Origin of the sequence: Pseudomonas sp. LD120 (assembly GCF_009861525.1) — a bacterium.
Classification (GTDB): Bacteria; Pseudomonadota; Gammaproteobacteria; order Pseudomonadales; family Pseudomonadaceae; genus Aquipseudomonas.
In genome coordinates this window covers 1313170-1709349 of record NZ_WVHL01000003.1, presented here as the reverse complement: position 1 = coordinate 1709349, position 396180 = coordinate 1313170, and the positions used below count along the sequence as shown (strand labels likewise).

General features: G+C 63.8%; 276 protein-coding genes, 2 tRNA genes, 13 pseudogenes and 2 riboswitches (1 of these 293 only partly in view). Of the genes and pseudogenes, 149 read left to right on the top strand and 142 right to left on the bottom strand.

Annotated elements, in window-relative coordinates; translation table 11 throughout:
* Window positions 1-42: 42 nt before the first annotated feature.
* The 3 genes and pseudogenes from PLD_RS13650 to PLD_RS13640 form a co-directional block, all read right to left on the bottom strand.
* Window positions 43-473: pseudogene (locus tag PLD_RS13650) on the bottom strand (peroxidase family protein); the annotation flags it as partial.
* A 257-nt stretch (window positions 474-730) separates the two neighbouring features.
* Window positions 731-1302: pseudogene (locus PLD_RS13645) on the bottom strand (HD domain-containing protein).
* 125 nt (window positions 1303-1427) lie between these two features.
* The gene (locus tag PLD_RS13640; protein ID WP_178116115.1) at window positions 1428-1985 is read right to left on the bottom strand and encodes a helix-turn-helix transcriptional regulator; all 558 of its coding nucleotides are present in this window, start codon (window positions 1983-1985) and stop codon (window positions 1428-1430) included.
* Between the two features lie 189 nt (window positions 1986-2174).
* On the opposite strand from PLD_RS13640, the gene PLD_RS13635 reads away from it, so the two are divergent.
* A complete protein-coding gene (locus PLD_RS13635) occupies window positions 2175-2516 on the top strand; it encodes a low molecular weight protein tyrosine phosphatase family protein (RefSeq protein WP_159889760.1) in 342 nt (113 codons plus the stop codon).
* 1 nt (window position 2517) lies between these two features.
* The gene (locus tag PLD_RS13630) at window positions 2518-2964 is read left to right on the top strand and encodes a hypothetical protein (RefSeq protein ID WP_256674530.1); all 447 of its coding nucleotides are present in this window, start codon (window positions 2518-2520) and stop codon (window positions 2962-2964) included.
* A gap of 235 nt (window positions 2965-3199) precedes the next feature.
* Here the strand turns inward: PLD_RS13630 and PLD_RS13625 are convergent, their stop codons facing one another.
* The gene (locus PLD_RS13625; protein ID WP_159889756.1) at window positions 3200-4387 is read right to left on the bottom strand and encodes a PrpF domain-containing protein; all 1188 of its coding nucleotides are present in this window, start codon (window positions 4385-4387) and stop codon (window positions 3200-3202) included.
* A 249-nt stretch (window positions 4388-4636) separates the two neighbouring features.
* On the opposite strand from PLD_RS13625, the gene PLD_RS13620 reads away from it, so the two are divergent.
* Window positions 4637-5266, top strand: coding sequence for an alpha/beta fold hydrolase (locus tag PLD_RS13620; RefSeq protein WP_159889754.1), 630 nt, complete (start codon window positions 4637-4639; stop codon window positions 5264-5266).
* Window positions 5267-5592: 326 nt separating this feature from the next.
* Window positions 5593-6213: a LysE family translocator gene (locus PLD_RS13615; protein WP_159889752.1), complete on the top strand. Its 621-nt coding sequence runs from the start codon at window positions 5593-5595 to the stop codon at window positions 6211-6213.
* 336 nt (window positions 6214-6549) lie between these two features.
* Here the strand turns inward: PLD_RS13615 and PLD_RS13610 are convergent, their stop codons facing one another.
* The 3 genes from PLD_RS13610 to PLD_RS13600 all read right to left on the bottom strand — a co-directional run bounded on the left by PLD_RS13610 (window position 6550) and on the right by PLD_RS13600 (window position 8024).
* On the bottom strand, window positions 6550-7173 hold the full coding sequence (locus PLD_RS13610; RefSeq protein ID WP_159893410.1) for a DUF2239 family protein: 624 nt from the start codon (window positions 7171-7173) through the stop codon (window positions 6550-6552).
* A 108-nt stretch (window positions 7174-7281) separates the two neighbouring features.
* Window positions 7282-7500, bottom strand: a complete 219-nt coding sequence (locus PLD_RS13605; RefSeq protein WP_159893408.1) for a DUF3079 domain-containing protein — start codon at window positions 7498-7500, stop codon at window positions 7282-7284.
* Between the two features lie 71 nt (window positions 7501-7571).
* Window positions 7572-8024 (bottom strand): Lrp/AsnC family transcriptional regulator, encoded by a 453-nt coding sequence (locus tag PLD_RS13600; RefSeq protein ID WP_159893406.1) that lies wholly within the window; start codon window positions 8022-8024, stop codon window positions 7572-7574.
* A gap of 245 nt (window positions 8025-8269) precedes the next feature.
* Between PLD_RS13600 and PLD_RS13595 the strand changes: the two genes are divergently transcribed.
* Window positions 8270-8887 (top strand): LysE family translocator, encoded by a 618-nt coding sequence (locus PLD_RS13595; protein ID WP_159893404.1) that lies wholly within the window; start codon window positions 8270-8272, stop codon window positions 8885-8887.
* Window positions 8888-8938: 51 nt separating this feature from the next.
* On the opposite strand, the gene PLD_RS13590 is transcribed toward PLD_RS13595, so the two are convergent.
* Entirely contained in the window at window positions 8939-9466 is a 528-nt protein-coding gene (locus PLD_RS13590) for an RNA polymerase sigma factor (protein WP_159893402.1), read from the bottom strand.
* A gap of 138 nt (window positions 9467-9604) precedes the next feature.
* Between PLD_RS13590 and PLD_RS13585 the strand changes: the two genes are divergently transcribed.
* The 3 genes from PLD_RS13585 to PLD_RS13575 all read left to right on the top strand — a co-directional run bounded on the left by PLD_RS13585 (window position 9605) and on the right by PLD_RS13575 (window position 11505).
* Window positions 9605-10006, top strand: coding sequence for a hypothetical protein (locus tag PLD_RS13585; protein WP_159893400.1), 402 nt, complete (start codon window positions 9605-9607; stop codon window positions 10004-10006).
* 157 nt (window positions 10007-10163) lie between these two features.
* The gene (locus PLD_RS13580; RefSeq protein WP_159893398.1) at window positions 10164-10718 is read left to right on the top strand and encodes a UPF0149 family protein; all 555 of its coding nucleotides are present in this window, start codon (window positions 10164-10166) and stop codon (window positions 10716-10718) included.
* A 94-nt stretch (window positions 10719-10812) separates the two neighbouring features.
* The gene (locus tag PLD_RS13575; RefSeq protein ID WP_159893396.1) at window positions 10813-11505 is read left to right on the top strand and encodes a hypothetical protein; all 693 of its coding nucleotides are present in this window, start codon (window positions 10813-10815) and stop codon (window positions 11503-11505) included.
* A gap of 75 nt (window positions 11506-11580) precedes the next feature.
* Here the strand turns inward: PLD_RS13575 and PLD_RS13570 are convergent, their stop codons facing one another.
* The 5 genes from PLD_RS13570 to PLD_RS13550 form a co-directional block, all read right to left on the bottom strand.
* Complete coding sequence (locus tag PLD_RS13570; RefSeq protein WP_159893394.1) at window positions 11581-13188, bottom strand: alpha/beta hydrolase; 1608 nt, start codon at window positions 13186-13188, stop codon at window positions 11581-11583.
* 625 nt (window positions 13189-13813) lie between these two features.
* Window positions 13814-14401, bottom strand: a complete 588-nt coding sequence (locus PLD_RS13565; RefSeq protein WP_159893392.1) for a hypothetical protein — start codon at window positions 14399-14401, stop codon at window positions 13814-13816.
* Between the two features lie 16 nt (window positions 14402-14417).
* The gene (locus PLD_RS13560) at window positions 14418-15029 is read right to left on the bottom strand and encodes a hypothetical protein (protein ID WP_159893390.1); all 612 of its coding nucleotides are present in this window, start codon (window positions 15027-15029) and stop codon (window positions 14418-14420) included.
* A 107-nt stretch (window positions 15030-15136) separates the two neighbouring features.
* Window positions 15137-15487 carry a hypothetical protein gene (locus tag PLD_RS13555; RefSeq protein ID WP_159893388.1) on the bottom strand — a complete coding sequence of 117 codons (351 nt, stop codon included), beginning with the start codon at window positions 15485-15487 and terminating at the stop codon, window positions 15137-15139.
* 39 nt (window positions 15488-15526) lie between these two features.
* The gene (locus PLD_RS13550; protein ID WP_159893386.1) at window positions 15527-15820 is read right to left on the bottom strand and encodes a hypothetical protein; all 294 of its coding nucleotides are present in this window, start codon (window positions 15818-15820) and stop codon (window positions 15527-15529) included.
* 89 nt (window positions 15821-15909) lie between these two features.
* Between PLD_RS13550 and PLD_RS13545 the strand changes: the two genes are divergently transcribed.
* A complete protein-coding gene (locus PLD_RS13545; protein ID WP_159893384.1) occupies window positions 15910-16338 on the top strand; it encodes a GNAT family N-acetyltransferase in 429 nt (142 codons plus the stop codon).
* A gap of 10 nt (window positions 16339-16348) precedes the next feature.
* Here PLD_RS13545 and PLD_RS13540 read toward each other — a convergent pair whose 3' ends face one another.
* From PLD_RS13540 to PLD_RS13525, 4 genes are all read right to left on the bottom strand, one after another.
* The gene (locus PLD_RS13540; protein ID WP_159893382.1) at window positions 16349-16825 is read right to left on the bottom strand and encodes a surface-adhesin E family protein; all 477 of its coding nucleotides are present in this window, start codon (window positions 16823-16825) and stop codon (window positions 16349-16351) included.
* A complete protein-coding gene (locus PLD_RS13535; RefSeq protein WP_159893364.1) occupies window positions 16822-17469 on the bottom strand; it encodes a hypothetical protein in 648 nt (215 codons plus the stop codon). Before PLD_RS13535 ends, PLD_RS13540 begins: the two co-directional genes overlap by 4 nt.
* Window positions 17470-17583: 114 nt before the next feature.
* Window positions 17584-18369 carry a PhzF family phenazine biosynthesis protein gene (locus tag PLD_RS13530; protein ID WP_159893518.1) on the bottom strand — a complete coding sequence of 262 codons (786 nt, stop codon included), beginning with the start codon at window positions 18367-18369 and terminating at the stop codon, window positions 17584-17586.
* Window positions 18370-18374: 5 nt separating this feature from the next.
* Complete coding sequence (locus tag PLD_RS13525) at window positions 18375-19070, bottom strand: transcriptional regulator (protein WP_159893362.1); 696 nt, start codon at window positions 19068-19070, stop codon at window positions 18375-18377.
* A gap of 45 nt (window positions 19071-19115) precedes the next feature.
* Here PLD_RS13525 and PLD_RS30710 point away from each other — a divergent pair, with 45 nt between their 5' ends.
* Entirely contained in the window at window positions 19116-19286 is a 171-nt protein-coding gene (locus tag PLD_RS30710; protein ID WP_159893360.1) for a hypothetical protein, read from the top strand.
* Between the two features lie 101 nt (window positions 19287-19387).
* Window positions 19388-19997: pseudogene (locus PLD_RS13515) on the top strand (DNA-3-methyladenine glycosylase).
* A gap of 92 nt (window positions 19998-20089) precedes the next feature.
* On the opposite strand, the gene PLD_RS13510 reads toward PLD_RS13515, so the two are convergent.
* The 3 genes from PLD_RS13510 to PLD_RS13500 all read right to left on the bottom strand — a co-directional run bounded on the left by PLD_RS13510 (window position 20090) and on the right by PLD_RS13500 (window position 23287).
* Entirely contained in the window at window positions 20090-21190 is a 1101-nt protein-coding gene (locus PLD_RS13510; RefSeq protein WP_159893358.1) for an extracellular solute-binding protein, read from the bottom strand.
* Between the two features lie 2 nt (window positions 21191-21192).
* Window positions 21193-22302, bottom strand: a complete 1110-nt coding sequence (gene aguA, locus PLD_RS13505) for an agmatine deiminase (RefSeq protein ID WP_159893356.1) — start codon at window positions 22300-22302, stop codon at window positions 21193-21195.
* 100 nt (window positions 22303-22402) lie between these two features.
* Entirely contained in the window at window positions 22403-23287 is an 885-nt protein-coding gene (locus PLD_RS13500) for a LysR substrate-binding domain-containing protein (RefSeq protein ID WP_159893354.1), read from the bottom strand.
* Between the two features lie 342 nt (window positions 23288-23629).
* Between PLD_RS13500 and PLD_RS13495 the strand changes: the two genes are divergently transcribed.
* The 15 genes from PLD_RS13495 (at window position 23630) to PLD_RS13425 (ending at window position 42756) form a co-directional block, all read left to right on the top strand.
* Window positions 23630-24661, top strand: coding sequence for an AraC family transcriptional regulator (locus PLD_RS13495; RefSeq protein ID WP_178116155.1), 1032 nt, complete (start codon window positions 23630-23632; stop codon window positions 24659-24661).
* Between the two features lie 106 nt (window positions 24662-24767).
* Window positions 24768-25889 (top strand): polyamine ABC transporter substrate-binding protein, encoded by a 1122-nt coding sequence (locus PLD_RS13490; protein ID WP_159893350.1) that lies wholly within the window; start codon window positions 24768-24770, stop codon window positions 25887-25889.
* 105 nt (window positions 25890-25994) lie between these two features.
* Window positions 25995-27452 (top strand): amidase, encoded by a 1458-nt coding sequence (locus PLD_RS13485; RefSeq protein ID WP_159893348.1) that lies wholly within the window; start codon window positions 25995-25997, stop codon window positions 27450-27452.
* A gap of 61 nt (window positions 27453-27513) precedes the next feature.
* On the top strand, window positions 27514-27843 hold the full coding sequence (locus PLD_RS13480) for a hypothetical protein (RefSeq protein WP_159893346.1): 330 nt from the start codon (window positions 27514-27516) through the stop codon (window positions 27841-27843).
* Window positions 27844-28139: 296 nt separating this feature from the next.
* Window positions 28140-29099 (top strand): MoxR family ATPase, encoded by a 960-nt coding sequence (locus PLD_RS13475; protein WP_159893344.1) that lies wholly within the window; start codon window positions 28140-28142, stop codon window positions 29097-29099.
* Window positions 29100-29104: 5 nt separating this feature from the next.
* Window positions 29105-30046 (top strand): DUF58 domain-containing protein, encoded by a 942-nt coding sequence (locus tag PLD_RS13470; RefSeq protein ID WP_159893342.1) that lies wholly within the window; start codon window positions 29105-29107, stop codon window positions 30044-30046.
* Window positions 30043-30537, top strand: a complete 495-nt coding sequence (locus PLD_RS13465; RefSeq protein ID WP_159893340.1) for a DUF4381 domain-containing protein — start codon at window positions 30043-30045, stop codon at window positions 30535-30537. The genes PLD_RS13470 and PLD_RS13465 overlap by 4 nt, the downstream gene beginning before the upstream one ends.
* Complete coding sequence (locus PLD_RS13460; protein ID WP_159893338.1) at window positions 30530-31606, top strand: VWA domain-containing protein; 1077 nt, start codon at window positions 30530-30532, stop codon at window positions 31604-31606. Before PLD_RS13465 ends, PLD_RS13460 begins: the two co-directional genes overlap by 8 nt.
* The gene (locus PLD_RS13455; protein ID WP_159893336.1) at window positions 31603-33345 is read left to right on the top strand and encodes a VWA domain-containing protein; all 1743 of its coding nucleotides are present in this window, start codon (window positions 31603-31605) and stop codon (window positions 33343-33345) included. Before PLD_RS13460 ends, PLD_RS13455 begins: the two co-directional genes overlap by 4 nt.
* On the top strand, window positions 33342-34973 hold the full coding sequence (locus PLD_RS13450) for a BatD family protein (protein ID WP_159893334.1): 1632 nt from the start codon (window positions 33342-33344) through the stop codon (window positions 34971-34973). The genes PLD_RS13455 and PLD_RS13450 overlap by 4 nt, the downstream gene beginning before the upstream one ends.
* A 95-nt stretch (window positions 34974-35068) precedes the next feature.
* On the top strand, window positions 35069-36313 hold the full coding sequence (locus tag PLD_RS13445; protein WP_159893332.1) for an exonuclease SbcCD subunit D C-terminal domain-containing protein: 1245 nt from the start codon (window positions 35069-35071) through the stop codon (window positions 36311-36313).
* Window positions 36310-39954 (top strand): AAA family ATPase, encoded by a 3645-nt coding sequence (locus PLD_RS13440; protein ID WP_159893330.1) that lies wholly within the window; start codon window positions 36310-36312, stop codon window positions 39952-39954. The genes PLD_RS13445 and PLD_RS13440 overlap by 4 nt, the downstream gene beginning before the upstream one ends.
* An 11-nt stretch (window positions 39955-39965) precedes the next feature.
* A complete protein-coding gene (locus PLD_RS13435) occupies window positions 39966-40589 on the top strand; it encodes a glutathione S-transferase (protein ID WP_159893516.1) in 624 nt (207 codons plus the stop codon).
* 239 nt (window positions 40590-40828) lie between these two features.
* Entirely contained in the window at window positions 40829-41770 is a 942-nt protein-coding gene (locus PLD_RS13430; protein ID WP_159893328.1) for a choline ABC transporter substrate-binding protein, read from the top strand.
* A 14-nt stretch (window positions 41771-41784) separates the two neighbouring features.
* On the top strand, window positions 41785-42756 hold the full coding sequence (locus PLD_RS13425) for an alpha/beta hydrolase (protein ID WP_159893326.1): 972 nt from the start codon (window positions 41785-41787) through the stop codon (window positions 42754-42756).
* Window positions 42757-42773: 17 nt separating this feature from the next.
* On the opposite strand, the gene PLD_RS13420 is transcribed toward PLD_RS13425, so the two are convergent.
* The 3 genes and pseudogenes from PLD_RS13420 to PLD_RS31120 all read right to left on the bottom strand — a co-directional run.
* The gene (locus PLD_RS13420) at window positions 42774-43946 is read right to left on the bottom strand and encodes a pyridoxal phosphate-dependent aminotransferase (protein ID WP_159893324.1); all 1173 of its coding nucleotides are present in this window, start codon (window positions 43944-43946) and stop codon (window positions 42774-42776) included.
* Window positions 43947-44029: 83 nt separating this feature from the next.
* Window positions 44030-44893: a methyl-accepting chemotaxis protein gene (locus PLD_RS31125; protein ID WP_371929010.1), complete on the bottom strand. Its 864-nt coding sequence runs from the start codon at window positions 44891-44893 to the stop codon at window positions 44030-44032.
* A pseudogene (locus tag PLD_RS31120) lies at window positions 44888-45655 on the bottom strand (MCP four helix bundle domain-containing protein); the annotation flags it as partial. The pseudogene PLD_RS31120 and the gene PLD_RS31125, both read right to left, overlap by 6 nt.
* Before the next feature lie 374 nt (window positions 45656-46029).
* On the opposite strand from PLD_RS31120, the gene hpaB reads away from it, so the two are divergent.
* From hpaB to PLD_RS13380, 7 genes are all read left to right on the top strand, one after another.
* Entirely contained in the window at window positions 46030-47592 is a 1563-nt protein-coding gene (gene hpaB, locus PLD_RS13410) for a 4-hydroxyphenylacetate 3-monooxygenase, oxygenase component (protein ID WP_159893320.1), read from the top strand.
* A 203-nt stretch (window positions 47593-47795) separates the two neighbouring features.
* Window positions 47796-48308 carry a 4-hydroxyphenylacetate 3-monooxygenase, reductase component gene (gene hpaC / locus PLD_RS13405; protein ID WP_159893318.1) on the top strand — a complete coding sequence of 171 codons (513 nt, stop codon included), beginning with the start codon at window positions 47796-47798 and terminating at the stop codon, window positions 48306-48308.
* A 204-nt stretch (window positions 48309-48512) separates the two neighbouring features.
* Window positions 48513-49490, top strand: coding sequence for a helix-turn-helix transcriptional regulator (locus PLD_RS13400; RefSeq protein ID WP_159893316.1), 978 nt, complete (start codon window positions 48513-48515; stop codon window positions 49488-49490).
* Between the two features lie 134 nt (window positions 49491-49624).
* Window positions 49625-50497 (top strand): transporter, encoded by an 873-nt coding sequence (locus PLD_RS13395; protein WP_159893314.1) that lies wholly within the window; start codon window positions 49625-49627, stop codon window positions 50495-50497.
* A 23-nt stretch (window positions 50498-50520) separates the two neighbouring features.
* Window positions 50521-51711 carry an MFS transporter gene (locus tag PLD_RS13390; RefSeq protein ID WP_159893312.1) on the top strand — a complete coding sequence of 397 codons (1191 nt, stop codon included), beginning with the start codon at window positions 50521-50523 and terminating at the stop codon, window positions 51709-51711.
* A gap of 61 nt (window positions 51712-51772) precedes the next feature.
* Window positions 51773-52894 carry a class II histone deacetylase gene (locus tag PLD_RS13385; RefSeq protein ID WP_178116154.1) on the top strand — a complete coding sequence of 374 codons (1122 nt, stop codon included), beginning with the start codon at window positions 51773-51775 and terminating at the stop codon, window positions 52892-52894.
* Window positions 52895-53276: 382 nt separating this feature from the next.
* Complete coding sequence (locus PLD_RS13380; RefSeq protein ID WP_159893308.1) at window positions 53277-53540, top strand: hypothetical protein; 264 nt, start codon at window positions 53277-53279, stop codon at window positions 53538-53540.
* Here PLD_RS13380 and PLD_RS13375 read toward each other — a convergent pair.
* Window positions 53528-54535, bottom strand: coding sequence for an AraC family transcriptional regulator (locus tag PLD_RS13375; RefSeq protein WP_159893306.1), 1008 nt, complete (start codon window positions 54533-54535; stop codon window positions 53528-53530). The genes PLD_RS13380 and PLD_RS13375 overlap by 13 nt on opposite strands.
* A 298-nt stretch (window positions 54536-54833) precedes the next feature.
* Between PLD_RS13375 and PLD_RS13370 the strand changes: the two genes are divergently transcribed.
* From PLD_RS13370 to PLD_RS13350, 5 genes are read left to right on the top strand one after another with little or no spacing between them, the layout of a single operon-like run.
* Window positions 54834-55367 carry a 2,4'-dihydroxyacetophenone dioxygenase family protein gene (locus PLD_RS13370; RefSeq protein WP_159893304.1) on the top strand — a complete coding sequence of 178 codons (534 nt, stop codon included), beginning with the start codon at window positions 54834-54836 and terminating at the stop codon, window positions 55365-55367.
* A gap of 33 nt (window positions 55368-55400) precedes the next feature.
* Window positions 55401-56672, top strand: a complete 1272-nt coding sequence (locus PLD_RS13365; RefSeq protein ID WP_159893302.1) for an MFS transporter — start codon at window positions 55401-55403, stop codon at window positions 56670-56672.
* Complete coding sequence (locus PLD_RS13360; protein WP_159893300.1) at window positions 56669-57733, top strand: 2,3-butanediol dehydrogenase; 1065 nt, start codon at window positions 56669-56671, stop codon at window positions 57731-57733. The genes PLD_RS13365 and PLD_RS13360 overlap by 4 nt, the downstream gene beginning before the upstream one ends.
* Window positions 57734-57784: 51 nt before the next feature.
* On the top strand, window positions 57785-59086 hold the full coding sequence (locus PLD_RS13355) for a carbohydrate porin (RefSeq protein ID WP_159893298.1): 1302 nt from the start codon (window positions 57785-57787) through the stop codon (window positions 59084-59086).
* A gap of 35 nt (window positions 59087-59121) precedes the next feature.
* Window positions 59122-60789 carry a GMC family oxidoreductase gene (locus tag PLD_RS13350; protein ID WP_159893296.1) on the top strand — a complete coding sequence of 556 codons (1668 nt, stop codon included), beginning with the start codon at window positions 59122-59124 and terminating at the stop codon, window positions 60787-60789.
* Window positions 60790-60812: 23 nt separating this feature from the next.
* Here PLD_RS13350 and hpaA read toward each other — a convergent pair whose 3' ends face one another.
* Window positions 60813-61739, bottom strand: a complete 927-nt coding sequence (hpaA, locus tag PLD_RS13345) for a 4-hydroxyphenylacetate catabolism regulatory protein HpaA (RefSeq protein ID WP_159893294.1) — start codon at window positions 61737-61739, stop codon at window positions 60813-60815.
* A gap of 207 nt (window positions 61740-61946) precedes the next feature.
* Here hpaA and PLD_RS13340 point away from each other — a divergent pair, with 207 nt between their 5' ends.
* From PLD_RS13340 to hpaI, 8 genes are all read left to right on the top strand, one after another.
* Window positions 61947-62606 (top strand): fumarylacetoacetate hydrolase family protein, encoded by a 660-nt coding sequence (locus PLD_RS13340; protein WP_159893292.1) that lies wholly within the window; start codon window positions 61947-61949, stop codon window positions 62604-62606.
* A gap of 9 nt (window positions 62607-62615) precedes the next feature.
* Window positions 62616-63416, top strand: a complete 801-nt coding sequence (locus PLD_RS13335; protein ID WP_159893290.1) for a fumarylacetoacetate hydrolase family protein — start codon at window positions 62616-62618, stop codon at window positions 63414-63416.
* Window positions 63417-64877: a 5-carboxymethyl-2-hydroxymuconate semialdehyde dehydrogenase gene (hpaE, locus tag PLD_RS13330; RefSeq protein ID WP_159893288.1), complete on the top strand. Its 1461-nt coding sequence runs from the start codon at window positions 63417-63419 to the stop codon at window positions 64875-64877.
* Window positions 64878-64931: 54 nt separating this feature from the next.
* A complete protein-coding gene (gene hpaD, locus PLD_RS13325) occupies window positions 64932-65783 on the top strand; it encodes a 3,4-dihydroxyphenylacetate 2,3-dioxygenase (protein ID WP_159893286.1) in 852 nt (283 codons plus the stop codon).
* Window positions 65784-65919: 136 nt separating this feature from the next.
* Window positions 65920-66309, top strand: a complete 390-nt coding sequence (locus PLD_RS13320) for a 5-carboxymethyl-2-hydroxymuconate Delta-isomerase (protein ID WP_159893284.1) — start codon at window positions 65920-65922, stop codon at window positions 66307-66309.
* Window positions 66310-66486: 177 nt separating this feature from the next.
* Window positions 66487-67794, top strand: a complete 1308-nt coding sequence (locus tag PLD_RS13315; RefSeq protein WP_159893282.1) for an MFS transporter — start codon at window positions 66487-66489, stop codon at window positions 67792-67794.
* A 2-nt stretch (window positions 67795-67796) separates the two neighbouring features.
* The gene (hpaH, locus tag PLD_RS13310; RefSeq protein WP_159893280.1) at window positions 67797-68600 is read left to right on the top strand and encodes a 2-oxo-hept-4-ene-1,7-dioate hydratase; all 804 of its coding nucleotides are present in this window, start codon (window positions 67797-67799) and stop codon (window positions 68598-68600) included.
* A 10-nt stretch (window positions 68601-68610) separates the two neighbouring features.
* On the top strand, window positions 68611-69411 hold the full coding sequence (hpaI, locus tag PLD_RS13305; protein ID WP_159893278.1) for a 4-hydroxy-2-oxoheptanedioate aldolase: 801 nt from the start codon (window positions 68611-68613) through the stop codon (window positions 69409-69411).
* Between the two features lie 475 nt (window positions 69412-69886).
* Here the strand turns inward: hpaI and PLD_RS13300 are convergent, their stop codons facing one another.
* Window positions 69887-71029: a glycerate kinase gene (locus tag PLD_RS13300; protein WP_159893276.1), complete on the bottom strand. Its 1143-nt coding sequence runs from the start codon at window positions 71027-71029 to the stop codon at window positions 69887-69889.
* A 285-nt stretch (window positions 71030-71314) separates the two neighbouring features.
* Entirely contained in the window at window positions 71315-72502 is a 1188-nt protein-coding gene (locus PLD_RS13295) for a sugar diacid recognition domain-containing protein (protein ID WP_159893274.1), read from the bottom strand.
* A gap of 335 nt (window positions 72503-72837) precedes the next feature.
* On the opposite strand from PLD_RS13295, the gene PLD_RS13290 reads away from it, so the two are divergent.
* The 3 genes from PLD_RS13290 to rarD all read left to right on the top strand — a co-directional run bounded on the left by PLD_RS13290 (window position 72838) and on the right by rarD (window position 76356).
* On the top strand, window positions 72838-73962 hold the full coding sequence (locus PLD_RS13290; RefSeq protein WP_306110128.1) for an MFS transporter: 1125 nt from the start codon (window positions 72838-72840) through the stop codon (window positions 73960-73962).
* Between the two features lie 297 nt (window positions 73963-74259).
* Window positions 74260-75273, top strand: coding sequence for an aldo/keto reductase (locus tag PLD_RS13285; RefSeq protein ID WP_159893272.1), 1014 nt, complete (start codon window positions 74260-74262; stop codon window positions 75271-75273).
* 201 nt (window positions 75274-75474) lie between these two features.
* The gene (rarD, locus tag PLD_RS13280) at window positions 75475-76356 is read left to right on the top strand and encodes an EamA family transporter RarD (RefSeq protein WP_159893270.1); all 882 of its coding nucleotides are present in this window, start codon (window positions 75475-75477) and stop codon (window positions 76354-76356) included.
* Between the two features lie 90 nt (window positions 76357-76446).
* On the opposite strand, the gene hpaR is transcribed toward rarD, so the two are convergent.
* The 3 genes from hpaR to PLD_RS13265 form a co-directional block, all read right to left on the bottom strand.
* Window positions 76447-76869: a homoprotocatechuate degradation operon regulator HpaR gene (hpaR, locus tag PLD_RS13275; protein WP_159893268.1), complete on the bottom strand. Its 423-nt coding sequence runs from the start codon at window positions 76867-76869 to the stop codon at window positions 76447-76449.
* A gap of 129 nt (window positions 76870-76998) precedes the next feature.
* Entirely contained in the window at window positions 76999-78075 is a 1077-nt protein-coding gene (gene hppD / locus PLD_RS13270) for a 4-hydroxyphenylpyruvate dioxygenase (RefSeq protein ID WP_159893266.1), read from the bottom strand.
* A gap of 252 nt (window positions 78076-78327) precedes the next feature.
* Window positions 78328-79284 carry a DMT family transporter gene (locus tag PLD_RS13265; RefSeq protein ID WP_159893264.1) on the bottom strand — a complete coding sequence of 319 codons (957 nt, stop codon included), beginning with the start codon at window positions 79282-79284 and terminating at the stop codon, window positions 78328-78330.
* An 85-nt stretch (window positions 79285-79369) separates the two neighbouring features.
* Between PLD_RS13265 and PLD_RS13260 the strand changes: the two genes are divergently transcribed.
* The 3 genes from PLD_RS13260 (at window position 79370) to PLD_RS13250 (ending at window position 82501) form a co-directional block, all read left to right on the top strand.
* Window positions 79370-80263, top strand: coding sequence for a LysR family transcriptional regulator (locus tag PLD_RS13260; protein ID WP_159893262.1), 894 nt, complete (start codon window positions 79370-79372; stop codon window positions 80261-80263).
* A gap of 81 nt (window positions 80264-80344) precedes the next feature.
* On the top strand, window positions 80345-81886 hold the full coding sequence (locus PLD_RS13255) for an EAL domain-containing protein (RefSeq protein WP_159893260.1): 1542 nt from the start codon (window positions 80345-80347) through the stop codon (window positions 81884-81886).
* Between the two features lie 249 nt (window positions 81887-82135).
* Window positions 82136-82501 carry a histone-like nucleoid-structuring protein, MvaT/MvaU family gene (locus PLD_RS13250; RefSeq protein WP_159893258.1) on the top strand — a complete coding sequence of 122 codons (366 nt, stop codon included), beginning with the start codon at window positions 82136-82138 and terminating at the stop codon, window positions 82499-82501.
* A gap of 234 nt (window positions 82502-82735) precedes the next feature.
* Here the strand turns inward: PLD_RS13250 and PLD_RS13245 are convergent, their stop codons facing one another.
* Window positions 82736-83263 (bottom strand): DUF4946 domain-containing protein, encoded by a 528-nt coding sequence (locus PLD_RS13245; protein WP_159893256.1) that lies wholly within the window; start codon window positions 83261-83263, stop codon window positions 82736-82738.
* Window positions 83264-83461: 198 nt separating this feature from the next.
* On the opposite strand from PLD_RS13245, the gene gloA reads away from it, so the two are divergent.
* Window positions 83462-83983: a lactoylglutathione lyase gene (gene gloA / locus PLD_RS13240; protein ID WP_159893254.1), complete on the top strand. Its 522-nt coding sequence runs from the start codon at window positions 83462-83464 to the stop codon at window positions 83981-83983.
* 112 nt (window positions 83984-84095) lie between these two features.
* Here gloA and ahpF read toward each other — a convergent pair whose 3' ends face one another.
* The 3 genes from ahpF to PLD_RS13225 all read right to left on the bottom strand — a co-directional run bounded on the left by ahpF (window position 84096) and on the right by PLD_RS13225 (window position 87448).
* On the bottom strand, window positions 84096-85661 hold the full coding sequence (gene ahpF, locus PLD_RS13235; protein WP_159893252.1) for an alkyl hydroperoxide reductase subunit F: 1566 nt from the start codon (window positions 85659-85661) through the stop codon (window positions 84096-84098).
* A gap of 133 nt (window positions 85662-85794) precedes the next feature.
* Window positions 85795-86358: an alkyl hydroperoxide reductase subunit C gene (gene ahpC / locus PLD_RS13230; RefSeq protein ID WP_159893250.1), complete on the bottom strand. Its 564-nt coding sequence runs from the start codon at window positions 86356-86358 to the stop codon at window positions 85795-85797.
* A gap of 151 nt (window positions 86359-86509) precedes the next feature.
* Window positions 86510-87448, bottom strand: a complete 939-nt coding sequence (locus tag PLD_RS13225; protein WP_159893248.1) for a site-specific integrase — start codon at window positions 87446-87448, stop codon at window positions 86510-86512.
* Window positions 87449-87627: 179 nt separating this feature from the next.
* Here PLD_RS13225 and PLD_RS13220 point away from each other — a divergent pair, with 179 nt between their 5' ends.
* Window positions 87628-88635, top strand: coding sequence for a DNA-binding protein (locus PLD_RS13220; RefSeq protein ID WP_159893246.1), 1008 nt, complete (start codon window positions 87628-87630; stop codon window positions 88633-88635).
* Here PLD_RS13220 and gorA read toward each other — a convergent pair whose 3' ends face one another.
* A complete protein-coding gene (gene gorA, locus PLD_RS13215; RefSeq protein WP_159893244.1) occupies window positions 88636-89994 on the bottom strand; it encodes a glutathione-disulfide reductase in 1359 nt (452 codons plus the stop codon).
* A gap of 132 nt (window positions 89995-90126) precedes the next feature.
* Entirely contained in the window at window positions 90127-90966 is an 840-nt protein-coding gene (gene galU / locus PLD_RS13210) for a UTP--glucose-1-phosphate uridylyltransferase GalU (protein WP_011061681.1), read from the bottom strand.
* Window positions 90967-91422: 456 nt separating this feature from the next.
* On the opposite strand from galU, the gene PLD_RS13205 reads away from it, so the two are divergent.
* Entirely contained in the window at window positions 91423-91704 is a 282-nt protein-coding gene (locus PLD_RS13205; RefSeq protein ID WP_159893242.1) for a hypothetical protein, read from the top strand.
* A gap of 14 nt (window positions 91705-91718) precedes the next feature.
* Here the strand turns inward: PLD_RS13205 and PLD_RS13200 are convergent, their stop codons facing one another.
* The 4 genes from PLD_RS13200 to PLD_RS13185 form a co-directional block, all read right to left on the bottom strand.
* Window positions 91719-91949: a hypothetical protein gene (locus PLD_RS13200; RefSeq protein ID WP_159893240.1), complete on the bottom strand. Its 231-nt coding sequence runs from the start codon at window positions 91947-91949 to the stop codon at window positions 91719-91721.
* 69 nt (window positions 91950-92018) lie between these two features.
* Window positions 92019-92939: a c-type cytochrome gene (locus PLD_RS13195; RefSeq protein WP_159893238.1), complete on the bottom strand. Its 921-nt coding sequence runs from the start codon at window positions 92937-92939 to the stop codon at window positions 92019-92021.
* A complete protein-coding gene (locus PLD_RS13190) occupies window positions 92936-93586 on the bottom strand; it encodes a cytochrome c (RefSeq protein WP_159893236.1) in 651 nt (216 codons plus the stop codon). The genes PLD_RS13195 and PLD_RS13190 overlap by 4 nt, the downstream gene beginning before the upstream one ends.
* 211 nt (window positions 93587-93797) lie before the next feature.
* Entirely contained in the window at window positions 93798-94148 is a 351-nt protein-coding gene (locus PLD_RS13185) for a hypothetical protein (protein ID WP_159893234.1), read from the bottom strand.
* Window positions 94149-94357: 209 nt separating this feature from the next.
* On the opposite strand from PLD_RS13185, the gene PLD_RS13180 reads away from it, so the two are divergent.
* From PLD_RS13180 to ada, 4 genes are all read left to right on the top strand, one after another.
* Window positions 94358-94660: a DUF1883 domain-containing protein gene (locus PLD_RS13180; protein ID WP_159893232.1), complete on the top strand. Its 303-nt coding sequence runs from the start codon at window positions 94358-94360 to the stop codon at window positions 94658-94660.
* A gap of 32 nt (window positions 94661-94692) precedes the next feature.
* Window positions 94693-94863, top strand: coding sequence for a hypothetical protein (locus tag PLD_RS30455; protein WP_178116132.1), 171 nt, complete (start codon window positions 94693-94695; stop codon window positions 94861-94863).
* Window positions 94864-94934: 71 nt separating this feature from the next.
* Complete coding sequence (gene alkB / locus PLD_RS13175; RefSeq protein WP_159893230.1) at window positions 94935-95615, top strand: DNA oxidative demethylase AlkB; 681 nt, start codon at window positions 94935-94937, stop codon at window positions 95613-95615.
* Window positions 95616-95700: 85 nt separating this feature from the next.
* Window positions 95701-96774 carry a bifunctional DNA-binding transcriptional regulator/O6-methylguanine-DNA methyltransferase Ada gene (ada, locus tag PLD_RS13170; protein WP_159893228.1) on the top strand — a complete coding sequence of 358 codons (1074 nt, stop codon included), beginning with the start codon at window positions 95701-95703 and terminating at the stop codon, window positions 96772-96774.
* Here ada and PLD_RS13165 read toward each other — a convergent pair.
* On the bottom strand, window positions 96738-97226 hold the full coding sequence (locus tag PLD_RS13165) for a GyrI-like domain-containing protein (RefSeq protein ID WP_159893226.1): 489 nt from the start codon (window positions 97224-97226) through the stop codon (window positions 96738-96740). The two genes, ada and PLD_RS13165, sit on opposite strands and share 37 nt — an antisense overlap.
* 196 nt (window positions 97227-97422) lie before the next feature.
* On the opposite strand from PLD_RS13165, the gene PLD_RS13160 reads away from it, so the two are divergent.
* The 5 genes from PLD_RS13160 (at window position 97423) to PLD_RS13140 (ending at window position 102994) form a co-directional block, all read left to right on the top strand.
* The gene (locus PLD_RS13160; RefSeq protein WP_159893224.1) at window positions 97423-98487 is read left to right on the top strand and encodes a nitronate monooxygenase family protein; all 1065 of its coding nucleotides are present in this window, start codon (window positions 97423-97425) and stop codon (window positions 98485-98487) included.
* Between the two features lie 169 nt (window positions 98488-98656).
* Window positions 98657-99424, top strand: coding sequence for a molybdate ABC transporter substrate-binding protein (modA, locus tag PLD_RS13155; protein WP_159893222.1), 768 nt, complete (start codon window positions 98657-98659; stop codon window positions 99422-99424).
* Window positions 99425-100105: a molybdate ABC transporter permease subunit gene (gene modB / locus PLD_RS13150; RefSeq protein WP_159893220.1), complete on the top strand. Its 681-nt coding sequence runs from the start codon at window positions 99425-99427 to the stop codon at window positions 100103-100105. It abuts the gene before it with no gap.
* A 4-nt stretch (window positions 100106-100109) separates the two neighbouring features.
* Window positions 100110-101192 (top strand): molybdenum ABC transporter ATP-binding protein, encoded by a 1083-nt coding sequence (modC, locus tag PLD_RS13145; protein WP_159893218.1) that lies wholly within the window; start codon window positions 100110-100112, stop codon window positions 101190-101192.
* A gap of 161 nt (window positions 101193-101353) precedes the next feature.
* Window positions 101354-102994: an ATP-binding cassette domain-containing protein gene (locus PLD_RS13140; protein WP_159893216.1), complete on the top strand. Its 1641-nt coding sequence runs from the start codon at window positions 101354-101356 to the stop codon at window positions 102992-102994.
* A gap of 497 nt (window positions 102995-103491) precedes the next feature.
* Here the strand turns inward: PLD_RS13140 and PLD_RS13135 are convergent, their stop codons facing one another.
* Together PLD_RS13135 and PLD_RS13130 are read right to left on the bottom strand one after the other, a co-directional pair.
* Complete coding sequence (locus tag PLD_RS13135) at window positions 103492-103812, bottom strand: YbjQ family protein (RefSeq protein ID WP_159893213.1); 321 nt, start codon at window positions 103810-103812, stop codon at window positions 103492-103494.
* Between the two features lie 242 nt (window positions 103813-104054).
* Window positions 104055-104447: an MliC family protein gene (locus PLD_RS13130; protein WP_159893212.1), complete on the bottom strand. Its 393-nt coding sequence runs from the start codon at window positions 104445-104447 to the stop codon at window positions 104055-104057.
* Between the two features lie 455 nt (window positions 104448-104902).
* Here PLD_RS13130 and PLD_RS13125 point away from each other — a divergent pair, with 455 nt between their 5' ends.
* Entirely contained in the window at window positions 104903-106408 is a 1506-nt protein-coding gene (locus tag PLD_RS13125) for a methyl-accepting chemotaxis protein (RefSeq protein WP_371929009.1), read from the top strand.
* Between the two features lie 296 nt (window positions 106409-106704).
* Here PLD_RS13125 and PLD_RS13120 read toward each other — a convergent pair.
* Window positions 106705-106824: pseudogene (locus PLD_RS13120) on the bottom strand (monalysin family beta-barrel pore-forming toxin); the annotation flags it as partial.
* Between the two features lie 110 nt (window positions 106825-106934).
* On the opposite strand from PLD_RS13120, the pseudogene PLD_RS13115 reads away from it, so the two are divergent.
* A pseudogene (locus PLD_RS13115) lies at window positions 106935-107312 on the top strand (tyrosine-type recombinase/integrase); the annotation flags it as partial.
* 80 nt (window positions 107313-107392) lie between these two features.
* Here PLD_RS13115 and PLD_RS13110 read toward each other — a convergent pair.
* A tRNA-Leu gene (locus PLD_RS13110) sits at window positions 107393-107479 on the bottom strand.
* 633 nt (window positions 107480-108112) lie between these two features.
* Complete coding sequence (locus PLD_RS13105; RefSeq protein ID WP_159893208.1) at window positions 108113-108376, bottom strand: DUF1652 domain-containing protein; 264 nt, start codon at window positions 108374-108376, stop codon at window positions 108113-108115.
* 355 nt (window positions 108377-108731) lie between these two features.
* On the opposite strand from PLD_RS13105, the gene PLD_RS13100 reads away from it, so the two are divergent.
* The 4 genes from PLD_RS13100 to PLD_RS13085 all read left to right on the top strand — a co-directional run bounded on the left by PLD_RS13100 (window position 108732) and on the right by PLD_RS13085 (window position 111514).
* Entirely contained in the window at window positions 108732-109226 is a 495-nt protein-coding gene (locus PLD_RS13100; protein WP_159893206.1) for an ATP-binding protein, read from the top strand.
* 636 nt (window positions 109227-109862) lie between these two features.
* Complete coding sequence (locus tag PLD_RS13095) at window positions 109863-110603, top strand: HAD family hydrolase (protein WP_159893204.1); 741 nt, start codon at window positions 109863-109865, stop codon at window positions 110601-110603.
* Window positions 110604-110796: 193 nt separating this feature from the next.
* Window positions 110797-111042 (top strand): hypothetical protein, encoded by a 246-nt coding sequence (locus PLD_RS13090; protein ID WP_159893202.1) that lies wholly within the window; start codon window positions 110797-110799, stop codon window positions 111040-111042.
* Between the two features lie 262 nt (window positions 111043-111304).
* Window positions 111305-111514, top strand: coding sequence for a hypothetical protein (locus PLD_RS13085; protein WP_159893200.1), 210 nt, complete (start codon window positions 111305-111307; stop codon window positions 111512-111514).
* 473 nt (window positions 111515-111987) lie between these two features.
* Here PLD_RS13085 and lgt read toward each other — a convergent pair whose 3' ends face one another.
* Together lgt and PLD_RS31115 are read right to left on the bottom strand one after the other, a co-directional pair.
* Window positions 111988-112803, bottom strand: coding sequence for a prolipoprotein diacylglyceryl transferase (gene lgt, locus PLD_RS13080; protein WP_159893198.1), 816 nt, complete (start codon window positions 112801-112803; stop codon window positions 111988-111990).
* 181 nt (window positions 112804-112984) lie between these two features.
* On the bottom strand, window positions 112985-113176 hold the full coding sequence (locus PLD_RS31115; RefSeq protein WP_159893196.1) for a transposase: 192 nt from the start codon (window positions 113174-113176) through the stop codon (window positions 112985-112987).
* A gap of 107 nt (window positions 113177-113283) precedes the next feature.
* On the opposite strand from PLD_RS31115, the pseudogene PLD_RS13070 reads away from it, so the two are divergent.
* Window positions 113284-113742, top strand: a pseudogene (locus PLD_RS13070) (IS5/IS1182 family transposase); the annotation flags it as partial.
* Between the two features lie 170 nt (window positions 113743-113912).
* Here PLD_RS13070 and PLD_RS13065 read toward each other — a convergent pair.
* Window positions 113913-114974: an ATP-binding protein gene (locus tag PLD_RS13065; protein ID WP_159893194.1), complete on the bottom strand. Its 1062-nt coding sequence runs from the start codon at window positions 114972-114974 to the stop codon at window positions 113913-113915.
* Window positions 114971-115705: a response regulator gene (locus PLD_RS13060; protein ID WP_159893192.1), complete on the bottom strand. Its 735-nt coding sequence runs from the start codon at window positions 115703-115705 to the stop codon at window positions 114971-114973. Before PLD_RS13060 ends, PLD_RS13065 begins: the two co-directional genes overlap by 4 nt.
* Window positions 115706-115865: 160 nt before the next feature.
* Here PLD_RS13060 and PLD_RS13055 point away from each other — a divergent pair, with 160 nt between their 5' ends.
* From PLD_RS13055 to PLD_RS13025, 7 genes and pseudogenes are all read left to right on the top strand, one after another.
* Window positions 115866-117020, top strand: coding sequence for an efflux RND transporter periplasmic adaptor subunit (locus PLD_RS13055; protein WP_159893190.1), 1155 nt, complete (start codon window positions 115866-115868; stop codon window positions 117018-117020).
* 16 nt (window positions 117021-117036) lie between these two features.
* Window positions 117037-120174, top strand: coding sequence for a multidrug efflux RND transporter permease subunit (locus PLD_RS13050; RefSeq protein ID WP_159893188.1), 3138 nt, complete (start codon window positions 117037-117039; stop codon window positions 120172-120174).
* Complete coding sequence (locus PLD_RS13045; protein ID WP_159893186.1) at window positions 120174-121610, top strand: efflux transporter outer membrane subunit; 1437 nt, start codon at window positions 120174-120176, stop codon at window positions 121608-121610. The genes PLD_RS13050 and PLD_RS13045 overlap by 1 nt, the downstream gene beginning before the upstream one ends.
* Window positions 121611-121628: 18 nt before the next feature.
* Window positions 121629-123146, top strand: coding sequence for an MFS transporter (locus PLD_RS13040; RefSeq protein ID WP_256674615.1), 1518 nt, complete (start codon window positions 121629-121631; stop codon window positions 123144-123146).
* A gap of 221 nt (window positions 123147-123367) precedes the next feature.
* Window positions 123368-123556, top strand: a complete 189-nt coding sequence (locus tag PLD_RS13035; RefSeq protein ID WP_256674614.1) for a hypothetical protein — start codon at window positions 123368-123370, stop codon at window positions 123554-123556.
* 64 nt (window positions 123557-123620) lie between these two features.
* A pseudogene (locus PLD_RS13030) lies at window positions 123621-124047 on the top strand (transposase); the annotation flags it as partial.
* A gap of 239 nt (window positions 124048-124286) precedes the next feature.
* Window positions 124287-126869, top strand: a complete 2583-nt coding sequence (locus PLD_RS13025) for an EAL domain-containing protein (RefSeq protein WP_159893184.1) — start codon at window positions 124287-124289, stop codon at window positions 126867-126869.
* Window positions 126870-127227: 358 nt separating this feature from the next.
* Here PLD_RS13025 and PLD_RS13020 read toward each other — a convergent pair.
* A tRNA-Cys gene (locus tag PLD_RS13020) sits at window positions 127228-127301 on the bottom strand.
* A 393-nt stretch (window positions 127302-127694) separates the two neighbouring features.
* Here PLD_RS13020 and PLD_RS13015 point away from each other — a divergent pair.
* From PLD_RS13015 to PLD_RS13005, 3 genes are all read left to right on the top strand, one after another.
* A complete protein-coding gene (locus tag PLD_RS13015; RefSeq protein WP_159893182.1) occupies window positions 127695-128795 on the top strand; it encodes a polyamine ABC transporter substrate-binding protein in 1101 nt (366 codons plus the stop codon).
* A gap of 58 nt (window positions 128796-128853) precedes the next feature.
* The gene (locus PLD_RS13010; RefSeq protein ID WP_159893180.1) at window positions 128854-130269 is read left to right on the top strand and encodes an aminotransferase; all 1416 of its coding nucleotides are present in this window, start codon (window positions 128854-128856) and stop codon (window positions 130267-130269) included.
* Between the two features lie 77 nt (window positions 130270-130346).
* The gene (locus PLD_RS13005) at window positions 130347-131225 is read left to right on the top strand and encodes a LuxR C-terminal-related transcriptional regulator (protein ID WP_159893178.1); all 879 of its coding nucleotides are present in this window, start codon (window positions 130347-130349) and stop codon (window positions 131223-131225) included.
* A gap of 457 nt (window positions 131226-131682) precedes the next feature.
* On the opposite strand, the gene PLD_RS13000 is transcribed toward PLD_RS13005, so the two are convergent.
* The 3 genes from PLD_RS13000 to PLD_RS12990 all read right to left on the bottom strand — a co-directional run bounded on the left by PLD_RS13000 (window position 131683) and on the right by PLD_RS12990 (window position 135458).
* Window positions 131683-132723, bottom strand: coding sequence for an ABC transporter substrate-binding protein (locus PLD_RS13000; RefSeq protein ID WP_159893176.1), 1041 nt, complete (start codon window positions 132721-132723; stop codon window positions 131683-131685).
* A gap of 547 nt (window positions 132724-133270) precedes the next feature.
* Entirely contained in the window at window positions 133271-134218 is a 948-nt protein-coding gene (locus PLD_RS12995; RefSeq protein ID WP_159893174.1) for an AEC family transporter, read from the bottom strand.
* Window positions 134211-135458, bottom strand: coding sequence for a pyruvate carboxyltransferase (locus PLD_RS12990; protein WP_159893172.1), 1248 nt, complete (start codon window positions 135456-135458; stop codon window positions 134211-134213). Before PLD_RS12990 ends, PLD_RS12995 begins: the two co-directional genes overlap by 8 nt.
* 388 nt (window positions 135459-135846) lie before the next feature.
* Between PLD_RS12990 and PLD_RS12985 the strand changes: the two genes are divergently transcribed.
* From PLD_RS12985 to PLD_RS12975, 3 genes are all read left to right on the top strand, one after another.
* A complete protein-coding gene (locus PLD_RS12985) occupies window positions 135847-136995 on the top strand; it encodes a MalY/PatB family protein (protein WP_159893170.1) in 1149 nt (382 codons plus the stop codon).
* Between the two features lie 299 nt (window positions 136996-137294).
* Window positions 137295-138353 carry an aromatic ring-hydroxylating dioxygenase subunit alpha gene (locus PLD_RS12980; RefSeq protein WP_159893168.1) on the top strand — a complete coding sequence of 353 codons (1059 nt, stop codon included), beginning with the start codon at window positions 137295-137297 and terminating at the stop codon, window positions 138351-138353.
* A 59-nt stretch (window positions 138354-138412) separates the two neighbouring features.
* On the top strand, window positions 138413-139363 hold the full coding sequence (locus tag PLD_RS12975; RefSeq protein ID WP_159893166.1) for a PDR/VanB family oxidoreductase: 951 nt from the start codon (window positions 138413-138415) through the stop codon (window positions 139361-139363).
* A 6-nt stretch (window positions 139364-139369) separates the two neighbouring features.
* Here the strand turns inward: PLD_RS12975 and PLD_RS12970 are convergent, their stop codons facing one another.
* From PLD_RS12970 to mdlC, 6 genes are all read right to left on the bottom strand, one after another.
* Window positions 139370-140083: a GntR family transcriptional regulator gene (locus PLD_RS12970; RefSeq protein WP_016966916.1), complete on the bottom strand. Its 714-nt coding sequence runs from the start codon at window positions 140081-140083 to the stop codon at window positions 139370-139372.
* A 229-nt stretch (window positions 140084-140312) separates the two neighbouring features.
* Window positions 140313-141569, bottom strand: a complete 1257-nt coding sequence (locus PLD_RS12965) for an OprD family porin (RefSeq protein ID WP_159893164.1) — start codon at window positions 141567-141569, stop codon at window positions 140313-140315.
* A 121-nt stretch (window positions 141570-141690) separates the two neighbouring features.
* A complete protein-coding gene (locus tag PLD_RS12960; protein ID WP_159893162.1) occupies window positions 141691-143166 on the bottom strand; it encodes an aldehyde dehydrogenase family protein in 1476 nt (491 codons plus the stop codon).
* A gap of 154 nt (window positions 143167-143320) precedes the next feature.
* Complete coding sequence (locus PLD_RS12955) at window positions 143321-144244, bottom strand: ketopantoate reductase family protein (protein WP_159893160.1); 924 nt, start codon at window positions 144242-144244, stop codon at window positions 143321-143323.
* A gap of 38 nt (window positions 144245-144282) precedes the next feature.
* Entirely contained in the window at window positions 144283-145674 is a 1392-nt protein-coding gene (locus PLD_RS12950; RefSeq protein WP_159893158.1) for an MFS transporter, read from the bottom strand.
* 82 nt (window positions 145675-145756) lie between these two features.
* Window positions 145757-147343 (bottom strand): benzoylformate decarboxylase, encoded by a 1587-nt coding sequence (gene mdlC / locus PLD_RS12945; RefSeq protein ID WP_123394406.1) that lies wholly within the window; start codon window positions 147341-147343, stop codon window positions 145757-145759.
* Between the two features lie 116 nt (window positions 147344-147459).
* On the opposite strand from mdlC, the gene PLD_RS12940 reads away from it, so the two are divergent.
* Window positions 147460-148356 carry a LysR family transcriptional regulator gene (locus tag PLD_RS12940; protein WP_159893156.1) on the top strand — a complete coding sequence of 299 codons (897 nt, stop codon included), beginning with the start codon at window positions 147460-147462 and terminating at the stop codon, window positions 148354-148356.
* A gap of 33 nt (window positions 148357-148389) precedes the next feature.
* On the opposite strand, the gene PLD_RS12935 is transcribed toward PLD_RS12940, so the two are convergent.
* The 7 genes from PLD_RS12935 to PLD_RS12905 all read right to left on the bottom strand — a co-directional run bounded on the left by PLD_RS12935 (window position 148390) and on the right by PLD_RS12905 (window position 157736).
* Window positions 148390-149715, bottom strand: coding sequence for an MFS transporter (locus tag PLD_RS12935; RefSeq protein WP_123394408.1), 1326 nt, complete (start codon window positions 149713-149715; stop codon window positions 148390-148392).
* Window positions 149712-149990, bottom strand: coding sequence for a hypothetical protein (locus PLD_RS12930; RefSeq protein WP_134929251.1), 279 nt, complete (start codon window positions 149988-149990; stop codon window positions 149712-149714). The genes PLD_RS12935 and PLD_RS12930 overlap by 4 nt, the downstream gene beginning before the upstream one ends.
* 289 nt (window positions 149991-150279) lie before the next feature.
* A complete protein-coding gene (locus PLD_RS12925; RefSeq protein ID WP_159893154.1) occupies window positions 150280-152034 on the bottom strand; it encodes an acyl-CoA dehydrogenase in 1755 nt (584 codons plus the stop codon).
* Window positions 152035-152093: 59 nt separating this feature from the next.
* Complete coding sequence (locus tag PLD_RS12920) at window positions 152094-153335, bottom strand: thiolase family protein (RefSeq protein ID WP_159893152.1); 1242 nt, start codon at window positions 153333-153335, stop codon at window positions 152094-152096.
* Complete coding sequence (locus PLD_RS12915) at window positions 153332-155215, bottom strand: feruloyl-CoA synthase (RefSeq protein WP_371928995.1); 1884 nt, start codon at window positions 155213-155215, stop codon at window positions 153332-153334. The genes PLD_RS12920 and PLD_RS12915 overlap by 4 nt, the downstream gene beginning before the upstream one ends.
* 145 nt (window positions 155216-155360) lie before the next feature.
* Window positions 155361-156809 carry an aldehyde dehydrogenase gene (locus PLD_RS12910; RefSeq protein ID WP_159893148.1) on the bottom strand — a complete coding sequence of 483 codons (1449 nt, stop codon included), beginning with the start codon at window positions 156807-156809 and terminating at the stop codon, window positions 155361-155363.
* Window positions 156810-156905: 96 nt separating this feature from the next.
* Entirely contained in the window at window positions 156906-157736 is an 831-nt protein-coding gene (locus PLD_RS12905) for a p-hydroxycinnamoyl CoA hydratase/lyase (RefSeq protein ID WP_123394413.1), read from the bottom strand.
* Window positions 157737-157944: 208 nt separating this feature from the next.
* Between PLD_RS12905 and PLD_RS12900 the strand changes: the two genes are divergently transcribed.
* On the top strand, window positions 157945-158433 hold the full coding sequence (locus PLD_RS12900) for a MarR family winged helix-turn-helix transcriptional regulator (RefSeq protein WP_042940954.1): 489 nt from the start codon (window positions 157945-157947) through the stop codon (window positions 158431-158433).
* 55 nt (window positions 158434-158488) lie between these two features.
* On the opposite strand, the gene PLD_RS12895 is transcribed toward PLD_RS12900, so the two are convergent.
* Window positions 158489-159811: an OprD family porin gene (locus PLD_RS12895; RefSeq protein WP_159893146.1), complete on the bottom strand. Its 1323-nt coding sequence runs from the start codon at window positions 159809-159811 to the stop codon at window positions 158489-158491.
* Window positions 159812-160142: 331 nt separating this feature from the next.
* On the opposite strand from PLD_RS12895, the gene mhpT reads away from it, so the two are divergent.
* The gene (gene mhpT / locus PLD_RS12890; protein WP_159893144.1) at window positions 160143-161354 is read left to right on the top strand and encodes a 3-(3-hydroxy-phenyl)propionate transporter MhpT; all 1212 of its coding nucleotides are present in this window, start codon (window positions 160143-160145) and stop codon (window positions 161352-161354) included.
* 82 nt (window positions 161355-161436) lie between these two features.
* Here mhpT and PLD_RS12885 read toward each other — a convergent pair whose 3' ends face one another.
* Window positions 161437-162444 carry an NAD(P)-dependent alcohol dehydrogenase gene (locus PLD_RS12885; protein ID WP_159893142.1) on the bottom strand — a complete coding sequence of 336 codons (1008 nt, stop codon included), beginning with the start codon at window positions 162442-162444 and terminating at the stop codon, window positions 161437-161439.
* Between the two features lie 247 nt (window positions 162445-162691).
* Here PLD_RS12885 and PLD_RS12880 point away from each other — a divergent pair, with 247 nt between their 5' ends.
* The 4 genes from PLD_RS12880 (at window position 162692) to PLD_RS12865 (ending at window position 167816) form a co-directional block, all read left to right on the top strand.
* The gene (locus PLD_RS12880) at window positions 162692-163201 is read left to right on the top strand and encodes a sigma-70 family RNA polymerase sigma factor (protein WP_102880219.1); all 510 of its coding nucleotides are present in this window, start codon (window positions 162692-162694) and stop codon (window positions 163199-163201) included.
* Entirely contained in the window at window positions 163198-164178 is a 981-nt protein-coding gene (locus PLD_RS12875; protein ID WP_159893140.1) for a DUF4880 domain-containing protein, read from the top strand. The genes PLD_RS12880 and PLD_RS12875 overlap by 4 nt, the downstream gene beginning before the upstream one ends.
* Before the next feature lie 105 nt (window positions 164179-164283).
* Window positions 164284-166701: a TonB-dependent siderophore receptor gene (locus tag PLD_RS12870; RefSeq protein WP_159893138.1), complete on the top strand. Its 2418-nt coding sequence runs from the start codon at window positions 164284-164286 to the stop codon at window positions 166699-166701.
* Window positions 166702-166874: 173 nt separating this feature from the next.
* Window positions 166875-167816 carry an alpha/beta hydrolase gene (locus PLD_RS12865; RefSeq protein WP_159893136.1) on the top strand — a complete coding sequence of 314 codons (942 nt, stop codon included), beginning with the start codon at window positions 166875-166877 and terminating at the stop codon, window positions 167814-167816.
* 234 nt (window positions 167817-168050) lie between these two features.
* Here PLD_RS12865 and PLD_RS12860 read toward each other — a convergent pair whose 3' ends face one another.
* The 9 genes from PLD_RS12860 to PLD_RS12820 are packed head-to-tail and all read right to left on the bottom strand — an operon-like array spanning window position 168051 to window position 185766.
* Window positions 168051-169490: an isochorismate synthase gene (locus tag PLD_RS12860; RefSeq protein ID WP_159893134.1), complete on the bottom strand. Its 1440-nt coding sequence runs from the start codon at window positions 169488-169490 to the stop codon at window positions 168051-168053.
* A complete protein-coding gene (locus PLD_RS12855; RefSeq protein WP_178116153.1) occupies window positions 169483-169806 on the bottom strand; it encodes an isochorismate lyase in 324 nt (107 codons plus the stop codon). Before PLD_RS12855 ends, PLD_RS12860 begins: the two co-directional genes overlap by 8 nt.
* A 23-nt stretch (window positions 169807-169829) precedes the next feature.
* Window positions 169830-170609: a thioesterase II family protein gene (locus tag PLD_RS12850; RefSeq protein WP_159893130.1), complete on the bottom strand. Its 780-nt coding sequence runs from the start codon at window positions 170607-170609 to the stop codon at window positions 169830-169832.
* Window positions 170606-171721 carry a saccharopine dehydrogenase NADP-binding domain-containing protein gene (locus PLD_RS12845; RefSeq protein ID WP_256674612.1) on the bottom strand — a complete coding sequence of 372 codons (1116 nt, stop codon included), beginning with the start codon at window positions 171719-171721 and terminating at the stop codon, window positions 170606-170608. The genes PLD_RS12850 and PLD_RS12845 overlap by 4 nt, the downstream gene beginning before the upstream one ends.
* Window positions 171718-177141: a non-ribosomal peptide synthetase gene (locus tag PLD_RS12840; protein ID WP_159893128.1), complete on the bottom strand. Its 5424-nt coding sequence runs from the start codon at window positions 177139-177141 to the stop codon at window positions 171718-171720. Before PLD_RS12840 ends, PLD_RS12845 begins: the two co-directional genes overlap by 4 nt.
* Window positions 177138-180608, bottom strand: coding sequence for a non-ribosomal peptide synthetase (locus PLD_RS12835; RefSeq protein WP_159893126.1), 3471 nt, complete (start codon window positions 180606-180608; stop codon window positions 177138-177140). Before PLD_RS12835 ends, PLD_RS12840 begins: the two co-directional genes overlap by 4 nt.
* Window positions 180601-182364 carry an ABC transporter ATP-binding protein gene (locus PLD_RS12830; RefSeq protein WP_159893124.1) on the bottom strand — a complete coding sequence of 588 codons (1764 nt, stop codon included), beginning with the start codon at window positions 182362-182364 and terminating at the stop codon, window positions 180601-180603. Before PLD_RS12830 ends, PLD_RS12835 begins: the two co-directional genes overlap by 8 nt.
* The gene (locus tag PLD_RS12825) at window positions 182361-184112 is read right to left on the bottom strand and encodes an ABC transporter ATP-binding protein (RefSeq protein WP_178116152.1); all 1752 of its coding nucleotides are present in this window, start codon (window positions 184110-184112) and stop codon (window positions 182361-182363) included. The genes PLD_RS12830 and PLD_RS12825 overlap by 4 nt, the downstream gene beginning before the upstream one ends.
* Window positions 184099-185766 (bottom strand): (2,3-dihydroxybenzoyl)adenylate synthase, encoded by a 1668-nt coding sequence (locus PLD_RS12820; protein ID WP_159893122.1) that lies wholly within the window; start codon window positions 185764-185766, stop codon window positions 184099-184101. The genes PLD_RS12825 and PLD_RS12820 overlap by 14 nt, the downstream gene beginning before the upstream one ends.
* Before the next feature lie 364 nt (window positions 185767-186130).
* Here PLD_RS12820 and PLD_RS12815 point away from each other — a divergent pair, with 364 nt between their 5' ends.
* The 7 genes from PLD_RS12815 to PLD_RS12785 all read left to right on the top strand — a co-directional run bounded on the left by PLD_RS12815 (window position 186131) and on the right by PLD_RS12785 (window position 194588).
* Window positions 186131-187033 carry an AraC family transcriptional regulator gene (locus PLD_RS12815; protein WP_159893120.1) on the top strand — a complete coding sequence of 301 codons (903 nt, stop codon included), beginning with the start codon at window positions 186131-186133 and terminating at the stop codon, window positions 187031-187033.
* A gap of 205 nt (window positions 187034-187238) precedes the next feature.
* On the top strand, window positions 187239-189470 hold the full coding sequence (locus PLD_RS12810) for a TonB-dependent siderophore receptor (RefSeq protein WP_159893118.1): 2232 nt from the start codon (window positions 187239-187241) through the stop codon (window positions 189468-189470).
* 16 nt (window positions 189471-189486) lie between these two features.
* Window positions 189487-190359 (top strand): PepSY-associated TM helix domain-containing protein, encoded by an 873-nt coding sequence (locus tag PLD_RS12805; RefSeq protein ID WP_256674611.1) that lies wholly within the window; start codon window positions 189487-189489, stop codon window positions 190357-190359.
* Window positions 190346-191479: an ABC transporter substrate-binding protein gene (locus tag PLD_RS12800; RefSeq protein WP_159893114.1), complete on the top strand. Its 1134-nt coding sequence runs from the start codon at window positions 190346-190348 to the stop codon at window positions 191477-191479. The genes PLD_RS12805 and PLD_RS12800 overlap by 14 nt, the downstream gene beginning before the upstream one ends.
* Window positions 191476-192543 carry an iron ABC transporter permease gene (locus tag PLD_RS12795; RefSeq protein ID WP_159893112.1) on the top strand — a complete coding sequence of 356 codons (1068 nt, stop codon included), beginning with the start codon at window positions 191476-191478 and terminating at the stop codon, window positions 192541-192543. The genes PLD_RS12800 and PLD_RS12795 overlap by 4 nt, the downstream gene beginning before the upstream one ends.
* Window positions 192540-193370, top strand: coding sequence for an ABC transporter ATP-binding protein (locus tag PLD_RS12790; protein WP_256674609.1), 831 nt, complete (start codon window positions 192540-192542; stop codon window positions 193368-193370). The genes PLD_RS12795 and PLD_RS12790 overlap by 4 nt, the downstream gene beginning before the upstream one ends.
* Window positions 193371-193373: 3 nt before the next feature.
* Window positions 193374-194588 carry an MFS transporter gene (locus PLD_RS12785; RefSeq protein ID WP_159893110.1) on the top strand — a complete coding sequence of 405 codons (1215 nt, stop codon included), beginning with the start codon at window positions 193374-193376 and terminating at the stop codon, window positions 194586-194588.
* Between the two features lie 269 nt (window positions 194589-194857).
* Here the strand turns inward: PLD_RS12785 and PLD_RS12780 are convergent, their stop codons facing one another.
* The 4 genes from PLD_RS12780 to PLD_RS12765 form a co-directional block, all read right to left on the bottom strand.
* On the bottom strand, window positions 194858-196036 hold the full coding sequence (locus PLD_RS12780) for a sugar transporter (RefSeq protein WP_159893108.1): 1179 nt from the start codon (window positions 196034-196036) through the stop codon (window positions 194858-194860).
* A 161-nt stretch (window positions 196037-196197) separates the two neighbouring features.
* Complete coding sequence (locus PLD_RS12775; protein WP_159893106.1) at window positions 196198-196794, bottom strand: TetR/AcrR family transcriptional regulator; 597 nt, start codon at window positions 196792-196794, stop codon at window positions 196198-196200.
* Window positions 196795-196936: 142 nt separating this feature from the next.
* Entirely contained in the window at window positions 196937-197824 is an 888-nt protein-coding gene (locus PLD_RS12770; protein WP_159893104.1) for an alpha/beta fold hydrolase, read from the bottom strand.
* Window positions 197825-197846: 22 nt separating this feature from the next.
* Window positions 197847-198902 (bottom strand): sugar phosphate isomerase/epimerase, encoded by a 1056-nt coding sequence (locus tag PLD_RS12765; protein ID WP_159893102.1) that lies wholly within the window; start codon window positions 198900-198902, stop codon window positions 197847-197849.
* Window positions 198903-199368: 466 nt separating this feature from the next.
* On the opposite strand from PLD_RS12765, the gene PLD_RS12760 reads away from it, so the two are divergent.
* The 3 genes from PLD_RS12760 to PLD_RS12750 all read left to right on the top strand — a co-directional run bounded on the left by PLD_RS12760 (window position 199369) and on the right by PLD_RS12750 (window position 202037).
* A complete protein-coding gene (locus PLD_RS12760) occupies window positions 199369-200352 on the top strand; it encodes a DUF1852 domain-containing protein (RefSeq protein WP_159893100.1) in 984 nt (327 codons plus the stop codon).
* A gap of 27 nt (window positions 200353-200379) precedes the next feature.
* Entirely contained in the window at window positions 200380-201414 is a 1035-nt protein-coding gene (locus PLD_RS12755; protein WP_170004818.1) for a methionine synthase, read from the top strand.
* Between the two features lie 113 nt (window positions 201415-201527).
* Complete coding sequence (locus PLD_RS12750) at window positions 201528-202037, top strand: flavin reductase family protein (RefSeq protein ID WP_110596527.1); 510 nt, start codon at window positions 201528-201530, stop codon at window positions 202035-202037.
* A 149-nt stretch (window positions 202038-202186) separates the two neighbouring features.
* On the opposite strand, the gene PLD_RS12745 is transcribed toward PLD_RS12750, so the two are convergent.
* Window positions 202187-202657, bottom strand: a complete 471-nt coding sequence (locus PLD_RS12745) for an Lrp/AsnC family transcriptional regulator (RefSeq protein WP_159893098.1) — start codon at window positions 202655-202657, stop codon at window positions 202187-202189.
* A 124-nt stretch (window positions 202658-202781) separates the two neighbouring features.
* Here PLD_RS12745 and PLD_RS12740 point away from each other — a divergent pair, with 124 nt between their 5' ends.
* Both PLD_RS12740 and PLD_RS12735 read left to right on the top strand, forming a co-directional pair.
* Complete coding sequence (locus tag PLD_RS12740) at window positions 202782-204041, top strand: methionine gamma-lyase (RefSeq protein WP_159893096.1); 1260 nt, start codon at window positions 202782-202784, stop codon at window positions 204039-204041.
* A 136-nt stretch (window positions 204042-204177) separates the two neighbouring features.
* The gene (locus tag PLD_RS12735; protein ID WP_159893094.1) at window positions 204178-205311 is read left to right on the top strand and encodes a branched-chain amino acid ABC transporter substrate-binding protein; all 1134 of its coding nucleotides are present in this window, start codon (window positions 204178-204180) and stop codon (window positions 205309-205311) included.
* Window positions 205312-205534: 223 nt separating this feature from the next.
* Here PLD_RS12735 and PLD_RS12730 read toward each other — a convergent pair whose 3' ends face one another.
* The 7 genes from PLD_RS12730 to PLD_RS12700 all read right to left on the bottom strand — a co-directional run bounded on the left by PLD_RS12730 (window position 205535) and on the right by PLD_RS12700 (window position 213862).
* Complete coding sequence (locus PLD_RS12730; protein WP_159893092.1) at window positions 205535-206947, bottom strand: aspartate aminotransferase family protein; 1413 nt, start codon at window positions 206945-206947, stop codon at window positions 205535-205537.
* A 2-nt stretch (window positions 206948-206949) separates the two neighbouring features.
* Window positions 206950-208398, bottom strand: coding sequence for an APC family permease (locus PLD_RS12725; protein ID WP_159893090.1), 1449 nt, complete (start codon window positions 208396-208398; stop codon window positions 206950-206952).
* 116 nt (window positions 208399-208514) lie between these two features.
* The gene (locus PLD_RS12720; protein WP_159893088.1) at window positions 208515-210005 is read right to left on the bottom strand and encodes an aldehyde dehydrogenase; all 1491 of its coding nucleotides are present in this window, start codon (window positions 210003-210005) and stop codon (window positions 208515-208517) included.
* Between the two features lie 217 nt (window positions 210006-210222).
* A complete protein-coding gene (gene argE / locus PLD_RS12715) occupies window positions 210223-211386 on the bottom strand; it encodes an acetylornithine deacetylase (protein WP_159893086.1) in 1164 nt (387 codons plus the stop codon).
* Window positions 211379-212056 (bottom strand): DUF1028 domain-containing protein, encoded by a 678-nt coding sequence (locus tag PLD_RS12710; protein ID WP_159893084.1) that lies wholly within the window; start codon window positions 212054-212056, stop codon window positions 211379-211381. The genes argE and PLD_RS12710 overlap by 8 nt, the downstream gene beginning before the upstream one ends.
* A 70-nt stretch (window positions 212057-212126) precedes the next feature.
* Complete coding sequence (locus PLD_RS12705; RefSeq protein ID WP_159893082.1) at window positions 212127-212537, bottom strand: RidA family protein; 411 nt, start codon at window positions 212535-212537, stop codon at window positions 212127-212129.
* Window positions 212537-213862 carry an NAD(P)/FAD-dependent oxidoreductase gene (locus tag PLD_RS12700; RefSeq protein ID WP_159893080.1) on the bottom strand — a complete coding sequence of 442 codons (1326 nt, stop codon included), beginning with the start codon at window positions 213860-213862 and terminating at the stop codon, window positions 212537-212539. Before PLD_RS12700 ends, PLD_RS12705 begins: the two co-directional genes overlap by 1 nt.
* 364 nt (window positions 213863-214226) lie before the next feature.
* Here PLD_RS12700 and PLD_RS12695 point away from each other — a divergent pair, with 364 nt between their 5' ends.
* From PLD_RS12695 to PLD_RS12680, 4 genes are all read left to right on the top strand, one after another.
* Window positions 214227-215324, top strand: coding sequence for a carboxynorspermidine decarboxylase (locus PLD_RS12695; protein WP_159893078.1), 1098 nt, complete (start codon window positions 214227-214229; stop codon window positions 215322-215324).
* Window positions 215325-215353: 29 nt separating this feature from the next.
* The gene (locus tag PLD_RS12690) at window positions 215354-216598 is read left to right on the top strand and encodes a saccharopine dehydrogenase family protein (protein ID WP_159893076.1); all 1245 of its coding nucleotides are present in this window, start codon (window positions 215354-215356) and stop codon (window positions 216596-216598) included.
* A gap of 210 nt (window positions 216599-216808) precedes the next feature.
* Window positions 216809-218548: a dipeptidase gene (locus tag PLD_RS12685; RefSeq protein ID WP_159893074.1), complete on the top strand. Its 1740-nt coding sequence runs from the start codon at window positions 216809-216811 to the stop codon at window positions 218546-218548.
* A 90-nt stretch (window positions 218549-218638) separates the two neighbouring features.
* A complete protein-coding gene (locus PLD_RS12680; RefSeq protein WP_159893072.1) occupies window positions 218639-218860 on the top strand; it encodes a hypothetical protein in 222 nt (73 codons plus the stop codon).
* Here PLD_RS12680 and PLD_RS12675 read toward each other — a convergent pair.
* The 14 genes from PLD_RS12675 to PLD_RS12610 all read right to left on the bottom strand — a co-directional run bounded on the left by PLD_RS12675 (window position 218803) and on the right by PLD_RS12610 (window position 238792).
* Window positions 218803-219768, bottom strand: coding sequence for a fatty acid desaturase family protein (locus PLD_RS12675; protein WP_159893070.1), 966 nt, complete (start codon window positions 219766-219768; stop codon window positions 218803-218805). The genes PLD_RS12680 and PLD_RS12675 overlap by 58 nt on opposite strands.
* Window positions 219769-219894: 126 nt before the next feature.
* Window positions 219895-220986: a hypothetical protein gene (locus tag PLD_RS12670; protein ID WP_159893068.1), complete on the bottom strand. Its 1092-nt coding sequence runs from the start codon at window positions 220984-220986 to the stop codon at window positions 219895-219897.
* Complete coding sequence (locus tag PLD_RS12665; RefSeq protein ID WP_159893066.1) at window positions 220983-221705, bottom strand: hypothetical protein; 723 nt, start codon at window positions 221703-221705, stop codon at window positions 220983-220985. The genes PLD_RS12670 and PLD_RS12665 overlap by 4 nt, the downstream gene beginning before the upstream one ends.
* Window positions 221702-222700, bottom strand: coding sequence for a hypothetical protein (locus tag PLD_RS12660; RefSeq protein WP_159893064.1), 999 nt, complete (start codon window positions 222698-222700; stop codon window positions 221702-221704). Before PLD_RS12660 ends, PLD_RS12665 begins: the two co-directional genes overlap by 4 nt.
* A 43-nt stretch (window positions 222701-222743) precedes the next feature.
* Complete coding sequence (locus PLD_RS12655) at window positions 222744-223832, bottom strand: glycosyltransferase family 2 protein (RefSeq protein WP_159893062.1); 1089 nt, start codon at window positions 223830-223832, stop codon at window positions 222744-222746.
* Window positions 223833-223939: 107 nt separating this feature from the next.
* Window positions 223940-225310 (bottom strand): exopolysaccharide Pel transporter PelG, encoded by a 1371-nt coding sequence (gene pelG, locus PLD_RS12650; protein WP_159893060.1) that lies wholly within the window; start codon window positions 225308-225310, stop codon window positions 223940-223942.
* Window positions 225311-226843, bottom strand: coding sequence for a GT4 family glycosyltransferase PelF (pelF, locus tag PLD_RS12645; RefSeq protein WP_159893058.1), 1533 nt, complete (start codon window positions 226841-226843; stop codon window positions 225311-225313).
* Entirely contained in the window at window positions 226840-227829 is a 990-nt protein-coding gene (locus PLD_RS12640) for a HEAT repeat domain-containing protein (RefSeq protein ID WP_159893056.1), read from the bottom strand. Before PLD_RS12640 ends, pelF begins: the two co-directional genes overlap by 4 nt.
* A complete protein-coding gene (locus PLD_RS12635; protein ID WP_159893044.1) occupies window positions 227807-229174 on the bottom strand; it encodes a PelD GGDEF domain-containing protein in 1368 nt (455 codons plus the stop codon). The genes PLD_RS12640 and PLD_RS12635 overlap by 23 nt, the downstream gene beginning before the upstream one ends.
* 5 nt (window positions 229175-229179) lie before the next feature.
* On the bottom strand, window positions 229180-229701 hold the full coding sequence (locus PLD_RS12630; protein WP_159893042.1) for a penicillin-binding protein activator LpoB: 522 nt from the start codon (window positions 229699-229701) through the stop codon (window positions 229180-229182).
* Between the two features lie 28 nt (window positions 229702-229729).
* Complete coding sequence (locus tag PLD_RS12625) at window positions 229730-233320, bottom strand: tetratricopeptide repeat protein (RefSeq protein WP_159893040.1); 3591 nt, start codon at window positions 233318-233320, stop codon at window positions 229730-229732.
* On the bottom strand, window positions 233298-236108 hold the full coding sequence (locus tag PLD_RS12620; RefSeq protein WP_159893038.1) for a bifunctional glycoside hydrolase 114/ polysaccharide deacetylase family protein: 2811 nt from the start codon (window positions 236106-236108) through the stop codon (window positions 233298-233300). Before PLD_RS12620 ends, PLD_RS12625 begins: the two co-directional genes overlap by 23 nt.
* A gap of 78 nt (window positions 236109-236186) precedes the next feature.
* Window positions 236187-237119, bottom strand: coding sequence for an NAD-dependent epimerase/dehydratase family protein (locus tag PLD_RS12615; protein WP_159893036.1), 933 nt, complete (start codon window positions 237117-237119; stop codon window positions 236187-236189).
* Window positions 237120-237541: 422 nt separating this feature from the next.
* Window positions 237542-238792: a TerD family protein gene (locus PLD_RS12610; RefSeq protein ID WP_159893034.1), complete on the bottom strand. Its 1251-nt coding sequence runs from the start codon at window positions 238790-238792 to the stop codon at window positions 237542-237544.
* A 363-nt stretch (window positions 238793-239155) separates the two neighbouring features.
* On the opposite strand from PLD_RS12610, the pseudogene PLD_RS12605 reads away from it, so the two are divergent.
* Window positions 239156-239819 (top strand): annotated as a pseudogene (locus PLD_RS12605) (transposase); the annotation flags it as partial.
* A gap of 75 nt (window positions 239820-239894) precedes the next feature.
* Here the strand turns inward: PLD_RS12605 and PLD_RS12600 are convergent.
* The 7 genes from PLD_RS12600 to fabD form a co-directional block, all read right to left on the bottom strand.
* Complete coding sequence (locus PLD_RS12600) at window positions 239895-241727, bottom strand: long-chain-acyl-CoA synthetase (protein ID WP_159893032.1); 1833 nt, start codon at window positions 241725-241727, stop codon at window positions 239895-239897.
* 137 nt (window positions 241728-241864) lie between these two features.
* Complete coding sequence (locus PLD_RS12595; protein ID WP_159893030.1) at window positions 241865-242527, bottom strand: iron-containing redox enzyme family protein; 663 nt, start codon at window positions 242525-242527, stop codon at window positions 241865-241867.
* Window positions 242528-242597: 70 nt separating this feature from the next.
* Entirely contained in the window at window positions 242598-242996 is a 399-nt protein-coding gene (locus tag PLD_RS12590; RefSeq protein ID WP_159893028.1) for an ester cyclase, read from the bottom strand.
* 38 nt (window positions 242997-243034) lie between these two features.
* Window positions 243035-243811 carry a hypothetical protein gene (locus tag PLD_RS12585; protein WP_256674608.1) on the bottom strand — a complete coding sequence of 259 codons (777 nt, stop codon included), beginning with the start codon at window positions 243809-243811 and terminating at the stop codon, window positions 243035-243037.
* Between the two features lie 342 nt (window positions 243812-244153).
* A complete protein-coding gene (locus tag PLD_RS12580; protein WP_159893026.1) occupies window positions 244154-244600 on the bottom strand; it encodes an HIT family protein in 447 nt (148 codons plus the stop codon).
* Between the two features lie 499 nt (window positions 244601-245099).
* On the bottom strand, window positions 245100-252176 hold the full coding sequence (locus PLD_RS12575; RefSeq protein WP_159893024.1) for a GNAT family N-acetyltransferase: 7077 nt from the start codon (window positions 252174-252176) through the stop codon (window positions 245100-245102).
* Window positions 252177-252264: 88 nt separating this feature from the next.
* Complete coding sequence (fabD, locus tag PLD_RS12570; RefSeq protein ID WP_159893022.1) at window positions 252265-254262, bottom strand: ACP S-malonyltransferase; 1998 nt, start codon at window positions 254260-254262, stop codon at window positions 252265-252267.
* Between the two features lie 212 nt (window positions 254263-254474).
* Between fabD and PLD_RS12565 the strand changes: the two genes are divergently transcribed.
* Window positions 254475-255341, top strand: a complete 867-nt coding sequence (locus PLD_RS12565) for a class I SAM-dependent methyltransferase (RefSeq protein WP_159893020.1) — start codon at window positions 254475-254477, stop codon at window positions 255339-255341.
* A gap of 37 nt (window positions 255342-255378) precedes the next feature.
* Here the strand turns inward: PLD_RS12565 and PLD_RS12560 are convergent, their stop codons facing one another.
* The 6 genes from PLD_RS12560 to PLD_RS12535 form a co-directional block, all read right to left on the bottom strand.
* Complete coding sequence (locus tag PLD_RS12560) at window positions 255379-263070, bottom strand: type I polyketide synthase (RefSeq protein ID WP_159893018.1); 7692 nt, start codon at window positions 263068-263070, stop codon at window positions 255379-255381.
* Between the two features lie 80 nt (window positions 263071-263150).
* Window positions 263151-275645, bottom strand: a complete 12495-nt coding sequence (locus PLD_RS12555) for an SDR family NAD(P)-dependent oxidoreductase (RefSeq protein WP_159893016.1) — start codon at window positions 275643-275645, stop codon at window positions 263151-263153.
* 67 nt (window positions 275646-275712) lie between these two features.
* Window positions 275713-277122, bottom strand: a complete 1410-nt coding sequence (locus PLD_RS12550) for a cytochrome P450 (protein WP_159893014.1) — start codon at window positions 277120-277122, stop codon at window positions 275713-275715.
* A gap of 12 nt (window positions 277123-277134) precedes the next feature.
* Window positions 277135-289350: an SDR family NAD(P)-dependent oxidoreductase gene (locus PLD_RS12545; RefSeq protein ID WP_159893012.1), complete on the bottom strand. Its 12216-nt coding sequence runs from the start codon at window positions 289348-289350 to the stop codon at window positions 277135-277137.
* Window positions 289347-304343, bottom strand: a complete 14997-nt coding sequence (locus PLD_RS12540; protein ID WP_159893010.1) for an SDR family NAD(P)-dependent oxidoreductase — start codon at window positions 304341-304343, stop codon at window positions 289347-289349. Before PLD_RS12540 ends, PLD_RS12545 begins: the two co-directional genes overlap by 4 nt.
* A gap of 56 nt (window positions 304344-304399) precedes the next feature.
* Window positions 304400-324532, bottom strand: a complete 20133-nt coding sequence (locus PLD_RS12535; protein WP_159893008.1) for an amino acid adenylation domain-containing protein — start codon at window positions 324530-324532, stop codon at window positions 304400-304402.
* Window positions 324533-325561: 1029 nt separating this feature from the next.
* On the opposite strand from PLD_RS12535, the gene PLD_RS12530 reads away from it, so the two are divergent.
* Window positions 325562-325879 carry a hypothetical protein gene (locus tag PLD_RS12530; protein WP_218575857.1) on the top strand — a complete coding sequence of 106 codons (318 nt, stop codon included), beginning with the start codon at window positions 325562-325564 and terminating at the stop codon, window positions 325877-325879.
* Window positions 325880-326014: 135 nt separating this feature from the next.
* On the opposite strand, the pseudogene PLD_RS12525 reads toward PLD_RS12530, so the two are convergent.
* Window positions 326015-326478 (bottom strand): annotated as a pseudogene (locus PLD_RS12525) (ATP-binding protein); the annotation flags it as partial.
* Between the two features lie 665 nt (window positions 326479-327143).
* Between PLD_RS12525 and PLD_RS12520 the strand changes: the two are divergent.
* The 19 genes and pseudogenes from PLD_RS12520 (at window position 327144) to PLD_RS12425 (ending at window position 343717) form a co-directional block, all read left to right on the top strand.
* Window positions 327144-329339 (top strand): type VI secretion system tip protein VgrG, encoded by a 2196-nt coding sequence (locus PLD_RS12520; RefSeq protein ID WP_159893006.1) that lies wholly within the window; start codon window positions 327144-327146, stop codon window positions 329337-329339.
* Window positions 329339-330448: a DUF2169 domain-containing protein gene (locus tag PLD_RS12515; RefSeq protein WP_159893004.1), complete on the top strand. Its 1110-nt coding sequence runs from the start codon at window positions 329339-329341 to the stop codon at window positions 330446-330448. The genes PLD_RS12520 and PLD_RS12515 overlap by 1 nt, the downstream gene beginning before the upstream one ends.
* A gap of 2 nt (window positions 330449-330450) precedes the next feature.
* On the top strand, window positions 330451-335352 hold the full coding sequence (locus tag PLD_RS12510) for an RHS repeat-associated core domain-containing protein (protein WP_159893002.1): 4902 nt from the start codon (window positions 330451-330453) through the stop codon (window positions 335350-335352).
* Between the two features lie 9 nt (window positions 335353-335361).
* On the top strand, window positions 335362-335742 hold the full coding sequence (locus tag PLD_RS12505; protein WP_159893000.1) for a hypothetical protein: 381 nt from the start codon (window positions 335362-335364) through the stop codon (window positions 335740-335742).
* Window positions 335743-335818: 76 nt separating this feature from the next.
* A complete protein-coding gene (locus PLD_RS31110; protein WP_371929008.1) occupies window positions 335819-336484 on the top strand; it encodes an RHS repeat domain-containing protein in 666 nt (221 codons plus the stop codon).
* Window positions 336477-336848, top strand: a complete 372-nt coding sequence (locus tag PLD_RS30940; protein WP_159892996.1) for a hypothetical protein — start codon at window positions 336477-336479, stop codon at window positions 336846-336848. The genes PLD_RS31110 and PLD_RS30940 overlap by 8 nt, the downstream gene beginning before the upstream one ends.
* Window positions 336826-337260, top strand: coding sequence for a hypothetical protein (locus tag PLD_RS12480; RefSeq protein ID WP_159892994.1), 435 nt, complete (start codon window positions 336826-336828; stop codon window positions 337258-337260). Before PLD_RS30940 ends, PLD_RS12480 begins: the two co-directional genes overlap by 23 nt.
* Window positions 337261-337609: 349 nt before the next feature.
* Window positions 337610-337762, top strand: a pseudogene (locus tag PLD_RS31105) (RHS repeat-associated core domain-containing protein); the annotation flags it as partial.
* Window positions 337763-337927: 165 nt separating this feature from the next.
* Window positions 337928-338140, top strand: coding sequence for a hypothetical protein (locus PLD_RS12470; protein ID WP_159892992.1), 213 nt, complete (start codon window positions 337928-337930; stop codon window positions 338138-338140).
* A complete protein-coding gene (locus PLD_RS12465) occupies window positions 338133-338501 on the top strand; it encodes a hypothetical protein (protein WP_159892990.1) in 369 nt (122 codons plus the stop codon). The genes PLD_RS12470 and PLD_RS12465 overlap by 8 nt, the downstream gene beginning before the upstream one ends.
* A 17-nt stretch (window positions 338502-338518) precedes the next feature.
* Window positions 338519-338839: an RHS domain-containing protein gene (locus PLD_RS31100; protein WP_218575860.1), complete on the top strand. Its 321-nt coding sequence runs from the start codon at window positions 338519-338521 to the stop codon at window positions 338837-338839.
* Between the two features lie 45 nt (window positions 338840-338884).
* The gene (gene tnpB, locus PLD_RS12455; RefSeq protein WP_256674566.1) at window positions 338885-339244 is read left to right on the top strand and encodes an IS66 family insertion sequence element accessory protein TnpB; all 360 of its coding nucleotides are present in this window, start codon (window positions 338885-338887) and stop codon (window positions 339242-339244) included.
* Between the two features lie 18 nt (window positions 339245-339262).
* A complete protein-coding gene (locus PLD_RS12450) occupies window positions 339263-340807 on the top strand; it encodes an IS66 family transposase (RefSeq protein WP_159890922.1) in 1545 nt (514 codons plus the stop codon).
* A 44-nt stretch (window positions 340808-340851) separates the two neighbouring features.
* Window positions 340852-341721, top strand: a pseudogene (locus tag PLD_RS12445) (IS66 family transposase); the annotation flags it as partial.
* A 4-nt stretch (window positions 341722-341725) separates the two neighbouring features.
* Window positions 341726-341905, top strand: a pseudogene (locus PLD_RS30695) (RHS repeat-associated core domain-containing protein); the annotation flags it as partial.
* A 21-nt stretch (window positions 341906-341926) separates the two neighbouring features.
* Window positions 341927-342325, top strand: coding sequence for a hypothetical protein (locus tag PLD_RS30935; protein WP_306110129.1), 399 nt, complete (start codon window positions 341927-341929; stop codon window positions 342323-342325).
* A gap of 13 nt (window positions 342326-342338) precedes the next feature.
* A complete protein-coding gene (locus PLD_RS12435) occupies window positions 342339-342830 on the top strand; it encodes a hypothetical protein (RefSeq protein ID WP_159892986.1) in 492 nt (163 codons plus the stop codon).
* 132 nt (window positions 342831-342962) lie between these two features.
* Window positions 342963-343184: a hypothetical protein gene (locus tag PLD_RS12430; RefSeq protein WP_159892984.1), complete on the top strand. Its 222-nt coding sequence runs from the start codon at window positions 342963-342965 to the stop codon at window positions 343182-343184.
* A gap of 83 nt (window positions 343185-343267) precedes the next feature.
* A complete protein-coding gene (locus PLD_RS12425; RefSeq protein ID WP_159892982.1) occupies window positions 343268-343717 on the top strand; it encodes a PTS sugar transporter subunit IIA in 450 nt (149 codons plus the stop codon).
* A 119-nt stretch (window positions 343718-343836) separates the two neighbouring features.
* Here the strand turns inward: PLD_RS12425 and PLD_RS30690 are convergent, their stop codons facing one another.
* Together PLD_RS30690 and PLD_RS12420 are read right to left on the bottom strand one after the other, a co-directional pair.
* The gene (locus tag PLD_RS30690; protein ID WP_256674605.1) at window positions 343837-343965 is read right to left on the bottom strand and encodes a hypothetical protein; all 129 of its coding nucleotides are present in this window, start codon (window positions 343963-343965) and stop codon (window positions 343837-343839) included.
* Window positions 343966-343968: 3 nt separating this feature from the next.
* Window positions 343969-345270: a serine hydrolase gene (locus tag PLD_RS12420; RefSeq protein ID WP_256674604.1), complete on the bottom strand. Its 1302-nt coding sequence runs from the start codon at window positions 345268-345270 to the stop codon at window positions 343969-343971.
* Window positions 345271-345458: 188 nt separating this feature from the next.
* Here PLD_RS12420 and PLD_RS12415 point away from each other — a divergent pair, with 188 nt between their 5' ends.
* Window positions 345459-346241 carry an ATP-grasp domain-containing protein gene (locus PLD_RS12415; protein ID WP_159892980.1) on the top strand — a complete coding sequence of 261 codons (783 nt, stop codon included), beginning with the start codon at window positions 345459-345461 and terminating at the stop codon, window positions 346239-346241.
* Entirely contained in the window at window positions 346228-346485 is a 258-nt protein-coding gene (locus PLD_RS12410; protein WP_256674603.1) for a hypothetical protein, read from the top strand. The genes PLD_RS12415 and PLD_RS12410 overlap by 14 nt, the downstream gene beginning before the upstream one ends.
* 57 nt (window positions 346486-346542) lie before the next feature.
* Here PLD_RS12410 and PLD_RS12405 read toward each other — a convergent pair whose 3' ends face one another.
* Window positions 346543-347031: an Lrp/AsnC family transcriptional regulator gene (locus PLD_RS12405; protein WP_170004083.1), complete on the bottom strand. Its 489-nt coding sequence runs from the start codon at window positions 347029-347031 to the stop codon at window positions 346543-346545.
* Window positions 347032-347164: 133 nt separating this feature from the next.
* Between PLD_RS12405 and PLD_RS12400 the strand changes: the two genes are divergently transcribed.
* From PLD_RS12400 to PLD_RS12385, 4 genes are all read left to right on the top strand, one after another.
* Window positions 347165-348193 carry a histone deacetylase family protein gene (locus PLD_RS12400; RefSeq protein WP_178116151.1) on the top strand — a complete coding sequence of 343 codons (1029 nt, stop codon included), beginning with the start codon at window positions 347165-347167 and terminating at the stop codon, window positions 348191-348193.
* Window positions 348194-348250: 57 nt separating this feature from the next.
* A complete protein-coding gene (locus tag PLD_RS12395) occupies window positions 348251-349312 on the top strand; it encodes an ornithine cyclodeaminase (RefSeq protein ID WP_159892976.1) in 1062 nt (353 codons plus the stop codon).
* 155 nt (window positions 349313-349467) lie between these two features.
* A complete protein-coding gene (locus PLD_RS12390) occupies window positions 349468-350883 on the top strand; it encodes an amino acid permease (protein ID WP_159892974.1) in 1416 nt (471 codons plus the stop codon).
* A 130-nt stretch (window positions 350884-351013) separates the two neighbouring features.
* Window positions 351014-352183 carry a hypothetical protein gene (locus PLD_RS12385; protein WP_159892972.1) on the top strand — a complete coding sequence of 390 codons (1170 nt, stop codon included), beginning with the start codon at window positions 351014-351016 and terminating at the stop codon, window positions 352181-352183.
* A gap of 33 nt (window positions 352184-352216) precedes the next feature.
* On the opposite strand, the gene PLD_RS12380 is transcribed toward PLD_RS12385, so the two are convergent.
* The 3 genes from PLD_RS12380 to PLD_RS12370 are packed head-to-tail and all read right to left on the bottom strand — an operon-like array spanning window position 352217 to window position 356323.
* Window positions 352217-353557 (bottom strand): MFS transporter, encoded by a 1341-nt coding sequence (locus PLD_RS12380; protein ID WP_159892970.1) that lies wholly within the window; start codon window positions 353555-353557, stop codon window positions 352217-352219.
* Between the two features lie 43 nt (window positions 353558-353600).
* Window positions 353601-355142: a class I adenylate-forming enzyme family protein gene (locus PLD_RS12375; protein WP_159892968.1), complete on the bottom strand. Its 1542-nt coding sequence runs from the start codon at window positions 355140-355142 to the stop codon at window positions 353601-353603.
* 2 nt (window positions 355143-355144) lie between these two features.
* On the bottom strand, window positions 355145-356323 hold the full coding sequence (locus tag PLD_RS12370; RefSeq protein ID WP_159892966.1) for an acetyl-CoA acetyltransferase: 1179 nt from the start codon (window positions 356321-356323) through the stop codon (window positions 355145-355147).
* Window positions 356324-356468: 145 nt separating this feature from the next.
* On the opposite strand from PLD_RS12370, the gene PLD_RS12365 reads away from it, so the two are divergent.
* Window positions 356469-357041 (top strand): LuxR C-terminal-related transcriptional regulator, encoded by a 573-nt coding sequence (locus PLD_RS12365; protein ID WP_159892964.1) that lies wholly within the window; start codon window positions 356469-356471, stop codon window positions 357039-357041.
* Here the strand turns inward: PLD_RS12365 and PLD_RS12360 are convergent.
* From PLD_RS12360 to cobW, 11 genes are all read right to left on the bottom strand, one after another.
* Entirely contained in the window at window positions 357034-357564 is a 531-nt protein-coding gene (locus PLD_RS12360) for a hypothetical protein (protein WP_159892962.1), read from the bottom strand. The two genes, PLD_RS12365 and PLD_RS12360, sit on opposite strands and share 8 nt — an antisense overlap.
* 81 nt (window positions 357565-357645) lie before the next feature.
* Entirely contained in the window at window positions 357646-358158 is a 513-nt protein-coding gene (locus PLD_RS12355) for a hypothetical protein (RefSeq protein ID WP_123724290.1), read from the bottom strand.
* Between the two features lie 81 nt (window positions 358159-358239).
* The gene (locus tag PLD_RS12350; protein WP_159892960.1) at window positions 358240-359214 is read right to left on the bottom strand and encodes a cyclase family protein; all 975 of its coding nucleotides are present in this window, start codon (window positions 359212-359214) and stop codon (window positions 358240-358242) included.
* Between the two features lie 197 nt (window positions 359215-359411).
* Entirely contained in the window at window positions 359412-359915 is a 504-nt protein-coding gene (locus PLD_RS12345) for a glucose 1-dehydrogenase (protein WP_306110127.1), read from the bottom strand.
* Complete coding sequence (locus tag PLD_RS12340; RefSeq protein ID WP_306110122.1) at window positions 359825-360892, bottom strand: tartrate dehydrogenase; 1068 nt, start codon at window positions 360890-360892, stop codon at window positions 359825-359827. Before PLD_RS12340 ends, PLD_RS12345 begins: the two co-directional genes overlap by 91 nt.
* Window positions 360893-361053: 161 nt before the next feature.
* Window positions 361054-361953: a LysR family transcriptional regulator gene (locus tag PLD_RS12335; protein WP_159892958.1), complete on the bottom strand. Its 900-nt coding sequence runs from the start codon at window positions 361951-361953 to the stop codon at window positions 361054-361056.
* 92 nt (window positions 361954-362045) lie between these two features.
* Complete coding sequence (locus PLD_RS12330) at window positions 362046-363692, bottom strand: phospholipase D-like domain-containing protein (RefSeq protein ID WP_159892956.1); 1647 nt, start codon at window positions 363690-363692, stop codon at window positions 362046-362048.
* A gap of 385 nt (window positions 363693-364077) precedes the next feature.
* Window positions 364078-364806 carry a VWA domain-containing protein gene (locus PLD_RS12325; RefSeq protein ID WP_256674601.1) on the bottom strand — a complete coding sequence of 243 codons (729 nt, stop codon included), beginning with the start codon at window positions 364804-364806 and terminating at the stop codon, window positions 364078-364080.
* Window positions 364731-365738 carry an ATP-binding protein gene (locus PLD_RS12320; protein ID WP_159892954.1) on the bottom strand — a complete coding sequence of 336 codons (1008 nt, stop codon included), beginning with the start codon at window positions 365736-365738 and terminating at the stop codon, window positions 364731-364733. Before PLD_RS12320 ends, PLD_RS12325 begins: the two co-directional genes overlap by 76 nt.
* A gap of 154 nt (window positions 365739-365892) precedes the next feature.
* Window positions 365893-369666: a cobaltochelatase subunit CobN gene (gene cobN, locus PLD_RS12315; RefSeq protein ID WP_159892952.1), complete on the bottom strand. Its 3774-nt coding sequence runs from the start codon at window positions 369664-369666 to the stop codon at window positions 365893-365895.
* Between the two features lie 3 nt (window positions 369667-369669).
* Window positions 369670-370737 carry a cobalamin biosynthesis protein CobW gene (gene cobW, locus PLD_RS12310; protein WP_159892950.1) on the bottom strand — a complete coding sequence of 356 codons (1068 nt, stop codon included), beginning with the start codon at window positions 370735-370737 and terminating at the stop codon, window positions 369670-369672.
* A gap of 96 nt (window positions 370738-370833) precedes the next feature.
* A riboswitch (cobalamin riboswitch) is annotated at window positions 370834-371046 on the bottom strand.
* A 73-nt stretch (window positions 371047-371119) separates the two neighbouring features.
* Window positions 371120-371337: riboswitch (cobalamin riboswitch) on the top strand.
* A 96-nt stretch (window positions 371338-371433) separates the two neighbouring features.
* Between cobW and PLD_RS12305 the strand changes: the two genes are divergently transcribed.
* The 4 genes from PLD_RS12305 (at window position 371434) to cobM (ending at window position 373573) form a co-directional block, all read left to right on the top strand.
* Window positions 371434-371622 carry a CbtB domain-containing protein gene (locus PLD_RS12305; protein ID WP_159892948.1) on the top strand — a complete coding sequence of 63 codons (189 nt, stop codon included), beginning with the start codon at window positions 371434-371436 and terminating at the stop codon, window positions 371620-371622.
* Between the two features lie 11 nt (window positions 371623-371633).
* On the top strand, window positions 371634-372335 hold the full coding sequence (locus tag PLD_RS12300; RefSeq protein ID WP_159892946.1) for a CbtA family protein: 702 nt from the start codon (window positions 371634-371636) through the stop codon (window positions 372333-372335).
* Complete coding sequence (locus tag PLD_RS12295) at window positions 372332-372745, top strand: cobalamin biosynthesis protein (RefSeq protein ID WP_159892944.1); 414 nt, start codon at window positions 372332-372334, stop codon at window positions 372743-372745. The genes PLD_RS12300 and PLD_RS12295 overlap by 4 nt, the downstream gene beginning before the upstream one ends.
* 81 nt (window positions 372746-372826) lie before the next feature.
* Window positions 372827-373573 (top strand): precorrin-4 C(11)-methyltransferase, encoded by a 747-nt coding sequence (gene cobM / locus PLD_RS12290; RefSeq protein WP_159892942.1) that lies wholly within the window; start codon window positions 372827-372829, stop codon window positions 373571-373573.
* Between the two features lie 204 nt (window positions 373574-373777).
* Here cobM and nfuA read toward each other — a convergent pair whose 3' ends face one another.
* Together nfuA and PLD_RS12280 are read right to left on the bottom strand one after the other, a co-directional pair.
* Window positions 373778-374362 (bottom strand): Fe-S biogenesis protein NfuA, encoded by a 585-nt coding sequence (gene nfuA / locus PLD_RS12285; RefSeq protein WP_047305029.1) that lies wholly within the window; start codon window positions 374360-374362, stop codon window positions 373778-373780.
* Window positions 374363-374502: 140 nt separating this feature from the next.
* On the bottom strand, window positions 374503-376794 hold the full coding sequence (locus tag PLD_RS12280; protein ID WP_159892940.1) for a fatty acid cis/trans isomerase: 2292 nt from the start codon (window positions 376792-376794) through the stop codon (window positions 374503-374505).
* Between the two features lie 153 nt (window positions 376795-376947).
* Between PLD_RS12280 and metH the strand changes: the two genes are divergently transcribed.
* Together metH and PLD_RS12270 are read left to right on the top strand one after the other, a co-directional pair.
* Complete coding sequence (gene metH, locus PLD_RS12275) at window positions 376948-380658, top strand: methionine synthase (RefSeq protein ID WP_159892938.1); 3711 nt, start codon at window positions 376948-376950, stop codon at window positions 380656-380658.
* Between the two features lie 143 nt (window positions 380659-380801).
* Window positions 380802-381023 carry a DUF2970 domain-containing protein gene (locus tag PLD_RS12270; RefSeq protein WP_159892936.1) on the top strand — a complete coding sequence of 74 codons (222 nt, stop codon included), beginning with the start codon at window positions 380802-380804 and terminating at the stop codon, window positions 381021-381023.
* A 7-nt stretch (window positions 381024-381030) separates the two neighbouring features.
* Here the strand turns inward: PLD_RS12270 and PLD_RS12265 are convergent, their stop codons facing one another.
* On the bottom strand, window positions 381031-382116 hold the full coding sequence (locus PLD_RS12265; RefSeq protein WP_159893496.1) for an ABC transporter substrate-binding protein: 1086 nt from the start codon (window positions 382114-382116) through the stop codon (window positions 381031-381033).
* Window positions 382117-382618: 502 nt separating this feature from the next.
* Between PLD_RS12265 and PLD_RS12260 the strand changes: the two genes are divergently transcribed.
* A complete protein-coding gene (locus PLD_RS12260) occupies window positions 382619-384277 on the top strand; it encodes a nitrite/sulfite reductase (RefSeq protein WP_159892934.1) in 1659 nt (552 codons plus the stop codon).
* Window positions 384261-384755: a DUF934 domain-containing protein gene (locus PLD_RS12255; protein ID WP_159892932.1), complete on the top strand. Its 495-nt coding sequence runs from the start codon at window positions 384261-384263 to the stop codon at window positions 384753-384755. Before PLD_RS12260 ends, PLD_RS12255 begins: the two co-directional genes overlap by 17 nt.
* Before the next feature lie 255 nt (window positions 384756-385010).
* Here the strand turns inward: PLD_RS12255 and sohB are convergent, their stop codons facing one another.
* Window positions 385011-386045 (bottom strand): protease SohB, encoded by a 1035-nt coding sequence (gene sohB / locus PLD_RS12250; protein ID WP_159892931.1) that lies wholly within the window; start codon window positions 386043-386045, stop codon window positions 385011-385013.
* A 203-nt stretch (window positions 386046-386248) separates the two neighbouring features.
* On the opposite strand from sohB, the gene PLD_RS12245 reads away from it, so the two are divergent.
* The 3 genes from PLD_RS12245 to PLD_RS12235 all read left to right on the top strand — a co-directional run bounded on the left by PLD_RS12245 (window position 386249) and on the right by PLD_RS12235 (window position 389302).
* Entirely contained in the window at window positions 386249-386959 is a 711-nt protein-coding gene (locus PLD_RS12245; RefSeq protein WP_159892929.1) for a histidine phosphatase family protein, read from the top strand.
* Between the two features lie 50 nt (window positions 386960-387009).
* Entirely contained in the window at window positions 387010-387324 is a 315-nt protein-coding gene (locus PLD_RS12240) for an SCP2 sterol-binding domain-containing protein (RefSeq protein WP_011061945.1), read from the top strand.
* A gap of 259 nt (window positions 387325-387583) precedes the next feature.
* Window positions 387584-389302 carry a hydrogenase maturation protein gene (locus tag PLD_RS12235; protein WP_159892927.1) on the top strand — a complete coding sequence of 573 codons (1719 nt, stop codon included), beginning with the start codon at window positions 387584-387586 and terminating at the stop codon, window positions 389300-389302.
* Between the two features lie 51 nt (window positions 389303-389353).
* Here the strand turns inward: PLD_RS12235 and PLD_RS12230 are convergent, their stop codons facing one another.
* Entirely contained in the window at window positions 389354-391987 is a 2634-nt protein-coding gene (locus tag PLD_RS12230; RefSeq protein ID WP_159892925.1) for a glucosidase, read from the bottom strand.
* Window positions 391988-392186: 199 nt separating this feature from the next.
* On the opposite strand from PLD_RS12230, the gene PLD_RS12225 reads away from it, so the two are divergent.
* Window positions 392187-392459 (top strand): hypothetical protein, encoded by a 273-nt coding sequence (locus PLD_RS12225; RefSeq protein WP_178116150.1) that lies wholly within the window; start codon window positions 392187-392189, stop codon window positions 392457-392459.
* A gap of 355 nt (window positions 392460-392814) precedes the next feature.
* A complete protein-coding gene (locus tag PLD_RS12220; RefSeq protein ID WP_159892921.1) occupies window positions 392815-393084 on the top strand; it encodes a hypothetical protein in 270 nt (89 codons plus the stop codon).
* An 82-nt stretch (window positions 393085-393166) separates the two neighbouring features.
* Here the strand turns inward: PLD_RS12220 and PLD_RS12215 are convergent, their stop codons facing one another.
* Window positions 393167-393535 carry a hypothetical protein gene (locus PLD_RS12215; RefSeq protein WP_159892919.1) on the bottom strand — a complete coding sequence of 123 codons (369 nt, stop codon included), beginning with the start codon at window positions 393533-393535 and terminating at the stop codon, window positions 393167-393169.
* A 242-nt stretch (window positions 393536-393777) separates the two neighbouring features.
* Window positions 393778-396180, bottom strand: partial view of a DEAD/DEAH box helicase gene (locus PLD_RS12210; RefSeq protein ID WP_218575856.1) — the 3' portion only. The gene runs 759 nt beyond the window's last position; only the last 2403 of its 3162 coding nucleotides appear in the window; its start codon lies beyond the right edge, outside the window — the gene reads right to left on this strand; its stop codon occupies window positions 393778-393780.

Sequence of the window (396180 nt, the reverse complement as noted above, 5' to 3'; positions counted from 1 at the left end):
ATTCCAGGCGACGTTGCCGGTGAGGATGATCAGGTCGGCTCAGGAGATCTTGCGTCCGTATTTTTGCTTGATCGGCCAGATCAGCCGCCGCGCCTTGTCCAGGCTGACGTTGTCCGGCCAGCTATTGAGCGGGGCGAAGCGCTGCTGCCCGCCCCCGGCGCCACCGCGGCCATCGGCGATGCGGTAGGTGCCGGCGCTGTGCCAGGCCATGCGGATGAACAGCGGGCCGTAGTGGCCAAAATCCGCCGGCCACCAGGTTGGGAGTCGGTCATCAGCGCCAGCAGGTCGCGCTTCACCGCGGCCAGGTCCAGGGTCTTGAATTCGGCGGCGTAGTCGAAGTCCTCGGCCATCGGGTCGGACAGCTGTGAGTGCTGGTGGAGGATCTTCAGGTTCAGTTGGCCGGGCCACCAGTCACGGTTGCGGGTGCCTTCGCCGGCGGTGTGTTTGAACGGGCACTTGGATTCATTGGACATGGATCACTCCTTCGGTCATCGAAAACCTGCCGCTCGACGTTGGCCCCGGGTTGGACAACCGTGTGAAAAGCGTAGTGAAGGACAAGCGAAGGTAAAAATAGCTTCGCTTGATGACCCTGCCAGAAAAAAACCATGACCCGTGCCAGGCCCCCAGCGGGCGCCCTGCCCCCTGCCGGAGCCTGTTCATCCCTTTTCGAGTGCTGCCCAGGCATGCTCAACGGCGCCTGAGCCAGGCACCGCCGATCGTGAACCGCTGCTCAGTCCTGGGCGTCGAGGCGGCGCCGGGTGTCGGCATCGATCTGCTGGCGCAGGGCCTGGAACAACGGGCTGGCATCGGTGTAGCGGCGGCCGTAATCGAGGTTGAAGCCGTAGTCGAAATCCGCCGGGTTCTGGCCCTGGGTGTGTTGCAGCAGGGTTTCCAGCTTGTCCAGGGCCTTGACCGCGCGCGCCTCGGCGCTGGCGGCGCCTTCGTATTCGTCCCACAGCTCCAGCAGGCGCTGGCGGGCTGGGGCGTCCAGGGCCCGGGCGAGGTATTGCAGGTCGTCGCGTTCCTGTTGGCTCTTGTCCGGGTGGGCGGCCTGGGCCACCGCCGGGATATCGCCATGAATGGCCTCCCCCAGGTCGTGGACGATGCACAGTTTCAGCACCCGCAGCAGGTCCAGTTCGCCCAGTTGGTCTTCGAACAGCAACGCCATCAGGCACAGGCGCCAGCTGTGCTCGGCGGTGCTTTCCTGGCGGCCGCTGGAGGTGTGGGCGCTGCGCAGCACGTCCTTGAGTTTTTCCGCTTCACGGAGAAGTCGAGACGGCCACTGAGGAGTTCGGGGGTCATGGACAAGCCTGCTGCACGTGAATGAGGCCCACGCCGTGGGGCGGCGGGCGAAGGCTTGCCAGACTAGCCAGCGGGCAGCAACCGGTCCACGGATAAAATATGCGTGGCGTGCCTCGACAAGCGCGTCAGAGGGTTTCCACCAGCCGCACGGCGTTGCCGTCGGACAGGTTGAGGCGGGTCCAGCGGCACTGGCTGGGGGCGATGGGCACGATGGCCGAATCGTTGTGGCCGCTGAAGAACTCCAGGGACGGCGGCGCCAGCACTGCGCGCCAGCCCAGGTCATCCAGGGCGGCTTCCTTGCGCACGATTTCCTCGGTACAAAAGCCCCACAGCGATTGGCCCAGCAGCTCGCTCAAGGGCACGCCGAATTGTGCGGCGCGGGTCGGCGAACAGGCCAGCAGGCGGTGGGTCAGGTCGCACACCAGGTGCACGGCGCGCGGGCTGTCATTCACCAGCCGCGCCAGGGCCTGATCGGCAGCGGCGCTGAGGTTGGCCGCCAGCAGGTGCTCCAGGCGCGCACGCTCCGCCGGTTCCATGGCCTGCCGGCCGTTTTCCCAGCGGGAAATGCTCGACTGCGCCACGCCGAACAGCTCGGCAGCGTGCTGCTGCTTGACCCGGTGCAACAGGCGCCAGCGCCTGAGGGCCAGGCCCAGATGGGGTGAGGTGAACAGGGCTGCGGACATGGCGTGAGCGATGCGAGTCAAGGGGCTGGCAGTTTCGCAGCCACAGCCCTTGGCGGGCAACCGGGGCTGACCAACGCCATTGGCCCATCCCGTCACAAGTTGCTGGACAGCGCGGCCAAAGCCCCGAAAAATCAGCGCCTTTGCCCCGCCCGTCACGGGCCGGGCGTCTGTGCCAAGGAGTTCGGCCCAATGCTCAATGTCTTGTTTGTCTGCAGCCAGAACAAGCTGCGCAGCCCCACCGCCGAGCAGCTGTTCGCCGACTGGCCGGGGATCGAAACCGCCTCCGCCGGGCTCAATCACGATGCCCAGGTGCCCCTGGGCCCGGAGCTGGTGCAATGGGCCGGGCTGATTGTGGTGATGGAAACCGGCCACCGGGAAAAACTGCGCAAGCGCTTCAAGGCGCAGTTGAACAACCAGCAGATCGTGAGCCTGAACATTGCCGATGATTACGACTTCATGGACCCGGCGTTGATCCAGTTGTTGCGCCAGAAGGTGCCGCCGTTTCTTCCCGATGGCGGCGAGGTTCGCTGATATGCCCCTGATCTTCAGGGCCCCGCCTGAGCTGCGGGTGGAACTGGACATCCTTGGCTACCAGTTCCCCAGCAGCCACGATCACCTGGACGCCAACTGGCTGATGGTGCAGGGCCGCATCGAGCATCCCCAGGGCGACTGGCGTTTCAAGGATGCCTGCCTGAGGACTCACGAGCTCGGTCAGTTGGCCCAGTGGCTACAGGCCCTGGATCAGCCCAAAGGCCCTCCCCGGCCCTGCTGGTTCACCGAGCCTTGCCTGGCGTTTCACTACCTGGGCGGCCCCGAGCCGCAGATCCAGATCCACTTTTGCCTTGAAGCCGCGCCGCCCTGGCTGAACCCGGAGCAACGGCTGGACGGCTGCCAAGTGACGCTGCCCCTGGCCTGCAATCCCGTGCCTCGGCTGCTGGCAGGGGTGGATGCCCTGCGCCGGGATTTCCCCCAGCGCTGAACCACAGCCGCCCGCCTGTAGCCGCTGCCGCAGGCTGCGATAGGCACCGAAGGGGCCTCGGCGCCAGGGGGATCGCCAGCGAGCCTGTGGCTCGTTCGCAGCCTTCGGCAGCGGCTACACGAAGCGAATGCAAGCGCTGGCGTCACGGGCAACTCTGTAGCCGCTGCCGCAGGCTGCGATAGGCACCGAAGAGGCCTCGGCGGTAGAGGGATCGCTGGCGAGCCTGCGGCAGTGGCTACAAGGCGCCAAGGGCGGCGATCAATTGCGGCGAGGCGTTGTACAGCGGTGTGCTGCCCTGCAACAGGATCTGTGCGCTGCGCCGGTAGGCGGCGCCGTCGATCAGTAGCTCCCCGGCCACCTGTCGGGCATTGATCAGGGTTTCCAGCACGCCGGCGGGGTTTTCAATCGCCAGCGGATATTCGCCCTTCCCTTCGCCTATCACCGGTGCCCGCGCCAACAGGGCATGGGCCACGGTGCCTTCGGCCAGGCAGGCCGCCGCCAGGCAGCAGCCGCCGGACACCGCCAGGGACGGGTGGGCGTTCTGCGGGGTGAAGTAGCGGGTGGCGATATCCCCGCCTTCTCGCGCCGGGCTGACGATGCAGATCTTCGGGATGGTTTCGCTGCGCCGTAGGTCGTCGGCGCTCATCAAACGGCCGTCGCGCTGGCGCAAGCCCATGCGCAGACCGCCTTGCACCATCAGTTCCAGCAGGCGCGCCTTGAACTGTGGGTCGGCGTCCAGTTCGGCCGGGCTTTCCTCGCCGGTCTTACCCAGGTCCGCCGCGCGCAGGATGACCATGGGCACCGCCACGTCGATGCAGGTGGCGGCGATGCCGTCCAACAGGTCGACCCGTTGCCCGGTGGGAAACAGCGCGCCGGTCTTGGCGCCCACCGGCTTATCGAGAAACAGGTCGACCCCGGGAAACACCCCGTTGACCCCGGGAATTCGCGTGTCGCTCAGCAGCCGACCGTCGCGCAGGCTCAGGCGTGCATACATCGTGGTCTGGGTGTTGCTGTTGTAGATCTCGATCTGTCCACCGCCCTCCCCGGGCTGCAGCCACCCGCGTTGCAGGGCGTACAGCGGCAGGGCCGCGGACAGGTTGCCGCAGTTGACGCTCCAGTCGATGGCGCTCTTGCCCGCCGCCAGTTGCGCCAGGGTGCTGATCATCCGCGTCTCGCCGGGGCGGCGTTCGACGATGAACACCTTGTTGCTGGTGGGCCCGCCGCGCCCCAGGCCGGTGATCTGGCTGTTGCCCGGCCACTCGCCGTGCAGTGGCACGCCCATCAGGTGGCGCAGCAGTTCTTCCACCAGGGCTTCGTCCCGGGGCAAGGCATCGCGAGGCAGGATCAACCCGGTGGAGGTGCCGCCCCGGACGTGGCACACCGGAAATTCGGGGATGGCAACAGGCTTTTGCGGATCTGACATGGCGGGCGCATCCGGAGTGGGCAAGAAGATCAGTCACTGGCTTGGCGAGCAACCCGCCAGGGCCCGCATGATAAACCGCCGCAGCGGATGCATGGGCGCCTGGTGCATCACCCGCCGCCATCGCTCGATGCGCGGCGCCGCACGCTGTGCCTCTTGCTCCTGACGCCAAGTCGCCGTATTTTCTTGCCCGCCGCACGGTGCTGCTGCCAGCGCGAGCGTGTTAGCCGCCCACGGACCCGGAGCGATGCCGTGCCCCAAGCCCCCCAACAACTGCTGTTTCTGCCCGGCGCCTCGGGCAATCGTCAATTCTGGCAACCCCTGGCCGCGCAGCTGCGCCATCCGGCGCGCCAGGTGCACCTGGGCTGGCCGGGCTTCGGCGATACCCCGGCACAGCCAGACGTCCGGGGCATGGACGATCTGCTGGACCTGGTGCTGCAGCGCATCGACCAGCCCACCGCGCTGGTGGCTCAGTCCATGGGCGGCATCCTCGCGGTGCAAACGGCCCTGGCGCGACCGGAGCTGATCACCCATCTGGTGTTGAGCGTCACCTCCGGCGGCGTGGACATGGGCAAGCTGGGCGCCAGCGACTGGCGCAAGGATTACACCGCGGCCTACCCGCAACTGCCCCGCTGGTTCGTCGATGACCACAGCGACCTCGGCCCGCGCCTGGGGGAACTGGACATGCCGGTCTTGCTGCTGTGGGGCGACTGCGACCCCATCAGCCCGGTGGCAGTGGGTCAGCGCCTGGCCGCCCTGCTGCCCAATGCGCGCTTGCGCATCGTCCCCGGGGCCGAGCATGACCTGGGCCTGAGCCACGCGGCCCAAGTCGCGCCGTGGCTCGATGCGCACTTGCGCGGCGCACTCGACGGCGATACCTGACCCCTCCCAGCCCAGGCGCGCCTCACAAAGGTGCACGGGACACTTGCCTTGGCCCCGCTACGACCTCTATTTTTGCCCTCTCGCGCCCCGGCAGCCTGGCGCCCGCGATCGCGAGTGCGGCTGTGGCCGCGACTGTGACTGCTATTGCTATTGCTATTGCTATTGCTATTGCTATTGCTATTGCGACTGCGACTGCGACTGCGACTGCGACTGCGACTGCGACTGCGACTGCGATCATGACCGCTACTGCTACTGCTACTGCTACTGCTACTGCTACTGCTACTGCGACTGCGATGCAGTGCCACCCACGCCCTTTGGGAGACCTTATGAACCTTGCCACCTTGCTCCTGTTCATCCCCGCCTGCTTTGCCCTGAATATGGCCCCCGGCCCGAACAACCTGCTGTCGGTGAGCAACGCCACCCGCTACGGCTATCGCCAATCGTGCCTGGCGGGCATCGGCCGGCTGCTGGCGTTCGCCTTGATGATCGCCCTGGCCGCCGCCGGCCTGGCGGTGGTCCTGCAGACCTCGGAACTGTTGTTTCATGCCATCAAGATCCTCGGCGCAGGCTACCTGCTGTACCTGGCCTGGCAGCTGTGGCGCGCCAACCCCGGCCATGAAGAGCCCGGCGAAGCGGCCCGCGTCGGTCTGTGGGCCCTGGCCCGCCAGGAGTTCCTGGTGGCGGCGGGCAACCCCAAGGCGATCCTGATCTTCACTGCCTTCCTGCCGCAGTTCGTCGATCCGGCGCAGCCGATGGGGCCGCAGTTCCTGGTCCTGGGCGTGCTGTTTCTGGGGCTGGAGTGGATCGCCATCGGCGCCTACGCCTACATGGGCCTGCACATGCGCCGCTGGTTCGCCGCACCGCGCGGCAAGCGCCTGTTCAATCGCGGCTGCGCGCTGCTGTTGTCAGGGGCGGCGTCGGTGCTGCTGATGGCGCGTCGCGGCTAGAGAATCGTCCCTTCAATCGGACGGCTACCGTCCAGGCTTGAGGGATTCTGTACAAGGGGGCGATGCCTGAGGGGGTATGCATTTTGCTCAGCGTGGAGGCAGGACTCAATCCTATCCAGCGGGAGAAACTCCTCATGCGTAACACTGAGCAACTTCCGCATCACGCCGCCAAACCAAATGGCCGACGCGGTGCAGGCCACATAGCGGTGAATAGGCCAGCGCAAGTGAAGTCATACGCGACGGCCTGCGGGCATTGCGGCCTGACCTGCCTAGCCCGACGGGCCACTGCCGAAGAGCCTTCGGCGGCGGCCCGTCGGGTGCTGCAGCACTGACCTGTCAAAGCGCGCCGGCCAGGCGCAGGGCGTAGTCGCGGATATCCCCGGGCCAGTCCTGAATGCACTGTTGCAGGCGCGCAAGATCCGCGGCGAACAACGCCCGAGTGGCCTCTTCATAACCCGGAAGGTCGCCGCCCATGGCCAGCATGAACTGGTAGGCCGCCTCTTGCGCAGCCCGCTGTCGCTGTGCGTCGGTGCCATTGCGCCGCGCGTCGTCCACCAGCCGGCGCAGCACCGCCGAGGCCCCACCCGGCTGCTCGGCCAGCCAATCCCACTGACGCGGCAGCAGGGTCACTTCCCGGGCGACGACCCCCAGCTTGGGCCGCCCGCGCCCACGGGGCGTGCGGTCTTCGGCCTCGACCGGGGCGGCGTCGGGCTGGCGCTGGCGGTAGCGCCCGGGGCCGGGCGGCGGGGTAGCGGCCAAGCGCTGGCGTACCTCATCGGGGGTGCCACGCAGGTCGAGATCGACGACCCGGCCGCTGGCATCATCGAACACCAGCAGCGGTTGTCGCTCGCCACCTTCAGTGGCGCGCTTGACCGCCAGCGCCACCTCCAGCAGCGGGCCGGTCGCCAGCACACGCTGGGCCTGGAAGGCGGTAACGGGTTGGGCAAGGGAGTCGGACATGACAATGGCCTCAAGACAATGAGCGCCAATATTACCCGGATATTAATCAGGCTTTCAATATCACCCGGGTAATATTCTCATGGGCAGTCGAATAGCCACGGGCAGTCGTTACTTCAGCACTTGCGGTTGCGCTTCCGCCGGGCTGTTCGTTGGGTTCTCGATGCCCCAGTCGCCCTCCAGGTACCAGTCGTCACCGAGCATCTCCGCCGGGTGCATGGTGCGATCGGAGCCATTGCCGCAGGCTAGGGCATTGGCCGCGCAGTAGCGGTCGCAGCCCCAGCAGATCCGCTCGGGGTGCTTGGGGTGCAGGGGAAAGGGCTTGGCCATGGCGGCTCCCACAAACCGGGTGGAGGAGCCTGCACACTAGATCGCCCGGGGCCGGCGGGCGTTGATCCCGATCACAACGGCAGGGTGCGGTCCTGGATCACCTGCTTCATCACCAGGGTCGAGGTCAGGCGCTGGACGTTGGGCAGGGTCGACAGGCGTTCGTCATACAGCCGCTGGAACGCCGGCAGGTCGCGGGTGATCACCTGCAGCAGGTAGTCGGGCTCGCCGAACAGGCGTTGCGCCTCGACGATCTGGACAATGCCCTGCAAGGCGTTTTCAAAGGCCGCCACCGCCTGGTGGTCGCCTTCGCGCAAGGTGACGAACACCATGGCCGAAAAATTCAGCCCCAGGGCGCTGGGCGCCAGTTGCGCGCGATAACCGAGGATCACCCCGGACTGTTCCAGTGCCCGCACCCGGCGATGGCAAGGCGAGAGGCTGAGTCCGACCCGATCCGCCAGGTCGGTGACCGACAGGCGCCCATCGGCTTGCAGCTCGGCAAGAATCTTCTGATCAATTCGGTCCATTACAACAATCCTTCCCAAACCAAGAGCAATCACTGGAATATTAGAGAAAATATCCCCCACGCTCTTCAATATTCTTTCTCCGAGCCTTAACGCCACCGTTCGCCGCGCTGCTGCCCGGCGAGCCTCCACCTGATGCCCGTGAGAAAGCCCCCATGCCCTGCCCTATTGCTGCACCGCGCTCGCCGTTGCCGGACACCGCGCACCCTGTCATCCACGCCCTTTGCGCCCGGTCGAGGTAAGCCGCCATGGAACCGAGCCTGCTGGCCGCCTTCTGGGCGGTGTCGCTGTTGTTCGTGATCACCCCCGGCGCCGACTGGGCTTACGCCATATCCGCCGGGCTCAATGGCCGAGTGGTGATTCCCGCGGTGTCCGGGCTGTTGAGCGGCCACCTGCTGGCGACCCTGGTGGTGGCCGCCGGGGTCGGCGGTCTGGTGGCGCGCTACCCGCTGGCCCTCTCCACCCTGACCGTGGCCGGTGCCGGCTACCTGCTGTGGCTGGGCATCGGCCTGCTGCGCCATCCATCCGCGCCCCAGGCCGGCGCGGCCCAGGCCAGTACCTCCTGGGCCCACTGGTCGTTCAAGGGCCTGTGCGTGAGCGGCCTCAACCCCAAGGTCTTCCTGCTGTTCCTGGCCTTGCTGCCACAGTTCACCAGCCCCGGCGCCGCTTGGCCGGTGCCGCTACAGATCCTGGCCCTGGGCCTGCTGCATGCCGTCAGTTGCGCGGTGATCTACCTGCTGGTGGGTTTCTGCTCGCGGGCCGTGTTGCAGGCCCGCCCGCTGGCCGCGTTGTGGGTCGGGCGCCTGTCCGGCGGGCTGATGATCCTGATTGCGCTGGTGTTGCTGGCGGAGCAGCACCTGACTTGAGGGCCCCCGACGCACCGCTTCAGACCGCGCACCGCCCACGCCAACGATGCCCTACCGATCCTGGCCCTGGCGTTCGTGCAGCAACAGCACCTGACACTGCAACCCGGGCATGGCGCTCAGGGTCTGCTCCATGCAGCGACGCAGTTGTTCTTCATCCCGCAGCGCTTCGGGAGTGTCTGCATGCCATTCCAGCGGATCTGGCGGCCAGCCGCCGTTGCTCGGCGCAAAGCGGCGCGGACCCAGGTTGCCGGGCAATACCGGCCCGGCGCCGCTATCCTGCTCGCGCCGGGTCTGCAGGTAACGGCTCTTGGCCACATTGGCGGTGATGGTGAGCATCCAGGTCTTGAGGCTGGAGCGGCACTGAAAACCGCCAAGGCTGCGCACGATGGCCAGCCAGGCTTCCTGTACCACGTCATCGACATGGCGCTGGCCGACGATGGCAAAGGCCACCGCACGCATGGCCCCCGAACAGCGCTGTACCAGCTCGCGCAAGGCCTGCTGATCGCCGGCCAGCAAGCGCGGCAACAGCTGCGGATCGTCGTGGTTCGATAGCGGCGTGACCGGTTGCTGTAATTCCATGTCCCTGGCACTCCCGAATGGCAAAGTTCGCCCTTTCACAGGAAGGCTAAGGACCCTACGGGCCAGGCGGGGAAACGGATGCGGCCGACTGCATATTTTTCTCTGACAGCTTCTGCAGGGTCGCTATGATGCTTCCCCATGACCCCTAGCACGCCTATCCGTCAACCCTGTCCGCCCGGCGCCTGCATTTGCGAGCGCGAGCAGTTGCTGGACACCCCCGGAGCCGACCTGCGCATCCTCAAGCTCACGCGCCAGGAGGAAAAGCGCCTGCTCGAACGCCTGGAAAACCTCAAGGACCTGGCCGACCTGGAACACATGCAGCGCCAGATGCTGGAAAAACTCGGCATCCGGGTGCAGATCACCCCCAGCGACAACGAAGTGCGCAGCATGCGCGGGATCGCCATTTCCCTGGGCGAGTTGCCCGGGCTGTGCCGCAAGACCCGGCAATCGATTCCGGCCGCGATTCGCCGGGCCATGGAGAACCGCCCGGAAATTGCCTACCGCCTGCTGGACGCCCAGGACCTGTTGCGCGGCACCTGAACCCCGCTCGCTCAGACCCCGCGCTGGCGGTTTGCGGTTTGCGGTTTGCGGTTTGCAGCTTGAGGCTTGAGGCTTGAGGCTTGAGGCTTGAGGCTGAAGCTTGCAGCCTGGCGCGCGAACCCGGAAACTTGCCGCTGCTTTTTCCAGGACTCCCCTCATGCACAACACCCCACTGAACGCCGCCGACTTCGAGCTGATCGAAGACACCCTGCTCAAGTACGGCGACGACCACTCGGTGCTCAATCCCTGCGAGCTGGACGGTTACTTCACCGCGCTGGTATCAGGCCCGGCTCAAGTCGACATCGCCGAATGGTTCCCGGGCATCTGGGGCGGCGAAAACCCGGCCTGGGAAACCCCGCAGGAATGCCGGCAGTTCATCGACCTGTGCGTGCGCCACATCAACACCCTGGCCGAACAATTGACCCAGGCCCCGCAAGCGTTCAAGGCGCGCTTCGAACAGACCGAACACCAGGGCCAGGACCTGCAGCTGGCCGAAGAATGGTGCTTCGGTTACCTGCGCGGCGTGGCCGTGGGCAACTGGCCGGAGATGCCGGCGCCGCAGGTGCACGTGCTGCAACGGATCATCGACTGCGCCGAACAGGACAACTTCGAGCTGCCCGCCGACCTGGATCTGGAGCAGCATCGCCAGCAAGTGGCGGCCATCGAACCGGCCGCGCGCACGCTGCATGCCTACTGGGCGGCGCAGCGCTGAGGCTAGCGCCACCTGCAGCAACACGCCCCCAGGGGTTCAAAAAAGGCAGATTTCCCGCTCAGGCAAATCTGCCTGCCAAGGACGGATACTCCCCATGCTCAGATGCATCAAAAGACTTTTCACCCGCAATGCGCCAGCGACTGCACCGCCGCAAGGCATTCCCGCAGCAGTGGCACCCCAGACATTCGAGGAGTATCTGTCCAGCTTGCCGACTTGCGATCATGAGCCCGACGAGGACTTCTACTACCGGACAGAAGCCGCTGGCAAATGGCAGCAATACTTCTCGAGCGAATTCACCGCGCCGTGCCGCAACCCGGGAGAAGATCACTCCCAGGACCTGACCAGGAACGAAGCGCTGAAAAATGCTGCTGCCTCCCAGGGCCTGGTGTATGCGTTCTACTACTACAGCCCATTGACCTATGCACAAACGAAGATTGCCAAACACCATGGCTGGTGCATCGCCAGCGACACCGGGCTGGTCTCGGACGCCAAGCATTCAATGGTTCTGTGTTTTCTGGCCCGCTATAAAAAAGACACCGCGGCCTTGGCTGGACGAACAAGCCATGTCGATGGGACCCAGAACGATAAAGAGTGTCGATACATCATTTGCGATCCCACCTGCCTGACCATTCCACGGCAGGACATCCAGCTTCACTTGAATGGTCATTGGTACCCATTGCCGGCCATCACCGACTCAACCCTGGGGGGGTTCCTGATGACTTGGCGCGATGCTGCACGGCTCTCCAGGTCGCGAGCCTCTTCCCTGCTCCAGGCGTTGAAAGTCTGATCAAGGGGTCACTCCTGCTTGAAGCAGGCAGGGTCTGCACCCTGCCTGCAACACTGGGTACAAGGCCCTCCCAGCTCATTGGGTAGGCGCATACTCCTCGATCAGCTTCCACAACAGACGGCCCATCGGCAGGCGGTAGATATCGCTGTGGGCCCCTCCTCCGGATCCCGGCGAGTTGAATTGGGTGATGCCGTTCGAGGCGTCGATATAGGCCACTTTCCTGCCCAGGCCGTTGCTCTTGAACGGCTCGACACAGCCTTGTTGACCGTGCTTGCAGACTTCGAACCGCCCCCCTGGAACTGCGGATGTGTCAGAAGCCGTCATGCACTCGAATATGCGCTGGTATTGGGGCTCGGCGGTATCGCAGGCCTTGTGGTACGAGCCTATCGACCCGGCAGGATCGGTCCAGACGATAAAGGGAGCACCGGTCGCCGTATCGTTGGTGGCTGCGGTCAGCACGACCTTGGTCTTTTGAAGGTGCGCGTAGTCCCGATAGGGAGCGCCTTCACGCCCGAGACCCGGAGCAAAACGGTTGATACTCATGGCCCCCTGCAAGCCAACGGCCAAATCAACCGGGCTGGTGACCATCGGCTGATCGGGGAACGGAACGTCCAGAGGGACCAGGGCCGGCGAACTGAACACCGCGCGAGTCATGGCACGTGCACCAAAACTGTGGCCTAGCGCAACAACCCTGGCCTTGCTACCCGAAGCTTGCAAGCTGCGCGCAATGGTTTCGTTGAGAATCTTGTTCAACCAGGACAAGCCTATTTCGTCCGCATCATTGGCCTTATTGGAATAGCTGAACACGTTGCCAAAGGAGTTGGACCAATATGACGGCCAGGTCACACCAATGACCAAAGGACGGAAGTGGCGAGCCACCGGGCCATTGACCAGTGGTTTGATTGCCAGCGTCCTGTCGATCGGGCTTTCCTGCAGTCCCTTCGCGGCTTCCAAGGAAGCAGCCATCAAATTACCGGCCAAGTCATTGAAGTTTCGAATCGCCTCTTGCTGGGCCGTGTTCCACCCCATGACGATCACCAGAACATGGGTATAACGACCTCGCCGAAGATCCTGGGTCAGATTATCTTCCAATGACCGCAACGCATACTTTCCATAATCGTAAAACTGATAAGTACGGGCATCTACCTTGTCCAGATTGGTGGATATGGAACAGGCGTGCCAATCACTTATTTTTGCCAGGTCATAGTTCTTTTGGATGAGTGACAATTGCTTTGCTGCGTAAGCGTTATATACAAAGCAATGGTCCTTTGAAAGATAAGGCTCGCTCGTTCCGGCGGCGTCCTGAGTGATCGAGTTTTTTATGATGTGCGAAATAAACATCGCCTTTGAGTCACGTTCCTGAAATCTACTTATCTGACTTGGCGTTCCCCAACTGCTTGGCTTTTCGGCATTGATGTATTGGCCGCTCCGGACGAAGCTGACCTGAGGATAGGGCTTGGGGCCACCGACAATCGACTGCGGGCTTTTTTCAATGGCGACGATGTACCCCGGGTAATGCAACGCTGTTCCAGAGGGGAAATACAGGCTGGAATGGAAATTTTTTGCATGGGTGCTTTCCAGTTGCAGTGCCGATTCGTAAGGCTCCATGACCGACCCAGGCCCGGAACAACCAGCGACAGCTACTCCCGAGGCAATCAGGCTTAACCATTTAAGACGCATCATAACCAACTCCCTGGATCATTCTTGACCCTTATGCTGACCAGCACGCTATAAGCACTGTAACTAGGCTCTGTACGAAAAGTTTTGCGATGAAGGTCAGGCAAGTCGAAAACGGTCGAGGAAGCGAGGTTGTAAATGAGCATTCCGATCGGACTCGCGCACGAAACCGTTTTCAACGCAGCATCGCCGAGTATCAAGGCTTTTCGTACAAAGCCTAGAGACGCACTGAGCGCTTCATCTAGTTACAACATCACTATAGTCAGCAACTAGCCATGAGCCAGGATTTCCACCTATAAAAATTAAGACTTCTCCCTAAAGCCTTCCTCACATAGCAGCCGCTCTAAACCCGCGCATCAGTCGATACTTTTCTCGCCATAAGAACCAAAATCCAAACCAGACGTTACTTAAAAAACCCTATTCAATAGTCAACTTATAGTTAGTCAGCAATCAAATTTTGTTTATGAAAATCAACAACAGCCAGTGGATAGAAGATCAACTACAGCGGTCGCGGCCAGTGCAGTTGCACAAGAATATTGCTACCGCTGCAGGCTCGTTCAATAAAAAACGCCGCTGGCCCTGAACAGAGCAAGCGGCGTTTTTTATGGGCGTCCGGCAGGCGGCGCGAGGCTTACAGCAATTTGCGCTGCACCGCCTCATCCAGGGTGCTGCGGGCCAGTTCCTGGACTACGTCGCGGGTGTCCGCCTGGAAGGGAATGGCGACGATCAGCAACAACTGCATCCAGGTGCGCACCGATTCGCTCTTGCGAATCCGCCCCAGCTCCTTGCCGTCCTTGTCCTTGAACACCGTCTCCAGGGTGAAGGTGTTCTTCGCCGTGGACGGAATCACAAAGAAGGTGGCGCCGGTGATGATGGCCGAAGCCATGCTGAACTGTTCGTTGTTGTACAGGGTGGCTTCGGCGTACAGGTCCGATTCGACCTTGTCGGTGCTGACCCGGGCAAAGCGCCCGGACTGGCGGTAGGCGTCGGCCACCACGGTTTCCCAGGCGGCCGCCGGAGCGCCGGCGGCGGCATTGGCCGGGCCGCCGTTGACCTGGTACATGGCGGTGGTGCGGACAAAGGCGCTGGGCTTTTGCTCGGTGGTCTGTGCCGCCGGCGGCCAGGTGCCGACGGCTGTCAGTTCGTGTTGCGAGTAGGACACGCAGCCGCTCAGCAGCACAGCGCCGAGCACCAGGACGTGCTTGATGGAAACCAACATGTGTTTCTCCTTGATCTTAGCGTTGTGCCAACCGGGCGCTGGCGTTGTCGAGCAATTTGGCAACCAGTTCATTCAGTTGCTTGGCGCCCTGGGTCGGGGCCCAGTACTCACGGCCGTACAGGCCGACGTTGCGCTCGAACTTGAGCTGCTCCTTGGCACTGGCCAGTTCCTGGCCGTTGCGGTCGACGATCGACAGCTCGCCGGCCAGGTCGAAGCTGTCGACGTAGATCGGCCCGTTGACCCAGATCCATACGGTCAGGGTCAGCAAGGCTCCGGGCAGGTAGCCCGGGTGGGGCGCGCGGTGGCCCTTGAGGGAGGTCATGTTGAATTTCAGCACCACGTCCTCCTCGCCCAGGCGGGTGGGGTATTCGCTGAGCTGGCGAAAGTAGCCGGCACTCTTGACGTAGGGGGTCAGCTGGGCCGTGAGGGAACGGCTGATGGCGGTGCGGGTGGCTTCGTCGATACCGGGAGCGCTGACCTGCACATCGGCAATTTGCGCAGTGCGCGGGCTGCTGATGGGCGCGGGATGCAGCGGCGCGCCCAGCGGGCCGGTGACGTTGTAGGAGACACAGCCGGTCAGCGCCAGGGTGGCGACAAGGGCGGCGGCCCTGAGGAGGGTTCTGAACACGAAATATCCTTATTGAAAGACGAACAGCATCAACGTCTCGACCCCGGCGGCCAGAACTTTAGGAAAACCGCGCATTGCGTCGGGCGGCACAGGCCCGCCCCCCGTCCTTATTGATAGCCCTCTTCATAGGCCTGGAGCAGATTGATCAAGTGCTCCTGGGGCATCGCGCAGTCCTGCAAGGGTTCGGGCGCAACCCCGTTCCAGTCCTCATCGGGGTCGCTTTCGACAATCAGCAGCGGCACCTGGGCGTTATTGAAAAAGGCGAGGATGTCGCGCAGTTCCTGCTCGCGCTGCACATGGTCGTTGTGAAACAGCTTGGCGCTGTAGAAGAAGCCCTCGGCGCCACGGCGCAGATAACCCTGGGCAACGCTCAGGGACAGGCCCAGGCGTTGATGGAGAAACTTGGCCAGCGCCAGGCGGGTGGTGGGCGTCGCCGTGGCGATGCTGATCCGGGACATGGCAGGTTCCTTGAAAAACGACAGGTAATGACAGCGCGGTTACTCGGGGCGCCACAGTTCGAGCCCCTGCACATGACGCTCGATGTCGTCCATGTCGTCCTCCCCCAGGGTGCGGTCGAAGGGCTCGCTGAGAATCCTGCGCACCTGCGCCAGGCGCTGGGTGACCTGCTGGTTATCGATGAAATCGGTGGTGGCGCGCTGGTAGTCGGCCACGGGTTTATCCCTGTAGTAGGCGCCCATCTTGTGCAGCGAGATCAACACCAACTCCAGTTCCGCCAGGGCTTGCAGGGCCTGCTCCCCCGAGAGGGTGATGGTGCGGTTGCTTTCCAGCATCGAATACTTCCTTGACTCTCAACCATTGGACAGACCGCCGCCACCTGGGTAGCGTGCGGCGCACACTTCAATCCGACAGGCCCCCGCACGTGCAGATCAGGGACTATCAACCCGGCGACCTTCAGGGGTTGCTCACACTCTGGCTGGACGCCTCGATCCAGGCCCACCACTTTGTCGACCCCGACTTCTGGCGCGCCAAGGTCGAGGACATGCGCCACCTCTACATTCCCCATGCCCAGACCCGAGTGGCCGAACGCGACGGCCAACTCCTGGGTTTCTACTGCCTGCATGAGGATCAGCTGGCGGCGATTTTCGTCGCTGTGCAGCACCAGGGCCAGGGCCTGGGCACACAACTGCTGGCCGATGCCCGCGAGCGGCGCTCACGCCTGGAACTGGCGGTGTATGCCGCCAACCTGCCGAGCATCGGTTTTTACCGCCAGCAGGGGTTCCAGGTGATCGGCAACGGCATCGACCCCAATACCGGAGAAGCCGAACTGATCATGGCCTGGCCGGGCTGAAGCACCTGGCTCACGGCGCCTTGGCCGGGGCCAGCTTGAGCCGCGTCGGGTCGATGGCGCAGGCCATGTTGCGTAACTCGCCGAGCAATGACTGGCGGGGAAACGCGGCCCATTGCGCCTGATCTTCCTTGCGCGTGACCTCCACGCCCTGGGCGAACGGCTCGGAGAAGTACACACGGCCGAACTGCGCCGACTCATCCTTCTCGCAGTTGATCACCCGAGTCGCCCGCGAGCTGCGGATCGGCGGCTTGCCACCGCCCAGCTCGGTGGGCTTGGCGTAGTTATTGACCAGATAGAACTGCCGCAGGTGCGGGTTGTTCTGGTAGAGGGCCAGCGAGTTGGCGGCAAAGTAGGTGGCCAGCTCCGGGCTTTCCAGCACCTTGAACAGGCCCTCCGGACGCTGCGGCGCCGGGGCCTCGCTCTGGCTGCCCGAATGCGCGCAACCGGCGAGCACGACTGCCGCGCCCAGGCTCAACAGCTTGTTCATCGGCCCGCTCCCTGGGCCAGGTCCGGCCGCTCCTGGTCGAGCAAGGCCTGATCGACAGTGCCCTGCAGCGAGCAGAGCAAGCGGGTCTTGCCGTATTCCTCGCTGAGCATGAGGATTTTTTCCGCGGAACCCGGCGCCGGGGCGATGCCCGACGCAGCGGCCGGATTGTCCTGCCAGGGCGCCGTGGCGTTGAGTTTGATCTGCGGCCGGGAAATGAAGTATTCACCGGCCTCCTGCCAACCGGCCTGGGGCAGCGCGGCCATGACGGCGGCGCGGCTGGCGTCGACTTCGAAGCCCCAGAAATGGAAGCTGCCCTGCTCGCCCAGGTCGAACTGGCGGTCGTAGTAGCCGGTCAGGCGCAGGCCGTGATCGATCAGCGGGCGGGAAAACGCCTGGGATGCGGAGTAGTTGTTCAAGCGGTCGGCCACCGGCACCCAGGCGATGCCCTGGCGCTGATTCTCGGCCAGCTTCACCACCTGCCCGAGTTCGCCGCGCTGCTGATACAGGGTCTTGAAAAAGCCCGGCTGGCAGTCCAGCAGGCTCTCGCTGAGGCTGGCCGCCTGGGCAGTGCCGGCCCACAGGCCAAAGAACACGGCCAGCAGCGGTGAGGTAGAAAAGCGGGGCAAGGTGCGCGTCCATTGCATGGTCTGGAACATCCTGAGCAGGCGAAAAAACTGCGACTCTACCTGCGCCGGCACTGCCGAGACAAATCCGCCTCAAGGCGCCGGCCTGCATGGCAGCGCGGCGCCGCAGCCGCTTCAGAGGAAAATGCAGCCCTTGAGGTACAAGGCGCCGTGGCCGCTGATGATCACCCGCCCGTTGTCCAGCACCTGACACTGCAGCTGGCCCTTGCGCGCCCCGCCCTGTTGCGCCCGCAGCTGGCGTTTGCCCAGGCGCGCGGCCCAGTAAGGCGCCAGGGAGGTGTGGGCCGAGCCGGTGACCGGGTCTTCATGGACCCCGACCCGCGGGCCGAACCAGCGCGAGACAAAGTCGAATTCCCGGGACGGCGCCGTCACGGCGATGCCGCGCACATCGAACGCGGCCAGTGCGGCGAAATCCGGCTTGAGCGATTCCACCAGGCGTTCGTCGTCCACCACCAGCAGGTAATCGTCGGTGCGGTACAGGGCCTCAGCCGCCGGCAAGCCCAGGGCCTGCAGCAGGGCCGGAGGAATGGCCACGGCCTCGGGCTGCTTGGCGGGAAAGTCCATGGACAGCAGGCCGCCCTCGCGGCTCACCCGCAACTCGCCGCTGCGGGTGGCAAAGCGCAGCACATCGCGGCGCTCATCCAACTGCTCGAACAGCACCCAGGCCGCCGCCAGGGTGGCGTGCCCGCACAGGTCGACTTCCACCGTGGGGGTGAACCAGCGCAAGTCGAAGACTTCGCCCCGGGGCACGAAAAACGCTGTCTCCGACAGGTTGTTCTCTGCGGCGATGCACTGCAGCACCTCATCCGCCAACCAGTCCGTGAGCGGACACACCGCTGCCGGGTTGCCACCCAAGACGTGGGAGCTAAAGGCATCCACTTGAAAGATATCGAGCTGCATCGCGGTCATTCCTCGGCGCCTTGGGCGCGGATCTGTTCCAGGTAGTTGTAGACGGTGTAGCGGGTCACCCCGAGGGCCGCGGCGGCCTTCTCGATCCCGCCCTTGACGATGAACACCCCGCGTTCCTGCATCTGGCGCACGGCGTCGAGCTTGTGCTGCTTGCTCAGGCGCGTCGCGTTTGCCGGGCAGGCGCCCTGGATGATCTGGGCCAGCAACTGCTCCATGTCGCGGGTTTCGTCACCGCGCGGCGCAGGGGCGCTGCCCAGGCCCAGCAACTGGCCCAGGCAGGCATGGGCGGCGGCGATGGCGCTCAGGTCGCTGTTGCTGCACAGGCTGGCGAAGGGCTGCCCGCTGCGGTCGCGAAAAATCACCGTGGAGCTGCGCAGCTCGCGGCCGTCGGGGGCCAGGGTCGGGTAGTTTTCCAGCACCAGCGGGGTGCTCGCCGAGCGGTCTTGCAGGGCATTCAGCACCGCGGCAAAACCCAGGTCCTGGCGCGGCCCGCCCAGCACCGGATCGCCCACCCGGCGCCCGGTGACATGGCCGTTGGCGATGGCGACGATCGAGGATTCCGGGCGGTCCAGGTCATGCAGGACGATTTCCACATGCTGGCCAACCACGCTGGCGAGCATCTGCAAGGTGCTGCGCAGCACCTGAAGGACCAGTTGGCGCTCGGCAACAAGGGCATCGGAAGGCAAGTTCATGGGCGTTTACCAAAGCAGGCGGACCAGAAAAATATCAACACAACGTTGAATATTCAACTTTTAGTTGATTGCAGCTCCTGCCCTGTCATTTGCCGCCCCCCCTTGGCCGACGGCCTGGACGACCAGGGGCTGGGCACACCGCTGGCGAACCGCAACGACGAGCGGGGGCAACTGGCCCTGGCCTTCGAGCACATGAGCGAGCGCCCGCAAGGCTGAGCAGTGCGCCCAGGCAGCGAGTTTCAACGCAAGAGACCGGGTGCGAGCAACGGGACGGCGGGCTAATCTGCCGCTCGCCCCTCCCTTGCCCCGGATCGCCAATGCCCACCTGCCCCGCCACGGAATTTCTTGCCGCACTGGATGCCGACTGGGCGGCGCTGATCGCCGCCGTCGGCCCCTGCCTGCACCAGCCCCGCCCGGAGCGCGAGCCTTATCAGGCGCTGGTGCGCGCGGTGGCCTACCAGCAACTGCATGCTCGGGCCGGCGACGCGATTCTCGCCCGTCTGCTGGCGCTGTTCCCCGGGCAAGACTTTCCCACGCCCGGACAACTGGCCGGCGCCAGCCTGGACGGCCTGCGCGGCTGCGGTTTTTCCGCGCGCAAGGTGGCGACCCTGCACAGCATCGCCCAGGCCCGCCTCGACGGCCGGGTGCCCGATGCCGAGGGCGCCCGTCGCCTGGATGACGAACAACTGATCGAGCGCCTGACTCAGTTGCCCGGCATTGGCCGCTGGACCGTGGAGATGCTGCTGATCTACAGCCTTGAGCGAGGACATATTGCCCGTCAACGATTTTGGCGTGCGCGACGGCTATCGCCGCCTCAAGAACCTGGAGCAAGCGCCCAGCCCCCGGCAGATGCATGAGATCGGCAGCGCCTGGAGTCCCTGGCGCACCACGGCGGCCTGGTACCTGTGGCGGGTGCCCGCACCCTGAACCCGGATGTTGAAACGGCGGCATTCGACTCGCCAGCCAAGGTCGCCCTGAATCCACGACACGACTCAAGACGCCCTTGGCTGGCAGCCGGCTTACAGGCCTGACTTGAAGCGGGTGAAGGCGCGGATCAGCGCCCGGTTGAAGGCAGGGCTGTTGTCGTTTTTGCTGTACAGCGTGGCCCGCACCGCTGCCGGCGGGTAGGTGCCCGGATCGTTGCCAATGGCCGGATCGATCAAGGCATCCGCCGCGCTGATGGCGTTGGCGTAGTGGATGGTGTCGGTGATCGGTGCGATGACCTCGGGGGTCATCAGGTAGTCCATCAGCTTCAGTCCGGCTTCGGGGTTGGGTGCGTCCTTGGGAATGACCATGGCGTCGAACCAGATCAACGTGCCTTCCTGGGGGATCCGGTAGCTCAGGCTGAAGGTTTTGTGGGCCTCACGGGCGCGGCTGGCGGCAATCGCCACGTTGCCATTCCAGGACATGGCCACGCAGGTGTTGCCGTTGGCCAGGTCGCTGATGTTCAGGTCGTTGTCAAAATAGCGGATGTAGGGGCGGATTTTTGCCAGTTGCTGTTCGGCGCGCTTCAGGTCATCGAGGTTCTGCCGGTTGATGTCCAGCCCCAGGTATTTCATGACCGCGGCGAACACCTCGTTGGGATCGTTGAGCAGGCTCACCCCGCAGCTTGCCAGCTTCGACACTATCGCCGGGTCGAAGAGCAGCGCCCAACTGTCCAGCGGCGCGTCGCTCACGCGCTGCCTGACCGCCTCGTGCTGAAAGCCGATGCCGGTGGTGCCCCAGGCATAGATCCCGGCGTAGCGGTTGCCCGGATCGAAAACCGCCATGTGCTGACGAAACGCCTCACCGATCCCGGCAAAGTGCGGCAGGCGCTGTTTATCCAACGGCTGCAAAGCACCGCTCTGAATGGCCCGGGACAGGTGCTGGCCGGCAGTCAGCACCAGATCGTAACCGCTGTGCCCGGTGAGCAGCTTGGTTTCCACGGTTTCCAGGGAGTCGAAGTGATCGACCACCACCTCGATACCGGTTTGCGCCTCGAAGTTTTGCAGCGTGTCCGGCGCCAGGTATTCGCCCCAGATATACAGGTTGACCCGGGGCTTGCTCTCGGGCGCCGCCTGCACCCACAGCGGCGCGCCGATGAGCAGCACGGCGGCGCACAGGCTCTGTAGTGGGCTCATGGTCAGGCCTCCTTGACCGCGTACTGCGGCATGGTGATGCAAGCCACATTGCCACCACCGAGGAGGATTTCCCGGGAGTTCTCAATGCCGACGATGCGGTGCTTGGGGAACAGCTCGGCCAGGGTAGCCAGGGCCTGCTGGTCATGGCGATCGCCGAACAGAGGCACCACGATGCGGCTGTTGCCGGCGTAGTAGTTGATGTAGGAGGCGCAGATCTGCGTTCCGGCCTGGCGCAGGTGCGTGCCGTGCAATTGATCGAGGCCCTCGGCTTCGGCGGCGGTCCACTCCAGCACATCCGGTTGCGGCAGCTTGTGCACCACCAGTTCGCGGCCACGACTGTCGCGGGTGCTGCGCAGGATGTCATAGGCCTCCTGGTAGATTTCCCACTGCGGGTCGTCAGGGTTGTCGGTCCATTGCAGCACCACCTCGCCCGGGCGCACGAAGCAGGCCAGGTCGTCGACGTGGCCGTCGGTTTCGTCGAACTTGCAGCCCCGGGGCAGCCAGATCACCTGCTCGGCGCCCAGGTAATCGGTGAGGCGCCGGGTCACTTCGTCCTTGCCCAGGTGTTGGTTGCGATTGCGGTTGAGCAGGCATTGCTCGGTGGTCAGCAGACTGCCCTGGCCGTCGCTCTGGATGCCGCCCAGTTCGGCGATCAGCGGTGCGCGGTAGCGGTCCAGGCCCTCGATTTCAAGGATCTTCGCGGCGATCTGGTCGTCCTTGTCCCAGGGGTAGTACAGGCCGCCGTCGAGGCCACCGTAGGCGTTGAACTCAAAGTCCACGCCGCGCACCTGGCCCAGGGCATCATTGACCACGAAACACGGGCCGCTGTCACGGAACCAGGTGTCGTTGCAGCTCATTTCCACCACCCGCACCTGGGGCGGCAACAGGCGCCGGGCGTTGGCGAACTGCGCAGCCGAAGCACACACCGTGACCGGCTCGCTCTGGGCAATGGCGCTGACGATCTGCACCCAGACCTTCTGCGCCGGTTTCGCGCCGTTGCGCCAGACGTCGGTGCGCTCCGGCCAGCCCAGCCAGCAACCGGCCTTGGGTTCAAACTCGCCAGGCAAACGGAAACCATCATGCTTGGGCGTTGAATCGAGCAAACGTGCCATGGACAGACCTCATCAGCGGGAGTGGATGTGACACCACGCTAACGCCCAGGAGCACGCACGGACCAACGATGAATACTGGTCGATAGGTGAATTCAACTCATCATTCGTGCAACTGATCCTGAAACCAGTCGAGCAATTGCACCACCGCCGGCCGCTCCAGGCGCAAGCGCTCACCGACCAGCGCATATTGCCCCAGGGCCGTGACGCTGGCGCTGAACGGTCGCACCAGGCGGCCATTGAGCAAGTCTTCGGCAGCGGTGAGGTTGTCGCCCATGGCCACGCCCTGGCCTTGGGCGGCGGCTTCCAGGGCCAGCCCGGCGTGAGCGAAATACAACTGGCGCGCCGGCCTTGCATCACCGGCGTGAGTGGTCAGCCAGGCGGTCCAGGTGATGCCGTCCTGATCGTCGTGCAACAGGCAGTGCCGGGCCAGGTCCCGTGGATGCTTCAGGCTGCCCTGGTTGAACAGGCTCGGGCTGCACACCGGAAAGAACGCCAGCGCCGGCAACGGCCGCACGAAGTAGGTGCTGCTGTCCACCGGGCCGCTGCCGTAGGTAATGGCCAGATCAATGTCCTGGCCCGGCGCGCTGGCGTCGATGGGTTGCTCGTAGAGGTGCAAGGTAATGTGCGGATAACCCGCGGAAAAATCCGCCAGTCGGCTCATCAGCCACTTCTGCGCCAGCTCGGCGGTGACCGCCAGGCGCACCACCGCCAGCGATGCCGGGTCGCGCAGTTCGTCGCAGGCGTCGCCGATCAAGTCAAAGGCCTGCTGCAAGCTGTGCATCAGGCGCCCCGCTGCCAGCGTCGGACGAATCTGACGCCCTTCGCGGACGAACAGCACCACCCCCAACTGCTCCTCCAACTGCCGCACCTGATGGCTGACGGCGCTGTCGGTGACACACAACTCAGCGGCGGCGCGCCCAAAATGCGCATGCCGCGCCGCGCATTCAAAGGTTCGCAGAGCCGCCAGGGAAGGCAGACGTCGCATGGCACAGCCCTCAATTGACAAAGGCAACCATGCTGCCCGCGCGCCAGCGCCGCGTCCAGCACCGCTCCTCCCGTATGCCTGGCAATCCCCCGACAAACCTCTGGCACCTACAAGTCCCTCGGCGAACCTCTGGCGCCGTCAAGATCGCCACGTCTGCTACGCAGCCGTTCGCAGCCGGCAGCAGCCGGCAGCAGCGGCAGCGGCAGCGGCAGCGGCAGCGGCAGCAACCAGACAATTGGGCAAGGCTGGGGAGATCAACCCCGGCACTCACCAGACGCTGCATTGAACCGCGGGCACGCAACCCCTAAAGTCACGCCTCCCAATATCAGCTTGAGATCATCGATGGCCGCGCTTCGCCTGACCACCCTGCATACCACCCAAGCGGTGCTGGACGCCTTTGCTGACAGCGATATACCCGCCGACGTGCTACTGGAGGGCAGCGGCATCCAACTGGCGGACCTGGAGTTGCCCAACAGCCTGATCAATATCAGCCAGGAAATGCGTGTGTTCAGCAACGCCGTGGCGTTTCGCCAGGACCTCGGGCTGGTGCTGGGGCGCAACCTGCATATCAGCGCCTACGGCATGTTCGGCCTGACCCTGCTGACCAGCGCCACCCTGCGCGAAGGCTGGTCCCTGGCGCTGCGCTACCCCTTGCTGCTGGGCACCTTCTTCCGCCTCGACCTGGAGGTCCGCGACGGCCTGGCCTGGCTCACCGCCGACCAGTACAGCGAGAGCGAGCTTGAGGTGTTCAACACCGACTTCTGCATGTCGTCCTACCGGGTCACCTGCCAGGACCTGCTGGGCTGCGCGCTGCCGCTGCGCCAGGTGCAACTGATGCACGGCCCGCAACCCTACCTGGACAGCTACGAGCAGGCCTTCAATTGCCCGGTGCAGTTCAACGCCGGGCGCAACGCCATCGGCTTCGACCTGGAGTGGCTGGACCGGCGCCTGCCCCTGGCCGACCTGGTGACCCAGAACGACATGCTGCAACGCTGCATCCGCCTCAACGAAGAGCTCAGCACCCGGCCGACCTGGATCGATCAGGTGCGCCGACTGCTCAATGAGCAACTGCACGCGGTGCCGGATTTCGACAGCCTGGCGCGCCAGATGCACTGTTCGCCCAGCACCCTGCGCCGGCGCCTGCGAGCCCAGGACACCAGCTATCAGCAACTGCTGGACGAGCTGCGCTATGCCCGGGCCCGACAGCTGCTGGGGCAGCACAGCCTGCCCATTTATCGCATCGCCGAAGCCCTGGGCTTCAAGGAAACCGCCAGTTTCCGTCACGCCTTCCTGCGCTGGAGCGGCGTCGCTCCAGGGCGCTTCCGGCAGTTGGCCGACCAGCTCGGTCCGCTTTCGGACCGCGCGGAAGATTGACCCTAAATATCCCCTATTGACCGTTGCCAACATTCTCTCAGGGACCTATCCGGCCAAGAATGATGCTCCCGGAAGGTCCCGCTTATTTCAGACATGGAGTTGTCAGATGAAATTGCTGCATACCACCCTCACCCGCCTGGCCCTGAGCTGCTCCCTGAGCGCCCTGGCCCTGAGCGCCAGCTTCAGCGCCCACGCCGCCCCCGAGCGCACGGTGAACATCTTCAACTGGTCGGAGTACATCGCTCCCAACACCATCAAGGATTTCCAGGCCAGCACCGGGATCAAGGTCAAGTACGACATCTTCGAAAGCAACGAAGTGCTGGAAGCCAAGCTGCTGACCGGCAACAGCGGCTATGACGTGGTGGTGCCTTCCAGCGGTTTTGTCAGCAAGCAGATCGCCGCCGGCGCCTTCCAGCCCCTGGACCGCGCGCAATTGCCGAACTGGAAGAACCTCGACCCGGCGGTGATGAAGCTGCTGGCCCAGAGCGATCCGGGCAACCGCTACGTGATTCCCTACATGTGGGGCACCAACCTGATCGGCTACAACCGCGACAAGGTCCAGGAACTGCTGGGCAGCGATGCCCCGGTCAACAGCTGGGACCTGGTGTTCAAGGAAGAGAACCTGAAGAAGCTCAGCCAGTGCGGCGTGACCTTCCTCGACTCGCCGACTGAAATGCTGCCTCTGGCCTTGCACTACCTGGGCCTGGACCCCAACAGCCAGAACCCCGAGGACTACCGCAAGGCCGAAGCCATGCTGCTCAAGCTGCGTCCCTATGTGCGCTACTTCCACAGCGCCAAATGGATGGGCGACATCGCCAACGGCAACATCTGCGTGGCCGTGGGCTACTCCGGCGGCTTCCTGCAGGCGGCCAACCGCGCCAACGAAGCCAAGAACGGCGTGCACATCGAAATGCGCATTCCCAAGGAAGGCACCCTGGTGTGGATCGACACCGTGGCGGTCCCGGCCGGCGCCAAGCACGTGGACACCGCCCACGCCTTTCTCAATTACCTGATGGAACCCAAAGTGGTCGCCGCCATCAGCAACTACGTCGGCTACCCCAACGGCGTGACCGACTCCAAGCCATTTATCCAACAGTCGCTACTGGACAACCCGGACCTGTTCCCCCGCGCCGAGACCATGCCCCGCCTGTACCCCCTGGCACCGCTGCCGGCCAAGGCCGAACGCACCCGCACCCGCACCTGGGTCAAGGTCACCAGTGGCCGCTGAGGCACTCACCCTCAAGGCATTGCGTGGCGCCGCTTGCGGCACGCCCGAAGCCTGCACACGCTGGGCGGCTGCCGGCCCCCAGCGTCCTTGAACGAAGAACTGCCCATGCCGTTATCCAGCCCCCGCCAACCGGCCCTGCACCGGCTGTCGATCGAAGCATTGCTGCAGGGTTTTGCCGCGCGCCAGTTCACCCCACTGGACCTGCTGCATGCCGTGCTGGCGCAGATCGAGCGTCATGAACCGCAGCTCAACGCGCTGTGCGAGCGTCAGGACGCCGCCGCCCTGCTCGCCGCCCAGGCCTCCACCGAGCGCTGGGCCGCCGGAACACCCATGGGGCGGCTGGACGGCATTCCCATCCTGGTCAAGGACAACAGCGATATTCAGGGCTGGCGCACCCGCAGTGGTTCAAAGGCCCTGGCCGACCGGCCGGCAATGCTTCGCGATACCAGCCTGGTGGCGCGGCTGCGCGAGGCTGGCGCGATCTTCATTGGCAAGACCACCCTGCCAGAGCTGGGCAGCACGCCACTGACCGACAGCCCGTTGACCGGCATCACCCGCAACCCGTGGAACCTCGCCGTGCATGCCGGTGGCAGCAGTGGCGGCAGCACCGCCGCCGTGGCCGCCGGTTACGCCCCGGCGGCCACTGGCAACGATGCCGCCGGCTCGATCCGCACGCCCTCAAGCTTCTGTGGGGTGGTCGGCTTCAAACCCAGTCATGGCCGAGTGTCCGCCTGCCCGAGCAGCGATCCGGGGGGCCTGGCCGCCGAGGGCCCGATTGCCCGCCATGTGCGGGACATCGCCTTGCTCATGGAACTGCTCAGCGCCTATGAGCCTGACGAACCCTTTGCCTGGCCCCACGCGCCCGGTGAGTTTCTGCAGCGTATCGAGGACGGTGTCAGCGGTCTGCGGATTGCCTTCAGCGTCGACCTGGGCTACGCCGCCTATGTCGACCCGCAGATTGCTGCCTGTTGCCTGGCCGCGGCCCAACTGCTGCAGGAAGCGGGAGCGACCTTGTGCCAAGTGTCGCCGGACATCGGCAACCCGGCGCCTAATTACCTGCGGGCCTGGCCGGTGGAAGTGGCCAGCGCCATGGCCCAGGAGATACCCGCTGAACGCCAGCACCTGGCGGGGGATTTTCTCCAGCAGTCCCAGCTTCGGGCACGCCAGCTCAGCGCCCTGGACTACGCCTGCGCGGTGCAGGAACGGCATCAGGTGGCCCAACAGCTGCATGATTTTCTCGGCGACTACGACCTGCTACTGACTCCCACCACGGTGGTGCAACCCTTCGCCGTGGACCGCGACATGCCACCGGACTGGCCCGAACCGATCAGCGCCATGTGGCAGCCGACTACCTTCCCGTTCAACTTCAGCCGCCAGCCGGCACTGAGCCTGCCCTGCGGCCTGAGCAGCAGCGGCTTGCCCATCGGCCTGCAGCTCGTTGCCCGCTTCGGACGCGACGAGTGGGTACTGCGGGCGGCCAGGGCCTTGGAGAAACGCCTGCCCGAGGGCCTGTTCAGCCACCCGTCCGGGCTGCTCGACACCGCCTCGGCGGAAAACCGCTAGACCCGTTCAGAACACGCCGCCGACGCCTGGTGGCGGCGCACTCATTACAAGGAGGTGGACCATGGATTATTCCAGCAGTTGGTATCAAGACACCCAATTCGACCATGACATCTACGTGATGATCATCCGTGAACCGAGCTCGCCAAGCCTTGACCCGCACCAGTCCGGCGCCAACTACAGCTACGTCGGCCGGCTCACCGGCCACGGCCAGCACCCGTGTTTCTCCTTGCACTTCGCCTGCCCGCCTTACGGCAATGACTACACCAGCACCGAAGCCGCGCTGCAGGCCGGCCTGGCCCACGGCCGGGCGCTGATCGAACACTGGCGCACCCGCAGCAGCAAACCACCGGCGCGCAACGCCGAACGCCCCCTGTCCAGCTACAGCAACTGAGCCCCGCCGCGATCTCTCAGCCACCAGCGGTGCGGCGGGAGATCGCCAAACAAGGCCCCGCGGGGCTTTTCGCGGCTTCGCCAAGGCTCAGCCGCGGCGACAGGCACCCGCTAGCCGCTGCCACAAGTGGCTGGGGCAGGCAGGCGCCAGGCGGCAAAGCGAACTGTTTTTTCGACTAATTGGCTAAATCTGCCGTTCCCCGTTAGTCGCCACCCCCTGCTATGGATTAAAGTACCGTCCCCAGCCCTGACGTTATCGCAACGCTCGGAGCACACCCTCTCCAGGAACAGTCACCGATGGAACATCGTGAAGCGCTTTTGGCGCTGCGAACCTTTCTTTCAACGCAGATTCTCGGCCAGGAAAAACTCATCGAGCGCTTGCTCATCGCTCTGCTCGCCGACGGCCACATGCTGGTCGAGGGTGCTCCAGGACTGGCCAAGACCAAGGCCATCAAAGAGTTGGCCGAAGGCATTGAAGCGCAATTCCATCGCATTCAGTTCACCCCCGACCTGCTGCCCGCCGACATCACCGGCACTGAGATCTATCGCCCGGAAACCGGCAGTTTCGTGTTCCAGCAAGGGCCGATCTTCCACAACCTGGTACTGGCCGACGAAATCAACCGCGCCCCGGCCAAGGTCCAGTCGGCGCTGCTGGAGGCGATGGCCGAGCGTCAGGTCAGTGTCGGGCGCAGCACCTATGAACTGTCACCGCTGTTTTTGGTGATGGCCACGCAAAACCCCATCGAGCAGGAAGGCACCTACCCGCTGCCCGAAGCCCAGCTCGACCGCTTCCTGATGCACGTAAAAATCGGCTTCCCCGACGCCGCCGTGGAACGCCGGATCCTGCAACAGGCCCGGGGCGAAGCCCTGAACGGCGAAACCAAGCCCGAACGCCGGGTCAGTCAGCAGGCGATCTTCGCCGCGCGCAAGGACATCCTCGGCCTGTACATGGCCGACGCGGTGGAGGAATACCTGGTGCAACTGGTGATGGCCACCCGCACCCCGGCCAAGTTCGATGGGGAGATGGCCGAGTGGATCGCCTACGGCGCCAGCCCTCGCGGTTCGATTGCCCTGGACCGCTGCGCCCGGGCCCACGCCTGGCTCGCCGGGCGCGACTTCGTCAGCCCGGAAGACATCCAGGCGGTGCTGTTCGACGTGCTGCGCCACCGCATCATTCTGTCCTTCGAGGCCGAAGCGGCAGGCATCGACCAGGACCGGGTGGTCCAGCGCATCCTCGACGTCGTGGCCGTCGCCTGAGCCCCATGACCCAGCCCGTTGCCGAACCCGGCATTCGCATCACCCTCGGCGAACTGATCGAGATGCGCCACCGCGTGCGCGAGGTACAGCTGTTCTCCACCCCGAGCCAGCGCAGCCCGCTGATCGGCCTGCACCATTCCAAGCTGCGCGGGCGCGGCGTGGACTTCGATCAGGTGCGGGTGTATCAGGCCGGCGACGACGTGCGCACCATCGACTGGCGGGTCACCGCGCGTACCCAGGAACCCCACACCAAACTGTTTCACGAAGAGCGCGAGCGGCCGATCTTCATCATGGTCGAGCAGAGCCGCCAGCTGTTCTTCGGCTCCGGACTGATGTTCAAGTCGGTGCTCGCCGCTCAGGCTGCGAGCCTGATCGGCTGGGCCGCCCTGGGGCACAACGACCGGGTCGGTGGCCTGGTGTTCGGCGATAACGAGCACTACGAGATCAAGCCCCGGCGCAGCAAACAGAGCCTGTTGCAACTGCTCAACCGCCTGGTGCGGGTCAACCAGTCGCTGCACAGCGAAGCCCAGCCTCAGCGTGACGCCCTGGGCACCGCGCTGTTGCGCGGCCGCGAAGTGCTGCGTCCTGGCAGTCTGGTGATCGTGATCTGCGATGAGCGGGCCCTGAGCGACGCCGCCGAACAGCAGTTGAGCTTGCTGTCGCGCCATTGCGACCTGTTGCTGATGCCGCTGTCCGATCCTTTGGACCACGCCCTGCCCGCCGCCGGGCTGCTGCGTTTCGCCGAGCGCGGCGCGCAACTGGAACTGGACACCCTGAATGACGACCTGCGCCGGGCCTATCGCGCACAGAGCGAGGCGCGCATCGCCCGCTGGGAACGCCTGGGGCAAAAACTGCGAGTGCTGCTGATGCCCTTGAGCACTCAGAGCGAAATGGTCGAGCAACTGCGCGAGTACCTCAATCCGCAGCGCCCCGGAGCCGGCCGATGAGCAGCCTGGAGCAGCTGCAACCGCTGCTGCCGCCCCCGGAAATTGGCCTGTGGCCGCCGGCGCCGGGCTGGTGGGTGTTGGCGATCCTGCTGCCGCTGCTGGGGTTCGGCCTGTGGCACTGGCGTCACTTGTGGCCAGGCAAGGCTGTGCAGGCACGGGGCGAACAACCGCTGGACCCGGTGCGCCTGGCTGCCCTGGCGGAACTGGCGCAGTTGCCCAAACCCTACGACGGCGCGCCCGCCGGGGCTTGGCTGCAGGCGCTCAACGCCCTGCTCAAACGCCTGTGCCGCAACCACTATCCTTACAGCCAGAGCCACACCCTCAATGGCCGCAAATGGCTGGCGTTTCTCGACAACCGCTGCCCGGCCGCCGGCCTGACCCGCTGGATGGTGCTGGTGGAAGGTGCCTACAAACCCGAGTGCAAGCTCGACGACAAAGCCATCGCCGGCCTGACCCAAGCGGTGGACACTTGGATTCGCAAGCATGTTTGAGTTCGCCTGGCCGTGGATCTTCGCCCTGCTGCCGCTGCCCTGGCTGCTGCGCCTGGTGTTGCCGGTGGCCGACAGCGGCGAACCGGCGCTGCGCGTGAGTTTTCTCGGTGAGCTCGAAGGCCTGTCCAAACGCCGGGCCCGGGTCAACCTGCCGACCTGGCGCCAGCAGGCACGCTTCATCGCGCTCTGGGTCTTGCTCCTGCTGGCCGCGGCGCGTCCGCAGTGGCTGGGTGAACCGCTGCCGGTAGCCGCCAGTGGACGCGATCTGCTGGTGGCGGTGGACGTGTCCGGCTCGATGGACTTTCCCGACATGCAATGGCAGGACGAAGACGTCAGCCGCCTGAGCCTGGTCCAGCACCTGCTGGGCGATTTTCTCGAACACCGCCAGGGCGACCGGGTCGGACTGATCCTGTTTGGCAGCCAGGCCTATCTGCAGGCGCCCCTGACCTTCGACCGGCGCACGGTACGGGTCTGGCTCGACGAAGCGAGGATCGGCATTGCCGGCAAGAACACCGCCATCGGTGACGCCATCGGCCTGGCCCTGAAGCGCCTGCGCCAGCGTCCGGCGCAAAGCCGGGTGTTGATCCTGATCACCGACGGTGCCAACAACGGTGGCGAAATCGCCCCCCTTACCGCCGCGCGGCTGGCCGCCGAGGAAGGGGTGAAGATCTACCCGATCGGCATCGGCGCCGACCCGCAAGAGAGTGCCACCCTGGGCATTTTGGGCCTCAACCCGAGCCTGGACCTGGACGAGCCGACCCTCAGGGAGCTGGCCGAAGTCACCGGCGGGCGTTACTTCCGGGCCCATGACGGCGCGCAACTGCAAGCCATCAAGGACACCCTCGACCAACTCGAACCGGTGGCCCAGCAGCCGACCCAGGCGCGTCCGGCCCAGGCCCTGTACCACTGCCCCCTGGCCGCCGCCCTGCTGCTCAGCGTGTTGCTGGTGCTGCGTGAGCGCTGGCCGCACAACCCGCTGCAGCGCTTGTTCACTCAGTCGAGTTTCCTGCTGCCCGCCCACGACTGGCGCCAGCGGCTCAAGCGCCTGCGTCTGCGGAGGCGTCGATGATCAGCCTCTGGCCCCATTGGTTCCGCCCCTGGTGGTTGCTGGTGCTGCCGCTGCTAGCGCTGCTGCTGTGGCAGCTCTGGCACCGACAGAAACGCGCCGGACGCTGGCAGATGATCCTGCCACCCGCCTTCCACGCCGCCTTGCTCAGCGGCGGCAATGGCCGCGAAAGCAAGCTGCCCTGGGTGGCCCTGGGCCTGGCCTGGCTGCTGGCGGTCCTGGCATTGCTGGGCCCCAGCTGGCAGCGGGTGGAACAGACCCGCCAGAAACCCGCCGACCCGCTGGTGGTGCTGCTGGAACTGACCCCGCAGATGCTCGCGCACGACGTACCGCCCAATCGCCTGCAGCAGGCCCGGCACAAGCTCCTGGATTTGCTGGCCCTGCGCCGCGACGCCCAGACCGCAATCGTGGTCTACGCCGGCAGCGCGCATACCCTGGTGCCGCTGTCCGACGACCTGGCCACCAGCCGCAACCTGCTGGACGCGCTCACCCCGGCGATCATGCCCCAACCCGGGCAGCGTGCCGACCTGGCCCTGGTCAAGGCCCTCAAGCTGCTGGACCAGGGCGCCCTGGGCCAGGGCCGGGTGCTGCTGATGGCCTCCTCCCTCAACGAGCAGGAACGCCAGGGCATCCGCCAGGTGCTGAGCGGCAAGGCACCGCAGTTGCTGATGCTCGGTATCGGCAGTCGCGACGGCGCGCCGGTCACCCTGGAAGACGGCAGCTACCTCAAGGACGACCAGGGGGCGATCCTGGTATCGCGCCTGGACAGCCCCGACCTGAAGCGCTTCATCGGCGAGGTCGGGGGCCGCTACCGCCAGGCGCGCCTGGACGACAGTGACCTGCGAGCCCTGGGCCTCCTGGGCGGGCCCCAAGGCCTGCGCAGCGACGGCCAGACCCTGCGCCTGGACGCCTGGGCCGACCAGGGTTACTGGCTGTTGCTGCCACTGCTGTTACTGGCGGCTTGCGCCGGGCGCCGCGGCTGGCTGTTCTGCCTGCCGCTGCTGCTATTGGCCCTGCCGCAACCCAGCTACGCCTTTGACTTCAGCGACCTGTGGCTACGCCCCGACCAGCAAGGCCAGCGCCTGCTGGAGCAGCAACGTCCGGCCGAGGCGGCACGGCATTTTCAGGACCCGCAGTGGCAAGGCGTGGCGTTGTACGAGGCTGGCAACTACAATGCCGCCGCCGAGCGCTTTGCCGCAGGCAACGACGCCCGCGACCACTACAATCGCGGCAATGCCCTGGCCCGCAGCGGCGAGTTGAACGCGGCCCTCGACGCCTATGAACAAGCCCTGGAGCGCCAGCCGGATCTGACCCCGGCACTGCAGAACAAGGCCCTGGTGGAAAGCCTCCTGCAACAGCAGCGAGCCGTCGAACCACCCGCGCCGCAGACACCGCCGAACCCCGACAGCGACGACAACCAGGGGCCTGGCCCGAGCAGCGCGGCCCCCCAGACATCGCCTGCTCATGCCACACCGAGCAACCCCGATGAAACCTCTGCCGACGCAGACGCCACGTCCCGGCAGGAGCAACAGAGTCCCGGCCACAGTGAAGTGCCCGGCAGCGAACTGGACGAGCGCCCCAGCACCTCGCCGCTGCGCCTGGCGGAGGATCGCCTGGACGCTGAACACCAGCAGGCGCTGGAACAATGGCTGCGCAAGATCCCGGACGATCCGGGCGAACTGCTGAGGCGCAAATTCTGGTACGAACAGCAACAACATCAGGATCAGGGAAAAACGCGATGACCCGCTGCACTGCCCTTCTGCTTGCCCTCGCGCTCTGGACCTCGCCGTCCCAGGCTGCCGGGCTGCTCGCCAGCCTGGACCGCAGCCAGGTGAACGCCGGGGAAACCGTCGAGCTGACCCTGGAGTCCACCGATGTCACCCAGTTCGGCAAGCCCGACCTGCGCGCCCTGCAAGCGCAGTTCGAAGTGCGTGGCACGCGCCAGGTCAACCAGCTCAACAACCTGGGCGACAACCACGCCAGCACCCGCTGGATCATCACCCTGCTGCCCCGCCACACCGGCACCTTGCAGATCGCCCCGCTGCAACTGGGCAACCTGCGCAGCCAGGCCCTGACCCTGCACGTCAATGCCGGCCCGACACAAGCCTCGCCAGCCCGCCAGGAACCGGTGTTCATCGACGCCCAGCTCGACCACCCCAAGGTCTACGTCCAGGCCCAAGCCCTGCTGACCCTGCACATCTACCACTCGGTGCCGCTGTTCGACGACAGCAGCCTCAGCCCCCTGCAACTCAGTGATGCCCGGGTCGAGCAACTGGGGGAGCCACGCACCTACGAAAAGCTCATCAATGGTGTGCGCCACGGGGTGATCGAGATGCGCTATGCCCTCTACCCGCAACGCAGCGGCCCGTTGTCGATCCCGGCGCTGACCTTCAGCGCCACCCTGGCCCGCCCCGATGACCAGGACGCGAGCCCCCAGGCGCCCAAGTCCGACCGCCTGATCCGGATCAATTCCACCGAACTGACCCTGGATGTGCAGGCCAAGCCCGCCGACTACCCGGCCGACAGCCCCTGGTTGCCCGCCCGCAGCCTGAGCCTGAGTGAAAGCTGGAACCCCGAGCCGGAACACCCGCAAGTGGGTGACTCGCTGACCCGCAACCTGACCCTGCGCGCCGAAGGCCTGTCCAGCGCCCAACTGCCGGCGTTGCCCCAAGCGGACATCAGTGGCCTGCGCCGCTACCCGGACCAACCGCAACTGAGCAACCAGTCCATCGAAACCGGCCTGCTGGGGATCCGCGAGGACCGCACGGCGCTGGTGCCGACCCGCGCCGGCAACCTTGAACTGCCGGCCCTGCAAGTGACCTGGTGGAACACCCAGGCAGACCGCCTGGAACACACCCGCCTGCCAGCGCGCACCCTGCAGGTGGTGGACAACCCCAGCCTGGTGGTGGACAGCCCCGCCGGCACGCCGCCGATCAGCGCCGGCAGCCAGGGCTTGTGGCTCTGGCAACTGAGCACCCTGCTGCTGGCCTGCACCAGCGTGCTGGGCTTCGGCCTGTGGTGGCGCGCCCGCTCGCAGCCAGCGGTGTTGCGAGCGACGCAGGCCGGCCCCAGCCCACGCTCGCTGCTGGACGACCTCAAACGCGCGTGCCAGGCCAACGACCCACAAACCACCCGCCAGGCCCTGGACGCCTGGGCCCGCCAGCAACCGCAAACCCTGGCCGAAATGGCCGCACGCTTCGTGCCCCTGTCCGACGCCCTGGACGGCCTCAACGGCGCCCTCTACAGCGAAACCGGCCAGTACTGGCAAGGTGAGGAACTGTGGCGGGCGATCCGCACCATTCCCATTGCCGAACGGGTCCAGGACCCGTTGGCGGACACCACCGGCCTGCCGCCGCTGTACCCCAAATAAATGCAGCCGCAAGCGGCAAGATTCGCTTGCCACTTGCCACTTGCCACTTGCCACTTGCCACTTGCAGCTTTTAGCTGCTTCCCCTGGAGTTTGCCTTGCGTCTGTTTCACACCTCCGACTGGCACCTGGGCCAGAACCTCCATGGCCAGGAACGCGACTTCGAACACGCCTGCTTCCTTGAATGGCTGTTGCGTCAGCTCAAACACGAACAGCCGGATGTGCTGCTGATCGCCGGCGATGTGTTCGACACCGTCAACCCGCCGGTCAAGGCCCAGGAGCGGCTCTACGACTTCATCGTCAACGCCCACGAACAGCAGCCGGCGCTGACCATCGTGATGATCGCCGGCAACCATGACTCCGGTTCGCGCATCGAACTGCCCGCCCCCTTGATGCGGCGGCTGCGCACCCACGCACTGGGCCGGGTGCTGTGGCTGGATGACGGCCAGCTGGACGCCGAGCGCCTGCTGCTGCCGCTGCCGGATGCCAGCGGCGCGATTGTCGCCTGGTGCCTGGCCCTGCCGTTCCTGCGGCCGGCGGAAGTCACCGGTCCGCAGCTGGGGGACGACTACCTCAAGGGCATCGCCCAGGTCCATGCATGGCTGATCGCCGCGGCCAACGCCCGCCGCCAGCCGGGACAGGCGCTGATCGCCGTGAGCCACGCCCACATGGCCGGCGGCTCGGTGTCCGAAGACTCCGAGCGCAGCCTGATCATCGGCAACGCCGAAGCCCTGCCCGCCACGTTGTTCGGCGCGGACATCAGCTACGTGGCCCTGGGGCACCTGCACAAACCGCAGAAGGTCAATGGCGAGGAACGCATCCGCTACAGCGGCTCGCCGATTCCCCTATCGTTTTCCGAAATCGACTACAAACACCAGATCCTCGATGTACACCTGGACGGCCAGACCCTGGTCAGCGTCGAACCGCGGCTGATTCCCCGGGCGGTGAACCTGCAACGCCTGGGCCCGGCGCCCCTGGGGGAGATCCTGACCCAGCTCGGCGAGCTGCCGGACATCGACCTGTTGGCCGAAGAGCAGCGCCAGCCCTGGTTGGAAGTGCGGGTGCGCCTGGACGAGCCGCAACCGGACCTGCGCCAGCAAGTGGAAAGCGCCCTGCAAGGCAAGGCCGTGCGCCTGGTGCGAATCGCCGCTGAATACGCCGGCAAAGGCGGCCGCGATGGCGAGGACGAGACTGCCGAGCTGATCGAACTGGATCAACTGAGCCCCGAAGAGCTGTTCCGCCGGGCCTGGCGCGACGCCTACGCCAACGAGGTCGATGAGCAGACCCTCAAGGATTTCGCCCTGCTGTTGCAGGACGTTCAGCAAGAAGGGGAACAGCCATGAAGATCCTGGCCATCCGCCTGAAGAACCTGGCCTCCCTGGCCGGCCCGTTCGAGATCGACTTTACCGCCGAGCCCCTGGCCAGCGCCGGGCTGTTCGCCATCACCGGGCCCACCGGCGCCGGCAAAAGCACCCTGCTCGACGCCCTGTGCCTGGCGCTGTTCGGCGCCGTGCCACGGCTGAACAACATTGCCAAGGAAAACAAGGTTCCGGATGTCGACAGCGAGATTTCCACCGGCGACCCGCGCACCCTGCTGCGCCGGGGCACGGGCAGTGGTTTTGCCGAGGTGGACTTCGTCGGCATCGACGGCCGTCGCTACCGCGCCCGCTGGGAAGCCAATCGCGCCCGGGACAAGGCCAACGGCAAGCTGCAGGCCAGCCGCCAGAACCTCACCGACCTGGACAGCGAGCAACTGCTGAGCAACCAGAGCAAAAGTGAATACAAACAGCTGATCGAAGCCCGGCTGGGGCTGAATTTCGAGCAGTTCACCCGCGCGGTGATGCTGGCCCAGAGCGAGTTCAGCGCCTTTCTCAAGGCCGACGACAAAGAGCGCAGCGAGCTGCTGGAAAAGCTCACCAACACTGCGATCTACAGCCAGCTGGGGCGGCGCGCCTACAGCAAGAGCAAAGACGCCGACGAAGCCCACAAAGTGCTCCAGGCCCAGGCCAGTGGCATCACCCCGCTGGCCCCCGAGGCCCGGGCCGAACTGGACCAGCAGTTCAACGACGCCCAGCAACAGCTCAAGACCCAGCAGGCCCAGCTCAAGCAACTGGAGGCCCAGCACAGCTGGCTCAAGGAATTGCGCCAATGGCAGGAGGCGCAGCAGAACGCCACCGAGCAGTTGCAACAGGCCGAGCAGGAGGCTCAGACCCTGGCCCCAGAGCGCCTGCGCCTGCAACGGCTGGAGCAACTGGCGCCGCAGCGTCACCAATTCCTGCGCCAGATCGAGCTGCGCCAAGCGCTGGAGCCCCTGGGCCAACAGATCGAGCAGCAGGCCGCGCAACAGGTTGAGCTGCAACAACGTCACCAACAGCTGCAACAGCACGTGCTCGACGCCGACAGCGCCCTGACCCAGGCCCAGAGCCAGCACGGCGACAGCGTCCCGCTGCTGCGCGAAGCCTTTGCCGAACAGGGCAACCTGAGCCGTCTTGGCCAGAGCCTGAGCGACGCCGGCGAAACCCGTGACCGCGCGCAAAGCGTCAGTGCCCAAGGCCAGCAAAGCATTGCCGAACTGCTGGAGAAGCAGCGTCTGGTGGGTGAGCGCCTGGAGCGGATTGCCGGGCAGTTGGCGCACAGCGCCGCCCTCGCCCCCTTGAGCGAAGCCTGGACGCTCTACCGCGAACGCTTGCAGCAACTGATGCTGATCGGCAACCGCCTGAACCAGGGCCAGGCCGAACTGCCGGCCCTGGAACAGCGGGCCGGCAGCGCGGCTCAGCAACTGGCCGAACAACGTACCCACCTTGAATTGCTCTACAGCGAAGCCGGTGCCGAACCCCAGGCCGTGGCCGAGCAGATCCAATTGCTGGACGGCCTGCTCAAGGACAACCGCAAGCAACAACGGGCCACCGAAGAGCTGGCACGGCTCTGGGCCCAGCAACAGGAACTGGACCTGCGCGGCCAGGCCCTGCAAGACAAGCAACAAGCCGTGGCCGCCCAGCGTGAAGCGCTGAACCAGGCCGGCCTGCAAGCCAAGGCCGAACTGAGCGTCGCCGAGCAGACCCTGAGCGTCACCCAGGCCTTGCTGGAGCGCCAGCGCCTGGCCCGCAGTGCCAGTGTCGAGGAACTGCGCGAGCAGTTGCAGGACGACCAGCCCTGCCCGGTGTGCGGCAGCGTCGAGCACCCCTATCACCAGCCCGAAGCCCTGCTGCAAAGCCTGGGGCGCCATGACGAAAGCGAAGAAGCCAACGCCCGTCAGGCGGTGGACAGGCTCAAGGAACAGCTCAACGAACTGCGGGCCCAGGTCCAGGGCCTGATCGCCCAGCAGAAGGAATTCCTCCAGCAACAGGAACAGCTGGCCAGCCAGCAACAGGCGCTGGCCCCCAGCCTGCAAGCCCACCCGCAGAGTGCCAGCCTGCTGGACCAGGACCCGGCTCGACGCGATGCCTGGCTACGCCAGCAACTGGAGCAGTTGCAACAGAGCATCACCCAGGATGAGAGCCGCCTGGATGCCTTGCTGACCCTGCAAAAGGACGCCACGCGGCTCCAGCAGCAGTTGCAGCACGCACAAGACGCCAGCCAGCAGGCGGCCCAGCATCTGCACAAGCAGCAGGAGCAATTGGCCGCCGACCAGCAGCGTCTGGAGGAAGAACTGGCCAGCTTCAACCACCTGCTGCCGGCCGAGGTGCAAGAAGGCCTGCGCGGTGATCCGGCCAGCACCTTCATGCAACTGGACCAGCAGGTCCTGCAACGCATCGAACAACTGCGCGAGCAGCAGGACGAAACCGCAGAACAACAGCAGCGCCAACTGCTGCTGGACAAGGAGCAGGACCGCCAGCTGACCCGCCAGCAGCAACTGAGCGACGCTCAGCAGCAGCTCGACACCCTGAGCCAACAGCAGCAGGCCTGCCAGGACCGGCTGGCCGCCCTGCTGGGGGCGCACCCTAGCGCCGAGCTCTGGCAGCAACAGCTCGATCAAGCCGTGGAACAGGCTCGCAGCGCCCAGGCCAAGGCCCAGCACGAGCAGCACGAGCTGCAGCAGCAACTGATCCAACTGAGCGCCGAACTCAAGGCCCGGCAAGAGCGTCTGCAAGCCCTAGACAGCGAACAGCAGCAACTGGCCGGCAGCATCGAGCAATGGCGCGCCCAGCACCCGGAACTGGATGATGCCGGCCTGCAACAGTTGCTGGAATTGGATGAGGACCAGATCCAGCAACTGCGCCAGCGCCTGCAGGCCAACGACAAGGCCATCGAGCAAGCCAAGGTCCTGCTCCAGGAGCGCCAGCAACGCCTGCAACAGCACCAGGCCCAGCACAACGGCAACCTGGAGGCCGGGCAACTGCTCCAGGCCCTTGAACAGCTGCAGCAACAAGCCCTCGCCAGCGAACAGCACGTAGCGGAACTGCGCGCCCGACAAAGCGAGGACCAGCGCCGCCAGGAGGCCAATCAAGCGCTGGGCCAACGCATCAACGACGCCTACCAGCAGTGGCAGCGCTGGGCGCGCCTGAGTGCCCTGATCGGCTCGGCCGAAGGCGACAAATTCCGCAAGATTGCCCAGGCCTACAACCTTGACCTGCTGGTGCATCACGCCAACGCCCAGTTGCGCCAACTGGTGCGGCGCTACCGCCTCAAGCGCGGCGGCAGCATGCTCGGCCTGCTGGTGCTGGACACCGAGATGGGCGACGAACTGCGTTCGGTGCACTCGCTGTCCGGCGGCGAGACTTTCCTGGTGTCCCTGGCCCTGGCTCTGGGGCTGGCCTCGATGGCCTCCAGCACCCTGAAGATCGAGTCGCTGTTTATCGACGAAGGCTTCGGCAGCCTCGACCCCGAGTCGCTGCAACTGGCCATGGACGCCCTTGACGGTCTGCAAGCCCAGGGACGCAAAGTCGCGGTGATTTCCCACGTCCAGGACATGCACGAACGGATCCCGGTGCAGATCCAGGTCAGCCGCCAGGGCAACGGCCTGAGCACCCTGGAGGTGAAATGATCACTCGGCCGATGCCTGAGGCGACCCTCTACTCCTTCCGCCGCTGCCCTTACGCCATGCGCGCGCGACTGGCCCTGCGCTACGCCCAGGTGCCGGTGCAGATCATCGAGGTCAGCCTCAAGGCCAAACCACCCGAGATGCTCGCGCTGTCGGCCAAGGGCACGGTGCCGGTGCTGGCGGTGGACGGGCGGGTAATCGATGAGAGCCTGGAGATCATGCACTGGGCCCTGGAACAGCAGGACCCCGAGGACTGGCGGCTGACGGCGGACCCAGCGGCCCCGGCGCAGATGACGGCGCTGATTGCCGAGAATGATCAGGTGTTCAAGGTGCACCTCAATCGCTACAAGTACGCCGAGCGCTACCCCGAGGCGCCCATGGAACATTACCGGGCTCAGGGGGCAGTATTCCTCGCGCAGTTGGAGTCTCGACTACAAGAACAGCGCTATCTACTGGCCGAACGAGCGAGCCTGGCGGACATGGCGCTGCTGCCCTTTGTCCGCCAATTTGCCCATGTGGATCGGCAGTGGTTTGCGCAGGCGCCCTATCCGGCGCTGCACGCTTGGTTGCAAGGCTTGCTGGAATCGCAGCTATTCACCGCGGTCATGGCCAAACCCCCAAGCAACATTGACCTGTAGCCGCTACTGAGCCTTGGCGAAGCGGCGACCAGGCTCGCAGAAGCTGCCTGACCTCCCGCAGATCCCCTGAGGTCTGCGAGCGCTAGCCGCTACGCCCCACTCTCACTTCCAGCGAGTCGTCACAGGGCAAAAGCCGGTCGCCCCAGGGCGTTTCCTGGCGCGCCGCTGCCACGTAAGGTGGCGGTCATGGCGCAGTAAGACGCCGATGCCATAAAAATCACCTGCCGGATGAGCCCCCGATGAAAGCACCGTTCAAACGTTGTTGCTCGATCCTCTGCGCCAGCGTACTGCTGAGCGCCCCCACCTGGGCCGCCGAGCCCGCTTCCTGCAAGACTGTGCGCATGGGCGTGGTCAATTGGACCGACGTGATTGCCACCAGCGCCGTGGCCGATGTGCTGCTCACGGACCTGGGCTACAAGAGCAAGCAGACCAGCGCCGTGCAGCAGATTCTCTTCGCCGGCATCCGCGATAAACGCCTGGATGTCTTCCTTGGCTACTGGAAACCGGCCATGGACCAGAACATTGCGCCCTTCCTTGAGGCCGGGCAGGTCAAGGTGTTGGCCCAACCCAGCCTCGCCGACGCCCAGGCCACCCTGGCGGTGCCGGATTACGTTGCGCAAGCGGGCCTTAAGACCTTTGCCGACATCGCCCGTTTCAAGCAGCAACTGGGCGGCAAGATCTACGGCATCGAACCCGGCAGTGGAGCCAACACCACCATCAAGACCATGATCGATACCAACCATTTCGGCCTCAAGGGCTTCAAGCTGATCGAGTCCGGCGAGGCCGGGATGCTGGCGGCGGTGCAACGGGCGATCAACCGCAAGGAGTTTGTGGTGTTCGTCGGCTGGACCCCGCACCCCATGAACATCAACCTGCGCATCACCTACCTGACCGGCAGTGAAGACGTGTATGGACCCAACGAGGGCGCGGCCACGGTGTCTACGGTCACCGCACCGGATTACGCCGAGCGCTGCCCCAACGTCAATCGTCTGCTGCAGAACCTGACGTTCAACGCCGCCCAGGAAAGCCAGCTGATGGTGCCGATCATGGCGCGCAAATCGCCGCAGGACGTGGCGCGCCAGTGGCTGCGCGAGCACCCCGAGGACCTGCAGCGTTGGCTGGCCGGGGTGCGTAGCGTCGATGGCGAGGACGGCCTGGCGGCCGTCAAAGCGCGGTTGTAAGGGACGGCCTGTCGATGACCGATTATCCGCTCTCCGCAGAACTGGCGGCCTTTGTCCGCCAGACCCTGAGTTACACCGGCGCCGATGACAGCATCCAGGGCTTGCGCGACAGCTATGAGCGCATGTGCCAAGCCTTCACGCCGCCCTGTCCTCGCGGCCTGGTGGTGCAGGACGTGCCACTGGCCGGGGTGCCGCTGCGCCTCTACCACCCGGACCGCCCACCCCCTGCGGACGGCTGGCCCTGGTTGCTGTACCTGCACGGAGGGGGCTGGGTCGTGGGCGGTCTGCACTCCCACGCTTTCATCACCGCGCATCTGGCCAGCGAACTTCAGGTGCTGGTGATCGCGGTGGACTATCGGCTGGCGCCGGAACACCCGTTTCCAGCGGCGTTCGATGACAGCCTGGCGGTCTGGCGCGCCCTGGAGCAAGGCCTGGCGCCGATCCCCCTGGACCGCCAGCGCCGGGCTGTGATGGGCGACAGCGCCGGTGGCAACCTGGCCGCCGCCCTGTGCCTGGCCTTGCGCGATGCCGCCGAACCCCTGCCTGGCGCCCAAGTGCTGGTGTACCCCGGACTGGGCGGCGACGCCGACCTGCCATCGCGCCGTCAGTGCGCCGATGCGCCCCTGCTCAGCAGCAGCGACCTGGAGGGCTTCCAGTCCCTGTACCTGCCCGGCCCCGAACCGCACTCACCCTATGCGCGACCGTTGTTGGCGCAGGACTTCAGCAACCTGCCGCCGGCCTTTATCGCCCTGGCGGCGTTCGACCCGCTGCGCGATGACGGCGCGTGTTATCACCAACGGCTGCTAGCCGCCGGTGTCTCCAGTGAGCTGTATCCCGGGCAGGGATTGGTACACGGTTGCCTGCGGGCCAGAGGCCTGGCGGCGGAAGTCGATGCCCTTTATGACGCCTTGTTGCACCACCTGCGCCAGTGCCTGCGCGCCCCTGAACTCAGCATACGAACCCCGGGCGCTCAAGCAACGCCGTGATTGACCGGCGACAACCGCTAGAGCAGTTCATCGGTGCACCGCGCGATGCGCCGACAAGCCTCGGCCAGATGCTCGCGGTTCAGCACCAGCCCGATGCGGATATGCCCCGCGGCGCTGGGGCCAAAGGCGTCACCGGCAAGCACGGAAACCGCGTAACGCGCCAACAGACGGTCGGCGAATGCCTGGGCGTCCAGGCCGGTACGCCGCACGTCGACCATCACGAACATGCCGCCATCGGGGCAGATCGGGGTCAGTGCGGGGCAGTCGGCCAGCATCGAGCACACCAGATTCCGACGCTGGCGGTACTCCTCGCGCATCTGCGCCAGCTCCGGCAAGTCACTGTCCAGAGCCACCACCGCGGCGTTCTGAACGAAGTCCGGCAGGCCATAGAGCATGCACAGCGACAGATTGCTCAAGTGCCCGGCCAACGCCCGCGGTGCTATCACCCACCCCACCCGCCACCCGCTCATGGCGTGGGATTTGGACAGGCTGTTGATGGTTGCGGTACGTCCGGCCATGCCTGGCAGGCTCGCGGGGCTCAGGTGCTGGCCCTCGTACAGCAGGTCGCAATACACCTCGTCGGAGATCAACCACAGGTCATGTTTGATGCACAGCCCGGCCAGTGCCTCCCAGGCCTCGTGAGACAGGCTGGCGCCGGAGGGGTTGTTGGGGCTGTTGATCAACAGAGCCCGGGTCTTGCCGCCAATGCGTGACGCCACATCCTCGGGCGTGACGCGAAAACCGCACTCCGGGCGCACCGGAATCGGCACCACCTGGGCGCCACACGCACCGAACACACCTTCGTAGGTAACGTACATCGGCTCGGCCACCAGCACCTCGTCCCCAGGGTTGAGCAGACACTGGGCCACCGCAAACACCGCGCACTGCGCGCCAGGCAGCACCACCACGTGCTCGGCGTCCACTTCCTGGCCGCTACGCTTTCGATGACGCCGGGCGATGCAACGCCGCAGGGCAAGGTTGCCGCGCACGTCCGAATAATGCGTATCGCCGGCCAGCAGACTGTCGATGGCGGCCTGGACCACCGGCCTTGGGGTGTCGAAATCCGGATCGCCGACGGTCAGCAGCAACACGTCGACGCCCTGTTCGCGCAGCGCCAGCGCGCGGTAGTGAATATCCCAGGCGGCGCTACCTTCGCCGGCAATCCGTTGAGTCAGCGCGGAATAACGCATCACTTGCTCCTTGAAAGACACTTCAGCTCAAACCCTAGGCGCTGCCACGCCCCTCGTCGAGCAAACGACGAGCCTGGCCTGGGTCAAATCACGAAACGCGCCACCATCGCATTCAGGTCCACCGCCAGACGCGACAGCTCTTGGCTGGCGGCGCTGGTCTGGTTGGAGCCGGCCGCCGACTGCAGCGCCAGGTCGCGAATGTTCATCAGATTGCGGTCAACCTCGCGGGAAACCTGGGCCTGCTCCTCCGAAGCGCTGGCGATCACCAGATTGCGTTCGTTGATCTGATTGATCGAGTCGGCAATCTGCTCCAGGGCCACACCGGCGGAGCGGGCCAGTTCCAGAGTGCTCTGGGTACGCTGGTTGCTTTGCTGCATCGACTCCACCGCCTCGCCGGTGCCGTTCTGGATGCCCGCCACCATCTTCTCGATTTCCTGGGTCGATTGGGCGGTGCGATGGGCCAGGGCCCGCACCTCGTCCGCCACCACTGCGAAGCCGCGCCCGGCCTCACCCGCCCGGGCGGCTTCGATGGCGGCGTTGAGCGCCAGCAGATTGGTTTGCTCGGCGATGGCGCGAATCACATCCAGCACCTTGCCGATGTCGCGTCCCTGGCTCGCCAGGCCTTCGATCATCACCGAGGTGGCTTGCACGTCGTGGGTCATGACCTGAATGGCCTCGACGGTCTGTACCACGCGGTCACGACCGTCACAGGCCACCTGGGTCGATTGCCGGGAAGCTTCGGATGTGGACACTGCGTTGCGCGCCACCTCTTCCACCGCTGCGGTCATTTCATTGACCGCCGTGGCCGCCTGTTGAATTTCGTCGTTCTGTTGCTGGACCCCACGAGAGGCTTCTTCGGTGACGGCGCTGAGTTCTTCCGAGGCCGAGGCCAGCTGGGTCGCCGAACCGGCGATCTGCTCGATGGTCCGGCGCAGGCTCGCCTGCATGTCGGCCAAGGCCCGCAGCAGGCGCGCCGGCTCGTCAGTCCCTTCGATCTCAATGGCCTGACGCAGGTTGCCGCCGGCGATCACCTCAGCGGCGTTCAGGGCCTTGTTCAGCGGGGTGACGATGCTGCGGGTCAGCAGCAAGGCCAGCACCACCGTCAGCAACGCGGCAATCACCGCAACGCTGACAATCCCGACAATCGCGCCACTGTATTGTTCGCCGGCAGCATGGGAGGCACTTTTGGCTCCGGCGGCATTGATCGCCACCAGTTGATTCAACTGCTGGCCCATCTGGTCGGTGCCATTTTTGATCCGGGTATTAATCAGTGCCCGCAGCTCATCGAGCTTGTTCTGACGCGACAGTTCAAGCATTTCATTCTGGGCTTGCAGGTACGTCGCCAGGGTCGCAGAGAAAGTCTTGTACAGCGCGACCTCCTCCGGCACCGCCGGCAACGCTGCGTAACTGGCCTGGGCCTGTTTGACCTTGTCCACCAACACGCCGATGCGTAGTTGGGCTTCCTGCAAGGCGGCCGGGTCACGGTTCACCAGGACCCGGAACGACAGAATCCGCATGCGCAATACGTTTTCGGTGAGGTTGCCAAGAAAGCTGACGCTGGGCAGTAGATTGCTTTCCATGTTCACCGACGCCTCACGGATGGTCGACATGCGATTGACCGCGAACACACCGAGCCCGATGACCAGCAAGGCGATGAAGGCAAAACCGAGGAAAGCGCGAGGAGCGATATTCAGGTTACGCAATGACATAGGACGACTCTCAGAGGAGAACGGGCAACAAGCGTCCATGCCATGAAACGTCTGGCGCTGGGGACAGGCGCCGACGGTAGGCACCCGCGAATATATCTGCGGGGCTGTTACAGGTATCGGCCGAACTTGCGCTTCTATATGGCTGATGCAAAAAAAATCCCCCCATCGGCACGCTGTTTTAGACCGCAGACACCAGAATGTGAAGTGAAACGATAAAGCGGTTCACATCCGTCCTCAGGGCCCTCGCCAGTCCCCAGCTCAACCGAGCGCGCGGCCCATGGAAAGTGCAACTGATTCGCCGGAAAAGCCATTTTTTCCCCGGCCGAGCCTGCCCATCATGGCCCCAGTCAATAAAAACAACGCCGAGACTGGATATGAAACCCGAAGACTTTCGTACCGCAACCGACCGCCCGCTGACCGGTGCCGAATACCTGGCCAGCCTGCGCGACGACCGTGAAATCTACATCTATGGCGACCGGGTCAAGGACGTCACCAGCCACCCGGCCTTCCGCAATTCGGCGGCCTCCATGGCCCGCCTGTACGACGCCCTGCACGACCCGGCCACCCAGTCACAACTGTGCTGGGACACCGACACCGGCAACGGCGGCTACACCCACAAGTTCTTCCGCTCGGCGAAAAGCCCCGATGAACTGCGCCAGCAGCGCGACGCCATCGCCGACTGGTCGCGCCTGACCTATGGCTGGATGGGCCGCAGCCCCGACTACAAGGCCGCCTTCGGCAGCGCCCTGGGGGCCAACCCGGAGTTCTACGGGCGCTTCGCAGACAACGCCCGCACCTGGTACAAGCGCATCCAGGAAGCCTGCCTCTACCTCAATCACGCCATCGTCAATCCGCCCATCGACCGCGACAAACCGGTGGATCAGGTCAAGGACGTGTTCATTTCGGTGGACGAGGAAGTCGAGGGCGGGATCATCGTCAGCGGCGCCAAGGTGGTGGCCACCAACTCGGCCCTGACCCACTACAACTTCGTCGGCCAGGGCTCGGCCCAGTTGCTGGGGGACAACACCGACTTCGCCCTGATGTTCATCGCCCCGATGAACACCCGTGGCATGAAGCTGATCTGCCGCCCTTCCTACGAATTGCAGGCGGGCATGACCGGCTCGCCCTTCGACTACCCGCTGTCCAGCCGCTTCGACGAGAACGACGCGATCCTGATCATGGACAAGGTGTTCATCCCCTGGGAGAACGTGCTGATCTACCGCGACTTCGAGCGCTGCCGCCAGTGGTTCCCCCAGGGCGGTTTCGGTCGGCTGTTCCCGATGCAGGGCTGCACCCGGCTGGCGGTCAAGCTCGACTTCATCACCGGGCTGCTGGTCAAGGCCCTGCAATGCACCGGCTCCCTGGAATTTCGCGGGGTCCAGGCTCAGGTCGGCGAAGTGGTGGCCTGGCGCAACCTGTTCTGGTCCCTGACCGACGCCATGCACGGCAATGCCAGCGAATGGCTGAACGGCGTCTACCTGCCCAGCACCCAGGCCTTGCAGGCGTACCGGGTGCTGGCGCCCCAGGCCTACACCGACATCAAGAAAATCATCGAACAAGTGGTGGCCAGCGGCCTGATCTACCTGCCGTCCGGCTCCCGCGACCTCAAGGACCCACTGCTCAACCAGTACCTCGGCACCTACTGCCGCGGTTCGGGCGGCATGGGCCACGAAGAGCGGATCAAGATCCTCAAGCTGCTGTGGGATGCCATCGGCACCGAGTTCGGCGGTCGCCACGAGCTGTACGAGATCAACTACGCCGGCAGCCAGGATGAGATCCGCATGCAGTGCCTGCGCCACGCCCAGGCCAGCGGTTCGATGAAGGCCATGACCGATCTGGTGGATAAGTGCCTGGGCGACTACGACCTCGACGGCTGGACGGTGCCCCATCTGACCAACCCCGACGACATCAACATGCTCGACCGCATCCGCCAATAGCCACGGATCTGGTCCATGTAGGGCCGGGCTTGCGGCGGAAATGGCTGGTGCAGGGGCGGGCTTGGCTGCGAAGGCGCCCGCCCAAGCCCCCCATCGCCCCAGGCCTCTTTCGCCGCCACGCCGGCGCCTACAGGTAATCGTCCGCCGTCGCCCGGTATTGGCAGCAAGACACCCGGCCGCTCTGCGCCCACGAGGAATTCGTCATGTCTGTACTCGATCCCAAGCAACTCGCCTTTCGCAACGCCATGGCGCACATGACCGCCGCGGTCAACGTCATCACCAGCAACGGCCCCGCCGGCCGCTGCGGCATCACCGCCACTGCGGTCTGCTCGGTCACCGACAGCCCGCCAACCCTGATGGTCTGCGTCAATCGCACCAGCGCGCTGAACCCGGTGTTCAAGGGCAACGGCCGCCTGTGCGTGAACGTCCTGAGCGGCGAACACGAAGACGTCGCCCGGCATTTTGCCGGCATGACCGGGGTGGCCATGGAGCAGCGCTTCGGCCTGCATCCCTGGCGCGACGGCCTGCAGGCCCTGCCGGTACTGGAAGGCGCCCTGACCAGCCTCCAGGGGCGCATCACCGAGGTCCAGGAAATCGGCACCCACTCGGTGATGCTGGTGGAACTCGATGAAATCAGCGTGTGCGAACAAGGCGACTCGCTGGTGTATTTCAGCCGCTGCTTCCATCGCTTGCAGCCCCCCTGCCCAGCCGTCTGATCCCCTGCCCCCACCTCACTCGCCCAAGCCCCGCTGCACCTGACTGCATCGGGGCTATGGGCCACCTCCTGCATCTGTAGGATGGCGATCAACAGCCAAGCCATCGATACTCGCTCCAGGCCCTGCCCACGCCCTAATGGCGTAACGGTCCCTCACCCCTTCAGTGACGAAAACAATAACAACGTCGCACAGAGGTACTGACCCATGAACCGATCCGATCGTGCCCCGGCCAATCTGTTGCAAGCCTTCAGCGAGCTGACCCTGGAACTGCAGCAACTGGCGCAGAACAAGGACATCGAGCACTTCTATCCCCATGCCCTGGCGCGCATCAGCCAGCTATTGCCCTTCGACAGCGCCTGGTGGGGCCGCGCGGCGTTGGTGGACGGCCTGCCGGATGAACACAGCTGCTACCTGTACCGCCTGCCACCGAGCTACCTGCCGGACTGGCAGTCGATCCGCCACATTGATGTCACCGTGAACCGGGTCCACGAGGTGCCGGGACGAGCGGTGATCGTCGACATGAGCGCCCCAGACAGCGGACCCGGGCTGAACTGGCTGGGACGCCAGTACGGCATCGGCGAACTGCTGTGCGTGGTGCACATCGACCCACCTACCCACTTGAGCAACCATCTGGCCCTATACCGCGCCCCCGGTGCGCCACGCTTCAACCAGGATGACTGTCACCTGCTGAACAACCTGATGCTGCATCTGGTGGCGGCGGTATCGGCCAATCAGATCCGCACCCTGGTGGCGATGCGCGAAAAGCTCACCCGCCCGCGCAATCTGGCCCTTGCGGTGTGCGACCCACGCGGTGTACTGCAATGCGCCGAACGCGGTTTCGTCGACCTGTTGCTGGATCAATGGCCACAGTGGAACGGCCCGCAACTGCCCATGAAACTTGGGCCCAACGGTTTTGAGGGCACGCGACTGCACGTCGAATACTCGGCCGTGGGCGACCTGTACCTGCTGGCCGCCCGCAGTCACACCCTGCTGCCCAAGCTCAGCCCCCGGGAGAACGCCGTCGCCCAATGTTTCGGCGACGGCAAGACCTATAAGGAAGTGGCCCGGGACCTGGGCATGTCACCCAACACCGTGCGCCATCACATCCGCGCCATCTACAGCAAGCTGGGGGTCAAGGACAAAGCCCGCATCGCCCAACTGCTGCACGCCCCACCCGACTGATACGCCCTGCTGATCAACGCTGATTTTGGTGCTCGCCTTGAGCGCCACGGGCCACCTTTGCCCTTTTTTGCCCCACTGCCGTGTGCCGGCGAGCCGTTCGCCGAACAACCACTCCAACAAGAGACGCACCGTTCATGACCAGGACACTCATACGAACCACCCTTGCCTTGGCTGGCACCCTGGCCAGCCTGTCGCTCCATGCCGCCGACCTCAACGCCCGTGACTTCTTCGCCGCCCCCGCAGGCACCCGCCTGGGGGTGCTGTACTTGCCCGGCACCCGCGCCGACGTCTTCCACGGCCGCGCCGACAGCACCGGCAAGGCCGAGCTGCGGGTCAACGCCATGGCCTACCGCCAGGTGTTCTTCAGTGACCTGTGCGGCACGCTGTGCACCCCTCAGTTCATCCTGCCCTTCGTCGATATCGACGCACGCTTGCCCGGCGCCGAGCGCCATACCGGGGAAAGCGGTTTCGGCGATCCCCAGGTGGGCGGCACGCTGTTCTTCATCAACCAGCCAGACACCCGCACCTACAGCGGCCTGCTGACCTTGATCACCTTGCCCGTGGGCGAATACCACCGTCGCAACCCGGACGTATCGCCGGGGGCCAACCGCTGGGGCGCGACCTTTGTCTACAACTACACCCAGGGACTGGGGGAAAAATGGGTGCTGGAGGCCAACCTCGAAGCCCAGTTGTATGGCACCAACGACGACTATATCGGCAGCGACCTGCAGCAGGACCCGCTGTATCGCCTGCAAGCTTTTGCCTCCTACGACTTCACCCCCTCGACCTACGGCGCCCTGCGCCTGATCCACGCCGATGGCGGCGAACTGCGGATCAACGACCGGCGGATCAACGACACCCACAAGCGCTACACCCAGGCCGGATTCGAGGTCGGGCACTGGCTGGACCGAGAAAACCAGCTGATGTTCAGCCTGTCGCGCAATGTCGCCACCGCGAATGGTTTTGCCGGCACCGACGCACTCTTGCGCCTGGTCCATGTGTTCTGACCCCCTGCTTGCGGAGCTTGTCCATGCACACCCAGAACCCCGCGTTGAACACCACCGCGCACACCACCCGCCCCCCCCTGGGACTGATGGCCGCCATCGTGCTGTTCGCCGCCATTACCCCCGCCGTGCTGCTGATGGCTCCGGCCATCGCCGCGCAACTGGCCAGCCAATGGCACTTGACGCCGTCACAAATCGGCGATCTGTTCTCCGCCGAACTGGGCGCCATGAGCCTGGCCACCCTGCCAGCCATCTGGTGGCTGAAACACCTCGACTGGCGCCGCGCGGCATTGTGCAGCGCGCTGCTGTTCATCGGCGCCAACCTGCTGTCGATGCTGGCCCACGACTACTCGCTGCTGCTGATGACGCGCTTTTGCAGTGCCCTGGCCGGCGGCTCGCTGATGATCATCTGCCTGGCCAGCGCCGCCATCAGTGCCAGCCCAAGCCGCAGCTACGGCTTCTGGGTCATGGGGCAACTGGTGCTGGGGGCCATCGGCCTGACCCTGTTGCCCATGCTCTTCGCACGTTTTGGCCTGGGTGCCTGCTACCTGATCCTGGCGCTGCTGATGACCCTGTGCCTGCCCCTAGCGCGCTGTTTCCCCACTGGAGCCGCACGCCCTGCCGATGACCTGGCGAACGCCCCGCCCGTGTCCCCGCTCAAGGCGAGCCTGGGGATTCTCGGCATTCTCACCTTCTACATCAGCCTCAGCGGGGTCTGGACCTTTATCGGCGCGATTGGCGCCCAGTCCGGCCTGTCGGCACAGACCAGCGGCGACATCCTGGCCATCGCCACTTTGATGGGCATCGTCGGCGCCCTGTGCGCCACCCTGTTCGGCGAACGCCTGCCCCGCAGCGCCTTGCTGTGGCTGGGCTACGCGCTGATGGCAGCCTCGGTGCTGCTGCTCCTGGGCCAGCCGCAACTGGCGCGCTTTGCCCTGGCGGCGCTGGTGTTCAAGTTCACCTGGACTTTCATCCTGCCGCTGATCCTGGCGCGCATGGCCGAAATGGACCGCAGCGGCCGGCTGATGAACGCCTCCAACCTGGTGATCAGCGGCGGCCTGGCCATCGGCCCGACCCTCGCCGGGCGCCTGATCGAAAGCAGCGGCGGCTTCCAGGGCCTGTTGCTGGGGGGCGCCGTCATCACCCTGCTGTCCCTGGCGCTGGTACTCAACTGCCGGCCCAGCCTCCAGCCCCCTACCCACCCCCAAGGGCAATGACTGCCCGCGGCAGGGCCAGCGCGCCCTTGAACACCCCTTCCCTTGAAAAATGGATCTCACCATGACCTGCAAAACCGCTTTTTTCTTCGATGAACTTTGCTTGTGGCACAGCGCCAACCCTCACGTTCTGACCCTGCCGGTGGGCGGCTGGGTGCAGCCACCGGCCGCCGCCGGGCACGCCGAATCACCGGAAACCAAACGCCGGCTGAAAAGCCTGATGGACGTCTCCGGCCTGACCCGCCAGTTGCATCTGTGCAGTGCCGCTGCGGCCACCGAGGACGATCTGCTACGGGTTCACAGTGCAGCCTACCTGCAACGTTTCAAGGCCTTGAGCGATGCCGGCGGTGGTCACCTGGGCGACGAGGCGCCGGTAGGCCCCGGCAGCTATGACATCGCCAAACTGTCCGCCGGGCTAGCCATCGCCGCCGTGGACGCAGTGCTCAGCGGCGAAGCCGACAACGCCTATTCCCTGTCCCGTCCACCGGGACACCACTGCACGGCGGACCAGGCCATGGGTTTCTGCTTCCTGGCCAACATCGCCATTGCCATCGAAGCCGCCAAGGCCCGTCACGGCCTGGGCAAGGTGGCGGTCATCGACTGGGACGTGCACCACGGCAACGGCACCCAATCGATCTTCGAGGAGCGGGCCGATGTGCTGACCCTGTCCCTGCACCAGGACGGCTGCTTTCCACCGGGTTACGGCGGCGAACAGGAGCGTGGCCGCGGCGCCGGCCTGGGCTGCAACATCAACGTCCCGCTGCTGCCCGGTGGCGGCCATGACGCCTACCTGTACGCCATGCAAAAAATCGTCGTGCCGGCCCTGGAACGCTTCGAACCCGAACTGATCATCGTCGCCTGCGGCTATGACGCCAACGCCGTGGACCCCTTGGCGCGGATGCTGCTGCACAGCGACTCCTTCCGCGAGATGACCCAGTGCCTGCGAGACGCCGCCGAGCGCCTGTGCGCCGGGCGCCTGGTGCTGGTGCACGAAGGCGGCTACTCCGAGGCCTATGTGCCCTTCTGTGGACTGGCCACCCTGGAGGCGCTGTCTGGGGTGCGCACCGCGGTCGACGACCCGATGCTGGCGTTCGTGCACCTGCAGCAACCCAAGGAAACCTTCGTGACCTTCCAGCGCCATCTGCTGGACCGCCAGGCCGAGGCCATAGAAGCTCTCGGGCGCTAGATTCTCCTTGCAGTCGTGACCGGTAATCATCGGGCGCCAGTTGCCCGGCCGCACCCGCCGCCGGACAGCCGGTTTCACGGGCTGCAACGGCCTCTTCGCCGACAGGTGGCGCCTACGATCGTGCCGTAGGAGCCACCTGTCGGCGAAGGCATCCTCCCAGTCCAGCACATGGGTGTTCGGCAAAGCTGAAAGGTTTCCTATCCTCAGTTTAATGCCCCTCAGGCCAAGCGACTCAACACCCAATAACCCTGTGTGCCCCTGCCTTGAAGGCCGGGTGTGCCGCGCGCGCGGGGCTGTCCGTCTGCTTATCCGGCCCACCCTCGATTCCAGTGCTGTCCGGCAACGAACCACTTGCGTTTCCGCTGAGACAAAGGAGATGTCCATGCACCGCAAAACCACCGACTACCTCGACGAGATCGGCTTCTGGTACGGCGCCCGTAGCCGACTGCTGCATCGCGCAGCTCAACTGCGGAACAACCCCGACATGCCGCCGCAACAAAGCCTACCCGCAATGCCCACGGTTCCTCTGAACGACTTGTTGCAAAGGTGCGGCCTGGGAGAACTCCGCCGCTGCTGCGGGGATGCAACGCGAAGCGGTCCCGAAAGCGACTTGCCGGACGCCCCCCTCGAGCCTCAGGAGCGATGAACACCTGGGGCTGTTGCCGGCCACTCCGACAAGGGCCCCTGAGCCCGCGCTTCACTGGGTGTCTGCTGGTAACGGGCCTTGAACGCCCGGGCAAAATGCGCCTGGCTGGCAAAGCCATGGCGGTAGGCGATTTCACTGATGTCCAGGCCCGCCCCCTGGCTGCTGCAGATCAGGCGACGGGCCTGCTGCAGGCGTTTTTCCAGGATGAAGCGGCTGGGCAGGGTGTTCTCCATGGCAAACAGCCGCGCCAGGTGCCGGGTGGAAATACCTGTCTGGGCCGCAACCCGCTCGCAGCTCAGGGTCGGGTCCCCTAGCTGTTCATGGATGCACTGTTTGGCCGCCAGCAAGTAGGAAGCACTGAGGGCGTTGATGGGCCGTTCTCCCACCTGCCCAGCGATGATGCTGGCCAGAAGTTCGAAGGCCTGCTCCTGATAGGCCTCGGCCTCGCCACACAGCGGCTGCTGGAAAAACTCCCGGGTGCGCTCCCCCAGGGTGCGCAATAGCAAGCGCTGGACTCCGTTGTGCACGCTGATCTTCAGCGTCCGGTTGAAACGCTTCAGGCAGCGTGCGGCGAACTGCTCCTGGGAAATGTCGAAAATGAACTGGCGCATCGCCCCGGAGAAGCCGAACAGATAAGGTTTGTCGGTGCGGTAGACCACCAACTCCCCCGGCTCCAGTAGCTGACACGCACCGTCCTGATAGAAGAACGAACCACTGCCGGTGACCAGGGACGCAAAGATCGAATCCTTGGGGACACCGCGGATCATCGAGGTGTCGCGTTCCACCACGTGTTCATTGCCAACGATGCGTGCCAGGCGCATGGCACTCAACTGCAGGTTGTCCTGGCTGGCGGTGAACCCGTCGTCGGCGTAGGAGTTGCATTTGAGCCCCACCAGGGTACTGGCGTTGTAGTCCTCCCAGAACCTCAGGCGGTGATCCGGGTCGACCGCCTGGGTGCTGGCGTGCCGGGTTTCGAGCAAGGCGCATGGAGACATTGTTGTTCTTCTCATGGGCGGCTGAATATTCCCCGGACGACAAGGCAGCGTCCGGACACCTGGGGCCGCATGATCTGCGGGCTGCGGCCATTCATTAACATCTGAACTATATAGCCTGTCAACTTGAAACGCAGTGAGAGCCGTTCGCCGGAACAGCTTCGTCAGATCGCTATTTCCGGTAGGAAAAATCCCCGTCCGAAACAGACAACAAATCGGTCCGATTCAATCAAACCGGCGCCCAGCCGTGGGCCTAAAGTCGCCTCAGTCCCCCCTCCTGTAAAAACAATCGAGGTCGACCATGCCTGAAGCCGCCACCCGTGAGTTCTGGAAAGACCTGCAGCCCATTGCCAACTGTTTCAAGCCCGACGCCAAGCCCGAGGTCTACCTGCCGAATGCCGCCAGTGACGACCTGAGCCTGTACGTGCCGTTCACCGAAACCGTATCTTCGCGGCCGCTGTGGATCGCCCCCAGCGAGAACCGTTGGTGCGACATCCTCATGGCCCGCAGCGCCGGGCTGGTCAACCGCCACTACCACCCCCACGAAGTGTTCGCCTACACCCTGTCCGGCAAGTGGGGCTACCTGGAGCACGAGTGGACGGCCACCGCCGGCGACTTCGTCTACGAAACCCCGGGCGAAGGCCACACCCTGGTGGCCTACGAACACGCGCAGCCAATGCGGGTGTTCTTCATCGTCAAGGGCCCGTTGATCTGGCTCGACGCACAGGGCGAACCCGACGGCTACTTCGACGTGCATTCCTACATTGCCCTGTGCCGCGAACACTACGAAAAGATCGGCCTGGGCGCGGCCCATATCGACACCCTGTTTCGCTGATCGACGTTACTCACGCCTGCTCGGAGAACCACCATGGCTTATAAAAACAACAAGGCCGGTTACGAGAACACCTTGCTGGGGGTGCTGTTCCTGACCTTCGGTTTTGTCTTTTTCGATCGTCTTGCCCTGTCCTTCCTGTTCCCTTTCATGGCCGACGAACTGCAATTGAGCAACAGCCACCTAGGCATGCTGTCGTCGGTGCTGGCCCTGGCCTGGGCGGTGTCCGGAGCCCTAGTGGGCGCCTGGTCGGACCGTCGGGGCGTGCGCAAGCCGCTGCTGATCGTCGCGGTGATCCTGTTTTCCCTGTGCTCGGCCCTCTCCGGGCTGGTCACCGGTTTCCTCAGCCTGCTGCTGTTTCGCGCCATCATGGGGCTGGCCGAAGGGCCGATCCTGCCCTTATCGCAATCCTTGATGGTGGAAGCCTCCTCGCCCCAACGTCGGGGCCTGAACATGGGCCTACTGCAAGGCTCGGCGGCCGGGCTGCTGGGGGCGGTGATCGGACCACCGGTGCTGATCGCCCTGGCAGAAGCCTATGGCTGGCGCCATGCATTCATCGTCTCGCTGATTCCCGGGCTGCTGATCGCCCTGCTGATCTGGCGCTACGTGAACCCGGACCCGCCACGGAGCGAGCCCCGGGCGAACGCCGCCCCGAGCAACGGAGGCGGACATCGGCTGGCCCTGCTGAAAAGCCGCAACATCGTGCTCTGCACCCTGATCAGTTGTGTGTTCCTGACCTGGTTCATCATTCTGATTTCCTTTACCCCGACCTTTCTGGTCAAGGTCCGCGACTACAGTCCGGCCAGCATGGGCCTGGTGATGAGCTGCCTGGGCGGCGCCTGGGTGCTCTGGGGCTTCGGCGTGCCGGCGATCTCTGACCGAATTGGCCGCCGCCCGACCCTGGTGCTGTTCTCGCTGATCGCCGCCTGCTGCCCGATGGCCCTGCTTTATGCATCGGCGCCATGGATCCTTGGGGTGCTGATGCTGCTGACCTACACCGGCCTGGGCTGCTTCACCCTGTTCATGGCCACCATTCCGGCGGAGACCGTGCCCCGTGAAGTCATGGCCACGGCCCTGGGCATGATCATGGGCATTGGCGAGCTCGTGGGCGGCTTCGTCGCGCCGACCATCGCCGGGTTCGCCGCCGACCGATTCGGCCTGTCCATCGTCATGTGGATGTCCTGTGGCGGCGCCGTGCTGGCCGCGCTGCTGGCGCTGTTGCTCAAGGAAACCGCTCCAGCGGTGCTGGCCCGTCAACAACGCCGGCAAGCCGGCGCCTCCTCTGTCCTGCAAGGAAACCAACCATGAAAGCACTGCGTTGGCACGCCGCTCGGGACCTGCGCCTGAGCCAAGTACAAGCTCGACAGCCTGGCGCTGGGGAAGTACTGCTGCAAGTGGCCTACTGCGGTATCTGCGGCAGTGACCTGCATGAGTACGCCGATGGGCCACACTCGATTCCCCAGCATGAGGCTCACCCGCTGTCCGGCTGCCGGACACCACTGACCCTGGGCCATGAGTTCTGCGGCCAAGTAGTAGCCCTGGGCCCCGGCGTCGACCCGCGCCTGCTGGGGCAGCGGGTGGCGGTCGAGCCGGAGTATCGCTGTGGCGAATGCCAGTACTGCTGCATGGGCCAGTACAACCTCTGTGAGTCCATGGGTTTTATCGGTCTGATGGGCGATGGCGGTTTTGCCGAGCAGGCACGGGTGCCAGCGTACATGCTGCACCTGCTGCCGGAGCGCGTCAGCTTCAAGCAGGCCGCCGTGCTGGAGCCGGCGGCGGTGGCCTACCACGCGCTGAACCGGAGCAGCCTGCTGGCCGGCGACAGTTGCGTGGTGTTCGGGCTGGGCCCCATCGGCCTGCTGCTGATCCTGCTGGCACGGGTGCGGGGAGTGGAACGCATCTACGCCGTGGACCTGAACCCCGAGCGCCTGCGCCTGGCCCTGGAGTTTGGCGCTTCGGCCGCCCTGGACGGACGCGATCCGGCGTTGCAACAACGATTGCGACACTTGAGCGACGGCGGCCTCGACACGGCCTTTGAGGCCGCCGGCACCCAGAAGACCCTGAGCCATGCCCTGCACTGCCTGCGCAAGGGCGGCGAAGCCGTCATGGTGGGACTGATGGGCGAGGTGCACTTCGACGCCTTCCACCTGGTGAACAACGAACTGCGCCTGCTCAGCAGCGTCGGCTACCGCCATGTGTATCCCGAGTTGATTGAGCTGCTGGCCAGCGGACGCCTGGACCTGTCTCGTCTAGTGACCCGCTGCCTGGCCCTGGAGCAAGCAGTGGAACAGGGCTTCGAGGCGCTGTTGCACGACAAGAGTCAGATCAAGGTGCTGGTCAACCCAACGCCGGCCCTGGCCGAGGCCTGACACATCGGTTTCAACACTCAAGACAAAAACAACAAGAAACGAGTACCCGACATGAATGTTCCCTATGCGCTGTGCCCGCTGCTGGCAGCCCTGCTGCTGCCCCTTGATTGCTTGGCCGACGCCCCGGCTGTGCCCCGCAGCGGGCCGCTGTCCGGGCTGGGCGATTACCTGGCCGACCAGGGCATTACGCCCCATGTGCAGTTTCTCAGCCTGGCCATGAAGAACCTCGACACCGGCCCCCGCCCCCACAGCTTCGGCAACAGCGGCGACCTGTTCGTCGGCGCCGATATCAACCTGGGGACCTTCGCCGGGCTCGACGGCGCGGCGCTGCACTTCGAGCAGACCCTGTTCATTCTCGATCACCAGACCGGCGTGCCCACCTCACGCAACTGGCAAGGCGCCGCCGGCAGCTACTTTGGCGGCGCGCCGATCCACAACGACCTCACCAGCAACCAACTGAGCCTGCTGACCTACCAGCAGACCTGGCTCGACGGCCAGGTCGACCTGAGCCTGGGGCGAACCAACGCCCGGCGCTACTTCTATATCTACAACTGTGAAAGCACCATGACCTGCAACGACCCGATCATCGACGCCTCCAGCGGCATCCTGCCACCGCCCTACGGCAGTTGGGGCGGCTACCTGAAGTACCAACTGACGCCCCAGTGGTACGTGCACGGCGGCGCCTTCGAATCCAACCCGGTGGACTACCTGAAGGAGCGCAAGGGCCTGGATTTCAGTACCGACGACGCCAGCGGCACCAGCCTGCTGCTGGGCATCGGCAGCCAGAAACAAGAGGCCTACAGCTCCCACTACGAACTAAACGGCTTCTACAACACCTCCAAGCAGGTGGACCCGCTGACCGGGACCAAGACGTTCGGCAGCGGCGGCGCCTTCTTCAAGTTCCAGCAGTCGCTGTGGCGCGCCGACGCCGGCACAGGCACGAAGCCCCAAGCCTTGCTGCTGTTCGGTTCGCTGTCGGCGGCGGCCGACGACAAGCAGCCCTTCAGCCAGTTCGCCGAAGCCGGGCTGACCTATCTGGCGCCCTTCGATCGCCCCCGGGACAAGCTCAACCTCAAGGCCAGCTACCTGCGCCTCAACGATCACCAACTGCGTTTCCAGCAACAGGCACGGACCGCCAACGGCGGCGACCCGCGCCTGGGCGAGCGCAATGTCTATGCCCTGGAAGCCAACGCCCACATCGCCCTGACCCGGCAACTGGCGGTGGAGCCCAGCGTCCAGTACCTGATCAACCCGGACAACTTCTACAACCCCGAGGCCCGCGAACTGAGCGGCAATGGCTTTGTCATCGGCCTGCAAGTGACCCTCGACGTCGGCTCGCTGCTGGGGCTGTGAGATGAACGTACATGACGGCCCAAGAGGTATCCCCCATGAGTGAACACACCACGCAAGCCTTCGACTACATCGTGGTCGGCGCCGGCTCCGCCGGTTGTGTGCTGGCCAACCGCCTGTCCGCCGACCCCAAGCTCAAGGTGTGCCTGATCGAGGCAGGACCCAGTGACCGCAGCCTGCTGCCTGCCGCCTATGTGCGCACCCCGGCGGGGATCATCCGCCTGATCGCCAACCCGCGCTGGAACTGGATGCATCAATTCAGCGCCCAGGGCGCCAGCGGCGCCCCCGCCATCCCCTGCCCCCGTGGCCGGGTCTGGGGCGGTTCCAGTGCGATCAACGGCATGATCTACATCCGTGGCCACCGTCATGACTTCGACCGCTGGGCGGCCGCCGGCAACCAGGGCTGGAGCCATGACGAACTGCTGCCCTACTTCAAGCGTTCGGAGCATTTCGAAGCAGGCGATTCACCCTGGCATGGCCAGCACGGCGAGCTCAACGTCGCCGAGCAGCGCAGCCCGAGTGCGGTCAATCAGGTGTTCTACGAGGCGGCCACGGAACTGGGCTGGAGCTATAACCCGGACTTCAACGGCCCTGAGCAGGAAGGTTTCGGGCCGTTCCATGTGACTCAGAAAAATGGCGAACGCTGCAGCGCGGCCCGGGCATTTCTGCATCCGATCCTGCAACGCGACAACCTCACCGTGCTCAGCTCCACCCTGACCCACCGGGTGTTGCTGCAAGGCACTCGCGCCAATGGCGTAGAAATCAGTCAAAACGGGCGGGTCCACCAGTTGCAGGCGCGTCGGGAAGTGATCCTGTGCGCCGGAGCGATCAATTCGCCACAGTTGTTGCTGTTGTCGGGCATCGGTCCGGCGGAGGAACTGAAACCTCATGGCATCCTGCCGCGCCACCCGTTGCCGGGGGTCGGCCTGAACCTGCAGGATCACCAGGACATCGTGCTGATGTACCGCAGCGATCCCGAGCTGGGCTACGGCCTTTCACCCAAGGGCCTGTGGCCCCTGGCCCGTTCGCCCTGGCAGTACCTGACCCGGCGCCAGGGCCCGCTGACCTCCAACACCGTCGAGTCCGGGGCCTTTCTGCGCCTTACGCCCGAGGACCCGGTGCCGGAGCTGGGGCTGATCGTCGCCCCGGCCCTGAAGAACCAGCCACAGCGCCTGATCCCGGTGGGCCATGGCATCAGCCTGCACATGGCGGTGATGCACCCGCAAAGCCGCGGTCGGGTCCGCCTGAACTCCGCCGATCCCCACGACAAGCCGCTGATCGAGGCCAACTTCCTCAGCCACCCGGAGGACCTGCGCAAACTGGTGGCGGGCTTGCGCCTGGTGCGCCAGCTGGCGGCGACCCGGGCCTTTTCTCAGCGCCTGCAAGGCGAGCTGGTACCCGGCCCACAGGTGCAGAGCCAGGAGCAGATCGAGCAATGGATTCGTCAGCACCTGGGCACCGTGTTCCACCCGGTGGGCAGCTGCAAGATGGGCCATGACGAACTGGCGGTGGTGGACGACCAACTGCGGGTCCACGGCCTCCAAGGGCTGCGGGTGGCGGACGCCTCGATCATGCCGAGCCTGATCACCGGCAACACTAACGCGGCGGCGATCATGATCGGTGAGAAGGCCGCTGACCTGCTGCTGAGCAATCCACCCACGCCGGTCTGCGAGCCCAGGCCCGCGCAGACGCGGGTCGTCGAATGAGCGCACCCGACACCGCAGACTCCTCAGGGCACGGCGACCGGTTCTGACAACAGCCCAGCGGACTTGCGCTGGCGATATTCACCCGGGGGCAGGTGCGCATAGCGCAGGAAAAAGCGGCTGAAATACGCTGGGTCCTTGAAGCCCAGCTGGTAGCAGATCTCGTTGATTGAACTGCCAGTAAACAGCAGCAGGCGCTTGGACTCCTGCATCAGGCGCTCGTACACCAGGCGCTTGGACGGCAGGTCGGCGATGCGCCGGCAGACGTCGTTGAGCCGCGCCTCGGTGACCCCCAGGGTGCTGGCGTAGCGGGCCAGGGGCCAATGCTCCAGGTAGCGGGACTCGATCAGCTCGTTGAAGCGATGGAAGATCTGCAGGTCTTCTTGGCGCGCTGGACGGGCCTTGAGGGAATTGGCCGAAAGCCTGAGCAGACTGATCATCAGCAGCCGGGTCAGGGCATCCAGGGCTGGCTCGCGTCCGGGCCCCTGCCCGGCAATCTCCTGCTGCAACTCCTGGAACAGGCACTCCAGACGCCGCGCTTCAGCGGTGAACTGCGGCCCCAGCCGCGCCAGGGCCACACACACCGGCGGCACCTGGGGCGCGGGGGCCAGTGTCGGATCGGCACCGATCAACTCCCACACCAACTGCTGGCGCACGGTGAGCACGTGGCCCTCGCTGTCGGCCTCGGTGACAAACGCGTGGGGAATGGTCGGCGGGGTGAGGAAGAACATCGGTCCCGACTCCAGGTACTGCTGGTCGTCGAGGTAGACCCGCACCGCTCCGCTTTGCACGTAGTGGACCTGGAAGAAGCGGTCGTGGCGATGCACCGGCATGTTGCGGCCGAAGAAGCCGGCCAGGTTGCTCAGCTTGTCGTAGTGCACCTGGGCATCGGCGTAACGCTGATCGTAGACCTGACCGATATTGATGTTGGGGATCGGGGTTTGTGGGTTCATGGCGCCCCTCTATTTATATTTTTCAGCACGCAGAGCCTGCGCATCCTGCGCGAATCGCGGCCGCCCCGCCAGGGCGAGACGGAATCGTTCAGGCTGGCGCTTGACGATCGTTAACATATTAAATATAACGTTAATACATTAACGAACTCACCCCGCGAACGACAAGCCCACAGCGGGAAACAGACATCAGGAACCAGGAGACGCGCGATGAACCGTGCCTTGAATGACCACGCCTGCGGCACCCTGTTCGGCGTTGCACTGAACTACCAGGGCTTGCTGCAGAGCCATCTGCAGCACTTCAAGCAACCGCCCTACCAGCAGCCACCGGTGAAGCCGGTGCTGTTCATCAAGACCCCCAATACCCGCAACAGCCATGAGGCGCCAGTGGTGTTTCCCCAAGGGGTCGAGCGTCTGCAACCCGGCCCGGCCCTGGGGGTGGTGATCGGCAAGCGCGCCAGCCGGGTGAGCCTGGAAAACGCCCTGGAACATGTGGCCGGCTACACCATCGTCAACGAATTCAGCCTGCCGGAAGACAGCTACTACCGCCCAGCGGTAAAGGCTAAATGCCGCGACGGTTTCTGCCCGATCGGCCCGCAACTGGTGCCGGCCGCCGACGTCGCCGATCCCCACCAATTGAGCATCGAGCTGTTCGTCAACGGCGAGCGGGTGCAGCACAACAGCACCGCCAACCTGGTGCGCAACATCCCCCAGCTGATTGCCGAGATCAGCGAATTCATGACCCTGCATGCCGGAGACGTGCTGATCACCGGCACTCCCGAGGGCCGGGTCGATGTGCGGCCCGGCGACCGGGTCGAAGTACAGATCAGCGGCCTGGGCCGTCTGGCCAACAGCATCGTTGCCGAATGAGGAACTGACATGAAACACGCGCGCATTCGTTATCAGGGCCAGGTCCACGACGCTCGGGTCACCGGCCCCAACACCCTGCAACTGGAAGACGGCCGGACCCTGGCCGAAGACCAGGTGCAGTGGCTGCCGCCGGCCACCGGCACCCTGTTCGCCCTGGGCCTGAACTACGCCGACCACGCCACCGAGCTGGCCTTCACGCCGCCCACCGAGCCCCTGGTGTTCATCAAGTCGCCGGGCACCTACACCGGCCACAACCAGGTGACCTGGCGCCCGGACAACGTCGCCTACATGCATTACGAGTGCGAGCTGGTGGCGGTGATCGGCAAGACCGCACGCAACGTCAAGCGCGAGGACGCCCTGGACTACCTGGCCGGCTACACCCTGTGCAACGACTACGCGATCCGCGATTACCTGGAGAACTACTACCGGCCCAACCTGCGGGTGAAGAACCGCGACGCCACCACCCCGGTCGGCCCGTGGATCATCGACGCCGCCGAAGTGCCCGAGCCCAACAAGCTGACCCTGCGCACCTGGGTCAACGGCGAACTGCGCCAGCAAGGCAGCACCGCCGACATGATCTTCGACATCCCCTACCTGATCGAATACCTGTCCAGCTTCATGACCCTGCAACCGGGGGACATGATCGCCACCGGCACTCCCGAAGGCCTCAGTGATGTAGTGCCCGGCGATGAGGTGGTGGTGGAAATCGAAGGTGTCGGCCGGCTGGTCAACCGTATCGTCAGCGAAAGCGAGTTTTTCGCCCATCACGCCCAACCGGAACCCACCACCGCGGCCAAGGAGCACGCATAAATGATCAAACACTGGATCAACGGCCGCGAAGTCGAAAGCCGTGAAGTGTTCACCAACTACAACCCCGCCACCGGCGAAGCCATTGGCGAAGTGGCCAGCGGTGGCGCCGAGGAAATCGCCCAGGCGGTGGCCGCGGCCAAGGACGCCTTCCCGAAATGGGCCAATACCCCGGCATCGGTGCGTGCCCGGCTGATGCGCCGCCTGGGCGCGCTGATCGAGGACAACGTGCCGCACCTGGCGCAGCTGGAAACCCTGGACACCGGGTTGCCGATCCACCAGACCCGCAACGTGCTGATTCCCCGGGCCTCGCACAACTTCGACTTCTTCGCCGAGGTCTGCACCCGCATGGATGGCCACAGCTATCCGGTGGACGACCAGATGCTCAACTACACCCTGTACCAGCCGGTGGGGGTGTGCGCCCTGGTGTCGCCGTGGAACGTGCCGTTCATGACCGCCACCTGGAAGACCGCGCCGTGCCTGGCCCTGGGCAATACCGCAGTGCTGAAGATGAGCGAGCTGTCGCCACTGACCGCCAACGAGCTGGGCCGGTTGGCGCTGGAAGCCGGGATTCCCGCCGGGGTGCTGAACATCGTCCAGGGCTACGGCGCCACTGCCGGCGATGCCCTGGTGCGCCACCCGGACGTGCGGGCGATTTCCTTCACCGGCGGCACCGCCACCGGCAAGAAGATCATGCAGACCGCCGGCCTGAAGAAGTACTCCATGGAACTGGGCGGCAAGTCGCCGGTGCTGATCTTCGAGGACGCCGACCTGGAGCGGGCCCTGGACGCCGCGCTGTTCACCATCTTTTCCCTGAACGGCGAACGCTGCACCGCCGGCAGTCGGATCTTCATCCAGGAAAGCGTCTACCCGCAGTTCGTCAAGGAATTCGCCGCCCGGGCCAAGCGCCTGATCGTCGGTGACCCGCAAGACCCCAAGACCCAGGTCGGCTCGATGATCACCCAGGCCCACTACGACAAGGTCACCGGCTACATCCGCATCGGCCTGGAAGAAGGCGCGACCCTGCTGGCCGGCGGCCTGGAACGCCCGGCCAACCTGCCGGCGCACCTGTCCCGCGGGCAGTTCATCCAGCCCACGGTGTTCGCCGACGTCGACAACCGCATGCGCATCGCCCAGGAAGAGATCTTCGGCCCGGTGGTGTGCCTGATCCCGTTCAAGGACGAGGCCCAGGCCCTGCAACTGGCCAACGACACCGAGTACGGCCTGGCTTCCTACATCTGGACCCAGGACATCGGCAAGGCCCATCGCCTGGCCCGAGGCATCGAGGCCGGCATGGTCTTCATCAACAGCCAGAACGTGCGCGACCTGCGCCAGCCCTTCGGCGGCGTCAAGGGCTCGGGCACCGGCCGTGAAGGCGGCGAGTACAGTTTCGAGGTATTCGCCGAGATCAAGAACGTCTGCCTCTCCATGGGCAGTCACCCCATCCCGCGCTGGGGCGTGTAAGGTCTGTAAGCGTCCCGGATCACGCCAACAATAAGATGTTTCAGGAGAAGCACCATGGGCGAAGTCGTCATGGCCGCCAAGGTCTGCCACGTTCCATCGATGTACCTGTCCGAACTGCCGGGCAAGCACCACGGCTGCCGTGAGGCAGCCATTGCCGGACACAAGGAAATCGCTCGCCGCGCCCGAGCGCTGGGGGCCGACACCGCGGTGGTGTTCGACGTGCACTGGCTGGTCAACAGCGGCTACCACATCAATTGCGGCCAGGCGTTCAACGGCACCTACACCAGCAACGAGCTGCCGCACTTCATCAAGAACATGACCTACGACTACCAGGGCTGCCCGGAGCTGGGGGAACTGATCGCCGCCGAGGCCAACGCCGCCGACGTGCGTACCCTGGCCCACAACATCCCCAGCCTGGAGCTGGAATACGGCACCTTGGTGCCCATGCGCTACATGCACATGGACGTGCCCGCCGCCGAGCACTTCAAGGTGGTGTCGATCGCCGCCTGGTGCGCCTGGCACAAGCTGGAGGACAGCTTCACCTTCGGCGCCGCGGTGCGCCGCGCCATCGAGAAAAGCGAGCGCAAGGTGCTGGTGCTGGCGTCCGGTTCCCTGTCCCACCGCTTCTCCAACGACCGCGAAGCCGAAGCCAACATCCACAAATGGACCCGGGAATTCGACAAGCAGGTGGATCAGCGGGTGGTGGAACTGTGGCAGCAGGGTCGTTTTCGCGAGTTCTGCGCCATGCTCCCGGACTACGCCACCAGCTGTCACGGCGAGGGCGGCATGCACGACACGGCGATGCTCCTCGGGCTTTTGGGCGGACCTGACTACAACCGCCCGGCCGAGATCGTCACGCCGCTGTTCGGCAGCTCCGGCACCGGCCAGATCAACGCCATCTTCTAGAAGCAGCGGCAAGCTTCCAGCCACAAGCTGCAAGACAACATCAATGGCAACGGCAAAGCACAAGCCTCAAGTCACAGGAGTCCTCTCTTGCGGCTTGCCGCTTGCCGCTTACCGCTGCCTCCCAAGGAGGCCTCCCGTGCCGCATTTCATCGCTGAGTACACCGACAACATCGAACAGGCCGCCGATCTGCCGGGGCTGTTCACCAAGGTTCATGATTACCTGGGCGCCACGGGTGTGTTTCCCCTGGGCGGCATTCGCAGCCGCGGGGTGCGCCTGGACACCTGGCGCATGGCCGACGGCAAGCACGACTACGCCTTCGTCCATATGCGCCTGCAAGTGGGTGCCGGGCGTGACCTGGCGACCCGCCGCGAGGTCGCCGAAGGCCTGTTCGAGGTCATCAAGGCGCACTTCACCACATTGCAGGCGCAGCGCTTGCTGGCGCTGTCGTTCGAGATGAGCGAGCTGGATGCCGAGCTGAACTTCAAGCACAACAACGTGCATGAGTTTCTGCGTCGACAGAGCTGAGCCTCGTACCGGCCCTTCCGTCGGCACGAGGCTCCTACCAGCTCCCACGCGCCCCGTAGGTGCTGGCTGGCCAGCGAAGAGGCCCTCAAACGCGTGCCAGCCCTGAGGCCGCCCTCGCCGGCCAACCGGCTACTGCCAACCGGCGCCCCACACAAGAACAATAACGAGACCCTTGTCATGCCCCAAGCCACCACCGCCGAGACCTCGCGCGCCGAGGTCGACGACTGCTATCGCAAGATCACCTGGCGGCTGATGCCGCTGTTGTTCGTCTGCTACATCTTCGCCCACCTGGACCGCATCAACATCGGCTTCGCCAAGCTGCAGATGACCCAGGACCTGGGCTTCAGCGACAGCGTCTACGGCCTCGGCGCCGGGCTGTTCTTCGTCGCCTATGCACTGTTCGGGGTGCCCAGCAACCTGGCCCTGGAGCGGGTCGGCCCACGGCGCTGGATCGCCCTGCTGATGCTGGTCTGGGGCCTGCTGTCCAGTGCCCTGATGCTGGTGGACAGCGCCTGGGGCTTCTATGTGCTGCGCTTTCTGCTGGGGGTCGCCGAGGCGGGGTTCTTCCCGGGCATCCTGGTGCTGCTCAACCGCTGGTTCCCCGCCAGCCGCCGCGGTCAGGTCACCGCGCTGTTCGCCATTGCCGTGCCCATGGCCGGGGTGATTGGCGGGCCCCTGTCGGGGTGGATCCTGGAGAGCTTCCATGACGTCGGCGGCCTGCGCGGCTGGCAATGGATGTTCCTGATCGAAGGCTTGCCGGTGGTGCTGCTGGGGCTGGTGGTGCTCAAGGCCCTGCCGGAAAGCATCGAACAGGTGGATTGGCTGACCCCGGTGCAGAAAAACTGGCTGCTGCAGGCCCTGCGCCAGGAAGAACAGCACAAGTCCATCACACGCTTCAGCGGCATCCTCAAGGATCGCCACGTCTGGCTGCTGGTGTGCGTGTACTTCGCGGTGATGCTGGCGGTGAACACCATCGCCTTCTGGATGCCAACCCTGATCCATCACGCCGGCATCGCCCGGGACAGCAACGTCGGCATGCTCAGCGCCCTGCCCTACCTGGCCGGCTGCCTGTTCATGCTCGGCGTCGGCCGCTCCTCGGACCGCCTGCGCGAACGGCGCTGGCATTTGGCAATACCGCTGCTGATGTCCAGCATCGGTCTGATCCTCACCGGGCTGGCCCCAGGCGATCCCTGGCTGGTGATGTTCGGCCTGCTGGTGGCGGGGATGGGCGCCAGCGCCGCGCTGCCGATGTTCTGGCAGTTGCCGCCGGCCTTTCTCGCCAGCAGCACCCAGGCCGCGGGCATTGCCCTGATCAGTTCCTTCGGCAGTGTGGCCGCTTTCCTCGCGCCGTATTTGATCGGCGTGGTGCGTGACGCCACGCAAAGCGCCAGCCTGGCCCTCTACGCCCTGGCCCTGCTGATCGCCCTGGGCGCCTGGCTGGTGCTGCGGGTGCCCGCCCATATCGTCAACCCACGAGAGAAATAACCATGCTCAGCCCCTCGGATATTCAACAGGCCGCCGCGCGCCTCGACGCCGCCGAACGCAGTCGCGAACAGATCGGCCAACTGTCCCTGCAATACCCGTCCATCACGATTGAAGAGGCCTACGCCATTCAGCGCAGTTGGGTGGAGCAGAAGATCCGCGACGGCCGCAAACTGGTGGGCCACAAGATCGGCCTGACGTCGCGGGCGATGCAGGTGTCGTCGAACATCACCGAGCCGGATTTCGGCGCCCTGCTGGACGACATGCTGTTCGATGAAGGCAGCGATATTCCCTTCCAGCGCTTTATCGTGCCGCGGGTCGAAGTGGAGCTGGCGTTCATCCTCGGCAAACCCTTGAAAGGGCCTCACTGCACCCTGTTCGATGTGCTGGACGCCACCGACTGGGTGATCCCGGCCCTGGAAATCATCGACGCCCGCATCCAGCAGGTGGACCCGCAAACCCAGGCCACGCGCAAGGTGTTCGACACCATCTCCGACAATGCCGCCAACGCCGGGGTGGTGATGGGCGGCCGCGCCGTGCGCCCCGGGGATGTGGACCTGCGCAAGGTGCCAGCGGTGCTGTACCGCAATGGCGTGATCGAGGAGTCCGGGGTATCCGCCGCCGTACTCAACCACCCGGCCAAGGGCGTCGCCTGGCTGGCCAACAAACTGGCGGCCTACGACGTCGGCCTGGAGGCCGGGCAGATCATTCTCGGTGGCTCCTTTACCCGCCCGGTGGCGGCCCGTCCCGGGGATGTCTTCCACGTCGACTACGATCAGTTGGGCAGCATCGCCTGCCGTTTTGTCTAAGGAGCACCCCATGGACATGCCATTGAACCTGTTCAAACAACGCCTGCAACACGACGAACCGCAGATCGGCCTGTGGCTGGGGTTGGCGGACGGCTACTGCGCCGAGTTGGCGGCCAACGCCGGTTTCGACTGGCTGCTGCTGGACGGCGAACACGCCCCCAACGACCTGCGCAGTCTGCTGGCGCAGTTGCAGGCCATCGCCCCCTACGCAGCCCAGGGCATCATCCGCCCGCCCATTGGCGATACCGCGCTGATCAAGCAATTGCTGGACATCGGCGCCCAGACCCTGCTGATTCCCATGGTGGAAAGCGCCGAACAGGCACGTCAGCTGGTGCGCGCCATGCACTATCCGCCGCTGGGGGTGCGCGGGGTCGGCAGCGCCCTGGCCCGGGCATCGCGCTGGAACAGCATCGCCGGCTACCTGGATCAGGCGGACGAGCAGATGTGCCTGCTGGTGCAGATCGAGAACCTCGAAGGCCTGCGCAACCTGGATGAGATTCTCGCGGTGGACGGAGTCGACGGCGTGTTTATCGGCCCGGCGGATCTGTCGGCGGCCATGGGCCAGCGGGGTAACCCCGGGCACCCCGAGGTGGTGGCCGCGATTGAAGACGCCATCGTGCGAATTCGTCAGGCGGGCAAGGCCGCGGGGATTCTCAGTGCCGATCAGCACCTGGCGCGGCGTTGCATTAAACTGGGGGCGAACTTCGTGGCCGTGGGGGTGGATACCACGGTGTTGATGAAGGGTTTGCAGAGCCTGGTCGGCCAGTACAAGACCCAGGACGCCCCCACGAACGAAGGCGGGGTCTACTGACGAACGTTGGCTGGCAGCCTCTTCGCTGGCCAGCCAGCTCACTGGGAACACCCCGCCCCCCTGCTTCAGGCCGGCCGCAAGGCCGCCGTCTGGCTCTTGATCTTGATCTTGATCTGAACGCCCCGTTAACCACGATGGCCGAACGCAGGCATTGAGCCGTGGGTAACCCGGCAAGGATGCCGGGTTAGCCGCCACCCGGCCATGGATGGCCGGCGGCGGCCCACGGATCAATGCCGGAGTTCGGGCATGCCTCGCTAAGCGAGGCACCGAATGGAGGGGCAAGAGCCTTTGGTTACTTTGGGGCCCCAAAGTGACTCGCCGTAAGGGCGAAACCGCCAGCCGCACCCGCAGAAATGGCTATGTACCCCAAACCGCCACTGTGAGAGCGAAACCCTAAGCGGCCATTATCGCAGCAACGGATATGCCCACCCCCCGCCCTAATTAACGAACTTCACTGGCCAGCTCCAGCGAGTATCTAGCGGGCGTTGCGGGCCAAGCGCCAGACGCGAGCGATGTCGGCGGCGCGTTCGCGCAGCAGGCGCGGGGCCTCGCGGCAGGCTTGCTCCAGGCTCATGGGACCACTGGCCAGGGCGAAGGCAGCGTCCACGCCGTGGGCATACAGCTGCTGGTAACCCTCGCCCAGGGTGCCGGCAATCACGATCACCGGAACGCCCTGCTCCCGGGCGATCCGCGCCACACCAAACGGGGTCTTGCCGCGCAGGGTCTGGGCGTCGAAACGCCCTTCGCCGGTCATCACCAGATCAGCCCCGCGCACAGCCTGTTCCAGGCCCACCAGTTCCGCCACGACCTCCACACCAGGGCGAAACTGCGCAGCGAGAAAGGCCTTGGCGGCAAACCCCAGGCCCCCGGCCGCACCGCTGCCGGGTTCGTCACGCACGTCCTTGGCCAGCACCTCGGCGCAACGGTCGGCAAAGTGACCCAAAGCCTGATCCAGTTGTCGCACCTGCTGCGCCGAAGCGCCTTTCTGCGGGCCGAAGATCACCGAGGCACCGTGCTCGCCGCACAGCGAGTTGTTGACGTCGGCGGCGATTTCAAAGCGCACCCGGGCCAGACGCGGGTCCAGGGTGTCGAGGTCGATGCGGGCCAGCTGGGCCAAGGCCAGCCCGCCCCGAGGCAGCACCTGGCCATGACGATCCAGCAGCTTTAGCCCCAGGGCTTGCAAGGCCCCAGCACCGCCATCATTGGTGGCGCTGCCGCCGATGGCCAGGATGATGCGTTGGGCACCGGCGTCCAGCGCGGCCAGGATCAGTTCCCCAGTGCCGAAAGTGCTGCTGTTGCAGGCATCGCGCTGCTCCAGCGCCAGCAATTGCAGGCCACTGGCCTCGGCCATTTCGATGATCGCCGTGTGACTCTGGGGCAGCCAGCCCCAGCGGGCTTCGACCGTCACCCCCAGCGGCCCCTGGACCCGATGGCGGCGCAGTTGCCCGTCACAGGCAGCAAGAATCGACTCCACCGTGCCCTCGCCGCCGTCAGCCATCGGGCATTGGCACAGCTCGGCATCGGGCCAGACCTCGGCCAGCCCCTGGGCCATGGCCTGGGCCACGCCTGCGGCACTCAGGCTGTCTTTGAAGGAATCGGGGGCAATGATGATTTTCATGGGGCGTTCTCCGTTTCTTGTGCCGCCATGCTGCCATCTGGCGCAGGCGCTGCCCCCGGGCTGCTGCACAAGTCCGGGGGGGCTTTATTGTTCATTGCTACAAGGGCGGCAGATTGGCTGGACGGCGCTGTTGATTGCAAGGGCATGAAGGGCTCGGAGCGGGCATGACGCAGCCTGCAGCAGCGAAATGGCTTCTTGTAGCCGCTGCCGCAGGCTGCGAACGGCTCCGCAGGAGACGCAGGAGACGCGTGATTTTGCGGGCGCTGGTGGTTCGGCGGGAGGCCGTCAGGCAAGGTCCTGCGGACCTTTGCGCAGCTTCGCGGGCTCAGCAGCGGCTACAAAATCGAGGGGGCAGGACGATTCGGCGCTGCGCGGCAGCAGTTGCACCCCCAGGTACAGGGCCAGCATGCCGTCCAGGCGCAAGGGGTCGAGGCCGCTGAGTTCGGCAATGCGCTCCATGCGGTAACGCAGGCTGTTGCGGTGGATGCCCAAGGCGTCGGCACAGGCCTGGCTCTGGCCATCGTGGTCGCACCAGCTGCGCAGGGTCGCCAGTAACTGGCCGTTGCTGTCCTTGGCCAGGACCTTGCGCAAAGGCGCCAGCAGTTCGTCCAGGGCGTCGTCGTTGCGGTGACGCCAGAGCATCACTGGCAGGCGGTAGCGGTCGAGGGTCAGCAGCCGCGAGTCCGGCAGCAGATCACGGCCATAGGCCAGCAGGTCGCCGACCCGGCGATAGCAGCGGCGCAAGCCCGCCAGGCCATCGGCCTGCGTGCCCACGGCGACCCGCAGGATGTTCCAGCCCTGGCCGTCGAGTTTTTCCAGCAGGCGCGGGTTGTCCAGGTTGAGGTTGGCCGGGCGACACCAGAGCAGCGAGGTCTTCGACAAACTGACGCACCAGCTGTCCGGGTAGCGGTTCATCAGCCAGGCGCTGAGGCGCTCGACGCCCTGCCCCGCAGCCGCTTGCAGTCCCAGTTCGAACAGGTAGGGGGTGCGTGCCAATTGCGGTTTGAGGCCCATCTGCCGGGCTTCATCCTCCAGCCGCGGCGAGTCGCCACTGTCGCTCAACAGCAGGGCCAGCAGGTCGTCGCAGCGCTGGCGCCGCCATTGCTGCTCGGCCTGCTGGTGGCGCTGGCCCACCAGCATCTCGGCAGTCATACGCACCAGTTCGGCGTAGGTGCGCAACAGCACCGGATCACCGGTGATGCCCAGCACCCCGATCAGTCGCCGATCATGCAGCAGCGGCAAGTTGATCCCCGGTTGCACGCCCTTGAGCTGGCGCGCGGTGGCGGCGTCGATCTCCACCACCCGGCTGTTGGCCAGGACCAACTGGGCACCTTCGTGGCGGGTGTTGATCCGCTCTGCCTCGCCACTGCCGAGGATCAGCCCCTGACTGTCCATGACGTTGACGTTGTAGGGCAGGATCGCCATCGTGCGGTCGACGATGTCCTGCGCCAGGTCGTGATCCAGTTCGAACATGGGGGATGATCCTTGACGACTGCAGCAGCTGGGACGGGCCGCATGTGGCGCGGCAGTGACGTTGTTCAATAACGCTGCTCGATAGCGTTGTTCAGTAACGTTGTTCAGTGACGTTGTTCAGTGACACCGCGCCTTGGGGCCAATCGCTGTGCGCCGGCACAAAGACAACCCCCCCGGTGACCGAGACTCTCGGGGCGGTCAACGTTACCCTTGCACCGCGAAAAATCATAATAAAGAGAGACACGCCATGTCACAGAGCGCCGCTGTCGCACTGGCCCGGACTGACGACCCGAACACCGTCTACAAGCGCATCACCCTGCGCCTGATCCCCCTTCATCTTCGCCTGCTACCTGTTCAACCACCTCGAGCGGGTCAACGTTGGTTTCGCCAAGTTGCAGATGCTCGATGCCCTTAAATTCAGCGAAACGATCTACGGCCTGGGTGCCGGGATCTTCTTCATCGGCTACGTGCTGTGCGAAGTTCCGAGCAACCTGGCGCTGAACCGGTTTGGCCCGCGGCGCTTGATTGCGCTGATGATGATCACCTGGGGCACCCTCTCCACCTGCCTGCTGTTCGTCACCACGCCAACCCAGTTCTATACCTTGCGTCTGTTCACCGGGGCCGCCGCCCGCTCCCTGGGCCTGACCGCGGCCGCCGCCAGCATCGCCCTCAAACGCTTGGAAACACGCCTGGGTTGCCGCCTGCTGGCGCGTTCGACCCGCAGCATGCGCCTGACCGAGGAAGGCCGGCGCTACCTGGAAAGCGTACGCCTGGCCCTGGCCACTCTGGGCGATGGTGAGCAGGCGCTCAAACAGCAGAGCCTGGGGCTGGCCGGGGTGTTGCAACTGTCGGCGCCCTCGGATTTCGGACGCAACGCGCTGCTGCCCTGGCTCGACGCGTTCAAGCACCAGCACCCGCAATTGCGCCTGCAACTGCGGCTCAACGATCGCCACGCCGACTTGTTCCGCGACACCGTGGATGTAGCCCTGCGCTTTGGCGTACCCGAGGATTCGAGCCTAGTGGCCCTGCCGATTCTTCCCGAGCATCGACGCGTGGCCTGCGCCAGCCCGGCTTATCTGGCCCGTTGCGGCACCCCACAGTCGCCCGAAGAGCTGTCGCACCACAGCGCCCTGCTCTACCTGCGCAACGACCGGCCCTACGACTGCTGGCGCTTCAGCCGTGGCGACGATACCCGCGAGGTGCCGGTGCGCGGTGACTACCTGTGCGACGACGGCGAAGTGGCCCGACGCTGGGCCCTGGCCGGCCATGGCATTGTCTACAAGGCCCGGCTGGATGTCGCCGAAGACATCCGCGCCGGGCGCCTGGTGCCGTTGCTCGGCGATTGGCAAGGCGAACTGACGCCCTTCAACCTGTTGTGCCCCCATCGCCTGCAGGTGTCGGAGCGGGTGCGCCTGCTGCACAGCTTCGTGCTGCAGCGCTGTCGGGCGCTGTGCCCCTGACCAGCACCGGTTCCTTGAGCAGCTGGCCACTGCGCGGTTCGCCGGCAAGCCGGCTCCTGCACCACAACGCCACCTCCCTCGATGACCAGTCGAGAGCTTTCACTCCTGACGGCGCGTAGTCCAGATACAAGGAGCTGGCTGGCCAGCCAAGGCGATCTCATGGGCCCCTTCGCCGGCAAGCCGGCCCCGTCGAGGAGACGCCATTCAGGCATTGCGCAAGCCCGGCGTTGTGGTATTTGATGGTCGCCCCATGGCCGGTATTGCCCTGGCCAGCCTTCTAGCACAAGGATTTCGCCCATGAGCTATCGCATCCTCGGCCACTCCGGCCTCAAGGTTTCCACCCTGACCCTGGGCACCATGATGTTCGGCGAGCAGACCAGTACCGAAGACTCGCTACGCATCATCGACAAGGCGTGGGATCAAGGGATTAACTTCATCGATACCGCCGACGTCTATACCCAGGGCCGCTCCGAAGAGATTGTCGGCGAGGCCATTGCCAGGCACCGCCATGAGTGGGTGCTGGCCTCCAAGGTGGGCTTCGGCCCTGCCGACGGGGTGCCCAACCGCAGCGGCCTGAGCCGCAAACACATCTTCAACGGCATCGACGCCAGCCTGACCCGCCTGGGCACCGATTACCTGGACATCTATTACCTGCATCGCGAGGACCACAACACACCACTTGAGGTGAGCATCTCGGCCATCGGCGACCTGTTGCGCCAGGGCAAGATCCGCTACTGGGGGCTGTCCAACTATCGGGGCTGGCGGATTGCCGAGGCGATTCGAGTGGCCGACCAGTTGGGGGTCGACCGTCCGGTGATCAGTCAACCGCTGTACAACATCGTCAACCGTCAGGCCGAGGGCGAGCAGATCACCGCCGCCAAGGCGTATGGGCTGGGCGTGGTGCCTTACAGCCCATTGGCGCGGGGCGTGCTCAGCGGCAAGTACGCACCGGACGTGGCACCGGACAGCGGCAGCCGCGCCGGGCGCCAGGACAAGCGCATCCTGGAAACCGAATGGCGGGTCGAGTCCCTGCGCATCGCCCAGCAGATCCAGGAATACGCCCAAGGCCATGGCGTCGGCATCGTCGAATTCGCCATCGCCTGGGTGCTGAACAACCAGGCGGTGAGTTCAGCCATTGTCGGCCCGCGCACCGAAACGCAGTGGGACGCCTACATCCGGGCCCTGGAGGTGAAGATCAGTGCCGAGGATGAGGCCTTCATCGACGCCCTGGTTACCCCGGGGCACGCGTCGACCCCTGGCTTCAATGATGTCGGCCACTTCGTCTCGGGACGTTTTCCGCACCTGGGCTGAACCATGCCGGTGGCAGCGCAAACGCTCTTGCCACCGGCCTCCGTCGCGTCAGGTGCTGTCTCAGGTTCGCTGTAAACGAGAAATTATCCCGCCAGGGTGTCGCAATCAGAGCAAAAATCTCGCGGCAAACCCTCTATATTGCCCCTCGCGTCTGCACCCTTCTTTCCATGCATCCCGAGCGTTCGGGTTTACGAGGCCAGAGTGTCTAAAGGTATTGCGTTATCGGTCCTGGCGTCGGTGCTGTTTGCCGTCATGTATTTCTACACCTCGCTGTTGGTGCCCCTGACCGGAGTGGAGATCTTCGGCTGGCGGATGCTCCTCACCCTGCCGTGCATGAGCCTGTTCATGCTGCTCAGCGGTGAGTGGTATCGGGTCGGCGAAGTGCTGCAACGGGTGCGTGGCAAACCGGTTCTGTGCCTGGCGATGCTGCTGTCCTCGGCGCTGGTGGGGGTACAGCTCTGGCTGTTCATGTGGGCCCCGCTCAACGGCCACAGCCTGGATGTGTCGTTGGGGTATTTCCTGCTGCCACTGACCATGGTGCTGACCGGGCGCATGGTGTATGGCGAACGCCTGTCACGTTTGCAGACCGTGGCAGCGGTGCTGGCGTGCCTCGGGGTGCTGAACGAGCTGTATCAGGTGGGTAGTTTTTCTTGGGCGACCCTGATGGTGGCCGTGGGCTACCCGGTGTATTTCGTACTGCGCCGGCGCCTGGGCACCGATCACTTGGGGGGCCTGTGGCTGGACATGGCGCTGTTGATCCCGGTGGCCCTGTGGTTTGTGCAAGGCGGTGAACAAGGCTTTGCCGTGGTGGACAACCATCCCGGCCTGTACCTGCTGATCCCCTTGCTGGGGGTGATCAGCGCCTCGGCGCTGGCGTGCTACGTCATCGCCAGTCGCTTGCTGGCCTTCAGCCTGTTCGGCCTGCTCAGTTATGTGGAGCCGGTGTTGCTGCTGTTTGTCGCGCTGCTGCTGGGAGAAAGCATCAAGGCCGGGGAATGGCTGACCTACATACCGGTCTGGCTGGCGGTGCTGGTGCTGGTGCTCGAAGGCTGCAGGCACCTGATGCATCAGCGCCGGGCCTGACTTATCCGCGCAGGGCTCGCGGCGGCCCAAGGCTTCCCCAGCGCGCGGCTCGCGCCAGTCACTCCCGCGGGCGAATAGGCGCACGCAAGCTCAGGGCTTGATCTGTTTGAGTTCGTTGAGCAGGGCCAGCAAGGCTTGCATCTTCTCTTCGCCAAACTGCTGCTGGATCTTCTGGTAATTGATTTCCATGTCGCCGCTCATGGACTCGAAGCAGGCCTGACCCTTCTCGGTCAGAGTGATGAACAGCCGGCGCTGGTCTTCCGGAGACTTGCGGCGGCTGACGTATTCGTCACGCTCCAGGCGGGTAAGCACGCCGGTCATGCTCGGCGGCAGAATGCAGGCCATTTTTGCCAGTTGATGGCTTTCCAGTTCGCCGTTCTGGCGCAGGATGCGGATCACCCGCCATTGCTGCTCGGTCAGGTCGTGCTGATTCAGCGAGGGTCGAAAGAACGCCATCGCGGCCTCGCGGGCCTGCAACAAGGTCAAGGTCAGGGAAGGTCGAGGGTTTTTCATCAAGGCGTCGGTCATGGGCTGAGAAACAAAGGCGCAAACATTAACACATTCACAATCGCTAACCGACAGGCAAAACAAAGCCCGATCAGACGGTGTCTGATCGGGCCGTGGGCTCAAGCCTGCCGGGGGTTATTCGGTGGCCAGAACACCGCGACGCACCTGGTCGCGCTCGATCGATTCGAACAGTGCCTTGAAGTTGCCCTCGCCGAAACCATCGTCGCCTTTACGCTGGATGAATTCGAAGAATACCGGCCCCATCAGGGTTTCCGAGAAGATCTGCAGCAGCAGGCGCTTGTCGCCAGCTTCCGAAGAGCCGTCCAGCAGAATGCCCCGCGATTGCAGCTCGTTGACCGGCTCACCGTGGTGAGGCAGGCGGCCTTCGAGCATTTCGTAGTAAGTCTCTGGCGGCGCGGTCATGAAACGCATGCCCATTTTCTTCAACGCGTCCCAGGTCTTGATCAGGTCGTCGGTGAGGAAGGCCACGTGCTGGATGCCCTCGCCGTTGAACTGCATCAGGAACTCTTCGATCTGCCCGGCGCCCTTTGACGATTCCTCGTTCAGTGGGATGCGGATCATGCCGTCCGGAGCGGTCATGGCCTTGGAGGTCAGGCCGGTGTATTCACCCTTGATGTCGAAGTAACGGATCTCGCGGAAGTTGAACAGCTTCTCGTAGAAGCCGGCCCAGTAGGCCATGCGCCCGCGGTACACGTTGTGGGTCAGGTGGTCGATGATCTTCAGGCCCGCACCCGGTGGGTTGCGGTCCACGCCGTCGAGGAACACAAAGTCGATGTCATAGATCGAGCTGCCTTCGCCGAAACGGTCGATCAGGTACAGCGGCGCGCCGCCGATGCCCTTGATCGCCGGCAGGTTCAGCTCCATCGGGCCGGTTTCAATGTGGATCGGCTGCGCCCCCAGTTCCAGGGCGCGATTGTAGGCCTTCTGCGAGTCCTTGACCCGGAACGCCATGCCGCACACCGACGGGCCGTGTTCGGCGGCGAAGTACGAGGCGACGCTGTGGGGTTCGTTGTTGAGGATCAGGTTGATCGCACCCTGGCGATACAGATGCACGTCTTTTGAACGATGGGTCGCGACTTTGGTGAAACCCATGATCTGGAAGATCGGTTCGAGGGTATTGGGGGTGGGCGATGCGAATTCGATGAATTCAAAGCCCATCAGGCCCATTGGGTTTTCGAAGATATCTGCCATGGTTGGCGCCTCATCATACTTTTTAGAATTAACGGATCGTTAGTTGCTATCAATGCTGAGGAAAGAAGGCGGTGCGCAGGAGATGCCCCGCACGCTGCGCGCGAGGAAGTCACCGTAAATCAGTTGAAACCCGAGTATCTTCATTTCGACCCTGTATTACCGGCTGGGGGGCGAGGCTTCTGCTGCCAGAAGACTTTATTATTGTATGCGTAAATGGATTCTACACAGCGTAAAAGCCTTTGTCCGCATTCTCTATAAAATCGCCTTTCTCGCCTGGCCCGCAAGGGGTTTGTTGCACTGGTAGATGCCGCCGAGCATCAACACCCCGCCCATTCCCATCACCAGGCTCAGTTGCTCTTCCAGCAACAGTGCGCCCAGCAGCACTGCCGTCAGCGGATTGAGGGCAATAAATACTCCGGAGCGGGTGGCACCGATGCGTCGCAGGCCGTCGTAGTACCAGATATAGGCCAGCGCGGAACCCAAGACGCCCAGGTACAGCAGGCTCAAGCCCTGGTTCAGGTCCAGGCGGACAATGGCATGCAGGTCGAACTCGCCCCTGGCCAGGGTTGCGACCCACAGCATCAGGGTTCCCATCAGGATCGAATAGGTGACGGTCTGCAACGGGCCAAGGTGCTGATTGAGGTCTTTGGAACACAGCGAGTACACCCCCCAACCCAGGACGCAGCCGAGTATCAACAGGTCGCCATACCAGCCCCCTGCCCCGGCAGCCAGGGCCGAAGGATCGCGACTGCAGATCACCAGGGCTGCGCCACTCAGGCACGACAGGATGCCCAACAACTTGCGCCGGCTCAGACGTTCCTTGAACAGTGCCCAGGACGCCAGGGCAATCACCGCAGGATTGAGCGCCACGATCAAGGACGCCCGCGAGGCGTTGATCTGTTGCAGGCCGAGGAAGAAGCACAGGTTGTAGAAAAAGATGCCGAAGAACCCCAGGAGCGCCAGTTGGCCGAGCTGCTTGAGGCTGGGTCGGGCCAAGGAAATGCGCGCCACCACCATGAAGCCAAGCAGGGCCAGGCTGGCAAGAAAGAAACGCAGGCTGGCAGCCAGCCAGGGGGAAAGCCCACCGGCCAGGTAGCGACCGGCGACGAAGGTGCCGCCCCAGATCAAGGTCACTGCCGCCAGTTTGCAATAGACCGCCAGGTCCCCGTGATCGGTCGCCAGGGCGCCGTTAATACCGCTTTCACTCATGATCATGCTGCTCTGTGGTCGTGGATTTGTGCTGTGAGGTCATTCTTTGTCTAATAGCTGATCATCGTAAAATGAGCTTTCACTCATGACCCTGACCCAATTGGAGATCTTCTCCCGGGTGGCCGAGCTGGCGGGCTTTACCAGCGCCGCCACGCGCCTGGGCATCACCCAGTCGGCCGTGTCCCACGCCATCAAGTCCCTGGAACAGGAACTGGGGGTCGAGCTGTTCCGCCGCCATCAGGCCCAGGTCGAGCTCACCGATATTGGTGGCCAACTGTTGCTGCGGGCCCGGGCCATGCTGGGGCTGGCGGCGACCCTGGAGCAGGAGGCCGCCGATGCGCGGGGTATGAAGCGCGGCACCTTGCGCATCGGCTCCTTTGGCCCCACCTCCTCCATGCGTCTGTTGCCATCCATCCTCAAGGAGTACCGGCGCGAGCATCCGGGAATCGAGGTGCATATCGACGAGGGGCCGGATCGCCAGGTGCTGCAATGGCTGCAGGAGCGACGAGTCGACCTGGGTTTTGTGGTGTTGCCCGAGGAGCGTTTCGACACCTTCGCGCTGATCGAGGACCAGTTGATGGCGCTGATTCCCGCGGGCCATGCCCTGGCCCGGGAGCAAGAGATCCGCCTCGAACAACTGTGTCACGATCCCTTCGTGCTGACCGAAGCCGGCTCGGCCGAGCTGGTTACGCGCTTGTTCATCGGCGCCGGCCTGAGCCCCAACATCCGCTACCGCAGCTCGCAACTGCTCAGCACCCTGGAAACCGTAGCCCGGGGTGACGCCTTGAGCATTCTGGCCGAGCTCTCCTTGCCCCCGGCAGCGGACGCCCGCTATGGGAGCAAACCCCTGTCGCCGCCAGTGCGGCGCCAAGTCGGGATCGCCGTGCTCGACCGGCGCCAGGCATCGCCGGCGACACTGGCCTTCATCCAGCATGCACAACGCCTGTATCGTTATCCAAAGCCGTCTATCCTGCGATGATCCACACAACGTCAGGAGGCTACCGCCCCCGCTGCGGCAGCCAGACGCTGGCACGCCCCTCCTCCGCCACAGGTTCGATCGATGCCCCTGACCGCCAAAGGTCCGCTAAAGCGCTCTACCCGCACACTCTGGACATTGTTGGCGATTGTGCTCCCCATCGGATTGGGGGCCGTCATTCTCTATGCCCAGGCCGAACGAACGCTGGTACGCAGCAGCCTGGAAACCGCCGAGGAAGCCATTCGCCAGTTCGACCTGATGCTGGACAACACCGACATTGCCGCCAGGGCGTTGCTGCCCCAGGCAGGCCTGGAGTGCGACGAGGTGCGGCAACTGGCCCTGAGAGATCAGGTGACGCGCCGGCCATTCGTGCGCTCGACCAACCTGGTGTGGCGCAACAACAACAACTACTGCAGTTCATTGCTGGGCAGCTATCCGGTGCCCCTCGATCCCCGGGACTACGTTGACGGCCGGCTCTGGCTCATGGGTGGCAATCCCGTCACCCCCAACACCGCGCTGCTGGTCTACCGCTGGAGTGAGGGCGAGCGCTCGGCCCTGGCGACCATCGACGGTTATCACCTGACCAACGCCCTGCACCTGATCAGCCGCTTCGCCCATTTGCAACTGCAGGTGGGCGAGCATTGGCTGTCCAGTGATGGCAGGATCCACGACGGCGCGCCGCCACTGGCAGCAGTGGCCCCCTTGCATCTGAGTTCATCGCGTTATCCCTACAGCGTCAGTGCAGGATTTCCCGAGGGGGACATCTGGAAATACATGAAAAGCCAGTACCCGGCGCTGTTCAGCCTGCTGGTGTTTTTAGGCTGCGCCGCCGGCGTCCTCGCCAACTGGGTGCAAAAGCGTTCCGCCTCTCCCAGCCATGAACTGCGCCGAGCGCTGGAAGCCAGGGAGTTCATTCCATACGTTCAGCCGGTGGTGCGCGGCGACACCTTGCAATGGGCGGGCATCGAGGTGCTGATGCGCTGGCAGCACCCCAAAGAGGGGCTGGTGCGTCCGGACCTGTTCATCCCGTTCGCCGAGCACTCAGGCCTGATCGTCCCCATGACCCGCTCGCTGATGCAACAAACCCTGGAGGCGCTGGCCCCACATGCCCAGGCCTTCATCGACGGTTTTCACATCGGCATCAACATCACCGCCAGCCACTGCCGTGATCTGCAGTTGCTGGAGGACTGCCGGGAGTTTCTTGCAGCCTTCCCGCCCGGCAAGGTGATCCTGGTGCTGGAGCTGACCGAGCGCGAGCTGATTGAGCCCACCGAGCTTACCCGGCAACTGTTTGCGGCGCTGCGAGAGCTGGGCGTAATGATTGCGATTGACGACTTCGGCACCGGGCATTCCAGCCTGGGCTACCTGCGCAAGTTCAATGTCGATTACTTGAAGATCGATCAGAGCTTCGTTGCCATGATCGGGGCCGATGCACTGTCACTGCATATACTCGACAGCATTATCGAACTCTCGGGCAAACTCGATCTGGGCATAGTCGCCGAGGGTATTGAAACTCCCGAACAGCGAGATTACCTGGCGGCACAGGGGGTGGACTTCCTCCAGGGTTATTTATTTGGACGGCCAATGCCCTGCGCGGAGTTTGTTGCGACGCTAAAGAGCCACTAAATAGCCATACCAGAACAAAAGTGCTCGACACACCGATTCAGCACACCCACCCATTTGAATCAATTGGCAGATACAGCCCTGTACAAGAACAACCTGATTTACTCTGAGCGCATTAACTACTACAATTTTTCACGCCTATACAAAATTCACGGGCAGGCCACTTAATCAAGCCTTAATCGGCTTATGGCTTATGGCTTATAGCTTTGTTTGTGGTTTGTATCAGCCAAATAGACTATTGGAGTGAAGATATTGTCCAGACTTGCTGAATTTCGTGCTGCAGAAAAAGCACTTCAAGAACAGCTCGCGCAGCTTGAATCCCTGAAAAACGACGCCGGACTCAAGAAAGAAATCGAGTTCGAAGAAAAGCTTCAGGCCCTGATGAAATCCTATGACAAGAGCCTGCGCGACATCATCGCCATCCTTGACCCCGACTTGGGCAAGTCCGTGCTTCCGCAGGCCAATGCCCCTAAACAGCGCCGCGCACGCGTGGTCAAGGTTTATCAGAACCCGCACACTGGCGAACTGATTGAAACCAAAGGCGGCAACCATCGCGGACTGAAAGCCTGGAAAGAACAGTATGGCGCTGCCACTGTTGATTCCTGGCTACGTGCTTGAATAAAGCCGCCCCCCCCAAAAAAGGCCCTGCACATGCAGGGCCTTTAACATTGTTAAGAATATTCTTATTACGACTTTCATCTAAGAGCAGATCCGCCCGGCATCGCCTGCTTTCTCTTGCCCAGCCTTGCCCGCCAAGCGATCCTGTGCCTCAGGTCAACTTCACGCTTAAGTGCGTTTTCGATACCAGAATCTGTTATCTGCGAAAAACAAACCACCGGATCAGAATTTTCTTTAAAGTTTAAGGCCGTTTCGTACAAGAACTATCTCATCCATGCTGTCGGCATAAGCAGCAGCCTGCCCGGCATATGAAAGTACATAAGCCTTATCGCCATCCAGCGCTGCCACCAATGTTTGTGACAACACATGCCGGCCGTTCTGGGTAATGGTGCAAGTGGTTTCCAACGCCTCTAGACGACTCAATTTCGCGGCGTGGATTTTGTTGCAAACACTCTGATAGCCGCTTTGAGCAAAGTCCTTTTGCACTGACTTGCGCATCTCCAGCAGCACGCCTTGAAGATTGACCACATGCCCGCTTTCAACTTGGCTCGCGGTCAACTCCATGACCATCTGAGGATTGCCTGCGGCGTCATTTTTTACCGCGCGCTGACGGGAAACCTTGGCCGCCGAATCCCCGTCCTGCCCAGGCACCGCTTCCACCGTCCAGCCCTGGGGCCAGGTTATTTCCGGGGCCGCCTGCGCTACACCAGCCAATACCAGCAAAGACAGGGCCGCAGCCCGGGTTTTAAACGACTCGATCATGCTGCTGCACACTTGAGGAACGGGGTTTGAAGTCTGAGCCCGGCGCCAGGAATGGGCAATAGACCAGGAGGTTTGGGTTTGGCGCCATCGCGCCCACGTGCGTATCATTACGCAATCCCAAGGATGTCCGAATCACCGCCTGCCAAGGTTCTGCTGGCCTTCGACAGCAGCCCTTGCCGCACTTTTCCCGGAGGGCCCATGAGCCTCAACGAACTCAACACTTTCCCCGGCGTGACCGCCCAACCAGACGCCGCCACCGCACGCTTCGTGTTCAACCACACCATGTTGCGGGTCAAGGACATCACCCGCTCACTGGACTTCTACACCCGGGTACTGGGCTTCTCGCTAGTGGAGAAACGCGACTTCCCAGAAGCCGAGTTCAGCCTGTACTTCCTCGCCCTGGTGGACAAGTCGCAGATTCCCGCCGATGCCGTCGCGCGCACCGAATGGATGAAATCGATCCCGGGCATTCTTGAACTGACCCACAACCACGGCACCGAGAACGACGCAGACTTTGCCTACCACAATGGCAACAGCGACCCGCGGGGCTTCGGTCATATCTGCATTTCGGTGCCGGATATCGTCGCTGCCTGCGAGCGCTTCGAGACCCTGGGCTGTGACTTTCAGAAGCGCCTGAACGATGGTCGCATGAAGAGCCTGGCCTTCATCAAGGACCCGGATGGCTACTGGGTTGAAATCATCCAGCCAGCCCCCCTATAAGCACCGGCTGCATAGACGCTTCGCAGAGGCCGATTGTCGACCACTCCAAAGGCGTCCAATAAAAAACCCCATGAGCCAGGCTCATGGGGTTTGGCGTTTTTCGCTCAGCGGATCACGCGGGTGCCGAGGTGCGAATCAAATGATCGAAGGCGCTGAGAGATGCCTTGGCGCCCTCGCCCACCGCAATCACGATCTGTTTGTACGGCACCGTCGTCACATCGCCGGCGGCAAACACACCGGGCAACGATGTCTCTCCACGAGCATCGACAATCACCTCTCCGCGGGCCGACAACTCCACCGCGCCTTTTAGCCAGTCGGTGTTGGGCAGCAGGCCAATCTGCACGAAAATCCCTTCCAGCTCGACGGTGTTGAACTCACCGGAATCACGGTCTTTGTAGACCAAGCCGGTGACCTTCTGGCCATCACCCTTCACTTCGCTGGTCAAGGCACTGGTGATGACCTTGACGTTGGGCAGGCTGAACAGCTTGCGCTGCAGCACGGCGTCGGCGCGCAGCTTGCTGTCGAACTCCAGCAAGGTGACGTGGCTGACGATACCCGCCAGATCGATAGCCGCTTCTACGCCGGAGTTACCGCCGCCAATGACCGCTACACGCTTGCCCTTGAACAGCGGGCCGTCGCAATGCGGGCAGAAACACACGCCCTTGGCTTTGTATTCCTGCTCGCCTGGCACGCCCATTTCACGCCAGCGGGCACCGGTGGCGAGAATCACCGACTTGGCCTTGAGGCTGGCACCGCTTTCAAACTGAATCTCATGCAGGCCGCCCACTTCCTTGGCCGGCACCAGGGCACTGGCTCGCTGCAGGTTCATGATGTCGACGTCGTATTGCTTGACGTGCTCTTCCAGTGCCGCGGCCAGTTTTGGCCCTTCGGTCTCTTGCACCGAGACAAAGTTCTCGATAGCCATGGTGTCGAGCACCTGACCACCAAAGCGCTCGGCAGCAACACCGGTACGAATGCCTTTACGGGCCGCGTAGATGGCCGCCGAAGCACCGGCCGGACCACCGCCAACCACCAGCACATCAAAGGCCTCCTTGGCATTGAGTTTCTGCGCTTGCTTCGCCACCGCTCCGGTATCGAGCTTGGCGAGGATTTCTTCCAGGCCCATGCGGCCCTGACCGAAGTTCACGCCATTGAGGTAGACACTGGGCACGGCCATGACCTTGCGCTCATCCACCTCGGCCTGGAACAGCGCGCCGTCAATGGCCACATGACGGATATTCGGGTTGAGCACGGCCATAAGGTTCAAGGCCTGGACCACGTCCGGACAGTTCTGGCAGGACAGCGAGAAGTAGGTCTCGAAGTTGAACTCGCCTTTGAGCGAGCGGATCTGCTCGATCACTTCAGCGCTGGCTTTCGACGGATGACCACCTACTTGCAGCAGGGCCAGCACCAGGGAAGTGAATTCGTGGCCCATGGGAATGCCGGCGAAACGCAGGTTGATATCACTTCCCGGGCGATTCAACGAGAACGACGGCTTGCGCCCATCGGTGCCGTTATCGAGCAACGTAATCTGGTTGGAAAGACTGACAATGTCTTTGAGTAACGCGAGCATTTCCTGGGATTTCGCACCGTCGTCGAGGGAGGCGACGATCTCGATCGGCTGGGTGACCCGTTCCAGGTATGACTTCAACTGAGCTTTAAGATTGGCGTCCAACATACGGGCGATTTCCATGTTCTGAATAAAGAGATGGTTCGGTAAAAAAAAACGCCCGAGCGAATTTCGCCCGGGCGTTTTGGGGGCGGTGCAACTGACTTAAGTGCGGATCACCGCCCCTGGGTAATGCATGGGCTTAGATCTTGCCGACCAGGTCCAGGGACGGAGCCAGGGTGGCCTCGCCTTCTTTCCACTTGGCTGGGCAGACTTCACCAGGGTGGGCAGCGACGTATTGAGCAGCCTTGATCTTGCGCAGCAGCTCAGACGCGTCACGGCCTACGCCACCGTCGTTGATTTCAACGATCTTGATCTGGCCTTCAGGGTTGATCACGAAGGTGCCACGGTCAGCCAGACCGGCCTCTTCGATCAGCACGTCGAAGTTGCGGGAGATGGCCAGGGTCGGGTCGCCGATCATGGTGTACTGGATCTTGCCGATGGCCGGCGAGGTGTTGTGCCAGGCAGCATGAGCGAAGTGGGTGTCGGTGGAAACGCTGTAGATCTCAACGCCCAGTTTCTGGAACTCGGCGTAGTTGTCAGCCAGGTCTTCCAGCTCGGTCGGGCAAACGAAGGTGAAGTCAGCCGGGTAGAAAAACACCACAGACCATTTGCCTTTCAGGTCAGCGTCCGACACTTCGACGAATGCGCCGTTTTTGAATGCGGTAGCTTTGAACGGTTTAACGTGGCTGTTGATGATAGGCATCGATGACTCTCCATCAGTGGTTGAAAACAGTGGGTGAACAGTTGATGGGGAGAATCCTAGCCAATGAGTTAGCGCTTGGCTCATTGGCAAACCTGATGCTGACGATTGGCTTTGACTATCAGACGGGCTAATGAACAGAAAAAAGCTTTATCTACTGCGGAACAGGCTTCTCCTCGAGCTGCGCCATGCCCATGAATGGATTGGCGTCGACGTAGCGCATGGCGGACTTCATGTCCTTCCAACCGACATAGCTCATCAGCGATTTCAAGTCCCAGCCACTGCGGTGAGCCCAGGTGGCGAAGCCACGGCGCAACGAGTGGCTGGTGTAATGCTCGGCGGCGATACCCGCACGCTCCAGGGCTTGGCGCAGCAGAGGAATCACGCTGTTGGCATGCAAGCCCTGCTCACTCAAGTGCCCCCAGCGATCGATGCCGCGAAACACCGGTCCGCGAACCAGCGCTGCCGTATTGATCCACTCGATATAGGCCTGCACCGGGCACAACCGCAATAAGGCCGGGGTGTGGAAGGTGCGGCCAAGATTGTCGCGGTCCCCTTTGCTGCGAGGTAAATAGAGGCTGATACCGGAACCGGCACTGGCCTGCACATACTCAATCTGCAAGCGGCACAACTCATCGCTGCGAAATCCGCGCCAGAACCCCAGCAGGATCAATGCCCGGTCACGCCGGGCACGCAACAGGTCAGCCTGACGACCGTCAACGCCGGCAGCCGTCGCTGCCTCGTCAAGCCAGGCAATCACGCGCTCCAGGTGCTGTAGTTGCAATGGCTCGGCCTGCTTTTCCTGAGCCGGATGCACGGCGCGAATCCCCTTGAACACCTGGCGCACCACCGGCGCCTTGGTCGGGTCGGCGAAACCCTGGCTGTTATGCCACTGCGCCAACGCCGACAAACGCAACTTCAAGGTATTGATCGACAACTCTGCGGCGTAGGCCACCAGATAGCGCGCCACGCTATCGGCCGTCGCAGGCAGAAAACCGCCCCACTGCACCTCGAAATGTTCGATGGCGGCCCGGTAGCTACGACGGGTGTTATCGCGCGTGGCGGCTTGCAGGTAACGATCCAGCTCACTCATGGGCTCTCACTCGGGCAGCGGTACGGCGATGAAGGACGAAAATCGCCCTTAGTGGCAATGACGCGGGGTAATACTAATATATCCCGCACTATATTTATGCTGTCGATCGATCATAAGCGCGTGTACAATACCGCATAAATACATACTACGTATCACAGTATCAAATCGTCGGAGGATGCATGGCTCGTGGAGGCATAAACAAGGCGGTGGTGAAAAAGGCCCGCGAGGCGATCCTTGCCCGCGGCGAACACCCCAGCATTGATGCGGTACGCATAGAAATGGGCAATACCGGCTCAAAAACCACCATTCACCGCTACCTGAAGGAACTGGACGACGGCACTTCCCGTCGCGATGCCGGCCCGGTAGCACTGGACGAAGAGCTGGGCGAGCTGGTGGGACGATTGGCGCTACGCCTGCAAGAGCAGGCCCAGGCGCCCCTGGAGCGCGCCCTCGCCCAGTTCGAACAACAGAAGCAAACCCTGGAGCAACAGCTCGACGATGCGCGGCGCGATGAACAGCAGCTCCTACAGCAGTTGCAGATTCAGGCCACTGCCCTGGCCGGCGAAAGCGCCACCCTGCAGAACATCCGCTCCATGCTGCAAAGCGAGCAAACCCGCAACGCCGAACTCAACCAGGTACTGAAGACCTACGACCTGCGCCTGGAAGACAAGGAGCAGCAGATTCGCTCCCTGGAAGAAAAGCACCTGCATGCCCGCGATGCCCTGGAGCACTACCGCGCCGCCAGCAAGGAACAGCGCGAACAGGAGCAGCGCCGCCATGAGGGGCAACTGCAACAGGTACAGATGGAACTGCGCCAAGCCCAGCAGAGCGCACTGGTGCGCCAGGATGAAATCACCCAACTGCACCGTGATAACGAACGCCTGCTCAGCGAGCAGCGAGCCACCCTGAAAACACTCAAGCAAGCCGAGGACGCCGCGAGCAAGAGCGCCGCTGCGCAGGTACAACTGGGTGAGCAATTGGCTCGCCAGGACAATGCCAGCGCCCTGCTGCAAGAACGCTTGCGCGTGGCTTCAGAGGAGATTCAGACACTCAAGAACAGCGCCGAGCAGCAGGCTCGACAGCACAAAGAGATGGAGTTGCGCGCCGCCAAGGCCGAGGCCGGCCTTGAGGCGCTGCGTCTGGCCGCCACAATCAAGGCTCAGCCAGACACACCAGCGGACTCATGATCAGTCCGCGACGGGGGTACGCATGGTGACGAACTCTTCGGCGGCCGTCGGGTGCACACCGATGGTTTCGTCAAAGTCGCGCTTGGTCGCCCCCGCTTTCAGGGCGATCGCCAAACCCTGGACGATTTCCCCGGCATCCGGCCCCACCATGTGGCAGCCCAGGACCTTATCGCTGTCGGCATCCACCACCAGCTTCATCAAGGTGCGCTCCTGGCAGTCGGTGAGGGTCAGCTTCATCGGCCGAAAACGGCTCTCGAAGACCTGCACCTTGTGCCCTGCCTCACGCGCCTGCTCCTCGCTGAGGCCCACCGTGCCGATGTTCGGCAGACTGAACACCGCCGTCGGAATCATCCGGTAGTCCACCGGACGGTACTGCTCCGGCTTGAACAGACGCCGCGCCACGGCCATGCCTTCAGCCAGGGCCACCGGCGTCAGTTGCACGCGACCGATCACATCACCAATGGCCAGGATCGATGGCTCACTGCTTTGATACTGATCGTCGACCTCAATGAAGCCGCGCTCATCAAGCTTGACGCCGGTATTCTCCAGCCCCAGGTTGTCGAGCATCGGCCGACGCCCGGTAGCGTAGAACACACAGTCAGCCTGCAACTTGCGACCGTCCTTGAGGGTGACCTCAAGACTGCCATCAGCCAGCTTGTCAATGCGCTGAATATCGGCATTGAACTGCAACCCCAGGCCGCGCTTGGTCAGCTCTTCCTGCAAGTGCTTGCGCACCGCGCCATCGAAGCCGCGCAAGAACAGGTCACCGCGATACAGCAATTGAGTGTCGGCGCCCAGACCGTGGAAGATCCCGGCAAACTCCACCGCGATGTAACCACCGCCCACGACCAGAACCCGCTTAGGCAGCGTCTTGAGAAAGAAGGCTTCATTGGAACCGATGGCATGCTCACGCCCCGGAATGTCCGGAATATCCGGCCAGCCGCCCGTCGCGATGAGAATGTGCTTGGCGGTGTAGCGCTGGCCGTTGACTTCCACCTGATGCGCGTCGATCAGCTTGGCGTGGCCTTCATGCAGGGTCACACCACTGTTGAGCAGCAAATTGCGGTAAATGCCATTAAGGCGATTGATCTCGCGATCCTTGTTAGCGATCAGGGTCGCCCAATCGAAATTCGCCGCCCCCAACGACCAGCCAAATCCGCAGGCCTGTTCGAAGTCTTCGGCAAAGTGGGCGCTGTACACCAGAAGCTTCTTCGGTACGCAACCGACGTTGACACAGGTGCCGCCCAGATAGCGGCTTTCAGCGACCGCGACTTTCGCCCCAAAGCCCGCCGCGAATCGCGCGCAGCGCACACCGCCGGAACCGGCGCCAATTACATAAAGATCAAAATCGTAGGCCATTTCACTCTCCCAGGCAGGCTGACAAGCATAACCGCAGATGGCGATCGGGTCAGCGCAGAGGATTGACATCAGGACGCCAAATGAAAAAGCCACCCGGAGGTGGCTTTTCCCAACAAACCCAAGCAGTCGCTATCAGTAAGCCTTGCCAGTCTTGTAGAAGTTCTCGAAGCAAAAATTGGTGGCGTCGATGTAGCCTTCAGCACCACCGCAGTCGAAACGCTTGCCTTTGAACTTGTAGGCCATCACGCAGCCGTTTTGCGCCTGCTTCATCAGGGCGTCGGTGATCTGGATTTCACCGCCCTTGCCCGGCTCGGTCTGCTCGATCAGGTCGAAGATGTCCGGCGTCAGGATGTAACGACCGATGATCGCCAGGTTCGACGGCGCATCTTCCGGCTTGGGCTTCTCGACCATGCTGTGAACGCGGTAGATGTCGTCGCGGATCATCTCGCCGGCGATCACCCCGTACTTGTTGGTTTCCTGCGGATCGACTTCCTGGATGGCCACGATCGAGCAACGGAACTGCTTGTACAGCTTGACCATTTGAGTCAGCACGCCGTCGCCTTCAAGGTTGACGCACAGGTCGTCCGCCAGCACCACCGCGAAGGGCTCATCGCCGATCAGCGGGCGACCGGTCAGAATCGCGTGGCCCAAGCCTTTCATTTCAGTCTGACGGGTGTAGGAGAACGAGCACTCGTCGAGCAACTTGCGGATACCGACCAGGTATTTCTCTTTGTCGGTGCCCTTGATCTGGTTTTCCAACTCGTAACTGATGTCGAAGTGGTCTTCGAGGGCGCGCTTGCCGCGACCCGTCACGATGGAGATTTCATTCAGCCCGGCGTCCAGCGCTTCTTCAACGCCGTACTGGATCAGTGGCTTGTTCACCACCGGCAGCATTTCTTTAGGCATGGCTTTAGTCGCTGGCAGGAAGCGAGTGCCGTAACCGGCTGCTGGGAACAAGCATTTCTTGATCATATGAGTCCTTAAAAAGGCTGTGCGTACAAGTTTCGGCGCAGTCTAATCAGGCCGCGTGCACCTTACAATGCCCCGCGCTGGCTGACCGCTGCCAAGATAGAGAAATAAAGCGTCAGATAGTTCCGCAGCATCCACTAGATAGCCGACGCCGTAAACCTTGATCACCCCGCAACGCTCGCAAACCGGTGCCTGCGACGGCTTGCGCAAGGCTCGCCAGTCGACTCGACGCCCTAGCAGAAGCAGACTTTGCAGCCACCTCGCCCCGCCTTTGAAGCCCCCCCTGAGCCGCCTCGAAAGCAACCCGATCCCCCCATCACCCTCGCCCACCGAAAAGCCGCGGCACTTTTCAGTGACCGTTGCTGACTAAGGTGATGCGCTGTACCGAAATGGCCACCGGCTATAACATCGCCGCCTGACTGCCCGATCTCAACGCCCCCTCGAAGATGACGAACATTCATGAACAAACTTCTCGCACTCTCCGCAGTGATGACCCTGAGCGGATGCGCCACTGTTTCGGACACCTACCTGGCCAATGGCGAACAGGGCTTGAGCATTGATTGCTCCGGAGAAGCCGGCTCTTGGGCCAGTTGCTACGAAAAAGCCGAAGCCTCATGCGCCGGCACCGGCTATCGGATTGTCACCACTCAAGGCTCCCCTTCACCCAAAGCAAGCGACAAGACCCTGGGGATCGACGTCGGCAACTATAAAAGCCGCAATGTCGTGGTGGTTTGTCAGTAAAGGCCGAACCTGCGCTACATATGAATCTCAGCAAACTTGATCCCTAGGCCACGAATGGTTTCGATCAAGTCATCGAGACGGGAAAAGGATTCCACCTCGTCGCTTTCGTCCACCAAAAAATAGCTGCGCCCGGCGCTTTTCTTGAAAAATACGATCCACTCCCCCGAATTGGCCGGGTTCTGAATTACGTGAGTGGCAGAGATCGAGCCCTCTGCATGCTTTTCCCTGACGTCTTCCCGCTTCATGCTTTCTCCCAAAAAGACGATGCCGCCAAGGCGTGAGCCCGGGCGGCATCGGTGACAATGGACGACAGTTTATCGGATGCCTTGGCCTATCAGCACGCCATCTACCGTCTGACCGTACAAATTCACCCCGTCATTGGCGTGAAACTTGATGCGAGTCTTCTCGATCGAGCCTTCCACCAGCCTCGGATCCTGGGGGCGCTCATGGCTATTGACGTAAGCCGCCACGTCCCAAGCCTGCTGATCGCTCAAGCTGCCGCCCTTGCCCAGCGGCATGTTGTGCTTGATGAAGGACGCCGCCGTGTTGATCCGGTGCATCCCCGCTCCCCAGTTGTAGGAATCCTTGCCCCACAATGGCGGCATCACGTAGTCCGCTCCAACCTTCTGGCCTTGCCCTTGCGGGCCATGACACACCGAACATTGCGCCTGATAGACCACCGCGCCTTGCTTGAGGTCATAACCTTTGGCGGGTTGTGCCACCTCGGGATAACCGCGCCCTGGCAGCTCAACACCCAACGGCGCCTTGCTCGCCAGCCAATAGGCATACACCGACAGCGCGGTAATTTCCCGGCTGTCCGCCGCCGGCGGCTGTCCACCGTTCATGCTGAACTGAAAGCAGCCCTGCAAGCGTTCGGCAAACGTATTCACCTTGTCGTTCTTCTTGCGATACGCGGGATACATCGGGTAGGCGCCCCATAGCGGCGCGGAGTTCGCCAGGCGCCCCTGGTCCAAGTGACAGTTGCTGCAGTTGAGGCCGTTGCCGACGAATTGCGGTGCCAGGCGCTTGGTGTCGACAAACAACGCGTAACCATCGCGCACCAACTTGCCATAAGCGTTGTCCGGCAACTCACTCTCCGCCGGCGGCTTGAAGTATTCGGCGTGCGCGCTGGCGCTGGGCGTGGGGATCTGCGACTGGTCTTCCATGGCAATAGTAGCGGCCTGCGCCTGTGTGGCGAGCAACGCCAGCAGCGACCCTGCGATCAATGGCTTCATGGCCGTGCCTCCTGCGTGCTCAAGGTCGCAAAGTAGTCGGCCACGGCGGTGATTTCTTCGCCGCTCAAGGACTTGGCGATATGCCCCATCAGGTCGTTGGGATCATTGTGGCGACTGCCATCGCGCCAGGCATTCAACTGCGCCACCAGATAACTGGCCGGCTGCCCGGCCAGCGGTGGAAACGCCTCGCCCACGCCCACGCCACCTGGACCGTGGCAACTGACACACTCGGGGACCTGCCGGTCCCAGGCGCCGCGCAGCGCCAAACGCTCGCCAACACCGGCGGCGTCCTGACTGCGACTGACAAGGCGGGTTTCAGGCCCCGGCATGGCCGCCAGGGTGCGGGTCACCGCGCTGATCTCATCCTCACTCAGCGCCTTGGCCAGCGGCTGCATGACCGGATTGACCCGAGCGCCGCTGCGAAAGTCGTGCAACTGCTTGCTCAAGTACTCCGCCGACAAGCCGGCAAGACGCGGAAACCCGGCAGGCGCCAGCCCCATGCCATCCGCGCCATGGCAGGCCAAGCAGGCTGTCGCGCCCGGCTGGGCACCCCCCTGGGTAAAAATTGTTCGCCCATCCACGGCTTGGGCGGTTTGCACGCACAACAGCATCAAGCCACTCAAAAGCATCCGATCCAGCGGGATCATATGACCTCCATTATTCTAGTTATATGCTTAGACTCAGCTGAAATAAGCACAGAAATAGTAGGTCAATCAATACCCAGCGACAACGCGCAATAGATCTCCGTCCGTTGAATAAACAGCACTTGAATACGTTTCTCAGGCATTAAAAAGCCTGCTGGTGTACCGGCGTTCAAGACCGGTACACCAGCAGGCGCTGACCAGCTGCGTTTTGAACTCAGCCGGAGATACACTTCTCCCCCGCCTTGCGCACATCTCGCGGACGCAAAGGGTTGTTGGACATCTGTTCATGCAACTTGATACTACTGCCACCAGAACGCTCATCGATGTAGAACACCGCGGCCGGCGACGACGACAAGGCTTGCGGCACAATCACTCGATAGCCATCTTTACGCGGCTCGACTTGCAACGCGCCGCGGCTGGCGGAAAGCTTGTCGCTCAGACACTGGGCGTACTCCTGAGGTTTCTTGCCAGAAATGACACTCAGGGTCGGCGGCGTCTGGTTGATATCCGAGACGCTTGCGCAACCGCTGATTGCCAAGACCGGAACCCACACCCACCGCTTCATATAAAATCTCCAATTAAAGTCCCTCCGACAGCACAGGCGCTGCTTTTCTCCTGAGGTACGGCTTTATCGCCGATTAACACCCAAATAACTGTTTTAAATTGTCAAAGTCCGACACTGGGCCGGAATAATAACCCTTTGAGCCTGATAAACTGCGCCACCGCCCACACAAACGTTGTTTTTTTGTAGATATAGCCCTTCCGGAGGCGCCCATGAAATTCATCCACCAGCGCGAGCACCTGAACGAAGACGACATCGTCGTCATCGAATGCTCCCAGGTCTGCAATATTCGCCTGATGAGCGACGCCAACTTCCGCAGCTTCAAGAACGGCGGCCGCCACACCTACCACGGCGGCGCGTTCGACACGTTTCCGGCGAAGATCACCGCCCCCAGCACCGGCTTCTGGAACATCACCATCGACACCGTCAACCGGCGCCCCATCAGCGTGACCCGCAAGCCCAACCTGACGCACTCGATCCGCATCATTCGCCGCTCCAGCTCGAAACTGCGCTAAGCCTCATCCCTTCTGCGACAACAGGTATTCCCGTGCCCCAGACCACCAAGTACGTCATCAAATACAAGCTCAACGGCGAGCGCCGCTTTGAGTTCGCCCAACTCGCAAGCGGCAGCCAGGAAGAAGCCCGGGCAGCCCTGGAAGCCATGCACGGCCAATCCGGCGATGTGATCAGCGAGATCAGCGTCAGCAAAGCCCTGTAACCCGCCCTCCGACTCAGGCGCGGCCAGCACCGCAAGCGGCCAGGGCAACACACTGGGAGTGAGATTTCACCATGCGTTGTAGCGATAGCGGCCCCGCCACTCCGGGGCTTTTCGACGACCTGGATGTGCCACAACCGACACGCGTCGAGAACCTGGGACCTCAATCCCGGGTACTGCGAGGATTCGCCCTGCCCTGGATCGAACGCCTGCTGCCGGCGCTTGAAACAGTGCTAGCGGAAGCGCCATTTCGCCACATGGTCACCCCCGGCGGCTTCACCATGTCGGTGGGCCTGAGCAGTTGCGGGCAACTGGGCTGGACTACCGACCGCAGCGGTTATCGCTACAGCCGGATCGACCCGCAAAGCCGGCAACCCTGGCCGCCGATGCCCGAGGCATTCCGGCAACTGGCCGAGGCGGCGGCGCAAGCGGCCGGCTTCAGCGCGTTCACTCCCGACGCCTGCCTGATCAACTGCTATCGACCCGGGGCGAAAATGTCGTTGCACCAGGACAAGAACGAGCGCGATTACAGTGCGCCGATTGTGTCTTTGTCCCTGGGCCTGCCGGCGCTGTTTCTGTTTGGCGGCCAACAGCGCAGCGACAAAAGCCAGCGGGTTCCGCTGCTGCACGGTGACGTAGTGGTCTGGGGCGGAGTCGATCGCCTGCGATATCACGGGGTGTTGCCCCTCAAGGACGGCGAGCACTCCCTGCTCGGCCAGCAACGGATCAACCTGACCTTTCGCCAAGCCGGCTGAGGCACGACATTCAAGCGCAAGCCGCGGAGTGTCGATCAACCCGCCCTTGGTTAATCTGCTCGCGACTTCTTGCCGAGTACCGACCATGACTGCAGCGCCGCACAAACACCCGATCGAACAGGATCCACGCTGGCAAGCCGTGCTCGAACGCGACGCCCGCGCCGATGGCTCATTCGTCTACGGCGTCAAGACCACCGGAGTGTATTGCCGCCCCAGCAGCCTGTCGCGCCTGCCCAAAGCGGAAAACGTCGAATTCTTCGACACGGCGCAACAGGCCGAAGCCGCGGGATACCGGCCGAGTAAGCGTCAAGCACGCGATCAGAGCCAGATCGCGGCCCAGCATGCGGCGCTGGTCGCCGCCGCCTGCCGCCAAATCGACACCGCCGAGTCTGCACCCAGCCTCAAGCAACTGGCACAACAGGCCGGCATGAGCCGCTACCACTTCCACCGCGTCTTCAAAGCCGCCACCGGCCTGACCCCTCGGGGCTACGCCAACGCCCAGCGCTCACGTAAAGTCCGCTCGCAACTGGAGCGCGGCCACTCGGTGACCGAGACGTTGTACGAGGCTGGGTTTAATTCCAACAGCCGCTTCTACGCCACCGCGGACCACATGCTGGGCATGAAACCCAGCGACTATCGCGCTGGCGGCGATAACGCCGATATCCGCTTTGCCGTGGGCCAATGTTCCCTGGGAGCGATCCTGGTGGCCCAGAGCGTCCGCGGAGTGTGCGCGATTCTGCTGGGGGATGATCCCAACCAACTGGTGGAAGAACTGCAGGACAAATTTTCCCGGGCCAACCTGATCGGTGCCGACCGTGATTTCGAACAACTGATCGCCCAGGTGGTGGGTTTTATTGAAGCGCCCGGGATAGGCCTGGACCTGCCCCTGGACCTACGCGGCACGGCGTTTCAGGAACGGGTCTGGCAAGCCTTGCGGCGCATCCCCTCCGGCAGCACCGTCAGCTACGCCGAAATCGCGCAACGCATTGGCGCGCCCAAGGCCGTGCGCGCGGTGGCCCAGGCCTGCGCCGCCAACCGTCTGGCAGTGGCCATTCCCTGCCACCGGGTGGTGCGCAGCGACGGCAATCTCTCGGGCTACCGCTGGGGCGTGGAACGCAAGCGTCAGTTACTGGAGCGCGAGAGCCTGTCCGAAGGTTGAATACCGATGTAGATGGCGACCGAATCGGCGCTGGTATAGACCTCGAAATCAGTGGCAAAGGCACGGCGGACCTGCGGGTTGTCTTGAAAATAAGCCCAAATCAGGCCCCAAGCCTGGATCACGCACTCAGGCATTGCTCCCTTGGCGCTGAACACCAGGTAATCGCCGCCCTGAATATCCACGCTGGGGTAGTCGGCACAAGCGCCACTCAGGGCCACCCCAGCCGTCACATCGAAGTACCCGCCAGCATCGGACTCGTAGTTGGAGTAGACGCCATAGACGAACGAGTCGGGCTGCCTGGGAGCGATCTTGTCGAACAGATCCTCGACATAAAAACGCTGCCACAGCGGCCCGATCCTGGCCGTGTCCGCCTGCTGCTCGTGGGTATTTAGGGTGCGTACTTGCAAACCCGCCACGCTGAAGGGGCGCACTTCGCGCAGTTTTACATCCATGGTCAGCCTTCCCTCTGCGGCAATGAATCGAACGGTGCGGCGCAGTCTAGCGTCGTCGGGACATCGCCGACAGCCTCGGATGAACGACACCCGTCATCGACCCTGCACCCTCGTTGCGCGCTGGCGTTGAGCAAGGGTGTTCTGATACAAAACCGCCGCAGCCCCTCCCCACTCTGCCAACGGAGAACCCCTTCCAATGAGCCAATGGACTGATCGCCGCCTTCTTGATCTACTGGGCATTGACTTGCCAATCATTCAAGCGCCCATGGCCGGAGCCACGGATTCCGCCATGGTCATTGCCGCCTCTCGGGCGGGAGCCCTGGGCTCGCTGCCCTGCGCCATGCTCAGCCCTGAGCAGATTCGCCACGAAGTGCAGGTTATTCGCTCGGCCACGCACAACCCGCTGAACCTGAACTTTTTCTGCCATCAGCTGCACCCAGTCGATGCCGAACGAGAAACCCGCTGGAAGCACGCTCTGCAACCCTACTACCGGGAACTGGGCGCCGACTTCAATGCCCCTACACCGGTCAGCAGTCGCGCGCCGTTTGACGAAACCGCCTGCCAGTTGGTGGAAGAGTTACGCCCCGAAGTGGTGAGTTTCCACTTTGGCCTGCCCGAGCCGGCGCTGCTGGCCCGGGTCAAGGCCAGCGGAGCGCAAGTGCTGTCCTCCGCCAGCAACGTCGACGAGGCCCTGTGGCTGGAGGAACGCGGCTGCGACGCGATCATCGCCATGGGTTACGAAGCCGGCGGCCATCGCGCAATCTTCCTCAGCGAAGACCTCAACAGCCAAGTCGGCACCCTCGCCCTGGTGCCGCAGGTCGTCGACGCAGTGAAGGTGCCGGTCATCGCCGCGGGAGGCATCGGCGACGCCAGGGGCATTGTCGCGGCGCTGGCCCTGGGAGCCTCGGCAGCACAACTGGGCACCGCCTACCTGTTCACCCCGGAAGCCAAGATCAGCGCGGCTCACCACAAAGCGCTGCGCAGCGCCAAGGACAGTCAGACCGCGTTGACCAACGTGTTCACCGGCCGCCCGGCCCGCAGCATCATCAACCGGGTGATACGCGAACTGGGCCCGGTCAGCCCATTGGCTCCTGCCTTCCCTCGGGCCGGCGGCGCGCTGCTGCCGCTGCGAGCCAAGGATGAGGCGGATTTTTCCAACCTCTGGTCCGGTCAAGCCCTGCGCCTGGGCGTTGAAAAGCCCGCCTACGAACTGACCCTGAGCTTGGCCGAACAAGCCCTGGCCCAACTGCACAGACGCTGAATCACCCCGCCGTGACTTGCTCGCGGCGATGTCCAGTGGCGGCAGGGCGCAGTGTTTCGCTCATCGACAAATCGCTATATATTCCGCTATATAGCGATTCCCCATCGCCTTGGTGCAGCCCCGCAATCACACCCTGCCCAACGCGTCCTTGTGCCCATGGAGCTGTTTGATGAACCTTCGCACCTCAGGTTTTGCCTCGTCGAGTCTTGCCGCCCTGCTCACTCTGCTTGCCTCCGGCTCGGTTCGGGCCGATGAAGTCCAGGTAGCGGTCGCCGCCAACTTTACCGCGCCGATCCAGGCCATTGCCGCCGAGTTCGAGAAAGACACCGGGCACAAACTAGTGGCCGCTTACGGGGCCACCGGCCAGTTCTACGCACAAATCAAAAATGGCGCGCCCTTCGAAGTGTTCCTTGCCGCCGATGACCGCACGCCGCAAAAACTCGAAAGCGAAGGCGACATCGTCAAGGGCTCACGCTTCACCTATGCCATTGGCACCCTGGCTCTGTGGTCGGCCAAGGACGGCTACGTCGACAGCAGCGGCCAAGTGCTCAAGGCCAACCCATACCAGCACTTGTCCATCGCCAACCCGAAGGCCGCGCCGTATGGCCTGGCCGCTACTCAGGTACTGGCCAAGCTGGGCCTGACCGATCAGGTCAAAGGCAAACTTGTCGAAGGCCAGAACATCACCCAGGCCTATCAGTTCGTCTCCACCGGCAACGCTGAGCTGGGCTTTGTCGCCCTGTCGCAGATCTACAAGGACGGCAAGGTCAGCAGCGGCTCGGCCTGGATCGTGCCCGCCGAGCTGCACGACCCGATCAAGCAAGACGCGGTGATCCTCAAGCAAGGCCAGGACAACCCCGCCGCCAAGGCGCTGGTCGACTACCTCAAGGGGCCCAAAGCCGCCGCCATGATCAAATCCTATGGCTATCAACTGTAAATGACCCTCACCAGTGCCGACTTCTCTGCCATCTGGCTGACCCTGAAACTGGCGTCCGTAACGACGCTGATCCTGCTGGTCATCGGCACTCCGATTGCCCTGTGGCTGTCACGTACCCGCTCTTGGCTAAGGGGACCGATCGGCGCCGTGGTGGCCCTGCCGCTGGTGCTGCCGCCCACGGTGATCGGTTTCTATCTGCTGCTGGCCCTGGGCCCCAACGGTTTCTTCGGCCAGCTCACTCAGTCCCTGGGGCTGGGCACCCTCACCTTCAGCTTCAGCGGCCTGGTGCTGGGGTCGGTGATCTATTCCATGCCCTTTGTGGTGCAGCCGCTGCAAAACGCCTTTTCTGCCATGGGTAGCCGGCCCCTGGAAGTAGCCGCCACCTTGCGCGCCAGTCCCTGGGACACGTTCTTCTCGGTGATCCTGCCCCTGGCGCGGCCAGGTTTCATCACCGCCTCGATCCTGGGCTTCGCCCATACCGTCGGCGAGTTTGGCGTGGTGCTGATGATCGGCGGCAACATCCCCAACAAAACCCGGGTGGTGTCGGTGCAAATCTACGACCACGTCGAGGCCATGGAGTACGCCCAGGCCCACTGGTTGGCCGGAGCCATGCTGGTGTTCTCGTTCCTGGTGCTGCTGGCGCTGTACTCCAGCCGCAACACCAAAGCCGGCTGGAGCTGAGCCCTTGAGCATTCACATCAAGCTGCACCTGGGCTACCAAGATTTCGCCCTCGATCTGGACTTGCAACTGCCGGGACGCGGCATCACCGCGCTCTATGGTCACTCGGGCTCCGGCAAGACCACCTGCCTGCGCTGCATTGCCGGCCTGGAAAAGGCCGGGCGCGGACGCATCCAGATCAACGACGAAGTCTGGCAGGACAGCCAGCGCCAACTGTTTGTCCCGCCCCACAAGCGCCCCCTGGGTTATGTGTTTCAGGAAGCCAGTCTGTTTGCGCATCTTAATGTTCAAGCCAACCTTGAGTTCGGCCTGCGCCGCATCCCTAAAGCACAACGCCGGGTAGACATGGCCCAGGCCACGGCGTTGCTGGGCATCGGCCACTTGCTGGAGCGCCAGCCACAGAACCTGTCCGGCGGCGAACGCCAACGTATCGGCATTGCCCGAGCCCTGCTCACCAGTCCGCGACTGCTGCTGATGGATGAACCCCTGGCGGCTCTGGACTCCAGGCGCAAGGGTGAAATCCTGCCTTACCTGGAACGCCTGCACGACGAACTGGACATCCCGGTGCTGTACGTCAGCCACTCCCAGGACGAAGTCGCCCGCCTGGCCGACCACATCGTCCTGCTCAGCGACGGCAGAGCCCTGGCCAGCGGCCCCGTCGGCCAGACCCTGGCGCGCCTGGACCTGCCGCTGGCCCTTGGCGATGACGCCGGCGTGGTGGTCGAAGGACGAGTCAGCCACTACGACGCGGCCTATCAACTGCTGACCCTGCAACTGCCCGGCAGCGAGTTGAATATTCGCGTGGCCCACAAGCCCGTGGCGCTGGGCAAGTCCCTGCGCTTCAAGGTCCAGGCCCGGGATGTCAGCCTGAGCCTGCAGGCCAGCGAACACAGCAGCATTCTCAACCGCCTGCCAGTGACCGTCAGTGAAGAGATTGCCGCGGACAACGCGGCCCACGTCCTGGTACGTCTGGACGCGACAGGGACGCCACTGCTGGCGCGTATCACCCGCTACTCCCGAGACCTGCTCAATCTGCATCCCGGCCAACAGCTCTGGGCCCAGATCAAGGCAGTGGCCGTCCTGGCCTGAGTGAATCGCCCTTGCTACGGGCAACATCGCGGCGCTAGGCTACGCACCTTCTTCCACCCCGGGACGACCGCCGACGTGAACCACTAAGCCTTCGCAAAATGTATCCGCAACGAGCCTCGCAAGTGCTCGTTGGCCTGTTGCCACATTTTTTGGAGGTGCTGATGACTCGCGTCACGCCACAGTCTGCGCTGGTGTCCCTGAACCAGCTGACTTACCAATTCGCCAATGGCGAAACCCCGATCAACGCCCTGCACCTGAGTATCGACCGTCTGCCCACGGCCATCGTCGGGCGCAACGGCGTGGGCAAATCCTTATTGCTGCGATTGATCGCCGGTGAACTGCACGCCTCTGCCGGCAGCATCCACCGCCACGCCAGCCTGGCCTATGTGGCCCAAGCAACGCTGCCGGCCCCACAACAGACGGTGGCCCAGCTCGCTGGAGTGGCCGACACCTTGTGCGCCCTACAGCGCCTGGCGGCCGGCACCGCCAGCGCGGATGACCTGCAGCAGGTGGATGGCCGCTGGGACCTGGCCGAGCGTTTGCGTCTGTCCCTGGATAAAGCTGGCCTGGGGCACTTGCAGCCAGATGATCCAGCCATGACGCTGAGCGGCGGCCAACGGGCCAGGGTGGCACTGATCGGTGCCCTGCTCAGCGGCGCCGAGTTGCTATTACTTGACGAACCCAGCAACCATCTGGACCGCGCCGGACGCCGCTGGCTGATGGAGCAGTTACAGCGCTGGCGCGGTGGTCTGATCCTGGTCAGCCATGACCGCCAGTTGCTGATGCAGGTCCAGCGCATCGTCGAACTCAGCCCTCAAGGCGCCCGGATCTACGGCGGCAACTACGCGCTGTTCCAGGCACAGCGTCAGGCCGAAAACGCAGCAGCCCAAGCGGCACTGGAGCATGCCCGTCATCAACGCAGCCGCGAGCACAAACGCCTGCAGCACGAGCACGACAGCGTCCAACGCCACTGCGCAGCCTCGCGCAAGCATGCCAAGACGGCCAATGTCTCCAGCATGGAGCGGGCCAAGACGCTCGGCGCCGCCCGGAACGTGATGGGCCAGGTTCGCCATAGTCATCAGGGCCACAAGAGCGCCCTCGACGAACAAGTGCGCAGTGCATACGCGCGGGTCGCGGCGGAGCAACCGACCTTGCTCACCCTGCCCGACACCGGCCTGGCAGCAGGCCAAGAGGTTTTCAATCTGCAGTGGGCGCAACTGCCCTGGCTGGACAGTGGATCACCGGCGTCCTATCTCACCTGCAACGTCAGCGGCCCGGTGCGTATTGCCCTGCTCGGCCCCAACGGCTGCGGTAAGTCCACCTTGTTGAAGATGCTGGCCGGACAACAGCTAGCACTGAGCGGCGAGTGCCGAGTGGCGGTGAGCAGCGCGTATCTGGACCAGCACCTGTCGCAACTGGCGGCCGAGCGCTCACTCTTGGAGCAGTTGGGCAATGCCGCTACGCCGTTGGAGGAAGGCGCCTTGCGCACCCGCTTGGCGCGCCTGCAACTGGACGCCCAGCGCGTGCAACAACCCAGCGCCCTGCTCAGCGGCGGCGAACGCCTGAAAGCGGCCCTGGCGCTGGCCTTATGGGGTGGCTGCCCGGCCCAGCTATTACTGCTCGACGAACCCACCAACCATCTGGACCTGGCGTCGGTGCAAGCCTTCGAGCGCGCCCTGCGGGACTTTCCCGGGGCACTGCTGGTGGCGTCCCACGATGAGGACTTTATAAAGGCCCTGGCGCCCACCCATGAGTTGCAATGGTCAGCCCGCGGCTGGCACCTGCGCCAGTGCCGGCAATGAAACGGCGCGTTACCGCAAAGGCCTTCGCTCACTCCAGGCACAGGCCAGATTGATGTCCTCATCCCCCTAGACCCGGAGCGTTCAAACTCGCGATTCGGATACACCATCATCGCTGTACCAGAGGTCGAAAGTTCCTTGCACTTCTTCGAACACGCCTTGGTTTGAAGCGACGTTTTCTTCGCGAGTCCGGCACCTGCGGCGTGCGTGAGACCGGCAGCACCACACTGGCTTGCGCCGATCCGCACTGGCAGTAATGAACTTCAAGGCCGGCCATGTCGCCACCCACTCCTCAGCGCAACCTCCGGGCATGGAGCTGGGCGAGTCAGCGAAGATGGCCATGCCGCCCACGCCCGGGCACTGCAGCATGGCGCCCAGCAACCGCCCGCCCCTAGCAGCACACCCCGGGGGCAGACCCTGCCTTATGTACGGTGCCCGGATGGCCCCCTGGTGACGTTGTGCACCCCGCTGGCAGGTTGAGCGCGAAGGACGGCTGAAGACTACTTGAGCTTGACGGCGGTACCGCTGGCAAACACCACCACCATCCCGCCGCGCCCTGAAGGCATGCTGATTTCGAAGTCCAGGCCAACCACCGCGTCGGCGCCGAACTGCCGGGCGCGTGCCTTGATTTCATCGGTGGCCTGGACCCGCGCCTCCTTCAAGGCGCGTTCCAAGGTCTGGGAGCGCCCCCCGAAGAAGTCGCGCATGCCAGCGAACATGTCGCGAACCACGTTGATCCCCTGGACCGATTCGGCACTGACAATATCCAGGTATGTAGCGATTTCCCGGCCTTCGATATGCGCGGTGGTGGTGACAATCATGTGTTTCTCCCTTGAACCAACAACAGGTCCCGGCGCGCCGGGGCGCAAAAGCTGGCGATAGTAACAGAGCACTCGTGCTGGCCAGGATCAGGCGACATCAGCGCGCCACATAAAGATGAAAGTTGTTTCACCCAGATCCCGATTCTGGCTGTGTATAGTCACTTTGCTCATTCAAGCAACTACGTTCGCCCGCTCTCTCCCGCGGGCTTTTTTTTGTCCTCAGGAAAACCCGGCGACGACCATCATTGCGGCTCGATCTCTTTGCAGTCCTTGAGCAGCGTCTGCTCTTGGGCGGTGTGATCCGCCTCCAGGAACGACAAGGTCCCCAGCTTGCCCTTGGTGTGCCAGCGGTAGCTGTTCTGCTCATCGTCCGCCACATACAGCGCACCCGAGCCCGAGCGAGCGCTGTGCATCGGGATCAATTGATCCTTGTAGTACAGCGTGGCAAACGAGGAGCCGTTGTCGATGTTCAAGTACACCGCGTCGATACGTACATTGCCCTCGCACTGGTAACGCGCCACTTGAGTCTCATAAGCCGGCTGTTGCTCCATGGGTTGCGCTTGAGTGGCCTGAGCCAGCATTGGTAGCGTCGAAGCCAGAACGGCGACACAGCATGTTGCCAGATGAGTTTTCACGGTTCTTTCCCCAGGTAGTCGATGGATGCCCCATGGGACTCACCGAGTGATGTTAAGTTCAGGCTGAAGCCTTCTAGGACAAGGCCTGGGCAGTGGCATGCAACACAAAACTGAGCTCACCCTCGATCAAGACGCCAGTAACAGCGCAGGTTTTTTATTGCCGCGGCAGGTGTTCACCAATTGCCGGCACAACAACGTTCAAAGTGCCCAGTAAAGTAGATAAGCCTCTGCGTTCTTCATTTGAGCGAGCCCTTAAACCTGCGCCCATACAACGCCACTCGCAAGCCCTAAATACTAATCTAACTCATTGTTAATCAACGATTTTTTATTATAAATCATTCACTTTCCGCAACTCACTGCCGATATCTTTCTGAAGTCATCAGAGATAAATCGGAATGAGAAACAACCAGCCAGTTACACTACGCGAGATCTCGCTGGCACCTCAGCAAAAACTGATTTCCACGACAGATGTTCGCGGCGTTATTACCTATTGCAACGATGCGTTCGTCGAGATCAGTGGCTTCGAGCGAACCGATCTGATTGGCGCACCGCAAAACATTGTTCGTCACCCTGATGTCCCCCCTGCCGTTTTCGCCCATATGTGGAGCGCACTCAAGCAAGGGCGTCCGTGGATGGGTATCGTCAAAAACCGCTCGAAAAATGGCGACCACTACTGGGTCAGTGCCTACGTCACACCGATATTCGAAGGCACCCAGGTGACCGGTTTTGAATCGGTCCGGGTCAAACCGACCCCGGATCAGATTCGTCGCGCACAAAGGCTGTACACACGCATCACTCAAGGAAAAGCCGCCATCCCCCGTCAAGGTCGTTGGTTACCGGGACTGCAAAGTAGCCTGCCGTACCTCGCCGTTGGTTTCGCTGGCAGCGCTGGCGGAGCATTCTTCAGCCCCGCCGTCGCCGTAGCCACCACCGCAGGGGTGGCCATTTCGGTCGGCTTGCTATCTGCTTACTGGCACCAACGAGGCACAAAACGCCTGCTGGAAAGTGTCGAACCCTCCACCTCCGACGCCCTGATCGCCCAGATGTACAGCGATGAACAGGGGCCCCAGGCACGCCTTGAAACCGCCTTCGTCAGCCAGCAAGCGCGACTGAAAACCTGCCTTACCCGTCTGCAGGACACTGCCGAACAACTCAGCGCACTGGCCGGTCAATCTGACCTTCTGGCCACTGACAGCTCAAATGGCATCCATCGCCAGCGCGTTGAAACCGAGCAGGTGTCTGCTGCGGTCAACCAAATGGCGGCGACCACCCAGGAAGTGGCCAGCCATGTGCAGCGCACCGCCGACGCCACTCAACAAGCCAACCTGCTGACCGGCCAAGGCCGCGAAGTCACCCGCGACACACGCGAAGCCATCGAGCGCCTTTCCGCCGTGGTGGGCGAGACAGGCCTGAGCGTTGCACAACTGGCCAGGGACAGCGACGAAATCGGCACCGTGGTTGACGTCATCAAAGGTATTGCCGATCAGACCAACCTGTTGGCCCTCAACGCCGCGATCGAGGCCGCCCGCGCAGGCGAAATGGGACGCGGTTTTGCGGTAGTGGCCGATGAAGTTCGTCAATTGGCCCAACGCACCTCGCAATCCACCAGCCAGATCCACGACCTGATCACCAAGCTCCAGGCCTCCTCGAACAACGCGGTGCAGACCATGGAAACAGGGCATCGTCAGGCCGAAGAAGGCGTGGCCCGGGTGCTTGAGGCAGACCAGGCTCTGCTGGGCATCAGCGAAGCCGTCGCACACATCACTGACATGACCACCCAGATCGCCGCCGCCACCGAAGAACAAAGTGCTGTGGCAGAAGAAATCAGCCGCAACATCAGCACCATTGCGCAATTGGCCGATCAGACATCGGAACAGGCTCGGCAATCGACCGACTTGAGCAAGGAACTGACCAGAACGGCGACCACCCAGTACTCTTTGGTCGAGCGCTTCAACCGATAATCCAACCGACTGTATTCAACGCAGCCCAGATCGGCACAGCCATGTCGATCCGAGCCAAACGCGTGCAAATGATTACCGACGAGAACGGCATCACCACTGCGGCATGACTTGAGGCGCATCGGTGCAAGGGTCAGCGAGGGCTTTAGGCAGTCGTGGTCGGGCCTGCCGGCCGGTGGAATCTGAAGAGGTGACCATGGCCAAAACGCTAAAGGAGCGATCGACCAGGGTTGCGCAGAAGCGCCAAGCGCACGACAGCCCCTCATCCCAAGGGGCTGCCGGACAACTCGTCGAAAGCATCAGTAACGGCGATGAGGATCGTTGTAGGCGCTCCAGTCGAAACTGAAGTGCCCACTATTGCTGCCTGGGTTGTAATTTTCCATCAACACATTGCGCTGGACAGTATCCCAATCCAGTGGTCTACCTAACCTCGCCCTGTGGGAAGAGGTCGAAAAGACCGACCCCAAGTTCACCAAGGAGTACACCGGCCCTGGTGGTTTCAGCGGTACCGCGGTGAATGCCCAGTAACCGCCTGGCTGTTCACCAGGGCAAGACTGGCGCAAAAAGGAGGATCGAGATCACCGGTGAGTTGAAGGTGGTGATTGACCGAATACTGGCCAGGAAGGCCGGGATGGCCATTCGCACCAGCAGGCTGATTGTGATGGACAATGGCCAACCAATGACCACCAGTATGCTGCGGGGAAGGTTTGATGCGGCGCGCGAGGCGGCAGGAGTTGAAAAAGCTGATTTTCAGATGCGAGATTTGCGAGCGAAGACCGGCACCGACAAAGCGGAATCCAGTGGCGACATATTGCAAGCAAGAGATCAGCTTGGGCACACCACGGTGGTGATGACAGAGAACTACATCCGCAAACGGATAGGCAAAAAAGTCACGCCTACAAAGTGAATTGCGGAGCAGTATTTGAAATTGCGGAGCAGTTCAGGATAAGGCTCACTCAAAAAAACCGTGCAAGCCCTTGAAATAGATGGTGCCCGAAGCCGGAATCGAACCGGCACGCCCTTACGAGCGGGGGATTTTAAGTCCCATGCGTCTACCAGTTTCGCCATTCGGGCGGTAGCGCGATTACGCGACACTGGAAAAATCAACCGACATGCAGCCGTCCAGTGTTTGAAGCAGGGGAGGAATATATACACCCAGCCCTTGTGAAGCAAGGTCAAATCCGGCGTAAATGCCGTCTTTTCAACTCCAGAGCAAACGAAAAAAACCCGCTAAATCATGGATCTACAGTACTTGGCCAAGTGCCTGCGAAACACCCACCTAACCCAGGAGCCGGCTAAAAAGCGGCGGCAAGCCTAACATGACGGATATTTTTCAACCAACTGATTTTTAAAGACTTATGACTCAGCCTCAACTTCAGTGCCGTTGTCTTGAGCCAGCCTGCGCTTTGGCTCCGAAACATTGATGGGTCGGCGCGAGCTGCAATCAGGCACAGCGCCTTCCAGGCTCAATGAAAGGCCGGTTTGATGTCGAGTTGAGTACAAACAGCTGATGGCAATGGATGACACCGCCGCCCGGAGTGCTAAGGGGCGTCGGCGTAAATTTCAATAAGCAACGGTGAGTTCGCCCAGTACACTTGGCCTCGCCATCCATGAACCGGTAAAGCGCCATAGATAGCGGGCGAACGGCACGAAGCGATGCGCTCGCAATGGCATGTTCAACTGCCAGTAATGACTGACTTTGGCTGCTCAGCCGGCATAGTTGCTGAAAGCGCCGGCAAAGGCTCTGCGTCCGGCCCGAAGCTCGGTCCGCAGTTCGCCGATCAAGTTGGAGATATCTCGCACACTCGTGAGCTCCGCGGTGCAAACCCCGGTCAGCAACAAATCCACTCGCCCCGACTCGGCATCATAGATCTTGATCGTCAGAAAGCCGTTGGGGTTGACGCTGCAGGCGCAGGACAGAGGGAGAAAGCCGGACTCCAATATGCGACAGAGCTCAAGGGTGGAGAGCATGGCTTGGCACCTGTGTGGAATTTTGTGGATTTTTCCTATTCAGGATAGGTCAACGTCTGACCGTATGCGTCGACGAAAACACAAAAATGATAACGGCCTCGCAGTTCATGAACACGACAGCATCTACAGATGCATGCACCCAGAAGAAGAACCACCAACATCAGGATACGACTCGTTTTTTTCCTTTGACCGTGTAAGTCTCAACCCATGAACCTGCATCTTTCGCCACTACCCACTGCGATTATGACCACCTGCATCAGCCAGGTGGGCTAGCGGCCATCCAAACCGCAATCAACCCGCCTCGAAGACGGGTTCATGACCGCTCTTCTGAGGCCAGCACCCCAGGAGAAAAAACATGAACCAATCCCCCGCTGTACTGCATCTGTTGTGCGGCAAGATCGCCTCGGGCAAATCGACCTTGGCCGGCCAACTGGCACAGACTCCCGGCAGCGTATTGATCAGTGAGGATCAATGGCTGGCACAGCTGTACCCAGGCCTGATCCATTCGCTCGCCGACTATCAGCAACATACCCAACACCTGAAGAACGTACTGGGGCCGCTGGTGATCAACATGCTGCGGGCGGGGGTCATTGTTGTACTGGACTTTCCCGCCAATACCCTCGCCCAGCGTGCCTGGTTGCGGGCCCTGGCGGAGCAGGCCGGAGTCGAGCACCGATTGCACCTGTTGGATGTTGACGAAGACACCTGCCGCAGGCGGCTACGTGAACGCAACAGCCAGGGCGATCACCCCTTCAACACTAGCGACGAACAGTTTGAGTTGATCTGCCGTTACTTCGTGCCCCCACAGGCGGATGAAGGGCTGCACTGGGTCGTTCACACAAACTCGTAACTCTCGAGTGGCGGGCCCTGCAAAGGCCCAGGTTGTGGGCCCGCCTTGGAAAGTTGCGCTGAAAAACCGCAGCGAAGGCAAACTTCAGGCAAAAAAAAGCCCAAGTAGCTGATGGACACTTGGGACTAAAAATGCATAAACCGTGGTAGGTGAACGCAGGGCTATATTAACGGAACAGCAGAATCTGTAACAAGATATTTTTGGCGAAAAACCACAAATAAAATCACCTAAGTCATTAAATATCCACACTTTTTTTGGGAGTTTAGTTTTCAGAATGCACTATTCAAGTCGCGCCTCAGATGCACAAGCAAGCAGAAGACTTACATTCCAACGGTACAACCAAGGTCTTTTCCCTTAAACAAAAGTGCGCTGAACATTCACACAATCACAACAGACAGTCACCTGGAGTCACCTTACATTGCCGGCACCCGCCCGAACGGAATGTGTTGGTATAAATGACTTTCTCGATGCCTTGCCGGCACTGCTCTGCCTGACAACATTGGCCTGGTGCTGTTGGGGTTAAAACGTGGAGCGATGTGCCACATATCGAAGATGAGACCTCTTGGAGCGGGTAAACTGCACGCACTACCGGCACAAAACACGCCCGCTACGTGCTCATCATTACCGAGAACTACCATGTCGCCTCATCCGCACCAGCCGCCCGCCCCCCATTCAAGCCAGTCCTCCCCGACTCAGTCGCCAGCTGATGACACGCAGCCACTTAGCCCCGACACCCTCGAACTGGACCCGCGGGCCGTCCGCATACTCTCGGTCTTTGACTTCGACGGCACCCTCACCCGCCATGACAGCTTCGTGCCTTTTTTGCGATTTGCATTTGGCCACCGCGAATTCCATCGGCGAATGCTCAGATTGGCATTGCCCAGCCTAGGCTTTCTGGCCCGTCGCGTTGACCGCGACCAGCTCAAGGCACAACTGATCAGCCGCTTTCTCAAAGACGTCAAGGTCGAGTGGGTGCAGCAGCAGGCGGAAGCCTTCTGCCAACGGTCCTGGACCCGCCTGATGCGCCCAAATGGCCTGCAAGCGGTGGCCAGTGAACTGCAGTCCGGGGCGCTGGTGACCCTGTGTTCAGCCTCGCCGGCACTGGTACTGCAGCCCTTCGCCACACGTCTGGGCATCAAGCTGATCGGGACCGAACTGGAGGTCGTAGACGGTGTATTGACCGGCCGAATCGTCGGCAATAACTGCCGATGCGAGAACAAGGTGCTGCGCTTGGAAAGCGTCTACGGTCCCTTGAGTCAGTATCGGCTGCGGGCCTGGGGCGACACCCGGGGTGACCGCGAACTACTGGCCGCAGCACAAGATGCCCATTGGCGGCACTTCCACCCCACGTGGCGCCGCGGCCAGCGCACTCGCTGAGCCCCGCCAAACGCCAGAGCAGCAGCAAGCCCGTGGAATACCCACTCGCGAGCCCCCCACCAAAGCCCCTGCCCCCGAACGAAGCCAGGCCGCCCCACCGCGGTCTTTTTCCGGTGACAGGGCGCTGGCGCTTTAGCTATCCTAGCGATGGCTTATCGCCATCAACCTTCACCACAGCGACCTCGGGAACTGTATGTACGATTTAACAAGCCCGCTTATCGCCGATAGCAGTTATGGAATCAGTGTCCTGAAAGTCACTGCCGAACTGGTCGCGGACGCGCTGAATACACTCTTGATCAACGCTGCCGACGGTGCCGATATCAGCCAAAAGCTGGATTATTCGATTTTGACGATCTATCAGGACAAGCTTGAATCTGCTATTCGAGACATGAGCCTCCCGCCTCTGTCGACGTACTCCTCCAGCACAGCCCTGCGCTGACTCGGTCAACGTCTTACAGCCAAAATCCTGTGCCCCCATAGCGCGGTGCCAGCGCACCTGAAAACACCTCGTCTTTTATTGTCGGCCGTACCAGGCGTGCGCCTTTTTCATCAGGATGTATTCTGGCCAGCGATATACTCGCGTTGCCACACAGGAGCTCAGCACGCCCTTGAGCACGCCGAAGCCAGTCCGCATGAGCACGCACAGGACAATCGCCCCCACCACTGTGATCACGATGAAGGCGTTAGAGAGGCCTCGCTGAATGCCAAAGAAACAGCCAACGGATGCCAAAACAGCGACTGCTGCTGATATCGAAAAGTCGATCCAGGCCCTCAACAAAATGGCCGAACGCCTTTGGGGAGAGGGCCGCGAGGTTGAAGCAAAAGCTCTTCTGGACGCACTGGACGGGCTCAACCGGGCACTGGATCGCATCAGAATTGGCGAAAGTCGCCGAATTAGGACGCTCCATTAAAGCCGCGCCCAGAGGAGGCGCCCTTCGAAGCAGCGGCCTCCAGCCGCAGGAGTCTAGGCCGTATAGCGCTAACGAAGTCAACCTCGCCATGCCCCATGGTGATCCTGATGGACCGCGCTATCGTCGCGCCCCCAGAGACCAGCGTGCCGAGCGCAATTGATTTCCTACCCTACGCTCCGGCAAGCCGAGGGTCGCCGCAATATCCCCCTGCCCCCCGAGGGGCAGTGATAAAGACGCCGATGCAGTTCGAATCCTCACCCAGCGCTTTTTCCAGCACCTGGGCCAGCTTCAGAGGCTTCTTGAGCCGATCGCGGTATTTGGCCTAGCCCTAATGGGACGTTTCGTAGTACCAACTAGCAGCTCTACGCTTACTCCACGAATTACCTGAGTAAGCGTCTGGCCAAGATACCTTTCGAACCAGATCCGGCCATGAGCGTTTGGCAGCGCCAACAGGCGTTGGTTGCCAGCCTGACTTACGCAGGGTGAGTTGGACAGGCCAGGACTTCTTTTTTGCTATGAATAGCTGCGCGGTACGACAGAGCGATCCCAATCAGAATTGACGGAATGCTTAGCCACTGCCCGACGCTGAGCAGCGATGACTCATAGGTCGCTTGGGGCATCTTGGTAAATTCCAAGATGAACCTGGCAGAGAATACGAGTATCAGGAAGAAACCGGCCATCATCCCCGGCCGTGCAATGATTAGGGACTTTCTGTAGAGCGTACAAAAAATCGCAAACAGCACCATATAGACCGCCGACTCATATAGTTGAGTTGGATGCCTGGGAAGCAGGTCGATGTGGGGAAAGACAATTGCCCAAGGAACGATAGTGGGTACACCGACGATTTCTGAATTAAAGAAATTGCCGATGCGAATCAACCCGCCACCTAGGAGTGCCGGTAAAGTGATGCGGTCTAGCAGCCAAATGTACCCCGTCCCAGGATGGCGCCGGCAATAAAGCCAGAGTGCTGCCACTATCCCCAGCGCCCCGCCATGACTGGCGAGCCCACCCCTCCAGATTGCAAGAGTCTCCCAAGGGTGAGACAAGTAGAAAGCGGGATCATAAAAGAGCACATGCCCCAGCCTGGCCCCGATCAACGTGCCGGCGGTGAGGTAGATCAGGAGGCTATCGAGCTCCTTTTCGTTTCGTCTTTCATGCCGGTAGATCAGACGCATCACAGCGAAACCGAGCCCCAAGGCTGCGGCAAACAAGACCCCGTACCAATGGATAGACAGTGCTCCCAGATGAAGCAGTACCGGCTCTGCGTTCCATACAGCGTATTGCTCCATTGACCTTTCCTTCAAAGCGAAATGTTGTCGCCAAGGAGCCAGCCCTAGCGGTGTTCTGAGCAATTCTGCCAGTGAGCAAAGATTCGATCCAATCCATGAGTGAGCGTGCGCCCTGCTCATCTTGCCTAAGTCGGGCCTGCCGCCAGTGATGCGGTAGCAATTACCCAGTCTCACTGGCCCGCTACGTCGATAGCGGGATGAAAGCGGGCAGTGTTGCCACCGGCTGCTCTCGGTAAAGCGGTACCCATTTACGAATGACGTTGGCATTGATGCCGTGGCTGATGGCGACACTGGAAACGCTTGCTCCAGGTTGCAGGCATCCCTCAACGACCAGGGCTTTGAACGGTTTCGGGTAAGAGCTTCGTTGGCGCATGGAAATCCTGACGCTAAGGAGGATCGCGCCCGCTTGAGAATACGCGGACACCATCGGTCTTAATGCAGGAGTTCGAAAGGTGAGTTTGTAGGACGCTTACTGATCGGATCGATACCGAGCAAGGCGTGATCCTGGATGTGGAACCCACACCGGCTCATCGAACCACAGACGTATGATTGATCAGGTCGAAGTGCAGTTCGACATCAAGCCAGAACGCCTCGTTGACGACACCGCTTACGGTACCGCGCCGATGGCGCCCGGAGGGTGGAAGAAAAAGACATCGAGCCGCATGTGCCAGTGCGGGACAGAACCGAGCGCAAAAACGACAGTTTTTCGAGTAACGATTTCCACTGGAATAAAGAGGCTGAGGAGTACCGCTGCCCAGCCGGCAATGCGTTGCGCAGCAATGGCGAGCTTGCAAGAACGAGCGCTCACACATCACCAAAGCCAACAACTGCATCTGCATCTGCATCTGCATCTTCCGATCCTGGCAGACCGACTGCGCCACGTGTCCGATGAAAGCCAAGTGCTACCCGAGCGCCTGCACCAAGCAAAAAACTCGAACTAACCCGATACCCGAGCAGAAAAAGGTCAACGAAGAACCGAAAGACACTCAATGTGGTGAGTAGGTTCTCCGGTGGTACTCGTGCCTGAGTTCTGGCCATTTGAAAATCCGACTTTTTCAACGGAATCGGCCAATGACGAACAATAGGTTAACAGGCTATCCCGGTGAAACTTATGTGCCGGCCGGCCAGCAAATAACGAACGAACTTCCCAGGCCAGATGGTCTGCATATCGCATGACCACCATGCGCCTGTGCAATAGCTTTGACCACAGCGAGCCCTAAGCCACTACCGCCGTTTTTCCTGGAGCGTGAAGGATCGCCACGACGAAAAGCCTCGAAAATATCGCTGGCCAGTCGGCTATCAATACCGGGGCCATCGTCTTCCACCGACAATTGTACGAGGCCATCCGCTTGTTCCAAACATACCCGCAGGTTGCCCGGATTGGCGTGGCGCAGAGCGTTTTCCAAGAGCGCCATCAGTGCCTGGCGGATGCGTACCGCATCGCACACCACCAACAAGTTGGCGTCCAGTTCGTGCTGCAGGTGAAAGCCTTTCGCGGCAAGGGGCGCAGCGAAGGCCTGCAGTACGGTGTTTAGTTCTTCGGCCAACCGGACGTTGACTCGCTTGACTTCCAGATGGCCACTGTCCTTGAGACTCAGCACGCGAAGGTCTTCGATCAGGCGGTTGAGTCCCTCCACTTGGCGCAGCAGTCCCTCGAACAGCTCATTGCTAGGGTTGAAAACGCCTTCTGCCAGGCCCTGAAGACGACCGCGCAGGATAGTCACCGGGGTTCTGAGCTCGTGGGCGATGGCCGCGTTCCAAAACTCGCGCTCGCGGGTCATGCTCTGCAGGCGCTCGGCCATGGCGTTGAAATCGCTCACCAGTTGCGCCATTTCGCCCATGGCCTGTTCGTCCAGCGGCGCACGGGCGTCGAGCTTACCCTGAGCCACTTCACGCAGGCTGTGCGCCACTGAGTTCAACGGGGTTATAAGGCGTCGTGACAGGCGAATGGCAACGAACACCGACATGCCCAGCGCAGCGGCGATAGTGCAAGCAATCCAGACCATCTCTACCCGAGACGGCATCCAGGTTTCGGAGATGCTGCCGGGCATGTAAGCCACGGCGATCGCATAGAACACGTAGGAGCCGAACACGGCGATCAATATGATGCCCAGCGCCATTATCGCCAGAGACTGGATGATCTGCCGGCGCAGACCCGGTGTCGGTTTCATGGCTCGGTGCCGAAGCGATAACCCACGCCCCAGACGCTAGCCGGCACGCCCTGGATGTCGAGTGCCTCAAGCTTCTTGCGCAGCTTGCTGACATGGCTGTCCACGGTGCGCTCCTGAGTGTCGCCTTCGGGCAGGCAGTTGATCAGCAATTCCGCGCGGCTGAACGCCCGCTTCGGGGCGCGCATCAGACAGGCGAGCAGCTTGAACTCGGTCAGGGTCAGATCCAGCGCGTACGTCTGGCCGTCGTGCTGCACGCTCGCTTCATGACTGTCCAAGTCGATCTGAAACGGGCCGGCGCGCAGCATCTGCGTGGCCGCGGGGGCATGGGCTCGGGTGCGCCGCAGTACCGCCTGCACCCGCGCTACCACTTCGGCCGGGTTGAAGGGTTTGACCACGTAGTCGTCGGCCCCCAGGCGCAGGCCCATCAGCTTGTCAATGTCCTGATCAAGCGCGGTCAGCATGATCACCGGAGTGTCGCTCCGTGAGCGGATTTCGCTGAGTACCTTCCAGCCATCGAAGATTGGCATCTGTACGTCGAGCAGCAGCAGGTCCGGCTTGAGCGCCTGGTGCAGGGCCAAGGCCTGTTGACCGTCGCTGGCGTGGTGGGTACGCAGCCCGCTGCGTTGCAGATAGGCGATGAGGATGTCAGCGATCTCGGCCTCATCCTCAGCGATCAGCACCAGTGCCGAGGCGCGGGAAGTCAGGCTGGTGCGCATGTTGCGATCAGACATGAGCAGCTTCACATACGGTGGCGCTGAACTATATCGCGCACTCCATACTTTCTCCACAAAGACTCGAATCATTCGCAATAGCCGCGCTTCAGAATGCAGCTTCGATCAGCCCCGTTCAACATCCGGTGGCTAGGGTTTAGCGTGCAACGAGGAGTGGGTTATGGGCAGTAAACAGCGGCATCTGAGCATTTTGCTCGCAGGTCTTGCCGTGCTGGGGCTGGCAGGTTGCGATTCAGCGCCAGAGCAATCCGCGCCCCCCATGCCGCTGCAGGTGTCGGTGCTGACACTGCAGGCACACGAACTGTCGGTCAGCGAGGATCTACCTGCGCGTGTGGCTGCCGTGCGCAGCGCCGAAATACGTGCGCAGATCGGTGGCATCGTGCAGCGCCGCCTGTTCGAGCAGGGCACCGAGATCAAAGCCGGCGCCCTGCTGTTCCAGATCAACCCGGCGCCGTTCAAGGCCGAGGTCGACAGCGCCGCTGCCCTCTTGCAACGTGCCGAAGCGATGTTGGCACGGGCGCGTTTGCAGGCCGATCGCCTGACCCCGCTGATGCGCGCCGAGGCGGTGAGCCGCCAGGTGTATGACGACGCCGTGGCGCTGCGCGAGCAGGCCGCCGCCGATGTAGCCCAGGCCAGGGCGACGCTGGCGCGGCGCAAGCTGGACCTTCAGTTCGCCAGCGTCGAAGCACCGATTGCCGGACGCATTGACCAGGCGCTGGTCAGCGAAGGGGCGCTGGTATCGCCGACCGATGCGACGCCCATGGCGCGTATCCAGCAGATCGACCAGGTGTACGTCGACGTGCGCCAATCCGCCTCGGTGCTGGAGGCGCTGCGTCAGCAGATCGGTTCGGCGATGCCGGAGCCGGACGTGGAAATCCTCGGCAGCGACGGCAAGCCGCTGGGTATGCGCGGGCGCATCCTGTTTTCCGGCATTGAGGTGGATGCTGGCACCGGCGATGTGCTGCTGCGCGTGCTAGTGGACAACCCGCAGCGCCGCTTGCTACCCGGCCTTTACGTGCAGGCGCGGGTTCCCCGTGCGCATTACCCCGCGACCCTCAGCGTGCCGCAGCAGGCCGTGATCCGCAGCGCAGGCCAGGCCAGCGTGTGGGTGGTGGATGCCCAGGGCCAGGTACAGCCGGTGCCCATCGAGGTTGGTGAGCTGATCGAGCGCCGTTACCGCGTAGTGTCCGGGCTCAGCGCCGGACAGCAGGTGGTGGTCGAGGGCATCGTACGCCTGACCCCTCATGCCCATGTCGTCACACGCCCCTGGCAGCCCACCGTCAACCGCGAACAGCTCAGCGCTATCGAGCGCTGAATCCGGAGAAACCGTCATGCCGCAGTTCTTCATCAACCGCCCAGTGTTCGCCTGGGTGATCGCCCTATTCATCGTGCTGGTCGGCATCATCGCCATACCGCAGTTGCCCATTGCCCGCTACCCGTCGGTGGCTCCACCGTCGGTGACCCTCTACGCCACCTATCCAGGTGCCACTGCGCAGACACTCAACGACTCGGTGGTAAGTCTGGTCGAACGCGAGCTGTCGGGGGTGAAGAACCTGCTGTACTTCGAGTCCTCGGTGGACACCTCAGGCACCGCGCAGATCATCGCCACCTTCAAGCCCGGCACCGATGCGGAGCTGGCCCAGGTGGACGTGCAGAACCGCATCAAGGCGGTCGAACCCCGCCTGCCCCAGGCCGTACGGCAGAACGGCCTGCAGGTGGAATCCGCCGCCTCGGGGTTTCTGATGATGATCGGTGTGACCTCGCCCAACAGCCAATTCGATGAGGTTGCGCTGAACGATTACCTGGCGCGCAACATCATCCAGGAGCTGCGCCGCATCGACGGCGTGGGGCGCGTGCAAATGTTCGGCGCCGAACAGGCCATGCGCGTCTGGGTCGACCCCGACAAGCTCACCGCCTATGGCCTGACGATGAGCGAGCTGGCACAGGCCATCGAGCAGCAAAATACGCAGATCGCCCCCGGTCGGGTCGGCGACGAGCCGGCGTTGCCGGGCCAGCGCCTGACCATACCGCTGACTGTGCAAGGGCAACTGAGCACACCGGAGCAGTTCGCCGCCGTGGTCCTGCGTGCGGGTGCCGATGGTGCCAAGGTGGTGCTCGGTGATGTAGCGCGGATCGAGTTGGGCGCGCAGTCCTACTCTTTCTCTAACCGCGAGAACGGCGTGGCGGCGACCAGTGCAGCCATCCAACTGTCGCCCGGTGCCAACGCCGTGCGCACCGCTTCAGCCGTGCGCGAGCGCCTGACCGAGCTGGCGCCGAGCATGCCGGCGGGCATGGCCTACTCGGTGCCGTTCGACACTGCCCCCTTCGTCAAGGTGTCCATCGAGAAGGTGATCTACACCCTGTTCGAGGCGATGGCGCTGGTGTTCCTGGTAATGTTCTTGTTCCTGCAGAACCTGCGCTACACGCTGATCCCGGCCATCGTCGCGCCCATCGCACTGCTCGGCACCTTCGCCGTGATGCTGCTGGCCGGCTTCTCGATCAACTCACTGACCATGTTCGGCATGGTGCTGGCCATCGGCATCATCGTCGACGATGCCATCGTGGTGGTTGAGAACGTCGAGCGGCTGATGGCCACCCAGGGTCTGTCGCCGAAGGCCGCCACCTCGCGGGCGATGCAGGAAATCACCGGCGCGGTGATCGGCATCACCCTGGTACTCACCGCCGTGTTCATTCCCATGGCCTTCGGCAGCGGCTCGGTGGGAGTGATCTACCAGCAGTTCACCCTGTCGATGGCGGTGTCGATCCTGTTCTCGGCCTTCCTCGCCCTGAGCCTGACACCTGCACTGTGTGCCACGCTGCTGCGACCGGTGAGCCCCGACCACCATGAAAAACGCGGCTTCTTCGGCGCCTTCAACCGTGGTTTCGAGCGCCTCACGGCGAGCTACGGTGCACGGGTGGCGCGCCTGGTTGGACGCAGCGGGCGGATGATGGCGGCGTTCGTCATGCTTTGCACGCTACTGGCCTTCGCCGCCGCACAGTTGCCGTCGTCCTTCCTGCCCGTGGAGGATCAAGGTTACTTCATGACCTCCATCCAGTTACCCACTGGCGCCACCAGCGAGCGCACGCTGGACGTGGTCAAGCGCTTCGAAACACACGTGGCTTCTCGCCCGGGGCTGAACACCAACCTAGTGGTGCTGGGCTTCAGTTTCGCCGGCTCCGGCCCCAACGCGGCCATGGCCTTCACCATGCTCAAGGACTGGGATCAGCGCGATGGCGCCACGGCTGCCGAAGAAGCCGCGCTGGCGCAGCAGGCCATGACGGAAAACGTTGAAGGCACGGTGATGAGCCTGATGCCACCGGCCATCGACGAACTGGGCACCTCCTCCGGTTTCACCCTGTTCCTGCAGGATCGCGCGAACCGTGGCGAGGCCGCCTTGCTGGCCGCGCAGGCACAACTTCTGGAAATGGCCGCGCAGAGCGGCGTGGTCAGCGATGTCTACCCCGATGGCCTGCCGCCCGGCGAGAGCGTGCACCTGGAGATTGACCGGCAGAAGGCCGAGGCCATGGGCCTGTCTTTCACTGCCGTGAGTAGCACGCTGTCGGCTGCCATGGGCTCGCTGTACGTCAATGACTTCCCCAATGCCGGGCGCATGCAGCAGGTGATCCTGCAGGCCGACACCCCGGCACGCATGCAACTGGACGACGTACTCGGCCTGCGCGTGCGCAATATCAACGCAAGTATGGTGGCGCTACGCGAGGTGGTGAAACCGGTGTGGAGCGAGTCACCACAACAGATGATGCGATTCCAGGGCTTCCCCGCCGTGCGTATCGCCGGCGGCGCGGCGCCAGGCGTTTCCAGCGGTGTGGCGATGGCCGAGATGGAGCGTCTGGTAGCGCAATTGCCACAGGGCTTTGCCGTTGCCTGGACGGGGCAGTCGCTGCAGGAGCGCCAGTCGGCGGCGCAGGCCCCGCTGCTGATGCTGCTGTCGGCGCTGGTGGTGTTTCTCGTGCTGGCAGCGCTCTACGAGAGCTGGTCGATCCCGCTGTCGGTAATGCTGGTGGTGCCGCTGGGCCTGCTCGGTGCAGTGGCTGCAGTGATGCTGCGCGGTATGCCCAACGACGTGTTCTTCAAAGTGGGGATGATCACCATCATCGGCCTGTCGGCGAAGAACGCTATTCTTATCGTCGAGTTCGCCCGCCAGTTGCATGCCGAGGGTCACACGCTGATCGACGCTGCGGTGACCGCTGCGCGCCTGCGCCTGCGCCCGATCCTGATGACCTCGCTGGCCTTTACCCTCGGCGTGGTGCCACTGATGCTCGCGTCCGGCGCTAGCGCCGAAACCCAGCATGCCATCGGCACCGGGGTGTTCGGCGGCATGCTCAGCGGCACTGTACTGGCAGTGTTCTTCGTGCCGGCCTTCTTCGTCTTCATCATCGGCACCCAGGAGCGTTTCAACACCTGGCGTGCACAGCGTGGCGCCACCACGCTGGCCCAGGAGAACCCATAATGCGCTTGTTACTGATCCTGCCACTGCTAGGCTGCCTGACCGCCTGCTCGCTGACACCATCCCTGGGACGTCCGGATGCGCCGGTACCGACGAGTTTTCCTGCAGCCGTTGCCACACCGACCTCGACGCTGCCGGCCAGTGTATTGGGCTGGCGCGCAATGTTCGGCGATCCACGCCTTCAACAGCTGATCGCTCTATCCCTGGCCAACAATCGCGACATGCGCCTGGCCACCCTCAACGTTGAAGCCGCACAAGCCCAGGCGAACATCCAACGCGCAGCGGGCTTGCCAGCCGTGGGGATGGAGACGACGCACACACGTGAACGCGCCCTGAGCACCGATGCGAACCACCAGACCAGCCGCGTGCTGAGCCAGCAGACCGGGGTAAACGTCGCCCTCAGCGCCTTCGAGCTGGATCTGTTCGGTCGTGTTCGGGCGCTCTCAGAAGCGGCGTTTGCCCGCTACCTGGCCAGCGAGCAGGGGCGCGATGCGGCGCAGATCGCTTTGGTCGGCGCGGTGGCCGAGGCCTATTTCGCCCAACGCCTGGCGGACGAACAATTGCAGCTCACTGAACGCACCTTGGCTGACTGGCGCCAGTCGTTGCAACTGGCGCGCTTGCTCAAGCAGGCGGGGCAGAACAGCAGCCTGGATGTGGCCCAGGCCGAGGGACAGGTGGCGCTTGCCGAAGCTGACCTAGAGGCACGCCGGCGTGCCCTGGCGCAGGCGGATAACGCCTTGCAGTTGCTGGTAGGCAGCGAGCTGCCCGGCGAACTGCCTGCCGCCTTAGCGCTGGACGCCCAACCGCTGATCGCGCGTCTGCCCACCGGATTGCCAGCCGATCTATTGCTTGCTCGCCCGGATCTGCGCCAGGCCGAACACATGCTGGTGGCCGCCAATGCCGATATCGGTGCGGCGCGGGCAGCGTTTTTCCCGCAGATATCCCTCACCGCGTCCTTCGGTTACGCCAGCACCTCGCTCACAGGCCTGTTCGACCCGGCCGGGCGGGTCTGGCGCTTCGCGCCGCAGATTTCTCAGCCGCTGTTCCAGGGCGGGCGCCTGCGTGCTGAACTGAGCCTGGCGAAGGTGCGCAAATCCGAGGCGGTCGCTCAGTACGAGCGCGCCATCCAGACAGCCTTCCGCGAGGTGGCCGACGCCCTGGCCGGTTCGGCTACCTTCGACCGCCAAATCAAGGCGCAACTGCGTGTTGTCACCGCTGCCGAACGACGCCTGCAACTTTCCGATCTGCGTTACCGCGCTGGCGTCGAGGGCCGCCTGGAACTGCTCGACGCCCAACGCCAGTTGCAGGCAGCACGCCAGGCGCTGCTGGACCTGCGCCGCGAGGAAATCGCCAACTGGGTAGCGTTGTATAAGTCGCTGGGTGGCGGCCTACATGAGCGCAATATTATAAAAATTGCCGCTGTTACAGCGGCTCAGTAGAGTCCTTCCACGGTGCTTATGAACGTCTCCATACTTGCTGTCATTCCTCGTCGCTGGCTGATCCTGCTGGCCGTCATGCTGGCCTTTCTACCGGTGGTCATTGACATGACCATCCTGCACATTGCCGTGCCCTCCCTGACCTTGGCGCTCGGAGCCTCGGCCTCCGAGGTGCTGTGGATCATCGACATCTACCCATTGCTGATGGCGGGTCTGCTGGTGCCGATGGGCACTCTGGCCGACCATGTCGGCAACCGCCGCGTACTGCTCACCGGCTTGGTGGTCTTCGGCATCGCCTCGCTGCTGGCGGCCTTCGCGCCGACCCCGGCCCTGCTGATTGGCACACGGGTGCTGCTGGCCCTCGGCGGTTCGATGATCATGCCGTGCGTGCTGGGCATCATCCGCCGCACCTTCGAGGACGAAGACGAGCGCGCTATTGCCCTGGGTCTGTGGGGCACGGTCGGTGCTGCAGGGGCCGCGCTTGGGCCACTGATCGGTGGTGCGCTGCTGGAGCATTTCTGGTGGGGATCTGCCTTCCTGATCAACGTGCCGATCATGCTGGTGGTCGCACCGCTGGTGTTCCTCCTGCTACCACGCAGCGAAGAGATCACCCCTGGCGCCTGGGCACTGGATCAGGCCTTGCTGCTTATCGCCGGCGTGCTGGCGCTGGTGTATGGCATCAAGGCGACCGTCGGTGCCACGCAACCGCTGGGGGTGGCTCTGTCGGCAGCGCTGCTGGGAATCGGCCTGCTGAGCGTTTTCGTCCGTCTGCAATTGCGCTCGGCGAACCCCATGCTCGACCTGTCGCTGTTCTCGCGTCCGGCGATCCTGGCCGGGATCATCATGGCAGTGGTGGCCATTGGCGCATTGGCCGGGGTCGAACTGACACTGGCGCAGGAGCTGCAGTACGTGTTGGGAAAGACGCCGCTGCAGGCCGGCATCTTCATGGTGCCGATCATGGTCGCTGCCGCCGTCGGCGGCCCGGTGGCCGGCTACCTTTCCAACCTCTGTGGCCTGCGCCTCGTGGCCAGTGCGTCCTTGGGCTTGTCCGCTGTAGCGCTGGCCTGCCTGGCCCTGACAGATCTGCATCAGCCAGGCTTGGGTGTGCCGTCGCTGCTGGTTTTATTGGGCCTGACACTGAGCATCGGCCTGACGGCATCGTCCATCGCCATCATGGGCTCGGTGGAGGCCAGCGAGGGCGCGGCGGCGGGCTCGCTGGAAGCGACCGCCTATGAGCTGGGCACAGGCCTTGGGATCACCTTCTTTGGTGTATTCATGTCCAATCTATTCAGCCGCACGATCTCGCTGCCGGTAGACCTTGCGCAACCACTGGCAGAGCGCGCGGCGCGCTCGATTGGCGATAGCTATATTGTCGCTCACAGCCTGGTCGAACCCCAGAGCAGTGCGCTGATGGAGGCGGCTAAAGACGCGTTCTCGACAACGCATACGATGTTGCTGATGACTTCCTCGGCCATGATGGGAATTCTGGGAATCCTTGTGTTCGTCATGCTCAGAGGCTACAGGGCATGTAAAGATTGATAGCCCACAGAGTGCGAGGATTAGAAGCCCTACCGTGCCCCACGGGAACGTGGGGACAACCGCCAGCCGATGTGCTGAAGGCTGCCACCACGGACAAAAGTGGAGGCTTTCTGCGCATTGGCCAGGGCAAGACCGAGAAACGCTTGCGAATTCTTCTGGAGGACGCTGGCAAACACTCGAACCTGGCAGTCTTCCTGGAGAAACTACCGGAACGTCGGGCCATGAATCCCATCAAGACCTCGGTGCTGATCACCAACGCCGCAGGCCTGCGCCTGAGCCAGCAGATGCTGGGCAATCGCTGGGACGAAGCCTGGGAAAGGCCGCTAGCAAGGCAGCGGCCGATGCTGATGACGCTCTGGCAAGGAGCATCCGGCGATTTCAGTTCCGTGACATACGACCAATTCTGTTGAAACGTAGCTCCCCTGCCTGGCCCGCGGCGCAATCTTCGCATCGGTCAACAGCGACGCACGCAGCATGATGGGGCAGCTGTCGAGTGGGCAGGACCGACTGTTTTACTCGTTCATTCTCGAAGATCACATCCCAACCAATCACCTACCGCACAGCATTGATCGGTGTCTCGATCCGAGCGACCTGCGCCAATACCTCGACGATTTCTATAGCCCGATTGGACCGCCGTCGATTGATCCTGAGCTGATGATCCGCATGCTGATCGTGGGCTATTGCCATGGCATCCGCGCTGAGCGGCGATTTGGGCGAAGAGGCCCGGTTGAACCTGGCGCATCGCTGGTTCTGCCGGTTGAGCCTTGAGGATGAAGTCCTCAATCACTCGACGTTTTCCAAGAACCGACACGACCGTTTTCAGGACAACGATCTGTTTCGCTGGTTGTTCAATGAGCTGCTGCGTCGCGCCATGGGTGCGGGGTTGATCAAGGGCGAAGGCGTTCTCCCTTGATAGTCGTGCCTGAGTTCAGGCGATCTGAACATCAGCCTTTTTCAACAAAATCGGCCCAGCGCAGTCGTTCGGAGTGGCCTACGAAACCAGGAGCAGTTCATTTCTTGGGCAGGACCTAGCCATATCGGTGTCGCACACCGGCCACAGAAAATGAGCGCACTCACAGTTTCCTCAGCGCAGCCGATAACGTTATGCAAACTACCTGTATCTGCGACCAGCAGGAAATTATGCCGAACAACTTCGCCTCCATCGTTACCCTCTCCAGTCGCTCAAGCGTGTCATTAGCACGGGCTTCTCTTTTCAAGTTTGCGGGTCTGTTGGCGGGTGTGTTTTTGTTAGCCAGCGTTTCACTTATTTATCTTGCCCATGATTTAGACCGAACGGAGGAAGTCGAAAGCGCTTTTTACACCAAAAAGGCGATGCAATCGCTGGAAAAGTCGCTGCGCTCAACCGTCAAGGATTACGCATTTTGGGGTGATGCTTATAAGCACCTGCATACCGAAGTTGACCTGGACTGGGCCTTCGTTCGACAAAACGTCGGACCAACGATTTACAAGGATTTCGGTTTCCAGGGGCTGTTTGTCGTCAGCGACGTCAATCGCACCGTTTACTCTGTGGTCAAGGGCGAGCTCAAATCCGTTGAAGTCTCTGAGTGGCTCAAGCAGTCCATTGCCGGGATTATTGACAAAGCTCGTGCAGGCGCGGAAACAGAAACGCCGACCACTGCCTTTATCAATGTCAATGGCGTACCCGCCCTCATCGCGGCAGCAGCGATTACACCGGGCACCGACCCGTCGGTGGTGGCGGATGACCGGTCGCCGTCGGTGTTGGTTTTTGTGGATGTTTTGAACAGCGCCAAGCTCAAGCTGATCGGCAACGATTTTGGAGTCAAGCATCTGCATGCCGCCACGGCCGACGAAGCGGGCGCAACGTCACTACTGCCATTGGGTATTGACGGTGCTGCCGGTACGCTGCACTGGAGTTCATCCAAGCCAGGCCTGCGTCTATTGAAGCTAGGGTTGCCATTGATCGGCGTTGCCTTGCTGCTGGTGTGCCTGATGACCTGGGCCATTTTGCGTCGCACCACCGCCGGGGCGCTGGTGCTTGACTCCAGCTATGCATCGCTACAGCGCAGCCAGGAGGCCCTCGCCACCGGCGAAGCGCGTTTTCGCGACGTCGTTGAAACCAGCTCGGACTGGGTATGGGAAATAGATGCTGACTGGCGTCTGACCTTTTTGTCCGAGCGCTTTGAAGACGTAACGGGACTGTCCAGGGACGCTTGGATCGGCGCGATGATCGACGATCTGTTGTGCACCGAATTGGGCACGTTATCCCAGTGGCTCAGCATCCCGAACCGTCGGCCGGATCTCAGCGTTCAGTGCCGCTACGTCGATACCCAAGGTCGGGAGCGCATCACTCGCCTTTCGGCGCGCGAAATGACAGGTGAAGGTTTTCGCGGTACGGCGACCGATGTGACGGAAGAAGTTGAAGCCCGTCGACGAATCGAATTCCTCTCACAGCACGACGCCTTGACCGGGCTCCCCAACAGGAGACGTCTTCATGAGTTTCTGGACAGCAAACTCAAGGCATTGCAGACGGCAGAGCAACCTCTGATCATGCTCAGCTTGGACCTTGATCGTTTCAAACCAGTCAATGACTTGCTCGGGCATGCTGCCGGTGATTTGGTGCTGAATGAAGTATCGAGCCGGCTGGCTGAATGCGTGCGCGATGGGGATCTGGTAGCTCGTATCGGGGGGGACGAGTTCGTACTGATCCTCACCGACATGAGCATCCAGGAACAAGTCGAGGCGCTCTGTCGTCGCCTCATCGAGTCCATCGAGCGGCCTATAACGATCGATGAGCAGGACGTGTTCGTCAGCACCAGTATTGGCATCGCGATAGCGCCAACGGACGCTTTCGAGGCCACCGAGCTGCTTCGCTATGCCGACATTGCCCTCTACGAGGCAAAGGCCGGAGGTCGTAACACGTGGCGCTACTACGCGGGCGATATGAATGCCAAGATCATTGAACGCCGTCGCCTGGAAAGCGACCTGCGTTTCGCCATCAAACACGGTGAACTACGTCTGTATTTCCAGCCTCGCTACCGTATAGCTGACGGTCAGATGGTCGGTGCCGAAGCGCTGGTACGCTGGCAACATCCTGAGCGCGGTTTAATACCACCCGACACGTTTATCCCAATTGCCGAAGAGGCTGGGCTGATTCTTTCCTTGAGTGACTGGGTTATCAGTACCGCTTGCCGCTGCGCTGCACAGTGGCCAGAAAGCTTGTTTGTCTCAGTTAACCTTTCACCCATTGAATTCAAGCGAGGCAACCTGGTCGAGCGAATTCAGAAAACGCTTCACGACTCTGGAGTCGATCCTGCGAGGGTCGAGTTGGAAATTACCGAAAGTGTCATGCTTGACGGTGCCGCAGGCGCACTTGAGGTGATGCGAGCGCTCAAGCGCATCGGTGTGCGGATATCGATGGACGACTTTGGAACGGGATATTCTTCACTGAGCTACCTGCGTGAATTCCCCTTTGACGGCTTGAAAATAGACCGCAGTTTTTTGAACCGGATGGGAGGAAACGAGGAGGACACTGCCATCATCAAAGCTATCGTGGGTTTGGGGCGTGCATTATCCCTCATCGTCACAGCAGAAGGCGTTGAGACGGCCGATCACTTGGAATTGCTCAAAGAAGTGTCGTGCGATGAAGGTCAAGGTTATTTCCTCAGCCGGCCGCTTGATATTGATTCGTTCAACGCTTTGGCAGGGATAGTCGTCGATGTAAAGGAAGATGGATTTAGATGACTAAATCGTTGCGGTGTTTCGCCATGCTCAAGCTTACCGCCCAGAAACTCCCACCCGCTTCTGGCCTGGAGCTCTGCGCGTGATAAGAATTTTCCCGTCGAGTTGTACGACCGCGGCAGCTACTGGCGCTTCCATAGCGCGATTCCTTATCGCCAAGTCCGAAAGATCCATAGGAGCGAAGGGGAAACATCTTAGCCGAGAACCATCACCAGCCCGCACTCAGGGAAGGGAAATTCTCTTCAGTACGACGCCAAAAACAGGCGAGTTGCGGAAGCGATCCAAAAATTTGCGGAAGTGATCGCCCAAATCCCAGGCAATAAAAAACCCCGTAGACCTTAATCTACGGGGTTTTCAAGGGTGGAGGCCGAGGTCGGAATCGAACCGGCGTAGGCGGATTTGCAATCCGCTGCATAACCATTTTGCTACTCGGCCCCAAGTGCTCAGTACCCAAAAAACAACACTGAACACATACAAACTTAACGGATACTGAGATTAACCTCATCTCGCAACTCTTTGTTTTTTAAAGAGTTTTTCCGTTTCCTCGCTGAGGAATGGTCGCAATTATGGACATGTTTTCCATTCCTGGCAACTCCTATTCGATATTTTTTCTGCCGGGCTGTTTCTTCAGGTTTCCGGGCGGGCAAATACGCTTCGAAGTCGCCGACGGGGCTGGATGATTGCATGAATCAATTCCGATAGCTTGCCCTTGCCTGTTCCTGGTTCACCTACCCGATCGGGTTATGGCCTGCGCGCGGCGGCTCGCGGACAGTAGCGCCAACGGCTCGACCCGGGCTCCTCTCATCAGGCTCAAGGCGGAATTCCAGCATGCGTATAGCATTCCCTGCGGTGTTTGGCGTGGTTCTGACGGTAGCGGCGGCCTGCGTACAGGCCCAGGAGCCCGCAAGCAAGACGCTGCGGCTGTACAACTGGTCGGACTATATCGGCGAGAACACTCTCGCCGGCTTCGAGAAAGCCAGTGGCATCAAGGTGATCTACGACACTTTCGATTCCTATGAAACCGTCCAGGGCAAGTTGCTGCCCGGGCGCTCCGGCTACGATCTGGTGGTACTCAATGCGGCGTTGGTGCCGCCCTTGATCAAGGCGCGGGTGTTCCAGCCGCTGAACAAGCAGTGGTTGCCCAACTGGCAAAATCTCGATCCCCAGGTGCTCACAAGCCTGGAGAGCTACGACCCCGGGGTGCGTTACTCGGCACCCTATACCTGGGGCAGCAACGGGGTGACCTATAACGTCGACAAGATCCGCGAGCGCATGCCGGACGCGCCCATCGGTTCGCTGGCGATGCTGTTCGATCCCAAGGTGGTGTCGCGCTTCGCTGATTGCGGGGTGACGCTACAGGACTCACCCACCGACATTCTGCCGCTGGTGCTGGCCTGGCTGGGGCGTGACCCCAACAGCGCCGAGCCCGCAGACCTCAAGGCCGCGCAGGATGCCTTGATGGCCGTGCGGCCCTACATCCGCAAGTTCGACTCCACCAGTTACCTCAATGGCCTGGCCAATGGCGAGCTATGCGTGAGTGCTACCTGGTCCGGCGATTACGCCACCGCCCAGGCTCGGGCCAATGAAGCCGGGGCACCGGTCAAGCTCGACTACTTCATTCCCCTGGAAGGCTCGCTGATCTGGTTCGACGGTTTCTACATTCCCACCGACGCCCCCAACGTGGCCAACGCCCATGCCTTTATCGAGTACCTGTTGCAGCCGCAGGTGATAGCCGAGGTCAGCGACTACATTCGCTATGCCAATGCCAACCTCAAAGCCACCCCGCTGCTCACCGCCCAGGTGCGTGACGATCCGGCAATCTACCCCGACGCCCTGACCCGGGAGCGGCTGTTTACTCAGAAAATCCAGTCTCCCGCCAGTACCCGCCTGATCACCCGCACCTGGAACATGGTGAAGATCGGCAAGTGATCCATTCCTATCCCTTCCACGGACGTTGCGTCCAATGGCTCGACCCGAGGTGAAGCCCATGGCTATCCAACCCAAAACCTTTTTTCAACAGTTCGATGACCCACAACTGGTGGCCGCGGACAAAGCCCATTACATGCACGGCTTCCACCTGTTCGACGAGCATCGCGAGCAAGGTTCGCTGAACATCGCCGCCGGTGATGGCGCCTACATCTATGACACTGCCGGCCACCGCTACCTGGATGCGGTCGGCGGCATGTGGTGCACCAATATCGGCCTGGGCCGTGAGGAAATGGCCGAAGCGATCGCCGATCAGGTGCGGCAGTTGGCCTATTCCAATCCGTTTTGCGACATGGCCAACGTCAGCGCCATCCAGCTCTGTGAAAAGCTCGCCAGCCTCGCGCCGGGGGACCTGAACCACGTGTTCCTCACCACGGGCGGCTCCACGGCGGTAGACACCGCCTACCGCCTGGTGCAGTTCTATCAGAACAGTCGGGGCAAGCATGAAAAGAAGCACGTGATCTCGCGGATCAATTCGTATCACGGCTCCACCTTCCTGACCATGTCCATCGGCAACAAGGCCGCCGACCGCGCGCCCGAATTCGACTTCATGAACGACCTGTTTCACCACATCTCCTGCCCCAACTACTACCGTGCCCCGTCCGGCATGAGCGAGGCGGATTTCCTTGAGTTTCTGGTGGCCGAGTTCGAGGACAAGATCCTCACCATCGGCCCGGACAAGGTGGCCGCCTTTTTCGCCGAACCCATCATGGGCTCGGGCGGTGTGATCATTCCTCCCGAGGGTTATCACCGGCGCATGTGGGAAATCTGCCAGCGCTACGACCTGCTGTATGTCGCCGACGAGGTGGTGACTTCGTTCGGTCGCCTGGGCGCCTTTTTCGCCTCGCAGGATGTGTTTGGCATGCAGCCGGACATCATCACCACCGCCAAGGGCCTGACCTCGGGCTACCTGCCCCTGGGGGCGTGCATTTTCTCCGAGCGCATCTGGCAGGTGATCGGCGAACCGGGCAAGGGCCGTTGCTTCGCCCACGGTTTCACCTACAGCGGGCACCCGGTCAGTTGCGTCGCGGCACTGAAGAACATCGAGATCATCGAGCGAGAAAACCTGCTGGCCCATGTCGAGGAGGTGGGGGCCTACATGGAACAACGCCTACAGACCCTGGCGGACCTACCTCTGGTCGGCAACGTGCGCTGCAAACGGCTGATGGCCTGCGTCGAATTTGTCGCCGACAAGCACAGCAAGCGCCTGTTGCCGGAGGCCCTGAACATTGCCGAGCGCATCCACCTGCGAGCCCAGGCCAAGGGGTTGCTGGTGCGCCCCATCGGCCACCTCAACGTCATGTCGCCGCCGCTGATCATTACCCGCGCGCAGATCGAGGAGATCGTCGAGACCTTGCGCGAATGCATCCTTGAGGCCGCCGCCGAGCTGCGCAGTGAAGGCCAGTACGTAGATTAATGAAGCGACAACGGACACCGGCAGCACTGCGAATCGGGGTCTTACCCGGCCCGCGCCCGGCAGTTAAACTGCCGGGCATGAGCGCACCTGCCCACTCCCTCAACGCCCCCCTCTGTGCCCATGCCCTGCAGGCCTGGCATGCCGGCGTGGCCAAGGCAATGGGCAGCGTCGACCAGGAGACCTTCCTCACCCATCTGGCGGCAGCGCTGAATGCCCTGACCCCCATCGAATCCATGATGATCAGCCTGGAACGCAAAGGCTTGCCGCCACAGCTGCTGCATGAACAAGGCATATTCGGCGAGTACCGTGACGAGATCATCAACCGCTATTTCTCCCGCGGTTACCTGCTCGACCCTTTTTGCCTGGCGGTGGAAAACGGCCTGGCGGAGGGCTTCTACCATCTCTCGGAAATTGCCCCGGACGACTTCTTCGCCAGCGAGTACTACAAGACCTACTACCTCAAGACCGGGGGCGCCGAAGACAGTTACTACATCGTCGACCTCGACCCGCACAGCAAGATTTCCCTGTGCATGTTCCAGGGCTTGAGTGGCGCGCGCTTCGCCAGCGAACCCTTGGTGCTGCTGCGGGCGGTGGAACCGCTGGTGCGCGAGCTGATCCGGCGCTTCGGCAGTGCCGGCGGCTTGCAGCAACTGGTCCAGCACGCGACTCAGAGCGCGCTGCCGGGCCTGGCACCGGCCAACCTCAACCAGCAGATCGAAGCCGCCTTCATGAGCTTCGGCACTCCGCTACTGACCGTGCGTGAGCGGGAGATCGCGCATTTGATCCTGCGCGGTCACTCGGTGAAATCCACGGCCAAGGTGCTGGATATCTCTCCAGAAACCGTGCGCATGCACCGCAAGAACCTCTACACCAAGCTGGCCATCAGCTCCCAAGCTGAGCTGTTCGCGTTGTTTATCGACTGGCTGACCCAGCGGCCTCAAGCCCCCGCCCATTGAACCGGCGGATGCCTTCAGCTCGCCGCTGCCCAGTGTTTGAAACGCGCCTCCAGAGCCTCTCCACGATCGCGCCAGAAGCCGTGATCGGTGGCGTGCCTGCCCATGGTCAGGAAAGCCATGAATGATCCAAGCGAACAGCGCCTGCTGCCGTGACACACCGGCAATGCTGGAAGCCGCCAATGCCTAGGACATGCTACTGGCTCGCCCCTCCCGTGACCGGCGGACGGTCGCCTGCTAATGCTGGGGCGGGTACGTTGCCAACCGTCCTATCACTGCGCGCTGCATCAGCACAGTCCATCGCCCATCACCGCAACCCTCTGCACCGGGCTGCGACAGGTATGTCGCAAGGCGGTGCATCAGACCGAGACACCACTGCAGAAGCGGCTTTGAACGCACCCACGAAAGAGGGCCTGCACAGCGAGTGCAGGCCCTCTTTTCTCATTACATCACCGGCCTTTCAACGGGCCGCCCAGGCGTTGAAGCGCTGCTCCAGCTCCTCGCCATGGTCGACCCAGAACCCAGCATCCACCGCCCGCGCGCCCTGCAGGTTGGCCTCATAGGTTGGCAGTTGCTGCTGCACCGCCTCAGGCAACAGCGGCAGTGCCTGACGGTGCACCGGCCCATAGGGGATGTTCTGCGAAAACACCTTCTGCGCCCGGGGTTGGCTGGCGAACAGGATGAAATCCTCGGCCAACGTCTTGTTCGGCGAGCCTTTGACCACAGCCCAGTACTCGGGATCGTATAGGCTCTGAGGCCAGAGGATACTCAACTGCATGCCCTCTTTCTGTGCCATGGCAATCCGACCGTTGTAGGCCGCGCTCATCACCACATCCCCGGCCACTAACCACTGCGGCGGTTGGGCGCCGGCCTCCCACCATTGAATGTAGGGTTTGATCTGGTCGAGCTTGGCAAAGGCCCGGCTGATGCCTTCTGCTGTGTTGAGCACCTGGTACAGCTGTGCTGCCGGAACGCCATCGGCCAGCAGGGCGATTTCCAAGGTGTATTTGGCACTCTTGCGCAGGCCGCGCTTGCCGGGGAAGTCCTTGAGGTTCCAGAAGTCGCTCCAGGAACTCGGGGCCTTGGTCAGCTTCTGTGGAGCAAAAGCCATGACCATCGACCACACATAAGTGGCCACGCCGCACTCGCTCAGGGTGCCCGGGACAAACTGCGCCGGATCACCGAAGCGGGCCAGGTCCAGAGGCTCGAACAAGCCCTCGTCACAACCGCGCAACAACTCCGGACTTTCCACTTCGACCACATCCCAACTGGTCTTGCCGACATCGACCATGGCCTTGATCTTCGACAGTTCACCGTTGTATTCCCCCGCCACCACCCGGGCTGCCCCGCTTTGGTTGAAGGGTTGGAAGTAGGCTTTTTCCTGAGCCTGTTTGGTGGCTCCGCCAAAGGAGATGACGGTGAGGTTCTGCGGTTGGGCCGAAGCCCCGGCGCATAGCAGAACCCAGGACAATGCAACGCCGCAACGCAAGGTATTGGACATGAAACCCATCCTCAAGAAAGCCGGCTCGCCCGCACGAACCCGCACATCAGGAGCCTGGAAGCGACCGTATTCACGGGCGGTACTGCACCAGGCACTACGAGTCTTGGTCAGCGGTGCAAGGCGCCTGGCAGCAAAGGCCGGATAGCCGGATCGTCACCGTTGCGGGCTCTGTGGCCCCGTTCGCTTGGAGTGTTTGCAACCGGTCCGGGGTGAGCGGACGCGGTCTTGCTCGAATGGCGGTTCATCGCTTGCTCCCTGTTGTTTTTGTAGGAAGAACAAATCGATCGGCAGTGCATCGCCGCAGGCGCCCGTGGCAGTCGGGCAGGCGTATGCAGGGGTTCATTGTTTCCATAACCCGGAACGTTGCGAAACGAGGTTTTTGTGAGGCACAGGCAAGGGAAAAGCTGCTTTGCGGGAAGCTGCTGCAGGTTTTCGCAGGGATCATCAGCCCTGCAGCGAACGCCGCAGGACAGGCAAACAAAACACCCCGCAAGCGCCTAACGCTTGCAGGGTGCAATGGCCGGTCATGTGCCGGCAGGCTTGAGCATCAGTCCAGCACCACCAGCAACCCCGAGATGACCCCGATGCCCATCACTGCCGAGAGCAGCATGCTGCTGGAGACCTGCGTCTCATAGGTCTTGTAGCGCGACGCCAGGATGAAAACGTTAACCGCCACCGGCAAGGCCGCCATGATCACCGCAATCTTGATCAGGAAGTCGCTGAGGTTAAACACATACCGGGCGGAAACGAACACCAGCACCGGCAGCACCACCACCTTCAACAGTGCCAGCGCCAGGGCGTCGCCCTTGATCAGGCTCTGATTGCGATGCACGGCAAAGGCGGCGCCCAGGGCTACCAGGGCCAAAGGTCCGGTAGCGTTGGTCATCTGCGTGGCGAAAATCTGCAGCGGACTGGGCAACTGCCATTGCAGGACAATGAATAGCACGGCCAGCAGCACGGCCAGGATCAGCGGGTTGGTGACAATGGAACGGGTCGTGGTGAGCAGCACGCGGCCGATATCCGGCTTGGCCTGCACCTCCTGTTGCGCGGTGAGCTCCATGATCAATGCGCCACCCGCCAGGATCACCAGGTTGTCGGCCATGGTGATCATCAACGTTGGCAAGGCCGCCTCATCGCCAAAGGCCATGACCATCAGGGGCAACCCCATGTACCCCACCACCCCCGAGATGGACGACAACCCACGCAGGCCGGCTACGCGCCCATTGCCGCCCCAGATCAGCCAGCCACCTACCGCAGCGATGATGAAGGTCACCAGGCAAGCCAGGTAGTAGGCGCTGAGCAGCCCCCAATCCAGCTCGCCATGGTCCCGAGTGCCCAGGGTCTTGATGAAAATGAAGCATGGCAGGAACAGCCAGAACACGACGCCCACCAGGCCCTTTACCGTTTCCTTGCCGATGACCCCGATCCGCACTATCCAATAGCCGGCGAAGATCATCGCAAACAACGGCATCACCACGGTAAAGACCTTATCCATGTGCGGCACTCCCCCGAACAATCCACCGTTCGGCGTACTGCGCCAATTGCCGGGGGGTGTAGGTCGAGACGCGGTAGAAATCCATCACCCCGCCCATGACCCGCCGATAGTGAGATTCGATGTCCTTCATCGAGGCCTGCATCTCCACTTTCAGGCTCTCCACTATGGGCCACAGGTCCGCGTCGGCCATTGCAGCCACATCCAGCCCGGCCGTTGAATAGTGCCTCAAGGCCTGACGAATGGTTTGCGGATGCAGGCCGACATAGTTGACGAAGTAACTCTTCTCATCCTGGGTTTCGAGAAAGTCCGGAATATTCAGAACACCGTAGTTGGAAAGTGTTTCCAACTTGCCACTCACCGGCCGATAAACACTGGGTAGTTGCAAGAAGGTGTCTTCACACTGATGAGCCGCGTCGATCAACTTATCCAGATCAACTTCACAGGAACCCAGAGTTATATTATTGGCCTTGCACAACTTGACTACTTGCTCCAGGGGAGCAATACCCGATCTATTGCCAAAACCGGCCAACGCCCCTTCAACCATCTGAAAGCCCGAGTGAATGGCTTGCAGGGTATTGGCAAGGGCCAGTCCATTGTCGTTGTGGGCATGCAGGCAAAACACCAGCCGGGGATAATCCTTGACCAGCTTCGAACACAGCCACTGGGTCACATGGGGCTGCAGCGAGCCCACCGAATCGTTGATCCTGATGATCTCCACTCCGAGGCTGGCGGCCCAGTCGATTTGCCGGCGGATTTCGCCATAGCGCTGCTCAGACACACCCTTGCGAAAATTGTTGAGCACGCTGGCCTTGAACCGGACGGCACCGATGCTGCGGAACGCCTCGATGGCCCGCTCGAACTCCCGCTCGCCCTGTCTGTAGGTGATCATGCCGAAGCTGAACACGGTGTCGGCGATCCACTGGCGATGGTGCTGGCGGGACTGGAAGTAAGCGAAAGCCGTCTCCCAGCAGTTGAGCAGAATGATGAAGGTGGCGCGGGTATCGGCAGGCAGTTCATGGGCTTCCCGGGCCTGATGCAGACGGTCCCAGACCAGCGGCTCTTCAGGCCCGCAGCCCACCACGAAATCTCTCAAGCCTGCTGCTGCCATGGACTTGAGAAGCGCCACCTTGGCGTCCACGGAAATGGGAAAGGCCGTGCGTTCAATTCCTTCCCGAAGGGTTTCATCCACTAGATAGGGGACCGAATAATCACGATAGCGAATTCCACTTTCAGCCGTCATTGCCCTGCTCCTTGGCGGTTCGATTATTGTTATACCCACTTAGGTTTAAACCTTGAACAACTCCAATAACCGCCACACCATATAACACCAACCAAAAAACACAACCTAAGACAATCCTTAAAAAATCCAGAAACAAACAATGACAAATAATCAGAAAAAAGTGCCTTGACACAAACCCCATAAAATAAAAGAAAAACAATACTCCGCCTTAAATAAACACCGGTTTCAACTTCAATATTTCAGCCTGCAAACAACCGACATTTTTCGCACCCACTCCCTCACCTTGAATACCCCCTTTGCCCGGGCCTGGCCCAACCCAGCCTGCCGGCCGCCCTCAGGGAAGGCTAGAATCCCCCACTTTCCCCATGCGATTCGACGAGACCCGCTCATGAGCTTCGATTTCGACACCCTGCATCCCCGCCAAGGCACCGGCAGCACCAAGTGGAGCCGCTACCCCGAGGACGTCCTGCCCATGTGGGTGGCGGACATGGACTTTGCCGTGGCGGACAGCATTCTCCAGGCCCTACACCAGCGCCTGGAACACCCGTTGCTGGGTTACAGCGTGCCCCGGGATGAACTGCGCGAAGCCGTGGTCGCCGATCTCTGGAACAACTACGCCTGGCGCGTGCAACCCGACGAGTTGATCTTCCTGCCCGGGGTCGAGCCCGGGTTCAACATGGCCCTGCATGCGTTCGTCCAGCCCGGGCAAACAGTGGTGGTGCAGACCCCCAACTACCGCCCGCTGCGCCTGGCGCCGGACAACTGGGGCCTGGACAAGGTCGAATTGCCCTTTGAGCTCACCGAGCACGGGACCTATGTCACCCCCATGGACGCCCTGCGCCAGGCCTTGCAAGGTGCTGGCGCCATGCTCCTGAGCAACCCCCACAACCCCTTGGGCAAGGTCTTCCCCCGGGAAGAACTGCAAGCCGTGGCCAATGCCTGCCTGGACCAAGGCGCGCTGATCATTTCCGACGAGATCCATGCCCAGCTGTGCTTCGACGGGCGCCGGCATATTCCCACTGCGTCCCTGAGCCCGGAGATCGCCCGGCGCACCATTACCCTGATGTCAGCGACCAAGGCCTACAACATTGCCGGGATAAAGACCTGCTTCGCCATCGTTCAGGACCCGGCCACCCGCCTGGCCTTCAACAACGCCCGTGCTGGCATGGTGGACAGCGTCAGCCCCCTGGGCCTGGAAGCGACCCAGGCCGCCCTGACCCACGGCGGCCCCTGGCTGCAGGCGCTGCTCGGCTACCTGCAGGACAACCGTGACTACCTGCTGCATGCGGTACAGACCCGCTTGCCGGGCATCCGCATGCACGCTCCACAAGGCACCTACCTGGCCTGGCTCGACTGCAGCGAGCTGGGGCTGGACGATCCCCATGGCTACTTCCTCAAGGAAGCCAAGGTCGGCCTCAGCGCTGGGCTGGAGTTCGGCGACGACTGCGGGCAATTCGTGCGACTGAACTTCGGTTGCCCGCGGGCCATGCTCGAAGAAGGCATCCAGCGCCTGCAGGACAGCCTGCAACGGCGCTGAGCGCCCCACCTCCCACAGCCGCCTCCCGCTACCGCAGCCGCCAGACTCCCGCCCCTGGCGCTGCGCCCTGCCTGCACCACGCCACACGCCGCCCCGCCCCGCCCCGACCCTGGCGCGAACCATGCCCAGCTACATGCTCAATGGATCCATAAAACCCGATCAATAGATCCATAAACCTACAAGCCCCGATAAACAGCCGATTACCGAACACTAAATCAACGTATTTGTTTGACACCCCCAGAGCGCGAACCATTTAATGGATCCATTAAATAAAAACAACAAACGCCTGGAGAGACGTCATGTACCCCAAGAATGCCTGGTACGTTGCCTGCACCCCCGATGAATTGCAGGACAAGCCCCTGGGCCGGCAGATCTGCGGCGAACGAATGGTGTTCTACCGCGCCCATGAAGGTCGGGTCGCCGCCGTCGAGGATTTCTGCCCCCATCGTGGCGCCCCGCTGTCGCTGGGTTATGTCGAGAACGGCAACCTGGTGTGCGGTTACCACGGCCTGGTGATGGGCTGCGACGGCAAGACCGTGGAGATGCCCGGCCAACGGGTTCGCGGCTTCCCCTGCAACAAGACCTTCGCCGCGGTCGAGCGCTACGGTTTCATCTGGGTCTGGCCCGGCGATCAGGCCCTGGCCGACCCGGCGCTGATCCATCACCTGGAATGGGTCGACAGCGATCAGTGGGCCTATGGCGGCGGGTTGTTCCACATCCAGTGCGACTACCGGCTGATGATCGACAACCTGATGGACCTGACCCACGAAACCTACGTCCACGCCTCCAGCATCGGCCAGAAGGAGATCGACGAGGCGCCACCACAGACCACAGTGGACGGCGATCAGGTGGTCACCGCCCGGCACATGCACAACGTCATGCCGCCGCCCTTCTGGCGCATGGCCTTGCGCGGCAACCAGCTGGCCGACGACGTGCCGGTGGACCGCTGGCAGATCTGCCGCTTCAGCCCGCCCAGTCATGTGCTGATCGAAGTCGGCGTGGCCCATGCCGGCCACGGTGGCTACGACGCCCCTGCGCAGTACAAGGCGTCAAGCATCGTGGTGGATTTCATCACCCCCGAAAGCGACACCTCGATCTGGTACTTCTGGGGCATGGCGCGCAACTTCAATCCCCAGGACCAGGCGCTCACCGAGAGCATCCGCGAAGGCCAGGGCAAGATTTTCAGCGAAGACCTGGAGATGCTCGAACGCCAGCAGCAGAACCTGCTCGCCCAACCCCAGCGCAGCCTGCTCAAGCTGAACATCGACGCCGGCGGCGTGCAGTCGCGACGGGTGCTGGAACGCCTGATCGCCCAGGAGCGCGAGCCCCGAGAAGCGCTGATCGCGGCAAGCCGTTAAGCCCTCCCCCGAACCCGACAGGCTGGTGGCGCGGATGCCGCCACCGGCGAGGACCGATGATGATCGACGTACTGGTGGTCGCGCGCCACGACGAAGCCCTGGACATCTGCAGCTTCGAACTGGCCGCGGCCGACGCAAGCCCCCTGCCCGCCTTCAGCGCCGGCGCCCATATCGACGTGCACCTGGCCAACGGCCTGGCGCGCCAATACTCCTTGTGCAACCACCCCGAAGAACGCCACCGCTACCTGATCGGGGTGCTCAAGGATCCCGCCTCGCGAGGCGGTTCAAGCAGCCTGCACCAAGAGCTGCAGGTGGGCGCGCGCCTGCGCATCAGCCAGCCACGCAACCTGTTCCCCCTGGCCCCCGGCGCGCGACGCAGCCTGCTGTTCGCCGGCGGCATCGGCATTACCCCGATCCTCAGCATGGCCGAGCAACTGGCCCACAACGGCGCGGATTTCCAGCTGCATTACTGCGCGCGCTCGGCCAAGCGCGCAGCCTTTGTCCAGCGCCTGCGGCAATCGCCTTTCGCCGAGCGGGTCAGCCTGCATTTCGACGAACAGCCCGAGACTGCCCTGGATATCGCTCACGCCTTGGCCGAGCCACAGGATGATGTGCACCTGTATGTCTGCGGCCCCGGCGGTTTCATGCAATACGTGCTGGACAGCGCCCAAGCCCTGGGCTGGAAGGAACACTGCCTGCATCGCGAATATTTCAGCGCCGCGCCCGTGGACCACAGCGCCGATGGCAGTTTTGCGGTCAGGCTGGCCAGCAGCGGACAGGTGTTCCAGGTGCCGGCCGATCGCAACGTGGTCCAGGTGCTGCAGGACCAGGGCATCGAGGTGGCGATTTCCTGCGAACAAGGGATCTGCGGCACCTGTCTGACCCGGGTGCTGGAGGGGGTGCCGGAGCACCGCGACCTGTTCCTCACCGAGGACGAACAGGCGCGCAACGATCAGTTCACGCCCTGCTGCTCCCGGGCCAAAACCCCGTTGCTGGTGCTGGACCTCTAGCGCCACTCACGGCGAGGGCAGGATCAGCTTCATGCGCTCATCGGCCAGCGCCGAGCCGAAGATCTCGGCGTAACGCAAGGTGGCGTTGGCATGCTCGCGCATCAGCGCTTCGGCCCGCGCGCCCTGGCCGTTGACCAGGGCGTCGAACACCGAGTGATGCTGCATATGGGCGTAGTTGAAGCGCCGGTATTCCCGGGCCATGTCCTGGCGATCCACCGCCAGGGCGGTGACCGAGGCGAACGGCAGATGGTCGTTTCGCGCCAGGGCATCGGCGATCGCCGGGTTGCCGCTGCCCGCCACGATCACCTGGTGAAAACGCATATTGAGGTCGTGATAGACCTCCAGGTCTTCCTCGTTGACATAGCCCTTGTCGAACAGCGCATCGCCCTCGACCAGACAGCGCTCAAGGATCGCACGGCCCTCGGCCGACAGCCCGCGCTCGGCGGTCTGGCGCGCCGCCAGGCCTTCCAGCACACCACGCACCTCCACCGCCCCGGCGATGTCCTCGGCGCTGACCGAGCGCACCTGAAACCCGCGGCCACCGAAACGCACCAAGAGGCCTTCCTGCTCCAGGGTGCGAAAGGCCATGCGCACTGGCATGCGCGACACCCCGAAGCGCTCGGCGGTCGGCACTTCCATCAAGCGCTCGCCTGCCGCCAGCTCGCCCGAGGCGATCATCTTGCGCAGCGCGACCAGCACCGTTTGACCGGGTTTACTCATGCGGGCAGCTTCCTGAAAAAACGGGCGGCCATCATAACGCAGAGCCCACCACAACACGCATCCCGACACACCCTGTAGCCGCTGCTGAGCCTGCGAAGCTGCGCAAAGGTCCGCAGGACCTTGCCTGACGATCTCCCGCCGAACCTCCAGCGCCCTTGGAATCGCCGCGCCTGCTGCGTCGGAATGCCGCCCAAGCCGTTCGCAGCCTTCGGCAGCGGCTACAGGTTTTTCACAACGACAGCGGGTAACTGACGATCAACCGGGTCTGGTCGAAGTCGCTGTTGAAGCTGCGCCGGTTGGTGGCGTTGTTCAGCCGCAGGTTGAGGTTCTTCAGGCTGCCGCTCTGCAGGGTGTAGCCGATTTCGGTATCGCGCTCCCACTCATGGCCATCCTTGCCGGCCTTGGTGGTGGCGTTGTCGCCACGCCCGTAACGCACCATGGCCAGTAGCCCGGGAACCCCGGAAGCGGCGAAGTCATAGTCGTAGCGCAGTTGCCAGGAACGCTCGCCGGCGTTGCTGAAGTTGCCGTTGAACATGTCGTTGCCCAGGGTCCGGCCGCTGCTGCCGTAGACCGACATCCAGGGGCTGTCGCCACTGACCTTCTGCACCCCCAGGTACAGCGTGTGCCCGGCCCTCGCCGCGGAGAACAGGCCATAGGCGGTGTGGCTGTCGATGCGGCCGATGCGCGCGCTGCCATCGTCGCGATCGATGAAGTAACCCAGGTTGCCCCCCAGCACCCAATCGCCCACCGGCTGTTTGTGCTGCAGGTTGAAGTAGCTCTGGCGGTAGATGTCCTGCAGTTGCGAATGCCAGGCGCCGAACAGGGTGTGCTGCTGGTTGAAGCGGTAGTCGGCACCCACATAGTTGAAACCATCGGACTTCACCCCAGGCGCGGCCCAGGCCGACAGGTCCTGCATGTCTGACGAGTTGCGCAGGCTCACGGCCCGGTACTGCCCGGCCTGCAGGCCCAGGCCGTCAATCTCGCGGGACACCAGCATGGCCCCGCGAAAGGTCTGCGGCAGCAGGCGGCCATCGTCATAGCGCAGCAGCGGCACATCCGGCAGCAGTTCGCCGAGCTTGAACTCGGTGGCGGAAATCCGCGCCTTCAAGGCCGCCCCGGCGCGGCCGAAATTATCCGCGGCGCGGCCATCGTCGTGCACCGGCAGCAACTCCGAACCGCTGACCTGGCGGCTGCTGTCGAGCTTGAGGCCGAACAGGCCGATGGCATCCAGGCCAACCCCCACGGTGCCTGGGGTGTAACCAGAACTGAACTTGAGGATGAAGCCTTGGGCCCACTCCTCGATCTGCCCCTTGGGCGCGTCGTGGTCGCGAAAATCCCGGTTGAAGTAGTAGTTGCGCAACAGCAGGTCGGTCTTGCTCCCCTCGAAGAAACCACTGTCGTCGCCAGCCCAGGAAGGGCCGCACAGGCCCGCAGACAGGCAAGCCCCGACCAGGGAACGGCACAGCATCGGATGACGGGTGTTCATTATTATTGTTCTCCGCTTTGCATAGGCGCAGCCGTGCCCCGACAGGCCGGCAACGGCCCGTCCACTCACGGATGCGCAAAAAACCCGGCCTGGGCGGCCGGGGGTTATTCAGAGGGCCGGATCAGAAGGGATACTGACGCGGCCGGTGTTGCAGGCTGATCCAGTGGTCCCGGGTGAATTCGTCGATCGCCCAGTCGCCGTTGAAGCGTCCCAGCCCGGAGTTCTTCTCGCCACCGAAAGGCGCGTTGGCCTCATCGTTCACCGGCACATCGTTGATGTGAGTCATGCCGGCGCGCACCTGGCGGGCGAAGTTCACCCCGCGTTCCAGGTTGCCGGTGAACACCGCGCTGGACAGGCCGAACTCGCTGGCATTGGCCAGCTCCAGGGCATGGGCTTCGTCCCGGGCGCGCAGCAGCCCCACCAGCGGGCCGAATATTTCATGGCGCGCCAGGTCCATGTCGGCGCGCACCTCGCCGTACACATGGGGCGCCAGCAGATTGCCGTTCGCACCGCCCTCGTACAGTGGCTCGGCGCCCTGCTCGCGGGCCAGGGCGATCTTGTCCTGAAGGCCCTGCAACTGGCGGGCGTTGATCACCGGGCCGATCACGGTCTCCAGCGATTGCGGATCACCCACCTTGAGCTGCTTGACCCGGGCCACGAAGCGCTGGGCAAAGGCGTCGTACAGCCGTTCATCGACGATGATCCGGTTGATCGCCATGCAGATCTGCCCCTGGTGCAGGAACTTGCCGAACACCGCGGCGTTCACCGCTTGCTCAAGGTCAGCATCGTCGAGCACCACGAACGGGCTGTTGCCTCCCAGCTCCAGAGCCACATGCTTGAGATGCTCGCCACCACTGGCGATGCGGCCGATACCGCGCCCCACCGGGGTCGAGCCGGTGAAGGTGATCAGCGCCGGCACCGGGTGCTCGACAAAAGCATCGCCAATCTCGCTGCCGGCCCCCACCACCACACTGAACACCCCAGCCGGCAGCCCCGCTTCCTCGAAGATCCTGGCCAGCAGCAGGCCGCCGCACACCGGGGTATCGCTGGCCGGCTTGACCACCACCGCGTTGCCCAGGGCCAGGGCCGGGGCGATGGAACGCTGGGTCAGGTGCAGCGGGAAGTTCCACGGGCTGATCACCCCCACCACCCCCAGGGCGCTGCGGTAGACGCGGCTTTCCTTGCCCGGCACATCGGACTCGACAATCCGCCCATGGACCCGCGCCGGGAACGACGCTGCCTCCAGGGTAATGGCCCGCGCCGCGCCCCATTCGGCCAGGGCCTTGATCCGCGTGCTGCCGGATTCGCGGATGATCCAGTCGACGATCTCTTCCTGGCGCTGGTCGAAGATCGCCACCGCCCGATGCAGCACCGCCGCGCGCTGCGACGGGCCCAGGGCCGCCCATTGCGGCTGCACCTGGGCGGCCTTGGCATAGGCCGCATCCAGGTCGCTGCGGTTGGCCTGGGCCACTTCCAGCAACAGCGCGCCGTCAAACGGATTGGTCACCGCAAGGGTCTTGCCGACGGCACCGGCGCGCCACTGTCCGGCGATGGGTTGCAGATGCAGATCGCGATAGACCGCGTTGGATTCACTCATGAAAAATCTCCTCATGGAACAGCATGCATAAACCGATGTGTCACCCAAAAACCGGCTTGTATGGGGGCGGGCTTGTGTAGGAGCTGGCTTGCCAGCGAAGACGCCCGCAAGAAACACACAAGACCCAAGGCCCTCTTCGCCGGCAAGCCGGTATCTACACGGCAGCGCGTTGTTCGATCAGCCGCAGCAGACCGAGCAGGGTTTCGGTGTGGGGCACCGCCACCCCCGCCTCTCGCGCCCGGGCCACTACCTGGCCGTTGATCGCGCCGATTTCCGTGGGCCGCCCGGCCAGCACGTCCTGCAGCATCGAGGGCTTGTGGGTGCGGTGGTTGGCCATGGCAAAGGCCACGCTATCCAGGCAGCGCTGGGCATCCAGCACTATCCCCCGGGTGCCGGCCACGGCCACCACCTCCATGACGATGGCCCGGGCCAGCGCCACGCCTTCCGGCGCCGCGTCCAACTGGCCCACGGTGCAACCAGTGGCCGCGCACAGGCTGTTCAAAGCGGCGTTGAAGGCGACCTTCTCCCAGATCGAAGTCCAGACCTCGGGGTCCACCGCGCAGTTGAGCCCGGCCGCGTCCAGCACCGCCGCCACCTCTGTGCTGGCCTGGCGCTCACCCTCGTCGAGGGCCAGCATCCGGACCATGCCCTGGCCGTGGGAATGCACCTGCCCCGGCCCGACCATGTCGGCCGGCCAGTTGGTCATGCCGATCAGCACCTGCCGCGGGGCCACATGCCGCGACAAGGCTTCGGCGTTGCCCAGGCCGTTCTGCAGGGTCAGCACCCGGGTGTGCCCGGCGATATGCCCGGCCACACTGCGCAAGGCGCTGTCGGTGTGCAGTGTCTTGGTGAAGACCAGCAACAGGTCCGGGTGCCCGCTGGCCTGTTCCGGGCGGCAAGCATTGAGGCCGGTGATGCGCCGCTCGCCGTGGTCGGTCGCCAGCAACAGGCCATCGCGCTGGATCGCCGCAAGGTGCGCGTCATTGATGTCCAGCAGCGTTACCTGCTGCCCGCTTTCCGCCAGCAGGCCGCCAAACAGCGAACCCATGGCGCCCGCGCCGAGAATGGTGATGTGCATCGAACCTCCTGATTGAATGGCCGTTTCAAGGACTGCGTTCATGACTGGCCCGGCAGGCGCCGGGGAATGTGCCGGCGCACGATCAGCAGCGCGAGCAAGGCCATGAGCATCACCGAGCCCAGCAGCGTCAGGTACCCATGGGCCCCGCCCTGGGTGATCACCAGGGCCCCGGCGAAGGCACTGAGGATCGCCCCCAGGCGCCCGAAGGCCAGGGCCGAAGCGGTGCCGGTAGCGCGCACGCCGGTCGGGTAGATGAAGGCGCACAGCGCGTACATGGTGGACTGCACCGCATTGACGAACAGGCCGTGCACGCCGAAACCGAAAATCAGCAGACCGGTGTTCTGGTGGATATCCACCACCTGCAGCAGGAAGGCGCTGGCCGCGCCCCCGGCACAGCAGATCAGCAGCGGCCAGAACGAGCCCCAACGGGTGATGGCCAGCGCACAGACCAACGCACCGATGACCCCGCCGAGGTTGTAGGCGGTCAACCCGGAACCGGCCACCGACAGCTCCAGGCCTTCGGCCAGGAGCATGGTCGGTAGCCAGCTGAAGGCGCTGTAGACCGCGGTCAGGCACATGAAGAAGGCCACCCAGAGGGCCAGGGTGTCGCGTCCGTAGCCCTGGGCGAACAAGGCGCGGAAACCGCCCTGCTTCTCGCTCTTCTGCTCCAGGGCATCGCTGTAGCTCACCCCCGAGGCCATGGGCCGCCCCATGCGCCCCAGCAGGGCGTTCAACTCAACCCAGCGCTGCGGTCGACGCGCCAGGAAACGCGGCGACTCCGGCAGCGTCGCCAGCAACACGAAGCCCAGCACGATGGGCAGGCTGCCACCAATGAAGAACAGCGTGCGCCAGCCATAGAGCGGCAACACATGGGACGCGAACAGCCCCGCCAGCATCCCGCCCAGGGGCACGCAGACAATGGTCGCGGTCACCGCCAGGGTGCGCCGCCGCGCCGGGGTGAATTCGGCCGTCACCGTGGTCGCGCTGGGCAGCGCGCCACCGATGCCCAGCCCGGCGATAAAGCGCAGCACCGCCACCGCCAGCGCATTGGGCGCCAGACCAATGGCGCAGGTGGCCGCGCCGAACACGAACACGCTGGCGATGACCGCCATGCGCCGGCCGAAACGGTCGGCGAACAGCCCGGCACAGGCGCTGCCGATGCCCATGCCGATAAGCCCGGCCGCCACCGCCGGGGCGAACGCCTCGCGGGTGATGCCCCACTCCTTGATCATCAGCGGAATGGCGAAACCGATCAGTTGGCCGTCGAAGCCGTCCATGACGATGGACAGCGCCGCCAGGAACACCACCAGCTTCTGCATGCCGGTGAAGGGGCCATGGTCGAGCAAGGTGCCGATGTCGGCATGGGAGGCAGCGGAGCGCGCCGGCTGGGGCGCATTGTCGATCGCTGCAATGACCGTAGTCGTGTTCATAACCACCTCTTTTTATTCTTCTGGTGAGTCCGCAAGCTGCGGTGGGCACGGCCGGGCAGCTGGCCCGGCAACAAGACAGTCCTCAGGGTTCGATGGTCAGGGTCGGCACCTCGATCAGCACCGGGCGCTGGCCCGCCAAGGCCGCGCTCAAGGCCTCGGCAAATTCCTCGCGGGTATTGGCCTGCACCGCGTGCACGCCATAGCCGCGGCCGATGGCGCAGAAATCAAGGCCGGGCACGTCCAGCCCCGGCGCATCGCTGACCTGCAGCACGTCGGCGAACCAGCGCAGGGCGCCGTAGGTGCCGTTCTTGAGAATGATCAACACCACCGGGACCTGGTACTGGGCGGCGGTCCACAGCGCGGTGATGCCGTAGTTGGCCGAGCCGTCGCCGATGATCCCGATCACCCGCCGCTCGGGCCGGGCCAGTTGCACCCCCACCGCCGCCGGCAGGCCGAAGCCCAGGCCACCAGCCGCCGGAAAGTAGTAACTGCCGGGTTCACGCATCTCCACCCGCTGCCAGAAGGCACCGACGGTGGAGGTGGATTCCTTGACGTAGATCGCGTCCTTGGGCGCCAGCTCGTTGATCACATCGAACACGGTTTCCGGGCGCAGCAGGCCGCCGCTTTCCGCGACCGGCGCAGGCGCTGGCAAGGCTGCCGGCTGCGGCCGGTCGCACTCCGGCAGCGCCCAGACCAGGGCCTGCAAGGTCTCGGCGATGTCCCCCACCAGCGCATCGCCCATCGGCGCCCGCGCCGCCTCGGCCGGGTCGCAGGTGATGTGCAGCAGCTCAGTGCCCTCGGGCAGGTAGTCCCCCGGGGCGAACTGGTGATAACGGAACACCGGGGCGCCCACCACCAGGATCAGGTCATGCTCCGCCAGGCAGCGACTGATGCCGGCGATGGCGGCCGGCAGCACCCCACGAAAGCTCGGGTGGCGGGTCGGAAACGGGCAGCGGGACGCGGACGGCGCGACCCAGGCCGGCATACCGAGTCGTTCCGCCAGTTGCACCGCCAGGTGGTTGCTCTGGCTGCCGTCCACATCCGGTCCCAACACCAGCACCGGGTTACGCGCCGCCGCCAGGCGCTGCACCAGATGGCGCAATTGCGCCGCCGCGGGCAGCCCGGCGCTGGCCACCTGCCGCCGGGCCAGATGCTCGACCCCGGCCGGTGCCGGACGGGCCCAGTCGTCGTAGGGAATCGACAGGTACACCGGGCCCTTGGGCGCCTGGCTGGCCATATGGATGGCCTGGCTCAGGGCCCGGGGCACATCCTCGGCGCAAGCCGGTTCATGGCTCCACTTGACCAGGGGCTTGGGCAGCTGTGCGGCATCGACATTGGCCAGCATGGCTTCGACACCGATCATCGAACGCACCTGCTGGCCGGCGGTGATCACCAGCGGGCTGTGGGAGTACCAGGCATTGGTCAGCGCCCCCATGCCGTTGCCGGTGCCCGCCGCCGCGTGCAGGTTGACGAAGGCCGGCCGGCCACTGGCCAGGGCGAAGCCGTCGGCCATGCCGACCACCGCGCCTTCATGCAGGCCGAGGATGTAGCGGAAGTCTTCAGGAAAGCCCTTGAGAAAGGGCAGCTCGTTGGAACCCGGGTTACCGAACACCGTGGTCAGGCCGTGTTGCCGGAGGATGTCGTAGGAAGCGCTATGGACGGTTTTCATAGGGACCTTTGCCGCTGCTTTTTTAGAATTTGAGTTACTCTTGCAGCCGCGATGAAATTGATCAAATCGATACTATTTTTATTAAAAATAAGATCCATCTATATCCATGAGGCAACATGAGCCACATCGATCTGAACCTGATCCGCACCTTCGTCACCCTCTATGAGGCCCGCAGCGTGACCCTGGCCGCCGAGCGCCTGTTCGTCACCCAGCCCTCGGTCAGCTACGCCCTGGCGCGGCTGCGCGAGCTGTTCGACGACGGCCTGTTCAGCCGCACCCGCGACGGCATCCAGCCCAGCCAACTGGCCGATGAGCTGTACCCGCCCCTTCGCCAATCCCTGACGCGGATCGAAAACACCGTGCACAGCACCCGCCGCTTCGACCCGGCCACCACCGAGCGACGCTTTCGCATCGCCCTCTCCGACCTCGGCGAAATGGGTTTCTTGCCGCTGATCCTGGCGCGCCTGAACCAGCAAGCGCCGGAGGCCGAAGTCGAGGTCCTGCCGTTGCAGGTGGATCAGGCCGGCGAATGGCTGAGCAGCGCCAAGGTCGACGCGTTGATCTGCCGCAAGCCCCTGACCGGCACCCGCAGCCAGGTGCTGATCCGCGAGCGCTACGTGTGCCTGCTCAGCGACCGCCACCCGCGCATCGGCACCCAACTGAGCCTGGAGCAGTTCCTCGCCGAGCGGCACATCGCCGTGACCCGCACCACCGGCCACGGCAGCGTCGAGGACGTGCTCAAGCAGATGAACGCCAAGCGCCGCATCAGCCTGCAGGTGCCGCACTTCTCGGTGCTGCCCAAGATCCTGCCCGGCACCGACCTGCTGGCGGTGCTGCCGGCGCAGATCGCCCGCCTGTTCATCCTCGAAGGCGGCCTGCAGCAACTGGAGCTGCCGTTCCCGGTGGGGGAATTCGACGTGTCCCTGCACTGGCACCCCAACAGCGACAGCTCCGCCGCCCTGACCTGGTTCCGCCAGACCGTGGCCGCGGCGATCATCGACGGCCAGTCTTGAAGCGGCGCCCGCTGCCGCTTCCAGTTTCGCGGGCTAGGCCAGGGCTGCCTGCGCCTGCGGCGACGCCGGTCGCAGCCACAACAGGCAACCGGCCGCCAGCACGAAGACCACGGCAAACACCCCATACAGGTGCAGGGGCTGCCAGCCGGCATCCAGCAGCACCCCGGCCACCGTCGGCGAGACAATCGCGCCAATGCGCCCGATGCCGATCCCCCAGCCCACCCCGGTAGCCCGCACCGAAGCGTCGTAGACCACCGGCGACAAGGCATAGAGCCCGGCCACGCAGCCGTTGGCGAACAGCCCGATCAGTAGCCCCAGGCCCAGGGCCGCGGCAATCGACGAAGCACTGCCGACAAACAGCACCAGGAGCCCGGCGGTCACCAGCATGAACAGCGACAGCACCCGGGTCAGCGGCCAGCGCGAGGACAAGCCGCCGATCAGCGCCGCGCCGAAGATCCCGCCGACACTCAGCAGCACCCCGCCGGTGATCCCCTGCTGCGCCGAAAGCCCAGCGGCCACCAGCAGTTTCGGGGTCCAGCTCATGACGAAGTAGAAGCCGAACATCACCAGGAAAAACAGCAGCCAGATCAGCAGCGTGGTGCGCCGCATCGGCCCGGCGAACAGCTGGCCAAAGCCACTGACAGCGCCCTCCTCGCGCAGCGCCGCAGCGGGCAGCCGCGCCAGTTCCGGGTGGCCCAGGCGCTGGGCCAGGCGATTGACCCGCAACAAAGCGTCGGCCGGGCGCCGGGCCAGGAGAAAGTCCAGGGATTCAGGGAGCCAGAGCAGCACCAGAGGGATCACCAGCAAGGTGACGATGCCGCCAAACACAAACACCGAGCGCCAGCCCCAATGGCTCAGCAACCACACCGCCAGCAAGCCGCCCAAGGTGGCCCCCAGGGCATAGCCGGTGGATTGCAGGCTCACCGCCAACCCACGCCAGCGACGGCTGGCGTATTCGGCGGCGATCACATTGCTGCTGGCCAGGATGCCGCCGATGCCCAGCCCGGTGAGGCCGCGCAACAGCGCCAGTTGCAAGGGGCTGTGGCTGGTGGCCGAAAGCAACATGCCGACACCGGACAGCAACAGGCACCCCAGAATCAGCGGCCGGCGGCCGAAGCGGTCGGCCCAGGGCGCGATAAACAGCGAACCGGCGGCCATGCCGAACAACCCGGCACTGAGCAGCAGGCCGACCTGCGCGCCATTGAGCTGCCACTCGGCAGACACCGAAGCGGCGGTGAAGGCCATCACCAGCACATCGAAGCCGTCGATCATGTTGAGGACGATGCAGATGCCGATCGCCAGACACTGGAAGGCGCCCATCGGGCCCTGGTCGACCCGTTGCTTGAGATCGTGGTTCATGGGCGCACCTGCCGTTCGGCCAGGACCCGAAGCGCAACACCCAAAGAACCTGTGCACACAGACAGCCAGCGCGCGCCAGCCAGGCGGCTGCACGCCGTCGATAAGACATTCATGGCGAAACCCTTTTTGTTGTTTTTATTGCCGACGGTCAGGAGGGCTCCTGCCATCGCCAGGTCGCCAATAAAGCGCTTAATGGATCCAATAACAAGAGACGAACGGGCTGAAACGGCTGAGCAAAAGGTCCCAGGCCAACCAGGGTCGGGGTTAATTTCCATAGGGATCAAATGCTTAGGTACCCGACAAGGCACCGGGATTAGCGGGCGATTATCGACCAGCACCGTTCGGGCAGGCGACGAGCCCCACTACCAGGCTCACCGCCAAACAAGCCTGTGGCGAGGGAGCTTGCTCCCGTTCGGTGGCGCAGCCGGCGCAAGGGCTGCTGGCGCGCCAGGCCGAAAACCCTCGGAGGCCGCAGATGGGGGCGCTGCGCACCCCAGCGGGAGCAAGCTCCCTCGCCACAAGGCGTGGTTCGCTTCGATATTGGATCCAATAGCCTGCATCACCTCAGATAAAGGCCAGCGCCGCCCGGGCGTTGCGCACCGCCGTCATCCGCTGCTCGACCTGGGGCAACAGGTAGCTGAAAAAGAACCCCGCCGTCGCAAGCTTGGCCCCGCGCAGCGGATCGCCCTCGGGCAGATTTCGCGAGACCCGCGCCGCCCGGGCCCAGGCCAGCGCCAATAGGCTCAAGCCACACAAGGCGAGAAAATCCCCCGCCGCGCGATACGGGTACTCGGCATCCTCGAGCGCCCACTGTTGCACCTCGCCTACCAGCCCCTGCAATGCCTCGGCCAGATCCGCCAACGGCCGGGCAAAGCCCGCGCATCCGGCCACCGCGGCGCCCTGCCCGGCCTCATCGCGCAGTTGCTCAAGCAACAGCGCGAAGCCCTGCCCGCCATCCCCCAGCACCTTGCGCAGCAGCAGATCGTTGGCCTGAATCTCGTTGCTGCCTTCGTAGATCATGGCGATACGGCTGTCGCGCAGGGTCTGCTCGATGGCGAACTCGGCGACGTAGCCGTAGCCGCCAAAGACCTGCAAGGCGTTGCTGGCCTGGCGAAAACCCTGCTCGGTAAAAAAGGCCTTGATGATCGGCGTCAGCAGTTGCGCCAGCTGATCGGCCTGGCGCCGGGCCAGTGGCTCGGGGTGATGCTCGGCCTGATCCAGCAGGTGCGCGACCCAGTAGCCGATGGCCCGCAAGCCTTCGCTGGTGGCGCGCAATTCCAGAAGCACGCGGCGCATGGCCGGGTGGTAGCGAATCGGATCGGCAGCCTGGGCGGCGCCCCCGGCGGGGCGCAATGGCGCACGCATCTGCTGGCGTTCACCGGCGTACGCCAGGGCGTTCTGCCACGCCGCTTCGACATGCCCCAGGCCTTGCAGACCCACGTGCAGACGCGCCGAATTCATCATCACGAACATCGCCGCCAGACCGCGATTGGCCTCGCCCACCAACCAGCCCTGGGCCGCATCGAACACCAGGGAACAGGTGGCGCTGCCCTTGATCCCCATCTTGTGTTCGATGCCGTCGCAGCGCACGCCGTTGTCCTGGCCCTGCTCCAGGCGCTTGGGCACCAGGAACAGCGAGATCCCCCGGCTGCCCTCGGGCGCGTCCGGCAACCGGGCCAGCACCAGGTGCAGGATGTTGTCGGTGAGGTCGTGCTCGCCACCGGAGATGAACAGCTTGCTGCCGCTCAGGCGATAACTGCCGTCGGCTTGCGGCTCGGCCCGACAACGCAGCAGGCCGACATCACTGCCAGCCTGGGGCTCGGTCAGGCACATGGTGGGCAGGCTCGCGCCGCTGATGATCGCGGGCAGGTAGCGCTCCTGGAGCCAGGGCGCGCCGTGGGTCTTCAGACACAGGTAGGCGCCGTGGGCGATGCCGGTGTACATGGCCCAGGCATGGTTGCTGGCGTAGAGCATCTCTTGCAGCGCCGCGTCCAGCAGTTGCGGCAGGCCCTGGCCACCCAAGGCTTCGGCGCAGGCCAGGGCCGGCCAGCCACCCTCGACATAGGCCCGATAGGCCTCGGCAAACCCCTCTGGGGTGCTGACCTGTCCATCCGCCCACCGGCAGCCCTGGCGATCGCCGCTGGCATTCAGCGGCGCCAGTACGCCCTGGCTGAAACGCGCCGCCTGCTCCAGCACCTGCAGCGCCAGGGGCAGGTCCAACGCCTCGAACGCCGGGCTGCGACGCCAGGCTTCGGGGGCCTCCAGCCAGTGCTCAAGGACAAATTGCATATCGCGCAGCGGCGCCTGGTAGCTCCACATGGGGACACCTCATCGAGTAGAAATAGAGTGGCCCGCCAGGGACGGCGGGCCGATCGGGCTCAAGCGCGCCAGGCCGGGTTTTCGATCAGCAGCGCCATGCCCTGGCCACCGCCCACACAGGCCGCGGCGATGCCGTAGCGCAGGTTGTGCTCGCGCAGTTGCCGGGCCAGGGTCAGCACCAGGCGCAGGCCGCTGGCGGCCAGCGGATGGCCCAGGGCCAGGGAGCCGCCCTGGACATTCAGCCGATCGCCGTCCAGTTCCAGCTCCCGGGCCACGGCCAACACCTGGGCTGCCTGGGCCTCGTTGATTTCAAGGCGACCGATCTGCCCAAGGCTCAGGCCACTGCGTTGCAACAGCAGGCGGATCGCCGGGGCCGGACCGATGCCCATGAACTCCGGCGCCACCCCGACCACCGCGCTGGCCCGCAACAGCGCCAGGGGCCGGTCGCTGCACGCCGAGGCCCGCCCGACCAGGGCCGCCGCCGCGCCATCGACCACCGCGCAGCTGTTGCCGGCGGTCTGCACCCCGCCTTCGTGGATGGTTCGCAATCGCGCCAGGTCAGACCGTTCACTGGGGCGCGGATGGCTGTCCTGGCTGACCCTCTCGACCCCGCGCGGCAGGCGAATGCCGCGCGCTTGATAGCCGTCGAGTTCGAAGCGCTGCTGGCTCACGGCGACGATTTCCGCCGCGAACCAGCCCGCTTGCCGAGCGGCCAGGGCCCGCTGATGACTGGCGCAGGCGTAGCCATCTACGGCTTCGCGGGTCAGGCCGTAACGCCGCGCCAGGTTGTCGGCGGTGGCGATCATGTCCAGCCCCGGCGCCGGGTCGTACAGCGCCTCCCATAAAAAGTCCTTGAACTGCACCGCCGCTCCCAGGCGAAAGCCGCCGCGATGGGTGTAGGCGGCAATCGGGTTGCGCGACATCGACTCACTGGCCACGCACAACGCCAGTTGCACCTCGCCGCGCAGTTGCTCGGCGGCCTGACGCAACAGCTCGAAACCGGTGGCGCAGATGCGCTGCACCCCCAGGGCCGGCACCGCTTGCCCGACCCCGCTGTACAGGCCGATGTGCCGGGGCAGCAGGTAGGCGTCGAAACTGGCCTGGGCCATGGAACCGGCCAGCACGCTGTCCACCGCCTGCGGCTCGATGCCGGCCCGGGCCAGGACCTCGCGCCCGACCTTGATCCCCAGGTCGATCGGCGAGATCTCGGCCAGGTCCCCGCCGAGGTCGACCCAGGGCGTGCGCACCGCCTCAAGGATCGCCACGTCGGCAAACCCGCTGTACTGCCCGGCACCGCTCATGGCTTGGGCTCGGCGCGCAGGATCGACGGCTCGCGGCCGCGATACAGGTTCTCGACCTGCTCGGCACGCCACTGCAGCACCGCGCGCTGGTTGATCGAGCCCTTGTCGGTGATCTCCCCACGGTCGATGGACGCCGGCTCCACCTGCAGCGCGATCCACTCCAGGCGGCTGGCATTGCCGCTGGCCTCGCGATTCAGGCGCTGCAACCAGTCGCCGAACCACTGGCGCACCGGCGCGCTGGCCAGCACCTGGGCCTCGCAGGCCTCGGCGCCCAACCCCGCCAGCCGCCGGCACTCATACAGGCGCGGGAACACCAGGGCCCCCAGGCACTCGCGGTCGGGGGCGGCCACCACCAGGTCCTGGACATAGGGCGCGCCTTCGAGCACCGCGCGATTGCGCAGCGGGCCGACGCTGACGAACACCCCGGACGACAACTTGAAGTCCTCGGCGATGCGCCCGTCGAACATCAGCCCCAGTTGCGGGTCGGCGGCGTCGGCGAGCTTGAGCGCATCCCCCGAGCAGTAGAAGCCCTGGGCATCGAACACCTCGGCGGTCTGCTGCGCCGCGCGCCAGTAGCCGGGCATGATGTGCGGCCCGCGAAAACGCCCTTCGAGCTTGCCATCCACCGGCACCAGGCGCACCTCGCAACCCGGCGCCGGCAGGCCGATGTAACCGGCCATCGACAGCGGCCCGGTGGTGAAGGTGCAAGACGGCGCGGCCTCGGTCATGCCGAGCCCGGCCATCATCCGGATGCGTTCGCCGCAATGCTGCTCGGCGACCCGGTCCAGGCGATCCCAGACACTTTGCGAAAGCCCGGCGGCGGCGAAGAAAAACAGGCTCATGCGCTTGAAAAAACACTCGCGCAGCTCGGCATCCTGCTCCAGCGCGTTGACCAGTTCCTCCCAGCCCTTGGGCACGGTCAGGTAGGCGGTGGGGGAAATCTCCTTGAGGTTGCGCAGGGTTTCAGCGAAGCCCTGGGCCGTGGGCTTGCCCTCGTCCAGGTAAAAAGTGCCGCCGTTGTAGAGCACGATGCCGACGTTATGGCTGCCGCCGAAGGTGTGGTTCCACGGCAGCCAGTCCACCAGCACCGGCGGCTCTTCACCGAACACCGGAAAGGTCTGCAGCAGCATCTGCTGGTTGGCGCAGAGCATGCGCTGGGTGGTGATCACCGCCTTGGGCAGCTTGGTCGAGCCCGAGGTGAAGAGAAACTTGGCGATGCTGTCCGGGCCGGTGGCGGCAAAGGCTGCATCGGCCTCGGCGCCACCGGGCTCGGCCAGCAGGCTGGCGAAGCTCGCCTGGCGCCGCCCCGGCACCTGGCCACGCACGCTGATCAGCGGCGTCTCGGGCGGCAGCACCGCGTCGATGGCCCGCTGGTAGGCGCTGGCGTCGCTGACGAACACCAGCCCCGGCTGCAACAGGTCGCAGACATGGCGCAGCTTGGCAAAGTCCTGGGACAGCAGCGAATAGGCCGGCGACACCGGGCAATAGGGAATCCCGGCGTACATCGCGCCCAGGGCCAGTTGCAGGTGTTCGATGTCATTGCCCGAAAGCAGCGCCAGCGGCTTGTCGGCCGACAGGCCGTAACGAAGCAGGCCCTGGGCGATGGCGCGCACGCTGTCGAGCATCTGCCCATAGCTGACACGGCGCCAGTCGCCACCGGCCTCGCGGGCGGCAATGAAGGTCTGCTCGGGGCGCACCCGGGCCCAGTGCAGCAGGCGATCGAGCAAGCGATCGGGCAAGGGCGCCAGCGGCTCCAGCGAGCGCATGTGCAGCACGCCCTGCTCTTCACTGACGGCAACCGCCGGCCGGCCAATGGACACCTGGCGATAACGCGGCGGCTCGGCCACGGGTGGGGATGGCGCTCTGGATTGGCAACTCACGTACATGTCCTCCATCAAGGCACGCCTGCGCCGCGCACGCAGGGCGACAGCTGGCAAGCGTGGCAGCCGCTGGCTGCGGCCTTGTTATTGTTGTCTGGCCTGTACACGAGCGCGGTCGCAAAAGCACCGCGCCCGTGGCGACGGATCAGATCGGGTAGTGCCGCGGGCCGTGCTGCAAGGTGACCCAGCGCAATTGGGTGAAGTGCTCGATCGAGGCCTTGCCGCCAAAACTGCCGTAGCCGCTGGACTTGACGCCGCCAAACGGCATCTGCGCTTCGTCGTGCACGGTAGGGCCATTGATATGGCAGATACCCGACTCGACCCGTTGCGCCAGGGCCAGGGCACGCCCGGTGTCGCGGCTGAAAATCGCCGCCGACAGGCCGAACTCGGAATCGTTGGCCAGACGCAACAGCTCTTCATCGCCGCTGCCACGCAGCAGCACCGCCACCGGTCCGAAGGACTCCTCGCGGTACAGGCGCATCGACTCGGTGACGCCGTCGAGCAGGGTCGGCTGCAGGATACTGCCGTCCAGTTGCCCGCCCACCACCAGCCGCGCGCCCTGCTCCAGTGCGTCGTCGATCAGCGCCTTGATGCGTGCCCCGGCACTGACATCCACCAGCGAGCCGAGCAGCGAGTCCGCGGCCGACGGGTCGCCGGCACGCAAGGTCGCGACCTTGGCCGCCAGCTTGGCGACAAAGGCATCGGCGACCTTGGCATCGACGATCAGGCGCTCGGTGGACATGCAGATCTGCCCCTGATTGAAGTAGGCGCCAAACGCCGCGGCCGCCACGGCGGCGTCCAGGTCGGCGTCGTCCAGCACCAGCAGCGGCGCCTTGCCGCCCAGTTCAAGCAGGGCCGGCTTGAGGTGGCGCGCCGCCAGTTCACCGACAATCCTCCCGACATGGGTCGAACCGGTGAAGTTGACCCGGCGCACCGCCGGGTTGGCGATCAGGCGCTCGACAATCGCCGCGGCATCGGCCGGGGCATTGCTGATGACGTTGACCACGCCATCGCCCAGGCCGGCATCCTGCAGCACCTGGCCAATCAACCGGTGCACCGCCGGGCTCAGCTCGGAGGCCTTGAGCACCACAGTGTTGCCACAGGCCAGGGGCATGGCGATGGCCCGAGTGGCGAGAATCACCGGGGCGTTCCACGGGGCGATGCCCAGCACCACGCCGCAGGGTTGGCGCAGGGCCATGGCGAAGCTGCCGGGGACATCCGAGGGAATGACTTCGCCGTTGATCTGGGTGGTCATCGACGCCGCTTCGCGCAGCATGTTGGCCGCCAGGCGCACGTTGAAGTCGTACCAGTTGGCCATGGCCCCGGTCTCGCCGGCGGCGGCGATGAACTCGCCGCTGCGGGCCTGCAACTGCTCGGCGGCCTTGAGCAGGCGACTGCGGCGTTCGTTGGGGGCCAGGGCCGCCCAGGCGGGGAATGCGGCCTGGGCTGCGGCCACGGCAGCGTCGGCATCGTCCAGGGTCGCGGCGGCCACGCGCGATACCACAGCGCCGGTCACCGGGTTGCGGCGTTCGAAGGTTCGACCGTCGCCGGCGGGGCGCGACTGGCCACCGATCAGCAGGGGCACGTCCAGCATGGTGATTCCTCTTGTTGTCTTTGTCGGGAATGCAGCACAGCGGTGTAGCAGTGGCGCGGCGAACAGCGGGAGGCGCCCGCCGTTCGCCGGCCGGACTCAGCGTTTATACGCCTGCAGGCCGGGCTTGATGCTCTTGTCGTCGAGAAACTGCTTCATGCCCTGCTCGCGGCCGCCTTCGGTGTCCAACAGGCGCGACTGATCCAGCTTGGCGTACAGGTAGTCTTCGTTCTGCTCCCAGGTCAGCTCGCGGCAACGCTTGAAGCCATGCTTGGCGGCACGCAGCACCACCGGGTTTTTCTCCAGCAGGTTGCGCGCCAGCTCAATGGTCACCTCACGCAATCGAGCCAGGGGCACGCTGTCGTTGACCAGGCCCATTTCGGCGGCTTTCTGCCCGCCGAAAGTCTTGCCGGTCATGATGTAGTACAGCGACTGGCGATGGCCCACGGTGTCGGCCATGGCCTTGCTCACCAGGTTGCCCGGCGGGATGCCCCAGTTGATTTCCGAGAGGCCGAAGGTCGCCTCGTCGGCGCAGATCGCCAGATCGCACGCCACCAGCGGGCTGAAGCCGCCACCGAAGCACCAGCCGTTGACCATGGCGATGGTCGGCTTGGCGTACATGCGCAGCAGTTTCCACTGCCACTGGGAGGCTTCGCGGCGGATTTTTTCCTGAAGGATCTCCGGCCCGGCATCCACCTCGCGGAAGTATTCCTTGAGGTCCATGCCGGCGGTCCAGGCCTCGCCGGCGCCGGTCAGCACCAGCACACCAGCGGCCGGGTCCTGTTCCAGGGTTTCCAGCACGTCGATCATTTCCCGGTTCAGGGTCGGGCTCATGGCGTTGCGTTTTTCCGGACGATTGAGAATGACCCAGGCAATGCCGTCTTCGATTTCGACCTTGACCGTTGTCCAGCGACCTTCGTAGTTGCTCATGGCGATGCTCTCTTGTTCTGGCTTGAAGATGGATCGAAATTAAACCGCGAAATTAGTTATGTCAATTAACTATTAATTGAATTAACCATTTTTCCTACCCCTGGATAAAATCCTTCTGCAGCGACTGCCAGCACAGGCAAACGTAGCTATCAGCGGCCGACCCCGGCAAACTGGATAGCCTTGTTAACCGACCCAGGATGTTTTTGTCATGGCCAAGCCCGCTCCCCTCGCCGACCCGCGCGAGGCCCCACCCGCCAACGCCGAGGTTCAGGCGCCGCTGGATTCGGCGCTGGACGAACTGATTGGCTACGCCATGCGTCGCGCCCAGCTCAAGCTGTTCCAGAACCTGATCGGCCGGCTCTCGGCCCACGACCTGCGCCCCGCGCAGTTCTCGGCCCTGGCAATCATCGACAGCAACCCGGGGCTGATGCAGGCCGACCTGGCTCGCGCCCTCGCCATCGAGCCGCCGCAAGTGGTGCCCCTGCTCAATAAACTGGAAAGCCGCGCTCTGGCGGTGCGGGTGCGCTGCAAGCCGGACAAGCGCTCTTACGGGATCTTCCTGAGCAAGACCGGCGAAACCCTGCTCAAGGAGCTCAAGCAGATCGCCGCGCAAAGCGACGTCGACGCCACCTCGGCCTTGAGCGCCGAGGAACGCGAAGAGCTGCTGCGCCTGCTGAAGAAGGTGTACCAGGACTGAAGCCAAGGTGCCGGCACAGGGCCGGCACGCTGAGGCAGCCAGGCTGCTGGCGGGCTTACCAGATCGGCAAGGTGTAGAGCACCAGGAAGCGGGTCTGGTTTTCATCGCGAAACGCCGCGCCCGCCGGGAAGTCATTGCGATAGATCGACTTGCGCGCCACCAGCCCGAGGTTCTTCAGCGGGCCGCTCTGCAGCACGTACCCCAACTCCATCTGAAACTCGCGCTCCTTGCGCTCGCTGGCATTGAAGGCCGCCAGCTCGATATGGTCGCCGCGCACGTAACGCAGCCGACTCTTGAGCCCGGGCACGCCGGAGGCGGCAAAGTCATAGTCGTAGATGGCTTGCCAGGTGCGCTCCTTGGCATTGAGAAAGTCCGAACTCATGGTCAGCTCGCTCATGCCCATCAACTCGGTGCCGGAGATGTAGGGCGTGGCCGTGTCGCCACTGGAATGCATGTAGCCCAGGCTCACCCGGTGCCCGCCGAACTTGTAGCCAAACAGCGCCGAGAGGTTGCGGTTGTCGACCCGGCCGGCCTTGGCACTGCCGTCTTCCCGGCTGAAAAAACTGCGCAGGTCGCTGCTCAGCACGCCATCGCCCAGGGGCAGGTTGTGCAGCAGGGCCAGAGTGTCCTGCTGGTAGAGGTCGACCACCTCGGCGTGATAGGCGCGCAGGCTGAGCGCCTTGTTGACCTGGTAATCGCCCCCCAGGTACGCCAGGTGCGAGGTGCTGGCCGTGACATTGAACCGCCGGTTGGGCGAGGCAATGGTCATGGCCTGGTAGTCGGTGGAGTCGCGCTTGTTGATGCGGTCGATATAGCCGGTATTGAGGGTCAGGCCGTCGATGTCCGTGGAGCTCAGGGTGGTGCCGCGAAAGGTCTGCGGCAGCAGGCGCGACGGGCTGGCAAAGGCGAACGGCAGGAAGATCGAGACATCGCCGGTCTTCACCGTGGTCCGGGCAAAGCGCAGTTTGGCGGTGGGCGCCAGCCGCGAGTATTCATCCACGGCGCGCTTGTCGCTGGCCGACACCGGCAGCAGCTCGGTGCCGCTGCGGTCCGGCGAGGAGTCGAGCTTGACCCCCAGCAGCCCGCGCACATCGAGGCCGAAACCGACGCGACCCTCGGTGAACCCCGACTCCATGTTCATGATGAAACCCTGGGCCCACTCCCGCGCGGCGGTCTTCGCCCCACCGTCCTGGTAGTCGCGATCCAGGTAGTAATTGCGCAGGGTCAGGGTGCCGTGGCTGTCGTCAATAAAACCCGCCGCCCAGAGTGGAGCGGGCAACAGGCTCAAGCCCAGCACGGCCAGAGCCAGCCGCGTGGGGAGACTGGGCATACAGGAAGCTGACGCCGCCGCAACGGCGTTGGTTGGGAGATTTGGCATGTCCGATGTCCATTTTTTGTTGTTGTTTTAGGTGTCGAGCGCGGGCCTGGCAGCCGACGTCACGGACAGAGAATGGAAACAGCCCAAGCCTTACGTCAACCGCAAATGACCGATAGTCGAACATTAATAATATTATCTATTTTTACGTCGAATCATGATTATTGATTTAACTAGCTGATTTGAATGCCTTTATTTACGTTTATCGATGAAATTAAGGCGCTATTCATTTTTTAGTTATCTTTGTTATCTTAATCGCCAGCCACCAACGCCGGCGCGTTCAGGCCCGGCGTCCAGTTGGCCACCACAACAAAAACAACAATGAGGTTTGCCCATGGACAGTCCATCGCGTCGTTCGACGCTGACCATCGCTTTGTGCTTTATCGTTGCGCTGATCGAGGGGTTCGATCTGCAGGCGGCCGGCACCGCCGCCGCCGGATTGCGCCAGAGCTTCGCCCTGGACCCGAAGATGATGGGCTGGGTGTTCAGCGCCGGGATTATCGGTCTGCTGCCCGGGGCCTTCTTCGGCGGCTGGGTCGCCGACCGTATCGGGCGCAAGAAGATCCTGGTCGGCGCGGTGTTGCTGTTCGGCCTATTCTCGCTGTGCACGGCCTACGTCGAGAGCTATTCGAGCCTGCTGCTGGTGCGCTTCATGACTGGCCTGGGCCTGGGCGCGGCGCTGCCCAACCTGATCGCCCTGTGCGCCGAAGCGGTGAGTGAACGCCGCCGGGGCACGGCCATCAGCGTCATGTACTGCGGCGTGCCCCTGGGCGGCGCGCTGGCGGCGGTGGTGGCGATGTTCTCCAGTGAACATTGGCAGACCACCTTCATCATCGGCGGCCTGGCGCCGCTGCTGGTGGTGCCGCTGATGGCCTGGCTACTGCCGGAATCCACTGCCTTTCGCCAACACAGCGCCAGCGCCGACAGCCGCCGAGCCTCCACCACCCAGGCACTGTTCGGCGAAGGTCGCGCGCGCACCACGCTGGCCCTGTGGCTCAGCTACTTCTTCACCCTGACCGTGATGTACATGCTGCTCAACTGGCTGCCGTCGCTGCTGCTCGAACAAGGCTTCAGTAAACCCCAGGCGGGCCTGGTGCAGATGCTGTTCAACATCGGCGGTGCCCTCGGCTCACTGCTCGGCGGCCTGCTGCTGGACCGCTGCAACGGGCTCAAGGTGGTGCTGTTCGTCTACGCCGGGTTGCTGGCGGCGCTGGCCGGGGTCGGACTGTCAGTGGGCATCGTGCCCATGGCCATGGCCGGGTTTGCCGCCGGATTGTTCGTGATGGCCGCGCAATTGGTGCTCTATGCCCTGGCGCCACCCGCCTACCCGACCGCGGTGCGTGCCACCGGCGTCGGCGCTGCCGTGGCCATCGGTCGCCTGGGCTCGGTTGCCGGGCCCCTGGCCGCCGGGCAGATCCTCGCCGCCGGCGCCGGCACCGCCGGGGTCCTGCTGGCCACCTCGCCAGGGCTGGTCATCGCCGCCCTGTCGATCCTCACCGTCATCGCCCGGGCCAACGCCACGCCCGAACTCAAGCCGGCGCATTGAGCCGAGGCGGCAATGCGAGCCAACGCCACACCTGGGCGGCGGCAACGTCCAGAGCCACCCGGGCGTTGCCGCGCACGACGCCTTAGAACGTCAGGCAGATTTTCCCCAGGTGCGCACCCGAGGCTTCATGGGCGAAGGCCTTGGCGATCTCGGCCAGGGGGAAGGTGCTGTCGATGATCGGCTTAATCCCCGTCGCCTCCAGGCCACGAATCATCTCCACCTGGTGCTGGCGACTGCCGACGATCAAGCCCTGCAGGCGTTGCTGCTTGGCCATCAGCGCCGCGGTCGGCACCGGCCCGGCCCAACCGGTGAGCACACCGATCAGGGCAATATGCCCGCCGATGCGGCAAGCGGTGATGGACTGCGGCAAGGTGCCCGGCCCGCCGACTTCCACCACATGGTCGACGCCCCGGCCGCCCGTCAGCTTGAGCACTTCGTTGCCCCATTCAGGCTGGGTGCGGTAGTTGAGGGTGTGGTCGGCGCCCAGCTCGCGAACCTTGGCCAGCTTGGCGTCCGACGAAGAGGTGGCAATCACCGTAGCGCCCATGGCCTTGGCCAGTTGCAGGGCGAAGATCGACACGCCGCCGGTGCCCAGCACCAGCACGGTTTCCCCGGCCTTGAGCCCGCCGTCCACCACCAGGGCCCGCCAGGCCGTGAGACCGGCGGTGGTCAGGGTCGCCGCTTCGGCATGGCTGTAGCCCTTGGGCGCATGGGTGAACCAGTGGCTGGGCTGGATCACCACTTCACGGGCATAACCGTCGACGCCATCGCCCGGGGTGGTGCTGAAGTCGGCGATGGCCGGGCCACCGTCATGCCAGTGGGGGAAGAAGCAGGAAACCACCGAATCCCCCACCTGGAACTCCGTGACCCCGGCGCCCACCGCGTCCACCACCCCGGCGCCGTCGGCCATGGGAATCCGCCCGTCGGCGGTGGGCAGTGCGCCGGTCACCACGGCGTAGTCATGAAAGTTCAGCGAACAGGCATGAATACGCACACGGATCTCACCGGCACCGGGCTGGCCAGGATCGGCCAGCGCCACGACTTTGAGGTTGTCCAGGGATGCCGGCAGGCTGAGCTTGATGGCGTGCATGGGGTGCTTCTCCACAGATCGGTAATGTCTTCAAGACCGACGCTCAAGGCGTCGGCGCAACCAGGGGGCTCACCCTAACACCGAACCGGCCCGCCCCTCACGCCAAACTCGGGCCGCAACAGGACCAGACAGGGTCTGGCGATGCCCCAGGCGGCAGTGCCCGGGCAATAAAAAACCGAGCGCACACTAATGAGAAGCATTACCATAAACCGTCATTTCATCCGCCTCGACCCTGGAAGCTTTCTCGATGGTGCCCAACTCCTCGCTACAGCACGCCGTGGGCGAGCTCTACGTCCAGCATCACAACTGGGTAGTGCAACTGCTGCGACGCAAGCTCGGTAACCAGGACCAGGCCATGGACCTGGCACAGGACACCTTCCTGCGGATTCTGCGCAGCGAACAACTGCCGGTACTGCGTGAACCCCGGGCCTATCTGAACACCGTGGCCAGCCGACTGTGCGGCCAGTATTTCCGCCGCCAGGCCCTGGAGCGGGCCTACCTTGAATCCCTGGCGCAGTTGGAACCGCAACACCAGCCCTCACCGGAAACCCGCCTGCTGGTGCTCGAAGCCCTGGACGCCGTGGGTCAGGTGCTGGACGGTCTGGGCCATCGGGTGCGGGACGTGTTTCTGCTGTCCCAACTCGAAGGCCTGACCTACCCGCAGATTGCCGAGCGCCTGCAGCTCTCGGTCAACGTGGTACAGAAAGCCATGCTCAAGGCCTACCGCCACTGCTATGCGGCGGTGTACCCGGCATGAGCGCCTTTAAGCCCATGGACGATCAGGGCGCGGTGGATCACCGCGTACTGGATCAGGCCCTGGAATGGCTGGTGCTCCTGCAGTCGGGCACCAGCAGCGCCGAGCAACAGGCCGGGTGCCTGGCCTGGCGCCGGGCCGACCCGCAACATGAATTGGCCTGGCAACGCCTGGCCGGACTCGGCCAGGACCTGCGCGACAGCACCCGCAGCCTGCCCGCCGCTCGCACCCGGCAGTTGCTCCAGGCCCGCAGCCACCCTTCGCGGCGCACCTTGCTCAAGGGCGTCGTCGGCCTTGGAGTGGTGGCCGCCAGCAGTTGGAGCGTGCGCGAGCGGCTGCTGTTGCCGCAGTTGTTCAGCGACTACCACACCGCCACCGGCGAACGCCGCCAACTGCAACTGGCGGTCGGCACGGCGCTGCAGCTGGACACCCGCACCACTCTGGATCTTCAGGACCGTGTGCAAGGACCGCAACTACGGCTCAACAGTGGACGCCTGCTGCTGACCCTGGGCAACGCCGCGCCAGTGCGGGTCGTCACCGCCGAAGCCAGGATCCACCTGGCACCGCTGTCGCAGTTGATGGTCAGCGTCGGCCTGCCGGGACACCGCGGCACCCGGGTGCAACTGCTGAGCGGCAGTGCCTCGGTCAGCCTGGGTCAGGGGCCCGGACAGGTCCTGGGCCCGCGCCAGCAGGTGGACATCGAGCAACGCATGAGCCTCGTAACGCCAGTGGCCGCCGCAGCCAGCGCCTGGACTCAGGGCCTGCTGATCGCCGAACGCATGCCATTGGGCGAGGTGATCGCCGAACTCGACCGCTATCGTCCGGGCCTGCTGCGCTGCGCCGCCGAGGTCGCCGGGCTGCGGGTGTCCGGTTCGTTCTCCCTCGACCAGCCGGACGCCAGCCTCGACTTGCTGGCCCGAACCCTGCCCATTCGCATTCAGCGGGTCATGGGCTATTGGGCCTCAGTGACGGCGGCCTGATTTTTTTCCAGGAAGGCGGCAGTTTTTCCAATCTCACGCATCAAGACCAGGGAAGAAGCTGGAAAACAGCTCAGCGCCAACCCTTCCCAACCCATGGACTTTCTTATGCACATCCGCCTCACGCCCCTTGCCGCGGCCCTGCGCCCGTTCCTCATCGGCCTGTCGATCGCCAGCACCAGCCTGCCGCTGCTGGCCGCCGAGGCCAACGCCGAAGTGGCTGACCGCCAGCGCCACGACTACGCAATCGCCCCAGGCAACCTGGATCAGGTACTGGGCGCCTTCGGCCAGCAATCCGGGGCCATGATCGCCGTCGATGCCAGCCTCAGCGCCGGCAAGCACAGCCCAGGCCTGAGCGGCCGCTTCGCCATCGGTGAAGGCCTGCAACGCCTGCTGGCGCCCCTGGGCCTGCAAGCGGTGGCCGAAGGGGCGGGCTATCGAGTGCTCAGGGCCGGCGGCGAACGCGTGGAACTCGGCACCACCACCGTCAGCACCAACCAGTTGGGAACCATCACCGAAGGCTCCGGCTCCTACACCCCCGGCACCATCGCCACCGCCACCCGGTTGGTGCTGACACCCCGGGAAACCCCGCAGTCGATCTCGGTGGTCACCCGCCAGGCCATGGACGATTTCGGCCTCAATTCCATCGACGACGTGATGCGCCATACCCCAGGCATCACCGTGGCCACCTACGACAGTGACCGCACCAGCTACTTCTCTCGCGGCTTTGCCATTCAGAACTTCCAGTACGACGGGATTCCGATCCTGCAGGACGCGCAGTACTCCTCGGGCCACACCCTCACCGACACGGTGATCTACGACCGCGTGGAAATACTCAAGGGCGCCACCGGCCTGCTCACCGGTGCCGGTGGCCCCGGCGGCACCATCAACATGGTGCGCAAGAAACCCACCGCCGAATTCGCCGGGCATATCGACCTGGGGGCCGGTTCCTGGGACAACTACCGCTCGCAGGTCGATGTCAGTGGCCCCCTGACCGACAGCGGCAATGTCCGCGGACGGATGGTCGCCGCCTATCAGGACAAGAAATCCTTCCTTGACCACTACCAGCGCCAGACCAGCGTCTACTACGGCATCCTGGAGTTCGACCTGTCACCGGACACCCTGCTGACCGTCGGCGCCGACTATCAGGACAACGACCCCAAGGGTTCCAGCTGGTCGGGCAGCAGCTCGCTGTACGACTCCAAGGGCAATGCCATCAGCACCTCGCGCTCCTACAACAACGGCGCGAGCTGGAGCCGCTGGTCGCAATACACCCGTACCGCGTTCACCACCCTGGAGCACAGCTTTGCCAACGGCTGGGTGGCCAAGGCCCAGTACAACCACCAGATCAATGGCTACAACGCCCCCTTGGGTTCGTTGATGTCGCCCAATGCCGAGACCGGCATCGCCTCGCTGCTGACCCGCAAGTACACCGGCGAAACCGTCAGCGACAGCGGCGACCTCTACGCTACGGGGCCCTTCGACCTGCTGGGGCGCGAGCATCAGCTGGTGGTCGGGGCCTCGATCTCCAACTCGCACTGGAAAGGCCGGGACTTCACCAGCGCCACCAATCACAACAATTTCTACGACTACTTCAACTGGGACGGGCACAGCCCCAAGCCCGATTGGGGCCGCATCACCAAAAAGAACGACGAGACCACCCGCCAGAGTGCCGGCTACATGACCGCGCGCTTTAGCCTCAACGATGATCTTTCGTTGCTGCTGGGCAGCCGGGTCAACAACTACGACGTCAGCGGCACCAGCCGGACCAAGGACACCGGCAAGGTCATTCCCTACGCCGGGGTGGTCTACGACCTCGACCAGAACTTCTCCGTCTATGCCAGCTATACCGAGATCTACCTGCCCCAGGACGACTACCGCGACCGCAACGACAAGGTGCTCAAGCCCGACGAAGGCACCAACTACGAGGTGGGCCTCAAGGGCGAGTTCTTCGACGGTCGCCTGAACTCCAGCCTGGCCTACTTCGAGGTGCATGAAGAAAACCGGCCCGTGGATGACCTGGCCTATAACGCCAACCCCACCACCCCCGGGCTGGACTATGCCTCCAAGGGCATCAAGTCCAAGGCCAAGGGTTATGAAGCGGAAATCTCCGGAGAGCTTGCCCCCGGCTGGCAGCTGCAGGCCGGTTACACCCACAAGATCATTCGCGACCAGAGCGGGGCCAAGGTCTCCACCTGGGAACCGGAAGATCAGGTCAACCTCTACACCAGCTACAAACTGACCGGCAGCCTGGACAAGCTGACCCTGGGCAGCGGCGTCCGCTGGCAGGGCACCGGGTGGAAGATACTCAGCAACTACGGCAAGGGCACCGAGGAAAAATTCGCCCAGGACCCTTACTGGCTGGTGGATCTGATGGCCCGCTACCAGATCACCGAGAACGTCTCGGCCACCCTCAACGTCAACAACCTGTTCGACAAGAAGTACTTCACCAACATCGGCTTCTACAACTCGTCGTACTACGGCGACCCGCGGAATGTGATGCTCAGCACTCGCTGGAACTTCTAAAGCAGCCCCCTCGTCGTGGCCCGTCCCACCAGCGGCTGGCCACGGCATCTGTTACCCCTCCCCCCGTAGCATTTTCTAACCTTTGCCGCCGATCGCTGTGCTGAAAATGAGTGCCGTCATCCCGGCACATCTGCTAAAAACGCGCTGTCGTCCGTCCTGTGGTGAAGCCCTGCATGTCCCCAACCCTGTCCCAGCGCCTGCGCCGTCGCTGGTTTGTGCTGCTGTGCCTGGCCACACTCATCGTCGGCCTGCCGGTGAGCTGTGCGGTGCTCGAACGCAAGGAGCGCCAACTGGTGTTTCGCATCGAGCCGGGCAATGCCGGCTGGTATCGCGGCCTGCCCGGCACGGTGCAGGAACTGCAACTCAAGCCGCAAAGCTTCAAGGCCGGGCAGAACATCCATGCCTGGTGGTGGCCGGCCAAACGCGCCGATGCCCCGGCGATCCTCTACCTGCACGGGGTGCGCTGGAACCTCACCGGCCAGTTGTTTCGCATCGAGCAACTGCACGCCCTGGGCTACTCGGTGCTGGCCATCGACTACCGGGGTTTCGGCCAGAGCCGTGGCGACCTGCCCTCGGAAAGCAGCGTGTATGAAGACGCGCGCATCGCCTGGGAGCGGCTCAAGGTGCTGCAACCCGATGCCAACAAACGCCTGATCTACGGCCACTCCCTGGGCGGCGCGGTGGCCATCGACCTGGCTGCCGAACTGGGGCGCGATGCCGCCAGCGGCAAGGCTCCGATTGCCGCTCGCGGGCTGATCGTCGAATCCACCTTCACCACCCTGGCCGATGCCGCCGCCGCGGCGACCAAGACCTCGCTGCCGGTACGCTGGCTGCTGTCACAGAAGTTCGACTCCCTCGACAAGATCGGCGAGATCGGCATGCCCTTGCTGGTGGTCCACGGCCTCAAAGACGACTACGTACCGCCGCGCCTGAGCCAGCAACTGTTCAAGGCCGCCCTGGAGCCGAAGAAACTGCTGCTGGTGCCCGGCGGCACCCACAACAACAGCATGCGCCTGGCGGGCAAGGACTACGGCCAGGCGATCAAGGCCTTGCTGCGGGCCAAGCCGGCCTCCGCCATCGCCGGTCCGACGGCCAGCGCCGCACCCACCGGCTGAACCTGCTGGCTAGGAGGCGACGCTGGGGGGTTGGCCGGGATCGCCAGGCAAGGCCCTGCGTAGCCGCTGCCGCAGGCTGCGCAAGGCACCGAAGGGGCCTCGGCGACCTCAGGATCGCTGCGAGCCTGCGGCTCGTACGCAACCTTCGGCAGCGACTTGTACCTTGACTAACACGGCTCCAGAACGATAGTTCTCGACTGATCATCGAGGAATAAGAATGAAGCCGGGCAGCGGCTACAAGGCGCTCTGTCCGCCGCTCATGGCCACGCTCGGCGAGGCCGCTGGCGGGCGCAACGCCTCGCCAATGGTGCGCAGCTTCAGGCAGGTTTCCTGGTATTCGCTCTGTGGGTCCGACTCGCCGACGATGCCGCAGCCGGCAAACAGGTGCGCCTGGTTGCCGCGAATCAAGGCCGAGCGCAGGGCCACGGCAAACTCGCCATCGCCCTCGGCGTTGAGCCAGCCCACCGGCGCTGCGTACCAGCCACGGTCCAGTTGCTCATGCTCGCGGATGTAGCCCAGCGCCTGGTCCCGCGGCAAGCCGCCCACCGCCGGGGTCGGGTGCAGGGCCTGCACCAGTTGCAGCAGGTCGACCTGGGGCCGCAGGCGGCCCAGCACCGGGGTCAGCAGGTGCTGGACGTGGGCCAGGCGGTGCAGCTGCGGCTGCGGCGCTATTTCCAGCATGGCGCAGTAGGGTTGCAGCGACTCGCGCAGGGTCTGCACCACCAGGGCGTGTTCGTGGCGGTCCTTGGCGCTGTCCAGCAAGGCCTGGCCCAGTTCCGCATCCTGCTGTTCATGCAGGCCACGGGCGCAGGTGCCGGCCAGGGCCACGGTGCTCAAGGTGCCCCGGGCCACCCGGACCAGGCGCTCGGGGGTGGCCCCCAAAAAACAGCTGTCGCCGCGGCTGAAGGCAAACAGAAAGGCCTGGGGATAGGCCGCCCCGAGGTTTTCCAGCAAGGGGCCGCAGGGAATGCTGCGGCTCGCCTGCAGACAGACTTCCCGGGCCAGCACCACTTTGCTCAATTCGCCGTCCTGGATTCGTGCAATCGCCTGGGCCACGCAGTCCTGCCAGCGGTCGGCGGCCAGGGGGTCGGCCGCGGCCCGGATCCCGTCCGGCAGTTGCGCCGCCGGGGCCTGGTGATAGCGCGCCAGCAGCAGGCTCCATTCCGCCTCCAGGGCGGCGGCGCACTGGGCCACATCGGCGCCGGGCTCGACCCACAGGCTGAACAGCCAGTGCTGCTGCTCGCCTTCGCGCAGCAGCAGAAGGCGCGGCAGCACCAGGGAGGTGCTGGCAAACGACTGCCACTGGGCGCTGCGCGGCACCTGGGGGTCAAAGGCGAATCCACCACACAGGTACGCTTGGCGCGGCCCCACCTGATGGGCCCGCTCCAGCAACTGACGCCAGGCCCGGGTGCTAGCGCCGAAGCGTTCCCCTTCCCCCGAAGGCGGGCTGATTTCCTCGGTGCAGCCGAAGCCCGCCAGGGCCAGGGCGCCCTGCTCGCTGGACCAGAACAGGCTCTGGCCGAACACCTGGCGGTTGGCGGCGAACAAGCGCAACGGCTCGATGCCCTCAGCGGCCAAGCTAAACACCACCAGCACCGCTCGATGAGCGCACCGGGCCAGGGCTTCGCCTTCGCCCAAGGCCTGAGTCAACCCGGACAGACAGGCCTCATTCATCGTTGGCTCCTTGCACCAGCCCGCGCTGGGCACGCCAGTGGCGCACCTGCTGGGCGATGTTCCAGTGGATGATCTGGGCAAACAGCGGCACCACGAACATCGGGTCCAGGCCCGCCTGCTCGGCCCATTGCCGACGCTGCGGGAGCATCGCCGCGACCCGCTGCGGCGCAGCGATGCTGTCTTCCGTGGGTTTGAACTGCGCCGCGGCCTTGACGTAGGCCAGGCGTTCGCCGAGGGCTTGAATGATCTGCTGGTCCAGACGGTCGATGGCGTCGCGGATATCGTCCAGAGCGCTGCATTGTTCAGGGGTTTTCATGTCGATCTCTACCAAAGGGAAATTCATGGGGTCGAAGGCCAGCACTGCCACAACGGCTCGCCATACCCCGCCAGCAGCCGGGTCAGGTGCCCGAGCACTTCGGCCTGCTGCTCGCGCAGGTAGAAGTGCCCGCCAGGGAAGCTCTGGAAGTCGGTAACCCGGGCACTGACTTCGGTCCAGGCATAGGCCTCATCGGCATCGACTTCAGTGTCCTGATTGCCCAGGCACACGCTCAGGGGCAGGTCCAGGGCGCGGCCGACAGCGCCGCGATAGCACTCGATCAGCCGGTAGTCGTTGCGCAAGGCCGGCAGGTACAGGTCGCGCAGCGTCGGGTCGTCCAGCAGTGACGGCGCACCGTCGGACAGACGCCGCACATCCGCCAGCAACGCCTCGTCCGAGCCCAGGTGCAACGCGCTGTGGCGCTGGCGATGGGGCGCCGGGTGCGCGGAGACAATCAGGCGCTGAGGGGCCGAACCCTGTTGTTGCAGGCGCCCCGCCACTTCATAGGCCAGGGCCGCACCCATGCTGTGGCCGAACAGCACCAAGGGCCGGTCCACCAGATCCGACAGGGCCCGAGTGATAGTGCCCGCCATCCACTCCAGGCTGCCGGGCCAAGTCTCGTTGAGGCGCTCTTCACGCCCTGGGTACTGCACGCCGATCAACTCGATATCGGCGGGCAACCCCGCCCGCCAGTCATTGAAAAAACTCGCGCTGCCCCCGGCATGGGGCAGGCACACCAGCCGGCAACGCGGTGGCTGGGGCTGAGGATGACGTCGCAGCCAGGCACTGGGAGCCTTTCTCACAGCACACCCTCCTCTAGCTCGGCCAGTGGAGCACCGGCGCCCAGGCCCAGGCTGACCCGAGTGTTCGGCAACCACTGACAGACCTGCCCCAGGCAGGCTTCGGCATCCAGCACCTGGGCCGCGTAATGCAGGCCTTGCGGCAACTGCTGCCAATGCAGCGCGCAGAACGCCGCGACGCTGCCGGTCAACCGCGAACCGTCGCCGGCCCGCAGCCAGGCACTGGCGTGCTGCGGGCGGCCATCACGCAGGCCGTCGATCTCCACCGCCAGCAGTTGGTACGGCCGCCGTCCGGCGACATCCAGGGCACTGGCCTGGACCAGCGCGGCGATGTGCTGCGGCGTGTTGCGCGCCTCTGGCGCCGAGCCCTGGATACGCTGCAAAGTCGCCGCCAGTTGCCCGCCCTCGAACAGGTTGAAGCCCTGTCCATGGGGCACTTGCAGGTCACTGAACAAGCGCTGCTGCTCGGTGCTCAGGTAGGGATAGGCCTGTACCCCGGCCACCGGCAGCCAGTCCCGCTGCAGAGGCTGCCGGGCACTGCCCGTGCTGCGCACCACCCGCCCCTCGCGCCAGCCACACTGGGCCTGGCCGAAGCCGTTGCCCAGGCTTAGCAGGAAGTCCTCGGCGGCCGTGGCGGACAGCCGTCCCAGGCCGCCGGCATAGCAGCGCATCTCATCGACTCGCTGGAAGGACTGCGCCAGCAACCGCGGGAACACCCCCGACAGCCCCGGCAGCATGCCCGCCGACAACAGCACCCGGCGCCCTGCGGGCACTGGCCCGGCCAGACGCTCGTGCACCGGGTCGTCGCCGCCCACATCCAGGTAATCGGCGCCCGCCGCCAGCGCGGCCTGGGCCACCCGGTCGAGGATCCGGTAGCTGGGCCCGGCGCAATTGATCACCAGGGTGCAGCCGGCGCAAAAGCTGGCCAGGCTTTGCTCATCCCACAGGTCCAGGGCGCGCACCTCGGCGCGCGCGCCCAACTGCCGGTTCAACAGCTCGGCCTGTTGCCGATCGCGTCCGCCCAGGCGCAAGGCAAGCCTGGGTGCCAGCAGTTGCGCCACTTGACGGCCGACGCTGCCATAGGCCCCGAGCAGACCAATCAGCGCCCCACTCATGCCGCCACCTCGGTGGCGGCATCGAAGGCCCGGGCCACGGCTTGCACCTGGGGCTGCTGCATGCAGCTGAAGTGATCCCCGGGCACATCCACCACCCGCAGTTCACCCAGGCACAGGGCCTGCCAATAGGCGCTCATGTCGCGGTGCATGCCCGGCAGCACCTGCACCTCGCCACTCTGGCGAATGAACAGCAAGTCGCCCTGATACGGCGTGGCCTCATGCAAGGCCACCGCCGCCAGACTGTGACGCAACACCTGCAATTGCTCGCCCAGCCAGTGCAGGTCACTCAACTGCGAACCGGCGTGGCGCATGGCCTCGGCAACCGCCCGCAGGCGCTGCTCCGGGGTCTTCTCTGCCAGGCGCCGCAGGCAGGCCAGGGCCGGGGCGCACTGGGCGTCCTCGCTCAAGGCCAGCAGCGAACCCTGGGGCACCCGCCCCGGGGTCTGCGCCAGCACCCGGGCGATGCTGCGTTCCATGGCCTGTTCATTCTCGGGATACCCCAGGGCCAGCGGATCGGCCTGCATCACCCGGGCGAACACGTACTCGGCCAACAGGTCGTCCTCGATCATGAACGGCACCCGGTAGCTGCTGATCACGCTCAGTTGCAGCACCTGGATCGAACGCGCCGCCAGGCACGCCGCCAGTTCCGTGGCCAGCAGTCCGCCCAGGCAGTAGCCGACGATGCTCACCTGACGCCGGCCTGCGGCCTGCAAGGTATCGGCATAGCGCTCGGCCAACCGGCGAATTGCCGTGGCCGGTTCCAGGGCCAGGTAAGCCGCTACATCGTTGAGCACCAGCCCTTCCAGGGGCACGTCCTCCCCCAGGGCGGCGAACAAGGCGCGGTACGGCGCCAGGGTGCCACTGCCATCGTGGACGAAGATCCGCATCGGGCCCTGGGCCTTGTCGTTGATGCGCACCAGCGGCGACTCGCCGTCCACGCCCTGGCCGCGCAGGTAGTCGGCCAGGGCCGCCACGGTGGGCTGGTTGATCAACTGGCGCAGCAAGTCGCTCCAGGGCAGTGGCCGGGCCTCGGGCAAGACTTCGCGCAGGCGCCCCACCACCTGTGCCACCAGCAGCGAGTCGCCGCCCAGTTCGAAGAAGCCCTGGTCACGGCCCACCACCGGCACCCGCAACAGGGTCTGCCAGACCTCGGCGATGCTGCGTTCCAGATCGTCCAGCGGCGCCGCGCCGCTGCTGGCCTGCTGCTCGAGCCCGGCCAGGCCGATCCGGGCCAGGGCCTGGCGATCGACCTTGCCGTTGGCGGTCAGGGGCATTTCGTCAAGGATCTGCCAGTGCGCCGGGATCATGTAGTCCGGCAGGCGCTGGGCCAGATGGGCGTGCAGAGCGTCAGGCTCCAGGGTCTGGCGCTGGCTCTTGAAGCGGGTGATGAACAGGTGCTGGCCGATCTGCGACATGGCGTCATCGGCCTCGGGCAGGCACAGCGGGCTTTCGCCCCCGGCCTCCAGCAGCAACTGCTGCCACTGCTCGCGACGGATGAAGGTGGTGTCCTGCTCGGCGCGAAAATCCTCGAAGGCAGTCAGGCCTTCCTTGAATTCCATGGAGGCCATGATCTGGTAGGTGTCGCGGGTGGCCTCGATGAAGATCAGCCAGCCGCCCGGGGCCAGCATCTCCCGCAGCCGCGCCAGCACCCGGCTGGCATGCCGCGAGTTGTGCAGCACGTTGGCGCAGAGAATCACGTCCAGGGAGTTGGCGGCCACGCCCTGGGCCCAATGGTCCTGGTTGAGGTCGAACAGCCCGTAGCTGACCCAGGGGTAAGCGGCGAAGTGCTCCCGCGCCTCATTGAGGAAGAACTGCGACAGGTCGGTGAACTGGTAGTCCACCGGCAGGCCGTCCAGGGCCGGGATCAGGTCGGCGCTGGTGCCGCCGACCCCGGCGCCGATTTCCAGCAGGCGCAGGCGCTTGCCCGCCGGCTGCTGGCGCACGATCTCCTGCAGCGCGGCGCACACCGCCTGGTTCAGGTACTGGCTGATCAGGTTCTTGCGGTAGGCGCCCTCGGCGGTGTCGGTACGGCCCTCGGGGAACAGCAGGTGCAGCGGGTCGAGCCGGTCGCTCATCAGCGCCGGCAGGTGCTCCTGGCTTTCGCGCAAATAACGCAGCACCTCGGCGCCCCAGCCCACGGACGGTTCCAGGGCGTCGATGCGCTGCCACAGCTGGCGGTATTGCGCGGCCGACACCTGCAAGCCCGAATACCCCCCGGTGTGCCGGTCCCAGTGCACCAGGCCTTCCCGGGCCAGGGCCTGCAACCAGCGGCGGATCAGGCGCTGATTGCGCGGCGCCACTTCGCAGCGCGCCACAATCTCCTCCAGCGCATGGCTCTGCCCCGCGGCGTCGAACAGTCCGGGACGCTGCAGGGCCAGGCCCATGGACAACAACGCGGCGCGCTCGACGCAGGCCGACATCTCGCTGACCAAGGCATCGCTCAAGTCGCCACGCACCGCCTGGGCCGCCGCCCGAGTGCGCGCCTCCAACTGCTCCGGCCAGGCCAGCGGCATGTCCCGCAGGCTGGCCGTCAGGCAGGCTTGCAGGCGCCGGTCGAAGGCGCCCTCGCCCGCGGCCACCACCACCGCCGACTCCACATGGGGATGGCTGAGCAAGGCGCTTTCCACTTCCGCCAGTTCGATGCGGTGGCCGCGCACCTTGACCTGAAAATCCTCACGACCCAGGAACTCGATCAGACCGTCCTCCAGGTAGCGCCCCAGGTCACCGGTGCGGTACAGGCGCTCGCCGCTGCGGGGGTGATCGACAAAGCGCTCGGCGGTTTTCTCGGCATCCCCCAGGTAACCCAGGGCCAGCCCATCCCCGGCGATGTACAGCTCGCCGGCCACCCCTTGCGGGCGGTCGCGGCCCTGCTCGTCGAGGATCATGAAGCGCTGGTTGGTCAACGGCAGGCCATAGGGAATGCTGCGCCATTGCCGGTCGATCTGGGTGATCGGGTAGTAGATCGACCAGATCGCCGCTTCAGTGGCGCCGCCGAGGCTGATCAGCCTCAGGCCCGGCAACAGTTGCCCGGCCTCGGCCGGCAGGTTCAGGGGGATCCAGTCGCCGGACAGCAGCGCCAGGCGCAGCGACGTGGGCGCCATGGCCGGCAGCGCCTGCAGGTAGTGGGTGAGCATCTGCAATTGCGCCGGCACCGAGTTCCACAGGGTCACCCCGTGTTCCCGGGCGCACTCGGCCCAGTGCGAAGGGTCGGCGCGGCGTTGCGGGTCGGGCAGCACCAGGGCGCCCCCCACCGCCAGCAGGCCGAAGAGGTCGTACACCGACAGGTCGAAGCCCAGGCTGGCCAGGGCCAGCACCCGGTCTTCAGCGTCGATGGCAAAGCGCTGGTTGATGTCGACGATGGTATTGAGCGCCGCCTGATGGCTGATCATCACGCCCTTGGGCACCCCGGTGGAGCCGGAGGTGTAGATCACGTAGGCCAGTTGCTGCGGATCGATGTCCAGCACCGGCAATGGAGCTTGCGCCGCCAGCGGGCTCTGATCGACCTGGATCACCTGGGTCACCGGCGCAGGCCAGCACAACTCATCGCTCAACCAGGATTGACTGAGCACCCGGCCGACCTCGGCGTTGTCCAGGATCAGCTGGCGCCGGGCCTCGGGCTGGTTGGTGTCCAGGGGCAGGTAGGCCGCCCCGGCCCGCAGAATGCCGAGCACCGCGATCACCTGCTCCAGGCCCTTGTCCATGCACACCGCGACCCGCTCTCCCGGCTGGCAGCCGGCATCGAGCAGGGCCTCGGCCACGGCTTCGGCGCGCCCGGCCAACTCGCCGTAGCTCATCTGCGCGGCGCCCTGAATCAGCGCCACACGCTGGGGCGTGGCGGCGGCCTGGCGCCAGAACGGCTCATGCAGCAGCCCTTCGGGCAACGGCGCGGCGCTCTGGTTCACCAGCTCGCGTTGCAGGCGCTGGGCCGCCGGCAACTCCAGGCAGTCGTCCAGGGTCCAGGCCGAGGGCTCCCGGGCCAGGCGCTTGAGCAGTCGTTCGAAGGTGTCGAACAGCGCATCCAGCAGCGCTTCGCTGAACACCCCCTCGCGAATGTCCCAGTTGATCGCCAGGCTGTGGTCACGCTCGCTGACCTGGCAATCGATCAGCACCTGGGGCGTCTGGCTGATGCCAAACACCAGCTCGGCGCCGGGCATGAAGGCCCCGCCGCCGCTCTCGCCACCGGCCCCCAGGGTGCTGGTGAAGGCGTACGGCATCAGCGCCGCGTCCTGGCCCTTGCGCCGCGCCAGCTCGCGCAGCACTTCGATGCCCGAGCACAGGCGATGGTCCATGTCTTGCCACAGGCGTTCCTGCAACTGCTGGCTGCGCTGGCCGAAGCTGCCGCCTTGCAGGGTCTGCACTTCCAGCAGTTCCACCGAGCTGAAATCCCCCACCAGGCGGTCGACCTGGGGGTGCAGGGACAGGCGATTGAGCAGGGTCAGGCTCAGGCAGAAGTGCCCGCGCCGGCTCCAGCGCCCAAGGGTTTCGGCATAGGCCGAGAGGATCGCCGCCGACACCCCGACCCCGGCGGCGGCCGCGTTCAGGCGCAGGGCGTTGCAGTCCCGCGCTTCCAGGCTCATGGCCCGGCGCTGGAAGCGTGGCCCGGTGGGCGCCCCCAGCAACGGCAGCTCCGGTGCCCCCGGCAGGCTGTCGACCCGCGCCCACCAGTAGTCACGGTCGCGCTGGTAGCGCGGTTGCTCGCGCAGGCGCCGCTCGCCCAGCACGTAGTCGCGAAAGCTGATCGGCGCCGGCGCCGGCAGGGCCTCGCCACGGTACAGCTGCTGCAACTCGGCCAGCAGCATGCGCACGCTCTGGTAGTCGCACACCAACAGGTCCACCGACAGGTGCAGGCGCGAGGTCTCGCGGCCCTGGCTCACGCACAACTCGATCAGCGGCCATTGCTGCGGCGTGGCGCGGCGCAGTTCCATGCCCTCGCGCAGGGCCTGCAAGGCGCTGCCGTTGTCCTGGCGCAGGTCATGGCAGGCGATGGCGTAGTGTGGCACCTGGGGCAGGATGCGCTGGTAGCCGTCCTCCAGCACCACGGCGCGGAGCATCTCATGACGGGCGATCAACTGGTTCCAGGCCTGTTCCAGGCGCAGCGGGTCGAGGTCCTGCTGGGCGAACTCCAGGTAGCCGTGGCAGGCTACGCCGCCATAGCTGAAAGCGCTGGTGCGGCCCAGCAGGTAGGCCGCCTGCACGTCGGTCAGCGGAAAGGGTTCTTCGCGGGCCGAATGGTCCGCCTCCAGGGTCGGCATCTGCGCCGCCTGCAGTTGTTGCAGCAGCGCCTCCTTGTGCTCGCGCAGCTGGTTCAGGCGCGCCTCGTCCATGACCCCGGCCGGGGCCCGATAGCGCAGGCGGCCCTGTTCTTCCCAGAGCTCCACGCCCAGTTGTTGCAGGTCCTGTTGCAGTTGCTGCAGCGTCATAACACGCCCTCCACCATTGCGTTCTGAGTGACGGGCCGCTGTTCCCGGCGCGAGGCGAGCAACTGCCCCTGCAGGGCCACGGTGGCCGCGTTGAAAAAGTCCTTGAGCGACAGTTCCACCTGGAACTGCCGGGCGATGCGTTCGATCAAGCGGGCCGCCAGCAGGCTGTTGCCACCCAGGGCGAAAAAGCCCTGGTGCCGGCCCACCTGGGGCACTTGCAGCAGCTCCTGCCACAGCGCGGCCACAGCTTCCTCCCACGCCCCTTGCGGCGGTTCGGCGCTGTGCGGCTGGGCGCCGCGGCGCTGCTCCTGCAGCAGCCACAACAGGGCCGCGCGATCGACCTTGCCGTTGCTGCTCAGGGGCAGTTCGGCCAGGGTCAGCCAGGTGTCCGGAAGCATGTGCTCGGGCAGCCATTGCCCCAGCCACTGACGCAGGGCCTGGGGCTCGGGCAGCGGTTCATGGGCCAGCAGCACCGCCGCCAGTTGCGGCTCGCTGCCGGGCAGCACCAGGCTCAGGGCACGGCTGATGGCCGGGTGGCGCTCCAGGGCCAGGTCGATTTCCGCCAGTTCGATGCGAAAGCCGCGGACCTTGACCTGCTGGTCCAGACGCCCGAGAAACTCCAGACTGCCGTCGGCCCAGTAGCGACCCTGGTCGCCGGTGCGGTACCAGCGCCCGCCGTCATGCTCGACAAAGCGCTGGGCGCTGAGGGTTGGCAGACCGCGATAACCGGTGGCCACCCCGGCGCCGCCGATCCACAGCTCGCCGGGCACCCAGTCCGGGCAGTCCCGGCCCTGGCTGTCCACCACCCTAAAGCGCTGGTTGTCCAGGGGCCGGCCGTAGGGGATCGAGCGCCAGTGCGCGGGCACCGCCGCCACCTCCTGATAGTTGGACCAGATCGCCGCCTCGGTGGCGCCGCCCAGGGCCACGAACGGCACGCGGCGGCCCGCCGCTTGCTCCAGGCGCCGTGGCAGGTCGAGGCCGACCCAGTCGCCGGACACCATGGCCAGGCGCAATGCCCCGAGCCCGGCGCCGTCGCGCACTTGCAGGGTCAGCATCTCCAACAGCGCCGGCACCGAGTTCCACAGGCTCACCCGCTGTTCGCGGATCAGCCGCAGCCATTCCCGGGGCTCCTTGCGCAGGCTGTTCGCCGGCAGGACCAGGGCGCCGCCGACACTCAGCGCACCGAAGAGGTCGTACACCGACAGGTCGAAATCCAGGGCCGAGAGCCCCAACATCCGGTCCTCGGCGCTGACCTGGTAACGGCGGTTGATCGCGGCGACGGTGTTCATCGCCGCCTGATGGCAGAGCTCGACGCCCTTGGGCTCGCCGGTGGTGCCCGAGGTGAAGATCACATACGCCAGGGCATCGGCCGCCAGCGCCAGCGGTTGCTCCAGGGCGAGCGCCGGGCGCGCCTGGGCCAGGGTCACCACCCGCAGCTCGGCCAGCCAGATACCACCGTCGCGGTGGGCCTGATCGGTGATCACCACCCGCGCCCCGGCGCGCTGATAGATCATGTCGCGCCGGGCCGGCGGCTGTTCGATGCCCACCGGCACGTAGACCGCCCCGGCGGCGAGAATCCCCAGCACCGCGATCACCTGTTCGCGGCCCTTGGGCAGGGTGATCGCCACCGCATCACCCCGCTGCACGCCCCACTCCACCAAGGCGCCCGCCAGTTGCAGGGCTTGCCGGGCCAGCTCGGCATAACTCAGACGGCCCTGGTCACAGATCAGCGCCAGCCGCTCGGGATGGGCCTGGGCCTGTTGGAAGAAGCCCTGGTGCAGGCACTGCGCGGGCGTGGCGTGTTCGGTGGCATTGACCCACTGCCGCCGTTGCTGCTGCGCCGCCGGCAGCGGCAAGGGCGCCGGCTGTTGCCAGTGGTTGGCGCACAGCCACAGCAGCAAGCTGCGGTAGGCGTCGAACATCTGCTCCAACAGGTCTTCGGGAAACAGCCCCTGCACCGCGTCCCAGTTCAGCAGCAGGCCGTCGGCCAGCGGGTAGCTCTGGTGGTCGAGCCAGACCTGGGGCGTCTGCGACAGCGCCCAGCCCGGTTCACCCAGTTGCTCGCGGCAGGTGGCGTCGACCAAGGCCGGGCCCAGGTTACAGGCGAACACCACCGGCGCACCCTGGCCGCCGCCCTGGCGCAGCCGCGCACGCTCGCGCAGCACCTCGACCCCGGGCCAGGCGCTGTGAGCGATGTCGCGGTGCAATTGGGCCTGCAGCGCCGACGCCTGCTGGCAGAAGGACGCGGGCTGGCGCTGGTCGACTTCCAGCAGCACCAGGTTGGAGAAATCCGCCAGCAGATGGGGCACGCAGGGGTGCAGTTCCTGGCGGTCGAACAGCGGCACGTTGAGCAGGAAATGCGGGCTGGCGCTCCAGCGCCCCAGTACCTGGGCATAGGCACAGGCGAGCACGCTGGCCAGGGTCAGGCCGTGTTGCCGGGCGCGCTGTTCCAGGGCCTGCACCTGCTCGTGGTTAAGGCGCATCGCCAGCCGGCGAAAACGCGGGGTGCCGAGCTGCTGTGGCTCCTGGGCCAGGGGCAGTTGCGGGCCGTCCGGCAGATCCTCCAGGCGCTCCAGCCAATAGTCCCGGGCCGCCGCCAACTGCGGCGCGCGCAGTTCCTGCTCGGTCCGCAGGTAGTCGGCGAAGGTCCATTCCAGGGCCGGCAGGCTGTGCTCCTGGCCAGCATGGATCAGCGCCAGGTCGCGCAACAGGATGCCGATACTGAGCACGTCGGCCACCAGCAGGTCGATGTTCAGGTGCAGGCGGCTGCGGCCTTCGGGCAGCAGGCTCAGTTGCACGTCGAACACCTGCCCGCGACTGACCTCCAGGCGCCGGTGCGAGAGGCTTTCGCGGAGCTGCTCCAGGGCCTCGGCGGCGCCGACGCAGGAGGCCTGACGCAGGTCGTGGACGGTCAGCCCGGACCAGGGGCTCTGGGGCAGGATGCGCTGGCAGCTGTCGCTGATGAAACAGGCGCGCAGCATCGGATGGCGCTGGCACAGGCGGCGCAGGGCCTGCTCCAGGCGCACGGGCTCCAGGCCGTGGCCGTCCAGTTCCTGGTACAGGTGGCAGCCGACCCCGCCCAGGGGCATGCCCGGATCGCGGCCGAACCAGTAGGCCTGCTGCAGCGGGGTCAGGGCGAAATCATCGCTGGCGGGGGCGCTGGCCACGGCCTGCAGGCGCGGCGTCGCGAGGCCGCGACGGGCCTCGATCAGCGCCCACCAGGCGGCCAGGGTCGGCTGCTGGATCAGCTCTGCGAAGCTCAGGCTCACGCCTTCGCCGGCCAGCAACGCCGGCAGGCGCATGATGCTCACCGAGTCGAGGCCCTGCTCGATCAGCGACGCATCCGCCTCAAGGTCCCCGGGCGCGTAGCCGAGCAACCGGGCGATGCCTTCACAGAGTCCTTGGGGTGAATGACTCAGGCCGGCGGGCGCGAGATGAGCGCGTGCCAGTGCTGGGTGATCAGTCATGGTGGACGGTCCTTTGGGGTACGGAAGAAGGTGTGCGCAAGCGCCAGCGATTGATCGCTTCGCGCTGGTGAAACAACTGGCGATAACGGCCCGGGGTCGCCATCAGTTGGCTATGGGTGCCGTGCTGGGCCAGACGGCCCTGGTCCAGCAGGAGGATCTGCTCGGCGCACGGAGCCAGGGTCGGCTTGTGGGTCGCCAGCAGCACCGTGTGCTTGCTCGCCAGTTGCCGCAGGCTCTGGTTGACCCGGGCCTCGCTGATGGCGTCCAGGGCGGCGGTGGGCTCGTCCAGAAGGATCAGCGTGGCGTCCTTGAGCATGACCCGGGCCAGGGCCAGGCACTGGCGTTCACCGCCGGAAAGGCTCACGCCGCCCTCGCCGACCCGGGTCTGCCAGCCTTGGGGCAGGCGCTGGGCCAGCCGGTCGAGGCCGGTGGCGCGGGCCGCTTCCAGCAGTTGCGCTTCGCTGGCCTCGGGGCGGCCCAGGCGCAGGTTGTCCAGCAGGCTGGCGGCCAGCGGCGGGCAGTCCTGGAACATCAGGGCGATGTCCCGATCACGCTGGCTGGCCGACAGCTGCCGCAGGTCGACAGCGCCCAGCAGAATGGCGCCGTGGCTGACATCGCAAAAGCGCGCCAGCAGCCGCAGCAGGCTGGACTTGCCGGAACCGGATGGCCCCACCAGCAGGTTCAGCGAACCCGGCTCCAGCGTGAAGCTGATGCCCTGCAGGATCGCCCGCCCCTGGCGCTCCAGGCCCAGCTGGCGAACCTCCAGGCGCCGGTCGGCCGGCACCTGGGGCCGGGCCGGTTCCGGCAGCGGCGCCAGGTCCAGCAACTGGCGCAGACTGTCCAGGCCATGGCGGGTCTGGCGCAGGCTGGTGCCCAGGTTGACCAGGGCGCCCATGGGTTCCACCAGGCAGGTGGCAAGCACCGCCAGGGCCAGGTATTGCACGGCGCCGAGGCTGCCGCCGAGCACCGCGTAGAGCCCGCACAACAGCACCGCGGTGTAGCCGGCCTGAAGCGCCAGCACCAGCCCCAGGGCCGCCGGAAAGGTCCGCCAGTGCGCCCGGCGCTGGGCCTGACGCTGTTGCTGCAGCGCCGCGCCGAGCAGGCTGAAACCTTCACCGTTGCGTCCGCTGGCCCGCAGCAGCGGCTGCTGGCGCAGGTATTCCAGGACCCGCGCCGCGGCTTCGCCGGCCGCCGCTTCGCTGTGCTGCTCGGCCTGCCCGCCCCAGCGCACACCCCAGTGATAGAACAGCACCAGCAACGGCAGGCAGGCCAGGGCCGCCAGGGCCATGGACAGGTCGTAGCACCACAGCGCCACGAGCAGGGCCAGGGGCGTGAGCAAGGCATTGGCCATGGGCTGCAGCAAGTGCGCCGGAGCGCTCATGATCTGCGCCACGGTGTGGGTCACCAGGCGGTTGAGCTCGGCGCCGCGTCGCTCGACAAACCACTCCAGGGGCAGGCGCGCCAGATGCCGGCCGATGCGCAGGTTCAACGAACGCGCCGCCGCGGCTCCCGCCCGGTAGCCCGCCAGTTGCGCCCGGCGGCGCAGCCACAGACAGAGCCCGGCGAATCCGCCAAAGGCTGCGGCCCAGAGCCAGGGCGTCCGGGCCGTGGCGGCCTCCAGGGCACTGGCCAGGGCCATCGGCAGCAACCCCAGGGCAACGCCCTGGGCCAGGGCACTGGCGGCCATGGCCAGCAAGGCACGACGCAACAGCGCGGCTTCCCGCGGCTGCAGACTGCGTAACAGCGCGGCAATCATGGGCGACTCCCGTTCAGCGCGGCGGCGTCCAACTGCTCCGCGGCCCAGAGCCCGGCATACACCCCCTGCCGCTCCAGCAAGGCCTGGTGCCGACCGCATTCCACCAGGCGTCCGCCCTGCAGCACGGCAATCTGCTCGGCGTCCTGGATGCTGCTCAGGCGATGGGCGACCACCAGCACCGTACGCCCCTGGGCCAGGCGCGACAGGGCCTGCTGGATCGCCGCCTCCGATTGCGGATCGCTGGCGGCAGTGGCCTCGTCGAGCACCAGGATCGGCGCGCGGCTGAGCATGGCCCGGGCGATGCCCAGGCGCTGGATTTCGCCGCCGGACAGCTGCAGCCCCTCCCCCAGCTGGCTGTGATAGCCCTCTGGCAAGGCGCAGATGCGTTCGTGGATCTGCGCCGCCCGGGCCGCGGCTTCGACCTCGGCCAGACGGGCTCCGGGCCGGTTCAGGCGCAGGTTGTCGAGAACGCTGGCGCGCAGCAGGCGCACCTCTTGAAAGACAAAGGCCACCTGGCGATACAGGGTCGCGCTGTCCATGTCCCGCAGGTCGACACCGCCGATGCGGATCGCCCCGGCGCTGACATCGGCAAAGCGCGCGAGCAAGGTGGCCAGGGTGGATTTTCCGGCCCCGCAATCCCCCACCAGGGCGGTCAGGGTGCCCGGCTGCAGGCACAGATCGATACCATGCAACACCTGGCTGCCGTCTGGGTAACTGAAGTCCACGGCTTCGAAGCTCACCACAGCCCCCTCGGGCTCCCGGGAACAGGCCGGCTGCGCCAGCACCGGGGTCTTGAGCAGCGCACTGATGCGCTGCGCCGCCGCCCGACCCTGGACCAGAGAATCGGCGCCATGCCCCAGAGCCGCCACCGGCGCCGCCAGGGCCGGCCCCAGCAAGGCAAACGCCAGCAACTGCAACGGCTGCAAGACCCCGACGGCGATCAGCGCCACCCCGGCCACCAGCACCAGGGCCAGCACCAACAGGGGCGAGAGCAGCACCTCGACACTGGCGCCCAGGCCCGCCCAGCGCTCGACCCAACGGGAGAAGAACGCGGCAAAATCCTCCACCGCCGTGAAGAACTCGTCCTGGACCCGCTCCACCCGGCCAAAGGATTTGACCATGGCGATGCTCTGCACGAAGTTCAGGGTCGCCGTCGACAGCGCGCCCATGGCGCCGCCCAGGCGCTGGCGCTCGTCGCGATAGGCCGGGGTGCGCATCACCCGCAGGCGCCACAGCGCGATCAACGGTGGCGCCAGCACCACCAGGGTCATGGGCAGGCTCACCGTCAGCAGGTAGATCAGGCTGGCCAAGGGCACCACCAAGGCCGCCACCAGGTTGTTGGGCAGGTGCGCCACCAACTGATGCAGGGCGCCGACGTCCTCCAGCAGCACCCGCTCGGCGGTTTGCCGCTGGCCGTCGAGCCAGGCCAGGGGCACCCGCGCCAGATGGGCGGCGATGCGCTGGCGCAGATGGCGCTGCAGGTCGCTGTCGGCCAGGTGGGTGATCTGCAACCCCGCCGCCAGCCCCAGCAGGCGCAGGAGCAGCGCCCCGGCCCCGGCCAGCAGCCAGAAGCCCGCGCGCTCCAGGCCCAGCTCGCCGGCCAGCAGCAGCGGCGCCAGTTCGGCCACGGCGATCAGCGGCAGCAGGCCCACCAGCGCCGCCAGCACTTGCAGCAGCATCGCCGCCAGCAGGCGCCCGCGCACCGGGCGCAACAGTGCGGTCAGTCCTGCCGGTTCAGCCACGGCCATCAGTGGCCTCCAGGGCTTGGGCCCGGTTGCCGAAGTACAGGGCCTGGATCGCCTCGCGCAGGTGCTTGCGGCTGACCTTGCCGACCCCAGTCTGGGGAAAGGCCGGGATGAACTCGAAGCGGTCCGGCAGCTTGAATGCCGCCAGGCCCTGGGCCCGCAGATGGCGCAGCAGTTCCGGGGTCCGGGGCGCCTTGCCCCGGGGAATGACAAAGGCACAGGTGCGCTCGCCAAGGAAGGCGTCGGGCATCGCCACCAGGGCGATATCGGCCACCGCCGGATGGCTCAGCAGCAGGTTCTCCACCTCTTCGGCGGCGATCTTTTCACCGCCGCGGTTGATCAGGTCCTTGTCGCGCCCTTCCACCATCAGGTAGCCGTCGGCGGTGAGCTGCACCCGGTCGCCGGTGCGGTAGAAACCGTCGGCGGTGAAGGCTTGAGCGTTGTGTTCGGGCTGACGGTAATACCCGCGAATGGTGTAGGGACCGCGGGTCAGCAACTGGCCCACCTGCCCCTGCGCAACGGGCTGCTCATGCTCGTCCACCACGCGGATTTCATCCGCTGGCGACAGTGGCCGACCCTGGGTGTGCAGCACGTGCTCGGGCGAGTCGTGCGGGTCGGTGTAGCAGATCAACCCCTCGGCCATGCCGAACACTTGCTGCAGACGGCAACCGAGCACCGGCTCGATGCGCCGCGCCGCCTCGAAGCTGAGCTTGGCGCCGCCCACCTGCAGCAGTTGCAACGACGCCAGCCCGCGCCCACGGGCTTGGGCCGCCTCCAGCCAGACCAGGGCCAGGGGCGGCACCAGGGCGGTGTGGGTCACAGCTTCGCGCTCGATCAGGGCAAAGCACACCTCCGGGCTCGGCGATGCCGCAAGCACCACGCGCCCTCCCACCGCCAAGGTGCCCATGAAACCCGGGCAGCACATGGGAAAGTTATGGGCCATGGGCAGCGCCGCCAGGTACACGCTGGTACTGGACAACCCGCAGCGTTCGACGCTGGCCCGCAGGTTGTAGAGGTATTCGTGGTGCCGGCGAGGGATCAGCTTGGGGGTGCCGGTAGAGCCGCCGGACAACTGGAAACACGCCACGGCGTCAGCGCTCGGCGTGGCAAAAGCGCTGGGCGCCGCCTGATCATACAAATCATCGAGCGCAGTGAATTCTTCGGCCTCGCCGGCAACGATCACCCACGCCAGCTGCGGATTGCCGGCCTTGAGGTCGCGGGCCATGGCGCGGTAGTCGAAGCCGCCATCACGGTCAGCGCACAGGTAGGCCCGGGCCTGAGCAAACGCGCAAAAACCGCCGATTTCCAGGTGCCGGTGGGCCGGCAAGGCGAAGATCGGGCGCACCCCCAGGCGGTACAGGGCAAAGCAGGCTTCGACAAAGGCGCCGCCATTGGGCAACTGCAGCACCACGTTGTCGCCGGCGCGCAGGCCCAGGCGGCAAAGGCCGCTGGCCAGTTGATCGACCCGCAGGTCCAGTTGGCGGTAACTGACGCGCCGCTGACCATCGGTCAGCGCCTCGCGCTCGGCAAAGGCCCGGGCAGCAAAGCGCAGCAGATCGCCAAAGGTTTCATCGCGCCAGTAACCGGCCTCGCGGTAAGCCTGGGCGAAGGCCTCGGGCCAAGCGGGGCAATCCTGCGAATCATCGAGAGTGGACATGCTGTCTCCTGAGTTTTTTTCGGCAAAAGGCCGCCCCGGACCTGACATGTCAGGCCCCCGGAATGAAGGGAAGATGAGCCGTCAGCGCGGCGAAAAATGCGGGCCTGTCGGCGCTCCTGCGGGGCGGCGGATGGCAGAGTCGTCCATGTTGAGCGGTTGCGCTTGCAAATGAGAGTGATTATTAACCGGTAATTTCCGGGGCCCGGCAATCGCCAGGACATTCGTTTGCGCGGCTTTTTCTTTTGATTGCGCGGCAAGTCCCGGCAGTACGGGGCACAAAAGCTAAAGGATAATCATTCTTAATTACATAAAAGGATTTTCCTGATAGCGTATGGCCTCTTTTCCGGTCAACAGGGAGTTCGCCATGCTCAGCCCCAACGCTGCGCCGCAGCCTGTCCAAAGGGATTTCACCCTGCACTTTCCCAATCCGCAGCACGCCGGGACGGCGGCCGTGGTGCCGGAAATCACCTTGTCCACCGGGACGGTGCTGATGGACAGCCCGATGTGGATGCAAGAGCCGCTCTGGCAAGGCCTGAAAATCATCCTGGTGCTCAGCGGCCAGCTCAACTGCCGAGTCGAGGGCCAACCGGAGGTGGAGATTCGCGGCCCGACCCTGTGCGCCGTGGCCAACCAGGGCGAACATTGCGGCGACCACCTGTTCGCCAGCGGCGTGCCGGTGCGCTACACCACGGTGCAGTTGGATTTTCCCGCCATCCGCAAGGCCGGTCTTGAACCCGAGCGCTTGCTGAACCCCCTTGGCGGCGGCCCGATGCTGTTCTGCCAGCCGGCGAGCAAGCCGCTGCTGGCCCTGGCCCAGCAGATCGCGACCTGTCCGCTGCAAGGCCCGACCCGCTCCTTCTACCTGGGGGGCAAGGCCCTGGAACTGACCGCCCTGGGGGTCGAGGGCCTCCTCGCCCACTCCGAATCGCGGCCGCAGCAGGACAGCCCCGGCAACGCCTCGGACATCGAGCGCATCCACGCCGCTCGCGACCTGCTGCTGCGGTCATTGCAGGCTTCGCCTTCGCTGTCCGAGCTGTCGCGTCAAGTGGGGCTGAACCCGCGCAAGTTGACGGCCGGCTTTCGCCAAGTGTTCGGCACCAGCGTCTATGCCTATCTGCAAGAGCAGCGCTTGGGCGAGGCGTATCGCCTGCTGGCCAGCGGCGAAACCAACGTCTCCAGCGCAGCCTACCGGGTCGGCTACAGCCCGGCACACTTCTCCACGGCCTTTCGCAAGCGCTTCGGGGTGTCGCCCAAATCCTTGCGCTGAGCCGCCCTGGCCTTGAATACCTGGTGCCTTGAACAACGCCGCAGCCTGGCGGTGTGAAACCGCGCGCCGGCTGCCCCGGGCACCCTGCCCGCGCGGTGCCGCAAACGAAAGAAATGGTCGCTCAAGCCAAAGTTTTAGGCGGCAACCCAGGCGCACAAATGAGATACGTTTGCATTCTCATTTAATCCCCATCACGGAGTGAAGCATGGGTAGCCGCGTTGCGCACCAAAACACCCAAGGTTGGCCGGCCGATTGTCCGGTCCTGCGTCCGGCGCTGCGCCGCAGTTCGCTGGCGTGCCTGATCCACAGCCTGGCCCTGGGCCTGTCGTTGACCCAGGCCGGCGCCGCGCTGGCCGCCGATGGCGAGGCCGACAAGGACCACACCCTGACCCTGGACACCAGCGTGGTCAGCGCCACCCAGGTCGATTCCCCCACCGGCCAGCAAAGCGGCTACGTGGCCAAGCGCAGCCTCAGCGGGACCAAGACCGATGCCTCGCTGAGTGAAATTCCTCAGTCGATTTCCGTGATCACCCGCGACCAGATGGATGCCCAGCAGGTGCAGTCGGTGAACGAGGCGCTGCGCTACACCGCCGGGGTCCAGGCCAATACCACCGCCGCCAGCCAGCGCTTCGACACGATCTCGATCCGCGGTTTCGACGTCACCACCGGCATGCTCCGCGATGGCCTCAAGGGCAACACCGCCCAGGCCTGGCCCAAGGTCGAAGCCTATGGCCTGGAACGCATCGATGTGCTCAAGGGCCCGGCCTCGGTGCTGTTCGGCCAGAACTCGCCGGGGGGCGTGGTCAACCAGATCAGCAAGCGACCGCTGGAGCAGCCCTTCCATGAAGTGCAGATCCAGGGCGGCAGTTTCGACCGGGCCCAGGGCCAGTTCGACTTCAGCGGCCCGCTGGACGATGAAGGGCAGTTCCTCTACCGCCTGGTGGGCCTGGAACGTGACAGCGGCACCCAGTTCGAGCACATCAAGGACGACAAGCAGTACTTCGCGCCCTCCTTCACCTGGAAGCCCAACGACGACACCCGCCTGACCCTGCTGGCCGACTACACCCAGGATGCGTTCGGCGCACCCAGGGTGTCCCTGCCGGCCCAAGGCACCCTGCTCGGCAACCCCAATGGCAAGCTCAAGCACAACGTCTTCCTCGATGAACCGGGGCTGGACAACCACCGCACCCAGTACTCACTGGGCTACTTGCTGGAGCAGCGCCTGAACGATGTCTGGAGCCTCAATTCCAGCGCCCGCTACGGCCACGTCAACCTGCTGACCAACACCGCCAGCGGCATGTCCCTGGAGTCGGATCTACGCACGTTGAAGCGCTCTGCCTATCGCTTTCGCATCGTCGGCGACACCTACTCCCTGGACAACAATGCCCAGGCCCGCTGGAATCTGGGCAGCACGCAAATGGTGTCGCTGCTGGGGGTGGACTACCGGCGCACCCGCGAGGACTACTACCTGCGCGGCGGCGCTGCCTCGCCCATCGACATCTACAACCCGGTGCATGGCGGCGTGTTCAACCCCAGCACCCCCTTTACCAACACCGTGCAGCGCGCCGATCAGGTCGGGGTCTACGCCCAGCAGCAGTTCACCTTCGACGAGCATTGGGTACTCAGCGTCGGCGGGCGCCAGGACCGCTCCAGCGCCCGCACCGACAATCGCCTGGAACATAGCGGGAGCAAGCAGAACGACGAAAAGTTCACCTACCGCACCGGCCTGGTGTACCTGGCGGACAACGGCCTGGCGCCCTACATCAGCTACTCCACGTCCTTCGACCCGGTACTGGGCACCAACTTCTACGGCACGCCGTACAAGCCCACCAGCGCCAAGCAATCGGAAGTGGGGGTCAAGTACCAACCGCCGGGCATCGACAGCTACATCACCCTGTCGCTGTTCGACCTGACCCAGGAAAACGTCCTGACCACCGACCCGGCCGAACGCCTGAACAAGATCCAGACCGGCGAGATCAACGTGCGCGGCATCGAGCTCGAAGGCAAGGCCAGCCTGGCCCGGGGCCTGGACCTGCTGGCAACGCTGACCTACAACGACGCCGAGGTGAGCAAGAGCAACAACCCGCTGGAGAAGGGCAAACGCCCCACCGACACCCCGGAAAAAATGGCCTCGCTGTGGGCCGACTACACCCTGCCCGAAGGCCCTTTGGGCGGCCTGGGCTTTGGCGCCGGGGTACGTTACATCGGCTCCACCCAGGCCGATGCCGCCAACACCCAGCGCGTGCCCTCCTACACCCTGCTGGATGCGGCGGTGCACTACGACTTCGACAAGCTGATCCCGGCGGCCAAGGGCCTGCGCCTGGCGGTGAACGCCACCAACCTCACCGACAAGCACTACTACGAAGGCTGCTCGCTGACCAATTGCAGCGCCGGTTATGACCGCAGCGTCATCGCCAGCCTGCGCTACCGCTGGTAAGCCGCCGATGCTGCCCATGCGTGAGATCTGGCTGCGGCTGCATCGCTGGCTGGCCCTGAGCCTGGGGCTGCTCCTGGCGTTGTTGGGCCTGAGCGGCGCCTTGCTGGAGCTCAAGGGGCCGATCCTGCGCTGGGAGGTCGGTGCGCCGATGCTGCAACTGGCCCCCGGCGAGCACGGCACGCTGCTGGAACAGGACGCCTGGATCAGGGCCGCCTCCGACGCCTATCCGCAGTTGCACAAAGTCTTCGGCGCGGCGCCACCGCGCCAGGGCTTTCTCGAATCGGACAACGTGATCGTCTTCGGTGCCCTCAAGGAGCGCCCCGGCACCGGCATCGCCATGATCGATCCCTACACCGGCGCGCCCCGGGGCTTCTTCGTCTTCGAGGACCTGTGGCTGGCCAAGCTGGTGGCACTGCACCGCAGCCTGCTGTTGCCGCAGGCCTGGGGTTCGACCCTGGTGCTGGTGTGCGGCCTGGTGTTGCTGGGCTCCCTGGGCAGCGGCCTGTACCTCTGGTGGCCGGGCCGCCGCAGCTGGTGGAAAGCCGCCAGCCTGCGCCCCGGCAGCCAGGGCACCCGGCGCCTGCGCGAATGGCACAACCTCGCCGCCGCGTGGCTGAGCCTGCCCTTGTTGCTGATTGCCGCCAGCGGTGCCTGGCTCGCGCGCCCGGAGCTGTTTGGCTGGCTCACAGCCACGCCGATGGCGGTCAAGCCGCTGTTTTCCGCCGCCCACGGGCACCTGCTGCTGGGCACACCCGGCGCCTGGCTGGGGTTTCTCTGCGGCCTGTCATTACCCCTGCTGTACATCACCGGCCTGTTGCTGTGGTGGCGCAAGCGCGTCGCTCGCCGGGCCGTTCAATCGTTCAAGGAAACCTTACATGACACACCGTGATTTCTTGCGCCGCGCCCAGCGCGGGCTCTTGCTCGGCCTGCTGCCCCTAGGCCTGCTGTGGGCCGCCACCGCCAGCGCCGCGACCCTCACCGATCTGGCCGGGCGCCAGGTCCAGGTGCCGGAGAAAGTCGAGCACATCCTCCTGGGTGAAGGGCGGATGATCTATTCGCTGTCGCTGCTCGAAGGCCAGAATCCCTTCGCCCGCCTCGCCGGTTGGCAAGGGGACTTTCGCGGCCTCGACGTGCAGGGCTACGAGGCCTACCACAAGGCTTTCCCCGAGGCAGACAAGGTGCCGCTGGTGGGCGGCACGTCCGCCGAGACCTTCAGCGTCGAAAAGGCCCTGGCGGTGCACCCGGACCTGGCGATCATGGCCCTGAGCGGCGGCCACGGGCCGAGCCCCGACAGCGAGGCGGTGAAGCAGCTGGAAGCCGCCGGGGTGGCGGTGATCTTCGTCGACTTCAGCGACCATCCCCTGAGCAACACCGTGCCCAGCATGCGCCTGCTGGGGCAGGCCCTGGGCCGTGAACGGCAGGCCGAGGCGTTCATCGCCTTCTACCAGCAGTCCCTGGCCCGGGTCAGCGACACCCTGGCCAAGGCCGGCAACGTCAAACAGCCGAAGATCTTCGTCGACATGCTCGCCGGTTTGCAGGATTGCTGCGGCTCCCCGGGCACCGGCAACTTCGGCGAAATGATCAAGCTGGCGGGCGGGCGCAACATCGCCGACGGGCGCATCCCCGGGCCGATTGGCGTGCTCAACGTGGAATACATCCTCTCCAGCGATCCGGATGTGTACGTGGCCACCGGGGTCTTCGCCGCCGGCCAGGGCGGCGTGACCCTGGGGTATTCCGCCACCCTGCAACAGGCTCGGGACAGCCTGCGCCAGGCCGCCAACCGCGCACCGCTGAACGAGCTGCGGGCGGTGCGCGAGGGCAATGTGCATGGCCTGTGGCACATTTTCTATGACTCGCCGGAGCACCTGATCGCTGTCCAGGCCCTGGCCAAGTGGCTGCACCCGGAACTGTTCAAGGACCTGGACCCGGACCAGACCCGACGCGAGCTGTACCAGCGCTTCATGCCGATTCCCGCCAGCGGCGTGTTCGCCACGAGCCTGCAACCATGACCCGGGCCGCCACCGAGGTGCAGGAGCGCATCGCCAGCGGGCATTACCGCAAACGCCATGGCCGCCGGGTGCTGCTGTTGTCCGCCCTGGCCCTGGCCTTGCTGCTGTCCCTGGCCCTGGATATTACGACCGGGCCTTCGGGCATGAGCCTCTCGCGCCTGCTGCAGGTGCTCTGGGACCCGGGCTCGATGCCCCGGGTCGAGACGGTGATCGTGTGGAACGTGCGCCTGCCCTACGCGCTGATGGCGGTGTTGGTGGGCGCGGCCCTGGCCCTGGCCGGAGCCGAGATGCAGACCGTGCTCGACAACCCGCTGGCCAGCCCCTTCACCCTCGGCGTGTCCGCCGCCGCAGCCTTCGGTGCGGCGCTGGCGATTGTCCTGGGCCTGGGCATTCCCGGGGTGCCGGCGCAGTACCTGATCTCGGCCAACGCCTTCCTCTTCGCCCTGGCCTCGGTGGCCTTGCTCTACCTGCTGGCCCGCTGGCGCGGCTTCGGCGTGGAAAGTCTGGTGCTGTTCGGCATCGCCCTGGTGTTCGCCTTCAACGCCCTGGTGGCCCTGCTGCAGTTCGTCGCCACCCAGGACAGCCTGCAGCAACTGGTGTTCTGGACCCTGGGCAGCCTGGCCCGGGCCTCCTGGGAAAAGCTCGCGCTGCTGGCCCTGGCCCTGGCCCTGTGCCTGCCGTTTTCCCTGCGCCAGAGCTGGGCCCTGACCGCCCTGACCCTGGGCGAGGAACGGGCCCGCAGCTTCGGCATCGACGTTGGCCGTTTGCGCCTGCTGGCGCTGCTGCGCATCAGCCTGCTGTCGGCCCTGGCGGTGTCCTTTGTCGGCACCATCGGTTTTATCGGCCTGATCGCCCCGCACATCGCCCGCCTGCTGGTGGGCGAGGACCATCGGCTGTTCCTGCCGGCCAGCGTGCTCAGCGGTGGGCTGATCCTGTCCATGGCCTCGATCGCCAGCAAGGCCCTGATCCCCGGGGTGCTGGTGCCGGTAGGCATCGTCACCGCCCTGGTGGGCATTCCGTTCTTCATGGCGATTGTCATGCGCAACCGCCGAGGTGTCCTGTGAGCCTGACCGCCCCTTCCCCGCCCGGGCTGTGCACCGCTGGCCTGAACATGCATTACGGCAGCCGACAGGTACTGCGCGACGTGAGCCTGCCGCCCCTGGCCCCCGGCACCCTGACCGCGCTGATCGGCCCCAACGCGGCGGGCAAATCGACCCTGCTGCGGGGCATCGCCGGGTTGCAGAAAACCACCGGGCAGGTGCTGCTCGATGGCGTCGACCTGAACCGCCTGCCCCAGGTCGAACGGGCGCAGCACATCGTCTACCTGCCCCAGAGCCTGCCGGAGCGCACCCGCCTGTGCGCCTTCGAAGCGGTGCTCAGCGCCGCCATGGCCGGGCATCGCGGTGCCGGCTTCGCCCCTGGCCGGCCCAGTGCCGCGGTGCTGCACGGGGTTGAGCAGGTGCTGCAAGACCTGGACCTGACCGCCCTGGCCGACCGCCCGATCGACGCCTTGTCCGGTGGCCAGCGCCAACTGGTGGGGCTGGCCCAGGCCCTGGTGCGCCAGCCCCGGGTGCTGTTGCTGGACGAACCCACCAGCGCCCTGGACCTGTACCACCAGTGCCAGGTGGTGGAGGCCATCACCCGCGCCACCCGCGAACGCCAGTTGATCACCCTGGTGGTGGTCCACGACATCAACCTGGCCCTGGGTTTCAGCCAGCAGGTGGTGGTGCTGCACAACGGCGCCGTGGCCGCCGCCGGCCCGGCCCTGGAGGTCATCAATCAAGCGTTGCTGCGCGAGGTCTACGGCGTCGACGCCAGCCTGGAACTAGTCCGCGGTCGAGCGCTGGTGATGGTCGACGGCCGCCTGCCCTTTCATTCAACCCAGAGATAACTCATGAGCGACACGCAACCGCTGCCCCTCGACACGCTGCAAACAGGCCACGCCGCACCGACCTTCGACCTGCGGCCGCTGCTGCTGGCCAACCTGACCTGCACCATGGCGATGATGGCCTTCGTCTCGCTGATCGGCCCCATCGCGCGGATTCTCGGCCTGGCCACCTGGCAGGCAGGCATGGCGGTGACCGTTTCCGGGGTGATCTGGATGCTCCTGGCCCGGCCCTGGGGCCGGGCCAGCGACCGCCTCGGCCGACGGCGCATCCTGCTGCTGGGCACCGGCGGCTTCACCCTGGCCTTTATTGCCCTCAGCCTGTTCATCGACCTGGCGCTGCACGCCCTGCCCTCGGCACTGCTGGCGTTTGCCGGGCTGCTGCTGGGACGGGGCCTGATCGGGGTGTTCTATGCAGCGATCCCGGTGGGCGGTTACGCGCTGATCGCCGACAACATCGAACCCCGACACCGGGCCCGGGCCATGGCGTCCCTGGGGGCGGCCAACGCCTGCGGCCTGGTGCTGGGCCCGGCGATTGCCGCGCTACTGGCGCGCCATAGCCTGAGCCTGCCGTTCTACGTACTGGCCGTGCTGCCGCTGCTGGGCTTCGCCTTGCTCAAGGCGCGGCTGCCGCGCCAGGAGCGGCACCTCAAGCAGCCGCCCAAATCGGTGCGCCTGAGCGACCCGCGCCTGCGCCGACCGTTGCTGGTGGGGTTCGTCGCCATGCTGTGCGTGGCCATGGCGCAGATCACTGTCGGCTTCTTCGCCCTCGACCGCCTGGGCATGGGCCCGGCCGAGGCAGCGCAGACCGCCGGTGTCGCCCTGACCCTGGTGGGGGTGGCGCTGATCGCCTCGCAACTGCTGGTACGCAAGCTGGAGTGGCCGCCACTGCGGATGATTCGCATCGGCGCCCTGGTGGCGGCGCTGGGTTTTGCCGGATGCATCGTCGCGGCCCAGGCCTGGGTGCTGTGGCTGGGGTTCTTGGTTGCGGCCGCCGGCATGGGCTGGATCTTCCCCTCCTTCGCTGCCCTGGCCAGCAACGCGGTGGACGCCGCCGAGCAAGGCGCCACCGCCGGTTCCGTCGGCGCGGCCCAAGGCCTGGGAGTGGTGGTCGGCCCCCTGGCGGGCACCCTGATCTACGGGCAGGACCCGCGCCTGCCCTACCTGCTGGCGGCGCTGCTGCTGGTGCTGGTGGCCTGCTGGCCTGAAGCCCGACGCCGCTAACCTTGGCGGGCGTTCCCGCCCCCTGCGAACTGTAGCCGCTGCCGAGCCTGTGGCGAGGCTGCGCAACCCGTTCGCAACCTGGGCTACAAGAGGCCGCCTCGATTCCCGCGACTTGCGCAATCCTGTAGCCGCTGCCGAGCCCCGGCGAGGCTGCGCAAAGGTCCGCAGGACCTTGCCTGGCGATCTGCCGCCGAACCCGCAGCACTCTTGAGAGCACCGCATCCCTTCGGCGCACTGCCGCGCAGAGCGTTCGCAGCCGGCGGCAGCGGCTACAGGTTGCTGCGGGTGATGCGCCGCAGGGCCAGGCTGTAGAGCAGCAAGGCCAGACTCGCCAGGGCGCCGCCCGCCAGGCCGACATAGGCAAACCCCAACTGTCCGCCGACCCAACTGCCCAACAGCGCACCAGCGCCGATGCCGATGTTGTAGATCCCGGAGAACATCGCCATCGCCACATCGGTGGCGTCCGGCGCCAGCACCAGCACCTTGGATTGCAGGGCCAGGCCAAAGCCCATGATCGCCATGCCCCAGGCCACGCTCAGCGCCACCAGGGACCAGACGTGACCGTTGAGCGGCAACAGCAGGCTCAGGCACAGCGCCAGCAACAGCACCGCGGTCAGCAAGAAGCCCTGGGGGCTGTGGCGATGCAGCACGCTGAACAGCAGTGAACCAATGATCCCGGCACCACCGAACACCAGCAGCACCAGGGTCACCACCTCCCCGCCTAGCCCGGCCGCCACCTTGATAAAGGGCTCGATGTAGCTGTAGGCGGTGAATTGCGCGGTGACCACCAGCGCCGTCAGGCCATAGATCGCCACCAACGCCGGGCGCTTGAACAGCAGCGGCAAGCTGCGCAGGGAACCGGAGTTCTGGCTGGGCAACAGCGGCAAGCTGCGCATCAGCCACAGCACCAGCAAACCGGCCATGGCCGCGATCACACTGAAGGTGGTGCGCCAGCCCAGGGCCTCGCCCAGCAGGCGCCCCAGGGGAATCCCCAGAACCATGGCCAGCGAGGTGCCGGTGGCCAGCAGCCCCAAGGCTTGCACTTGCTTGCCCGGCGGCGCCAGACGCACCGCCAGTGACGCGGTGATGGACCAGAACAGGGCATGGGCCAGGGCCACGCCGATGCGGCTGAGCATCAACAGACCGAAGCTGTTGGCCAGGCTGGACAGCACATGGCTGACGATGAACAGCCCGAACAGCACCGTGAGCAACCTGCGCCGCTCGACGTTGCGGGTCAGCAGCATCACCGGCAGCGAGGTCAAGGACACCACCCAGGCGTAGATCGTGAGCATCAGCCCGACCCGCGCGGTGGGCAGTTCAAAGCTGGCGCCGATGGCGCTGAGCAGCCCCACCGGCACGAACTCGGTGGTGTTGAAGACAAAGGCCGCCAGCGCCAACGCGATGACCGGCTGCCAGTTGCCTTGAGGTGTAGCCGCGGAGTTGCTCATGGGCGGGTCGTAATACTCTATCGATGATCGAACAGGTCCAGGACCCGATAAAAATGCACAACCCGGGCCAGGAACCATGACCGGGGGCTGCCCGCTTGCGCAGCTGGTGCTGCGGTATCGCTGCCTGTTTTTTTGCGCGACACAGGCTGGCAGGCGCCTGATCAGTTGCCCTGCGCCGCCTCGAAGACCGTCATGGCCAGCGCCACCCCTTTGAGCAGGCGCGCCTGGGTGACCCCGTCCCGGGCCTGTACCGACAGCCCGTGCAGCACCGTAGAGTAATAATCCCCCAGGGAAGTTGCATCGGTGTGTGCCGGCAGTTCGCCGGATTGCACCGCCGTTTCCAGGCGCTGGATGATGCTCGCGGTACGAGCCCGGCGATGCTCGGCCAGCCACTCACGCACGCCGTCGTTGTCGCTGGAGCAGTTCACCGCCGAGGACACCACCATGCAGCCCTGGGGATGACCGGCCCGGGTGTAGAGCGCCACCGCCTCCTTGAGCATGCGCTCGATGGCGACATAGGCGCTGGCTTCGCCCAGGGCCTGGTCGGCAAAACCGCCCTCGTGGCTTTCATAGAGTTCGATGGCCTCGCGAAACAGCGCCTCCTTGGAACCGAAGGCGGCGTAGATCCGCGCCGAGGCGATCCCCAGGGCCGCCACCAGATCGGCCATGGAGGTGGTTTCAAATCCACGGGCCCAGAACAGCTCAAGCGCTTGGCGCAACGCCTGGTTGCGATCGAATTCGCGGGGTCTTCCAGCCATGGGGGTCGGGTATCTCGTCAGGACAAGGAAACTGACCGGCAGGGGCCGGTCAGTGGGTTGGCGCAAGGCGCCGCGACGAAATGATATTAGATTTGCACCGGCCCCGGCCATTTTCCATGGCCCGGGACCGCCTGCCCTTTCTTCAGTCGGCGCCCTCCTGAAGAAAGGGCAGCAGGTGAGCGAGGAACTCCTCCGGCGCCTCTTCCATGATGAAGTGCCCGCAGTCGGGCACGATGGCGCCGCGCAGATCCGTGGCGTGGCCCTGCAGGGTCAGCAAGGGCGCATCGTTGGTGGCGTGCTCGGCGCCGATGGCCAGCACCGGCATTGCCAGCGGCCGCTGCGCGCGCAACTGATTCTGGCGCACGGTCTCGGGAATCGCCCGGTAATAGGCAAAACCCGCACGCAGGCCACCCGGCGCGGCGTAGGCCTCGATATAGACCTCGGTGGCCACCGCCTCGCGGCGATGGGACCAGTGATCGAAGATGTAATTCAGGTAGGCACGCTCGCGTCCGGCGATCAAGGCTTCCGGCAAATCCCGCAGCTGGTTGAACATGAAGTGCCAGAGAAAGATGTTCTGCTCTGGCGCGACGAAGATCGGCGGCGCCGCCGCCAGCCCCGGGATCACCGCTTCGGTCAGCGCCAGGCGCTCCACCGCCTGCGGATGATCGCTGGCCAGGGCATAGGCGATCCACATGCCGACGTCGTGGCCGACCACGCTGTAGCGCTCGAAGCCCAACTGCCCCATCACCTGGTGCAGCACCCCGGCCACATGGCCGGTGTCGTAGCCCTGCTCCGGGCGGTCGGAGTGGCCGCTGCCCGGCGGGTCCACGGCAATGGCCTGGAAGCCTCGGGCGGCCAGGGCCTGGATCACTTCGCGCCAGGCGTACCAGGTCTGCGGCCAGCCGGGAATCAGCAGCACCGGCCGGCCTGTGCCGGCGCTGACACAGTGGATGCGCTGGCCGTCGATGCGCACATAGCGATGGGTCAGGCCGCCAGTGTCGGCCTGGGTGTTGTCGGTGAATGCTGTCATGGGGGTTCTCTTGATGAAGGGTTCAGGCAATGCCGAGCATGCGGTTGATCTGTTGGCGGTCGATCCCGGCCCCGGCGAAGTCGTCGAAGATCCGCTCGGTGACCTGGATCATGTGGCGGTTGATGAACTCGACACCTTCCCGGGCGCCGTCCTCCTGATCCTTGAGGCAGCACTCCCACTCCAGGGTCGCCCAGCCCGGGTAGTCGTATTGCGCCAGCTTGGCAAAGATCCCCTTGAAGTCGACCTGGCCGTCGCCCAGGGAACGGAAGCGCCCGGCCCGCTCGACCCAGGAGCTGTAGCCGCCGTAGATGCCCTGGCGGCCGCTGGGATTGAACTCGGCATCCTTGACGTGAAACATGCGGATGCGCTCGTGGTAGATGTCCAGGTAACTCAGGTAGTCCAACTGCTGCAGCACGAAATGGCTGGGGTCAAAGAGGATGTTGCAGCGCGGGTGACGGTCGACCAATTCATAGAAGCGCTCGAAGCTGGTGCCATCGTGCAGGTCCTCGCTGGGATGGATCTCGTAGCACAGGTTGACCCCCTGCTCGTCGCACACATCGAGGATCGGCCGCCAGCGTCGCGCCAGCTCCTCGAAAGCGGCCTCGATCAAACCCTCTGGACGTTGCGGAAAGGGAAACAGATAAGGCCAGGCCAGGGACCCGGAAAAGGTGCCCATGTCACCGAGCCCCAGGCGGCGCGAGGCCTTGGCCGCCAGCTTCATCTGCTCTATGGCCCAGGCCGTTCTGGCTTGGGGATTGCCCCGCAGCGCCTGGGGCGCGAAGTTGTCGCACATTGCGTCGTAGGCCGGATGCACCGCCACCAGCTGGCCGAAGATATGGCTGGTCAGCTCACTGATCACCAGACCCTTTTGCGCCAACTGACCCTTGAGGTCATCGCAGTAATCCTGGCTGTCCGCCGCGGTGGCGACGTCGAACAGACGCGCATCCCAGGCAGGAATCTGCAGTGCCTTGAAACCCAGATCAGCAGCCCACTGGGCAATGCCCGACAGGCTGTTGAAGGGGGCGATATCGGCACTGAACTGTGCCAGGTGCAGGCTGGGGCCCTTGAGGGTTTTCATCGAATTGCTCCCTATTCTTTGCTGATCGACAAAGAATAGGGAACCGCTGTTGCCACGTCAATCATCGGTGTGCGGAAAATGCTTTGGGGGCGGGCTGATCACCGGTAGCAGCTGGCTTGCCAGGGATGGCGCCGTTCTGCAAACGCGAACGCGCCGGGTACATGAACGGGAAGCGCATGGCGCTCTCCACGCACTCGCCAGCTCGCACACGTTCAGTTGTTGGTTTCGCCTATCAATGAGTCCTGCGGGCAATAGCCTTCTACAACTGAATGAACAGCACATCATGAATGTGACTAAAGACTCAGTGAAATCAATTCATTACCCCTCAACTAATAGCCCAGCATAAAATGCAGCTCAATGATCGATAGCTTAGAAACACCACTAAGCAAAAGAACCTAGCAATAACATTGGAAAGTACAGAGAACCGATAAATAAACTCAGGTTCCATCTCGGAAACCAGGACGCCATGAACAAAGAGCTTACATTTACCATCAAAAGCATTTGCTTCGACGAAAACTATCACCCCTCCGAAAACACCCGTATCACTACCAATTTCGCCAACTTGGCCCGTGGCAAAAGCCGCCAAGACAACTTGCGCAACACGTTGAAAATGATTGACAACCGCTTCAATGCCTTGGCGCATTGGGACAACCCCAAAGGCGATCGTTACGCTGTCGAACTTGAAATCGTTTCCGTTGAAATGGACATTGATACTGAAAACAGTGGCAACGCCATCCCTTTGATTGAAATACTGAAAACGAACATTTTCGACCGAAAGACCAATGAACGCCTGGAAGGCATTGTCGGAAACAACTTCTCCTCTTACGTACGAGATTATGACTTTAGCGTTCTGTTATTGAACCACAACAAGGACCAGCCAGAATTCAGCACTCCCGATAACTTTGGAGAGCTGCATGGAAAGCTGTTCAAGCACTTCATCCACTCAAGTGCCTACAAAAAAAACTTTAGCAAACCACCGGTTATTTGCCTCAGTGTTTCCAGCAGCCGAACCTATCATCGGACTGAGAACCAGCACCCTGTCTTGGGCTTTGAATACCAGCAGGATGAATATTCTTTAACCGATGATTACTTCAAGAAGATGGGATTGAAGGTTCGCTACTTCATGCCTGCAAACAGCGTTGCGCCTTTGGCTTTCTATTTCGTCGGCGACTTGCTCAGTGACTACACCAATCTTGAGTTGATCAGCACCATCAGCACGATGGACACCTTCCAGAAGATTTACCGCCCTGAAATCTACAATGCCAATTCTGCGGCAGGAAAATCCTATCAACCAAGTCTGAAGCACCAGGATTACTCACTGACTCGTATCGTCTATGACCGAGAGGAACGTAGCCGCCTGGCTATTGAGCAGGGGCAGTTTGTTGAGGAGAACTTCATCAAGCCGTACCAGGCCATCCTTGAGCAGTGGTCCGCCCATTGCGCTCTTTGACTCATTGAAATCACAAGGCCATTGATGATGAAAAAACTGTTACCCACCTCAACTGCCGGCAGCTTGCCTAAACCCTCCTGGCTTGCACAACCTGAAACACTGTGGTCGCCCTGGAAGTTGCAAGGCGAGGAATTGGTCGAGGGCAAACACGATGCTTTACGTTTGTCACTGCAGGAACAACAACAGGCCGGTATTGATATCGTCAGTGATGGCGAACAAACGCGCCAACACTTTGTCACTACCTTTATTGAACACCTCAGCGGCGTTGATTTTGCAAAACGTGAAACCGTTAGAATTCGTGATCGCTATGATGCGAGCGTGCCAACGGTGGTGGGTGCTGTTGCTCGGCAAAAACCGGTATTTGTTGAAGATGCCAAGTTTTTACGTCAGCAAACCAAACAACCCATAAAATGGGCGCTGCCAGGCCCCATGACCATGATCGACACGCTTTATGACAGCCATTATAAAAGTCGCGAAAAACTGGCTTGGGAATTCGCCAAGATCCTCAATCAGGAAGCCCGAGAGTTAGAGGCTGCCGGTGTGGACATCATCCAGTTTGATGAGCCCGCCTTTAACGTCTTCTTTGATGAGGTGAATGATTGGGGAGTGGCCACCCTGGAAAGGGCCATTGAAGGCCTCAAGTGTGAAACGGCGGTCCATATTTGCTATGGCTACGGCATCAAGGCCAACACAGATTGGAAAAAGACTCTGGGATCAGAGTGGCGACAATATGAAGAGGCTTTCCCCAAGCTGCAAAAATCCAGTATCGATATAGTCTCGCTGGAATGTCACAACTCTCATGTCCCAATGGATCTCATTGAACTCATCAGAGGCAAAAAAGTGATGGTTGGGGCCATTGACGTGGCCTCCAACACCATTGAAACACCAGAGGAAGTGGCCAATACCCTACGCAAAGCACTGCAGTTCGTAGAGGCCGACAAACTCTATCCATGCACCAACTGTGGCATGGCGCCATTAGCTCGTGGAGTGGCAAGAGGCAAGCTAAAGGCGTTAAGCGCTGGTGCAGACATTATCCGAAGAGAACTCTCGAACCCGTGCTGAGCTGAAGCCGGAAATGCTGTGCGGGAGGATTGAAGCAGTGGATTGAAAAGTTATCGGGCTGCTTCAGGCCCTCCTCGACACTTTCGAGCAGCACCCGATATTTAGGACCCTCCATGTCACTTCCCAGAACGGCTATCGAGCCATTGAGCTTTCGCGAAGCGCTCGGGCACTACGCATCCGGTATCACGGTGATTACCTCGCAGGTTGCTGGCGAGCCGATCGGCTTTACCTGCCAGTCGTTTTATAGCGTGTCGATGAGCCCGCCACTGGTGTCATTCAGCGTCATGTCCGGCTCGGCCAGCTATCCCAAGATTCGCCAGGCGGGTCGATTCGCGGTCAATATCCTGTCCGGTGAGCAGGTCAGGATTTCCAACCAGTTCGCTCGCAAAGGCACGGACAAGTGGCATGGCGTCCAATGGCAGGAATCGCCGCTGGGTAATCCGATCATTGCCGGCAGCCTGCATTGGCTGGATTGTGAAATTCACGCCGAACACGCCGCAGGTGATCACCTGATCGTGATTGGTGAAGTGAAAGCGTTGAACCTGCAACAAGCGGCGGCTGCGCAGCCATTGCTGTATTTCAAAGGGCAGTATTGCAACCTCGCAGCCCATGGCTCGGTTTAAAGCCTTGAGCTGCGCGGTGCTCTTTCGCTGAGAGCCTGTTGCAGGCCACTGGCTTGCTTGCGAATCAGACAGACGCGGTTGCCGCGGCCTCTTGGCGATAGTGCCGAACCACGACGCCGCCGATAGCCGCCAAACGGCCGCACCTCCCCTTACTCTTGTACCGGAATCTGCCGCAACGGCTTCACCGATTTGAAGGAAAAACTCGAGTAGATCTCTTTCACCGCCGGCAGGGTCTGCAGCACTTCGCGGGCAAACTCGCCGAAGGATTCCAGGTCCTTGGCCAGCACTTCAAGCAGAAAGTCGTAGCGCCCGGAAACGTTGTGACAGGCGATGATTTCCGGGATCTCCAGCAGCCGCTGCTCGAAGGCGCGGGCGGTGTCCTGGGAGTGGGAGTCCATCATCACGCTGACAAAGGCGGTGACTCCGTAACCCAGAGCCTTGGGCGACAGGATGGCCTGATAACCGGTGATCACCGCGCTTTCTTCCAGCAGTTTGATCCGCCGCCAACAGGGCGAGGTGGTCAGGGCGACGCTGTCGGCCAGTTCGGCGGTGGTCAGCCGCGCGTTGTCTTGCAGGGCCATCAGCAGGGCTTTGTCGGTGCGATCCAGGCCAGTGGGCATATTTTGCCTCTTAATTTGTAATTTATTTGTTTTTATTCCAATCAAGAGCGCTAACAAGGGCAAGATTGGAAATTATTGCGCTGAATTTGAGCATAGCATTAGAGCAAATCCGGGAGCCTTCACCATGAACAATAAAAACAGTGACCTTGGTTTCTCCACCCGCGCCATCCATCACGGCTACGACCCGCAGCAACACCAGGGCGCGCTGATACCGCCGATCTACCTGACGTCCACCTTTACCTTCGCCACCGCTGAATACGGCGCCGGCTGCTTTGCCGGCCAGGAACCCGGCTACTTCTACACGCGCATCGGCAACCCGACCCTGGCGCTGCTGGAGTCGCGCATGGCGGCCCTGGAAAACGGCCAGGCGGCGGTGGCCTTCGGCTCCGGCATGGGCGCAATTGCCGCGACCCTGTGGACCCTGCTGCGCCCCGGCGACGAGATCATCGTCAACCGCACGCTGTATGGCTGCACCTTCGCCCTGCTGCACCATGGCCTCGCCGAGTTTGGGATCAAGGTACGCCACGTCGACATGAGCGATCTGGGCAACCTGCGGGCCGCCATCAGCCCCGCCACGCGGATGATCTATTGCGAGTCCCCGGCCAACCCCAACATGCAGTTGGTGGACATCGCCGCCATGGCCGACATTGCCCGTCAACACGCCAATATCGTCCTCGCGGTGGACAACACCTACTGCACGCCCTACCTGCAACGGCCTCTGGAAATGGGCGCCGACCTGGTGCTGCATTCGGCCACCAAATACCTCAGTGGCCACGGCGACATCACCGCCGGCATCGTCGTCACGCGCCAGGACCTGGCCGAGCGGATTCGCTTGCAAGGGCTCAAGGATCTGACCGGCGCGGTGCTCTCGCCCCAGGATGCCTTCTTGTTGATGCGTGGCATCAAGACCCTGGCCCTGCGCATGGACCGCCACTGCAGCAATGCCCTGGCCATCGCCCAGTACCTGCAAACGCATCCGCTGGTGCAATCGGTGGCCTACCCCGGCTTGCCGTCTTTTCCCCAACACGCCCTGGCCGCGCGGCAGATGAAACTGCCCGGCGGCATGATCGCCTTTGAGCTCAAGGGCGGCCTGGACACGGGCAGGCGGTTCATGAACGCCTTGCAACTGTTCAGTCGAGCAGTCAGCCTGGGCGACGCCGAGTCCCTGGCCCAGCACCCGGCGAGCATGACCCATTCCACCTACACCCCGCAGGAGCTCGCCGAACACGGTATTGCCGAAGGCCTGGTGCGCCTGTCGGTGGGGCTGGAGGATATCGCCGACCTGCTGGCCGACGTCGCCCAGGCACTGGCCACCAGCGCTCAATGCGCGACAACGCCTGCGTCCCTTGAGGGCCTGAGCCGCGTCGGCACAACAATGCCTTGAGCTGGGTCAGTACCGCCCCGGCTTGTGCGCTCTACAACCACCCGTTGCCGATGCGTCACTGGCGGTGGGGCATCAGCGGTCTACGCAACACCCGCAACACCCTTTTGAATCGTTACCCACAGGAGTGGAACAACATATGAGTCGTATCAATAACAACGCCACCCGACTGCTCAGCGCCATGATCCTGGCCGGCCTGGCCTGCCATTCCCTGGCCGCCGACAGCATCCGGATCGGCATCGCCGGGGCCAAGACTGGCCCAGTGGCGCAATACGGTGACATGCAATTCAGCGGCGCGCGCATGGCCATCGAGCAGATCAACGCCAAGGGTGGCGTCGACGGCAAGCAACTGGTGGCCGTGGAATACGACGATGCCTGCGACCCCAAGCAAGCGGTGGCCGTGGCCAACAAGGTGGTCAATGACGGCGTCAAGTTCGTGGTCGGGCACCTGTGCTCCAGCTCCACCCAGCCGGCGTCGGACATCTATGAAGACGAAGGCATCGTGATGATCACCCCGGCCGCCACCAGCCCGGAGCTGACTGCGCGGGGCTACAAGATGGTGTTCCGCACCATCGGCCTGGACAACGCCCAGGGCCCGGCGGCGGCTCGCTACATCGCCAAACTCAAGCCGACCAATGTTGCGGTGCTGCACGACAAGCAGCAGTACGGTGAAGGCATCGCCAGCTCGGTCAAGGAGATCCTGGGCAAGGAAGGCATCAAGGTGGCGATGTTCGAAGGCATCAACGTCGGCGAGCGCGACTACTCGTCGATCCTGGCCAAGCTCAAGCAGGCCAACGTCGATTTCGTCTACTTCGGCGGCTACCACCCGGAAATGGGCCTGCTGCTGCGCCAGGCCAAGGAAAAGGGCCTGAGCGCACGCTTCATGGGACCTGAAGGCGTGGGCAACGACTCGATCTCGCAGATCGCCAAGGACGCCTCTGAAGGCATGCTGGTAACCCTGCCTAAGTCCTTCGACCAAGACCCGGCCAACAAAGCCCTGGTGGAAGCCTTTCAAGCCAAGAAGGAAAACCCCACGGGCCCGTTCGTGCTGCCGTCCTACTCGGCCGTGGAAGTGATTGCCGGGGGCATCGCCGCGGCCAAGAGCGAAGACCCGGAGAAAGTCGCCGAAGCGATCCACGCCGGCACCTTCAAGACCCCCACCGGTGACCTGAGCTTCGATGAGAAAGGTGACCTCAAGGACTTCCAGTTCGTGGTCTATGAATGGCACTACGGCAAGCCGAAGAGCGTCGCGGCAGAAAACGCCGGGCTGTAAGCCGGTAAAGGGCGCGGCGCGGTTCTGAACGTTAGGTTCGAAACGGCAGGTTCTGAACCTTGGGTTCTGAACCCTGACCACCGATGACGGGCCCCGACCGCGCCCGGTAGAAGGCCATGGCTCCCCCCGAGCCATGGCGAAAACACCACACCCCGCCAGAGTTCGACGCTGGCGGGGTGTGGTGCTTTTAGCACGGCGTCAGCCGCTCGCCTGCGGCCCGTCCTCAGGCCGTCGGCAACTGCCCGCTCTCGATCTCCCGGGCCGTGCGCGCCACCGCGCGCCGGGTCTTGTCGATCAACTCATCGATTTCGCCGCGGGTCGCCACCAGCGCCGGGGCCATGATCATCCGCCCCAGGGTCGAGCGAATGATCACCCCCTCCTCGAAGCCCAGGGTGCGGCAGCGCCAGGCGATGTCGTTCTCGTTGGCGAAGCGCTTGCGGCTGGCCTTGTCCTCGGCGAACTGCAAGGCCGCCACCAGCCCGCTGCCCTGGATCTCGCCGATCAGCGGATGGTTGCCGAACACTTCCCGCAGGCACTGCTGCAGGTAGGGGCCGGTGTCGTGCTTGACCCGGGTCACCACCCCTTCATCGCGCAGAGCCTTGAGGTTGGCGATGGCCACGGCGGCGGCCACCGGGTGCCCGGAATAGGTCAGGCCGTGGGCGAACACCCCGCCCTGCTCCACCAGCACCTGGGCGATGCGCTTGCTCAGCACCAGCCCGCCCATGGGGATGTAGCCGGAGGTCAGGCCCTTGGCGATGGACAGGGTGTCGGGCTCGAAACCGAAGTGCTGGTGAGCGAACCACTCGCCGGTGCGGCCGAAACCACCGATCACTTCGTCGGCGCACAGCAGCACGTCGTACTGGCGGCAGATGCGCTGGATTTCCGGCCAGTAGCTCTCTGGCGGGAAGATCATGCCGCCGGCGCCCTGGAAGGGTTCGGCGACGAAACCGGCGACGTTCTCGGCCCCCAGTTCGAGGATCTTCTCTTCCAGTTGGCGGGCGCAGCGCAGGCCGAACTCAGCCGGGGTCAGGTGGCCTTCGTGGGCGAACCAGTAGGGCTCGTCGATGTGCGCCACATCCGGAATCAAGCCACCCATGTCGTGCATGAACTTCATCCCGCCCAGGGCGGTGGCGGCCAGGGTCGAGCCGTGGTACCCGTTCCAGCGGCCGATCATCACCTTCTTCTGCGGCTGGCCGAGGATCTGCCAGTAACGGCGCACGCTGCGGATCAGCACCTCGTTGGCCTCGGAGCCGGAGTTGGTGTAGATGGCGTGGCTGTAGTGCCCGGGCAACAGGCTGAACAGCAGCTCGGAGAGCTCCACCACCGCCGGGTGGGTGGTGTGGAAGAACATGTTGTAGTACGGCAGCTGTTCCAGCTGGGCGGTAGCGGCGGCCGCCAGGTCCTTGCGGCCGTAGCCGAGGTTGGTGCACCACAGCCCGGACATGCCGTCCAGGTAGCGCTGGCCGTCGTTGTCCCACAGGTGCAGGCCCTGGCCACGGACAATCACCCGCGGGCCTTCGGCGTTCAGCGCCTTTTGGTCGAGAAAGGCGTGGATATGGTGCGCGGCGTCCAGGGCCTGATAGTCCTCGGTACTGCGTTGCGGGGCGTTGTCTGGCTGAGGGTTGGAAGCGCTCATGGTCATTCTCCTGCACGGCAAGTGGGTTCAAGGGAAGAGGTTGCAGCAGGCCCCGGTTCGAGGGGCAACAGCGGCTCGGGAACAAACAGTGGCTTGCGCATCACCAGCTTGATCCAGAGCACGGCGATCAACGAAACCACCCCCAGCACCACCCCGGCGCTGCCGAAGATCCGCGTGGTCATCTGCGGCGACGGTGAAACGTGATAGATCGCAAACAGCATGCCGACGATGCCCAGCACCTGGGGCCAGGGGTAGAAGGGTGAACGGAACGGCCGTGGCGCCTCGGGATAGCGCCGGCGCAGGGCGATCACGTCGATGTGCACAATGATGTAGGCCAAGAGCCAGGCCAGGGCCGCGGCCAACAGCAACAGGCTGATGGCATCCGGGTCCTGGCCCAGCAGCAGGACGGGCAGGCCGGTGAGCGCCGCGATGAACAGCACCGCCACCCAGGGTGTACGGGTGCGTGGGCTCAGGCGCTTGAACTGGGGAAAGGCCTGGCCGTGCTGGGCCATGCCGTAGAGCATGCGCGGCAACGCCGCCAGGGACGAGTTGACCGTGCTGCAGGTGGCGGTGATCACCGCGCCCACCAGAAACAGCTTGCCGGACTCGCCCAATACCGACGTGGCGAAGAGGAAGTGCGGCAGCGGGTTGCTCGCCAGTTGCTCACGGGGGATGCACAGCAGTGCGCCGAGGCAATACAGGGTCATCACCAGGAAGATGATGCTCAGGCCGATGATCATCGAACGCGGGATATTACGTTCCGGGTTGCGGGTCTCCTCCACCAGCGGGCAAACGAATTCGGCACCGACAAAGCCCCAGATGGCCATTGCCGCCAAGGCCAGGGCCCCCACTTGCATGGGGTTCCAGCCCTGGTCCAGCGGCAGTTGCAGGTCGGCCTGGGGGCTGCCGATGGCGCCCAGCCCCAGGGTCAGCAAAACCACCACCATCACCAGGGCCAGCAGCGTCTGCAGCTTGGCGAACACGTCGATGCCCAACAGGTTGAGCAAGGTGAAGAGCCCGAGCACGCTGTAGGCCACCAGCATCGGCGGCAGCGCGCCGGGGTAGACCTTGCCGATGATCAGGTCCAGAAGCAGCAGTTCGGCGGACAGGGCGAACATCGCCACCACCATGTAGCCGGAGAAGGTGGCGAGGATCGCCGGGAAATGCCCGATGGCCACTTCGGTGTAGCTGCTCAGGCTGCCGGCCCGGGGCACCATCAGCGCCAGTTCGGAGAACGACAAGGCATAGGTCAGCGCCAGCAGGTAGGCCAGCAGCAGCGGGATGAAGAAGCCCAGCCCGGCCATTCCCGCGCCTTGCAGCATCAACACCATCACCCCCTGGGACACCACCAGGCCAACGGCCACCGACACCAGCGACCCCAAGCCCAGGACTCGGCGCAAACCACCGCGTTGCAGGGGGCTTACGCCCCCGATGGAGACATTTGCAGTCATGGCACACACTCCGTTTTTTATTGTTGTGAGCCTGGCGTCCAGGCGCCAGGTACGGCGGCGCCTTGCCAGCGCCACCGCGGGGCCGACAGACGGGCCGGCAAGGCTTAGCGTGGTTTTCAGCGCAACTGGAACCAGGTGGTTTTCAGTTGGGTGTATTTGTCGAAGGCATGCAGCGACAGGTCGCGACCGAAACCCGATTGCCGGCCGCCGCCAAAGGGCACGGTGACGTCCAGGGCGTCCACGGTGTTCACCGACACCGTGCCGGCCCGCAACTGCCGAGCCACCCGATGGGCACGGTTGAGGTCGTCCGTCCACAGCGACGCGGCCAACCCATAAACGCTGTCATTGGCCAGGGCAATGGCCTGCTCTTCATCGTCGAACGGGGTCACCACCAGCACCGGGCCGAACACTTCTTCCCGGGCGATGCTCATCTGTGGACTCACGCCGGTGAAGAGGGTTGGCTCGATGTAGTTGTCGCTGCCATCGATGCTCAGTTGACGGCCGCCACAGGCCAGTTGCGCGCCCTGCTCCCGGGCGCCCTCGACATAGGCCATGACCCGAGCGGTCTGGCGCGCGTCGACCATGGCCCCGGCGCGGCTGGCCGGGTCCAGCGGGTTGCCTGGGCGCCAGTCCCGGGACTTGGCCTTGAGGCGCTCGACGAACTCGTCATGAATGCTGCGCTGCACCAGCAGCCGCGAGTTGGCCGAGCACACCTCGCCCTGGTTGAAGAAGATGCCGAAGGCGCTCTTCTCGGCGGCCAACGCCAGGTCCTGGCAGTCGGCGAACACCAGGTTCGGGCTCTTGCCGCCGCATTCGAGCCAGACCTGCTTGAGGTTGGATTGCGCCGAATACTGCATGAAGCACTTGCCCACCTCGGTGGAGCCGGTGAACACCAGGCAATCCACATCCGGGTGCAAGCCCAGGGCGCGACCGGCCTCGGCGCCCAGGCCCGGCACCACGTTGAGCACCCCTTCCGGCAACCCGGCCTCCAGGGCCAGTTCGGCCAGGCGCAGGGCCGAGAACGGCGACTGTTCGGCAGGTTTGAGCACCACCGAGTTGCCCACCGCCAGGGCCGGGGCGAGCTTCCAGGCGGCCATGTCCAGGGGGAAGTTCCAGGGCACTACCGCGCCGATCACCCCCAGGGGCTCGCGGCGGATGCTGGCGTGGCGGTTGCGGGCGCCGGGGGCCAGTTGATCGTAGAGCTTGTCGAGGCTTTCGGCGTACCAGGCGAAGACGTGAGCGGCGCCGGGCACGTCGATGTTCCAGGCGTCCATCACCGGCTTGCCCATGTTCAGGCTGTCCAGCAGCGCCAGTTCCTCGCGATGGGCGAGCATCAGTTCGGCCAGGCGCAGCAGGACTTTCTTGCGCTCCACCGGGGCCATGCGCGCCCAGGCCCCCTGCTCGAAGGCCCGGCGCGCGGCGGCCACCGCCAGGTCCACTTCGGCGGCGCCACAGGCGCTGACCCGGGCCAAGCGTTGATTGGTGGCGGGGTTGACGGCATCGAAGGTGGCGCCGGACTGGGCGGCCATCCGTTGGCCGCCGATCAGCGCCTGGTCAATGAATGTCTGTTGGGCAGCTCGTCGCTGCCAGTCACCGAGATCGAACACGCTGCACTCCCTCGTCGGCCGTTGTACCGGCCTGGTTGTTAGGTAGGGAGGATGGTGCGTCACCGCGAGCCAGAGGAAAAATACTAAAAATATGCTCCGGCACCATGAAAAAGCTCTGTAGCCAAGGCCCTGGGCCGGGCCGCACAAACGCCAACGCCCAGGCCATCCGGGAGATGGCCTGGGGCGTGAAACGGAGCCCGTCAACCGCTGGGCAAGGTCAGGTCGGACGCTCCAGCCAATCCCCCAGGCGTCGCAGCATGGCGTCGCAGGCATGCAGTTGCTCAAGGCTGATGAACTCGTCCGGCTTGTGCCCCTGGTCCATGCTGCCCGGGCCGCAGACCACCGTGGGGATGCCCGCCTGATGAAACAGCCCGCCCTCGGTGCCGAAGGCCACGGTGGAAAATTGCCGCGAACCGCTGAGCAGCGCCAGCAGTTCGGCGGCCTCGCTGTCGGCGGCGGTGGCCAGCCCCGGGTAGGCACTCAAGGGGTGCAAGGCGATCCCGGTGTCGGCCTGTCGCGCCTGCATCTGCGGCACCAGCTCGGCGTCGGCATAGCCTTGCAACTGCGCCACCACGGCCTGGGCGTCATGGCCTGGCAGGGTGCGCACCTCGAAATCGAACTGACACTCGGCCGGCACGATGTTCAGCGCGCGGCCACCCTGGATGGTGCCGGTCTGCACCGTGGAAAACGGCGGATCGAAGCGCGGATCATGGTGCTCGGGTTGCGCCAACTGGCGGCCGATGTCCCCCAATTTGCCGATCAGCCGCGCCGCGTACTCAATGGCATTGACCCCGTAAGGCGCATAGGCCGAATGACAGGCCGCGCCGCGCACCTGACAGCGCATCGCCAGCTTGCCCTTGTGCCCGAGCACCGGGCGCAGCTCGGTGGGCTCGCCGATCAGGCACAGCAGCGGCGGGTGTGGCCGCTGCCGTAAACGTTCGAGCATCGGTCGCACGCCCAGGCAGCCCACCTCCTCGTCGTAGGAAAACGCCAGGTGCAGCGGCAGGTGCAGGCGCCGCCGGGTCAAGCCCGGCACTGCCGCCAGCACCGAGGCGAGAAAGCCCTTCATGTCGGCGGTGCCACGGCCGTACAACCGCCCTTCGCGCTCACTCAAGACAAACGGCTCGACGCTCCAGGCCTGACCGTCCACCGGCACCACGTCGGTGTGCCCGGACAGCACGATGCCCCCCCGGTCATCCGGCCCCAGGGTGGCGAACAAGTTGGCCTTGGTGCGCTCGGGGTTGTAGATCAGCTCGCTGTGGATGCCAAAGTCGGCCAGGTAGTCGCGGATGAAGCCGATCAGCTCCAGGTTGGAGTCGCGACTGACCGTGGCAAAGCCCACCAGTTGCGCCAACAGCTCGCGGCTCGACCGCTCACTCATTGCCCGGCACTCCGTAGCTGGGGGCCGCCGTGGGGTCCAGGGCCCGGGTCAGGTAGTCCTGCATCTGCGGCCGGTAGGCCTGCCACAGGCTGGCGAGCTGGCCAATGGGATCGCTCTGGGCCCAGTCCACCCGCAGGTCGACGATGGGCCAGGTCAGGTCGTCCACTACGCTCAGCGCCGCCGAATGCACCGGCCCCGCCTCGCCACCGGCGGCCATGGCCGCGTGCATGGCCGCCAGCAGGCGCTCGACCAGAATCCCCGGCGTCTGTTCGAACGCCTGGACCATGGCCTGGATGACCCCGGCGTGCGCCAGCAGGTTGCCGGCGGCCACGCACTGCTCGCCGGCCAGCGCATTGTGGGTGCCCAAAGCCTGCTGGCCGCTGAACAGCGCCGTGCGACCCTGGCCGTCGATCACCGTCACCTGGCGGTACTGGCTCCAGCCGTTGTGGCCCAGGGCCCGATCCAGGGCGGCGGCGGGCTCAAGTTTCTGATGTTCCAGCAGGTCGAGGATCTGCGGCCCCAGGGCCGGCAGGGTGACGTTCTGGGTGGCCACCGCCCCCACTCCGGCCCGCACCCAGGGGCAACGGGCGCCGACGGCGATGCTCGACGAACTGATGGCGATGCCCAACTGGCCGGTTTCGGCACAACGGCCAACGATGGAAAAGGTCATGCAAACTCCTTGGCCCACTGGGCCCACATGGACGCTCGATGCGGCGCCGCTGGAAACAACCGCACAGGTGTCACTCGGGAATCACCGCGATCACATCGATCTCCATCAGCCACTGCGGCTGGCCGAGGGCCGAGACCACCAGCCCGGTGGAAATCGGGAACACGCCCTTGAGCCATTGGCCCACCTCCTGGTAGACCGGCTCGCGGTAGCGCGGGTCGGTGAGGTAGGTGGTGGTCTTGACGATGTGGCTCAGATCGCTGCCGGCCTCTTCCAGCAGTTGCTTGACGTTCTTCATCGCCTGCTCGGCCTGGGCCCGCGGGTCGCCAAGGCCCACCAGCCGACCGGCGAAATCAGTGCCGACCTGACCGCGCACGTACACCGTGTTGCCGGCACGCACCGCCTGGCACAGGTCATTGTCCAGGGACTGGTTGGGATAGGTGTCCTTGGTGTTGAACATGCGAATACGGGTATGAGTAGGCATCAGTGGGCTCCCATGCGGTCGAGGTTGTGGATCGGCGTCTCTGGTTGCGCCGAAGTCTGCGTCGAGGACTGCTGGGTTTGGCTGTAGGCCAGGTATTTGCGCTGGGTCGCAATGTGGTCGGCGATGTGTTTGGCGTCGTGCCACACCCCCCAGATAAACGACGAACCACGGCGCGACAGCCAGGGCAAACCGAGGAAGTACACCCCGGGCTCGCGGGACACGCCGCGCTGGTGCAACGGCTTGCCCTGCTCGCTGAAAGTGTCGACCTGCAGCCAGGAGAAATCCACGGCGTAACCGGTGGCCCAGATGATCGAGGTGATGCCGGCCTGTTGCAGGTCCAGTTCGAGGATCGGCTGCTTGACGCAGTCCGGGTCCGGCAGGCGCCGCCGGGCTTCGGGCTCCGGCGGCAGGTCGAGACCGTTGCGGGCGATGTAGGCATCGGCGGCGTCCAGCAGCGCCAGGTAGTTCTCGTCGCCACGGGCCAGGTTGTCCTGCAGGTCGGCCTGAAAGGTCACCCCTGTGCCCGCGAAGGCTTGGGTCAACCCCACCAGGGTGATGCCCTGCTGGGCCAGGGCACGGAAGTCGATGGTCTGACCGCCACGGGCGCCGCTGACGGCGATGGTCACGTGTTCGCGACCGGGCTTGGCGATCTCCGCATCCCACTCCCCCAACACCCCGAGCCACCAGCAGAAATCCCGCTGGCGATAGGCCCGTGGCGGCCGGTCGTGGGGGCCCACCGACAGATAGACCTGACGCCCGGCGCGCTGCAATTCATCGGCGATCTGCACCCCGGACGACCCCGCGCCCACCACCAGCACCGCACCGTCGGGCAGTTGTTGCGGGTTGCGGTACTCGGCGGAGTGCAACTGATGAACCTGGGCATCCTGGGGCGCGATCGCCGGAATCACCGGGCGCTGGAAAGGACCGGTGGCGGCCACCACGCGATTGGCCTGGATTGTCCCTTGGGAAGTGTCGACGGTGAACCCCGGGCGCCCGACATTGCGTACGACCTTGCGCACCTCGACACCCGTGCGGATCGGCGCATTGACGTGCCGGGCGTAGGCTTCGAAATAGTCCGCCACCTGATCCTTGGCGGCGAAGGCGTCCGGCTCGATGGCAAACTCCAGCCCCGGAAAACGGTCATGCCAGGCCGGGCCGTTGGCCACCAGCGAATCCCAGCGCCCGGTGCGCCAGGCTTCGGCGACCCGGTTGCGCTCCAGCACCAGATGGGGCACGCCGAGGGTGCTCAGGTGCTCGCTCATGGCCACCCCGGCCTGACCCGCGCCTACCACCAGGGTGTCCACTTGTATGTGTTCTACAGTCATGTCTGTGTCCTTCTGCGAGACGATGGGCGCCGGCCGCAAGGCCTGGCACACGCGGTTCGAAACCCGGGATAAGTCGGATGCGGCAGATGGTGCGACAGACGTCGACGAAGGAAAATTATTAAAAATGTGCTCCCTGGATAAGAAAAAGCGAGGCAGCGCAAACGCCGGCGGGGCGCGGCCTCAGCCGGCTGGCGCGAGCCCCCTCGGGGGGCGGTGACGGGCGCTGACTGACCCAACCAGATCAGATTAATCAACAAGACCATTCAGATAATTACCCGTCAAAAATACGTTTCCGAGCTTTCGATCTGCAGGCACTGAGGGCACAATGCGTACCTTTTTGGCTGGCCCTGCCGGAGACCCTGAAATGATCAAGACGCCGTACTACCTCATCGACAAGCAGAAGCTTTTGAGCAACATGCAAAAGATCGCCTACGTGCGCGAGCAGTCCGGCGCCAAGGCCTTGCTGGCCCTCAAGTGCTTCGCCACCTGGTCGGTGTTCGACCTGATGCAGCAGTACATGGACGGCACCACCTCTTCGTCGCTGTACGAACTCAAGCTCGGCCGGCAGAAGTTTGCCGGCGAGACCCACGCCTACAGCGTGGCCTGGGCCGACGACGAGATCGAAGACATGCTCGCCAACTGCGACAAGATCATCTTCAATTCCATCAGCCAACTGCAGCGCTTTGCCGAGGCCAGCGCGGGCAAGGTCCGCGGCCTGCGGGTCAACCCCCAGGTGAGCAGCTCGGACTACCTGCTGGCCGACCCGGCCCGGCCGTTCAGCCGCCTGGGCGAATGGGACCCGGCGAAGATCGAAGGCGTGATCGAGCAGATCTCCGGCTTCATGTTCCACAACAACTGCGAGAACGGCGACTTCGGCCTGTTCGACCAGATGCTGAGCACCATCGAGGAGCGCTTCGGCCACCTGCTGCACAAGGTGGAGTGGGTCAGCCTTGGCGGCGGCATCCACTTCACCGGCGAGGACTACGCCCTGGACGCCTTCTGCGCGCGCCTCAAGGCCTTCTCCGAGCAGTACGGCGTGCAGGTCTACCTGGAGCCGGGCGAAGCGGCGATCACCCAGAGCGCGTCCCTGGAAGTGACCGTGCTCGACACCCTGTACAACGGCAAGCACCTGGCGGTGGTGGACAGTTCCATCGAAGCGCACATGCTGGACCTGTTGATCTACCGCCTGAATGCCAAGCTGGCACCCAGCAGCGGCGAACACAGCTACATGATTTGTGGCAAGTCCTGCCTGGCCGGAGACATCTTCGGCGAGTATCAATTTGATCGTCCGCTGGCCATCGGCGATCGACTGTCGTTCATCGACGCAGCGGGTTACACCATGGTCAAAAAGAACTGGTTCAACGGTCTGAAAATGCCGTCCATCGTTGTGAAACAACTCGATGGTAGCGTTGAAGTGGTTCGCGAGTTTGGTTTCGAAGACTACCTGTCCAGCCTTTCCTGAGCGGACAGACACGAGGAGACGTAAATAAATTGAAGAAGAATGTTCTTATCATTGGTGCAGGAGGTGTCGCCAAGGTGGTGGCCCACAAGTGCGCGCAGCACAACGACGAACTCGGTCGTATTGCCATCGCGTCGCGCAACATCTCCAAATGCCAGGCCATCATCGACAGCGTCAAGGCCAAGGGCAGCCTCAAACAGCCTGCTGAAATCAAGGCCTATGCGCTCAACGCGCTGGACATCGAGGCGACCAAGGCGCTGATCCGCGAAACCGAGTCGCAGATCGTCATCAACGTCGGTTCCGCCTTCCTCAACATGTCGGTGCTGCGTGCCTGCATCGATACCGGCGTGGCCTATCTGGACACCGCGATCCACGAAGAGCCGGGCAAGATCTGCGAGACGCCACCCTGGTACGGCAACTACGAGTGGAAGCACCTCGAAGAATGCAAGGAGAAGAACGTCACCGCCATTCTCGGCGTGGGCTTCGATCCGGGCGTGGTCAACGCCTATGCCGCCCTGGCCAAACAACAGCATTTCGACCGCATTGATTCCATCGACATTCTTGACGTCAATGCCGGATCCCATGGCAAATATTTCGCCACCAATTTCGACCCGGAAATCAATTTCCGCGAATTCACCGGACAGGTGTGGAGCTGGCAGAACAGCCAGTGGACCAGCAACACCATGTTCGAAGTCAAGCGCACCGACGAGTTGCCCGTGGTCGGCTCGCAAAACCTGTACCTGACCGGCCACGACGAAGTGCACTCGCTGTCGAAGAACCTCGACGTGCCCAACGTGCGCTTCTGGATGAGCTTCGGCGAGCACTACATCAATGTGTTCACCGTGCTGCGCAACCTCGGCCTGCTCTCCGAGCAGCCGGTGAAGACCGCCGAAGGCCTGGAAGTGGTGCCGCTCAAGGTGGTCAAGGCGGTGCTGCCTGATCCGGCCTCCCTGGCCCCGGGCTACACCGGCAAGACCTGCATCGGTGACCTGGTCAAGGGCACCAAGGACGGCCAGCCGCGCGAAGTCTTCATCTACAACGTGGCTGACCACGAAGAAGCCTACGCCGAGACCGACAGCCAGGGCATTTCCTACACCGCCGGCGTGCCGCCCGTGGCGGCCGCCCTGCTGGTGGCCCGTGGTGAATGGGACGTGCAGCGCATGGTCAACGTCGAGGAGCTGGCCGCCGAGCCGTTCCTTAAGGCGCTGGACGTGATGGGCCTGCCGACCCGGATCAAGGACGAACATGGCGATCGTCCTTGGGACGCCGCCCTCTGATCTAGCTCCAGCCACAGCGGGCGCCGGCAACGGCGCCCGCTGTTACAGCCCTTTCGCCATGGTCGATGGCGCGTCGCTTTTGCCGTTCTGTGCGACAGATCTCACAGGCGGGGCTCCCGCCCTCCTCCTTCGCAGTGTTAGCTTGAGCAGGTTTCTGTCTGATCGATCAGACATTCCCTACTCACTCCCTGCAAAGGAATGCCCTACGTAATGGATTTCTCTCTCAAGCACCTGGCTGCGGCCACCCTGATGCTCGCCAGCCTGTCCGCGTTCACCAGCAGTGCCCAAGCCAACATCACCCCGCAGCAAAGCGCGGCCATCCTCAAGACCTTCAGTGACGCCCCGGCCGGCGACTTCCGCCAGTTCCTCGGTGCCCTGGCCAAGAGCGAAACGGGCCAGAGCGCCAACCTGGGGCCGGCCATCGCCGCCTTCCTCGACAAAAAATCCCTGAACGCCGAACAGCAGAACGAAATCCATCGCCTGCTGGGGATCTACGCCCGGATCAAGTACGGCAAGGCCGCCACCGACACCCTGCGCGAACTGGTGGCCATCCCCACCTTCAACGTCGACGGCGTGCCGCAGTACCAGAACCCCGAGTTCCTCAAGATCGCCGAGAAGATCCAGGCGCTGGCCAAGAGCTTCAACCTGAACTTTCGCAACATCGACAACCGGGTCTACGAGATCTCCCTGGAGGGCGCCGGCCAGGAAGTGGTCGGCATCCACGCCCACGCCGACGTGGTGCCGGTGACCCCGGAAAACTGGGTGCTCGAAGACGGCACCCGCCTCGACCCGTTCAAAGTCACCCTGATCGGCGACCGCCTGTACGGCCGCGGCACCGAGGATGACAAGAACGGCATCGTCGTCGCGCTCTACGCGATGAAGATCATCAAGGAAGAGCAACTGCCCCTGGCGCGCCACTTCAAGCTGCTGGTGGACACCACCGAGGAAACCAGCGGCGACGCCATTCCCTACTACTTCGAGCACAACCCGGTGCCCGACTACAACCTGGCCCTGGACGGCGGCTACCCGGTGGTGATCGCCGAGAAAGGCTACGGCACGGTGATGGCCACCTTTGCCCGGCGCGCCGCCGCAGGCCAGGGCGCCGAGATCACCCACCTCACCGGTGGCCTGGCGACCAACCAGATCCCGTCCACCTCGGTGGCCACCCTGAAGAGCGGCGACCCGGCGCAACTGGCTGCCAGCCTGCAAAAAGCCGGCGCCGAGTACGTCAAGCAGCACGGCGGCAACTTCCAGGTCGCGACCAAGGTGCAGGGCCAGGACGTGCAACTGACCGTCACCGGCGTCTCGGCCCACTCCTCCGAGCCCGAGTCCGGGGTCAACCCGGTGGCGCGGATGCTGGATTTCATCAACAGCCTGGACGGCAAGGTGGCCCTCAAGCACAACGCCTTTACCGACGCCGCCCGCTACGCCGCCGACAACTGGGGGCTGGACTACCTGGGCAAGCAGCTGGGCATCGGTTTTTCCGACGACTTCATGGGCCCGCTGACCACCTCGCCGACCCTGGTCAGCGTGGATGAGCAAAACCTCAAGCTGGCGGTCAACCTGCGGGTGCCCAAGGGCGAGACCCCGGAAGTGCTGAAGGGCGAAATCAGCGACAAACTGGCGGCCTGGAGCAAGAAGAGCGGCGTGGCCGTGAACATCGACACCAAGATCGCCGAACCGATGTACCGCAACCCCGAGGGTGAATGGGTCAAGGCGCTGCTGGCGGTGGCCAGCGAGAACCTGGGCATGGCGCATACGTTCGGCAGCTCCGCCGGTGCCACCTCGGTGCATGAACTGCCCAACGGCGTGCAGTTCGGCCTGGCGCGGCCCGAGGCCAAGTACACCGGCCACACCGACAACGAGTTCAAGACCCGGGAGCAGTTCCTGCTGGACCTGCAGATCGTCACCGAAATGATGGGCCGCATCGGCCAGTTGCCCAAGCTCTGACGCCAGCGTCGGACCCGCCGCAAGGGCGGGTCCGATGGCCTTACTCCTTCTAGGGTGGTCCTGCAGCAGGCCTGCTCCCTGAGCCTGCAGATGTTTGCCGATGGCGTCGAAAACCAGGTCCAGCGCGATCTGCTGCACAAGCATGGCGTGCACTACGCCCAAGGCCGGCTGTTCGGGCAGCCCATGAACATTCAGCAGCTGCAGGCATTCATCGAGCAGCGCTCGGGGCACACGAGCGTGGGCAGCCTGGACTATCAGGCCGTTGGGGGCTTCAACGCCGGGTCGCTGACATCCCGCAGCACCTCGCCATAACCCTGGTAGAGATTGCCCTCAGGCAGCAACTGCGCGGCGGCCAGTTGCCGGTGCAGGCCGCGCAGGTGGTAGAACGGCACGCGCACGTAAAGGTGGTGCTCGATGTGGTAGTGAATGGCGTGGGGGCCAAACAGGAAGGTCTGCCAGTTTGGCCGCACGATGCTGCGGGCGTTCTGGCTCTGGTCGGCATGGGCCGGCAGGCCAGCGTGCTCCATGATCGCCCGCACCCGGCCCAGCAGCGGCAACAGGGTAATCGCTGGCAGCAGCCACAGGCCGGGGTAGAGCCAGGGGTGCCCACTCCAGGCCAGCAGGCCGAACAGCAGGCCATTGCCCAGCAGCATGGAAAGAATCTCCGAGAACCGCAGCCCCACGGATTTCTCGACCTTGGGCATGATGGCGCGGTAGTCGCCCCGGGCAAACCGGCAGGCACTGATGACGTAACCCACCCCCAGCAGATCCGCCAGCAAGCGCCTGACCAGCTTGCCCCGCGGCAGCGGGTAATCCCCCATGCCGAATACCGCCATCACCGGATCGTCATGCAGCATCGGCTGGCGGTGATGCTTGAGGTGGCCGGCACGGTAGGTCGCCATGGACAGAAACAGCGGGCCCGCCGCACACCACTGCCCCACGGCATCATTGCGCGCCTGCCCGCGCAGCAGCAGGCCGTGGGCACTCTCGTGCATGAGCACCGCCAGGGCCAGCTGGCTGCGGGCGATGAGCAACGCCGCCACCAGGTAGGTCAGCGGGTGCGGCCAGAGCGCGGCGGCGCTGAACGCGGCGGCGATCAGGCCCCAGTCCGCCAGCAGGGCCAGCACGGCGATCCGCGGCTTGAGCACGAACAGCTCGGCCTCGGGGACAAAGGCACGCAGCGGACGGTTGTCGCCGGCGCGGGGTTCAGGCTGAGGCACGGCGGAGGCTTCCTTGGCGTGGGGTGAGCAAAGTGCGGGGCGGGGCCAGCCGCAGGCCGCTGGCGCGCTGCGCCAGCCTGGTTCGCTCAGGGAGGCAGGGGTGAATGACAGCCCACGGCGGCGCATTCACAGGCTGAGCACGCGGCTGACCCAGGCGTCGATCCGCGCCTGGGCACGCGCCCGCCCCGCCGCGTTGCACGGCTGCGACGCCGCGCCGGTCAATTGCCGCGCCGCCTCGGCCACTTGCCGCTGAAAGTCGGCGGCGTCGCCGCGCCAGGTCACCACCCGGTGCAGCAACTGCAACTGGGCGGCGCGGGCCGCATTGCTGGTTTGTTCGGGTTGGTCGCTGAGGACCAGAATAATCGGCCGCTGATAGACCCGCGCGATGGACAGTGCGGCCATGCCCGGCGCCGACACCATCACCCGCGCCTGGGCCGCGCGACGGGCCCACTGCGGATCGACGCCAAGCCAGCCATTGCGCCCGGCATAGCCCTCGCCCACCCGATGCGTGTCCAGACCGGCCTCCACCAGCCCGGCACTCAAGGCATCAGCCAGGCTCGGCTCGCTGAAGTGCGGATTGAGGTACACCGCCGCGCCGACCGCCTGCGCTGCTGGCGCTTCAGGCACCAGGGCCACCGGGGTGGGCAGGCGATACAGCGCTGGCGCCTGGGCATCATCCACTTCATAGGCAAAGTCATGCTCGATGCACGCCCGCGCCGCATCGATCTGGCGGCCGACGATCCAGGCGAACAGGCGCCCGAACTGACGCGGCCACAGACCATCGAAATTGTTCAGCAACGCCGCTTTGAGGCTGGCCCCGTACACATGCACCACCTTGCGCCGCCACCCCGGGAGCATGCCCATGTACAGCAAGGCCGGGTGGAAGGAGTCGTTGATCAGCAGGTCCACATCGGGCAACCGGCGCCGCAGGTAGAGGATGTCGCGCAGCATCCGTCCGGGGCGAAACAGGTAATGGGCGACGTTGCGATTGGTCGCCTTGCGCTGCATGTTCTGCTGGCTATCGAACTGCACCGCGTAATGGCTAGAAAGCAATTGCGCCTCAATGCCAAAGCCCTCCAAGAACCGCTGCCCCTGCTCCGAGGTGGTCAGCACCTCGACCCGGGCCCCAGCCTCACGCAGGGCATGCACCAGCAACTGGGCACGCATCAGGTGGCCACGGGCATCGGCGGTGGCCAGATAGAGAATCCGTGAGTTCATCGGCTGGCGCCCAACACCCAGCCGGCGACATACATGGCCAAGGCGCCGGTCACGCCAAAGCTGGCGTCCACCGCGCGAATGTCCTTGAGCAACGCCGCCAAGTGCCCGCGCTCATGGGGCGCCACAATGCGGCGCAAGGTGTTTTCGCACAGACGGACATGCCCCTTCTCATCGCCCAACACCCGTGACAACAACGGGTACCAGCGATGCTCGCTGCCGATGACCGCGCAATGCCGATTCAACACCCGTTCAGCCATCTGCTCGGCGCACAGCCCTGTGGCGTATGCCGGCACCAGCAGGCCATGCTCGAAACATGCCGCGTAACGATGGGCCAGACGTTGCCAGCGCAGGATCTTGCGGCGGCTGAGCCAGTCCGGTTCCAGGCGCACCGAACCGTCGTCGCCAAGCTCGCGCAAGGCCTCGGCAAACAAGGCCACGTGGCGCTGCTCATCGGCCAGGTGCTGCTCGACCTGACGTTCGAGCCAGGGCGGCGACTGCGGGAGCAATTCTTCGAGCAAGGTACGTTCGGTGGCGTCTTCACCGGCCAGGTACATGCGCAACAACAACCGCTCGCCGCGCGGACGGCGGTGCAGGCGCAGCAACGCGGCACGTTTGATGCGGTCCACCAGGCGCGCTTGCAGAGCGCTCAGGCCCTCGGGCCTGGGCATGTTCAAGCATTGAAAGTCCAGCGCGCTGGCGCCGTGTTCGCGCGCGCTCATGGCGTGGACTGCGAGTGGCGGTGCCACGCCAGGATCAGGCCGATAAAGCTGTCACGCATAAAGGCCGCGCCGGCAGCGTTGGCCTTGGCAAAACGCTCTTCCCGGCCGTTGTAACGCAGGTACCCCTGGCCGTTGACGGCGCCCAGTTCCAGGCTGTCGCGCTTGTTCAAACCGCGCTGACGCACCTCCTTGAGCAGCGGGCTGTGTTCAAGACCGAACACAAACAACTGGCGTTGCACCACCCACAGCGGGATCTGACCGCTCAAGGCCTGCAATTCAAGGTTCCAAGTGCCGTGTTCCAGCAGCGCCGCCAGTTCGGTGGTACTCGGTTGCGCCGAGGTGAAGCGGGCGCGCATCACGGACTTGGACACTCGACCGATCCCCAGGCCTATGGTGATGTCATCGGCGCTGGGGTTTTGCTTGTCGCTGGGGCGCACCACCACAAAATAGCGGGCCAGGCGCGCGGCAAGCGATGGCTGCGCCAAGGCATCACGCGCCTGTTCGGCGGTTAACAGCACACGCTCGCCGTCGCCCTCGCGGACGCTGATCTGATAAGGGTCAAGGATGACCTCGGTGAACTGGCCGCGCACCGGCGCGTGCACGTAGGTGTCGGACTTCCACACCTGGCCCGAGCGCCGCAGCAAAACCTGCAGGCTCAAGGGCACACGCTGGCCATCGGCGGCGATGCCACTGCCGTGCAGCAGCACGTCGCCGACCACGGTCTTGCTGTCATGGTCGGCATCGGCGCCAATCACGATGGCGTGGGTGCTGAGGTCGACGCTGGCACGGGCATCCGCCACATCCAGGGCGATGCGGTTGCAGTCGTGGTCATTGCGTTGCGGGCTGGCGGCGCTGGCGCAACCACTGGTCGAGGCGAAGTGAAACACGCCGCGGCCGCTGAACTCGGAGAGCGCGGCATTGGCCTGGGCACTCAGGGTGAGCAGTGCCAGGCATGCCAGGGAATAGCCGATCGAGGCAATCGAAGGGGTTTGCATGGAGACTTCCTGTGGGCACGCAGCCTGCGTGCGACGGTGCGGATCAATCCAGATGGCGGTGATAAGACAGCGCTTCGCTGTGCCAGGCGCTCGAACGCCCGAGGCTGATACCCAAGCCACGGATCACCGCGCCGGCGGTGTCGAGCAACGACATGGCCACCACGATGGCCGTCGCGCCCAGGCGACGCAGCCCGCGCAAGGGCGGCAAGTCCTGGTGATTGAGCGCGCGCAGGCTGTAGCCCAAGCGCCCGATCATCACGCACAGCGGCCCGATCGGACCGCTGCGCCCCAGCCATTGCAACCAGCCCGGCATGTAGGCGCGTACCAGGTACGGGGTCAGGTCGACACTGTCGCCGCCCCTGAGCCAGCGCAGCTTGACCACCTCGCCCTGGCTGTCGGGCAGTCGATGCTCGGTATGCGCGCCTGGCGCGTAGGCCACCGCCACGCCGGCCTCTTGCAGGCGCAGGCCCATGACCTGGCAATGGGCGCGGTACACGCCATCGAGCGGCTCGTAGCGGTACTGCTCGAAGGTGTCACAGCGAAACGCCACGTTGTTGGCGTAAAAATTCCGCGTGGCACCGTGGCGCAGAGGGCTGGGGAAGTACATGAAGTCGATGGCGGTCAGCGCGCTGCCGGTGACGCTCGGCGCATAACTGGTGCGCCCGGCCACCGCCAGTGGCGCGTCAGGCTGCGTGAACGGCGTGAGCAATTGTGCAAGCCACTGGTCGCAAGGGATGCAGTCGGCATCGGCAAACACCACGTATTGGCAGCGTGCCTGATCAACGCCGTCAAAGCCTAGGTTCTTGGCATCGTAGTAACCGGTCTGCGTGTTGATTTCGATGAAGTCCAGCGTCCGGCCGGCCAGCGCACACAGCCCCTGGCGCGCCGGCAGGTCCAGACCGTCGTGGGTGATCACCCACTGGGCCAGCGACGTCAGGGGCACGCTCTGGCGGCGCAGTCGCTCGATCAGCCGCTTGAGGCTGTTCAAGGCCTCCTCGGCATCTTTGCCGCCACGCAGGTTGTTGGTTTCCAGCACCAGCGCCGTGTGGGCGGCTACGGCACCCAGGCGCTGGAATACGTCGTCGCGGTGAAGCGGCAACGACGTCCGGGCTGTCGTCTCTTGGCTATCCATTGCGGTGCGTCTCTTAAAAAACAGGGCTGCTCGGGAACAGAACGGGCGCAATCACAGCATTATTCCCGCGATTATTCAAACCCAAGGTGCCCGACCTGTGCACACCGTCAACGCGAGCGCATGAACGTCTCGTACTCCAGGTCATCCAGCGCCGTCGACAATCGCGCCAGTCCCAGCAGTACACACACCAGTAATGACAGGGTGAAGCCATAGCCGAAGAAGCTCGGTCCCAAGTGCAGGCTGAGCAAGGTCAATAGCCCATTGAGCACCACGAACAACAGGCACAACTGCAGCACGATCGCCCGTTTATCGAGGTAGAAAAACACGTTGAGAATCGCCATGAACACCACCTGGATGCTCACCCCGATCAAGTCGATATAGAACAGCGGCAAGTAGTAGCTGGATATGCCCAACCACTCCAGCAGGCGCGGGCCGAAGAGAAACAGCAGGACCACGGTGAGCCCCTGAACCTTGCAGATTTCCAGCAGCCCCTGACGGATCGAGAAGGTCATCTCGGTCTTTAACGAGGCAATGTGTTGCAAGGTTTCGCCGTCGCGCACAGCGCGGAACAAACGGTCGTACCACTCGGCGAAATCGGTTTCGATGCGCACCAAGAAAACCGCCATGCCGGGAATGATCGCCAGGTACGCAAGAAAGATGGGCAGGTCATACAGAATCGAGGCGCGCATTGGCCCGATCACCTGGCTGGAGGTGTCCGGGTTGAACCAGAAGATGAACTTGTCGACCCAGATCCCCAGGTTGTAGCAGAGCCCGGTCAACAGCAGGCTGACGAACACCTGGCGCCGATCGAGGAAGTCGAAGGCCACCAGCTTCTCGGCCCGGTACTCGCGCAGGATGTCGTAGAGAAACACAAACAGCAGCGTGCTGTGCCCCAGCAACAACGCCAGCAGCAGCCCTTCCATGCCCATGTGGCGCAAAAAGAATGCGCTGGCGACCATCAATCCATAGCCCAGCAACATCACCAGCAAGATGCGGTTATAAGCCTTCATCCCGGAGAGAAAGATGATCACCAGCCACAGGTTGCACAGCACCACGAAGTTGGCCAGCGTCAGCAAGCGGTAGATCAGTGCCTGGTCGAACAGCGTGATCAACAGCAGGATGCCCAACCCCCCGGCTCCCAGGGTCACCAGCAACAGCACCCCCAGCAGGTTGGGCAGGATCCGCTCGTATTGGCGCTCGAACAGGCGGTCGGAGACGAAACGGGTAAAAAACAGCTGCAAGCCGCCGGTGAGAATCAGCGACGTGGCCATCAGGTAGGTCACCGTGATCAGGAACTGCCGGATCAGCAGCTCCGGCACCACCAGCCCAAGGCTGATGACCCCCACCAGCATCACGCTGAGGATCGACAGGACCCAGGGCCCGGAGCTGATCAGCCCGGCATAGACATAGGCATGCAAGGTCGCCGTATAGGAGTCGCGGGAGAGAATCTTGCGCAGTTCAAAACCGATGCCGGCCATCTACACCGCCTCCTGTTGTACAACCTGCATGGCCGCGTGATAGAGCGCGCGATAACGATCGATCATCAGGGTTTCGCCGTAATAGCGGTGCACCCGCGCCAGGCCGGCGGCCTGGGCGGATGCCCAGCGTTCGGGGCTGCGCAGCAGGTCAATGATCGCCAGGGACGTGGCCTGCGGATCGGCAATCGCCACCACCTCCCCGGCCAGACCGAGCTCACGGTCGGCAGGCTCGCCGCCTTCGATCAGTTCGCGGCAGGAGCCCACGTCGCTGCTCACCACCGGCGTACCGGCGGCCCAGGCTTCGAGAATCACCAGGGGCTGGGCCTCGCTGATGGAGGTCAGCACCATCAGGCCCAGTTGCGGCAGGATGTCCTGGATTTTCTGAAACCCAAGGAACAAGACCTTGTGTTGCAGGCCGAGACTGACCACCAGGCTGCGGCACTCGGCGACGTACTCGGGATCTTCCTCTTGCGGACCGACGATCCAGCCTTCGACTTCAGGCATCACGCTGACCACCCCGCGCATGGCCCGCAGGAAGGTCTTGACGTCCTTGATCGGCACCACCCGGCCGATCAACCCGACCACCGGCGCGATGCCTTCGGCCCGGGCGTTGAGGGCCTGGGTCCAGAGCTGCAGATTGATCCCGTTGGGAATCACCTGGGTCCGTTCGGCCGACGCGCCATCCTTGATCTGTCGCTGCCGGTTGCCGTCGTACAAGGCAATGATCTGGTCGGCGCTCTCGTACACCAAGTACCCGATGCGCTCGAAAAAGCGTACCCAGAGCATGCGGATGTAGCCGGAGCCGGCGTCCATGCTGTCGTTGAGTGCCTGGTTACTGGTTTCGGCGATCCAACTGGCCTGGGCCAGATCGATCTTGCGCTCCTTGGTGTAGATCCCATGCTCGCTGAGCAGCAACTGGCAGCCCCACAACCGCTTGAGGATGCAGCCCGCCCATCCGGCATAACCGGTGGAAATCGAATGCAGCACCCGCGCCCGCGGCATCCGCCGGGCAGCGTCGGCGAGCATCAGCAGCGGCGACTGCATGGTGCGCAGGGTCCAGAAATAGTTGACGAAGGACGGATCGGCGCAGTGCTGCTCATAGCCTTCGGTCAGGGCGTCCCAGCTTGGACGGCTGTAGAGCACGTCATCCAGGGTAATCCGGCCCTGAGCCAGGGCGTCGAGCACGCCAAAGCCCAACTCGGCGCTCGGCTTCTGCGGATTGTGCAGGTAGCGATAGAGGTTGCTCAGCTCTTCAAACGAGGCCTGGTGGGCAACCCGCCGGTGCTTCGGGTTGTGCCAGGACTCCTCCAGATAGACCTCTTCGATGTGCACCACGTTGGCGGGAACCTCATAGCGCCGTTGACCATAGGCTTCACGCTGCCCGCCGATGAACAACACCGAAAAGGTCAGTTGCGGCAAGCCGAGGATCAGCTGGTGAATCCAGCCGGACACGCCGCCGCGCACATAAGGCCAGGTGCCTTCGAGCAACAGGCAGACATCGGCGATGGGGGTTGGGTTGACGGGCTGTTTCATGTCCAGGTCCTTAACAGCCCGGCAAAGGGCGGACGTTGTTGCATCTCCAGCGGCAGGCTTTTCAAGAGATCGGGAATCTCGGCGTAGTGCCCGGTTTCAAAGGCGATTTCAGCACGAAACGGCAAGACCTGGGCCGGGTCCATGCCCGCCTCCTGGGCCTGATGCATATGCAACCGGGCCTTGCCGACGTCGCCCCGTTCAAGGGCAATGCGCCCGGCCAGCAACAGCAGCTCCCCACCCTCGCCCGCCTTGAGCCCCAGCTCGGCATGCTCGCAGGCTTGCCCGAGGACGTGTTCCTGGACGCTACCCTGGGCCAGCCCCAGGTAGGCCAGCTCCCAGTACCAGCGCGCCAGGGTGGCGTGCAAAGAGCCGGCCTTTTGTTCCGAGGCGCCGGGCAATTGTTCCAGTGAGGACTGGATGCGCAGGTTGATATCGCTTTCCTGCTTGTCGAGCATCGAATACGCCAGCAACCGCACATCGTCGCTCGGGTCGCCCAGGGCCAGCTTGAGAATCGGCACCGCTTCCCTGCCCGGCATCCGCCGCGTGGCCAGCAAGGCCGCAAGCCGCTGGTCAGGGTCCGGGGCGTGACGCAGCACGTCCTGCAAGCCGCTGTCGCCAAAGGTCGGCGAGTGCAGTGGGGTCTGCGCGCGAAACGGTAGATCGGGAATGCCAACCGAGTGCCACGTCTGTGCCTCGCGCTTGCGCGGCAGATACAGCGCCGGAAAGATCGCCGCAATCACTCCGATCGCCCCCAGCAGCGGCACAAAAAACGCCAGACTGAAGATGAACAACGGGCTCCACGGCAAGGGCCGGCGATAGCGCGCCGGCAACAGCAGCCACACCGCCGCGGTCAACAAACCACAGGCCAGACCGTGAGTCGTTGCGTACACAAACGCGATCTGCAGGTCAGGCAACTGCGCCGTCAGGCTGGCCCAGCTGCCTGCCTCAAGAAACAGCGCCCCGCTAAACAGCCACTTGCTGATCATTCAGGCCACACTCGTTGTACAGAAAGTTACGCAGTCCATCCCGTTGCCGGGCCGACTCCAGATCGTAAGGCAGCACCTTGACCCCAAGGCTGGTCAGTTCGACGCTCATGCCGAAGTGCTCGTGGACCAGTTTGCCCAGGCGCGACAGATAACCTTCGGCGCCCTCGGCACTGGTCAGTGGCAACAGCACCAATAACAGCCCATGCCCGCGGTTGTTGCCAAGGCTCAGGTGCAAGTCCAGTCCACGCTGACTGCGCTCGAACAGCCGGGTCAGCTCCTCGTTGGGCTGGGTCAGTTCGAAGGCATACAGGCAACCGGACAACCCGTGCTGTTCGACATCCACCAGCGAGCGCTTGAGCTGACGAGTGAAGTGCTGAGCGTCGGCGTTTTCCAGTTGCAGCACCTGTGTATCGCAGTGCAGCAAGTCGGCGATATGCCCGGCCAGGAGGGCCAACAGACTGAGGGTGCGCTCCTGGAAGGCGAAGAACGGCATCTGCCGTACCGCGAGAATCGCCAGCACCTGCCCCTGGGTATTCACCAGTGGGATACAGGCCTGCAACGACGACACCGTGGCCTGACCGCCAGTGTCGAGCAGCTCTTCACGCACGCTCACCAGCTCTTCGCGCTCCAGGCACAAACGCACCAGCAGGTCGTTCCTGTCCAGGGGGCCCATGGTGCCCACGGAGGCCAGCAAGGTGAGCGTCGCCGCGTCGTTGCCGGCCTGCTCCACACGGTACAGCCCGGCCACCCGCAACGAGCCGTACTGCCCCAACAAGGTCAATACCGGTTCGGCCAGCAGGCCCAGCGAGTCATCGCCAAGGCCTGCCCGCAGCCGCTCACGCAAGCCCAGCAAGGAACTGCGCAAGCTCTGGTCGCTGCCCGCCAGGCGCTGCTCCAGACGATCATGGGACACCCGCAGAATCTGGTGCGCGCGGGTGAAGTCGTCGAGCCGGTACTGGCGATATTCGTTCGCCATCTGCAAGCGCAGCAAGCGTCGTTCCCACAGGTCCCGCACCTCGCCCACGAGCATGCCGCTGACCAGCACGCCGACAATGTAGGACGGTGCGATCTGCGCGTAGCCGGACAGCCCCGTCTGACGCAACACAAAGAACGCCGCCACCAGCAGGCTGGCGCTGATCAGGCCACGGACAAAGCCGTAGCGCACCCCAAGCAACAACGGCGCCAGGACCGACCAGGGAAACTCACCCCGCACCTGCAGGGGGTCTTGCGGCGTCAGCCACAGGCCAAAACCGATGACCAGGGCGGTCACCAGGAAGGTTTCCAGCCACGAGGCCGGGCCGCTGGCACGGGGCGCCAGCGCGTAGTCCATGTGTGGAGAGCTCATCGCAATTACTCGATCCGAAGGCCGCCGACAAGCTTGTCGAGGACCTTCTGCGCCGCACCGGCCAGGCTTTCGCGGGACCAGCCGGCACGGGCACCGCTATTGCTCCAGAGCACCTTGCCGGTGTCCGCCTCGACCACCCGCAGGCTGATACCCACCGCCGGCTCGCCATCCAGGCCGTTCTTGTACTGCCACTCTTCGACGCTGCCGGAGACCACATAGTCGAGCTTCTGCTCACGGGCCCAGTCCATGGCGCCGGCCAGGCGCTCGTTATCGTCCAGCAGGGCCAGTTCACCCTGCCCCGGCGCGCCACTGTAAACCTGTGGTTGCAGGCCACGGCTGCTCAAGACGCTCAGCAGAATCTGCTCACTGCGCTCGCCCGCCTGGGGCGTCTGGGAATAGTTGACCAACGGCACCACGCCCCAGCGGGCCTTGCTGGACAGTTCGGGACTGCTTTGACCGGTGAAGCTGCTGCAGCCGGTCATCAACAAGGCGGCCATTGCCAGACTCACGCAACGAATGGATTGCATAAGGTTTACTCCTCTTTGAATTGCATGGTCAGCGTCCAAATCGCACGCTGTAACTGATACCCGCGGTACCACCGGACTGGCCCGTTCCGCCCTGAGGCGCCGACTGATAGCCGAAGGTCACGGCCAATTCGTCATCCCCCAACACCTCGATACCGATACCGGTACTGATGGCGTAGTTGAAGGTGCTGTCGGTCCACTGCCAGCCTGAACTGACGTCCACCAGCCAGGTGTACTGCCCGCGGGTGCGGTTCAGTGCTCCCGGAAAACCGCGGCGCCATGAACTGCCGAAGAACAGTTGGCCGTAGCGTTTTTGCAGCAGGGTCTGGCTGTTGATCTGGTTCGGGTCCGTAAGCTGGATTCCGGCCAGGTCAATGCCGCCGCCCAGGGTATTGGCCAGGTGCGGCAGCGCACGGTCGTTCAGGCTGTTTCGCTGATAGTCGATGCCGCCGCGCAGCTCCCAGCTCGGCCCTTCGAACTGCAAGGTGTGGCTGTACTCGATATTGAGCGCCTGCCCGTTGCCCAGATCATCGCCACTGCGGGTCGAGAACGAACGCTGGGCCAGATTCCAGGACAACTGGTCACGGGCCGAATAGCGATGCCGGCCGCCGGCCCAGACATCATTCTGGCGGCCGAAGGTGCGCATCAGTCCGGTGTCCTCGTTCTTGCGCTGCCAGTCGGCGCCGACTTGCAACTCATTGCCACTGTCCACCTGCCAGGTGCGGCTGACGCCGAGGCCGTTGCGGTTGTCATCCTTGCGCAAGCTGCTGTCGAGGATCAGCGTGTAATGACCGCTCTCCACCTGGCGTTGCAAGGTCAGTTGGGCATTGGTTTCGTTGCCCAGGCGCGCGCTGTCCAGGGTGTCGCCACTGTAGCGGCCCTGCTCCAGTACCAGGCTGGCGTACCCATTGTCGTTCAGGTAGCGCGCGGCGGTCAGGCGCGGGCCGTCGAACACCAGACCGCCGTAGTCCTGACGCTGCCAGGCCAGTTGCACGCCTTGCGGGGTGCGTTCGGTCATCTCGATGGCTTGGCGCCGCAGTTGCTCGCGCAGCGCCGGTGGCTGCTCTTCACCCAGCGCCGACAAGTCCACGGCCAGCGCTTCGCCGCTGCGTCCCAGGCTGTTGAGGGCTTCAACCTGCTGCGCCGAGTCCAGGTTAGCGCTGGCCAACAAACGCTCCAGGGCCTGACGGTTACTGCCGCGCAGGGCTTCCTGGATCTGCTCATAGCGACTGATCTTCAGGCCACGGCCGCGGGCCCAGGCCAGCCACTCATCCTTCTGCGCCGACTGGTTGGTGTCATCCAGGCGCGCCAGCCACTGCTCGAACCACAGCTGCAACATCGGCTTGGAACCGTCCTGCCATTGCATCGCCTGGTTGTGTGCCTTGCGCGACGAATAGCTGCTGGCCAGCAAACGCAACCAGGTCGAGTAACCCTGCGGTGTGGCGCGGATCTGTTCCGGCGTCACCTGGCGGTTGAGCTTGAGCCGCAGGCGCTGGGCCGACTCAGCATAACCGGCGCCTTCCAACGCATCGGCGTAGGCCGCCTGGACCATCCAGTCCCGAGGGTTGGCTTGCAGGTACAGGCGATACCAGGCCAGGGCCTCGGTGTTACGGCCAAGCAACTGGCTGGCCGCGGCAAACGGCAGCCACAACGTGCTGTCACTGCGGGCCAGGGCACGCCATTGCTGCAGCAGCGGCTTGATCTCGCTGGTACGGCCCAGGTCGACGTACAGCCACATCAGGCGTTCGCGGAAGGTGTTGTCATCCGGGAACCGGCTCAACCCCTGGCGATACAGGCGCAACGCCTGCTCGGGGTGCCCTTGCTGCACCGCCAGCGCGCCACGGGCCGCCAACACCTGGGACCTGTCGGATGCGTCCGGGTATTGCTCGGCGTCCTTGAGCAGGTCGATCACCATTGGCCAGTCCTGAAGCTCCTGGGCCAGCTGCAAGGCGGCAATCAGGCGCTGCGGATCGTGACCGCGGCGCCAACTGTCGACGGTCAACTGCAAGGCCTTGCGCGGATCGCGGGTGCGATAGAGGGCAATCAGTTCACTCTCGTCGCCAGTATTGAGCGAGCCCTTGATGGCCAGCATTTTCTCCAGCGCCAAACGCAGCTCGTCGTCCAATTCCAGATCCCAGGCCAGCGATGCACGGGACTGCCAGTAATTGAGGTCGTTGATCGTGTTGCCATCGACCGCGGTGATCACCTTCCAGGCCGCCTGGCTGTCAAACAGCTTGAGGTGGTTGTTGACCCAGTCCACGCGCTCGGTGCTGCTTAGCGAATAACCTTTGGCGAAGCGGTTCCAGACCAGCAGGCGCTGTGGGTACTGCTCGGTGTTTTCCAGGTTCTGCAACAGCCGCACCCAGGCCAGGCGATGCTTGGGGTATTGGCCGACATAGCGGCGCAACCACTGTTCCGCCTGCTCGGGGGTGCCCCGGGACTCTTCGGCATACACCAAGGCATCGAGTTCGACGTTGGTCAGCGGACGCGTGTTCATGATCGCCGCCAGCAGCGCAATGCCCCGGTCGAAATCATAGGTCTGCATCGCCAGGCGCCAGGTGTGCTCGAACTGCGCCGGGTCGTCACGCAGCTTGAGCAGACTGATCCAGTAGCCCAGCGCGGCAACCGAGTCGCCCCGCCATTCGGCGATATGGGCCATCTGCTCCAACAGTTGCGGATCGTCCGGACGCAGTTCGAGCAGTTGCACGCCCACCGTATGGGCCCCCTCTAGGTCGCCAAAGGCCAGGCGCTGCTTGAGCTCCTTGGCCAAGACCTCCGGGCTGTCGGGCTGCAACGTGCGCCATGCGCTAAAGAACCGCTCCGCCAGATCGGTACGGTTGTGCGCCACCGCCACATCGACGCCTTGCTCAAGCAGGGTCGGATCGAATTGAGCGTCGGGCTGCGCGGTCAGCTCCCGGGCCAGAAGTTCGGCCGCCTGATCGCCGCGATCGGCCGCCACCAGGGCCTTGAACGCGTCCTGGAGCAACTGCTGACGCTGTTCGGGCTTTTCGCTGTCATCGAGCAACTGCACATAGGTATCCGCCGCACGCCCGGGCTGCTCGCTGGCCTGATACCACTTCGCCGCCTCGGGCAGCCACTGCTCGCGCTGCTTGGGATCGCGCCGGGCCAACTCGGTATAGATATCCGCCGCCAGCCCCGGGGCCTGGGCACTCAAGGCCAAGGTGGCCAGCCGCTCGAGTTGCGGGCTGGGCAAGGATTTGTAGTCAAAGGCCTTGAAGCGTTCGGCCAGGGCCTGCAACGCCGCGCTGTCAGTGCTGTTGCTCAGGGCCAGGGCATCGAGTTGCAACTGATAGTAGGCCTTGAGCAACGGATCGGCCGCTGGCCATTGGGCCAAGTGCTTTTGTGCCCGCCCGTAGTCGCCCAACTGGATCAACAGATCGAGCAACTGGGCGCGCAGTACGTTGTTTTGCGGATGCGCCGCCAGCAGGACTTCGGCATAGCTGGCCGACACTTCATCGGGCTGGCCGCCCTTGGGGCGGAACGCGTCTTCGTTGCGAAAGGTCGCCCACAGCAGCACACCGACGGCAATCGCCACCAGCAGCAGTGCCCAGGGATTGAGCAACCGCGCGCTTTTAGTCTTAGTTGCAGAGGAGTTGGCCATCACTCACCTGCTTCATGGGAAGTTGGAAATGCCACAGCCCCTGCTCGGACTGACCGGCAAAGCGCTGCCCCTGGACCTCGACCCGACAGGCACTGGCCGAGCGCACCGAGAATTCCAAGTTGAATTCGCCGGCGAAGGAGAACCTCACCTGTCGGTCATTCACGTAACGCCAATCACGTAACGGAATATTCGCCAGCTCCAGCGCCGGGCGCGGATCACGCTCGGGCCGCAGGGCAAGCAACGCATGATCGGCACTCAAGGCCACATAGCGGCCCTGCGGCAGATCACGGACACCGGCCACGCCCTGGGAGCGCCCCAGGTCCGGCCAGCCCAGTGCTGGGTCCAGGCGTAAGGTGCGCAGGCCATCCATCCCGCGGATCTGCCAGTCGCCATTGAGGGTACGGGCCAGGCTGGCCTGGTACAGGCCGTGAATCCGGTCGATGTAGTCGCTCATCCACAACGACATCGGTTGCTGGCCACGCATGAACCGGTAGATCTCATTCATGGCCTTGATCGACGCCTGCTTGGTCCCCGAATAGAAGTGGTAATACAAGTGGATGCCGCGCAGGCGCCGTGGGCTGTCGGTCAGCTCGAAGGTGTCGATCACATCGCGAAAGCCGTAATACGGACCCTTCCACAGGTTGGTGTACATGTTCTCGTTGATCACCGGCGCGTAGTACTGCAAGCCGCCCTTGGTCGGACGCAACAAGGGGTACAACCCGGTCAGCGACGAATTGGCCTTGGTCAGGATGGTTTGCCCGCCGTTGACGTTCTTCAGCCCGGCGTTGTAGGCCATTTGGATGGTCTCGGCGCTGGGCAGCGCATCCCCCGGCCAGAAAATCATCTTCACCGGCTTCTTCGCGGTGGTCAGGCGGCTATTGATGTAGTCCCGCGAGCCGAGGATTTCCCGCGTGTAGTCGAGGGACTTATAGCCCGGAATGTTCAGGCGCAGGCCATATTCGGCATGGAAATCCTCGTCCTGTTTGGCCTTCTCCGGCTGCATGTAGAACGGGTGGCTGTAGGTGTGGGTCGCAACCTCGACCTTGGGGTCGGCGAAGATTTCCCGGGCGATGGGCTCCAGTTCCCTGGCCAGGAACGGCGACATGCCCTTGGGCCCGATCTCCCCTTCGATGATCGACACCGAGGTCAGAAACGGGTTGGGACGAATGTAGTCATCCAGCACCTGACGCCCGGAATACGGCGTGCCACGCACTTCGGCGTGGGACGCAAAGCCGTCACCGTCAATATGCACGGTGGCGATCCGACGGCCATTCTCGGTGGTGGTGTCCGGGTGCGGCTGAGCCGGCAGGCGCAGGGCTTTCTGGATAAACGCCAATGGATCGAGCATCCAGCGACTGCGCTCGACATTGGCCTCGACCACATAAGGCGCCAGGGCCATGCCGCCCCAATCGCCGGTGACCACCGGGGCGAACTTGCCGCCCTTGCCATCTCCCAGCAGCAAAGCCGGTTTCGGTCCGCCGGGCAGCAGCGTCACCCGGGTCAGTTCACGGGTGCGCACCACCACCGGTGCTTCGAAAGCACCGATCAGGGTCTTGTCCTGGCTCAGTACCTGCAGTGCATCGCGAGCCCCCGGTGCGGCGAGGTTCATCCCCAGGCGCTTGAGCAGCGCGCGATCCTCGATTGGCAAGCCCGCCATGATTGCCAGCGGCACCTGTTCATCCAGGCGCTGGCTGATCCAGCTGTAAAACGCCCGGCTGTCTTGGGGCGGGCCGCTGGTCATCCACACCACGACGCCAGCGTACAAACCGGCGAAGCCGTAGGACGGCAAACTGTCGTCGACCGGCAAGTAGTCCACTCGATAGCCCAGGTACTCCAACAGCCCGCCGAGCATCCGGTGGCCGGCGTGATCGTAGAGCTCACCTTCACGCGGGTCATAGAGCATGGCGATGCGACGCGGCTGGACTTCCACAGTGCTCATGCTGATGGCATTGAGGTCGGGAGTGGTGACCACCGGGATAAAGCCTTCCTCGCGCAACTGGCGAACCAGCTTGCGCGCCTCTTCACGCCGGTTGGCTGGCAGGTAGTCGATGGCCACCAGCGGCAGGTTCTTTGCGCGCAGGGGGGTGAGTTCGCCCTCAAGCCAATGGCGATCGGACTCCGACACCGGGCGATAGCGTTTGGCCGAGGCATCCCAACCGGCATGGATCGATTCCACGGCCACGGCCGCAGCGACGCCATCGAGCTCGCCCAGCACCTCAAAGCCACGGTTGAAAAACAGCTTCAGGTTAGGCAGGCGACTGTGCAGTTCACGCAGGAACGACACCAGGGCCTGGCGCTGCGGCTCGCGATGGACTTCAGGCAGCAATTGAAAACTGTCCAGGGTATCGAGAAACAAGCCGGCATAGCCCTGGTCCTGCAAGGCCTTGGCGCGCTTGAACAAGTGCTCGCGCCAGGCCGGCGCGGTCAGGTCCATCACCTGACTGTCCCAGGCCTTGTTCCGGGTCGAGCTTGCGCCCTGGCTCAGGGCCTCCCGGTCCAGAGCGGCGCGATCGCCGTCGAACTCGCCCACCGACAGATAGGCGAACGGTTGGCTACCGAGTTTGCGCAACATGGCGACATCCGCCGGGGTCATATGGCCGGGTTCGACCACGGCCCACTCAAACTGCGCCAACTCCTGCAGAGGGGGTTGCTCGGCGTACCAGAAACCCACACTGGCCGGCGCCGCGGGCGTGGCCTGCGCCAACGAACTCGTCGCACACAGGGCCAGTGCGGTAAACAACCGCCGAAGCACTTTGCCAACACCCGCCCTGCGAAACTCGATGTCCATAACTCACTCTTTGTTAGATCAATGTGCGCACCCTCACACGCTCGAACGTCCAGCCCTGGAACCGGCAAGGCAATGACGCTATAGGCTGCGATAAAGCCGAGCCAAACCCTCTGTCAGGCTGGTGGGCGTTCCCAGGTCGAAGCGTTCGCGCAGACGCTGATTGGCGGCCTTGGAGTGCCTGATATCGCCCGAACGGGCGGCGCCATGACTGACGTTCAAGGGTTTGCCACTGATCTGCTCCAGGGCGGCAATCAGGTCATTGAGAGTGGTCACGCCACCGAGGCCAACATTGGTGGCATCGGCCGTCGGCTCGGGGCGCTCAAGACCCTGGACCAGGATCTTCACCAGATCCTCGACATAGACGAAATCACGGGTTTGCCCGCCATCGCCAAACAGGGTGATGGGCCGCTCGGTTTTCGCCCGTTCGCTGAAAATGCTGATCACCCCGGAATACGGCGAAGAAGGATCCTGGCGAGGCCCAAAGATATTGAAGAAGCGCAGGATCACCGGTTCCAGCCCGTGCTGGCGCCGGTAGAAATCCAGGTAGTACTCGCTGGCGAGTTTGTCCGCCGCGTAGGGGGTCAACGGGGCTTTGGGCGTCTCTTCATCAATCGGCGAGCCCTCCCCGTTGTTGCCATAGACCGCGGCACTGGAGGCAAACACCACACGCCCGATACCCGCAGCGATCATCGCCTCACACACTCGCAGGGTGCCGATGAAGTTGCTCTGATGGGTACGTACCGGGTCTTCGACCGAGGCCTGCACCGAGGCGACAGCGGCCAGATGCACCACCGCTTCGCAACCTTGCATGGCGTGCGCCAGGGCTGCGGCATCGGCGACATCCCCGACCACCAGCTTCAGCGCGACATGATCCATCGGCAGGTTGCTCACCTTGCCGGTAGAGAGATCATCCAGAACATGAACGGCATAGCCTTTGGCCAACAGCGCATCCACCAGGTGAGAGCCAATGAAGCCGGCGCCCCCTGTTACCAGTATCCGTCCGGAAGACATAAATCATCCCAAAGAAAAGTAGTTCAGCTCCGTCGTCTGAAGCTAGCACACCCATGGAATAAGCCATGGCTATTAGCCCCTACGGCTGTCATTTCCCTGGTGACTGACTCTCTTTGAAAGGCTATGTGGCTTTTTTTGGAGAGACCTCAGAACGCTGGCGTCAAAAAAACACCAATAGAATCAGGCATTCAGCGGCGAGATAGTGAGATATAAAACAGGAATCGTCAAATATATGTCGATTGTTTTATTTTTTTAGGGTTTCGCGTAATTGTCGTCAATATATTGACCAGCAATTAAAAGCATGCAGGTGATCCGACTGGATCGAAGCGCAGAGCGGTTGGCACAGGGAGCCGCGACCCGTCGCATTGCAAGCGCCAGTCGTGAATCCCTGTACCCGCTCACCCGAGCGCGGGGTCATGCCGTCACACGTACTGCTTGTTCCCTTTACGCTCAAGCGGGTGGCCTTTGAAGACGTGAGGGCCGTCCATCGTCAACTCGACCTTGTCTCCTTTGCGAGTGAGCCAAGGCGTAGCTTCCGATCCGGTTTTGGAGGTCACGCCACTGGGGCTGATGCAGATCTCATCACCATCGATCTCGATGGTTCCCAAGACGTAGGTGTAAATCAGGCTACTGAAAAATCCTCCCTTGAATTCGAAGGCACACTCTACGACCTGATCCCCGTACTCCATGCGCATTCTGGGCTTGAGGGACGCCACCGACACCGCCCCATTGCCAACGGCGGAGTAAACGCTGCAGACCAGCGCGACTTTGCCACCCAGGCGATGGGAGATGGCCGGATTGATCTCAACGGTTTCGATCCCGGGCGCTGAAGCGCTTGCACTCACAACATCGCCAGTATGGAAAACAAAGGGATCGGCCTCGAAGGCGCCTCGCTTGTCAGGCGCTTGAATGATCGACATACGACCGTCAGGGCGAAGAATGCCGATACGCAGATCAAGGTCGTCGTTGTCCTGATCATCGCCGTTATCCACCCACGTGGCGCTGACCTTGATGAGCTTTGGCGCGGCCGCACCTTTTTCCAGGGAGACCTTATGCAGGCTTCCCGGCTTGTCCAGGGTGATCACCGACTTGGTGATATTGACCGGCTTCGCAGGGGGCGCGACCGGGGCAGGAGCAGCCGCGGGTTCATCCTCGACCTCCACGCCGTACAGACCACAGAGTCCGGCCAGACCCGAGGCGAAACCCTGCCACACCGATCGCGCTTTCGCCTGACCGTTTCGAACGTAGAGTTCGAGCACGATGATGCCCGTCTCCCGATCAAAGGCGCCGGGCGCAAGTTCCAGCGTCTGGCCGCCAGCAATGACCCGGGCGCTGAGGTTGGGCACGTCTGCGAAACCTCCAGCGCTGCCATCTTGGGTCAGGGTAATGGCGATCCTCGAGATTGAAGGCGCCAGACGACTCAGGTCAAAGCTGATGCTATGACTAACCGAGCCGCCCTGGCTGATCGGGGGGGAGAATGCCGCGGCGCCGGACACATGCTCGGGCGCATTGAAGAAAACCATCCCGCTGTCATCGAGCACTTTGCCAGTGTCCGAAACGAGGAAGGCTGTCAGGTTCACATCGAGGTTTACCCCCACGGAATGCGTGACCAGAACCTGACCTTGAGATTGGTTGAGGGTCGTGTTCTCGCCGGGTTTGAGGGACTGATTCAATTCGGGTGCCTATTCCTTGGATGATGTACAGACGATTTACGTCTGGATGGCATGAAACGAGATCCAAATTCGCCCATTCAGGGGCGAATTTCCAAACGGAGTATAACGGCAGCAAGCAAAGGTAGAAGCCAACCGCCTGCGTCCTCAAGAGCGAATTCGCCGGATCGGTCTCCACACGCCTCGCGGCCACCCAAGCAAAGGCGCCGCTTGCCCATCCCGCCGTAACGAAAAAGCCAGACGCTGGATTTGAGTAAACCTGCTGAAACGAAAAAAGGCCCCGAACAGACTGTGTGAAAACCTAGCAATCTGTCCGGCCCTTTATAGAGAATGCTCCGTATCGAAAGATACGGAGCATTTTTCGTTATGGCCTACATACAAGGAGAGTCCCGTAGCCAGACCAGCCTGTTCCCAGGCTCGCTGGAGGAGCTGATCCCTGAAGATCACCTCGTACGGGTCATCGACCTGTATGTCGCCAAGCTCGATCTGGGCCAGCTCGGTTTTGAGAACGCTCAGCCCAAGGCCACTGGGCGCCCTGCTTACGCCCCCCCCCCGATCAGCTCTATCTCTATCTCTGTGGCTATGGCTAGGGCTATGGCTATTTTCAGCGCATTCGCTCGTGGCGGCGCCTGGAAGCTGAGTGCCAGCGCAACATCGAAGTGATGTGGTTGATCAACCGGCTTAAACCCGACTTCAAGACCATCGCCGACTTTCGCAAGAACAACAAAGTAGCTTTCGTTACGACGTGCCGAGCTTTTGTGCAGTTCTGCCGATCCGTCGGCTTGATTGCGGGTGATCTGGTTGCGATCGACGGCAGTAAGTTTCAGGCAGTCGCTTCCTCGCGACGCCACCTGAATTTGAATCAGCTCAAGCGTCAGGAGGAGACGCTGGATAAGCGGACAATACCTGGCTGACCTGGATGCCGCTGATAAAGCACAGGGCGATCAAGGCGGCACTGGCGAAGCTTGAGGCCAAGCAGCAAGACAACCGTAGTTGCCAAGCGTTGATGACGTCGATGCCGGTGGAGCGTAAGGCTGCTCCGCTCAAGTAAGCAGCCTTACGCACTCGCGCGAGCCTTGTGGTTTAACTCGTGCGCAGTTGCCCTTCAGTAGCGAAACTTGCCGCCATGAATGTCCTGCAGCACCTGTTCAGTCACGCGCACGTAGGTTTCGGTACCCGGTAGCCAGGCGTAGACCGGGTCTTCGCCGGTTTGGCTGGGGTCGAAGGCTTCGGTCTTTAGCTTGGTCTTCTGGTATTTGAACGTGCCGGTGGTCTCCATGCAGGTCTTGATGCGCAGGAACATCGGCACCGCGTAGTGAGGCATCTGGCTTTTGACAAAGCGCAGCAGGTCGCAAAAGTCCAGTTGTTCCAGCGGGGCCGAAGGGGTGATGGCAGCCATCCCGGCGCGACCGTTGGTGTTCTTGATTTCCACACCGTAGGCCACGGCTTCGGCGATGTGGGGGTGTTGCACCATGATGTTTTCGACTTCGGTGGTGGAAACGTTTTCGCCTTTCCAGCGGTAAGTGTCCCCCAGGCGGTCGACGAATTGGGCGTGGCCAAAGCCGATATCGCGAATCAGGTCGCCGCTGTTGAAGTAACGATCGCCCTTTTCAAAAACGTCGCACAGCACCACTTTTTTGTTCTTCTCCGGATCGGTGTAACCGTCGAACGGGGCGCTGTCGTCGATCTTGGCCAGCAACAAGCCTTGGCCGCCCTTGCCGACTTTCTGCATGAAACCATTGGCGCCGCGCCGCGGCTCGCCGGTGTCGTGTTCGTACTCCACCAACGACCAGGCGTTGAGAGCAAAGCCGATGGTGTTGTCGAAGTTGAGGATGTTGGTAAAGCCGATGTTGCCGTCACTGGCGGCATACAACTCACAGACCCGGTCGATGTTGAAGCGCGTCTTGAAGTCGATCCACACGCCCGGGCGCAGGCCGTTGCCAATCATTTTCACCACCGGGTTGTCGCCATCGTTGCTGGCGGGAGGCTGGTCGATCAGGTAGCGACACAACTCACCGACGTAGCAAATGGTGGTGGCCTTGAATTTGCGCGCGTCATCCCAGAACTGACTGGCGCTGAATTTGCGGCGGATGGCGAAACCCGAGGCGCCAGCCAATGCCGAGCCCCAGCTCACGCACAGCCCGGTGCCGTGATAGAGCGGTAACGTGCAATAGACGATGTCATCGGGGCGCATGTCCAGGGCGATCATGCCGAAGCTACCGTAGGCTTTCATCCAGCGCCCGTGCTTGAACACCCCTGCCTTGGGCAAACCGGTGGTGCCGGAGGTGTAAATGTAGAAGCAAGCGTCGTCGAAATAGACCTGTTGGGTGGTCGCCGGGTTGGCGGTGGAATGCTCTTCGCTGACGCGGGTCAGGTTGACGTAACCCTCGGGCGCGATGCCCGCCTCGCGAGTGGTATCGGTGTCAGCCAGGAAGAACGTGCTCAGCTCATCGATGGCGACGTCGTTGCGCACCGCGTCAAAGGAGGGCACCAGTTCTTCGCCGACGATAATTGCCGAGGGTTTGACCAGGTTCAAGCTGTGGATCAGGACGTTGTTGGTCTGCGAGGTGTTGAGCATGGCGCAGATCCCGCCAATCTTGCTGACGGCCAGCACGCTGACCAGCAACTCCGGGCGATTTTCAATAAAGATGCCGACCACGTCGCCCTTTTTCAGGCCACGGGCAAGTAAGTAATGGGCGAAACGATTGGCCCACTGATTGACCTGCTCATAACTGAAACGATTGTCCTTGTAGAGCAGCGCTGGTCCTTGAGGGTTGCGCGCAACCGCCTGTTCGAAGGCCCAACCCAGGCCACAGGGCTGATCAACCTTGAGCTTGGAAGCTTTGACTCCCCTGACGAGCCGAGGAATGGCCCGGGTGATCGAAGGGATTTTGCGCAGCATCATGCCCCAGGTAATCATGTCGCTATTGCTACTCATGGCACCTCCTAGTGGATTGACCGTGACAGCCAGGCGGTTCGACAAACGCCATGACCGGCCGATCGTTTATGTCGTTGTGCACGCCATGTAAAAAGCCCTCACGCAACGGAGTGCGCGAGGGCGCGTGTTGCCAGGGCTTAGAACTCGTCGGCGACCGACTCAAGGATCTTGCCCATCAAGTAAACCGTGGTGCGCGCGACTTGTTTGACCGACTCTTTTTCTTCGTCGGTAACGACCCAGCGATCGATGGCGGCGTTGACTTGCTCGGAGTGCTTCTCGTCAATGATCGCGTGGGCGACAAAGAAGGTCAGTTCTTTATCGGTCAGCTTGAGTTGGTTTTTGCATACGTCCATCAATGGCTCAAGGTGCTCGTAGCAGTCCTCGGCCCAGAAACTGTAGCCCAGCCGTGGAATGATGCCGCGGCACACAGAGACGAAATCCAGGTAACCGTAGAACGCCTCGGTGGCCGGCAGCATCGGTTTTTCGAACTCGGACTCGTCGACGCCAATGGCGATCAGGTCGTTGTACGCCATGTTTTCATGGCCCAGCTCTTCCAGCGCATGCTTCATCGCGAAACGCAGCAAGCCGACCTTTTTGTGGTCCTGGTTCCAGCACGCCACCGCCTGGTTGATCGCGTTGTTCTTGGTGTAGTGATACACCTGGACAATCGATTTGATGTAGAGATCACGCTGCAACTCGGGGCGCTTCATCATCTGAAAAAAACGACCGACCTTGATCTTTTCCCATTCGGCATCACAGACGGCTTTCAGCTCTTTGCGAAACTCGGTTACTTCAGTCATTTCACTCTCTTCCTTGGCGGGTTGATACATCGTTTATGACGGTTTTTTATAGTTTCAAGCCAGCATCGGCTTACAGGCGCAACACGGACTTTATGATGTAGATGAATTTGGAGAAGAACCCCAAACCTTCGATAGTGTCCCAGTGTTCCATCAGCACTCCGTTTTCCACACGATAGATATCGATCACTTTGTAATTCACCGTGAAAAACTTGTGCTTCGCCCAATGTTTGGCATACAGGAAGACATAATCGCCTTCGGCACACACTCGCTCAATACTGGTACCCGACTCTGGGAATGTCTTGAAAAACTGGGTGAAGTAGGTCTTGAAGCCTTCGCGGCGCGGTGGAATAAATACGTTGTTGTGCTGTACATAATCCTCAGCAATCAATGTATCGGCGACCTCCAGTTCACGCTGACCAAACATGCGCTCATAAAATTCGATGACCACTTCTTTGTTCCTGGCTTCCATCTTGGATCAACCTCAGTGTTGTCGTTATTTTGGGATGCTCATACCGCCAGCAACTGCCTGGCAGCACGGGCGGCCAAGGTGTAGCGAATCAAGTCGTCGACGTCCTTCAGGTCCGTGGGGCAGCTTTGCAGGCCAAAGAAGGGCGTGACCGACGGCAACAGTTCGCCTTTGTACAGGGCGTAGTAATGATCGCCGCGAGCCTTGATTTGGAAGAAAATACCCTCCTGATCAAAGACAAAGCTGTCGAACTTCGGTGCTAGTCGTGGTTTTACGTAGGTGATGAAGGTTTTGTAGCCGCCTTTCAGGGCAACCAGCGAGGCACCCGTCATGGCCAATCCGTTAACCACGTTCTTGACCGGGGAATGCTTGTCGACAATCAGTCGCGAGAGCTCAACGCACTCATTCTCGTAATTGGGCCCGGAGAACTGCAGCAGTTTTTCATGGCTGATGTACTCCCCCGACTCATGAGGAAAAGGCGTAATACGCTGGGTGCCGATAATTTCACCGTCATAATAAAAGGCAAATACGTAAGAACGCGGATCGTACTCATCCAGGCATACGCTTTCGTCGACCGAGTTGCCAAACAATGTTCTGTAGTAAATCTTTCGTTGTCCGTACAAACGGCTGCGGGCTCGGGACAGTTCGGCAAACTGTGCAGGAGTAACCACCTGCCTAACTTTAACCTTGTCAGACTGACACAAGTCTTGAAGCACTGAATCATAGAAACTGTAGATTGCCGAACCGGCTGGATCATCTTTCACCAACTGCATACTTGCCGAAGGCAAGGCAGACTTGTTACTTGCGAGTGACGGCATGAGACCCCCTTCTTATTGTCATATGTAGTATTTAGCTCAGCCCAGCGCACAACTTAAGTTCCTACAGTACAAACATGACTTCGCCTCCTTGTGTAGATATCTACAGGTTGATGGTTGACTGACCGCGCACAGCAAGACACTCACCCTTTTATTGCGGGCGGCCCTTTAAACTAGGCTCTGTACGAACTGTTTGAGACGAAGGTCAGGCAAGGCGAAAACGGGCGAGGAACGGCCAGGGTCGCGTTCGACTTTACGGATTGTAAATGAGCATTCCGAGACCGTTTTCAACGCAGTATCACCGAGTATCAAGGCTTTTCGTACAAGGCCTAAAGCGACTTACAGTTAAACCGGTGGTAGCGAGTTCAAGGCTCGACGGATCTGCTCTGCGCGCGCGCCCAACACGTGGGGCGTAGCGAGTGGAAGGTCCGCATGTCCCAGGCTGAAACCGTCACCGACAAAGCGGGCCAGCACATGCAGATGGGCGTGGCCCACGGTTTGCCCGGCCACAGCGCCATCGCACAGCAGCAGGTTGATCCCTTCGCAGGGTTGTTCATCGAGGCTCAAGCCGCTTTCACGCAGGGCGGCCGCCACCCGTTGACCCACACGCATCATGTGGCCACAGGTTTGAGGAGGGATATCGCCCAGGCCGCTTGCGTGGGCCTTGGGAATGACCAGGACATGGCCAGGAGTAATCGGCTGGATGGAGAGAAAGGCTAGGCATTGCTCGTCTTCGTAGACAACGGCAGCCGGTGATTCTTTCTTGGCGATCGCACAGAAAATGCAGTTCACGAATAGCTCCCTCTATTGTTGTAGGTGCAAACCCGGTGGAGGCTTGAAAATCCGGGATGCTACAGGCTGAATTCCATTGCAGACCCAACAGCGTTGACCGCACAGCTTGAGGGTGAAATTACGCTCGGCGTTCCACACCTGTACACGGGAGTTTTGAAATGTTTTGTATCTGCCTCCCAGGAAGCCATCTAATGGATTGATTTCAATGAGCTTTCCTTACGTTATTTTTTGTATCTGCCCTTAAAGCCTTACAAGCCATGACCAGATCTCAGATCAAGCCGCCTCATGCCATGCGCCATGAGTTGATCGGCGTACCCCACCCGGGGCGGGAGTGTTCTCGCTGATGTGTTTGCCCAGGTCATGTCGATACACAGACAACCGAGGTGACGCGTGGACAACCTGATTCAGCCAGTACCGCGCGATCTCCAGAACCCGAACGGACAGCGGACAAGCGCCGCCGTTTGCCAACATCTGCCACTGAGCCGTGGCACCGGCCAATTCACCCGCGCAACAAGCCCGACTCCAACGAGTCCTCCCGCAGCCCCCAGGCTTGTTCGTCGGCAGCCAACATTTCCAGTAAGCAACAGTAGTCGGCAAACATCGCTTCAACCCGTGCCGGAGCCAAGCCGCCCGGCGCGAGGTCCCAGTGAATCAACAAACCGTCTTGCTGCTCGATACTTAGATTATCCAGCGCTACGCCATGGGTGCGACTCGAACTTTTAATCAGCGTTACGCCCTCGGGGAGATCCAGTGGACCTTGTGGGTTGAGTCGGGTAAACACCACCGAAAAATCAAGTTTGCGCGGTCTTTGTTTATCCGTGGCCACTTTGCGCAGGGCTTGTAGGCCGCTGACGGTGCCGTGTAGTTGATCCAGGCTAAAGATCCGTTCACAACGCAGGGCTCGCTCTAGCAAGGTCATGGGTTGATCGTCGAAATCGACCCAGCTCAAGGTCGTGAAGTCGCCAACCAACAGCTCGATATCCGGGTGTACCGCGAGCCTTTTCCAACCTGGGGCGACCAGGGTAAAGGCTTGTTTGGTGCCGTGTCTGGCCAGGCTCCAGGCGTACACAGCAATCAGTAACGCGTCGGCCGAGAGGCCTGCCTGTTCGAGGCGTTCGCGTAATGCTGGCCAACAATCAAGGCAGTACTCGTATTCCCGATAATCGCCATCGGCGTCCCGGTCGAGGTCCACCTGCGGTCCTTGCGGCAGCATGCGGAATTTTTCCTGCCAATAGCGCGTGGCGCTTTGCGCGGCCGGCGAACGGTTGTACTGCCCGAGAGCCGCCCTGTAATCCGCAACATTGATGCTCAACGGCGCCGGTGGTCGACCGTGGTAGATAGCCAGCAATTGATGGATCAATAGATCTCGACTGGGGAGGTCGACCAGCAGCAGGTCCACCACGAGATGCACCAGGCTGCGTCGTTCATCCAGCGTGCTGACTCGGAGTTCGACATAGGGCCATTCACCCAGCGCAGTCACTCGGCCAAGCATCTGTTCGGCGATCTGCACGCCATCGAGGTTCTGCCCGTCTGCTTGCAGTGGAACCCATGGCGCTGCCGCCATGATCTGCTGGGTGCCATTGGGCAGAACCCGCGCCCTCAACATCGGATGGTGCGCCACCAACTGCTGCCAGGCCTGTTCCAGCCGAGGAATATCCAGGCGTTCCATGGCGACGGCCAGATAGAGATGTGAACTGCCCTGCCCCTTGCGCAGCGTTCGGCTGAAGGCATAGGCCTGCTGCTGATCGGTCAACGCAAAGGGCATTGTCGGCGTCGCGCCGGGCGCCAGTTTAAAAGGCGCCGAATGGCCTGGATCAGCAACGGCCAACGACTGTTCGGCCAGTGGCGGCCTCTCAACCAAGCCGGCGGCTTTCAGGGCCCAGCCGTCAGCATCCGCCAACATGACCAGCAACTGGCAATAAGCGCAAAACAGCTGATCGATCATCCCATCGGGGTAGCAATCGATGGCCACGTCCCAACTGAAACTCAGTGCGCCGCCACACTCACGCAGCTGGTGATCGAGGTTGATCTGCGGCGTCTGGGTGACGCAGTAATGCCGGGCATCGCCAAAGCTCTGTGCAGCCTCGATCGCCGGGTTGTTGAGCATCGAGGTGAACACCACCTCGCCGCTGCCTGCCGCCAGTGACGGGTCGCCACGACGACGGATTTCCCGCAGTGCGCTGACAGCGCTGGCGCTCGAATGATCCAGATCCTCCAGCAACTGGCGCTGCACCCGCTGCGCCAATTCAGCCAGGGTTTCGTCCGGCGCGCAGTCAAAAGCAAAACACTGGGTGGAGATCAGCGGCCCGATCAACCGATCGACTGCGGGGTGCACAGGGGACCGGCCATAGAGGGTGCAGATCAACGAAAATGCCTTGTCGGCATTGGCCGGCCTGAGAACCAGGCCGAACAGGGTCAGCAGCAACGCAGTACCTGAAACCTGTAGTGCGTCGCCCTGTTCTTTCAATCGCCGCCAGCGGCCCTGTTCCAGGGTCGACGTCAGCCGTCGACGCTCGCGACCGGCGGGGCGCAGCGCCTTGGGCAAGCACAAACCGGCCGGTGCCTGCGCCAGCTTGTCGACCCAGTACTGCAAATCGCGCTGGTAGCGCGGCGACGATCTAAAGGCATCCAGCGACAACTGATAGTCGCGGAACGACAGGCCCTGGTCCGGCAACTCGGCGGCCGGCTCGCGGTAGACCATCAGCCATTGCTGTAACAGCAACTCCACAGAGGTGGCGTCGACAAGCAACTCGTCGATGCTCAGGTGGACCCGGCTGTATTGAGGATCGAGCAGCGACACCGATATCTCGAAAAACGCTGCCTGTCCGGCCAGATAGACCTTGTGGGACATCGACCCACGAAGGACGCTCAGCGACCGCTCACGCTCGGCCGGCTCGGCGCGTCTCAGGTCCCGAATCTTGAAGCGATAGGGCGTCGGCTCGCCGACCTGTTGCCGACCGTCATCTCGCAATCTGATCCGTAGTACGTCATGGCGGGCCAGCAGTCGATTCCAGGCCTGGTTGAGCCGATAGATGTCCAGGTCCGGCCAGTCGAACTCCAGATAGATATGGCACCCCACCCGCTGCGCCGCGGCCAGCAGCGTGCGCCCGGACCAAAACGACTGCTGGATATCATTCAAGGCAAAAGGCTCCCGCCAAGCGTCGGGGGCCACGAGCAATACCGGCACGGCCTGATCAGCGCCCTGCCCCTGCAGCGTCGCCAGACCGCGCTCCACATCGCCAAGGCTGAGGTAGGGACTGAGCTGGGCCAGCGATACCGACAGGTGCAGCTGCTGCTCCAGGCGGGCCTTGAGCCCCACCGCCCCCAGCGAGCTGAGGCCCAGGCTGGCCAGGCTTCGCGACTCGCAGCCCAGCAGCGCCTGCGGGGCACATCCCAACAGTTCGCCAAGGATCGAGCGCAAGCTGTTGGCTGGCGGCGCCTGGTCCGCGTCGAGCCGGCGCGCAGCCTCCACCCGACGTGGCGCCAGCCAGTGGCGCTCCCGGGCAAAGGCATACCCCGGCAGGGCTATGCGCCGGGCTTCAGCGCCACGCGGCAGTTGCCGCCAGTCCAACGCCACGCCCTGACGCCAGTAACCGGCCAACGCCGGTAAGTCGCCGCCCTGCAATGCTCGAGCGACGTCCTCGGCCATTTCGCCTTGCCGTGGATCGATCAGCAGCGCTTGCTCGTCAAGCATCACGCTGGCATCCGGCCGTTCCCGGGCGAGCTGGCCAAGCTGCTGTTGCAGCGAGGCGAGGCTGTCCGCCACGCAAGCCCAGCGGCACGCCATCGCCGTACGTCCTGCTTGCAGGGTGTAGGCGACGTCAGCCAGGCAGAGATCCGGGTGTTGGCTGATAAACCGGCTCAAGCGCGCGGCCTGCTCCTTGAGTCGATCGGCATCGCGCGCCGACAACAACAGCAATTGAGGCCCACTATCGCCCGGTCGCGCGCACTGGGGCGCTTGGTATTCCTCGACGACCAGATGGGCGTTGACGCCGCCGAAGCCATAGCTGTTGATACTCGCCCGCCGCGGTAATGCCAGCCCGTTGCAGTCCTTGAGCGCGGGCCAGGGTCGGCTCTGCGGACTCAGACACAGTTGCTGCAAGTGCTGGGCGACCTGCGGGCTGGGTTGCACGTAGCCTGCAATCCCCGGGAGCTGGCGCTGCCTGATGGCGTCGATCACCTTGAACAGCGCCGCCATGCCGGACGCCAGCTCGCAATGACCGATCAGTGGTTTCAAGCTGCTGATGTTCCAGGCAACCTCGGCGCCGTGGGCAGCGCTCAATTGCTTGCGGGCCGCTTGAATGGCAGCGATTTCAATGGCATCGCCAATCGCCGAGCCCACCCCGTGGGCCTCCAGGTAGCTGACGCTGTCCGGCGCAACCCCGGCGCTGCGGTAGGCCGCAACCATCGCCGCCTGCATGCCGTCGTGATCGGGCGCGGTCAGCGCAGCCCCCCTTCCACCATGACCCACGCCACTGCCCTTGATCTTCAGGTGGATCCGGTCACCGTCGCGCACCGCCTCGGCCAGGGGCTTGAGCAACAGCACTGCCACCCCTTCAGCGCGCACATAACCATCGGCGCCGGCCTGGAATGAGCGGGCCTGCGCCTGTTCGCTGAGAAACCCCATCTGCCGGTAGCTGGCGGTTTCGTCAGCCGACAGCAGCAGGTTGACCGCGCCGACCAACGCCTGGCGGCACTCACCGGCCCTGATCGCCTGCATCGCCCGGTGCAGCGCGACCAATGCCGACGAGCAGGCGCTGTTGCAGTATTCGCTCGGGCCGCGCAGATCGAGGAAATAGGAAATCCGGTTGGCGTACATGCAAGGAGAAGAAGAGGTCAGCAGAAACGGACTGTCCCGGGGGATCTCAACGATCTCGCGGTACTCGCTCGGCGCCGCAGCGATAAACACGCCGGTGGGGCGACGGGCAAACTGCGCGGCAGTCATCGCGGCGTCGTCGAGCGCCCACCAGGCATGCTGCAGCAGCAACCGTTGCTGAGGGTCCATCAACCTCGCTTCCGCTGGCGAGAGGCCAAAAAAGCCAGGGTCGAAACACTCGATCTCGTCGATATAGCCCGCCGGCGGCCCCACCATGGCACGCCCCGCCGGCACCTCGCGTATCTGGCTGACGCCACTGCGAAGCGCGGCCCAGAACGCCTCCAGTTCCCCACCGGGAAAACAGCCACTGATGCCGATGACCGCAAAGTCATCGGCATCAGTGGCGGACCGGGAGGACGGCTGCTTGAGCGGCGCGCTGTCAGCGTGCGCAGGCGATGGTTGCATGGCGCTGGCGGGGGGCAACGGCCCTCCGAGGCGCTCTTGCAGCGCCGCGACTATCATCTCGAAGCTGTTGTAGCGAAAGAAAAAGGTCGACTCCAGCGCAACCCCTAAGGTCAGCGCCAACTGCTCACTGAGCGCGAGCAGGTCCGCCGAGTCCAGGCCCAGTTCCATCAGGCTGTGCCGTGGCGACAGCCGACTGTCCAGCGCCTGCCCCAGGCAGCGGTTGATGCCCTGGCGAACCGCGTCGTCGATGGCGATCGCCGGCAACTCAAGCGCCGCCGGAGCCCGCTGGATTTCCTGACGCTGGCGACAAGCCAGGTCATAGCGCACCAGCACCCCGTACCCCCGATTGTCGGCATCGGCAGGACGGTACCCGGCCACCAGTTGCTCGATCCGCGCCCCGTGCAGTTCGTGAAAACGCAGCACCGGGTCCAGCAGTACGCCACGCTCGTCACGGCAATGCAGGTAGTCGGCCTGGGGCATGTGCCGGTACTTGGGATAGTCCTTGCAACGGGTCACGCCGACCACCGTGTCAACGCCGTTGAGCAGCGTGCAGTACTGCAGCATGAACTCCAGCAATTGATCGCCGTAACCGCTGTACTGATGCTCGGGCAGGATATTCAGGCTCTGGATCTGCACCGTGCTGCCGTTGCCGTTAAACAACTGATCGACCGTGGCGAAATTGACCCCGAACAGCCCCTCGACCTGGGTGATGCGCTGGGAATAGATCACTCCCACCACCTCGCCCTTGAACTCCAGCGCCAGTTGCCCGCAGGGGTTCTGCCCCAGGCGGCGACGCAGGATCGACTCATCGACCCGCCCGCCCTCGGGCCAGCAGGCCCACTCCAGGGCCAGCAACGCCGGCAGGTCATCAAGGCTCGCCTGGCGAACACAGTAGTCACGGGCCTGGTAGCAGCCGCTGCTGGCCTCACAATCCATGCCGTCCCGGGGCAGCTTGTGCAGCATCCCCGGGTCGGCAAACAAGCCGGCGCCGGCCAGTGCCATCAGGTAATCGACGGCGGCAACCGGGTAATAACAAGCAAAGCGATCGACCTGGGCTTCCTGGGGGCAGCCGTGGTATTCGCTGAGCACAACCGGTTGATCGCCGATCAGCGCCGCCAGGGCCTGGAACGAGCCCCGCAGGCTGTCGAGAACACTGCCGTCCTCCACCGCCAAACCGTCGCTGCCCAGGTAATAACGCTGCGCTAGCCGTTGCCCGAGCGACCGCCGCGCAGCCAGCGGCGCTTGCCGACTCTGCTGGCCGATCCCCAGCCACAGCACCCGCTCGCCGGCACCGACACCCGCGTCCCGCAGTTGCTGGCGAAGCCGTGCCGGGTCGCCCGACAGCGGGCCGTCGAGCTTCAGTCTTCGCAAGGGCCGGCTGTCCAGCGCCTGGCCTCGGGCCGTGTGTTGTCCAACCCAGTGCCACAGTTCCTCCTGGGAAGCGTCGAGAGGGTTGCCGAACTCGACGATCCAGTCCGGTTGGGTGGACCAGGGCTGCGCATCGAAGACCTTGCCCAGCAACTGTTGCAGCGACCAACGATCTCCCGGCCAGGCCAACTGCTCACCCGCCCCCTTCAACCACTGCAATGCCCCAGCCCACTGCGGCCCCGTGCCGAACAGCAAGTCATCGAGGATCACCGGCAAGCTGGCGTAATACGCCAGGAAAGGCTCGCTCAGCCGCTCGCGGATCAGCGCCCCACGCTCGGGGTTGAGCTGCAACTGCCGTTCTTCACGGCGAACCCACCGTTGGCGCCGGAGAAAATCACCCAGCTGTCGAGCGCGCTCGGGATCGATCCGGGCGTGGTCAAGACGCCGGATATCCACCTGGCCGGTGCCGGTGTCGAGCGCCCCGTCCAACTGCAAGCGACGCAACAAAACCAGCGACAGCAGTTCATCCAGGCCGCGGATAAACACCGGGCAGTGCAGGTTCCAATCCAGCGCGGACAGTTCCAGCCAGCGCCACAGGTGCGGCAGGTCCTCCGCGCCCGGCGCTCGTCCAGGCGCCAACAGGGCGAACAGCTCTCCCAGCTGTGGCGCCACGCTGTCGATCGCCGAAGCCTGCCCCTTGAAGAAATACTCATCGTCACTCGCCTGGCTCAACCAGCCAAACGCCTTGAGGCTATCGAAGGCCACCCGCAACGGACCGGCATTGATCGACGCCGCGGCGGCCAACGCGGCAAACCCGAATGGTTGGTTGATGCCACTGCGGGAGATCAGTTGCCGGCGCTCCAGGCCCAGCACGATGGATAGCAACAGCAACTGATCGGTAAACCTGGCGGTCAACGTCTTTTCCATGACACGGCGTCCATTTGATTGTGCAGTCGATCAGTGCCCTCGGCAGCTCTCGGCCCTCGGCCGAACGCCCTGCGGGGCGCACTGCGGGTCACGAAAAGGCGGCGGTATTGCGCACGCTATTGACCAGCTTGGTCAGCACCTCGCCCGGTCCGAGTTCCTCGAACTCGAACTCGCCCTGGCGCATCAGGTATTGCACGGTGTCGAGCCAGCGCACCGATCCGCAGATCTGGCGGGTCAGGTTGCCCACCAGATCAGCATCGCGGTACGGCTCGGCGTGTATGTTGGCGATCACCGGGGTCTGCAGCGGCGCATAGTCGAAGGTGGCGAGGTACTCGCCAAACGCCTCCATCGCGCTGTGCATGTAGCGCGAATGAAAAGGCGCGCTGACCGGCAGTGCGACGAAGGTGATGTCCATTGCCTGGAAAATCTCCCGCGCCTCGCTGAGTGCCTCGACGGGGCCTGCGAGCACCACCTGGGAGGGCGAGTTGTAGTTGGCCACGTCCAGTGCGCCGAGTCCGTGGCGGGCCAGCAACGCATTGACTTGGTCGGGACTGCGACCGATCACGGCCGCCATGCTGCCGCCGGTGGCTTGTGCCATCAGCTCACCGCGTTTTTTCACCAGCTTCAGCCCGGTCTCGAAGGAAAACCCACCGGCGGCAAACAACGCGCAGTACTCGCCCAGGCTGTGACCGGCCAGGAAGTCCGGCTTGCGCGGGTCCGCCTGCTGTTTGCTGAGGAACGCCAGCGCACTGACGGTGTAAAGCGCCGGCTGGGTGAACCGGGTATTGGACAGTTGCTGATCGGGATCTTCCAGGCACAGGGTCTTCAATGAATAGCCGAGAATCCTGTCCGCCTCGGCCAGGTACTCGGGGAACTGCTCGAACAACGCGGCGCCCATGCCCAGGCGCTGCGAACCCTGGCCCGGAAACACATAAACGCGCTTTGGCCCGACGGAAGCCGACGCCACGGGACGCTGCACCAGGCGCGGTGGCAACTGGACCGACAACGGCGGCGGTTGCACCGCAGCCGGTATCGGCCTCGACACTGCCGGAGCGGCCTGGGCCGGGGATGCGGACAGCGGCTGCAAGGCACGCCCCAGGGTCAGCACCTCGTCGAACTTTTCCAGGTCGCGGCCGAACGGGCTGAGCACGGGAAAAATCGCCGGCAAGGCGCGGTCACGGATATTCTGCTTGACCAGGTTGGCCAGCGTGCCGCTGGGTCCCAGGTCCAGGTAGATCATTGATTCACCCCGCGCGGCGGCTTCTCGCTCAATCCGCGCCAAGGTCTGGGAAAAGCGAATCGGCTGACGCAGGGTCTGCCAGAAATGGTCGCCGCCAAGTTGCTTCAGGGTCTGGGTGCTGGAGCAGGAGATCAGCGGCACCTGCGCCGTTTGCCAATCGATCAGGCCGGTCAGTGCATCGACTTGCGGTTTGAGCGCATCGACCTGGCGGGAGTGAAAAGCCTGCTTGACCGGCAGGCGCTGAAACACCACATCCTGTGCGCTGAGGTAACGTTCAGCCTCGACGATCGAGCTGGCGCGTCCGGCGACGACCATCAGCGAAGGCGCGTTGTACGCCGCAAGATCACACTGTTCGCGCAGCACCGGCGTCTGCTGGTAGAGCGCCTCATCGCCAAGGATCGCCAGCATGGCCCCTTCTTCGGCCGCTGACGGCTGCGAGTGGAACAACTGCCCCTGGGCTACCACGAGGCGGATCGCCTCAGGCAGCGAAAGCACTTCGGCCAATGCCGCAGCGGCCAGCTCGCCGAGGCTGGTGCCCAGCAGGTAATCGGGAACGATCCGCTGCTCGATCAGGGTTTTGCCCAAGGCGTACTCGATCATGAAGATCGCCGGGTGGCTCAGGCGGATATCGTCGAACAGCTTGGAGCGCGGATTGTCGGCGTGGTAGATCTGGGCAATAAGCGACTGCCCCAGTTCGGCGTGGATCTGGGTGTCGAGCGCATTCATCCAGCGCTGAAATACCGAGTTGTTCTGATACAGCTCCCGACCCATCTGATAGAACTGGCAGCCCTGCCCGGGAAACATGAAGACCACGCAAGACGTCTGTCCCTGAAAAAGATACGGCATATATTTCGTCCTGAAATGAATGGCTGGCGTTAGGGATCGCAGTATAGGAGCCGATCAGAACCGGCCTGCGACACCGATAAAAAAATCTCCGAGGCCTTTTGCGCGGCCCGCTATCCTCCTTGGGCCAACGGACGGGCGCCAGGCAAACGGCGCGGTTGGCCGGAGCACAGCGCCACATCCACCCCGCAGTTTTTTTTGACAAGGAAGTAGGCATGACCACGCAAGCACAAGAAACCGTATCGCCGATCAGTCAGTGGTACGACATGATGACCCGCATGTTTCCCGATAAACGCCTGACCTTCCTGAACTACGGCTACCTGGCAGAAGACAGCCGTTTCGACTGGCTCAGCGCTGAAGACCTTGAACAGAAATGCTCGACGAACCTGATCCGCACCCTGTTGGGCGATGCGGACCTGCGCGGCCTGAAGGTCCTTGAAATCGGCTCGGGACGCGGTGGCAATTGCTCTTACCTGGCCCGCTACACCGACGCGGCCTCGGTGACCGGCTTGGATTTCTGCCCGGCCCATATCGAGTTGTGCGAGCGAGTGCACCGTCTCGATGGCCTGTCGTTCGTGGGCGGCGATGCCATGGCCTTGCCCTTTGCCGATGAGGCATTCGACGTCGTCATCAATATCGAGTCGTCCCACTGCTACCCCGACCTGAACAAGTTCGGTGAAGAAGTGCGCCGGGTGCTGAGGCAGGGAGGTCGTTTTTTTTATGCTGACACCATGAAAGGCGCCAACACCCGTGCCCTCTCCGAGCGCGATAGCATTGGCGTGGATTTCTTCAGCAACGTGCTCGACCAGCACCAGGCCATGATTCACCACGCAGGTTTTCGCGTGGAGGACCATGTCGACATCTCCCAAGGCGTGATCAGGGCTTTTGAAAGCGAGCAAGGTCATCTCAAGCACCTGCTCAAAAGCCTGGTAGACGAGAAGAAGCAACACAGCGATTCGCTGCCGCCCGAGGTGTATCACGCGTTCGACACCATGTTTCACTTCTTCGACGACAGTGGCATCAAGGCCTACCGCAACGGCCACTTGGCGTACAAGTTCTGGCGCCTGAGCAAAGCCGCCTAGCCGAGTCGGGCCGCAGGTGGAGAAGCCGCCGGGGCGATTATCCAACGGCATTCTCCACCTGCGTCGGGGCATACAGCGACGCACAGAACTGCGCGATCACCCTGAACACCTCCGGCTGGGTCAACAACGTCATGTGGTTGGCCGAAGCCACCTCGATCAACTCGAAGTTGGGCAGTTGCCGCTGCCACTCCTGCCAGTAGTCGGCGTGGTTGAAGGCCGCGAACTCCTGGCTGTCGGTGGAAAAATAGGGCTCCAGTTCGCCCATCCACAAGCCGCCGGCATTGCGAAAGTAATAGCAGGCGACGTCCCCGGCCCTGGGCAGCGGCTGGATCCGGTAATGCTCCACCTGATACGCCTGCTGGATCTGCGTCACCTGCGCCATCAGTTGCTGCAAACGTTCGTCGCTGGTCTTCAGGCCGCGCTGGCGCGCCAAGGCCGTCAGTTGGTGCAGATACTCTGCCGGCGGCAACGCCAGGTCGACCTGGTCCCGGTGGATCAACACTTCGGCAAACCGCTCCGGGGTCTGGCTGATGGTCATCTGCAAGGCCATGTTGACCGTCTGCAACGAGCGGGTCTTGTCCGTCAGGCGGGCGGTGCGCTCACCGGTCACGTCCGGCGAGTCCAGCATCACCAGGGTCGCGACGCTTTCCCCGAGTTCCTGCAACTGGCGGGTCACCTCATAAGCCAGCATGCCGCCCAATGAATAGCCCCCCAGGTCATAGGGCCCCTGATGCTGCACCGACTGGATCACCTGGACGTAGTAGGCGGCCATCGCCTGGATCCCGTGCAAGGGTGCGCGATCGGTCATCCAGCCTCTGGCCTGGAGCCCGAAGAACGATCGCGGAATGTGCTGGGCCAGTTCCTGGTAAATCTCGCTGCCGCCCAGGGCTCCGTGAAACCAGAACACCGGCCGGCCTGGCTGCACCTGATTGAGCCGTTGCAACTCGGGAAAGCGCGTGGTCGAGCCGGTCAACAGGTCGATGATTTCCGAGGGCAGCGCCGGCGCCTTGAAAGCGCCCGGCCTGCCCCGTCGGCTCAGCAGTTTGAGCGCATCGCCCAAGGTCAGGCACTGCTGGATCTGCGCCAGCGTCAGTCCGGGGTCGATCTGCGCTTGCACCTGCATCGCCCACTGCAGCATCACGATGGAATCGGCGCCATAGGCGCTGAGCGGCTTGGCCGGCGACAACTCCTGGGGCTGCATGCCCAGCAGATCGGCCAGCAAACCCAGGCCCTGCTCGGCGGCGCTCTCGTGCGCGCTGGCAACTGCGGGGCTGGCCGGATGGGCGGCCATGCTCTCGGCAGGCAAGGCCCGGGGAGTGCCTGGCTGTTCCAGCCAGTAGCGTTTCTTGTCAAAGCCATAAGTGGGCAAGGCAATCAAGGTTGCATCACGGTCCTGGGCGATACGCTCCCAGGCAACCTGACCGCCCTGGGTCCAGAGCAGCGCCAGTTGCTGGCGATCATCGGCGGCAATCAGGCCGTCACCCAGCGCAGCGGCTCCTGGGCCGGACAACAGGCTGGCCAGCGCCGCCGGCACCTCCTCGATATCGCCGAAGGCCAGCGGTAAATCGAGCGTTTCCAAGGCGCTGAAGGCTTCACCCTGGTCCAGCAGGCGCAGGATCCCGGCCAGCACGGTGCGCAGTTCCGCGCAACTGCGCACCCGCAGCGCCAGCCTCAGCGACATCGCTTCGCGGCCGGTTTGCAGGGTATGGGCCAGATCCTTGAGCCGCAGGCCTGGATGGCCATCCAGATGCCGTGCCAGTCTGGCCACCGCCTGGTGCAGCGAACCACGGCTGTTGGCCGAGAGCGGCACGATATACAGGGCGCCCTCTTCTGGCGGCGCGACTTCGGCCGGGGGTTTTCTCGGGTATTCCTCGATGATCAGGTGGGCGTTGGAGCCCCCGGCACCGAACGCACTGAGGGTGGCCCGGCGAGGAACGGTTTGCCGCACCCCGTCGATCTCGACCACCGGCTGGGGCCAGTCGGCCAGGGTGCGCTGCAGCACGAACGGCGAATGCTCAAAGTCCAGCTTGGGGTTCAGCGCACCGAGCAATAACGAGGGAACCAGCTGTTGGTGCTGCAGTTGCAGGACCAGCTTGCTGAGCTGCGACATGCCTGAAGCCGCCTCGGCATGACCGATGTTCGATTTGACCGAACCAATGGCACAGGACTGATTGGCCGCCCCCGCCTCGCTGAAGATCCGACTCAGCGCGCTGAACTCGATCGCGTCGCCCATCGCCGAACCATTGGCCGCCGACTCGACATAACTGACGGTGCGCGGATCGATTCCCGCGCGTTTGAAGTTGCTGTCGATCAACGTCGCTTGCAACTTGGCACTGGGCACCGAGAACCCGTGGGTGTGACCGCCGTGATTGGTGGCCGTCGACTTGATCACCGCCAGGATCGGGTCACCGTCGCGCTCGGCGTCGGCCAGGGTCTTGAGCAACACCGCGCCCACCCCCTCCGCCGGCAGATAGCCGTCGCCAGCGGCAAAGCTGCGGCTGTCGGCATGGCTGCCGAGCACCTGGCCAACACTCAGGCCGATGTATTTCTTCGGGTGCAGGGTCAGGTTGACGCCACCGGCGATCGCCAATCGACAATCGCCATTGCGCAGCGCCTCGCCGGCGGCGTGGATCGCCGAAATCGACGAGGAACACATGGTGTCGATCGCCAGGCTCGGCCCCTGGAAATCAAAGAAATAGGACACACGGTTGGCAATCGCGCTGTAGGACGTCACCGACACCAGCGCTTCCCTGACCAGGTCCGACTCGAACGCCTGGTACTGCTGGTACATCACCCCGACAAACACCCCGACCTGCTGGCGGTAGTGCTGTTTCAACCGATCCCGGGTGATCCCGGCGCTTTCCAGCAGGTTCCAGCAGGTTTCCAGGAACAGCCGGTCGTTGGGGTTGATGATCTCCGCTTCTCGGGGCGAGAGATTGAAAAACAGCGGATCGAAGTCCTCGACACCGTCGAGAAAACCGCCCCACTTGCAGTAGGTCTTGTCAAAACGCTCACGTTGTTCGTCGAAATAGGCTTGATGATCCCAACGCTGCGAAGGCACCTCGCTGATCAGGTCTTCACCGCTGGCGAGCTTGCGCCAGAACGTTTCCAGGTCTTCGGCGCCGGGGTAGCGGCCGCTGAGGCCGATGATCGCCAGATCGCGACTTTGACCGGTTGCAGGTGCGCCAGTGTCATGGGACCGGCGCTGTTTGCGCCGCGACCGCGACGCTTCGACCGAGGCTGGCGGCGCGGCTGTTTCGCCGGGGGCACTGCGGTTGGCCGACTCACCCACCAGCAACTGGCGCATCGTCTCGGGCTGCTGCTTGATGAAATACTCGCTCAGCTCGCGCACCGTCTGGTACTCGTACAACAGGGTATTGGGCAGTGAACCAAAGGTACGCTGCAACTGGTCGGTCAGCTCGGTGAGCATGATCGAGTCGACCCCGTAGCGCTCGAAGGAGCTGTCGCTGTCGATCCTCTCCACTGGCCGCTTGAGCGTCCGGGACAACAGTTGCTTGAAATGGCCGATGGCCCGCGTGCTCAGGTCGCTGTCCGTGCCGTGCATCAGCGGCGGCGCCACTGGCGCTCGGGCCATCGACGCCGCAGTCGGCTCGATCGCTGGGGGCTGATCGAACATCTGCGCCACCGGCTCATGCCATTGCCCAGCAATAAACGCCTTGATCCTGGCGGCATCGCCTTCCACAACCATCCAGCGTTCAGCCCCATCGGGATCCGCCAGCACCCGACGCAGCAGCTCCAGGCCGGTACTGTCACTCATGGGGTGAATACCGGTCTCTGCGATCATCCGCTGCTCGCGCTGGGCATCGATCTGCATCCCGCCGTTGCGCCACAACGGCCAATTGATCGCCAGTGTCCGGCCATGGCGACGGCCCGCCTGGACCTCACGGTTGCGCCAGCCGGCCCACTCGTCGAGGAACCCGTTGGCCAGGGCATAGTCGCCCTGCCCGGGATTGCCGATCAGCGCGCTCACCGACGAGAACAGCACGAAGCAGTCCAGCGCCAGGTGCGCGCTGGCCCGATCGAGGTTCAACGCGCCTGCGACCTTGGGCGCCAGCACGGCCGCCAGATCGGTCGCGCTCTTGTGCTTGAGCAGGCTGTCGCGGGTAACCCCGGCGCAGTGGAAGATCCCGTTGATGGTGCCCAGCGTCTGCTCGCACCGGGCAATCAGCCCATCGACAGCGGCCCGCTCGGCGATGTCCAGCGCCTCAAGCCGTACCTCGGCGCCCAGCGCCTGGATCGCGGCGATTCGCTCACGGATCTCGGCTGAAGGCTGGCCAGCCGAACGACTGGCCAGGATCAGCCTGACGCCATGCACCTGCCGGGCAATGCTTTCGGCCAGCAGCAAGCCCAAGCCGCCCGTTCCGCCGGTCAGCAGGTAAACCCCGCCGGCGCGCCACGGCGCGACGCCGGCGTCCGCCGGCGAGGACTCGCGCCAGGACGCCACCTGGCGCCGATCAGCGTCCTGGTAACGAACCTGCTCATCCTCCTCGCGGCTGTTGTCGATCAGCAGCGGCGCCAGCAACGACGGTGCAAGGCTGGCAGTGACCTCGATCGACTGGGCCGCGGCGATCAACCCTTCGTTGCTGGCCGTTTTCAGCAGTGCCCGCAGCGAGGCGAATAGCGGCGCGTGCAACGACCTGTGGTGTTCAAGGTCAGTCAGGAGCAGTTGCACCAAGCAATCCGTCGGGCCGTCCTGCAACAGGCAAATCAGCCACCCGGCCAGGGAAGGCAGCGCGACACTCGGGTCATCCGCGACCGCGGGCAGCCGCTGGATGTCGATCTGCCGGCCCGCCCCGGCCAATGCCCGGCAGCGATCGGTCAACTCGCCCAGCGCCACCGGCTGATCGCCGGCCAACAGGATCAGCTGTCGGGCGCAGTCCGGCCGGGCCCTGGCGCCGAGCGCCTGGTCGCGCCAGACCGGCGTCATCGTCAAGGTGGAGCGGGCTGCCGGTTCCAGCGCTCGCGAGGCAAATCCCTCTAGACGCAGGGCCACGTGGCCCTGGTCGTCACAAATGTCCACGTCCAGCGTGTTGACGCGCCCCTGCAGGTGACCGGCGCCATGACGCACCCAGGCATGGCAGGGCTGCTTGAGCAGTTCCAAATCGCCCAGGATCATGCTGTCCAAGGCAAAGGGCACCAGGGTCTGCCGCTCCTGACCCGGCTTGAGCGGCTCCAGCATGGCCAGGCCCAGGGCCGCCTGCAACGCCGAGTCGAGCAGGCCGGGAACCAGGCGCAATGGCTCGGTGCACCCAGCGCTGACCTGCGCCGGCATCAACTTGGCCAGCACCTGGCCGTTACCCGCTTGCAGCGCGCTGAGCCGACGAAACGGCTCGCCGTAGTCCAGCCCCATGCCGGCAAAGATCGTGTAGCACTGCGCCGGCTCCAGCCGCAGCTGCGTGGTGGCGGCGGCAATGCCCGGCAGGTCGATAGGGGCCAGGGGCTCGGCGCTCCCGAGCACCCCCACGCCGGTACAGTAGCTGGGCCCCTGGGTGGTCGCGCCGAGGACCTCGAAGCCCATTGCGCCCGACTCCTGCTCCACCAGTTCGATATCGATTGCCAACTCGCCGCCGTCATGGCGCATCGGTTGCCGCCAGGCAATGTTGTTCAAGCGAACCACCCTGCGCTCATCGGCCAACGACAGTTCAAGGGCCGCCCTGGCCATTTCCAGGTAAGCCACTCCAGGCAGGACCTTCAGCCCCTGGACCTGATGCTGGGCAAAGAAATCTTCGCTGCCGTCAAACCGGCTGTTGAAACGTTGCCCGGCAAAATCCGAGGTGTTGCGTTGCACCAACGGATGCAACCACGACTCGTCCCCCCGTGCGCCCCCCGGGGCCTGGCTGATCCAGTAAGACTGGCGACTGAACGGATAGCTCGGCAGCGCCATTCGCCGTGGACGGGCGCTTGGATAAAGCGCCTGCCAATCCACCGCCGCGCCCTGGCGCCACAACGCCAGCAAGGTGTCGCCGTCCTGTTGTTGCAGGGCCTGGAGCACCTGATCCGCGGCGCCCCCGACGACAGGTTGGTGGTTCTCGGCCACGTGGCGCCCCAGCGCATCCTGCAGTTGGCTCAGCAGGCTTTCCCGGCTGTGCGCGGCAATCGCCAACCGGCACTCCATCGCTTCACGGCCCAACTGCAAGCTGACAGCCAGATCGGCCAGGGCCAGACAAGGCTGTTGTTGCACAACTTCGAGCAACTGCTCGACCCGCGCCCGCAACGCCTCGGGGGTTCTGGCCGAGAGTGGAAAGAGCCTTGCCGCCCAGCCGGGCCCCGCCACGCCAGGGCCTGGCTCGACCGCCTCCAGCACCACGTGAGCATTGGTCCCGCCAAAGCCGAACGAACTGACACCTGCCCGGCGCGGCAGAGGCCTGCCCAGGCTGTCCGCCGACTGCGGCCACTCACGCCCCGCCTGCAACACCTCGAACGGGCTTGCGGCCAGATCGATATAAGGATTGAGCTGCTCGCTGTGCAGGCTTTTGGGCAGGTAACCCTGTTGCAGCACCAGCAGGGTCTTGATCATCCCGGCGATGCCGGCGGCGGATTCGAGGTGACCGATGTTGGTTTTCACCGAGCCGAGGTAACAACGCTGTTCACCGCTGGCCCCCAGTTCGGCAAAGGCCTGCTTGAGTCCGCTGATCTCGATCGGATCACCCAGGCGCGTGCCGGTGCCATGGACTTCGATGTAGCCGATGCTGTTGATGTCGATGCCCCGACAGGCCTGCTTGATCAGGTCGGCCTGGGCCCTGGGGTTGGGGGCAGTCAGCGAGTTGGCATGACCTCCGTGGTTTTCCGCCGACCCGATAATCGTCGCGACAATGTTGTCGCCGTCGGCCAATGCCTGCCGATAGTCCTTGAGGATCAGCACCCCGACGCCTTCGCCCCGCACATAGCCATCGGCATCGGCGGCAAAGGCCTTGCAGCGCCCTGTCGGGCTGAGCATCCCGGCCTTGAACGCACCGATGAACACCATCGGCTCAAAACACAGGTTGACCCCGCCGGCGACGGCCACCGTGCAATCACCGTTGAGGATCGACTGCGCCGCCCGGTGCACCGCCACCAGTGAGCTGGAGCAAGCGGTATCGATGGGCGCGCTGGGGCCATGGAAGTCGAACAGGTAGGAAATCCGGTTGGCTATGATCGAGTGAGCGTTGCCCGTGGCGTCGTGAGCGCCGGCCTCCGAACGGGCCAGCAGGCCGTTGTAGTCGGCGGATGAAATGCCGATAAACACCCCGGTATTGCTGCCACGCAGGCTTTGCGGGCACAGGCCGGCGTGTTCGAAAGCCGACCAGGTCTGCTCCAGCACCAGACGATGCTGAGGATCCATGGCCTCGGCCTCACGGGCCGATATTCTGAAGAAGTCGGCGTCGAAGGCCATCGGCTGGTTGATAAATCCGCCGGGGCAGGCGAATGCCTCGCGCAGGTGACGGCGTTCGGCAATGCCCGGCAGGTCCCAATACGGCAACTCGCCGATGTGCGAGCGCTCCTCCCTCAGCAACTGCCAGAGTTGCTCGGGGGTATCGGCGCCGGGAAACCGCCCGGAGAAACCGATGATCGCGACCCTGCTGGTTGGTGGCCGCGGGTCGGCGGTGCTTGCCGCCCCGGCGCCAATCTGCCGCCGGGCCCGTTGCGGGGTCGCGCTCTGGCCTTGCGGGGCCGGCCGCTGGTTGGGCAGGCGAATGTCATTTGCATCGTTCGAGGTTGTGCTGTTCATTGTGCCGAATGCCCTTACCGTCCTGGTTTACCCGGCGACACTGCCTGCCGGGCCACTTCTTCAGATCCATTGAATCGCCTTCAGACGGCTTGCAGTTTTGCCGCCAGCTCGCCCAGTTGCTGCTTTTCATAAAACAGATCAGGCATCAGACGCGTGCCGAAGCGTTTATTCACGCTGTCCGTCAGTTGCACCACCATGATCGAATCCAGCCCCAGGTCATGGACCTGGGCCGACTCGCCGATCTCCTGCGCTGTAAACCCCAGCTTGTGCTGCAGTTCGTGTTGGATGAAGGCCAGAATCCGCCGCCCCAGATCGGGTTCGTCATCCTTGCCCGGCTCTGGCGAGCCACTGCCGAGAGCCGCCACCGAGGGCTCCGGCAAGGGCCCGGCAAGCGCCATGTCCCGCGCACCAACGCCGGTTGCCAACCAAGGGTGATCGCGACGGATATTCGCCAATGCTTGCTCGCTCAGATGCAGGCTGACCCGGTCGGCCTTGACGCAGATCTGCGCCTGTTGATCGAGCACCAGCACGCAGGCCGACAGTTCATCGCCGTCCAGGCTGATCTGCGTGAGGATCACCGAGAAGCTCCCGGCCGGCTGCTGGTAGCAGCACAGTTGCTCGATATTGCGCACGATGACCCGGCCTTGTGGCAGCCCCAGCTCATCCAGCAACAGGTACAGCGCCTTGTCGATGGTGGTCGCCAGGTAAGGCGTCAGTTGAAGGTTGCGCGCATGGTGATTATGCCGATTGACTGGCGGACGGCCCTCCAGCAGCAAACCGCTATGGCCGATGAACCCATCGCCCTCGGCCTCCAGGTAGGGCGCAAAGTCATAACCGGCCTGCACCAGCCGCTGATGGGCATCGACGGCGTGCGCCAGGCCACCAGCGGACGCTGGCTGGCGGTTGAACAACTCGCTGGCCGCGTCCAGCAACGACTGCGCCAGCACCGGCTCGTTGCCGGTCAACGGGTTGATCAGCGCGAACCCCAGGTTGAGCGACGCCTCGTCTTGGCGACGGACATCGAATTCCAGCTCCAATTGCTCGTCGTCGATTTCCAGCACACGGTACTCCAACGCCGCGACGCTGCCCCAGTCGTCGATGAAGTGCTCGAACGCGCAGGACACCGCCAACGGGCAACCGTCAAACCGTGACACCAGCGCTGGCATCGCCAGCGCCACATCGGCAAAGTTGAAGGCACTCAGGCGCTGCCGGCCTTCGACCTGGTAAACGTAGTCGAGCAGTTGGGCCTTGATGAAGTCAGTGCGAAACAGCGCGCCAGGCTGGAGTGTCGAGCCGCTCTTCCCCACCAGCGGATGCAGTTTGCCGGTGAACATCAGCGGATTGAGGATCGCCGACTCATAGCCCGGCTCGGTGTACCAGCAACGACTCTTTTCGAAACCGTAGACCGGCAAGCTGATCCGTTGGGGCTGCTGGTCATACAGGCCGGCCCAGTCGACCTGGTGGTCACCGTTCAGCCATTGGCTCAGCCGCAGCGTCAACGGGTCGCCGGGGTCGGTGTCCGGCAGTCGTGCGGCATCGGTCTCCTGGAAACGGTAGAACGCCACACCGTCATAGCGCCCGTCGATACAGGCCCCCAGCGCCGCCAGCAGCGCCTGCCGGCTGGCGCAGCGGATGACCAGGCGGTTACGCAGGTTGTTCTTGCCAACCTGCAACGTATGGGCGATCTGCGCCAGGGAAGCCTCAGTGCTGGCCAGCCAGTCCCTGAAGCGGCTCAGGTTGTCCATCAGCACCGCCAGCTTGTGCACCGAGAACACGAACGCCAGCCGCTCATCGTCGATCTGCCCGGCGCGGTCCACCGGCTCCGGGTATTCCTCGACGATCAGGTGCGCGTTCATCCCGCCCGCGGCAATCGAGGTCAGCCCCGCCCGGCGAGGAAACTGCTGCGGTTCTCCGTTGATCAGCCGCTGGGGTCGATGCCACTCCTGCAACTGCTGGGGCACCATGAAGGGCGTGGCGGCGAAGTCGATATCCTGGTTGAGCAGGCCGGAATGGATCGACGGCGCGATCTGCCGATGCTTGAGCTGCAACAGGGTTTTGGTCAAGCCGGCAACACCCGACGCGGCCAGTAGATGACCGATGTTCGACTTGATCGACCCCAGGTGGCAGAACTGCTTGTCGTCGGTGTCCTGGGCAAAAGCGTTGGTGAGCCCCAGCACCTCGATCGGATCCCCCAGCCGCGTGCCCGAGCCATGGCCTTCAACGTAGGAAATCGACGACGGATGCACCTTGGCCTGCGCCATCGCCTGGCGGATCGCCAGGGTCTGCAGGTCGGGGTTGGGTACGTTGAAACCGTTGCGCTCGCCGGCGTTGGTGATCGCCGAGCCCTTGATCACCCCGTAGATCTGGTCCCGGTCGGCAATCGCCCGGTCCAGGCGCTTGAGCAACACCGCCCCCACGCCTTCACCGATCACTGTGCCGTCCGCGCCCACCCCGTAGCTGTTGACCGACTCTGAGGTGATCGAGGTGAAGTTGCCCTGGGACGTATTGACCGCCGTGTACGGGTGGTACATCAGGTTCAGGCCGCCGGCCAGCACCATCCGGGTCTCGTCATGCCTGAGCATCTGGAAGGCGGTGTGGATGCAGGTCGAGGACGACGAACACATGGTGTCGATGAACAGGCTGGGGCCGGTCAGGCCGTAGAAATAGGACACCGTCATCGGGATGGTCGCCATGCCCGACCCGGAAGCGATCGAGCCGCCGGACAGATTGTGCTCGAAACCGTAGTAGTGGTAGTCGTTGGTCATGGCGCCCAGCAACACCCCGACATTGCCGCCATAGCGGCTTTGCAGGGTTTCCCTGGAGTAGCCGGCGTCCTCGAAGGTATGCACCGCCACCTGGAGAAACAGCCTGACTTCCGGCGACATGTGATCGGCATAGACCTTGGGCATCTTGAAATAGCTGTAGTCGAATTTGTCCACGTCCTTGATGAACGAACCGTTGATGCAGGTGGTCTTGCCCAGCACCTCACGGTTCTTGTAGTAGAGCTTGCGATGGTCCCAGCGCTCCTCGGGAAACTCGCTCATGCAATCGACGCCATTGGCCAGGTTCTGCCAAAGCTGGTCCATGTTGTCTGCACCGGGGTAATAACCGCCCAGGCCAATCACCGCCACATGCTGCGCCAGGTCAGCGTCCTCCAGCGGCTCGGCTGCCCCGGGGTCGCGGCCGGGCAACGCCGGACCGTGGCCGGCAAAGCGCTCGAATGCCGGTGCTACCGGGGGCTGGCTTGCATGCGCCGCAGCAATAGGTGCGGCCGCCGGCTGATCTTCGGCGCCAAACAACGCGGCAAACTGGTCGCGATACCTCACCGCGAAATGATCGACCATGCCGGCAATATTGACGTGCTCGAAAAGCAGGGTCTTGGGCAGCGAACCCAGGTGCTTTTCCAGCTCATGGGTCACTCCCACCGCCATGATCGAATCAAAGCCATAGGCCTCGAATTTTTCTGCCGGATGAATTTTCCCCGGGTCAAGCTGGGTCACCTTGGCGATCACCTTTGTGACAAAGGCCTCGATGCGTTCCCGCAGCTCGCTGGCGTCAAGCGCCGCCGTGCTCCTGGGCGGTTGCGCGGGGGGGCTGGCCGCAGAGTGCGGCGAGGTGGGCAGCGCTTGACCGAGGGTCGTCAGCCGCGATGCCTGGCCATACACCACCCAGGCCTGGGCGCTGACCGACTGCGTCAACAGCTGGCGCAGGCTGGCGAGCCCCTCCTCCCGCGGCATTGGCACAATGCCGAACTGTTCGCGCATCTGCTGCTCGATGACCGGCGCCAGGCGCATGCCGCCGTCGCGCCACAACGGCCAGTTGATGCTCAGCGAGCGCCCCTTGCGCCGGCCATCGGCGCTCAGGTTCTGCCGGTAGTGCATGCAGGCATCCATGTAGGCATTGGCGCAGGCGTAATCCGCCTGCCCCAGGTTGCCCAGCGCCGCCTGGGATGAACAGCACAGCAGAAAATCCAGCGCCCGCTCGCCGATGGCCTGGTCCAGCGCCTCGATACCCGCCACTTTCGCCGCCAGTACCTGCTCGAAGTCGCTGGCGGACTTATGCATGATCAGGCTGTCGCGGATCACCCCGGCGCCATGGATCACCCCATGCAAGGCGCCCTGGTCGGCGTAGATCCGATCAATCCACTGCCTGACCGCCACGGCATCGCTGACATCCAGCGACTGGTAGTGAACCTCGGCCCCCAGTGCCTGCAATCGTTCAAGCTGCTGTTGCACAGACGCGCTCAGAACCGAGCGCCCCACCAGGTACAGCCGCGGATGGCGACAACTGCTGGCGATCTGCTCAGCGAAGAGCAGGCCAAGGCCGCCGGCACCGCCAGTGATGCCATAGACGCCGCCATCGCGAAAGGGCGTGGGCTCATCCTGCGCCGGCGTTTGCGTGGCCAGCTCACGCCATTGGCGGGCGTACAGACTGCCGCTGGCAAACACCCGCACCTGGTGATTGCAGTGCAAGCGGCTCTGCTCGGCAATCACCCGGCTCAGTGCCGCGTCGCCCATGTCGGGGTCCACAGCGACCAGCCGGGCTTTCAACTGGCAATCTTCAATCATCGCGGTTTGCAACAGCGCATCCAGCGCGCTCAAGCGCAGGTCATCCTGGCCTTGGGCAACATACAGATGCACATAGTGGCCCGCCTTGGCGCCGTGTTGCTGCAGGCACTGCAGCAACGCCAGCGCCGCCGCCTGGTAGACCGCCGCCCCCGTCGCGCCCGGGGCCCCGGGCAAGACGCTGACGTGCTCGCCGAACTGGCGTTGCAACTGATCCACCACCGTGTCTGGCAGCCCAAGCAGTAGCAGGTGTGGCCGGACCTCGGCCGGCAGCGCTTCACCGGGACGCTCAAGGGGCTGCCAGAAAGGGGTACGGATCAACCGCCCAAGCGCCTCGCCAGACGGCTGTTCCTGTTCCTTGGCTTGGGCCGGGTCCGACGGCGGTTCGGCGCGGGTCCTGCGCGCGCTGAAACCCTCCAGTTGCAGCAGGCATTCGCCGGCGTGATTGCAGATCTGCAGGTCGATTTTCTCGAGCGCCTGCGCCTCGCGGCGGCTCGCCAGCACCGTCAGCGATCCAAGGCGCAGCGCCTGTTCGAGCGAGCCGTACAGACGCAGGCTGTCCATGGCAAAAGGCAGTGCCGGCTGGCCTGCCCCCGATGACCCGGCGCCCAGCGAGGCGGCAATGTGCAGCGCGCTGTCGAGCACTCCCGGGGGCAACCACAGGCCTTCCAACTGCGGATCAAGCGCAGTGCCCGACAACTGGCCGAGCACCCGCTGGCGCCCTATGCGGATGTGCCCGGCAGCGCGGAAGGTGTTGCCGTAGTGCATGCCCATGCTCTGAAAGTCACGGTACAAGGCGTCGTGGCTGCGCTCGCCGAGGTTGCAGTCGGCCTCCCAGGCCGCCAGATCGAGCGCTGGCGACGCGGGAGTCGCAACGCTTGCCAACAGCGCGTCACCCTGGGCGTGCAGTTGCTCAAGCGTGCCATCGAGGCTGTAGATCCTGAAAGACAGGCTGTCGCCGGCCTGCACCGTCAACTCACAGTACAGCTCGACCTCGCGCGGCTCAGCAGCGACCGCAAACACCAGGGGCCGCAGCCAGACCATGTTGCGCAGTGTGACCTGCTGCGGTGGCCGTTCGCTGGCCCTGACAATCGCCTCACGGGCCATTTCAAGGTAGGCGACCCCCGGAAAAATCAACTGATCGCCAATTCGGTGATCGGCCAGGAAAGTTTCCCGACCGTCGAAGCGGCTGACAAAACACTGGCGCGCCAGGGTTGAAACATTGTCCTGCAGCAGCGGGTGCAGACGCCCCCTGCCCCGGCTGGCCTCGGCCGGGCCCGAGCGCGGGCGGGGTTCAGGCCAATAGCACTCGCGGGCAAAGGGATAACCCGGCAGCGACAGCCGCGGCGGCGGCGCAGCAAACAGGCGGCGACCGTCAATTTCGTAGCCTTGTCGATAACAGTCCGCAAGCCCCGACAACAGCTCGCGGAGCTCGTCTGCCGCGGCGTTGAGGCTGTCGTCCAGCAACTGATGGATATAGCGGGTGACGGTCTTGCGCGGGGCAAACTCGCGATCGACCTCGCCACCAAACAGGTTGGGACGCTTCTCCCCGGCCAGATAACGCTGCAGGCTGTAGCGCGCCTCCTCAAGGTCGGCGGCCACCCAGGCCAGGCGATAGCGAAAATGATGCCGACCTTCGAGCAGGGTGTGGCTGATCGACGGCAACTGCTCATCCCGGTAACCGTCCTGCGCCAACGCCGCGTTCAACTGTGCGACCTTTTCCTGCAGGGCCTCGGGGGTCTTGGCCGAAAGCACCAGCAGGTAGCTGGGCCGCCGGAACACGGTGCAATCCGGCGAGCGGCTGTAGCTTTGCAACACGACGTGAGCATTGGTGCCACTCATGCCGAAGGCACTCACCGCACCGATCCGCTCGCGCTCACGACCGGCCTGGGGCCAGGCCTTGTTGGCCTTGTTGACGTAGAACGGACTCTGCTGCCACTGGATATAGTCGTTTTCCTGCTCGCAGTGCAGGCTGGCCGGAATGGTTTCATGGCGCAGCGCCTGCAACAGGCTGATGACGCTGACCAGGCCCGAAGCGGCAAAGGTATGGCCCAGATTGGTCTTGGTCGAGGTCAGCGCGCAATGGCCCGGCGTATTGCCGCAAAACGCCTGGTTGAGCGCGTTGATCTCCACCGGATCGCCCAACTGGGTGCCGGTGCCATGGGTAACGATGTAATCCACGGCCTGGGTATCGATCCCCGCGCGGCGATAGACGTCCTCTAGCAACCGCTGCTGAGAAACGCCGCTGGGCGCCGTGATGCCGTTGGTCTTGCCGTCGTAGTTGAGGCCACTGGCGCGCAGCACGCCAAGGATCCGCTCGCCGTCGGCCTCGGCACGGGCCAGCGGCTTGAGCAGCACGCAGCACACCGCCTCGCCCGGGACCATGCCGTTGGCGCGGTGATCGAAGGTGAAGCACTTGCCATCCGGCGACAGCATCCCGGCCTGGGTCATGCCGATAAAGGCGTCCGGCGAGAAAACCAGGTTGACCCCGGCCGCAATGGCCATCTCGCACTCCCGGTTACGCAGGCTCGATGCTGCCTGATGCAGCGCCACCAATGCCGACGAACAGGCCGTGTTGATCGCCATGGTCGGCCCGGTGAGGTTCAGAAAGTACGCCAGCCGCGACGCCAGAATGCCGTTGTGGCTGGAGGTCAGGCTCTCTTCGCCGGCCAGCCGTTGGAAATCGCCCTCCTCGACGCCGACGAACATGCCGACCCGTTGTGTTTCAAGGTGACGCGGACCAATGCCGGCGTATTCCAGGACGTTCCAAGCCTCCTGCAACAGCAGCCGCTGCCGGGGATCGAGGGACTTCGCCTCGCGAGGCGAGATTTCGAAAAACAGCGGATCGAACTCATCGATTCCCGGCACGCTGCCCATCCAGATACAGCGGGTCTTGGCGGGGTTCTCCCGAGGGTCGCCGTAATGCTCGCGCCAGTCGAAGCGCTGCGCAGGGATCTCGCCCACCTGATCACGGCCCTCAACCAGTACCTGCCAGAGTTCGTCTGGGTTGCGGGCCCCGGGAAAGCGCCCACTGATGCCGATGATGGCGATGGCCTCGCTGTCCAGGTCCGCGGGCGGGGCAATGGCCGCGAGCGGCAATGGCGCGGGCATGGACGCCGGCTCAAGCGTGTTTGTCGCGGCGCGGCCATAACAGGCTTCGATGGCCTCCCGGTGTTGCCCCAACAAATGCACGACGAGTTTTGCCAGGGTCGAGTGGCTGAAAAACACCTCCGGGGTCAGTTTCAGAGCAAAGTGCCGGTTCAGCAGCCCGGCGTACTCCGCCAGGCTGATGGAGTCGAAACCGAAGTCGGCCAGGTTGGCCTCCTCGCCCAGGGTATGCGGCTCGGCATTGAGCGGCCGGCTCGCCAGGTCCCGCAGGTCCCACAACAGCGACTGCGCCAGGTCCAGCCCCTTGAGCTCGGGGCGGCTCTGCGCCGGGTTGCGCGTCGCAGTGGGGAGCAGTGCGGCGCCCCGGGCCCTGGGCGCCGGATCGTTGATCCCGGCCACGGTCTGCTGCAGCCGTGCCGGCTGTCCCGCCAGCACCAGCACCTGGTCGAGGTCACTGCTGACAATCTGTTGCAGCACTGCCAGCCCTTCAGCACTTTCCAGCATCCGCTGGCCGCTGGACTTGAGGTAGAACCCGGTCGAGGCCTGCTCGCCCACCGCCATGCCGCCGTCACGCCATAACGGCCAATTGATAGCCACTGCCCGCCGGATGCGGCCGGCCTGGATGTAACGCGCATAGGCCTGCTGGAAGCGGTTGGCCTGGGCATAACTGCACGCGCCCATATCGCCCAGCAACGCCGAACTCGAGGAAAAGTGGCAGATCAGGGTCAGCGGCTGGGCGGCCAGCACTTCATCCAGTACCTGGGTGCTCCGGACCTTGGCCTTGAGCACCGCCTCGTATTGTTCGTCCGAGCTGTCCAATACACCGCCAGCAGCCTTGATGCCGGCGGCGTGGATCAGGCCCTGGATCGGCCCGCTCTGCGCCAGCACCGCGGCCAGTGCCAGCGTCAGCGCCTGAGGGTCCGCGCAGTCGGCCTGTACATGGAACACCCGGCAATGCTCATGGCTCAGGCTGTCGATGCGTGCCTGCATGACCGCCGACAGCGGCGAGCGACCGTTGAGGATCAGCCGCAGCTGCCCGCGACTGCGGTGCCTGGCCCGGTTCGACAGCTCGCCCGCCAGCAGCAGCCCCAATCCGCCGAGGCCGCCGGTGATCAACAGGGTGTCGATCTGGTCCAGCGCCAGGGGCTCGATGGCCGGCGCAACGCGCACCGGGATCAAGACCGGCCGCAAGGCGGTCGTGTCCTGGTACAAGCGGCTGCCCGCCGGCTCGCTGCCCAGTTGCAGGCACAAGCGGCGTAGCCAGCGTTGCTCATCGGCGTCACCGCGGGGCACGTCGATCGCCACCTCGATGGGGCACGCCAACACCGCGCCGAGAGAGCGCTCGATCCCTATCCACGACTCAAGGTGACAGCGCTCAAGGGCGTCGTCGGCGCGGCCCGCCAACAGCAAACGCTCGACAGGCGCCTCACTGGCGGCGATGGCCTTGAGCAAGGCCACTATCGGGCGGCTGTCGCTGATCCAGCGTCGATCATCCATGCCCCACACATACAGCAGCCGACAGCGGCCCTGGCCCTGCAGCAGCTGCTGCAGGCCTGCCTGCAGTTGCTGTGAGTCGTGGGCCGCTACCCGGTAATGGCCATCCGCGTCACGGCGGTTGGCCGTATCGGCGGCCACGAAGATCAGCTCGGCGTGCGGACTCAGGGTGCGCAGCTCCACGGCCAATTGCTCGCGCAGTTGAAGATCGCCCAGCAGACAGATCACCCGCGCCATCGGGGCACCCGGCTGTGGTTCCTCGGCCTCCTGCCATTGCTCGGTAAAGGTCAGCAATGTGGATTCGGCGGCCACGGGTGCGCTCGCCAACGCCGGGGATGACGCGCTGGCCGCCGGCGCTTCCAGCCAGTGCCGTTCCCTGGCGAAGGCATACCCCGGCAGGCTGATTCGTGCCGGTACAGGGCCCGCGCCATACAGGCGCGCCCAGTCGATGCCCTGTTCCTCGCCTGCCCCCGCCAGCCACAACGCGGCCAGTTGCTGCAGGTCCGCCGCGGCCAGGGCCTGCTCGACGTTCAAGTGGGCGACGCCAAGGTCGGCATCGCGCGCGCCGGCTAGCCAGTCGTGCAACTGGCGCTGCAATTGTTCAAGACTGTCAACGGTGAAAACCGCCCGGCTGGCCATCGCCTCGCGCCCGATCTGCAGGGTGTAGGCCAGGGCGGCCAGATCTGGGGCGTGCCGCTTCAGGTGTTCCAGCAGGCCTGCGACCTGCGCTTGCAGGCTCTGCTCAGTCCGCGCGGACAAGGGCACCAGCACCCTCTGCCCCTGATGGCTGGCGAACAGGCGTTGCTCGCGGTATTCCTCCAGCACCGCATGGGCGTTGGTGCCGGAAAAGCCGAATGAACTGACCCCGGCGCGCCTTGGCGTAGCCTGCTCCGGCCAGTCGCGGCCCTGGGTGTCGATCAGCAGCGGCGAGTCTTCAAGCTTGATATGACTGTTGCACTGGCTGAAGTGGCCCAGGGCCGGTAGCTTGCGGTGTTTCATCTGTTGCAGCACTTTGAGCACCCCGGCGATGCCGGCCGCGCCCTCGGCATGGCCGATGTTGGCCTTGACCGAGCCGATGGAGCAAAACCCGCGGTCATCGGTATAGCGCGCAAAGGCTCGTTTGAGCGCATTGATCTCGATCGGGTCGCCGAGCCGGGTGCCGGTGCCGTGGGCCTCGATGTAGCCCAGGGTCCGAGGATCGATCCCGGCGTTCCGCCAGGCATGCAGGATGACGTTCTCCTCTCCCGCCACGCTCGGCGCCGTCAACGACGGCGTGTAGCCGCCATGCAGCGCCGCCGAGCCCTTGATCACCCCGTGGATCGGATCGCCATCGGCCAGGGCCCGCGACAAGGGCTTGAGCAACAGCGTCGCAACGCACTCCCCTGGCACATAACCATCGGCGCGGGCGTCGAAGGTGTGGCAACGCCCCGTCGGCGACAGCGCCCGGATCGCCGAGAAATAGCGGTAGTGCCAGGACGACAGCAGCAGATTGCTTCCACCGACAAAGGCCATCGCGCACTCGCCGTTGCGCAAGGCCGTACAGGCCGCGTGCAGGGCCACCAGCGACGAGGAGCAGGCGGTGTTGAACATCAGGCTCGGCCCTTTGAGGTCGAAGCAGAACGAGATGCGGTTGGCGGCGATGGTCCCACTGCCGGTGGCGATGTAGGGGTCCATCGGCAGGCCGAGTTCGCTGATCTTGTCGAGGTACTCGTTGAAGCAAGAACCGATGAACACCCCGGTGTCACTGCCACGCAAGCGCTGGATCAGCCCCGCGTCCTCGGCGCAGGTGTAGGCGCTCTGGAGCAGCAACCGGACCTGCGGGTCCATCCACTGGGCTTCGCGGCGCGACAGGTGAAAGAAGCCGGCGTCGAACTTGTCGACGTCGCGGATGAAACTGCCCCATCTGGAATAGGTCTTGTCCTTGGCCTCGGGGTCGGCATCGAACCAGGGGACGATGTCCCAATGATCCGCCGGCACCTGCGTGATCAGTTCCCGGTCCTCCCAGATGTTCTGCCAGAACTGCTCCAGGTCGCCAGCCTCGCCGAACCGGCCTTGCATGCCGATGATCGCGATCTCCGCCTGCGGCGCCTCGCCCCGGTGAGCGATGGCGCCAGGCTCACTGGCAGTGCCTGGCTCAATCAGCACTGGCGCCTCAGGTGTCATGCCCTGCCCATCCAGCACCCGGATGAACGCGGTGCGATGGTGCTGCCAGAGAAACCCCGCCAGCTCGGCGATGCTCGGGTACTCAAAAAACACCGTGGGTTCCAGCTCGATGGCGCTTGCGCTGGCAATCCGTTCAGCCAGATGGACCAGTTGCAGGGACTCCAGCCCCAGGTCCATCAGGTTGCGCTGGCGGTGTTTTTTTTCCACCTGAGGGGCGCCGAGGGCCTGCAACTGTGCCAGCAGATAGTCCTCGATCGCCCCAGCGCTGCCGCAGCTCTCGCTGACGCGCGCTGCCTCGCCTTCAACCAGGCGAGCATCGCGCAGGCGCTTCAACGAGCAGCCGTTGAATTGAGCAACCAGCACACCGTCGTCGGCGTAGAGCTGCGCATCAAACAGCACCAGCTCGCCGGAGTGCTTGAGCAGATGGACGTGAATCCAGCCGCTGGCCGGAGCCTGGCGCCGATACAGGGTCAGCGACCTGATTCCCAGGGGAATGTAAGGGCTGGCCAGTTGCTCCCCGGCAAGCAACGGGATGACGCTCAGAAACGCGCTGTTGATCAGCAACGGATGCAAGCCATAGTGGCGTGAGTCCGCGCGGACCGCCTCGCCGAGCGCCACCTTTGACAGCGCCTGATTGCCATCCGGCAACTGGTGCAGCGCTTGCAGGGTCCGGTAGCTCTGGCCAATGTGCATCTGCGCGCTGATCCGGTAGATCGCTGCCAGGTCCACCCTCGTCATGCCGGCCATGAGCTCGGCCGGCACGGCTTGCTGATGCTGGCCACCGACCACCATCAACTCGCCACTGGCCGCGACCTGCCAAGGCGCCAGCGGGGCGCGCCGGCACACCGCCTCGAATCCCTGCCCGGCAGGTTCACGGGCACGGATCGCCACCTCAACCTGCTCGCCTGAGGCCACGGCGATCGGTGTGGCGAAGGTCAGCTTGTTCAACCGCAGGGCTTCGTCGTCGCCGAGCTGGCCCAGGCCATGCTCCAGTGCCAGGCTGGCGTAGGTCAGCCCCAGCAGGATCTGCTGGTGATTGAATTGATGATCGCGCAGACAGGGCTCATCGTAGTGATAGACAGCCGCGGCGATCAGTTCAGCGCTTGCCGCAGGCAGTTGAACCAGGCGCGGCGTGGCCTCGTGGCGAGCACCGGCCCTGAGCCTCTCGAACTCCAGGGCCGCGTCTTCGACGCTGATTTGCTGACGTTGTATCTTGCGGTGCAGAACCCTGATTTCACTGTCCACTGCTCTCTCCAATCCCTGGTTCTGATAATCCGTGCAATGCCTGATAACGATGTGCGCCCTGGCCTGCTCAGCCGCCACTCAGGTCGAGGAAAGCCTTGTTCGAGGGACGCAGGAATGGCAGGTAGGCCGGCGGCGGCATCTTGCCCACCAGGCGCGGGGCAATGCCCTTGGGTCCTAGCTCCCGAGCCAGCATCGCAATGAACAGGGTGATTTCCAGGGCCGCGACATGCCGCCCGAGGCACGCATGGGGGCCGCCACCGAACTGGCAGGTTTCCACCTGGTTGAGCGCCCGATCCAGCCCGAGCCAGCGCTCCGGCTTCCAGCGGTCGGGATCGGGGTAACGCTCGGGATTGCGCGAAACATGCAGCAGGCTGACCCCGGCCATCACCCCGGCGGGGATCCTCCGGCCCATCAGTTCGAACTCAGTGTGCACCTTGCGCATCTCAAAGGGTGCCGGTGGATAAAGGCGCATGGTTTCGCGGAATATCGCTTCGGCCAGCGGCACCTGGCCGACCAGTTCCTCGTGGGTATAGGGCAGGCATTCAAGGCCGGCGACCTGTTCACACAGTTGCTGCCAGACCAGCGGATGCTGCGACAGCATCAACATTGACCAGGCCATCACCGCCGCCGTGGTTTCCGAGCCGGCAAACCCCAGCCCAAGGATGTTGTGCACCAGTTCCACCTCGGACATGCCATTGCCGTGATCATCGCGGCCGAAGATCATCGCCCCGACCAGGCTGTCGTGATCATTGTTGGCCCGGGTAGTGGCAACAATCCGCGCCACCCGCTGCTCCAGCCAACCCCGTGCCTTGCGACAGCGCCAGGCAGGGAACCCGGGCAGGTTGACCTTCAGCGGGATCATGCCAAGGAAGAACTCTTCGTACTGGTGACGCCACAGCGCCAGCTCATGGGTCTGGATGCCGAGGATCCGGAACACCACTTCCAGGGCGATGTCCTTGGTCTGGGGGAAAATCGCCAGTTTGCTCTCGCCGGTCCAGTGCTTGAGCCGCTGATCGATGGTTTCCACGACAAATTGGCCAACCTGCGCGCGGGTCAGTCCCTTGGGCGTAAAGGCATCGGTGCTGGCGCGCCGCGCATTGCGATGGCGCGGGCCGTCAAACGCGTTCATGGCCTCACCGGTGATCACCGGCATCTGCTCACGCAGGAACGAATTGTCGGTGTACTTGTTCTGCAGGATCGCCAGCCCCGCCTCGTCCATGATCTGCAACACCGGCAGTTGGCTGCCGAAATAGGTCCAGAAGATCGGCCCGCAGACCGCCTCGGCCTGGCGCAGCTCACCGAGCGCGTCCTTGCCGATCTTGTGCACATGGCCGAGCAAGGGAATTTTCCCGGGCATCACCGGGAAGCCGTCCTTGATCTTCACCTTGCCGGCAGTCACAGGGGCTGACGGGGCTGCGGGCTGGCCAGCACCCGCCTCGCTCGGCGTGCCACTGGTGGCTTCTTGAATATGGTTCATGAGCATCCCTGTTCAGTGGTTAGAGGTGGTCAGCAGCTGTTCAAATTGCTCGGCGCCCAGCTCGCCGCGGCCGATGCGCCGATACAGCTCCTCGGTGAACCGCGCGGCAGGTGCGGTGTCGGCCTGGGCCGATCGCGCCCGTGGATGTTCGAACTCATAGCCGGGCAGCCAGATCCGGTTGCCGCCCTGCGGGTACAGCGTCGAAATATCCAGCTCGGCGCCGCAACACCAGGCTTGCCCCCTTTGGCTCAGTGACCCCGAGGCCGTCCCGTGCTCGCCCTCTTCAATTCCATCGATCGGCGTCAACCAGCAACCGCTGTCGGGGGTGCCGTCCAATAACCGTTGCAGCCGCACCTGCAGTTGCTCGTGGCCATCCACCAACAGCGCTGCACGGTGGGCCAGACGACGATCGCGCAGGGCTAAACTGTAGGCCAGATCTGACACTTCGATGGATGAATCAGCAATGATCAGCGCCTGGAGTTTGTGCAGGTAGGCCAACAGGCTTGCAGCGCTGGCCGCGGCGACCATCAACAGCTGTTCGCCCCCGGCCCTGGCCAATGGTGGTGGCGACACCTGATGTTCCTCGACCACCAGAGCGGCATAGCTGCCACCGGCACCAAAGGAGTTGATCAGGCACCGACGCGGTTGCACGCTTCCATCCGCCGCCAGCAGCGCGGCCCAAGGCGAGGCTTGCTGTTGCAGGTAGAAAGCGCTGCCATCGAGCCGGATATGCGGGTTCAGTGGCTCGGCATTGATGGACGGCGCCAACTGCCGGTGTTGCAACTGCAGCAGCACCTTGGTCAGTTGGGAGATACCGGATGCCGCCTCAAGGTGCCCAATGTTCGACTTGACCGTTCCCAGCGCGCAGCTCCCGGGTGGCTGTTCGCCAAAGACCTGTTTCAACGCCGCCACTTCGATCGGGTCACCCAGCTCTGAGCCATTGACCGCGGCTTCAACGTAGTTGATCTGCGCCGGCGTCAGGCCCGAGCGCCTAAGGGTCTGGGTGATCAGGCGGATTTTCTGGCGGGTGTTGGGCGCCGAATACATCAGTTGGCCGCCGCCATGGTTGATCCCGCTGCCCTTGATCACGCCACAGATCCGGTCGCCATCGGCCAGCGCGGCGGCCAGTGGCTTGAGCAGCACCGCGCCAACCCCCTCGCCCGGGAGCATGCCGTCACTCTGGCCGAAGCCGCGACACCGATCCGCACTGCCAAGCAAGTTGGCCAGCTTGAGGGTCTGGTACCTGGACGGATCGAGGATCAGGTTGACCCCACCGGCAATGGCCATTGCACAGTCGTTCTGCAACAGGCTCTGGCAGGCCAGGTGGATCGCCGACATCGAGCTTGAGCAGGCGCTATTGACCGCCAGGCTCGGGCCCTTGAGATCGAAGAAATGGGAAATCCGGTTGGGGATCTGCCAGTCCGTGACATTGGCCTTGATCGCCGCATGGGCAGGATTGCTCTCGCGCCCTGGCGACGGGTTGTACATCGACCCGACAAAGACCCCGATCGCCGCCACGTCGTCCTGCTGGAACCGCGCCAGTGCGTCGCGGCTGTAACCTGCATCCTCGAAGGTCAGCCAAGCCACTTCAAGCATCTGGCGCAACGCGGGCGAAAGGTGCTGCGCCTCGCTGTCGCTGATCCCGAACAGCCCTTGATCAAAGGCCTCGACCTGCTCCAGGAAGCCGCCGTAGCAGCGTTCATCGGCCCAAGGCTGGGGCCCGTTCAAGGTCTGCGACCAGCGCTGGTCCGGGACCTGGCTGACGCAGTCGCGGCCGTTGCGCAGGTTGTCCCAAAAGCCTTGAAGATCGGCAGCCATCGGGTAGCGACCACTCACGCCAATGATCGCGATGTCGCGGTTCGACGCCTCGACTCGGTCCGACTGCCGGGGCGCCGGCCTGGCCGGGGCCTGACGAATGGGTGCGGCGGGTGCGGCGCAGTGCGCCACAGGTTGCGCCGGTCCCTGGCGCGGGGCCGACTGCAACGGCGCAAAATGCCGGGCCAGCGCCGGGCCATGCTCGGCCAGCAGATAGTCCGCCAACTGATTGATGGTGTTGTGTTCAAACAGCAGGGTCCGCGACAGTTCGCCGGCGCTTTTCTCCAACGCCTGGATCAGGCTGATCTGCAAGATGGAGTCGACGCCATAACGATCAAACGCCGCATCGCGTTGCAAGCGCTCGGGCGCGATGTTCACCAACTGCGCCAGAACCCCGGTGATCAGTTGCCGACACTGCTCCGCCAACAGGTGTTCAGCGGTGTCGGCCGGGATGTTCTTCGGCTTCGGCCGCGGCACTTGCGGCTCGGTGGCTGTGGCTGTGGCTGTGGCTGTGGCGACGACGGTGCGCGGCGCGGGCAGACACACCCGTCCATCGCTGGCGGCGACGATGACCTGCTGCCCCAGTTGATGACTGGCGGTGGCCGGGAAGGCAATGCGTTCATAGCCCTGCTCCTGCAGCAGCTGCTGCCAGCGCAGTGGAGACAGGCCCGGGCATCCCGGGATGCGCAACGCCGTATCGTCATGCAGCCACCAGCCCTGGAGCAGGCCAAAGGTCAGGTGGGTGAACAGTGAACGGTCGCTGATTTCGTTGAGCAGCAGCAGGCCGCCCTGGCGCAGCGTGGCCTTGACGTTTTGCAGGGTGCGCCGCAAGTCCGGCGTCGCATGCAGCACATTGGTGGCGATCACCAGGTCATAGTGCTGCAGGCTGATGCCTTGCTCGGCGCAGGCCTGGGTGACGTCGAAAATCGCCGTACGCAGGTAAGGTGCCTGCGCCGCGAACTGCTGCTCGCCATGGCGCAGGAACGCCTGGGACAAGTCGGTGTAGCAGTATTCGGCGATGCCTTGCTGCCAGGGACGCAACCTGTCGATCAGCCCGGCGGTGGTGCCCCCCGTGCCGGCGCCGATCTCAAGAATCCGTAGCGGCCTGGCGCCCTCGGCCTGCCGGCGAGCGACATCGACCACCACTTCCCCCAGCACCGCGTTGAAGTAATCACAGGTCCGGTTGTCTTTATAAATGCCCTCCACCAAGGCCATCGAGCCACCGGGGAAGATCACTTCAGTGGCGTACTGCTCGCCACGCAAGATCGCCGGCAGGGCCTCAACGCAGGTTTGCACCAGGTCCAATTGGGCCTGCAGGTCACCCTCGCGGCGCCACTCCTCACTGGCCTGCTGCCAATCTGCGCACAGCGTCGCCGGATCAGGCAGGGCCACCAACAGCCGGCCCTGCTCATCGATATCACCGTTGTCCACCAGCAACCGCAGGCTTTCCCGTAGCCAGCGACGATAAAACGGCTGGGCCTGCAGATTGGCAGCCACTGCCGGGTCGGCGCCGAGCCGTTGCTCGGTCAGCGGCCCGCCAGCGGCCAGTTCACCGAGACAGGCCAGGGTATGCGCCAGCAGCAGCCGGTCCATTGCCCGGGCCGCCGGATGCTGTTGCGGCGCACGGCCACAGCGTTGAACCGCGTCGCCCCAGTTATCGTGCGTCAGTGGCGCGTCTGCCGGGTAGCAATCGAGCTGCCTGTCGCTATCGATACCGGCAATGGCCATCGGCTCCAGCAGCTTGATCAAGCCCAACTGCGGCAAGGGACTGGCCAGCAGCCAGTCCAGCGCCGCCATGCCGTCCGACGCTTCGATCGAACCCAGGCCCTGGGCGGCCATCCGCGCCCGATAGCCCGGCTCGGCCACCACCCCCACCGAGCCCCAATACCCCCAGTTGATCACCTTGACCGGGCATCGCCCCTGTTGATCGAGCCGGGCGGCAAAGGCATCGACAAAGGCGCAACCCGCAGCGTAGTTGCCCTGCCCCGCGGCTTTGCTGAAGGCAACCATCGACGAGAAAAACAGCAGGAAATCCGGCGCCGGGGCATCCGCCGCCGTGCAGACCTGAGCCAGCCCCATGCTGGTCAGGCGCTTGGCTTGGAAAACCGCGCTGAACTGCGCCTCGTCCATCTGCGCAAGGCGGCCATCGTCGAGTACCAGTGCCGAGTGCACCCAGCCATTGATCGGGCCGCAGGCCTCGACCACCTGCTGCCGGGCCCGAGTCAGTTGCCCGATATCGGCGGCATCGGCCTGTATGTACAACGGCGCTGGGGCCTGGCACTGCGCGGCAAACTGCGCCAGGGCCACAAGCTGCTGATTGATCGCCTCGTCCGCCTCGCGGCGGCCCAGCCAGACCACCTGGGCACGCCAATGACTGATCACATGGCGCGTCCATACTTGGCCAATGCCCCCGGCGCCGCCAATCACCACGTACACGCCGCCTTCGCGGTAATGCACGCCGCCAATCTCGGCACAGGGTCGCGAGGCCAGCGGCAACAGCCGCTGGCTAAACCACTCACCCTCGCGCCACGCCAGGCACTCACCCGCCAGTTGCGGTTCGGGCAACGCCTGGGGCAGCGCCTGGCTGCCCAGCGGCAGGTCGATCAGTTCCACCCGCCACGATTCATGTTCCTTGGCCAGCGCCCCGGCCAGGCCATGGCAGGCCGCCTGCTCCGGCGCCAATGGCTCACCGGGGCGCAGCGCAATGCTGGTGGTGAAGATCAACTGCAGTTGCAACGCCTGCTGGGCAAACCCCAGTTGCAACAGGGCCTTGATCAGTTTGAACAGCATCAGTGCAGCATGATCGCCAGCCTCCGCGGCCTGCTCGGTTGACGCCTGCGGCGCCAGCCAGATCAGTCGTTGAAACGGCGCACAAGCCGCCAGTTGCGCGGCAATACCGTCAATCGTCGGCGCCAGTAAGGGCAAGAATTCGATCTGCGCATGTTGCCCGACCAACCAGTTGCGGCGCTCACTTGATGCACCAATGGCCAAGGTCGGCAACGCCTGCGGCGGCGTCGACGGGTTATCCGCAACCCGCCACTGCGGCGCCAGCAAACTCAGCCCAGCCGGCAGCAGCCGCGTGTCATCGACGGGGCCCGGACGTTCAGCCCCGGCCGGTATCGGCCGCGAGCTGAAACCACGCAAGGCCACGGCGATTCGCCCTTGCTCGTCGCACAGGTCGATATCGATCCGCTGCACAACACTGCCCGGAGTGCGACGCTCAAGGCTTATCAGCGCCCACATCAGCGCTTGGCAGGAACCGTAGACGTCCAGTTGCTCGACGGCAAAGGGCAAGCGTGTCTCGCCGGGCTCGTCACGCTCTTGCAGCAAGAGGCCGAGCGAGGCCTGGACGGCAGAATCCAACAGGCCCGGGTGCAGCACCCACTCGCCCTCAAGCCACTCAGGGGCCAGTTCAAGCCGGGCCAGCACCCGGTCTTCACCCAGCCACAACCGGCTAACCCCCCGATGGCCGGGACCATAGTGGATGCCCATCGCCGCGAACAGCGGGTACAGCTCGGCGGCTTCAAGGCTGCGTTGCCAGGGCGCCGCGCAGAGGCTGTCCAGGTCCAGGGCGGGCACGGAGACGGGAGGCATCACCTGCGCACTGCCCTTGCAGTGTTCCAACGCGACACCTTGGGCCTGCGAGTAGATTCTGAACTCGACCTTCTGCTGCGCCAGCGTCAGCTCGGTATGCAGCTCATCGTGCTGCGGCGTCGGCGTGTAGGGCGCCAGCCAGACCACGTTTTGAAACTGCAGCGGGCCACCAGCCAGCGCCTGCCCGTCCAGCGAGCGGGCAATCGCCGCCCGGGCCATTTCCAGATAGCCGACGCCAGGCATGGTCTTGCGGCTGTCGACCTGGTGGTCGACAAACCAGCTTTCCTCCCCCTGCCAACGGCTGCTGAAGCGCTGCTGATAGAAGTCCGAGGTATTGCGTTCGAGCAGCGGGTGCAACCAGGCGCGGCCTGGGACAGGCGCGTGCCCTTGGCTGCGGCTCAGGTCTGTCACCCAGTAGCGTTCCTGGGCAAATGGGTAGCCTGGCAGGCTGAGGCGCCGCCGCCCGTGGCCGGCCGGATAGAAGCGCTGCCAGTCGATCGTCAAGCCCTGGGCCCACAGTTCCAGCAACTGCGGGTACTTGCGTTTATCGATCCAGGCCGCCAGTGCCGCGGCCATGTCTTCGTCCTGGCGAAACAGCGCCAGCGCCGGCTGCTCGCCCTCACCGGTGCCGCGATAACGTGCGTTGCCCGTTGCGGCAAAGTCATTGAGCTGGCGTTGCAGATCGCTCAGGGAGTCGCTCAACAGCGCCAGCCGCTCCTGCATCAGGTCCCGGCCAACCTGCAGGGTATACGCCAGGTCATCGAGGTAGCGCTGCGGATCGAGGCTGGCCTCGGCGGGCTCGGCGCCAATCAGATCCGCCAGGCGCCGAGCCGATTCGCGCAGGCGCTCCGGGGTCTTGGCCGACAGCACAAAGGCCCGCGCGCCTGCCGTCGCCGAATGGCTAGGGGCTGCGGGTGCCAGGTACTCCTCCAGCAGGACATGGGCATTGGCGCCGCCAAAACCGAACGAGCTGACCCCCGCACGGCGTGGCAAGGGATGGCCCTGGTGGTCCTTGAAGGCCACCCAGGGCCGGCTTTGCTGGACCACAAAGAACGGGCTGTGATCGAGCTCGATATAGGGATTGAGCTGTTCGCAGTGCAGGCTCTTGAACAAGGTCTTGTGCTTGAGTTGCAGCAGCACCTTGATCACCCCGGCAATCCCGGCGGCCAGTTCGAGATGGCCGATGTTCGACTTCACCGACCCCACGCCGCAGTAGCCTTGCCCCGGCTCATCGACGCCGAGTTCTTCGGCGAGCTCGCGAAAGGCGATTTTCAGGCCATTGATTTCAATCGGGTCACCCAGTTCGGTCCCGGTGCCATGAGCCTCGATGTAACCGACACTGCGCGGATCGACCCCGGCCTTGCGGTAGGCCGACTTCAGCAACTCGGCCTGGGCCCGCGGGTTGGGCGCCGTCAGGGAGTTGGCCTTGCCGCCATGGTTTTCGGCGCTGCTGCGGATCAGTGCATAGATGTGATCGCCGTCGGCCTCGGCCTGGGCGCGTTTCTTCAGCACGATCATTCCCACCCCTTCGCCACGGGCATAGCCGTTGGCCTGGGCCGAGAACGTCTTGCTGCGCCCGTCGAGGGCCAGCATGCCGGCCTTGCTGAAGCTGATCTGCGCCTCGGGCGCGATCAGGGTGTTGACCCCGCCGACCACCGCCATCCGGCAATCGCCGTTGCGCATGGCCTGGACCGCGCGATGGATGGCCACCAGCGACGACGAGCAGGCCGTCTCCACTGGCTCGCTGGGACCGTGCAGGTCCAGCAGGAAGCTCATCCGGTTGGGACCGACCGAAGGCACCATTGCCGTGGCGCTGTAACCCTCGATCGGCACCCCGGCCCGGGCGATCAGGCTGCTGTAGCCGGTGACCCCGGTGCCGACGAAAATCCCGGTATCGCTGCCCGCCAGGTCGGCGCTGGCGTAGCCGGCGTCCTCGATGGCCAGCCACACGTAGGTCATCAACAGACGCTGCTGCGGGTCCATCAACTGCGCTTCGCGCGGCGAGATGGCGAAGAACAGCGGGTCGAAGTGATCGACGCCCTGGATAAAGCCGCCCCACTTGACGTTGGTCTTGTCGACCTCGCGGTGCGGATCGCCGTAGTACTCGCGCCAGTCCCAGCGGTTGGCCGGTATTTCGCTGATGCAGTCCCGGCCCTCCTTGAGGTTACGGAAAAACTGCTCGACGTCCTCGGCCTCGGGGAAGCGCCCACTGATGCCGATCACTGCAATGTCCTCCTCAGCCTGCGGCGCAGTGGGCTTGGCGTTATCCCGGGCTGCGCCGCTGGGGCTCAACGGCCGGCGTGTCGCTGCCCAGGTCGCGGTCTGCGCCTGTTCCTGCCGAGGTGGCGCGACAGGCGCCGCTGGGGGCGGCGTCAGCCGGGCGCTCAGCACGCGGCCATGCTCACGTTCCAGATACAGGACAAAACGCCCGAGCGTGGGGTATTCGAAGAAGATCGTCGGCGCCAGGTTAAGCCGCCAGTGCTGTTTCAGGGTGTTGGCCAGGGTGGTCAGGCTGATCGAATCAAAGCCGTATTGGCTGAACTCGGCATCGAGACGGATTTCGCCGACGGGAATTTTCATCTGCGCGGACACCCACTCGATCAGCGTGCGTTGCAGCATCTGCGTCAAGGGGGCGGTATTGGTCGGCGCAGCCTGGGTGTCCGGCACCGGGACCTCGATCGCGGCATCGACGCCGCCATGAGCGGTCACCAATGCGGTGATGGGGGCCCGTCGACCGTGCATCACCAACACCTGCGGCACTCCCAGCGCGACGCACTGGCGCAGGGCGTGGATGCCGGCATTGCTCGGCATGGCAACCATGCCGGTGCTGTGCGCCATCTGCTGCGCGGTCGCTTCGTCGACCTGCATGCCCCCTTCTTTCCACAGCGGCCAGTCGATCGCCAGGCTCTGGCCGCAGCGCAGTCCCTGGGCGACCAACTGGCTGCGATAGGCGGCATAACGGTCGACAAAGGCGTTGGCTGCCGCGTAGTCGGCCTGGCCGACGTTGCCCACCACGCCGGTCCCGGACCCACAGCAGATCCAGAAGTCCAGCGCCAAGGCCGCAGTGGCCAGGTCGAGGTTGCGGGTGCCGGCCACCTTGGCGGCCATGACCTGGCGCAGGTCTTCATCCTGTTTGTTGATCAACAGGCTGTCGCGGATCACCCCAGCGTTATGCAGCACACCGTTGAGCCCGTGGTACTCGGTCACTATCTCCTCGACCAGTTTGTGCACCCTTTCGGCATCGCTGACATCCAGCTGACGGTATTCCAGCCTGTTGCGTCCCGCGTCGATTCCGGCCAACAACTGCGGCGCGGCAACCGAACGACCGGTGAGGATCAAGGTGGCATCGCTGACACTGGCCGCGATGGCCTGGGCAAACAGCCGCCCGAGGCCACCGAGGCCACCGGTCACCAGGTACACGCCGCCGTCCTTCCAGGGCGCACCAATGGCCAGATCGACTGCCGGGCACGGGCACCAGTGCCGTACCTGGCGCCGGCCCGCTCGGTAGCGAACCTCGACCTCGACCGCAGCGGCATTTTCCAGCAGCCGTTGCGCCAGCGATGCGGGCTCGTCCAGCTCGATCAACTGGCCGCTGACGTCGGGCATTTCCAGGTGCAGGCTGCGTAACATCGCCGCCAGGCCGCCGACCAACCGTTCACCGCTCGGGTCAAGCACCACCAACTGGATCAACTGCCGCCCGCCGCCCTCTGCCAGCAACCGGCGGATCTGCTGCAACAGCGCCAGCGCGGTGTGTTGATAATCGGCGGCCTGATCGGGCTGCGGCGCGGGCAAGAGCGCGCAGTGCCAGGCGTCACCCTCCAGCCTCAGTTGCTGCTGCAGCGTATCCGCCGTCTGCGGGTCGAAACCACTGAGCAGGACCAGCCGGCGACTGAAACCGGGCGCATGTCCCTGGGACGCGACTTGTTCAACCCACTGCGGCTGGAACAGCAGGGTTTCCATCAACGGCGCGTCGTGGGCTACAGGTTCGCTACGCTCGCCCAGCACCCGCGAGGTGAACCCCTGCATGAATACGCAGCGCTTGCCCGTCTGGTCGAACAGCTCGATGTTCAAGCGTTGCAAAGCGCCGTCGGCCGGCTGGTCATCCCGGCGCTCGGCGTAGCTCACCCGGGCCCACATCCGTTCGCTGCAGCGCTCCAGCACCTGCAACCCTTCGAGGGCAAACGGCAGTGTCGGTTGCATCAGCGGCGGCAAGTGCTGCCGATCGCCTGGCGCCAGCACCAGGTCGGCCCCCAGGCTCAGGCCAATGGCGGCCTGCAGCGCCGAGTCCAGCAGCGACGGGTGCAGCACGTAGTCGTCGAGGCTGTCGCGCTGGCAGGCTGGCAACAGCAGTTGCGCCAACACTTCGCCCGGTCCGAGGTCCAGCGATTGCAGGCCCTGATAGGCCGGTCCGTGTTCGAACGTCATTCCCCGGTAGGCGTCGTAACACTGCGCGGCGCTTAACCTTCCAGCGCGGGTCCGCGCCTTGAGTGCCTGCAGGTCAACTTGATGCGGCGCCGCCGGTTGGGCCAGGCCCGCCAGGCCCTGGCTGTGCAGCAACGGCTCTGCGGTTGCCTGTCCCGTGAGCGGATCGAGCTCGCGGCTGGAGATCTCGAAACGGACCTGCCCGTCCTCTTCCAGCATCAGCTCGATATCGACCTGCCGTGCCCGGGCGCCAATGATCAAGGGCCGGAGCCAGACCACCTGGCTCAATGAGCGCGGTGGCCCGGGCATCGCCAGCGCCACCGCGGCCCGGGCCATCTCCAGGTGAGCGACGCCGGGGAAAATGCGCTGTCCGCCCACCACGTGCTGCTTGAGGAAAAACTCCTCGCCATCGAACACACTGGAAAAACGCTGGCAATGCAGGTCCGAGGTGTTTCGCGCAAGGAACGGATGCAGCCTGCCGGGCATGCAAGCGGCCCCGGCGCTGGCCTCGCCTGCCGCGCCACCGCGTTGCCCGGGTGCTATCCAGAAATTTTGCCGGGTAAAGGGATACACCGGAGCGTGGACCCGCCGGGCATCCGCAGAATGAAGGCGGTTGAACGCGGCCCAATCCAGCTTGCCGCCCGCTGCCCAAGCCTCAGCCACGGACGACAGGCTCGCCTGATCGGCGACAGCCGGCAGCTCGATGTCCGGATGCTCGCCCGCGCCGGTCTGCGCCGACCAGCAGTGCCGGGGCGAACGGCCGTCCAGCCAGTCGTCCAACTGCTGCGCCAACTGATCCTTGTCGGCGCAGACCAGGATCAATCGGTGATCCTGCGCCAGCCGGCCGGTTTGCAGGGTGTACGCCAGGTCCGCCAGGCGCAGTGCCGGATCGTCCAGCGCCTGACGCAACTGAGCGGCATAACGCTTGAGGCTCTCGGCGGTGCGCGCCGACAGCGGCAGCAGGCGTGGTCGCGGCTCCTCGGTAGGCCGCGCGACGGCGACTTCGACGGCTTCGCGGATGACCATGTGCACGTTGGTGCCGCTGTGGCCAAAAGAGTTGAGCGCGGCCATCTTCGGCCCGTTCCCGGTGCCCAGCCAGTCCCTGGGCTCACGATGGATATGAAACGCCGAGTTCGCCAACTCGATCCGCGGGTTGAGCTGTTGGAAGTTCAGCACCCCTGGCAATTGCTGGTGCTTCATCGACAGCAGGATCTTGATCAGGCTGACCACCCCGGCCGCGGCCGAAGTGTGGCCGATGTGCGCCTTGGCGCTGCCCAACGCGCAATAGCCGGTATCGGCGGTGAACTGGCGAAAGGCGCGAACCAGTGCGTTGACCTCGACCGGATCGCCCAGGGGCGTGCCGGTGCCGTGGGCCTCGACATAGCTGATCTGCCGCGGGTCGATGGCAAAGCGCCGATACAGCTCGCTGATCAGGCGCTCCTGAGCCTGGCCGCTGGGGGCGGTAATACCGTTGCTGGCACCGTCTTGGTTGATCCCCGAAGCGCAGATCACCCCATGGATCGGGTCGCCATCGGCCAGCGCCTGGGACAGCCGCTTGAGCGCCAGCATCCCGACCGCTTCCGACAACACGATGCCGTCGCTGCGCTGATCGAAGGTATGGCAGCGCCCGCTGGGCGAGAGCATGTCCATCTGCGCCAGGCTGATCAGGCCGGGCTCGCCAAGGGTGGCGAACACACCGCCGGCCAGGGCCAGGTCCGCCTCGTGGTTGCGCAGGCTCTCGCAGGCCAGGTGGATCGCCGTGGCCGATGACGAGCAGCCGGTATTGACCACCAGCGCCGGCCCCTTGAAGTCGAGGAAGTAGGACAGCCGCGAGGCAATGATCGCGTCGGAGGCGCCGATGAAGGTTTCGTGGAAATAGCCGCTGGGTTCCGCACCGACAAAGATCCCCACCGAGCGGTCGCGAAAGCTTTTGGGGTTGTAACCGGCGTCTTCCAGGGCTTTCCAGCTCTCCTGGAGGATCAGCCGCTGATGCGGGTTCATGGACTCGGCATCGCGGGGCGAGATATTGAAGAACAGCGGATCGAAATCATCCCGCTGCTGCAAAACGCCGCCCCATTTGCAGTAGGTCTTGCCGGGCTGGCGCTGCGGCGAATAGCTGCGCGCGCAGTCCAGATACGGTGCGCCCAGCTCGGCCACCGCGTCGACCCCGGTACTCAGGTTGTGCCAGAAGCGCTCGACGTTCTCGGCCCCGGGAAACTGCCCGGCCATGCCGATCACGGCAATCTCCTCATGGGCCGGCGCGCCGGCCCCGGGCGCTGTTGCAGTGCTCGTCCGGCTGGCCATCTTGAGTTGTTGCAACAGTTGCCTGGCCTGGGCTGCACTGATCTGGCGCTGCTGGAGCCTGGCGATAATTGACTGGAATGCTTGGCTGCTCATGATTGTCCTTTCCCGGCAGTGGCCTGCGTTGCTCCGTGGTTTGCCGTCGCACTGTCGTCGACGATGTTCAGCAAGGCATCGATTGCCAGTTCACCGGCGAGAAACAGCGCCTCAAGTTGCTCCACGGACGCCGTGGGCGGTTTGTCGGGCGCGCAAGGTTCGGGCGCTGTCGGCGCGCCGCCCAGGCCGGCGCAATGCGTCGGGTAGTGGTCAAGCAGGTAGCCCACCAGGCTGTCCAGGGTTGGGTAGTCGAACAGCAAGGCGGTGTTGAGCTCGGTCCCCAGGGCCTCGCCCAGGTGACTGACAAAACTCACCCCCAGGATCGAGTCAATGCCGTAGTCGGCGAAGGGCTGATCCGCCGCAATCCGTCCCGGCTCCAGTTGCAGGGTGCTGGCCAGGCCCGCCAGCGCCAGCGCCGTCAGGGCCTCGCGACTGCCACCTTGACCGGCGCTCAGCGACTGCGCGCTGTGGCCGCTCGGTGGTTGCGGGTTTGGCAGCGGCGTCGCGGCTTGATCCAGTGCCGCCAGGTGCTCCAGGCCATCGCTGTAGGCGACGATGATCTGCTGGCCGAGGCCGTGGGCAGATTCCGCCGGGAAGGCAACCTGGTTGAACCCGCTTTCGCCCAGCACCCGGGCCCAGCTTTGCGGATACAGGGCCGGGGTGCCGGGAATGCGCAGCTCGGGGTCTTCGTACAGCCACCAGCCCTTGAGCAGGCCAAAGGTCAGGTGGGCGAACAGCGACCTGTCGCTGATTTCATTCATCAGCAGCATCCCGTCGTGGCGCAGCAGCGCCCTGGCATGAGCCAGGGTGCGGCGGATCCTGGCGGTGGCGTGCAGCACGTTGGCGGCAATCACAATGTCGTATCCGCCCTGCTCCAACCCCTGGGCCTGCGGCGGCTGCTCGACATTCCACACTCGGTAGGTGAGGAACGGATGGGCCGCACCATAGGTTTTCTCGGCGTACATCAGGAATGCCTTGGAGATGTCGGTGTAGCAGTACTCGTCAATGTGCTCGCGCCAGGGTTGCAGCGCCGGCAGCACGATGGAGCTGGTGCCGCCGGTACCCGCCCCTATTTCGAGGATCCGTACCCGACGTTGCGGGTCGCGGGCCAACAACGCCTCGATCTGCTGCTGCACCACCCCGGCGACCACCTGATTGAAATAGTCGGACAACGCGTTGTGGCGATACACGCCTTCGACTTTCTCCATCGAGCTGTTGGGGAACATGACATCGGTGGCCTGGGTGCGCCCATCGAGTATCGCCGGCAACTGTTGCAGGCAGGCGTCGACCAGTTCCACCTGGGCCTTGCGCTGAGGAACCGCGATCAAGGCATCCCTGAGCAGGTGCCAGCGTTCGACCCATTGCTGCAGGTGTACGCCAGATACCTGCTCCTCGATCCCCACCTGCGTGCCGCGGCGCTGCACCAGTCCATGCTGTTGCAGCAGTTCGAGGCTGGTGGACCACCAGCGACCATAGTGTTCGCCAATGCCGGCCTGCCGGCGCAGGACTTCACTGTCCTGAAACTCACCCGCCTGGGTGAACAGCCCCATCTGGCGTAGCTGGGCCAGCAGCATCCCGGCCATGGCCTGATCAAACGGCAGCGGATCGTGGGTCGCCAGCAAGGGCGCGGCGGCGCGGCGGTAGCGCTCGAAGCCATGGTTGGCGGGCGAGGGATCCGGCTCGCCAAGGACTACCGGTTGCGTTTGCAACTGCATCAACTGCTGGACCGGCGCGGAGGCGGTCATGCAGATAACCTGATCGAGCCGGCCCTCCCTCAGCGCTTGGACAAGCCGCGCAAAGCATTCAAAGCCCTCGCGATCCTGCAGAGCCCCGGCGTGGCGGCTCATCGGTTGCGCCGAAGGGTCCAGTGCCTGTTGCTCAGTCAGCGATGACAGCCAGAACCCCCAGTTGATCGTGCCTACCGGGAACGCCGCCTGGCGCCGCAGGCTGCGCGCCAGGGTGTCGCCAAAGGTGATGCCGGCGGCATAGGCGCCCAAGCGCGCAGCGCCGGAGAAAGCAAAGCTCTGCCCCGACGAGAAGTAACACAGGAAATCCAGCGGTTCCTCGGCCAGGGCCCGGTAAAACTCGATGCCGCCACGGCTTTTCACTTCCAGGATTTCGCGGAACTGCGGCTCGGGAATCCGCGTGATCAGGTCTTCATGGTTGAACACCACGGCAGAGAAGATCGCCCCGTGAATCGCCCCGTGACGCTGTTTGACCTGTGCCACGGCACGCTGCAGCGACGCCGGATCGTTGGCGTCGGCCTGCAGGTATTGCAACTGCGCCGGATCGACCGCACCGCCGACACGCTGCAGGCAATCCGCCAGCCGTTGCCGCACCTTGGCGCTATCGGTACCGCTGCGGCCCAGCCAGATGACCCGGGCCTGATAATCGGCCAGCAGGTAGCGGCTGATAATCGCGCCCACCGTACCGCTGCCGCCGAGGATCAAGTAAACACCGCCACGCTTGAGCGACGGGGTGACAAAAGCGCCCTCGTCCGACCTCGACGGGTGTGGTGGTTGCCAGGCCAATCTGCAAATAGCCTGGCGATAGCGCACGCCGTCACGCAGGCATAGCACTTCGCCGCGTGCCAGCCCGGCCTCGCCCTGCACCTGGCGCAACAGCCGTGGCCGACGTCGATTATCGGCCAGCTCACGACTGTCGACATCCAGGTTGCGCACGCGAAACCGATGCTCGCCCTGGGCCATGGCGTAGGCCATGCCGGTCAGGCCGCCACCACTGGCGCTGGCCGCGCTGCCCGTGAGGTCGAAGTTGTCCTGGCTGATGATGTAGCTATCGATGGCCTGACAAGTGCTGTGTTGCTTGAGCCACTTGATCAGGCGCAGCAGCAGGAGTTCATTGGCGTGCGGGCTGTCGAGCTGCGCCTGCCAGTCCGTGGCCTCGCCTTGTGCGCCGATGAAGTACAGGCAGTCGATCGCCGGGCAGGTGCTCAGACACTGATCCAGGGCCTGCGCATCCGCCGTATCCAGCGACCAGTGATCCGGCGCCAGAGCGACGGTCCGGGTGCCAGGCTCAAGCCGGATCACCCGGCCTGCGCCCGTGACAAAACCGCTGCCAAGCAGGTATTGCGCGGTGATCGCTTCTGCCGCCGCCCTGTTCAAGGCATCGGCGACGATCAGCACGCAACGGTGTCCGGCAACCCGTGCCTCGCCCCCTTGCTCGTCGATCTGCCCTTCGGCCTGCCAGCGCGCCACATAGCTCAGGCGGTCACTGGCGGTGCCCGTCGGCGCCTCGCCGCCAGCGCGCTCGGCTGCCGGTGGGGCCATGGCCCCAGTGCCCAGCGCCTGGCGGCCCGGCAACCAGAAGGTCTCGCGGGCGAAGGGGTAGACCGGCACGCTGATCCGGTAAGGGCGTGGCCCCGGTCGCGTGGCCTGCAGCCTCGACCAGTCGATGGCCTCGCCGTTGACCCAGCATGCCAGCAGTGTGTGCAGTTCACCGCTCTCCAGCCCACGGTGAATCAGCGAGGCCCGCTCGGCATCGCTCTCGGCGGCCAGAGGCTGGCGCTGGCCATTCCCCGTGTACAGGCCGGCATCCGCCAGGTCAGCGCCGTCGATGAAGGCGCGCAGCCGGGTGGCCAGCGTGGCAGGCGAGTCAACCACCAGGCCCAGGCGCGCCGCCATCATTTCCCGACCGGTTTGCAGGGTGTACGCCAGGTTCGCCAGGTCGGCGCCCGTCAGGGAGGGCCGGGCCTGCACATAACTGAGCAAGGCTTGGGCGTAATCGCGCAAGCGCTCAGTGTCACGGGCCGACAGCAGGATCACCTCGGCACCGCTGGCACTGGGCGGCTCGCGGTACTCGTCGTGCTCTTGCAACAGCACATGGGCATTGGCCCCCCCGGCGCCAAAGGATGAGACCCCGGCGATCCGCGGCCCTTCGCCCTTCGGCAGCCAGGCACCGAGCGTCTGTTGCAGGTAAAACGGTGTGGCCTCCAGGCGCAGGTTGGGATTGAGCCTGACGGCATTCAGGCTTGGCACCAGTTGCTTGTGCTTGAGCTGAAGTATGACCTTGCTGACCCCGGCGATACCGGCCGCCCCTTCCAAGTGGCCGATATTGGCTTTCACCGAGCCCAGGGCGCAGTGACCGAGGTCGACGGCGTCAAGCGCAAAGGCCTGGCTCAACCCGCTGACTTCGATCGGGTCACCCAGCTCGGTGCCGGTGCCGTGGGCCTCGATGTAGCTGATCTGGCGAGCGTCGAGCCCGGCCTGATCGATGGCCAGGCGAATCACCTTGGCCTGGGCCTGGGGATTGGGCACGGTGTAGCCGTTGGTCTTGCCACCGTGGTTGACCGCCACGGCGCGGATCAGCGCATGGATGTTGTCCTGGTCCGCCAGTGCCTGGGATAACGGCTTGAGCAATAGTGAGCCGACCCCCTCGCCCGGTACAAAGCCATTGCCGCCTTCGCCGAAACTGCGGCAGCGGCCGTCTTTGGAGAGCATCTGGCCGGCACTCAACTCCACGTAGTTGGCGGGGTGCAGGTACAGGTTGACGCCACCGGCGAATGCCATCCGGCACTCGCCGCGGCGCAGGCTTTCGCAGGCCCTGTGCAGCGCGCTCAACGACGACGAACACATGGTGTCCACCGGTTCGCTGGGGCCATTGAGGTCCAGCACGTAGGAGACCCGGTTGGCGGTCGAACCGAACGAGGTCCGCGGGAACACCAGGTGACCTTGCTCACGCAGCGCCGGCCCGTACAGGCTGTAGCCGGTCTTGGTGATCCCGGCGAACACCCCGACCTGGCCCTGGTACTGCCCGGCCAGGTCTGCCCGAGTGATCCCGGCGTCTTCCAGAGCCTGCCAGCAGGACTGCAGGAACAAGCGTTCCTGAGGATCGATATTGAGCGCTTCACGGGGTGAGATATTGAAGAACAGCGGATCAAAATCGGCGAAGCCATCGATGAAGCCGCCCCACTTGCTGTAGCTGCGCCCTTGCTTCAGCGCCTCGGACACCGAATCGACATAGAAATCTTCCAACGCCCAGCGTTGCGCTGGAATCTCGGTGATGCTGTCGCGTCCCTCCTGGAGGTTGCGCCAGTACTCGTCGAGGTTGGCCGCCTGCGGATAGCGGCCACTGATGCCGATCACTGCAATCGGCTCGGCCGCCGGCAGCGGCGTCGAGTCGCCAGCCGCTGGCTGCGGTACAGCAACTGCCTTGGGCAACGGCACGGCGGCCGGCACCTCGCCCAGGCCGGTCCACAACAGGCAGGCACGTTGATGCTCGGCCACCAGGAAATGCGTCAGGGCTTCGAGGCTGTGGTATTCAAAAAACAGCGTTTTCGACAAGCGGTACTCTGCCGGTCGTAGTTGCGTCATCGGCGCGAACACGTCCTCCAGGGCCTTGTTGAGACGGGTGATCATGATCGAGTCGATGCCGTACTGCTCCAGCGGCGCCTGGGTCTCGACACGGCCGGGCGGCAGTTGGGTGACCACACAGAAGACGGCCTTGAGTCGCTCCAGGACGGCGGCGGTGAGCCGCGCGCGGTCCACCACAACCGGCGCCGCCACCGGCGATTGCTCGACATCGCCCGGTGCAGCCGCGGCAAAATGCCCACGGATCCGTGGCAGGTCGCCTTCAATCACCAACAGCCGCTCCAGGCCGGCCTTCAGGCCCAGTTGCAAGGCCCGGATACCGTGCACCGACTGCATTGGCAGCATGCCGGTGCTGCGGTGGATATAGGCCCGGTCGGCGGCGCTGACCTGCATGCCGCCATCACGCCACAGTGGAAAGTTGATCGACAACGTGTGGCCGAACCGCACGCCCTGTTCAACACGCTTGTTGCGCAGCCCGGCAAACTGATCCATGAAGCCATTGGCCGCGGCGTAATCCGCCTGGCCAGGGCTGCCAAGCACCGCCGAGCAGGATGAAAACAGCACGAAGAAATCCAGGTACAGCTGGCGACAGGCACGGTCCAGCAGTTCACTGCCGATGACTTTGGCGGCAAACACCTCGACCATGTCTTGCGCGGTCTTGTCGGCCAGTAACCGATCCCGGTTGATCCCGGCGCTATGCAATACACCGTTGAGGCCACCGTGCGTGCGGCGGATCTCCTCGATCAACTGCTCCAGCGCTTCGGCGTCGGTCAGGTCGAGCGAGTGGTAGCTGACGGCTGCGCCAGCGTCGCGTATGTCCTGCAGACGCGCCTGCTGGCGAGGATCAAGGGCCGAACGGCCGATCAGGATCAGGCTGACGTCACGGCATTGCTCGGCGATCGCCTTGGCAAAGATCAGCCCCAGGCCACCGGCGCCGCCGGTAATCAGGTAGACACCGCGATCCTTCCAGGCAATCGCTTCTCGCTCGCGGCCGCGGACGGCATCGTCCGCCAGTTCCTGCCATTGCAACTCCTTGCGCTCACCCTCGGGGCCGCTGCGCTGCAGTACCGAGCTGGCGCGCGGGTGGGTTTCCCCCAGTGTCGCCGTCAGTTGGCTGAGCTGTGCGCTCGACAATGGCTGGTCAGCCTCGACCTTGATCAGCAGGCACCTGGCGCTCAGCGCCGGCTGCTCCAGGCAAGCGCTCTTGAGCAAGCCATCCAGACCGGCGTACAGCAGATGCTCCGGTGCCGGCTCGGCAATCATCAGTTCCACGTGAACCCGGCCCTTGAGCGCCTGCAAGCGCCGCAACAGGGCAATCGCCAGGGCCTGGTAACGGGCTGCCGGCTCCGCCGAGCTGGCGGCCAGGGCTTCACCGCTGAAGCGTGCACCCGCGGCATGGGTCAGAGCCTGCAATTGCGCCACCTGCTCGCTGTTGAAGCCGACCCACAGCAACAGGCGTTGGTCGGGTTCAGCGTCTGCGCCAGCGGTGACGCCCAGCGGCTCTTGCCACACCGGCCGGGCCAGAAACAGGCCACTGGCAGGTTCCTCCACCGCGCTCGGTGCCTCAAGGGTGACCCCGCCGACGTCGGCTGCCGGCGCCTGATCGACCCAGTAGCGCTCTTTGGCGAACGAGTAGCCCGGCAGGTGGATACGCCTCGCCGAGCCGGGCGGCCACAGGGCGGCCCAGTCGAGTTGGCCGCCACCGGCCCAATCGCTGGCCAGGTGGGCGCTGTCGTCAGTGGCGAGCGACGGCGCCTCGCCGGCGGCCAGTCGGGCCAGTGCGCTGCGCAGTTGCGCAACATCGCTGGCCACCAGGGCCGCCCTCACTCGCATCGGCTCACGGCCGGTCTGCAGGGTAAAGGCCACGTCGGTCAACTGTAGCGCCGCCGATGCCTCGCGCTTGTCCAGCCACTGCAGCAGCGCTTGGGCATTGTCACGCAGGCTGTCGGCGGTCTTGGCCGACAGCGGGATCACCCGGGCGGCCGCCGGCGGCATGGCCCTGGGCTGCGCGTGGCTGAGCGAAGGGTAGTCACCGATCACCAGATGGGCGTTGGTGCCGCTGTGGCCAAAGGAATTCAGCGCCGCCATCAATCGCTCGCCCCCCACCGGTTGCCAGTCGAGCGCCTGCCGGTTGATGGAAAACGGTGACCCTTCCAGTTCAATCAGAGGGTTGATCCGCTCGAAGCCCGGCATGGCCGGCAACCTGCGCTGCTCCATCGACAGCAGCACCTTGATCAGGCCAATCACCCCGGCGGCGGCGGCCGCGTGGCCGAGGTTGGCCTTGGCACTGCCCAATACGCAAAAACCCTGGGCCTCGGTGAAGCCGCGAAACGCCCGGATCAACGCGTTGGCCTCGACCGGATCACCGAGCCGAGTGCCGGTGCCATGGGCCTCGACGTAGCTGATCTGTGCCGGATCGATGCCGAATTTCTGCCAGGTGTCGCGGATCAACTGTTCCTGGGCCTCGCCGTTGGGCGCGGTAATGCCATTGCTGGCGCCGTCCTGATTGACCCCCGAGGCCTCGATCACACCGTAGATCGGGTCGCCGTCGGCCTCGGCGTCCTCCAGGCGCTTGAGCACCACCATGCCGACCCCTTCGGAGATCACCGTGCCGTCGGCCGCCGCATCGAACGCGTGGCACTGGCCGCTGGGGCTGAGCATGTCGATGGCCGACAGGTTCACCAGTCCCCGTTGATCGAGCAGCGCGTACACCCCGCCGGCCAGTGCCATGCTGCTCTCACCGTGGCGCAGGCTTTCACAGGCCTGGTGGATCGCCACGCCGGAGGACGAGCAACCGGTATTGACGACCATTGCCGGCCCCTTGAGATCGAGGAAGTACGACAGCCGGGAGGCAACGATGGCCTCGGAGCCGCCAGTAAAAGAGTCATGGTGATAACCGCCCGGCTCGGCGCCGACGTAAACGCTGATCGCCTGGCCCGCCAAGCTGATCGGGTTGCACCCGGCATCCTCCAGCGCCTTCCAGCTTTCCTGCAGCACCAGCCGCTGATGCGGGGTCATCGACTGCGCTTCGTGGGGCGTGAGGCTGAAGAACAGCGGATCGAAACAGTCGCGGTCCTTGAGTATCCCCGCGCGATTGCAATAACTCTTGCCCGGCTGCTTATCAGCACTGTAGGCACGCGGATCGAGATAATCCGGCCCCAGCGCCTGCACGCTGTTGCGCCCGGCCAGCAGGTTGTCCCACAGCTGCTCGAGGTTATCGGCGCCGGGGAACTGCCCGGCCATGCCAATCACCGCAATCCGCCCGCGGGCGTCGCGGTTGGCCATGGGGCTGGCGCCCAAGGCATCGGCATCCGCCAGCGCGGCGGCCATGACCGGGTTGCTCGGCGCTGCCGGCGCAAGGCCTGTGGCGGTGGCCGCCGGCGGAGCGCCCAGCGCCTGGGCAATCTGCGCGCCATGGGCCTGTTGCAGGTAATGCTGCAGCTTGCTCACCGTGGCCTGCTCGAACAGGATCGCGCTGTTGAGCTTGATCCCCAGCTGGAGGCCCAGCTGCTTGATGAAGCCCACCCCAAGAATCGAGTCCACGCCGTAGTCGGAGAACGGCGTGCGCAACGCGATGTCCGTGCCGTCAGCCTTGAGGGTTTTCGCCAGGGTATCGATGATCAGTTGTTGCAACCTGTCTGCAACATCCGCGGACGATCCGCTCCCACTGGCAGGCTGTTGGTTCACGATCGACTCCTTGGTTTGCGTAGGGCGCATGGGCATGGCAGGCACCTGGGGTTCGACGGTTTGCAGGATCAGCCCGTCGCCATGGGCGGTGATGACCTGCTGCCCCAGGGTGAGCCCCGGCGGGATGAGCAGGTCGACCTGCCGGAAGCCGCTGCTCCACAGCAGCTCGAGCCAGGTCTGTTCGGCGAGCAGCGGAGAGCCGGGAATGCGCAGCCCTTGATCCTCATACAGCCACCAGCCATCGAGCAGGCCGAAGGTGACCGTGGCCGCTGTGGTCTTGCGGTTCAGCTCGTTGAGCGCCAGCAGGCCGCCGCTGCGCAGCAGTGACCGGGCATGGGCCAGAGTTCTGCGCATGTTGGCGGTGGCGTGCAGCACATTGGTGGCGACAACCACGTCGTATGCCGCAGTGTCCTGCGGACTGCTGTCCGGGGCCTGGCCGATGTCCAGAATCCGCGTGGTAAAGAACGGTCGACCCGCGGCGAAACAGTGTTCCCCGTGCTGTAGAAACGCCCGGGAAAGATCGCTGTAGCAGTATTCGCCGATCTGCCCGGCCAGCGGCTCCAGCGCGGCCAGCAACGCCGCGCTGGTGCCTCCGGTGCCGGCGCCGATCTCAAGGATGCGCAGCAGACGCCCCGGTTCGGCCTCTATCAGCCGGCGAACATGAGCAATCACCTGCGCGGTCAATTGCTCGTTGAAGAAGTCCGACAGGCTGTTGTGCTTGTAGATGCCCTCGACCTTGTCCATCGAGCCGTCCGGAAACAGCAGGTCCGTGGCCTGCACCTGCCCCGTCAGAATCTGCGGCAGTTGCAACAGGCACTCGTCGATCAGGGCGGCTTGAACCCGCCGCTCGGGGTCTTGCAGATATTGATCGCGCTGTGCCTGCCAGGCGGCCAGGATCGCACCGCGCCGCGCCGGGGCAATCGGCGTAGCCAGGTCGAAAAGCTCACCCTGCTGCTGCACGTAGCCGTGCGCCACGAGAATCGCCAGGCACTCCCGCCACCAACGGCCATAGCGCTCGCTGATCCCGGCCTGCTGCCGCCAGGCTTCGGCACTGCGCGCCGCGGGCGCGATGAAGATCCCCAGGGTCTGCAACTGGGTCAACAGCAGCACGGCAATCGATTGATCGAGCATCTGCGGATCAACGATCCGTTGCAGCCGCTCGCGCTCGGCGGCGTCCAGCTGCACCGCTCGCGCCGCTTGCAGCGGCACCGTCGGCGGTTCGAAGCGCCAGCACTGCCCTTCGGGCACGGCCATCAGCTGACGCACCGCCGGCGATGCCTTGATGCACAGCACGCGGGGCAGCGAACCGTTGTCCAGGTGCGCGACAAATCGGTCGAAACAGGCAAACCCTTCGTCGTCACTGAGCGCGTCCAGGTGCGGGCTGACCGCCTGCGCCTGCAGCGAAGCGCGCCAGAACCCCCAGTTGATCACTCCGACAGCAAAGGCCGCCGCCGGGGCCATGGCCTCGGCGAAGGCGTCGGCAAAAGTGATGCCGCAGGCATAGGCCGAGAGCTTGGCCGCCCCGGAGAATGCAAAGCCCTGCCCGGATGAGAAATAGCAGAGGAAATCCAGCGGCTGGTCAGCCAGCGCCTGATAGAAATGCACGCTGCCGCGACTCTTGATCTCGAGAATGCGCTGGAACTGCGCCTCTGTGCTGTGCTGGATGCTGTTCTCGAAGTCAAACACCATGGCGCTGAACACCGCGCCATTGATCCGCCCATGACGCTGCTTGACCTGCGCCACCGCCCGCTGCAACTGCGCCAGGTCCGTCGCGTCGGCCTGGAGATACTCGACCCGGCCACGCAAGTCGGCGGCCCCGAGGCTTTGTTGGATGTCCTCGCTGTCAGCGCTCTTGCGGCCCAGCCAGATCACCCGGGCCTGATAGTGTTCGATCAATTGGCGACTGATCACCTGACCGATGACGCCGCTTCCGCCCAGGATCAGGTACACCCCTTGCGGCTTCAGCGCCGACGCGCTGACGCGGCCTGGCGCCAGTGCCAGGGGCGTCAACTGCTGGATGAAACGCTCGCCGCGGTTGAGCTTGATCAGTTCGCCGCGCTCCGAGGCCGGCTCGCCGAGGATTTGCGCCAGCAGCCGTTGCCGGCTGTGGGGCGTCTCAAGCTCGTCGGGGTTGAGGTCCAGGTTCCGCAGGAGGATCCGGGGCGTGCTCTGGGCCATGGCATACCCCAGCCCGGCCATGCCCGCCCCCAGCGGGTTGCCCGCTTGTGGCGCCCCGGCAAAGGCGTAGCGCCCAAAGGACAGCAGGAAACAGTCCGTCGACGTCTCGCCAGGCAATTGCTGCAATGCCTTGAACAGCCTGAGCACTGGCAGCTCATGATGCTGCAGGCTGTCGGCGAGCATCGAGGGCTTGATCTCGGCGGCGGCTGGTGGCCCCACCACCAGAACCTGCGCCAGCGTGCCAAGGGCCGGGAGTATCCGCTCAAACCCCGCGGGGTCATCATCGGCGCAACGCCAATGTCCGGCCGCCAGTTGGCCACTGGGACCTGCGCCGCAGTCAATCCGCACCAACCGCCGACGGTCGTGGCAGTGCTCGGCCAGCGCCGCCATCAGGCTCTCGGTCGCCGCAGCCGAAGGGCCCAGGGTCAGCAACAGGATGACGCCAGAGCCGGCGGCGGTGGCCGGTTCGGCTGTGGCTTGGGGCAACCAGCGCGGCAGGTAACAACACTGGGCCAGATCCTGTTCCGCCAGGACCCCATCCTCGGGCGCGGCGGCGTGCTTGTCGCAGGCCGGATGCGCCAGGCCCGGCATCCAGTAGCGGTTCCTGGCGAAGGGGTAACCCGGCAGGCTGATGCGCATCGGCCGTCGATGACGGCGGTCGAGATACAGCCGCTGCCAGTCGATGGCTTCGCCCTGTACCCAGGCCGATGCCAGCTCGTTCAGCTGGCGTTGTTCCAGCCACTGCTCGATCTGCGCCGGCGCGGGCTCATCGAGCTGCGCCGCATAAGGATCGCTGTGGCCCTGAAACACATTGTCGAGTTCTTCGCCCGCCAGCCATCGCGCCAGGCAATCCTGCAACTGCGCGACGGATTCCACCCGTAACGCCAGCCGCTCGGCCATGGCCTCGCGTCCTGTTTGCAGGGTCAGCGCCAGGTCGGCCAGCACCAGCGCATGAGCGTCTTCGCTGCCCAGGCGAGCCAGCAGGCGCGACGCGACTTCACTCAGGCGCTGCGGATCGCGGGCCGACAACAGGATCAGCCAGGGGCCCGGCAACGCCGGGCGCGGGTCCGCGCTGGCGAGGTATTCCTCGACGATCAGTGAGGCATTGGCCCCACCCGCGCCAAAGGAAGAGATCGCGGCGATGCGGGTGGCGCCGTTGGCGATCCACGGGGCCAATTGCTGTTGCAAGCGAAACGGCGTGTGTTCGAAAGTGATCTTCGGGTTCAGTTGCGCGGCGTGCAGCGACGGCACCAGTTGCCGGTGTTGCAACTGCAGCAGCACCTTGCTCAATCCGGCAACGCCGGCGGCACTTTCGCAATGGCCGATATTGCTTTTCACCGAACCGATCGCGCAACCGCCGGCGGTGGTCCCGGCGCTGTTGGCAAAGGCCCGGCTCAGGCCGCTGATCTCGATCGGGTCGCCCAGGGCGGTACCGGTGCCGTGGGCCTCGATGTAGCTGATCCGGCTGGCGTCGATGGCTGAGCGCGCCAGGGCTTTTTCCAGCACCCGCTGCTGGGCCCCGGCGCTCGGTACGGTGTAGCCATTGGTCTTGCCGCCGGCGTTGATCGCGCTGCCACGAATCACCGCGTAAATCCGGTCGCCATCGGCAATCGCCCGATCCAGCGGCTTGAGCAGCACCGCGCCGACGCCTTCAGCGTCGACAAACCCATCGGCGGCGTCACCAAAGGCCCGGCATTGATCGCCAGGGGACAGCATCATCATTTCGCACAGGTTCAGGTAATGCCGTGGATTGATGATCAGGTTGATGCCACCGGCAATCGCCACATCGCAACTGCCACTGGCCAGGCTTTCGCTTGCCAGGTGGATCGCCGTCAGCGACGACGAGCAGGCACTGTCGACGACGAAACTCGGGCCTTGCAGGTCCAACTGGTAGGAAACCCGGTTGGCAATCGACCAGTAGTTGCTGAGGGGGTGGTAGCCGCCGTTCATGACCCCGACAAACACCCCGATCTCGCCCTGGCGATGCAGGGTCGCCGGGTTGTAGCCAGCGTCTTCGATGCAATGGTAGGCCACCTGCAAGAACACCCGTTCCTGGGGGTCCATGCGTTCGGCCTCGGTGCGCGAGATACGGAAAAAGGCCGGGTCAAATTGATCGATGCCTTCGATAAAGCCACCCCAGCGGGTATACAGATGGCCGGGCTTGCCCTTCTCCGCATCAAAGTAGCGCCGCCAGTCCCAGCGTTCGGGCGCAATCTCCTCGATGGCGCTATGACCGCCGGCCAGGTTGCGCCACAGACTGCCCATCGACTCTGCGCCAGGGTAACGGCCATCGAGGCCGATAATCGCCACCTTACGGGCCTCGCCCTTCTGCGCCGTGACCGCACTGCCACCCCGGGAAGCATTGCCTGGCGCGGTCTCGCGCTGGGGTGCCTCGGGGTGGCCCAGCAACCCCTCAAGTTCGGCGGCGTGGTGCTGGATAAAATGCTCGGTCAGCGCCGCCAGGGTCGGCACCTCGAAAAACAGCGCACTGTCGATGGCGGCGAAATGCTCGCTGAAGGCCTGGGTCAGCCTGACCACCAGGATCGAGTCCAGGCCATAGTCCTCCAGCGGCCGGGACAGGCTCATCTTCCCTGCCGGGATCTTCAGCGTGGCGCTGACCAGGTTGCACAGGTAGTCGGCGACCTGCCGCCGCCAGCCATCCACCGCAACCGGCTCCTGGGGAGTGGTGGACAGCGCCGCTGGCTGGGGCCGGGAACGTGGCGTTGCCCGGCGCTCGCTGCTGGCGAGCGGCTGGCGCACCAGGCCATCGCTCTCGGCCAGGATGACCTGCTGGCCCTGGGCGTGCGCCTGTCGCGCCGGAAACAGCACCGGGGCGAAGCCCTCCTGCTCCAGCACCGCCTGCCAACTGGCCGGCGATAATCCGGGGCAACCCGGCAGGCGCAGGGCGCCATCGCGATACAGCCACCAGCCTTCGAGCAGCCCGAAGCTCAGGTGGGTGAACAATGACGCCTGACTGATTTCATTGAGCATCAGCAGGCCGCCCTTGCGCAGCACGGCCTTGGCGTTGCGCAAGGCCTGACGGATATCAGGGGTGGCGTGCAGTACATTGGTCGCCACCACCAGGTGATACTGGCCGACGGCGATACCCTGCTCGGCGCAAGGGCGCGAAACATCGAAGATCCGGGTTTGCAGGAACGGACGGTCGCCGCCAAAACGCTCGGCGCCATGCTGCAGGAATGCGTGAGACAGATCGGTGTAGCAGTACTCGCCGATCTGCGCCTGCCAGGGTGCCAGCGCCTCCAGCAGGCCGGCCGTGGTGCCGCCGGTGCCGGCGCCTATTTCCAGAATGCGCAGTGGTTCGGCCGCCGCCGGCCGGCATTCGATATAGGCCAGGGCCGCTTCGATCAGCACCTGATTGAAGTAGTCGCAAACGCGATTGTTCTTGTAGACCCCTTCCACCAGCGTCATCGACCCCTCGGGGAACAGCACCCCGGTCGCGGCCTGCTCTCCCTTCAACACCGCGGGCAGCCCTTTGAGGCAGGCGTCGAGCAACTGCGCCCTGGCCGCCAGGTCAGGGGCCTGGCGCCAGCCCGGCAGGCGGGCCTGCCATTGCCGCCATAGCGCGTCGGCATCGCCGGTCTCGATACCGGCGACATGATTGAGGCTCTCCATCAGCCAGCGCTGTAGATAATCCGGCGTGGCATGCCCGTGCTGCGACGCCAGGTGCTGCAGGTCCTCGGCGCGCCGCAACCCCAGGCAGTGCAGCTGGTTCGCCAGCAGGCGGCGGGCCAATCCATCGAGTTCGCCGGAGGCGGTTATCTGATCTGCGTCTGTTCCCATGCTTGAACTTCCCTGTGACGCTGGTGCGGTGGGTAAATGGATGTTTCCTCTGGGCGTTACGTTATTGCCGCCAACGCCGCCAGCCGTTCCCCTAATCTGTCTTGCATCGCCGCCATGGCGCCGCGGGTGTGCGCAGTGAGCGTGAGTTGCTCGGTGCCCAGCAACCCGGCCAGGCTATCGAGTCCGTCGACCTGCTCTGCGGGCATGAGCTTGAGCAGCGCCAGTTGATCCATTGCCCCCCCAAGCAGTTGCTCAAGCACCGGCAGGCCGTCCTCGGGCTCGATGGAGCCCAGCCCGAGCGCGCTCATGCGCTCGCGATAACGCTCATCGCTGACGGTGCCGACGCTGCCCCAGTAACCCCAGTTGATGACCTTGACCGGGCACGCCCAGTCAGCCCTGAGTCGATCGGCAAAGGCGTCACAGAAGGTGCAGCCGGCCGCGTAGTTGCTTTGGCCAGCGGCGGTGCTGAACGACATCATCGACGAGAAAAACAGCACAAAATCCAGCGCCGCGGGGTTGTCTGCGAACGCCCGGGCCAATGCCACGCTGGTACCAACCTTGGCCTCCAGCACGCGGCAGAAGGTCTGCTCGTCCATGTTGGCCAGGCTTTGATCCTTGAGCACCACCGCCGAATGCACCACCCCGTTGATCGGGCCAAAGCGCCGGGTAATCTGCTGTTTGGCCTCGACCAACTGCTGCGGGTCGGTGGCATCGACTTGCAGGTACACCGGCGCCGGAGCCTCGTGCATGAGGCTCAGGGCCGTCAGGTCGTCCAGCCTGGCTTGACGCTGCGTATCCAGTGGGCGGCGCCCGAGCCAGATCACCCGCGCGCGGTGCTGGACGATCACTTGACGACTCCACATCGCGCCAATCCCCCCGGCCCCGCCAATCACCAGGTAGACACCACCGTCCCGGTACACCGGCCGGCCGGCGGCCGGGGTCTGCCCCACCACCCGAGCCAGTTGCCGGAACCACCATTGGCCCTGGCGCAGCGCCAGTAATTGGCCGGAAGCGACCCCGGAAAACGGCGCCCGAGGCAACCACGACAGTTGCTCATCAGCCAGGTCGGCGAGTTGCACTCGCCAGTGCGGGTACTCCTTGGCCAATGCACCTGCCAACCCGTGCACCGCGGCGTGATCCGGGCGGCAAGGCTCGCCGGGACGGGTGCTGATCGCCTGATCGGTGATCAGGGTCAATACCAGCGGCTGCTGACCGTAGCCCTGGCTCAGCAATGCCTTGATCAGCCTGAACAGCGCCACGACGCCGTGCCGTTGTGCCGCGTCCCATCCTGGTCCATCAACGCCGTGGTCGGCGGCGGCCGGCGCCAGCCACAGCACCTCGGCCAACCCGGGGTGAGCCTGCAATGGGGCCTGATAGTCGGCCAGTGAGGCGTCCGCCAGGGGCACCAGCACAGCGTCCGGATAGAGGTCGGCCAATGCCGGGCGTCGGGCCGGGGTCGCGCCGAAGATCAGCGTCGCGCCCTGGGTGTCCCGGGGCTGGCTGGAGGGTGCCTCGAGCACCGACCAGATCGGGGCAAGTACCTGCAGCACTTGATCCTGGGGAACACCCGTCGCGTCCGGCCGTGTCGTTCGTTCTGCGGCAAGCGGCCGTGAATTCAGGCCAACCAGGCGTGCACAGAGTTGCCCCTGATCGTCACACAGGTCGATATCGATCCGCCCGCCCGGGCTCCCGGCGCCATCGTGCTGCAGCAATGCCCACATCCGACGCTGACAGGGCGCAATGATCTCCAGCCGCTGCAGGGTAAAAGGCAACAACAATGACAACGGCGCCGCGGCGCGGTCGTCAACGGGCAGCAGTATGCCAATCGCCGCCTGGAGCGCGCCGTCGGTGATCCCAGGCTCCAGCCACCAGTCACCGTCGGGCGCCACGCCCTCCAGATTCAGTTGCGCCAGCACCTGGCGCCGAGCGCCCTGCTCTGCGATCAGCAACTGAGCAATGGCCCGATGACTGGCACCGTAGGCCAGGCCCATCTGCTCAAACAGTCGATAGACTTCGTCGCGCTCGAGCCGCCGTTGCCAATGGCGAGCGCGCCAGTGCGCCAGGTCCAGCCGCTCGACAGCCGGCTGCACGCCGTCCACGACCCGGGCCTGGCAGTGCACCAGCGGTTGATCGCCCTCGTCATTGAACAAGGTCACCGTGGTCTGTCCATCCACCGGTTCCAGATCGATCCGCAGGCGGCGCGGTGTGCCTTCAACCGTCAGCGGCGCCAGCCAGTTGAGCCCCTCGATGACCATCGCCTGCGCGCTGCCATCGGCGCGAGCGTGGGTCACCGCCACCCTGATCATCTCCAGGCAGACGGCAGCGGCCAGCGTCTTGCGCCCGGCGACCTGATGGTCCCGCAGCCAGGGTTCATCTCCGCGCAAGACGCGGCTGAACTGCTGACGGCCAGAGGCCGCACCGTCGTGCCGCAGCAGCGGATCCAAGGCCGCGGGTGGCGAAGGCCGGGGAGCGGCGCCGGTGGGCGCCCAGAAGCGGCTGGTGGCAAAGGGATAGGTCGGCAGACTGATGCGCTGGCGTGCTTCGCCGCTGGCGGCCCACAGCGCGGCCCAGTCGATACGCAGCCCCGCGCTCCACAGCTCCAGCAGCGGTTGTTGCTCGCGATGGACAAAATAGCGCACCAGTTGCTCGCGCCACTGCGTCTGGAAACGCCTCTTGAAGTCCTCGACCCGGTCGCTGGCGGTAGCACCTTCAGCGCAGATCCAACCACGGCGGTCACCCGTGGCCAAGCTGCGCAGGGCATCGCACAGGCTCGCCGTCGAACCGGTGATCAACGCTGCTCGATGCTCCATCGCCTCGCGACCGACCTGTAGGGTGTAGGCGATCGCCGCCAGGCTGGGGGTAACCGTCGAGTGTTCCAGGCTGGCCAGCAACCGGCGGGCGATCTGTTGCAACTGCTCGGGCTCGCGGGCTGACAGCAGGATCATTTCAGGCCGATCAGCCTGGCCGGGCGCAGGTCTTGCCTGCTCGTACTGGGCAATGATCAGATGGCCGTTGGCACCGCCGGCGCCGAAGGAGGAAATACCGGCGATGCGCGGCATCGGCTCGGTACCGTGCACGGGCCGTGGCCATTCGCGCAGGTGCTGGTTGACCTCGAACGGGGTCGCCGCAAAGTCGATAAAGGGGTTGAGGGTCTGTGAATGCAGCGACGGCACCAGTTTTCCGTGCTTGAGCTGCAACAGCACCTTGGTCAGGCCGGCGATACCCGCCGCCGCTTCACAGTGACCGATATTGGACTTCACCGAACCGATCCAGCAGGTCTGGCCAGGGGGACGAGCCCCCAGGGCGTTGGCCAGGCCGGCGATCTCGATCGGGTCGCCCAGGCGGGTTCCGGTGCCATGGGCCTCGATGTAACTGATGGCGGCCGGGGGCACCTGCGCCTCCTTGAGTGCCCCGCTGATCGCGGCCTGTTGCGCCCGGGGGTCGGGCACGCTGTAGCCGGTACTCTTGCCGCCATGGTTGAGGTAGCTGCCCTTGACCAGCCCGTAGATCTGATCGCCGTCGCGCTGCGCATCCGCCAGCCGCTTGAGGATCACCACGCCAACGCCCTCGCCCGGCACGTAGCCGTCCCCCCCCTCACCGAAGCTGGCGCACTGGCCCTGGTTGGAGATGTACTGGCCGCTGCTGAGCATCAGGTACTTGTTGGGGTGCAGGGTCAGGTTGACGCCGCCGGCAATGGCCATCGAGGTGCGACCACTGTGCAGGTCCTGGCAGGCCAGGTGGATGGCGGTCAGTGAGCTGGAGCACATCGAGTCAACCGCCAGGCTCGGGCCCTGCAGGTTGAGGCAGAACGACACCCGGTTGGCGATGCTCGCGCTGGAGCCGGCAAAGCCCATGCGCTGGCCGCGCAGGCTGGCTTCGGCGCCCAGCAGTTGGTATTCGCTGTACATCACCCCGGCATAGACGCCGACCTGCTGGCCGTCACCGCCTTGCTCGCCGCCGACCTGGCGGCTGTAGCCGGCGTCTTCCATGGCCGACCAGGCGGTTTGCAGAAACAACCGCTCCTGAGGATCGATCAGTTCGGCTTCCAATGGCGAAATATTGAAGAACAGCGGATCGAATTGATCGACGCCGGCAATGAAGCCTCCCCATTTGCTGTTGTGCACCCCGCTTTCGGCGCGGTTGCTGCTGTAGTAGTCCCGCCAGTCCCAGCGTTCGGAAGGAATCTCGCTGATGCTGTTCTTGCCTTGGCTGAGGTTCTGCCAGAAAGCCTCGAGGTCGTCGGCGTCCGGGTAGCGCCCGGCCAGGCCGATGATCGCTACGTCGTCCCGCCGCGGCACGGCCGGCTGAAGCGGTTGCAGTGGCTGCTCGAACAGCCGCCGCTGGGGGGTATGGGCGCTGGCTGTGGCTGTCGGCGACGCAACAGCCTCGGCAGCCACGCGGCCCCTGGATTCCAGGTACCGGGCAAGGCTTCGCACACTGGAATACTCGAACAACAACCCGGGTGATAGAGCGCCAAAACGACTTTCCAGACGCCGTGTGAGACCGAGGATGCCCAGCGAATCAAGGCCGTAGTTCTCGAAGCACCGCTGGTCATCGATCTGTTCCAGCGGCCTGTTCACGGCACTCGCCAGCAGGCTGCGCAGTTGCACTATCAACCGCCCCTGGTCCGCCACCTGGCTGATCGACGGCAGCCGAGTGGCCAGGTGATCGGCCATCTGCTGCAGGCTGGGGTGCTCGAAGAACAGGGTCTTGGACAGCGGCCCAAAGCGTTTTTCCAGGGCGGCGGTCATTTCCATGATCATCAGCGAGTCGATGCCGTACTGCTCAAACGGCACCTCATCATCCAGCCGGGACGGGGCAATTTTCACGGTCCTGGCCAGCAACTGGCGCAGCCAGCCCAGCAGGTGTTCAACGTCGACCGGCGCGGGGGCCGGCAGCGTTGCCGGTGCGGGGGCGCCGCTCAGCAACGCAGCCAGCCGCTCGGTATCGCCAGCCAGCACCATCAGTTGATCATCGTCGCAGTGCAACGCCTGGTAGAGGGCTTGAAGACCAGTGGCACTGGCCATTGCCTCGATGCCGGTAGCTTGCGCCAGAATCCGCCGTGCGGCCTCGCTCATGTGCAGGCCACCTTCGAGCCACAGCGGCCAGTTGATCGCCAGGGTGCGGCCGTGTCGCGCTCGCGCGGCGACCTGTCGATTGCGCAGGCTCGCGAAAGCGTCCAGATAGCCATTGGCCGCGGCGTAGTCACACTGTCCGGCGTTGCCCAGGACGCTGGCGATCGAGGAATACAGCACGAAAAAGTCCAGCGCCAAGGCGGCACTGCAGCGGTCAAGGTGCTGCACCCCGTCGACCTTGGCGGCGAACACCGCAGCAAAGTCTTCCTCGCGTTTGTGCATGAGCAAGCCATCACGGGTGACCCCGGCGCAATGGATGATCCCGTGCAAGCCGCCGTAAGCGGTGACGACCTCGGCCATCAGGCGCTCGACCTGCTCGGCATCCGCCAGGTCCACCGCGCGGTAGACAAGCCCTGCGCCCAGTTGCGCCAGCTTGTCGACGACTGTCGAGGCCTCGGCCGGCGTGCGCCCACAGAGCACCACGCGAGCCCCTGGGGCCGCGGCCATGATCGCCTGGGCCAGGACGCTGCCGACACCGCCCAAACCGCCGGTAATCAGGTAGACACCCTCGGGCCGCCAGGGCGCAGGCGCGCTGCCCAGCGGTTGCTGGCGCCAGCTCAGTTGCTGGCGCCGCAGCGCGCCGGCCTCGGCCAGATAGCGCAATTGGCACTCGCCGGGGGCGGCGGCCTCGGCGGACAACTGGGCCAGCAGCGGCTGCCTGTCGAGCTGCGGCGAAACCTCTATCAACTGGCTGATCAGCGCCGGTTGTTCGCGACTGGCGCTGCACAACAGGCCGCCAAGGCCACGATAACCGTGGCGATCGTCTGCCGGAACCAGCAGTTGCACCAGGCACGGCTGCGCCGCGCGCAGCAATGGCTGGAGCTGCTCGGCAAGCGCCAGGGCCACGCTTGGGTAATCCTCCTGTGCCAACACACAACTGCTCACCCCTTGCGCCTGTAACTGCTCGGCCAACCCGGCGAAGACCCCGGAACGGCCCAGTATCAGCACCACCTGCGCGATCCTCGGCGCCGCCGGCGCAGCGGCCGGTTCAGCGTCGCCCCAGTGTCGGTGACACAGCAGCCCGGTACGGGCGCCGAGGGGCGTAGCGGGCACCGTCTTGAACGACAAGCGATCGAGGGTCGCCAGGCACTGGCCGTGCTCATCGAACAGCGCCAGATCAAAGCGATAGCCACCCGGCGTGGTCCCGGCCCTGCGGATCTGCACCTGCGCGCTCGCCGGGCAGGCGCCGAACACCGTGCATTCAGCCAGCCCATCAGGCATGAGCAACGCCGGACGCTCACCCAGTTCATCCAACAGCAAGGCCATGACGCCCTGCATGGCTGCATCCAGCAGCGCCGGGTGCAGCGCAAGACCGGCATTCAGCGCCGGGTCGTGCAGGGCGACCTGCGCCAGTGCCTGATCGCCCTGGCGCAGCAGCGACAGCAAGCGCCGATGAGCAACGCCATAGTCGATGCCCATCGCCGCAAAGCGCTGATAGCAGGCCTCGACGTCCACCACTCGGGCATCGATGCGGTTGAAGTCAAGGTGCGCCGCCTGGACCTCGGCGGTGGTGGCCGAGGCGCGACAATGCAGCTGTAGCGCTCCCGCGTCATCGTAGGAACAGATGCCGATCTGGTGGTCGTCCTGTGCCTGCCGATTCAGTTCCAGGAACAGCTCCCCCCGGTTACCCGCATCGACGCTGAACGGCTGGAGCCAGGCCAGGTTGCGGATGACCAGCGCCCGGCCCGCCGGCACCACGCCGCCCAGGGCGTTGCTCAATGCCGCGTGAATCATGACGATCATCGCTGCGCCCGGCAGGACGCCCCGGCCATTGACCTGATGCTCGGCCAGCACGGCTTCGCGCCCGGTGAAGCGGCTCAGGTAACGCAAACCGCGCAGGTCCGATACGTTGCGCTGCAGCAACGGATGCAGGTGTTCCTCGCTCGACAGCGGCGCCCCGGACAGTGACGGCTGATCGCGCCAGTAGCGCTCTCGGGCAAAGGGGTAGCCCGGCAAGCTGATGGGCCTCGGCGTGCCCTGCGGGTACATCAGCCGCCAATCCACGGTCATGCCGTCGAGCCAGGCCTCGAGCAGCCGGCGATACTCGCCGCGCTCGATCCAGTGGCCGATGTCGGCGCCCGTCGCCTGCTCATCGCCCTTGAGCCGACGATGCTCGCGAACGTCCCCGGCCTGGCTGTCGATAAAGTCTCGCAACAGATCTTTCAACTGTGCCAGCGAGCTGACCAGCAGCCCGTGGCGATACTCCATTGCCTCGCGAGCGACCTGCAAGCTGAAGGCCAGCGCGGGCAGATCGATTGCGTCGGATTCCTGCTCCAGCATCGCCAACAGCAGCCCGGCCTGCTGCCGCAACTGCTCGCGGGTCCTGGCCGACAGCAGGATGATTGCCGGTTGCTGCTCATTGACCGCAATCGCTGGTCGTGGCCGTCGGTCTTCGTACTCCTCGATCACTACGTGGGCATTGGCGCCGCCCGCACCGAACGACGACACCGTGGCAATGCGCTTGAAGGTCTGCAGCACACCGTCGATCAGCACCTGCGGCCGAGCCCACTCGGCCAGCGAGCGCTGAACCACGAACGGGCTGTTGGCAAAGTCGATCTCCGGATTCAGTGGATCGGCGTGCAGCGACGGTACCCGTTGGCGGTGCTGGAGTTGCAGCAGCACCTTGGTGATACCGGCGATGCCCGCCGCGCTTTCGCAATGGCCAATATTGGGTTTTATCGAACCGATGGCGCAGTACTGCCGGGCAGGCGTTTGCCCGCTGCTATTGAAGGCCCGGACCAGGCCGGCGATTTCGATCGGGTCGCCCAGCGCGGTTCCAGTGCCGTGGGCCTCGACGTAGCTCACCGATCGGGCGTCGACACCGGCCCGGGCCAGGGAATCGATTACCAATCGGCTCTGGGCCAGCGGGTTGGGCACGGTGTAGCCGTTGGTTTTTCCGCCGGCATTGATCATGCTGCCCTTGATCACCCCGTAGATCCGGTCGCCGTCAGCCTCGGCCTGCGCCAGCGGCTTGAGCAGCAAGGCGCCCACGCCCTCCCCCCCGACAAAACCATCGGCCTGGGCGCCGAATGCCTTGCACTGTTTACCCGGCGACAACATCTTCATCTCGCTCAGGCCCATGTAGTGCACCGGATCACTCACCAGATTGACCCCGCCCACCAGCACACAGTCGCTGACCCCGCTGTGCAGGCTGTCCAGGGCCAGGTGCAGCGCGCTGATCGATGACGAACAGGCGGTGTCCACCGCGAGGCTCGGGCCTTGGAAGTTGAACTGGTAGGACACGCGGTTGGCCACTGACCAGTAGCTGGACTGGCGGGCATAGGTACCGTTCATGACCCCGACAAACACACCGACCCGATGCCGTTCGGCCAGACGTCCCGGGGTATAGCCGGCGTCGCTGATGCAGTGATAGGCCTCCTCCAGGAACAAGCGCTCCTGAGGGTCCATTTTCAACGCTTCGCGAGGTGAAAGATGAAAGAACAGCGGGTCGAACTTGTCGATCTCGCGGATGAACCCTCCCCAGGGGGTATAGATATGGCCCTGGGTACCCGGAGCCTGATGGAAATACTGGCGCCAGTCCCAACGGTCCGCTGGTACTTCATCGATGCAGCTCTGGCCATTTTTCAGGTGCTGCCACAGCTCGCCAACGTTGTTGGAATGGGCGTAGCGCCCCGCCAGGCCGACGATGGCAACGTCAGTGCCGCGGGCGAGCGCCGGAGCAGCCTCGGGTGCCTTGGCGGCAAAGCGCTGCTTGCCCGGCTTGATCAACGGTTCGACGGTTGCGGCTGCCCGCGGCTGCACCGCGGCCGGCGTCTGGTCCAGGCCCAGCAACGCCTTGAGCCGGTCTTTCTGCGAAGCGACAAAATGCTCCGCCAGTGCTTCGATGCTTTGGTATTCAAAGAACAATGTGCTGCTGATCCCCGACAGTTCGCCGCGCAGCAGGTTGCTCAACTGCACCACCAGGATCGAGTCGATGCCGTAGGTTTCCAGCGCTTCACGGGCGTCAATCGCTTCGGGGGCAATCTTGAACAGGCCGCCGACCACCTGCTTGAGGTAACGCACCGTTTCGTCCTTGAGCCGGGCATTGCTGACTTCGCCACTCGGCGCCGGGATCACGCTGGGCTGCGGCGCTCGGGGCGCCTGAGCCGCCACGCGCGCCTGGCTGACGGGGGCAACCCGGGGCGGGTCGAGGGTGCACTGCAAATCCTGCCAGACCACGCCATTGCTCTGGGCGATGACGATCTGCTGCCCAAGGTCGTGCTCGGCCAGGGCCGGGAACCCCACCTGCCGATACCCTTCGCTTTCCAGCATCTGCTTCCACTGCCTGGGCGCAAGCGCCGGGCCGCCGGGCAAACGCAACGGCTGATCGTCGTACAGCCACCAGCCCTTGAGCAGACCGAAGGTCAGGTGGGTAAACAGGCCGTTGCGGGCAATCTCGTTGATCAGAATCAGGCCGTTGTGCTTGAGCGCGGCCTTGGCATTCTTCAGCGCCCGGCGCAGGTCCGGCGTGGCGTGCAGAACGTTGGTAGCAATCACCAGGTCATAGCTACCGATCGACAAGCCCTGCTCTGCCAGGGGCTTGTCGACATCCAGCAACTGATAGCTGAGGTACGGCGTCTGCGGGCCAAAGGTTTGCCGCGCATGCATCAGAAACGCCTGGGAGACGTCGGTGTAGCAGTACTCGCCGATCTGCGATTGCCAGGGGCGCAGCTTTTCAAAGGCCCGCGCGCTGGTGCCACCGGTGCCGGCGCCGATCTCCAGGATCCGGATCGGCGTCTGGGGCGCCTGCTCCAGCCGGCCCCTGACACATTCCAGCAGCGCATCGAGCATCACTTCATTGAAGAAGTCCGACAGCGGGTTGTGCTTGTAGATACCCTCGACCCGCGACATCGAGGCATCGGGGAACAGGATGTCGGTGGCCGCGATCCGGCCATCGAGGATCTGCGGCAATTGCCGCAGGGTCGCCTCGCCAAGCAGCACCTCGGCCTTGAGACAAGGCTGCTGCAGCCAGGCCGGCTTTTGCTCATCCCATTCGCGCCACAGGGCATCCAGCGCCAGCGGCTGCGGATCGGCCACACGGCAGGTGTCGCCCTCCAGTTGCAGAAAACCGCGCTCTGCCAGTTCCTCCAGGCTCTTGTCGATCCAGCGCTGGTACAGCGGCAACAGGCCGCTGCGCTGTTGCATTTGGGCAAGGCTTTCGCTGTCGCGACTGAACCAGCCCGCTTGCTGCAACTGGGCGTAGAGCAAGCGCGCCTGCAGCTCATCGATGGCGACCTTGTGCGCCTGCGCCTGCTCGACTGCGCGGCGAACCTGCTGATGATCCACCCGCAGGTGACCCGTTATCCGGGCGATCTGCGACGGGTAGGCGGCGGGCAGGACTAGGCCGTACTCACCGAAAGGCCCGGCGGGATGCCGGGGCAGCGCCAAGTGGCTGAAGGTGTCGTTCAAACGCTGGGAGGTGCGCAGGAACGCCAATTGCTGGAAGGGTCCGGCCAGCAGCGTTTCCAGGGCCGCCATCGCCGCTTCGCCGTCAATCGAACCAAGGCCGGCTTCGGCCATCCGGCGCCGGTAGTCTTCGCTGGCCACCGAGCCGACATGGCCCCAGTAGCCCCAGTTGATGACTTTCACCGGGTAACCGCGCCGTTGTGCCAGGCCGCGGCCGAAGGCGTTCTTGAAGGTGCAGCCGGCCGCATAGTTGCTCTGGCCGGCGGACTTGGTGAAGCTCTGCAGCGATGAGAACAACAGCATGAAATCCAGCGGCTGGTGTTCGAACACTTCGGCCAGGCGGACACAGACATCGACCTTGGCGGCCAGCGCGGCGGTGAATCTTGGCAGGTCCATGCGCGCCAGGCTTTGATCCTCAAGCTGGATCGCCGCGTGGATCACCCCATGAATCGGGCCGTACTCGGCAATGACTTGCGTCACCGCCTGTTGCAGTGCGGCGTGGTGGCCGGCATCGGCGCTGATGTAGCGCGGCGCCGGGCCAAACCGCGCCAGCTCGCTGATCGCCGCCTCGATCCGCTCGTCCTGCTCGCGCCGCCCCAGCCAGACCACCTGGGCCCTGCGGGTGCGAATCAAGTACTCGCTCCATACCCGGCCAATCCCCCCAGCCCCGCCGATCACCAGGTACACCCCCCCCTCGCGGTAGAGGCTTGCAACCTCGCCGGACGCGTCGGCCTGCGCCAGGCAAGGCGCCAGGTACGGGCGGTACCAGAGGTCATTACGACAGGCCAGCGCATCACCATGAGGCTCGGCGGGCAACGACAGCGGGTCCAGGCTCGGCCAGCTGTCGTCTGCCGGCAGGTCCACTACCCTCACCGGCCAGTGGCTGTATTCCTTGGCCATCACCCCGATCAGCCCGTGGATACCGGCGTGCGCCGGGGCCACCGGCTCGGTGACGGCCTGATGCAGGGGGCTGGCTTCGCCAAACACCGTCAGCGCCCCGCGGGTGATCACTGTCCAGGCCAGAGGCTGTTGATCCAGCCCCAGCCCCAGCAATGCCTTGATCAAGCGGAAACAGCCCAGCACCCCGGCCTCTTGGGCGTTGATCAGACCGTCAGCGCTGTAGTCCTCGGCCGACGCTGTCGGCGCCAGCCATAGCAGGTGCTCCAGCGGTCCGACCTCGCGCAGCAGCCCGGTGAGTGTGTCGATCGACTCGCTACCGTCCAGCAACAGCGCAGCCGCCTGCGGATAGCGAGCGCTCAACTGCCGATGACCTTGGGCATCGCTGCTCACCAGCAACAACCGAGCGCTGCTCGGCGGCAGCGGCTGGGGGCTGAACCGGTGCCATCTTTCCACCAGGAAGCTGTCGCTCCGCGGACGGTCTTCGAGCATTGCCTCCAGGGGCGACGGCGCTTTCATTTCCCGCAGGACCAACCCCAGCAGCGCCACACAATGCTCGCCACGCTGATTGTAGAGATCGAGGTCGAAGGTCGACTGTCCACCTTCCGTGCCTTGGGCACCGCGCCGTACCCAGGCCCAGACCTGCTCACCCAGCGCCACGCCGCTCAGTTGCAGCCGGGCCAGCGCAAAAGGCACCCAGGTTTGACTGGGCAGCGGCTCTGCCTGCTGATCGAGTTGCTCTGCCAGCAGCAGGCCCAGGGTTGACTGCAGTGCACCGTCCATCAGGCTCGGGTGCAGGACGTACGACGACAGGCCTGCACTCAGGGCCTGGGGCAGTTCGATCCGAGCCAGCACCTGATCGCCATCGACCCACAGTTCGCGAACCGACCGATGGCTGGGGCCGTAGTTGATCTGCATCGCCTCGAACACGCGGTACAAGCCATCGGCTTCGTGGCGCTGCCCCTGGATCGAGGCTTGCAGCGACGCCAGGGACGCCGTCGGCTCAGGGCGGTGCGCAAGCAACACGGCGTCACCCTGGCAACACAGCGTCTGCGGTTGCCGCTGGCGAATCTCGAAGCTCAGGCGCTGCTCGTCGACGCTGTCGATGAGGATGTCGACGGTGACGGGATCGGCGTCTTCTGCGCTGAGCATCAGCGGCTGCGACCACACCAGGTTGTCCAGGCTCAGGATTGCGTCAGGGGCCAGATCACCGAGGGAGCGACTGATTGCCTCGCGTGCCATCTCAAGGTAGGCAACGCCGGGCAAGACCTTCTGCTGGCGGACCCGATGATCGCGCAGGAAAAACTCGTTGCCGCTGAACACCGAGGTGAATTGCTGCTGTGACAGATCCGATACGTTGCCATGCAGCAACGGGTGCAGCCGGGCCTCGCCGCCCTGCTGCCCCTGGGGCGGGAACTGGAACCCGCCTGAGACCCAGATCCGTTCGCGGGCAAAGGGATAACCCGGCAGGCTGATCCGCCGGGCCTGCGGTGTGGGCGTCCCCAGCAGCGCCCAGTCGAAGGTCAGCCCTTTGACCCACAGTTCAAGCAGCTTCTGATATTTGCCCTTGCCGGCCCAGGCCGCCAGGGTCAGCGCCATGTCCTCATCCTGGGCCAGCACCGCCATCGCGGCCTTATGGTCTTGCACCCGGCCCAGATGCAGGCCGTCGAAGCAGCCGGATTGCTCCGGCGCGCTGATCAATTGCGCCAGGCCTTGGGTCAATCGCTGTTGCAGCTCAGCGGTTGAGTCGGCACAGAAGGCCAGCCGATACTCCAACGCCTCCCGGCCCTGTTGCAGGGTGAAGGCCAGGTCCGCCAGGCGCGGCGACTCGCCCTCGGTGTCGCGCCGCTGCAGGAACTGCAGCAGACGTTCGACCTGCTGTTGCAGTTGGGCCGGGGTTCTGGCCGAGAGCACAATGATCGCCGGCTGTCCGGCCTCCGCATCCGCATCCGCATCCGCACTGGGCGGCGCAATGTACTGGGCAATGATCACGTGACCGTTCGAGCCACCCGAACCGAACGACGACACCGAGGCCGCAAGTGGGTATGGACGCTCACGGCCATCGAGATTCAGCAGCGGTGGGTGCCAGGCTTGCAGTTGCTGGGGAATGTAGAACGGCGAGTCGCTGAAGCAGATACCCGGGTTGAGCCGGCTCGAATGCAGCGACGGTACCAACTGGCGATGTTTGAGCTGTAGCAGGACCTTGGCGATACCGGCGATACCGGCGGCCGACTCCAGGTGGCCGATGTTGGACTTGGCTGATCCGAGGGCGCACTGCTGCAACGGGCCGGCCTCGCTGCCGAGCGCGGCACTGCGTTTGGCGAAGCCCTGTTGCAGGCCGCTGATTTCAATCGGATCGCCCAGTGCCGTGCCGGTACCGTGCGCCTCGACATAACTCAGCTCACGGGGGTCCATCCGTGCCTTTTCAAGGGACTCGGCAATCATTGCGCCTTGGGCATTGGGGCTCGGCACCGTGTAGCCATGGGTCCTGCCGTTATGGTTGACCGAGGTCGCCCGGATCACCCCATAGATGTTGTCGCCATCGGCCTGGGCCTGGGACAGCGGCTTGAGCAGCACCGCTGCGGCGCCTTCCCCCGGTACAAAACCATCGCCGCCTTCGCCGAAGCTGCGGCAGCGGCCATCCGTGGACGACATGGTCAACTGCGACTGGATGAAATATTTGTTGGGGTGCAGCGACAGGTTGACGCCACCGGCCAGGGCCAGCCGGCACTCGCCGCGTTTCAGGCTCTCGACGGCCAGGTGCAGCGCGGTCAGCGACGACGAGCAGATGGTGTCGACGGCCATGCTCGGGCCGTTGCAATCAAAGACGTAGGACACGCGATTGGCGATTGAACCAAACGACGAGTCCACTGCGTCATCGCTGCAATCGGCCGCGACGGAGCGGGTATAAAGCAGGTATTCGCCGTGCATCACCCCGACGAACACGCCCATGTTCCCCTGGTAGTGACGTTGCAGCCCGGCCCGGTCGTAGCCGGCGTCTTCCAGGGTGTGCCAGGCGGTTTCGAGGAAGATCCGCTCCTGCGGGTCCATCCGCTCGGCGTCTCGCGGCGAGATATTGAAAAACAGCGGATCAAAGCGATCGACGCCGTCGATGAAACCGCCCCAGCGGGTATTGATCTTGCCTTTTTGGCCACGGTCGCGGCTGTAGTAGCGCTGGTGCTCCCAGCGCTCAGCGGGGATCTCACTGATGCTGTCGACGGCGTTTTTCAGGTTGTCCCAGAAGCGCTCCATGTCCGGCGCGCCGGGAAAGCGCCCGGCCAGGCCAATGATCGCGATCGGTTCCTCGGGTTCCAGACGTCGGCTGGCAGCAGCCGGTTGCGCTGCTCTGGCGGTCTGGGCAGCCTGGGTGGCCGCCGGGGGACGGGCCTGGACCCCGAGCAATTGCCGGCTGCGCGCCTGATGCTCGCTGGCGAAATAAGCCGCCAGTGCGGCAATGCTCTGGTGTTCGAAAAACAGGGTGCTGGACAACTCGCCAAACACTTGTGCCAGACGCTGGGTGAGCGTGGTGATCATCAACGAGGTCAAGCCGTAGCGATCGAAGGTTTCGACACTGTCGAGGCGGCTCTCGGGAATTGCGGACACCTTGGAAAAATGTCGCGTGAGGTAGCCTTCCAGCGCTGTCTGCAGGGTCTCGTCCCGTGCTGGCGGCTGCGGTGCCTCGGCCCGGGGCTGGGCAGCGATATGGCAATCGATCGTTGCAAAGGGGTATGCCGTCAATGCCACTCGCCGCAGGTCATGCTGGGCAATCTCTTCCAGGCTGGTGTCGCCGGCCATCCAGCGGCGGGCAATGGCGTTCAACGCCGGGCGATCGAGTCCGTGCAGATCCGCCTCGCTTGCCGCCGGTGGCGCCGAACTCACCCGCGTGCCGCGTAGCACCGATGGGTCATGCTCGGCGCCGAGCAGCGACAACAATTCCGCCTCGCTCTGCGCCACCAGCGCCAAGCGATGCTCCAGCGGCACCCGGCCGACACACAGGGTGTAGCTGATATCGCCAAGGCTGGCATCCCCCAGGCGCCCCGCCTGCAGATCATCGGCCAACGCCGCCAGCAACTGATCGAGCTGCTCACGGCTCGTGGCGGTAAAGGGAAACAGCCAGGGCCCGACGTCCTTCACCGTTGCGGCCCTGGGCGGCGCGGCTTCGAGGATCAGGTGACCGCCAGAGCCGCTGGCACCGAAGGCGTTGATCAGAGCACGCTGCGGCCCTCGCCATTCGCTCAACTGGTCGGCGATGGCAAGGTGGCCATGCTCTGCGCCAATCAAGGGGCTCAATGGATGGCAGCCCAGGGTCGGAGCTATCTGCCGGTACTTCAACTGCATCAGGACTTTGGTGATCTGCGACAGCGCCGATGCGGATTCAAGGTGGCCGATATTGGCCTTGATCGAGCCGACCCTGAGCGGCGTATTGCCAGGAGCGGCGCCGAAAACCTGGCTGATCGCTGCAAACTCGGCGCCGTCCGCCAGGCTCGCGCCCGGTGCGGCAGCCTCCACATAGCCAATGGCCTCGGCGGGCAGGTCCGCCTGTTGCAGGACCCAGCGCATCGCTGCGGCCTGGCGCTCGGCACTCGGCGCCCCGTAACGAAATGTCTTGCCGCTGTGGCTGATCGCCGTGGTGCGAATCACCCCGAGTATCTGATCGGCGTCGCGTTGCGCATCAGCAAGCGGCCTGATCAACAGCGCTCCCACTCCTTCACCCGCTACCCAGCCATGGGCATTGCGACCGAACGGATGAGACTGGCCATCGTCGGACAGCAACTGCAGCGAGCTCAAAAGCTCCAGGTGCGAGGGATGGCTGATCAGGTTGACGCCACCGACAATCGCGGCCTGGCACTCACCCAGGCGAATGCTGGTACACGCCAAATGCAACGCCGTCATCGCCGATGAGCACGACGTATCGACAGTGACGCTGGGGCCGTTGAAGTCATTGAAGAACGACACCCGGTTGGCGATCGCCGAAAGAAACGAAGTGCCTCGCTCACCCTCGGCGGTGGGCTGGTGGTGCTGGTAATCCCCCCACATCGCGCCGACGAACACGCCGACCCGCTCGACCTTGCGCCGCAGGCCCGCGGCGGTATAACCGCTGTTTTCCAGGCAGTGCCAGACCGTCTGCAGGAACAGCCGCTCCTGGGGGTCCAGGGTCCTGGCTTGCGCGGGGGTGATATTGAACAGCAGCGGATCAAACAGCTGCTTGCCAGCCAGTGCGCCCACCGCCCATTGCGTGGAGTCCGCACGGTCATCCCCGCCCCCGAGCAGCGACTCACGGCCAACGCTCTGGATTGCCGAGCGGCCGGCGCTGAGGTTCTGCCACAGTTCCTGCGGGTTGGCGGCATCGGGATAGCGACCGCTGAGGCCGATGATCGCCAGCGCCTCGGCGGTAGAGTGTCCGACGGCGATCTGCTTGTCAGCGTCGATCTCCAGCCGTGGCCAGCCCGGCGCACGTGCTTGACTGACGGCGCCGCCGACGAAGCTGTGCAGCAGTTGATCGCCCTCCTGCAGATCGAAGGCCGCGCGCACCCTGTCGAAATACATCGAGCCGATGGGGCACAGCCCCACGCCGAACTCGCCTTGTTTTTCCAGGAGCAATTGGCCGATTCGCCCAGCCTGGAGCAGGCTGAAGTAGCGACTTTCATCACCGTAGGCCGGGGCTCGCCCGCCGATGATGAAGAGCTGCAAGCAGGCCTGCTGGGCGTGCTTGCGGTTAAACGGTGTGTAGCTCCCGTTGAACGCCTGCGGATCGCCTGCGCCGATGCGGCTCAGGCTATGGCTGTCACTGTGGTAGCGATAGATCCCCGAGGCTGGGCCCTGCTCCCGGTCGCCCTGGCGGTCGCTGGGTTCAGCCAGGTACAGGTAGACCTTCAGCTCCAGTGCCGGGTCGGCGTGGTACAGGCATCCACGGCCCTGATCGACCCGCAACAGACTCAGCAGACGGCTCAACTGCCCCAGGCTCAGGGACTCATCGCGGTATTGCCGCTTAGCAGCTCGCCGCCGCAGGGCGTCGGCGCTGATGGGCGTGGCCGGCAGCTGGATGACGCCAGCCCCCTGCTCCGGCAGATCACTGCGGATCTGCAACTGTTGTCGGTGCAATTGCGCCAACGCCTCCTTGCCCGGCAAGTCAAAACCATTGTTGTTTTCGGCCAGGAAATCGGCGAACAGGGGGCCGGGCTGGCGCCAGTGAGCACTCAATGACGGACCGTCGCCAGCCGCAACGGCCGGCGCCCTACCCTCGATCAGGCAATGCAGCAAGCGATGGCTGGGCTGCAACTTGAACACATCGACGATGGCTGCGGCGTCAACGCCGTAGGCCGGGGTCAAGGCGATGTCGAAGTCGGCCTGGCGCGACAGCAACAGTTGTTCGATGTAACCCGCTTCGAGCACCAGCAAGGCGGGGGCGGCATGGTTGTAGATCGGCGTGATGGCGGCGGTTTCGGCAACCAGCAACAGCGCAAAACCGGCCTCGACCATTTGCCCCCGCTGCTGGGGCTGCAGAATCTGCGGATCCAGGGTGGCCGGCACCCGCACTGGCAGCAGGCGATTGAGCCGTGGCTGGTAGTACCAGACGCCGCCCGCCAGCCCCTCGATCCGCCCTTGGGCGACATAGAGGTAGCACTGGATCGCGTTGAGGCCACCCGCCGATGAGTAGAGGTATTTACCCACGCCGTCCAGCGGCTCTTCGCGCAACAGCGAGAGCAGGCCGGCGAGCCGCTCAAGGCTTGCAGGCGAGGCGCTGCGGGTCTGCCAATAGGCACGAGGATCAAAACGCACGTCTTGCAGCTCGATCAGATCGCTGGCGCAGGCTCGGGGCAACGGCTGCGCCGCCATCGCCGCCGGCGTGGGATCCGCGCTCAGGCCCTTGGCGTCGAGAATATAGGCCGTGACCGCCGCAATGGATGGCTGCTCGAGGAACATCTCGACCGGCAGTGTCACCTGGTACTGCTGGTGAATGCTGTGGACCGCCTGCACCAAGGTAAAGGAGGTCGCGCCCTGGTCAAAAAGATCGTCATCGGCGGCCAGTTCCTCAAGCCCGAGGGCCTCAATGAAATAGCCCTGCAACCAGGCCATCAGCGCCCCGGCCTCTAGCACCGGTGCCTGGGCGCTGACGGGCGAGGCGCCGTCAGCGGCCTGCAGCGCCTGGCGATCCGCCTTGCCGTGGGACGTGACCGGAATCTGCTCGACGAAGTGCACCAGGTTCGGCGCCATGTACTCCGGCAGGCGGGATTTTACAAAGTCGCGCAGCGCTTTCTTGTCCAGCCCCTCGGCCACCACATAAGCCACCAGCTTGGGATCTTCCGACCCTGGGTCCTTGACCAGCACCACCGCATCGTTGATCGCAGGATGACTCTTGAGGGTGCTCTCGATCTCTCCCAGTTCGATGCGAAACCCCCGCAGCTTGATCTGCGAGTCGAAACGTCCCAGTACTTCGATGTCGCCATTGTCGAGAAAACGCGCCTCGTCACCCGTGCGGTACAACCTGGCGCCGGGTTCATCGGAGAACGGATCGCGGATGAATTTCTCAGCCGTCAGCTCGGGACGGTTGAGATAACCCCGGGCCAGGCCAACGCCACCAATGCACAGCTCACCGGTGGCACCGATCGGCACCGGCCGTGCCTGGGCATCGAGGATATGGATCTGAATATTATCGATGGGCCGGCCGATCGGTACTCGCAGGTCATCGCGCGGCTCGGCATGCCAATAGGTAACGTCAACCGCCGCTTCGGTCGGGCCATAGAGGTTGTGCAACTCGGCGCTCAGCAGCGAACGGCACTGCAGCAGCAGATCATGGGTCAGCGCTTCACCGCTGACGAACACTTTGCCCAATGAGCGGCATTCACCGACCGCCGGGTGCTTGAGAAAGAAGCGCAGCATGGAGGGCACAAAGTGGCAGATGGAGATCTGCTGCGCCTTGATGAGCTCCACCAGGTAGTGAGCGTCCTTGTGGCCTTCCGGCCTGGCCATTACCAGGCAGGCGCCGCTGAGCAACGGCAGGAACAGTTCCCAGACCGATACATCGAAGGTAAAGGGGGTCTTCTGCAGGATCCGGTCCGCTGGCCCAATTGCGTATTGACGCTGCATCCACAGCAGCCGGTTGCAGATCGCCTTGTGCGCCAGCATGCAGCCTTTGGGCCGACCGGTTGAGCCTGAGGTGTAGATCACATAGGCCAGATCATCGGGGCTATTGATGGACAACGGATTGGCCGCATTTTCGTGCAGTGCTTGCTGTTCCGGATCGTCCAGGCACAGCACTTCAACGTCGAGGGCCTCAAGCCGCTGGCCAAACCGCTGTTGGGTCAACACAACGGTCACCGCCGCGTCGTCGATGATCAGCGCCAGCCGCTCCTCGGGGTAGCCCGGGTCCAGCGGCAGGTAGGCGCCCCCGGCCTTGATGACCGCGAGCAAGGCAATCATCAACTCCAGCGAGCGCTCCATCTGCACGCCCACCAGACTGTCGGGGCCGATGCCGAGCTCGCGCAGGTAGTGGGCCAGTTGATTGGCCTGGCGATTCAACTGGCCAAAACTCAAGGTCTGCTCGCCAAAGCGCACCGCCACCGCGTCCGCACTGCGCTCCACCTGTTGCTCGATCAACTGTTGCAGGCACAGGTCCAGCGGGTAGTCGTAGTGGGTATCGTTCCAGCCGGCAATGACTGCAGTTTCCTGCGGACGAGCAGCAGCCTGCGCTGCAGGCGATGCCGACGGATTGCTCTGTGGGCGGCCATGTGTTGCGTTGTTATCCGACACTGCGCGACTTCCCTGCCAGGTTGCGCCGCCGTCATGGGCGACTATTGATCCTTGTCATCTCGTCAGTGCAGCGCACTCATGTCGATGCCTTACCGTGCGAGCCTTCACTCGATAACCGGGGGTGATTCAGTTTTCGTGCAGCTAATGATCGAGGGGCGCGTTGAAGCGCAAGCCAACCGCCCCCACAGGGACGCTGGCGACAAACTCACGGGAGCATGCCGATGAGCAGGAAAGGGCAAAGCCGCCCACGGCTTTGCGGTGGTAGCAAAGAATTGGGTTGTTCAACGTAGATTCAGTGCAGAGCAAGACCCACACATCCAGGTTCCTGAACACAGTAATTCCCTTTACCAGTGAGCGCCTGAGGCTTGCCAGCGACAACAACGCGTACGGTACACCCGTGCAGATTCACGCCACTTGAGGTCGTATTTCCGCGCCTGCGCCCTGGTGGTCTGGACGCCTTCCAGCAGGGCGACGGTACGAGCGTAGTAGGAACAGATGAGCTGTCAAATCAAGATATTAAGACTTTACAAAAGAAGGACGGACGGCGAGCCGACCCTGTTTGCCCAGAACCTCTACCCCCTCGGCGAGGGTTCTATTTCAATGGTTTCGTAGGTTCCGGAGGTTTTTTTCAGCACCGCACAAACACGACCGAATGGCAGTTTTGCAGATCGGTATTACGCTGTTTATACAAGCGTCGGGCAGTCCCCCGAACGCCGGAACCCGATCATCGCTATCACGCAATGTCATGGACAGAAAAAGACCCGGGCTCGCACCCGGGCACTCGCCACCAATGAGTGTCCGGCAACGAATGGGCAGCAAAGGACGCCTCAATGACCAGATACCCCCTCTCGGATCAACCCCGGATATCCAGTGACCGCTACCGCGGCCTGAAAAGGCGGCTTCAGAACCCGCGGTCCTGGTCATAGCCACAACGCAACGCCAATCCAATGGCCGATGCGAGCAAATCCCCACCACCGACATGCTCCTGGCCGACAACCGATCATTACCTTGCACAAAAGGATGACCTTCATGAGCGCTCTCGACACGGATCGTTATCATATCTTCGGCGTCTGCACACCAAAGGATTACTGCCTGTTCGTCGACTACGTGATCGACGAAATCAAGAATCACGAAAGCAGCCTGCTGCAGCGCATCCAAGAGACACCAGATCCGGCATTACGCGTCTGGCGAGAGAGCACCGCACTGCAAGGCACGGATATTTTCGAGATCGAATGCGTGAAAGACCGGGAAACAGCGCAAGAGGCCGTGGAATTCTGGCGGGCCTATTTCCACTCCCTGGGCGAAACCATCATTGAAGCCGGCCACTTGTGTGACAGGTTAGATTGAGGCGTTCGCGCCGATCCTGAGCTCCTGGCTGACGCAAAATGAACATCTGCGACGGGCTCATTGAGAAAGAAACTTCAGAGTTCACCGGCCCGCATGACCCAATCCGAGAGTGCCATCGTGAGCACCTGAACAGAGTCAGGGGGCGGATGCTTGTCGCAACACTCGCACCGTTCCAGCCACAAACCGATACAGCGCTTGCCCGGATGCGCGTCTTTCGAGCGCGCGTCTGCGCATTGATTCGCTCTTCGGCTCGGTCCGATAAGCGTTATGCAGCAGACAGTCGAGGATCGCGTCGCCCAAGGTCGGATCGCCGATCAACGCGTGCCATTTGTCCACTGGCATCTTGCTTGTCACCAACGTCGAGCGGTTGCCGTAGCGGTCATCCAACAGCTCCAACATGTCGCGCCGTTGCCGCACAATCAACGACGCCAGGCTCCCCAGTCATCGAGGATTAGCAGATCGGTCTTCGCCTAACCGTCCATCCGTTTGGCGAAGCGTCCGTCGCCGTGAGCCAAGTCCAACGCCGCCATCAGGGGCGGCAAGCGCAAGCAGCGGACGCTGTAGCCGCCCCGTCAGACCTTGTGGGCCAGAAGGCATGAGCGCTATCGATACAGGAATCGGATAAACAGCGTCCCCCACGCTGAGTAGCGATTTCCTGCATCTCTTCCAGGGTGTCGCGCTTTCTCATGCGAAAACAGGTCGGGCACCAACTGCGTTGCTTGATGCTGCCGAATGTCGCCAGCCAACGATGCCCCAAGTGGCATTGCCACTCCATGGGTAGCCGACGTGATTCGTAGTGCGTTGAAAGACATCGCCCACCCCGCTCGGCAGCGACCTGCTGCGCAGTTTCCAAGGTGTCACGACGTTGCAGGCGAGCACACACCGGGCACCAACTTCCCCGAATGATTCGATAAGGATCAGCCAGCCACTCATGACCCACTGCACAGCGCCAGGACAGCCGAGTAGCCAGGTTGCGATAGGTCTCCGACAGGCACACGCCTCCTCGGGCCAGGGCCAGTTGTTGCATACCTTCGATAGTCTTGACGTGTTTTTCGGTCATGGCATTTAAACGTTGGGCGGGGCACGAAGCTTAAACACCACGGCTCTTGATTCGAGGCCGCTTTTTAATGCTCAGAAACTTCAAGCGACTTTCCAGACTCGTCCCATATTAGCGTTTGCGCGCCCTTTGCTAGGTTGAGCGCCACTTCGCACCCGGGCCAGGTATGGCGCGGGCCTGGCCTCTCTCACGCTTAAGGATGAGCCTATGTTCGCGCCGGCCGACACTGCGCATTTCGTGCTGTCCATCCTTGCCGTTCGCCACGACTTCAAGGTGCTGGCCTTCAAGGGTCACGAAGCCATCAGCGAGCTGTATGCAATTCATGTCGAGCTGGTTTCGGACAACCCCAATGTCGATCTGGAAAGCCTGCTCAACCGGCCGGCGTTCCTACAGTTCGGCCTCAAGGGTGAAGGCATTCATGGGCTGATCGACGATATCGAAGTCGGCGACAGCGGCAAGCGCATGACCCGCTATCACCTGATCCTGCGCCCTCACCTGTACCAGTTGCAGCACCGCCACAACCAGCGGGTCTACCAGAACCTGACAGTGCCGCAGATCATCGCCAAGGTGCTCAAGGAACACGGCATCCTCGCCGACCAATACCGCTTCAACATTGCTCCCAAGCCTTCAGTGCCCAGGGTGTATTGCGTGCAATACGGGGAGACGGACTTCCAGTTTCTACAACGCCTGTGCTTTGAAGACGGCATTCACTGGCACCACGAACACAGCCTCGACCAGCACCTGCTGGTGTTTTCCGACAACCAGACCGACTACCCGATCCTCGCCACCGCGCGCTATCAGCAAGGCAGCGGCCTGGCCGCCGAAGACCCGGTGGTCAGCCATTTCGCGGTGCGTTTCAGCACCCGCACCAGCCAGGTGGTGCGCCGCGACTACAACCTGAAAAAGCCCGACCCGCGCAGCGCCTCCAGCGGCGCTAAACTCGATCCGGTGCCCAGCACCTTGCACAGTGCTGTGCGCAGCGAGGCCACCCCGGTGCTGGAAGACTATCGCTACCCCGGCCGCTACAGCACCGGCGCGGTGGGCAAGCAGTTGAGCCAGATCGCCCTCGAAGGCCACCGCGCCGACTACCAATTGGCCAAGGGGCAGAGTGATCTGTCGACCTTTCGCTGCGGCCATCTGGTCACCCTCAGCGAGCACCCGCGCGGCGAATACAACCAGATGTGGTTGCTGGTCAGCGTCGAGCACAAAGGTCGACAACCGCAGGTGCTGGAAGAGTCGGTCACCAGCGACGACCGCCACGACGGCTTTACCCAGGGTTACCGCAACCGCTTCAGCGCCATCCCCTGGGACACCTTCTTTCGGCCGCAAGAGCCGGCCCCCAAGCCCCGCCTGAGCAGCCAGACCGCGCTGGTGACCGGTCCTGCGGGGGAGGAAATCTGGTGTGACGAACACTCAAGGATAAAGATTCAGTTTCATTGGGACCGCGAGGGTGAGCGCAACGAGTTCTCCAGCTGCTGGGTGCGGGTGGCCACCAGCTGGGCCGGTGAAGGTTTTGGCCACGTGATCATCCCGCGCATCGGCATGGAAGTGCTGGTGAGCTTTATCGGCGGCGACCCTGAGCAGCCCCTGGTCACCGGCTGCGTGCCGAACCAGCACACGCCGGTGCCCTACCCGCTGCCGGCGAACAAGACCCGCAGCGTGTTCAAGACCCGCAGCAGCCTGGGCGGCAATGGCTCCAACGAGTTGCGCATCGAGGACAGAAAGGGCGCCGAAGAGATCTACGTCCACGCAGAAAGAGATCAGAACATCGAAGTCGAACACGACGAAACCCACTGGGTGGGACGTGATCGCACCAAGACCATCGACCGCCACGAACGTGATCGCATCAAGCGCAACTGGTCGATCAATGTCGACTGCTTCAAGACCGAGACCATCAACCTGGCCTCTCTGCAAAACGTCGGGCTGGCCAAGATGATGAACATCGGCACGGTCTACAGCCAGAACGTCGGCCTGCACATGAACACCCTGGTGGGAATCAACCAGAGCACCCAGGTGGGCCGTAGCCAGAGCACGGTGGTGGGCACGTCCTACAGCCTCAAGGTCGGCGATGGCAGCGTGCAAAGTGCCGCACCGCCTGCGGGTGAGGAGCCTGCGCCGCAGGCCAGCGGACCGGGATCGAGCATCAAGCTGGACGGTGAAAGCATCACCTTGCAGGTCGGACGCTCGAAAGTGGTGATCACCGATGCCGGGATCTACCTCGACGGGCCGGACATTCATCTGGTGGCAGGCAACACGGTCAACGCCGATGCCCCCGCAGACGTGCACCTCAACAGCGGCACCGCACAACCGGCGCCGAACCTGCCGGTGGACGCCGACACCACTCAGCTCAAAGGTCTGGATGTAACCGACGCCATGCCGCTGTTGATCGACGGTAGCTGGTGATGGGCGTCATCCACATCGAGAACCACACCGGCTTGCCACACCTGCTGTACGAAAAGACCACCCCGGCGGGTGTACCCATGGACATTCTGGTGATTCGCGGCACCTTTGACTTTGCCCCAGACCAGGCCATGCCCTTGAGTGAGGAGCAGAGCGCGATTGTTCTGGGCGATCGCTTCGATGGATCGATAGCCACTTACCCTTTGCAGGCGGTGATCGCCGAAGAAGGCGATCTGCTGTTGGGAAAGCCCGGCACCGATGTGTTGCTGCAAGGCAGCGTGCACAGTTTTGAGGGGCAGTGGCGGGCGAGCTGGCCGGTCGAGGTGCAAGTCGGACCGGTGCACAAGGCCTTGCAGGTCCATGGTCCGCGCACAGTGAGCAAGGCGCTTCTGGGCTGGACACTGGGTGCAGCGGACAAAGTGGAAAAGGTCACGCTGGATTACCGCCTGGCGTTTGGCGGCTGTTTCTACGACCCCGAGCCAGCCCCCGAGCAGACGCCGATTCCCAGCGTCAGTTACCCCAGTAACACGGCCGGTTGTGGCTGGCTGCCAAACGCGGCGGAACTGAACACCCTGGAGGCTGGGGTGCGCCAGCGCATCCAAGCGCAAATCGAACAGTTGGACAGCCTGCCCGCCCCTCAGATTGAAGACCCCGCACATCCCTACAAAACGCCGTCACAGCGCTTGCACCCTGTGGGCCTGACTGCGCTGGCGCGCTGGTGGCAGCCGCGAGTGGGCCTGCAAGGCACGCTGGATGCCCAGTGGCTGGCTGAACGCTACCCGCTGTTGCCGGACGACTTCGACCCGCGCTTTTACCAGAGCGCCCCGGCCGATCAGGTGGCCGTGCCCTACCTGACCGGCGACGAGAACGTACGGCTCAAGGGCTGCCTAAGCGAGGGCGACTGCCTCATGCAGCTACCCGGCGTTGCACCGCTGGTGGTGTGTGAAGGCGCGGACGCCGAGCCCTTCGTCAGCGTACCGGTGCTCGACACCCTGCGCCTTGACCTGGACCAGCGTCAGGCCGTGCTGCTGTGGCGCCTGCCCGTAACGCCGGGTATCAACCAGATAACCATGGCGCTGGTCAGCACCGCCGCATTGCCAGGGAAGGCTTGAAGATGAGCGATAGATTAACGATCTCCGCCAGTGCCGATGATGCGGCAGCGGAACAACGCTTGATGGATCAGCGCCGACTCAGCGAATTGCAGCAGCTGAAAGCGGAGCTGGATGCACAAAAAACCGCCGCCACCCAGGCGATAGCCGCCGAATCGGCACCGGTGGATAGGGACGCGGCCACCACCGCCAAAGGCGGCAGCAAGCGCCACGTCGCCCATGACAGTAGCGAGTGGAAAGCCGTGTGCAGCGTGCCGGACTTCTGCTGGGTCGGGCCGGTGGTGGTGGCCTTTGACTCCTTCGCCACGCTGGACAAACCGGTGCTGGCTTCCCGCGACGTCAAGGCCCGTGGCACCAAGGTCTATCGACTGGGCGATATCTTCAATCAGGTCCAGGCCGACGCCGGTGCTCATGTGGTCGCCGGCACCTCGCTGGGTGCCGGCCACGTCAAGCTGCTGGAGGGCCACGGCAACGTCAAGGTCAATGGCTTGCCGCTGGCCCGGCACGACAGCGCCTGCCTGATCAACTGCAACGCAGCCGGTGTGGGCGGCACCTTGGGCAAGATTGTGACGGTCGCCCAGTCGGCCAGTCCGGTGGCCAGTGAGACGAGCGACCTGGCACCTCCCGGAGAGCGCACCAGCGAACGCCTGCTAGCGTTGGAGGCCGAGCGCGAAGCCCTGAAGCAGCGCCAGCTGGACATCGACAGCCTGGACAAATACATCGATTTTGACCGCTGGAACAAAAGCGCCGATGAGGGCATCGCCAGCATCAAGCGAGGGGCGGTGCTCGGTTCAACACCTGCCGGCCCACTGATCGCCGATTACCTCCCCAGCGTCGCGGACGCCGATGCGCAAGTCACCCGTGGTGTAACCGGTTTTGCCAAAGACACGGTCATGGGAGTCGGCGAACTGGCCTACACCGGGGTCAAGCATCAAGCCAAAACACTCCAAGGCTACACCCCGGACGGAATGAGGGGGCATGCACTGGACGCGCAGATCCTCGCAGAGAACATACGCCTTGGAAATATCACCCCAGGCACCGTCGGTGAAGGGGCCTGGAACGGTGCCAAGGCTGTGGGTTCAGCCCTGGTCAAACCCGTGACAGAGGCTTGGTCCAAGGGCAATCACATCGAAGCTGCGACACGGGCGGGCGTGGAGATCCTGACCTTGCCCTGGGCACTGTTCAAGGCAAACAAAGCGGCAGAGGCCGCCAAAGCGGCCAAAGCACTGAAGAACGCCAATCACACAGAAACCGTCGCCCATGGCGGCGACGGCGTTCATGTCCGCCCCCAGGGGGCCGCACACGGCACCGCAGAAGACGTCAACACCGGGAAAACCTCCGACAGCGGCAAGAACTGCGAAACCAGCAAATGCGGCCTTGAAGGCGAGCCGGTGGACGTCGCCACCGGTGACTACCTGCAAACCTGGCCAGTGCTGGAGATCCCCGGCAGCCTCCCGCTGAAACTCTCGCGCCTGTATCGCTCGCGGGCATACTTCCGCGGGCTATTTGGCTGGAAATGGACTGACGATTGGTCCCAGCACCTGGTGCTCGATCGCCAGCGCATTACCTATCACACCGTCGATGGCAGCACCCTGGACTACGAAGCGCCGGACGACGAAGTCCAGGCCCATAACCGGCGCAACGGTCGCTACCTGCTCAGCGGCCAACGTTCAGGCACCTTGCGCCTGTATGACCGCGCGACCCAGCAGACCCTGAGCTTTGCCCACAGCCCGACCCCCAAGCGCGCCCTGACCGCGATCGAAGACGACAATGGCAACCGCATCCGCTTTATCTACGGCCCACGGCAGCGGTTGCAGCGTATCGAGCACAGCGACGGCTATCAGTTGCACATCGAGCTGAGTAGCACAGGCCTGTTGACCGGCATCACCCTGCACGACGGCGAACAACACCCGCGCCGGTTGCTCAGTTGCCACTATGAGCAACACAGCATGCTGACCGACTGCGCCAGCCATCAATTCGGCACCCTGTACCACGCTTACAACAACGCCGGGCACATGACCCAGTGGCACGACACCGACAAGACCCATTTCCACATTGCCTATGACGCCAAAGGGCGGGTGATTCGCACCCATGCCGACAGCGGGCATTACACCGACCGCTTCGAGTACCACGAGGCCAACCGCTGCACCGACTACCACGACGCCGAAGGCGGATGCAGCCGGCACTACTACAACAGCGACTTTCTGGTGATACGTAAAGTCGATGCGCTGGGCCACGAATGGCTCACCGAGTGGGACCAATACACCAACAAGGTCGCCACCACCGACCCTCTGGGCCGCACCACCACCTACCGCTACAGCGACTTCGGCGAGCTGCTGACCCAAATCAACCCGGACGGCACCCGGCACACCTTTGACTACAACGCCCAAGGCCTGCTGACACGCTACGTCGCCGCCGACGGTGTCACCTGGCAAATGGCGTACGACGCCCAGGGCAACCTCAGCCGCGTCAAAGACCCCGATGGGCGTACCACCACTTACCAACACGGGGTCCATGGCGAGTTGCTGAGCCAGACCTGGCCGGAAGGCAGCCAAACCCTCTACCGCTACGACGACAAACGGCGCCTGAGTGAAATCCAGCAACCGGACGGCCAGATCAGCCGCGTGCAATTGGACACCCTGGGCCGCCCACTCCAGCAGCAAGACGCGCTGGGCCAGATCACCCGTTACACCTACCAAAGCCAGCATGCCCATCCCCGTGGCTCGCTCAGCGGCGTGACCCTGGCCGATGGCACCCAACAACATTGGGCTTACGACAGCGAACACCGACTGGCCAGCTTCGTCGACGGCGAAGGCAATCGCACCCGCTACGGCTATGGCGCCTTTGACCTGCTGGAACAACTTACCTACCCAGGCGGGCAAAACCTGACCCTGGGCTACGACAAACTCACCCGTTTGACCCGCCTGACCAATGGCGTCGGTGACGTCTATCAATACGCCTACGACAAAGCCGGGCGCCTGGTCGCCGAACGCGACTTCGCCGGCACCCTCACCCGCTACAGCTACAACGCTGTCGGTTGGCTCACGGAAAAACACTGCACCGATGGCGCCCGCATTGCCTATCACTACGACACCGCCAGCGCACGCTTGCTGAGCATTGTTCACTACCGCGCCAACGGCGAGCTGAGCGAACAGACCGAATTCAGCTACAACCACGTCGGACACCTGATCCGCGTCAACAGCCCCGGCGCCCGTATCGAATACCAACGCGACGCCGTGGGCCGCCTACTCAATGAACGCATCAACGGTCGTCTGATCGAACACCAGTACGACCCCGCCAGCGGCCTGCCCATCGGCCAACAGGCCGGCGCCATCGCCGAACAGGCCAACGCCCAGGAAGCCTTCGCCGCCCTGCCTCACGTGCAATGGCAGCACGACCGCAATGGCGGCCTGGCGCAACTGCTGATCGCCGGCCATGCACCGCTGCAGATCAGCCGCGACGCCCTGGGCCGCGACATCCAGCGCAGCAGCAGCGCCGGCTTCAAACTGCAACAGCACTACAACCGCCTCAGTTTGCTGACCGAACAGCAGGCCGGCGGAGCAGCAACCTCCTTTGTCGAACGCCATTACCGCTACGACAAAGCCTTCAACCCGATCCAGATCGACGACAACCGCTGGGGCCAGAGCCACTACCGCTACAACGCCAACCAGCAACTGATCGCCGCCCACCTGGGCCAGGGCCAGCCACAGCAATGGCTCTACGACAACGCCCTCAACCTGCTCAGCGAAGGCCAGATCCACAGCGCCAAGGGCATGGGCATCCATGCCGAGCAACAAGGCGGCCGGGTGGTCAAGTCCGGGGCCAACCGCTACCGCTACGACGCCTGCGGCCGCCTGGCCGAAAAAATCGTCCACCGCGCAGGCTTTCGCCCCCAGCGCTGGCAATACCGCTGGAACAGCGACAACCGCCTCACCGACCTCTACACCCCCAACAACGAACACTGGCGCTACGAGTACGACGCCTTTGGTCGCCGCACGCGCAAGTTCAACTTCAGCCGCAGCAACAACCGCAACTCGATCTACGCCCATGGCGAACAACACATCATCGGCGAGGAATACCTGTGGAGCGGCGAACAACTGCTCGAAGCCGCACCGATCTACGCCGACGGCACCGTCGCCTTCGAACACGCCACACGCTGGAGCTATGCCCCGGGCGGCATCACCCCGCTGGCGCAACAGCAAGGCGACAAACTCTGGTACATCGTCACCGACCACCTCGGCACGCCCCGAGAGCTACTGGACGAAAGCGGCCAACTGGGCTGGAGCAACAGCCCCAACGTCTGGGGCCAGGCACGGCTATGGCAAGCCGTAAATGACGAGTTCGCCAGCAGCAACGTGGTGCCGATCAACAAGACCACCTGCCCGATCCGCTTTCCGGGCCAGTACTACGACGAAGAGAGTGGCCTGCACTACAATCGGCACCGATACTACGACCCGGAGACGGCGCGGTATTTGAGTCCGGATCCGCTGGGGCTGGGGGGTGGGACTCGGCCGCAGGGGTATGTGGATAATCCGAATAGTTGGATCGATCCACTTGGACTTGCGAGCTATGATTTTAAGTGGGGAAATCCGAAGAGCAAGCCAACTTATGGTCATACGTTCTCTGAGCATGGACAAAAACTAAAACCAAATCAATTGACTGATCGCGCGCGAAGTAAAGGCCATCAAGTTGGACAATATCTTGATGATAATGTAGTAGCTGACTTCATTGCTGATGTCGCTAAAAAAGGTCCGGGGGTCCACGAAGTCCCATTGCCAGCAAATGTGAAAGGTAGAGGCTATCTCCCTAATGGAACAGAGGTTACACCTGATATGGCGAGAGTAGTTGTAAAACTGGATGGTTCCGTCAGAACATCGCTCCCATATAATTCCTCACACTCAAACTGAGCTAAAAAAATGAATGAAATAGATCGCATATGTAAAGACCTCAAACTTCCCAGGGGGGATTTTTTCACTCAAGATTGGGCATACGAACTGCCAGAAGAATTCCGAACAACGTATTGGTTAAAAAAATACATCTCTGCATATTTAGACATCAACTATTCTAAAGTTGAAAAAAATGCATTAATGACACTAATGCTTGACGTTTCCAACGACCTTTTAACTCAAGGGGTTGACGTTAGCGATGAATTAATCGTTAGCGTTCTGAATTTGCTTTTAAAAAATCATCACTGCCATTTTATGCTCATTGATTACTGGTCGCTAGAGGGAGAACCACTAGAAGATTGTTTTGCGTTGACTCCGGCAGTTAGAAATATAAAAAATCAAATACGTTGATGGAGCAGCTGTCTTAACGACTTACTCAGCTCATTTTCCAATACTATTCTCTCCTACGGCCACCTGACCAAAAAAAATTGTCGACCGCGACGGCTTCCGCCCCCAGCGCTGGCAATACCGCTGGAACAGCGACAACCGCCTCACCGACCTCTACACCCCCAACAACGAACACTGGCGCTACGAGTACGACGCCTTTGGCCGTCGCACGCGCAAGTTCAACTTCAGCCGCAGCAACAACCGCAACTCGATCTACGCCCACAGCGAAAAACACATCATCGGCGAGGAATACCTGTGGAGCGGCGAACAACTGCTCGAAGCCGCGCCCATCTACGCCGACGGCACCGTCGCCTTCGAACACGCCACCCGCTGGAGCTACGCCCCCGGCGGCATCACTCCCCTGGCCCAACAGCAAGGCGGCAAACTCTGGTACGTCGTTACCGACCACCTCGGCACGCCCCGAGAACTACTGGACGAAAGCGGCCAACTGGGCTGGAGCAACAGCCCCAACGTCTGGGGCCAGGCACGGCTATGGCAAGCCGCAAATGACGAGTTCGCCAGCAGCAACGTGGTGCCGATCAACAAGACCACCTGCCCGATTCGCTTTCCGGGTCAGTACTACGACGAAGAAAGTGGGCTGCACTACAATCGGCATCGGTACTACGATCCGGAGACGGCGCAGTATTTGAGTCCGGATCCGCTGGGGTTGGGGGGGTGGGACTCGGCCGCAGGGGTATGTGGATAATCCGTTGAGTTGGGTTGATCCGCTGGGGTTGGTCGGCGGCTGTAATATAGTAGCAGGTAAAAATTTCAAAGATCACTTTATTAGACACAAAGGGATTCTTGAAAACTATTTAGGTAAAAAATATCCAAAATGGAAAGTCAATGAGGGCAGTGACTTCCTGACAGATATAGAAAATCTAAAAATTAGTGGGAAATTGACTCATATTGGCCAAGGAACCCTTAAAAAGGGACAGCCCGCTATGGAAATCTACAAGGGAGAAGGAATGACTTATGTTGGTAAAAATCTCCCAAATGGTACGGAGGAGTTTGTGACTCTTATAGAGTCCGGCAAGGGAATGGACCTTGGAATTATTTACTCACAATAAGGTAGCGACAATGAGGGAATTTGTTAACAAAATAGCCAAAGAGAAAATCCTCGATGTATTGATAAGCGGCTATATTGATTGCGAGAATGTACCAATTTTTCATCCAATGTATGAGCGCATGTATTTTATTTTTGACAAACTGATTCTTGAGTTACTTATCAGCAGTGATGGTTACGTCAAGTCAAAACCTATTCTAAAAATAGAAAAGTGGTTCGAAATTGACGAGGATGACAAGTTCTCGCTAATGTCGATTTACTCTCAGTTATTCAAAACAGAACAAGAAATAAAGGTAGAGTCAGTTGAATTGGAAGACAAGGCATTTTCCTCGATTACTATTAGCTATAGCGAAGGGGAAATCAGGCGCGAGGCGCTCATTGATTCAAAGAATTTTTTTGGCTTTTCATTTTTTTAGAATCACTTAAGAAAGCTAACACTACTGAGCTGTCAGCCACAAATAAATCTAACTGCAGTTTACGGATTTTAAATTTCGCTCTCCATGGTGACGAATAGGCAGCACCTTATATACTATAACATCCTGGCGATTTCCCGAACACTCAATTATAATTTGACATGCAAGCTAAAGCATCAAGCCAGCAAGGTAAATATGGACATGCTTTCATGCCCCAATAATATTTATTGGCGAAGTCATTTGAACTTCTAATGCTTCTGAAACCTCCTGCAAGCTAACGCATCCATAGTAACCTCGCAACAACTATAAACCGCGCAAAACTTCGTCTTCGGCGCTGCAAAGCCAGTACTAAGACGAAGAGAGTGGGCTGCACTACAATCGGCACCGATACTACGATCCGGAGACGGCGCAGTATTTGAGTCCGGATCCGCTGGGACTGGGGGGAGGGACTCGGCCGCAGGGGTATGTGGATAATCCGTTGAGTTGGGTTGATCCATCTGGTTTGCAGATGGTAAGCCCGAAAACAATTCTTTATTCTCAATCCAGTATAAATCCAATGTTTGAGGGCAATACAGGAAGTGTCAGCGATTTAAAACATCGATTGATAAACGACCCATCGTACATAAATTAGGTTGAGCCAATACGAAAAGTTCGAATGAGAGATTTACCCATGGAGACACAAGAAAGACTTATTTCTCAAGGTGCACATAAAGACTCAGTATTCAGTTTAGACAATAGAAGGCTTTATGCTGCGAAAGAAGCAGGAATTGAAAAAATGCCCTCTCGCTGGGCCACTCCTGACGAACTGAATGAAATAAAATTGAACCGCCGATTTAGTACGACTGTAGGCGGCAAGTCAATTGAGGTAAGACATTGTGCCTGAGCTAAAGACAGAAGCAATAAAAACCATCTATGGAATTATATACAGCAGGGACGCACTTATAATAACCGACATAGTTATGAGTCCAACACCTCTAGAGATAACCATTAAAACATCGCTCTCTCTCTCTTGTTGCATCCCAAGAATAGCAGAAAGAACTGATATCCGCGCCGAGTTCAAATTTTATGAAATTACCAGCATCTCAATATATAGAATCGATGATTACCCATATGAAAAATACTCATCCTCAAGCTTTGATGAGGTAAGCGACGAATGTGCCTCTGGGGTTAAAACATACATATTGAGTACATATGATCATGTTTTTTATGTGATAGGGAAATGTAATGTGACTTTTGCAGCTTGAAAATAGTAAGGCTGTAACTGCAACTGCTCGAAGCCGCGCCCATCTACGCCGATGGCACCGTCGCCTTCGAACACGCCACCCGCTGGAGCTACGCCCCGGGCGGCATCACCCCGCTGGCGCAGCAGCAAGGCGAAAAACTCTGGTACATCGTCACCGACCACCTCGGCACGCCCCGAGAGCTACTGGACGAAAGCGGCCAACTGGGCTGGAGCAACAGCCCCAGCGTCTGGGGCCAAGCACGGCTATGGCAAGCCGCAAATGACGAGTTCGCCAGCAGCAATGTGGTGCCGATCAACAGTAAGCGCTCCATCAACCCCACATTCAAAGTGCCAAGCTGATCCCTAATGCTGTGCTCCCGATCTCTTTCTGGAGCCAGCCCCACCATGATGCGACCCGACGCCAAAGTCGAAAAAGTCTATCTCTACCCCAAGCCTGTCGACTTCCGAAAATCCATCGACGGTCTGGCCGCGCTGGTCGAGTTGGATATAAAAGTGGCGGTATTCGACCCAGTGCTTTTCGTCTTCCTCAACAAGTCCCGCAACCGGGTGAAGATTTTGTATTGGGAGCGCAACGGCTTTTGCCTTTGGCTCAAGCGCCTCGAATCCGAGCGTTTTAAAACATCGCCCGATGTAACCGACGAGGCCATTGTGTTGAGCGTCCAGGAACTGAACTGGCTGCTCGACGGTTTCGACCTCTGGCGCAACCGCCCTCATCAAGTTTTGACCCCGCGCTACGTGGCGTGACCCGGTATAATCCGGGCCATGATTTCTCTGCCCGATGACCTTCCTGATGATCCTGTTTTGCTCAAGCAACTGCTGCTTGAGGCACTCAGTCGCCAAGAGGAATCGGCCCAGGCTTATCAGACCCACATCGTCGACCTGAAAGAACAGATCAAGCTGTTGCGCGACCGTCTGTTCGGGCGTAAGTCCGAGCAAACCGTTGAGCCCAATACGCCACAACTGGCCTTGTTCAATGAGCCTGAAAGCGAGCCGATGCCTTCAGTCGGTGACGCCGATGAAGAAGTTGTTGAGCCGACCGCATGCCGTGGCAAACGCAAGCCGTTGTCGGCCGATCTGCCGCGTATCGAAGTCATCCACGAACTACCCGAACACGAACTGACCTGTGCCTGCGGTTGCCGCAAGCATGTGATCAGCGAAGAAACCAGCGAGCAGCTGGATATCGTGCCGATGCAGATCCGCGTCATCAAACATATCCGCAAGATCTACGGTTGCCGTGGTTGTGAACGTGCACCGGTCACCGCCGACAAACCGGCGCAATTGATCGAAAAGAGCATGGCCAGTCCAAGCGTATTGGCCATGCTGCTAACGACTAAATACGTCGATGGTCTGCCGCTGCACCGTTTTGAAAGTGTGCTGAGCCGACACGGCATCGAGATCCCTCGGCAAACGCTGGCGCGCTGGATCATCCAGTGCAGCGAACACTTTCAGCCGCTGATCAATTTGATGCGTGACCGGCTGCTGGAAAGTCCGGTCATCCACTGCGATGAAACCCGTGTCCAGGTGTTGAAAGAACCGGATCGAGACCCGACCAGCCAATCCTGGATGTGGGTACAAGCCAGCGGCCCACCCGATCGTAAAGTCGTGTTGTTTGACTACACGTCCAGTCGTGCGCAGGAGGTGCCGTTACGGCTGCTGGAAAGTTATCGCGGTTATGTCATGACCGACGACTACGCCGGCTATAACGCGTTGGCATTGCAATCGGGTGTGGAGCGCTTGGCGTGCATGGCCCATACACGACGCAAGTTCGTGGACGCGCAAAAAGTGCAGCCCAAGGGTAAAACCGGACGGGCCGATATCGCGCTGACGATGATCAACAAGCTGTACGGGATCGAGCATGAACTTAAGGAAGCCGATGATGAACAGCGGTTTATCGCTCGCCAGGAAAAGAGCCTGCCGATCTTGGGGCAGCTGAAAGTCTGGTTGGATAAAACCCAATCCCAGGTGACGCCGCAAAGTGCATTAGGCAAGGCGGTGCATTATCTGGCGAATAACTGGAGCCGACTGGAGCGTTATGTCGAAGCGGGTTATTTGCCCATCGACAACAACGCGGCCGAAAGAGCGATCAAGCCGTTTGTCATCGGGCGCAAGGCCTGGCTGTTCAGCGATACCGTCAACGGCGCCACTGCCAGCGCGAAGATCTACAGCCTGGTCGAGACCGCCAAGGTCAACGGCCAAGAGCCTTATACGTGGCTACGCCACGTACTAGAGCGGCTGCCGCATGCCTCGTCAGTAAAGGACTACGAGGCGCTACTGCCGTGGAACTGCTCGCCGCAGATGCCACGGTAGACCGTTGCTCCACCACTGGGCAGGTGGGGTTTATGGATCGCATACAACACTTTCAGCCGCTGATCAATTTGATGCGTGACCGGCTGCTGGAAAGTCCGGTCATCCACTGCGATGAAACCCGCGTTCAGGTCCTCAAGGAACCGGATCGAGACCCGACCCGCCAATCCTGGATGTGGGTACAAGCCAGCGGCCCGCCAGATCGTAAAGTCGTGCTGTTTGATTACACGTCCAGTCGTGCGCAAGAAGTGCCGTTGCGCTTGCTGGAAACTTACCGTGGCTATGTCATGACCGACGACTACGCTGGCTATAACGCGTTGGCGTTGCAATCGGGTGTGGAGCGCTTGGCGTGCATGGCCCATGCACGACGCAAGTTCGTGGACGCGCAAAAAGTGCAGCCCAAGGGTAAAACCGGACGGGCCGATATCGCGCTGACGATGATCAACAAGCTGTACGGGATCGAGCGTGAACTTAAGGAAGCCGATGATGAACAGCGGTTTATCGCTCGCCAGGAAAAGAGCCTGCCGATCTTGGGGCAGCTGAAAGTCTGGTTGGATAAAACCCAATCCCAGGTGACGCCGCAAAGTGCATTAGGCAAGGCGGTGCATTATCTGGCGAATAACTGGAGCCGACTGGAGCGTTATGTCGAAGCGGGTTATTTGCCCATCGACAACAACGCGGCCGAAAGAGCGATCAAGCCGTTTGTCATCGGACGCAAGGCCTGGTTGTTCAGCGATACCGTCAACGGCGCCACTGCCAGCGCAAAGATCTACAGCCTGGTCGAGACCGCCAAGGTCAACGGCCAAGAGCCTTATACGTGGCTACGCCACGTACTAGAGCGGCTGCCGCATGCCTCGTCAGTAAAGGACTACGAGGCGCTACTGCCGTGGAACTGCTCGCCGCAGATGCCACGGTAGATCGTTGCTCCACCACTGGGTAGGTGGGGTTTATGGATCGTATACGATCAACAAGACGAAATGCCCGATTCGTTTTCCGGGTCAGTACTACGACGAAGAGAGTGGGCTGCACTACAATCGGCACCGGTACTACGATCCGGAGACGGCGCAGTATTTGAGTCCGGATCCGCTGGGGCTGGGGGGAGGGACTCGGCCGCAGGGGTATGTGGATAATCCATTGAGTTGGGTTGATCCGCTGGGTTTGGCAAGCTATGACGGATTAAGACCTGAGCCCGGATATGAAAGAGGTAAAGTACATGGAATAAAGTGGCAAGAATCAGATGCAATAAAACGAGCTCAGGAAACAGGAAACCCTCAAGGCAAATGGGGAAATAGGGATGACTTAAAGTATGCTGGACAACGAGCATCAGAGTTGCCGACTGGACCAAACGGTAAGAAGGGTCCATTTTTTGATATCCCAATAAACCCTGATCACAAATCGGTAGTATATAATCCCGATGGTTCTAAAAGCATTCCTGACATGATTAGAATCAGAAATAATGGCAATGGCACGTTCCATGGATTTCCTATTGACTCTAAAACTGCCGGTCCAATCTTCAATTAGAGACACATCCAACATGTTTAAACTGGAAGTAATCAGGGACACACTTCTCGGAACAAAAGACAGTGAAGACACCTCTGTTTCAGAGGCTATATTCTCCACCTACCTAGAATACAGTCCAGACATATTACTACATTGGAATGACTTAACCTTATGCCTTAGCAGAAGGGGCGACATTAGTGATATTTATGATGACATAATCGACATACTAACTCAGCTAGAGCATAGAGTTGAATCTTTTTTTATGGCGTTCTTATCAAGCTCATTTACAGCTCACTGGGACTTTAAAATTATTGATTCCAACCTAATCAAAGTGGATGCCAAATGGATTGACGTTGTTTATCTCGATAAAAGCAAATCCAACATTAAGAGATCAAGCATGGTGATTTCCATATCTGACTTTACAGAGCAATGGAAGAAAATACTTAGATTAATAAAAAAAGACCTTCTTTCCTTAGGATATGACAACACCCTTGATGGCTTTGTTTTTTTAGATACCCTGCAATAAAAAACCTCAGCCAAAACCAATTTCAGTAACAAAAAAACAGAACAGAACAACCCTATCAAAGCACTTCACTATCTACCGCGCGACAATGCTACTGGGCTTATAGAATACATACAGCGTTTGAAATAACGCGAGATGAAATCCGGAGCCAACCGCTACCGCTACGACGCCTGCGGCCGCCTGGCCGAAAAAATCGTCGACCGCCACGGCTTCCGCCCCCAGCGCTGGCAATACCGCTGGAACAGCGACAACCGCCTCACCGACCTCTACACCCCAGCGACGAACACTGGCGCTATGAGTACGACGACTTCGCTCACTCCCTTGCCACCCGCCAGCCCCCACCTAAAGAGTTCGTAAAGACTGCCCGGCCGCCACTGACCCAGCCAGGCAAATGCGCTTCAATTCTCCTTGAGCCAAGCCTGAAACGCCCGGAGAAGCCCATGAGCAAGCTTGCCCGCTATCTGCAGGTCGAGGACATCCTCCTCGACGTCAATATCTCGAACAAACAGCGCCTGTTCGAACAGGTTGGCCAGCATCTTCAAGAGACCCGGCAACTGCCCGGCGATTGGGTCACGGCCAGTCTGTGGCGCCGGGAACTGGCCGCCAGCACCGCCATCGGCGATGGTGTGGCCGTGCCCCATGCGCGGCTCACCGAGCTCGACAGCATCCATGCGTTGTACCTGCGGCCGCAGACCGCCATGGCCTTTGCCGCACCCGACCAGCAGCCGGTGAGCGATATCCTCGTGCTGTTAGTGCCCGCCCCCGCCGATCAGCAACACCTGGAACTGTTGGCGGACACTGCACGGCTGTTCTCCAATCCACGCTTTCGTCAGGCGCTGCTGCGTTGCCACGATGCGTCGCAGGTCAAGCAATTGGTTGACCACTGGTAGTCCCCCAAAGGTCCTGGTCCGAGGTGCTGGCCAGGTGGTGGGGCTTCCAGGTCTAAAATGCTCGCCTCGAAAGGCTGCAAGAAGGCCCCGACTGTCCGTTACCAGCATGCGGCCCGAAGCTATTGCACCGTCACCTTCCTGAAGCGCAGATTGCGCGCCACGCTGCTGGTCAACACGGCGCCCTCCTCGGCAAAGCTGATCACCCCCAGTTCACCGGCGCGAAAGCGCTCCGTCGTCAGCGACTGCAAAGGTTAGCTGTGCTGGCCGATACGTACGTAGAGCTTGCCTTGCCGGGGGTAGACCTTGAGCTGTCCGGGGCTGGTTTGCAGGGCGTAGAGGCCGACATAACGACGAATATCCTCGGGTTTCCAAGCCGGGGCCAGGACGTAGGTCGAGGCCGGGTTGTTGCTGACGATCCGTGCCCCCGGTGCCGCCGCGAGATAGATCGGGATGCCGTCGTTGTCCGCCACCATCAGTTGATCGCTCTGGCGGAGCAACGGCAGGACCTCATGAAAGGTGTCCAGGACAAACCCCTTTCCGGTGCGTTGCAGTTGGAACTGATGACCGAGATCATCCAGGTAGGTGCCGGCCACCAAGGTATTCAAGAACGCCTTGGGCACCGCCTTGATGCTCGGCGGCGGCGCCGGAATGCCCGTGTCCCGGGGCAACCAGAACGGGCCGAGCAGGACATCCAGCAAGCGATGCCCGCGCTCCGACGCCTCCCCTTCCGTGCTGTTGCACAGGACCACAGTGGCCACATCCAGCTTCGGGTACCAGGCCACATCGGTGCTGAAACCGGCCCAACTGCCGCTGTGGGACACCTCTTGCAGGCCCCGATAACTGCGGTTGGCCAGGCCCATGCCGTAATAGCCCGGGTCACCGTCGTTGAAGGGCTCGGTCTGGCGCATCTTCTCCACCAGCGCCGTGCCCCCGACCCGCCCCATGGACAGGTTGCGCAACCACAGCATCAGGTCCGCCACAGTGCTGTGCACCTGACCGTCGCCGGTCCGTTCCCAGCGGGCGTCCACAGCTTCGGGGCCCTTGGACGGCTCGCCCTGTTCATAGCCCTGGGCCAGGTTCGGCAACTGCACCGGGTACTGATCGACAATGCTCGAGCGACTCATGCCCAGGAGCTCGAACAGATGGGCTCGACTGTAGTCCTTGAGGGGCATGCCGGCGGCTCGCTCGGCGATGCTCGACAACAGTACACAACCGCTGTTGCTGAAGCTGAATTCGCTGCCGGGGGGAAACATCAGGGCGTTCTGCTTGAACAGCAGATCCAGGGCCTGTTGCTGGGTGAAGCGCTGGGTCAGGGGAATCCCCGCCAACTCCGCCAGCAGCATGTAGTCCTGCAGGCCCGAGGTGTGGTGCAGCAGATGACGGATCTGGATGCCCTCGGCATAGGCCGGCAACTCCGGCACAAAGCGCCGGATCGAGTCATCCAGATCCAGGCGGCCTTGGGCTTCGAGCTCAAGGATGGCAAAACCGGTGAACTGCTTGGACGGGGGGGGCCTCTGGTCACGTCGATCCTTCAGGCTCCTCGGAAGGCGCACCAGTATCCCCATGGCAAACATTGGAATCTGTCTGCAGTCAGTGATTTTCCGTGAATAAACGTGCAGGGATATGAGGCGCTGCAGGCCCAGGAACAAAGCCTGCAAAAATGCCGTTATCATCCACCGCTCGAACGCCATCCTCACCGCGTCCCTCAACCCGGCCCCACTTTCACTCGATGGAACCTGCCATGCACCTGCTGTATCCCAGCGACCCGTTCGACCCCAAACGCCCGGACGAGCACTACCTGGACGAGTACGAGGCGGTGCTGGCCGCTGGCCTGAACGCCTCGCTGTTCTCTTTCGAGGATTTCGAAAGCGGCCGTTTCAAGGCTTCCCCGGCCGTGCCAGACGACGAGCCGGTGCTCTACCGCGGCTGGATGTTGACGCCCGAGGGCTACGGCGCACTGCTCGAACACTTGCACGCCAAGGACGCCAAGGAGTTCACCTCCCTGGCCCACTACCGGCACTGCCATCACCTGCCAGCGTGGTATCCGCTGCTGGCCCGGTACACCAGCGAGACCCGGGTACTGGCGCCCGACACCGACTTTATCCAGGCACTGGCAGACCTGAACTGGCCGGGTTATTTCATCAAGGACTACGTCAAGTCGCTGAACACCGGCAGCGGCAGCCTGGTGGATTCGCCGGCAGACATAGCCCCATTGGTAGAGCGCATGCGTCAGTATCGCGGCCAGATCGAGGGAGGCATCTGTGTCCGGCGCCGGGAGGACTACCTGAAGGACAGCGAACGGCGCTACTTCGTGCTCAACGGCAAGGCCCATGCGGCACAAGGCGAGGTGCCGGCACTGGTGAACGAGTGCGCTGCGCTGATCGACAGCCGGTTTTTTTCGGTGGATGTGGTCTTGCGGGCCGACGGCGTGCTGCGTCTGGTGGAACTGGGAGACGGTCAGGTATCGGACCGCAAGGAGTGGTCGGCGCAGCGCTTTACCGCCATGCTCGGTGCTGCCGACTGAGCACAGCTCAGCGCAGCAAGCGCCGCAGCCCCGCTTCAAAAGCGCCCTCAAGCCCCTGCTGCGCCTGCTGGGGCTGTTCGATCCGCTGCTGCGGGAGATGGTGGAGATGCACTACCTGATCAGCTCGCCGCTGATCCTCGATGATTCGGCCCTGCAAGGCTTGATCGGGCCCATCGCCAAGACATCCTATGCCGAAGGCGTGCGCCGGACCTTGCAGGCGGCGCACAACGCCCGACAGCCGTGAAGTCGCCTAGAAGACCGCCACCTGATCAGCGGAGCGTTCCAGTAACCGGGGTTCGACTCAACGGGCCGGTGCCGGGGCAATCGCCAGGCGACTGGTGGCCTTGATCTCCCGCAGCGCCAGGCTCGACTGGATCGAGGCGATGCCCGGCTGGCGCCTGAGCACCTGCTCGACAAAATCGCTGTAGCTGTCCAGGTCCTGGGCCAGCACCTGCAACAGGTAGTCGGCGTCACCGGTGATCTTGTGGCAGGCCTGGACCTCGGGCAAACGCATGATCACCGCCTCGAAGTCATCCGGAGTCTGGTCGGAGTGGGTGGCAAAACGCACATGCACGAAGGCCATGATGTCCAGCCCCAGCAGGCGCCGGTCGAGGTTGGCCTGGTAATCCTTGATCACCCCCTCCTCTTCCATGCGTTTGCGCCGGCGCCAGCAGGGGGTGAGGCTCAGGGACAGGCGCTCGCTGAGTTCGGCGTTGGAAATGCTCGCGTCCTGCTGCAACAGGGCGAGGATCGCCAGGTCGGTTTCGTCCAGGGACACCCTTCGAGTCATTTTTTTCACAAGTAGCCACTCATTGGAAAAATATTACCCAAAACTCTAATTCCATCAGAACAAAAAGCAAAGAAGTCGCAGCCATGCCGGAACAAACTATTTGCACCGGACAACAACAATGGATGCGTTCAGCATGCTTACCGTCTTCAGCGAATCCCACCGCCTGCACCACGGCACCGAGTTGAAGGATGGGGTGCTCAAGCCCTCCTTCGAGCAACCCAGCCGGGCCGATACGGTCCGCGACCGGGTCAGGCACGTGGGGCTTGGCGACATCATCGTCCCCCGCCGTTTCGACCGCTCCTGCTACGTCGCCGCCCACAGTGAACGCTACGTGACCTTCCTGGAAAGCGCCTGGAGCGAATGGCGCGCCACCGGCCGCAGCCACGACGCCCTGCCCCTGGTGTGGCCGGTACGCGACCTGGCCAACCAGCAGGTGCCGGAGTTCATCGACGGCAAGCTGGGCTTCTTCGCCATGGATGCCGGCTCGCCCATCACCGCCACCACCTGGAATGCCGTGCGCACCAGCGCCGATATTGCCCTCACCGGCCTGGCGCTGATCGACGAAGGCCAGGACAGTGCCTTTGCCCTGTGCCGTCCGCCGGGCCATCACGCGGCACGGGAATACATGGGGGGCTACTGCTACCTGAACAACGCCGCCATTGCCGCACAACACGCCGTGACCCGGGGCGCGAAACGCGTGGCGGTGCTGGACGTGGACTTCCACCACGGCAACGGCACCCAGAACATTTTCTACGAGCGTGATGACGTCCTGTTCGTCTCGCTGCACGGCGATCCGGCGGTCTCCTACCCCTACTACTCGGGGTTCGCCGCGGAGCGTGGGGCCGGCGCCGGCGAAGGCTGCAACCTGAACGTCCCCCTGCCCCGAGGCACCACCTGGCAGCGCTACCGGGAAGCACTGATCCAGGCCTGCGTCCGGCTTCGCGAGTTCTCCCCGGAGCTGCTGGTGGTGTCCCTGGGCGTCGACACCTTCAAGGACGATCCCATCAGCCACTTCCTTCTGGAAAGCGAGGATTTCCTCGGCATGGGCCAAGTCATCGCCGGCGTGGGCGTACCCACGTTGTTCGTCATGGAGGGCGGCTACATGGTGGATGAGATCGGCATCAACGCGGTCAATGTGCTCCACGGCCATGCCAACCGCTAATGCACCAGCGTCGCACTGCCCAGCAGTTTTCAACGTTCTGACCGAGAGGGAAAAGACATGACCTTGTTCATCGATGTGGATCACGCAGCGGACCTGTATTCACGCCTGGGCATAGGCCGGGCGATCCGGGAAATGGCCGGCTACATCCAGGCCGACTACCAGCGCTGGCAAGCCTTCGAGAAATCCCCGCGCACCGCCAATCACTCCGCCACTGGCGTCATCGAGCTGATGCCCGCCGACGATGGCCAGCAGTACGCGTTCAAGTACGTCAATGGCCACCCCGGCAATCCCGCCCGGCACCTGCTGACGGTGATGGCTTTCGGCGTGCTGGCCCAGGTCGACAGCGGCTACCCGGTGCTGCTCAGCGAGCTGACCCTGACCACCGCGTTGCGCACCGCCGCCACTTCAGCGCTGGTGGCGCAATCCCTGGCCCGCAAGGACGCCCGCCGCATGGCGCTCATCGGCAACGGCGCCCAGAGTGAATTCCAGGCCATCGCCTTTCATGAAATGCTCGGCATCAGCGAGCTGCGGATCTTCGACATCGACATCGACGCGTCCCACAAGCTCAAGCACAACCTGCAGGCCTGGCCGGGGCTCGAGGTGCGCATCGCCGACTCGGTGGCCGATGCGGTCAAGGGCGCGGACATCGTGACCACGGTCACCGCGGACAAGGCCTACGCCACCATCCTCACCCCCGAACTGATCGAGCCGGGCATGCACCTCAACGCCGTGGGCGGCGATTGCCCGGGCAAGACCGAGCTGCACGCGGACATCCTGCGCAACGCCCGGGTGATCGTCGAGTTCGAACCCCAGACCCGCATCGAAGGCGATATCCAGCAGATGCCGGCGCACTTCCCGGTCACCGAGTACTTCCGCGTTGCCCAGGGCCTGGCGCCGGGCCGCGAGCATGAGGCCCAGGTCACGGTGTTCGACTCGGTGGGTTTCGCCCTGGAAGACTTCGCGTCCCTGCGCTACCTGCATGACCTGGCACGCCAGCACGGCATCGGCGAGCAGATTCAGCTGGTGCCCACGCCGGCCAATATCAAGGACCTGTACCAGTTGCTGCAACAGCGCCCCGCCCCCCTGGCGACGGCACCACGACGGATCACCGCCGGCTGAAAGAACGCTCCTGTGGCCCATGAACAGGGAACCGGCTTCGTGCCCCTGTTCACGGGCAATACCTGACCCGGCTGCACCACAACAATCACAGACCGCAGCCCCCAACGACCTTCCACTGCCAAAACTCGACAACTATAAAATCAAGAGGTTTTGTGATGATTCCAGATACCTTAGGGGCCTCCGAGCATCCGAAGCTGCAACGCACCCTGCATAACCGTCATATCCAGCTCATGGCCATGGGCGGCGCCATCGGCACCGGGCTGTTCATGGGCTCGGGCAAGATCATCGCCATGTCCGGCACCTCGATCATCCTGATCTACATGATCATCGGCCTGTTCGTGTACCTGGTGATGCGCGCCATGGGCGAGCTGCTGCTGTCGAACCTGAACTTCAAGAGCTTTGCCGATTTCGCCGGTGCCTACCTGGGGCCCCAGGCGGCGTTCTTCCTCGGCTGGTCCTACTGGCTGAGCTGGAGCGTCGCGGTGGTGGGTGATGCCGTGGTGGTGGGCGGCTTCTTCCAGTACTGGTTCCCCGATGTACCGGCCTGGGTTCCCGCCATCGCCATGATGCTGACCCTGTTCGCCCTCAACGTGCTGACGGTGAAACTGTTCGGCGAGGTGGAGTTCTGGTTCGCCATCATCAAGATCATCGCCGTGGTCACCCTGATCGCGGTGAGCCTGGTGCTGATCGCCACCGCCTTTGTCTCGCCGTCCGGGGTGAGCGCCTCCCTAAACCACCTGCTGGACCGCCAGGCCGCCTTTCCCAACGGCCTGCTGGGCTTCTTCGCCGGTTTCCAGATGGCGATCTTCTCCTTTGCCGGCACCGAGCTGATCGGCACCGCCGCGGCGGAGACCCGCGACCCGCGCCGGACCCTGCCCCGGGCCATCAACGCGATTCCGCTGCGCATCATCCTGTTCTATGTGCTGGCCCTGGCATGCATCATCGCCGTGACCTCCTGGCAGCAGGTGTCGCCGAGCAAGAGCCCGTTCGTGGAGTTGTTCCTGATCGCCGGCTTCCCCGCTGCGGCGGGCATCGTCAATTTCGTGGTGCTGACCTCCGCGGCTTCCTCGGCCAACAGCGGCGTGTTCTCCGCCAGTCGCATGCTCTTCGGCCTGGCGGACCAGGGTAACGCACCACGCGTGTTCAAACGTCTGTCAGGGCATAGCGTGCCGGTGATCAGCCTGGCCTTCACCAGCCTGCTGATGCTGCTGGGGGTGCTGTTGCTGTACGTGGTTCCGGAGGTGATGACCGCCTTCACCCTGGTGTCGACGGTGTCGGCGATCCTGGTGATCTTCACCTGGTCGACCATCCTCGCGTCCTACATCGCCTACCGCAAAAAGCACCCTGAACTGCACGCCGGTTCCCAGTACAAGATGCCGGGCGGCGTGCCCCTGGCCTGGTTCGCCCTGGCGTTCCTGCTGTTCGTCCTGGCATTGCTGGCCCTGCGCCCGGATACCCGCATGGCCCTGTGCGTGATGCCGGCGTGGTTCGTCTGGCTGGCCATTGCCTATCGCCTGACGGCCGGGCGCAAGGGGCGGACACCAGTGCAAGCGGCGGCGCAATACCGCTGAGGCGCGAGCCTGAAAGACTGGGCCAGGGACCGGCCCTGTCGGAGCCCGGTCCTGCGTGCAAAAGCATCGACAGAGCCCCCCTCGTCTTGTTCTACTCCCGCCGCCATCGCCGTTGCCAGGGAGTGCCCACATGCAAGTCGCAGGACCCACCTTTGAAGAGGTGTTCAGGAAAAACCTCAAACGCGTCCTCAACTACTGGAGCCAGATCGGCACCGTCATCGGCCTGAGCGCCGCCGCGCTGGGGCTGTTCAGCCTGTACATGTACACCCGGGCCATCGGCCGCACCGACCTGTTCATGGCCTCCATCGATGCCAGATCGGCGCTGGTGGTCTGGCTGGTCATGGTGCTGTTTCTCATGCTGATCTACTTGCTGCTGCTGACGGTCACCACCCTGCTGTTCGGGCTGGCAAACGATGTGTTTCGCAACACTCCAGAACACATGAACGATGTGGTGGTATGGCTGACCTTGCCGGTCCTGGCAGGCTTCCTGGCCCTGATCGTGCTCAGCTACTACGTGCATCTGGGTGAGGCACTGGCGTCGCTGATACTGGTGGCGGTGGTGGTACTGGTGACAGCGCTGGTGATGTCACGCCCCGCGTTCAAACGCGTGATCCACAGCAGTCTGGAGAAACACCCCGCTGCGGGCAGGGGCACCTGGGGTGGCCTGTTCGTGCCCCTGACACTCTGCCTGCTGGGCACGGTGATCTCGGGGATCTTCACCAGCCTGCTGATCATCAATGCCTACAGCAACGAAGTGTCCAATGACTCGCCACACTTACCGGCCTTGTTGAACTTCCTGGGGCTGCTCTTCTCCTTGCTGCCCATCGTGTTCTTCTACTGCAAGGCCGGTAGTCCCTACAAACGGGTCTTCTATGCCCTGATGTGCACCCTGCTCCTGACCGCAGCATTTCTTCTGGTGCTGCCCGGAGCCATGAGCCAGATCACCTACAAGGCCGCCGGCAGCCTGGATGTGCGTCAGGACGGAATCGAACGATTCGTGCTGCACGATGACCTCGAACTGCATGACCTGGACCCACTGATGTGGAACACCCGCCTGACCTCTGAGCGGCGCCTGGAAGTTCAAGGCTTTCAACTCTTCTCTTTCGGCGAGGCCCTGTTGATCTGCCCCAAGGGGCTGCGCAACCTAGCGCTGAACCAGATGCACCGCTATACCCGCACCTGCATCAGGACCCGCAACAGCGCGGTAACCCGCAAGCCGGCAAAACCGCTGTATGGCCAAAACCGCACCTGTGCCGGTGCCGCGCCACCGGCGGCATGCTGGAAACCCCAAGGCTTCTGAATCCCCCACCTGCTGAACCCCCAGGCCGCAGGCTCAGGGCGCCGGGTTGACCATCAACGAGGGTTCCAGGCTGTCTTGGTTGTGCGAGCCAGGAGCGCAGGCGACAAAGTCCTCCTTGCGCAGCACCACCAGGGCAATTAACGACACCACCCCGGTGGCCACGTAGAAATACCAGGGCGAGGTGATGTCGCCGGTGAGCTTGATCAGCCAGGTGGAGATCAGCGGTGCACTGCCGCCGAACACCGCCACCGGAATGTTGTAGGCCACGGCAATCCCGGTGGAGCGGATGCGGGTCGGCAGCAGTTCGCTCATCAGCGCGTAGGTCGAGGACGCGTAGAACCCGAACAGGATCGCCACCGCCATCAACGGCCAGAACAGCGTGGCCGGGGTGGCGTTGGGCGCGGTCTTGAAGAACCAGTACATGGCCAGGGTAGCCAGGGTGCCGATCACCATCAGGAACGGCTTGCGTCCGTAGCGATCGGTGAAGGCGCCGCCCAGAGGCATGACCAGCGCCGCCGAGAGGCTGGCGACGAACACGTAAAGCAAGGTGGTGCCACTGTCGAACTTGAGGGTGTTGGACATGTAAGTCGAGGCGAAGGTCAGCACCAGGTAAAAGATCGAGCTGTGCAAGGTGATGATGAAAAACACCAGGGCAATCGAGCGCTTCCACTGCCAGACTTCGCGCAGCGGTGCCTTGGAGGTCTGCCCGGCCTGCGCCAGGGCAAGGAACTCCGGGCTGTCTTCCAGCTTCAGGCGGATGTACAGGGAAATGAAGCCCAAAGGACCGGCGAGCAGGAACGGAACGCGCCAGCCCCAATCCTGCATCAGGTCCGCGCCCAGGACCCAGGTCATGCCATTGGCCACCGCGCCGCCCAGCAACAGGCCGAGCACCGCGGTGACCATCAACCAGCAGGTGGCAAAGCCGCGGCGCCCAGGGCCGGCGTATTCGGCAATGAAGCTGGTGATGGTGCCGATCTCGCCACCGGCGGAGAAGCCCTGCACACAGCGGATCAGCACCAGGAGAATCGGCGCGGCGATGCCGATGCTGGCGTAGGTCGGCAACAGGCCGAGGAGGAAGGTCGAGCCGGCCATCAGCACCAGCACCGTGATCAGGGTCTGGCGCCGGCCGATGCGGTCCGCCAACGGGCCGAAGAACAGGCCGCCCAGGGGACGGATGAAAAAGCTCAGGGCAAAGGCCGCGAAACTCGCCAGCAGGCTGCTGGTGGGGTCATCGGAGACGAAGAACGCCTGGCCGATGTACAGCGCCAGAAAGCCGTAGACGCCGTAGTCGTACCACTCGATCAAGTGGCCGGAGGTGGCGCCGATAAAGGCCCGGCGCCGCTGGCGCTGGGGGTTGCAAGAGGACACGTCCATGTTGGGAGACTCCTGTCGTACTGCGGTCCATGGGAAAGCGCGTTCAGCGGTCGGCAATGGCCCCGGTGGGGTCCTGCAGCCACTGACGCAAGCGGGTCTTGAGAATCTTGCCGTAGCTGTTCTTCGGCAGCTCGGCGCAAAACAGGTATTTGCGCGGTTTCTTGAACGACGCCATGCGCGTCACGAACCACTGGTTGAGCGCCTGCGGGTCGAGGCTGTGGGGGCGGCGCGCAACCACGAAGGCCACCACCGACTCGCCCCATTCGGCATCCGCCTCACCCACCACGCACACCTCGAACACCCCGGGATGCTGCATCAGCACCTCCTCCACTTCCCGCGGGTAGATGTTGCTGCCACCGGAAATGATCACATCCTTGGAGCGGTCGGTCAGGGTCAGCAAACCGCGGTGGTCGAGAAAACCGATATCGCCGGTGAGCAACCAGCCGTCCACCAGGGTCGCCCGGGTGGCGGCCGGGTTGTCCCAGTAGCCGTGCATCACCGGGGCGCCGCGCACGGCGATTTCCCCGGGCTCGCCGGCCGGCAGCGGCTGACCCTGGGCATCGAGGATGCGCACCTCGACACAGGCCTGCGGACGCCCGACTGACGCCGCGATAGCCGGCCAGTCCGGGTGCTGGCGCTCGGCAATCAGCTCCCGGGACAGCGCGCTGATGCTCATCGGGCACTCGCCCTGGCCGTAGATCTGCACCAGCCGCGGGCCGAAGGTGTCCAGGGCCTGGGCCAGGTCCGCCTGGTACATCGGTGCCCCGCCGTAGACGATGGTCTTGATGCCCGTGCCGTCATAGCCTTGCTGCCGGGCCTGCTCGACCATGCGCTTGACCATGGTCGGCGCGGCAAACAGGCTGACCTGCCCCAGTTCCTGCGCCAGCCCGAACAGCTCTGGCGCATCGAACCCCTGGGACTCCGGCACCACATGCCGGGCACCACAGCGCACGTGAATGAAGTTGTACAGCCCGGCGCCGTGAGACATCGGCGCGGCATAGACCAGCGCATCAGTGGCCTGCACCGGATCGACATCCAGCGGGTAACACAGCGACATGGCGATCAAGTTGCCGTGGGACAGCATCACCCCCTTGGAACGACCGGTGGTGCCCGAGGTGTAGAACAGCCAGGCCAGCTCGTCGTCGGCGCACGACCAAGGCTCGCGCAGTTCGCCGTCCGGGGCGCCAGCCGGCACCGGCATGACGTCGCCGGGCACCTCGAGGCAATCGGCGGGCAAGTCCGGCAGCTCGAAGGTCCGGCCGCCGTCGGTGAAGATCAACCTGGCCCCGGCATTGCCGACGATCCAGGCCGCCTCCCGCGGATGCAGCTTGCTGTTGACCGGCACCGCCACCGCCCCGCTCCACCAGATGGCGTAGAGCAGTTCCAGGTAGTCGCAACTGTTCTTCATCAGCAACGCCACCCGCTCCCCCGGAGCGATGCCATGGCCGTGGCGCAACTGCAGGGCCCGAGCCCGGGCCCGGGTTGCGAAGTCCTGATAGTCGGCCACCTGGCGGCAGCCCGCGAACAGCGCTGGACGCTGGGGCCAGCGTTGGGCCGCATCCAGCAGCCAATGGGCGATGTTCATGCTCAGGCCCTGACCGCTTGCAGGACCGAGGCGTAGTTGGCCACCGCCATCCCGCCCATGTTGAACAGCAAGCCGAACTCGGCACGGGGCACGCCCAGGCCAATGGGCTCGCCGATCAATTGGCGAAAGCCCAGGGCATGCATCGAGACCCCGGTGGCACCCACCGGGTGGCCCTTGGCCTTGAGTCCACCGGACAGGTTGACCGGCAAACGACCGCCCTGGCGCACGATGCCCTCATCCAGCGCCCGATGGCCTTCGCCCTTGGGCGCCAGGCCCATGGCCTCATAGATCAACAGCTCGGCGATGGTGAAGCAGTCATGGACCTCGGCGAAGTTCATGTCCCCCAGGCTCACCCCGGCCTCGCGCAAGGCGCCGTGGATGGCCCGCTGCGGGCCGTCGAAGGCGAGGATGTCGCGACTGGCCATCGGCAGCAGGTCATTAACCTGGCTCAGGGAGCGGATCGCCACTTCGCGCCGGAACGAGCGGGCGCGCTGCGGTGACGCCAGGACAATGGCCGCCGCGCCATCACTGATCAGCGAGCAGTCGGTGAGGCGCAGCGACGGCGCAATCAGCGGATTGCTCTGGGACACCTGGTTGCAATGCTCGAAGTCCATCGGCCGATGCATCTGCGCCAGGGGGTTGGCCATGGCATTGGCGTGGTTCTTCACCGCAATCGCCGCCATCGAGGCCAGCGGGCTGTGGTAGCGCTCGGTGTACTGCTGCGCGACCCGGGCAAACAGCTGCGCAAAGCTCAGGCCGGCCTCCTGTGGATCATTCTGGTAACCGGCTCCGGCCAGGGCTTGGGTGACCTCGGCGGTGGAGTTGCCGGTCATCTTTTCCGCCCCCACCACCAGCACCAGTTCAGCGGCGCCGCTGCGGATCGCGTTGACCCCGGCCTGAATCGCCGCCGAGCCCGAGGCGCAGGCGTTCTCGCAGCGGGTGGCCGGTTTGAAGCGCAATTGCGGGTCGGCCTGGAGCATCAGCGAGGCCGGAAAACCGTCCGGCACCAGGCCTGAGTTGAAGTGTCCGAGGAACAGGGCGTCGATCTCGGCGGCATCGATTGCGGCATCGGCCAGGGCCTCGCGGGTGACCTGGACAATCAGGTCCTCCAGGGTCAGCCCCTGGAGGCGACCGAACGATGTGTGGGCGGCAGCGACAATGGATACGGAAGCATGATTCATGGTGATTTTCTTCTGTGCTTGAAGCGGACGTTCCATACAATGGCGAGCGCCACAATCAGACGCTAGTTGGGGCAACTACGTACACCAGTAAGTAGTGCCCCCCGCGCCAGAGCGGCGCAACGACTTCCACGAGGCAGGATGCCCCATGACCGTATATGCCCAGCAGCTCCAGGACCTAGAGCGCCTGGCCTTCCAGGTTTCCCCCGCACCGCAGTTGATCACTGGGCATCGGCGCATGCTCGATTGCAACCAGGCCTTCCTGCGCCTGTTCGGCTATGAGCGCGAACAACTGCTCGATCACCTGACCCTGTTGCTGTACCCGTCCCAGGCCGACTACCAGAGCATTGGCGAGCGCAGCGAACACTGGCTGCGCAACGGCCAGGGCGGGTCCTATACCGACGAACGCTTTATGCAGCACCGCAATGGCGAAGTGTTCTGGGCCCGGGCCCACGGTTTTTCCCTGACCCCGGACGACCCGTTCGGGCTGATGATCTGGCACTTCGAACGCCTGGACCGGCCGTTGGCGCCAACCGTGCGCCTGACCCCACGCGAGCGCGAGATCTCGCTGCACATCGTCAACGGCCTGACCTGCAAGGAAGTGGCGCGCAAGCTGGCGATCTCCCACCGCACGGTGGAGGTGCACCGCGCCCGGCTGATGAAGAAGCTGCAGGCCAAGAACAGCGCCGAGCTGGTGTCGAAGATCATCTACATCAGCTAGACGCTTGCCCCAGCACCTCGCTGGCGCTCAGCCGCAGCAACTTCAAGGGCCCGATCGTCCCACCCTCCAGGCTACCGCCCTGGTTCAGCACCTTATTCGCCGCGTTCATCTCGGCGCTGTGTTGCGTCACGCTGACAAAGGTGCTGTGCGGCAACTCCTCGCTCCAGCCGTCTTCGAGCGTGTTGTAGGCCAGCATCAAGGCGGCGGTGAAATAGTGCTGGCTGGAAACCGGGATCTTAACCTCCTGGTCATTGTCGTCGTAGGCGATGAAGTGACCGACGAAGGTCTCCACCCCCAGGCGCTTGAGCAGCGGCCAACTCAGGGCCGAGGGCACGAAGGCGTTGAGCTTCTCGGCGACGATGGCCGAGTAGCCACGGGCCTGGAGCATCTGCACGATCTGGTCTTCGCTGGCCTTGGGGTGGGCGCCCATCACTTGCAGGGCTTCGACCACGGCCTGATGGGCGCTCTGGTGGTCGGGGTTTTCGGCGCAGTGCGCGCAGTTGGGCGGGCAGGTATCGGTCACGGGAGGCGAAGGTCCATATCGGTCTCAAAAAATGAGCCGCAGGGTAACCCCATGGCCTGCGGCCCGCCAGTGTCCGGGCGCTTACTCAAGCGCCGCCCTGGCATCCAGACGCAGCAGTTGCACAGGCTCCAGGGTGGCCCCCTGCAGGGACTCCCCGGCATACAGCGCCTCGTTGGCCATGGCCATTTCGGCGCTGCGGCCAGCCACCATTTCGTAGGTCTTGCGCGGCAGCACCTCGCTCCAGCCGTTTTCGAAGGTGTTGTATGCCAGGGTCAGCGCGGCGGTGAAGTAGTGCTGGCCGGCCACCGGAACCCGGACCTCCTCACCCTTCTCATCCAGGGCGATGAAGTGGTTGGGCAGGTGTTTCACCCCCAGGCGCTTGAGCACGATCCAGGCCAGGGCCGATGGCACGAAGGCGTTGAGTTTTTCAGCGGCGATGGCCGAGTAGCCACGCGCCTGCAGCAGTTGGACGATGTCGTCCTCGCTGGCCTCGGGGTGGTCGGCCATCAACCCCAGGGTATCGAGTACGCCCTGATGGGCATTGGCGTGATCCAGGCAGCAGCTGCAGTCCGGCGAGTGCGAATCGTCATGCATGATCGGTCGATGATCCCTATCGGTCTTGGTGAGGGGGCGCAGGATAAACCCTGCGCCCGCCTCTCCACCAGCAAGCGCCGGTTACTTGATGACGATGGGGTTCACCGGTGCCCCGCTGCCGCCGACGATCTTCAACGGCGCGGCGGTGTAGAGGAAGGTCCACTGACCGTCGGCGGCGCAATCCTCGGCCAGGTCTTCGAGCAGCACGATCTCGGTGAAGGCGATCCCCAGGTTGCGCATCAGCGCGCAGTGCAGCGGGATCTGCACCCCGGATACCGGGTCGGTGATCACTTCGTTGGCGATGGTGTCGGTCACCAGATTGGGGATTTCCATCTGGTTGAACCAGTCCACCAGTTCGCGGCTGTAGGTCAGCCCCGGCTCTACCAGGTCCTTGAAGAACTCGGTCTTGCCGTACTCGTAGAAGGCGCCCATGGAACCGGTGCGGATGATCAGGATGTCGCGTTTCTCGATGGCCACGCCCTGGGCCTTGGCGGCGGCCAGCAGGTCCAGGTGATTGAAGGTCTCGCCGCGGCCCAGGTACTTCTTGCCGCGGTGCCGGGCCATGTCGATCAGCACCGCGCGGCCCACCACGCCGCGTTCGGCAATCGGCAGCACGCTGGCCTTGGCCATGCCGCCGACGGTGCTGCTGGCGTCGTAGCCGTTCCACAGCTGGTTGTCGTACCAGGCGTGGCCCAGGGCGTCGTACTGGGTCGAGCCCTGCAACTGCATGAAGATCACGTCGTCGCAGTACTCGGCGCCGCCGGTCATCGACGGCTGCTTGCCGGCCTGATAGTGGCTGCGGTCCAGGGTGTTGAAGCGCATCGAAGGGTTGCGCGCCGGCCACATCGGGTCGCCGCCGGGGTGGCCGATCTGCACCTGCAGGGTGAAGGTCTTGCCCTGGCGCACCGCGGCGACACCGCGCAGCACCTCGGCCTGTTGCAGATAGTTGAGGGCGCCAACCTCGTCGTCCGGGCCCCATTTGCCCCAGTTCTTCGGCAGGCCCTCAAGAAGCTGCTGGGTATTGGGGTGGTTGTTGTCGTTATCGATCCCACACATGTCGACTGCACTCCATTGATTGGGTTGAAACGGGCGCAAATGCCCGCGGGGCCTTGCTTGGGAATTGCCTGCCGAACCTCCGGCGTCTTCAAGATCGTTGCGTCTCCTGCGCAGCCGTTCGCAGCCTGCGGCAGCGGCTACACAAAATGCGGGTTACCCGATCTGAGCGGCCCTGGCCTGAAGGGTTCTACAGGTCATCAGACGCAGCGTCCACCATCCACTTCCAGGCAGGTGCCGGTGATGAACGCAGCCTCGTCACAGGCCAGGTACAGGCAGGCGTTGGCCACATCCTGGGGGGTGGAGAAGCGCCCCAGGGGAATGCTGGCCATGAACTTCTGGCGGTTTTCCGGGGTGTCCGGCACGCCCATGAACTCACTGAGCAGCGCCGTGGCACCCACCACCGGGTTGACGCAGTTGACGCGGATGTTGTCCGGTCCGAACTCGGCGGCCATGGTCTTGCTCATCACCACCGCCGCGCCCTTGCTGCCGTTGTACCAGACCAGGCCGGGACGCGGACGGATCGCTGCGGTGGAGGCGATGTTGATGAACGCCCCGCCGCCCCGGCCACGAAAATGCGGCACGAAGTGCTTGGCGCTGAGGAAGATGCTTTTCACGTTGACCGCGAACACCCGGTCGAACTCGGCCTCGTCGACTTCCAGCATCGGCCGGTTGCGGTGGGTGGTGCCGGCGTTGTTGACCACGATGTCCAGGCCGCCGTACTGCTCCAGGGTGTTGCGCAACAAGGCGCCGCCGACCAGATCTGGCCGATCGGGTTGGCCACGCCAAGGCCGGCGATGTCCGGCGCCGAGCCGTGCACCGGCTCGAACAGCGAAGGGTACAGACGCTCCGGGTTGAGGTTGGCCGAGGGCGCGATGCCGATGGTGCCGGTGCAGGCCGGGCCCAGGTCGGAGAGGATGTCGCCGAACAGGTTGGACGCCACCACCACATCGAACCAGTCCGGGTGCTGGACGAAGTGCGCGCAGAGAATGTCGATGTGGAACTTGCGCGTGTCGACCTCGGGGTAGGCCTTGGCCAGCGCCTCCACTCGCTCATCCCAGAACGGCATGGTGATGGCGATGCCATTGGACTTGGTGGCCGCCACCAGGTTGCGCCGGGGCCGGCGGCTGGCCAGCTCGAAGGCGTACTGCACCACCCGGTCGACGCCGTGGCGGGAGAACACCGACTCCTGCAAGGCAATCTCCCGCGAGGTGCCCTCCCACATGCGGCCACCGACGCTGGAATATTCGCCTTCGGTGTTTTCCCGCACCACGATGAAATCGATGTCCCCCGGCGCCCGCCCGGCCAGCGGGCACGGGACCCCGGGCATCAGGCGCACCGGGCGGATGTTCACGTACTGGTCGAACTGGCGGCGGATCTTCAGCAATGAATCCCACACTGCAACATGGTCGGGGACGATGTCCGGCGCGCCCACGGCGCCGAAGAAGATCGCCTCGTGGTCACCGATCTGCTCGGCCCAGTCGGCGGGCATCATGCTGCCGTGGGCCTGGTAGTGCTCGCTGCACCAGTTGAAATGATCGTACTCAAGATCGATGCCGAAGCGCCGACTGACGGCTTCCAGCACGCGCAAGCCTTCAGGAACCACCTCGCGGCCGATGCCGTCACCGGCGATCACCGCGATGCGATGGGGAGGTTTTACAGCGGGATTGATCCTGGACAAGCCGTCTCTCCTGGTCTGACGTGTTGTTGTTATCGAGGCAGGTCAAGCGCACGGGCGAGCCCATTCTGGGCACGGGGAAGCGCCCAGGGGAATTGCTCATTGTGGAAACCGCCTTCGCAAAATTCGAAGGCTCGCGGCGCCAGGCAGCCAGGGGCCCGCGACTAGGGCGGCGGCGCGCTGCGATCGCAGTCAGCCAGGTAGTCGAACAGCTCGCGGCTGGCCAGGGACGGTTGCTCCCGGCGTCGGCACAGGAACATCTGGCGATCGGCCCAGGGGTCGTCGATTTCGATAAAACGCAAGGCCATCTCCTTGCGAAAGATCTGCACCGCGCCCTGGGGCAACACCCCCACGCCCTGCCCGGCGGCAATCAGCCGGCACACCGCCTCGAAGCTGCGCCCCTGCACCCGCAGGCGCAGGGGCATGCTCACCGCCGCCGCGGCTTCGGTGATCAGCGGGGTGATGGCGGCGTTGTCTTCCAGGCCGACGAAGTCGTAGCCCAGCAAGTCCTGGAAACGCGCATGGCTCATCTTGAACGGGTGCTCCTGGGGCACGATCAGGCACAGGCGGTCGCGGCAATAGGGCTTGAAGTACAGGTCCCGGGCCTGGGGCAAGGTGGTGACGATGCCCACATCCGCGATGCCGTCGCGCACCGCCAGAAGAATCTCGCGGCTGCGCTCTTCGCGGATGTCCACGCGAATCCCCGGGTGCAGCTCGCTCCACTGGGTCAATTGCCGGGGCAGTTCCTGGCTCATCGCCGAGCTGTTGGCGTACAGGCTGACCCGGCCGGTGGCGCCCTTGGCAAAGTCGGCCAGGTCAGCGTGCATCACATCCACCGCTCGCAGGAGGCTGCGGGCATGTTCGGCCAGGGCCTGCCCCGCCGCCGTCGGCTGCACCCTGGTGGAGGTGCGGGTCAGCAGCGCCACCTTGACGTGTTGCTCCAGCAGCGACAGGCGCCGGCTGGCGGCGGACAGCGACAGGTGCGACTGCTCGGCGGCCCGGGACAGGTTGCCCAGGGTCAGGGCCTTGAGAAACAGCTCAATGGACGTCAGGTCCGAGGCCATGGCAGGTTCCTCGTGCGCAGTCCGTGGAAACTACCCACTCGGGCCGACCCTGTCTAACCTGACGCGGCGCTTGCGGGGCTACCGCGCCGCCTTCAACGCCCGGAAAAGCGCAGCCGCGACAACTGGCGCAAGTCGCCTTCGCGGTAGTAGTCGTTGCTCCAGCTGTCGTCCACCGCCAAGGGGCGCACCTGCTTGAGGGCCAGTTGCTTGGCGTAGTAGCGAAACCGGTAGTGCTCGTAAAAGCGCAGCAGTTCCAGGCCGTAGCGGTCGGCCAGGTCAGTGTCGCCACGGATGATCAGGAAGTTCTCGTCATTGCGCAGGCTAGCGCCAACGCTGAAGTTATGGCTGCCACTGATGATCACCGGCGCCTCGCTGGTGAAGTCGCTGACAATGGCCTTGGTGTGCACCAGCAGGTTGCCTTTCTGCCCCTTGAGGCCTTCCTTGAGCCAACCTTCCACGCCCTGGTTAAGCAACGCGGTGGCCGTGAACTCGGCGCTGCGATCGGCGTGGAATCCCGTGATGCGGCTGGCAGTGTTTTGCAGGCCGTAGCGCAGCACGTCGTCGTGGGGCTGACCGAGCAAGGCATCGAGCAGGCGCTCGGGCAAGGCAAAGGCGGTGGCGAACAGCAGGTCGCGGCGGGTGTCATTGATGATGGTGACGAATTGATCCAGATCGCCTTGGCCACTGCGCGGGGAAAAACCGGCAAACAGCGGCGCATCCGCCTGCATGGGGTTGTGCTGGGTCAGCCACCGGCGGGTGGCGCCTACATCATTCGGCGCCGCCCAGATCTGCTCGAACACCTGCAAATACTCTCCAGCCATCGGCGGGTGATCAAGGCTGTGCAGCACGTTGGCCTGACGGTAGACGCCATTGGCGGTGAAGTTGGTACTGCCACACAGCACGGCTGCGGGCTGGCGCTGACCGCTACCGTCCAGGCGACTGAGGACGATGAACTTGTCATGAAAGATCCCATGGGTCACCCGGCCGCGTTTGTTGGCATCGGGCAGGTGCTGCAGGCTGGCCTGATTCTGCACGGTGTCATCGTCCCCGGGACCGGCGTGGTACAGCACCCGTACCTGGGCGCCTCGGTCGAAGGCGGCGTTGACCGCCTCGACGATCGCCTGCAACTGGTACTCGTAGATGGCGATGTCCAGCGCCCAATGGGCATCCGTGGCGCGCTGGATAAACCCCAGCAGCTCCCCCAACAAGCCGTTTTCCAACCATCGCCGGGGGGCATCCGGCCAGGCCTCGATCGGCAGTTTTTTGTTGGCCCCCAACTGTGCGTCCAACTCGGGAAACTTGCGCGAAAACGCCTGACTGGCGGCCACCGCGCGGTTGAAGATCACCCGCTGGCCGGCGGGCTGGCCGTTGTCGGCGGTGATGCTCAAAGCCAGCGACTCGCCCAACTGCGGCGCATCGCTGCTGCCGTAGACCAGATACACCCGATAGTTGAGGGTAGCGCCGGGATTGACTGCATAGTCGGCCCAGCGAAACTTCTGCAGCGGCGCCTGATCGCTGGGGGTCGCGTGGAATTGAGGAAAGGTGTGAGCCTTGCCGGGAAAGGTCAGGCTGTTGAACAAAAACAGCCAAGGCTTGCTGCCGGTCTGCTTTTCGATGGCAAACCCCAACAAGCCCCGGCGCCGCGAGGCATCCAGATCCATGGCCAACAGCACGCCATTGGTCCCCGCATAGGCCTTGACCCGAAAATCGTCCTGATTGTTGCACACCAGTACCCGCATGAAGTCACTCCTGTGTTGGCGCAGGCAGTGTAGCCGCTGCCGCAGACAGCAACCGAGGCCGAAGGGCTCGCAGACACGGCACAGATCCATGTAGCCGCTGCCGCCAGACTGCAACCGAGCCCGAAGGGCTCGCAGGCACGGCACAGGTCCATGTAGCCGCTGCCGCCAGACTGCAACCGAGCCCGAAGGGCTCGCAGGCACGGCACAGGTCCATGTAGCCGCTGCCGCCAGGCTGCGAACGGACCCGAAGGGCTAGCAGGGGCAGGATCTGCGTTGTTTCTGGGAAGGATTGGGGGCCTTTGCGCCGACTGCGTCGGCGGTCGCAGCTTCGCAGGCTCAGCAGCGGCTACAGGGTTAGAGGGTTAGAGGGTTAGAGGGTTAGAGGCTACAGATCGAGGTGCTGGTAGGCGGCGTTGAGGCCTGTGGCCAGTTCGCGGGCACGGCCCAGGCGGATCGGGCCGCGTTCGATGTCGAGCAGTAAGGTCGGGCAGTTCAGGGGTTGCAGCGGCGGCAGGCTTTTCAAGCGGCCATCGGTGATCAGCAGTACGCGCTGCTGCTCCGCCGGCAGGCGGCGCTGGCGCTGTTCCAGCCACTGGGTCGCTTCGCTCAGGGCTTGTGGCAAGGGCGTGCCGCCACCGGCGCCGAGGCCGTCGAGCCAGTACCGCAAGTCCTTGGAGGCTTTCAGGCCTTGGACCTGCCAGTTCGGCGCACGACCGCTGGCGGTGAGCAGCGCCAGGCGCGCACGCTGGCGGTAGGCGTCGTCGAACAGTTGCGCCAGCAGGCCCTTGGCGTCGCTCAGGGCACTGTGGCGACGGGTCGAGGCCGAGGCGTCGACGATCACCAGCCACAGCTCATGGGGCGCGCGGCGGCGCAGGCGAAACAGCAGGTCTTGGCGCAAGCGTGGCCGGCCCTTGAGCAAGGTGCCGGGCCAATTGATCGCGCCGCTGCCGGCGGCGCGACTGGCGCCGTGCCGACCTTGATCCAGGTGCCCCGCCCGGGGCTTGGCATCCGCCCCCCGGTCACTCTGGGGGCGGATGCCTAGGGCTTTTTTGGCCAGCTCGGCACTTCTCGGCGGGCACCGGTGGGCAAGGCCTGGGCTGGCATTTCGCCCCATTGGCCCTGGCCTTCATTGAGGTTGGCGTTGGCGGATGCCGGTGCCTGGGGGCTTGGCCCCGATGGCGGCGCGCCGGGCGGAGTCTCCCGCCGCCGGTGGCGCAAGGCGAACTCGGCCACGGCGTCGATATCCTCCTCGGCAATCGCCGGAGCGCCGCGCCAGGCCGCGTGGGCGCGGGCCGCGCGCAGCCAGACCAGATCAGCGCGCAGGCCGTCCACCGCAGCGGCAAAGCAGCGCTCGGTGATCAGCGCCAGGGCCTGGTCGTCCAGCGGGATGCCGGCCAGGGCGGCCCGCGCCTGCTGGCAACGCTCGCGCAACGCCGCTTGGGGCTCGGCCCACTGGGCACAGAACCCCTGGGGATCGCTGTCGAAATCCAGGCGGCGGCGGATGATCTGCCCGCGTTCTTCGGGGGCCGGCTGGCCGCTCAAGGCGACGTTGAGGCCGAAGCGGTCCAGCAGTTGCGGGCGCAGTTCGCCCTCTTCCGGGTTCATGGTGCCAATCAGCACGAACTTCGCCGAATGGCGATGGGAAATGCCGTCGCGCTCGATCAGGTTGGTGCCGCTGGCGGCCACGTCCAGCAGCAGGTCCACCAGGTGATCGGGCAGCAGGTTGACTTCATCGACATAGAGCACGCCGCCGTCGGCCTTGGCCAGCACCCCCGGTGAGAACTGCGCCCGGCCTTCGCCCAGAGCGGCGTCCAAATCCAGGGTGCCCACCAGGCGCTCTTCGCTGGCGCCCAGGGGCAAGGTGACGAACTGCCCGCTGGCCAACAGGTCGGCCAGGCCTCGGGCCAGGGTCGACTTGGCCATGCCCCGTGGGCCTTCGATCAGCACGCCGCCGATCTTCGGGTCAATGGCGGTCAGGCACAGGGCCAGTTTCAGGCTTTCGGCGCCGACCACGGCGGACAGCGGGAAATGGGGGGTGTCGCTCATGTCGGGGGCTCGCTCAAGGGTTGTGCAAACATCAGGGGGTGGCCGCGGCTACAGGTTGCGATCGGCACCGCAGAGCCGTCACGAGGAGGTTCAGGGCGGTAGCACGTGACGTCGACGTCGTCGGCGTTCGCAGCCTGCGGCAGCGGCTACAGGCTCAGCTGTCTTCTTCAATATCCAGCAACAGGTGCTCCAGGGCCTCACGGTACTCGCCGGGCTCTTGCCACAGGCCGCGCTGCTGGGCCTCCAGCAGGCGCTCGGTCATATCGCGCAGGGCGTGGGGATTATGCTGGCGGACGAACTCGCGGGTCGAGTCATCCAGCAGGTAGGCATCGGCCAGCAAGGCGTACTGGTGATCGTCGATCAGCTCGGTGGTGGCGTCGAAGGCGAACAGGTTGTCCAGGGTCGCGGCCATTTCAAAGGCGCCCTTGTAGCCATGGCGCTTGACCCCGTCGATCCACTTCGGATTGGCCGCCCGCGAGCGGATCACCCGGTTCAGCTCTTCCTTGAGGGTGCGGATCTTCGGCAGGTCCGGCTGGCTGTGGTCGCCGTGGTAGCTGGCGGCCTTGGCCTCGCTGAGGCTTTCCACCGCGGCCAACATGCCACCCTGGAACTGGTAGTAATCGTTGGAATCCAGCAGGTCGTGCTCACGGTTGTCCTGGTTCTGCAACACCGCCTGCACCTGGCTCAGGCGGGTGGCGAACTGCTCGCGGGCGGCGGTGCCTTCGTCGCTGCCGCCATAGGCATAGCCGCCCCAGTTCAGGTAGACCTCGGCCAGGTCCTCGCGGCTCTGCCACAGGCGACCGTCGATGGCACCCTGGACCCCGGCGCCATAGGCCCCGGGCTTGGCGCCGAAGATCCGCCAGCCGGCCTGACGCGCCGCGGTGTCCTGGTCCAGGCCGGAGGCGATCAAGGCTGCGCGTTCGGCGCGCACCCTGGCCGCCAGCGGGTTCATGTCATCGGGTTCGTCGAGGGCCGCCACCGCCTGCACCGCCGCGTCGAACAGGCGGATCAGGTTGGCGAAGGCGTCGCGGAAGAACCCGGACACCCGCAAGGTCATGTCGACCCGCGGCCGGTCCAACAGGCTCAGGGGCAGGATCTCGAAATCGTCGACCCGCTGGCTGCCGGTGGCCCATACCGGGCGCACGCCCATCAGCGCCATGGCTTGGGCAATGTCGTCGCCGCCGGTGCGCATGGTGGCGGTGCCCCAGACCGAAAGGCCCAGGTGCAGCAGGTGGTCGCCGTGGTCTTGCAGGTGGCGTTCGAGAATCAGGTTCGCCGACTGAAAACCGATGCGCCAGGCGGTGGTGGTGGGCAGGTTGCGCACGTCCACCGAATAGAAGTTGCGCCCGGTGGGCAGCACGTCCAGACGCCCGCGGCTGGGTGCGCCGCTGGGTCCGGCGGGGACGAAACGCCCGCTCAGGGCCTCCAGCAGGCCGCGCATTTCCGCCGGGCCGCAGGCGTCCAGGCGCGGCGCAACCACCTCGCGCAAGCCGTCGATAATGCTCTGCACCGGCTCCCAGCCGGGTTCATCCAGCTGCGCCACCGGGCCCTGGAGCGCCGCCTCGATCAACTCGGCGGCATACAGTTCCAGGCGCTCGCGCGCATCGCCGGCGGTGCGCCAGAGCCCATCGCTGATCTGCCGCAACGGCTGCGGCCGGCGTCCGGTCCAGGGCTCGGCCAAGGCACAGTCCAGCGGATCGAAGCCCAGGCCGAAGGCCTTGGCCAGGGCTCGCAACAGGCTGGCGTGGGCGCCCTTGCCATCGCCTCGGGGAATGCGCAGCAGGGCCAGCAGGGTGTCGAGGCGCAAGCGGCCCTCGGGGGATTCGCCGAACACGTGCAGGCCATCGCGGATCTGCGACTCCTTGAGGTCGCACAGGTAAGTGTCCAGGCGCGGCAGCCAGATGGCCGCGTCGGCGTCGCTGTCGAGCGCGCCCTCCAGTTGCAGTTCGCGGTCGATATGGGTTTCGCGCACCAGTTGCAGGATGTCCCGTTGCAGTTCCCGAGCGCGACGTGGGTCCAGCAGCTGGGCTTCGTAGTACTCGTCCGCCAGCTGCTCCAGGTTACGCAGCGGGCCGTAGGTTTCGGCACGGGTCAGGGGCGGCATCAGGTGGTCGATGATCACCGCCTGGGTACGGCGCTTGGCCTGGGCGCCCTCCCCCGGGTCGTTGACGATGAACGGGTAGATGTTCGGCAGCGGCCCCAGCAACGCATCCGGCCAGCAGTTTTCCGAGAGGCCGACACCCTTGCCCGGCAGCCATTCCAGGTTGCCATGCTTGCCGACGTGGATCAGCGCATGGGCACCGTAGGTCTGGCGCAGCCAGAAGTAGAACGCCAGGTAGCCATGGGGCGGCACCAGGTCCGGGTCGTGGTAGACCGCGCTGGGGTCCACCTGATAACCCCGGGCCGGCTGGATACCGACAAAGGTCAGGCCAAAACGCAGGCCGGCGATCATCATCCGTCCGTTGCGGAACATCGGGTCCTGCTGCGGTGCGCCCCAGCGTTGCAGCACCGCCTGGCGGTTGGCCTCGGGCAGGGCCTGGAACAGCGCCGCGTAGTCGTCCAGGGCCAGGCTTTGCTGGCACGGACGCTGGTCGAGGCTGTCCAGATCATTGCTGACCCCGCCCAGCAGTTGCCGGATCAGCTCGCTGCCGCTGGCGGGCAACTCGGCCGGCAGCGGGTAGCCTTCGGCGTGCAGGGCCTTGAGGATGTTCAGCGCCGCAGCCGGAGTGTCCAGGCCGACGCCGTTGCCGATGCGCCCGTCCCGGGTCGGGTAGTTGGCCAGCACCAGGGCGATGCGCTTGCGGCCGTTGTCCAGGCGCCCCAGCTCGACCCAGCGCCGGGCCAGTTCGGCGACAAAGTCCATGCGCTCGGGCTGGCCGCGGTAGCACACCACGTCCGACTGGCTGCGCTCGCTGCGCCAGGCCAGGTCCTTGAAGCTGATGGGCCGGCTGATGATGCGCCCGTCCAGCTCCGGCAAGGCGATGTGCATGGCCAGGTCCCGCGGCCCCAGGCCCTGCTCGCTGTCGCGCCAGCCGGGTTCGTTGTCCTGGGCGCAGATGGCCTGGATCACCGGGATATTGCGCCGGAACGGCCGCAGGTGCGGCGCCTCGGGGCTGGACTGGGCAAAGCCGGTGGTGTTGAGGATCACCCCGGCCGCAGTGGCCTCCAGCCAGTCTTCAACCTGACTCAGGCAAGCGGCCTCCTTGAGACTGGCCACGGCGATCGGCAAGGAGTTGAGCCCCGCCGCCTGCAGGCGCTGGCAGAACAGGTCGATAAAACCGGTGTTGGCCGCCTGCAGGTGGGAGCGGTAGAACAGCAGCGCCGCCACTGCTTGATCAGGCTGCCAATCGGCCTGCCAGTCGCTGAGGGTGGCCTGGCTTTTGTGCGGGTGATAGATCGCCGTGCGTGGCAGGACCTGCGGTTCGCTCCAGGGGTAGTCGCGCCCCAGCAGGCTGCTGGCCAGGCAACGGTAGAAATTCAGCGCGTTGTCGCGCCCGCCCTGGCGCAGGAACTGCCACAGGCGATCGCGCTCGCCCGGCCCCACGGTGCTCAGATCGCTGAGCTCCGGGTCCGGACGATCGTCCCCCGGCACCAGAATCAGCTGCACCCCGCGCTGGGACAGCGCCACCAGCCGCTCGACGCCGTAGCGCCAGTAGGCAATGCCGCCGTGCAGGGAAATCAGGATCACCTTGGCATGGCGCAGCACCTGGTCGACATACAGGTCCACCGAGGCGTGGTTCTGCACCTGCATCGGGTTGGCCAGGCGAAAGCTGGGGTAGTCCTCGGGCAACTGCTCGGCGGCATCCGCCAGCAGCGCCAGGCTGGAATCGCCGCTGCACAGGATCACCAGTTCGGCGGGGGTTTGTCCGAGGTCGGCGATGTTGTCGTCCGACACGAAACCGCCGGGCTGGGTCCTGAGCAGGTGCATGACTTACACGCTGAGCGCGGCGCGCAGTTGCGCTTCGAGCTGGGCAGCGTCCAGCTCCTGGCCGATCAGCACCAGGCGCGTGGTGCGGGCTTCATCGGCGCCCCACTTGCGGTCGAAGTGCTTGTCGAAGCGGGTGCCCACGCCCTGGATCAGCAGACGCATCGGCTTGTTGGGGATCGCGGCAAAGCCCTTGACCCGCAGAATGCCGTGCTTGACCACCAACTGGGTCAGGGCGTCCAGCAGCAGGCTTTCGTCGGCCTGGGGCAGTTCGATGGAGATGGAATCGAAGGCGTCGTGATCGTGATCGTCGTGGTCGTCACCGTCGTGGTGGTGATCGTGGTGGCTGTGGCGACCGTCGATGTGCTCCTCGGAGCCGGCACCCAGGCCCAGCAGCACGTCCAGGGGCAGGCGGCCGCTGCTGGCTTCGATGACTTTCACCGCTGGCGGCAGTTCTTCGGCCACTTCCTGGCGCACCTTGGCCAGTTCTGCGGGGTTGATAAGGTCGGTCTTGTTGAGGATCACCAGGTCAGCGCTGGACAGTTGGTCGGCGAACAGCTCGTGCAGCGGCGATTCGTGGTCCAGGTTGGGGTCGAGCTTGCGCTGGGCGTCCACTTGCTCGGGGAACGCGGCAAAGGTGCCGGCGGCCACGGCCGGGCTGTCGACCACGGTGATCACCGCGTCGACGGTGCAGGCGCTACGGATTTCCGGCCACTGGAAGGCCTGGACCAGGGGCTTGGGCAGGGCCAGGCCGGAGGTTTCGATGAGGATGTGGTCCAGGTCGCCACGGCGCGCCACCAGTTCACGCATCACCGGGAAGAACTCTTCCTGCACGGTGCAGCACAGGCAACCGTTGGCCAGCTCATAGACCCGGCCTGTGGCCTCTTCTTCGGTGCAGCCGATGGCGCATTGCTTGAGGATTTCACCGTCGATGCCCAGCTCGCCGAACTCGTTGACGATCACCGCGATGCGCCGGCCCTGGGCGTTGTCCAGCATGTGCCGCAGCAAGGTGGTCTTACCCGAGCCAAGGAAGCCGGTGACGATGGTGACGGGAAGTTTGGCCAGTGTTTTCATCGGATGCCCCTTGGCAAAGGTGGCGGGCATACGGGACGAGAGCCGCAGCGCAGAGGCGCGCGGAGATTTCGCCACCGGATCACCCCGCCCGGTTGTAGTGAGAATCTGGGTCGAGGCAGGTCTCCTGGCTGAGGGCTTGCCAGTCGTTGGACCGGCGGTTCCTGCGCCTTCCCGCGGGCGTTCTGAACGCGCAAGCAGTGGCCTTGCAGAAATCAAACCCTTCACAGTTGCGGGGGCAGCCGCGGCATCGACCGCGTTCCCTTCTTAGCTTCGACCGCTGGCCGAAGAACCTCGAACGCGCAAGGCTACGCAGAGCGCGGGGGGCGGTCAATCGGCAATGCGCCGGCACCCGCAATTGACGGCGTCACCCCGCCCATGATTTGCTACGCGCCTTGTTACGGGTGCCCCTCACAGGGTGAAACGGGAAACCGGTGAATCACGTGCTTAACTAAAAAGCCGTGGCCAGTCCGGTGCTGCCCCCGCAACGGTAAGCGAGCGAAGTGTCAGATCCACTGTGCCAATGGCATGGGAAGGCGACACTTGCCGGCATGACACTGCCCCTCGTGAGCCCGGAGACCGGCCCGCAACACACACCTAACAAACCCGCGGTGGGCGGGCGCTGTTGCAAACCCTGCGTGCTGCCAACGCGGGGTTTTCCTGCGCTCCTCCCCCGCCGACACTCCAAAGGGAAGCGCCATGTCGACCATCAGCAGTACCCGCCATTCCGCCAGCAGCACCTCCACCCTGAGCCAGCGTCTGGTGGCCGCCATCGGCGCGTCGCTGCTGGGCGCCTGCCTGGTGTATTTCGCCGGTTTCTCCCATCTCGAAGCGGTGCACAACGCCGCCCACGACACCCGTCACAGCGCCGCCTTTCCTTGCCACTGAGATCTGCCGAGATGATCAAGCGTATTGCCCAAACCGCAGGGTTCACCGGGCTGCTGGCGGCCCTGCTGCTGACCCTGCTGCAAAGCTTGTGGGTCGCTCCGCTGATCCTGCAGGCGGAAACCTATGAACAGGCTCCGGCCGCCGAAGCCCATGAACACGCCGCAGGCGCCATGGCCGGCCACAGTCACGATGCCGAAGCCTGGGAGCCGGAAGACGGCTGGCAGCGCACGCTCTCCACCACCGGCGGCAACCTGGTGGTGGCGGTCGGCTTCGCCCTGATGCTGGCCGGGCTCTACACCCTGCGCGCGCCCAACCGCGCCTCCCAGGGCCTGCTCTGGGGCCTGGCCGGTTATGCGACCTTCTGCCTGGCGCCGACCCTGGGCCTGCCGCCGGAGTTGCCGGGCACCGCCGCCGCGGACTTGGTGCAGCGTCAGGTCTGGTGGGTCGGCACTGCCGCCTCCACCGCGGTGGGCATCGCCCTGATCGTGTTTGCCCAGAACTGGCTGCTCAAGCTACTGGGCGTGGCCATCATCGCCGTGCCCCACGTGATCGGCGCACCCCAGCCTGAAGTGCATTCGATGCTGGCGCCAAAAGCGCTGGAAGCCCAGTTCAAGATCGCCTCGCAACTGACCAACGCCGCCTTCTGGCTGGCCCTGGGCCTGGTCAGCGCGTGGTTATTCCGGCGCAAGAACACCGATCTGTACTCGGCATGATCGAAACGCGCGCAGCGCCGGCCCTGGTGGTCGGCCTGGGTTGCCAGAAAGGCTGCCCGGTGACCACCCTGCGCGCCCTGCTGGACCAGGTGCTGCTGGCCCATCGCCTGGATAGCCGGCAGATCCTCGCCCTGGCCAGTATCGACTTGAAGCGCAGCGAACCCGGCCTGCTGCAATTGGCGGATCAACTGGCCCTGCCGCTGACCTGTTTCAGTAGCACGCAATTGGCGCCTTATGCCTTGCGCCTGAGCCACCGCTCGCAGATCGCCTTTGAACGTACCGGCTGCTATGGCGTGGCCGAAAGCGCCGCCCTGGCCCTGGCCGAACAGTTGCACCCGGGCCCGGTGAAACTGCTGATTCCCCGGCAAAAATACGCCCAGGCCACCCTGGCATTGGCGGCTTGCCGGTAAAATCCCCGATAATCCCCGCCCTCGATCATGAGCAATCTTCATCTGAAGCTCTGCTCCCGCCCTTTTTTCACAGGAACCGCCATGACCGTCTATTTCATCGGCGCCGGCCCCGGCGACCCGGAACTGATCACCGTCAAGGGCCAGCGCCTGATCCACCGCTGTCCGGTGATTATCTACGCCGGCTCTCTAGTGCCCCAGGCCGTGCTCGACGGCCATCGCGCCGAACGGGTGATCAACAGCGCCGAACTGCACCTGGAACAGATTGTCGAGGTGATCAAAGAGGCCCATGCCCAAGGCCAGGATGTGGCCCGGGTGCACTCCGGCGACCCAAGCCTGTATGGCGCCATCGGCGAACAGATCCGCTGCCTGCGGGCGCTGGACATTCCCTTCGAGATCATCCCCGGCGTGACCGCCACCGCCGCTTGCGCCGCTTTATTGGGGGTTGAACTGACCTTGCCGGACGTATCCCAGAGCGTGATTCTGACCCGCTATGCGGACAAGACCGCGATGCCCGACGGTGAGGCATTCGCCAGCCTGGCGGCCCATGGCGCCACCATGGCGATTCACCTGGGCGTCAATCACCTGGACAACATCGTCGCCGAACTGCTGCCGCATTACGGCGCCGACTGCCCGATTGCCGTGGTGCACCGGGCTTCCTGGCCCGATCAGGACTGGGTCGTTGGCACCCTCGCGGACATCGCCGAACAAGTCGCGGCCAAGGGCTTTCGACGCACGGCACTGATCCTCGTGGGCCGCGTACTGGCCACCGACGTGTTCAGTGAATCGTCGCTGTACCGCGCCGGCCACGCGCACCTCTATCGCCCTTGAACCCTTGAGCCCTTGAGCCTGCGGGCACGCAGGGGCATGCAGCGGCGCTGATCGCGACTGGTGCGGCGCGGCGAACAGATTGACCCCGGCAAGGTAAAGGCTTTCAGGCCACCGGCGACAAGCAAGCCCCGCACCCCGCCTTGGATGACAGGCATAAAAAAACGGCGCTCACGGCGCGCCGTTTTTCATGCCGCAGCGAACGCCTTAGTAGTAGGCGTTTTCTTTCTGCGTGTGGTCGGTGACGTCACGCACGCCCTTGAGCTCGGGGATGCGTTCGAGCAAGGTGCGCTCGATGCCTTCCTTCAAAGTAACGTCGGCCTGGCCGCAGCCTTGGCAACCACCGCCGAATTGCAAAACAGCAATGCCATCATCGACAACGTCGATCAGGCTGACCTGACCGCCGTGGCTGGCCAGCCCCGGGTTGATCTCGGTTTGCAGGTAGTAGTTGATGCGCTCGTTGATCGGGCTGTCGGCATTGACCATCGGTACTTTGGCGTTGGGCGCCTTGATGGTCAGTTGGCCGCCCATGCGGTCAGTGGCGTAGTCGACCACCGCGTCATCGAGAAAACCTTCGCTGAAGGCGTCGATGTAGGCGGTGAAGCTTTTCAGGCCCAGGGCCTTGTCTTCGGGTTTTTCTTCGCCCGGCTTGCAGTAGGCGATGCAGGTCTCGGCGTACTGAGTGCCTGGTTGGGTAATAAAGATGCGGATGCCGATCCCGGGGGTGTTCTGCTTGGATAGCAGATCAGCCAGATAGTCGTGGGCGGCGTCGGTAATGGTTATGGCGCTCATGGTGGTTCCTCGCAGACGTCGGCGCAGTTTACGCCAATCGACGCCGCTGACAAAGTCCTAGTGTTTTTGTCGGGATAGACCTTGGTATAGCGCCCCCGGTAGCCGGCAATGGCTGCCCGGAGCGCGATAACGGCTCCGGATCAGAGGTTTTCGTATCGATTCATGTCCAGGACCCCAGCCTCCAGCGGGTCGGTTTCCTGCAGGTAGCGGGTCTGGTCATGGAAGTACTGCCAAAACTGCGGATGGCTGCGACGGATTCCCCAGCGATCGACGACCTTCTCGAAGCGGGCGGCGTCCCGTGCCTCTTGCATGGCCTGGACAAACGCCGGCACCTGCTCGCTCGGAACGTTGAAGATGAAGTTCGGGTAACTGCTGAGAATGCCCGGGAAGATGGTCAGGGTGTCCAGCCCCGGCTGGTAGCGCAGCGACTCGCCCAGCATGAACGCCACGTTACTGTGGGCGCGGTTGCGCAACATGCTGTAGAACTCGCGCTTGCCGCTCGGGGCCTGGATGCGCAGCAAAGTCGCTTCCGGCAGTTGATCGATGACCTTGAGCCCCGCCGCCGGGCGCGACGTCAGCCGGCTCAGGGCCTGCTCGGCATCCTGTAGCGCCGGGTCGATATTGGGCCGTGAGCAGTAGGCGCCGTCACAGCGATTGATCGGGTCCGGCTTGGCATTGAGCTCGCCATAACGGACCAGCAACTGATGGACAAAATCCTTTTTCGGGTCTTTGGGGTCGAGTTTCAAGGCGCTGGGCTTGCCATCATTAATGGACTCGTAATCCAGCCACATTTTGAACTTACCGCTGTTCTGGTACCAGTCGTCAAGAAACTCCTCGCGGGTACCGGCGGGCATCAGACGCAGGAAGTTCTGCTCGGCGCCATTGCGGATCAGGTCGAAATACAGCCGGGTCTGGGCCTGATGGGAAACATTGCCGAACACGTCGAAGTTCACCGCCAACTGATAATAGGTGCGCTCCAGCAACGGGTAGTCGAACAGCCACATCGTCTGCGGCACCTCACCGATCAGGCCCTTGGTCACCGAGGCACTGTCGAAGTGACGGAAGATGCTCAGCAGCGCGTTGTCGTTGCCGGCCCACAGGCTCGACCAGCTCGGCGCCGGGGCTTCGGCATAAAAGTCGCGGCGCAGCGCCTCGTACTCGTTGCGCTTGTCGCGATAGGACAGCCACAGGCTGAGCACGCTGCCGACGTCATCGTTCTGCCCGGGCATGGCCAGCAGCGGCGTGACTTGGCCACGATAGGTCGGATCGGTGATGTACAGGTCACGTTCCGGGGCCTGGAACAGTGCCCAGAAGTTGTCACGAATCACATCGGTAGCGATCTGCCCGCGACACACCGGGCCACGGATAAAGGTGCGCACGAAGTACTCGGCGTTATCCAGCATGAACTGGTAGCGGGCCTTGGCCGGAATCGCCTCGAAGGTCTCGAACGGGTTGGCCCGGCGCGCCGGCCCGTAGCCGGGCAAGGCGGTGACCTGCCAGTCGCCGCTGTAGAACAGGGTCCTGACCCGGGCCATCTTCGCCGCGCTCAGCGGGTAGGTGATGTGGGTCTTGTGCACGATCACCCCTTGCACCGGCCACAGGCGGTAATACACCTGGGTGCCCGGGTCGTCATTGGGGCGACGGGTGTTGATCAGGTCAATGGGCTGGCCGCTGGGGGTACGCGAGCGCACCCATTGGAAGAAGTGCCCCGGCTCGCCGCCTTCGAAATAGACATGGGCCAGGAACCAGTGCTCGTAGAGCCAGCGCGCCACCAGGCTTTCCCGAGCGCCGGGGGCGTTGAGCAGGTTTTCCCACTGGGCCACTTGCAGGCTTTCCCGGGCACTGGGGGTCAGGCCCTGTTCATCGATGGGCGCACCGGAGGCCAGCCAGCGTTGCAGGGTCTGGTATTGCTGGTCGGTGAGGCCGGTCACCGCCAGCGGCATGCCCTCTTTCGGGTGCGCGCCAGCATAGGCATCGAACTCCGCCGGCTGCGGGCACATGTTCTCGCGGCTCAGGCCCAGGACGATCTCGCTGGGCAGCTTGGCATTGGCTTGCAATGGCGTGCGGTGGCCGAGTTCGAGCATGCGCGCCATCAGCGCTGCCTGGCTGCCCTGGGCATCAAGCACCGAATAGAAGCCCTGGCGCTGCCAGGCCGCCTTGCCACTGGCATCGTAGAACAGTCGGGTCGGCGCCTGGGCCTGGCTGCGTTCACCGTCGTACACCGGAATTTTCGAGGCGCCGCGACCGGCCCCCTCGCCGCTGCCCAGGTTGAGCTGACAGGCGGAGTCGTAGCAGGCATGACAGGCCACGCACTTCTCGGTGAAGATCGGCTGGATGTCGCGGGTGTAGGAAATCGCCGGAGCCGGACCTTGGGCCATGCACACTGAACTGAGAAGCAGCAGCGCGCTGCTGACGATAAAACGAAACGGCATGTCCCTGGTCCCGAAAGAAAAAACGCCGCAATTCTACCGATCTCGCCCCACGACCAACATGAGCGATATTCATGAAAAACCCGTACATGCCGCAAAACCATGCAGGTTTGCTATGATCCACGCCCTTCGTAATGGCCCTACCAGGTAGTTCTCATGTCTGATCGCAGTGCTCGCCTCCACGCTCTCCAGCAAGCCCTCAAAGAGCGCATTCTGATACTCGATGGCGGCATGGGCACCATGATCCAGAGCTACAAGCTCGAAGAACAGGACTACCGTGGCAAACGCTTCGCCGACTGGCCCAGCGACGTCAAGGGCAACAACGACTTGCTGGTACTGACCCGTCCCGACGTCATCGGCGCCATCGAAAAAGCCTACCTGGATGCCGGTGCCGACATCCTCGAAACCAACACCTTCAACGCCACCCAAGTGTCCCAGGCCGACTACGGCATGGAGCAACTGGTCTACGAACTGAACGTAGAAGGCGCCCGCCTGGCGCGCAAGGTGGCGGATGCGAAAACCCTCGAGACCCCCGACAAGCCGCGCTTCGTCGCCGGTGTCCTGGGCCCGACCAGCCGCACCTGCTCGCTGTCGCCAGACGTCAACAACCCCGGTTACCGCAACGTCACCTTCGATGAACTGGTGGAAAACTACACCGAGGCCACCCAGGGCCTGATCGAAGGCGGCGCCGACCTGATCCTGATCGAGACCATCTTCGACACCCTCAACGCCAAGGCGGCGATCTTCGCCGTACAAGGCGTGTTCGAGGAGCTGGGGTTTGAACTGCCGATCATGATTTCCGGCACCATCACCGATGCCTCCGGCCGTACCCTGTCGGGCCAGACCACCGAAGCCTTCTGGAACTCCGTGGCCCACGCCAAGCCGATCTCGGTGGGCCTGAACTGCGCCCTGGGCGCCAGCGAGCTGCGCCCGTACCTGGAAGAGCTGTCGAACAAGGCCAGCACCCATGTCTCGGCGCACCCCAACGCCGGCCTGCCCAACGAATTCGGCGAATACGACGAGTTGCCGGAACAAACCGCCAAGGTCATCGAGGAATTCGCACAGAGCGGCTTCCTGAATATCGTCGGCGGCTGCTGCGGCACCACCCCGGGGCACATTGCCGCCATCGCCAAAGCCGTGGCCGGTTATGCCCCGCGGCAGATCCCGGACATTCCCAAGGCCTGCCGCCTGTCGGGCCTGGAGCCCTTCACCATCGATCGCAACTCGCTGTTCGTGAACGTTGGTGAACGCACCAACATCACCGGTTCGGCCAAGTTCGCCCGGCTGATCCGCGAGGACAACTACACCGAGGCCTTGGAAGTCGCCCTGCAGCAGGTGGAAGCCGGCGCCCAGGTGATCGACATCAACATGGACGAAGGGATGCTGGATTCGAAGAAGGCCATGGTCACCTTCCTCAATCTGATCGCTGGCGAGCCGGACATCTCCCGCGTACCGATCATGATCGACTCCTCGAAGTGGGAAGTGATCGAAGCCGGCCTCAAGTGCATCCAGGGCAAGGGCATCGTCAACTCCATCAGCATGAAGGAAGGCGTGGAGCAGTTCATTCACCACGCCAAACTGTGCAAGCGCTACGGCGCCGCCGTGGTGGTGATGGCCTTCGACGAGGTCGGCCAGGCCGACACCGAGGCGCGCAAGAAGGAAATCTGCAAGCGCTCCTACGACATCCTGGTCAATGAAGTGGGCTTCCCGCCAGAAGACATCATCTTCGACCCGAACATCTTCGCCGTGGCCACCGGCATTGAGGAACACAACAACTACGCCGTTGATTTCATCAACGCCTGCGCCTACATCCGCGACGAGCTGCCCTACGCCTTGAGCTCCGGCGGCGTGTCCAACGTGTCGTTCTCGTTCCGCGGCAACAACCCGGTGCGCGAGGCGATCCACTCGGTGTTCCTGCTGTATGCGATCCGCAACGGCCTGACCATGGGCATCGTCAACGCCGGCCAACTGGAGATCTACGACCAGATCCCGCAGCAGCTGCGTGACGCCGTGGAAGACGTGGTGCTCAACCGCACGCCCAATGGCACCGACGCGCTGCTGGCGATCGCCGACCAGTTCAAGGGCGACGGCAGCGTCAAGGAAGCGGAAACCGAGGAATGGCGCAGCTGGGATGTCAACAAGCGCCTAGAGCACGCCCTGGTCAAGGGCATCACCACCCACATCGTCGAAGACACCGAAGAATCGCGCCAAAGCTTCAGCCGCCCGATCGAAGTCATCGAAGGCCCGCTGATGTCCGGCATGAACGTGGTCGGCGACCTGTTCGGCGCCGGCAAGATGTTCCTGCCCCAGGTGGTGAAATCCGCCCGGGTGATGAAACAGGCGGTGGCCCACCTGATTCCGTTCATCGAGCTGGAAAAGGGCGACAAGCCGGAAGCCAAAGGCAAGATCCTCATGGCCACGGTCAAGGGCGACGTGCACGACATCGGCAAGAACATCGTCGGCGTGGTCCTGGGCTGCAACGGCTACGACATCGTCGACCTCGGGGTGATGGTGCCAGCGGAAAAGATCCTCCAGGTGGCCAAGGAGCAGAAGTGCGACATCATCGGCCTGTCTGGGCTGATTACCCCGTCCCTGGACGAGATGGTCCATGTCGCCCGCGAGATGCAGCGCCAGGATTTCCACCTGCCGCTGATGATCGGTGGCGCCACCACCTCCAAGGCCCACACCGCAGTAAAGATCGAACCCAAGTACAGCAATGACGCGGTGATCTACGTTACCGACGCCTCCCGCGCGGTGGGCGTGGCCACCCAATTGCTGTCCAAGGAGCTCAAGGCCGGCTTCGTCGAGAAGACCCGTGAGGAATACGTGGAAGTGCGCGAGCGCACCGCCAACCGCAGCGCCCGCACCGAACGCCTGAGCTACGCCGCAGCCATCGCCAAGAAGCCGCAGTTCGACTGGGCCGGCTACCAGCCGGTCAAGCCGACCTTCACCGGCGCCCGGGTGCTGGACAACATCGATCTCAAGGTACTGGCCGAATACATCGACTGGACGCCGTTCTTCATCTCCTGGGACCTGGCCGGCAAGTTCCCGCGCATCCTCACCGATGAAGTGGTGGGTGAAGCCGCCACCGCCCTCTATAAGGACGCCCGGGAGATGCTCGATAAGCTGATCAATGAAAAGCTGATCAGCGCTCGGGCGGTATTCGGTTTCTGGCCGGCCAACCAGGTGCAGGACGACGACCTGGAAGTCTACGGCGACGACGGCCAGCCACTGGCGCGCCTGCATCACCTGCGCCAGCAGATCATCAAGACCGACGGCAAGCCGAACTTCTCCCTGGCCGACTTCGTCGCGCCCAAGGACAGCGGCATCACCGACTACGTGGGCGGCTTCATCACCACCGCCGGGATCGGCGCCGAGGAGGTGGCCAAGGCCTACCAGGACGCCGGCGACGACTACAACTCGATCATGGTCAAGGCCCTGGCCGACCGTCTGGCCGAAGCCTGCGCCGAGTGGCTGCACCAGCAGGTGCGCAAGGAATACTGGGGCTATGCCCAGGACGAAGCGTTGGACAACGAGGCGCTGATCAAGGAGCAGTACAGCGGTATCCGCCCTGCCCCGGGTTATCCGGCCTGCCCGGATCACACCGAGAAGAGCACCCTGTTCGCCCTGCTCGACCCCGAGGCCAGCGAAGGCCGCGCCGGCCGCAGCGGCGTGTTCCTCACCGAACACTTCGCCATGTTCCCGGCGGCGGCGGTCAGCGGCTGGTACTTCGCCCACCCGCAGGCGCAGTACTTCGCCGTGGGCAAGGTCGACAAGGACCAGGTGCAGAGCTACACCGAGCGCAAGGGCCAGGACCTGGCCGTGAGCGAGCGCTGGCTGGCACCGAACCTGGGCTACGACAACTGACCCAGGCGCGGTAAGCGCCGGCTTGCCAACGAAGGCGGTCCCTGAGGCCGCTTCGCTGGCCAACCCGCGCCTCCCCCGCTCATCCGCCCGCCATCGCAGGCAGCGTCTATGCTCTGTTGACACCCCACCGTGTCGAGGGATTTATGGACGATCCAAGCAATGACAATCAGCCCCCCACCTTCCTGCAAATGCTGCAAAGCGTGCTGGCGGCAGCCTTCGGCGTGCAAAGCGGAAAAAACCGCGCCCGCGACTTCAGCCACGGCAAGCCCAGCCACTTCATTGTGCTGGGCCTTGTCTTTACCACCCTGTTTGTCCTGGTGCTGTTGGGCATCGCCAAGCTGGCGATGCACTTGGCGGGGGTCTGAAGCGGGATTAGCGCAGCAACAGCTGTAAACCGAAGGGATAGCGGTAGCCGTCTGGCTTGCCTTGGGCGGACAAGCCCCGAAAGTCCACCCTGGCGCCCACTTTATCCCCCAGGCGCAACAGCTGCTGGGCTTGGGTGCGCGTCAGTGAGTGAAACAGTGATAATTGCCAGTCCGGGCCACCCAAGCGCCGGGCGTCCAGCCCCAGCGCATCATCGTGGAGCGCCACCAGGGCCCAGCCGCCGAGGGTGAAGTGCCCGGCCACCAACACCGACAACTGTCCATCGATCAAAGCCTGCAAGGCATCGGGCGAGCTGTTGATCGCGCTGAACAGCAGGTCCACACCCGGTTTACGTCCCAGCTCTCGGGCCGCGCGCATGGCGCCCAGGGCCATCTCATCATTGGCCGACCAGACCAGTCGGGTTTGCGGATAACGCTGCAAAAGCTGTTGCGCCTGCTCGTAAGCCCGCTCCCTATTCCATTCGCCATACACCAGTTGCCGCAGATGCACCTGCGGATGCTCCGCCAAGGCCCGACGCAGCCCCTGCTCGCGCAACAGCGCCGCCGGCGTGACCTTCACCCCCGAGAACGCCAACAAGTCGATTGATTGCCCCTGCGCAACAGGACCGTGCTTGCGCAGCAACTCTTTGAGCATCTGATAACCGGCCTCTTCATCGTTGCTCATCATGCTGCCGATCCAATCGGAATAACTGCTGCGGCTTTGCCTGATCAACGCTCGCTGATCCTCGGTCAGCGGGCTGCTGACGATAAACAGCTTGACCCCGGAACCCTGGGAAAGACGCAGGATCTGCGGCGCGACGTACTGCTCGTTCACCAGCATCAGGTAATCGGGCTTATGCGCCCCCTGAAATAGCGCTCGGGCCTGATCAAGGGAGTTTTGTGGATTACGCTCGGCGTAGAGAATTTGCAGGTCAATGCCCAGATCCCGTGCGGCGGCCTGCATGAACCGCGAATAACTGACCCAATAGGTTTCGGTCGAGTTACCCGGATTGAGAAAAACCACAGAGGTGGCATGAGCGGCTGCGCAAAACGGCAAGCACAGCCACAGCGCCCATTGACACAGAACCTTCAACATCACGAAAAGAGCCCCAGAAAAAACGTAGGCAGTATAGCTGGCAAAATATTGGCCAATACCGCTAAACGACCATAATCGTCTGACAATTCAGGCTCTTTTCATTAGCCGCCTACTGATGACTGACCCAAAACACGGCCGTACCCACGACCAGAATGATCAGAAAGAGAATCGCCCATGCATCAACACGGCTGTCGCCTTTCCCTGTCTTGGTTGGATGACTCATAGCATCGCCTCTAATAGGTTTTGTTGGTGACTGCTTTAAAGACTCGGTCTCAGTTAAGACCAGGATTGCCCCTACCACAAATGGGGTTACTGCCACGCCCCTACCGTTAGTCGTTTTGGTTCTTTACATATACTCAAACATCACTTTTGCGCATAACCGCAAACTGGTATCGTGCCCCGGCTCCGATCGGAGTGCGCGGCCGTGCGCGCAGATTTGCTTACATGGGTGGCGTTAGCGTGTGCGCTTTTGTGCCATCTGTAGCCTGAGAACTGGACCTATATGTACGTATACGACGAGTACGATCAGCGGATCATCGAGGACCGCGTCAAGCAGTTCCGTGATCAGACCCGACGCTATCTGGCAGGCGAGCTGAGCGAAGAAGAATTCCGCCCCCTGCGCCTGCAGAATGGCCTCTATATCCAACGTTTTGCCCCAATGCTGCGGGTCGCCGTGCCTTACGGCCAACTGACCTCGCGCCAAGCGCGGATGATGGCCAAGATCGCCCGCGACTACGACAAGGGCTACGCGCACATCAGCACCCGGCAGAACGTGCAGTTCAACTGGCCAGCCCTGGAAGACGTGCCAGACATCCTGGCCGAGCTGGCCACGGTGCAGATGCACGCCATCCAGACCAGCGGCAACTGCCTGCGCAACGTCACCACCGACCAGTTCGCCGGTGTCGCTGCCGACGAGTTGATCGACCCGCGTCCCTGGTGCGAGATCGTCCGTCAATGGACCACCTTCCACCCCGAATTCGCCTACCTGCCGCGCAAGTTCAAGATCGCCATCAATGGTTCGACCTCTGACCGCGCGGCCATCGAAGTCCACGACATCGGCCTGGAGCCGGTGTACAACGCCGCCGGCGAGCTGGGCTTCCGGGTCCTGGTCGGTGGTGGCCTGGGCCGCACCCCGGTGGTCGGCGCTTTCATCAACGAGTTCCTGCCCTGGCAGGACCTATTGAGCTACCTCGACGCCATCCTGCGGGTCTACAACCGCTATGGCCGTCGCGACAACAAGTACAAGGCGCGGATCAAGATCCTGGTCAAGGCCCTGACGCCGGAAGTGTTCGCCGAGAAGGTCGAGGCAGAAATGGTTCACCTGCGCGGCGGCCAGACCACCCTGACCGAAGCCGAAGTGCATCGGGTGGCCAAGCACTTCGTCGACCCGGACTACAAAGCCCTGAGCAACCAGGACGCCGAACTGGCGGCCCTGGACAAGGAGCACCCGGGCTTTGCCCGCTGGCGCGCGCGCAATACTCTGGCCCACAAGAAGCCGGGCTACGTTGCCGTGACCCTGTCGCTCAAACCCACCGGCGTAGCGCCGGGCGATGTCACCGACAAGCAATTCGACGCCATCGCCGACCTGGCCGACCGCTATAGCTTCGGCCAGTTGCGCACATCACACGAACAAAACGTGATTCTCGCCGACGTCGAGCAAAGCCAACTGTTCACCCTGTGGGGCGAGTTGCGTGAGAACGGCTTCGCCACACCGAACATCGGCCTTTTGACCGACATCATCTGCTGCCCGGGCGGCGACTTCTGCTCCCTGGCCAACGCCAAGTCGATCCCAATCGCCGAATCCATCCAGCGCCGTTTCGAGGACCTGGACTACCTGTTCGACATCGGCGAGCTGGACCTGAACATCTCCGGCTGCATGAACGCCTGCGGTCACCACCACGTCGGGCACATCGGCATCCTCGGGGTGGACAAGAAAGGCGAGGAGTTCTACCAGGTGTCCCTGGGTGGCAGCGCCAGCCGCGACGCCAGCCTGGGTAAGATCCTCGGCCCGTCCTTCGCCCAGGACGACATGCCCGACGTGATCTCGAAGCTGATCGACGTGTACGTGGAACAACGTACCGAAGACGAACGCTTCATCGACACCTATCAACGTATTGGCATCGACCTCTTCAAGGAGCGCGTCTATGCAGCGAATCATTAAGAACAACGAGGTCATCGACGAAACCTGGCACCTGCTGCCCAAGGACGCGACCCTCGACGGCATCTCCAACTGCGACGACCTGATCGTGCCGCTGGCCCTGTGGCGCGACCATGCCCACGCCCTCAAGGCCCGCGATGGCGGCCTGGGCGTGTGGCTGGATGCGGACGAAGAAGCCGAGGAAATCGGTGACGATGTCCAGCATTTCCAGGTCATTGCCCTGAACTTTCCGGCCTTCACCGATGGCCGCAACTACTCCAACGCCCGCCTGCTGCGTGACCGGTATGGCTACAAAGGCGAACTGCGGGCCATTGGCGACGTGTTGCGCGACCAACTGTTCTACCTGCACCGCTGCGGCTTCGACGCCTACGCACTGCGGGCCGACAAGGACCCGTATGAAGCCCTGGAAAGCCTCAAGGACTTCTCCGTGACCTACCAGGCCGCCACCGACGAACCGCTGCCGCTGTTCCGTCGCCGCTAAGCCCTGGTACCAACAAAAAGCCCTGAACCGGTGTCCCGGTTCAGGGCTTAATTTTTGTGCCTGCCTGTCAAAACTGCCGTAGGAGACGGCTGGCCGACGAAGAAGCGCTTGAGCCTTGTGCAAACCTTGCGGCCGCTTTCGCTGGCAAGCCAGCTCAGACGTCGGCGATCTGGTGGGCCCTTTCGCTGGCAAGCCAGCTCAAAGCCAGTTCCGACTACGCCAGCTCTGACAACGCCGGCGCCGGCAATTCGGGGCTTACCAGAAGCGTTGCTGAGTCAGGCGGCTCCACCAGGTCAGCAGCACACGGTCGATGGAACCGCTGGCCGCCAGCCCGACACGCTCCTGCAAGCTCTTGCGCTCGGCATAGTGCAGGTGGAACACCTCGGCATTCTTGGCTTTTTCCGCCAGGTACTCATCGCTGGTCTGCAACTCGTCCACCAGCAACTTCTCTTGCGCCGCCACGCCCAGCCAAACTTCACCGGTGGCCACTTCATCAATGGCCAGTTGCGGGCGATAACGGGACACGAAGTTCTTGAACAGTTGATGGGTCACGTCCAGGTCTTCCTGGAACTTCTCCCGGCCCTTCTCGGTGTTCTCGCCAAACACCGTCAAGGTGCGCTTGTACTCGCCGGCGGTGAGCACTTCAAAATCGATGTCGTGCTTTTTCAGCAGGCGGTTGACGTTGGGCAACTGGGCCACCACGCCGATGGAGCCGAGGATGGCGAACGGCGCGCTGATAATCTTCTCGCCGATGCACGCCATCATGTAGCCGCCGCTGGCCGCCACCTTGTCGATGCACACCGTCAGCGGCACCCCGGCCTGGCGAATACGCGCCAGTTGAGAGGACGCCAGGCCATAGCTGTGCACCATGCCGCCACCGCTTTCCAGACGCAGCACCACTTCATCCTTGGGCGTGGCCAGGCTCAGCAGGGCGGTAATTTCATGGCGCAGACCTTCAGTCGCCGAGGCCTTGATATCGCCATTGAAGTCCAGAACGAACACCCGGGGCTTGGCCTCGGCCGGTTGTTTCTTCTGCTTCTTCTGGCTTTTTTCGGTCTTGCTCTGGGCCTTGCGCAAGGCCTTGAGCTGGTCCTTATCCAGCAGACTCTGCTCCAGGCGCTCGCGCAGGTCCTTGTAGAAATCATTCAGCTTACTGACCTGCAACTGCCCTGCGCCCTTGCGCCGGCCTTTGCTGCGCAATGCAGCGGCAGTGATCAACACCACCAGAATGGCAACCACCAGGGTCACGGTCTTGGCCAGGAAACTGGCGTATTCGGTGAAAAACTCCACAGGGACTCCTCAAACATGAACCACTACCAACGAGCGGCGGAATGGGCCCAAGCATACCGGCGCGACTGGTCGGCCACCAGTCGCGAAACCTCGTGTTACGAGGCTCCAACAAGCATTTCAAACAAGCGTATGTTTTTTCATTGACAGCTCACCGGCATCCTCATAACCTCGCAAAACTTTCAACGTGCCGGGACGACGTGGACGTGGGCAGCATCTACCTGATTCGACATGGCCAAGCCTCTTTCGGTGCAGACGACTACGACGTGCTGTCGCCCAACGGCGTGCGTCAAGCCGCCGTGCTCGGCGAGCATCTGGCGGCGCTGGGCATCAGCTTCGATCGCTGCCTGTCCGGCGACCTGCGGCGCCAACAGCACACCGCGCAGGCCACGCTGGAACAGATGAGCGCGGCAGGCCTTGCCAGCCCGTCACTGGAAATCGATTCCGCCTTCAACGAATTCGATGCCGACGCCATCATCCGCGCCCTGCTGCCCGACCTGTTGCCCCAGGAACCCGAAGCGCTGCATATCCTGCGCAACGCGGCGCAGAACCGCGCCGAGTTCCAACGTATTTTCGCCCTGATCATCCAACGCTGGCTGGCCGGTACCTACGATCCTCCCGGGCTGGAGAGCTGGCTGGGCTTCGTCGAGCGGGTCCAGGGCGGTCTGCAGCGGATTCTCGAAACAGCGGACAACCCGCACAAAATCGCGGTGTTCACCTCTGGCGGCACCATCACCGCCCTGCTCCACCTGATTACCCGGATGCCCGCGCAGCAGGCGTTCGAACTGAATTGGCAAATCGTCAACACCTCGCTCAACCAGCTGAAGTTTCGCGGTCGCGAGGTGTCCCTGGCTTCTTTCAACAGTCACGCCCATCTGCAACTGTTGAAGGCTCCGGAGCTCATCACTTTCCGCTGAGCCCGGCTTACTGTGACCCTTGCTGTAACCACCCATAAAAGGATCGAACCATGACCTCCGTAGCTGACGCCGTACAAGCCATGCAAGCCAAGTTCAACCCAGCTGCCGCTGCCGGCCTGGACCTGGTTTTCGGCTTCCGCATCGATGATTCCAAGCACTTCTCGCTGGTCGTCAAGGACAGCACTTGTGAACTCAAAGAAGGCGAAAACCCAGACGCCCAAGTCACCCTGGTGATGGACGGCGAAACCCTGGACGGCATCGTCAGCGGCGAAACCGACGGCATGCAAGCCTTCATGGGCGGCAAACTGCGCGCCGAAGGCGACATGATGCTGGCCATGAAGCTGAGCGAGCTGTTCCCAGCCTAAGACCCCGCCAGGTCCGGCTGCACACAAATCCCGCCCCCGTGGCGGGATTTGTCATTTCTGCACCACACAACGCCTCTAGCCCGCCGCTTTGCCCTGGATCAATGCCACTGGGCAGCCCATCCCAGCAGCAGCCCCCTTGATTGATCTCGGTCAGCTCTTGCCCCGCAGCCCCCCTCTACTCTTGCGCCTCCATTGCGGCCAGGGACGGCACAGCCGGAGCCCTTTGCCACACCGCTATCACTCACGGAAGAGTCCGCTTATGCGATCACTGAAGATCATCCTGCTGTCCACTGCCTTTAATGGTCTGACCCAACGCGCCTGGCTTGACCTGCGCCAGGCCGGGCATCGGCCCAGCGTGGTGCTGTTCACCCACGAAGAAGAGGTCTGCCGGCAGATCGAAGAAGCTGAGGCCGACCTGGTGATCTGCCCGTTCCTCAAGGACCGAGTACCGCAGCAGCTGTGGAGCAACGCCAAGCGTCCAGTGGTGATCATCCACCCAGGGATTGTCGGCGACCGTGGCGCCAGCGCCCTGGACTGGGCCATCAGCAAGGAACTCAAGCGTTGGGGCGTCACCGCGCTGCAGGCGGTGGAAGAGATGGACGCCGGGCCAATCTGGTCGACCCACGAATTCAACCTGCCCACCGGTCTGCGCAAGTCCGAGCTGTACAACGGCTTGGTCAGCGACGCCGCCATCCATTGCATCCGCGACGTGGTGGAAAAATTCCGCAACGGCTTTACCCCCGTCCCTCTGGACTACGACAACCCCGCGGTGCTTGGCCGCCTGCAACCGAACATGAAACAGTGCGACCGCACCTTCAGCTGGCACGACAGCGCGCAGTTCATCAAGCGCAGCATCGACGCCGCCGACGGCCAGCCCGGCGTCCTGGCCAGCCTCGCTGGTGGTCAGTACTACGTGTACGACGCTCACCTGGATTCACGCACCGGCATGCCCGGGCAACTGCTGGCGGTGCATGACGATGCGGTGCTAGTGGCCTGCGGCGATCACAGCCTGTGGATCGGCGCCCTGCGCCTCAAGCCCCAGCCCGGCGAAGAAACCTTCAAGCGCCCGGCCCGTCACGTGCTCGGCGAGCGCCTGGCCGAGGTACCGGTGCTGGACTGGTCGGTATCCAACAGCCCGTTCAGCACCGAACCCTACCAGCCAATCCGCTATCGCGAGTCCGGTCGAGTCGGTGAGCTGACCTTCGAGTTCTACAACGGCGCCATGAGCACCGAACAGTGCCAGCGCCTGGTCAGCGCCCTGCGCTGGGCCAAGGCCCGGGACACCCAGGTGCTGCTGGTACGTGGCGGCCGCGGCGCCTTCAGCAACGGCGTGCACCTGAACGTGATCCAGGCCGCCCCGGAGCCGGGCCTTGAAGCCTGGGCCAACATCCAGGCCATCGACGACGTCTGCCTGGAGCTGCTCAGCGCCCGCCAACTGGTGGTCAGCGGCCTGACCGGCAATGCCGGCGCTGGCGGCCTGATGCTGGCCCTGGCCGCGGACGTGGTCCTGGCCCGCGCCGACACCGTCTACAACCCGCACTACAAGAGCATGGGCTTGTACGGCTCCGAATACTGGACCTACAGCCTGCCCCGCGCCGTCGGCCAGGCCATGGCCAAGCAGTTGACCGAAGCCTGCCTGCCCATCAGCGCCCTCCAGGCCCTGCAAATGGGCATGGTGCAAGAGATCGGCCCGCGCTGCCCGGACGAGTTCAGCCTGTGGCTGCTGCAACGGGCCAATGGCGTGCTCACCGACCCGCGCTACCAGCACCTGCGCCAGCGCAAGCTGGACGCCGACCCGCAACTGATGCAGCACTGCCGCAACGCCGAGCTGGAAGAGATGCACATGGACATGGTGCAAAACCGCAAGGGCTTCGCCGAGAAGTGCAGCAACTTCGTCTACAAACGCAAGACCTGCTGCACACCAGAGCGGCTGATCGAGGCCTGGGCCAAGCCCCAGGACATCGCCCTGGTGGGTTAAAGCCAAAGTCTCCCCTTCCGCAACCGTCGCCCGGCTCGCCGGGCGACGCCTTCAGCCTCGTGGCTGCAACAGCAACGCCACCAACGCCGTCCACCCCGTCTGATGGGACGCCCCCAGCCCACGCCCGGTTTCGCCATGGAAGTACTCATGGAACAGCACCAGCTCGCGGTCCTCGGCTTGCACCTGCAACTGCGGGTAGCTGTTCATGGATGGCCTGTGCCCTTCTTCATCCAGCAAGAACAACCGCGTCAGACGCTGGCTCAAGCCGTCGGCCACTTCCTCCAGGGACGCCAGATAGCCGGAGCCCCGCGGGTACTCCACCGAGAAGTTGACGTCGTAGTAGCGATGAAACTCGCGCAGGGATTCGATCAACAGGTAGTTGATCGGCATCCACAGCGGTCCGCGCCAGTTGGAGTTGCCGCCGTACAGCCGTGAATCGGACTCCGCCGGCTCATAGCGGGCACACAGCTGCTTGCCGTCCACCTGCATGGCGAACGGCTGCTCGAAGGCCTTGGACAGGGAGCGGATACCGAAATCCGAGAGGAACTCGCTTTCATCGAGCATGCGCTTGAGCAGGTCCTTGGTGCGCTCGCCGCGCAACAGCGCCAGGAGCATGCGGTTGCCCTTGCCCGGCTCGTACCAACGCGACACCAGGCTCGCCAGGTCCGGTCGGTGATGCAAGAAGCCCAGCAGGCGCTGGGCCAGCCCCGGCAGGTTCTGGTGCTCGTGCGGCTCCAGTACCTGCACCGCGAACAGCGGCATCAAGCCAACGATGGAGCGCAGGCGCAGGGGTTCGTTCTTCCCGTCGGGGCGGTGCAGCACGTCGTAGAAGAACTGGTCTTGTTCGTCCCACAGCCCCTCGGCGCTTTCATCCACGCGATTGATGGCCCCGGCGATATACAAGAAGTGCTCGAAGAACTTCACCGCAATGTCCACGTACACACCATTGCGCTGAGCCAGCTCCAGGGCGATGCGCATCAGGTCCAGGGCGTAGGCCGCGACCCAGGCCGTGCCATCGGCCTGATCCAGGGTGAAGCCATCAGGCAACGGCGCGGAACGATCGAACAGGGCGATATTGTCCAGGCCGAGAAAACCGCCCTGGAACAGGTTGCGGCCCTCGGCGTCCTTGCGGTTGACCCACCAGGAAAAATTCAGCAGCAGCTTGTGGAAAATGCGTTCGAGAAAGTCCAGGTCGCCCACCCCAGTCAGGGCCTTTTCCTGCTGATAGACCCGCCAGCAGGCCCAGGCGTGCACCGGCGGGTTGGCATCATCGAAGCGCCACTCGTAGGCCGGCAACTGCCCGTTGGGGTGCATGAACCTATCCTTGACCAGCAACAACAGTTGCTGCTTGGCAAAGCCGGGATCAATCAGGGCCAAGGCCACTGCCTGGAAGCCCAGGTCCCAGGAGGCGTACCAGGGGTATTCCCAGGTATCGGGCATGGAAACGATGTCGCAATTGCACAGATGGCGCCAATGGCTATTGCGCCGATGCGCGCGCTCCGTCGGCGGCACCGGTTGGCCGGGGTCGCCATCGAGCCACCGGTTGACGTCGAAGTCATACAGTTGCTTGGACCACAGCAACCCAGCCAAGGCCTGACGCTGCACATTGCGCGCGTCCGCGCTTTCGATGCCCTGCTGCAACGCCGCGTAGAACTCATCGGCCTCGCGCCGCCGCTGCTCGAACAGCTGGCGGGCGCTGACCGGTTCGCTGCCAGCCGGGGCAAAGCGCAGGAACAGCCGCTTGCTCTCGCCGCCCGCCAGCTCCAGGACGAAATGCGCCGCCACCCGGGTGCCGCCATCGTAGGCCACCGCACTGGCTTGCCCACCCACCAGATAATCGTTGATGCCGTCCTTGAACGGCCCCGGCGCCGCCAGCCCGTCCAGCTTGGGGAAGTTGCTGTCGTTGTTGCAGAACAGCCACTGGCAAGGGTCTGCGCCCCAGGCGGTGATCTGCCGCTCGGGCAGTTGCCCGTGCCGCGCCAGCACCCTGTCGCCCTCCAGGCGCAGGCTCGGTCGCGGCGCGTCGCCACCCCAGCTCCAGGTGTTGCGCGCCCAGACCTGGGGCAGCACCCGCAGCCGCGCCGGCTGGTGGAAACGGTTGTGCACGGTGATGAGCATGAAAATGTCATCGGCCGTGTGCTTGGCATATTCCACCGTCACATCGAAGTAGCGGTTGTCCTCGAACACCCCGGTATCGAGGATCTCGTACTCGGCATCATGCAGGCCGCGCCGAGCGTTTTCCGCCACCAGATCGGCATAGGGAAAGGCCGAGTGGGGGTACTTGTAGAGCATGCGCATATAGGCATGGCTGGGCACACCGTCGAGGTAGAAATACAGCTCCTTGACGTCCTCGCCGTGGTTGCCCTCGGCATTGTTCAGGCCGAACAGGCGCTCCTTGAGAATGCTGTCGTGTTCATTCCACAGCGCCAGCCCGAGGCACCAGTGCTGGGCCTTGTCGGAGAAGCCGGCCAGGCCGTCCTCGCCCCAGCGGTAGGCGCGGCTGCGGGCATGTTCGTGGGGGAAGTAGCTCCAGGCGTCGCCATCGGCGCTGTAGTCCTCGCGCACCGTGCCCCACTGCCGTTCACTCAGGTACGGGCCCCACTGGCGCCAGTGCTCGGCCTCGCTGCCTTGCAGGCGCCGGCCTTCAACCGTATCGAGAATGCTGGTGGTGGATTTTGCCGGCATGGGAAGTGTCCTTGACCATGGAGGTGACTTGCAGTGTAGGAGCAGCCCGTCTCCCTGCCCCATGACAAATGTTTCACGGTGCGAAGACCTGAGGCCGCGAAAACAGCGCAAAAAGCCTGTGCCAGAGCCCGCGCGGCTAAATTTTCCGCCCCTGGTTCGTTATAATCGGCAACCCTTTTATGGCCACGCGGATTCGATGATGTTCAGTTGCAAAGCGTTTTTCCCGGCCCTATTACTGATGGCCACCTGTTCGGCCCAGTCCGCAGGCCTTGACCTGAGCTACCCGCAACCGCCGTTGCCGGCCACCGCCCAGGCCCCGGCGCCAGAGAGCGACACACCGAAACTCAAATTGCAGTTCACGCCGGCCATCAGCTACGAGCACCGTTGCAGCGGCCAGTGCACCTACGAAACCAATATCGACCAGCTGCACGACCGCGAAACCCGCCACAGTTCAAGCATCGGCTTCGACTGAGGCCTGGCATTGAACCTGTGGCGCGCTTGATCCACACTCGCGCTCCTGAGTCCTACAGCAAACTCAGAAAGTCCTGTCCTGTCAGTGCCTTGTTCCGTTTTGGGGTACATGCCTATAGTCCCGGGTCGTCCTGATGACGAACGGGTTTGGCGACCCGGTGAATGGAATGAAGCGAAGCGCTGGCAGATTGGTCAGCGCTTTTGTTCTCGCATGACCGCTTGATGGCGGCTGTGCGCGGGAGACCTTCGGGTCTGTCGGTTCTTCCATTCCCGGCTCGCCAACCCGCGTACAGCTGCCACCCTTTTGTTTGGCGACGATTGAGTGACAGCGCTCACCCCTGAATGGAGTTGGACTCATGAATCGCTACATGCCGATCACCGGCCACGACTGCACCATTCCTTCCCTGCTGATCGATACCCAGGCCCCTGCCGACGTGCTGTACGAAGCGGCCGCCTATCGCATCCGCGCCGCCACCCAACTGCTGGAAAACTTCGCCGCCCGCCCCAACATCCCCGGCGATGCCGTGGTGCTGCAAGAGTTGGCATTGGTTTGCGCCATTCCGCTGCGCGATGGCTGTGACGTGCTGGATGTACTGGGCCGTCAGCTGCAAGCGCAGCGCCCTTGAACCAGTAGCAACCGGCTTGCTGGCGAAGAGGCCCGCAAGCCTTGCGCTGCCCTTGAGTCCGCCTTCGCTGGCAAGCCCGTTCCTACAACGATCGGTTGGAGTAGTACCGATAGAGGTCTTCGTCCGGCCAAACCTCTTCGTAAGCACTGATAAGTCCCGCCAAGGCATGACTGCGAGGATTGATGGAGGGCTGGTAAAGCGCCAAGGCGAAGCACTTGACCTCCTCCCATTGCAGCTCCCGCATGCAGAACTCCACAACCTCCAAGGGCGTAACGCGAGAAGACAGCATGATCTTGAATTTCTCTACAAACAGATCCCGGGCCTGAGGATAAGACTTCACCAGGTTCAGGATATCCAGCAAACGCGACTCGAAGCGCGTGTCGCCCGTCTCGTCATAGGACAAAGCGGCCAGTGCACAGAGCTGGTCGAAGGTATCACTGATGCTAGTCATTGCTGTTCTGCCCCATCCCTGAATCCGCTTGAATACCTGTCACGATGAAGCGCACAACTTGAGATGAAACGCCGCGCCGGCTTGCTGGCGAAAAAGGTCCGCGAACCTTGTACAGAAAAGCCGTCTTCGCTGACAAGCCAGTACTTGCATAAGTAAGCGCTGAGCGAGGATGTTTACTGCCTCGCCCTTGGCAACAGCACACAGGTACTGATTATTCTCGCGACATCAGCTGACATGACCTGTCAGGACGGAGCCGCAGCCATGGCCTCACTCGCTGGGTGTTGCACTTGCGCCCGGGATAACAGGTCCCGGGCCACTTCGAAATACTGTCGATCCCCCCACAGGTTCTGGTCCCCCAGAATGTAAAGGTGTTTTTTCGCCCGGGTGACAGCGACGTTCAGCAAGTTCGGAGTGGAGCACGCCCAATCAATCGCCCCCATGCGCGTGGAATCACACCCCAGCACAAAGAAAACGATATCGGCCTCCTTGCCTTGAAAGGTGTGGACCGTGCCAATGCAACTGCTGACCCACCCCGCCAGATTGGCGGGAGGCGGCACCTCGGCGCCCAGAACTCGTCTCCAGGCCGCAGCATTGCCCAACAGGCTGACCAGCCCCGCCTTGACCTCGCGGAACGGGGTGATGACAAACACCGGCGGCAGCAGCGCCCCACCGTCCCTCAGAGCCGCCTGGTAAAGCTTTGCCAGCTCGCGCAGCAATCGTTGCCCTTGGGCTTCGATGTACTTCGTACCGTCCGTCGACTCCCCCGACACACTCCACCAGGCACTGGCACCCAATAACGGATGGGCAACGATGCCGGAATCCTTGGCATGGCGCATGCGCTGGGCGTAGGCGATGCGGTTGGAAATCTCGAACATCGGGTTGTCACAGCGGCGGTGCATGACCAGCGGAATGCCGATGAATTTTTCGGCGTCCAGAGGATGCCGTACACCCTGTCCATAGCCACGGTCGGCGAAGGTTTGTACCGAGTGGCTGTCGATCGCGTAACGCGAGCGCGAATCACCGAGCCAGTGCCGGCCCAAGGTGTCGAGCAGACGGGTCGATTGCGTCACCACAGGCTCGATCTGCAAGGGGTCGCCCACCACTACAACGCGCTTGGCGCGCATGATGGCACCAACGGCCGCTTGCGGCGGGGCCTGACCGGCTTCGTCGATGATCAGCCAACCCAGGTCTTCAGCTTCAAGGCCGGCAAACTGCGCACGAATCGAGGCGAAAGTACTCGACACCACCGGGGTCAACATAAACAGCCACTGCCATAAGGCACGCCTGGCGGGCAACAGCGGTGGACGCTCAAGCATGGCGCTCAGTGCGAACACCAGATCAGGGCTCGCGACTTCAAGAAAGAACGCTTCGTGCAAGGTCATCGCGGCAACGAACAAGTCGCTGCGGGCTTCATTGAAAGCAGCCCCCTGCCAGAAGGCGTGCTGCTGATTCGCCTGACTGTCCAAAGGCGCACCGTCCCACAGGTAGACGCCGCATTCCTGGATCAACCCCGGCAGGTCCCGTAGTTCACTCTCGAAAGCGCGCGCAAGCTCCAGATCATCACCAGCAGACACCCATTGCTGATAGAGCGGTTTGCGAAACCACTGGGCCAGCCAGCGCCACCATGCGGGGCCAAGCTTGCGTTCCAGGGTATTTTTTTTGGCCTCCAGACGCTCCAGCAGACGCTGCGTGCCCTCGATCAGTGACGCCAGGTGCTGCGGGCTCAGCCTCGGTGCAGCCGGCCATAACGCCTGGACCGCGGGAAACGCCTGCTGCAAGCGCTCATACAATGCACACAGAACCTGCAGCTGCTGACGCTGTTCATCATGGATTTTACGCGCCTTCAGGTAGCGCTCCTTGGCAACCTTGAAACCGAGCTGTCGATGACGGGTGCTGGACTTGAAATGCCAGTACGTCATGGCGCCGACCTTATCCCAACTGGCGAGGTCGACCTTGCTCTTGGCAATAAACGTGTCACCCGGTTTATCCGCAGGCGTTGCGGCGCGATTGCCAAAAATGTCGCGTAAGCGCCGGCGGTTGCTTTTTCTGCCCAGTGCCGCCGCGACCAAGCCCCAGACTGGCTCTGGGGTTTTCCAGGGTTTGTCGCCCTGACAACCGGCGTAGTGAGTCGCGACCTCCTGAAAATAACTCAGGTGCTGGACGCGCGCGGCGTCGATGCCCTTGAGCTGAGGCAACTCCAGGGACAGATTTTCCACGGCGCCGTTATTGGTAGAGGCCACGAGCATCTCGAAGCCGGTCAGCGTTTCAGATAACAGCGGAATCCGATAACTCTTCTTGCTGAAAACCGCATCGATCACCTGATCACTGAGGCCATCCTTGGCCACCGCCAGTTGTGCCAGCGCGTCCGCCCTGCCGACCACCAAATCGGCGATCAAGTCACGCAGCAAGGTGGTTTTTCCAGTGCCCGGTGGGCCGTTGACCGCGAGGATCTCACCCTCGTCCATCGCTCCCATGGTGTTCAGCGCAAACTGCTGCATCAGTGATTGCACGTGCTGGCTTGCAGCAGGCCAGCGCCCGCCAATGCCATTTTCCGGGCGCAACGTGCGGTTTATTGCCTGTTGCCCGGACTCGCTATCCAGGTCCAGCTTCTGCGGGTCGAGTGTCGACAAATACGTCCGCAAAGC

Bases quoted from the DNA above. Each gene is read 5' to 3' on its own strand.
- PLD_RS12950 (WP_159893158.1), bottom strand. From the start codon at position 145,674: ATGAACACGACTACGGTCATTGCAGCGATCGACAATGCGCCCCAGCCG.
- PLD_RS12740 (WP_159893096.1), top strand. From the start codon at position 202,782: ATGAACAATAAAAACAGTGACCTTGGTTTCTCCACCCGCGCCATCCAT.
- PLD_RS12385 (WP_159892972.1), top strand. From the start codon at position 351,014: ATGCAAGTCGCAGGACCCACCTTTGAAGAGGTGTTCAGGAAAAACCTC.
- PLD_RS12810 (WP_159893118.1), top strand. From the start codon at position 187,239: ATGGGTAGCCGCGTTGCGCACCAAAACACCCAAGGTTGGCCGGCCGAT.
- PLD_RS13045 (WP_159893186.1), top strand. From the start codon at position 120,174: ATGCGCTTGTTACTGATCCTGCCACTGCTAGGCTGCCTGACCGCCTGC.
- PLD_RS12905 (WP_123394413.1), bottom strand. From the start codon at position 157,736: ATGAGCAACTACGAAGGTCGCTGGACAACGGTCAAGGTCGAAATCGAA.
- PLD_RS12325 (WP_256674601.1), bottom strand. From the start codon at position 364,806: ATGGGGCGAAATGCCAGCCCAGGCCTTGCCCACCGGTGCCCGCCGAGA.
- PLD_RS12220 (WP_159892921.1), top strand. From the start codon at position 392,815: ATGAATCGCTACATGCCGATCACCGGCCACGACTGCACCATTCCTTCC.
- PLD_RS13385 (WP_178116154.1), top strand. From the start codon at position 51,773: ATGACCTGCAAAACCGCTTTTTTCTTCGATGAACTTTGCTTGTGGCAC.
- PLD_RS12405 (WP_170004083.1), bottom strand. From the start codon at position 347,031: ATGACTCGAAGGGTGTCCCTGGACGAAACCGACCTGGCGATCCTCGCC.
- PLD_RS13615 (WP_159889752.1), top strand. From the start codon at position 5,593: ATGAACCTTGCCACCTTGCTCCTGTTCATCCCCGCCTGCTTTGCCCTG.
- PLD_RS12940 (WP_159893156.1), top strand. From the start codon at position 147,460: ATGAGCCACATCGATCTGAACCTGATCCGCACCTTCGTCACCCTCTAT.
- PLD_RS12320 (WP_159892954.1), bottom strand. From the start codon at position 365,738: ATGAGCGACACCCCCCATTTCCCGCTGTCCGCCGTGGTCGGCGCCGAA.
- PLD_RS12920 (WP_159893152.1), bottom strand. From the start codon at position 153,335: ATGAGCGGTGCCGGGCAGTACAGCGGGTTTGCCGACGTGGCGATCCTT.
- PLD_RS12335 (WP_159892958.1), bottom strand. From the start codon at position 361,953: ATGGCCTCGGACCTGACGTCCATTGAGCTGTTTCTCAAGGCCCTGACC.
- PLD_RS13625 (WP_159889756.1), bottom strand. From the start codon at position 4,387: ATGTCAGATCCGCAAAAGCCTGTTGCCATCCCCGAATTTCCGGTGTGC.
- PLD_RS13455 (WP_159893336.1), top strand. From the start codon at position 31,603: ATGATCAGCCTCTGGCCCCATTGGTTCCGCCCCTGGTGGTTGCTGGTG.
- PLD_RS13295 (WP_159893274.1), bottom strand. From the start codon at position 72,502: ATGTTCGAACTGGATCACGACCTGGCGCAGGACATCGTCGACCGCACG.
- PLD_RS12935 (WP_123394408.1), bottom strand. From the start codon at position 149,715: ATGAACCACGATCTCAAGCAACGGGTCGACCAGGGCCCGATGGGCGCC.
- PLD_RS13005 (WP_159893178.1), top strand. From the start codon at position 130,347: ATGAGCGCACCTGCCCACTCCCTCAACGCCCCCCTCTGTGCCCATGCC.
- PLD_RS13610 (WP_159893410.1), bottom strand. From the start codon at position 7,173: ATGTCCGACTCCCTTGCCCAACCCGTTACCGCCTTCCAGGCCCAGCGT.
- PLD_RS12885 (WP_159893142.1), bottom strand. From the start codon at position 162,444: ATGCACGCCATCAAGCTCAGCCTGCCGGCATCCCTGGACAACCTCAAA.
- PLD_RS13055 (WP_159893190.1), top strand. From the start codon at position 115,866: ATGGGCAGTAAACAGCGGCATCTGAGCATTTTGCTCGCAGGTCTTGCC.
- PLD_RS12365 (WP_159892964.1), top strand. From the start codon at position 356,469: ATGACCGTATATGCCCAGCAGCTCCAGGACCTAGAGCGCCTGGCCTTC.
- PLD_RS12665 (WP_159893066.1), bottom strand. From the start codon at position 221,705: ATGAGCGCGCGCGAACACGGCGCCAGCGCGCTGGACTTTCAATGCTTG.
- PLD_RS13510 (WP_159893358.1), bottom strand. From the start codon at position 21,190: ATGAGCCCACTACAGAGCCTGTGCGCCGCCGTGCTGCTCATCGGCGCG.
- PLD_RS12615 (WP_159893036.1), bottom strand. From the start codon at position 237,119: ATGTCTTCCGGACGGATACTGGTAACAGGGGGCGCCGGCTTCATTGGC.
- PLD_RS13530 (WP_159893518.1), bottom strand. From the start codon at position 18,369: ATGCAGCTCGATATCTTTCAAGTGGATGCCTTTAGCTCCCACGTCTTG.
- PLD_RS12980 (WP_159893168.1), top strand. From the start codon at position 137,295: ATGTACCCCAAGAATGCCTGGTACGTTGCCTGCACCCCCGATGAATTG.
- pelF (WP_159893058.1), bottom strand. From the start codon at position 226,843: ATGAAACAGCCCGTCAACCCAACCCCCATCGCCGATGTCTGCCTGTTG.
- PLD_RS12695 (WP_159893078.1), top strand. From the start codon at position 214,227: ATGATCAAGACGCCGTACTACCTCATCGACAAGCAGAAGCTTTTGAGC.
- PLD_RS12430 (WP_159892984.1), top strand. From the start codon at position 342,963: ATGAAATCCGGAGCCAACCGCTACCGCTACGACGCCTGCGGCCGCCTG.
- PLD_RS13570 (WP_159893394.1), bottom strand. From the start codon at position 13,188: ATGATGCGTCTTAAATGGTTAAGCCTGATTGCCTCGGGAGTAGCTGTC.
- PLD_RS13355 (WP_159893298.1), top strand. From the start codon at position 57,785: ATGAATGTTCCCTATGCGCTGTGCCCGCTGCTGGCAGCCCTGCTGCTG.
- PLD_RS13300 (WP_159893276.1), bottom strand. From the start codon at position 71,029: ATGAAAATCATCATTGCCCCCGATTCCTTCAAAGACAGCCTGAGTGCC.
- PLD_RS31125 (WP_371929010.1), bottom strand. From the start codon at position 44,893: ATGCAGGCGAGCCTGCGCCGGACCATCGAGCAGATCGCCGGTTCGGCG.
- PLD_RS13205 (WP_159893242.1), top strand. From the start codon at position 91,423: ATGAACAAACTTCTCGCACTCTCCGCAGTGATGACCCTGAGCGGATGC.
- PLD_RS12730 (WP_159893092.1), bottom strand. From the start codon at position 206,947: ATGAGCGCTTCCAACCCTCAGCCAGACAACGCCCCGCAACGCAGTACC.
- PLD_RS12375 (WP_159892968.1), bottom strand. From the start codon at position 355,142: ATGAACATCGCCCATTGGCTGCTGGATGCGGCCCAACGCTGGCCCCAG.
- PLD_RS12860 (WP_159893134.1), bottom strand. From the start codon at position 169,490: ATGAATGAGGCCTGTCTGTCCGGGTTGACTCAGGCCTTGGGCGAAGGC.
- hpaE (WP_159893288.1), top strand. From the start codon at position 63,417: ATGATCAAACACTGGATCAACGGCCGCGAAGTCGAAAGCCGTGAAGTG.
- PLD_RS13015 (WP_159893182.1), top strand. From the start codon at position 127,695: ATGCGTATAGCATTCCCTGCGGTGTTTGGCGTGGTTCTGACGGTAGCG.
- ada (WP_159893228.1), top strand. From the start codon at position 95,701: ATGACTGCAGCGCCGCACAAACACCCGATCGAACAGGATCCACGCTGG.
- hpaH (WP_159893280.1), top strand. From the start codon at position 67,797: ATGCTCAGCCCCTCGGATATTCAACAGGCCGCCGCGCGCCTCGACGCC.
- PLD_RS12300 (WP_159892946.1), top strand. From the start codon at position 371,634: ATGATCAAGCGTATTGCCCAAACCGCAGGGTTCACCGGGCTGCTGGCG.
- PLD_RS12875 (WP_159893140.1), top strand. From the start codon at position 163,198: ATGAGCGCCTTTAAGCCCATGGACGATCAGGGCGCGGTGGATCACCGC.
- PLD_RS12700 (WP_159893080.1), bottom strand. From the start codon at position 213,862: ATGACTGTAGAACACATACAAGTGGACACCCTGGTGGTAGGCGCGGGT.
- PLD_RS12415 (WP_159892980.1), top strand. From the start codon at position 345,459: ATGCACCTGCTGTATCCCAGCGACCCGTTCGACCCCAAACGCCCGGAC.
- PLD_RS12965 (WP_159893164.1), bottom strand. From the start codon at position 141,569: ATGAACACCCGTCATCCGATGCTGTGCCGTTCCCTGGTCGGGGCTTGC.
- PLD_RS12390 (WP_159892974.1), top strand. From the start codon at position 349,468: ATGATTCCAGATACCTTAGGGGCCTCCGAGCATCCGAAGCTGCAACGC.
- PLD_RS12530 (WP_218575857.1), top strand. From the start codon at position 325,562: ATGAGCGCTCTCGACACGGATCGTTATCATATCTTCGGCGTCTGCACA.
- hpaB (WP_159893320.1), top strand. From the start codon at position 46,030: ATGAAACCCGAAGACTTTCGTACCGCAACCGACCGCCCGCTGACCGGT.
- modB (WP_159893220.1), top strand. From the start codon at position 99,425: ATGACCCTCACCAGTGCCGACTTCTCTGCCATCTGGCTGACCCTGAAA.
- PLD_RS13435 (WP_159893516.1), top strand. From the start codon at position 39,966: ATGCCTGAGGCGACCCTCTACTCCTTCCGCCGCTGCCCTTACGCCATG.
- PLD_RS12985 (WP_159893170.1), top strand. From the start codon at position 135,847: ATGAGCTTCGATTTCGACACCCTGCATCCCCGCCAAGGCACCGGCAGC.
- PLD_RS12435 (WP_159892986.1), top strand. From the start codon at position 342,339: ATGTTTAAACTGGAAGTAATCAGGGACACACTTCTCGGAACAAAAGAC.
- hpaI (WP_159893278.1), top strand. From the start codon at position 68,611: ATGGACATGCCATTGAACCTGTTCAAACAACGCCTGCAACACGACGAA.
- mdlC (WP_123394406.1), bottom strand. From the start codon at position 147,343: ATGAAAACCGTCCATAGCGCTTCCTACGACATCCTCCGGCAACACGGC.
- PLD_RS13100 (WP_159893206.1), top strand. From the start codon at position 108,732: ATGAACCAATCCCCCGCTGTACTGCATCTGTTGTGCGGCAAGATCGCC.
- PLD_RS12230 (WP_159892925.1), bottom strand. From the start codon at position 391,987: ATGCCGGCAAAATCCACCACCAGCATTCTCGATACGGTTGAAGGCCGG.
- PLD_RS12395 (WP_159892976.1), top strand. From the start codon at position 348,251: ATGACCTTGTTCATCGATGTGGATCACGCAGCGGACCTGTATTCACGC.
- PLD_RS13065 (WP_159893194.1), bottom strand. From the start codon at position 114,974: ATGAAACCGACACCGGGTCTGCGCCGGCAGATCATCCAGTCTCTGGCG.
- modA (WP_159893222.1), top strand. From the start codon at position 98,657: ATGAACCTTCGCACCTCAGGTTTTGCCTCGTCGAGTCTTGCCGCCCTG.
- PLD_RS13285 (WP_159893272.1), top strand. From the start codon at position 74,260: ATGAGCTATCGCATCCTCGGCCACTCCGGCCTCAAGGTTTCCACCCTG.
- PLD_RS13195 (WP_159893238.1), bottom strand. From the start codon at position 92,939: ATGAAGCCATTGATCGCAGGGTCGCTGCTGGCGTTGCTCGCCACACAG.
- PLD_RS13185 (WP_159893234.1), bottom strand. From the start codon at position 94,148: ATGAAGCGGTGGGTGTGGGTTCCGGTCTTGGCAATCAGCGGTTGCGCA.
- PLD_RS12755 (WP_170004818.1), top strand. From the start codon at position 200,380: ATGAAAAAACTGTTACCCACCTCAACTGCCGGCAGCTTGCCTAAACCC.
- PLD_RS12750 (WP_110596527.1), top strand. From the start codon at position 201,528: ATGTCACTTCCCAGAACGGCTATCGAGCCATTGAGCTTTCGCGAAGCG.
- PLD_RS13400 (WP_159893316.1), top strand. From the start codon at position 48,513: ATGAACCGATCCGATCGTGCCCCGGCCAATCTGTTGCAAGCCTTCAGC.
- PLD_RS12705 (WP_159893082.1), bottom strand. From the start codon at position 212,537: ATGCCTACTCATACCCGTATTCGCATGTTCAACACCAAGGACACCTAT.
- lgt (WP_159893198.1), bottom strand. From the start codon at position 112,803: ATGGAGCAATACGCTGTATGGAACGCAGAGCCGGTACTGCTTCATCTG.
- PLD_RS13225 (WP_159893248.1), bottom strand. From the start codon at position 87,448: ATGAGTGAGCTGGATCGTTACCTGCAAGCCGCCACGCGCGATAACACC.
- PLD_RS12835 (WP_159893126.1), bottom strand. From the start codon at position 180,608: ATGACTGATCACCCAGCACTGGCACGCGCTCATCTCGCGCCCGCCGGC.
- PLD_RS13460 (WP_159893338.1), top strand. From the start codon at position 30,530: ATGTTTGAGTTCGCCTGGCCGTGGATCTTCGCCCTGCTGCCGCTGCCC.
- PLD_RS13200 (WP_159893240.1), bottom strand. From the start codon at position 91,949: ATGAAGCGGGAAGACGTCAGGGAAAAGCATGCAGAGGGCTCGATCTCT.
- PLD_RS13265 (WP_159893264.1), bottom strand. From the start codon at position 79,284: ATGAGTGAAAGCGGTATTAACGGCGCCCTGGCGACCGATCACGGGGAC.
- PLD_RS12815 (WP_159893120.1), top strand. From the start codon at position 186,131: ATGCTCAGCCCCAACGCTGCGCCGCAGCCTGTCCAAAGGGATTTCACC.
- PLD_RS13360 (WP_159893300.1), top strand. From the start codon at position 56,669: ATGAAAGCACTGCGTTGGCACGCCGCTCGGGACCTGCGCCTGAGCCAA.
- hppD (WP_159893266.1), bottom strand. From the start codon at position 78,075: ATGGCAGATATCTTCGAAAACCCAATGGGCCTGATGGGCTTTGAATTC.
- PLD_RS13010 (WP_159893180.1), top strand. From the start codon at position 128,854: ATGGCTATCCAACCCAAAACCTTTTTTCAACAGTTCGATGACCCACAA.
- PLD_RS13430 (WP_159893328.1), top strand. From the start codon at position 40,829: ATGAAAGCACCGTTCAAACGTTGTTGCTCGATCCTCTGCGCCAGCGTA.
- PLD_RS12225 (WP_178116150.1), top strand. From the start codon at position 392,187: ATGTTCAGTTGCAAAGCGTTTTTCCCGGCCCTATTACTGATGGCCACC.
- PLD_RS12595 (WP_159893030.1), bottom strand. From the start codon at position 242,527: ATGACTGAAGTAACCGAGTTTCGCAAAGAGCTGAAAGCCGTCTGTGAT.
- PLD_RS12805 (WP_256674611.1), top strand. From the start codon at position 189,487: ATGCGTGAGATCTGGCTGCGGCTGCATCGCTGGCTGGCCCTGAGCCTG.
- PLD_RS13260 (WP_159893262.1), top strand. From the start codon at position 79,370: ATGACCCTGACCCAATTGGAGATCTTCTCCCGGGTGGCCGAGCTGGCG.
- PLD_RS12760 (WP_159893100.1), top strand. From the start codon at position 199,369: ATGAACAAAGAGCTTACATTTACCATCAAAAGCATTTGCTTCGACGAA.
- PLD_RS12840 (WP_159893128.1), bottom strand. From the start codon at position 177,141: ATGACGCTGCAGCAACTGCAACAGGACCTGCAACAACTGGGCGTGGAG.
- PLD_RS13475 (WP_159893344.1), top strand. From the start codon at position 28,140: ATGGAACATCGTGAAGCGCTTTTGGCGCTGCGAACCTTTCTTTCAACG.
- cobN (WP_159892952.1), bottom strand. From the start codon at position 369,666: ATGCACCTGCTCAGGACCCAGCCCGGCGGTTTCGTGTCGGACGACAAC.
- PLD_RS12725 (WP_159893090.1), bottom strand. From the start codon at position 208,398: ATGACTGCAAATGTCTCCATCGGGGGCGTAAGCCCCCTGCAACGCGGT.
- PLD_RS12545 (WP_159893012.1), bottom strand. From the start codon at position 289,350: ATGAGCAGCCAAGCATTCCAGTCAATTATCGCCAGGCTCCAGCAGCGC.
- PLD_RS12560 (WP_159893018.1), bottom strand. From the start codon at position 263,070: ATGAACAGCACAACCTCGAACGATGCAAATGACATTCGCCTGCCCAAC.
- PLD_RS12235 (WP_159892927.1), top strand. From the start codon at position 387,584: ATGCGATCACTGAAGATCATCCTGCTGTCCACTGCCTTTAATGGTCTG.
- cobW (WP_159892950.1), bottom strand. From the start codon at position 370,737: ATGAAAACACTGGCCAAACTTCCCGTCACCATCGTCACCGGCTTCCTT.
- PLD_RS12215 (WP_159892919.1), bottom strand. From the start codon at position 393,535: ATGACTAGCATCAGTGATACCTTCGACCAGCTCTGTGCACTGGCCGCT.
- PLD_RS13335 (WP_159893290.1), top strand. From the start codon at position 62,616: ATGAAACACGCGCGCATTCGTTATCAGGGCCAGGTCCACGACGCTCGG.
- PLD_RS12660 (WP_159893064.1), bottom strand. From the start codon at position 222,700: ATGCAAACCCCTTCGATTGCCTCGATCGGCTATTCCCTGGCATGCCTG.
- PLD_RS13035 (WP_256674614.1), top strand. From the start codon at position 123,368: ATGAATCCCATCAAGACCTCGGTGCTGATCACCAACGCCGCAGGCCTG.
- PLD_RS13640 (WP_178116115.1), bottom strand. From the start codon at position 1,985: ATGTCCGCAGCCCTGTTCACCTCACCCCATCTGGGCCTGGCCCTCAGG.
- PLD_RS12630 (WP_159893042.1), bottom strand. From the start codon at position 229,701: ATGCAATCCATTCGTTGCGTGAGTCTGGCAATGGCCGCCTTGTTGATG.
- PLD_RS12240 (WP_011061945.1), top strand. From the start codon at position 387,010: ATGACCTCCGTAGCTGACGCCGTACAAGCCATGCAAGCCAAGTTCAAC.
- PLD_RS13580 (WP_159893398.1), top strand. From the start codon at position 10,164: ATGCACAACACCCCACTGAACGCCGCCGACTTCGAGCTGATCGAAGAC.
- PLD_RS13040 (WP_256674615.1), top strand. From the start codon at position 121,629: ATGAACGTCTCCATACTTGCTGTCATTCCTCGTCGCTGGCTGATCCTG.
- PLD_RS13140 (WP_159893216.1), top strand. From the start codon at position 101,354: ATGACTCGCGTCACGCCACAGTCTGCGCTGGTGTCCCTGAACCAGCTG.
- PLD_RS12745 (WP_159893098.1), bottom strand. From the start codon at position 202,657: ATGCCCACTGGCCTGGATCGCACCGACAAAGCCCTGCTGATGGCCCTG.
- PLD_RS12350 (WP_159892960.1), bottom strand. From the start codon at position 359,214: ATGTGTGGGATCGATAACGACAACAACCACCCCAATACCCAGCAGCTT.
- metH (WP_159892938.1), top strand. From the start codon at position 376,948: ATGTCTGATCGCAGTGCTCGCCTCCACGCTCTCCAGCAAGCCCTCAAA.
- PLD_RS12820 (WP_159893122.1), bottom strand. From the start codon at position 185,766: ATGTCCACTCTCGATGATTCGCAGGATTGCCCCGCTTGGCCCGAGGCC.
- PLD_RS13425 (WP_159893326.1), top strand. From the start codon at position 41,785: ATGACCGATTATCCGCTCTCCGCAGAACTGGCGGCCTTTGTCCGCCAG.
- PLD_RS12800 (WP_159893114.1), top strand. From the start codon at position 190,346: ATGACACACCGTGATTTCTTGCGCCGCGCCCAGCGCGGGCTCTTGCTC.
- PLD_RS12770 (WP_159893104.1), bottom strand. From the start codon at position 197,824: ATGACAGCATTCACCGACAACACCCAGGCCGACACTGGCGGCCTGACC.
- PLD_RS12900 (WP_042940954.1), top strand. From the start codon at position 157,945: ATGGCCAAGCCCGCTCCCCTCGCCGACCCGCGCGAGGCCCCACCCGCC.
- aguA (WP_159893356.1), bottom strand. From the start codon at position 22,302: ATGGCACGTTTGCTCGATTCAACGCCCAAGCATGATGGTTTCCGTTTG.
- PLD_RS13365 (WP_159893302.1), top strand. From the start codon at position 55,401: ATGGCTTATAAAAACAACAAGGCCGGTTACGAGAACACCTTGCTGGGG.
- PLD_RS12425 (WP_159892982.1), top strand. From the start codon at position 343,268: ATGAGCAAGCTTGCCCGCTATCTGCAGGTCGAGGACATCCTCCTCGAC.
- PLD_RS12960 (WP_159893162.1), bottom strand. From the start codon at position 143,166: ATGAGTGAATCCAACGCGGTCTATCGCGATCTGCATCTGCAACCCATC.
- PLD_RS13220 (WP_159893246.1), top strand. From the start codon at position 87,628: ATGGCTCGTGGAGGCATAAACAAGGCGGTGGTGAAAAAGGCCCGCGAG.
- PLD_RS12380 (WP_159892970.1), bottom strand. From the start codon at position 353,557: ATGGACGTGTCCTCTTGCAACCCCCAGCGCCAGCGGCGCCGGGCCTTT.
- PLD_RS13350 (WP_159893296.1), top strand. From the start codon at position 59,122: ATGAGTGAACACACCACGCAAGCCTTCGACTACATCGTGGTCGGCGCC.
- PLD_RS12575 (WP_159893024.1), bottom strand. From the start codon at position 252,176: ATGGAAAAGACGTTGACCGCCAGGTTTACCGATCAGTTGCTGTTGCTA.
- PLD_RS12865 (WP_159893136.1), top strand. From the start codon at position 166,875: ATGTCCCCAACCCTGTCCCAGCGCCTGCGCCGTCGCTGGTTTGTGCTG.
- PLD_RS12795 (WP_159893112.1), top strand. From the start codon at position 191,476: ATGACCCGGGCCGCCACCGAGGTGCAGGAGCGCATCGCCAGCGGGCAT.
- PLD_RS12670 (WP_159893068.1), bottom strand. From the start codon at position 220,986: ATGAACTCACGGATTCTCTATCTGGCCACCGCCGATGCCCGTGGCCAC.
- gloA (WP_159893254.1), top strand. From the start codon at position 83,462: ATGAGCCTCAACGAACTCAACACTTTCCCCGGCGTGACCGCCCAACCA.
- PLD_RS13575 (WP_159893396.1), top strand. From the start codon at position 10,813: ATGCTCAGATGCATCAAAAGACTTTTCACCCGCAATGCGCCAGCGACT.
- PLD_RS13390 (WP_159893312.1), top strand. From the start codon at position 50,521: ATGCACACCCAGAACCCCGCGTTGAACACCACCGCGCACACCACCCGC.
- PLD_RS12370 (WP_159892966.1), bottom strand. From the start codon at position 356,323: ATGAATCATGCTTCCGTATCCATTGTCGCTGCCGCCCACACATCGTTC.
- PLD_RS12600 (WP_159893032.1), bottom strand. From the start codon at position 241,727: ATGAGTAGCAATAGCGACATGATTACCTGGGGCATGATGCTGCGCAAA.
- PLD_RS12955 (WP_159893160.1), bottom strand. From the start codon at position 144,244: ATGCACATCACCATTCTCGGCGCGGGCGCCATGGGTTCGCTGTTTGGC.
- PLD_RS13525 (WP_159893362.1), bottom strand. From the start codon at position 19,070: ATGAACTTGCCTTCCGATGCCCTTGTTGCCGAGCGCCAACTGGTCCTT.
- PLD_RS13440 (WP_159893330.1), top strand. From the start codon at position 36,310: ATGAAGATCCTGGCCATCCGCCTGAAGAACCTGGCCTCCCTGGCCGGC.
- PLD_RS12685 (WP_159893074.1), top strand. From the start codon at position 216,809: ATGGATTTCTCTCTCAAGCACCTGGCTGCGGCCACCCTGATGCTCGCC.
- PLD_RS12255 (WP_159892932.1), top strand. From the start codon at position 384,261: ATGCAGCGAATCATTAAGAACAACGAGGTCATCGACGAAACCTGGCAC.
- PLD_RS31115 (WP_159893196.1), bottom strand. From the start codon at position 113,176: ATGCGCCAACGAAGCTCTTACCCGAAACCGTTCAAAGCCCTGGTCGTT.
- PLD_RS12825 (WP_178116152.1), bottom strand. From the start codon at position 184,112: ATGGCCGTGGCTGAACCGGCAGGACTGACCGCACTGTTGCGCCCGGTG.
- PLD_RS12565 (WP_159893020.1), top strand. From the start codon at position 254,475: ATGACCACGCAAGCACAAGAAACCGTATCGCCGATCAGTCAGTGGTAC.
- PLD_RS12550 (WP_159893014.1), bottom strand. From the start codon at position 277,122: ATGAACCATATTCAAGAAGCCACCAGTGGCACGCCGAGCGAGGCGGGT.
- argE (WP_159893086.1), bottom strand. From the start codon at position 211,386: ATGAGTGAGCGGTCGAGCCGCGAGCTGTTGGCGCAACTGGTGGGCTTT.
- PLD_RS13550 (WP_159893386.1), bottom strand. From the start codon at position 15,820: ATGCTGGAAAGCAACCGCACCATCACCCTCTCGGGGGAGCAGGCCCTG.
- PLD_RS13630 (WP_256674530.1), top strand. From the start codon at position 2,518: ATGCCCCTGATCTTCAGGGCCCCGCCTGAGCTGCGGGTGGAACTGGAC.
- PLD_RS13165 (WP_159893226.1), bottom strand. From the start codon at position 97,226: ATGGATGTAAAACTGCGCGAAGTGCGCCCCTTCAGCGTGGCGGGTTTG.
- hpaC (WP_159893318.1), top strand. From the start codon at position 47,796: ATGTCTGTACTCGATCCCAAGCAACTCGCCTTTCGCAACGCCATGGCG.
- PLD_RS12470 (WP_159892992.1), top strand. From the start codon at position 337,928: ATGGAGACACAAGAAAGACTTATTTCTCAAGGTGCACATAAAGACTCA.
- PLD_RS12305 (WP_159892948.1), top strand. From the start codon at position 371,434: ATGTCGACCATCAGCAGTACCCGCCATTCCGCCAGCAGCACCTCCACC.
- PLD_RS13105 (WP_159893208.1), bottom strand. From the start codon at position 108,376: ATGCTCTCCACCCTTGAGCTCTGTCGCATATTGGAGTCCGGCTTTCTC.
- PLD_RS12540 (WP_159893010.1), bottom strand. From the start codon at position 304,343: ATGGGAACAGACGCAGATCAGATAACCGCCTCCGGCGAACTCGATGGA.
- PLD_RS12625 (WP_159893040.1), bottom strand. From the start codon at position 233,320: ATGGCCAACTCCTCTGCAACTAAGACTAAAAGCGCGCGGTTGCTCAAT.
- PLD_RS13495 (WP_178116155.1), top strand. From the start codon at position 23,630: ATGGCCGCGCTTCGCCTGACCACCCTGCATACCACCCAAGCGGTGCTG.
- PLD_RS13190 (WP_159893236.1), bottom strand. From the start codon at position 93,586: ATGATCCCGCTGGATCGGATGCTTTTGAGTGGCTTGATGCTGTTGTGC.
- PLD_RS12265 (WP_159893496.1), bottom strand. From the start codon at position 382,116: ATGTTGAAGGTTCTGTGTCAATGGGCGCTGTGGCTGTGCTTGCCGTTT.
- PLD_RS12765 (WP_159893102.1), bottom strand. From the start codon at position 198,902: ATGAAAACCCTCAAGGGCCCCAGCCTGCACCTGGCACAGTTCAGTGCC.
- PLD_RS13095 (WP_159893204.1), top strand. From the start codon at position 109,863: ATGTCGCCTCATCCGCACCAGCCGCCCGCCCCCCATTCAAGCCAGTCC.
- pelG (WP_159893060.1), bottom strand. From the start codon at position 225,310: ATGGCCGGCATCGGTTTTGAACTGCGCAAGATTCTCTCCCGCGACTCC.
- PLD_RS12990 (WP_159893172.1), bottom strand. From the start codon at position 135,458: ATGACGGCTGAAAGTGGAATTCGCTATCGTGATTATTCGGTCCCCTAT.
- PLD_RS12270 (WP_159892936.1), top strand. From the start codon at position 380,802: ATGGACGATCCAAGCAATGACAATCAGCCCCCCACCTTCCTGCAAATG.
- hpaR (WP_159893268.1), bottom strand. From the start codon at position 76,869: ATGAAAAACCCTCGACCTTCCCTGACCTTGACCTTGTTGCAGGCCCGC.
- PLD_RS12585 (WP_256674608.1), bottom strand. From the start codon at position 243,811: ATGCCGTCACTCGCAAGTAACAAGTCTGCCTTGCCTTCGGCAAGTATG.
- ahpF (WP_159893252.1), bottom strand. From the start codon at position 85,661: ATGTTGGACGCCAATCTTAAAGCTCAGTTGAAGTCATACCTGGAACGG.
- PLD_RS12520 (WP_159893006.1), top strand. From the start codon at position 327,144: ATGTTCGCGCCGGCCGACACTGCGCATTTCGTGCTGTCCATCCTTGCC.
- PLD_RS13540 (WP_159893382.1), bottom strand. From the start codon at position 16,825: ATGAACAAGCTGTTGAGCCTGGGCGCGGCAGTCGTGCTCGCCGGTTGC.
- PLD_RS12400 (WP_178116151.1), top strand. From the start codon at position 347,165: ATGCTTACCGTCTTCAGCGAATCCCACCGCCTGCACCACGGCACCGAG.
- PLD_RS13315 (WP_159893282.1), top strand. From the start codon at position 66,487: ATGCCCCAAGCCACCACCGCCGAGACCTCGCGCGCCGAGGTCGACGAC.
- cobM (WP_159892942.1), top strand. From the start codon at position 372,827: ATGACCGTCTATTTCATCGGCGCCGGCCCCGGCGACCCGGAACTGATC.
- PLD_RS13085 (WP_159893200.1), top strand. From the start codon at position 111,305: ATGCCAAAGAAACAGCCAACGGATGCCAAAACAGCGACTGCTGCTGAT.
- PLD_RS13490 (WP_159893350.1), top strand. From the start codon at position 24,768: ATGAAATTGCTGCATACCACCCTCACCCGCCTGGCCCTGAGCTGCTCC.
- PLD_RS12735 (WP_159893094.1), top strand. From the start codon at position 204,178: ATGAGTCGTATCAATAACAACGCCACCCGACTGCTCAGCGCCATGATC.
- PLD_RS13180 (WP_159893232.1), top strand. From the start codon at position 94,358: ATGAAATTCATCCACCAGCGCGAGCACCTGAACGAAGACGACATCGTC.
- PLD_RS12855 (WP_178116153.1), bottom strand. From the start codon at position 169,806: ATGAAAACCCCTGAACAATGCAGCGCTCTGGACGATATCCGCGACGCC.
- PLD_RS13245 (WP_159893256.1), bottom strand. From the start codon at position 83,263: ATGATCGAGTCGTTTAAAACCCGGGCTGCGGCCCTGTCTTTGCTGGTA.
- PLD_RS13605 (WP_159893408.1), bottom strand. From the start codon at position 7,500: ATGGCCAAGCCCTTTCCCCTGCACCCCAAGCACCCCGAGCGGATCTGC.
- PLD_RS12280 (WP_159892940.1), bottom strand. From the start codon at position 376,794: ATGCCGTTTCGTTTTATCGTCAGCAGCGCGCTGCTGCTTCTCAGTTCA.
- PLD_RS13060 (WP_159893192.1), bottom strand. From the start codon at position 115,705: ATGTCTGATCGCAACATGCGCACCAGCCTGACTTCCCGCGCCTCGGCA.
- PLD_RS13370 (WP_159893304.1), top strand. From the start codon at position 54,834: ATGCCTGAAGCCGCCACCCGTGAGTTCTGGAAAGACCTGCAGCCCATT.
- PLD_RS13595 (WP_159893404.1), top strand. From the start codon at position 8,270: ATGGAACCGAGCCTGCTGGCCGCCTTCTGGGCGGTGTCGCTGTTGTTC.
- PLD_RS12780 (WP_159893108.1), bottom strand. From the start codon at position 196,036: ATGAGCAACTCCGCGGCTACACCTCAAGGCAACTGGCAGCCGGTCATC.
- hpaA (WP_159893294.1), bottom strand. From the start codon at position 61,739: ATGAACCCACAAACCCCGATCCCCAACATCAATATCGGTCAGGTCTAC.
- PLD_RS13090 (WP_159893202.1), top strand. From the start codon at position 110,797: ATGTACGATTTAACAAGCCCGCTTATCGCCGATAGCAGTTATGGAATC.
- tnpB (WP_256674566.1), top strand. From the start codon at position 338,885: ATGATGCGACCCGACGCCAAAGTCGAAAAAGTCTATCTCTACCCCAAG.
- PLD_RS12785 (WP_159893110.1), top strand. From the start codon at position 193,374: ATGAGCGACACGCAACCGCTGCCCCTCGACACGCTGCAAACAGGCCAC.
- PLD_RS13340 (WP_159893292.1), top strand. From the start codon at position 61,947: ATGAACCGTGCCTTGAATGACCACGCCTGCGGCACCCTGTTCGGCGTT.
- PLD_RS12710 (WP_159893084.1), bottom strand. From the start codon at position 212,056: ATGACCTTTTCCATCGTTGGCCGTTGTGCCGAAACCGGCCAGTTGGGC.
- PLD_RS13380 (WP_159893308.1), top strand. From the start codon at position 53,277: ATGCACCGCAAAACCACCGACTACCTCGACGAGATCGGCTTCTGGTAC.
- PLD_RS13535 (WP_159893364.1), bottom strand. From the start codon at position 17,469: ATGCAATGGACGCGCACCTTGCCCCGCTTTTCTACCTCACCGCTGCTG.
- PLD_RS12910 (WP_159893148.1), bottom strand. From the start codon at position 156,809: ATGCTGGACGTGCCCCTGCTGATCGGTGGCCAGTCGCGCCCCGCCGGC.
- PLD_RS13480 (WP_159893346.1), top strand. From the start codon at position 27,514: ATGGATTATTCCAGCAGTTGGTATCAAGACACCCAATTCGACCATGAC.
- PLD_RS13585 (WP_159893400.1), top strand. From the start codon at position 9,605: ATGACCCCTAGCACGCCTATCCGTCAACCCTGTCCGCCCGGCGCCTGC.
- PLD_RS12330 (WP_159892956.1), bottom strand. From the start codon at position 363,692: ATGCGGGTACTGGTGTGCAACAATCAGGACGATTTTCGGGTCAAGGCC.
- PLD_RS12620 (WP_159893038.1), bottom strand. From the start codon at position 236,108: ATGGACATCGAGTTTCGCAGGGCGGGTGTTGGCAAAGTGCTTCGGCGG.
- PLD_RS12355 (WP_123724290.1), bottom strand. From the start codon at position 358,158: ATGCATGACGATTCGCACTCGCCGGACTGCAGCTGCTGCCTGGATCAC.
- PLD_RS12895 (WP_159893146.1), bottom strand. From the start codon at position 159,811: ATGCCAAATCTCCCAACCAACGCCGTTGCGGCGGCGTCAGCTTCCTGT.
- PLD_RS13470 (WP_159893342.1), top strand. From the start codon at position 29,105: ATGACCCAGCCCGTTGCCGAACCCGGCATTCGCATCACCCTCGGCGAA.
- PLD_RS12640 (WP_159893056.1), bottom strand. From the start codon at position 227,829: ATGATCAGCAAGTGGCTGTTTAGCGGGGCGCTGTTTCTTGAGGCAGGC.
- PLD_RS13565 (WP_159893392.1), bottom strand. From the start codon at position 14,401: ATGTTGGTTTCCATCAAGCACGTCCTGGTGCTCGGCGCTGTGCTGCTG.
- PLD_RS13050 (WP_159893188.1), top strand. From the start codon at position 117,037: ATGCCGCAGTTCTTCATCAACCGCCCAGTGTTCGCCTGGGTGATCGCC.
- PLD_RS12295 (WP_159892944.1), top strand. From the start codon at position 372,332: ATGATCGAAACGCGCGCAGCGCCGGCCCTGGTGGTCGGCCTGGGTTGC.
- hpaD (WP_159893286.1), top strand. From the start codon at position 64,932: ATGGGCGAAGTCGTCATGGCCGCCAAGGTCTGCCACGTTCCATCGATG.
- PLD_RS12680 (WP_159893072.1), top strand. From the start codon at position 218,639: ATGTTTGCCGATGGCGTCGAAAACCAGGTCCAGCGCGATCTGCTGCAC.
- ahpC (WP_159893250.1), bottom strand. From the start codon at position 86,358: ATGCCTATCATCAACAGCCACGTTAAACCGTTCAAAGCTACCGCATTC.
- PLD_RS12655 (WP_159893062.1), bottom strand. From the start codon at position 223,832: ATGGATAGCCAAGAGACGACAGCCCGGACGTCGTTGCCGCTTCACCGC.
- PLD_RS13255 (WP_159893260.1), top strand. From the start codon at position 80,345: ATGCCCCTGACCGCCAAAGGTCCGCTAAAGCGCTCTACCCGCACACTC.
- alkB (WP_159893230.1), top strand. From the start codon at position 94,935: ATGCGTTGTAGCGATAGCGGCCCCGCCACTCCGGGGCTTTTCGACGAC.
- PLD_RS13465 (WP_159893340.1), top strand. From the start codon at position 30,043: ATGAGCAGCCTGGAGCAGCTGCAACCGCTGCTGCCGCCCCCGGAAATT.
- PLD_RS12995 (WP_159893174.1), bottom strand. From the start codon at position 134,218: ATGGATAAGGTCTTTACCGTGGTGATGCCGTTGTTTGCGATGATCTTC.
- PLD_RS12505 (WP_159893000.1), top strand. From the start codon at position 335,362: ATGAATGAAATAGATCGCATATGTAAAGACCTCAAACTTCCCAGGGGG.
- fabD (WP_159893022.1), bottom strand. From the start codon at position 254,262: ATGCCGTATCTTTTTCAGGGACAGACGTCTTGCGTGGTCTTCATGTTT.
- gorA (WP_159893244.1), bottom strand. From the start codon at position 89,994: ATGGCCTACGATTTTGATCTTTATGTAATTGGCGCCGGTTCCGGCGGT.
- PLD_RS13635 (WP_159889760.1), top strand. From the start codon at position 2,175: ATGCTCAATGTCTTGTTTGTCTGCAGCCAGAACAAGCTGCGCAGCCCC.
- PLD_RS12845 (WP_256674612.1), bottom strand. From the start codon at position 171,721: ATGAGTGGGGCGCTGATTGGTCTGCTCGGGGCCTATGGCAGCGTCGGC.
- PLD_RS12930 (WP_134929251.1), bottom strand. From the start codon at position 149,990: ATGGAAATTAACCCCGACCCTGGTTGGCCTGGGACCTTTTGCTCAGCC.
- PLD_RS13160 (WP_159893224.1), top strand. From the start codon at position 97,423: ATGAGCCAATGGACTGATCGCCGCCTTCTTGATCTACTGGGCATTGAC.
- PLD_RS13600 (WP_159893406.1), bottom strand. From the start codon at position 8,024: ATGGACCGAATTGATCAGAAGATTCTTGCCGAGCTGCAAGCCGATGGG.
- PLD_RS12925 (WP_159893154.1), bottom strand. From the start codon at position 152,034: ATGTGGAGCTACCAGGCGCCGCTGCGCGATATGCAATTTGTCCTTGAG.
- PLD_RS12590 (WP_159893028.1), bottom strand. From the start codon at position 242,996: ATGGAAGCCAGGAACAAAGAAGTGGTCATCGAATTTTATGAGCGCATG.
- PLD_RS12635 (WP_159893044.1), bottom strand. From the start codon at position 229,174: ATGAGCTCTCCACACATGGACTACGCGCTGGCGCCCCGTGCCAGCGGC.
- PLD_RS13450 (WP_159893334.1), top strand. From the start codon at position 33,342: ATGACCCGCTGCACTGCCCTTCTGCTTGCCCTCGCGCTCTGGACCTCG.
- PLD_RS12515 (WP_159893004.1), top strand. From the start codon at position 329,339: ATGGGCGTCATCCACATCGAGAACCACACCGGCTTGCCACACCTGCTG.
- galU (WP_011061681.1), bottom strand. From the start codon at position 90,966: ATGATCAAGAAATGCTTGTTCCCAGCAGCCGGTTACGGCACTCGCTTC.
- PLD_RS12830 (WP_159893124.1), bottom strand. From the start codon at position 182,364: ATGATTGCCGCGCTGTTACGCAGTCTGCAGCCGCGGGAAGCCGCGCTG.
- PLD_RS12775 (WP_159893106.1), bottom strand. From the start codon at position 196,794: ATGGCTGGAAGACCCCGCGAATTCGATCGCAACCAGGCGTTGCGCCAA.
- PLD_RS13485 (WP_159893348.1), top strand. From the start codon at position 25,995: ATGCCGTTATCCAGCCCCCGCCAACCGGCCCTGCACCGGCTGTCGATC.
- PLD_RS12970 (WP_016966916.1), bottom strand. From the start codon at position 140,083: ATGAGTAAACCCGGTCAAACGGTGCTGGTCGCGCTGCGCAAGATGATC.
- PLD_RS12510 (WP_159893002.1), top strand. From the start codon at position 330,451: ATGAGCGATAGATTAACGATCTCCGCCAGTGCCGATGATGCGGCAGCG.
- PLD_RS13395 (WP_159893314.1), top strand. From the start codon at position 49,625: ATGACCAGGACACTCATACGAACCACCCTTGCCTTGGCTGGCACCCTG.
- PLD_RS13590 (WP_159893402.1), bottom strand. From the start codon at position 9,466: ATGGAATTACAGCAACCGGTCACGCCGCTATCGAACCACGACGATCCG.
- PLD_RS12260 (WP_159892934.1), top strand. From the start codon at position 382,619: ATGTACGTATACGACGAGTACGATCAGCGGATCATCGAGGACCGCGTC.
- PLD_RS13135 (WP_159893213.1), bottom strand. From the start codon at position 103,812: ATGATTGTCACCACCACCGCGCATATCGAAGGCCGGGAAATCGCTACA.
- nfuA (WP_047305029.1), bottom strand. From the start codon at position 374,362: ATGAGCGCCATAACCATTACCGACGCCGCCCACGACTATCTGGCTGAT.
- PLD_RS12870 (WP_159893138.1), top strand. From the start codon at position 164,284: ATGCACATCCGCCTCACGCCCCTTGCCGCGGCCCTGCGCCCGTTCCTC.
- PLD_RS13555 (WP_159893388.1), bottom strand. From the start codon at position 15,487: ATGTCCCGGATCAGCATCGCCACGGCGACGCCCACCACCCGCCTGGCG.
- PLD_RS13500 (WP_159893354.1), bottom strand. From the start codon at position 23,287: ATGCGACGTCTGCCTTCCCTGGCGGCTCTGCGAACCTTTGAATGCGCG.
- PLD_RS13025 (WP_159893184.1), top strand. From the start codon at position 124,287: ATGCCGAACAACTTCGCCTCCATCGTTACCCTCTCCAGTCGCTCAAGC.
- PLD_RS13420 (WP_159893324.1), bottom strand. From the start codon at position 43,946: ATGCGTTATTCCGCGCTGACTCAACGGATTGCCGGCGAAGGTAGCGCC.
- PLD_RS13375 (WP_159893306.1), bottom strand. From the start codon at position 54,535: ATGTCTCCATGCGCCTTGCTCGAAACCCGGCACGCCAGCACCCAGGCG.
- PLD_RS13000 (WP_159893176.1), bottom strand. From the start codon at position 132,723: ATGTCCAATACCTTGCGTTGCGGCGTTGCATTGTCCTGGGTTCTGCTA.
- PLD_RS12450 (WP_159890922.1), top strand. From the start codon at position 339,263: ATGATTTCTCTGCCCGATGACCTTCCTGATGATCCTGTTTTGCTCAAG.
- PLD_RS12975 (WP_159893166.1), top strand. From the start codon at position 138,413: ATGATCGACGTACTGGTGGTCGCGCGCCACGACGAAGCCCTGGACATC.
- PLD_RS12880 (WP_102880219.1), top strand. From the start codon at position 162,692: ATGGTGCCCAACTCCTCGCTACAGCACGCCGTGGGCGAGCTCTACGTC.
- mhpT (WP_159893144.1), top strand. From the start codon at position 160,143: ATGGACAGTCCATCGCGTCGTTCGACGCTGACCATCGCTTTGTGCTTT.